343 protein-coding genes and 1 tRNA gene (1 of these 344 only partly in view) are annotated in these 427,477 nt (G+C 50.3%); 157 read left to right on the top strand and 187 right to left on the bottom strand.

Translation table 11 applies throughout. The features are described 5' to 3' along the window. Window positions 1-454: 454 nt before the first annotated feature. The 3 genes from tyrS to ACYU8Y_RS26160 all read right to left on the bottom strand — a co-directional run bounded on the left by tyrS (window position 455) and on the right by ACYU8Y_RS26160 (window position 3,578). Window positions 455-1,741 (bottom strand): tyrosine--tRNA ligase, encoded by a 1,287-nt coding sequence (tyrS, locus tag ACYU8Y_RS26170; protein ID WP_460941132.1) that lies wholly within the window; start codon window positions 1,739-1,741, stop codon window positions 455-457. Window positions 1,742-1,861: 120 nt separating this feature from the next. After that, window positions 1,862-3,076, bottom strand: a complete 1,215-nt coding sequence (locus tag ACYU8Y_RS26165) for an S-adenosylmethionine:tRNA ribosyltransferase-isomerase (protein WP_460941130.1) — start codon at window positions 3,074-3,076, stop codon at window positions 1,862-1,864. Next, the gene (locus tag ACYU8Y_RS26160; protein WP_460941128.1) at window positions 3,069-3,578 is read right to left on the bottom strand and encodes a hypothetical protein; all 510 of its coding nucleotides are present in this window, start codon (window positions 3,576-3,578) and stop codon (window positions 3,069-3,071) included. Before ACYU8Y_RS26160 ends, ACYU8Y_RS26165 begins: the two co-directional genes overlap by 8 nt. Window positions 3,579-3,778: 200 nt before the next feature. Between ACYU8Y_RS26160 and ACYU8Y_RS26155 the strand changes: the two genes are divergently transcribed. Together ACYU8Y_RS26155 and ACYU8Y_RS26150 are read left to right on the top strand one after the other, a co-directional pair. Next, window positions 3,779-4,345 (top strand): cob(I)yrinic acid a,c-diamide adenosyltransferase, encoded by a 567-nt coding sequence (locus ACYU8Y_RS26155; RefSeq protein WP_460941126.1) that lies wholly within the window; start codon window positions 3,779-3,781, stop codon window positions 4,343-4,345. Between the two features lie 137 nt (window positions 4,346-4,482). Then, window positions 4,483-5,553 (top strand): branched-chain amino acid aminotransferase, encoded by a 1,071-nt coding sequence (locus tag ACYU8Y_RS26150; protein ID WP_460941124.1) that lies wholly within the window; start codon window positions 4,483-4,485, stop codon window positions 5,551-5,553. 82 nt (window positions 5,554-5,635) lie between these two features. Here ACYU8Y_RS26150 and ACYU8Y_RS26145 read toward each other — a convergent pair whose 3' ends face one another. The 4 genes from ACYU8Y_RS26145 to ACYU8Y_RS26130 form a co-directional block, all read right to left on the bottom strand. After that, entirely contained in the window at window positions 5,636-6,217 is a 582-nt protein-coding gene (locus ACYU8Y_RS26145; RefSeq protein ID WP_460941123.1) for a hypothetical protein, read from the bottom strand. 59 nt (window positions 6,218-6,276) lie between these two features. Beyond that, window positions 6,277-8,040, bottom strand: a complete 1,764-nt coding sequence (locus tag ACYU8Y_RS26140; protein WP_460941122.1) for an ABC transporter ATP-binding protein — start codon at window positions 8,038-8,040, stop codon at window positions 6,277-6,279. Continuing rightward, the gene (locus ACYU8Y_RS26135) at window positions 8,024-9,778 is read right to left on the bottom strand and encodes an ABC transporter ATP-binding protein (protein WP_460941121.1); all 1,755 of its coding nucleotides are present in this window, start codon (window positions 9,776-9,778) and stop codon (window positions 8,024-8,026) included. Before ACYU8Y_RS26135 ends, ACYU8Y_RS26140 begins: the two co-directional genes overlap by 17 nt. A gap of 116 nt (window positions 9,779-9,894) precedes the next feature. Continuing rightward, window positions 9,895-11,331 carry a BamA/TamA family outer membrane protein gene (locus ACYU8Y_RS26130; protein ID WP_460941120.1) on the bottom strand — a complete coding sequence of 479 codons (1,437 nt, stop codon included), beginning with the start codon at window positions 11,329-11,331 and terminating at the stop codon, window positions 9,895-9,897. Window positions 11,332-11,450: 119 nt separating this feature from the next. Between ACYU8Y_RS26130 and ACYU8Y_RS26125 the strand changes: the two genes are divergently transcribed. After that, the gene (locus tag ACYU8Y_RS26125) at window positions 11,451-12,830 is read left to right on the top strand and encodes an MFS transporter (protein ID WP_460941118.1); all 1,380 of its coding nucleotides are present in this window, start codon (window positions 11,451-11,453) and stop codon (window positions 12,828-12,830) included. 96 nt (window positions 12,831-12,926) lie between these two features. Next, entirely contained in the window at window positions 12,927-13,874 is a 948-nt protein-coding gene (locus ACYU8Y_RS26120; protein ID WP_460941117.1) for a carbohydrate kinase family protein, read from the top strand. A 186-nt stretch (window positions 13,875-14,060) separates the two neighbouring features. Here the strand turns inward: ACYU8Y_RS26120 and ACYU8Y_RS26115 are convergent, their stop codons facing one another. The 4 genes from ACYU8Y_RS26115 to lgt all read right to left on the bottom strand — a co-directional run bounded on the left by ACYU8Y_RS26115 (window position 14,061) and on the right by lgt (window position 19,681). After that, a complete protein-coding gene (locus ACYU8Y_RS26115; protein WP_460941116.1) occupies window positions 14,061-14,684 on the bottom strand; it encodes a transposase in 624 nt (207 codons plus the stop codon). A 100-nt stretch (window positions 14,685-14,784) separates the two neighbouring features. Next, on the bottom strand, window positions 14,785-16,419 hold the full coding sequence (locus ACYU8Y_RS26110; protein WP_460941114.1) for a M1 family metallopeptidase: 1,635 nt from the start codon (window positions 16,417-16,419) through the stop codon (window positions 14,785-14,787). Window positions 16,420-16,434: 15 nt separating this feature from the next. Beyond that, entirely contained in the window at window positions 16,435-18,648 is a 2,214-nt protein-coding gene (locus ACYU8Y_RS26105; protein WP_460941113.1) for a S9 family peptidase, read from the bottom strand. A 187-nt stretch (window positions 18,649-18,835) separates the two neighbouring features. After that, on the bottom strand, window positions 18,836-19,681 hold the full coding sequence (gene lgt / locus ACYU8Y_RS26100; protein WP_460941112.1) for a prolipoprotein diacylglyceryl transferase: 846 nt from the start codon (window positions 19,679-19,681) through the stop codon (window positions 18,836-18,838). Between the two features lie 170 nt (window positions 19,682-19,851). Between lgt and yidD the strand changes: the two genes are divergently transcribed. From yidD to ACYU8Y_RS26085, 3 genes are all read left to right on the top strand, one after another. Then, window positions 19,852-20,061, top strand: coding sequence for a membrane protein insertion efficiency factor YidD (yidD, locus tag ACYU8Y_RS26095; RefSeq protein ID WP_460941219.1), 210 nt, complete (start codon window positions 19,852-19,854; stop codon window positions 20,059-20,061). A 101-nt stretch (window positions 20,062-20,162) separates the two neighbouring features. Further along, window positions 20,163-20,537 carry a co-chaperone GroES gene (locus ACYU8Y_RS26090; protein WP_460941111.1) on the top strand — a complete coding sequence of 125 codons (375 nt, stop codon included), beginning with the start codon at window positions 20,163-20,165 and terminating at the stop codon, window positions 20,535-20,537. Window positions 20,538-20,646: 109 nt separating this feature from the next. Next, the gene (locus ACYU8Y_RS26085; protein ID WP_460941110.1) at window positions 20,647-21,045 is read left to right on the top strand and encodes a DUF4174 domain-containing protein; all 399 of its coding nucleotides are present in this window, start codon (window positions 20,647-20,649) and stop codon (window positions 21,043-21,045) included. A 186-nt stretch (window positions 21,046-21,231) separates the two neighbouring features. Here ACYU8Y_RS26085 and ACYU8Y_RS26080 read toward each other — a convergent pair whose 3' ends face one another. The 3 genes from ACYU8Y_RS26080 to ACYU8Y_RS26070 form a co-directional block, all read right to left on the bottom strand. Beyond that, window positions 21,232-23,202, bottom strand: coding sequence for a sialate O-acetylesterase (locus ACYU8Y_RS26080; protein WP_460941109.1), 1,971 nt, complete (start codon window positions 23,200-23,202; stop codon window positions 21,232-21,234). 355 nt (window positions 23,203-23,557) lie between these two features. Next, window positions 23,558-24,466, bottom strand: a complete 909-nt coding sequence (locus tag ACYU8Y_RS26075; RefSeq protein ID WP_460941108.1) for a hypothetical protein — start codon at window positions 24,464-24,466, stop codon at window positions 23,558-23,560. Window positions 24,467-24,716: 250 nt separating this feature from the next. Further along, on the bottom strand, window positions 24,717-25,247 hold the full coding sequence (locus tag ACYU8Y_RS26070) for a DUF2911 domain-containing protein (RefSeq protein WP_460941107.1): 531 nt from the start codon (window positions 25,245-25,247) through the stop codon (window positions 24,717-24,719). Window positions 25,248-25,469: 222 nt separating this feature from the next. Between ACYU8Y_RS26070 and ACYU8Y_RS26065 the strand changes: the two genes are divergently transcribed. The 7 genes from ACYU8Y_RS26065 (at window position 25,470) to ACYU8Y_RS26035 (ending at window position 32,960) form a co-directional block, all read left to right on the top strand. Continuing rightward, entirely contained in the window at window positions 25,470-27,290 is a 1,821-nt protein-coding gene (locus tag ACYU8Y_RS26065; RefSeq protein ID WP_460941106.1) for an acyl-CoA dehydrogenase, read from the top strand. A gap of 88 nt (window positions 27,291-27,378) precedes the next feature. Next, window positions 27,379-28,356: a YheT family hydrolase gene (locus ACYU8Y_RS26060; protein WP_460941105.1), complete on the top strand. Its 978-nt coding sequence runs from the start codon at window positions 27,379-27,381 to the stop codon at window positions 28,354-28,356. Window positions 28,357-28,364: 8 nt separating this feature from the next. Next, window positions 28,365-28,652 carry a nucleotidyltransferase family protein gene (locus ACYU8Y_RS26055; RefSeq protein ID WP_460941104.1) on the top strand — a complete coding sequence of 96 codons (288 nt, stop codon included), beginning with the start codon at window positions 28,365-28,367 and terminating at the stop codon, window positions 28,650-28,652. Next, a complete protein-coding gene (locus ACYU8Y_RS26050) occupies window positions 28,645-29,016 on the top strand; it encodes a HepT-like ribonuclease domain-containing protein (protein ID WP_460941103.1) in 372 nt (123 codons plus the stop codon). The genes ACYU8Y_RS26055 and ACYU8Y_RS26050 overlap by 8 nt, the downstream gene beginning before the upstream one ends. 3 nt (window positions 29,017-29,019) lie before the next feature. Continuing rightward, the gene (gene serA / locus ACYU8Y_RS26045) at window positions 29,020-30,924 is read left to right on the top strand and encodes a phosphoglycerate dehydrogenase (protein ID WP_460941102.1); all 1,905 of its coding nucleotides are present in this window, start codon (window positions 29,020-29,022) and stop codon (window positions 30,922-30,924) included. 93 nt (window positions 30,925-31,017) lie between these two features. Then, entirely contained in the window at window positions 31,018-32,109 is a 1,092-nt protein-coding gene (locus ACYU8Y_RS26040; protein WP_460941101.1) for an aminotransferase class V-fold PLP-dependent enzyme, read from the top strand. A 155-nt stretch (window positions 32,110-32,264) separates the two neighbouring features. Further along, window positions 32,265-32,960 (top strand): hypothetical protein, encoded by a 696-nt coding sequence (locus ACYU8Y_RS26035; protein WP_460941100.1) that lies wholly within the window; start codon window positions 32,265-32,267, stop codon window positions 32,958-32,960. A 95-nt stretch (window positions 32,961-33,055) separates the two neighbouring features. Here ACYU8Y_RS26035 and ACYU8Y_RS26030 read toward each other — a convergent pair whose 3' ends face one another. After that, window positions 33,056-33,598 (bottom strand): DinB family protein, encoded by a 543-nt coding sequence (locus tag ACYU8Y_RS26030; RefSeq protein ID WP_460941099.1) that lies wholly within the window; start codon window positions 33,596-33,598, stop codon window positions 33,056-33,058. A gap of 580 nt (window positions 33,599-34,178) precedes the next feature. Between ACYU8Y_RS26030 and ACYU8Y_RS26025 the strand changes: the two genes are divergently transcribed. The 3 genes from ACYU8Y_RS26025 (at window position 34,179) to ACYU8Y_RS26015 (ending at window position 36,549) form a co-directional block, all read left to right on the top strand. Continuing rightward, a complete protein-coding gene (locus ACYU8Y_RS26025; RefSeq protein WP_460941098.1) occupies window positions 34,179-35,309 on the top strand; it encodes a spore photoproduct lyase family protein in 1,131 nt (376 codons plus the stop codon). 169 nt (window positions 35,310-35,478) lie between these two features. Continuing rightward, a complete protein-coding gene (locus ACYU8Y_RS26020; protein WP_460941097.1) occupies window positions 35,479-35,934 on the top strand; it encodes a DUF4920 domain-containing protein in 456 nt (151 codons plus the stop codon). A gap of 102 nt (window positions 35,935-36,036) precedes the next feature. Further along, a complete protein-coding gene (locus ACYU8Y_RS26015; RefSeq protein WP_460941096.1) occupies window positions 36,037-36,549 on the top strand; it encodes a hypothetical protein in 513 nt (170 codons plus the stop codon). Between the two features lie 38 nt (window positions 36,550-36,587). On the opposite strand, the gene ACYU8Y_RS26010 is transcribed toward ACYU8Y_RS26015, so the two are convergent. After that, window positions 36,588-38,384, bottom strand: coding sequence for an ABC transporter ATP-binding protein (locus tag ACYU8Y_RS26010; protein WP_460941095.1), 1,797 nt, complete (start codon window positions 38,382-38,384; stop codon window positions 36,588-36,590). Window positions 38,385-38,725: 341 nt separating this feature from the next. Here ACYU8Y_RS26010 and ACYU8Y_RS26005 point away from each other — a divergent pair, with 341 nt between their 5' ends. The 8 genes from ACYU8Y_RS26005 to ACYU8Y_RS25970 all read left to right on the top strand — a co-directional run bounded on the left by ACYU8Y_RS26005 (window position 38,726) and on the right by ACYU8Y_RS25970 (window position 51,449). After that, window positions 38,726-40,309 carry a hybrid sensor histidine kinase/response regulator gene (locus tag ACYU8Y_RS26005; protein ID WP_460941094.1) on the top strand — a complete coding sequence of 528 codons (1,584 nt, stop codon included), beginning with the start codon at window positions 38,726-38,728 and terminating at the stop codon, window positions 40,307-40,309. 21 nt (window positions 40,310-40,330) lie between these two features. Further along, on the top strand, window positions 40,331-43,975 hold the full coding sequence (locus tag ACYU8Y_RS26000; protein WP_460941093.1) for a response regulator: 3,645 nt from the start codon (window positions 40,331-40,333) through the stop codon (window positions 43,973-43,975). A gap of 95 nt (window positions 43,976-44,070) precedes the next feature. Further along, window positions 44,071-44,436: a response regulator gene (locus tag ACYU8Y_RS25995; RefSeq protein ID WP_460941092.1), complete on the top strand. Its 366-nt coding sequence runs from the start codon at window positions 44,071-44,073 to the stop codon at window positions 44,434-44,436. A gap of 9 nt (window positions 44,437-44,445) precedes the next feature. Continuing rightward, window positions 44,446-45,255, top strand: a complete 810-nt coding sequence (locus ACYU8Y_RS25990) for a CheR family methyltransferase (RefSeq protein WP_460941091.1) — start codon at window positions 44,446-44,448, stop codon at window positions 45,253-45,255. Further along, window positions 45,237-45,827: a chemotaxis protein CheB gene (locus ACYU8Y_RS25985; protein ID WP_460941090.1), complete on the top strand. Its 591-nt coding sequence runs from the start codon at window positions 45,237-45,239 to the stop codon at window positions 45,825-45,827. Before ACYU8Y_RS25990 ends, ACYU8Y_RS25985 begins: the two co-directional genes overlap by 19 nt. A gap of 145 nt (window positions 45,828-45,972) precedes the next feature. Next, on the top strand, window positions 45,973-49,380 hold the full coding sequence (locus ACYU8Y_RS25980; protein WP_460941089.1) for a response regulator: 3,408 nt from the start codon (window positions 45,973-45,975) through the stop codon (window positions 49,378-49,380). A 2-nt stretch (window positions 49,381-49,382) separates the two neighbouring features. Continuing rightward, a complete protein-coding gene (locus ACYU8Y_RS25975; protein ID WP_460941088.1) occupies window positions 49,383-50,210 on the top strand; it encodes a CheR family methyltransferase in 828 nt (275 codons plus the stop codon). Between the two features lie 108 nt (window positions 50,211-50,318). Next, window positions 50,319-51,449, top strand: coding sequence for a hybrid sensor histidine kinase/response regulator (locus tag ACYU8Y_RS25970; RefSeq protein WP_460941087.1), 1,131 nt, complete (start codon window positions 50,319-50,321; stop codon window positions 51,447-51,449). A 66-nt stretch (window positions 51,450-51,515) separates the two neighbouring features. Here ACYU8Y_RS25970 and ACYU8Y_RS25965 read toward each other — a convergent pair whose 3' ends face one another. After that, a complete protein-coding gene (locus ACYU8Y_RS25965; protein WP_460941086.1) occupies window positions 51,516-51,836 on the bottom strand; it encodes a hypothetical protein in 321 nt (106 codons plus the stop codon). A 373-nt stretch (window positions 51,837-52,209) separates the two neighbouring features. On the opposite strand from ACYU8Y_RS25965, the gene ACYU8Y_RS25960 reads away from it, so the two are divergent. The 3 genes from ACYU8Y_RS25960 to ACYU8Y_RS25950 all read left to right on the top strand — a co-directional run bounded on the left by ACYU8Y_RS25960 (window position 52,210) and on the right by ACYU8Y_RS25950 (window position 55,253). Then, complete coding sequence (locus ACYU8Y_RS25960; RefSeq protein WP_460941085.1) at window positions 52,210-52,644, top strand: response regulator transcription factor; 435 nt, start codon at window positions 52,210-52,212, stop codon at window positions 52,642-52,644. Between the two features lie 31 nt (window positions 52,645-52,675). Next, window positions 52,676-53,842, top strand: coding sequence for a sugar transferase (locus ACYU8Y_RS25955; RefSeq protein ID WP_460941084.1), 1,167 nt, complete (start codon window positions 52,676-52,678; stop codon window positions 53,840-53,842). A 184-nt stretch (window positions 53,843-54,026) separates the two neighbouring features. Beyond that, a complete protein-coding gene (locus ACYU8Y_RS25950) occupies window positions 54,027-55,253 on the top strand; it encodes a glycosyltransferase family 2 protein (protein ID WP_460941083.1) in 1,227 nt (408 codons plus the stop codon). A gap of 39 nt (window positions 55,254-55,292) precedes the next feature. Here ACYU8Y_RS25950 and ACYU8Y_RS25945 read toward each other — a convergent pair whose 3' ends face one another. From ACYU8Y_RS25945 to ACYU8Y_RS25935, 3 genes are all read right to left on the bottom strand, one after another. Then, a complete protein-coding gene (locus ACYU8Y_RS25945; protein ID WP_460941082.1) occupies window positions 55,293-55,736 on the bottom strand; it encodes a hypothetical protein in 444 nt (147 codons plus the stop codon). A 96-nt stretch (window positions 55,737-55,832) separates the two neighbouring features. After that, window positions 55,833-57,059 carry a sensor histidine kinase gene (locus ACYU8Y_RS25940; RefSeq protein ID WP_460941081.1) on the bottom strand — a complete coding sequence of 409 codons (1,227 nt, stop codon included), beginning with the start codon at window positions 57,057-57,059 and terminating at the stop codon, window positions 55,833-55,835. Window positions 57,060-57,164: 105 nt separating this feature from the next. Continuing rightward, on the bottom strand, window positions 57,165-58,373 hold the full coding sequence (locus ACYU8Y_RS25935; RefSeq protein ID WP_460941080.1) for an acyl-CoA dehydrogenase family protein: 1,209 nt from the start codon (window positions 58,371-58,373) through the stop codon (window positions 57,165-57,167). Between the two features lie 285 nt (window positions 58,374-58,658). On the opposite strand from ACYU8Y_RS25935, the gene ACYU8Y_RS25930 reads away from it, so the two are divergent. Together ACYU8Y_RS25930 and ACYU8Y_RS25925 are read left to right on the top strand one after the other, a co-directional pair. Next, window positions 58,659-58,994 (top strand): Bor/Iss family lipoprotein, encoded by a 336-nt coding sequence (locus ACYU8Y_RS25930; RefSeq protein WP_460941079.1) that lies wholly within the window; start codon window positions 58,659-58,661, stop codon window positions 58,992-58,994. A 27-nt stretch (window positions 58,995-59,021) separates the two neighbouring features. Beyond that, entirely contained in the window at window positions 59,022-60,545 is a 1,524-nt protein-coding gene (locus tag ACYU8Y_RS25925; protein WP_460941078.1) for an FAD-binding protein, read from the top strand. A gap of 98 nt (window positions 60,546-60,643) precedes the next feature. Here the strand turns inward: ACYU8Y_RS25925 and ACYU8Y_RS25920 are convergent, their stop codons facing one another. Next, the gene (locus tag ACYU8Y_RS25920) at window positions 60,644-62,575 is read right to left on the bottom strand and encodes a glycoside hydrolase family 88 protein (RefSeq protein WP_460941077.1); all 1,932 of its coding nucleotides are present in this window, start codon (window positions 62,573-62,575) and stop codon (window positions 60,644-60,646) included. A 309-nt stretch (window positions 62,576-62,884) separates the two neighbouring features. On the opposite strand from ACYU8Y_RS25920, the gene ACYU8Y_RS25915 reads away from it, so the two are divergent. From ACYU8Y_RS25915 to ACYU8Y_RS25895, 5 genes are all read left to right on the top strand, one after another. Then, entirely contained in the window at window positions 62,885-64,468 is a 1,584-nt protein-coding gene (locus tag ACYU8Y_RS25915) for an NAD(P)/FAD-dependent oxidoreductase (RefSeq protein ID WP_460941076.1), read from the top strand. A 72-nt stretch (window positions 64,469-64,540) separates the two neighbouring features. Further along, the gene (locus ACYU8Y_RS25910) at window positions 64,541-65,170 is read left to right on the top strand and encodes an NUDIX hydrolase (protein ID WP_460941075.1); all 630 of its coding nucleotides are present in this window, start codon (window positions 64,541-64,543) and stop codon (window positions 65,168-65,170) included. Between the two features lie 384 nt (window positions 65,171-65,554). Beyond that, window positions 65,555-66,724 carry an efflux RND transporter periplasmic adaptor subunit gene (locus tag ACYU8Y_RS25905; RefSeq protein WP_460941074.1) on the top strand — a complete coding sequence of 390 codons (1,170 nt, stop codon included), beginning with the start codon at window positions 65,555-65,557 and terminating at the stop codon, window positions 66,722-66,724. Between the two features lie 84 nt (window positions 66,725-66,808). After that, complete coding sequence (locus ACYU8Y_RS25900; RefSeq protein WP_460941073.1) at window positions 66,809-69,919, top strand: efflux RND transporter permease subunit; 3,111 nt, start codon at window positions 66,809-66,811, stop codon at window positions 69,917-69,919. Window positions 69,920-70,093: 174 nt separating this feature from the next. Then, window positions 70,094-71,275, top strand: coding sequence for a glycoside hydrolase family 88 protein (locus ACYU8Y_RS25895; RefSeq protein ID WP_460941072.1), 1,182 nt, complete (start codon window positions 70,094-70,096; stop codon window positions 71,273-71,275). Between the two features lie 72 nt (window positions 71,276-71,347). On the opposite strand, the gene ACYU8Y_RS25890 is transcribed toward ACYU8Y_RS25895, so the two are convergent. Next, complete coding sequence (locus ACYU8Y_RS25890; protein WP_460941071.1) at window positions 71,348-72,052, bottom strand: SGNH/GDSL hydrolase family protein; 705 nt, start codon at window positions 72,050-72,052, stop codon at window positions 71,348-71,350. A 177-nt stretch (window positions 72,053-72,229) separates the two neighbouring features. Here ACYU8Y_RS25890 and ACYU8Y_RS25885 point away from each other — a divergent pair, with 177 nt between their 5' ends. After that, entirely contained in the window at window positions 72,230-72,823 is a 594-nt protein-coding gene (locus ACYU8Y_RS25885; RefSeq protein ID WP_460941070.1) for an RNA polymerase sigma factor, read from the top strand. Next, window positions 72,813-74,495, top strand: a complete 1,683-nt coding sequence (locus ACYU8Y_RS25880; protein WP_460941069.1) for a hypothetical protein — start codon at window positions 72,813-72,815, stop codon at window positions 74,493-74,495. Before ACYU8Y_RS25885 ends, ACYU8Y_RS25880 begins: the two co-directional genes overlap by 11 nt. 91 nt (window positions 74,496-74,586) lie before the next feature. On the opposite strand, the gene ACYU8Y_RS25875 is transcribed toward ACYU8Y_RS25880, so the two are convergent. The 3 genes from ACYU8Y_RS25875 to ACYU8Y_RS25865 are packed head-to-tail and all read right to left on the bottom strand — an operon-like array spanning window position 74,587 to window position 76,758. Continuing rightward, window positions 74,587-75,906 carry a PQQ-dependent sugar dehydrogenase gene (locus ACYU8Y_RS25875; RefSeq protein ID WP_460941068.1) on the bottom strand — a complete coding sequence of 440 codons (1,320 nt, stop codon included), beginning with the start codon at window positions 75,904-75,906 and terminating at the stop codon, window positions 74,587-74,589. Window positions 75,907-75,953: 47 nt separating this feature from the next. After that, on the bottom strand, window positions 75,954-76,310 hold the full coding sequence (locus tag ACYU8Y_RS25870) for a DUF3471 domain-containing protein (RefSeq protein ID WP_460941067.1): 357 nt from the start codon (window positions 76,308-76,310) through the stop codon (window positions 75,954-75,956). Window positions 76,311-76,350: 40 nt separating this feature from the next. Continuing rightward, window positions 76,351-76,758: a GNAT family N-acetyltransferase gene (locus tag ACYU8Y_RS25865; protein WP_460941066.1), complete on the bottom strand. Its 408-nt coding sequence runs from the start codon at window positions 76,756-76,758 to the stop codon at window positions 76,351-76,353. Window positions 76,759-76,809: 51 nt separating this feature from the next. Between ACYU8Y_RS25865 and ACYU8Y_RS25860 the strand changes: the two genes are divergently transcribed. Beyond that, window positions 76,810-77,037, top strand: coding sequence for a UPF0175 family protein (locus ACYU8Y_RS25860; protein WP_460941065.1), 228 nt, complete (start codon window positions 76,810-76,812; stop codon window positions 77,035-77,037). Between the two features lie 145 nt (window positions 77,038-77,182). Further along, complete coding sequence (locus ACYU8Y_RS25855; RefSeq protein WP_460941064.1) at window positions 77,183-77,485, top strand: DUF3368 domain-containing protein; 303 nt, start codon at window positions 77,183-77,185, stop codon at window positions 77,483-77,485. An 8-nt stretch (window positions 77,486-77,493) separates the two neighbouring features. Here the strand turns inward: ACYU8Y_RS25855 and ACYU8Y_RS25850 are convergent, their stop codons facing one another. Further along, window positions 77,494-78,441, bottom strand: coding sequence for a threonine ammonia-lyase (locus tag ACYU8Y_RS25850; protein ID WP_460941063.1), 948 nt, complete (start codon window positions 78,439-78,441; stop codon window positions 77,494-77,496). A gap of 167 nt (window positions 78,442-78,608) precedes the next feature. Here ACYU8Y_RS25850 and ACYU8Y_RS25845 point away from each other — a divergent pair, with 167 nt between their 5' ends. Together ACYU8Y_RS25845 and ACYU8Y_RS25840 are read left to right on the top strand one after the other, a co-directional pair. Beyond that, entirely contained in the window at window positions 78,609-79,535 is a 927-nt protein-coding gene (locus tag ACYU8Y_RS25845; RefSeq protein ID WP_460941062.1) for a sugar phosphate isomerase/epimerase family protein, read from the top strand. A 154-nt stretch (window positions 79,536-79,689) separates the two neighbouring features. Further along, window positions 79,690-81,309 (top strand): aldehyde dehydrogenase (NADP(+)), encoded by a 1,620-nt coding sequence (locus ACYU8Y_RS25840; protein ID WP_460941061.1) that lies wholly within the window; start codon window positions 79,690-79,692, stop codon window positions 81,307-81,309. A gap of 156 nt (window positions 81,310-81,465) precedes the next feature. Here ACYU8Y_RS25840 and ACYU8Y_RS25835 read toward each other — a convergent pair whose 3' ends face one another. The 3 genes from ACYU8Y_RS25835 to ACYU8Y_RS25825 form a co-directional block, all read right to left on the bottom strand. Then, the gene (locus ACYU8Y_RS25835; protein ID WP_460941217.1) at window positions 81,466-82,167 is read right to left on the bottom strand and encodes an SDR family NAD(P)-dependent oxidoreductase; all 702 of its coding nucleotides are present in this window, start codon (window positions 82,165-82,167) and stop codon (window positions 81,466-81,468) included. A 96-nt stretch (window positions 82,168-82,263) separates the two neighbouring features. Then, the gene (gene folE, locus ACYU8Y_RS25830) at window positions 82,264-82,944 is read right to left on the bottom strand and encodes a GTP cyclohydrolase I FolE (RefSeq protein WP_460941216.1); all 681 of its coding nucleotides are present in this window, start codon (window positions 82,942-82,944) and stop codon (window positions 82,264-82,266) included. Window positions 82,945-83,011: 67 nt separating this feature from the next. After that, window positions 83,012-83,446 (bottom strand): 6-pyruvoyl trahydropterin synthase family protein, encoded by a 435-nt coding sequence (locus ACYU8Y_RS25825; RefSeq protein WP_460941060.1) that lies wholly within the window; start codon window positions 83,444-83,446, stop codon window positions 83,012-83,014. Between the two features lie 288 nt (window positions 83,447-83,734). Here ACYU8Y_RS25825 and ACYU8Y_RS25820 point away from each other — a divergent pair, with 288 nt between their 5' ends. From ACYU8Y_RS25820 to ACYU8Y_RS25805, 4 genes are all read left to right on the top strand, one after another. Next, window positions 83,735-84,820 (top strand): MBL fold metallo-hydrolase, encoded by a 1,086-nt coding sequence (locus ACYU8Y_RS25820; protein ID WP_460941059.1) that lies wholly within the window; start codon window positions 83,735-83,737, stop codon window positions 84,818-84,820. 132 nt (window positions 84,821-84,952) lie between these two features. Then, window positions 84,953-86,329 carry a Gfo/Idh/MocA family protein gene (locus tag ACYU8Y_RS25815; protein WP_460941058.1) on the top strand — a complete coding sequence of 459 codons (1,377 nt, stop codon included), beginning with the start codon at window positions 84,953-84,955 and terminating at the stop codon, window positions 86,327-86,329. Window positions 86,330-86,517: 188 nt separating this feature from the next. Beyond that, window positions 86,518-87,738 carry a sugar MFS transporter gene (locus tag ACYU8Y_RS25810; protein ID WP_460941057.1) on the top strand — a complete coding sequence of 407 codons (1,221 nt, stop codon included), beginning with the start codon at window positions 86,518-86,520 and terminating at the stop codon, window positions 87,736-87,738. Window positions 87,739-87,749: 11 nt separating this feature from the next. Continuing rightward, window positions 87,750-88,832, top strand: a complete 1,083-nt coding sequence (locus ACYU8Y_RS25805) for a mevalonate kinase family protein (protein ID WP_460941056.1) — start codon at window positions 87,750-87,752, stop codon at window positions 88,830-88,832. Window positions 88,833-88,872: 40 nt separating this feature from the next. On the opposite strand, the gene ACYU8Y_RS25800 is transcribed toward ACYU8Y_RS25805, so the two are convergent. Both ACYU8Y_RS25800 and rbfA read right to left on the bottom strand, forming a co-directional pair. Beyond that, window positions 88,873-90,081 (bottom strand): ABC transporter permease, encoded by a 1,209-nt coding sequence (locus ACYU8Y_RS25800; protein WP_460941055.1) that lies wholly within the window; start codon window positions 90,079-90,081, stop codon window positions 88,873-88,875. 78 nt (window positions 90,082-90,159) lie between these two features. Beyond that, on the bottom strand, window positions 90,160-90,543 hold the full coding sequence (gene rbfA / locus ACYU8Y_RS25795) for a 30S ribosome-binding factor RbfA (RefSeq protein ID WP_460941054.1): 384 nt from the start codon (window positions 90,541-90,543) through the stop codon (window positions 90,160-90,162). 215 nt (window positions 90,544-90,758) lie between these two features. On the opposite strand from rbfA, the gene ACYU8Y_RS25790 reads away from it, so the two are divergent. Then, window positions 90,759-92,168: a hypothetical protein gene (locus tag ACYU8Y_RS25790; RefSeq protein ID WP_460941053.1), complete on the top strand. Its 1,410-nt coding sequence runs from the start codon at window positions 90,759-90,761 to the stop codon at window positions 92,166-92,168. A gap of 82 nt (window positions 92,169-92,250) precedes the next feature. Further along, window positions 92,251-93,039 carry a queuosine precursor transporter gene (locus ACYU8Y_RS25785; RefSeq protein WP_460941052.1) on the top strand — a complete coding sequence of 263 codons (789 nt, stop codon included), beginning with the start codon at window positions 92,251-92,253 and terminating at the stop codon, window positions 93,037-93,039. A 75-nt stretch (window positions 93,040-93,114) separates the two neighbouring features. On the opposite strand, the gene ACYU8Y_RS25780 is transcribed toward ACYU8Y_RS25785, so the two are convergent. Beyond that, window positions 93,115-94,077 (bottom strand): alpha-E domain-containing protein, encoded by a 963-nt coding sequence (locus ACYU8Y_RS25780; RefSeq protein WP_460941051.1) that lies wholly within the window; start codon window positions 94,075-94,077, stop codon window positions 93,115-93,117. Between the two features lie 250 nt (window positions 94,078-94,327). Here ACYU8Y_RS25780 and ACYU8Y_RS25775 point away from each other — a divergent pair, with 250 nt between their 5' ends. Next, on the top strand, window positions 94,328-95,137 hold the full coding sequence (locus ACYU8Y_RS25775) for an NIPSNAP family protein (RefSeq protein ID WP_460941050.1): 810 nt from the start codon (window positions 94,328-94,330) through the stop codon (window positions 95,135-95,137). 54 nt (window positions 95,138-95,191) lie between these two features. Continuing rightward, window positions 95,192-96,574 carry a Gfo/Idh/MocA family protein gene (locus ACYU8Y_RS25770; RefSeq protein WP_460941049.1) on the top strand — a complete coding sequence of 461 codons (1,383 nt, stop codon included), beginning with the start codon at window positions 95,192-95,194 and terminating at the stop codon, window positions 96,572-96,574. Window positions 96,575-96,675: 101 nt separating this feature from the next. Here ACYU8Y_RS25770 and ACYU8Y_RS25765 read toward each other — a convergent pair whose 3' ends face one another. From ACYU8Y_RS25765 to ACYU8Y_RS25725, 9 genes are all read right to left on the bottom strand, one after another. Beyond that, window positions 96,676-97,884, bottom strand: a complete 1,209-nt coding sequence (locus ACYU8Y_RS25765; protein WP_460941047.1) for an OmpA family protein — start codon at window positions 97,882-97,884, stop codon at window positions 96,676-96,678. Between the two features lie 109 nt (window positions 97,885-97,993). After that, window positions 97,994-98,602: a hypothetical protein gene (locus tag ACYU8Y_RS25760; protein WP_460941046.1), complete on the bottom strand. Its 609-nt coding sequence runs from the start codon at window positions 98,600-98,602 to the stop codon at window positions 97,994-97,996. Between the two features lie 72 nt (window positions 98,603-98,674). Next, on the bottom strand, window positions 98,675-100,522 hold the full coding sequence (locus tag ACYU8Y_RS25755) for an ABC transporter ATP-binding protein (protein ID WP_460941045.1): 1,848 nt from the start codon (window positions 100,520-100,522) through the stop codon (window positions 98,675-98,677). Window positions 100,523-100,626: 104 nt separating this feature from the next. Further along, a complete protein-coding gene (gene argC / locus ACYU8Y_RS25750; RefSeq protein WP_460941044.1) occupies window positions 100,627-101,613 on the bottom strand; it encodes an N-acetyl-gamma-glutamyl-phosphate reductase in 987 nt (328 codons plus the stop codon). After that, a complete protein-coding gene (locus tag ACYU8Y_RS25745) occupies window positions 101,610-102,812 on the bottom strand; it encodes a glycosyltransferase family 9 protein (protein WP_460941043.1) in 1,203 nt (400 codons plus the stop codon). Before ACYU8Y_RS25745 ends, argC begins: the two co-directional genes overlap by 4 nt. 3 nt (window positions 102,813-102,815) lie before the next feature. After that, window positions 102,816-104,006: an argininosuccinate synthase gene (locus tag ACYU8Y_RS25740; RefSeq protein WP_460941042.1), complete on the bottom strand. Its 1,191-nt coding sequence runs from the start codon at window positions 104,004-104,006 to the stop codon at window positions 102,816-102,818. A 104-nt stretch (window positions 104,007-104,110) separates the two neighbouring features. Continuing rightward, on the bottom strand, window positions 104,111-104,989 hold the full coding sequence (locus tag ACYU8Y_RS25735; protein ID WP_460941041.1) for a diacylglycerol/lipid kinase family protein: 879 nt from the start codon (window positions 104,987-104,989) through the stop codon (window positions 104,111-104,113). A gap of 158 nt (window positions 104,990-105,147) precedes the next feature. Next, on the bottom strand, window positions 105,148-107,022 hold the full coding sequence (locus ACYU8Y_RS25730) for a cytochrome-c peroxidase (protein WP_460941040.1): 1,875 nt from the start codon (window positions 107,020-107,022) through the stop codon (window positions 105,148-105,150). 93 nt (window positions 107,023-107,115) lie between these two features. Beyond that, on the bottom strand, window positions 107,116-107,868 hold the full coding sequence (locus tag ACYU8Y_RS25725) for a TrmH family RNA methyltransferase (protein ID WP_460941039.1): 753 nt from the start codon (window positions 107,866-107,868) through the stop codon (window positions 107,116-107,118). On the opposite strand from ACYU8Y_RS25725, the gene tamL reads away from it, so the two are divergent. The 6 genes from tamL (at window position 107,867) to secG (ending at window position 115,787) form a co-directional block, all read left to right on the top strand. Beyond that, the gene (gene tamL, locus ACYU8Y_RS25720; protein ID WP_460941038.1) at window positions 107,867-110,569 is read left to right on the top strand and encodes a translocation and assembly module lipoprotein TamL; all 2,703 of its coding nucleotides are present in this window, start codon (window positions 107,867-107,869) and stop codon (window positions 110,567-110,569) included. The genes ACYU8Y_RS25725 and tamL overlap by 2 nt on opposite strands. Window positions 110,570-110,847: 278 nt before the next feature. Beyond that, window positions 110,848-112,344: a MiaB/RimO family radical SAM methylthiotransferase gene (locus tag ACYU8Y_RS25715; RefSeq protein WP_460941037.1), complete on the top strand. Its 1,497-nt coding sequence runs from the start codon at window positions 110,848-110,850 to the stop codon at window positions 112,342-112,344. Window positions 112,345-112,429: 85 nt separating this feature from the next. Then, window positions 112,430-113,812 (top strand): sigma-54 interaction domain-containing protein, encoded by a 1,383-nt coding sequence (locus ACYU8Y_RS25710; RefSeq protein ID WP_460941036.1) that lies wholly within the window; start codon window positions 112,430-112,432, stop codon window positions 113,810-113,812. Further along, window positions 113,802-114,359, top strand: coding sequence for an LPS assembly lipoprotein LptE (gene lptE / locus ACYU8Y_RS25705; RefSeq protein ID WP_460941035.1), 558 nt, complete (start codon window positions 113,802-113,804; stop codon window positions 114,357-114,359). Before ACYU8Y_RS25710 ends, lptE begins: the two co-directional genes overlap by 11 nt. Before the next feature lie 110 nt (window positions 114,360-114,469). Continuing rightward, the gene (locus tag ACYU8Y_RS25700) at window positions 114,470-115,309 is read left to right on the top strand and encodes a hypothetical protein (RefSeq protein WP_460941034.1); all 840 of its coding nucleotides are present in this window, start codon (window positions 114,470-114,472) and stop codon (window positions 115,307-115,309) included. A gap of 73 nt (window positions 115,310-115,382) precedes the next feature. After that, the gene (secG, locus tag ACYU8Y_RS25695) at window positions 115,383-115,787 is read left to right on the top strand and encodes a preprotein translocase subunit SecG (protein ID WP_460941033.1); all 405 of its coding nucleotides are present in this window, start codon (window positions 115,383-115,385) and stop codon (window positions 115,785-115,787) included. A 57-nt stretch (window positions 115,788-115,844) separates the two neighbouring features. Here the strand turns inward: secG and ACYU8Y_RS25690 are convergent, their stop codons facing one another. After that, window positions 115,845-116,552, bottom strand: a complete 708-nt coding sequence (locus tag ACYU8Y_RS25690; RefSeq protein ID WP_460941032.1) for a hypothetical protein — start codon at window positions 116,550-116,552, stop codon at window positions 115,845-115,847. Between the two features lie 250 nt (window positions 116,553-116,802). Here ACYU8Y_RS25690 and ACYU8Y_RS25685 point away from each other — a divergent pair, with 250 nt between their 5' ends. Then, entirely contained in the window at window positions 116,803-117,099 is a 297-nt protein-coding gene (locus ACYU8Y_RS25685; protein ID WP_460941031.1) for a co-chaperone GroES, read from the top strand. A gap of 99 nt (window positions 117,100-117,198) precedes the next feature. After that, window positions 117,199-118,839, top strand: a complete 1,641-nt coding sequence (groL, locus tag ACYU8Y_RS25680) for a chaperonin GroEL (RefSeq protein ID WP_460941030.1) — start codon at window positions 117,199-117,201, stop codon at window positions 118,837-118,839. A 360-nt stretch (window positions 118,840-119,199) separates the two neighbouring features. On the opposite strand, the gene ACYU8Y_RS25675 is transcribed toward groL, so the two are convergent. Continuing rightward, the gene (locus tag ACYU8Y_RS25675) at window positions 119,200-119,862 is read right to left on the bottom strand and encodes an ABC transporter ATP-binding protein (RefSeq protein ID WP_460941029.1); all 663 of its coding nucleotides are present in this window, start codon (window positions 119,860-119,862) and stop codon (window positions 119,200-119,202) included. A 148-nt stretch (window positions 119,863-120,010) separates the two neighbouring features. Here ACYU8Y_RS25675 and sucC point away from each other — a divergent pair, with 148 nt between their 5' ends. Beyond that, window positions 120,011-121,228 (top strand): ADP-forming succinate--CoA ligase subunit beta, encoded by a 1,218-nt coding sequence (gene sucC, locus ACYU8Y_RS25670; protein WP_460941028.1) that lies wholly within the window; start codon window positions 120,011-120,013, stop codon window positions 121,226-121,228. 86 nt (window positions 121,229-121,314) lie between these two features. Here the strand turns inward: sucC and ACYU8Y_RS25665 are convergent, their stop codons facing one another. Further along, entirely contained in the window at window positions 121,315-122,145 is an 831-nt protein-coding gene (locus ACYU8Y_RS25665; protein ID WP_460941027.1) for a M48 family metallopeptidase, read from the bottom strand. A gap of 189 nt (window positions 122,146-122,334) precedes the next feature. Here ACYU8Y_RS25665 and ACYU8Y_RS25660 point away from each other — a divergent pair, with 189 nt between their 5' ends. The 10 genes from ACYU8Y_RS25660 (at window position 122,335) to ACYU8Y_RS25615 (ending at window position 130,760) form a co-directional block, all read left to right on the top strand. Further along, window positions 122,335-122,946: a fumarylacetoacetate hydrolase family protein gene (locus ACYU8Y_RS25660; protein WP_460941026.1), complete on the top strand. Its 612-nt coding sequence runs from the start codon at window positions 122,335-122,337 to the stop codon at window positions 122,944-122,946. Between the two features lie 66 nt (window positions 122,947-123,012). After that, window positions 123,013-125,085, top strand: coding sequence for a M23 family metallopeptidase (locus ACYU8Y_RS25655; protein WP_460941025.1), 2,073 nt, complete (start codon window positions 123,013-123,015; stop codon window positions 125,083-125,085). 77 nt (window positions 125,086-125,162) lie between these two features. Next, window positions 125,163-125,612 carry a thioredoxin-dependent thiol peroxidase gene (gene bcp / locus ACYU8Y_RS25650; protein WP_460941024.1) on the top strand — a complete coding sequence of 150 codons (450 nt, stop codon included), beginning with the start codon at window positions 125,163-125,165 and terminating at the stop codon, window positions 125,610-125,612. A 91-nt stretch (window positions 125,613-125,703) separates the two neighbouring features. After that, entirely contained in the window at window positions 125,704-126,561 is an 858-nt protein-coding gene (locus ACYU8Y_RS25645) for a transketolase (RefSeq protein ID WP_460941023.1), read from the top strand. Window positions 126,562-126,600: 39 nt separating this feature from the next. Then, a complete protein-coding gene (locus ACYU8Y_RS25640; protein WP_460941022.1) occupies window positions 126,601-127,563 on the top strand; it encodes an AAA family ATPase in 963 nt (320 codons plus the stop codon). Further along, window positions 127,557-128,129 carry a hypothetical protein gene (locus tag ACYU8Y_RS25635; RefSeq protein ID WP_460941021.1) on the top strand — a complete coding sequence of 191 codons (573 nt, stop codon included), beginning with the start codon at window positions 127,557-127,559 and terminating at the stop codon, window positions 128,127-128,129. Before ACYU8Y_RS25640 ends, ACYU8Y_RS25635 begins: the two co-directional genes overlap by 7 nt. A gap of 28 nt (window positions 128,130-128,157) precedes the next feature. Beyond that, window positions 128,158-129,111, top strand: a complete 954-nt coding sequence (locus ACYU8Y_RS25630) for a transketolase family protein (RefSeq protein WP_460941020.1) — start codon at window positions 128,158-128,160, stop codon at window positions 129,109-129,111. A 78-nt stretch (window positions 129,112-129,189) separates the two neighbouring features. Next, window positions 129,190-129,762, top strand: coding sequence for an RNA polymerase sigma factor (locus ACYU8Y_RS25625; protein WP_460941019.1), 573 nt, complete (start codon window positions 129,190-129,192; stop codon window positions 129,760-129,762). Between the two features lie 70 nt (window positions 129,763-129,832). Then, on the top strand, window positions 129,833-130,297 hold the full coding sequence (locus ACYU8Y_RS25620) for a hypothetical protein (protein ID WP_460941018.1): 465 nt from the start codon (window positions 129,833-129,835) through the stop codon (window positions 130,295-130,297). A gap of 10 nt (window positions 130,298-130,307) precedes the next feature. After that, the gene (locus ACYU8Y_RS25615) at window positions 130,308-130,760 is read left to right on the top strand and encodes a hypothetical protein (protein WP_460941017.1); all 453 of its coding nucleotides are present in this window, start codon (window positions 130,308-130,310) and stop codon (window positions 130,758-130,760) included. An 84-nt stretch (window positions 130,761-130,844) separates the two neighbouring features. Here ACYU8Y_RS25615 and ACYU8Y_RS25610 read toward each other — a convergent pair whose 3' ends face one another. From ACYU8Y_RS25610 to ACYU8Y_RS25570, 9 genes are all read right to left on the bottom strand, one after another. Continuing rightward, window positions 130,845-133,652 (bottom strand): M14 family metallopeptidase, encoded by a 2,808-nt coding sequence (locus ACYU8Y_RS25610; RefSeq protein ID WP_460941015.1) that lies wholly within the window; start codon window positions 133,650-133,652, stop codon window positions 130,845-130,847. Window positions 133,653-133,893: 241 nt separating this feature from the next. Continuing rightward, window positions 133,894-135,051 (bottom strand): Gfo/Idh/MocA family protein, encoded by a 1,158-nt coding sequence (locus ACYU8Y_RS25605; protein WP_460941013.1) that lies wholly within the window; start codon window positions 135,049-135,051, stop codon window positions 133,894-133,896. A 38-nt stretch (window positions 135,052-135,089) separates the two neighbouring features. Further along, a complete protein-coding gene (locus tag ACYU8Y_RS25600) occupies window positions 135,090-136,121 on the bottom strand; it encodes a sugar phosphate isomerase/epimerase family protein (protein WP_460941012.1) in 1,032 nt (343 codons plus the stop codon). Window positions 136,122-136,166: 45 nt separating this feature from the next. Beyond that, a complete protein-coding gene (locus ACYU8Y_RS25595) occupies window positions 136,167-137,384 on the bottom strand; it encodes a class I mannose-6-phosphate isomerase (protein ID WP_460941011.1) in 1,218 nt (405 codons plus the stop codon). A gap of 23 nt (window positions 137,385-137,407) precedes the next feature. After that, complete coding sequence (locus ACYU8Y_RS25590) at window positions 137,408-138,469, bottom strand: aldose 1-epimerase family protein (protein ID WP_460941010.1); 1,062 nt, start codon at window positions 138,467-138,469, stop codon at window positions 137,408-137,410. A gap of 97 nt (window positions 138,470-138,566) precedes the next feature. Beyond that, the gene (locus ACYU8Y_RS25585) at window positions 138,567-139,322 is read right to left on the bottom strand and encodes a 3-keto-disaccharide hydrolase (protein ID WP_460941009.1); all 756 of its coding nucleotides are present in this window, start codon (window positions 139,320-139,322) and stop codon (window positions 138,567-138,569) included. A 78-nt stretch (window positions 139,323-139,400) separates the two neighbouring features. Further along, window positions 139,401-142,109, bottom strand: a complete 2,709-nt coding sequence (locus ACYU8Y_RS25580) for a c-type cytochrome (RefSeq protein ID WP_460941008.1) — start codon at window positions 142,107-142,109, stop codon at window positions 139,401-139,403. A gap of 309 nt (window positions 142,110-142,418) precedes the next feature. Then, entirely contained in the window at window positions 142,419-143,936 is a 1,518-nt protein-coding gene (locus tag ACYU8Y_RS25575) for a RagB/SusD family nutrient uptake outer membrane protein (protein WP_460941007.1), read from the bottom strand. 50 nt (window positions 143,937-143,986) lie between these two features. Beyond that, a complete protein-coding gene (locus ACYU8Y_RS25570; RefSeq protein WP_460941006.1) occupies window positions 143,987-147,217 on the bottom strand; it encodes a SusC/RagA family TonB-linked outer membrane protein in 3,231 nt (1,076 codons plus the stop codon). A 329-nt stretch (window positions 147,218-147,546) separates the two neighbouring features. Here ACYU8Y_RS25570 and ACYU8Y_RS25565 point away from each other — a divergent pair, with 329 nt between their 5' ends. Further along, on the top strand, window positions 147,547-148,563 hold the full coding sequence (locus ACYU8Y_RS25565) for a GntR family transcriptional regulator (protein ID WP_460941005.1): 1,017 nt from the start codon (window positions 147,547-147,549) through the stop codon (window positions 148,561-148,563). A 37-nt stretch (window positions 148,564-148,600) separates the two neighbouring features. On the opposite strand, the gene ACYU8Y_RS25560 is transcribed toward ACYU8Y_RS25565, so the two are convergent. The 3 genes from ACYU8Y_RS25560 to trpF all read right to left on the bottom strand — a co-directional run bounded on the left by ACYU8Y_RS25560 (window position 148,601) and on the right by trpF (window position 151,033). Then, the gene (locus tag ACYU8Y_RS25560; RefSeq protein WP_460941004.1) at window positions 148,601-149,650 is read right to left on the bottom strand and encodes a LiaI-LiaF-like domain-containing protein; all 1,050 of its coding nucleotides are present in this window, start codon (window positions 149,648-149,650) and stop codon (window positions 148,601-148,603) included. A gap of 93 nt (window positions 149,651-149,743) precedes the next feature. Continuing rightward, window positions 149,744-150,262 (bottom strand): PspC domain-containing protein, encoded by a 519-nt coding sequence (locus tag ACYU8Y_RS25555; RefSeq protein WP_460941003.1) that lies wholly within the window; start codon window positions 150,260-150,262, stop codon window positions 149,744-149,746. A gap of 132 nt (window positions 150,263-150,394) precedes the next feature. Beyond that, window positions 150,395-151,033: a phosphoribosylanthranilate isomerase gene (gene trpF, locus ACYU8Y_RS25550; RefSeq protein ID WP_460941002.1), complete on the bottom strand. Its 639-nt coding sequence runs from the start codon at window positions 151,031-151,033 to the stop codon at window positions 150,395-150,397. Between the two features lie 226 nt (window positions 151,034-151,259). Here trpF and ACYU8Y_RS25545 point away from each other — a divergent pair, with 226 nt between their 5' ends. Continuing rightward, the gene (locus tag ACYU8Y_RS25545) at window positions 151,260-151,598 is read left to right on the top strand and encodes a PadR family transcriptional regulator (RefSeq protein WP_460941001.1); all 339 of its coding nucleotides are present in this window, start codon (window positions 151,260-151,262) and stop codon (window positions 151,596-151,598) included. Continuing rightward, window positions 151,595-154,288, top strand: coding sequence for a permease prefix domain 2-containing transporter (locus ACYU8Y_RS25540; protein WP_460941000.1), 2,694 nt, complete (start codon window positions 151,595-151,597; stop codon window positions 154,286-154,288). The genes ACYU8Y_RS25545 and ACYU8Y_RS25540 overlap by 4 nt, the downstream gene beginning before the upstream one ends. A 97-nt stretch (window positions 154,289-154,385) precedes the next feature. Here ACYU8Y_RS25540 and ACYU8Y_RS25535 read toward each other — a convergent pair whose 3' ends face one another. Beyond that, window positions 154,386-155,234 (bottom strand): sugar phosphate isomerase/epimerase family protein, encoded by an 849-nt coding sequence (locus tag ACYU8Y_RS25535; RefSeq protein WP_460940999.1) that lies wholly within the window; start codon window positions 155,232-155,234, stop codon window positions 154,386-154,388. 259 nt (window positions 155,235-155,493) lie between these two features. Between ACYU8Y_RS25535 and ACYU8Y_RS25530 the strand changes: the two genes are divergently transcribed. Then, window positions 155,494-155,832 carry a PadR family transcriptional regulator gene (locus tag ACYU8Y_RS25530; RefSeq protein WP_460940998.1) on the top strand — a complete coding sequence of 113 codons (339 nt, stop codon included), beginning with the start codon at window positions 155,494-155,496 and terminating at the stop codon, window positions 155,830-155,832. Then, entirely contained in the window at window positions 155,829-158,468 is a 2,640-nt protein-coding gene (locus tag ACYU8Y_RS25525; RefSeq protein WP_460940997.1) for an ABC transporter permease, read from the top strand. The genes ACYU8Y_RS25530 and ACYU8Y_RS25525 overlap by 4 nt, the downstream gene beginning before the upstream one ends. 211 nt (window positions 158,469-158,679) lie before the next feature. Here ACYU8Y_RS25525 and ACYU8Y_RS25520 read toward each other — a convergent pair whose 3' ends face one another. The 5 genes from ACYU8Y_RS25520 to ACYU8Y_RS25500 all read right to left on the bottom strand — a co-directional run bounded on the left by ACYU8Y_RS25520 (window position 158,680) and on the right by ACYU8Y_RS25500 (window position 161,149). Then, a complete protein-coding gene (locus tag ACYU8Y_RS25520; protein WP_460940996.1) occupies window positions 158,680-158,946 on the bottom strand; it encodes a hypothetical protein in 267 nt (88 codons plus the stop codon). Window positions 158,947-158,957: 11 nt separating this feature from the next. Beyond that, window positions 158,958-159,314 (bottom strand): hypothetical protein, encoded by a 357-nt coding sequence (locus ACYU8Y_RS25515; RefSeq protein WP_460940995.1) that lies wholly within the window; start codon window positions 159,312-159,314, stop codon window positions 158,958-158,960. A 271-nt stretch (window positions 159,315-159,585) separates the two neighbouring features. After that, window positions 159,586-159,972: a S24 family peptidase gene (locus ACYU8Y_RS25510; RefSeq protein ID WP_460941215.1), complete on the bottom strand. Its 387-nt coding sequence runs from the start codon at window positions 159,970-159,972 to the stop codon at window positions 159,586-159,588. 14 nt (window positions 159,973-159,986) lie between these two features. Then, on the bottom strand, window positions 159,987-160,151 hold the full coding sequence (locus ACYU8Y_RS25505; RefSeq protein ID WP_460940994.1) for a hypothetical protein: 165 nt from the start codon (window positions 160,149-160,151) through the stop codon (window positions 159,987-159,989). A gap of 89 nt (window positions 160,152-160,240) precedes the next feature. Continuing rightward, complete coding sequence (locus ACYU8Y_RS25500; protein ID WP_460940993.1) at window positions 160,241-161,149, bottom strand: hypothetical protein; 909 nt, start codon at window positions 161,147-161,149, stop codon at window positions 160,241-160,243. Window positions 161,150-161,605: 456 nt separating this feature from the next. Here ACYU8Y_RS25500 and ACYU8Y_RS25495 point away from each other — a divergent pair, with 456 nt between their 5' ends. The 9 genes from ACYU8Y_RS25495 (at window position 161,606) to ACYU8Y_RS25455 (ending at window position 178,118) form a co-directional block, all read left to right on the top strand. Continuing rightward, the gene (locus ACYU8Y_RS25495; RefSeq protein WP_460940992.1) at window positions 161,606-161,932 is read left to right on the top strand and encodes a PadR family transcriptional regulator; all 327 of its coding nucleotides are present in this window, start codon (window positions 161,606-161,608) and stop codon (window positions 161,930-161,932) included. Beyond that, entirely contained in the window at window positions 161,929-164,547 is a 2,619-nt protein-coding gene (locus tag ACYU8Y_RS25490) for an ABC transporter permease (protein ID WP_460940991.1), read from the top strand. Before ACYU8Y_RS25495 ends, ACYU8Y_RS25490 begins: the two co-directional genes overlap by 4 nt. Window positions 164,548-164,549: 2 nt before the next feature. Then, complete coding sequence (locus ACYU8Y_RS25485) at window positions 164,550-167,174, top strand: ABC transporter permease (protein ID WP_460940990.1); 2,625 nt, start codon at window positions 164,550-164,552, stop codon at window positions 167,172-167,174. A 304-nt stretch (window positions 167,175-167,478) separates the two neighbouring features. After that, complete coding sequence (locus ACYU8Y_RS25480; protein ID WP_460940989.1) at window positions 167,479-167,817, top strand: PadR family transcriptional regulator; 339 nt, start codon at window positions 167,479-167,481, stop codon at window positions 167,815-167,817. Window positions 167,818-167,830: 13 nt separating this feature from the next. Continuing rightward, window positions 167,831-170,485 carry an ABC transporter permease gene (locus tag ACYU8Y_RS25475; protein ID WP_460940988.1) on the top strand — a complete coding sequence of 885 codons (2,655 nt, stop codon included), beginning with the start codon at window positions 167,831-167,833 and terminating at the stop codon, window positions 170,483-170,485. Between the two features lie 6 nt (window positions 170,486-170,491). Beyond that, window positions 170,492-173,188, top strand: a complete 2,697-nt coding sequence (locus ACYU8Y_RS25470) for an ABC transporter permease (protein ID WP_460940987.1) — start codon at window positions 170,492-170,494, stop codon at window positions 173,186-173,188. A 2-nt stretch (window positions 173,189-173,190) separates the two neighbouring features. Beyond that, entirely contained in the window at window positions 173,191-175,872 is a 2,682-nt protein-coding gene (locus ACYU8Y_RS25465; RefSeq protein ID WP_460940986.1) for an ABC transporter permease, read from the top strand. Between the two features lie 282 nt (window positions 175,873-176,154). Beyond that, complete coding sequence (gene mnmA / locus ACYU8Y_RS25460) at window positions 176,155-177,303, top strand: tRNA 2-thiouridine(34) synthase MnmA (protein ID WP_460940985.1); 1,149 nt, start codon at window positions 176,155-176,157, stop codon at window positions 177,301-177,303. A gap of 107 nt (window positions 177,304-177,410) precedes the next feature. Further along, complete coding sequence (locus ACYU8Y_RS25455; RefSeq protein WP_460940984.1) at window positions 177,411-178,118, top strand: 3-keto-disaccharide hydrolase; 708 nt, start codon at window positions 177,411-177,413, stop codon at window positions 178,116-178,118. A 67-nt stretch (window positions 178,119-178,185) separates the two neighbouring features. Here ACYU8Y_RS25455 and ACYU8Y_RS25450 read toward each other — a convergent pair whose 3' ends face one another. Next, the gene (locus ACYU8Y_RS25450; protein ID WP_460940983.1) at window positions 178,186-179,208 is read right to left on the bottom strand and encodes an LLM class flavin-dependent oxidoreductase; all 1,023 of its coding nucleotides are present in this window, start codon (window positions 179,206-179,208) and stop codon (window positions 178,186-178,188) included. 450 nt (window positions 179,209-179,658) lie between these two features. Between ACYU8Y_RS25450 and ACYU8Y_RS25445 the strand changes: the two genes are divergently transcribed. From ACYU8Y_RS25445 to ACYU8Y_RS25430, 4 genes are all read left to right on the top strand, one after another. Then, window positions 179,659-180,000, top strand: coding sequence for a hypothetical protein (locus tag ACYU8Y_RS25445; protein WP_460940982.1), 342 nt, complete (start codon window positions 179,659-179,661; stop codon window positions 179,998-180,000). A 188-nt stretch (window positions 180,001-180,188) separates the two neighbouring features. Beyond that, entirely contained in the window at window positions 180,189-181,811 is a 1,623-nt protein-coding gene (locus ACYU8Y_RS25440; RefSeq protein ID WP_460940981.1) for an NADP-dependent glyceraldehyde-3-phosphate dehydrogenase, read from the top strand. 47 nt (window positions 181,812-181,858) lie between these two features. Next, window positions 181,859-182,863, top strand: coding sequence for an ABC transporter ATP-binding protein (locus ACYU8Y_RS25435; protein ID WP_460940980.1), 1,005 nt, complete (start codon window positions 181,859-181,861; stop codon window positions 182,861-182,863). Window positions 182,864-182,923: 60 nt separating this feature from the next. Next, window positions 182,924-183,115, top strand: coding sequence for a hypothetical protein (locus ACYU8Y_RS25430; protein WP_460940979.1), 192 nt, complete (start codon window positions 182,924-182,926; stop codon window positions 183,113-183,115). Window positions 183,116-183,204: 89 nt separating this feature from the next. Here the strand turns inward: ACYU8Y_RS25430 and ACYU8Y_RS25425 are convergent, their stop codons facing one another. The 9 genes from ACYU8Y_RS25425 to ACYU8Y_RS25385 all read right to left on the bottom strand — a co-directional run bounded on the left by ACYU8Y_RS25425 (window position 183,205) and on the right by ACYU8Y_RS25385 (window position 192,547). Beyond that, a complete protein-coding gene (locus ACYU8Y_RS25425) occupies window positions 183,205-184,167 on the bottom strand; it encodes an AAA family ATPase (protein WP_460940978.1) in 963 nt (320 codons plus the stop codon). A gap of 115 nt (window positions 184,168-184,282) precedes the next feature. After that, window positions 184,283-185,662, bottom strand: a complete 1,380-nt coding sequence (locus ACYU8Y_RS25420; protein WP_460940977.1) for a peptidylprolyl isomerase — start codon at window positions 185,660-185,662, stop codon at window positions 184,283-184,285. Window positions 185,663-185,778: 116 nt separating this feature from the next. Further along, on the bottom strand, window positions 185,779-188,169 hold the full coding sequence (locus ACYU8Y_RS25415; protein WP_460940976.1) for a peptidylprolyl isomerase: 2,391 nt from the start codon (window positions 188,167-188,169) through the stop codon (window positions 185,779-185,781). A gap of 91 nt (window positions 188,170-188,260) precedes the next feature. Beyond that, window positions 188,261-188,974, bottom strand: coding sequence for a hypothetical protein (locus ACYU8Y_RS25410; protein WP_460940975.1), 714 nt, complete (start codon window positions 188,972-188,974; stop codon window positions 188,261-188,263). Between the two features lie 18 nt (window positions 188,975-188,992). After that, window positions 188,993-189,331, bottom strand: a complete 339-nt coding sequence (locus tag ACYU8Y_RS25405; RefSeq protein WP_460940974.1) for a n-acetylglutamate synthase — start codon at window positions 189,329-189,331, stop codon at window positions 188,993-188,995. A gap of 25 nt (window positions 189,332-189,356) precedes the next feature. Continuing rightward, window positions 189,357-190,478: an agmatine deiminase family protein gene (locus ACYU8Y_RS25400; protein ID WP_460940973.1), complete on the bottom strand. Its 1,122-nt coding sequence runs from the start codon at window positions 190,476-190,478 to the stop codon at window positions 189,357-189,359. A 102-nt stretch (window positions 190,479-190,580) separates the two neighbouring features. Next, window positions 190,581-191,267 (bottom strand): HAD family hydrolase, encoded by a 687-nt coding sequence (locus ACYU8Y_RS25395; RefSeq protein ID WP_460940972.1) that lies wholly within the window; start codon window positions 191,265-191,267, stop codon window positions 190,581-190,583. 24 nt (window positions 191,268-191,291) lie between these two features. Further along, window positions 191,292-191,543 carry a hypothetical protein gene (locus ACYU8Y_RS25390; RefSeq protein ID WP_460940971.1) on the bottom strand — a complete coding sequence of 84 codons (252 nt, stop codon included), beginning with the start codon at window positions 191,541-191,543 and terminating at the stop codon, window positions 191,292-191,294. 77 nt (window positions 191,544-191,620) lie between these two features. Beyond that, complete coding sequence (locus ACYU8Y_RS25385) at window positions 191,621-192,547, bottom strand: pirin family protein (RefSeq protein WP_460940970.1); 927 nt, start codon at window positions 192,545-192,547, stop codon at window positions 191,621-191,623. Window positions 192,548-192,814: 267 nt separating this feature from the next. On the opposite strand from ACYU8Y_RS25385, the gene ACYU8Y_RS25380 reads away from it, so the two are divergent. The 4 genes from ACYU8Y_RS25380 to ACYU8Y_RS25365 all read left to right on the top strand — a co-directional run bounded on the left by ACYU8Y_RS25380 (window position 192,815) and on the right by ACYU8Y_RS25365 (window position 197,697). Beyond that, complete coding sequence (locus ACYU8Y_RS25380) at window positions 192,815-193,786, top strand: NADP-dependent oxidoreductase (RefSeq protein WP_460940969.1); 972 nt, start codon at window positions 192,815-192,817, stop codon at window positions 193,784-193,786. 4 nt (window positions 193,787-193,790) lie between these two features. Continuing rightward, window positions 193,791-194,708, top strand: coding sequence for a helix-turn-helix domain-containing protein (locus ACYU8Y_RS25375; RefSeq protein WP_460940968.1), 918 nt, complete (start codon window positions 193,791-193,793; stop codon window positions 194,706-194,708). Between the two features lie 241 nt (window positions 194,709-194,949). Then, complete coding sequence (locus ACYU8Y_RS25370; protein WP_460940967.1) at window positions 194,950-195,735, top strand: hypothetical protein; 786 nt, start codon at window positions 194,950-194,952, stop codon at window positions 195,733-195,735. Between the two features lie 126 nt (window positions 195,736-195,861). Next, window positions 195,862-197,697 (top strand): histidine kinase dimerization/phosphoacceptor domain -containing protein, encoded by a 1,836-nt coding sequence (locus ACYU8Y_RS25365; RefSeq protein WP_460940966.1) that lies wholly within the window; start codon window positions 195,862-195,864, stop codon window positions 197,695-197,697. A gap of 338 nt (window positions 197,698-198,035) precedes the next feature. Here the strand turns inward: ACYU8Y_RS25365 and ACYU8Y_RS25360 are convergent, their stop codons facing one another. From ACYU8Y_RS25360 to purL, 3 genes are all read right to left on the bottom strand, one after another. Further along, the gene (locus ACYU8Y_RS25360) at window positions 198,036-198,554 is read right to left on the bottom strand and encodes a hypothetical protein (protein ID WP_460940965.1); all 519 of its coding nucleotides are present in this window, start codon (window positions 198,552-198,554) and stop codon (window positions 198,036-198,038) included. A 69-nt stretch (window positions 198,555-198,623) separates the two neighbouring features. Further along, window positions 198,624-199,421 carry a helix-turn-helix domain-containing protein gene (locus ACYU8Y_RS25355; protein WP_460940964.1) on the bottom strand — a complete coding sequence of 266 codons (798 nt, stop codon included), beginning with the start codon at window positions 199,419-199,421 and terminating at the stop codon, window positions 198,624-198,626. A 313-nt stretch (window positions 199,422-199,734) separates the two neighbouring features. Continuing rightward, a complete protein-coding gene (gene purL, locus ACYU8Y_RS25350; RefSeq protein ID WP_460940963.1) occupies window positions 199,735-203,406 on the bottom strand; it encodes a phosphoribosylformylglycinamidine synthase in 3,672 nt (1,223 codons plus the stop codon). A 220-nt stretch (window positions 203,407-203,626) separates the two neighbouring features. Between purL and ACYU8Y_RS25345 the strand changes: the two genes are divergently transcribed. The 3 genes from ACYU8Y_RS25345 to ACYU8Y_RS25335 all read left to right on the top strand — a co-directional run bounded on the left by ACYU8Y_RS25345 (window position 203,627) and on the right by ACYU8Y_RS25335 (window position 209,098). Further along, window positions 203,627-205,456 (top strand): patatin-like phospholipase family protein, encoded by a 1,830-nt coding sequence (locus ACYU8Y_RS25345; protein WP_460940962.1) that lies wholly within the window; start codon window positions 203,627-203,629, stop codon window positions 205,454-205,456. A 72-nt stretch (window positions 205,457-205,528) separates the two neighbouring features. After that, window positions 205,529-207,526, top strand: coding sequence for a hypothetical protein (locus tag ACYU8Y_RS25340; protein ID WP_460940961.1), 1,998 nt, complete (start codon window positions 205,529-205,531; stop codon window positions 207,524-207,526). 12 nt (window positions 207,527-207,538) lie between these two features. Next, complete coding sequence (locus tag ACYU8Y_RS25335) at window positions 207,539-209,098, top strand: ComEC/Rec2 family competence protein (protein ID WP_460940960.1); 1,560 nt, start codon at window positions 207,539-207,541, stop codon at window positions 209,096-209,098. Window positions 209,099-209,298: 200 nt separating this feature from the next. Here the strand turns inward: ACYU8Y_RS25335 and ACYU8Y_RS25330 are convergent, their stop codons facing one another. The 18 genes from ACYU8Y_RS25330 to ACYU8Y_RS25245 form a co-directional block, all read right to left on the bottom strand. Then, window positions 209,299-210,363: a serine hydrolase domain-containing protein gene (locus tag ACYU8Y_RS25330; protein WP_460940959.1), complete on the bottom strand. Its 1,065-nt coding sequence runs from the start codon at window positions 210,361-210,363 to the stop codon at window positions 209,299-209,301. A gap of 228 nt (window positions 210,364-210,591) precedes the next feature. Further along, complete coding sequence (locus ACYU8Y_RS25325; protein ID WP_460940958.1) at window positions 210,592-214,323, bottom strand: YCF48-related protein; 3,732 nt, start codon at window positions 214,321-214,323, stop codon at window positions 210,592-210,594. Between the two features lie 10 nt (window positions 214,324-214,333). Further along, a complete protein-coding gene (locus ACYU8Y_RS25320) occupies window positions 214,334-216,091 on the bottom strand; it encodes a ComEC/Rec2 family competence protein (protein WP_460940956.1) in 1,758 nt (585 codons plus the stop codon). Window positions 216,092-216,103: 12 nt separating this feature from the next. Then, a complete protein-coding gene (locus ACYU8Y_RS25315; protein WP_460940955.1) occupies window positions 216,104-218,620 on the bottom strand; it encodes a hypothetical protein in 2,517 nt (838 codons plus the stop codon). A gap of 251 nt (window positions 218,621-218,871) precedes the next feature. Beyond that, window positions 218,872-219,267 carry an energy transducer TonB gene (locus ACYU8Y_RS25310; protein WP_460940954.1) on the bottom strand — a complete coding sequence of 132 codons (396 nt, stop codon included), beginning with the start codon at window positions 219,265-219,267 and terminating at the stop codon, window positions 218,872-218,874. 491 nt (window positions 219,268-219,758) lie between these two features. Then, window positions 219,759-220,157, bottom strand: a complete 399-nt coding sequence (locus ACYU8Y_RS25305; RefSeq protein WP_460940953.1) for a DUF2147 domain-containing protein — start codon at window positions 220,155-220,157, stop codon at window positions 219,759-219,761. Between the two features lie 510 nt (window positions 220,158-220,667). Beyond that, window positions 220,668-222,350: a selenocysteine synthase gene (locus ACYU8Y_RS25300; RefSeq protein WP_460940952.1), complete on the bottom strand. Its 1,683-nt coding sequence runs from the start codon at window positions 222,348-222,350 to the stop codon at window positions 220,668-220,670. Between the two features lie 118 nt (window positions 222,351-222,468). Next, complete coding sequence (locus tag ACYU8Y_RS25295) at window positions 222,469-223,578, bottom strand: bile acid:sodium symporter family protein (protein ID WP_460940951.1); 1,110 nt, start codon at window positions 223,576-223,578, stop codon at window positions 222,469-222,471. A gap of 29 nt (window positions 223,579-223,607) precedes the next feature. Beyond that, complete coding sequence (locus ACYU8Y_RS25290; protein ID WP_460940950.1) at window positions 223,608-224,513, bottom strand: SMP-30/gluconolactonase/LRE family protein; 906 nt, start codon at window positions 224,511-224,513, stop codon at window positions 223,608-223,610. Between the two features lie 20 nt (window positions 224,514-224,533). Next, on the bottom strand, window positions 224,534-225,007 hold the full coding sequence (locus tag ACYU8Y_RS25285; protein ID WP_460940949.1) for a RidA family protein: 474 nt from the start codon (window positions 225,005-225,007) through the stop codon (window positions 224,534-224,536). Between the two features lie 61 nt (window positions 225,008-225,068). Continuing rightward, window positions 225,069-225,803 carry a carbohydrate-binding family 9-like protein gene (locus ACYU8Y_RS25280; RefSeq protein ID WP_460940948.1) on the bottom strand — a complete coding sequence of 245 codons (735 nt, stop codon included), beginning with the start codon at window positions 225,801-225,803 and terminating at the stop codon, window positions 225,069-225,071. Window positions 225,804-225,906: 103 nt separating this feature from the next. Further along, window positions 225,907-227,181: an amidohydrolase/deacetylase family metallohydrolase gene (locus ACYU8Y_RS25275; RefSeq protein WP_460940947.1), complete on the bottom strand. Its 1,275-nt coding sequence runs from the start codon at window positions 227,179-227,181 to the stop codon at window positions 225,907-225,909. A 227-nt stretch (window positions 227,182-227,408) separates the two neighbouring features. Continuing rightward, on the bottom strand, window positions 227,409-228,881 hold the full coding sequence (locus ACYU8Y_RS25270; RefSeq protein ID WP_460940946.1) for a PQQ-dependent sugar dehydrogenase: 1,473 nt from the start codon (window positions 228,879-228,881) through the stop codon (window positions 227,409-227,411). 11 nt (window positions 228,882-228,892) lie between these two features. Continuing rightward, on the bottom strand, window positions 228,893-229,345 hold the full coding sequence (locus ACYU8Y_RS25265) for a c-type cytochrome (protein WP_460940945.1): 453 nt from the start codon (window positions 229,343-229,345) through the stop codon (window positions 228,893-228,895). A gap of 70 nt (window positions 229,346-229,415) precedes the next feature. Next, entirely contained in the window at window positions 229,416-231,011 is a 1,596-nt protein-coding gene (locus ACYU8Y_RS25260) for a SusD/RagB family nutrient-binding outer membrane lipoprotein (protein WP_460940944.1), read from the bottom strand. A gap of 24 nt (window positions 231,012-231,035) precedes the next feature. Beyond that, entirely contained in the window at window positions 231,036-234,443 is a 3,408-nt protein-coding gene (locus ACYU8Y_RS25255; protein WP_460940942.1) for a SusC/RagA family TonB-linked outer membrane protein, read from the bottom strand. Between the two features lie 119 nt (window positions 234,444-234,562). Next, window positions 234,563-235,465 (bottom strand): FecR family protein, encoded by a 903-nt coding sequence (locus ACYU8Y_RS25250; RefSeq protein WP_460940941.1) that lies wholly within the window; start codon window positions 235,463-235,465, stop codon window positions 234,563-234,565. Window positions 235,466-235,920: 455 nt separating this feature from the next. Beyond that, window positions 235,921-236,472, bottom strand: coding sequence for an RNA polymerase sigma-70 factor (locus ACYU8Y_RS25245; protein WP_460940940.1), 552 nt, complete (start codon window positions 236,470-236,472; stop codon window positions 235,921-235,923). A 420-nt stretch (window positions 236,473-236,892) separates the two neighbouring features. Here ACYU8Y_RS25245 and ACYU8Y_RS25240 point away from each other — a divergent pair, with 420 nt between their 5' ends. The 6 genes from ACYU8Y_RS25240 to ACYU8Y_RS25215 all read left to right on the top strand — a co-directional run bounded on the left by ACYU8Y_RS25240 (window position 236,893) and on the right by ACYU8Y_RS25215 (window position 243,073). Further along, window positions 236,893-239,361 (top strand): glycoside hydrolase family 9 protein, encoded by a 2,469-nt coding sequence (locus ACYU8Y_RS25240; RefSeq protein ID WP_460940939.1) that lies wholly within the window; start codon window positions 236,893-236,895, stop codon window positions 239,359-239,361. A gap of 38 nt (window positions 239,362-239,399) precedes the next feature. Then, window positions 239,400-240,218 (top strand): ThuA domain-containing protein, encoded by an 819-nt coding sequence (locus ACYU8Y_RS25235; protein WP_460940938.1) that lies wholly within the window; start codon window positions 239,400-239,402, stop codon window positions 240,216-240,218. Window positions 240,219-240,567: 349 nt separating this feature from the next. Next, window positions 240,568-240,879 (top strand): ester cyclase, encoded by a 312-nt coding sequence (locus tag ACYU8Y_RS25230; protein WP_460940937.1) that lies wholly within the window; start codon window positions 240,568-240,570, stop codon window positions 240,877-240,879. A 23-nt stretch (window positions 240,880-240,902) separates the two neighbouring features. After that, a complete protein-coding gene (locus ACYU8Y_RS25225) occupies window positions 240,903-241,250 on the top strand; it encodes a nuclear transport factor 2 family protein (protein ID WP_460940936.1) in 348 nt (115 codons plus the stop codon). Window positions 241,251-241,396: 146 nt separating this feature from the next. After that, the gene (locus ACYU8Y_RS25220) at window positions 241,397-241,966 is read left to right on the top strand and encodes a Crp/Fnr family transcriptional regulator (RefSeq protein ID WP_460940935.1); all 570 of its coding nucleotides are present in this window, start codon (window positions 241,397-241,399) and stop codon (window positions 241,964-241,966) included. Between the two features lie 69 nt (window positions 241,967-242,035). Next, window positions 242,036-243,073, top strand: coding sequence for an alpha/beta hydrolase family protein (locus ACYU8Y_RS25215; protein WP_460940934.1), 1,038 nt, complete (start codon window positions 242,036-242,038; stop codon window positions 243,071-243,073). Window positions 243,074-243,157: 84 nt separating this feature from the next. On the opposite strand, the gene ACYU8Y_RS25210 is transcribed toward ACYU8Y_RS25215, so the two are convergent. From ACYU8Y_RS25210 to ACYU8Y_RS25195, 4 genes are all read right to left on the bottom strand, one after another. Beyond that, window positions 243,158-243,343: a hypothetical protein gene (locus tag ACYU8Y_RS25210; protein WP_460940933.1), complete on the bottom strand. Its 186-nt coding sequence runs from the start codon at window positions 243,341-243,343 to the stop codon at window positions 243,158-243,160. A gap of 295 nt (window positions 243,344-243,638) precedes the next feature. Next, window positions 243,639-244,325 (bottom strand): YetF domain-containing protein, encoded by a 687-nt coding sequence (locus tag ACYU8Y_RS25205; RefSeq protein ID WP_460940932.1) that lies wholly within the window; start codon window positions 244,323-244,325, stop codon window positions 243,639-243,641. A 440-nt stretch (window positions 244,326-244,765) separates the two neighbouring features. Further along, window positions 244,766-244,849 (bottom strand) — tRNA-Leu (locus ACYU8Y_RS25200). A gap of 133 nt (window positions 244,850-244,982) precedes the next feature. Further along, window positions 244,983-246,221, bottom strand: a complete 1,239-nt coding sequence (locus ACYU8Y_RS25195) for an ABC transporter permease (protein WP_460940931.1) — start codon at window positions 246,219-246,221, stop codon at window positions 244,983-244,985. Window positions 246,222-246,391: 170 nt separating this feature from the next. Between ACYU8Y_RS25195 and ACYU8Y_RS25190 the strand changes: the two genes are divergently transcribed. Beyond that, complete coding sequence (locus tag ACYU8Y_RS25190) at window positions 246,392-247,654, top strand: asparagine synthetase B (protein ID WP_460941214.1); 1,263 nt, start codon at window positions 246,392-246,394, stop codon at window positions 247,652-247,654. Window positions 247,655-247,727: 73 nt separating this feature from the next. Here ACYU8Y_RS25190 and ACYU8Y_RS25185 read toward each other — a convergent pair whose 3' ends face one another. Further along, entirely contained in the window at window positions 247,728-248,789 is a 1,062-nt protein-coding gene (locus tag ACYU8Y_RS25185) for a DNA/RNA non-specific endonuclease (RefSeq protein WP_460940930.1), read from the bottom strand. 143 nt (window positions 248,790-248,932) lie between these two features. Between ACYU8Y_RS25185 and ACYU8Y_RS25180 the strand changes: the two genes are divergently transcribed. Beyond that, window positions 248,933-250,159 carry a BaiN/RdsA family NAD(P)/FAD-dependent oxidoreductase gene (locus ACYU8Y_RS25180; RefSeq protein WP_460940929.1) on the top strand — a complete coding sequence of 409 codons (1,227 nt, stop codon included), beginning with the start codon at window positions 248,933-248,935 and terminating at the stop codon, window positions 250,157-250,159. A 1-nt stretch (window position 250,160) separates the two neighbouring features. On the opposite strand, the gene ACYU8Y_RS25175 is transcribed toward ACYU8Y_RS25180, so the two are convergent. From ACYU8Y_RS25175 to ACYU8Y_RS25130, 10 genes are all read right to left on the bottom strand, one after another. Beyond that, a complete protein-coding gene (locus tag ACYU8Y_RS25175; RefSeq protein WP_460940928.1) occupies window positions 250,161-251,090 on the bottom strand; it encodes a bifunctional riboflavin kinase/FAD synthetase in 930 nt (309 codons plus the stop codon). Further along, window positions 251,087-251,812 (bottom strand): tRNA pseudouridine(55) synthase TruB, encoded by a 726-nt coding sequence (truB, locus tag ACYU8Y_RS25170; protein WP_460940927.1) that lies wholly within the window; start codon window positions 251,810-251,812, stop codon window positions 251,087-251,089. Before truB ends, ACYU8Y_RS25175 begins: the two co-directional genes overlap by 4 nt. A gap of 55 nt (window positions 251,813-251,867) precedes the next feature. Next, complete coding sequence (locus ACYU8Y_RS25165) at window positions 251,868-252,713, bottom strand: undecaprenyl-diphosphate phosphatase (RefSeq protein WP_460940926.1); 846 nt, start codon at window positions 252,711-252,713, stop codon at window positions 251,868-251,870. A gap of 99 nt (window positions 252,714-252,812) precedes the next feature. Beyond that, window positions 252,813-253,151 carry a DUF3098 domain-containing protein gene (locus ACYU8Y_RS25160; RefSeq protein WP_460940924.1) on the bottom strand — a complete coding sequence of 113 codons (339 nt, stop codon included), beginning with the start codon at window positions 253,149-253,151 and terminating at the stop codon, window positions 252,813-252,815. A gap of 103 nt (window positions 253,152-253,254) precedes the next feature. Continuing rightward, window positions 253,255-254,136 (bottom strand): cell division protein FtsX, encoded by an 882-nt coding sequence (locus tag ACYU8Y_RS25155; RefSeq protein ID WP_460940923.1) that lies wholly within the window; start codon window positions 254,134-254,136, stop codon window positions 253,255-253,257. Between the two features lie 128 nt (window positions 254,137-254,264). Further along, window positions 254,265-255,023 carry a tRNA pseudouridine(38-40) synthase TruA gene (gene truA / locus ACYU8Y_RS25150; RefSeq protein WP_460940922.1) on the bottom strand — a complete coding sequence of 253 codons (759 nt, stop codon included), beginning with the start codon at window positions 255,021-255,023 and terminating at the stop codon, window positions 254,265-254,267. Window positions 255,024-255,147: 124 nt separating this feature from the next. After that, complete coding sequence (locus ACYU8Y_RS25145) at window positions 255,148-256,521, bottom strand: DUF6600 domain-containing protein (RefSeq protein WP_460940921.1); 1,374 nt, start codon at window positions 256,519-256,521, stop codon at window positions 255,148-255,150. 209 nt (window positions 256,522-256,730) lie between these two features. Next, window positions 256,731-257,555: a mechanosensitive ion channel family protein gene (locus ACYU8Y_RS25140; protein WP_460940920.1), complete on the bottom strand. Its 825-nt coding sequence runs from the start codon at window positions 257,553-257,555 to the stop codon at window positions 256,731-256,733. 97 nt (window positions 257,556-257,652) lie between these two features. Next, window positions 257,653-258,603, bottom strand: coding sequence for a magnesium/cobalt transporter CorA (gene corA, locus ACYU8Y_RS25135; protein ID WP_460940919.1), 951 nt, complete (start codon window positions 258,601-258,603; stop codon window positions 257,653-257,655). Window positions 258,604-258,695: 92 nt separating this feature from the next. Next, entirely contained in the window at window positions 258,696-259,391 is a 696-nt protein-coding gene (locus ACYU8Y_RS25130; protein WP_460940918.1) for a peptidoglycan recognition protein family protein, read from the bottom strand. Window positions 259,392-259,717: 326 nt separating this feature from the next. Here ACYU8Y_RS25130 and ACYU8Y_RS25125 point away from each other — a divergent pair, with 326 nt between their 5' ends. Beyond that, window positions 259,718-261,034, top strand: a complete 1,317-nt coding sequence (locus tag ACYU8Y_RS25125; protein WP_460940917.1) for an isochorismate synthase — start codon at window positions 259,718-259,720, stop codon at window positions 261,032-261,034. A 36-nt stretch (window positions 261,035-261,070) separates the two neighbouring features. Here the strand turns inward: ACYU8Y_RS25125 and ACYU8Y_RS25120 are convergent, their stop codons facing one another. Together ACYU8Y_RS25120 and ACYU8Y_RS25115 are read right to left on the bottom strand one after the other, a co-directional pair. Beyond that, window positions 261,071-261,250 carry a hypothetical protein gene (locus ACYU8Y_RS25120; protein ID WP_460940916.1) on the bottom strand — a complete coding sequence of 60 codons (180 nt, stop codon included), beginning with the start codon at window positions 261,248-261,250 and terminating at the stop codon, window positions 261,071-261,073. Window positions 261,251-261,332: 82 nt separating this feature from the next. Next, a complete protein-coding gene (locus ACYU8Y_RS25115; protein WP_460940915.1) occupies window positions 261,333-261,593 on the bottom strand; it encodes an adhesin in 261 nt (86 codons plus the stop codon). A 161-nt stretch (window positions 261,594-261,754) separates the two neighbouring features. Between ACYU8Y_RS25115 and ACYU8Y_RS25110 the strand changes: the two genes are divergently transcribed. Next, on the top strand, window positions 261,755-262,813 hold the full coding sequence (locus tag ACYU8Y_RS25110) for a glycoside hydrolase family 130 protein (protein WP_460940914.1): 1,059 nt from the start codon (window positions 261,755-261,757) through the stop codon (window positions 262,811-262,813). Between the two features lie 4 nt (window positions 262,814-262,817). Here ACYU8Y_RS25110 and ACYU8Y_RS25105 read toward each other — a convergent pair whose 3' ends face one another. Continuing rightward, window positions 262,818-263,495: a DUF6624 domain-containing protein gene (locus ACYU8Y_RS25105; protein ID WP_460940913.1), complete on the bottom strand. Its 678-nt coding sequence runs from the start codon at window positions 263,493-263,495 to the stop codon at window positions 262,818-262,820. Between the two features lie 82 nt (window positions 263,496-263,577). Between ACYU8Y_RS25105 and ACYU8Y_RS25100 the strand changes: the two genes are divergently transcribed. Then, window positions 263,578-266,571, top strand: coding sequence for a S9 family peptidase (locus tag ACYU8Y_RS25100; RefSeq protein WP_460941213.1), 2,994 nt, complete (start codon window positions 263,578-263,580; stop codon window positions 266,569-266,571). A 68-nt stretch (window positions 266,572-266,639) separates the two neighbouring features. On the opposite strand, the gene ACYU8Y_RS25095 is transcribed toward ACYU8Y_RS25100, so the two are convergent. Next, window positions 266,640-267,029: a DUF1573 domain-containing protein gene (locus ACYU8Y_RS25095; RefSeq protein WP_460940912.1), complete on the bottom strand. Its 390-nt coding sequence runs from the start codon at window positions 267,027-267,029 to the stop codon at window positions 266,640-266,642. Window positions 267,030-267,239: 210 nt separating this feature from the next. Between ACYU8Y_RS25095 and ACYU8Y_RS25090 the strand changes: the two genes are divergently transcribed. The 3 genes from ACYU8Y_RS25090 to ACYU8Y_RS25080 are packed head-to-tail and all read left to right on the top strand — an operon-like array spanning window position 267,240 to window position 270,436. Next, window positions 267,240-268,592, top strand: coding sequence for a sensor histidine kinase (locus ACYU8Y_RS25090; protein ID WP_460940911.1), 1,353 nt, complete (start codon window positions 267,240-267,242; stop codon window positions 268,590-268,592). Then, entirely contained in the window at window positions 268,589-269,254 is a 666-nt protein-coding gene (locus ACYU8Y_RS25085; protein WP_460940909.1) for a response regulator transcription factor, read from the top strand. The genes ACYU8Y_RS25090 and ACYU8Y_RS25085 overlap by 4 nt, the downstream gene beginning before the upstream one ends. Before the next feature lie 36 nt (window positions 269,255-269,290). Beyond that, the gene (locus ACYU8Y_RS25080; protein WP_460940908.1) at window positions 269,291-270,436 is read left to right on the top strand and encodes a hypothetical protein; all 1,146 of its coding nucleotides are present in this window, start codon (window positions 269,291-269,293) and stop codon (window positions 270,434-270,436) included. On the opposite strand, the gene ACYU8Y_RS25075 is transcribed toward ACYU8Y_RS25080, so the two are convergent. Continuing rightward, entirely contained in the window at window positions 270,396-271,538 is a 1,143-nt protein-coding gene (locus tag ACYU8Y_RS25075) for an alpha/beta hydrolase family protein (RefSeq protein WP_460940907.1), read from the bottom strand. The two genes, ACYU8Y_RS25080 and ACYU8Y_RS25075, sit on opposite strands and share 41 nt — an antisense overlap. Before the next feature lie 498 nt (window positions 271,539-272,036). Between ACYU8Y_RS25075 and ACYU8Y_RS25070 the strand changes: the two genes are divergently transcribed. From ACYU8Y_RS25070 to glgX, 5 genes are all read left to right on the top strand, one after another. Beyond that, the gene (locus ACYU8Y_RS25070) at window positions 272,037-272,750 is read left to right on the top strand and encodes an OmpA family protein (protein WP_460940906.1); all 714 of its coding nucleotides are present in this window, start codon (window positions 272,037-272,039) and stop codon (window positions 272,748-272,750) included. 74 nt (window positions 272,751-272,824) lie between these two features. Further along, window positions 272,825-273,043, top strand: coding sequence for a hypervirulence associated TUDOR domain-containing protein (locus tag ACYU8Y_RS25065; RefSeq protein WP_460940905.1), 219 nt, complete (start codon window positions 272,825-272,827; stop codon window positions 273,041-273,043). Window positions 273,044-273,045: 2 nt separating this feature from the next. Then, window positions 273,046-273,396, top strand: a complete 351-nt coding sequence (locus ACYU8Y_RS25060) for a DUF3140 domain-containing protein (RefSeq protein ID WP_460940904.1) — start codon at window positions 273,046-273,048, stop codon at window positions 273,394-273,396. Window positions 273,397-273,598: 202 nt separating this feature from the next. Then, window positions 273,599-274,054, top strand: a complete 456-nt coding sequence (locus ACYU8Y_RS25055) for a ferritin-like domain-containing protein (RefSeq protein WP_460940903.1) — start codon at window positions 273,599-273,601, stop codon at window positions 274,052-274,054. Between the two features lie 141 nt (window positions 274,055-274,195). Next, window positions 274,196-276,325: a glycogen debranching protein GlgX gene (gene glgX / locus ACYU8Y_RS25050; RefSeq protein ID WP_460940902.1), complete on the top strand. Its 2,130-nt coding sequence runs from the start codon at window positions 274,196-274,198 to the stop codon at window positions 276,323-276,325. A 136-nt stretch (window positions 276,326-276,461) separates the two neighbouring features. On the opposite strand, the gene ACYU8Y_RS25045 is transcribed toward glgX, so the two are convergent. The 5 genes from ACYU8Y_RS25045 to ACYU8Y_RS25025 form a co-directional block, all read right to left on the bottom strand. Next, the gene (locus ACYU8Y_RS25045) at window positions 276,462-277,190 is read right to left on the bottom strand and encodes a DUF3891 family protein (protein ID WP_460940901.1); all 729 of its coding nucleotides are present in this window, start codon (window positions 277,188-277,190) and stop codon (window positions 276,462-276,464) included. Window positions 277,191-277,358: 168 nt separating this feature from the next. Beyond that, complete coding sequence (locus ACYU8Y_RS25040; RefSeq protein WP_460940900.1) at window positions 277,359-277,862, bottom strand: pyridoxamine 5'-phosphate oxidase family protein; 504 nt, start codon at window positions 277,860-277,862, stop codon at window positions 277,359-277,361. 506 nt (window positions 277,863-278,368) lie between these two features. Then, complete coding sequence (locus ACYU8Y_RS25035) at window positions 278,369-278,602, bottom strand: DUF2188 domain-containing protein (RefSeq protein ID WP_460940899.1); 234 nt, start codon at window positions 278,600-278,602, stop codon at window positions 278,369-278,371. 270 nt (window positions 278,603-278,872) lie between these two features. Then, complete coding sequence (locus ACYU8Y_RS25030; protein WP_460940898.1) at window positions 278,873-280,351, bottom strand: two-component system sensor histidine kinase NtrB; 1,479 nt, start codon at window positions 280,349-280,351, stop codon at window positions 278,873-278,875. Window positions 280,352-280,504: 153 nt separating this feature from the next. Then, a complete protein-coding gene (locus tag ACYU8Y_RS25025) occupies window positions 280,505-280,945 on the bottom strand; it encodes a response regulator (protein WP_460940896.1) in 441 nt (146 codons plus the stop codon). A gap of 567 nt (window positions 280,946-281,512) precedes the next feature. Here ACYU8Y_RS25025 and ACYU8Y_RS25020 point away from each other — a divergent pair. Further along, on the top strand, window positions 281,513-282,157 hold the full coding sequence (locus ACYU8Y_RS25020) for a porin family protein (protein WP_460940895.1): 645 nt from the start codon (window positions 281,513-281,515) through the stop codon (window positions 282,155-282,157). 93 nt (window positions 282,158-282,250) lie between these two features. Here the strand turns inward: ACYU8Y_RS25020 and ACYU8Y_RS25015 are convergent, their stop codons facing one another. Beyond that, the gene (locus tag ACYU8Y_RS25015; RefSeq protein WP_460940894.1) at window positions 282,251-283,729 is read right to left on the bottom strand and encodes a sigma-54-dependent transcriptional regulator; all 1,479 of its coding nucleotides are present in this window, start codon (window positions 283,727-283,729) and stop codon (window positions 282,251-282,253) included. Window positions 283,730-283,822: 93 nt separating this feature from the next. Further along, window positions 283,823-284,197, bottom strand: a complete 375-nt coding sequence (locus ACYU8Y_RS25010) for a response regulator (protein ID WP_460940892.1) — start codon at window positions 284,195-284,197, stop codon at window positions 283,823-283,825. A 494-nt stretch (window positions 284,198-284,691) separates the two neighbouring features. Here ACYU8Y_RS25010 and ACYU8Y_RS25005 point away from each other — a divergent pair, with 494 nt between their 5' ends. From ACYU8Y_RS25005 to ACYU8Y_RS24990, 4 genes are all read left to right on the top strand, one after another. Beyond that, window positions 284,692-284,859 (top strand): lmo0937 family membrane protein, encoded by a 168-nt coding sequence (locus tag ACYU8Y_RS25005; RefSeq protein WP_460940891.1) that lies wholly within the window; start codon window positions 284,692-284,694, stop codon window positions 284,857-284,859. A 452-nt stretch (window positions 284,860-285,311) separates the two neighbouring features. After that, the gene (locus tag ACYU8Y_RS25000; protein ID WP_460940890.1) at window positions 285,312-285,563 is read left to right on the top strand and encodes a YtxH domain-containing protein; all 252 of its coding nucleotides are present in this window, start codon (window positions 285,312-285,314) and stop codon (window positions 285,561-285,563) included. Window positions 285,564-285,610: 47 nt separating this feature from the next. Then, entirely contained in the window at window positions 285,611-285,979 is a 369-nt protein-coding gene (locus tag ACYU8Y_RS24995; RefSeq protein WP_460940889.1) for a YtxH domain-containing protein, read from the top strand. Window positions 285,980-286,388: 409 nt separating this feature from the next. After that, complete coding sequence (locus tag ACYU8Y_RS24990) at window positions 286,389-287,432, top strand: efflux RND transporter periplasmic adaptor subunit (protein ID WP_460940888.1); 1,044 nt, start codon at window positions 286,389-286,391, stop codon at window positions 287,430-287,432. A 196-nt stretch (window positions 287,433-287,628) separates the two neighbouring features. On the opposite strand, the gene ACYU8Y_RS24985 is transcribed toward ACYU8Y_RS24990, so the two are convergent. After that, window positions 287,629-290,307, bottom strand: coding sequence for a sodium-translocating pyrophosphatase (locus tag ACYU8Y_RS24985; RefSeq protein WP_460940887.1), 2,679 nt, complete (start codon window positions 290,305-290,307; stop codon window positions 287,629-287,631). Window positions 290,308-290,560: 253 nt separating this feature from the next. Here ACYU8Y_RS24985 and ACYU8Y_RS24980 point away from each other — a divergent pair, with 253 nt between their 5' ends. The 4 genes from ACYU8Y_RS24980 (at window position 290,561) to ACYU8Y_RS24965 (ending at window position 301,374) form a co-directional block, all read left to right on the top strand. After that, window positions 290,561-293,572, top strand: coding sequence for an amidohydrolase family protein (locus ACYU8Y_RS24980; RefSeq protein WP_460940886.1), 3,012 nt, complete (start codon window positions 290,561-290,563; stop codon window positions 293,570-293,572). A gap of 372 nt (window positions 293,573-293,944) precedes the next feature. Next, window positions 293,945-297,232 carry a SusC/RagA family TonB-linked outer membrane protein gene (locus tag ACYU8Y_RS24975; RefSeq protein WP_460940885.1) on the top strand — a complete coding sequence of 1,096 codons (3,288 nt, stop codon included), beginning with the start codon at window positions 293,945-293,947 and terminating at the stop codon, window positions 297,230-297,232. 72 nt (window positions 297,233-297,304) lie between these two features. Further along, window positions 297,305-298,735: a SusD/RagB family nutrient-binding outer membrane lipoprotein gene (locus ACYU8Y_RS24970; RefSeq protein ID WP_460940884.1), complete on the top strand. Its 1,431-nt coding sequence runs from the start codon at window positions 297,305-297,307 to the stop codon at window positions 298,733-298,735. A 122-nt stretch (window positions 298,736-298,857) separates the two neighbouring features. Then, the gene (locus ACYU8Y_RS24965; RefSeq protein ID WP_460940883.1) at window positions 298,858-301,374 is read left to right on the top strand and encodes a PIG-L family deacetylase; all 2,517 of its coding nucleotides are present in this window, start codon (window positions 298,858-298,860) and stop codon (window positions 301,372-301,374) included. 187 nt (window positions 301,375-301,561) lie between these two features. Here the strand turns inward: ACYU8Y_RS24965 and ACYU8Y_RS24960 are convergent, their stop codons facing one another. Next, complete coding sequence (locus tag ACYU8Y_RS24960; protein ID WP_460940882.1) at window positions 301,562-302,143, bottom strand: NUDIX domain-containing protein; 582 nt, start codon at window positions 302,141-302,143, stop codon at window positions 301,562-301,564. A gap of 54 nt (window positions 302,144-302,197) precedes the next feature. Between ACYU8Y_RS24960 and ACYU8Y_RS24955 the strand changes: the two genes are divergently transcribed. From ACYU8Y_RS24955 to ACYU8Y_RS24935, 5 genes are all read left to right on the top strand, one after another. Further along, window positions 302,198-302,950, top strand: a complete 753-nt coding sequence (locus ACYU8Y_RS24955) for a DeoR/GlpR family DNA-binding transcription regulator (protein ID WP_460940881.1) — start codon at window positions 302,198-302,200, stop codon at window positions 302,948-302,950. Between the two features lie 3 nt (window positions 302,951-302,953). Further along, a complete protein-coding gene (locus tag ACYU8Y_RS24950) occupies window positions 302,954-306,829 on the top strand; it encodes a hydantoinase B/oxoprolinase family protein (protein WP_460940880.1) in 3,876 nt (1,291 codons plus the stop codon). 44 nt (window positions 306,830-306,873) lie between these two features. Next, window positions 306,874-307,050 carry a hypothetical protein gene (locus ACYU8Y_RS24945; RefSeq protein WP_460940879.1) on the top strand — a complete coding sequence of 59 codons (177 nt, stop codon included), beginning with the start codon at window positions 306,874-306,876 and terminating at the stop codon, window positions 307,048-307,050. A gap of 139 nt (window positions 307,051-307,189) precedes the next feature. Then, on the top strand, window positions 307,190-307,663 hold the full coding sequence (locus ACYU8Y_RS24940) for a Dps family protein (protein WP_460940878.1): 474 nt from the start codon (window positions 307,190-307,192) through the stop codon (window positions 307,661-307,663). Between the two features lie 86 nt (window positions 307,664-307,749). After that, window positions 307,750-308,970, top strand: a complete 1,221-nt coding sequence (locus ACYU8Y_RS24935; RefSeq protein WP_460940877.1) for an NRAMP family divalent metal transporter — start codon at window positions 307,750-307,752, stop codon at window positions 308,968-308,970. Window positions 308,971-308,994: 24 nt separating this feature from the next. Here ACYU8Y_RS24935 and ACYU8Y_RS24930 read toward each other — a convergent pair whose 3' ends face one another. The 7 genes from ACYU8Y_RS24930 to ACYU8Y_RS24900 form a co-directional block, all read right to left on the bottom strand. Further along, a complete protein-coding gene (locus ACYU8Y_RS24930; protein WP_460940876.1) occupies window positions 308,995-309,534 on the bottom strand; it encodes a phosphonate degradation HD-domain oxygenase in 540 nt (179 codons plus the stop codon). A gap of 2 nt (window positions 309,535-309,536) precedes the next feature. Continuing rightward, window positions 309,537-310,457 carry a metallophosphoesterase family protein gene (locus ACYU8Y_RS24925; protein ID WP_460940874.1) on the bottom strand — a complete coding sequence of 307 codons (921 nt, stop codon included), beginning with the start codon at window positions 310,455-310,457 and terminating at the stop codon, window positions 309,537-309,539. A gap of 31 nt (window positions 310,458-310,488) precedes the next feature. Then, window positions 310,489-311,559, bottom strand: a complete 1,071-nt coding sequence (locus tag ACYU8Y_RS24920) for an alkaline phosphatase family protein (RefSeq protein ID WP_460940873.1) — start codon at window positions 311,557-311,559, stop codon at window positions 310,489-310,491. A 67-nt stretch (window positions 311,560-311,626) separates the two neighbouring features. Continuing rightward, window positions 311,627-313,225, bottom strand: coding sequence for a SusD/RagB family nutrient-binding outer membrane lipoprotein (locus tag ACYU8Y_RS24915; RefSeq protein WP_460940872.1), 1,599 nt, complete (start codon window positions 313,223-313,225; stop codon window positions 311,627-311,629). A 55-nt stretch (window positions 313,226-313,280) separates the two neighbouring features. After that, complete coding sequence (locus ACYU8Y_RS24910) at window positions 313,281-316,529, bottom strand: SusC/RagA family TonB-linked outer membrane protein (protein WP_460941212.1); 3,249 nt, start codon at window positions 316,527-316,529, stop codon at window positions 313,281-313,283. A gap of 324 nt (window positions 316,530-316,853) precedes the next feature. Further along, window positions 316,854-318,005, bottom strand: a complete 1,152-nt coding sequence (locus ACYU8Y_RS24905; RefSeq protein WP_460940871.1) for a TIGR03364 family FAD-dependent oxidoreductase — start codon at window positions 318,003-318,005, stop codon at window positions 316,854-316,856. A gap of 61 nt (window positions 318,006-318,066) precedes the next feature. Continuing rightward, window positions 318,067-318,801, bottom strand: coding sequence for an HAD family hydrolase (locus ACYU8Y_RS24900; protein WP_460940870.1), 735 nt, complete (start codon window positions 318,799-318,801; stop codon window positions 318,067-318,069). Window positions 318,802-319,290: 489 nt separating this feature from the next. Here ACYU8Y_RS24900 and kduI point away from each other — a divergent pair, with 489 nt between their 5' ends. Then, window positions 319,291-320,175, top strand: coding sequence for a 5-dehydro-4-deoxy-D-glucuronate isomerase (gene kduI / locus ACYU8Y_RS24895; protein ID WP_460940869.1), 885 nt, complete (start codon window positions 319,291-319,293; stop codon window positions 320,173-320,175). 111 nt (window positions 320,176-320,286) lie between these two features. On the opposite strand, the gene ACYU8Y_RS24890 is transcribed toward kduI, so the two are convergent. Further along, window positions 320,287-321,942 (bottom strand): CehA/McbA family metallohydrolase, encoded by a 1,656-nt coding sequence (locus ACYU8Y_RS24890; RefSeq protein WP_460940868.1) that lies wholly within the window; start codon window positions 321,940-321,942, stop codon window positions 320,287-320,289. Between the two features lie 39 nt (window positions 321,943-321,981). Between ACYU8Y_RS24890 and ACYU8Y_RS24885 the strand changes: the two genes are divergently transcribed. After that, window positions 321,982-322,716, top strand: a complete 735-nt coding sequence (locus ACYU8Y_RS24885; protein ID WP_460940867.1) for a pseudouridine synthase — start codon at window positions 321,982-321,984, stop codon at window positions 322,714-322,716. Between the two features lie 197 nt (window positions 322,717-322,913). Here the strand turns inward: ACYU8Y_RS24885 and ACYU8Y_RS24880 are convergent, their stop codons facing one another. Beyond that, on the bottom strand, window positions 322,914-323,960 hold the full coding sequence (locus tag ACYU8Y_RS24880; protein WP_460940866.1) for a PDDEXK nuclease domain-containing protein: 1,047 nt from the start codon (window positions 323,958-323,960) through the stop codon (window positions 322,914-322,916). A 299-nt stretch (window positions 323,961-324,259) separates the two neighbouring features. On the opposite strand from ACYU8Y_RS24880, the gene ACYU8Y_RS24875 reads away from it, so the two are divergent. Further along, entirely contained in the window at window positions 324,260-325,768 is a 1,509-nt protein-coding gene (locus ACYU8Y_RS24875; protein ID WP_460940865.1) for a Gfo/Idh/MocA family protein, read from the top strand. 93 nt (window positions 325,769-325,861) lie between these two features. Here the strand turns inward: ACYU8Y_RS24875 and ACYU8Y_RS24870 are convergent, their stop codons facing one another. Continuing rightward, on the bottom strand, window positions 325,862-326,269 hold the full coding sequence (locus ACYU8Y_RS24870) for a hypothetical protein (RefSeq protein ID WP_460940864.1): 408 nt from the start codon (window positions 326,267-326,269) through the stop codon (window positions 325,862-325,864). Between the two features lie 75 nt (window positions 326,270-326,344). After that, on the bottom strand, window positions 326,345-327,484 hold the full coding sequence (locus ACYU8Y_RS24865) for an FG-GAP repeat domain-containing protein (protein WP_460940863.1): 1,140 nt from the start codon (window positions 327,482-327,484) through the stop codon (window positions 326,345-326,347). Window positions 327,485-327,908: 424 nt separating this feature from the next. Between ACYU8Y_RS24865 and ACYU8Y_RS24860 the strand changes: the two genes are divergently transcribed. Together ACYU8Y_RS24860 and ACYU8Y_RS24855 are read left to right on the top strand one after the other, a co-directional pair. Next, a complete protein-coding gene (locus tag ACYU8Y_RS24860; protein WP_460940862.1) occupies window positions 327,909-331,145 on the top strand; it encodes a SusC/RagA family TonB-linked outer membrane protein in 3,237 nt (1,078 codons plus the stop codon). A gap of 35 nt (window positions 331,146-331,180) precedes the next feature. Continuing rightward, the gene (locus ACYU8Y_RS24855) at window positions 331,181-332,746 is read left to right on the top strand and encodes a RagB/SusD family nutrient uptake outer membrane protein (protein WP_460940861.1); all 1,566 of its coding nucleotides are present in this window, start codon (window positions 331,181-331,183) and stop codon (window positions 332,744-332,746) included. 57 nt (window positions 332,747-332,803) lie between these two features. On the opposite strand, the gene ACYU8Y_RS24850 is transcribed toward ACYU8Y_RS24855, so the two are convergent. Beyond that, window positions 332,804-333,688 (bottom strand): helix-turn-helix domain-containing protein, encoded by an 885-nt coding sequence (locus ACYU8Y_RS24850; RefSeq protein ID WP_460940860.1) that lies wholly within the window; start codon window positions 333,686-333,688, stop codon window positions 332,804-332,806. Window positions 333,689-333,810: 122 nt separating this feature from the next. On the opposite strand from ACYU8Y_RS24850, the gene msrA reads away from it, so the two are divergent. From msrA to ACYU8Y_RS24835, 3 genes are all read left to right on the top strand, one after another. Then, window positions 333,811-334,473 carry a peptide-methionine (S)-S-oxide reductase MsrA gene (msrA, locus tag ACYU8Y_RS24845; RefSeq protein ID WP_460940859.1) on the top strand — a complete coding sequence of 221 codons (663 nt, stop codon included), beginning with the start codon at window positions 333,811-333,813 and terminating at the stop codon, window positions 334,471-334,473. A gap of 85 nt (window positions 334,474-334,558) precedes the next feature. Continuing rightward, window positions 334,559-335,767 (top strand): MFS transporter, encoded by a 1,209-nt coding sequence (locus ACYU8Y_RS24840; protein WP_460940857.1) that lies wholly within the window; start codon window positions 334,559-334,561, stop codon window positions 335,765-335,767. Between the two features lie 112 nt (window positions 335,768-335,879). Next, window positions 335,880-336,494 carry a Uma2 family endonuclease gene (locus ACYU8Y_RS24835; RefSeq protein ID WP_460940855.1) on the top strand — a complete coding sequence of 205 codons (615 nt, stop codon included), beginning with the start codon at window positions 335,880-335,882 and terminating at the stop codon, window positions 336,492-336,494. Between the two features lie 96 nt (window positions 336,495-336,590). Here ACYU8Y_RS24835 and ACYU8Y_RS24830 read toward each other — a convergent pair whose 3' ends face one another. From ACYU8Y_RS24830 to ACYU8Y_RS24775, 12 genes are all read right to left on the bottom strand, one after another. Beyond that, complete coding sequence (locus tag ACYU8Y_RS24830; protein WP_460940854.1) at window positions 336,591-336,833, bottom strand: hypothetical protein; 243 nt, start codon at window positions 336,831-336,833, stop codon at window positions 336,591-336,593. A gap of 162 nt (window positions 336,834-336,995) precedes the next feature. Beyond that, a complete protein-coding gene (locus ACYU8Y_RS24825; RefSeq protein WP_460940853.1) occupies window positions 336,996-337,787 on the bottom strand; it encodes a ThuA domain-containing protein in 792 nt (263 codons plus the stop codon). Window positions 337,788-338,253: 466 nt separating this feature from the next. Beyond that, window positions 338,254-339,027, bottom strand: coding sequence for a response regulator (locus ACYU8Y_RS24820; RefSeq protein ID WP_460940852.1), 774 nt, complete (start codon window positions 339,025-339,027; stop codon window positions 338,254-338,256). Window positions 339,028-339,348: 321 nt separating this feature from the next. Further along, entirely contained in the window at window positions 339,349-341,430 is a 2,082-nt protein-coding gene (locus ACYU8Y_RS24815; protein WP_460940851.1) for a sensor histidine kinase, read from the bottom strand. A 218-nt stretch (window positions 341,431-341,648) separates the two neighbouring features. After that, the gene (locus ACYU8Y_RS24810) at window positions 341,649-342,641 is read right to left on the bottom strand and encodes a phosphotransferase (RefSeq protein ID WP_460940850.1); all 993 of its coding nucleotides are present in this window, start codon (window positions 342,639-342,641) and stop codon (window positions 341,649-341,651) included. Window positions 342,642-342,696: 55 nt separating this feature from the next. Continuing rightward, entirely contained in the window at window positions 342,697-342,900 is a 204-nt protein-coding gene (locus tag ACYU8Y_RS24805) for a hypothetical protein (RefSeq protein ID WP_460940849.1), read from the bottom strand. Between the two features lie 39 nt (window positions 342,901-342,939). Next, window positions 342,940-343,482, bottom strand: coding sequence for a hypothetical protein (locus ACYU8Y_RS24800; RefSeq protein WP_460940848.1), 543 nt, complete (start codon window positions 343,480-343,482; stop codon window positions 342,940-342,942). Between the two features lie 84 nt (window positions 343,483-343,566). Next, on the bottom strand, window positions 343,567-344,619 hold the full coding sequence (locus tag ACYU8Y_RS24795; protein WP_460940847.1) for a sugar phosphate isomerase/epimerase family protein: 1,053 nt from the start codon (window positions 344,617-344,619) through the stop codon (window positions 343,567-343,569). Further along, window positions 344,616-344,984 carry a DUF5615 family PIN-like protein gene (locus tag ACYU8Y_RS24790; RefSeq protein WP_460940846.1) on the bottom strand — a complete coding sequence of 123 codons (369 nt, stop codon included), beginning with the start codon at window positions 344,982-344,984 and terminating at the stop codon, window positions 344,616-344,618. Before ACYU8Y_RS24790 ends, ACYU8Y_RS24795 begins: the two co-directional genes overlap by 4 nt. Next, a complete protein-coding gene (locus ACYU8Y_RS24785) occupies window positions 344,984-345,220 on the bottom strand; it encodes a DUF433 domain-containing protein (RefSeq protein ID WP_460940845.1) in 237 nt (78 codons plus the stop codon). The genes ACYU8Y_RS24790 and ACYU8Y_RS24785 overlap by 1 nt, the downstream gene beginning before the upstream one ends. Window positions 345,221-345,264: 44 nt before the next feature. Beyond that, the gene (locus ACYU8Y_RS24780) at window positions 345,265-346,410 is read right to left on the bottom strand and encodes a Gfo/Idh/MocA family protein (protein ID WP_460940844.1); all 1,146 of its coding nucleotides are present in this window, start codon (window positions 346,408-346,410) and stop codon (window positions 345,265-345,267) included. Window positions 346,411-346,635: 225 nt separating this feature from the next. Beyond that, the gene (locus tag ACYU8Y_RS24775) at window positions 346,636-347,772 is read right to left on the bottom strand and encodes a Gfo/Idh/MocA family protein (protein ID WP_460941211.1); all 1,137 of its coding nucleotides are present in this window, start codon (window positions 347,770-347,772) and stop codon (window positions 346,636-346,638) included. A gap of 273 nt (window positions 347,773-348,045) precedes the next feature. On the opposite strand from ACYU8Y_RS24775, the gene ACYU8Y_RS24770 reads away from it, so the two are divergent. The 3 genes from ACYU8Y_RS24770 to ACYU8Y_RS24760 all read left to right on the top strand — a co-directional run bounded on the left by ACYU8Y_RS24770 (window position 348,046) and on the right by ACYU8Y_RS24760 (window position 351,273). Beyond that, window positions 348,046-349,296, top strand: a complete 1,251-nt coding sequence (locus ACYU8Y_RS24770; RefSeq protein ID WP_460940843.1) for an MFS transporter — start codon at window positions 348,046-348,048, stop codon at window positions 349,294-349,296. A 256-nt stretch (window positions 349,297-349,552) separates the two neighbouring features. Beyond that, a complete protein-coding gene (locus ACYU8Y_RS24765) occupies window positions 349,553-350,419 on the top strand; it encodes a LytR/AlgR family response regulator transcription factor (protein ID WP_460940842.1) in 867 nt (288 codons plus the stop codon). A 122-nt stretch (window positions 350,420-350,541) separates the two neighbouring features. Further along, window positions 350,542-351,273, top strand: coding sequence for a hypothetical protein (locus tag ACYU8Y_RS24760; protein WP_460940841.1), 732 nt, complete (start codon window positions 350,542-350,544; stop codon window positions 351,271-351,273). 26 nt (window positions 351,274-351,299) lie between these two features. On the opposite strand, the gene ACYU8Y_RS24755 is transcribed toward ACYU8Y_RS24760, so the two are convergent. Next, on the bottom strand, window positions 351,300-352,586 hold the full coding sequence (locus ACYU8Y_RS24755) for an Hsp70 family protein (protein ID WP_460940840.1): 1,287 nt from the start codon (window positions 352,584-352,586) through the stop codon (window positions 351,300-351,302). Window positions 352,587-352,754: 168 nt separating this feature from the next. Next, complete coding sequence (locus ACYU8Y_RS24750; protein ID WP_460940839.1) at window positions 352,755-353,669, bottom strand: LEA/WHy family protein; 915 nt, start codon at window positions 353,667-353,669, stop codon at window positions 352,755-352,757. A 153-nt stretch (window positions 353,670-353,822) separates the two neighbouring features. Between ACYU8Y_RS24750 and ACYU8Y_RS24745 the strand changes: the two genes are divergently transcribed. Continuing rightward, window positions 353,823-354,599, top strand: a complete 777-nt coding sequence (locus ACYU8Y_RS24745) for an META domain-containing protein (protein WP_460940838.1) — start codon at window positions 353,823-353,825, stop codon at window positions 354,597-354,599. A 159-nt stretch (window positions 354,600-354,758) separates the two neighbouring features. Then, window positions 354,759-358,193, top strand: coding sequence for a ThuA domain-containing protein (locus ACYU8Y_RS24740; protein ID WP_460940837.1), 3,435 nt, complete (start codon window positions 354,759-354,761; stop codon window positions 358,191-358,193). A gap of 81 nt (window positions 358,194-358,274) precedes the next feature. On the opposite strand, the gene ACYU8Y_RS24735 is transcribed toward ACYU8Y_RS24740, so the two are convergent. From ACYU8Y_RS24735 to ACYU8Y_RS24720, 4 genes are all read right to left on the bottom strand, one after another. Beyond that, window positions 358,275-359,021, bottom strand: a complete 747-nt coding sequence (locus ACYU8Y_RS24735) for a GLPGLI family protein (RefSeq protein WP_460940836.1) — start codon at window positions 359,019-359,021, stop codon at window positions 358,275-358,277. A 19-nt stretch (window positions 359,022-359,040) separates the two neighbouring features. Next, entirely contained in the window at window positions 359,041-361,884 is a 2,844-nt protein-coding gene (locus tag ACYU8Y_RS24730) for an outer membrane beta-barrel protein (protein WP_460940835.1), read from the bottom strand. A 225-nt stretch (window positions 361,885-362,109) separates the two neighbouring features. Continuing rightward, window positions 362,110-363,456 (bottom strand): aminodeoxychorismate synthase component I, encoded by a 1,347-nt coding sequence (pabB, locus tag ACYU8Y_RS24725; protein ID WP_460940834.1) that lies wholly within the window; start codon window positions 363,454-363,456, stop codon window positions 362,110-362,112. 2 nt (window positions 363,457-363,458) lie between these two features. Beyond that, on the bottom strand, window positions 363,459-364,481 hold the full coding sequence (locus ACYU8Y_RS24720; protein WP_460940833.1) for an NYN domain-containing protein: 1,023 nt from the start codon (window positions 364,479-364,481) through the stop codon (window positions 363,459-363,461). 299 nt (window positions 364,482-364,780) lie between these two features. Here ACYU8Y_RS24720 and hisB point away from each other — a divergent pair, with 299 nt between their 5' ends. From hisB to ACYU8Y_RS24705, 3 genes are all read left to right on the top strand, one after another. Beyond that, entirely contained in the window at window positions 364,781-365,929 is a 1,149-nt protein-coding gene (hisB, locus tag ACYU8Y_RS24715; RefSeq protein ID WP_460940832.1) for a bifunctional histidinol-phosphatase/imidazoleglycerol-phosphate dehydratase HisB, read from the top strand. A gap of 295 nt (window positions 365,930-366,224) precedes the next feature. Further along, a complete protein-coding gene (locus ACYU8Y_RS24710) occupies window positions 366,225-366,791 on the top strand; it encodes a 1-acyl-sn-glycerol-3-phosphate acyltransferase (RefSeq protein WP_460940831.1) in 567 nt (188 codons plus the stop codon). Window positions 366,792-366,896: 105 nt separating this feature from the next. After that, window positions 366,897-367,868, top strand: a complete 972-nt coding sequence (locus ACYU8Y_RS24705) for a nitrilase family protein (RefSeq protein WP_460940830.1) — start codon at window positions 366,897-366,899, stop codon at window positions 367,866-367,868. A 20-nt stretch (window positions 367,869-367,888) separates the two neighbouring features. On the opposite strand, the gene lpxB is transcribed toward ACYU8Y_RS24705, so the two are convergent. Then, entirely contained in the window at window positions 367,889-369,004 is a 1,116-nt protein-coding gene (gene lpxB, locus ACYU8Y_RS24700) for a lipid-A-disaccharide synthase (protein ID WP_460940828.1), read from the bottom strand. Window positions 369,005-369,016: 12 nt separating this feature from the next. Beyond that, window positions 369,017-369,433, bottom strand: a complete 417-nt coding sequence (locus ACYU8Y_RS24695) for a 6-pyruvoyl trahydropterin synthase family protein (RefSeq protein WP_460940827.1) — start codon at window positions 369,431-369,433, stop codon at window positions 369,017-369,019. A 279-nt stretch (window positions 369,434-369,712) separates the two neighbouring features. Between ACYU8Y_RS24695 and rfaD the strand changes: the two genes are divergently transcribed. After that, window positions 369,713-370,678 (top strand): ADP-glyceromanno-heptose 6-epimerase, encoded by a 966-nt coding sequence (gene rfaD, locus ACYU8Y_RS24690; RefSeq protein ID WP_460940826.1) that lies wholly within the window; start codon window positions 369,713-369,715, stop codon window positions 370,676-370,678. A 136-nt stretch (window positions 370,679-370,814) separates the two neighbouring features. Here rfaD and ACYU8Y_RS24685 read toward each other — a convergent pair whose 3' ends face one another. The 4 genes from ACYU8Y_RS24685 to ACYU8Y_RS24670 form a co-directional block, all read right to left on the bottom strand. Continuing rightward, the gene (locus ACYU8Y_RS24685; RefSeq protein ID WP_460940825.1) at window positions 370,815-372,122 is read right to left on the bottom strand and encodes a sensor histidine kinase; all 1,308 of its coding nucleotides are present in this window, start codon (window positions 372,120-372,122) and stop codon (window positions 370,815-370,817) included. After that, window positions 372,119-372,790, bottom strand: coding sequence for a response regulator transcription factor (locus tag ACYU8Y_RS24680; RefSeq protein WP_460940824.1), 672 nt, complete (start codon window positions 372,788-372,790; stop codon window positions 372,119-372,121). The genes ACYU8Y_RS24685 and ACYU8Y_RS24680 overlap by 4 nt, the downstream gene beginning before the upstream one ends. 103 nt (window positions 372,791-372,893) lie before the next feature. Then, entirely contained in the window at window positions 372,894-373,688 is a 795-nt protein-coding gene (locus tag ACYU8Y_RS24675) for a hypothetical protein (protein ID WP_460940823.1), read from the bottom strand. 98 nt (window positions 373,689-373,786) lie between these two features. Next, window positions 373,787-375,370, bottom strand: a complete 1,584-nt coding sequence (locus ACYU8Y_RS24670) for a S8 family serine peptidase (RefSeq protein ID WP_460940822.1) — start codon at window positions 375,368-375,370, stop codon at window positions 373,787-373,789. 143 nt (window positions 375,371-375,513) lie between these two features. Between ACYU8Y_RS24670 and ACYU8Y_RS24665 the strand changes: the two genes are divergently transcribed. Next, window positions 375,514-376,806, top strand: coding sequence for an aminopeptidase P family protein (locus ACYU8Y_RS24665; RefSeq protein WP_460940821.1), 1,293 nt, complete (start codon window positions 375,514-375,516; stop codon window positions 376,804-376,806). 76 nt (window positions 376,807-376,882) lie between these two features. Here the strand turns inward: ACYU8Y_RS24665 and ACYU8Y_RS24660 are convergent, their stop codons facing one another. Then, on the bottom strand, window positions 376,883-377,524 hold the full coding sequence (locus ACYU8Y_RS24660; protein WP_460940820.1) for a TetR/AcrR family transcriptional regulator: 642 nt from the start codon (window positions 377,522-377,524) through the stop codon (window positions 376,883-376,885). Window positions 377,525-378,277: 753 nt separating this feature from the next. On the opposite strand from ACYU8Y_RS24660, the gene ACYU8Y_RS24655 reads away from it, so the two are divergent. Beyond that, the gene (locus ACYU8Y_RS24655; RefSeq protein WP_460940819.1) at window positions 378,278-379,147 is read left to right on the top strand and encodes a glycosyltransferase family protein; all 870 of its coding nucleotides are present in this window, start codon (window positions 378,278-378,280) and stop codon (window positions 379,145-379,147) included. Between the two features lie 30 nt (window positions 379,148-379,177). Here the strand turns inward: ACYU8Y_RS24655 and ACYU8Y_RS24650 are convergent, their stop codons facing one another. Both ACYU8Y_RS24650 and ACYU8Y_RS24645 read right to left on the bottom strand, forming a co-directional pair. Beyond that, window positions 379,178-380,056, bottom strand: coding sequence for a hydroxypyruvate isomerase family protein (locus ACYU8Y_RS24650; protein ID WP_460940817.1), 879 nt, complete (start codon window positions 380,054-380,056; stop codon window positions 379,178-379,180). Window positions 380,057-380,141: 85 nt separating this feature from the next. Further along, window positions 380,142-380,927 (bottom strand): 3-keto-disaccharide hydrolase, encoded by a 786-nt coding sequence (locus tag ACYU8Y_RS24645; RefSeq protein WP_460940816.1) that lies wholly within the window; start codon window positions 380,925-380,927, stop codon window positions 380,142-380,144. Window positions 380,928-381,092: 165 nt separating this feature from the next. On the opposite strand from ACYU8Y_RS24645, the gene moeB reads away from it, so the two are divergent. The 5 genes from moeB (at window position 381,093) to ACYU8Y_RS24620 (ending at window position 385,304) form a co-directional block, all read left to right on the top strand. Beyond that, complete coding sequence (gene moeB / locus ACYU8Y_RS24640) at window positions 381,093-382,232, top strand: molybdopterin-synthase adenylyltransferase MoeB (RefSeq protein ID WP_460940815.1); 1,140 nt, start codon at window positions 381,093-381,095, stop codon at window positions 382,230-382,232. Between the two features lie 174 nt (window positions 382,233-382,406). Beyond that, window positions 382,407-382,760: an aspartate 1-decarboxylase gene (panD, locus tag ACYU8Y_RS24635; protein ID WP_460940814.1), complete on the top strand. Its 354-nt coding sequence runs from the start codon at window positions 382,407-382,409 to the stop codon at window positions 382,758-382,760. A 126-nt stretch (window positions 382,761-382,886) separates the two neighbouring features. Continuing rightward, window positions 382,887-383,939: a lysylphosphatidylglycerol synthase transmembrane domain-containing protein gene (locus ACYU8Y_RS24630; RefSeq protein WP_460940813.1), complete on the top strand. Its 1,053-nt coding sequence runs from the start codon at window positions 382,887-382,889 to the stop codon at window positions 383,937-383,939. A gap of 15 nt (window positions 383,940-383,954) precedes the next feature. Further along, window positions 383,955-384,437, top strand: coding sequence for a D-glycero-beta-D-manno-heptose 1-phosphate adenylyltransferase (gene rfaE2, locus ACYU8Y_RS24625; RefSeq protein ID WP_460940812.1), 483 nt, complete (start codon window positions 383,955-383,957; stop codon window positions 384,435-384,437). Between the two features lie 201 nt (window positions 384,438-384,638). Next, the gene (locus ACYU8Y_RS24620) at window positions 384,639-385,304 is read left to right on the top strand and encodes a zinc metallopeptidase (RefSeq protein ID WP_460940811.1); all 666 of its coding nucleotides are present in this window, start codon (window positions 384,639-384,641) and stop codon (window positions 385,302-385,304) included. Between the two features lie 78 nt (window positions 385,305-385,382). Here the strand turns inward: ACYU8Y_RS24620 and ACYU8Y_RS24615 are convergent, their stop codons facing one another. Next, on the bottom strand, window positions 385,383-385,781 hold the full coding sequence (locus ACYU8Y_RS24615; RefSeq protein ID WP_460940810.1) for a phage holin family protein: 399 nt from the start codon (window positions 385,779-385,781) through the stop codon (window positions 385,383-385,385). A 78-nt stretch (window positions 385,782-385,859) separates the two neighbouring features. Between ACYU8Y_RS24615 and ACYU8Y_RS24610 the strand changes: the two genes are divergently transcribed. After that, a complete protein-coding gene (locus ACYU8Y_RS24610; RefSeq protein WP_460940809.1) occupies window positions 385,860-386,594 on the top strand; it encodes a class I SAM-dependent methyltransferase in 735 nt (244 codons plus the stop codon). Window positions 386,595-386,604: 10 nt separating this feature from the next. Here ACYU8Y_RS24610 and ACYU8Y_RS24605 read toward each other — a convergent pair whose 3' ends face one another. Further along, a complete protein-coding gene (locus ACYU8Y_RS24605; protein WP_460940808.1) occupies window positions 386,605-388,287 on the bottom strand; it encodes an amino acid permease in 1,683 nt (560 codons plus the stop codon). A gap of 144 nt (window positions 388,288-388,431) precedes the next feature. On the opposite strand from ACYU8Y_RS24605, the gene gldA reads away from it, so the two are divergent. Beyond that, window positions 388,432-389,349, top strand: a complete 918-nt coding sequence (gene gldA, locus ACYU8Y_RS24600) for a gliding motility-associated ABC transporter ATP-binding subunit GldA (protein WP_460940807.1) — start codon at window positions 388,432-388,434, stop codon at window positions 389,347-389,349. A gap of 114 nt (window positions 389,350-389,463) precedes the next feature. Here gldA and ACYU8Y_RS24595 read toward each other — a convergent pair whose 3' ends face one another. Together ACYU8Y_RS24595 and aroB are read right to left on the bottom strand one after the other, a co-directional pair. After that, window positions 389,464-389,997 (bottom strand): DUF4136 domain-containing protein, encoded by a 534-nt coding sequence (locus ACYU8Y_RS24595; RefSeq protein ID WP_460940806.1) that lies wholly within the window; start codon window positions 389,995-389,997, stop codon window positions 389,464-389,466. A gap of 125 nt (window positions 389,998-390,122) precedes the next feature. Next, a complete protein-coding gene (aroB, locus tag ACYU8Y_RS24590; RefSeq protein ID WP_460940805.1) occupies window positions 390,123-391,160 on the bottom strand; it encodes a 3-dehydroquinate synthase in 1,038 nt (345 codons plus the stop codon). Between the two features lie 205 nt (window positions 391,161-391,365). Between aroB and ACYU8Y_RS24585 the strand changes: the two genes are divergently transcribed. The 5 genes from ACYU8Y_RS24585 to ACYU8Y_RS24565 all read left to right on the top strand — a co-directional run bounded on the left by ACYU8Y_RS24585 (window position 391,366) and on the right by ACYU8Y_RS24565 (window position 395,415). After that, window positions 391,366-392,610 (top strand): MFS transporter, encoded by a 1,245-nt coding sequence (locus tag ACYU8Y_RS24585; RefSeq protein ID WP_460940804.1) that lies wholly within the window; start codon window positions 391,366-391,368, stop codon window positions 392,608-392,610. Between the two features lie 164 nt (window positions 392,611-392,774). Further along, on the top strand, window positions 392,775-393,248 hold the full coding sequence (locus ACYU8Y_RS24580; RefSeq protein ID WP_460940803.1) for a hypothetical protein: 474 nt from the start codon (window positions 392,775-392,777) through the stop codon (window positions 393,246-393,248). 102 nt (window positions 393,249-393,350) lie between these two features. Next, window positions 393,351-393,776 carry a hypothetical protein gene (locus ACYU8Y_RS24575; RefSeq protein WP_460940802.1) on the top strand — a complete coding sequence of 142 codons (426 nt, stop codon included), beginning with the start codon at window positions 393,351-393,353 and terminating at the stop codon, window positions 393,774-393,776. A gap of 192 nt (window positions 393,777-393,968) precedes the next feature. Next, entirely contained in the window at window positions 393,969-394,730 is a 762-nt protein-coding gene (gene map / locus ACYU8Y_RS24570) for a type I methionyl aminopeptidase (protein ID WP_460940801.1), read from the top strand. Window positions 394,731-394,830: 100 nt separating this feature from the next. Next, complete coding sequence (locus ACYU8Y_RS24565; protein ID WP_460940800.1) at window positions 394,831-395,415, top strand: hypothetical protein; 585 nt, start codon at window positions 394,831-394,833, stop codon at window positions 395,413-395,415. A 117-nt stretch (window positions 395,416-395,532) separates the two neighbouring features. On the opposite strand, the gene ACYU8Y_RS24560 is transcribed toward ACYU8Y_RS24565, so the two are convergent. The 22 genes from ACYU8Y_RS24560 to ACYU8Y_RS24455 all read right to left on the bottom strand — a co-directional run. After that, complete coding sequence (locus tag ACYU8Y_RS24560; RefSeq protein WP_460940799.1) at window positions 395,533-396,435, bottom strand: helix-turn-helix domain-containing protein; 903 nt, start codon at window positions 396,433-396,435, stop codon at window positions 395,533-395,535. Between the two features lie 65 nt (window positions 396,436-396,500). Then, window positions 396,501-397,364, bottom strand: coding sequence for an SDR family oxidoreductase (locus tag ACYU8Y_RS24555; protein WP_460940798.1), 864 nt, complete (start codon window positions 397,362-397,364; stop codon window positions 396,501-396,503). Between the two features lie 120 nt (window positions 397,365-397,484). Continuing rightward, window positions 397,485-398,537, bottom strand: a complete 1,053-nt coding sequence (locus ACYU8Y_RS24550) for a glycoside hydrolase family 43 protein (protein WP_460940797.1) — start codon at window positions 398,535-398,537, stop codon at window positions 397,485-397,487. A gap of 92 nt (window positions 398,538-398,629) precedes the next feature. Then, window positions 398,630-399,739: an endo-1,4-beta-xylanase gene (locus ACYU8Y_RS24545; RefSeq protein ID WP_460940796.1), complete on the bottom strand. Its 1,110-nt coding sequence runs from the start codon at window positions 399,737-399,739 to the stop codon at window positions 398,630-398,632. A gap of 179 nt (window positions 399,740-399,918) precedes the next feature. Beyond that, window positions 399,919-401,859 (bottom strand): alpha/beta hydrolase-fold protein, encoded by a 1,941-nt coding sequence (locus tag ACYU8Y_RS24540; RefSeq protein WP_460940795.1) that lies wholly within the window; start codon window positions 401,857-401,859, stop codon window positions 399,919-399,921. Window positions 401,860-401,872: 13 nt separating this feature from the next. After that, window positions 401,873-403,168 (bottom strand): glycosyl hydrolase family 8, encoded by a 1,296-nt coding sequence (locus ACYU8Y_RS24535; RefSeq protein WP_460940794.1) that lies wholly within the window; start codon window positions 403,166-403,168, stop codon window positions 401,873-401,875. A 139-nt stretch (window positions 403,169-403,307) separates the two neighbouring features. Continuing rightward, the gene (locus tag ACYU8Y_RS24530) at window positions 403,308-404,423 is read right to left on the bottom strand and encodes an alpha/beta hydrolase-fold protein (protein WP_460940793.1); all 1,116 of its coding nucleotides are present in this window, start codon (window positions 404,421-404,423) and stop codon (window positions 403,308-403,310) included. 30 nt (window positions 404,424-404,453) lie between these two features. Further along, window positions 404,454-405,533 (bottom strand): alpha/beta hydrolase-fold protein, encoded by a 1,080-nt coding sequence (locus tag ACYU8Y_RS24525; RefSeq protein ID WP_460940792.1) that lies wholly within the window; start codon window positions 405,531-405,533, stop codon window positions 404,454-404,456. Between the two features lie 12 nt (window positions 405,534-405,545). Beyond that, window positions 405,546-406,709 (bottom strand): alpha/beta hydrolase-fold protein, encoded by a 1,164-nt coding sequence (locus tag ACYU8Y_RS24520; protein ID WP_460940791.1) that lies wholly within the window; start codon window positions 406,707-406,709, stop codon window positions 405,546-405,548. A 58-nt stretch (window positions 406,710-406,767) separates the two neighbouring features. After that, complete coding sequence (locus ACYU8Y_RS24515) at window positions 406,768-407,598, bottom strand: alpha/beta hydrolase (protein WP_460941210.1); 831 nt, start codon at window positions 407,596-407,598, stop codon at window positions 406,768-406,770. 192 nt (window positions 407,599-407,790) lie between these two features. Further along, a complete protein-coding gene (locus ACYU8Y_RS24510) occupies window positions 407,791-408,645 on the bottom strand; it encodes a sialate O-acetylesterase (RefSeq protein WP_460940790.1) in 855 nt (284 codons plus the stop codon). Window positions 408,646-408,693: 48 nt separating this feature from the next. After that, window positions 408,694-410,274, bottom strand: coding sequence for a glycoside hydrolase family 43 protein (locus ACYU8Y_RS24505; protein ID WP_460940789.1), 1,581 nt, complete (start codon window positions 410,272-410,274; stop codon window positions 408,694-408,696). A gap of 66 nt (window positions 410,275-410,340) precedes the next feature. Then, on the bottom strand, window positions 410,341-410,817 hold the full coding sequence (locus tag ACYU8Y_RS24500; protein WP_460940788.1) for a VOC family protein: 477 nt from the start codon (window positions 410,815-410,817) through the stop codon (window positions 410,341-410,343). A 73-nt stretch (window positions 410,818-410,890) separates the two neighbouring features. Next, window positions 410,891-413,170, bottom strand: coding sequence for a glycoside hydrolase family 127 protein (locus tag ACYU8Y_RS24495; RefSeq protein ID WP_460940787.1), 2,280 nt, complete (start codon window positions 413,168-413,170; stop codon window positions 410,891-410,893). Window positions 413,171-413,260: 90 nt separating this feature from the next. Continuing rightward, the gene (locus tag ACYU8Y_RS24490; RefSeq protein WP_460940785.1) at window positions 413,261-414,943 is read right to left on the bottom strand and encodes a glycoside hydrolase family 43 protein; all 1,683 of its coding nucleotides are present in this window, start codon (window positions 414,941-414,943) and stop codon (window positions 413,261-413,263) included. A gap of 88 nt (window positions 414,944-415,031) precedes the next feature. Further along, a complete protein-coding gene (locus ACYU8Y_RS24485; protein WP_460940784.1) occupies window positions 415,032-417,506 on the bottom strand; it encodes a glycoside hydrolase family 95 protein in 2,475 nt (824 codons plus the stop codon). Between the two features lie 98 nt (window positions 417,507-417,604). Further along, entirely contained in the window at window positions 417,605-419,422 is a 1,818-nt protein-coding gene (locus tag ACYU8Y_RS24480; RefSeq protein WP_460940783.1) for a RagB/SusD family nutrient uptake outer membrane protein, read from the bottom strand. Between the two features lie 14 nt (window positions 419,423-419,436). Then, window positions 419,437-422,901: a TonB-dependent receptor gene (locus ACYU8Y_RS24475; RefSeq protein ID WP_460940782.1), complete on the bottom strand. Its 3,465-nt coding sequence runs from the start codon at window positions 422,899-422,901 to the stop codon at window positions 419,437-419,439. Window positions 422,902-423,137: 236 nt separating this feature from the next. After that, window positions 423,138-424,211 (bottom strand): FecR family protein, encoded by a 1,074-nt coding sequence (locus ACYU8Y_RS24470; RefSeq protein ID WP_460940781.1) that lies wholly within the window; start codon window positions 424,209-424,211, stop codon window positions 423,138-423,140. Window positions 424,212-424,269: 58 nt separating this feature from the next. Next, window positions 424,270-424,860, bottom strand: coding sequence for an RNA polymerase sigma factor (locus tag ACYU8Y_RS24465; RefSeq protein ID WP_460940780.1), 591 nt, complete (start codon window positions 424,858-424,860; stop codon window positions 424,270-424,272). A 355-nt stretch (window positions 424,861-425,215) separates the two neighbouring features. Further along, window positions 425,216-426,547 (bottom strand): xylose isomerase, encoded by a 1,332-nt coding sequence (xylA, locus tag ACYU8Y_RS24460; protein WP_460940779.1) that lies wholly within the window; start codon window positions 426,545-426,547, stop codon window positions 425,216-425,218. 252 nt (window positions 426,548-426,799) lie between these two features. Beyond that, window positions 426,800-427,477: the 3' portion of an NUDIX hydrolase gene (locus ACYU8Y_RS24455; RefSeq protein ID WP_460940778.1), read on the bottom strand. It continues 9 nt past the right edge of the window; the window shows 678 of its 687 coding nt (coding positions 10-687); its start codon lies beyond the right edge, outside the window; the stop codon is at window positions 426,800-426,802.

Here is a 427,477-nt window from a genome sequence, read left to right as displayed (position 1 = left end):
GAAGCGTGGTTGAGAAGAGATCTAAGCGAGTTAAATCGTGTCTCGTTGTTTGGGAGTGCAAAGGTACGCCTTATTTCCCGATTGTCAAGCAAAAAGTGAAAAATGTTTTTAATTCTTTTTTCTTCTTTTTCCTTGTAACTGCCTGACCAGAAGCGTGTTACCGCTAATTGATCAAGTTCCTGTATTGTTTGGGAGTGCAAAGGTACGAGACTGTTTTTGTTTTGTCAAGTAAAACTGAAAATAAATTTTGCGATTGATTTTCAGTGGGTTGCACGTAATGAGCTGGCTATCAGAGGCTTTCGCTTTTGTTTTCGACTCATTCCCGATGTTTGGGAGTGCAAAGGTAGGGGCTTTTGGGGCGCTTGTCAAGACCTGCTCAGAAAATAGTTAGGGGCTACGCCAAACATTATTTGGCAACGCCCCTAACCTCAGCGAGTTACAGCTCGAAAAATGTTTAAACTTTTTTCAGCAGGTGGTTTTTCTTGCCCTTCGATACTAGTAAATAACGTTCCTGAAGCCATTCCAAATCAACCGATGCAGCCGGATCGGTTACCTTACTCTTATTGATACTAACTGCATTTTGCGTTATTGCCCGACGGGCTTCTCCCTTCGATGCATATACTTCTCCTCGACTAGCCACGGATAACAAGTCAGTAATGTCTTTGCTATTGGCTAGCTCTTCAGCTGATATCTCCGTTTGTGGTACGCCGTCAAAAATGATGTCGAATTCATTGATCTGAATAGACCGTAACGTATCCAGTGTAGCTTTCCCAAATAGCACTTCCGACGCTTTTACGGCTAAATCATAACCTGCCTGAGAATGGATTCGGATCGTTACTTCCTTAGCAATGGCTTTCTGTAAAATGCGGAGATGGGGTGCTTCGGCATGCTCACGCTCCAGTTCATCAATTTCATCTTTGGACAGAAGTGTGAACACTCGAATCAGACGAGGACAGTCCGCATCAGTGGTGTTTAGCCAGAATTGGTAGAACTGATAAGGGGAGGTCAGCGCTGGGTCCAGCCAAACGTTACCGCTTTCAGACTTACCAAACTTCGTTCCATCAGCTTTAGTGACCAACGGAGTCGTTAATGCAAACGCCTGGTATTCTTCCCGGCCTTCTTTACGGCGGATCAGTTCCGTTCCGGTTGTTATATTGCCCCACTGGTCGGAGCCGCCCATCTGCAAGCGTACCTGCTTGTTCTTGTAAAGCCAGTAGAAATCATACCCCTGTAATAATTGATACGAGAACTCCGTAAACGAAATGCCCGTTTCGAGCCGCTTTTTTACCGAATCCTTAGCCATCATATAATTGACGCTAATGTGCTTACCGGCCTCCCGCAAAAAACCGAGGAACGAGATTTCCTTAAACCAGTCGTAGTTATTAACCATTTCGGCGGAGTTGGCTCCGCAATCGAAGTCGAGAAACCTGGTTAGTTGCTGACGAATGCCTTCCTGATTGCGTCGCAGAGTTTCCTCCGACAGAAATTCACGTTCGGAAGCTTTACCCGATGGATCGCCAATCATCCCGGTGGCTCCTCCAACCAGAGCGAAAGGCTTATGACCCGCCCGCTGAAGGTGAACCAGCAACATAACCGTCGCCAGATTGCCGATATGGAGCGATGCTGCCGTGGGATCAAAGCCTATGTAGCCTGCCGTCATTTCTTTCTGAAGTTGTTCTTCAGTGCCGGGCGTCATGTCGTTCAACATACCACGCCAGCGGAGTTCGTCAATGAAATTCATGTTTATAAAGAGTGAAAGAGCGAATGAGTGAAAGAGCGCTTTGATGAGATGGCATAAAACCACTCATTCATTCCACTTTGGCGGTCCGGTTTCGCTCTTTGAGTTCGCAAAAGTAAGCGTTTATGGCAAAAGCAGGGATGAATCTCCGTAGCTCAAAAAACGATACTCGTTTTCGAGTGCTTCGGTATAAACTCGCTTCCAGTCACCACCAATCAGGGTTGCAATCAGCAAAATCAAGGTTGAGCCGGGCTGATGGAAATTTGTGACAATGCCTCTACACAATTTAACTCGATAGCCCGGTGTGATGTAGATACCCGTCTGCGCGACAACAGATTCCGAATGCATATCCTTCAGATAAGCCAGAACGGCATGCAGCGAATCCGCTACGCTTGGCTGCTGAGCTACCGGAATCTGGTAAGCATATTGCTGGTCGAGCCGGAATGGATCCGTTTCCTTTCGAATCAGTTTGGTTCCCATCCAGTACAAACTTTCCAGCGCCCGCATGGATGTTGTTCCTACCGCAATGATCGTATCCAGGTGGTCGAGCAAGTGTCGAATCATTAGCTCGGTGTAAACGACCTGCTCCGTGTGCATATGGTGTTGCCGCACGTCGTCCGTTTTGATGGGCTGGAACGTACCCGCTCCCACGTGCAACGTCAGGTAATCGTAGCCAATTCCCCGCTTGCTGATGGCGTCGAATATGGCGGGCGTGAAATGGAGTCCGGCAGTAGGAGCGGCTACGGCGCCCTCCTGCTTTGAATAAATCGTTTGATACGTATCTCGGTCAGCGTCGGTTGCATCGCGTTTGAGGTAAGGTGGCAACGGGATTTCTCCGGCATACTGAACGATCTGCGCGAAGGTGAATTCTGCCGGTTGCCAGCTAAGCCGAATGGTCGATTGATCGTAGTCGTACCAGGCAGCGGTTAGCGTAACGTCGCCCAGGGGTGTCGATAGAATGGCTTCCAGCGTCTCGTTCGGCCGCCAGCGCTTGCGATTGCCAATCATGCCCTGCCAGATTGCCGAGCCAGTAGCTTCCATCGTCAGCGATATTGGCTGCTCGGCGGGAAAGGGACTCAGTAGAAATAATTCAATAATGGCTCCCGTTGGCTTGGTAAAGTGCAACCGCGCCGGAATAACTTTGGTATTGTTAAAAACCAGAAAACTATCATCTGGCAATAAATCCGGCAAGTCTGAAAACTGTTGATGGCTGATCCGACCGCCCTGATAAACGAGCAGTTTCGATGCATCACGCTGGGCCAGTGGAAACCGGGCAATACGATCGTCGGGAAGATCATATTGGAACTGACTCAGCCATAATTCATTCCGTTCAGTCATCGTCACCGGGTTTCATGGACAAACGAACGGGCAACGAAACCAGCACCACAATAATGATGGCTGTACTGAGCGGCAATAGCCAAGCATATTCAATAGACCGAATGGGGCGATCAGACCGGTTGAGGAACGACAGTACCAACAAACCCAGGCCCAGAATCGTATTGACAGCAGCCATCAGCGCATTGAACCAGTTTGTAAAGACTTTATTTAACTGAGGGCGATTAGCCGCCCAAACGGCATGGTTCGGTATGGGCAGTTGGGCCGTCGGAACTTTAAGGAACAGCCGGGCAATCAGATTAAGTATCGTATTAGTAAGTATAAAAATACCGATTGCCAGATAAAAAATAACCTCCCGGTCGAGTGTCTGAATAGGGTGATTCAGCTCATCGAAGCGAACAGCAACCGCATCAGGATACGAAATATAACTGCTGAACAGCGCGAATAGGAATCCGGCGATGGACACGATGCGCCAGACACGGACGAAAAAAGTACCTACTTTCATGTAAATAAACGAAATCGGACGGCACGGGCCGCCCGCACTACAGTGGAATGAATAATTGAGCCGTTGCTACAGCTCTTCACTCCGTACGATTTGGTTAGCTATAACCATTGGCGATTCAAATCAGGGCGCAAAGGTAAGGCTCGAACGCGGTAAATCCGTTAGCTTAGCCATTTGTTGAGCATTTTGGTTTACGGTATACTATGAAGATTTACACAAAAACGGGTGATAAGGGGCAAACAGCTTTAATTGGTGGCCGTCGGGTAAGCAAAGCCGATTTACGAATCGATGCCTATGGCACAGTAGATGAGCTTAATTCGTGGATTGGTCTGGTTCGCGATCAGCCAGTCAACATTGAGCGTAAAGAACTGTTGAAAGAGATCCAGGATCGCTTGTTTACCGTTGGAGCTGAACTGGCCACTGATCCCGAAAAAGCCCCTAAACGGGCTATGCCTGCCATTTCACCGGATGATGTACGGTTGCTGGAAGATGCGATGGATACGATGGATGCCGAACTGCCTGAATTACGAGCTTTTGTTTTGCCCGGCGGTCACCAGGCCGTGTCGTTCTGCCACCTGGCCCGAACGGTTTGCCGCCGGGCCGAACGCCTGATCATTGCCCTCAACAATACCACAGCGCAAGGCAGCACCGGCGTCGACGAGTTAGTTTTGCAGTATATAAATCGTCTGTCGGATTACCTCTTCGTTTTAAGCCGCAAAATGGCGCAGGAGTTGAACGCGGATGAAGTAACCTGGCAACCGAGAACTTAACGGTTCCTATGTCTTTTCAAGGAACGAAAAATAACGAAGAAAAAAAAGTTGTCTTGACAACTAACTTACTCAATCTAAATTTTTAGCTTTGCCACTGCTGGTTCACAATCGGGCTAACGTATTAACTATAAGCTGTTATGACGACGGACGTATTACAAATTGAATTGCGAAAAGCGGAGCGCTCTCGCATTCAGGAGGTAGATTTCAATCACCTGCCTTTCGGAAAACATTTCTCGGATCACATGTTTGTGGCCGATTTTATAGACGGTCAATGGCAGAATCAGATGATTGTGCCGTTTGACAATTTTACGCTAAGCCCTGCTCTGTCGTCGCTGCACTATGGTCAGTCTATTTTTGAAGGTATGAAAGCGTTCAAAAATGAGGCTAATGAAATATTCCTGTTCCGTCCTTACGCAAATTTCGAGCGGATGAACGAGTCGGCCCGCCGTATGTGTATGGCTACGCTACCCGAAGAGGTATTCATCGGCGGCCTTGAAGCGCTGCTGCGCGTAGATGCCGACTGGGTTCCGGGTACGCCCGACAGCTCCCTGTATGTACGTCCATATATGTTTGCGACGGATACGTTCCTGGGTGTAGCGCCTTCGAAAACGTACCGTTTCTGCATTTTCACCTGTCCGGTAGGGGCATATTATACAAACCCACCAAAACTTAAAGTCGAGACGGAATACATTCGCTCGGCACCCGGTGGCGTTGGCTATGCCAAATGTGCAGGGAACTATGGCGGTTCGTTGTATCCAACCATGCTGGCTCAGCAACAAGGCTACGACCAGTTGATCTGGACGGATGCCCGCGAGCATAAATACATTGAGGAATCGGGCACGATGAACATCATGTTTATGATCGATGGAAAGTTGGTGACCCCTGCCACGTCTGATTCGATTCTGAAGGGCGTTACCCGCGATTCGATTCTGAAAATTGCCCGTAGCTGGGGAATCGAGGTTGAAGAACGCCTTGTCTCCATCGACGAAGTCATTGGGGCCATTGAAACGGGCCGATTAACCGAAGCCTTCGGAGCTGGTACAGCGGTCGGCTCCTCCCCTTATTCGCTCATCGGGTATAATGGGAAAGATTACATGCTTCCCGAATTCGCACCCGAAGAATCCTTCGCCGTTCGCATCAAGGATTATTTATCCGACCTGCGCACCGGTAAAGTAGAGGACACCTTTGGCTGGATGCATCAGGTATAGCGTAACGTAACATTCATGCAAAAGCCCCAACCGTTTGGTTGGGGCTTTTGCATTTTATACAGGAAGACGAATCGACTAGCTGTTATTTAACGGAAGCAGTGGTTGCCCCTTTTGATGGAGCCATCTTGATCGTCAAACCGAAATCTTTCCCCTTCGATACGTCTTTTAACAAAACGGTTTCGCCTTTCGGCCCTGTCCATCCTGTGCCGCCCATGCTGGGTTTGGGCGAACCGTAGCGACTTGAAAAATAACTACTCAATTCCTTCTGGTACGTAGTGACTGACTGACGGCTGTTCAGAAACAAATCGACGTTAATGGCCGATACTTTCTTAGCGGATTGGTAGTATAGAACGTCGGCCGATTCCAGGTTTGTCAGTTCAAGTGTGTAGCCAATATGATCGGCATCACTCTCGAATGGCTCCCCTTTTTCGGTGGCTTTCACTTTCGAAAAATCGTCTCCCAGATTAATACCATGCCAGTGACTTGTAGACGTCAGGCCCAGTTCGGCCAAATGCCCGGTGATGGCGGGGGCCGATGCAGTCTCCGTATTGGATGCGACAGTGGATGAATCAGCCGATTGCGAACTGGTCTGCTGACGGCCACGACAAGCCTGCTGAGAATAAGCGAGTACTATTACTAGGGTTAGTAGAGCTATTTGTTTCATATATTTTCGAGCGTCAATCTATCCGCAAAGGTACGTTTGGCGGCTAACTTTTACTTCGTTTAGCTTACCCGCTTTCCATCCAGCAGCATACCAACCGCATCGTTGAGCGAACCCGCCTGCGTTACCTGGCCTGAGTTGATAAAAAATATTTCATCCGCACGTTCAATGGTGTTCAATCGGTGGGCAATAATAATACGCGTTGTTTTTGCCGGTAGTTTCTGCAGGATTTCGTCCAGCAATTGCTCCGTAACCGTGTCGATATTGGCCGTCGCTTCATCGAGGATCAACAAATCCGGATCACGAAGAACCGCCCGCATAAAGGCGATGAGTTGTTTTTGACCCAAACTAATGCTGTCGCCATTTGTCTGAACGTTTGTATCAAGCCCCTCATCAAACCGTTCCAGTAAACCATCCAGATTGGCCTCCCGGATGACGTTGGCCAGTTGCTCATTGGAGTAGTTTTGGTAGGCTTCATTTCCGTACAGAATATTATCCCGAACGCTGCCTGTGAATAGAAACGGCTCTTGAAGAATAAAGCCGATCTTACGTGTCCGTTCCTGGGGACTGTATGACCGAATATCTTTCCCAGCCAGCAGAACCGTACCGCTGGTTGGGTCATACAATCGAGCGATCAGTGACGCAGTTGTCGTTTTTCCGCCCCCGGTTGGGCCAACCAGTGCGTAAGTCTTGCCCATGGCCAGATCAAAATTTATATCGTGGAGTACCTCTGTTCCATCCGGGTAGCTGAACGATACATGCTGAAACGACAAGAGCGCCGTAGAAGCGGTCGTCAATGGGTTTTCAACCGTAGTCAGGTCGGTTTGCAAGGCCAGCATATGCGAAATGCGATCCCAGCCCGCCAGTGCTACCTGAAAGTTAGCCCACAAAGCGGCCAGTTGCCGAAGCGGATTGTAAAAGTTAGTGACGTACGACAGAAAGCTGATCAGCAAACCAATCGTAAAGTGACCAGTTGAAATTAAGTAGATGCCAAAAGCCAGCACAATCAACTGGCCGAAGTTAGCTGCCAGACCAATTACGGGCGTGAACACGTTGTTTGCCAGACCAGCGCCGATCGATGTCCGGTAACTTTGCTGGTTAACTTCGTCAAACCGTTTTCGGAAATAATCCCGTCGGTTAAAGGCAATGATGACCTTGAAATTGTTCAGACTCTCCTGAATTTCGGCGCTTAGGTTACCCACGCTTTTCAGATTAGCCGCGTTCATTCGCTTCACCCAGGCGGATGTTGCCTTTGTGAAGGCCCACATCAAAATAGCGGGTGACAGGGCCGCAGCGCCCAGTGGCAGATTAATGAATAGCAGAAACAACCCGGCACCGGTCATGATAAAAATACTGCCCAAGAATTGCATCAGCGACTGCGAAAAAAACTGATTCAGTTTATCCGTATCGTTGTTAATACGTGAAATCAAGTCGCCCGCTTTATTTTGGTTGAAGAACGCAACCGGTAATTCCTGTAACTTATTGAATACCGCATTCCGAAGTTTAAAAAGTGTTCGCTGCCCAACACCCCCCATCAGGCGGGTCTGTACGTAGTTGGTAACGAACGCGATGGCATAAATCCCCAGCAAAATACCGGCATTACGCAACACACCATCGTACTGCTTTGTCTGAACGTACTTGTCGATGGTATAGCCAATCAGCATGGGGCCGACCAGCGTCAACGACGAATTGACCAGAATAGCGACGAAGGCCAGTATCAATATTCGCTGTTCGTCGTTGATGAGTGCCAGTAATTTTCGAAGTGCTTTGTAGGTGGCATTTTTTTCTTCTTTCTGCCCCGCGGCCTGGTTAAGATCGTAATTCATACTGGCTCGTGCTGCGTTGGGATTGATAAATCTGAACGTATTCGGGACTCGTTTTCATCAGGTCCGGGTGGGTTCCTTTGGCAACCACTTCCCCTTCCATAAGCAAAATAATCTGGTCGTAATCTTCGACGGGTGCGATTTTCTGAGTTACCGAAAGCAGCGTCAGATTCGGGTAATTCTGCTGCACGTTGGCCAGTATTTTCTGCTCGGTGCTGGTATCCACGCGCGCCGTAAAATCGTCCAGAAGCAATACCTTCGGGTTGAGGGCCAGGGCACGGGCCAGCATAATGCGCTGCTTCTGACCACCCGACAGACTGCCTCCGCGTTCCGAAACAATGGTCTGAAGTTTATCCGGCAACGTATCCACAAAGCCCCGCAATTCGGCCGTATCAATGGCCTTATTCAACGATTCATCCGTTACCGTATCCGTAAAGGCGATATTTTCGCGAATGCTTAAGTTAAAGATAACGCTATCCTGAAAGACGAACCCAACCTGCTGATGGAAGGCTTCTTCGTCGTAACTGGCAATGGGTTCGCCATCGTAGTTTACGCTACCGGCGTCTGCCTTGATCAATCCCGTCAACAGAAACAGAAGCTGGCTCTTACCCGCAGCCGTAGGCCCTACAATAGCCGTTCGGCTACCCGCTTCAACGGTGAAGGAAACGTTTTTCAGGGCGGGCTTTTCGCCATAATAAACCGATACGTTCCGGACGTCGATGGCCCCGTTTAAGAAACCATCGATTGTTCCCGTTTGCCTTGTTTCTGGCGCCTGTAACACCTCATTCACCCGCTCGTAGGACGCCGATGCCTGAGCAATAACGTTACTCATAAATCCAATAACGATAATGGGAAAAATGAGCAGCGCCAGATAGCTGTTGAACGCAGCAAAATCTCCCAGCGACATACTGCCCGTAATAACAAAGTGGCCGCCCAGCACCAGAATGGTTAAGGCCGCCATGTTAGCCGTGAAACTGATAACGGGAATAAGCCCGGCGAACAACCGCAAAATGGCCAGTCCCAAGTCTTTGGCATCGGTGTTGGCCGCCAGAAACTTGTCGTATTCAAGCTGCTGCGAGTTAAGCACCCGAATAATAGCTGAACCCAAAATGCTCTCATTAATGACTTTGTTGAGCCGGTCGATCACTTCCCGGCTTCGCTTGAACAAAACCCGGACTTTCTTCAGGACAAGGTAAAAGGTGATGCCGATAATGGGGACAATGGTTAGCACAGCCAGCGCCAGTAATCCGTTGATGCTTATCAGTAAAACGCTGGCCCCCAAAATGATGCAAAGTGACGAAACAAGGGAGACGATTGCCTGCGAGACAAACATCTTGACCGAATCGATATCCGAAGTCAGGTTGGTCAATAACCGGGATGGATTTGTGTGCTGAATGTAGGTAAAGCTCTGGCGGGAGATTTTGGCCGCTAATTGGGTGCGTAAGTCGCGCGCCACGCGTTCGGAAGCGTAGGTCTGGATAATACTCTGCAGGTAGGTGAAGATAAAAATCAGGAACGCGGCCACCAGAAACTCAACGACCATCGTTCTCAGCACAAACTTTCCGGCCGAGTAGTCGTCGATGCCATGCGAAATCAGCATGGGTAGTACCAGATTGATGCCATTGCTGATTAGCGCAAACAAAATCAGCAATAGAATCAGCCGGGTATAGGGTTTAAGCAGGCTCAGCAAACTGGAGGAAGGCTTCTTCGAGGCTTCTTTTTTGGGAACGGTATTGGCCATGATCAGTCCTGGTGGTGAAGCTTTTAAAACGAACAACGGTATTCTAACCAAGCATGAAAGCGTATCAGGCGGCAATATAGTGACAGCTCATCCGTATCGCTCAACAAGCGGCTCACTTACAGTTCCTGCGCCAGGTTGAAAAAGAAGCCAGCCTTACCCTGAGCATTGATCGTACCACTAAACCGCATAACCAGGTTATAAAACGATACGACATCCAGACTCATCCCCGTACCGGCAAGCAGTTTATTGGCCAACCGGCTCTGGTACTGCTCAGCGTAGGAACTGCTAACATAGCCCGTATCGCCGAAGACCGTCAGATAAGCCGAAATAGGCACAGTATTGAATTGCCGTACATGAAGCCAGTTGAGCTGCTTACGAACATTGAAAAGCTGATAGCGCAGGCTGTTACGCCAGATGAAGGTCCGTTGCCCGTCAACGACATAAAGCTCATAGCCACGTACCATATCCGCCGAGCTTCCCAATCCCCGCAGGTTAAAATAAGGCTGCCGGGTGGGCCAGGTAGAACGGGCGCGTAGGTTACCGGCCAGGTAAAAGCGTCCGCCCAATGACCAGTAGCGCGTAGCCGATGCGGATAGATCCAGAAAATGAAAGTCGTCTTTTGGTAATAATCCCGATACGCCGATGCCTGCCGAAACCAGGGTACCCTGTAGTGGATAGACGACATTATCGCGCCGATCGTACCGGTAGTTATAGGAGGCCGACAGAAAATGCTGCTCCGTTCGGCCATCCAGAAAATAATCCGGGTTGAGCCGGGCAATGGTATCGGCAATGGTATTTCGGGTATACCGGGTATCGAAGGTATGGTAATGGTAGAGCCCCCGCCGGTGCGTAAGCGTCACGGCGGCATAAGCCCGCTCGCGAAGCACATTTTCCGACTTCACATAAACCCACTTATCGAATTGGGTGCGGTAGGGAATTTCCTTGTTGGTGATGTAGCCTACATCAACGCGCAGGCCGATTTTCTGGGCCAGATCGATGTAGGGTTTCGAGTAGGAAAGTATCGTTCGCTGTAAAAATCCCCGTTCAATGACAACCTGAAGCCGGTCGTTGTTACCCGTCACGTTGCGGTAACTCAGGTGCCCCCCATAAATAACCCGACGAAAATCGTGGCCCCGGTCATACCACCATTCATTGAAATTACGGTCAGCCAGGTCAAAGACAGGGTACGCAATGAAGTACCATCGTTCCTTCATCGTAATGGTTAGATCGACCTGGGCGAACTGCGTTGAATCAACCGGCGAGGTAATCCGGGTGGTCATATCCACCGTAATAAAAAGAGTCGTATTGTTAATGTTACGCTGATCCCAGGCTACCCGCCCCGGCAGATCGCCCAGCCGAACAGTGTCGCCCATATGAAGAGTCATCTCCCGAAGGATAATTCGATCACGGGTGCGGTAATTTCCTTTGAGGATAATGGATCGAACAGAGACTTTTTGAGTCGAGTCGGCCGATTCAGCAGCAGAGGCTGAAAAAGAAGGAAGACTAAAAAATACAAGTACCGTAATTAGGAGCGGCCACCTTTTCGGAATCATGCTCAAAAGTACGTCTTTTCGAAAAAATAAGATAAGTATATCTCCGTATCCTGCAAATCAGTACGTATTATTGTTGACTATTCTTGAGAACGCCCCGCCTGTTAAATATACGACAATCCATGCAAACTGGAAATAGCAAGAAACCCTCTGCCACTAGTAAGCCCAATCTAAGTTTCTGGCAAATCTGGAACATGAGCTTCGGCTTTTTGGGCATACAGTACGGGTTTGGTTTGCAACAGGCTAACATGAGTCCCATTTTCCGGTACTTGCAGGCCGATGAGGCTAATATCCCGATCCTATGGCTGGCCGGTCCAATAACCGGCCTGATCGTTCAGCCAATCATTGGCTCGATCAGTGACCGCACCTGGTCTAAACGATGGGGTCGCCGGAAACCGTTTTTTCTGATTGGCGCGCTCGTTACCAGTTTGGCGTTGTTTTTAATGCCCAACTCATCGGCGCTGTGGATGGCGGCCAGTTTGATGTGGATTCTGGACACGGGCCTGAACATCACCCAGGAGCCGTTCCGGGCGTTTATTGGCGACAAACTTAATGATCAGCAACGCGATTTAGGGTTTGCGGTACAAAGTTTTTTCGTCGGGTTCGGCCAAACCATGGCCAACCTGATGCCAACTATTTTCCGGCTTCTGGGCCTCACAACAACGGCTGTCGTAGCGGCCGGTGTTATTCCCAATAGCATTAAGTATCCTTTCTATATTGGTGGCCTGGCTGTATTACTTGCCGTTATATGGACAATCTACACGACGGATGAGTATCCTCCCGAAGACCTGGAAGCCTTCAAACGCGTCAAAACGGAGAGCCGGGGTGTTGGCGGGGCATTTGCGGAAATTTTTCAGGCCCTCAAAGAAATGCCGTCTACCATGAAGCAGCTGTGGTGGGTCAAATTCTTTACCTGGTTTGCCCTGCCGCTGATGTGGCAGTATCTGACGTTGGCCGTCGCCCGTCATGCCTTCAATGCGCCCACGCCCGAGTCACCGGGTTTTCAGGAAGGTACCGAATGGGGCAATATTTGCTTTGCCATGTTTAATGTGGGCTGCTTTACCATTTCGTTTTTCCTGCCCGCCATTGCCGGCCGGATCGGTCGCCGGGCTACGCACGCCGTTTTTTTGACCATTGGTGGACTAGGCTTTTTGTCTATGCTGCTGTCGAATGATAAGTACGCCTTTTTTATCGGCATGACAATGGTCGGCCTGGCGTGGGGCTCGATTTTGTCTATGCCCTATGTGCTGCTTTCCAGTTCCGTACCCGCCGAGCGAATGGGTGTTTATATGGGCATTTTCAATGGCTTTATCGTGGTGCCGCAGATTGTCAACAACCTGACGGTGCAACTCTTTTACCCAACCTTACTAAAGAGCGACCCTCGTAACGCACTTGCGCTGGCCGGTGTCTGTCTCTTGCTGGCGGCCGGTGCCTGTTTTCTGGTAAAAGAAACGAAGCAAAGTGAAGAAGCGGCTTTCCCGATTGAGCCGGGTGGGAATTAATAGTGAACTTTTTCCTTTCTTTGGCCTTCTGATCAACTCATATGCTGGATTTTTCTGTCCACGCAAACGCTTTATCCGTCAGAAGAAAGTTTAGACATGACAACACCACCGCGCCCCTACGCCCTCCTTTCTGTCGGCGAATTATTAGCTGATCTGATTGGCCACCACGTATCGAACAGTTTGCTCGACGCACAGGATTTTCGTCGATACCAGGGGGGTAGTCCGGCGAATATGGCCTCGAACATGGCTCGATTAGGGAACCCGACTGCATTGGTAGCCTGTGTTGGCAACGATAATATTGGCACTTACCTGACCAGACAAATTGCCGAATCAGGGGTGGATACCCAGTTCATTACTTCCGACCCTTGGGAGCCAAGCAGTATCGTCTTGGTTTCGCGTACAGCGGGTACACCCGACTTTGTCGCCTACCGCCATGCCGATTGCCAGATCAAGCCGGAGCAACTACCCGATTCATTACTAGCCCAGGTTCAGCTCTTCCACACAACCTGCTTTGCCCTGAGCCGACAACCAGCGCAGGATACGATTGTAGATGCAGCCAGGCGGGCGCAGGCTGCTGGTTGTCAGGTTACCATCGATACCAATTACGCACCAAGCATATGGCCCGACCGCCAACAGGCATGGCGCGTTTTGCGCGATTACTGCGCAGCGGGTGCCCTGGTAAAAATCAGCGAAGATGATGCCGAACGGCTTTATGGCGAAACCCAAACGCCGGAACGCATTCTGGGCGATTTTCACCAGATGGGGGCTACGCTTATCTGCTTAACCCTTGGCCCCAACGGTAGTCTGGTCTCGTATGATAACGGCGCTAAACAGGCGCGAATACCGGGCAAAAAGATTGATGTTGTCGATGTTACGGGAGCTGGTGACGCCTACTGGGCCGGCTTCCTGACGGCCTATCTGGACGGATATGCTCCAGGCAATTGTGCCCACGTTGGCGCGGCATTAGCCAAGATGAAACTAACCCGGCAAGGCCCCCTTCCGGATAAGATTGATCGAAAATCGCTTTATACGCAGTTCGAGTAAGCAGCAGAAACAATAGCTACACGCTGAATTAAAACCCTAATAATCAAACCTTTGAAATGCACCTTTTGTCATCCCGACGATAGGAGGGATCTTTGGGTGTAATTAAATTTCCAGTTTACCAAAGATCCCTCCTGTCGTCGGGATGACAAAAAACCCTTTTGCCTAAGGGTATCTATGAGACATCATTTACTTACTCAAACTGTTCAGCTTATCCAGATTTATATCGTTTAGCGCGGCTTTGATTTTGTCCATGCTCACACCCTGACCTTTGGCCGACACAACAAACCGTTTCTTGACCAACACAGCCACTTCGCCGTTTTTGTCGCCGTTGTCATACTTCTCGTAGGATTTATTTTCGCCGATTTTACTGGTCTTTTCGTACCCGTCGCCTGTTTCTTTATCCACTTCCAGCATCGACCAGGCCGCTAGCCCCATCATCATGGCGGAACCTCCTCCGTCAATGATCGAGAGTTCGATACGTTCGGTATCTTCTGCATTGGCGTATTTACCCGTTGCCGTTGATATAGTAAAGCCAGCCGTTCCTTCTTTTTCACCGGTTGCTTCTTTGCGGGGCAACCCATCGGCGTCGGCGGGCAGCAATTCCTTCAACGATCGAAAATCAACGGTTTCGACGGGGCCCTTTTTCTGCATTTCTTCGGCCTGGGCAGCCATCTCCTTTATGGCCGATACCGCCCCCAGGGTCGATACGGACTCGTCGTCTTTCTTCGCTTCGTCTTTGTTGCCTCCGCATCCGGCAAGCAGCATGGCTGACAGTAATCCAGCCCAAAGCAGGGTTAAGTTTGTTTGCATAGTCGTTATGAAACTGAGGATGGCTTAAATGAATAACCGCCGATAAGGTACATTTTTCCGCTGTCGTCCAGCCAATCTTTTGATTAAGCGTTAGAGGCCGTTAGTCCGCCCGTTTGCTGAGTACGTAATAATTAGCATCGACGCTGAGGACAGTTTCGTTTTTTGCCGCCAGTGTTTTCCACTGAGCCGTTGGTTGTACTAAATAATAAGGTCCTGATTCGCCAACGCACACACGGACCGGCATAGCAAAACCAGTTACACAGTTGGTCCAGCGATATTGAAACCCACCAGCCACCGGACGATATTCGAGTACCGGAATTTTGGTATTTCGCAGATACTGGTCGAATACGGGCTTTAGTGCCAGACCCGTTTGCTGACTCATGTACTGTTCAATCTGGCTGGTCGTAACTGTCTGGTGATAGAAGGTTTTATTCAGTCCGCGCAGGACCTGCCGCCAGGTTGAATCATTGCCCACCAATTGCCGGATCGTATGCAGCATATTTCCTCCTTTGTAATACATATCTCCTGACCCTTCGTGGTTCACGTTGTAGATGCCAATAATTGGGCTATCGTTCCGGATGTTGGCCCGGCACCCGATTACGTACTGAGCACCAGCCTCTTTACCGTAGTAGTACTCCGTGAAAAGGCATTCTGAGTAATTGGTAAAACTCTCATGAATCCACATATCGGCCACATCCTTGTAGGTAATGTTGTTGGCAAACCACTCGTGCCCCGACTCATGAACGATGATAAAATCCCAGAGTAACCCCCAGCCCGTATGGGAAAGATCGCGGCCCAGATAACCATTTCGGAAACGGTTACCGTAGGTTACTGAACTCTGGTGTTCCATACCTAAATAGGGCGCTTCGACTAACTTATACCCGTCTTCGTAGAACGGGTACGGCCCAAACCAGTATTCAAACGCCTTGAGCATCCTGGGAACCTGCTTAAACTGTGTTCTGGCAGAGTCGACATGGTCCGATAAAGCATAATAGTTCAGCGAAAGCGGACCTTTTTCACCTTTGTACACCTCCGACCAATGCTCGTAACGACCAATGTTTAGGTTGACGCCGTAGTTATTGATCGGGTTAACGACATACCAGTCGAAGGTGCGGGTGTGATCGGGATTCGTCGTCACCCGGCGCAACCGACCATTCGAGACATCCATCAGGTCTTCCGGAACAGTCACGCTGATGGCCATCGAGTCCGGTTCGTCGTACATATGGTCTTTACAGGGCCACCAGGCACTGGCACCTAAACCCTGACAGGCGGTGGCAATAAACCAGTTTCCGCTTTTATCCCGCGACCACACGAGTCCTCCATCCCAGGGTGGCCGTTTTGCCACGCGCGGTTTCCCGGCATACTGCACCGTTACAGCCTCAGTCTGTCCGGGCTTTTGTGGCTTCGTTAAGGTTACGAAATAGGCATTGCCATCCTGCCGGACGGCAAGCGGTTTACCGTCCTGTTCTACGCGCAGTACCCGTAACGGACGCTGCAGATCGACCTGTAACGTCTGGCCGGGTTTAAGTACTCGGTAGCGAATGAGGGTTGAGCCGCTCAATGTGCTATCGGTCGGCTGCACGCGAACGGTCAGGTGATAAAAGGTCAGATCCCACCACGCCCGTTCGGGCGTAATCGACCCGCGCAGGGTATCGTCGTGCGTAAATTCGTATTTCTGTGCCTGAGCCAGAACGGGCATCGCCAGCAGTAAAACTAAAGACAGGAGTCGATTCATGAATGCAGCTGGCGGTTAGCGTGGGCCCGGCGGGCAATGGTTCAGCAGGTAATTCGTATAGAGCGTTTGCAGGTGTAGCGATGTTCCCGGCCCCTCACTGATACCGTGCGAACGATTCGGATACGGCATCACCTGAAATTGCTTATTATACTTGACCAATTCGTTGATCAGCACTTCGGCATTGTCATAATGCACATTATCGTCGCCAGTGCCGTGAATATAGAGCAAATTACCTTTCAGGTTCTTGGCGTACGTGATTGGCGAGCCCGCTACGAAATCCTCCCGGTTTTCCTGCGGGAGCCCCATATAACGTTCCTGGTAGATGTTGTCGTAAAATAACTGGTTACCAACGGCGGCAATCGCAATGCCCGTTTTGTAAATATCCGGATACTGAAACAGCAGATGCAGCGTCGTCGACCCGCCCCCGCTCCAGCCCCAAACGGCCACCCGGCTGGTATCGATGTAGGCATGTTGGGAAAATAATTTCCGGGCACCCATTGCCTGATCGCGGATGTTGATCCGGCCAATCTGCCGATAAATCGACTTGCGCCAGGCTGCCCCCTTCAGGTTGGGCGTGCCGCGGTTATCGAGTGCTACATAAATATACCCCGCCTTATCCATACCACCCTGAAACAGACGGTTTTGCCCGATGGAAAAGTCATCATTTACGGTACTTCCAGCCGGTTCGCCGTACACATAAAAAACAATCGGGTATTTCTTCGTGCTGTCGAAATCTGTAGGTTTCGCCATCCAGCCGTCGAGCGCTATACCGTCTTCGGTCGTGAGCTTAAAGAAGCTGACGTTCGATTTGGCGACGGGCTTTGTTCGGGCAGCAATGCTCTCCGATTCATTGACGGCTTTATGATCGGGAAGGCTCACCCACTCACGCGATGGGAGCGTCTGGTAATTGGTAAAGGTATGCTGGGCAAACCGGCCATTCGGCGACAGGGTATAGCCGTGCGTACCATCCTGCCCGGCCGGCGTTATGCGCTCGGCTTTGCCTTTCCCGTCCAACCGCGTACGGTACAGATACCGCTGGTTGGTATTGTCGGGCGAGGCAATAAAATAGATTTGATTGGTAGGCTCATCAATATGACTGATTGTGGCAATATCGTACGACCCCGGCGTTAGATTGATCTCTTTTTTACCGTCCACACCAACCCGGTACAAATGCCGCCAACCGTCTTTTTCCGATACCCAAATAAAGGATTTCCCATTCTCCAGCCACTCCCAGCCGCTCGGATCGTCGCGGCTCCAGCGGGCTTTCCCATCGATCCAGGCTTTGTCGGTTTCGGTATAAATTGGATTGATGGATTGAGTTGCCGTATTGCAAATGAAGAGTTTGCTCTCGTTTTGCTTCCGATTCAGTTGTTGTACAATTACACTCCCGCCAGCAGGAAGCCACTCCAACCGGATCAGGTAATGCTGCTGTGAGTCGCCGGGGATACTGAGCCAGGTCGTTGGTGGTACGGCATCCCGGCTACCCGACACGGAAACCACCCCGATCCGGGTTGGCGATGGACTTTCTCCCACTTTCGGGTATTCTACCGGCACCACATGCGAATAGATCGAGTCGGTGGTGTTCAGCATCAGATAATCCCGAATCTTAGTGGCGTCTACCTGCCAGTAGGCAATCTGCTTACTATCGGGACTCCAGCGAAAGCCATCCCGGCAACCGAACTCCTCTTCGTAGGCCCAGTCGAAAGTGCCGTTAATGCGTTTGCGCGTTCCATCCGTTGTAAGCTGGGTAATTTTACCCGTGGCGACATCCTCAACGAACAGGTTATGCTCACTCACGTAGGCGACGCTACGCCCATCCGGCGATAGTTTGGCGTACATCAATGACTGGGAAGGGCGCTTGCTACTATCCGACTGGCCCAGTTGCCGGGCCTGCCCACTCGCCCGATTGATCAGGTAATAATCGCCTTTGGTGTTGTACCGCCAGACACGCGCGGTGTTCGTAAAAATCAGAACGTTGGCGCTGTCGGTGGTGAAGGCAAAATCAGCGACGGCCATAGGCTGATCCGTGCCGGGTCGGCGCAGTTGACTGTTGGGTAAAAGCGTTGTTTTTCGACCGGTTCGAATATCCGTTTTGACGATTTGCCCCTGTTCTACCGTGGCCAGCGCATTGCCATCAGCAGACCAGTGCAGTTGACGGCCGGGGACCTGCGCCTGCGCACTACAAGCGACCAAACCCGCCAACAGGGCGGACAAAAATTGACGTGACATAAAAAAAGACGGGCTCACCGAATGAAGTGTATGATTGAGGTAAGCTACCTTCAAAAATACAGCATTTTCCGGCTTCCCGTCTTTTTATGGGCCACATTACCATTTTCAATACCATTTACCGTTCCCTACAGGAATTTTTACGGAAGCCTATATCTTCCGCTAACCTGTGTAGGAAACGGGTAAGTGGCTAGGATTCGACTGCTCTTGATTGCTCCGATGCGGTCAATGTAACGGGTGTCCGGTAACTGCGTACCAGAAAATAGACGCCCATCAACACGGCTGGAATACTCAGGATTTGCCCGACGTTCAGGGGTAAACTGTCTTCAAACGGAACCTGATTTTCTTTCAGGTATTCATAAAAGAACCGCAGACCAAAAATCCAGATCAGGAAAATTCCCAGCATACTTCCACGTGGTGTTCTTTCTTTCGCACGATTCCAGAACCACAACAGAATAAAAAACAGAACCAGGCAGGAAAGCGACTCATACAGTTGGGCCGGGTGACGAGGAATTTTGGCATATTCACTGTTATTCATGAAGACAAACGCCCAGGGCACATCCGTGGGACGGCCGACAATTTCGGAGTTCATCAGGTTACCGAAGCGAATACAGGCACCTGCCAGGGCAACCACGATGACAATGCGATCCGTTACCCACAGAAATGTCTGATTGGTCAGCCGGCTTTCTTTCCGACGGGAATACAGCCACAAGCCGATCAAAATGCCAATGGTAGCGCCGTGGCTGGCCAACCCCGCAAAAGGCGGTGTGATAACCGTTAGCGGATGATGAAGCAGTACTTCCGGCTCATAAAACAAAAAATGACCGAGCCGGGCACCCACTATCGTCGACACAACCATGTAAATAAGCAGGCTATCGGTATCGGCAACGGGTTTATGTTCTTTTTTGAAAATATAGCTCATTATCTGCATGCCAATCAGGAAACCCAGCGCGAACAGCAGGCCATACCACCGCACCGAGAACGAGCCGATGTGAAAAATTTCGGGATTAACTTCCCAAATAACGTATTGAAGCATATAAGAAATAAGTTTCAGATTTACGGTTTTACGGTTGTGAGAATCGGATCGGTGCCAGCACGTCATGCTTTAGCCTGCCATAACCCCAAACACAAAACCGATTACCGATATTGAGCAAAGATAGGAATTGCGGGAAAGTTTTTGGCCGTTTTCGTGTTTAGCGGTTTATGATGAAGTTAATTTTAATTGGGCTCGTTCGGGGATACCAGGCCATTGTGTCACCCTACTTTCCCAATGCCTGCCGCTACACGCCCACCTGTTCTCAATATACGGTAGAGGCTATTCGTAAATACGGCGCTTTGCGGGGCGGTTGGCTGGGACTCAAACGAATTGGCCGCTGTCATCCGTGGGGCGGTCATGGCTATGATCCGGTGCCGTAACGAATGGCTCTTACGCGACCCGACTGCCATTTTGGCTTACACGCCAAACTTGCCCGATTTTTGACGAATCGCTGACGACAACAGATTAACGACTTACACCAATGCTTGGAATTACCGCCGATAATAAACTGAAACGCCTGATTGTTGTAGGCGACCGGGTCTTGATTAAACCGAAAGACCCCGCTGACCGGACCAACAGTGGCTTGTACTTACCGCCAACGGTGCAGGAAAAAGAACAGGTTCAGTCAGGATACGTTATTAAAGTAGGTCCCGGCTACCCGATCCCGGCAGCGGCCGATGAGGAGCCCTGGAAAGAAACCGAAGAGAAAGTTAAGTACATGCCCTTGCAGGCGCAGGAAGGGGATGTGGCTCTTTACCTGCAACGCAATGCCATTGAGCTGGACTACGAGGGTGAGCGGTACGTTATCGTTCCGCAAGGCTCGATTTTAATGCTGGAACGACTGGAGGATCTGTAAACAGGAAGCCCGAAAGTAGTCCATTAGTTTATATACAAACCGGCCTTGCGGCTGCATGACAGAAAACACTATGAGACGCTTTTGGTTGATATCTTTGACAATCCTCCTTATGGGATTTACCCTTACTATGGAAAGTGTAGCGAATCAGCAAAAATCGCTCAAAGCGATATTAACCGAAAAGAAAGATCATCGGCGTGTGTTATTGGTTTATGGACGCGATGATGCACAGCATTATACAATTGAACAGCAGGAAGCGCTGAATGAAGTAAGAGACGGTTTGGCCGAACGCGATTTAGACGTGATCGTGCTCGTAGCGTCGTTGGTGATGGAACCCGACCGCCAGTTTCTTATGCATGACTTCAAACTGAACCCATCCGATGGCTTTGCGGCCTGGCTGATTGGAAAAGACGGCGGCATCAAACAAACCTATGCAAAACCTGTTGCCGCTAAAGATCTCTTCCAGACAATAGACAGCATGCCCATGCGGAAACAGGAAAGTAAAAACTGATCCATAACCGCACGAACTCTCCGGTCAGTAGCGTGGTCCCGAATACACTAATCATTCATAAGATAGTGCGCTGACTGGAGACATATAACTGCCTAAATAGCACGAGTACGTTGCTAAAAAAAACGGACCAGGTATAGACTCACTCTCAGTCTATACCTGGTCCGTTTTTTCAGTTAAAGCCATACATCACTGTTCGCCAAACTTGGCGGCTTCGGTTATCCCTTTCCACGTATCTGTACGAAAGGGTATGGCCGGAAAGTTTTCCTGATTGTACAAATTCACGTCGCCATTATCGTCGGCCCACCCGTACCGAACGGCGACCGGTGTTGCTACCGAATCAGCGTGAACGATGACCGAATTTCCTTTGATCTCGGCTTTGGCGTAATAAAATTTCTGGTCGGCACCCGCAACTTCAAAGCCTCTGAGGTAACCATATTTATCCTTTGCCACCAATCCACTTCCCACGTTTGAGAATGTTAGAATGGCCCGACCGTTCTCAACGGTCATTTTATTGACCTGTGGTCCCCGCGACGCTTCATTACCATTCTCGGCACTTTTATGGTAGGCCACCCGCATGGCTTCGGCGGCCAGGCGATTTCCCACATCCAGTTTATTTTTTGGGTGAATATCTGTTCGCTCTCCAATGTCTGACGTAACCGCCATACCCGTGTTAGGTAGCTGAAGCGTTTGGGTCTGGGCTTCGCGGAGTTCGGCCCACGTACTACCCCGCCGACTATCGCCATTGGCGGCATTGTAGCTGGCCAGCTGCACAAACAGAAATGGGAAGTCATAGCCCCAATGCTGCCGCCAATCCTGAATCATCAGCGGAAATGTTTTGCGATATTGATAGGCCCGCCCTGCATTCGATTCTCCCTGATACCAGATGGCCCCCGCAACAGCATACGGTATGAGCGGATTTATCATAGCATTAAACAACTGCGTAGCGAAGGTATTGGGGCCCGGCTTGTACGACGAGGCAAATACGTTGGCCACCCGGTATTTCCATTTACCCGCCAGCGGAATAGTCAGACTACTGTTGGCGAGTTTTAGTTCTTCGGGGCGGCCCATCAGGCCCCCACTCCCGCCGGTATCCGTAACGCGAATCGCAATCTCATTCCGGCCGGGTTTCAGTAAGCCGTCGGGCACGGCATAAGCGCGGGCCTTCCCGCCTTTTGTGCTGCCTATTAACTGGCCGTTCACAAAGGTGGAGTCATTGTCGGCAACGGAGTCCATGTAAAGCACCATTTTCTGACTGTTGGCTCCTTCCGGGATAACAATGTCCTGCCTGAACCAGACGACTCCATCCAGGGTGGGTAGTCCGCCCCATTCCCAGTCGCCGGGCATGTTCATGGTTTTCCAATCACTATCGTTTAATGTAGCACTCGCCCAACTCTGCTCGTCGGCGGCTGACGGCAGACTACCCTGCTGCGCTTTTATCAACGCTTGCGTACGGGCGGCTCCGCGCTGAATCACCTCTTCGCTGGTAGTGGGCAGTTTACTGGCTACTAAGCGGAGCTCCTCATGCTGATTCATCGCTTCGCGACTCGTCCAGGTTTCAGAATGCGTACCGCCCCAGGACGTGTTAATCAGGCCAATCGGGACATTGAGTTCCTTCTGCAGTTGTTTGGCAAAAAAGTACCCGACGGCCGTAAACTGAGGTGCCGTTGTGGGCGTGCACACACTCCAGCTTCCTTCAATATTGTCTTTGGGCGTTAAGCTTATGTCTTTCTTCACCAGCAGTTGGCGAATGGTGGGGTAGTTCGCCACCGGAATTTCCGTTTTGGCATTAGCGGCTGACCCCAGCGGCCATTCCATATTCGATTGTCCGGAGCAGATCCACACTTCACCAGCCAGTACGTCGTCAAACGTGATGGTATTACTTTTCCCTTTCACCAACAGTTGATAAGGTCCACCTGCTTCCATCGCATCGAGAGTGACGCGCCATTTTCCGTCTTTGCCAGCTTTAGCCGTTTTCGTTTGCTTATCAAGGGTTACAGTTACCTTTTCGCCAGCCTCTGCCCAGCCCCAAACCGGCACGGGTTTTCGGCGTTGCAAAACCATATGCGAGCCGAAAACATTGGGCAAGTGCACCTCGGCCAAGGCGGTCTGAAGGGTCAGCAAACTCGTAAATACCATTCCCCAGGCAAAGCATTTCATACGTAGCAATCGTTAGTTAGGTGGTTATTAACTTCAACGTTGAAAATTAGCGTTTATCCTCGTGGATTCAGTTAATCTTCCTGCTAATGATGAAAATGAAATGACTAATGTTGACCGCAGCAAGTGGTCCTGTAGGGCTGGCACACTACCCACGCTTGTAGAAGACGGCATGTACAAAGGATTGGGGCTAGTTACCAGTATCCATCATCTTACCAGATCGATAATCATACGATCCAACCCAAGCTGGTGAGAGAACCGAGCCGCGCAGGCAATCGGAACGGCCAACCGAGCCGCTCTCGACCTACCCTTCTATAGCTTCCAGAGACTATTTGATGCGTTTGGCCACGGTGCAATGTCAACGAATACGCGGAGTTTTCCCGTGTACCTCCAGCGCATTGGACAATTGTCGCCGGGTAGCGAACGTATAGCGTAAGGTAACGCCATAACTCATGCCGCTACCGTCTCCCAGCAACTGTGCTTTTTGCACGGATGTATGGCTGCCTGCGTTGGGGCTTCCGCCTGGTATGATTGGGTAATTGACCGCATACGTCACGTCGGTGGTGAGGGCATTACTCAGGCCCCAGAACTTACGAACGGAGAAACCCAGATCGATGGCATTGTTGAGCCGAATATTGTATTCTGCCCCTAGTTCGGCCATAGCAGTCATTTTGGCATTGGCCTGGGTTTGACTGGCCAGACGAAGCGTATCCGGCGTTTCCCGATGCCCGTCATATCGGTAACCGATGAGCGAAAACCGGCCTTCCTGCTGTCCACTGTTCGGCACGATCCACATACCTCCGCTCAACCAGAAACCCGACCGCAACCAGGGCTTGCTGGTTGATACGATCAGGCGTTTTCCGCGCAGGACAAACGTATTCTGCTTGCTACTGTACCGAAATATCAGGGGATAACTGGCATTTATAACCGAGACCTGTGTGTGGATTGGCATCCGGGCATAGCCCGCTTCAACGGCCCACCGCTCCCGGTAGACCCAGCCGACAACCGCTCCCCAGCCTGGCTTACCCACTACGTCACTCTGAATAAGGCCGTCGAATGAGTTATCGAGCTTAGCCCGGTCTGTACGAATAAACCCATCAAGAGACGCATACCAACGACTCTTGATGTAAGGTCCACCATATCGGGTAAGTAGCCGGTCGTATTGCTGGCTGCGTTCCGGTAACCGATAGTAGTCCGTAATACCCTGTCCATAGGCAGGCAATACGGCGAATCCGAGTAATACATACAGGAAGTAGCGTTTCATCATCGGCTATCGGTTAGAGCGTTTTACAAATAACGCGATAAACGTTTGTTTGTTAACCACTTACAAACGATTTAATTCGTAAACGGTCATTGGTCAATGTATTTACGACCCTAATCTGGCTGATTACGTTCGAAAGGAGACGAAATAAGTAGTATTACCCTGTTCAGGCGTTATAAAACTAAAAAACCCAGTCTGTGCGGACCGGGTTTTTTAATCAAACAAATAACGTTTTTTTAATCTCGGGGCCGTTATCTCAGCCGTGTTTCATAACAGGCACCGAAACGGTCATGTTGTCCCAGGCAATAGCAATGCTGCTGTTAGCCGGGGTGATCGTCAGTTTTTCGATGGGTGATTTGGTCATCGAAACCGGTACCTTGACCGTAGCGACATCGGTACCTTTGATTTTTTCATAGTCATAAGCACCCCATTGGCCCAGTGTGCTATTCAGAATAACGCTCCATTCTTTCTCGCCAGGGATGGTATAAAGTGTATACGTACCTGCTTTGACCATTTTACCGCCAAACATTACGTCGCTTTTAAACGTCACTTCGGTTGCTTCATTGGCCCCTGTCCGCCATACTTTCCCGTACTTCTCAAGGCTGTTCGAGCCATCGGCGCCAAAAATAACCCGGCCTTTTTTGGAAGGCTGGCCATACACGACTTTAATGTTCTTATCCGGACTTTCTGCGGTTATTTTAGGACTTGCCGGTGCTTTGTTATCCTGCGCCTGTGCCCACGATACGGTAGCAAAGAGCAACGTAAAAACTGCAATTAGATTTTTCATGTGTTAATGATTGGATTTGTTTTGAACGTACTACTGTCTATACGCCACAAAGTAAACGATAGTTTTTTGAGATATGAGTAAAGAGTGCAGGCAAAGTTTGGTATTTTTATACGTAGTAAGCGGTACATTCGTCTCTGGGTAATGCGCTTCTCTTCCAGCGCCGTTGCCCTTGCAAACAGACCCTTTACCTGTAGTAGCCCTTTAAGCAGACGCATCGCCCGTATGGCAACAACTTATTTTAGCAAACGCAACCTTCAGTTTCTGTTGCACGACGTTTTCAAAGCCGACGAACTGACTAAATACGATTATTTTAGTGCCCACGACCGGGAAACCTTCAATCTCGTGATCGATTCAGCTATCTATATTGCTGATACACTTATGCATCCGTACCTGAAGGATGTCGACAGAAACCAGCCGGAACTTAAAAATGGGCAGGTGACGATTCACCCAAGTATTAAGGACTACCTGAAAGCAATGGGTGACGCGGGTCTGATTGGAGCCGGCTTCTCGTTCGAACACGGTGGACAGCAATTACCGAAGTTGATCAACTCCTGTGTGACCTTTATTTTGATGGCCGCTAACAACGGGATGATGTACACCGGCCTCACCTCCGGAGCCGCTCACCTCATCACCTCGTTTGGCTCTCCGGAATTAAGTGCCATTTACGTACCCAACCTGCTGGGCGGCACCTGGCAGGGGACCATGGCCCTCACCGAACCGCAGGCGGGATCGTCGCTCTCCGATGTGACGACCTCGGCGACGCCCCTACCCGACAGCCAGGCCGGTGTGGCAGCGTACCAGATTAGGGGACAGAAAGTATTTATCTCGGCGGGCGATCATGATGCGGCTGACAACATCATTCACCTGATGCTGGCCCGGATTGATGGGGCCCCCAAAGGCACAAAAGGCATTTCGTTGTTTGTTGTTCCCAAATACCGGCCCGACCAACAGGACGGTTTTGTTGATAATGACGTCGTGTCAACGGGCATTTACCACAAGATGGGGCAGAAAGGCGTACCGGCCCTGCACCTCACCATGGGATCGAATAACAATACCATTGGCTATCTCGTTGGCGAGCCCCACCAGGGTCTCTCGTATATGTTTCAGATGATGAACGAAGCCCGCATTGGGGTTGGCATGACGGCAACCGGTATTGCTACGGCGGCCTATTATGCCGCGCTAGCCTACGCCAAAGAACGACCACAAAGTAGACGACTGAATACCAAAACCCAGCTAGATGCTCCCCAGACGCCCATCATCAACCACCCCGACGTTCGGCGAATGTTGCTGTTTCAGAAAGCCGTTACGGAAGGATCACTCTCGCTACTTCTGGAGGCAGCCCGCCTTTACGACATCAGAGAAGTGGCCCAGGGCGAAGAAAAAGAAAACGCCTTCCTACTACTCGATTTGTTGATGCCCGTAGCCAAATCCTATCCTTCTGAAATGGGGGTGCAGTCGGTCAGTCAAAGTTTGCAAACATTCGGTGGATATGGCTACACGGAAGACTTCCCGGTCGAGCAATTATACCGCGATATTCGTATCACACCCATTTATGAAGGCACCACGGGTATTCAGGCGCAGGATTTACTGGGCCGGAAAATGACCATGAAAGGCGGAAAAGCGCCCCAGCTTTTGTTTGCCGAAATAAGCCAGTTAATTGCTGAAGCTAGTACATTTGACGAGTTGAAGCCCTACGCAGATCAGTTGGCGACCGAGCTCAAACGCGTACAGGACGTTATGACGGGCCTGCTACCTCACGCGCAGCAAGGAGATATTGAACGCTATTTGTCCGACGCGACGCTGTTTCTGGAGCTATTCGGAATTGTCGTGCTGGCCTGGCAGTGGTTGAAACAGGCGGTTGTCGCCAAACAAACGCTGATGACCCAAAACCCCCAGGGTGACGACCTGATTTTCTACGAAGGCAAGATTCACACGATGAAATTTTATTTTCATTACGAAGTCCCCAAAACACTGGGTCTGGCCGTTCGCCTGAACGATTCCGACGTGCTGACGATCGTATCCGAAAAAGAACTGGCCCTGTGAGCGAACGTAAAGCCATGTTTTTTAAGGTTTTTTGAGCTTCTAACGTCAGAACTTTTACCTTTGCGGCTTCAATCGCCCGCGTTCGGTAATGCCGCTGATTGCCCTATCGAGTTATAAGCCGCCAATCCGCTTGTGGAACGGCCACCTGCAAACCATCATTCCTTCGCTCTTTCGCAAGGTAGAGGTCCCTTACGTTCGCGAACGCATCGAGACACCGGATGATGACTTTCTGGATCTGGACTGGTGCTATGCGGATGGCGGATCAAAGTCTTTGGTTATTCTTTCGCATGGCCTTGAAGGGAGTTCAGCCAGCCAATACCTGGCCGGTATGGTACGGCATCTGACACGGCATGGATTCGACTGCCTGGCCTGGCATTATCGTTCATGCAGTGGCGAAATGAACCGCCAGCAACGATTCTATCATATTGGCGAAACCGGCGATTTACACTTCATCATACAACACGCCCTATCGACGGGCTATCAGACGGTTTACCTCATGGGGTTCAGTGCGGGCGGCAACGTTACCCTGAAATACCTGGGCGAACACGAGGAATCAAGCCTACATCCAGCCATTAAAAAAGCTGTCGTTTTCTCGGTGCCGGTCGATCTGATGGGTTCCGCCCGACGGCTCGAACAATGGGACAGTCTGGTATACAACCACCGGTTTAACCGAACCTTAAAACGGAAAGTACTGGACAAAGCAGCCGCCATGCCGGGTGTCTTTCCAACACAGAATGTAAGGAAGGCGCGGAGTATCCGGGAATTTGATAATTTGTTTACGGCCCCAATGAACGGTTTTCGGGACGTAACGGACTATTATACCCGGAGTAGTTCGCTGCAATTCATACCAGCCATCACCATTCCAACATTGATCGTGAGTGCGAAAAACGACCCATTTTTATCACCTGAATGTTTTCCGGAAGCGTTGGGCCGGGAACTCCCTACTGTGTGGATGGAGTTCCCTGAGCAGGGAGGTCACTGCGGGTTTCCCCCCCAAACAGGTGGCATTCAGGGTACGTACTGGTCGGAGGAGCGGGCGTTGGCATTCTTGATGAATCAATTTTAACAAGTGACATGGACGCAGAGCACATAAAAACGCTGCTGAAAGCGAACAAAGAGCGTTTATTTATCGCTTATCCTTTGGCATCCCTGGCGTTGTTTGGTTCTTATGCCGACGGCACGGCAACGGAAAACAGTGACGTGGATATTTTAGTGGAATTTAAACAGCCTGTTGGTTTTGAATTCATTGACTTATCTATTGAATTAGAGAGCCTGCTCCAGAAGCCAGTTGATTTGGTAACCCGGAAAGCTATAAAGCCTACCTTAATGCCTTACATTACGCAGCAGTTATATTATGTCTAAGCGATCAGCCTACATTTTGTTGACTGATATGATGGAAGCAATCGATGCCATCAGGGAATATACGGCTGGTTTGGACTATGAGTCTTTTCTAAATACCAGGATGGCTCGTGATGCAGTTGTCCGAAACGTGCAGGTTTTAGGTGAAGCCGCTAACCGGGTTCCCAAGCCGTTTCGGGATCAGCACACAACTATCGAGTGGATGCGTATCATTCGTACTCGTCATATTCTGGTACACGACTATTTTGGTCTTGATTATGAAATCATATGGCGCATAATAACCGTTCATCTACCACCTCTCCAGCAGGCAATTAAACACATTTTAGACAGTAACCCGCTGGAAGATGCGGATATTGACCAAATCTAGATCATGCTCACCAAACCACTCGAACAAACCTATTACATCATTGATTTTGACAGCACCTTTACCAAGGTCGAAGCGCTCGACGTGCTGGGTGAAATCTCGCTGACGGGCCGCCCTGATCGCAACGATGTGCTGGACGAAATTAAAGCCATTACCGACCGGGGCATGTCGGGCGAAATTTCATTTACGGATTCGCTGAACCTGCGGCTTAACTTGCTCAAAGCTCACAAAAGCCAGTTGCCTGCGCTTGTTGAAACCCTGATGGGCAAGATCTCCGATTCGTTTCAACGCAACCGGCAATTTCTGACCGAAAATGCCGAAACAATCTACATCGTTTCGAATGGGTTTAAAGAATTTATTGTACCAATTGTTACGTCGCTGGGTATTCGGGCGGAGCATGTTTTTGCCAATACGTTCGTGTTCGATGAGACCGGAGCCATTGTCGGGTTCGACACGGAAAATCCGCTGTCGGCCAACGGGGGCAAATCGCAGGTAATCCGGAATCTGCAACTCGATGGGGAAGTATACGTGATTGGTGACGGCTATACGGATTATGAAATCAAAGCGTCGGGGCTGGCTAACCGGTTTTATGCCTTCACGGAGAACGTTATGCGCCCTCGGGTAGTCGAAAAGGCTGACCACATTGCCCCTTCGCTCGATGAATTTTTGTATCACAACAACCTGAGCCGCAGTCAATCGTATCCGAAGAGCCGGATTAAAGTTCTGTTACTCGAAAATGTGCACCCGATAGCCGTTCAATTATTTGAACAGGAGGGCTTTAATGTCGAGATTCGGAAAGGGGCACTGGATGAAGATGAGCTGATCGAAGCCATCCGCGATGTATCCATCCTGGGCATTCGGTCAAAGACGAACGTGACCGCTCGCGTGCTGGAACATGCCAATAAGCTAATGACCGTTGGTGCGTTTTGCATCGGTACAAACCAGATTGACCTGGATGCCTGCACCGACAAAGGCATTGCCGTTTTCAATGCACCTTACAGCAATACCCGTTCGGTGGTTGAGCTGGCCATTGGTGAGATTATTATGTTGATCCGGAGCATCGTACCAAAGAGTAACATGATGCACCAGGGAGGCTGGGATAAATCGGCCAAAAACAGCTTTGAAGTACGCGGTAAGAAACTCGGGCTTGTTGGCTATGGTAATATCGGTACGCAGTTATCGGTCGTAGCAGAAGCCCTGGGCATGGAAGTTTATTTCTACGATGTTGTCGATAAGCTGGCCTTGGGTAATGCCCGGAAATGTAAAACACTGGACGAACTGCTGGCCGTTGCCGACATCATTAGCCTGCATACCGACGGGCGAAAGGAAAACAAAAACCTGATCAGCTACCGCGAATTCGGCCTGATGAAGAATGGCGTCATCTTCCTCAACCTCTCGCGAGGGCACATTGTCGAAATCCCGGCACTGGTCGATGCCATCGAGCGCGGCAAAATTGCGGGTGCGGGGGTTGACGTGTTTCCGCAGGAGCCCAAAACCAATAACGAGGAGTTTATGAGCGCCCTGCGTAACCTGCCAAACGTAATTCTGACCCCGCACATTGGCGGCAGCACGGAAGAAGCTCAGGCCAACATTGGTAATTTTGTACCGAGCAAGCTACTCGAATATATCAATAACGGCAGCACCTACGGCAGCGTAAACTTCCCCGAACTACAGCTTCCCTTGCTGAAGGGGGCGCACCGGTTGCTGCACATTCACGCCAACGTGCCGGGTATTCTGGCCAAAATGAACACGATTTTTGCCAAATACCATATCAATATCCACGGCCAGTACCTCAAAACGAATGAAAAAATCGGTTACGTCATCACGGACGTTGCGAAGGAGTATGCCGATGAGGTCGTCGAGGAATTAAAGGACATTGATAACACAATCAAGTTTAGGCTATTGTATTAATTAGTGAATGATAGAGTGATTGAATGATTGATTAGTTGCGTGAAATAGCAATTACTCAATCATTCAATCACTCTATCATTCAACCATTGACCTATGAAAAACACGTACTTCACGCCCGGCCCGGCCGAACTCTACCCAACGTTCTACCAGCACCTGCAGCAGGCAATGGATGAACAAATCGGCTCTATTTCGCACCGGAGTCAGCGGTTTCGGGACATTTATAAGTTTGCGGATGAGCAACTGCGTACGTTGCTGACCATTCCGGCTACACACGGCATTTTCTTTACCGGTTCGGCTTCGGAAGTGTGGGAACGTGTGCTGCTCAACTGTGTTGAACACGAAAGTTTTCACCTGGTCAACGGCTCGTTCTCGCAAAAATTCTACGACTACGCCAATGCCCTGAATAAGCACGCTCATATTCTGGAAAAACCATTTGGCGAAGGGTTCGATGCGGCCGAAATCGAGGTACCTGCCTACGCCGAACTGGTTTGCCTTACCCACAATGAAACTTCGTCGGGTGTACAGATGCGGCCTGCCGAGATGCATAAGCTCAAGCGCAAATACCCCAAGAAGTTATTTTGTGTCGATACCGTTTCGTCGGCTCCTTTCCCGGATCTGGACTTTAATTTGATTGACTCGGCGTTTTTCTCCGTTCAGAAAGCATTTGGCATGCCCGCCGGTCTGGGTGTCTGGATTGCCAACCAGGCTTGCCTGGCCAAAGCCGAACGATTACAGAAAAACGATGCGATGACCATTGGGGCCCACAACACATTGCCCATGCTTTGGAAGCATTACAAAACGTTTGAGACACCCGCTACGCCCAACGTTTTATACATTTATATACTCGGCAAAATTGCGGAAGACTTCAACCGAATCGGCATTGACACGATTCGCAGACAAACCGAAGAGAAAGCCCGGATGCTGTACAAGTTTCTGGACAGTTCAGCTCGGTACGAGACTTTTGTCAAACAGGAACGCCATCGTTCACAAACGGTTATCGTTGCCAATGTCGGATCGGAGGATAAGCCCCTATCCTCGACGGATGTTATTTCGGCCGCTAAATCAGCGAATATGATCGTTGGCAGTGGGTATGGTAAGTTCAAAGATTCACAGATTCGGATTGCCAATTTTCCCGCCGTATCCGTTGAGCAGGTCGGCTCGCTGATCGAGCAATTACAAAAATAAAGGGCTCATCATTTATCATTTTCTTCTAACGCCTTTCCCGTTCGGGGAAGGCGTTGATTTTTGGTTCATTTTCATGTAGTCTTCATCATTGAGAAACCTTATCCAGGCTGCGTGGTTAATACAACGACGTTTTTTATAGTATTAACTCAACGACAATGAAGAAATTACTTACAACTGTAACGCTACTGACTAGCCTAAGTATTTGTGCCATGGCCCAAAACAGGTCAGATTCGAGTAGGAATGGACGGCCGCTCCTTGATGAGCAAACGAAACGGGATGTGCGGCAGAAAGCCGACCAGGCCAGCGAGAAAATGGATGAGGAAATCAACAAATCCATCAGTTATCAGCAGGCAAACCAACTCAGTTGGTTTGAGCCCAATAACCTTTTTCTGGGTGGCGGTCTTGGGATGGGTGCCACCAACGGACAAGTGTATCTGGGAATCAACACGCGCCTGGGCTATTTCTTTCAGCCAGGCTTCGCGGCTGGTTTACGTTACGATGCTGACCGGCTTGTGGGGAATAAGTACCACTCCCGGCAGGTGGGTGCGTTTGCCCGTTATTACCCCTTCCGTACGCGTATCAGTAGTTTCATTGGTGCCAGCTTAAACAGTGGCCGTGAATTTTCGGAAAACACGCCCGCCGATACGAAATATAAATACACCAGTGTTGGTCTGGAGATTGGGGTGATGGCCTGGATTCTGCACCGATTGGGCGCAGAGGTGTCTTACGAAAGCAGCTTTTACAACAAAATTGACCCGACCGTTAGCCGGGGCAAAGGTGGTCGCCTGAAAATTGGCATCAACTATTATTTTGGCCGGGTTGCCGGTCGGGGTGTTAAGCTAGCCCGCTAATTCATACAGACCCGAAAAAATTAGTCTGCATTATAAAGAGTATCGGGCCCTTCCCTGCAACTACGGCGTTATTGACCCGTGAGCGCAGAGAAGGGCTATTTCAGTTGAACCCGATTGTATACCTGTTGAAGTAGTTCCCGATGGTGTTCCGTGTGAATGCTGGTGAAATAAATCATTTCCCGCACAGTTAGCTTACCCAGTACCGGATGAGGTATACAGTAGTTGTCCAGTTCGGTTGCAGACCAGTTTTTGAGGGCTTCAACCAGCGATTGATACATAGCCCGGAATCGTTCCATAAGTTCGCTCCGGCTTACCTGCCTATCGTCTGACCGGGGCGACATGGTTGCAGGAGCCTTAGCACCCGTCGCCAATACATTTTGGTAGGCAGACTTTATCTCCTCGTATGGCCGCGATGATGCCGTTGGCCTTCCCCATTGATCCAGAATTGCGCGAGGACCGGTTAGTAATCGAGCCACCGGGCGAGCGGATAAGTATAAATGCTGGATGACCTCGGCAACGGACCATTTTCCGTTTGTGTTCGCCCAGAACTGTTCGTCGGTCAACCCATCGACCCAGCTAATAAATGCTTGACTAGTTGTATTTAATTGATTTTGACTGTTTGTTTTTTCTGCTTCCATCTTTTGTGTGGTTTAGAGTCACGAGTATAACTAAGATTTAAAAAAAACCGGGTTTCAACCCGGCGTATATGATCTAATAAATGCCCTACGCCGGGTTTATTAATTTGACATAAATAAACGTAGAATTTAGTCTCTATCAGCCCGCTGCTTTAGCTGTGGGCTAGGGAAAAGAAACAGAATAAATCAACCGTTTCAACGGTTTTAGCGCAAACAAACCGTTGAAACGGTTAACATACTGGGCTATTTTTTACTGACCCATCGCTAAAGCAGCGGGCTGATAGAAGTTCGACGTTGTACCTAATTTAGTCAAACAAATCAACTCGATGCTGCGTATGCCCGTCTAATTAGTAAGCTTAGTAATTGCCATTTTCCGCCTGAATAAACTAATACTTTCCGATTCTTCTCTGGCCTAAAACCATCCAATAAAACGATTAAAATTATTTTCTAAGTTTTTGATTAATAGACACTTAGAAACAACATCATTTCCTACTTGCGGGATTCATCCGGTACAATTCTTTGTTATCTATACAGGTGGCAGACGTTCTTTTTCAACCTCATCGCTGTTTCCTTTTACTCCGTTATGACGATTGATTCAATTGAAAAACCAGCCGATAAACCCTTCCTTAAATCGGCCCGTCTCTGGATGCCGAAGCGCGTTGTTTTCACCGCTGATGCGCTGAAAGAACCGTTTGGGCAGGCGATGTACGAGCGCATTTCCGCACTCGATCTGCCAATTAAGATCGCGAAAAACAACCGCATTACGGGTTTACGCGGGGCCGATGAACGGGAGACTTACCGCATTGCCAAAAATACACTGGCGGTAGTGAACGCGCCACCCAGCGCGTTCCGGTTGCAACCCATTCCCCCTTCGGCCGACTGGCAAATGAATCTGGCCGAAGGCTGTCCTGCTCATTGTCAATATTGTTATCTGGCAGGTAGTCTCTCCGGGCCACCGGTTGTTCGGGCCTATGCCAACCTGCCGAAGATGTTAGCCAGTACGGCTGCTTACGAAGGCACCTATCCCCCTAACCGCACCTGGCAGAAATCTAACGATTCGGTGGCCCGACCAACTACTTTCGAGGTAAGCTGCTATACCGATGTGCTGGGTATCGAACACCTGACGGGCAGTATGGCGGAGTGCATTCAGTACTACGGTACCCGATCAATGGCCGAACTTCGCTTCGTCACGAAGTACGATCAGGTCGATAGCCTTCTTAACCTGCCCCACAATGGGCACACCCGCGCTCGTGTAAGCCTCAATACCGACGATATAGCCCGCCGGCTCGAAGGAGGTACGGCTTCTGTAGAAGCCCGGCTGCAGGCCATTCGTAAGCTGGCTTTGCCGAAAGCACTGGGCGGTGGCGGCTATCCTGTCGGACTGGTCATTGCCCCCATTATGGCCATTCCCAACTGGCGCGAAGCGTACACGGCCCTCCTTGACCGCATTTCTGACGTACTTGACTTTGGTCCATCAGACATGACCGTCGAATTCATCAGCCACCGCTTCACGCCCGGCTCCAAAGATGTGCTGCTGCAATGGTATCCGAATACCTCACTCGATCTGGACGAGACATCGCGCGCCGAGAAACGAAATAAGTATGGGGGCACAAAATATGTATATCGCCCGGAGGAAATGAAGGAAATGAAAGCGTTTTTCTACGCCGAATGGGCGAAGCGCTTTCCGAATGCTCCGATACTATACTGGACCTAGTTTCCTGAGTAAGCTAGCGCATTACTAAAAATTTCTGGCCATCGACGTTGATCAGGATTTTGGTAATGCGCTGAAAATGGTAAATTTGACGTTACATAGCCAATACCAGCTGCCCCCTGTGGCCGCATCCGGCAACTATACAGGAACCCTCATACGTATCGAATAAACCATGAAAAACTTACTGCTTACTACCTTTCTCGCTGCGGCATCCTTTGGCGCGTTTGCCCAAACCGATTTGAGTTACCACGGCAAAAAAATTACGCCGGCAGGAGCCATTCCGGCAACCGAGCTGACCACTAAAATGGCCGACAAAACAGAAATGCCCGCCAAGGTAGAAGGCACGGTTGAGTCGGTGTGCAAAGTAAAAGGCTGCTGGATGAAGGTAAAAACCGGCGATGGCCAAACGATGCGCGTGACGTTTAAAGATTATGGTTTCTTTGTTCCTAAAGACATTGTCGGTAAAACCGTCGTTGTAGAAGGTACCGCCGAAACCACCACCACACCCGTTGCCGACCTGCGCCATTTTGCCGAGGACGCCGGTAAATCGAAAGAAGAAATTGCGAAAATCACCCAACCCGAAAAAGCACTCACTTTTGTTGCCGATGGCGTGATCGTGAAACAATAAACGGGTTATTTCTCAGGATCGTCGGTACAAACAACGAAGCCGTAACCAGGGCAATGCGCCTGGTTACGGCTTCGTTTCTAATGCGGAGTTAAACTCGTACGTATGAATTTCTTTCTTAAGGCAGCCGTTTCTGCACTCGTTCTTTTTTTACCAGCAACAGGGCTTCTTTACGGACAACAGCCGGCCGATGTACGCGCCGTTCGTTGGGGTTTCACGCCCAAGCAGGTTAAGGAAGCCGAACCGACAAAACCCACCTCTACCAAAAAAGAGAAGTTAATTTATGCGCGGGTACCCTTGAACGACCGAATGGTAGGCCTGGAGTATGCGTTCAATGGAGATTCGCTGCTTTCCGCTTCCTATTATTACTACACAACGGCCTCGATTACGAAAGATGATGTTCTCGCGGCCTCCGTCGAGTTTGACAAGCAGATGACTGAAAAATACGGCCGGGGAAAACCCGTTCTCCTGGGCGATACCCGAAATACCATCTGGCTCACCCCGCGAACGCAAATCACCCTTTCGGTTGGCAATGTTGATCGCGGATGGTCCGTAGAACTCGTTTACCTTTGCCGCGTTTGTTCAGGGCAGCCGGTTGAGGCTAAGGGCAAACGCTAACGTAACACATCCCCTATTTTCGTAATCAGAAAGACGCCTTAATTCGCCGATAACGCTTCCTGACCAGACACTTGGCTTTCTTTGCGTTCGCCAATCTGCTGACGCCACATGGCATAATACAGACCCTTTTGCAGCAACAGTTCCGTGTGAGCGCCCTCCTCGGCCACATGTCCCCGTTCGAGCACAAAAATCCGGTCCGCGTGCAAAATCGTACTCAGGCGGTGAGCAATCAGAATGGTTATGTGCTGCCGGGAGCCCGACAGTTGGCGAACGGTCTTGCTGATTTCTTCTTCCGTAAGTGAATCCAGAGCGGATGTAGCCTCGTCAAACACCAGTAGCGCTGGCTTGCGGAGCAGCGCACGGGCAATGCTCAGCCGTTGTTTCTCCCCACCCGAAACCTTGACCCCACCTTCACCAATGACCGTATCGAGTCCCTGCGGGGCGCGGCTGAGCAATGAATCGGCAGCGGCCTGATGCAGGGCTGTGAGGCATTCCTCATCCGTGGCGTTAGGAGCAACAAATCGTAAGTTTTCGCGGATGGTACCCGCAAAGAGCTGCGTATCCTGCGTAACGAAGCCAATTTGTTCGCGCAGCTCATCGAGGTCTATTTCCGATCCGGGAATGTCATTATACAGTATTTTACCCGCCAACGGCGGATAAAGCCCCACCAGCAACTTTACCAGGGTTGTTTTCCCCGAGCCCGATGGCCCCACAAAGGCAATAGTTTCGCCAAGTTTTGCCGTAAACGAAATACCGTCCAGCGCCGGTGCGTTGGCCGTCAGGTGTTTGAACCGCACTCCATCGAAAGCCAGGGTTTGTATTTTATTGATTGGTTTCGGGTGGGCCGGTTTTGTGTCTCTCGGTGTATCGAGAATTTGCTGAAAATTGGCCAGCGATGCTTCCGTCTCCCGATAAATATTGATGATGTTACCCAACTCCTGCAACGGTCCGAAAATGGCGAATGAGTAGATAAAGAGAGAGAAAAATTCGCCAACGGTGATCCGTCCCTGCACCACCAAAAACAGCATGAGCAGCATAATGGCGTTGCGCAGCAAATTGACAAACGTTCCCTGGATGAACGACAGCGACCGGATGTACCGGACCTTCTTCAACTCCAGTTTCAGGATTTTACCGGTTGTTGCATTCAGCCGTTCGGTTTCCTGCTGGGCCAGACCCAGGCTTTTTACCAGCTCGATGTTGCGCAGGCTCTCCGTCGTTGAACCAGCCAGGGCCGTCGTTTCGGCCACAATATTTTTTTGAACAACCTTAATTTTCTTACTCAGCAACGAACTCACGAAGCCTAACAGCGGAATCGTCAGAAAATAGGCCGGCGCAATGGGCCAGTAAACCGTGCTGGCATACCACATCACGAAAATGATTCCGACGACGGATGTGAACAACACATTAACAAACGACTGAATCAGCTTCTCCACATCGGCACGCACTTTCTGGAGCTTACCCAGTGTCTCCCCCGACCGCTGATCTTCAAATACCTGATACGGCAGCTCCAGCGAATGCCGCAGCCCGTCGGTGTAGAGCCGGGCACCCAGCCGCTGTGTAATGACATTGACGTAATAATCCTGGAAATTTTTGGCGATACGACTCACCATCGCCACACCTAATGCCTGGAGGATCAGCAGCCCGGCACCATCACTCAGGAAGGCCCAGAAATTAATGTCGCGTATGCTTCCGCCGGGCTTAACGACATACTGGTCAATAATTTTACGAAAAATATACGGATCGAGTAACGAGAAAACCTGGTTGATGGCGGCCAGAAACAAGGCCAGAATCAGTAAGCCCCAGTACTGGCGCAGGTAGGAGTAAAGTAATTGCATAGACCGATTGTTGATGGTTGTTTCGTATAGTAAATGTAGTAATGATGAGTAGGTTGTTCACGTCTCCTGACGGGCCAGAATGGCGGCCAGCCAGGCAGGGTAATCAGCCCCCAAAGAGACGGGTGTTTACCCATATCCATCGTTATGTAGGCGCATTCGTTGAAAACAGACGTATTTTTGAGCCAGATAATTCCCTCACGTCGATACTGGCCAGATTTGGAAACACCCAAACCAAGGCTCTATCTTCACCGAAGAATTGCAAAAACGCGTTTCTGACCATATGGCTCAACGTTCGATAGCCTGCTGGCTACGTTCACTTTTAACGTTTTCAACGGTTAACCATGATCCTTCTTGTTGATGATAGGCCCGAGAATATTATTCCGCTAAAGAAAATTCTTGAACTACATCGTTTTTCGGTCGACACGGCCGAATCGGGTGAAGAGGCATTAAAAAAAGTGTTGAAAACGGACTACTCCGTCATCATCCTCGATGTACAAATGCCCGGCATGGACGGGTTTGAAGTAGCCAATGCCATTGCCGGGTTTAGCAAAACGAAAGATACGTCCATCATTTTCCTGTCGGCGGTTAACACCGAAAAAAAATTCATAACCCAGGGCTATACATCGGGCGGAGTTGACTACCTGACCAAACCCGTCGATCCGGACATTCTGGTCTTAAAAGTCAAAACACTCGAGAAGCTCTACCGCCAACAGCAGGAACTACGCGCGGTTCAGGACTCCCTTCGGAAAGAAGTTGAGGTGCGTAAACAGGCGCAGGAGGCCTTGACGGAGCAAATGGAATCCCTGCAGATCGTGTTGTCTTCCCTACCCCAGATGGCCTTTGCCCTGGACCCCGACGGTAAAATCGAGTACGTCAACGAACACTGGTTCCAGTACGCGAGCAGTTCATCAACGTTTCCGGAAGCCCACCCCGACGACGATGTGTGGCACGACTGGAACCAGGCTTTTATTGCTGGCACGGAACTGACACGCGAGGTGCGCCTGAAGGGCCTGCACACGGGCGACTTTCGCTATCATCTGTTACGCATCATCCCGATCAAACAACAGGGTGTGTTGAACCGCTGGATTGGCACCTTTACGGACATTCATCCGCAAAAGCTGGCGGCCGAGTTGCTGGAGCAACAAGTGGAGCTGCGCACGAATGAGCTCATGCTCAAAAATGCTGAACTGGAACAAACCAACCATGAATTGCAGCAATTTACCTGGGTTGTATCGCACGACTTGAAAGAGCCCCTCCGAAAAATACAGTTGCTGAACGATACGATCAAAGAAAAATACCTCAAAGAAAATACCGACGCCGTTTCGTATCTTGATCGATCCATCCGGTCATCGGCGCGCATGTCTACACTCATCAATGATCTGCTCGCCTACTCACAGCTCTCCGTACCGGAAGCCTTTCAGCCAACAAACCTCAATGCCCTGGTCGATGAACTTCTGCTGGACTTCGACGACGCCCTGCAACGAAAGCGGGCCGTTGTCGATGTTGATCAGCTTCCCGTTATTGACACCATCCCAACACGCATGCGACAGATCTTCCAAAATCTGATCAGTAATGCGCTCAAATTCGCAAAAGAATCGGTACCGCCCGTTATAACCATTCGGGCCGAACGAATTGACACCAAGGCAATTGATGGCGAGCCTAGTCCTACGGGGGCGTTTTGTCGAATCATCGTGCAGGACAACGGAATTGGATTCGACGAGAAGTTTCTGGGGCGTATTTTTGTTATTTTCCAGCGGCTGCATACCCAAACGCAGTACGAGGGTACCGGTATCGGCCTCGCCATTGCGAAAAAGAACATCGACAAACACCACGGTCTCATTTCAGCCCAGAGCCGGATCAATGAAGGAGCTCGTTTTATACTTGTTTTACCGGTCAGCCAAACCAGTCAGCTATCTGTTATGTAAGTCGCTAGTAACCTACTCCTCATGCCAAAAAAATTTACAAACTCGGTTATCCGACAATTACAGACCGTCTTTTCTTTTTCGACCCTGCTGTTGCTGATTAGTCTTTCGGCGTCTTACTACAGCATTCAGCAGCTCATTCGTAACTCAGAACTGGTCAATCATACCAATCAGGTACTGGTCGAGTCAGAAAATATTATCTCCTATACCAAAGATGCCGAGACGGGGCAGCGTGGGTATTTGGTTACGCTCGATCCGCTTTTTTTACAACCCTATACGGGTAGCCTCGAAAAGATAGAAGCCAGCCATAACCGACTGGTCGACCTCACCGCAGATAATCCGACCCAGCAAAAACACCTTGCTCAGATAAAGGCCCTGTACGAAGCTAAGTTTGCGCAGATGCAGCGAGTCATCGACCTGGTCAGGCGGAATAAATCGTTCATGGTCGACACGGTGGCCAGGCATCAGGAAATGGTACGGGGCAAGCAGATCATGGACGACCTTCGGCTAACCATTAACCAGACAAAAACGGAGGAAAATGCCCTGCTACAGGACCGTATCAAAAAGCAGCAGCTTTACATCACTTACACGCCAATTCTGCTGGTCGTTGCGGCTCTCATTTCTATCCTGATTACGGCACTTACCTATATACGAATTAAGAATGACCTGGACGACCGGCTGAAGCAACAACAACTGGCCGAAGAAAAATACATTGAAACCACCGGACGCATTGCCCTCATGGAGGATATCACCCAGGAGATTGCCGGGGGCGATTATTCGGTGCGCAGCCAGGATGCGAAAGACGATGATCTGGGACGTATCTCGAAGGCGCTGAACCAGATGGCAGGTTCCCTGCAACAAACGTTCGCGGATTTGACCGATAAAAACTGGCTTCAGGCTGGTACAGTCAACGTGAGCGATGCCATTCGGGGCGAGAAAAACGTCAGCCGTTTAGCCACTCGCCTGATCGATACGATTGCCGAGTACGTCAACGCCCCGATGGGTACTCTTTATCTGCTCGATCATGAGACAATCTTCAAACTGGTCGGTAGTCATGCCAGTCATCAGGCACCCGCCTTTATTCATGCTGGCGAAGGGCTCGTTGGACAAGCTATCGATCGTCAGAAAACAATTCTGGTACAGGACGTGCCTACCGAATACAGCCAGATAACATCGTCGCTGGGGCATGTCCGGCCGACGGCGCTGCTGATCGTTCCCCTCATTTACGGTGATGTGTGCCTGGGTGTTATTGAACTGGGCTTTCTCAAGAAGCCAACCTCACTGGAGATAAACTTCCTGGAGCAGAATCGGGAGATGATCGCCATTGGCCTTAACTCCGCCCTGGATTACCTGAAGCTGCAAAACTTTCTGGAGGAGACCCAGGCCCAGGCCGAAGAGTTACAGGCGCAGCATTCGGAGATGGAAAACCTGAACGCTGAACTCGAAATGCAGGCCCAGAAATTACAGGCATCGGAAGAGGAATTGCGTGTTCAGCAGGAGGAATTGCAGCAAACCAACATCGAACTCGAAGAGCGTGGCATGCTACTGGAAGAGAAAAACGATGAAATTCAGAAGAAAGCCGACGAACTGGAGTTAACGACGCGGTATAAATCGGAATTTCTGGCAAACATGTCCCACGAACTTCGAACGCCCCTCAACTCCATTCTGCTACTGAGCCGGTTGCTGGCCGAAAATCACGAAGCAACGCTCTCAACGGATCAGGTGGAATATGCCCGGGTCATTCAATCGTCGGGCAACGGGTTACTGGGGCTGATTGACGAAATTCTGGACCTGTCGAAGATCGAAGCCGGCCAAATGAAGCTGGACTACCAGGAGGTAGCGATCGCTGAAATTACCCATGAGCTGCAATCCCTGTTCGCGATCATGGCCAAGGAGAAAGGCCTGGCCTTCGCCATCGACGTGGAATCGAGCGTTCCTTCCGTTGTCAGCACGGACAAAATGCGGCTGGGGCAGATCCTTAAAAATCTACTGGCCAATGCACTCAAATTTACGGCCGCTGGTAGCGTTTCTCTAACCATCAAACGGCAGGATGACAAGCTCTGTTTTGTCGTCAGGGATACGGGAATTGGTATAGCTCCCGAAAAACAGCCACTTGTTTTCGAAGCCTTTCAGCAGGCCGACGGCTCCACCAAACGAAAATACGGGGGCACTGGTCTGGGCCTTTCGATAAGCCGCGAATTGGCAAAACTACTGGGGGGCGAAATTACGCTGAGCAGCCGGGTAAACGAAGGGGCAACGTTTACGGTATTCATTCCGATTGTAAGGGCTCAACTGTCCGAAACATCACGCCATCAACCAGCCGTTTCGGATGCCGTGTTCCCTCGCCACACGGCTCCGAACACTCCTCCCCAGCATCACGCCACAAGCCCGGCCTCGTCTGCCCCTGCGGCATCTGACGGCGAGAAGTACATCAGCACCACGATTCCGGATGCCATTCCCGATGATCGTCACTCGATAACGGAGACGGACAAGACCATTCTGATTGTAGAAGACGACACAAATTTTGCAAAATCGCTGCTGGACTATACCCGAAAGAAAGGATACAAAGGCATTGTGGCCGTTCAGGGTGACGAAGGCCTTAAACTGGCGGCTACCTACAAACCGATTGGTATTCTGCTGGACATTCAGTTGCCGGTCATGAGTGGCTGGCAGGTAATGGATGCGCTGAAAGCCAATCCACAAACCAGACCCATTCCGGTGCACATCATGTCGTCGCACAAGATGAAGAACGAGAGTTTGTTGAAAGGAGCCATTGACTTTGTGGATAAGCCGGTAGCTTTCGAACAGCTCCATGAAGTCTTCAAAAAAATAGAATACGTATTAAATCGCGATGCCAAGAAAGTCCTGATCATCGAAGACAACGCCAAGCACGCCAAGGCCCTCGCCTATTTCCTGGAAACGTTCAACATTACGTCGGAACTGAAGAGTAACATTTCGGAAGGTATCGACGCGTTGAAGAGCAAGGAAGTAGACTGCGTGATTCTGGATATGGGCATCCCGAACACAAACGCCTATGAAGCCCTGGAGGAAGCCAAGAAAAACCCAGGTATGGAATCGGTACCGATCATCATTTTCACGGGCAAAAGCCTGTCAATGTCGGAAGAGCTGAAAATCAAGAAATATGCGGATTCCATCATTGTCAAAACGGCTCACTCCTACCAACGCATGATCGACGAAGTATCGTTGTTTCTGCACCTTGTTGAGGAGAATAAACAATCGGCCGACAAAACCGGTATGTCGAAAAAACTGGGTGCGCTGGGCCAGGTGCTCAACCAGAAAACAGTGCTGGTCGCCGACGATGACGTACGCAACATCTTCTCGCTCTCGAAAGCCCTTGAACAGTATAACATGACGGTTGTGGCGGCCCTGGACGGAAAGGAAGCGCTGCAAAAGCTGGACGAAAACCCCGCCATCGACGTTGTGCTGCTCGATATGATGATGCCCCAAATGGACGGCTACGAGACGGCCCGGAAAATCAGGGAACATTACAAATGGAAAAACCTTCCGGTCATTGCCGTTACGGCCAAAGCCATGACCGGCGACCGCGAAAAATGCATTCAGGCCGGAGCCTCCGACTATATCACCAAACCCGTTGATATTGACCAACTTATATCACTGTTGCGCGTCTGGCTATATGACAGAAAATAAGCAAAGCTCACTGATTTCCGGGCTCAGCGGGGCAAAGCGGGTAGCGTAAGGTAGGTAAAATCTCTTTGTATCCAAACAGAAGAACACGTAACAAAATGGATAAAAAACGGGTATTAATCGTTGATGATGATCCCAGAAATATTTTTGCGCTGAAGGCGACGCTCCAGGCAAAATCATTCTACTGTATAGCTTGCAGTAGCGCTCAGGAAGCGATTGAGCTCTTACAAACCAACGAAGTTATCGACGCGATTCTTATGGATATGATGATGCCCGAAATGGATGGTTACGAAGCCATTCCACGTATCAAGAATCTAGATAACCGAGCCAGCACGCCTATTTTCGCCGTAACTGCCCAAGCCATGCTGGGTGATCGGGAAAAGTGCCTGCGGGCGGGCGCTACAGACTATATACCCAAACCAATTGATGTCGATCGGCTGGTGCTGCTGCTATCGGATATTTAAGCAACGACCATGATTGAAGAGCCAGAAGTTGATCTTTTACTGACCGATCTGCTCGATATTTACGGGTACGACTTCACCCACTATTCAAGGGCATCCCTGAAACGTCGGATCAATCGGATATGGACTCTGGACAAGTTTCCGAGCTTCGCCGAGTTGCGCTACCGAGTTCGGTCGGATGCGGATTATTTAAAGCGCTTCGTGGAAGAACTCACCGTCAACGTGACCGAAATGTTTCGGGACCCGCTGTTCTATAAAACACTCCGCACCGAAGTGCTGCCCACCTTGTCGGCTAAACCGTTTATCCGAATCTGGCATGCAGGCTGCTCCACGGGCGAAGAGGTTTTTTCGATGGCTATTCTACTCAGTGAAGCGAACTTACTTCACAAATCGTTACTCTACGCAACGGACCTGAATCCTGAAGTTCTGGAAACTGCCCGGAAAGGCATTTTTACCATGGCTCCCATGAAGCAGTATTCAGAAAGCTACATACAATCTGGCGGCATAAACGATTTTTCGTCGTACTACACAGCCCAGTACGGCTACGTCAAGTTTCGAAGTGACCTGGCCGAAAAAATGGTTTTTTCGACCCACAACCTGGTATCGGATCGGTCGTTCAACGAATTTGACCTGATCATGTGCCGAAATGTGCTGATCTACTTTGATAAAGCCCTTCAGCAGCGGGTTATGAGCCTTTTCGAGGAAAGTCTCGGTACGTTGGGGTATCTCGCTTTGGGCGCGAAAGAAACGCTGAAATTCTCAACGTTACAGCCGCGATTCAAGCAAATAGGTAGCGAAAAGATATGGCGGAAAATAAACTGACTCATCCTTGTGAAGCCGTTGTGATTGGGGGCTCAACGGGAAGCATTGAAGTCTTACTCAGTCTGCTGCCCCAGTTGCCCGTCCCTTTACCGTTTGCCCTTATCATTGTGGTGCATCGTAAAAACACGGCTGACTCTACCCTGGCTAATCTGCTTGCGCTTAGAACAACGAGTCCACTCGGCGAGGTAGATGATAAAGATGTGATTAAGCCAGGCACGATCTATCTGGCCCCTGCCGACTACCATCTATTGATTGAACAGAACAAAGTAGCAGCCCTCGATGACTCCGAAAAAGTAAACTACAGCCGTCCTTCCATCGACGTTACGTTCGAATCAGCCGCTGACGTCTACGGGCCTAGTTTGGTGGGCATTTTATTGTCGGGGGCCAATGCGGATGGCAGCAAGGGAATGGCAGCGATAAAGAAAACAGGCGGTACACTGGTGGTTCAGCAGCCCGAAACAGCCCTGGTTGGTTTTATGCCGCAACAGGCCATGTTGACTAATGAGGTAGACTATATTCTGGATGTGCCCGGCCTGATTGCCTTTTTAAATTCACTGACCAAGGTCTACTAAGTTTCTGCCTTTTAGGGTTTTTCGGAGCCATTAAGTATAACTACTTAATTTATTTCGATAACATATAAGCAATTTTAACTAAATCAATTTGTTTTTGTTTTTAAGATAAAGTATCTTTATTGTTTATAATAATGAACAATAGTAGATGATTAAATCACTAACGGGCCGAATATACCTTGGCGCTGCCCTTACGTTTATAACAGTACCCGTAATCATTCTACTTTATTTTAGTGCTTTTCGCCGACATGATGCGCTTCTGGCTCATTCGACACAAATTGAAAAAATCACTGCACATCTGACCAGCCTCGAAGTGGCGTTACTTGAGTTAAAGAGCAGTCCGCGAAACGCTATTACGCCCTCTTCTGCCGCTGAACGTTCGCCCGCCCACTTCACCGTATCGACCATAGAACGAAATTTAAGCGAGCTAAAGGATTTGCTAGCCTCTGAGCCATATCAGTTCAATCGGTTCAACCAGGTTGAACGAGGAACAATGGCTTATCTGTCAGGCGATACTGCCCAGCTAAAATCAATTCGGGAACAACTGAACCAGATTAAGCAGCAGGCGAAGCACGACTTGCTGGAAAGACAGGAAAAAGAAGCGGATACGGATTACACAGAGGAGTGCGCCATGTGGGTAGCTGTCCTGATAGCTGTCGTCAATATTGCCATTTTGATTCTGGTCATTTTTGAAGAATTCCGAAAACGTCGACGGGCCGAACGGGAGTTGAAGGAAAACCTTGCGAAGCTGCAAACCTATAATCAGGAGAGCGAAGAACGAAACTGGCAACTTACTGGTCTATCGGCCATTGGCCAAAGTTTACAGGAGCAGGAGAGCCCGCAGGATATAGCCAGAAATATCATTACTACCCTGGTCGATCACCTCGACTTACCGGCAGGCGCTGTTTACCTGTTCAATTCTGCCGAACGCCGGTTGGAGCGCGTTGCCGCTATTGGCTTACCGGCTGATGTGTCCTGCTCCTTTGGCCTGGATGAAGGGCTGGTAGGTCAGGCTAGCCAGGGTCAAAAAATCATGATAATTAACCAGATTCCATCTGGATACTGGGCACTACAATCAGGTAGTGGTGAGGCTCAGCCGGGTCAGTTAGTGCTGGTTCCATTGTGGTATCGGAAGAATCGGGAATTGATTGGCGTACTCGAACTAGCCGCCTTTCGAACGCTGGAACCAACGGCCATAGCCCTGCTCAAACGGTTGATGGAGCCATTAGCGGTTGCCATTAATTCGTCCCAAACGCATGTGCAGGTGCGGGCTCTGCTCGAACAGCTACAACAGCAGAACGAACTGGTAGCGAATCAGCAGGAAGAACTTCGCCAGTCAAATGAATCGCTCATGCGGCAGGCCGAAAGTTTACAGGAATCGGAAGAGGAAATGAAGGTTCAGCAGGAAGAACTCCGGCAGATCAATGCGGAACTGGTCGAGAAAAACGAAACGGTCGAAATTTCGCGGCAGTCCCTGTCCTTAAAAGCGCGCGAGCTGGAGGTGAGCAGTAAGTACAAATCTGCCTTCTTGGCCAATATGTCGCACGAGCTACGGACCCCCCTGAACAGTGTACTTATTCTGGCTAAACTACTGGCCGACAATAAACCCAACAACCTGACCTCAAAGCAAATCGAATATGCCAACGTCATTCATAAATCGGGCAACGATTTGCTGGATCTCATCAACGACATTCTGGACCTGGCCAAAATTGAGGCAGGTCACATCGACGTACAGTACGAACCAGTTTCGGTGAAAAGTGTCGTTCGGGATTTGAGCCAGCTATTTACGGTAGTGGCCGAAGAGAAAAAAGTGCAACTCCTGACAACCGTCCAGGAATCGGTCCCGAAGGAAATAGTCACCGACCGGCTTCGGCTGGGGCAGATCCTTAAAAACCTGTTGTCCAACGCCTTCAAGTTTACCCCTACCGACGGCCGGATTGCGTTAACCTTCTCCATTGCGGCTAATGCTTCGCTCACCCGACAGGAGCTCCGGCGCGAAGACGCCCTGCTGGCTATTTCGGTGTCGGATACGGGCATTGGCATTCCGCCCGATAAACAGCAGCTTATTTTCGAAGCCTTTCAGCAGGTCGATGGGTCAACCAGCCGTAAATACGGCGGAACGGGCCTGGGCTTATCCATTAGTCGGGAACTGATCAAACGCCTGGGTGGCGAAATTACCCTGGAAAGCGAAGAAGGTACCGGAAGCACCTTTACGATCTGGCTGCCGCTCGCTGGCCCTGATTCGGAGCCGACCGAATCGATACAGATCAAAGCTGATAAGGCCTACTGGAACACATCAGCCAATGCGGACAGCAAACCAACACCCGTGGCGCAGCAGAATACCGTGGCCGACGACCGGGACAACCTCAGCAAAGGCGATAAAGTAATGCTCATTATTGAAGACGATGTTCGTTTCGCCAGCATCGTCCGGGACTTCTCGCGGTCAAAAGGATACAAGGCGCTCATTGCCTTACAGGGCGACGAAGGTCTTGCCTACGCCCGCCGGTATGAGCCGTCCGCCATCATCCTCGACTTGCAGTTGCCTGTACTCGATGGCGTAAGCATATTGAGAATTCTGAAAGATGATGCACACCTGAAGCACATTCCGGTTCATGTCATATCGGCCAGCGACGAGCCAAAACAGGCTCTGCCGGGAGCGCTGGCCTACATTCAGAAACCGTTGAAAAAACAGGACCTGGACGATGCGTTTACGCGAATCAGTAACCGCTTTGCCGAGCAACTGAAAAATGTGCTGGTTCTATCCGGCGATTACCTGCCCGACAATTCACTAACCAAGCTCATCAACGAACGACACTTCGATATTACCTGCGATTATGCGGTACTGGATGACAAAGCGCTGCAACGCGTGCATGACAAGGCCTATGACTGTGTTATCGCCGACATTGGCAAAGACCTGGATCGGGGCATCCTGACTTTACGCCAACTGCAAGATGCCATGATGGAAAACCAGATTCCGGTTATTATCTACCTCGACAATGAACTCTCCAGTTTCGACGAATTGCAGCTGAAGAAACTGTCGGATACCGTTGTGCACGATTCCGTTCAGGCTAAGGACCGGCTCATGGATCAGTTGGAGCTTTTCCTCTATAAGGTTCAGGAGCGAAACGTTATGGAACCGTTGCCCACGCCGGGCAATCAGCCAGCACCAGCGCAGGCGGACTGGGCCGGAAAAACCGTATTGCTGGTCGACGATGACATGCGTAACGTATTCTCGATCAGCACCTTGCTCGAAGAAAAGAAACTTACTGTCATTACTGCCAGCGATGGACAGGAAGCACTCAATGCGCTGGACGAGCAACCTCAGGTAGACCTCGTTCTAATGGATATTATGATGCCAAATATGGATGGTTATGAAGCCACCCGACGAATTCGCCTGGACAACCGCTTTACCAAACTGCCAATTATTGCCCTCACGGCCAAAGCCATGGCTGGCGATCGCGAAAAATGCCTGGAAGCCGGAGCTTCCGACTACATCACCAAGCCAATCGATACCAACCAGTTACTGGAGCGAATGCACAACTGGATACCCGCCTAATTATGAAACCCGATGTTGAACTGAGTACGGCCGAGCTGGATGATATTCTGACGCTTGTGCGGGTCGTTTATGGGTACGATTTCTCCAACTATGCGCAGGCATCGCTTAAACGTCGAATCCTGCGCTGTATGAGTTTGGTCAATATTCAGACGATTTTCGCGCTTCGGTTTCAGCTCGCCAACGACGCGACATTCTTTGCCTGGTTTTTACAGACCATCATGGTGAACGTGACCGAGATGTTTCGCGACCCTCCTTTTTATACCAATCTCCGTGAAAAAGTATTTCCCCTGTTAGCCTCGTATCCAATCATCAAAATCTGGCACGCGGGCTGTTCTACGGGCGAGGAAGTTTACTCGATGGCGATTCTGTTGAAAGAAGCGAACCTACTGGAACGCTGTCGGATGTACGCCACCGACCTCAATGGGGCCAATCTGGAAAAGGCCCGGCTGGGTCTCATTCCGGCCCAGTACATCGACGAGTACGCCCTTAACTACAAACAGGCCGGCGGTAACACTGACTTGTCAACGTATTACACCCTGGAAGGCGACCAGGCCGTTATGAATAAAAATCTGAGAGACTCGATCCTGTTTGCCCAGCATAACCTGGTGACCGACCGTGTCTTCAACGAGTTCCAACTGGTTTGTTGCCGCAACGTGCTTATCTATTTCAACAAAGATTTGCAAAACCACGTTATCCGGCTTTTTCATGACAGTCTGGCTTCGTTGGGTTACCTGGCGATCGGCTCGAAAGAATCGCTCCTGTTTGCAGACGTGCAAGATCAGTTTGAACCCATCTGTGCCGATAACAAAATTTATCGACGCACCCGCTAGAACGCACTCGCATACCGACCCAACTAGTTATTCAAACAATTATACATCCTCTATACCCTCCCCACCTGAATGAACACCTGTTATTGGCAAACCCCTGATTAGTAGTGTATGACGTTTCCTTCTACGAAGCAACCAATTCCATTTACCATTCTTTTGGTCGACGATCGACCCGAAAATCTTCTCGTTCTGGAAGAACTCCTGGACAATGGCAACCGGCAGTTTATTAAAGCAACATCGGGCAATGAAGCCCTGAAATATGCCCTGAAAAACGATCAGATTGGCCTCATTATGCTGGACGTGCAAATGCCCGACATGGATGGATTTGAAGTGGCCAAATTCTTGAAAACCAATCCGAAAACCCGCGACATTTCCATCATTTTCGTAACGGCGATCAATAAAGATGAACAGTATGTACTGAAAGGCTTTGAAGAAGGGGCTGTCGATTATTTATCCAAACCGCTGGACAGCGACATTACCAAAGCCAAAGTAAACGTATTTGAACAGCTGTGGCTCTACCAGCAGGCCCTAAAGCGGTCGGCAACCGAATTGGCTACCATTAATAAACAGCTTGAAAAGTTCGTCTATATAGTTGCTCATGACCTCAAGTCGCCACTTACAGGGCTGATATCCCTGTTATATATGATCGAAGGGGTAAACGAGAATCAGCCAATCGGTCAGCAGGAGCTGGCTCGCTACCTGGCCGATTTGAAAGAGACCGGCTATCACCTGTCGTCCATGATCAGTACTATCCTGGACTATTCGCGACAGAGCGTTGATCAGCAGTCGTTCGAAGAGATAGACGTTTCTGAACTAGTCGCGCAAACCATTCACCTGCTCTTTCCGCCAAAACATATTCAGGTGAACGTCATTGAGCCAATGCCGGTCCTGCTGACCAAGAAAGTGAAGTTACAGCAAGTCTTTCAAAACCTGCTGAGCAATGCGATCAAATACAATGATAAAGCCCAGGGACGGATTGATGTTGGCTGGCATGATAAAGGGGATTTCGCCGAATTCTACGTCCGCGACAATGGTCCCGGCATGACCACCGAACAACAAACCAAACTCTTTCGGCTTTTCCAGCCAAGCGGCCAGTCGCAGCACGAAAGCAGTACGGGAGTTGGCCTCAATATCCTTAAAATGCTGGTGGAAGAGCAAGGCGGGGCGATCAAGGTAATTACCGGGCCGGGAGAAGGTTGCACAGTTTTGTTTAACTGGCGAAAACGACCGTTAAAGGTCTGACCTCAAAAAACATGCCTCTGACTGTAGTTCGCAAACTGCGGTCAGAGGCACGGCCGTATCTATGGGTTAAGCAATATCTAAAACTGAATGATGAAGCCTGGCACTCTGGATTGGCTTGATAACCTTTAACTGAGTTAGTAAAACCCGGTCAGACTCAGCGGTATGCTGCTGAAGGTAGTTTTCCAGCGTGCCGTAGGTATCCTTAACGAAATTAGGATGCAGGCTATAGTAGTGTTGTATAGAGGTAACGATCTGCCTAAGCCGATGAAGTTTGTTAATCTGTGTTTGCAACTTATCAGAGTTGGCCCGATCAAAACATGCGGTGACCACCCATTGAAACAGTATCTGCACGATCAATTTATAGACCCTCCAAACCATAGCTGCCATGAATCTGTCGACTTTAGTTACCACTAACATATTAAAATATCTATTTGTTTACAATTATATATTTTTGTAACTAAAAGTCATTGATGATTTTGTGAAAATCACGTGGTGACGCGCAGGAACTCCAGGCTCGCAGGCGCTATCGCTTGACCAAAAATCATGTAACTAATTATAAAAAATTAGCTAATTATGGTTTATTCATACGTGAAAGAATGCATTACCTATGTAACTGACATAGAGCGTAAAGCATCTTGTCTCGCAAAAAAGGCCTTCTAATCAATAAGGGCCGTTTTTATTTATTTATTTACTATTTAATAAACTATAAGTTAACTATATTTGACTGCTTTCCTCATATTCTCTATTAAACTACATCCTGATGGAAAATCGATATCATATCTTACATGTTGATGATGACGTCTATATAAGAAAGATCATCCAGCATACATTCAGCGCAGAATTCGAACTGAGCTCCTGCACAAACGGCATTGAAGCCATGGCCTGGCTTGAAAAAGGAAACATCCCGGACATCATCCTCACGGATCTACGGATGCCTCATCTGGATGGTCAGGAGTTGATCAATCTGATCAGAGCAGGTTCACTGTATCGGAATGTTCCCATTATTGTGCTGTCGAGTATGGAAGACAGTGCCTTAAAAATTAGCTGCATCGAGCAGGGAGCCGATGACTTTATTGTAAAACCATTTAACCCATTGGAGGTAAAAGCCAAAATCAAAGCTCTGCTGCGCCGGACTGCTGAACGCCAGAATTTTCGCTCCGATTTCGACTCGACGCGCTTGAGCCCACTTCGATAGGCCTTTTCCCTTTTCCTAAACTAGCATGTTTTTGGAATCCACAACTCAGGAAAGCGATTTCCACGTCATGTATGTAGAAAGCGATCCGGTAAGATCGTTTGACTTTGCCCAGACTTTTTCGAAAATGGTTCACCTGACAGCCGTATCCAGCCGAGCAGAAGCCATCAGGCGGCTACAGGCCGGGGAAGCCGTCGATCTAGTCATTATCAATGATAACCTCGGAGGGCTCAAGTTTTTGAATACCGTCGATTCGAACCGAATCCAGTATGAGTTCTCGACGATGCTGCTCAGTTCCGAAGCTGAAACAGACATAAACATTCAGGCAGAAGGTAGACCAACGATTGACGTTTTCCCGCTTGAATTCGATGAAACAGCCCTCCGAAACCGGTTGACGTACCTGATTCGCCGAAAAAAATACAACGAGATCGGACATGAGTTGGAGAATGCGAAGAAACAACGCATTCCGATTGGCAAACGCCTTTTCGACATCATCCTGTCATTTGGGCTTCTGGTAGCCGTATCACCCATCCTGATCGTCGTAGCGATTTTGATTCGCCTTGATTCCAAAGGGCCTATCTTCTATAAGTCCCGGCGCATTGGTATGGGCTACAAGCTATTCGATATGTACAAATTCCGGACGATGCGCACCGGAGCCGATAAGCTGATTTCGGGTATGGCCTCGCAGAACATGTACAAATCAGCCGAGCCCGAACAGGCCCCCGACGAATTGTGCGAGTCCTGTAAACTGGCCAACACAAGCTGTCAGCGTCCTTTGTTCCAGGACAATATGCAGGTCTGTGAGATCCAGGTTCAACGCATGCGCCATGCCAAGGCCATGTTCATGAAGTTCAAGGAAGATCCTCGGGTAACCCGGCTCGGCAAGTTTTTGCGCAATACCAGCATCGACGAGTTACCACAGTTTTTCAATATTCTGAAAGGCGACATGTCGTTTGTTGGCAACCGGCCACTCCCCCCCTACGAAGCAGAAAAATTGACCACGAAAGCCTATGCCCGCCGTTTTGCCGCTCCCGCCGGTCTAACGGGACTCTGGCAGGTGACCAAACGAGGCAAGGCGGGCGTATCTGATCAGGAACGGATTCAACTGGATGCGCTGTATGCAAAGACGTACTCTTTCAAAACAGATCTGATTATTCTGATCAGAACGGTAAAGGCGGTATTCCAGAAAGAGAACGTATAAATTCGTGCTGTTTGTTTTGTTTAGTCAGGACCTGATACGTATCCGATGAAAGTAACCTTTACACGATAGCGGAACGTTTCCGATTCCCTTCCTTTGGTGAAGGCGTTGATTTTCCCATTTCAGAAGCAGTGGCTTGCCGGAACGTAGCAAACGACGGCTCCCTATTCTTCAATTGCTACTAATCATGCAGTTTTTTCTTCTCCTCTGTTTGGGCATTGTGGCTTACACCTACCTGGGCTACGGCGTTCTGATTACGTTACTGGTCAAAATTCGCACTATAATCAAGGGGCCTCGCCCTCTGGCCGATGACGATGCCTATGAGCCGATGGTGACACTGGTTATGGCAGCCTATAATGAAATGGGATGCCTGCCGGCCAAGCTCCAGAACTCCCGGGAACTGGATTACCCGGCGGGTAAGCTTCAGTTTCTGTTTGTAACCGAAGGATCGACCGATGGCTCTACGGCCTATCTGGAATCACTACGCCTGGGTGGCGACCACCAGATTGCCGTGCTGGGCGGTGACGAACGGGCGGGTAAGGTAGCCGCCATGAATAGAGCCATAACGCACGTCAGGACGCCAATCGTGATCTTTAGCGATGCGAACACGCAGCTCAACAGCCGGGCAATTCGCAACCTGGTGCGTCATTTTCGAAACGAGTCGGTAGGCGCGGTGGCAGGCGAAAAACGCATCGAGGTACTCGATAGTGAATCGGCTGCGGGATCGGGCGAGGGAATCTACTGGAAATATGAGTCGTATCTGAAACGTAAGGATGCGCAGCTACATACCGTTGTGGGCGCAGCGGGCGAATTATTTGCGGTACGAACCAACTTATACGAAACGGTTGAACCGGATACATTGCTGGACGACTTTATCATCTCGCTCCGAATCGCCGGACGAGGATACCGGGTTGAATATGAGCCTGATGCTTATGCGCTGGAGCGTCCCTCCTTCTCGATCGAGGAAGAAAAAAAACGCAAGGTACGCATTGCTGCCGGTGGCTTTCAGTCGATTATGCGGCTGCTGTATTTACTGAACGTTGTTCGATACGGTTGGCTTACCTTTCAGTACGTATCGCACCGGGTATTGCGTTGGGCAGTAACGCCCTTCTGCCTGCCCCTCATCTGGCTGGCCAACCTGGCTCTGCTCCTGCCTGTTCCGCCAGCGATAACGCCTACGTATCTGTTCTGGCTGCTCTTTTTTGTTGGTCAATGCCTTTTTTACGCTGCCGCTTACCTGGGCTACCGGCTGGAGCACCGCCAAATCCGGGTCAAAGCCTTGTTTGTACCCTTCTACTTTACTTTTATGAACGTCTGCGCCATTTTAGGTTTCCTGCGTTACTGGCGCGGTAACACATCGGGCATTTGGGAAAAAGCCAGACGCGCTGACGAAGTGGAGTTGAAGGTAAATTGATGAACAGCGTGCCAGAAAAGCAGGCGCTGTATGGGCAAACTATAAAAAGAAAGAATCGACCAGACGAAACGCATCAGCCGGCTCATTGGCACAGGTAGCACAGTAGGTTCCCCGTCCGTCAACAGGCCCTTCGTAGCCCAGAGGAAATGTCTTTTTGTAGGTGCCGTCTTCACTGACCATCGATAACGTTTCCTTTTTTCGATCGCGCAGAATCAGATATATCTTACTGGTGTTCCGGATTTTGACCATCAGGGCTTTCTGATTGCCTACGTTTTTGGTGCCGAGTACGTCCAGCTTATGACCCTCCTCATTTTTCTGGTAGGAATACGTGATGCCCCTGCCCGATTTTGTGCCGTTAAATGTTAGCTTCTCCCAGTCGGGGGTGGCATACGTACCAGCCATAAAAAAAGCAGATGTTTTCTGCTGCCCATAGCAAACTCCTACGAGTAACATCAACAATAGGGTTCCGCGTATTTTCTTCATATCAATCATATTTTGCCTACTAGACTCCTAGCCGTTTAGCTCTTAACCACGCTGATCAGGACAACCGCGCTTATCCGGCTCGATCACATAAGCTATTTATATTGGCAGGTATACGCTGAAAGTAGTTCCCTGATCGGGCTGGCTGCGGGCCGAAATGGCTCCACCATGATTCACCACTACCTTTTCACAAATGGCCAGGCCAATGCCCGTACCAGCGTATTTGCTGGTACCGTGCAGTCGTTGGAAAACCTGAAATATGCGTTCTACATATTTTTCGTCAAAGCCAATCCCGTTATCGGCTACGTCGATGCAGTAATAGGCCGCAGCCGCTCGAACGGGCCGCACGGTTGGCGGCAGATCCTCAGCAGCTACACGTCGGCTGCGTACCTTGATCACCGGCTCTATTCCCGGACGACCAAATTTGATGGCATTGCTCACTAAATTTTGAAAGAGTTGCGCCAGTTGCGAGGCATCACCCGTTACGCTCGGCAACGAATCGACCGTAACTACGGCTCCCGTTTCCTGGATTACTAATTCCAGATCATGGAGAACATAGGAAAAGACATCGGTCAACGATACCATCTCAGTACTCTCCTGACGGGTAGAAAGGCGGGAAAACGTGAGCAGATCTTTGATGAGTGTCGACATACGACGAGCTGCGCTCTGCATCCGTTCGAGATACATGGTTCCCTCACCCAACTGCGTTTCATACTGATCTCTCAATATGTCCCCAAACGATTGAATCTTACGGAGCGGCTCCTGCAAATCGTGCGAGGCTATGTAAGCAAATTCAGCCAGACTCTCATTCGATTTCTTGAGCTGTATATTAGTCTCTTTGAGTTCCTGTGTTCGTTCAGCAACCCGTTGTTCCAGCACGTCGGCACTTTGCTGTAGCGCTTCCTGGGCCTGTTTCAGTTCGGTAACCTCGAACACAATGCCATTAAAGCGTAGGATACGTCCTTCGTCGTTCAGTTTGGTCTTGCCTTTGGCCTGAATCCACCGGGGCGCATGTCCCTCCCAGAGCGTACGAAAGATAACATTATGGTCGCCGTTACTATGCGGACTCAATACGCTGGCGTTGGCCTCCGCAACCCGCTCCCGATCATCTGGATGCACCTGTGCCAGCAACACGGCCGGTGTAACTGACGCATCCTCGGGCAATCCGAACAACCGCTTGCAGATCGTTGACCACTGCGCCTGACCGGTTTCCATATTATAATCCCATGTTCCTACCTGAGCGGCTTGCAGAGCAAGCCGAAGCTGCTCATTTTCAAGAGCCACATCAGCGTCGAAAAGGGTTATTGTGCCCGTCATCTCACCCATCAGATTCCTTTTTTAACTGGCTAAGATAAAGTAAAATCAATTAGCGCTGACGGCTATTAAGGTGTCAATTAGGCAAATCTGATGTTGTGGAAGCCAAGCCGTTTATTATTTAAACGCGGGGATTCCGGTTATTTCAGCGCCTAAGATCAGCAACTGGATATCGTGCGTACCCTCGTAGGTACTTACCGATTCGAGATTCATCAGATGGCGCATAATCGGGTATTCGCCCGAAATACCCATAGCGCCCAGAATCTGACGGGCTTCGCGGGCTACCCGCAAGGCCATCTCAACATTGTTGCGCTTGGCCATTGAAATCTGCGCCACCGTTGCTCTATCCTCATTTTTAAGCACTCCAAGTCGCCAGCACAGCAGTTGTCCCTGCGTAATGTCGGTAAGCATTTCGGCCAGTTTTTTCTGTACCAGTTGGAAACTGGCAATGGGTTTGCCAAACTGTATCCGTTCGAGGGCATACCGCCGGGCTACCTCGTAACACTCCATAGCGGCTCCCAGAGCGCCCCAGCAAATGCCGTAACGGGCTTGCTCCAGGCACTTGAGCGCACTTTTCAGACCAAACGCTTCGGGTAGCAGGTTTTCCTTAGGAACCTGCACATCCTGAAAAATCAATTCACCAGTCGTGCTGGCCCGCAGCGACCACTTGTTTTTTATTTCGGCCGTGGTGAATCCTTCCATGCCCCGTTCCACAATTAGCCCGCGCACTTTACCCTGATCATTTCTTGCCCAGACAATGGCAATATCGGCAATGTCAGCATTAGTGATCCAGAGTTTCGAGCCGTTTAACAGGTAATAATCGCTTCGCTCGATAAAATTGCTTTCCATACCACCCGGATCGGAACCGTGGTTCGCTTCGGTCAATCCAAAGCACCCGATCAATTCGCCTGTGGCCAGACGGGGCAGGTATTTTTGCCGCTGTGCCTCCGACCCAAACGCCCAGATAGGATACATCACGAGCGAGTTTTGTACCGATACGCAGGAGCGCATCCCTGAGTCGCCCCGCTCAATTTCCTGCGTCATCAACCCATAGGAAATCTGATCGAGCCCACCACCCCCATATTCGGTAGGAATGGTAGCCCCAAAGACCCCGATCTGGCCGAACTTCGGGACAATATGGCGGGGAAATTCGGCCCGTTGCGCATACTCTTCAGCGATGGGCGTAATCTCGCGCTTGACAAAGTTACGTACGGCCGACCGAACAAGCTTGTGTTCGGCGGTCAGCAGATCATCGAGACAGTAGAAGTCGGGCGACTCAAACGAGTCAACCTTACTTCGGGACGAATTCAGGGAGGTTGATTGCATACTGGGTTAACTCAAAAAGCCAGGGCTTGTTGCCAAAATATTGATTTTTATCAGGTAGTCAAACCCCTGCAGATTTCACGTTCGTGCCAATACGAGATAACGTATACACTTAATTATCAATCGCTAAGCTTGTGCGAGCAGCTTAACCGCTCGCTAAGTATGCCCAGCCTTTTCCTCAATTAAATGGCCGACAAGCCGGATAGACCGGTATCTATACGCCACATGGGAAGGCGGGCTGCCTGACGCGCCTGCTCCCCTTCAATCAACCCAAAACCTGTCCCTGTCATGAGCCCAACCAAGCACCTGTTTGTTCGTCCGGTTTACCTGATTATGCTGCTCTTCGTGCTACAGGGCTGCTACCATTATCGCATTGCCACGTCAAGATTTGATCCCTCAACCGGTTACCAGAAAAAAACGGCCCATTCGTTTTTCTGGGGGTTGGTTCAGAACAATGTGGTTGCCACGGATTGCGACGCGCTTCATTTGAAAAGTCTCGACGAAGTTCGGATCACCAGCAACTTTGGTTATTCGGTCATTACCGTTGCCACGTTGGGCATCTGGAGTCCGGTTCAACTGGAGTGGAAGTGCCCCAAACCCTGCCCTCGCGAAGGCGAATTATAAAACTAGTCGATCAACCTCTTACAGACCATGATTATTCACCCGACCGGTCAGCGACAGTGGTCTCCACGTCATGAGACCTACACGCAGCCTATTGAAAATTTATACAATCTGGCCAATGACGACACCGGAAACGTAGTCGACGATTACAACACAACGACTAAAGGTATCCAGAACCTGATTGACGAAGCCATTCGAAAAAAGCGGCATCTCCGGGCGATCGGGGGTGAATGGTCGTTTACCAGGATTTCGGCTACCGATGGTATTTTACTAAACACGAAGCTGCTGAACATGACGATCCGGGTTACGTCGGCCAGCGTTCATAAACAGTATCCGAAAACCGCCGATGATTTGTATTTCTGCCAGTGTGGGGTGTCGGTGCAGGAAATCAGCGAGCGGCTGCACAAACGGAACCGCTCGCTATTGACATCGGGAGCCAGCAATGGACAAACCATTGCCGGTGCGTTGTCTACGGGCACGCATGGGTCCGCTTTCGACGTTGGCTCCATGTCGAATTTTGTGGTGGGTATACACCTTATCGTCAGCCCCACCCGGCACGTCTGGCTGGAGAAGGCATCGTATCCGGTCGCGTCAGCGTCGTTTGTAAAAAAGCTGAATGCCGAATTGGTTCGGGATGACGAGCTATTCAATGCGGCTCTGGTCAGCTTTGGCAGTTTTGGGGTTATGCACGGGGTTATGCTGGAAACGGCTCCCCTTTTTCTGTACGAATGCCACCGGGAACGGATGCTCATTGACGATGCGCTGTTAACGCTTATGCAAACGCTCGACTTTACCGGATCGTCCTTACCGAAGGGCGATGAGCGCCCCTATCACTTTCAGACCTTATTCAATCTGTATGATCTGAACAAGGGTGCTTTTGTAACCACTATGTATAAGCGGCCTTATACGGATCAGTACACACCACCAGCCATTGCCCTGCCCACCATCGGTCCCGGCGATGACGCGCCAACCTTTATCGGAACCATCACACAGGGCATTCCAGCGCTGGTGCCGGCGCTGGTAACCGCCCTGACCAACTCGCAATACAAGCCCTACGATAACCTGATGGGTACACATGGCGAAATTTTTTCCAATACCGATGTTCATGGCAAAGTTCTCAGCACAGCCATCGGCGTCGATTTAGCGGATGTAGTGCGAGTAAAAGACATTATCCTCTCCCTCAATGACACCAACGGTCCTTTTACGGGCGTGGTGGCTTTTCGGTATGTAAAAGGAACGGAGGCCCTTCTTGGCTTTACCAGATTTCCGACTACCTGCGTCATTGAGCTGGATGGCGTCTTCTCGACAAATACCCTCGCGTTTTGTGAAGTCCTTTGGAACACCCTGGAAGCCGAATCGATTCCGTTTTCATTTCACTGGGGTAAAATCCTCAACCTCACGAAAGCTCGCCTGCGCCTGATGTATTCCGATAGCCGCGTCGATCGGTGGATAGCTGCCCGGAATAAACTGATGCGCGACGAGGCCTGTATGGAAGTTTTCAGAAACGACGTAATGACCCAGTGGGGACTGGATACAGTTTTGCCAGTGGATTGATTCCAGGGTTCGTGTCCTCATGAACCCTACTCGCGTCAGCCAAACCGATCGGTTTGGCTGACCGCTCGAACCCAGGAAGGAGCTTTACAGGCGCAACCTCATTTGTGTTTCAACAGCCAGCTTGCTAATTCCTTAGCGGCTCCGAAGTTTTCGAATTTGGCAGGAATTCGTCGACCGTCGACATACTCATTGTAAAGCCACGGATCACCTACGGCGAAAACTCGTCCTTTCCCAACGGAAGCTACCCCCATGATGATATCGCCCCCATCGGTCACGGCGGCCTTTGCGGGAGACTTAATGTGGAGTGGAGCTAGCTCTTTAATATATACTGTCCGGGTTTTAGGGAAAATCTCATTTCCAGCGGGTATGGTTATTTGCCCCTGATCCCATTGTGTTCCCTGAACCATGTTTCGGTTTTCCGGCAGAAACTGCATCCCGAACCGAGCGGCCAGTTTATTAAAATGCGTATGCTCGCAATTCGACGTGTCGTTGGCCATCAGCACCAGTGTACCACCGGCTTCTACCCAACGGCCAATGGCCTTGATGTCCGATTCATTCACATAATTTGGTTTGGCCGTCTCCTTAGGCGTATCCGGGTCAACGATGATATACACGTCCACACCTTTCAGCGAGGCCACGGTTGGTGCTCCCGCTATCGTTGCGGTTTTCGCTCCCAGATTCTGGAAGATGGTTCCCCACCAGAAAAAACCGGAATGCTGCCGATCTTCCCAGGTGTAGTGAAACGGTTCCTGTTCGCCATCGATCCCCTTCCGAAACTCGTGATTAAAGTAATTATCGACGGCTACGGTTTTCCCCTGACCAATTGTCTGCTCACTGGCGATCTCCATCTCAACGCTGGCCATAATGAACGGACCAACCCCTTTCAAATCATCCTGACGCAACGGTTCACTCAGGTAATAGGCATAACTACCGTCGCGGTAGGGATTACCGCCCAAACCACCCACCAGCACTGTTTTCTCCAGATGGACCTGACCGTTGGCATCGGTCGAGATAAAGTTTTTCAGCATACCATCATAGCCTTTCCTGGCCGATGACGACATCGTCACGGGCAAATAGCCCATCCGAATGCTTTTCGCCAGCGCATACACAAACATCCCCGTACCGGAGGCTTCCAGGTAGTTGCCTTTATCGCCGAGCCGATCCGTAACCTGGTACCAGCAACCTGATTTTGGATCCTGGTACTTGACAATGGCGGGCAACGTTCGTTGAAGAATTGCGACCAACTCGCTCCGGCGTGGATACGACTGCGGCACATAATCCAGGACATCGACCAATGCCATGACGTACCAACCCATGGCCCGGCTCCAGAAATTGGGCGATTTCCCCGTTTGCTTATTCGCCCATTTCTGATCCCGGCTTTCATCCCAGCCGTGATAAAGCAGGCCCGTCTTTTCGTCGCGGGCGTGTTTTTCCATCCACACAAATTGATTGACGATATCGTCATAATCACTGGCCTTGCCGTACAAGCGGGTGTATTCTGCGTAAAACGGTTCGGCCATGTACAGGCCATCGAGCCACATCTGATACGGATACCGTTTCTTATGCCAGAAGCCCCCTTCGTTGGTGCGCGGCTGCTGGGCGATCTGCTTCCGCAATAAGTCAGCCGCTTTACGGTATTTTTCCTTACCGGGCAATGTTTGCTGGGAAAGCATCAGCAAGGATCGACCGGGCGTGATATAATCAATGTTGTACTCATCCAGTTTATACGTCTGGATATCACCCGTAGCGGTCACATACCGATCCATGTTTTTCTGGATATACTGGAAATAGCGATCGTCGGCGGTGCGATACCAAACCTGCCCGACTGCCTGCAGAATGACACCCATTTCATACTCCCAGTGGGCATCTTTACCTTCTTTCACGTACGCAATGGAATCGGCATTGTTGGCCATGATTGTCGACACCATGCGTTGCGACCAGGGCATACGTCGTTCGGATGAGGGCGTCGTTGGCTGAGCCAGTAGACTCTGACTGAAAAGCAACAGACAACCGAAAAGGCTATACTTCATTGTTATTTTCGCTCGTTAACTAGTCTACAATAGGCACTCAGGCTTGATTTCTACCCTATTGGCCAGCAGATAACCGGCGAAACAGCAGTGAGTAGATACCCTTATCGTAACGAATCCGATTGAAATAGCCTGAAAAGAACCCAAACAGATGCTCACCTGTTACTAAATTGCAGAAACCAATGCGGGCTTAAAATCCTCCTGGTTTCCAGACTGTTGATACGCATTAACCGGTTTTGAAGATTCGGTTTTGCGACGACACAGTTTCTTGACTGATTAATTGCCGACCAGCCGTAACGGCCATTTTTGACGATGATTCACCAGATTTCACTTAACCTGCCTCCCGAACTGGCTTTTGACGAACCTGCTTTTCGGGAACAGGCTTTAGATCACCTCTCGTTGCCTGACACCGCCGATATCGTGGTGCGGAAACGTCGGCAGTCGATTGATGCGCGTAACCGGCAAGTACGGATAAAAGTGGATGCCGATGTCTTTGCGGGCGAAATGCCACCCCCGCTTATCCAGTACCAGAAACCGCAGACGGATGTCAGCCGGGCGCAACAGGCTATTGTCGTGGGGGCCGGTCCTGCCGGACTTTTTGCGGCTCTTCGGCTCATCGAGTTAGGTATAAAGCCCATTGTGCTGGAGCGGGGCAGTGATGTACGCGCCCGCCGACGCGATTTGGCAGCTATCAACAAAGACCATATTGTTAACCCGGAATCCAATTACTGTTTTGGCGAAGGGGGGGCCGGGACCTACTCGGATGGCAAGCTATACACTCGGTCGACCAAACGGGGCGATGTCCGGCGTATTCTGGAAATTTTTGTGGCGCACGGGGCCACCGAACAAATTCTGGTCGATGCGCACCCGCACATCGGCACCAATAAACTACCCAACGTAGTCACTGACCTCCGCGAAAGTATCCTGAACGCGGGGGGCGAAGTTCGGTTCGATACAAAAGTTACCGACTTGATTCTGGCCGAATCACCAGCAGGCCCTACGGCCCTGAAGGGCGTTGTGCTGGCCAATGGCGAATCGCTGGAAGGGATCGGCGTAATTCTGGCGACAGGGCATTCGGCACGCGATATTTTTTATCTGCTCCAGGCTCGTCGGGTCCGTATCGAGGCCAAGCCGTTTGCCATGGGCGTTCGCATTGAGCATCAGCAACGTTTGATCGATCAATTTCAGTACCACAGACCCGAACGGGGCGATTATTTACCGGCGGCCTCCTACAGTCTGGTCGCTCAAACTCGATTCAAAGGGGTAGAACGGGGCGTTTTTTCGTTTTGTATGTGTCCGGGCGGCTTCATTGTCCCTGCAGCCACAGCACCGGGAGAGCTGGTCGTTAATGGCATGTCGCCCTCACGTCGGGATTCGCAATTTGCCAATTCGGGTCTGGTGGTCGCCATTGCCGATGAAGATCTCTTACCGTATGCGGATGAAGGAGCACTGGCCGGACTGGCCCTGCAGCAGGATCTGGAACGATGGGCCTGTAAGATGGGCGATGGTCGGCAAACGGCTCCGGCCCAACGCATTGCCGATTTTGTAGACGGTCGGGTGTCTATCCAACTACTCCCGACTTCTTACCAGCCGGGTCTGGCATCGGTCGATATGAGCGACGTGCTGCCCGATCACATTGCGCAGCCACTTCGGCAGGGGCTACGTGATTTTGGCCGTAAAATGCGTGGTTATCTCAGTAACGATGGTCAGGTGATTGGCGTTGAAAGCCGGACCTCATCGCCGGTACGGATTCCGCGCCACCGCGAAACCTGTGAGCATGTCCAGGTAAGTCGGCTGTTTCCCTGTGGCGAAGGAGCCGGTTATGCGGGGGGCATCGTTTCGGCCGCTATGGATGGTGAACGATGTGCCGAAGAATTAGTTAAGTTGTATAAATAGGTTCATGGTTTTCGGTGGGCTGGCGGACAAATCGTGGCGGCACCGACGTAAACCATAAATCGAACACCAATAATGATCGACACTTCATTCCATACCTTCGCCGACCATCTCCGCCAACGGTTGCAAGAGCCATTGCCGGGCGAGGCCGCCCACAAAAAGATGGCGTCGACAGCGCGGTATCGGCTTGGCATCAAACCGAATGAGCGAACGCGCCGGAGTGCCGTGTTGATCTGTTTTTACCCCTACCAGAACTCCATTTACTTGCCGTTGATTCTGAGGCCCCAATACGACGGCGTTCATGCCGGCCAGATGGCGTTTCCGGGCGGTCGTATGGAGCGAATCGACGAGAACCTGACCCGCACGGCGTTGCGGGAAGCGCAGGAAGAGGTCGGCATTCGCGTATCGGATGTGAAAGTGCTTGGCCTGCTGACGGAGCTTTATATTCCGCCCAGCAATTTTTACGTCCAGCCCGTTGTCGGTGTACTCCCCTACCGGCCTGATTTCTACCCCGATCCACGCGAAGTAGAGGCCGTTGTGGAAGTGAGTTTAGATACCCTTTTGGACGAGACGATTGTTGGCGACAGTCAAATCGAGGTTCGGGGTGTCTTGGTCGACGCGCCCTTTTACCAGATTCAGGGGTACCGGGTCTGGGGGGCGACTGCCATGATGATCAGCGAATTGCTGATGGTCATGGACTCCTGATCAGCTACCGGCCATTTGGCAAGATTTAGGCCCATTGGCAAACTATATTTTTTTCACCTAATGCCCGTAAGTACTTCCTGAAACGTATATATAGCGCTCTTCTCCGTTTTTGGCTTACTTAATTTTAATACATGGCTCATAACCAGTAGAAAAAACGGCTATATACCAGAACAAACAAAGTTATTTACGCTAGGTTCATAAGCATTTCTACGGGTACAAAACGCTATCTACCCGGTCAATTCGTTTGAATAACCCATAGAAAAACCGTTCAGAATCAGTTATCTGGCGGTTGAAATAGTCCGTAACCTTGATAGCTTTGCAGTTAGAGAACAAATGCGATCATTCGGTCGTTAAAACCAAAGACCCCTTCTACAAAATATTCCTGTGAAAAGATGGATTGCTATCGGTCTCGTCGTTCTGGTACTCGGCGGGATAATCGTGTATAATAAGATTTTACATCCAGCTCCCGGCGCATCGGGGCCCGGAGGAGGTAGTGGTGGTAAAGGTGCAGCAGATGCCAAAGGTGGGGCCGGTGGCGGCAAAGGTGGACCTGGTGGAGGAGGGGCACCAGCCAGTGTAAATGGATTCGTGGTTATTTCACAACAACTTCGGGAAGACGTGGTATCCAGCGGTTCCCTGCTCGCATCAGAACAGGTCGACATCTATCCCGAAATTTCAGCACGCATTACGCAACTCAACATCCAGGAAGGTCAGCCGGTGAAGAAAGGAGATTTGCTGGTCAAACTTTTTGATACGGATCTACGGGCACAACTTCAGAAATTGCAGGCGCAGGCGGATAACGCCCGGCGTACCGAAGAACGGAACAAACAACTACTGGAACGGGGCGGTATCAGTCAACAGGAATACGACATTGTGACAACGAACCTCCGCTCTTCGCTGGCCGATATCGAACTGGTCAAAGCGAATTTGCAGCGAACTGAAATCCGTGCTCCCTTCTCGGGGGTAATCGGTCTTCGTAACGTCAGTTCCGGTGCCGTGGTTTCCCAAAGCACACTCATTGCCCGCCTTCAACAGATTTCGTCGCTTAAGCTCGATTTTTCCATTCCTGAAAAATATGGCCCATCTGTACATACGGGCAGCAAGATTTCGTTTGTCGTAGACGGGAGTAATCAGCAAAGCCAGGGCATCGTGTACGCGATTGAACCGGGCGTCGATGAGCAGACGCGTAACCTTCGCATTCGGGCTCGGGTAGACAATGCAACAGCCGGTAACGGGCAACCCCTCTTCCGGCCGGGCACATTTGCCCGGGTGACCTTAACGATTCAAAATGAGCAGAGTTTAGTGGTACCTACCCAGGCCGTTATTCCCCAAACCCGAACCAATCAGGTTATTTTGGTTAAAAACGGCAAAGCAGTTTTCAAAGACGTAAAAACCGGCCTCCGGACAGCGGGTACGATTCAGATTCTGTCAGGTCTGCAAAAAGGAGATACCGTTGCTACGACAGGGTTGCTATTCCTTAAACAGGATGCGCCGGTTAAGATTGGCAAGGTAATAACCATACCAAGTACGGGTCCTAAAGTAGCGAGTAACTGAGTTTTTCTCAAAGCTGGCCTGCGCGCACAGTCTGCGTCGGCCGCGCAGGAAAAACAGTACATGTAAACGACAAAAACAATCAAGATGAGTCTACCCGAGCTTAGTCTTAACCGTCCCGTATTTGCCATGGTGATGTCCATCATCATTGTGCTTTTCGGTGTCATTGGCTTTACCTTTCTGGGCGTTCGCGAATACCCGGCTATTGACCCGCCGGTCATTTCGGTGCGGACTAACTACACGGGTGCCAACCCCGATATTATCGAGTCGCAGATTACTGAACCCATCGAGAAGTCGCTGAACAGTATCGAAGGCATTCGAACGATTTCGTCCAGTAGTGCGCTGGGGGCCAGCACGATCACGATCGAGTTTAACCTGGATGCCAATCTGGAACAGGCCGCTAACGACGTGCGTGACAAAGTAGCCCAGGCCCAGCGGCAACTTCCGCAGGATATTGATGCTCCGCCGGTGGTAACGAAAGCCGATGCGAACTCGGAACCGATCATTTTTATGACCGTTCAGAGCACAAGCCGCAACCCGACACAGCTATCCGATTATGCAGAAAACGTACTTCAGGAGCGCGTACAAACCATCCCCGGTGTTAGTCAGGCGAATATCTACGGTCTGAAACGGCAAGCGATGCGCCTATGGATCGACCCAATTAAACTATCGGCTTATCGGCTCACCTCGCAGGATATTCAGGCAGCCCTGAATGCGCAGAACGTTGAGTTACCCAGTGGCAAAGTGTATGGCAACAACACCGAATTGACAGTTAAAGCCGTAGGCCGACTCACCACAGAGGATGATTTCAACAACCTGATTCTGCGCCAGACGAGTAACCAGATCGTGCGGTTCAAAGACGTGGGATATGCAACCCTGGGCGCGGAGAACGAAGAAACCATTTCGAAGCAAAACGGCGCCGTGGGCGTTATTCTGGTCTTGATTCCACAACCCGGTGCTAACTATGTAAGCATTGCCGATGAGTTTTACAAACGCTTCGATCAGCTCAAACGAGACCTGCCCGACGACATTATCGTTAGCATCGGTATCGACCGTAGTATCTTTATCCGGCGGGCCATTGAAGAAGTAGGCGAAACCCTGCTGATCTCGTTTGTTCTGGTCGTACTGGTCATTTATTTTTTCTTCCGCGACTGGCTCATCGCGTTCCGGCCCCTGATCGACATTCCGGTATCGCTCATCGGTGCCTTCTTCATTATGTACGTGGCCGATTTCAGTATCAACGTCTTGACCCTGCTGGGAATCGTTCTGGCAACGGGTCTTGTGGTGGATGATGGTATCGTGGTCACGGAAAACATTTTCAAGAAAATTGAGCAGGGCATGGATACCAAAGAGGCCGCGCGGGAAGGATCCAACGAGATCTTCTTTGCCGTACTCGCCACTTCCATTACGCTGGCTATCGTGTTCCTGCCGATTATTTTCCTCGAAGGATTCGTAGGTCGTTTGTTCCGTGAGTTTGGTATCGTGGTGGCTGGTGCCGTGTTAATTTCAGCCTTCGTATCCCTTACGCTAACGCCGGTATTGAGTGTTAAGCTGACCAGCAAGAATCACGGCCGCTCCTGGTTTTACCGAAAAACTGAACCTTTCTTCGAGTGGCTGGACAATTCGTACCGCTCCTCGCTCGATACCTTTATGCTGAAACGGGGCTGGGCATTCGTCATGATTGGGGCTTGTCTGCTTTTGATTTTCGGGCTGGGGGCCTTGCTCAAGTCCGAATTAGCTCCCCTCGAAGACCGCAGCCGTACCCGCGTTTCGATCACATCGCCCGAAGGTACCAGTTACGAAGCGCAGGCTGCCACCACCGACCGGGTCATGCAGTTGGTGATGGATTCCATTCCTGAAACAAAACTGGCCTTCAGTGTCGTAGCGCCTGGTTTTTCGGGAGCGGGTGCCGTCAACTCGTCGTTCGTTATGATTAACATGAGCGATCCCAGCGAGCGGACCCGATCCCAGCAGGATATTGTGGATTACCTGAATAAAAACCTGAAGAAGTTCACCGAAGCGCGGATGTTTGCTACCCAGGATCAAACGATTCAGGTTGGCCGGGGCGGTGGCCTACCGGTTCAGTTTGTGATCCAGAACCTCAACTTTGAGAAGTTGCGCGAAAAGCTGCCAACGTTTCTCGACGAAGTACAGAAAGACCCTACGTTCCAGAATTCGGATGTTGATTTGAAATTCAATAAGCCCGAATTAAACATCAGTATTGACCGCGAGAAAGCGACGAATCTGGGCATTTCGGTACAGGATGTGGCCCAAACCCTGCAATTAGCCCTGAGTAACCGGCGGTTGGCTTACTTCCTGATGAACGGAAAACAATACCAGGTTATCGGGCAGGTAGACCGGGCTGACCGTGATGCGCCTGTAGACTTAGCCTCGTTCTATGTACGCTCCAGTCAGGGACAACTGATCCAGTTAGATAACCTGGTCAAGTTCCAGGAAGTGAGCAGTCCACCCCAGGTGTACCACTATAACCGCTTTAAATCGGCTACCGTATCAGCAGGGCTAGCCCCCGGCAAAACAGTTGGCGATGGTGTGGAAGCCATGCGCGCGATTGCCGCCCGCACGCTCGACGAAAGTTTCCAAACCGCTCTTTCCGGCCCTTCCCGTGACTATGCCGAAAGCTCATCCAATACGCTCTTCGCGTTTGGTCTGGCGCTGATTCTGGTTTATCTGGTCCTGGCAGCGCAGTTCGATTCATTTATCGATCCGCTCATTATCATGATTACCGTACCACTGGCTCTTGCCGGAGCCGTATTCTCGCTCTGGATGTTCAACCAGACTCTGAATATTTTCAGTCAGATCGGGATTATTATGCTGGTAGGTCTGGTCACGAAAAACGGTATTCTGATCGTGGAGTTTGCCAATGAACAACGTTTGACCGGCAAGAACAAGTTTGAAGCCGCTACCGAATCGGCAGCTCTTCGCCTGCGTCCTATTCTGATGACAACACTCGTGGCCGCCTTTGGTGCCTTGCCGCTGGCCCTGGCTTTGGGTTCAGCCTCCAAAAGCCGGATTCCACTCGGTATTGTTATCGTGGGTGGCCTTATGTTCTCGCTTGTCCTTACCCTCTACGTCGTTCCGGTTATTTACACTTACATGACCCGCCGGAAAGACGTTCAGCCAGAAACGGTCAAAACGGACGACGATGTAAAACCAGAAGAGCTGGAAATGCACGTTTAGGACCAGACATACATTGAGTAATGGGGGTGATTTGTTCAGGCAAATCACCCCTTTTTGATGGTTTATTCGGCGAAAAAAGAGCGTAGTAGATTAAAAAAAGGGAGGTTTTTGCTTAGTATCTGAACGAGTCTGCCAAGAACGAACTATCGACTCGCCTTTCTATACTAACTACGCATGAAACGCTACCTACCCGTCTGTCTGCTGCTACTGGCCCAGTTCGCCTTTGCACAAACACCCATCAACGTCGATAAAGAATTCGATTTTGCCGCTCAGCAATACGCGCTCATGCTGAAGTCGCACCCCGACACGACCCGGTTTCCGCAGTCAACCAAGCCCGATGGATCACCTGATGACCGCAAGTCGGACTGGTGGTGCAGTGGTTTTTTTGGTGGTTCGCTCTGGCATATCTACGAACGAACCAAAGCGCCAGTCTGGAAAGAAGCCGCTAACAAGTGGACAATGGCCGTAGCTAAAGAACAATATAATACCGGTACGCACGATCTCGGCTTTATGCTCTATTGCCCATTCGGAAACGGCTATCGGCTTACCAAAAATGCGGCCTACCCGCCTATTATGCTGACGGGTGCCAAGTCGTTATCGACACGCTTCAACCCAAAAGTTGGCGTTATCAAGTCCTGGAATAAATTTCAGAGCTACGACTATCCCGTTATCATCGACAACATGATGAACCTGGAGTTTCTGTTTTGGGCGGCACGTACGTCAGGGAACAAGGCGTTTTATGACCTGTCGGTTACGCATGCCGATAACACCATGAAGAATCACTATCGGCCCGACTACAGCAGTTACCACGTCGTGTGCTACAACCCGGATGGTACCGTAGCAGCCAAAAAGACGGCACAGGGATACGCCGACAATTCGGCCTGGGCACGGGGACAGGCCTGGGGCTTGTACGGTTACACGGTCATGTATCGGGAAACGAAAGACAAAAAGTACCTGGAGCACGCCCGTCACATCGCCGACTTCTACCTGAACCACCCCAACCTGCCCGCCGACAAAATTCCCTACTGGGATTTCAATGCTCCCAATATCCCAAACGAAGAACGGGATGCATCGGCCGGTGCGATTACCGCTGCGGCTCTGCTGGAGCTCTGCACCTACGGTGGTCCGTCGGCTAAAACCTATTATCAATCGGCAGTGAAAATGCTGGAGAGTTTGTCCAGCCCGGCCTACAAAGCCAACCTTGGCGAGAATAACAACTTTATTCTGAAGCACAGTGTGGGACACAAGCCGCAGAAAAGCGAGGTTGATACCCCCATCATTTACGCCGATTACTACTACCTGGAAGCCTTGTTGCGCTATGATGCGCTGCGAAAGAAACCAGCTTTTCGGTCATAAAATCCTGACCGTATAGAAGAAAGCTCTTTGTAGGCAGGCGTTACGGCTTGCCAATGAAGGGCTTTCCTGTACTTACTCCCTACGGAAAGCCTGAATCGTAACGATGGTCGGTGCTGACTGGTAAAAGTCGAACAAGGATCGACCCAATAGCTCATGGCTCACGGCACTGAGGTGCTCTTTGTCATTTGGCAGGAAATATTCCTCACGCGGCCGAATGACGGAGTCGGTATCGAAAACACTTACCAATCGTTTATCAGCTTCCCGGAGCAGCACCGCCCGACCTCGCTTGCGCAGCCAGTGCTGAGTCGGTTCGAGGTGCGAAAAAGGGGTCAGCAATAACACATTATGACGGTAAGGCCTCAGTTGCTTAAGCAACACTGAAATTGACGAAGTAGCGCGACCGGGGAAGATGAACGACATTAACGCATCCCTTACCATTTTCAGTTGATCGCTAATTTTCCGGCTGGCTGTCTGCCGGGAACAGGCAACGGAAGCAGGAAAAGCTGGCATGGTAAGCCCCGACGATTGAGCGGCCTGTGATGTAGCCCCCTGAATGAGGGTATGGTCTAGCTGAAGAATAATCAGATCATACCGATTCAACGGCAGTTGAGACAGGGTAGCGATCGTTTGGGCCATCGTCAAATGCGCATAGGCTTCCACAGATACCGCTCGTCCGGCGCGACTGATATGCCGAATAAAATGACCGATATAACTAAGGTTCCCTTCCGACAGTCCATAGCCGTAGGTATGTTCGTCACCAATCACTAAAACGTTCATTAGCTAACCAAAATGAGATGAGTATGCCCATTTATAGCCTGTACGTGCAGTTGTCGATAAGTGTTGCTCGCAGCAAAAAAAATAGTTAATAACTTGACTATTAGGTGCAACATTATCTAACGAAAATGCGTACTAAGGCTGTAATCAGGAATGTATCCGTAAAAATCCGACCGAACTTTGTTTTTTCGAAAATCATCTCCGTTCGCCGAAAGTGACCTGATTAGCGTCATCAGGGCCTGCCGTACCAGCGACCCACGTGCGCAGCGAACACTCTTCAAGCAATTTTTTGGGTATGCGAAGAGCATTTGTCTGCGCTACACCTCGAGCGTTGAAGAGGCAGAAGATGTATTGAACGAAGGATTTCTGAAAGCTTTTCAGCATTTGGACAGTTATGATGAAACGTTACCGTTTAAAGCCTGGTTACGCACAATTTTAGTGAACACGGCCATCAGTCACTACCGAAAGAATCATCGTTTTGAGCAACACGCGTCACTGGAGTCGGGCGAGCAGGTAGCGTTCGATGATGACGTAGTTGATCAAATTGCGGCCGAGGAAATACTCGCGCTGGTGCAGCAATTGACCCCAACCTACCGTACTGTGTTTATGATGCACGTTGTAGACGGCTATAGCCTTCACGAAATTGCGGGTATCCTGAGCCATAACGAGGCAACCGTTCGCTCCAACTTTGCCCGCGCCCGGCAGAAGTTACAAGTACTTATCAAACAAGCTCACTACCGTAAAACAGCCACTATTCCGTATCATGAAAACTGACCGCTTTTCCGATATTATCCGGCGAAAACTGGAAAGTATTCGGCCGGAATTTTCCGAAAAAGACTGGGCCAGGATGCAGTCATCGCTGCAAACTGGAATTCCCCAGCCAGGCATCCCCCCGTCGGGCAACCCCTTTAGCGGTAGCATATGGACCGCCAAGCCCTGGCTGATGGCTGCGGCTGCCGTGGGTGCCGTTGTGCTGGTGAGCTATGGTTTCTGGCAGCACAACGAGATCAATCGTCTGCGTCAGACAATCGGCCAGTTAAGCAAGCGGCCAACGCAACAAACAGCTTCAACGCAATTAACGCCCTCAGTTCCGGCTACCGACACGATGGCTGCGACACAAGCGACTGAAAAGCAGCCCCAGGCAGGCAACCAAGCGTTACTTACGTCGGCCGATACCAAAACCGGTCGTCGTGGTGAGCGGGATACGGTTTATGTCACTCGCTATGTTTCTGTACCGTCCCGTTCCCACGTAGTTCCTCCGGAAGACGATCGTTCCGTTGACCGTTCGGAAAAACCAACGGGTCAGCGGTACGCGACGACGGATCAACCATCAGAATCAACGGTACAACCAAATCAATCGGATAATTTACCTAATAACCCGAAAACAAACGCGTATGGGAAACCCTCTACTTTTTCTTCTATAGTTAGTGAACGTGCCGATAATTCATCAGAAACAGCGACGACCTCGGCGGGTAAACGTCCCAGGGAGCGTGGCTTGTCGGATCAGTACGTTGGCCATCGAGCGACGACCGAGCAAGTCGCATCACCAGACCTACGGACGCGGCCAGCGAGCTCGTCTATTCGTTCCGAGAATACGCAGGCTAATCATAGTGTCAACAAAACGCCTGCTTCAACCGAATCGACCAAGGCTGGTTCAGCCGAGCCATCGATAACGGCCCGTTATGAGCTAATCGACATGCAATCTATAGCAACGCCGACGATCAACTGGACCGGTCAGCTTGCCCAGCGGGCAAAGCGGATACGCCCGGCACGGACAACGGTGGTCTCTGGCGCGGTGGAGCAGGCTCCGGAGAGTCAGCCCATCAACCAGCTAGCGGGTCGTTTTCGGGCCGGGCTGGGTGGCGAAGTGGCTTCTAAAGTGCTTAGTGCCGGCGTCTTCACGGAAGTATTGGCCGGACCCCAAAAGAACTGGTCAATAGGTGTCGGGCTCAGCCAGGCTACCTACAGCGGTAGATTCATAAACGATTTTGATTTTGACCGGCGCATGAAACGAGACTTCAGAAAAGAATTTGCCCGTAATGTCGATCCCCGTCGTGAGATCTTGAATATTGACACACGAACGACGCGTATACAAATTCCGATTAATCTTGGGTATCGAATCCCGCTTACGTCTACCCTAACCTTATCACCAACCGTTGGTACGTCGCTGAATGTATCAAGTACCGAAACGGCAACTTTTTACTGTTCCTTGCTGATTCCCCAGCGGAACTACGACGAGCTTAGTTTCAGTAGCTCGAGGTCAGTTGACGTGCTCACTACGGTTGCGTTCGGTACTAGTTTGGAGTGGCAAAGCCGCCACTGGGTTTTGCAGGGCAGCCCTGTTCTGACACTGCCTCTTCAGGCAGAGCAGTTCATGCAACCTGACCCCAACTGGCAGACGAAAGCAACACTTGGCCTACGGGCTCGGCTACTGTATCAGTTCTAGACAATACAAACGATAAAAAGATAAGTGGCTGACACACAGGTAGTAGTTTGCGTATCAGCCACTTATCTCTTTCATTCTTTAGGCGTTTTACCTACGACTTGCTAGCCGCTATCCGCCAGATTCGGCCACCAGCGTCATCGGCCACCAGCATCGATCCATCGGGAAGTACGGCTATTCCTACGGGCCGACCATACGCGTCTTTATCCTTTCCGGTCAGAAAACCCGTCAGAAAATCCTCTGGTTTTCCTGGCTTGCCGCCCTGAAAAGGTACAAAAACCACTTTATAGCCGGAGAATTGGGACCGGTTCCAGGAACCATGCTGCCCAACAAAAGCCCCATTGCGGTACTTTTCAGGGAAGGCCGTTTTATCGTAGAAGGCCAATCCCAACGACGCCGTATGGGCTCCCAGGGGAACATCAGGGACGACAGCTTTTTTCACCAGATCGGGCCGTTCACCTTTCCGGCGTGGGTCTTCATTCTGACCATAATACGAATAAGGCCAGCCATAAAAAGCGCCTTCCTTAACACTGGTCAGGTAATCGGGCACCAGGTCATCCCCAAGTTCGTCGCGCTCGTTCACTGCCGTATAGAGCTTTTTTGACGTTGGTTCCCAACCCATACCTACTGGATTGCGCAAGCCACTGGCATAGATCCGCTCGCCGGTTCCGTCGGGGTTGATCTCCAGAATGTTTGCCCGACGAATTTCATTTTCTGGACCATGTTCGCCTACGTTACTTCCCGACCCAACCGATATAAATATTTTCTTTCCATCGGGTCCAGCCAGCAGATTCCGTGTCCAGTGGTTGTTGTAGCCACCGGCGGGCAAGTTCAGAATTTTCTTCCCCGCCGTGTTGATCTTCGTCTGGCCAGGTTTGTAATCGTACTGCATCAACCCATCCGTATTGGCTGCGTAAAACTTGTCGCCCAGCACCAACATACCGAAAGGTTGATTCAAGCCTGTCAGGAAAGGCTCCCGAAGGTCAGGCTTCCCATCTTTATTGGTGTCGCGCAACAGGGTGATGCGATTGGCACTGGCTTCGGTCCGCTCCGATTTGCTTTTGCCCGTTACGGCATTTACGACGGCATTTTTGATCCCCTTTCGTTCCGTATTGGCCTCGGCAACAAAAACATCACCATCCGGAGCGACATAAATCCAGCGTGGACTCTGAAGATCCCGGGCGTATTCAGTCACCGTGAAGCCTGCTGGGGCCTGGGGTGTTTTACCGGCAGGCCATTCAACGATGTTGCTAAATTTTTGGGTCGACTTGGTAGCGTATGGCGCTGGCAGACTGATCGTTGTATCAGCCGTAGCCACGGTCTCGCCTGTTTGATCGGTAGCCTTTTTCTGGCTACAGGACCAGGCACTGGCCAGCAGTGTGGTAACTGCAAAGAAAAGCGTTGATGATTTCATGGTTGAGTTGATTTTATCTTTTGTCAACTCATTGCGCAGTCGTTTAGTTATGGATTCTCTTTCTTAGCAGTCAACTCGGTTCCCTGAATAGCCATAGTCAGGCTGGTTACCGCTTTTGTAGCCGCATCCCGAACAAAAGTGATGATTGACCCATACGAGCTGGTAGACTGATACGTATCGGATTTTGCCTGTTTGACCAGCTTATTTTTACCATAGGTATCGGCCTCCCCGAACAGCTCGCCTTTTTCGGTCGTAATGGTATATTTTTGAATAGGACTACCGCTGGCAAAGGTGTACGAACCGACATAGGCCTTTACAGAATCAGCCGAAGCCGTTTGGGCTTTTGCCCCAGTCGCCAGGGTAAGCAGACTACCGGCCAATAGAACAGTGAGAATTGATTTCATTCGTTTACAGAGGTTTAGGGGTTCACCTTACACAAGGCGCTCACAAGGTTAGCGAAAATTTCGCATACGGAATCGGGCCTTTATAGAATACTTCGCTAGCGGCTTCCATACCGAATCGCCGGTAGAAATCGGCGGCATCCAACCGAGCGTCGCACCAGAGTACAGTGGCCCTCAACCGTCGGGCTTCAGCAATAACATGATTCATTAATTTGGTTCCAATGCCCTTCCGCTGGTGATCAGGATGGGCCGCAAACTTCCGGAAACGGCTCTCCTGTCCGTTCACAAACAGAGAAATCACCGCAATCAACTCTCCCCTTTCAAACGCGCCAAAATGATACCCAGCAGCGTCATCGTCAACCTTTACATAGTCGAGAGGTTTATCGGGCCAGAGTACCGAATGGCGTAATGGGTGGGTTTGCTCTGGCGTAATAGATTGAATAGTAAGCATATCAGAATGGCAGTTTTCCTAAAGAGCCTAAGAATATAGTATATTTGGTTTATGAAAACGATAACGCTTACCGTACCTGACAGCCTGGACCTGGATTCCCAGGAACTGGCGATGCTTGTCGCGTCGCGACTGTATGAACAGGGAAAACTTTCACTTGGTCAGGCAGCAGACGTAGCGGGTTTAACTAAACGAACATTCGCTGAATTGATGGGCAGCTACAATGTGTCATTATTTAATTTTCCTGTATCGGATTTAGCCAGTGACGTTGCCAATGCCTAAGACAATTATTGCTGATACGAGTTGCTTCATTCTTTTAACAAACATTGGCGAACTTGAGCTTTTACATACGGTCTAACATCAAATTATAACTACGCTCGACATCGCTATCGAATATGGCGAACCACTTCCAGCGTGGGTGGAAGTTATGCCGGTAAACGATAAATCCAGACAGCAGCTTCTGGAGTTACAAATTGACAAAGGTGAATCAAGCGCTATTGCGCTGGCCCTGGAAATACCAAATAGCCTTATTATCCTTGACGACTACAAAGCCAGAAAAATAGCTCAACAGCTTAGCCTTACGTTTACGGGAACAATCGGCGTCATCATTAAAGCAAAGCTGAATGGAGCCATTCCTTCCATCAAACCAATCCTAAAAAAAATCAAGAGTACCAATTTTCGATTATCAGCAGAACTTGAGCGTCAGGCCCTGGAAGCAGCCAATGAATAGTAAACATATCAGAATGGCAGTTTTCCTAAATCGACGTTTCCACCGGTTAGTATAATACCGATCTTCTGGCCCGCAAATTGATCTTTGTGTTTTAACACGGCTGCCAGCGGCACCGCGCAGGATGGCTCAACGATAATTTTCATCCGCTCCCAAATCAACCGCATGGCCGCAATAATGTCGGGATCAGACACGGTCAGGATATCCGTGACGTGCGAGCGAATGATGGCTAACGTCCGTTCGCTGAGGCTTGTCATCAACCCATCGGCAATGGTATTGATGTAAGGCGCTTTCTCAACTCGCCCCGTCTGAAACGACAGAATGGCATCAGCCGCTCCCTCGGGCTCCCCGGCAATAACGCGGGTCATAGGCGACAGATAGTGCGTCGACAGGGCGGTACCGCTCAGCAGCCCTCCCCCACCAACCGGTGCCAGAATGACATCGAACGGACGGTCCTGGGTATTATCTTCAATAAGTTCTTTGACAGCCGTAGCCTGCCCAGCGATCACCCGATCGTCGTCGAAGGGATGTACCAATACGGCCCCTGTCCGGGCCATCACCGCACGAACACCAGCCTCACGGGCGTCGAGCGTTGGTTCGCATTCGATAACGTCGGCACCGTATCCCCGAACAGCGTCTTTTTTTACCTGAGGAGCCGTGCGCGGCATCACGATGTACGCAGGCATACCCACCTGCCGGGCAGCAAAGGCTACAGCCTGGGCGTGGTTACCGGACGAGTGCGTTGTAATGGCGGAGCCTTCTTTGTTCTGAGCGACTTGCAGCACCGCGTTCAGCCCACCTCTTGCTTTGAAAGCCCCGATCTTCTGAAAGTTTTCGCATTTAAAAAACAGCTCGGCGCCCGCCCGGTCATTGATCGTTTGATTTGTCAGCACGGCGGTGCGATGAATATAGGGTCTGATGCGGTCGTGGGCTTCCTGTATGGTATCGAATGTAATCATTGGTCAGGCGATAGAGATCCGGGCAAATTACGAAAGAAAACAATTCTGTCCCGCTAAACCATTGGTCAGTCGGCAAATCGAATGAGTAATTTACGGTTGCTTTGTTTCTTTGTCAGATAAGCAGCGTTTGCTTCCCAAAACTCATGTTCTGTAAAACCCGTTTCGTTATGACCACCGATCGTCGTTCTTTTTTGAAACAAGCTGCTGGCTCCTTAGCTGGCATGGCGCTTATGCCAACCGTTTTTGCCGAAGCGCCTACGAAAAAGATGTTCTTCGATATTTCGCTGGCTGAGTGGTCGCTGCACAAAGCGCTGTTCAGCAAGAAAATCACGAATTTAGAATTTCCCGGCATTGCCCGCAAAGAGTTCGATATCAGCATTGTCGAGTACGTTAACCAGTTCTTCAAGGATAAGGCACAGGATAAAACATACCTCAACGACCTGCTGGCCCGCTGCAAGGACAATGGCATTACCAACAACCTCATCATGATCGATGGGGAAGGAAACCTGGGCGCAACGGATACGGCCGAACGGACAAAAGCCGTTGAAAATCACCACAGATGGGTTGAATGCGCCAAGTATCTTGGTTGTAAAACCATCAGGGTCAATGCCGCCGGACAGGGTACAGCCGAAGAGGTGGCTAAAGCGGCCGTTGATGGCCTCAGCAAACTTGGCGAATTTGCCAAAACAATGAATATCAACGTCATCGTTGAAAACCACGGTAGTTATTCGTCTAACGGGCAATGGCTCTCGGGCGTCATGAAGCAAGTGGGCATGAAAAACGTAGGGACGCTCCCCGACTTCGGAAATTTCTGCATCAAGCGTGGTGATAACCATACCTGCGCCGAGGAGTACGACCGCTATAAGGGAACCGCCGAACTGATGCCTTTCGCGAAAGGAGCCTCGGCTAAATTCTACGACTTCGATGCGAATGGTAACTGCGTGGAAACCGACTACAACCGCACCATGAAAATTGTGAAGGATAGCGGCTTCAAAGGCATCATCGGTATCGAATACGAAGGTAGCCAGCTGGACGAGTACGACGGTATTCGCAAGTCCAAAGCGCTGCTGGAGCGGGTTGGTCCAACCGTTTAAATTTACTGTGGCGCGGCCGGGTGGTGGAAACCTCTATAGTAGTATCCTGTGTTGTCAAAAATGACGGGCGGCTACGTGGGTTTCCACCACCCGGCTGAACCGTGGCGACGGCCACCCGGCCGCGCTACTTCATTTAATTCATTGTTAGAAACGTATGTCAACCACGCAACAAACGATCACCGTCAGTTTTATTGGCAATGAACCGGTTTCGGGCGACGGTAATCTGTTCCGCGCCTTTGCCCCTGCCCGTCACGAAAATCTTGAGGATGATTTTGCCAATGTATCTGCCGAACAGGCCAATCTGGCCGTAGCCAAAGCGGCCGAAGCGTTCCCGATCTATGCGAAACTGACGCCCGCCCAACGGGCTGAGTTTTTAGATACGATTGCCAGCGAACTGGAAGCACTTGGTGACGAACTCATCGAACGGGCCGTTCTCGAAAGCGGTCTGCCAGTGGGCCGGATTTCGGGCGAGCGAGGCCGGACAACGGGGCAATTGCGTTTGTTTGCCAATCTATTACGCGAAGGTTCGTGGGTAGACGCTCGCATCAATCCAGCGCTGCCGGATCGCCAGCCTCTGCCGCGTACTGATCTTCGCCGGATGCTGGTACCACTCGGGCCAGTCGTGGTCTTTGGCGCCAGCAATTTCCCGCTGGCCTTTTCCGTAGCGGGTGGCGATACGGCTTCAGCTTTGGCAGCCGGTTGTCCGGTTGTTGTAAAAGCACACCCATCGCATCCCGGAACGTCATCTCTGGTTGGGCAGGCCATTGTGTTAGCCGCCGAAAAAACGGGGATGCCCGATGGCGTCTTTTCGCTCCTTCACGCCGATAATGAAGTGGCTCAGCAGTTAGTTGCCCATCCGGCGGTAAAAGCAGTTGGCTTTACAGGTTCCCGGGCGGGTGGTCTGGCCTTGTTGCGCGTAGCTCAAGAGCGGCCTGAGCCCATTCCGGTCTATGCGGAAATGAGTGCGGTCAATCCGGTCGTTGTTCTCCCTGGAGCCATTAGTCAGCCAGATGGGCCCAATTCCGCTACGACAGTAGCCGCTGGCCTGGCGGCCTCGGTAACACTTGGCGTGGGGCAGTTCTGTACAAATCCGGGCCTGACCTTCCTGCTCGACTCCCCGAATACTGATACGTTTCTGGAAACAGTTGCCGCGAAAATCCGGGCATCGGCTCCGGCAACGATGCTAAATGCCGGCATCTGTCAGGCGTACCAGAAAGGTGTGCAGCAGAACAGGGTCGTTCCTGGTGTTCATGTACTGGCCGAAGCCGACACGGATGCCGATAGCACCCAAACGCAGGGAAGACCCACCATCCTACGGACATCGGCTCCTATCTTCCTAAGCAGTGAATTTTTGAGCGAAGAAGTATTCGGCCCGTCATCGCTCATCGTGGTGTGCGAAACGGAAGACGAACTGGCCGAATGCTTGACCATATTGGAAGGGCAGCTTACCGCAACGATCTATGCCACAGCCGATGAGTTAAAGGCGTCCTCCGTCGACTGGATCGCTCTTTTACAGGCAAAAGCCGGGCGTGTATTATTCGGTGGTTTCCCAACCGGTGTCGAGGTTAGCGAAGCCATGACGCACGGTGGCCCTTTCCCGGCAACATCCGATAGCCGCTCAACGTCGGTGGGTACAGGGGCCATTCTGCGCTTTGTCAGGCCGGTAACGTATCAAAGCTTCCCGGATGAACTCTTACCTCCTGCTTTGCAGAATGCCAATCCGCTTGGCATCTGGCGGAACGTTGACGGTATACAGAAAAAGGACGCTATTTAGAGCCATTGGGTTACGAAGCGTACCATTGGTATTTATCAGTAAAAAGGCCACGTTCGAACGTGGCCTTTTTACTGGTAAGGGTAATCTATAACCGGGTCAAAATTCGGCGCAATGGACTTCCTGATTCATAAGCGCCGGCCTTTACGGTGCTGTATGCTACTTCAAACTCCCCATTCCGCCATCTACCCCGATAATCTGGCCTGTAATCCAACTAGCCTGATCCGTGAGTAAATAGGCCGCCATACTCGCTATATCCTGAGGAGAGCCGTACCGGTTAAGCGGATGCCGTTTGTTAGCCGCTTCTCGCTTCGTGTCATCCCCAAGGAGGAAGCCCGCCAGGGGCGTATCAGTCAATGAGGGCGCTATGGCATTCACCCGAACATTGAAGGGAGCCAGTTCGGCCGCCAGCGATTTAGTTAACCCTTCAACCGCCGACTTCGCCACAGACACCGACGAGTGCATACCCATTCCCAGCTTGGCCGCTACCGTACTGAACAGAACAACGCTACCCGATTTGGATTTCTTGATGGCGGCATAACTCGCCTGGATAGCCCCCACGGCCCCTAAGACATTGACCTCTAAATCGCGCCGGTAATCATCCAGCGTCAGCCGCTGAAAAGGCTTAAGGTTAATACTGCCGGGACAATAAACCAGGCCGTGCAGCGTGTCGGGCAGTTGGTTAAAGGCTTCTAGTGCGGGGGTTTGAGTAACATCCCAGGTCATGTGCGTAGACGGGATGCCCTCTGGTTGTGTACGACCGGCGGTAAATAGCGTTGCGCCCTCTGCCTGAAGCTGTTGAGCCAGCGCGTAGCCAATGCCTGAGCTGGCACCAATGATAAGAATCTGTTTACCCTGCATAAACGAGTTTGTGGTTTGTCGTTCGTAGTTGGCTTGTGCAAAAAAATGGGTATGCATCAGCCAACTACGAACGGCAAACCACAAACATACAGGAGATTAAATACTCACACTCGGCTGGGTAACGTACCGGAGGAGTTCCTGTTTCGTTGCTTCTTCGGAAAACTTGCCGCCATACGATGCCGTGACCGTAGAGCTGTTAATATCGTGGACACCCCGCGTAGAAACGCAAAGATGCTTGGCATCAATTATAACGGCTACATCTTCGGTTTCAAGTACGCGTTTCAGTTCTTCAGCGATTTGTATCGTCAGGCGCTCCTGAACCTGAGGCCGCTTGCCAAAGTACTCGACAACCCGATTCAACTTGGACAAGCCAATCACTTTACCACTTGAAATGTAGGCAACATGAGCCTTACCGATGATGGGCACAAAATGATGTTCACAGTACGTCTGAACGGTGATGTCTTTTTCAACAAGCATCTCGTTGTACCGAAACTTATTATCGAACAACGTAGGTTTAGGCTTATTGGCAGGATTCAGGCCACTGAAAATTTCATTCACGTACATTTTAGCGACCCGGCGGGGCGACCCTTTCAGACTATCGTCAGTCAGGTCGAGGCCCAGTATTCCCATAATCTCACGAAAATGCTCTTCGATAAGATCAATCTTTAAATCGTCGTCAATAGCAAAGGCATCGGGACGCATGGGGGTATCGATGGACGATGCACCGTGCGCATCCCCGATTTCATCGACTAATTCGTCGACCTCCCAGGCAGCCATGCCCACCGAATCAGTCTGATGACTTTCCAGCGCATGACCGTCTTGATTACTACCAGTCGTAGGTTGACTAATAGACGGGGTATTCGACGAAGTTCCGTTCAGTTTCATACAGTCTGATTTTAAGGTCTAAGCCCTCGCTTAGTTGATTGCGTAAAATGTTGTAAATGACTATGGCAATGTTTTCGGCCGATGGATTGAGGTCAGCAAACTCTTCGGTATCGAGGTTCAGATTCTTATGGTCGAAGCGGTCCGTAACGTGTTCCTGAATAAGCGTACCGAGCGCCTTCATGTCGATCACATAACCCGTTTCGGGGTCGATTGGGCCGGTTACCTGCACGATCAACTCATAGTTGTGCCCATGGTAGTTCGGATTATTGCACTTGCCGTATACCCGTGTGTTTTTCTCGTCCGACCAGTTGGGATTATTCAGACGGTGTGCAGCGTTGAAATGTTCCTTTCGAAACACCGCAACTCGTGGGGCACTTGCCCGGGAATTAGTCATAAAAGAAATCGAAATAGGGTTCGATCAACCTGTCGTTACAAAGTTTGTGTACAACACAGGCAGACAGCCGAGCGAGTAGCTAAATCGCTCATTCGTATGCAATGATTTAACAAGCATCCAGTTTATTTGTTCAACGTTTATTTCGAAAGATTAAACAAAACGGGATGCATTCCAGGTCAATAACATCCGCTTATCCGGTATTGTTCCCACTCATCTACTCCGCCGGGCTATGCGGAACCAGATGGTATGGGATGCGGTTGTGCCCCCATGAAACGCCTTCGTAAACCTATGCTACTCACTTTATTTATTCTTTCCGGACTGATTGCCACCACCTTCCTGTTCATGCAGCAAAGTACCTTCGGGAGTAATCCGACCGCCACCCGTCTGGAGCATATTCAACGCTCCCCCAATTACCGGGATGGGTCTTTTCAAAACCTGGAGAAAACGACGGTTATGCTTGAAAATGCCTCCTATTTGGGTATGATGAGGGATTTTATCAACAAAGACAAAGACAACATCCCAGCTAAACCGATTCCATCGGTGAAGACAGATTTAAAGGCATTGCCCGACGATAAACCAACCGTTGTCTGGTTCGGCCACTCATCTTACCTGATAAAATCGCAGGGTGTCACGATTCTGGCTGATCCGGTTTTTAGTGGCAATGCCTCACCTGTTTCGTACTTTGGTAAGGCCTATCCCGGCTCCAATGTGTATAGTGTCGAAGACATGCCCGACATTGATCTGTTAATCCTATCGCATGATCATTATGATCACCTCGATTACCCGACCATCACGAAGCTTATTCCTAAAGTCAAAAAGTTCTACACGGCGCTCGGTGTAGGTGCTCACCTCGAACGGTGGGGCGTTCCGGCCGACCGAATTGTGGAATTCGATTGGTGGGAAAGTCATCATGTTGACACGAATCTGGACTTGACGGCGGTTCCGGCCCGTCACTTTTCAGGTCGCAGCCTGACACGCGGAAAAACCCTGTGGACGGCCTACGTGATGAAGATCCACGGCTATTCGCTGTATCTGGGTGGCGATTCGGGTTATGGAAAACACTTCAAGGAAATTGGCGCTAAATACGGCCCGTTCGATCTGGCCATTCTCGAATGTGGTCAGTATGGCAAAGACTGGCCTGATATTCACATGTTTCCGGAAGAGGTGGCCACGGCTGCTCAGGACCTGGGCGCCAAAACCGTCTTGCCCGTACACTGGGCCAAGTTCTCGCTGGCCAATCATGGCTGGACAGAACCCATTGAGCGATTTACAAAACGGGCCGCCGAGCAAAATCTAAATTATACGACGCCACTGATTGGCGAACCGGTAGTCATAGGCGTATCCTATCCAAAGTCGAGGTGGTGGCATTACTAGGGATTGATGGCACGAGGCTGGGGCTTGTGCCGCCGACTTATTTTGCCTGTGTAAAATTAGATGGACGTATGTTTTTTGCGGTGAAACAGCGTTCTTTGGTCTGTAAACCCCACTCTACGTACCGAATCCGCTATGCAGACACCTACCCGGCGCCAGTTCATTCGCACAGCCGCGCTCACAGGCGCAGCTACATCTATAGCAACAACTTCCGTATTCCCCGCTATTCTGACGGGCGCCCGGCCAGCAGCCTCTAAGGTTCGATTAGCCTTTATTGGTGTGGGTTCGCGCGGGCGCAGTCACGTTGAGCAAGCCATTTACCGCGATGACGTCGACATTGTGGCCATTTGTGACCCCGCTCCCGAAGCGATCAGTCGAACAACCGCTATGATTGAAAAAGCGGGACGCAAAGCGCCGGTGGCCTACGGAAAGGGCGATGAAGCGTTCAAGGACATGCTCAAACGCGACGACATTGACGGCGTCGTGATTGCCACGCCCTGGGAATGGCACGTGCCCATGGCCGTAGCCACGATGAACGCGGGCAAATATGCCGGCATAGAGGTATCGGCAACGGTAACGCTGAAAGAATCGTGGGATCTGGTGAACGCGTCGGAGAAGTCGGGGTCGCCCTGCATGATTCTGGAGAATGTGTGTTATCGGCGCGATGTGCTGGCCGTATTGAACATGATTCGGAAAGGGATGTTTGGCGAAATGACCTACGCCCACTGCGGCTACCAGCACGACCTGCGAAACATTAAATTCAACGATGGCAAGTCGATTTCGGGTGTCGGGGCTGAATTTGGCGAAAAAGGCTACTCGGAAGCGCATTGGCGTACCCAGCACTCGGTCGACCGAAACGGTGATTTATACCCAACGCACGGCCTGGGCCCGGTGGCGCACTGGCTCGACATCAACCGGGGCAATCGGTTTACGCATCTCACCTCAACGGCGACCAAAAGCCGGGGGTTGCATAAATATGTAGTCGACAAAGGTGGCCCGAATCACCCCAACGCGAAAGTAAATTTTAAGCTTGGCGACGTTGTCACAACGGTCATTCAATGCGCCAATGGGGAAAACATCGTGATCATTCACGATACCAACTCGCCCCGGCCCTACTCACTTGGGTTCCGGGCTCAGGGAACGAATGGTATCTGGATGGACGACAACGACATGATCTACCTGGAAGGCGTCTCGTCCAAACCGCATAGCTGGGAGCCCTTCGCAGCTTATCAGGAAAAATACGATCATCCGCTCTGGAAGCGCCACGCCCAAACCGCCGAAAACGCGGGGCATGGTGGCATCGACTTCTTCGTCCTCCGCGCTTTTATCGAATCCATAAAGGCGAAAGGCCCCGTGCCCATCGATGTGTATGATGCCGCCGTTTGGAGCGCCATCAGCCCCCTGTCGGAACAGAGTATTGCTGGAGGGAGCAAGCCTATCGAGATTCCTGATTTCACGCGGGGTAAGTGGAAAACGAACAAGCCAATCTTTGGGCTGAACGACAACTATTAATGATGACGAATAGGCGTTTATTCGTTTGTGATTAACTGATGTAGGTTTGGAGCTTTCTCGGTGTTACATCTCTCAGTTGTAAGAATTCACAAATAGTAAACTGCCTTTTCGAGTAAATACCGATTTCTATTTTTAATTTGTAAAAATTTTTAAAATCCTTTGCCTGCCTTTAATCTTCAACTTAGCTAATGACACCTACTGCTCCGCCTAAAACCCAAAATTACACCGGCCCATTACTTATTATTGGCGCCCTTTTCTTTGTTTTTGGCTTCGTCACGTGGGTCAACAGTGTGTTGATTGTGTTTTTTAAACAAGCCTTCAACTTAAGCACCGTCGGTTCTAACCTGGTCGCCTTTGCCTTTTTCATCTCGTACACATTGATGGCCATTCCGTCGTCGGCGCTTCTGAAGCGAACGGGGTTCAAAAATGGCATGTCGATGGGTCTGCTGGTTATGGCAGTGGGTACGATTATTTTCGTACCAGCAGCCAAAGCTCTTTCGTACCCACTTTTTCTGGTGGGCTTATTTCTGATTGGCATTGGTCTGACCGTCTTACAAACGGCCTCAAATCCCTACGCCACGATTCTTGGTCCTCGTGAAAGTGCTGCTCAACGCATCAGCTTCCTTGGCGTAGCGAATAAATTGGCGGGCATTTGCAGTCAGTTTATTTTTGGTGGGCTGTTGCTAACGGGTGCTAATGCCGTTTCTGGTACGGCCACCCTGGAAAAAGTAGTGACACCGTACATGATTTTGACAGGTGTACTCATTATACTGGCTATTCTGATTCGGTTCTCAAACCTTCCGGAAGTATCGGAAGAGCAGGACGACGAACCCATCGGTACAACCTCGCGCACCAGCGTCTGGCAGTTTCCAAACCTGATTCTGGGCGTGCTGGCGTTGTTCTGCTACGTAGGAGCCGAAGTTATAGCGGGCGATACAATTATCAACTACGGGCGCGCCATCGGCTTTTCCAACGATGAAGCCAAGTATTTCACAACTTACACGCTTTACGGTTTGCTGGGCGGGTATATTCTTGGCATTGTAGCAATTCCGCGCTTTATCTCGCAACAAATGGCATTGCGCGTCGGATCAATTCTGGCGTTAATTTTGACAACGGGCGCTATTCTGACGGATGGATTTCCGTCCATTTTGTGCGTCGCTTTGCTCGGATTCGCTATCTCGCCCATGTGGCCCGCCGTATGGCCCCTAGCGCTAAATCATCTCGGAAAATTCACCAAAATAGGGTCGGCGCTGCTGATCATGGGCATTTCGGGTGGCGCTCTACTCCCGCTCCTGCACGGCTATTTGACGGATACCGTTAGCCCCAAAATGGCTTATGCCCTATTGCTGCCTTTATTCGGTTTTATCTTGTACTACGCCGTGGCGGGCCATAAGAAGACAAACTGGTAATTAGCCTTCTTATGATCGTCTCTACCCCCGGCCGTATTTGCCTTTTTGGTGAACATCAGGATTACTTAGGTTTACCCGTTATCGCAGCCGCTATTTCGCGCCGAATTCAGGTAGACGCCCATCCATCGGACCAACAGGGCTTTCGCCTTGATCTGCCCGACATTCGTAGCTCCGTAAACATTCCGTTCGATGGGGAGCCGCTTGCTTATCCGCAAACGCGCGATTATTTCCGCTCGGCGGTAAATGCGCTACTGCGTGAGGGCTTCACGTTTACCAAAGGAATCGAAGGTGATGTGCACGGAAACATACCCATCAACTCAGGTACATCCAGTTCGTCGGCCTTGCTCATCACGTGGCTTACGGTGTTGACTCAACTGGCCGATCAGCCCCGTACGCTTTCAGCAGAACAACTGGCCGAACTCGGATATAGGGCGGAGGTTCTGGAATTTGGTGAACCCGGCGGCATGATGGATCACTACTCAACCGCCGTTGGCCATGTTATTTACCTGGAATCGCAGCCGGCAATTCGACTGGAGGCTCTCAATCCACCACTTGGTACGTTTGTGCTTGGCGATTCGCAGGAACCCAAAGACACCATTGGTATTCTGCAACGTGTCAAGTTTGGTATGCTGGCGATTATCAAGAATCTAAAAACCATCAGTCCTCAGTTTGACCTCGACACGTTAAGCGTGACCGAGGTATCAGAGTTCAAGGATTTCCTGACCAAAGATGAGTACATTCTCCTGAAGGGTAACCTGTCGAACCGGGATATTCTGCGGGATGCACTAAGCCTGTTGCGGTCTTCAGCTGATTCGGCAAACGCTTTTGATCACGCCCGTTTTGGCCAACTCCTGAACGATCATCAGGCCAACCTGCGGGATGCCCAGCGTATTTCGACGCCCAAAATTGACCGCATGCTCGATGCAGCCATGTCGGCCGGGGCGTTGGGTGGGAAAATCAACGGATCAGGCGGGGGTGGCTGCATGTTCGCCTATGCGACCCAACAGCCCGAAGCCGTCGCCGAAGCTATTGAACGGGAAGGCGGCAAAGCCTACATTGTTCATGTGGCTGAAGGAACGACCATCTCAACTTAGTAGTCCGCCGGGCATTTCAACCGGCCCAAAGAACGTCCATTTACTGAACATTGGCGGCTCGTTGAGCGGGAAACCAGGATGTTAGAATTGTCACGACAATGCTTAATAGGCCCGTGAGTAAAATATCGCTGGTATCAAGACGTACCGGATACGCATCGACGATCGAGCTGGCCATACCCATGCGAATAAAGCCGTAGTTTTCCTGCGCCAGACAAATACCGACGCCCAGAAACAAGCCAGCCAGGGCTCCGGTAAGGGCGATGATTGCCCCTTCGGCAAGAAAAATACGACGTACCACCTGCCGCGTAGCCCCCAGCGCATACAGAATTCGTATGTCGGCTTTTTTCTCGATGACCAGCATGGACAGGGAAAAAAATATATTGATTGATGCGACCAGAATGATGAACGAAAGCGTCAGGGCTACGAACAGCTTTTCCACGCGGATCGCTCGGTAAAGGTCGACGTTTAAATCGTCCCGGCTTTGAACCACCAGGTCTTTCCCAACCACATCCTGCAAGGCCTGCCGGGCTTGCCCTTCATTGGTACCGGGGCGAAGCTGGATTTCCAGGCTCGTTACTTCGTTGGGTTTGTAGCCAAACAAGGCCCGTGCCGTACGAATGGGGGCCAGCACAAAATTGTCGTATTTCGATTCGATAAAGAATACGCCAGCTACGGTCAACGCTTCGCGGTTGAATGCACTGGGATTAAGCACATTGAACGTTTGTCCGCTTTCAGGATAAAGGATTTCCAGGGGCGTTAATATATCGACGGGGGAAATGGTCAGATCGTTGCGAACACCATCAGCAACGATCGCATAATTAACACCATCCCGGCGAAACATCAACTTACCTTCGAGCATAGCCGAGTCGAGCTGCTGCCGTTGAACGTAGTTATCGTCTACCCCTTTCAGGCGAATAACGGTCTGGGCATTGCCATAACGGGCCAGTGCATTATCCTGCGCAATCGACGTCAATAAACTAACGCCCGGCGTTTGGCGCAGCTGTGCGAGCAAGGCAGGCGAAGCCATAAACCGCTTACCCTGTTTGGGCGCAACGGTCATATCGGCTTCAAAGGTTTTAAAAATCTGCCGGTTCAACTCTTCCATTCCGTTGAATACCGACAGCACCACCACCAGCGCCATCGTGCCTACGCCCACGCCGAGCATCGACAAAATAGACAGCCAGCTAATGAAACTGCGTTTCTTCCGGGAGAAAAAATACCGACGGGCAATCCAGGTGGGGAGGTTCATTTTGTAAAAGTGAAAGAGCGAAAAAGTGAAAGAGCGAAAAGCGGCTCTTCCTGGGCGCTCTTTCGCTCTTTCACTCTTTCACTCATTATCTTCATCGTCCTCCGCCGGGGCGGGTGGGATGTTGATGCCGGAGAAAAGCTTGTCCATTTTATCGGCATACTCGGCCGTATCGTCCAGAAAAAAGCTAAGGTCAGGCACAATACGGAGCTGGTGCCGAACGCGGTCGCCTAGGTGCTGCCGGATCACTTTTCCCTTCTCCTGAATCGTTTCCAGCAAAAGCTGCTTATTCTTGGACGCCAAAAAGCTGAGATATACCCGTGCAACGCTCAAATCGGGCGATACCCGGACACTGGTTACGGTAATAAATGCGCCGTTGAACAAATGCGGCACTTCCCGCTGAAAGATCTCACTCAGATCTTTCTGTAACTGCCGGGATACTTTCTGCTGTCGTTTCGATTCCATACTATCGGTACTTGGATACTACCTGAACGGTCCATTCGGGCGAATGGTTTACATTCGTTCGGGCGTCAATTCTGCAAATATCCGCCCATTTTTCCGTTCTGCCGAAAATGACCGTAATTTTACCGGGAACAGTGGCCAATAAGTCGCTTCTATAGTCTCCTATTTGCCGTGAACTGCTCTGCGAAACGGATAACTGTTAACTGCTTCACAACCCTTTGCTACGCTTTTTTCACTCTTATTTCCCCTACCAGTACGTCAGTCTGATGGGTCTGCTGATTCTTATTCGCCTGCCCTTACTGCTCCATCCATTTCCGCTGCTGATTCCGGAACTGAACTGGATGATCGTTGGCGAGCAAATGAATCAGGGCTATTTGCTGTACCGGGATATCTGGGATAGTGTCAGCCCGTTGTCGGCGCTGGTTTACTGGGGAATACACAGTGTCTTTGGCCGGTCGCCCCTGATGCTTCACGCAGCAGCCACGCTGGTGTCAATATTTCAGATCGTTTACTTTAACTACCTGACAAATAACCGGGATGTATACCCCGACCGATCATTCTGGCCGGGGCTGATTTACATGCTCTTTATGCACCTCTCGTTCGACTGTCTGACGCTCTCGCCGGTGTTGATGTCAACGAGTTTTCTGCTGCTGGCCTTCGGAACCCTCATCAAACAGATGGACCGTCGTGGGGCTACCGACGAAGTATTTGAAGTAGGCTTTTACATTGGCATTGCAGCTCTTTTTTACCTGCCTTCTGCCTTGTTTATTCTGTGGGCCATTCTGTCGCTACTGTTCTACACGGGGGCTACCTTCCGACAATATTCATTATCGCTCTTTGGTTTTCTGTTTCCCTTCGCGGCTATCGTCCTGATCTACTACCTGATGGATAGCCTTGACGATTTCAACCGGAACCTGTTGTCGTCGGTATTTCGGGTTCGGCAATATTCGCTGTCCGACTTTCAGTCGCTCATAGCCTCGCTCTTTATTCCCTTGGGATTGGGTATACTCGGCTTCCTGAGCTTGTTCAACCGGGCGGGGCGGTACGTTAATTTTCAGCAGCGAATCCAGCAAATCATGTCGATCTGGTTTCTTATTGCCGTATTGACCATCGTCCTGATGCCCTTCCTGGCGCCTATGGTCTTTCTGAGTTTTGTCCCGCCCATGGCTTATTTCACTTACTTTTACTTCGAGAATATTCGTAAAGCCTGGTTAGCGGAGATCATCTTTGTCAGTGCCTTTTCTCTCATGCTGTTGCTGTTCTATCAGGGCGCGTTCGGGTTGATTCCGGGTGCCGACCTGGGGCGTTTGAGCAGTTTGCAGGTACGCCCCTCTCCTCTACCGGATAACATTACGAACCGACGTGTGCTCATCATTGGGGAAGACCTGAGCGCCTACCGCCAAAATCAATTGGCAACACCTTACCTGAACTGGGATCTGGCCAAATATGACCTGAAGAATCTGGACAACTATGAGTCGGTCATCAATGTGTTCGACCACTTCCGGCAGGACCCGCCCGATTACATCATTGATCGGGAAAACGTGGTGGACAAACTGTTTCAGCGTGCCCCGGCCCTGTCGCTCCGGTATGAAAAGACAGCCACGGCAGGGGTGTACAAGCGAAAATGAATAAAAGTTTGTAGTTTGTGATCTGTCAGTCACGATTCATAAACGACTGCCGATTAAGCCTACATTTCAAACCGTAAACTTCATGGCTTCCTCCTTTACCAATAAGCGTACAAATCTTTATATTTTTCTGAGCGCGGTCTTCCTGACCAATGCGCTCGTTGCCGAAATTATTGGCGTTAAAATTTTTTCGGTCGAAACCTTACTCGGCACCAAACCAGCCCAGATTCACCTGTTCAGCGATTTTGTCCTCGACTTCAACTTAACGGCGGGTGCCGTGATCTGGCCGTTTGTGTTTATCACGTCCGACATCATTAACGAGTATTTTGGCAAGGCGGGCGTCCGACGCATTTCGTTCCTGACAGCCGGATTCGTTGGCTTTAGCTTCCTGATCATTTACGCTGTTACCAACCTCCCGCCCGCGCAATTCTGGCTCGATGTAAACGCAAAAGACGCGGCAGGCAACCCCATCAATATCAACAATGCGTTTCAGATGATCTTCCGGCAGGGGCTGGGTATCATCATCGGCTCGCTTACGGCCTTTCTGATTGGGCAAATTTTGGATGTATACGTCTTCCACTCCCTCCGAAAAATTACGGGCAACCGGCAAATCTGGCTGCGCGCCACTGGGTCAACCCTCGTTTCTCAGCTCGTTGATTCCTTCGTTGTGCTGGGTATTGCCTTTTATGTTTTTGGCAACTGGTCGCTTTCCCAGGTCATGGCCGTCGGCATCATCAACTACATATACAAGGCCACTTCGGCCGTTGTGCTAACGCCCCTGCTGTATGTAGCACACTATTTCATTGACCGGTATCTGGGAAAAAAACATGCCGAAGAACTTGTCAATGAATCGGCGATGAGCTCGTTTATGTAGAAAAACGAACTCGCTCATCGCTGACCATTTTCCAGCGATGAGCGAGTTATTGAACAGACTCGTTTTAGCTTGGCATTACACCTCGACTGGTTTTAAATCGAAGTAGGTTTCGAAGATGGCGCTGCCAATTTCATTGGTACGGGTCTGAAAATTATCGAGGTACTGATGCAGACCGGATTGAAAAATATCCGCGGTTTCGGTAAACTCAATTTCTGTCCGAAGTTTAGAAAGCGCCCGCTCGGCAGAATTGCCAAAGCCGCTGGTGATGTTGTTGCCCGAGATCTCGTAGAGCGACAATTCGGCCTGCCGGATGCAATGCGCTACCGCCCGCGGAAACATTTTGTCCAGAATCAGAAACTCGACAATGCTCGATGGAGTCAACGACCGATACTGCTGCCGGTGCATGTTGTAGGCACTGACCGACTTAAGCACAGCGGACCAGATCATGAGATCGATTGTCGACCCTACAGCGTCGATTTGCGGCAACAGCGTGAAATATTTCACATCCAGAAAGCGGGAGGTTTTATCGGCCCGTTCCAGGAAGCGGCCCAACCGGCCAAAGTGCCAGGCTTCATTTCGCGTGATGGTTGCGTCGATAATGCCATAGAAAAGCTGGACGCTGTTGCGAATTTCCGTAAAAAAATTCTGCGTCTGAATTTCACCCCACTGCTGCTGTGGCGACGTGTCGCGGACCATCAGATAAAACTGATTCAGATGCTCCCACATTTCTTTCGAAATGACTTCACGGATGGTACGGGCATTTTCCCGGGCATAACTCAAACACGTCACAATGGAGTTTGGATTACGCTTGTCGAAGGTCATAAATTGAATGACATTCTCCCGCGTGGGTTCTTTATAATATTTCGTAAACTGGTCATGATCAGCCGTTGCGATCAGCAGCGGCTCCCACTGCTGATCTACGTTGGGTGGTAGATCGAGGGCGAGGTTGAAGTTCACACTCATGAAGCGCGCATAGTTCTCAGCCCGCTCAATGTATCGATGCATCCAGTAAACAGAATTGGCAACGCGACTCAGCATAACGTATAAAATTGGGATAAAACGATGAATGGCCAACAAAAATAAGGTATTCCAGCAATCTATTAATAAAATAGATAAATTCTTCGAAACCCAACCAAATAACAGAGGGCATATGAAAGAGTTCATTCTAAGCGGACATCGGCGCTTCTGACAGGAATAAAGTCCTTTTTTACCCGATGGGTGAGGTTAGAAAAACAACTTGAGCCGCTTCTGTGTATAGACCACGTTGTTATTTCCTCTCTACAATATTATGATAGACAAACTGTATTCACTAGTTCTAATTAGCCTGCTTTTCTGCACGGCCACGTTTGCCATGCCTAATCAAGAGTCATCAACACCGGGCAAATCCATGCCGGACAAATCCGCGCCCAGCTCTAAATTCTATGAAGTCCGGATCTACTACCCAACACCCGGCAAGTACGCCGAAATTGTCGACCGTTTCCGCCAGTATACGACCAAGATTTTCGAAAAACACGGCATGGAAAACATTGGCTACTGGACGCCGACCGATACATCCCGGAAAGAATTGATCTACATTCTGGCGTATCCAAGCCGGGAAGCCCGCGATGCCTCCTGGAAAGCCTTCGGCAGTGACCCGGAATGGAAGGCTGTTGTCGCCAAGACCGAAGCCAACGGCAAGCTGGTTGACCATGTCGATCAGATTTTCATGACTGAGGCCGATATATCACCTAAGCTAAAACTCAGTCAAAAATCACCTGAACGGACGTTTGAATTACGCACTTATACCGCAACACCGGGCAAACTACCCAATCTGTTGAGCCGATTCCGCGACCATACGATCAAACTATTTAGTAAGCACGGCATGACGAACGTGGCCTACTGGGTAACTCAGGAGAAAGATGCATCGGCCCAACCCAAACTGGTTTATATACTGGCGCACCCCAGCGAAGCCGAAGGAAAAGCGCACTTCGACGAGTTTCGGAAAGACCCCAAATGGATTGCGGCCAAAGATGCCTCGGAAAAGGAAGCGGGTGGCTCCCTAACAACCAAAGTTGAGTCGGTTTACATGAAACCAACGGATTACTCGCCGATTAAATAAATAGACTAAACAACCCCTTCTGACAATCGGTTTCTGACGTAAACAACTTACGTTATGAAACCGATTGATCATTTAGTGACTAACCTGATTGGAAATTCGGCGCTGTCTCGTCAGGACTTCCTTCAATTAACGGGGCGTAGTTTGGCGGTTGGCGCTTTGGGTACGGCGCTGGCAGCGTGTGAAAAAAAGCCTGAAGCGACGAACGCTACCCAGCAGACAGCCAGCACATCGAACGGACCCGTTCCTAAACTACCCGCCACATCGCCCCCGGCCGAAGTACCAGCCGACTCCACCAAACCCATTGAGCTGGAACAGATTAAGGCCAAAACAGAACAGCAGGAAGGCCCCACGCCGACGCCCATGCCCGACGATAAGCGAATAGGCTACGCGCTTGTGGGACTGGGGCACCTAACGCTCAACCAGATTTTACCGGCCTTCGGCTCCTGCACAAAGTCGAAAGTAGTGGCCTTAGTAAGTGGTAGCCCCGAAAAAATGCAGAAGGTCGCTACCCAGTATGGTATCAAAAAAGAGAGCTGCTACAGCTACGCCGACTACGACAAACTACGTGATAACAAAGAGGTAGATGCCATTTACATCGTGCTGCCTAACGGAATGCACGCCGAATACACCATTCGGGGAGCGCAGGCGGGTAAACATATTCTCTGCGAAAAACCGATGGCCAACACGGTTCAGGAATGTCAGGCCATGATCGACGCCTGTAAAAAAGCGGACCGTAAACTGATGATCGCCTACCGGATACAGTACGAGCCCCATAACAAAATGGTGCGCGACATGGTCCAGAAAGAACAGTTCGGTAAAGTAAAGAGCATTATGGCCAACAACGGCCAGAACTCGGACAACCCAAAACACTGGCGGTTCAACAAAGCATTGGCGGGCGGTGGTGCCTTACCCGATGTGGGTCTGTACTGTCTGAATACCATTCGGTTTGTACTCGGCGAAGAACCCACAGAAGTTGTGGCCAACGTTCACAGCACGCCCAATGACCCCCGGTTTAAGGAGGTGGAAGAGCAGGTGAACTGGCTCATGAAGTTTCCAAGTGGGGTGCAGGCCAGTTGCGCCACCAGTTACGGCCACCATGACGACAAGAATTACAAAGTGTTGGCCGACACCGGCTGGATTAAAATGGATCCCGCTTTTCCGTACACAGGTTTGCAGTTAGAAACCAGCCAGGCACAGGGAACCGAGAATCAGATTATCCAACATAAAATTGCCGACAAGGATCATTTCGCTACCGAGATGGATCACTTCTCCGACTGTTTACTGGAAAACAAAGTGCCGTTTACCCCAGGCGAGGAAGGCCTCCAGGATCAGAAAATCATTGAAGCCATTTATCAGTCGGCTCGGGAAGGCAAGCCCATTAAATTACCAGCGGTGAGCAAAAAGGATGCGTTCCGGGGACCTGAACCAAAGGCCTGAATAAACCATTAACTCGATTACGATCGTATTGATTTGCATAATTCCGGCGTTTAAAACCGAAGTAGGATGAGCCAAATCAGTACGATCGACCAAATCTGGATTCAGATAACCACAAACTCCACACGCCTGTTTTTCCGGCGGTTCTCTTCGTTGTTATTGGGGGCAATTGGGTCGATGGGTCCACGGCCAACCGCTTTCAATCGTGCTTTTTGAATGCCTTTGCCAAGCAGGTAGTCAATAATTGCCTGACATCGGTCCCGCGAAAGCTTTACATTCAGATCAAAGTCACCCTGATTGTCGGTATGCCCCCGAATCTCGATTTGTAGAGCTAGATTGGCTAACAGAACAGCAGCGAGCTGATCTAGCTCCGTAAATGATTGCGGCCGTAGCACAGGGCTACTCTGATCGAAGTAAATATTATTCAACTGAATAGGCTTCCCTTTTTCGATGGCCCCAAATGGTTGCCTGACGGCCGTTTGAACTTCTGAGCTTATTGGTTTGTCTACCGGAGTCGGTATAGTGGGCTTGTCGATAGGCGGACCTGGTGGACTCGCATTACCAACGACTGATATTTCCGGCAAGGCCTGGGGCTTAACCGTTTCTGGCTTTAGGCTGGCTGTCAGAATAAACCGCGCTTCATTCTGGGCGCTGTCCAACTTTATCGGCTTCACAAAATCAGCATACCCTTTGGCTATACTGCTCACCACGTAGGTCCCTTTGCTCGGTAATTCTATTTTAGACAAACCCGTGGTCGCATCGGGGGTGAGGGTGATGGATGTCATGCCACTAATCTTACTACTGATGGTAAAGCGGGCGTCGGGAATAATTTTGTTTGTTGTCCTGTCAACGGCCGATACCGTCAGGCCAATAGTCATCCGATCCAGTTGCGCATCGAACTCGTACCGATTACCCTGAGGAGAGAGCGTGATTGTCATGATGCGCTGGGCCGACTTATACCCTGCGGCACTCACGTCAATAGACAGGTTATCAGGCTTTTCGAATACCCGAACGAGTTGCCCATTCGCAATGGCAACTCGTTCGGTCCGGTTGGTGACTCGCGACGTCATAACAGCAAAGGCCGATGTCAACGGCCTGGTAATGTCGCCCGAAAAGACCTTGATCGTCAGTACGCTGGGTTTATTTTTTCGCGCAGAATCCGCTGGTGCTATTGGTGCCAGCGCTGGCCTATGGGCACCTCCTGATGCTTTGATGCGCGAGTAATCAATAACCTGGCTTCGAACCCCATTGGAGCCGACAAACAGAAAATACATAACGAATGTCAGTAGTGCCTTTTCACTATATCGGGTCATAAGCGGCCTATGCATCTGTGATCTTGATTGATCCGATTCCTTTCTTTTGCCCTGGTGGCTTATTGCGGCTTCGACCCTCAACGATGGGCAAGAGATTAGCCAATACCCATTAACGAGCAGCCGTCGTGGACACCGGCGGATTGATCATAATGTGTGCCCGGTGGGTGCCAGGGTCCATAATCCAGGGCATACCGGGCGCTTCGGGCTTCAGGGGCAGGCCTGTACTTTCGGCAGTCGCATAGGGAATGTAAACGACATAACGCAGATAGCCATCGGTAACCTCTCCGGTAGCCATGTCATAATTTTCATCTTTTGCCGTGTACGAAAACAGTGTTGACGGATGCGAAGGCATTTTCAGTTTCTTAGCCTTCACCTCCTGCTCACGCATGGCCAGGATTTCGGCTGGTTTTTTACCCGCCTGCTTCAATACCCGACCCCGTTCCATGAACGGATCTAAATCACGGTGGTAGCACGACACGCTCAACCCTTTCTGAGCCGGATCATCAGCCAGACACACCAGTTCATTCGTTCCCTTCCGCAAAATGACAAACTGATTTTTATCGGAATAGCCATACACCGTAGCCCCATCGCGCTTGTCGGCGGGGGCCGCCAACACAGCCGTTTTAATTTGTATTTCGGCCGATGGTATAATAGGTGTCTGTGCCATAGTCGCAGCGCCTATGGCCTGAAATGCGAGAAGAAGCGTGAGTTTTTTCATGATCAAGTAAAGGTTTATACGTTTGTAAAATGGCGCGATGCTTCAAATTCGTGCCCAATATTACACCCATTACTATTGATATCCCCTCGCCTGTAAGCCAAATAATTCGGCGTAGCGGCCGTCTTTTTCCAGAAGCTCATAATGGCTTCCGATTTCGAGCAGGGTCCCGTTTTCCAAAACCAGAATGCGGTCGGCCATCCGGACAGTGCTGAACCGGTGCGAAATAATAACCGATGACTTACCATCGGTCAGTGTACCGAAGCGCTGGAAAACTTCGTATTCAGCGCGGGCGTCGAGCGCGGCCGTCGGTTCATCCAGTATGATCAACTGGGCATCGCGCATGTAGGCCCGACCAAGCGCCACTTTTTGCCACTCGCCCCCCGACAGGTCGACGCCCTTACCGAACGAGCGACCCAGCTGCTGGTCGTAACCACCAGCGAGTTTGGCAATGACAATATCGGCCAGACTCCGTTGCGCTGATGCTTCGATGCGCGGCTGGTTCGTTCGTTCGTCGATATCACCAACAGCGATATTGACTCCCGCCGACATTTTAAAGCGCGTGTAATCCTGAAAAATGACGCCGATGTTACGCCGAAGCTCCATCAGGTCATACTCCCGCAAATCATATCCATCGAGTAATATACGGCCCTCAACCGGATCGTAGAGCCGGGCCAGTAGCTTGACCAAGGTCGTTTTACCGGCCCCGTTTTCGCCGACCAGTGCCAGTTTCTCGCCAGCCTGAAGCGTAAACGTGAGATTTCGCAATGCCCAGCGTTCGGAGTTGGTGTATTTAAATCCAACATTGTCGAACACAAATCCTTCCCGAATTGGGTTCGGAAAAGGGCGTGTTGTTTTAGGCGAATGAATGAGCGGCTTGATAGCGAAGTAATCGAATAGATCCTGCAGGTAAATGGCTTCCTGGGTCAGGCTGCTGAACTGGAGCAAAATTCCTTCCAGCGAAGCCCGTACCTGCCGAAACGAACCGGCCAGAAAGGTTAGATCACCCAGGGAAATCTGGCCGCTGACGGCCCGCATCACAATCCAGACATAAGCACCGTAATAGCCCGCCGTACCGAGCGCCGTCAAGAGCGTTCCCCACCCGGCCCGACTAATAGCGATTGCCCTGTTTTTCAGATAATACTCCCAGGACAACGACCGGAAACGATCGATTAAAAAACCGGATAGCCCAAAGATCTTAACCTCTTTAGCCGTCTCGTCACTGGCCCCGATGAAGCGGAGATAATCGAGTTCGCGCCGTTCGGGTGTCCAGGAACGGGACAACGAATAGCTGCGCTGATTAAAGTAATTATCGCCAATAAACGAAGGAGTTACAGCTAACAGAATCAGCAGCAATAACCAGGGGTTGTAAACCGCTAGACCAGCCGCCAGAAAACCAACCGAAATCAGTTCCTGAACCTGCCCAAATACGCCGGACAACAACACCGTCCGGCCGGTCGTCTGGCGTCGGGCACGCTCTAGTTTGTCGTAGAAGGTAGCGTCTTCAAATTGTTCCAGATCGAGTGTGGCCGCATGTTCCATCAGCCGAATAGAGGTCTGATTGGCGAACAGATCACCCAGCAGCCCATCCATTAAGGCAACGGCCCTGGCCAGGGCCGTCGACAAGATCGCCAGCCCAAATTCAGCCCCAACGAGCCACCAAATGTAATTAGAATCGTCGGACGTATGCCGGGAAAGACTAACGACCTGATCAATAATCAATTTGCCGACGTACAGCGTAGCCGCCGGAATAGCCGCCCGAATTAAACGCAGTGCAGCATTGCCAAGAAACAAACCGGGCGAAACCTGCCAGACTAACTTAAAAAATGCAGGCAGGTTACCCAACGCGGCAAAGCGTTCGCGCCAGCTCACCTGATCCTTCGCGTCCGTTGGGGCAGCGTGTGGAATTTCTTTTTTTGCCATATCTAAAAAGACAAGGTCGACCGGGGATTAGTTCATCGTTCCGATGGACAAGTCCTGGGTTGACCCTGGTAAAAGAAATGGCAAAAAACAGTTGTCTTCGTTGGCTAAAACGCCACTGATTTAAGGCGTAATCCCGTGTCTTCGGGTAAGCCAAAAACGAGGTTCAGGTTTTGAACAGCGTGACCTGCTGCGCCTTTCGTCAGGTTGTCGATAACACTGGTGATCAGCAACTGTCCATCGTGTACTTCCAGATGAAGCAGGCATTTGTTGGTGTTGACCACCTGTTTTATATCCACCGGGGCATCGCTCAGATGCGTAAACGGGTGCGCTTCGTAATAGGTACGGTACAAAGCTTTCGCATCGTCCAGGGTTCCGGCAAATGGCGTGTATACATTGGCCATGATACCGCGGGTGAAATCGCCCCGGTAAGGCACAAAATTGATCGCAGAGCTGAAATCAGGATCGAGCTGGTTCACGCTCTGCCTAATTTCGGCCAGGTGCTGGTGCGTGAAGGCTTTGTAAATCGATACATTGTTGTTCCGCCAGGTGAAGCCCGTTGTCGGTACCAGGGCCTGGCCCGCGCCGGTGCTGCCCGTAATGGCGCTCACCTGTACATCGGCGGTGAGCTTACCAGCTTTGGCGAGGGGCAACAGGGCCAGTTGAATACTGCTGGCGAAACAACCGGGATTGGCAATGCGCATCGCTTCCTGAATACGCTCCCGATTAAGTTCCGGAAGACCGTACACGAAGTCGTCGTGCTCATCACGAAAATCGGCGCTAAGGTCAATGACCGCCACATCGTCCGAGACATCATGATCGGCCATAAACGTAGCCGAAGCCCCATGGCCTGAACACAAAAAGATAGCGTCCAAGCCTTCCTGAGCCAGTAATTCCGTTATGTCCTGACCCGAAAACGTCAGGTCGGTATCGCCCAGTAAGTCGGTATGTGTTGACCAGACTGGTTTTCCTGCCTGGCTTTTGCTGTGCGTAAACGCGACGTCAACAAATGGATGGTTGATCAGAATACGCAGCAGTTCACCACCCGTATAACCCGCTCCGCCAATAATACCTACTGAGATTTTATCTGTCATGCTTTCTTGACAACCATCGTTTGCAGCCATTGCAGGGCCTGATTCGCTACGTCTTCGTTGAACTGGTCAACATAGACACTCGTAAAACCAGGCCGGTCAATGGTCAAACCACGGCTGAATTGGTGGTTATGAAATACAAGCTCTGGATAGTTCGCCAGAGGGAAAAACTGTAGCCCGGTGCCGTTTTTGAAAAAGGAAACGGTCGGGCAAAAAATAGAACACAAATGGGCAGGTAACGATTCCAGCGTGAACGCAATCGTTGCCTGTTCTGCCAACGCAGCGACCTCCGCTAAAGACAGTAGATTCACCGCTTTGTGAATTCGGTCGCGCTGATCGGGGTACGCTTCGGCCAACTGGTCCATCAACTGCGTCGTTTGCGGCAGTTGACCACAACCTACCAGGACAAAATCCGTTTCGTCAAGCAGTTGTTCTACCAATTGCTGCCAGAAACTAGTAGGCAAAAAACGGCTGGCCTCCCCACTTTCCGGAAACAAAACCAGCACCGGTCGGGCATTTAGAAAAGGCAATTTTTGCCGAACGGTTACGCGGGCGGATTCCGGAAAATTGAAGTACGGCTGGATATCCGATAAACTGGCCTGCACGCCGATCGAGCGCAGTACGTCCAGCATAACGTCCAGATGATGAAACTCACCATCGGGCAAAAAGAACTCCTCATCCAGCAAACCACCAAACCCCCGCGAGCCAAAACCGACGGCTTTCTGCACCCGGATCGAGGGCAGCAGGAAGTGCATCGGCGAATCCGAGAATCGGACATCCACCGACGCCGTGTATGTTTCTTTGGTTAAGAGCTCGATGGCGGCTTCTGTGGTGCGAATATGATCACGCCACTTGGCGAACTTACTGATTGACCGGCGATTGGTGTTGGCGTGGTTGAGGTGAATCAACCGGCGGATGTAGGGGTTATTGGCCAGAATAGGATCGCACCAATCCCCCGCCACTACGTCGATTACGCAGGCAGGATAGGCTTGTTGAATGAGCGGAAACAGGTAAGACAAGGTCAGGGCATCGCCTAGGTGCCCTGACATCATTAATAAAAACCGGGGAGCATTGGTATCGACCTCTACAGGCTTTCTCCGCTTATGGTAGCCACGGGCGTAGGCATCTACGGCAACATCGAGTAGCTGCAACGGATACGATACGCTTCGGGGCGCACAATATTTTCTTGTCTTCCCAATCACTAATTACTGGTTATTGATTTTCTCGTAGATCATCACCTGGTTGGAGGCCACTTTCGAGAAGCCCCGCACGTCGTCTCCGGTCCAGGCATTGTTCATTTCGCCATAAGAACCAAATTTCGACGACATTAGGTCATGATCCGACTCAATACCGAGCACCTGAAAACGGTAAGGAGCCAGCAACACATGGACCTTACCCGAAACGTGCGCCTGCGTATCGGCCAGGAATATCTCGATGTTTCGCATGACAGGATCCATAAACTGACCTTCGTGGAGCATGGTGCCATACCAGTTGGCCAGTTGCTCTTTCCAGTACAGCTGCCACTTGCCCAGCACGTGTTTTTCGAGCGCATGGTGCGCTTTTATAAGAATCAACGGCGCTGGTGCCTCGAAGCCCACCCGGCCTTTGATACCAATAATCGTGTCGCCAACGTGAATATCACGACCAATACCGAACGGTCCGGCCAGTTCGGTCACTTTCCGAATAGCATCGACCGAATTCGCGAATTTCTCACCGGCAACCTCCTTGATTTCTCCGTGCTGGAAAACAAGTGTGATGGTCTCCGGCTCCGTTTTGCTTACCTGCGTTGGCCAGGCCGATTCGGGCAGAAACTGATCCGATGTCAGGGTTTCTTTTCCACCAACCGATGTACCCCACAAACCTTTGTTGATCGAATAGGCGGCCTTATGCCACTCCTGATCAACTCCTTTCGCCTTGAGGTACTCGATTTCGGCTTCGCGCGACAGACGCAAATCGCGGATGGGCGTAATGATTTCGGCATCGGGCGCAATAATCCGGAATGCCATATCGAAGCGCACCTGGTCATTGCCAGCACCAGTACTACCGTGGGCAATGGCCGACGCGCCAATTTCGCGGGCGTATTCGGCGGCTGCAATGGCCTGGAAAATCCGTTCGGCACTCACCGAAAGCGGATACGTATTGTTTTTCAGCACGTTACCAAACACCAGAAACTTCAGGCATTGTTGGTAGTAGTCGTCTGTTTTGGAAATCGTCACGTGGGATTTCACCCCCAGCGAGTACGCCCGCTCCTCGATGGCTTTGAGTTCGTCATCCGAGAAGCCGCCCGTATCGACCAGCACCGAATACACATCCATGCCCCGGTCTTCGGACAAATATTTAACGCAGAAGGAGGTATCGAGACCTCCGCTAAAGGCAAGAACTACTTTTTGAGACATCTGAAGAAAGGACACCCGGCGATTTTACGCCTGTTGTCAGAATGGTTTTTGCGGGGCAAATATCGGGCTTTCAGCATTATGTTGCACGAATGAATTGAGGAGAGTTACAACAGCACCAGCAAACTTCCCGGCAAGATGCGTACATCGGCCCGACCAGATGCGAGTGTCAGGGGTTCACCATCGGCATGAATTAGTAGAGGGCCCTCAGTCTGCACCGTTGCGTTGGTAATGGATTGACCGTGCCAGTAAGCTGACTGGTTGAGTGATTTGTTGAACAAACGCCAGGTAAGCATACCGGCCGCCTGCACGGGAAAAGGGCGAATTTCGCATTGCTCCAGCCGACCGTCGGCAATGTTGGCGGTGGGTGCCATCCAGGCATTATTGCCAAACTGACCGGCATTGGCAAACGTTAGCGAAAATATTGTCCGCTCCTGCCCATCAACCCTGAATGAATGCGCTTTATATTGCCGGAAGGCCTGAAACGCCGTGCGAATATACGTGGGCAAACCTCGTACGGGCTGCCGGGCAAAGGCATGAGCCACGTAGGCTTCAAAACCCATCCCGGCCGTGCAGAAGAAGGGGTGCGCATTAATTTCACCACTATCAATAACCACAGGTCGGCCGTTGAGTGCCCGCTCAATGGCTTTGAGGGGAACCAGCGGAATACCCAGATGCCGCGCCAGCCCATTTCCGGAACCAATGGGAACAATGCCCAACGCCGTTGCCGAGCGCCGGAGCGCCTGGGCCGTTTCGTTGATGGTGCCATCGCCCCCAATGGCCAGCACCCGATTGACGCCCCGCTCAACAGCGGCCTGTGCCAATTCGGTAGCGTGGCCCGGATGCGTTGTAAAAATGGCTTCGGGGGCAAAGCCGAGAGCCTCCGCCCGACGCATGAAAGCGTCCTGAAGCAGGGCTTTCTGAGCAACGGTCGTGGTGCCAGACAGCGGATTTATAATGGCCAGAACGGCCGAGCGATTAGCCACTCAGGAAAAAAAGATAAACATGATCAGAATGAAAACGACGATAAACACATAGTACCACCCGTCGGAGAAGATATACGGTTTGTAGTCGTCGTAGAATTTGCGGACTCTTTTCATCGGTTGTTACGGAAAATTTGCCGTAAAGATAGTAAGTGTTCCTCCTAATACCGACCACCGGCTTTTCGCCGGTTCAGGTTTGTGCTGCCATCGATCGTTGGCAGTCGAGCGGGGCGGTGGCTCAGTCCTGTCGTATCCGTCAGAGCTTTCAAAAAATCGACCAGGGCTTTTTGCTCTCCTTTCGTCAGATTGAGAGCTGTTTCGGGCAAGGTTTGTCCATCGAGCCGAATACCAATTCCCCGGCCGCCACCCCGATTGTAGAAATCAACGACCTGTTCCAGCGTTTGATAGACGCCGTTGTGCATATAGGGCGCGGTAAGGGCTACGTTCCGAACACTAGGGGTTTTGAAAGCGAACCGATGCAGATTTTTCTGATACGTGTTATATTTCCCCGAGTCCGTATCGAGTTTGGCATGTTTTGTTTTTCGGCAAAGCGGTACGCCAATAATTTCGCTCTCCGTCTTTTCGTAATGGGGCGGCACAAACCCATTGTAGATTGGAAAAAAATGGCAGGTAGCACACCGGGCTTTCCCCAGAAATAAGTTGAAGCCCAGTTGTTCACTGGCCGTCAATGCTACCGTTTCGCCCCGCAGGTAACGATCCGGGCGGGCATTCAGCCCCGTCAGGCTACGAACATAACACGCCAGCGCATTACGTACGTTTGCCGCAGTTAATCCAGCCGGGAAAGCTTGGGCAAAGGCTTTTTTATAGGCCGTACTAGTCGCCAGTTTCTGCACAACTTCATCTGGCGATGTGCGCATCTCATGGGCACTGCTAAGCACATCATGCGCCTGATCTTCGAGGTAAAACGCTCGGGAATCGTAGAATTGAGCATTCTGCAAACCCGCATTGATGAGCGTCGGCGCATTCCGAAGTACTTGCTTCCGACCACTGAACGAGCGGCTTTTACGTCGCCCATCCGTAAACGCCCGCTCGGGCTGGTGGCACGAAGCGCACGTCCGCGCATTATTGCCCGATAGCAACGGCTCAAAGAAGAGGGTCTTGCCCAAAGCTACTTTCTGCGGAGTGCTGGTGAACGATCCAAAATTAATCAGATAGTCAGGCCGAAAAGCGCCCGAGTCGGAGAGCGTGGCCACGGTTGGCGACAGAAAACGACTGGTGGCAGCGGCCGGAATCCTGAGTTCCTGCCGGGCCGCTTGCAACGCCCGACAAAGTGGGTAAAGCTGTTGCCGGATAAAGGTAACCCGATCGAAAACAGCAAAATCAGCCGCCGTCTCCAGAACACGGATCGCGTCTGTCCAGCGCTGATCGAGCTGGGCAGACGTTGGTACAGACAAACGGTTGGCATACGGCTTAAACGCATCCTGAAGGGTGTGAAGGCTCAAAGCCGCTTCCGACAGCCCCGTTTTGGCCTCGGGTGCATCGTAGCCTGTGATTCCTGCGGTGAGCAGTCGGAATAGCTGCTGCCGCATGGCATCCAGGAGGTTGGTGTCCGTTAACTGATCGGCGGGAATGCCCTGCTCCAGACGAGACGCATAGGCCAGCAATACGGTTAATTCGCGGGTGAGATCTGCTTTTCGGGACGGTTCGTAAGCGGGGAACAAAAATGGCTCTATCACTTGCAGACCCGTCGGTAAAATGGGCGTTTGCCCCGGCTCCGTTCCTTCAACGTCGACAACCGGGGGGCCGTTGACGTGACTAGCCAAAAATGGCTGGTAATAATCCAGCAACCATTCGAGACGCTTGTAGGCCAGCCGACTTCGCTTGAAGGCGGCCTGGAGTGAATCGGCAGGTACATCGGTCGTCACATACCCGGTTAATTGCTGTAGTGATTGCTGAAACGCTTCTTTATCGGCCAGAAACTGTCCATAAACAACGGGCCCAACCGACTTTTCATCGGTCGGCAAGAAAGCAAGACTACCCGCTACCAATAAAAATAAACGAAGTATGTGATACATAAAGTCCTCTAAACCCGGAACTCCCGTCATATTTTACCAAAACAGAGGCTCCGCCGTTGCGGGATCTCTGTCTTGGTAAAATTTCAGTCAAACTCATTTAGCCGTAATGACCCGCTGCCAGTTATCCAGCAACACAGCCGTCGCAATGCCCACGTTGAGTGATTCAGCATCGCCGTAACGGGGAATAGTAACCCGCTGGGTAACATACTGTTCTGTCTCAGGCCGTATTCCATTCGATTCATTTCCCATGACCAGATAACCCGACTTGCCAAAATCCAGCGTATGAACGTCTTCGCCATTTAGAAAAGCGCCATACACGGCCTGCGTCGACTGCTGTAAAACCTGTTCAAGATCACCGTACCACCAGTTCACCCGCGTAAACGACCCCTTGCTGGCCGAAATGACTTTGGGGTTGTACACATCGGCGGTGGTTTCGGAGCACAGGACTTTACGCACGCCATACCAATCGGCAATGCGGAGGATGGTGCCCAGGTTACCCGGATCACGAATATCATCTAAAATCAGGACAATCTCATCGGGTTCGGCCAATAGAGGGCGGTTCTCTTTCGTTCTGACCACAGCCAGGGCTGCATTATTACTTTCGAGGGTTCCGGCCCGCTGAAGGTCGGCCACTGACGCGATTTCGACGGGCGTTCGTTGGTGATCTGTCAGGTGAGCGTTTTCTTTGTAAAATTCTTCAGTCGCCACGAGCAGTTCCGTTTGAAAGTCGGACTGCAACACCTCCTGAACGCTCTTGGCCCCTTCGACCAAAAACGCGCCATGCTGCTGCCGATATTTTTTCTGGTGCAGCGACTGAATATATTTAAGTCTATTTTTAGAAAGCATGATCAAGATGTATGGTATAGGATGTAAGGTATATGATTGGTTGGCGGGCTACGCATCCTTTACCCTACACGCTACATCGCGAATTAGTCTGTTGCTACTGGTCGTTTCGTTAGCTGGCTGTCTGAGTTCCAAACAGTTAAAGACAAACGGCTACATCCTCACGTCACAAACGGTACGGGGCAACCGGGCCATATCCAGCGAAAACCTGCTGAGCCTGATTCCGCAAAAGCCGAACCGGCGACTGCTTGGCCTGCCTATCACCACGCAGCTATGGCTGTACCAACTCGGCCAGCGCCGGTACGACCGGAATGAAGCGTTGCGCAACTTACAGGCCAAAACTAACGAATTTGAACAGCAAAGCCAGTTGGTCGCCAATCAACCGAAAGAACTCAAGAAGCTAAATCGGCGCTATGGCCGTCAACTGAAACGCCTTCGTCAGAAAGCCGAAGAGGGGAACTGGGTCATGCGAAACCTGGGCGAACCACCCTCCTATTTCTCCGAAAAAGACGCGCAGGCCAATGTGGCGAAGATGCGGAAGTACCTGTCCGATAAAGGTTTTTTCAACGCAAAAACAGCCTATACGCTCGATACCCTGCGCCGAAGCCAGATTCGGGTCAATTACCTGGTTACGGAAAACGCGGGCTTTTATTTGCGCAACATCGTCTACGAAATTGCCGATCCGCGGGTAGATTCCATCGTTCGGCAATCGTTCGATAAATCGAAACTTAAGGTAGGAGAACGGTTCGATTTTGAGAACATGTCGGGTGAGCGGCTCCGCATCGAAACGTTATTGCGCGATCAGGGCTATTACACCTTCTCCCGGCAGTATGTTCGGGCAACCGATGTCGATACAGTTCGCCGGGGCAACGATCGCCGTTTCCGCGACGGCCTTGAACCGGGCGATTCCCTACGGCGCAATGTCGATGTCACGCTTCAAATCATGAATCCGCCGGAGCAGTCGGCCCACCCGATTTATCACATTGGGGAAGTAGAGATGCAGATCAGTTCGGCCGAATCGCTGCCAGCCGTCGATAGATCCCTGGATTCAACGGGGGCCATAAATATACCCGTGGCGCCTGTCACCCAATTTGATACCGTTAATCGCAATGGCGTTCGGTATTTGCTCAGCGGGCGTAACTTATCCGTGCGCCTGCTGGATTCGAAGATTCTGCTCCGTCCCAACCAACTGTATAGCCAGACGAATTACCGCGATACCCAGCGGCAACTCTTCCTGCTGAACCAATTCAAATTTGTCAATCTTAACTTCATCGATACCACGAATCGCCGACTGAAAACGCTCATTACGGCCACGCCATTAGACAAATACGAAGCAACAGCCGAGGGAGGCTTCACGAGTTTGCTTTACCAGGGCATAGGCTATCCGGGGGGATTTGGCAGTTTGATATTCCGGGTCCGGAATATGTTTGGTGGCCTGGAAACGTTCGAAACGACACTCCGGTATGGACTGGAAGCACAAACGGGCTTTGTCTCTGATCCGAATAATCTTAATAATGTCGTTTATAGGTCCCAGGAATTAGGGATAAGTAGTTCCCTGACATTTCCGCAAATTTTATTTCCGGGGCCTGTTCGCTTTGCCTTCAGGCGATTTGCGCCCCGAACCCAAATCAGTCTGAGCTTTAATAACACGTTTCGGCCCGACTTCCGGCGGTCGCTTCTTCGGGCCACCATGGCCTATACCTGGCAAACAACCCCTACCAAACAGTTCAACTTTCTGATCGCCGATATTAACCTGATCAATGCCGGCAATGGCACATCAACCGTTATTACCGAAGCCTTCAATGCTCAGTTAGATTCATTAAGAAGGCAAGGCAGTACCGTTTATTTGAGTTTCCGACGTTCATTAAGTTCAAGTTTTAGCTTTGCCTACACATACAACACGAATGTTCCAGGCCAAAACCGACGAGCTAATTTTCTTCGGGCGGTAATTGAATCGGGTGGAACGACACTCAACTTTTTACCGAACAGAATCATTTCAGAATGGAGTGACCAAAGGACTGGCATCGGGCTACAGTTCTATAAGTTTCTGCGGGGCAACGTTGATTTCCGTCACTACGTTCCTATTCGAAATCGTACGACCGTGGCGTTTCGCATTAACACGGGGGTTGCCTATGGGTATGGCCCCGATGGCGGCCCGGTTCCGTACGAAAAATTCTTTTTTGCGGGGGGCAGCAACAGCGTCCGTGCCTGGTTGCCCCGTCGTCTGGGACCCGGTTCCGCCTTTCCTTACCAGACCGACCCTTCTGTACCCGCCATCAACAAGGATAATGATCAGTTTATTTATCTCTTCGAGCAGCCGGGCAACGTGCTTCTCGAAGGTTCTGCCGAACTGCGCGGACGCTTGTTTCATTTGGGGGCCGATATAGACGGTGCCCTTTTCATCGACGCCGGCAATGTCTGGACGTTGACAAATAACCCCTCCCGACCGGGCTCTGTCTTTCGGTTCGATACATTCTTCCCGCAGATTGCGGTTGGTACGGGCGTCGGATTGCGTTTTGACTTTTCCTTTTTCGTCGTTCGTTTTGATGGGGGCATCAAAGTTTGGGACCCCGCCCGGCGCTACTTAGATTCTGATAATAAATTGGTAGACCATCGATTTATCCTCCCCGAATTCTCTCTGGGCAAGTTGACAAGTGGTGCCAACCCATTGGTCATTAACTTCGGAATTGGCTATCCTTTCTAGCTAGGTTTGTCGTTTTCTGTTGTAATTAACCAAATTACTATCCTCGGTCCGATTCTTCATCGGCCAGGGAGGCCGATTGTGCACACTCCAGGATTAGACGATCCTGCCCGCACGCTGGTATCCGTTTATTCCTCTCTTAGTTAAGGTATTTTAACGTCAAAAACTGCCAAAATGACAGCATTATCGGGGCTTTCTTCGTAATTTTACGGTTTCGTAAGCAAACTGTGATTCACGACCCTTGATCGGCAACGGATCATGATCATCGATTTTAGACTATTATGACGCTCATACCCGAACTGACTATACTGCAACCTGCCGACAAAGAGCAAATTGACCTCCCCCGTACATCGGAAGATGAGTTGGCTGTAGGCAAAAAACGGCTGTATATCGAAAGCTACGGTTGCCAGATGAACTTTGCCGATAGCGAAGTTGTCGCGGCCGTCATGCGTAATGCAGGTTATGCAACCACTTCATCGGCTACCGAAGCGGATGTTATTTTTCTGAATACCTGCGCCATCCGCGACAACGCCGAGCAGAAAGTTCGTCACCGGCTGAAGCACCTTACCGGACTCAAACGCCAGAAACCCGAACTCATGGTCGGCATACTTGGCTGCATGGCCGAACGCCTGAAAACCAAACTCCTCGAAGAAGAAAAAGTAGTGGATATTGTGGCTGGCCCCGACGCCTACCGCGACATCCCTAAACTGGTTGAGGAAGCTGAATCGGGCCAGAAAGCCGTTAACGTTTTTCTCTCCCGCGAAGAAACCTACGCCGACATCGCGCCTATTCGCCTGAATTCCAACGGCGTAACGGCCTTTGTTTCGATCATGCGTGGTTGCGACAATATGTGCAGTTTCTGCGTCGTCCCTTTCACACGGGGCCGCGAACGAAGCCGCGATCCCCACAGCATTGTCCGCGAAGCCCAGGATCTTTTCGATCAGGGATATCGGGAAGTTACATTGCTGGGGCAGAATGTGGACTCGTATAAGTGGGTATTAGACGCGAGGAGGGAGGAGCGAGGAGTTGCTGAAGCGTCAGCAAAAACGGATGCATCAGTAACTCCTGACTCCTCCCTCCTCGCTCCTAATACGACAACATTCGCTCTTCTGCTCGAACGGGTCGCCCGAATCCATCCCGATCTTCGGGTTCGCTTCTCGACTTCGCATCCAAAGGATATTACCGACGACGTACTACACACCATGGCCCGGTACGATAATATTTGCAACTACATCCATTTGCCTGCCCAAAGCGGCAACAGCCGGGTGCTGAAGCTGATGAACCGAACCTACGACCGGCCCTGGTATATCGGTAAGATCGACCGTATTCGGGAGATTCTGGGTGACGACTGTGGCATATCGACTGATATAATTTCAGGTTTCTGCACCGAAACGGAAGAAGAACACCAGGAGTCACTGTCGCTTATGGATTACGTTCGCTACGACTACGCCTATATGTTTGCCTACTCGGAACGGCCGGGTACACTGGCGGCAAAAAAATACGCCGATGATATTCCGGAGGACGTAAAGAAACGCCGTTTGAACGAAATTATCGCTCGTCAGCTCGGGCACTCTGCCGAACGGAACCAACGACACATCGGGCAGGTACAACGCGTACTGATCGAAGGCCCCTCCAAACGTTCTGATGACTTTCTTTGCGGCCGCAATGACCAGAATAAAATGGTCGTTTTTCCCAAAGGAGATCACCAGAAAGGCCAGTATGTCAACGTATTAGTGACCGAATGTACGTCAGCAACGCTACGGGGAGAGGTAGTCTAGCGTTTACACGATTCGGTTTTCGACAAACCAGGTTATCCAGCAGGAAACCCATCGAAAACCGGGTACCGAATACCGTAAACTTTTTATGAATCTACAGGAAATTCAAAGCGTTAAACAGCGCTTCGGTATAATTGGTAACGCGCCCGGCCTCAACTACGCCATCAACGTAGCGATGCAGGTAGCCGCTACCGAACTGACGGTGCTTATTACGGGCGAAAGTGGTAGTGGTAAAGAGTCTTTTTCCAAGATCATCCACAGCCTGAGTGCCCGTAAGCACGGTCAGTTTATTGCCATCAACTGCGGGGCCATTCCAGAAGGCACCATCGACTCTGAACTGTTCGGCCACGAAAAAGGCTCATTTACCGGCGCTGTTGACTCCCGGAAAGGTTACTTCGAAACGACGAACGGAGGCACCATTTTCCTGGATGAGATTGGTGAAATGCCCCTGGGAACGCAGGCCCGGCTGCTTCGCGTGCTTGAAAACGGTGAATTTATTCGGGTAGGGTCGTCGAAAACGCAGAAAACGGACGTACGGGTCGTAGCCGCAACCAACGTCAATTTGATGGAAGCGGTGGAGAAGGGTAAGTTCCGGGAAGACCTCTATTACCGGCTTAACACAGTGCCCATTTTCGTGCCCCCCCTGCGCGAACGCGGAATGGACATCGAACTGCTGTTCCGCAAGTTCACGACCGATTTCGCCGAACGCTATCGCATAAAACCCCTGCAATTGACCGACGCTGCCAAACAGGTGTTGGTGCAGTATCCGTTTCCGGGAAACATCCGGCAGTTGAAGAACATTGCCGAGCAGGTATCCATTCTGGAATCGGAACAGAATAAGCCTATCGACCCGGAAACCTTGTCGAAATACCTTCCGCAACAACAGACGCCTAACCGGACAGTCGCCTTGTTTCCGCAGGCAAACGGTGGTGCAGGAGCCGACAACTTCTCCGAACGGGATCTGCTCTACAAAGTGCTGTTCGATATGCGCCGGGATGTCAATGACCTTAAAAAGCTCGTTCGCGATGTGCTGATGGGCGACGGCCAGGATAGCGGGCAGATTCTGCACACACATAAAGATTTATTCGATTCGATTTCGTCCGATGCCGACAATCGACCGCTGGCCGAAACCAACACAGCACGCCTGTTGCCACCCGTCAACGGGAGCGTCAGACCCGAAGCGGCTCCACCACGAGCTACGGCACCAGCTTCGGAAACGTATGGCAGCCATCCACCCGTGCAGATTTACGACGACGTGGATGGTGACGTGAACGACCTCACGGAAGTAGAAGACGTAACCCACGAAACGGAAGAAGATGATTCGCTCTCGCTTGAGCGGCAGGAGAAAGAAATGATTCTGAAAGCGCTTCGGCGCAACAACAACAAGCGCAAGTATGCCGCTCAGGCACTCGGTATTTCGGAGCGTACGTTATATCGGAAAATCAAACAATATGAAATTGATGAAGAGTAAATTAATGAAGAAGGAAGAATCCAGCGTGAAGAATAGCAAAAGGAAAGGGCTGCTCATCTTATTCTTCATTCTAAACTCTTCACTCTTTATTTCGTCCTGTGGAGTCTATTCGTTTACGGGAACGACGCTCTCACCAGCCATCAAAACGGTTACGGTCAATAACTTTACCCTGGCCACGGCGGGCGGACCCGCGAACTTACCGCTCACGTTCAACGAACGATTAAAGGAGTACTACCAACGCTATACAAACCTGAAGGTTGTGCCCAACAACGGGGATATGGTTCTGGAAGGGAACATTACCGGCTACGATCTGCTGGCCGTTGCGCCGACAGCCCAGGATCAGGCGGGTGTTAACCGACTGCAAATCACCGTTCTGGCCCGTTTTTATAATAACAAGGACGAAACAAAGAACTTTGAACAGTCTTTTTCCTTCTATCAGGATTTTCCACAGGGTCAAACATTAAGTCAGAACGAAAGCCGGCTGGTGCCTAAAATTCTGGACCAGATCGTTCTGGATATTTTCAACAAGACTGCGGCCGACTGGTAAAAGATTCACGGCCCACCATTGACAATTTACGCCTGAAAAGGGTACTTTCGCAGATTGCATCGCTCAGCGGAACAGGGATAAATTTTCCATCGTAAATCGTAACATACTTCGTGCTCGCCCTCGATAAAGAAACATTCTCATACTGGGTCACTCACCCCGACGACCTCGCTCCTACCGACTTTTTGCAGTTACAGGAAAGTCTGGAGACGTATCCCTATTGTCAAACACTGCACACCTTAACGGCTAAAGCGGCATCGGTCCATCAGCGGAGCCAGGCCGTCTCCTTTGTTCGTCAGGCTGCGGCCCACGCCTTAAGTCGAAATGCGTTACGGAAGCTGATTGAGAATGAATTTCAATGGTCGGAAAACCTGCTGACCAAACTAAACGAATTGTCGGCCAGGCATGTGCCGGTTCCCGACGATTATCAGCAGGAAAGCTATGCCCTTTTTAAGTCGAAAGCGGGCCTTAGCCATGGATTCCCCAAATTACCGCTGCTGCGACTCCCCGGCCAGCAGGAGCAGCCTGCCGAATTTATTCCTACCACACCTACCCCCGAAGACCCAACCTTAATCGAAACAAACCTGCAGAACGATCTCGTTCAAATTGCCGAAGCAACACCCGTTCAGCCAACACTCTCTCCCGCCGATATTGAACGCCAGCGCCAGCTGGACCTGATCGATAGCTTCATTAAGAAAGAGCCCCGCATTTCGCCCGTGCGGGCTAAACCAGGGGAACCTCATACGCAGGAAGACCTAACGAAACGCACTAAGCCCGTTGGTGGCAGTCTGGTAACCGAAAGTTTTGCCAGGATTTTGGAGAAGCAGGGGAAACTTGACAAAGCACGGGAAATCTATGAGAAACTAATAGTGAAAAACCCAGAAAAAAAAGCGTACTTTGCGGCAAAAATTAGCGAATTAACGAGTGCGGACGGAGGATCGACTGAATCGTGAAAACACTCCTATTCGCTGGTACCTATCTGTCTTAACTGTTTAACGCACCGGCGATCCGGTAGCTACTGATTTCATGATAACGGCAACTATTGTCATCATTTGTATTCTCACCGTTCTTCTGATTCTAATTGTACTTGTTCAGAACTCAAAAGGCGGAGGCCTGGCTGGCGAATTTGGCGGCTTAGGCTCTAACCAGCTAATGGGTGTAAAGAAAACAACGGATTTGCTAGAGCAAATCACGTGGGGCCTTGGTATCGCCGTCATGGTGCTGTCGCTGGCGTCTTACATCATGATCGACCGCACGCAGGTGGGCGGCATCAACAGCGCCAACGTCGATCGGGCACAAACCCAGACCTTACCAGGCGCGGCTGCTCCAACACCCGTTCCCAGCGCAGCCAACGGGGCGGCCCCTAGCCAGGCAGCTCCCGGTGCCCAGACGCCAGGCGCATCGACTTCGGCATTGACACCCCAGAAGTAAACCTGTACGCCATACAGAAAAAGCCGTGCCCTTTTGAGCACGGCTTTTTCTGTATGGTTAGGCCACTGCCTGAACCAGTAATTGCCGGGCAATGGGCAACAACGTTTCCTGAATAGGATAACTTTTCTGACTCTCCAGCATAAACGTGGCCGGATTGGGCAGGTGTCGATGCCGCCGAATGAGATCAAGTTTAATATTCTCAACGGTATTGACCAGGCTTTTTCGGACGGCCTCGACAAAACGCATTTGCACCAACCGCCCGCCCGGTTCCTGATCCGAATAAAGTGTCAGGCAAAAATAATATACATGCGTCTCAGTCTGATCAGTCGTATGCAGCAGTAAATAGCCCTCCTTGGGACGTAGCGGCAACAAACCGACAGGAGCCAGTATCAACGAATTGGCAATATCAAGCCAGCGCTGTTGTCCTTCGGTCAGCATAGCCTGAAAGCGCGGCAAGGCAAATCCCATGATCGCGTCCACCTCCTCCATAAATGATGGGTCCGTTACCTCAGATTTGTATTCGATTCGGGGTGGCGGGCCGGTAACTCGACTAACCCGCTTGGGGAAAGCCGCATTTAACGTACCTTTGCCCCTCGAAAAACGAATACCTGCGTCGTAATGACTTCGCAGTTCAGGCAGGTCCGGACAAAGTTTGTGTTCCACGAAGTTCTTCTGAACCGCCTGTAGGTATGCCATCACGACATACTTCTGATATTCGGCGTCAAGCCAATTTTGCGTAAACCAGTCAGGTTGTAATTTTTTCATAAACCAGATTACTTAATTTTTTAGGTATATGACTTTGTTAAACTAACTAATGATTGGGAAACGGCCAAATTCTGTTCGTTAAAAAGGGGCCATCTGCCGAATGAAGTTTAATGAATAGAGCTAATGGCAGTATGGCAGACTTAAACCGGAAAATTTGGCAGTTCAACGTATTGGCACAGTAATTGGCGATCAAGAACCGTCGTGTAAGTACAAAACACAAACAGTTAAAAACCTTAATCAACTCATTATCATGGTAGCAGAAACGGAAAGCGTTAAAGTGAACGTGAAACCGCTGGCCGACCGGGTGCTGGTAGAAGCCGCACCGGCCGAAGAAAAAACGTCGTTCGGAATTATCATTCCTGACACAGCTAAAGAAAAGCCACAGCGTGGAACAGTCGTTGCCGTTGGTACAGGTAAGAAAGATGAGCCCCTAACGGTTCAGGTGGGCGATACGGTGCTGTATGGCAAATATGCCGGTACAGAAATCACCGTCGATGGCAAAGAGTACCTCATTATGCGTGAATCCGACATTTTCGCAATCCTTTAATTGAGTGAAGGATGTAGCGTGACCCGTGAAGACTATTCGGCGGATTCGCTTTATTCTGTTATTCATAACTCTTCATTCATAATTCATTATTAACCAATCATGGCTAAGAAAATATTTTTTGATACCGAAGCTCGCGAGCGGATTAAGAAGGGTGTAGATACCCTTGCCGATGCGGTAAAAGTAACCCTTGGTCCTAAAGGCCGGAACGTAATTCTGGACAAGAAATTCGGTTCACCCGTTATCACCAAAGATGGTGTAACAGTAGCCAAAGAAATTGAACTGAAGGACGCCATGGAAAACATGGGTGCTCAGTTGGTAAAAGAAGTGGCGTCGAAAACAGCTGATTCAGCTGGTGATGGTACAACGACGGCTACCGTTTTAGCGCAGGCGATCTACTCGATCGGTGCGAAAAACGTAGCGGCTGGTGCTAACCCAATGGATCTGAAGCGTGGTATCGACAAAGCCGTTATTGCTGTTGTTAAAAACCTGGCTGAACAGGCGCAAACTATCGGTGATGATTTCGGTAAAATCGAGCAGGTAGCGACTATCTCGGCTAACCACGATGAAGAAATCGGTACGATGATTGCCGAAGCCATGAAAAAAGTTGGCAAAGAAGGCGTTATCACGGTTGAAGAAGCTCGCGGAACGGAAACGGAAGTTAAAACCGTAGAAGGTATGCAGTTTGACCGGGGTTACCTGTCTCCTTACTTCGTAACGAACACCGAGAAAATGGAAGTTGAACTGGAACGTCCGTTCATCCTGATCTCGGAGAAAAAAGTTTCGTCGATGAAAGAGTTGCTGCCCGTACTGGAGCAAGTTGCTCAAACAGGCCGCCCTCTGTTAATCATCGCTGAAGATGTGGATGGTGAAGCGTTGGCTACGCTGGTTGTTAACAAAATTCGTGGTGCGCTGAAAGTAGCGGCCGTGAAAGCACCTGGCTTCGGCGATCGCCGGAAAGCGATGCTGGAAGACATTGCTATCTTGACAGGTGGCCAGGTTATCAGCGAAGAGCGTGGTTTCAAACTGGAAAATGCGTCGATCGAATACCTGGGTCAGGCTGAAAAAATCCTGATCGACAAAGACAATACAACTATTGTCAATGGTGTTGGTGAGAAAGACAATATCACGGGTCGCGTAAACCAAATCAAAGCCCAAATCGAAAACACGACATCAGATTACGATCGCGAGAAATTGCAGGAACGTCTGGCCAAACTGTCGGGTGGTGTGGCTATCCTCTACATCGGTGCGGCTACCGAAGTAGAAATGAAAGAAAAGAAAGACCGCGTTGACGATGCCCTGCACGCAACTCGTGCAGCCGTTGAAGAAGGTATCGTAACGGGTGGTGGTATTGCGCTAATCCGCGCGATCTCAGCTCTGGATGCGATCAGTTCGATCAATGAAGACGAAAAAACGGGGATCAACATCATCCGCGTAGCTCTCGAATCTCCATTGCGTACGATCGTTGCTAACGCCGGTGGCGAAGGTTCCGTTATCGTAAACAAAGTGAAAGATGGTCAGGGTGGTTTTGGCTACAACGCGAAAAACGACACGTTCGAAGATCTGTTTGCAGCTGGTGTTATTGACCCGAAAAAAGTAACCCGTCTTGCTCTGGAAAACGCAGCGTCTATCGCTGGTCTGTTGCTGACGACGGAATGCGTTATCGCCGACGAGCCAGAAGAAGCTCCAGCCGGTGGTGGCCACGGTCACCCAGGCGGTGGCGGAATGGGCGGCATGATGTAATTCAGCAGCCTTTTATAAACTAAAAAGTCCCCGGTCAATCTGACTGGGGACTTTTTAGTTTACGCTTACCGATATTTATGTGCCTTTTCGGACTATCTTCGATTATAGGCAAACAAAAAAGCCAAGCGAGACACTCTCTTGGCTTTCTGATTTACTCAACGTTATGAAAAACTTTTCTTTTCGACACAATGATAAAACAAAATTACGAAAATTTGATTCTTTTTCTTAATAATTTTTTAAACTCAAGTGACAATATACTGACAAACAGGCGTTTAAATAAATTTGAATACTCAAAATACCACTAAATCTTGAGTGTATTTACTCAACAGAGCTGTAAGTATCACCGTATACGTTTCACAATTAAGTGAATAAAAGTCCATCCCGGATGGTTACCGTTCGATCGGCCAGGGCGGCTAACCCTTCGTTGTGGGTTACAATGATAAACGTCTGACCGAGTTCATCCCGGAGCCGGAAAAATAGCTGATGGAGTTCTTCAGCATTGCGCGAATCAAGGTTTCCACTAGGCTCATCGGCAAAAACAATAGCAGGCTCGTTGATCAATGCCCGCGCCACAGCGGCCCGTTGCTGCTCTCCGCCCGACAACTGCGAAGGAAGATTGGTAAGGCGATGTTGCAGACCAAGCGTCGTAAGCAGCGCTTCGGCCCGTTGCCGGACCGCCTGCTCATCTTTGCCAGCGATGAAACCCGGCAGACATACATTTTCGATGGCGGTAAACTCGGGCAGCAAATTGTTGAACTGAAACACAAACCCAATGCGCTCGTTCCGGAATTGCGCCAATTGACGGTCATTGAGCGTAAAAACGTTCTGACCAGCAATGTGCAACTCGCCGGCATCGGGCCGGTCGAGTGTGCCAAGAATTTGTAGCAGTGTAGTTTTACCGGCTCCGGACGCGCCGACGATTGACACAACCTCGCCCGGTTCGATGGCTAAATTGATACCTTTAAGAACGGGCAAATCGCCGTAGTTACGGCGAATATCTGTTGTGTGAAGGATTGACTGCATCAAAAATGAAGAATGAAAAGTGAGGGTTGACGAGTGAAGAATAATGAATTCGGAGTAATTATTCTTCACTCGTCAACCCTCATTCCTCATTTCCTGTTTAACTTGCCGCACAAAAATACGATTTCCAATCCTCCTTGTTGCAGTTGTCATGAATATACACGAGTATCAGGGCAAAGAAATTCTCAAAAAGTACGGTGTCCGCATTCAGGAGGGCATTGTCGCTGAGTCGCCCGAGAAAGCCGTTGAAGCCGCCAAACTCCTGATCGCTCAATCAGGTCAGAAGTTTGTTGTGGTTAAGTCGCAGATCCACGCGGGTGGGCGCGGAAAAGGCCAGATCGTCGGCTCTGAGCAGCGTGGCGTGGCGTTGGCCAAATCGGTAGATGCCGTACGCGACATCACCAAGAACCTCATCGGTAATGTGCTGGTTACGCACCAGACAGGGCCGGAGGGAAAACGGGTAAATAAAGTGCTCATCGCTGAAGATGTGTATTATCCAGGGCCATCGGACCCGAAAGAAATGTACATCGGTATTCTGCTCGACCGGACGAAAGCCTGCAACGTAATCATGGCCAGTACCGAAGGTGGTATGGACATTGAAGAAGTAGCCGAACATACACCTGAAAAGATCGTCAAGGAGTGGATAGACCCAGCGGTTGGCCTACAGCCTTTTCAGGCCCGCAAAGTGGCTTTCGGCCTTGGCCTCGAAGGGGATGCATTCAAAGAAATGGTGAAATTCGTTACGTCGCTTTACAAAGCGTACGTCGACACGGATGCCTCCATGTTTGAGATCAACCCGGTGCTGAAAACGTCGGACAACAAGATTCTGGCCGTTGATGCTAAAGTCAATCTGGACGACAACGCTCTTTATCGCCATCCTGAGTTGAAAGCGATGCGGGATTTGGCCGAAGAAGATCCGCTCGAAGTAGAAGCGTCTGCCAACGACCTGAACTACGTAAAACTCGACGGTAACGTCGGTTGTATGGTAAACGGCGCAGGTCTGGCCATGGCAACCATGGATATTATCAAACTGTCGGGTGGCGAACCCGCTAACTTCCTCGACGTAGGAGGTGGTGCCAATGCCAAAACGGTGGAAGCTGGTTTCCGGATCATCCTGAAAGACCCGAATGTAAAAGCGATCCTAATCAATATCTTCGGGGGTATCGTTCGTTGCGACCGCGTGGCAACGGGTGTTGTTGAAGCTTACAAAGCGATCGGCGATATTCCGGTTCCAATCATCGTTCGTCTGCAGGGTACAAATGCCGAAGAAGGTGCGAAAATCATCGACGAATCAGGCCTGAAAGTACAATCAGCCGTTCTGCTGAAAGAAGCGGCTGAAAAAGTGCGTCAGGTAGTTGCAGGACTGTAATTACTTCACAGCCTCTTGCTGTCGGATACAAACAGAAAAGCCGGAGTGCATACTCCGGCTTTTCTGTTTGTCATATACCCAATACCTTACCGGGCACTGGCATAAAATTTCTGGGCTTCGGGAAGTAACTTTTTTAAGTCAGCAATCCGGCGTTCATCTGACGGGTGATCCGACAGAAACTCAGCGGGTGCTTTACCGCCACCTGCCTTGGCCATTCGTGTCCAGAACGTAATCGCTTCCCGCGGATCATAGCCTGCCATCGACATAAAGATCAGCCCTAAATGGTCGGCTTCCGATTCCTGCTTACGGCTGTGAGGCAAGCCAACGCCGTACTGATAAGCCAGAGGACCAACAACACCAAATGCCTGCTGAAATAGTGCCTGCGTTTGTGCACTTTTACCAGATGTACCGATACCGGTTGCTACCTGACCCGCCTGAAGAAGGCCATTGGCAACCAGTCCTTCACTCATGCGCTCGTTACCGTGCTCGGCAATAGCGTGAGAAACCTCATGCCCTAACACCGTAGCTAAACCCGCTTCGTTCTGGGTGTATGGTAGAATACCGGAATAAACCACGATTTTACCTCCGGGCATACACCAGGCATTTACCTGGTTGCTTTGCACTAAGTGATACTCCCACTTGAAACCTTCCAGTCGTTTGCCGTACCCATTGCTATTCATATAACTTTCGACGGCCCGACGGATACGATCACCAACCCGGTTGACCATCTCCGCATCACCATTGCTGGTGCTGACAACCTTACTTGTATCCAGGAATGCTTTGTATTGCGTAAAGCTCATAGAAAGCATGTCATTATTAGGAACCAAAATCAGTTGCTTTCGACCCGTTAAGGGTACCTTCTCGCAAGCCGTAACAGCAAAAGCGAGTGACAACATGATAACTATTACTTTTCTCATTTTCGCGTGTTTTTAAATGGTAGTATATTCTGACGTTATATGACGTGGAAAGTACTAGAATTGTTCAAATTTTTATAAACCGATGCGGTCAGCCCCTCTTTAGTCCTTAGATTTGTGGCATTTGTATTGGTTTAATGTAACGCAGACAGCCTGTCTGCACAGATGCGGGCAATAGATCCGCGTTACTCTATGAAAATTATTTGCGTTGGCCGGAATTACGTCGAACATATTAAGGAACTCAACAACGAACAACCCGAGGACCCGGTCATTTTCATGAAGCCCGAAACGGCCATTCCTTTGAAACATGAGCCTTTTTTCTACCCGGACTTTTCTACAGATGTTCATCACGAAGTTGAAATTCTGGTGAAGATCAATCGAGTCGGGAAAAACATCGACGAGAAATTTGCCCATAAATATTATGATGAAATTGGCGTCGGTATTGACTTTACCGCCCGTGATGTGCAGAGTAAACTGAAAGCAAAAGGCTTACCGTGGGAACTGGCGAAAGGCTTCAATGGCTCTGCTCCTATTTCGAACTTCGTTCCTAAAACCAGTTTTCCTGATCTACAGAACCTGAATTTCCGACTGGACATCAATGGTGAAACCCGCCAGACAGGGAATACGAGCCTGATGCTTTTCAAGATCGATTACCTGATCTCCTTTGTATCGCGGTATTTTTTGCTGCAACAGGGCGACATCTTGTTTACGGGTACGCCCAAAGGCGTTGGGCCGGTTCAGGTTGGTGACCGACTGACGGCATTTATTGAAGACACTTCCATGCTCACGTTTGACGTAAAATAAGCGTTCCTGATCGGTTAGGCTCTTATGGGGCCTAACCAGCGCTGCCGTTTCCAATTGACTTTACTTTTGAAACAAACACTAATTTATACGCTGGTAGTCGCTGCTCTGTGTGGTTCGGGATTAGCCATTGGGCAAACAAGTTCTGCTTCGACGCCAGCAAAATCGGCCACCCAGCCTGGCTATATTCAACCCGGCACGATCGAAGACGGTTATTTTACGTTCCCAATCCAGCCGGGTGGCGCCAATTCTCTGTCGGGCGGTATGGGTGATTTGCGACCCAATCACTTTCATGCAGGACTGGATATTCGTACCGGTGGCCGCGAAGGGCTGGATGTCCACGCGGCTGCAGATGGTTACGTGTCGAGAATCGCGGTCTTTACGGGAGGCTATGGCAATGTCGTTTTTATTAAGCACCCCAACGGCCTGACCACCGTTTATGGCCATCTGAAGACGCTGAAAGATACACTCGGCACGTATTTACGCGAGCAGCAGTACCAGAAAAAAACCTTTGAAATTGACCTCCGCCCCCAGCCGGGCCAGTTTCCGGTCAGGCAGGGTGATGTGATAGCCGCATCGGGCAATACGGGTGGCTCGGGCGGGCCGCACCTTCATTTCGAAATACGGGATGCCAGAGACAATCTGATCAATCCCTTGCTGTATGGTTTTTCGGAAATTCAGGACAACGTACCCCCTTATTTCGAACGGATTGCCATGAAAACGATGACGCCTACGTCGCGCATCAATGGTGAGTACCAGCGCGTTAGTTACGCGCCGGTTCGCCAGCCAGATGGCTCGTATACCATAACGAAGCCCATCACCGCATCGGGCCTGATCGGACTGGAGGTATTGGCGTACGACAAAACGAGTGGCTCTCCCTATCGGAATGGCATCAGTTGCCTGGAAATTCGACTCGACGGGAAGGAAGTGTTTGCCTACAACATGAACAGCTTCCCGAATGAGCAAACCCGGTTTATGAATATCCACGAAAACTACGAAGTGGAGCAGATGACCGGCCAGCGTTATCACCGGGCTTACATTGCAGACGGCAATATCCTGAACCTATACAAGCTACAAAGTAATGCGGCTTACCGGGGCCGTTTGCCTCTATTGGACGGGCAATCGCACGAGATAACGCTGGTTCTTTACGATGCCTTTGACCATTCCGCTAAATTGACGTTTACGGTCATGCCGGAAGTCGCAGCGACGAACGCCCCCCGGACAGATTCAATAGCCGTTCAGCCAGCAAGTTATTCACCGGAATCTACCAGTGGAGAACCGGCCGCTACCGTTACCACCGACGAAAATGTTTTGAAGTTAACGGTCCGAAATATCGTGGCTGGCAATGCGCCGATCGCTAAACTTATCACGGGCCGCACCGTTGTGGAACAGCCGGTTAGTTATGTTCGTAACAACCAAGCCGTTTATCTTATAGATTTGCGGCAGACTTTGCCTGACTCGGTTCAGTTTGGCCGGGGGGTGATCCGAACGAATTTCAAAAAGCGAGTAATACCGGGCCGGGCCGAAGTGATTAGCGATGGAAACACCCGGTTGGAGTTTGGCGCTAAAACGTTATTCGATACCTTGCATCTGGCCATGCGTCCCTTGCCGGGAGGAGGAGTCGAAATTAACCAACCAACCATTCCACTCAACGATTACCTAACAGTTCAGTATGTACCGAACTACCCGATCGCGATCGATACCATGCGAACCAAAGCGTATTGGGTGAGTGGCGGCCGTGAGAGCTTTCTGGGTGGCAAATGGACTAAAGGCAAAATTGAGTTCAAAACCCGTTCGCTGGGGCGCTTCCAGTTAATGACCGATGCGAATCCGCCATCGGTCGAGATTTTGAGCGCAACGCCCAAAGGTATTACCGCCAAAATAAGGGATGACCTATCCGGCATTGCTGAATTTCGGGCGCTGGTAAATGGCGAGTGGGTACTTATGCAATATGATTACAAACGGGCCTTATTGTGGTCGGACAAGCTGAATCCAGACGAGCCGTTCGAAGACGGTGCCGAAGTGCTGGTTCAGGTTAAAGATCGCGCGGGAAACATTGGCTCCGACAGCACAACCATTGATGTACCCCGCCAGCCGGTAAAGCGGAAAGCAGCGCCGAAAAAGAGTCGAAAAAGACGATAAAACAGGAATACGTTTTTGGTTTGTAGTTGGCGCACTGACGACGACCCAAAAACGCTGAATCACAAACCAGTAATTTGATGAGCCTACACATCGGCGACCTTGCCCCTGACTTTACGAGCACTGACCAGCAGGGTCAGCCTATCAAACTGTCTGATTATCGGGGTAAAAAAGTAGTTTTGTACTTTTACCCGAAAGACAATACGCCGGGTTGTACGGCTCAGGCCTGTAGCCTTCGCGATAACTATTCGGATTTGCGGGCGGCAGGCTACGAGGTTCTGGGCGTGAGTGTCGATGATCAAAAGTCTCACCAAAAGTTTATCAGCAAATACGAATTGCCATTCACGCTCGTGGCCGATACGGATATGAAGGTGGCTGAAGCTTACGATGTCTGGAAAGAAAAGTCCATGTATGGCCGTACGTATATGGGCACTGTCCGAACGACGTTTCTAATTGATGAGAAGGGCATGATCACGAACATCATTAACAAAGTAGATACCAAAAACCACGCAGAACAGATTTTACCTTAACGCGACCATTTCGCCGTGGCACACCAAACGCTGTGCAGGCGGAAAATCGCCATCGTTGATTAAAAAAGCGGGCTTCTACCCGCACTACTACATGGAAATAGACCAACTCAAACACACTGCTACCGCCGTTCGGCGTGACATTCTTCGCATGGTTGCCGCCGTTAATTCCGGTCACCCCGGCGGTTCTCTGGGCTGCGCCGATTTTTTAGTCGCCTTGTATTTCGATGTGATGAACCGGAAAAAAGACGCCGATGGCAATCCCGTTTTCGATATGGATGGTCGGGATGAAGATATTTTCTTTCTGTCGAACGGCCACATTTCGCCCGTATTCTATTCGGTACTGGCGCGGGCGGGTTATTTCCCCATCTCGGAACTAGCTACGTTCCGGAAGCTCGATAGCCGGTTGCAGGGGCACCCAACCACAGCCGAACATCTGCCAGGCGTCCGTATTGCATCGGGTTCGCTGGGACAGGGTTTATCAGTAGCCAGTGGTGCGGCTTACTCCAAAAAACTGAATGGCGACAAAAGCCATGTCTATGTTCTGATGGGCGATGGCGAACAGCAGGAAGGCCAGGTGTGGGAAGCCGCTCAGTTTGCTCCCAACAAAAAACTCGGTAACCTGACTGCCATTATCGACCTTAACCACGCTCAGATTGACGGCACTACCGACAATGTAAACAGCAACCGCGATCTGGCAGCTAAATACCGGGCATTCGGCTGGTTTGTCGACGAGATGGAAGGCAATGACATTGAAGATGTGATCCGGACGCTCAAGAAGGCACAGGAAAATCCCGAAGTACCAACCATGATCCTGATGCATACCGAAATGGGCTTCGGCGTCGAGTACATGGTGGGTAACTACAAATGGCACGGTACGGCTCCCAACGCTGAACAATTGACGCAGGCACTGAACGGCCTGCCTTTGTCGATTGGCGTAACGGATTATTGATTGACGCAAACAGCAAGATGCTGTTTGGTATACAGACACATGAAAATCAAACGCCTGGTTATCGAAAATTTCAAGTCCATTGAACGGATCGAGCTCATTGAGCCGAATCCGTTCACGGTCTTTGTTGGCCCCAACGGGTCGGGCAAATCGAATATTTTCGAGGCTTTGGAGTTTTGGAATCTTTACAATAAAATAGGCGGTTTAAGCGAGAGCTTGTTCGGTGGTAAATCTGCATTTTTGAATAGGAATAATAGAGCCGACGAAGTCTTTTTTTTTGCTGATCTAGGTGGAGTAACGGTTTCTCTAGAGCATAATCAAGAAGAAAGGGAAGTCAATATTGTAGCTAAGACAAAAAAACCAGATTACAAGTATGGAGATTTTCAGTTTGTAGACCAGTTCTACGAAAGCTTCTCAAGAATTTTCCTTAGAAAGGTAGAGATAGAGAAATTACATTTAACTGATGATAAGCGATTATCGCTCTCCGCAAAAAATCTGGAAAAGGTGCTTAAACGTATTTTGCTAGATACTACCTTAAAAAGCGAAATTTTCGAATGGCTTGAGTTATTCATTCCAAGATTTAAAGCGGTTGAGATAGATGACCGTGACGAATTACATTGGTTTGAAGAGTTCTCTCCAGAATACTTCACCAAAGACCTCATTTCTGACGGCACTTACAACATTCTTGCCCTTTTAACTGCCATCTACCAGAGCGAGGAACCACAATTTCTTTGTATTGAAGAGCCGGAAAATGGATTGCATCCAGATGTAATTAAAGAATTGGTTAATCTTTGTCGATATGCTTGTGAGCAACAAGGCCATTTCATCTGGTTAAACACACACTCGCAAACCTTAGCTTCTCAATTAACAGCCGACGAAATCATTGTTGTCGATAAAGTAAAAGGAGCTACCCAGACTAAACAATTTAAAGGTCATGACTTTCATGGCTTAAGAATGGATGAAGTCTGGCTAATGAATGCTCTCGGAGGTGGGCTTCCGTGGTAAGAATTGGTTTCATTTGTGAAGGTAAAACTGAGAAAAACATTATTGAATCAACTAATTTCCAGCAATGGCTAAGCTTAAATGGTTTTGAATGCTTACTGCCAGTCATCGACGCAAAAGGCAATGGCAATTTGCTTCCTCATCGCATCGAAGCCTTACGTCAGGAATTACTTGATCGAAATGTTCAGAAAATAATTATTGTAACGGACTTGGCTGCGGATAGTTGTATCTCACTGACACGACAGCGCATCAGTGAGCGTGACGATCAAGTTATTATTGTTGCAGTTAAACAGATTGAATCTTGGTTTCTAGGTGATACACCAACTTTGCAAGCTTTACTTAACGATTCGACCTTCGAATTTGATCAACCAGAACAAGAAGTCAATCCATTTTCGACACTTCAGCAACTGCTTCTTTCAAAAACCAGTCGTGGTGTAGGCAGTAAAAGTATCTTGGTAAGCCGAATGTTGAAGTATGGTTTCACCATTGAAAAAGCCGCTCAACACCCAAATTGTTCAAGTGCCCATTATTTTTTGACCAAATTGCAAACCCTCGCTTCGGCGAATTAACAGACGTAATATTTTGCGTCTCTACACTATGAAAAAATACGAATACACGGAGAAAAAAGATACACGCTCGGGCTTCGGCGCGGGCATAGCCGAGTTAGGCCGTTCTAATCCAAACGTCATTGCGCTAACCGCCGATCTGGCCGGTTCGCTTAAGCTGGACGTCTTCATCAAAGAAAATCCGGAGCGCTTCGTTCAGTGTGGTATTGCCGAGGCCAACATGATTGGCGTATCGGCGGGGCTGACCATCGGTGGTCATATTCCCTTCGCAACAACATTCGCCAACTTTGCTACCGGTCGGGTGTATGACCAGATCCGCCAATCGGTTGCTTACTCGAACAAGAACGTTAAGATTTGCGCTTCGCACGCGGGCTTGACCCTTGGCGAAGATGGAGCCACTCACCAGATTCTGGAAGATTTGGGCATGATGAAAATGCTACCCAACATGACCGTCATCAATCCCTGCGATTATAACCAGACCAAAGCGGCTACCCTCGCCATTGCCGACCACGTAGGGCCGGTTTACCTGCGCTTCGGGCGTCCTGTGATTCCGGTATTTACCCCTGCTGATCAGAAATTTGAGATTGGTAAGGCATGGACCGTCAATGAAGGAAACGATGTCTCCATTTTCTGCACCGGCCACCTGGTTTGGGAAGCCATCAAAGCGGGGGAAATACTGGCCGCAGAAGGAATTGATGCCGACATTATCAACATTCACACCATTAAACCGTTAGATGAAGAGGCTATTCTGGCGTCGGTGAAGAAAACGGGTTGTGCCGTATCGGCCGAAGAGCACATGATCAATGGTGGATTGGGTGATAGCGTTGCGCAGGTATTGGCCCGTAACTACCCTGCCCCGCTCGAATACGTCGGCGTGCATGACACCTTCGGCGAGAGCGCAACACCTGACCAGCTTATGCAGAAATACGGACTCACAGCCGACAAGATCGTTGAGCAAGTGAAAAAAGCAATGGCCAGAAAATAAAGGGGTTAGTAGGTAGGAGCGAGGAGGTGCAACGCCATTCTTCCTCCCCGCTCCTACCTACTAACTACTAAACGAAGAATGACTGACGAAGAAATCCTCGCCAAATACCGCGACCCATCAAGCCGGAACTACGCCTTTAATCTGCTGGTGCGCAAGTATCAACAGAAAATTTATTGGCATATCCGCAAGATGGTCATCGACCACGATGATGCCGATGATTTGGTGCAGGAAACATTTATCAAAGTCTGGAATAGTCTGGAACAGTTTCGGGGTGATAGTCAGTTATATACATGGGTGTACCGCATTGCGACCAACGAGTGCCTGAACTTCCTCAACAAAAAACGCCGACGCTTTTTTCTGCCCATCGGCGATGTGGAAGGTGAGTTGATGGAAAAGCTGGAAAGTAATTCCAGCTATGTCACATCGGGAAGTGAACCTACCGGCGAAGAAGTGCAGATGAAACTACAAAAAGCGCTTCTCAAACTTCCCGATAAGCAACGACTCGTCTTCAACATGAAGTATTTCGATGATATGAAGTACGAAGAGATTGCTGACATTACCGGTACATCCGTTGGTGCGCTGAAAGCGTCTTACCATCTGGCCGTAAAAAAGATAGAGGATTTTATCAAAAAAACTGATACAGCCGATTAAACCCAGGCCAGTTGACGCTGTCAAACACCTATAACCGAATTGGAATCGTGTAATACACACACCACTTACCATGAACGAGGACAATAACTTCCGGCTTGACGAATTACCACCAGAACACCCGATGCGGCAACATCCGTTTGCGGCACCAGATGGCTATTTCGACACGCTGCCCTCTCGAGTGCAGGCGCGTGTTATGCACAAGCCCAAACCAGCGTTTAGTATTAGCTGGTCGTGGCAACGCACGGCAACATCACTGGTTGGTGCCAGTTTGATTGCTTTATTAGTTTGGCAAACATTGCCCCAACGCCAGGAATCGCTGCCTAGCGAAGCACTGGCTGGTGTCAGTGATGAAGTCATTACGGCTTACCTTGACGATCAGGGCGTCAATGCCGATGAGTTGGCCGATAGCCAGCAACTGCACTCTTCTCTGGGAAACGATACGACGGCCATTCAGTATTTGAACGTACAACCCGCCGACATTCAGCAGCATATTAAGGATGAGGTTCTTTCGGACAACCCGAATGTAGGCTCCTGATTTATTTAGCATGGTTAACTTTACCGCGATGAAACACGCATGGATTGGCTGGATGATTGCCCTGACGCTGACGACTCAACTCGCTACTGCCCAGAGCGATCTCAATGGACGCCAGAAAATTGAATCCGCAAAGATTGGCCTGATTACCAATCGACTCAACCTGACCACTGATCAGGCCCCGCAGTTTTGGGCAGTTTACAATGATTACAACGCTAAAAAGCAGGAATTGAACCGCCGGGTTCGGCAACTGACCAATGAACCCTCACGCACGAACCTGAACGAAAATCAACTGGTAAACGGCCTCCGTGAAGTCAATGCGACGAAGCAAAAACTGGCCGACCTTGATGAAGAATACATGAGCCGGTTTTTGAAAGTTATCAGCGCGCAACAGCTGGCCGAATTGTATAAAACAGAACAGATGTTCAATAAAATGCTTCTGAACAAACTGAACAACCAGAACTAGACCTTACTCACTATCAAACTAAAAGCCTGACCGAACTTCGGTCAGGCTTTTAGTTTGAGTATTAATTCATTAGTTGCGTTTGCGTTACGGCGTCTTCAAGGCATAAAGCTGGTTGAACAACAGTTTGAATGTACCCTGCGCCTGAGCACGGAACGTTATTTCGGGACCAAAGGCAATTAATTTGCCCGAACCAACCGGCGCCATAAACGCAGCGACACCATCCTGCAGATACCCCTGTCCCCAGGCCCAGCCGCTACGTAATGGTTTAGCCGTCGAGAACCACGCCAGTGGTTTCACTTCACCTTTGGCAATGGCATCCGGTGCCACTTTAAATACGGGACTGGCATCGAAATAAACATCCGTTTTTGTCGGCATACCCCAGGTAGCCTGTTGCGTTGAGTCAAGGCTCACCTGCAAAATACTCCCCGGAATATAGTACTTCTCCGCCGGTAAGGGGCGCTCCTGGCCGGTAGCGCTCATCTCAACCAGGGCATTTTTAACGGGTAAACCTAGGTGATAAGCGAGGTTCGTACTCGTACCGATGGTTACCACACTCCCGCCTGCTTCCATGAACTGCTTCAATTTGGGAATTGATTTATCCGCTGTAATTTTACCAAGCCACGGCCGGTATTCACTCGGTAACTCTTCGGCTTTGGGCTCCCGCGAGGCCGAGTATTCCCCTTCGCCCCGACCACCAGTCGCATTGCCGACAGCCGGAATGGCGCGGGTTACGAACAGAATTACATCGTATTTTTTCCGTAAATCGCCGGCATCAATGTCTTGTGCGTAAACGAGCTGAATCGGAAAATGATATTGCTCCATCAACCAGCGGGTCCAGCCAGACGGCATTGAACCGCCATACGTATCCCAAAGGGCAATGCGCTTCGGCGAAACTTTGATCATGGATGTCGTTGGTTTTTTGGCCAAGCCTACTACATCTAATCCCAGTTCGCTGGTTGCTTTATCGAGTACTGATTTTGCTTTTGCTGATGCAGGCACAAAGAACGAACCAGCTTCAACGCCCGACTTATCCCCTACCCCATTTGGCAGGCGATATACATCGACGCCAGCTTTAAGCAGATCATTGACCGCGATGAACGAATTATTTGCCCGCGCTCCCAATACGTAACCAGCCCCGGCCGAACCGTCTACGTGGCCCTTCGGGGATTGCAGTTCGCCATAAGGCAATTTCTTGAACGGACCATCGAAACCATCCAGAACCCGATCAGCTTGCACACCCATCTGATAGGCAAGTGTCCAGCCAGCCGCATCGTACGGACGAACGGGTGGGCCACCGGGATACTGAAAATCATTGGGGTGATCCTGCGGCTCAAACATGTCGATGATATGGGGTCGGAAAGCCTGATCGGTTTTTACAACATAAGAACCCGCCGGATACTTCTTGCCTGCCACCGAGAAATCGGTCGTCGCCTGCTGAATCTGGATACCCGTTTTTATCAGTGCATTGACGAATTTAACGGCCGTTGGAAAATCAGGCTGGTCTGCCGTAATAATGAATCCGCGTGGATCGCGCAGAACGGGCGCTTTCATTATTGTGTCGTAATATTTAATGGGCATTCCACCACCCCGGGGCAGTAAGCCGTTCTGGTCTGGGTTAGCTAAAGCACCGGCACCCGGCGTGGCCTTTTTCTGAGCAGCCTGATAGGCCTGGGTGATGGCGTCAATTCGCTTGGGCGATAAGGTCCAGTAATCACCGCTGCCCCGCTCAATGGAGTTCTTGCCCATCCGATAGATGTTGTACAGCAACTCATCGGCGTGTCGGGCTGCGTAGTTCAGGGTAGCGTAATTCAGCGAAAGCGAGTAATCGATCGACTGCTTAAAATGCCACTTTTGCGGTGTAACCGGAAATGGCGTATTGCCATTCGGAATTAGCCGTTGCGGCACCAGCGGTACATCTTCGGGGGTCGGATTACCGATAATTTCGGTAAGCAGCCCAATCATGTTGTGAAAGTGCGTGGTGGTACGCAGGCCGCCATTATACCAGGTCGAGAAAACAGAACCGCCAAGGCGTGTGTAACCCGGCTTGTTTTCGGCATTCAGGCGGTTAATCATGGCCGCGCCCAAGGCATCGATCCCGGTTATCATCAATGGATCAAATACATAGTTAAACGGGTCACGGTAAGGAGGTCCCGCCAGAACCGAACCGGCTGGCCCACGCTGGTGGTGGTTGTACATGATCTGCGGCATCCACTCGACGAATAGTTGACGACCGATGTTCTGAGACTCCTTCATGTTCATGATAAAGAAATCGCGGTTGTTGTCGTGCCCAACGTATTTCTGATACAAACGGGGCAAGTTATCCAGCGTACGTTTCTCGGGCGTCGGATTGCGCATATACCAATTCGACACAATCTCCTGCCCATCGGGGTTGGCATGCGTCAGCAGGATAACCACATTGTCAAGAATCTTCAGCGTTTCGGGATCTTTGCGGCTAACCAGTTGATAAGCCGTTTCGATGAGCTGGTGTGTGCCAACCGTCTCCGTTGCGTGCAGACCACCGTCAATCCAGACAATGGCCTTGCCTTCGTTCGACAGGGCGCGGGCCTGTTCCTCGCTGATGCCTTCGGCGCGGGCCAGCTTCTGGGATATTTCCTTATACCTATCCAGCTTTTTGATGTTTTCCGGCGACGAAACAATCAGCATAAACTGATGGCGTCCTTCTTCGGTCAGACCAATATCGACCATTTTAGTCCGGTCAGAAGTCCCCAGTTTCTTAAAATAAGCCTCGGTTTGAGTATAAGTCGCTAGGTGGTAATCGTCGCCAATGGCAAAACCAAAGTGCTCTTTGGGTGTAGGAATTGTTTGTGCCTGAACAACCAGCACGCCCAATGACAGCACCAGCATAAACGAATGAAGAATTTTTTGAATCATAGACGTATTGAATCGGGTAGTTGTGGTAACGCATACAAATTAGAGACTTCTTTGCATAGACAGCCGAATTTTTGTTATTTTTTTTACCTGAACACCCTTTTTTCTACTGCATTATCAGCTATCATCAAAATCAAGTTTAGGTATTTATACCATACAGCAAGGCAGGCAATGGGTTCTCTCTAACGCATAAAAAAGGGGTTACAGCCACGTAACCCCTTTTTTAGAACCTGGTGAAACCTTTCTATACGTCCGTAGCGCCGGTCTCTTTCCAGCTTCTGGACGTTGCCGAATCCAGCACTGCTTCACAAACTTTCTGGGTCTGCAACGCATCCAGGAACGTGGGTGCGCAGGGTTCACCAGTTTCAAGACTTTTGAAGAAATCAGCAGCCTGATGCACAAACGTATGTTCGTAACCAATGATGGTTCCGGGTATCCACCACCGTTTCATATACGGCTGATCGCTGTCCGTTACCAGAATCGATCGCCAGCCCCGAACAATGGAATCATCCGAGTGATCGAAATATTCCAGGCGGTTCATATCGTGTAAATCCCACCGTATGGATGCATGTTCGCCGTTGATTTCCAGCGTGTACAACGCTTTATGACCACGGGCGTAGCGGGTTGCTTCGAAAAGCCCCAGCGAGCCGTTGCCAAAATGGCAGTGAAAAATACAGGCATCGTCGATACCAACTGGCTGAACTTTCCCCGTTACCTGGTGCATCCGCTCTTTAACAAACGTTTCTGTCACGGCCGATACGTCCGTGATTGCCCCGTTCAGCCACATGGCGGTGTCAATACAGTGAGCCAGCAGATCGCCGGTTACGCCCGAGCCAGCCGCGTCGACATCCATACGCCAGGTGCCGGTTCCGCCCTGTGGCACATCGGCACTGATCGTCCAGTCCTGCAGGAAGTTAGCCCGGTAGTGGAAAATTTTGCCGAGTTTGCCTGAATCAATGATCTGCTTGGCCAGCGTAACGGCGGGTACCCGCCGGTAGTTGTACCAGACGGTGTTCTGAACGCCCGCTTTTTCTACAGCGTCAACCATTTGCTGGGCTTCGGCGAGGGTTCGGGCAAGCGGCTTCTCGCACAGAATCATCTTCCCGGCTGCGGCTGCGGCAATGGCAATTTCGGCATGGGTGTCGTTTGGCGTACAGATGTCGACGGCGTCGATATCATCGCGGGCAATTAGCGCTCTCCAGTCGGTTTCGATGGACTCATACCCCCACTGATCGGCAAATTTCTGCACGCTTTCGGCATTGCGCGAACAAACGGCTTTCAAAACCGGGCGATATTCCAGCTCTGGGAAAAAATCGCCAATTCGCTTATATCCATTTGAATGGGTCCGGCCCATCAAGCCAGCCCCTATTAAACCAATGCGTATTTCTTTCTTGGGTGTCATGTTGTTGGGTAGTCGGTTTAGGGTGTTCGGTTTACCGTTTATTCATGCCAGCCATGTTCATGCCGAACCTTGATCATCGTTCCCAGAATATCATTCCAGGTTTGCTGATTATTCATCACGGTATTGGGGAACATGCAACCATCCCAACAGATATGCTTAAAGGCTTTAGTGAGTACACCGTTTTCATCGCGCAGCCAGTAACCGGCATCATGAACAACGTCGAGCTTTCCATTTGGGTCCAGTGCCTGGCAGTGCCGGCCCGTTTTATCGTGCGATCCAGAGCCAAACACGGTACCATCGTTTTGGGCAACGTGAAAGTCGATGGTCCAGGGTCGGAGCGCTTTTGTCAGCGTTTTAAGGGCTTCTTCCAGCGTTTTCCGATCGCTCCAGTCGAAATCGGCGGGCAGAATACGATCCTGTTCGCGGTTATAGCCAAGGGTATACAATAAGGTATGCGCCATATCGGCCTGAAACCCCATATTCGGGCGATCAACTGCTTCCAATGTTTCGAGCATGGTTTTCCAGCTTTGCATACCGCCCCAGCAGATTTCACCTTCTGCGGCTAACTTCTCACCGAAATCGGCAGCGACGTCGCAGGCTTCCCGAAACGTTTGCGCAATGATTTTGGAGTTGCCTTGCGGGTCGGCATCCCAGGCCTGGGGCGAACTGGACGAGTCGATACGCACAACCCCGCTGGGCCGGATACCCAGTTCACGCAATCGCTGCCCGAAGTGGCAGGCTTTGCGTACCATCTCGATAAATGTGGCCCGTTCCTCTTGGCTGCCCATTGCCGAGCCTGCCCAGATAGGCGCTACCAGCGAACCAATTTCCAGATTGTAACCGGATACCTTATCAACCAGACGCTTGATATCGTCATCTGTGCTGTCAATATTGATATGGGGATCGAGCAGGCCGATATCAACACCGTCGAATTTGACGCCATCCACCTCGGCGGCAGCCGTCATTTCGAGCATTGTATCAAAGGGAATGGGTGGCTCAGAGTCCGAACCTTTGCCGACAATACCGGGCCAGGTCGCGTTGTGGAGTTTAGGATAGTTATTCTCGTTCATGAGGAGGTGGTTTTTAGGATTTACGAATCTCGGTGTCTCAACGATTTACAACACTAAATCAGGATTGCCGGGGCCGAAGTGTTTCAGCATGACGATCGGGTCTGTGGTTGAGGCATTCACGATGGTAATGCCCGCCATAGCCGCTTTTTCACTCACAAAAAACTCGTCGTTTGTCAACTGGCCGTACCGAATCAGAGCGGGGGTTTCAATGTCCCAGTCGTTTAACTTGCCGTGTCCCTGCATCATGATCAGCCCATAAGCCGCACTGTCTCTGATGGTTACAGTCTGGCCGGGAAAAACAGTAAGCTCTTTGGCACTGAACGCATCGGACTTATAACACACCCAGTTTTCGACATAGCCTTCCATTTCTTCGAGCGGCCGTACGGGCAGTGGTTTCATGAACCGATTGGCCATCATTTGCGGATCGACATTCAAATCCCAGTCGATGGCTTCCATCAATTGATCGAAATCGCCAATACGATCTTTCGGCGTGCCATTCCAAAGCAACTCTTCCGGAATGATCGCTTCGTTTACCAGCGACTGATACATGGCGAACACATCGGAGGCTTTCTGTGGCTCGTAGGTACACATACTACCCGGTGCATGCAGCAATCCCGGCGGCACATCCCAGCCCGTTCCCGGCTCCAGCCGATAGGCCGACGAGTAGTTCGTGATTTTGTTATCACCTTTGGTGAAGTTCTGGAGGCACTCCTTTATCTGTTCTTTTGTCGTGCCGGGAGCGATACCGAAAAACGTATACGGAAAATCGCCACCGTGGTTATTGACCTGGGGCGGAAAATAATACGCTTCGGGTTTGCCCAACTGGCCAATCAGGGCTGCCTGTTCATCATTATGGTGCAGGTGGTGCGGCAGAGGTCCCATGTTATCGAAAAACTTGGAGTACATAGGCCAGGCACCGTATTCATTCCATAAACGATCGCCGATCAGTTCGCCTTTCAGTTCGTTCACAGCATCTTTCAGCAAAAACTGGACTTCGGCTCCCCCATCGTTGAAAACGACATGGCTCAAGCCTTCATGTTCCCCCGTCAATGGGCCGTTTTTAGCGGGTGTCGTTGAGGAGAACCAGCGTTCATCAATGCCGCCCCGTTCGCCCCCCAGCACATAATAATCGTCGGGGTGAAGTTTAATTCGGCGTCCAGGTACGCAAAATGACCGGGGAACCCAGGTTGGCGTCAGCCGCAGAACGCCCTGCCCCTGCTCCAATGCTTTTTCTATCAAACTGAATGTTGTCGTTGTTTCCATACAGGGTTTAGTTAGTGATCTGCCTAGCGGTGTTTTGTTAGAAAGTCGTTGATAGCGGCTTTCTCATGTAAAATTTCAATTTCGAGATCGTATGACCGGGTTTCTCCGGGTGATAAAAACAGGAGTTCCTGCTGTTCGCGTGCTTTGGCCTGACCAATGAGCGGATTGGTTGCGGGTTCGAGGCCCGTTACATATTCTCCTTTTCCCCAATGCTGCCAGTTGATCAGCCAGGGCAACTGGTCTTTTCGGAACCGTAACGCCAGGGCAAGGCCCAGCTTTTCGTTGTGCAGGCCAGCCAGACACTGGCCAGACTGATCGGGGGTAGCATCAATCGATGCGACGGCTTCACCTGTACCGCTGTGCGTGTCTAAGGGAGCTGGACATTTGCGAAAATCATTGCCTTCGTTAAAGATGTCGGCATTGATCCCACCTTCACGAGCCGCCCAATCTCCCTGCCAGATAATATCCGTACCTTCATCGACCAGAGGCCAGCCAAAATTGAAGTGATAGAGCAACATGTGCGGCATTGGTGTATTGCCCCGGTTGATAACCTCGTCGTGAATCCGGATAAACGGTTGTCCCAACCTGCCCGCTATCGTTCGTCTTAATTCAAGACTGGGGCCAAATATCTTTGTTTCCCTGATGCGGCCGGTGATGCTCATATCGAGTTGGCCAGTCAACAGATCGGGCTGGATAATGGATTCAATTTCGGCGGGACTGTTGCTTATCTGCCCATGCAAGCCCCGTTCGCCATAGCCATCCTGCTCAGGACCACCCACGTGCGACAGTCCGCAGGTGATGAGCAGCCCTCCCCCAAACGTGCGGAGCCAGTCAGCACCCTTATCCGAGAAAGGCTGGGGCGGGGTGATTCCCGTATGACTGAGCCAGGCCAGACTATACTGGTTATAAAAAGCGTCGGCAATGTCCATCGCCCGGTCGATGACCACTTTATAACGGAGACCCGTTCCGGTATTCATCCAGGCAATGCGGGTGCCGCGGCCCGTTCCATTATCTAGTACGGATGTTTCGATGCCGCCTACCTGCGCTGGATTGGTGACTTTATTTGTCCAGGGTTGTTGAGCCAAAATTAGTCGATTTATTACCCCTGAACCCTCTGAATGGGATTTTCTCTAAGTAGTGACAAAGCCCCATTCAAAGGATTCAGAGACATTTCCTTGTGAATTATAATTGCTTCAGCATCAGGTTGCGATACTGTACTTTCATGGGAGGCCCAACGTGTACCTGTACTCCCAGAAGGCCCTTGGCTTTGCCGTTAACGGTATCCTCGTCGGTGACATCGCTCATGAGCACATCATTGATGTAATGCTGCAGATGGTTCCCTTTTATGACTAACCTGAACGTATTCCAATCCTCGCTTTTGATTTTCGTCTTTAGCGAATCTGAATTTCCCAGCGAACCCGTTACTGTCAACGCTCCCCAGGCATTGTTCTTGACATTGGCCCGCACAGCTTCGGGAGTTGCAGCACCCGTGTAAGCCGGAATCGTCGTTTTCTGACCACGATACGCCAGCGTTGTCCGTTTGCGCTCTTCATAATTCTGGCCGGTGTAGCGGTTTTTCCCATCAATGTCGGCCTGATAGCCGCGCAGGGCAAACGGTACGTCGGTCAATTGGTCGCTTCGGTAGTTGATGCCGGAGTTCCCCTCGGCCGTGATATTGAACTCGCCGATAAACTCAAAATCGCCGGGTTCGCCCCCTCGCCAAATGATAAAGTTGTTGGTTTTCAGCAGCGTTGTGGGTGTAATTTCGCCTACCAGATTCCCGTTCTCCACCCGCCAATAGGTTGGATCACCGTCCCAGCCCTTCAGCGTTTTCCCATCAAATATTTGAGTAAACCCGTCTTTATTCTTCTTTTGTGCCACGCAGGACGTCGCCAGGCTTACCGTCAGGCTCACAGCCAGCATAAGTCCAAGACGCATAACGTTGATGCTGATTTTTCTCATTCTATCGATTTGTTTTAGTAAGGTGATGGTGCGGCAGGCCGGCTTCTTACATCACTATTTGCCTTTCGATCCGCCATTAGCCGTTTTATAGACTTCATTTTCTTGATTACCACCCGATTTCAGGTAAGCAACTAGGTCTTTGAGCTCATCGGGATTCAGGCTGTTGATCAGACCCGGCAGCATAATGGAGACGGTTGAGTTTTTCTTCGACACAACGTCTTTCTTAGCCACTTTCCGTAGTTGATCAGGGGCAAATGGATTTTGGGAAATGGAATAACTCGCCTTATCCTCATTGACCAGACGCCCCAATACTGACTCCCCGTTTTTCAGGGTGAAAATGGTAGACACGTATTGGTCGGAGATAGCTTTGTCGGGATGAATGATGGCTTCCAGAATGTCCTTATTGGAGAAGCGGGTACCCAATTGAGTCAGGTCAGGGCCAATATCGCCCCCCTGGCCACCCATCGAATGGCAACGGCTGCATAAGATGGCCGAGTAAATCTTTTTGCCGGTGTCAAAGTTCCGACTGGTCGATCCACTGTCGAGCACCGCTACAGCGTTGTCCAGCTTCCACGGACGGCCTGGACCTTTGGGGGCGTAGTCGCTCACAAAATCGTTGCCCGATGCCGATAGCAAATCGGCTCCTGATAATTTATTGTATTTCTCGAACTGGTCTTTGGGTACGTGGTTCAACGCCAGTTTACGCGCCCGGTCAATGAAGCCGACGTAACTGCGTCCGCCCTGGTATTTGAAGGCATTCGCAAACCAGGAGAAGTATTTTGCCCGAAGTTCCGGCGTCCAGCCCGTATCTTCCCGGCTCAGCATAACGGCGTAGAACGTCTGTTGCAGGGGCGGTACTTTGGCCAGCATGCTGGCGATGTCCAGCCCGTATTGCGGGTTGCGCAAGATAAGGTCGGAAGACGCCGTGCTGTTTTCGAGGCCAAGGTCTTTGCTACCCGGCTCATCTTTTATATCCATCAGGGCCAGCGTTTTAGTAACCACGCCCGGGGCTTCCAGCGCAATCAGAACCTTACTGAGCCCCCGGTTCATCAAGGCTGTTTTGGCGGGATAATGTGGGTTCAGGTAGGCGATTACCTTTTCTTTGTCGGCTCCTTCGGGCATACCCATCCGCAGTAAAACCAGTTCGAAGGCGCGACAGAGATCGAACTGCTGCGATTCCGGCAACTGATCGTACTTGATCGTCACCAGAGCATTGAGCAGTTTGCTTTTCTGCGTGGCATCGCCCTGGCGGGCCAGCGCCACCGCCGATTGGATCAGGCGTTGCGGATCCGTCTCGGTGAATACCCGGTTCTGCCATTGCGCTACGGGCTGATGTTCGACCGCAATCCGGGCGGCATACCGCACAAAACGGTCAGGATGGCTCAGGTTGGGCCAGGCAGCAGCGACAGCGGCTGGGTTGGCCCCGTGGTGATACTGTTCCAGTTGGGTTCTGAGCTGATGCTCTTTTGTCAATACGGGAGCCTTCGCAACAGGCGTTACCGATTCGGTACCGGTATAGGTTATCCGGTACAGATCCGATTCCAGACGACGCCCGCCCGTCAGGAAATACAGCGCGCCATCGGGGCCGAACATCCCATCAGTCAACGGCAGCGGTGATCCCGAGATAAACTCTTCCCGTTCAGCCTCGTAGGAGGCACCTTTGGGTTTCAGATTGATCGAATAAATGATCCCGAAACTCCAGTCGAAGGCGAACAGTGATTGACGGTAACGTTGTGGGAAGCGGGCATTTTCGCCAAAAACAAGGTTCGTTGGGGAGCCCTGACCAATGTTCAAGACGGGTGGCAAATTATCCGGGCTGGCGGGGAGCCATTTGCCATTTCCTGTTCGCCAACCAAATTCAGCCCCACTGGTAACGTGGCAAATACGGGTTGGCCGATACCAGGGTAGACCAAAATCCCATTCCATGTCTGAATCGTAGGCAAACATATCACCGGCTTCATTGAAAGCGATATCGAATGCATTCCGAAAACCGGCTCCTATCAGCTCCCACCGCTTCCCTTCAGGGTCGATATTCGCAATCCAGCCACCAGGAGCCATTCGGTTGTTTGCATGACCGCGCGGGTCTTTTATTTGCGGAAACAGGTTATCTTCTTTCCAGTTCGGCGGCAACCGATACGCGTCCATTTCCGGCACATCGGTATGGTTACCGGCAATGATGTAGATTGATTTCTTATCGGGAGAGAGTTTTATGCTATGCGGACCGTGTTCACCCGGTTCACCTTTCAGAGCTTTTAGCAAGGTTATCTTATCGTACTGGTCGTCGCCGTCGGTGTCCTGTAGCCGGTAGAGCCCGCTCCCTTTATCGAATTTCTTGTTTTGCCAGTTGTTCACCATCACGTAGAGGCTGTTAAAGGCATACAATAACCCCTGCGCGTAGCCCATACCCACCGTTGTATCGCCGGGCTGCACAACCCCCACTTTCAGTTTCTCTATTTTAGGCTGTGAGGAGCCCGAGCCGATTGGCGGCAGTTCGAGTCGATACAGGAATCCGTATTGATCAGAGGTGATCATGCGGCCTTTATCGTCAAAGGCCATAGCCACCCAGGAGCCCTCTTTATTGTCGGAGGGGCTGTATAAGTGCTCTGCTTTAAAGCCAGGCAGTAGCTTTAATTTATCCGTTTTGGGGTTGTCAGCAACCGGATTTGTCGAATTGGCGCCCTGCATACTAATCCAGGACGTTCCGATCAGAGCGAACCCGGCAACGGCTAGTAATAGTTTGGCTGGTTTGTACGTGAACAACATAGTTCTATTGAGTATATAAGTTTGTAGCAATGCCTCGTTGGCGGCATTTCGAACGATATTCAGGCGTGTACTTCTCGGTATAAAGCACATTGACCAGGCAATATACCGACCCGTCATTGGCGGATAAATGAAAGAAAAGAAGCAGAGCCGAATCGATTCTGCTTCTATTTATTCAGTATTACCAACCTACATTGAACATAAAAAAAGAGCGAATTTGCGTTTGTTTCCGGCTCATGACGTCCGTTTGGGTATGCATAAAATTGCTTTCGTGTGATGTCAGTTTCTTAAAACTGACATCACGTCAAATTATCAGAAATAAGGTGTTAAGGCCGATTCAACGGCCGGAAGGCCATAATAATCGTCCAGAACCGTAAAGGCATTTGGTGGCGGAACGGCCCCCGCCGGGAAATAGTAATCGGCGGGATTGGCTTTTACCTTAGCGCCGTAGGCCCCAATGATCTCCTTCACGCGACCCGTTCGGGTGAGATCAAACCAGCGTTTGTTTTCAAAGGCCAGCTCAACGCGTCTTTCCTTAAAGATGGCTTCCCGCATATCGGCCTGCGCCGTTGCTTTGGTTGGTGCCAGACCCGCACGAGCGCGCACCTTGTTTAGGTGACCAGCCGCTTCTCCCGTTTTGCCCTGCTCATTTAAGGCTTCGGCCAAAAAGAGCAGCACTTCGGCATAGCGATACACTGGCCAGTTCTGACCCGTATTGTTGTTCAGCGAGTGTGGTCGGGCATATTTTTTAATATACGGATACACCTTGTTTGCCCGGAGACTGGTGCTCAACGTAACGGTATCAATCGAGATAGCCTTCCGTTTGTCACCGGCTTCATAAGCGGCAATCAGGTCTGGCGTCGGAATATTATTGCTTTCCTGCGAAGTAGGCTGCGGATTCGACGTACCTACGATGGGAGCGATCTCGGCTGCGGTGATAGGCGACGGCAGAAACCGGTAGATCTGGTTGCCATTGTACCCGGCCGAGCCTTCCATGTACTGAATCTCGAACACCGACTCCGCATTGTTTTTATTGGTACTCGTGTACGAAAACGCGTCGTTATAATCAGGCATCAGTGAATACTCGTTCTTAGAGACTACATCGCGCAGCACGGTTTCAGCCTGTCCCCACTTCTTCTGCGTGATGTATAGATTCGCCAGCAGCGTTTTGGCCGCTCCCGATGTGGCTCGACCGGCTTCCTGAGCAGCTTTACCCAGTAAAGCGGTACTGGCCGCTGCGGCATCTTTCTCAATCTGGGCATAGATTTCGTCCGTTGTCGACAAGGGCAAGGCGGCATCTTCGCGACCCGTAACCGGCGTCAAATGCAGGGGTACTTTCCCAAACAAACGAACCAGATCGAAGTAGGCAAACGCCCGGAGAAACTGAGCCTGGCCCTTGAGGTTATTTTTGACAGCATCACTGGTGAACGTGATTCCCGTGCCATCGATCATCGACAGAACCTGATTGGCCCGAGAAATAATTACGTAATCCAGCCGGAACTGTTGCAGTACGTTGTCATTCGCCGTAACCCCGTTGGCCGTCGGAACGGCGAAATCAGCTACGTTCTCCGTTGGGTCAACAGCCCCATACAGTGTATTACGGGCATAGTACGTATTGTCGGAGTGCATTTCTTCCAGCACCCACGCCCGTTCGTTATAGATCTGTCGAAACGGCACATAGGCCCCATTGACTGCCTGCTGAAAATCGGCTTCGGTTTTGAAGAAGGTAGCCGAACTCAGGGCCGTTTCCGGTATGACCGTCAAAAAATCGTTTTGGCATCCGGTCAGCGCAAGGCCTAACAACCAGGTAGCGATAAGTCTTGTTTTCATTTTATAGAGGAAATTAGACTAGTAAAAATGAGTTTGATAAGCCTGGTGACTTAGAAGTTCAGGTTGATACCCGCCGTATACGTGCGGGGGACCGGGTAGTTAGAGTAGTCAACACCCTGGCTCAAATTATCGCCTGGTCCGTCGCCAGCTCCGTTGCCACTGGTTTCCGGGTTTGGTCCGCCCCAGTATTTTGTAAATACGTAGACCTGCTGCACGGACGCATAGAGCCGGGCCGACCGGAAAAACTTGTTCAGCGGACCGAAGCTGTAGCCCAGGGTTATGTTTTTGATGGTAAAAAACGACGCATCGGCCAGGAACTGCGAACTATGCCAGTCGCGCTCGATACCCGTGAAGTTCCCGCCATTATTTGTTGCGCCGAACTGACCGGAACCCTGTGTAATCACGTTGGTGGCAACACCCGTCTTGACACCATTGATGTCTACCATCGTGTTCTGCACACGGAAGCGGTCTTTTACGCCCTCAACCATGTTGAAAACCCCGTCCAGGTTAGCGGTGCTGTACAAGTGGCGTACCCAAAGCTGGTTACCATAGGAGCCGGAACCGGTGATCGATAAGTCGAAATTGCCGTATTTGAGGTCGTTGGTAATGCCGTAGGTGAACTTTGGAAAGGGACTCCCCAAAATAGTCCGGTCATCCAGGTCCCCCCCGTTCGTAATAACGCCATCACCGTTTACATCCTTGAACTTGATGGTACCAATGGCCGAGCGCCCCGGAATGACCGGAGACGTCCGCAGCTCTTCGGCCGTTTTGTAATACCCTTCCTTCACCAGACCATAGAACTGCCCAAAGGGCTTGCCGACCTGTGTAATGTGGAAACCCGTACCACCGTATACCCGGTCGATACCGGGAGCCAGGGCAACAACCACATTCCGGTTGAAGGAAATGTTGGCATTGGTCGTCCATTTTAACCGACCCGTGGTATTTTTCGTCGTTAGCGAGAACTCATGGCCCCAGAACTTAATCTCGCCAATGTTGTCGTTGTAGTTGGTAAAGCCGGATTCCTGCGGAATCTGCACCGCATACAGCAGGTTCGTCGTCCGTTTGGTGTAAAAATCATAAACGAACTGGACACGGTCGTTAAACAAACCCAGGTCAAGACCGGCATCAAACTGGCGCGTGGTTTCCCAGCCTAAATTTGGGTTTGCCAGCGACGTGACAACAGCACCCGTAGCCACATTGCCGCCAAAAACGGCATTCGTCGTGTTATTGACCAGCGCATACTGGGTGTAGTTACCAATGTTGTTGTTACCGATTACCCCGTAGCTGGCCCGAATTTTGGCAAACGAGACCTGCTGGATCGGTTTCAGGAAATCTTCATCTGAGACGACCCAGCCCACCGACGCTGAGGGGAACGTACCAAACTGGTTGTTGGCCCCAAAGCGGGATGAGCCATCAGCCCGGATGGCCGCCGTGAACAGGTATTTGCCTTTGTAATTATAGGTCAACCGGGACAGATAGGACGTCAGCGTCCATTGCTGAATATCATTTCTCGTGTTGGACGGATCGCCCGCCCGATCAATATTGAGTGCTCCCTGAATGGTTGGCAATCGGTCATCCGCATAGGTATTGGCCGAGATCCGGGTAAACTCCTGGCGGAATTTCTGGTTCGTAAAGCCAGCCAGCAGTTCGAAATTGTGGTCGTTGAAACTCCGCGAATACGTCGCCAGGTTTTCATTCAGCCAGGACACGTTCTCCAGACTCTGCCGGGTCGATGAAGCCGTTGTTGGTATCGGCACATTGATGGAACTGGTAGCCGTCGACGGGTTGAAATAGAAGAACTTAGAGTTCAGGTATTCAATGTTAATGGTCGATTTCAGCGTCAACCCACTGATCGGCCGATATTGAATGTAGGCATTGGCCAATAGATTCGTATTTCTTGTTTCATTGGTCAACTCATTGGCAGCCCGTACCCAGTTTGGGTAATTAAAAATGTTGCCCGTGCTGCTGGGCAATGTATTGTATTTGGTCAGTTGGCCATTCGCATCATAGATAGGCATGATCGGCCAGGTATGAAGCGCGTTGAACAGTATGCCCGTTCCCCGGTCGCCATCGGTTCGGGGTGTATTATCGAACACATAGGACGGCGCTGCGTTGAAGCCAACAGCCACGCTCTTCGATAAATTGTAATTCGAATTCATCCGGAGCGAATACCGTTTGTACTTGTTATTCAGGACAACCCCATCCTGATTAAATACCCCTGCGACCAAAGACGTATTCGACCGTTCTGTGTTGTTTGATACACTCAGGTTGTAGCTCTGAATAGGCGCTACCCGAAGCAATGCATTGTACCAGTCGTTGTTTTTGCCTTCATATTGAGCCGGATTCTGAAAGATATCCGGCACAGGCTGCAACTGATCTTCGTAAAACTCTTTCTTGAACTGGGCGAACTGAACCGCATTCAGCATTTTAACCCGGCCTCTCATCGGCACCTGCTGCACACCCGCGTATGTGTTGAAACTCACGTTGGTTTGGCCGGGCTTTCCTTTTTTCGTTGTGATCAGGACAACGCCATTGGCCGCCCGCGATCCATACAACGACGTCGAAGCGGCATCTTTCAGAACGGTCAAATCTTCAATTTCATCGGGATTCAGTTGGGCAATGTTCCCCGTTATTGGAAACCCATCAACGACGTATAAAGGGTCGCTGCCCGCCGTAACCGACACCTGCCCCCGGATACGAATGGATATTCCCTGACCGGGCTTGCCGGTGGTCTGGTTGATTTGAACACCGGCCAACCGGCCCTGTAATTTTTGTCCGATCTGCGAAACCGGCAAATCTTTGATCTCGGCAGCACTTACGGTTTGTACGGCTCCGGTTATTTCTTTTTTCAGCTGGCTGCCGTAGCCAACGACAACAACCTCATTCAATGTCTGATCATCCGGCGCTAACGCCACCGTCAGCGCGGTCTGGCTGCCCACCACGACTTCTTTTCTTCCGTACCCCACAAAACTGAACACCAGCGTTGCATTGGCATCGGGTACATTGATTCGGAAACTACCGGTTCCATCGGTCGTGGCTCCCTGCGTCGATCCCTTCACAACCACACTAACGCCCGGCAACCCCTCCCCTTTTTCGTCCGTTACCTTCCCCGTTATGGGTATATCCGTGGCAGCCTTGTCTGCAGGCTTAAGGATATTCAGAGCGATCAACTCACGGGGCAGCGTACGCTCTCGGGGCTGACTTTGGCCGGGCTCCTGAGCAAAGCAGGTAAATGAGCCCGCTACCATGCTTAGTGCTACGAACTGATAAAGTATTTTCATGAGTGTAAGAGGGTTGTGTACTAGAGGTTAGGAATAGACTGGCTTAGGAAAAAGCTAATTTGATAGTCAAATATTACAAGCTGATTCCCGCTAACTTTCCCATACATACCCATTACTATCATTATTTGGATAATATTCTTGGTATTTTTGATATACCTCTCAAAGTATGCTCTTTGTATTCAGGCAGTTACAGATCATTCGCTTCGGATAAGCCTTTGTGACGCGTGTCAGCGACAAAATGAAGTATAGACAAGCGACGCTGACCCAGATAGAGTACATTCATCCGCCGACTGACTTCTTAGTCAACCCAATGTCAACATTACCTTGCCATGCTTTATCACATTAAGATTAACGACTACTCAAACACGCCAAAGTACCAGCAGATTTATAATTCAATTGTGGAAGGCATTGAAAACCGGGATATTCTACCGGGTGCCAAGCTCCCGTCCATCCACGAACTTTGTGCGGAATTTGATGTGTCGAAAGGCACCATTGAGCGTGCCTACGAACTCCTGAAAGAGAAGGAAATAATTGGAGCCGTTAAGGGGAAAGGCTTTTACATTAACTACACGCCAACCGGAAATAACTTAAAAATATTCCTGTTATTCAACAAGTTAAGTGCCCACAAGAAAATCATTTACGACTCGTTCGTGGAACTGTTGGGACCGGGCGTAGCGATTGATTTTTTTATTTACAACAATGACTTTCGTCTGTTTCGGGACCTGATCCAGCGGCAGGCCCGCAACCATACCCATTACGTGATTATCGGGCACTTTTTCGAAGGGGGCGAAAAAGCCGACGACCTGATCAATAGCCTGCCCAAGCACAAGCTGATTATTCTGGATAAGTTGCTGGAAGGGATAACGGGCAGTTATGGGGCCGTCTTTCAAAATTTCGAGCGCGACCTGTATCAGGCTTTAACGGACGCCCTGCCGCTCCTAAAAAAATACACCACGCTCTGCATGCTCTTCCCCTCCTACAGCTACCACCCGAAGGCTATTCTGAACGGATTCTATAAGTTCTGCTACGAACATGGATTGAAAACACGGGTGATCAACGACATTCAGCACGAAGTCATTCAACCCCAGCATGCCTACATTAACCTGATGGAAGAAGATCTGGTTGAGCTGATCAAGCGGATTAAAATAACCCCCTACATTGTTGGTCAGGAGGTAGGAATTCTGTCGTATAACGACACACCCCTGAAAGAATTTTTACTGGATGGCATCACGGTCATTTCCACCGATTTTGCCCAAATGGGACGCACAGCCGCCCAACTGGTCTTAAACGCCAGTGTGGAACACGTTGAGAACCCGTTCCACCTGGTCGTTCGAAAATCATTGTAGGTGAGCACCGTACGGGCCGCCCGTACGGTGCTCACGTTCAGTACCGTATTACTTTAAACCGGGAGATGCCCCCATTAAAGCGGATGGTCATCTTCTTTTTGGCTGTGTCGTAACCAGGGCTGACAAACTCGCCCCCACCGACATCGGTAAAATCGTCTAATTGTTCCAGGTTAAGGGCTCCGTCTTTCTTGATCTGGCAGCCCACTTCTTTAGGAACACGAACCGTAACCGAAGCGGCACCCACATCCAATTTTATATCGGCCTGATCGGCTTTGGCGCCCAGTTTCAAATCGAGATCAGCCGCACCAACGCCTAGTTTCAAACTTCTTACGGCATAGGCACTTAAGTCCAGATCACCCTGACCAGCACCCAGGGCTACGTCCATCGTCCAGATCGGCGTTGCGTTCAGATGAACATCGACCCGGTTTTCGAACTTCCCGTCTTTTAAGTCGATATCCTGTTTTTCTTCCCTCGGCTTTAGTTCAATGGTCGGAATGTGCGTCGTGGCGTCGCGATCCACGGACATCGAGTACGTGCCAACCGTTTGCCTGGTATCAGCTTTTATAAGTTCGGAGGTTGGTTCACTGATAAAAAACCGCCCGGCTCCGCCCGACAACTTCAGTACAGCTTCGCGGGTGTCGCCTTCCATCGATTCGGAAAACGTATTGGTATGCGCTTCGGTGGTTTCTGAATCCCGGCGATCCCGTTCAGACCGATAATCATCTTCATTATCACGGTCAGCAGTACCGTTGTCATCGTCGTCATCATCTGAATCGCTTTCGTTGTTGTTATCGTCGTCATCATCGTGATTCCAGCGCATATGAAACTCATCGCGGTCCCGATTGTGCGACAGAAAGCCGAACAGGGTTGTGGGTACGGCGACGGCCAGCATAACCGTGGTGATAAAAGCCGCCGGATTGCCGCGTCGTTCGAGAATCACATTAACACCGGCCAGAATCAGCAGCACCGGCCACAGGTTCACGAGCGAGTGCCAGTCGACGTCCAAAACCCCTGCCCGCCGGGCCAGGAAAAGCACCCCCAGCGTAAGCAGAAAAATCCCCCAGAATAATCCGTTTCTTCGTTGCATAAGACTTGTCAGATGTAGGATATAAGATGTAGGCTACAGGTGCACTGAATCCGGTAGGACATCATACAGCCTATACCCTACACCATACGTCACTTATAGTGTTCCGCTGGTTGGATTCGTTGGGTCGTTGTGCGTAGGATCGTTTTTATACGGATCACTTTTGTACGGATCGTGCTGATTCGGGTCAAAGGGCGTCCGGATACGATCCCGAAAAATCAACCATAAACCGATCGCAATCAGAATAAATGGCCACAGATCGCCAAAGTCAATGTCGAAGTAGCGGTCAATCAAAAACATGACGCCAAGGAGAATCAAAATTCCCCCACCAAGGAGACTGCGGTCGGGCGATGCGGGTTTATTGGGATTGTAAGGATTCATGAAAATAGGGTTTGCGTAAACGGTTGATTGAAGCACAGCGCCTGTCGAACGACGCTCCGGCAATGCGATCCACAAGATAACATAAATGATGATCGCCGGGAAATGGGGCAGAAAAATCCCGATGACAAATAACACGCGCACCAGGGTGCGATCAATACCAAAGTAGTCGGCTAAACCAGCGCATACGCCCCCAATCTGGGCCTGGTCAGCAATCCGTTCTAAGCGTTTGTTCATGGCTTCTAGTGTCTAAAACCGATGTAAACCTAGCCGATGAATGCCTGCCAAGAAAGGAGAATAGGAAGAATGGACGCGCTTATGGATGGATGTATGTTTTCAATGATAGTAGGTAATACATAGTAGTGGATTTTACTCCTCCTCTATGGCTTCGAGAATGTCCATCAGCTCACCAAACTCTTTGTTACCGGGCTGTTCTTCAATACCTCCGCTTAAGGCGATCCCGCGTATCGCCGATAATTCGGCCAGCAACTCATGGACGTTTTCGGCAGAGATGCCCGTTCCCAGCAAAATGGAATAGCGGGTCGACGGCCGTTGCAGCAGTGTTTTCAGGTCATCCTCCATATTGACGGGACCGTTGCTCTCGAGCAACACATAATCGGCATTGGCAGCCCCCGTCTGCAGTAAGGTATCAAGCTGGTCGAGGGTTAGCTGAGCCACATCGACCCGAAGAATAAACCGGAGCTCTTTATCCGATATACCCAGCGTGCTCAGGTAAGGCAGCAAAGCCGCTTCGTCGACCTGTAGCAAGTCGGGCTGGTATGTTTCCAGCAGTTGCTCAATGGCTTCAGGATCTGTCGATCTGGTTTCGCCAACAATCTGTACACCAGCGAGCCAGCCCCTTATTTCAGCAAACTTGGCTGGCTCTACATAGTCCGGTGAATCCGTATCCATCGAAAAGCCAAGCATGTCGACACCCATACCGGCACAGTATCGGGCATCGCTTAGGTTCGTAACATTCGAGATTTTAACCAGCGTTTTGAGAGCCATAGTAATAGGTAGCCGTAAGCCGTGACAAGGATTGTATGTGGCCGCAAAGTTACGGACACACGCCCATAGTCTTACGCTCTTCCCGTCCGGATTGTTCACCTTCGGACAGCCGTGTACGATTTCGGACACGTGTTAAACGACCAAACAGGCCAATCCAGATCAGAAAAACGGTTTTAATGCTTTGGCAAAGCATTTGTTCTACAAAAGTTAATCTTATTCTTTTGGCATGAAACGGACGTACCTGGGTGAGTTTGAAGAAGTGGTTCTGTTGACCGTTGCGGTCCTGCACGAAGGGGCTTATGGCGTAGCGATTACCGATGAGCTGGACCGGCAAACGGGCCGGTCGGTAAGCATCAGCGCGGTTCATGCGGCCCTGCATCGGCTGGAAGAGAAGGGCATGCTTGCCTCGCGCATGGGCGAAGCAACCGCCGAACGGGGTGGTCGGCGGAAGCGCCTGTTTACGGTTACGGCGCTGGGTAGCCGCACCCTGCATGACATCCGTGCCACGCGTGATCAATTGTGGAATTCGATTTCTCCGAATGCCTTACCCGCTATCAGTATATGAAGACCAATCATTCTCCATTACCTGGCAACGGCCAACCACCCCGCTGGGCCGACCGCCTGCTCGAATGGTTCTGCGCTCCCCACTTACTGGAGGAAGTGCAGGGCGATTTGCACGAGCGGTTCATCCGGGATGTGAGCGCGGTCGGTATCCGGACCGCCAATCGGCGCTACTGGATCAATGTGTTCCAATTCATGCGACCCTTCGCGCTGAAACGTACAGGCGTCGTTCACCATCCTTCACCAGGGTTACTCAGTTTATTTATGATACGCAACTACGTCAAGATCTCGCTCCGCAACCTGGCCAAGCACCGGGCCAGCGCGCTTATCAACTTGTTTGGCCTTACGCTGGGCGTAACAGCCTGTCTGGTCATTTACCTGATCACAAATTACGAACTGCGTTACGATGCATTTCACCCGAACGGTGAGCGAATTTACCGGTTGGTGGGCGAAGCCCAATACGGCAAAACGGGCGAGAAACATCCGGTGGGGTTCGTCCCGAATGCCGTTCCGGCAGCCATCCGAAAAGAGATCATGGGTCTGGAAACGGTAACCGCGTTTCACAATATCTCGTCTGAGGTGCTGGTCCCGAACGGGAAGGAAAAGCCGAAGCGATTTGAGGGCAGCAAGCACGATGAGATTGTGGTGGTCGAGCCGCAGTACTTCGACATATTCACGTACCAGTGGCTGGCCGGCAACCCTAAAACCGCGTTGAGGGAGCCGTTTGACCTGGTTCTGTCCAAACGGAAAGCCCATTTGTATTTTGGCGAACTACCCGTTGAGCAAATGATTGGCCGGGAGGTCATCTATCAGGATTCTGTGCGCATGCGTGTGACAGGTATCGTAAACGACTGGGCACAACCAAGCGATTTTGTCTTTACTGATTTCATTTCCTTTGCCACGATTCAGGCGAGCCAGCTCAAACAGAGCATAGACCTGAACCAATGGAGCGACCTTTGGTCGGCTTCGCAGGCGTTTGTCAAACTGCCAGCAGGAACAACACCCGCCCAACTCACTGCGCAGTTCCAGCGTTTTGGCAAAGCCCATTTCACGAAAGGGATGGAGCTTTCCTTTACGCCTGCTTTACAACCCCTGTCCGACCTTCATTTCAACGATGCGTACGATGATAATTATTCCCGGAAGGCCCACTTGCCAACGCTTTACGGCCTGATGGCCATTGCCGCCTTTATTCTGCTGATTGCCGCCATCAATTTCATCAACTTAGCGACAGCGCAGTCGGCGCAACGGGCAAAGGAAACCGGCATTCGAAAAGTGATGGGGAGTAGCCGATCCAATCTGATTTTTCAGTTCCTGAGCGAAACAACGTTGCTAACCATTGTGGCCGTCATCCTTTCGCTGGCGCTCGTTAAGCCGATTCTTATTGCTTTTCAATCCCTGACGCCCCAGGGCCTGACGTTCGATTTATTCAGCTGGCAGACGCTGGCCTTCCTACTGGCAGTTACGGTGATTACGTCACTTCTGGCGGGTTTTTACCCCTCCTGGGTACTTTCGTCCTACGTTCCGGCGATCACGCTGAAAGGACAGACAGCGCACAAAAACGGGCAGAAGGGCTATTTCCGAAAGGGGCTGATTGTGTTTCAGTTTACCGTTTCGCTGGTGTTTATTATTGGCACGATGATGGTCAGTCGACAGCTCAATTTTATGCGCAATAAGGACCGGGGCTTTTCAACGAATGCCATTATTTCCATCCATCCCGGTCGCGATGAAAAGGGATTGGTACTGGCGCAGAAACTAAAGCAACTCGCGGGCGTCGAGCGCGTTACGATGGAATGGTTTCCCCCCATGGGTTCGTCCTTCATGGTGACCAAACTGAAATACCAGGGTAAAAAAGAGGTGGAGATGGACGTGTCGGCCAAAATAGGCGACGAAAATTTCATTCCCCTGTATCAGTTGCGCCTGGTAGCCGGTCGAAATTATGCAAAGAGCGACTCGCTCCGGGAATTTGTCATCAATGAGACCTACGCCAAAGCCCTTGGCTTCAGGAAACCAGCCGACGCCCTGAATCAACTAATTGGCTTTCAGGACAAAAAGTACCCAATTGTCGGGGTAGTAGCTGATTTTCACGAACAATCGTTTCACGAAAAGATCGGACCCGTGTTTATCGGTTATATGCCACAGCGATCGCGGAATATTGGGGTCAAGCTGGCCACCAAAGGTCACCAGATCAGCGATGTAAAGGCGACACTGGCCCGTATGGAACAACAGTGGAAGACCGTCTACCCCGACAATAAATTTGACTATACATTTCTGGACGATTCCATTGCCAAACTCTACGAGAAAGAGCAGAAAACGGCCCAGCTCGTTAATACCGCCACGGCCATTGCCATTCTCATCTCGTGCATGGGTCTGTTTGGCCTGGCAACCTTTATGGCCCAGCAACGGACCAAAGAAATTGGTGTTCGAAAAGTGCTGGGTGCATCGGTGGGCAGTATTGTTGCTCTGCTGTCCAAAGACTTTCTGAAGTTGGTGATCGTGGCCTTGGCGCTGGCTTCGCCCATAGCATGGTGGGCGATGAACCAATGGCTAAAGGACTTTGCCTACAAAGTTGACTTCAGCTGGTGGGTCTTTGCCCTCGCCGGCGTTCTGGCTGTCGGTATCGCGCTGTTAACCATAGGGTTCCAAAGCGTGAAGGCCGCCTTGATAAACCCGGCTAACAGCTTGCGATCCGAATAATGTAGAGACGCATACTGGCGTCTCCTATGCGTCAGCAACAAGCATAGAAATCCATACATCCGTATTGCTGACGCATGTGAGACGCCAGTATGCGTCTCTACTTCACCCGGTTATAAATTTCCCGGAAATTGGTAACGCTTTCGGCAATTTCGGGACCGTTGTTTTCCCAGTGGTACTCATACTCGGCGGAGATCGGGCCTTTGAAATGCTGACGCTTCAGTTCGGCAATGACCTGCTCAACGTTGCAATCGCCCGTGCCCCAGATAACGTCGTGGTATTTCCCCTCCGGCGTATCCCTTTTCACGTCCTTAAAGTGCATACCCAGCACGTGGCCGTTCAGTTTTTTCAAACACTCGACCGGATTCAGGCCCGAACGCACCCAGTGACCAATGTCGGAGCAGGAACCAACGTATTTGCTCCCGCCAATGGCGGCCAGCACCGTATCGGGATGCCAGTACCGTGACGGTTTGGGGTGATTGTGGAGCGCCACGTTAATTTTGTACTGGTCGGCCAGTTTCCGCACCAGTGGCATTTGCTCCGGCGTTGGCTCCGAGTTAATGTTCAGGATACCCATGTCCTTCGCAAATTCGAATACATTCTTCCAATCTTCATCAGTTTTTGGGCTGACAACGCCATACGCCACCACCGTAAGCCCACGGTCTTTGATCAGCTTTTTAACCGCCTGCCGGGTAGAGGCACTCATGTTGAAGTCCATTTTACCCTCCAAACCAGCCCCGATAACCTGGCCGGGGTATGCCTCAACGTATTTAAGCCCACAACTATCGATTTTCCGTAGGGCTTCCGCGAAAGGGAACAAACGAAACGAATAGGCCTGAGAACCGAGTTTCCAGCCCGCTTTATCTTCCGGCCCTTTCTGAGCCAGCAACGGGAGTACATTCAGCATCAGGAGCGCCCCGCAGATCAGCGATTTTATTGAGGATGTCATGGAAAAGGAATGATATGTTCCTGCACTAAAGGACAGGTAGTACCAACTTTACCCACCGCGATGTGTCGTTTACAGCCAACGGTGTTTTTAAAAAGGATGTCAACCCAGTCGCCAGCGTCCGGTTCAGGACGGGCCGATGTCCAGAATCGGACATTCACGACACCTGCACTTCAGCCAAAACCCGATTTCTACTCTCAGAAAGTACTCTATTAGTTCTGGCAAGGCATTTGATCAGCAAATATAGAACTAATTAAACCCCATGAAACGGACCTACCTGGGCGAGTTTGAAGAGATCGTTCTCCTCACCGTTGCCGTGCTGGAAGGGCAGGCGTATGGCGTGGCGCTCACCCACGAAATCATTGAACAGACCGGTCGCTCGGTGCGGTTGAATCAAATTCACGCGGCCTTACAGCGGCTGGAAGACAAAGGCATGCTGAAATCAGACATGGGAGAACCCACGGCTGAGCGTGGTGGTCGCCGGAAGCGATTGTTTACGGTAACCGCCTACGGACGTCGGACGTTGCAGGAAATTCAGGAGGTGCGGGTCACGCTGTGGAACCGGTTGCCAAACCCACTCAACCCGGCTATCAGTTTATGAGCAACGCCCCTACCCCGCCCCGTTTCGCCGATCGTTTACTCAGGCTCTTTTGTGCTCCCCACCGACTAGAAGAAGTGCAGGGCGATCTGCACGAGGAGTTTGTCTGGCAGGTCAGGCGAATTGGGGAAGCACGGGCCCGTTGGCGCTACTGGTGGGACGTGCTGGGATTTATTAGGCCACGGCCTGGACGGTCCCGGGCCGGATGGCCATTCGCCATCCAGCACCCGGAAAAACAGAACTCAACTACCTTCTTATTATCCTTTGTTATGCTACGTAATTACATAAAAATCGCCTGGCGCAGCCTCTTGAACAACCGATTCTATTCGCTGATCAACATGGCAGGCCTGACCGCGGGCTTAGCCGTGGGTATTCTGATCCTGCTTTGGGTCCAGGATGAACTAAGCTTCGACCGGTTTCACCATCAGGCGACAACTATATACCGGCTCGAAAACTGGGCTGGCACAGGCAACAGCCGTCAAATCTGGACATCGACCGTTGCTCCCATTGCCGAGCTTGGCAAAAAAGAACTGCCAGATATAAAAGACGGCGTTCGGTTATCGTACAACGGCACCTACACGCTGTTTAAATACAAAAATAAAACCATCAATGAGGAACACACCCTGTTCGCCGATCCGAGCTTGTTCTCCGTGTTCGACTTCGCGCTCAAACAGGGAAACCCAGCAAAGCCTTTCCCGGATAATCACTCGATTGTGCTGACAGAAAGCACCGCCAGGCGCTATTTCGGCGACGAAAACCCACTCGGGAAAGTCCTCGTTGTTGGGAAGGGGAATGCCTTTAAGGTGAGCGGCATTACGGCGGACTTTCCCAAAAATTCGAGTATTCAGGCCGACATGATCCTGCCGCTTTCGTTACTGTTCGAAACAATGTATCAGAATAGTACAGATGGTCGAAACCAAAATAACGACTTTGGCAATTTCAACTACACCACCTATTTGCTGCTCCAGCCGGGTGCTTCCACTAGCCGTCTGACCAGTCAATTACGCACGATTCACCTCCGCAACAAGCCCGACGATACCGACCTAACGTACCTGCTTCAGCCCCTGCCCGACATGCACCTTTACAAAGCGGATGGCTCGGAGGGGGGTATTGAAACGGTCAGGATGTTTTCCATCATTGCCCTGCTTATCCTGGCGATCGCCTGTATCAACTATGTTAATCTGTCTACGGCCCGTTCGTTGCTACGCTCCAAAGAAATCAGCATGCGAAAGATCGTGGGGGCGGCCCGCGGACAGCTTTTCGTCCAGTTTCTGATCGAAACCGCGCTGCTCTTTTCTTTCGCTGCCGCTCTGGCTATCGGCCTTATTTACGGGCTGCTCCCTTCCTACAACCAGCTTTCAGGCAAACAGCTTATCCTCGATTTTTCGGACTACCACATCTGGCAGTTAATTGGCCTGACTATCATCGGAACGTTGGCCGCATCGAGTATCTATCCGGCCCTGCTGCTCTCTTCGTTTGAACCCCTCAAAGCTCTGAAAGGAAAAGTATCGTCCGGGCTGAATGAGGCTAGTTTTCGAAAAATACTGGTTGTCGTCCAGTTTACCGTGTCGGTCATACTCATTGCGGGAACCTTCGTTATCAGCAATCAACTGCAGTACATCCGCTCCAAAGAACTGGGGTACGACAAAACGCATGTATTTGGCTTTTTTATGCGCGACATGGGCCAACACTACGACGCGGTAAAAGCACAACTACTGAATCAGCCCGGCGTGAACGCCGTCACCCGGGCCAGTTCGAACATTGTCAGCCTGGGCGGACAAACCGGTGATAATGAATGGGATGGAAAAGAGCAGGGCGAAACCATGTTTGTGCGGCCGGTAGCCATCGACAAAGATTTTATCCCGTTCTTCAAGATAAAGCTGGTACAGGGCACTAATTTTACGGGTGCCGTTGCCGATTCGCTGCATTTTATTCTGAATGAAACCGCCGTAAAAACGGCCCGCATCAAGGACCCGATTGGCAAACGATTCAGGCTATGGAAGCGTACCGGAACGATTATCGGCGTTGTCAACGATTTTCATTTTGAATCGATGCGTCAGAAAATAGAGCCGGTTATTTTCGACTACAGCCCCGAGCAGATGCAGGCCATTTACATCAAAACAACGGGCAATGATGCCAGCCAGGCAGTTGCAGCCGCCCAACGTTCGTGGAAACAATATAATTCAGAATATCCGTTTGACTATACGTTCCTGAACGACTCCTTCAATAACCTGTACAAGTCGGAGGAGCAATCGGGGCTGCTGTTCAATATTTTCTCGACCATCGCCATCCTCATTTCCTGCCTGGGTTTATTCGGTCTGGCCACCTATACCGCTCAGGTACGCACTCGCGAGATTGGCGTCCGGAAAGTGCTGGGTGCCAGCATAATCGGCATCATCCAGCTACTGGCCAGGGATTTCGTCAAACTGGTTCTGATCGCCATTGTCATCGCCGTTCCCATAGCCTGGTATACCATGAATCGGTGGTTGCAGGACTTCGCCTACCGGATTGACATTCAGTGGTGGGTCTTTGCGGTATCAGGTCTACTGGCCCTAGCCATTGCCCTGCTCACGGTCAGCTACCAGAGTATCCGGGCCGCGTTGATGAACCCGGTCAAGAGTTTACGAAGTGCTGAGTAACCTAGTATTTCCAGAAGCTAAAGTATAGGGGGTAATTCGTAATGTAAAAGAGTGTTCTTTTATTTTTTGCCCGAAAGCTGAAAATCAGGTAGTTACGAAATAGGGCAAAAATCGCCAAATGTAAAGATTTGAATTTGGCTTGCATTGAGGTTGGATTTTGAAAAGCAAAAGCGAGTAAAAGCCCGTCAAAACTTGACGGGCCTTAAAGGATTTAGGCTTTAAAACGGCCAATCACGTTTTTAATCATATGTTCTGACCATTCCATATAATAGCTACCAACCATGTCAGGATTGTTAAAAACGAACTCGTATAGCAAAGGGGTAAACTCCCTCTCTTCTTCAAGAGACTTAAATTTTGATAGATGGTTAAGCCTACAAATAACCCATTCGGCAGTACGATGGCATCTATTATGTACTTCCTTCTCTTTCTTATTCATAAAATTTAAGCCCTGCAAGGCTTTTTTGTGCTTAAATGCCATTTAAATGCGATTTATTGGGGTGTCAAATTGACTTTAGTCTTACCATCGTCAATTACGTATCCATTGTCAGACTTATGTAAAGAATAGAACCTTTTTTGGTCCTTCTGCTCTATCATCAAAGAGTCATTGGATATTTCATTCGTCATAGAGCCAAATTCAGCGTGATAAACGCCCTCATTGTTGTTCTTGAATCTATACTCCATCTTAGCCATTGATAAGAATCCAACAGCTACAGGGTTCTTTTGCATAGAAGAATCCATTTGAATCTTTGCTTGGAAGGCTTTGCCCTCTAAATCGCTCTCGGAAACGGTCTTAGAGATACAGGCTGCAAAAAGCAATACACAAGGGAGAAGTAGGGTTGATTTCATGTTAGGAGTGCTTTATTGGTGAAATGTATCGCGAATTTTTACATTTCGGTTTAGGGATACAATTAGAGATACAAGTGAAATGAGTTAAATGCAATTAACTATAGAATGTAAGTCTAATTTTTACATTTGAGACTAGACTTGCATTTAGACTTACAATTAGGCTTACATAGGTTATTAGTAAAATTCAACTAGCAATTCTTTCTTCTATTCTGTCAATCCTTCGTTCTATCCGTTCAAGTTGTCCTTTCATTGACGGTTCAAAAAGGTGTAATTATGTAGTTAGACAACCTTGAACGTGATACAGCTTTAGTATGCCAGAAATAGGGATTGAACTCGAAGGATAATTGCTATTATCAGGCTGTATTGAAAGAGAGTCATCTCCAGTAAAGTAGTAGCAACGCTTTACCGTAAAATGAACTCTGTGGTCTTGCTGGTAAACTATAATGTAAACCTCACTATTACGAAGATCGCCCAACTGTTCTGTCTGTCGGCCTATGACAAAATCGCCTTGCTTAATAGTTGGATGCATTGAGTCTCCACGAACTTGCAAACTGACCAACGAACCCCTAAAAAGGTAGCTCGGAAAAGTAAATGTGTCTAACTCTTTATAATAGTCTGGTTCATCTAAAATAGTTGGCGTACCAGCCGCAACTTTAATGTCTATAGTAATAATTAGATAGATTGCTTTTTAAACTGTACTGTTTCTTTTGATAGTGCTTCTTGCAATGCTTTCGTTACTTTCTCCTTTAGCGGCTTATAGATTTTGTCGGGCAATGCGTGTGCTGTTGGTACAGCACACGCCAGCATTCGCAGTTCATCAAGGGTGAATTGCTGCATAGCGTTACAATTATGGCTATGTTAATATACTGATTGTTAACCTTAGTACCCTGTATTTTCAGATAAGTGAAATTCAATAGCTTTCATTTTTAATCCTTTGTAATATCAGGTTTTTTTTTAAAATGGATAGCTCTACCATCTTTTATACTATCATACTCACCAATCAATATTCTTTTTTGGGAATTTTCTAATGTTCCTTCGTATATTTTTGATATAATATGGTGATTTTCTACTAAAGGTTTAGTCTTGTCGTGTGAATTTGTTACCTCGTAATCTTGAATCCAGGTTCCTGTCCTTGAAGAAATTTCAATTAATAAAGCGTACTTTTCTACATGTGGGACTTTAAACCAACCCAGTGTAATTTCTCTGTTTTGAGCTATCTCATTTTCACGAAAATTATATTCAATTGGGAATCCACTCGTCATTTTTTTAACTCCATTCGCATCTATTGATTCTACTTCTAGCACCTGAGGAAGGTAAGTGATTCTAACTCGAATGTCATATATAGGATATTTTTCTCCCCCTTCAAGATATGCCACAATTTCCTTTTCATAAGATTTCTCCCAAATTTTTATAAATGGGTAATTTTTACGTGGCTCATCTCCACCAGTAGTGTAATTATAAGCTCTAAGAACTTGTTGGGATAGCTTTGAAGCTAATTCATTATTCTCCTGTCTAAATTTATCTATAACTTTTTCTTGCTTATTGATTTTTGACTGTAAATCATCATTTTGAATTTTCAATTCTTCATTCTGATGTTTCAATCCCAGTACTTCATTATGCGTTTTCTCCCCAGTCTCTTTAATTGACTTGGTATTTTCTGATGAGCCAATTTCCTTAAATAAGGTTGCTACCCCTCCTACAACTACAACAATTGCAATCCAGTGTACAGGTTTTATGCTAGAAACCCCTTTTTGTGAGTACCCCAACATCAATATGCCTGTAATTAACACCACAAGGCCAATTCCAATTGTCCAGACTGCCATTTTCTTGATCATCGATATGTATAGCCTACTACTTAGGTCATGCAAAAAGACGGAAGCGAATATATGCGTTTTAAGCTCTTATAGAGTATTTCTCTTAGTTAAGCAGATCAAAAAAAGATCGTCTAACTCAGTTGACGACCTCGCACCTACAGGCAAAAAGTGAGATTTTGACCACTTTTTAGACCGAAAGTTATCCACATTTCAAAATGGCTTATATCTCATTTAAGTACAATTTGAACAAAGCGTAAATTTTTACATTTGGAAATGTGAGTTTTTACATTTGGTTTTGTGATCTATAAAAGCTGCCGTTCAGCAAAAAATCCATTGTCCAGAAGCGTACAAAAAATGTCCGATTCTGGACAATAGCGTTCCGGTTAATTTACAAAAAAGAGCCATTCCTGAGCGGATTGACTCTTTTTTTGATTTGGCGAGGCATTTGTTATACATATACACAACTAATGAATTCTGATGAAAGGAACGTACTTAGGCGAGTTTGAAGAAGTCGTTTTACTGGCCGTCGCTATCCAGTCGGGCGATGCGTATGGGGCAGCGGTCGTTTCAGAGATTGAGCAGCAGATGAATCGGCCGGTCAATCTGGGGGCTGTGCATTCGGCACTCAACCGGCTTCAGGAGAAAGGCCTGGTCAAATCAGAGATGGGTGGCGTAACACCCGAGCGGGGCGGGCGTCGGAAACGGCTTTATTCGGTGACCGCCTACGGCCGCCGGGCCCTGGAGGAGATTCGTCAGGTGCGCAATCAAATGTGGGACGCCATTCCTGGAACAGCCTGGTCATGAGCAAGTCCACCAGACCACAGCCACCCCGCTGGTCCACGCGCCTGTTGCGCTGGTTGTGCGCCCCGCACCGGGTAGAAGAACTGGAAGGTGACCTGGATGAACTGTTCCAGGAGCGAGCCAAATCAGTAGGGCTACAAAAAGCCCGCTGGCGATACGTACGCGACGTGCTGAGCTTACTGCGGCCTTCGCTGATGAAACGAAAAGCCAACAATTATCCATCACTTTTCTTCCTGAGTCCACTCATGTTACGAAACTACTTGACCATCGCTTTTAGAAACCTGATTAGGAGCCGGGTGTATTCATTCATCAACATCGTTGGGCTAGCGTCGGGTATGGCGGTGGCCATGCTCATTGGCCTCTGGATTTATGATGAACTGTCCTTCGACAGAAGCAACAAAAACTACGACCGAATTGCCAAGCTCTGGCAGTTTGTCAAGTTCGATGTCGAGAAAGCGTCCTATGATGTGCTGCCCATTCCGTTAGCGCAGGAATTACGAAGTAAATACCCTGATTTCGAATCGGTTGGTTTGTCGGTAACGCGTACTGTTATTCTGGCAACCGGAGAACAAAAGCTACTGAAAACGGGCAATTATGTCGAGCCAGATCTTATCAGGATGCTGTCGCCGACTATCCTATCAGGTACGTCGTTTGGGGCCAATGATGTCAATTCGATTCTCCTGTCTGAATCACTCGCCAAGGCCATATTCGGAGCCGAAAACCCGGTCAATAAGCTAGTCAAACTGGACAATAAACAAACGGTGAAGGTGACGGGTGTTTATAAAGATTTTCCGGCCAACAATACGTTCAGCGACGTACTGTTTCTGATTCCCTGGAAATTCTTTGCCGCCAACGATGATGCGGCCAAGCGCGACCAGGATCAATGGGATTCTAACTCGTACCAGATTTTCGCCCAGCTCAAACCGGGTGCCGACGTCAATCAGGTATCGGCTAAAATCAAGGATATTCGGATGAAGCGGGATAATCCACCGGGATACAAACCTGAGTTTTTTCTACATCCAATGAGCAAATGGCATCTGTATTCGGATTTTAAAGATGGTGTCAATACAGGCGGTTTCATCACGTTTGTCTGGTTGTTCGGTAGCATCGGCCTCATTGTGCTGCTACTGGCCTGCATTAATTTCATGAACCTGAGTACCGCCCGAAGTGAGAAACGTGCTAAGGAAGTCGGTATTCGGAAAGCGATTGGGTCGTTGCGGAGTCAACTGATTACGCAGTTTTTCAGCGAATCACTGCTGATGGCTATGTTAGCTTTTGTGCTGGCTATTCTGTTCGTACAACTTACCTTACCGTTTTTCAATCAGGTAGCCGAGAAAAAAATAGTCATGTTGTGGACTAATCCGCTGTTCTGGCTGGCCGGACTAGGTTTCAGTCTACTAACGGCTTTGATCGCGGGTAGTTATCCAGCCTTGTATTTATCCTCGTTTCAGCCCATCAAAGTGCTCAAAGGTATCATGCGTACCAGTCGTTCGGCCACTATTCCACGCCGAGTGCTGGTCGGTTTTCAGTTTACGGTTTCCGTTACACTCATCATCGGCACCATCATCATATTCCGCCAGATCGAACACGCTAAAAATCGCCCCGTAGGGTATAACCGCAGTCATTTGATCGAGGTCCCGATGAGCACCCCCGAACTGCTCGGGCATTACATGGCCCTGCGCAATGATCTGCTTACTACAGGGGCCGTGACCAATATGTCGGAATCGGCGAATTCGGTGACGGTGCAGTACGATGGCACAACTGCCATTTCGTGGAGAGGCAAAAAAAGGGGTAGCAAGCCGCTGGTGATGTCGAATTATGTAACGCACGACTTCGGCAGCACGGTTGGCTGGCAGGTAAAGGAAGGGCGGGATTTCTCCCGGAATTTTCCGACAGACAGCACCTCGATGATCTTGAACGAAGCAGCCGTAAAACTGATGGGCTTCAAACGGCCGATTGGCGAAATCGTTCTGAAAGATGACAGGGAATATACCGTGATTGGTGTCATCAAGGACATGGTGAAAGAAGATCCGTTCAAGCCCGCCACTCCGTCTTTTTTTGCGATTAATTACCAGAACGTCAATACGATTAACTTACGCCTTGCCCCGCAGCTATCAACCCATGAAGCCTTGGCAAAAGTAGAACAGGTAGTCAAAACATATAGCCCCGATGCTCCTTTCGACTACAAATTCGTAGATGACCAGTATGACCGGAAATTCGGAACCGAAGAGCGGATTGGTCGATTGGCAGGAGGCTTTACCATTCTAGCCATTCTGATTAGTTGTCTGGGTTTATTTGGACTAGCATCGTTCATGGCCGAGCAACGGACCAAAGAAATTGGCATTCGGAAAGTGCTGGGAGCCTCGGTGTTCAACGTCTGGCAGCTGCTCTCGAAAGAGTTTGTCTTACTGGTGCTTGCTGCCTTCTGCCTGGCGACCCCTATTGCCTACTATGTTTTATCAGACTGGCTCCAGAACTATCAGTACCGAACCGAACTGTCGTGGTGGATTTTTGCGAGCGCGGGTGCCGGTGCCTTACTGGTGACTCTATTAACCATAAGCTACCAAAGTATTAAAGCCGCCCTGATGAACCCGGTCAAAAGCCTGCGGGCCGAATAAGTATGAAACCTGTTGCCAATCCACCCCGCTGGGCCACGAGGCTGCTGCGCTGGTTGTGCGCCCCGCACCGGGTAGAAGAACTGGAAGGCGACCTGGACGAGCTGTTCCAGGAGCGGGTCCGGTCGGTGGGGCTGCGTCGAGCGCGGGGGCGCTACGTCCGCGATGTGCTCAGCCTGATGCGGCCATCCATGATCCGACGAATACCAAACGAATACCCAGCGTCGGATCAGCCAGCCCTTTTTCATTTACATCCCGATATGATTCGTACCTACTTTACCATCGCATGGCGAAATCTGATCGCCAACAGAACGGCTTCGTTTATCAATATAGTGGGCCTGTCCATTGCGGTTGCCTGTAGCATTGCCGTGTTTCTGATTTTGAAAAACTTCTGGACTCTCGACAATTTTCATACCAACGGCGACCGAATTTTCATGGTCGAATATACCCAGAAAGATGAATCTGAATTGCGGACGTTCGGCGATGCACCCGCGCCTATTGCAGCCGCTTTAGCTACCGATTTTCCGCAGATTAAGCAAACCGTCCGGGTAGAGCACGAGGGAGTGACGGTGTTTTACAAAGAGAGCATCATCGAAGAGACGATCACCTACGCCGATTCCAATTTCTTCCGGGTTTTTACCTTTCCGCTGGAATACGGCGACTCGACCGCCCTCAGCAACCCCACCGCCCTAATTCTGAGCCACGATCTAGCCGAAAAGTATTTTCCCGGACAGATCCCTATTGGCCAGCCATTTACAGTCACCACGGGCAACCACGAACAAAAACAGTTTGTCGTGCGTGGCGTAGCCAGGGCGTTCCCGAACAACGCCGGCATTCGTTTCGACCTGCTGACGGGCTACCACCCGGTTCACTCAGCCCTCAAAAATCAGGACTGGCGTACGCATATCCGGGCCGTTTTTGTGGAGGTGAATCAAAAGACCGACATGACAAAGTTAGCCGGACAACTGACCCCCTACGTGGCCCGATACAATGCCCGGAACCCCGAAAAGCCTATCGAGTCGTTTGTCTTCGATAACCTCCGCAACCCCGCACCAAATGCCCACACCGTATACCGGCGGCCTGCCGAAGCCAACGACCCCCTGGCAACGATTCTGTTCTCGACAATGGCACTGGTTATGATGGCCGTTTCATGTATCAATTACGTGAATATTTCCCTGGGGGGCGTTACCAAACGCCTGAAAGAAATTGGTATGCGGAAGGTACTGGGCGGTACCCGTCAGCAACTGATCGTGCAGTTCATGGTCGAAAATATACTACTTTGTGCTATCGCGCTTACGCTGGGGCTAGTCGTAACGAGCGTGTTTCTGGTTCCGCTCTTCAACGACGTCATGGTTATGACCATCTCGTTATCCTTCAGCCAGAATGTATCGTTATGGGTATTTCTGGTAGGTATTCTGCTCTTCACGGCCGTTGCGTCGGGCGCCTATCCGGCTCTGTACGTGTCGGCATTCCGACCTATCGTCGTGTTTGCGGGCAAGCAGCAATTTGGGACGAAGCGAACTGTTGGGCGGGTGCTGCTGGTAGGCCAGTTTGCACTGGCGTTCGTAGCCGTTATCATTGGTGTGGTGGTACCTGGCGCGGGCTTGCAATGGAAGCAAATGTACTGGGGCTACAACCCCGACCACACGCTGGCCGTTCGCCTGACGGACAGTACTCAGTACGCAATCCTGAAAAACGAACTCCGGTCCAACGCATCAGTGCGGGCAGTGGCTGGTGCCGAAACACATGTCGGCGAGTCGATGGATTTTCGCGAGATTTGGATAGACGGTAAAGAAAAACGAACGATCGTTTACGCGGTAGGTCCTGATTACCTGCAAACTCTGGGACTGGAGCTAGTAAAAGGGCAGCTCTTCAATGCAGCGCAAACCGATCATAATGCGGAGTCGGTTCTGATAAACGAAACCTTCAGGCGGCAACACGGCCTGAAAGAGCCCGTGATTGGGAAGGCCATGCGGCTCGACAGTCAGTTAGTAACAGTCGCGGGCATTGTCAATGATTTTAAGTTGTATGGATCGGGAGCAGCACGGCCCGCTTTATTCCGAACCGCAGCCGTGCCTCAGTTTCAGTATCTACTTGTAAAAGTCGAGCCGGGGAGCGGACCTAAGGTAGCCGCCGATATAGAGCGAATATGGAAAGCGAATTTTCCCCACTCAACGGCATCGTACTTTTACCAGAAAGATGTGTTCGATTCGTTCTACACTTCCATCGAGAAGTTAGCTATTAGTTTTGGCTACATTGCCGGACTGGCTTTACTAATTGCCTGCATGGGTCTGTACGGGTTGGCTACGCAGCATTTCGTGCGTCGGGTAAAAGAAGTGAGTGTCCGAAAAGTGCTGGGTGCTACCGTGTCGCAGATCATCGTGCTGGTGAATCGCGAGTTCATTCTGTTGCTCTGCATAGCCAGCCTGCTTGCCAACGTCGTCTGTTATGTGGGTGTCAAGGTAGTCTTACAAAACGCGGAGCAATTTACGGGGCCGTTCCGACCGGGCCTGCTACCGTTTGTCATCGCCAACGCGCTGGTATTTGCCACGGCCGTCGTGGCTGTTGGTGTGCAAAGCTGGAAAATCGCTCATGTGCACCTATCAGAAGCCCTGAAAAATGCGGAGTAAACAACACATCGAGTAAGGATAGGCCATCCTGAATTGACCAGTTCTGTTTGGCTCTATGAGCGGGTCAACTGGCCACCGCGATCTCGACAGGGTCTAAAAACGCAAAAATATCAACTTATGCCTCTGTCATCAACAAGGCCATCCGCGCGGATGGCCTTGTCCGTTTCAGTACGTCCAGTGTCCAATAGCGGACACCGGACCAATTACCTATTCTGGCAAAAATGCTTCCAGAGCGCGGTATGATGACTTCTCTCAGGTTGGCACCGCATTTGATCGACATAATCGTATAAAATAATTCCCTGCTATGAAACGGGCTTTTTTAGGCGAGTTTGAAGAGATCGTTCTGCTCACCGTTGCGGTGCTGGATGAAAGTGCTTATGGCGTTACTATCACTCAGGAGATCGAGCAGAAAACGGGGCGTTCTGTTGGGTTCAGCACTGTTCATACCACTCTGCAGCGCCTGGCCGAAAAGGGCTTTCTAACGTCAATGATGGGCGGAGCTACGGCGGAGCGCGGTGGGCGCCGAAAGCGTTTTTTTACGGTTACGGCCTCCGGACGGAGAGCCTTGCAGGAAGTCAAGCAAATCCGGGAGGAGTTGTGGAGTGCCTTGCCTCCTCAGACATTACAACTGATGGGCAACTGACCCTAAGGCAGCCATGGAAAAGCCAAACCACCTCCAACATGTCGGAGACCCGTCATCCCGGCCGCCCCGACCCGGCGGACCGCGCTGGGCCACCCAACTCCTGATCTGGTGGGGTGACCCCAATACGGCCGAAGAAGTGCAGGGAGACCTGCTCGAACTGTACGCGTATTGGGTCGAGACCCAGGGCAAACGGCGGGCCGACTGGCGCTACTGCCTGAGTGCATTAAAACTACTGCGGCCGCTGGCCAGCTCCCAATCGGCAAGCGATTATGCTATACCCTTTTCCCTAAACCCTGATATGATCCGAAATTATTTCAAAATCGCCTGGCGGAACCTGGCCAAGAACAAACTCTACACAGGTATCAACATTTTCGGGCTGGCCCTGGGTATGGCCTGTGCCCTACTCATCGGTTTATGGGTACACGAAGAACTAAATTATGATCGCTTCTTACCGGATGTAGAACGCGTTTTCTTCGTGCGTGTACAGGCGGAATACAAAGGGGAAGTCGGTACCAACTATGCAACGCCTGGGCCCTTACAGGAAGCCATCGCCAGCGAGATACCCCAGGTGGCTGCCGCCACGAAAACCAACTGGGGTGGCGAAACGCTCATTAAAGTTGGTGAGAAAGCGACCAAGGAATTCGGCCGTTACGCAACAGCCGACTTCTTCCGTGTCTTCGAACTGCCCGCCATAGACGGTGATCCAAAGACAGCCCTGGCGCAACCTGACCAAATTGTTATTACCCAAAAATTGGCGGAAAAATTCTTTCCGCAGGGCCAGGCACGGGGCAAAGTGCTCCAACTCGATAATGATAAATTTTATAAAGTGGGGGCCGTTATTGAAAATATCCCAGCCAACTCAACGATCCAGTTCGAATGGATGGTCAACTGGAAAGTGCAGGAGAAAGAGTGGATGGAAAACTGGGGAAATAATTCGTTTCTGACCTACCTCCGTCTGAAACCAAACACAACCGCTACCCAGGCAGAAGCGGCTATGAAGAACATGTATCCGCGTCATGCCAAACGACCGGGTGATGCTGACGTCGTACAATACCCCATTCTGCACCCGATGACGGATGTGCATCTGTACTCGGAGTATAAGAACGGCAAGGTAGTGGGCGGTGGCATTGAGTATGTCCGTATCTTCTCCATAGTTGCGCTATTCATCCTACTGATCGCCTGTATCAACTTTATGAATTTAGCAACAGCCCGGTCATCTACCCGCGCCAGGGAGGTAGGTGTACGGAAGGTTGTGGGGGCCATGCGCCCGGCATTGATCGGCCAGTTTTTGAGCGAATCGCTGCTGACAAGTCTGCTGGCGGCTGTGCTGGCCGTGGGGTTGGTTTGGCTGGTATTGCCCACATTTAACCAGGTATTTGACAAACAGATAGCGCTCAGTTTGTCGACGCCTGTACTTTGGCTGGGCCTAACTGGCCTGGTCATGTTTACGGGCTTTCTGTCGGGCAGTTACCCGGCGCTATTTCTATCGGGATTAAAGGCCGTTCGAATCCTTAAAGGGAATTTACAGTTTGGTTCAGGTCCGGCAACATTCCGTCGAGTTTTGGTGGTCGTTCAGTTTGCGCTGTCCGTTTTTCTGATTGTCGGCATGTTGGCGGTGGGCAGGCAAATGAATTACTTACAGCGCAAGCATCTTGGTCTCGACCGGGAAAATGTGGTCTATGTGCCCATGGAAGGCGAAATCGCTAACGCCAAGAATGCAGAGGTATTCCGGCAAGAAGTAACGCGTTTGCCGTCGGTGGCTGCGGCTACGGCGGCCTCCGACCTGCCCATCAATGTCACCTGGACAACAGCCGGCAATTTGACATGGGCGGGCAAGGATCCTACGCTGGAAACGAATGTATCGGCCATGCTCGTCGGTGGCGAATTTACCCGGACCATGAACATCAAGCTGCTCGGTGGGCGCGACTTTCGGCCAGGTAGTCCAGCCGACTCATCCAATTATCTCGTCAATGAGGCCACCGCAAAGCTGATGGGAATCGAAAACCCGGTAGGCAAAGAAATCGAATTTTCGATGGGCAAAGGCCGGATAATAGGCCTGATGAAAGATTTCCATCTGAACTCCCTGCATCAGGCAATCAGCCCTTTAGTGGTATGCTTTGGGTCAAAATATGCCCATTACATCTTAGTAAGAACTCGTGCTGGTCAAACGGCTCAGGCCATAGCTGACCTCGAACAGTTAACTAAACGATTTAATTCAAACTATCCGTTTACCTACCACTTCCTGGACGAAGCCTACGGGAAGCTATATCGGAGTGAACAACAGGTTAGTTCGCTCGTCAATTACTTCGGCGTGCTGGCCATTCTAATTTCCTGCCTGGGCCTGTTTGGGCTGGTCGCCTTTACCGCCGAACAGCGAACCAAAGAAATCGGCATCCGTAAAGTACTGGGAGCCAGCATCAAAAACATTATCGGCTTGTTATCGGCTGATTTTCTTCGGCTTGTCCTGATTGCCCTGGCGTTAGCTACTCCTGTAGCCTGGTGGGCCGTTGATAAGTGGCTTAAGACATTCGAGTATCGGCAGGAACTGACCTGGTGGATTGTCGCCCTGGCTGGTCTGCTGGCGGTGGGCATCGCCCTACTGACGGTGAGTTTCCAGAGCATCAAAGCGGCCCTGATGAACCCGGTAAAGAGTTTACGTAACGAATAAACGGCCATGTCCCAACGCCAATTCCGAAACGAGGATGACCCGTCATCCCGGCCGCCCCGACCCGGCGGACCGCGCTGGGCCACCCAACTCCTGATCTGGTGGGGTGACCCCAATACGGCCGAAGAAGTGCAGGGAGACCTGCTCGAACTGTATGCGTGTTGGGTCAAGACCCAGGGCAAACGGCGGGCCGACTGGCGTTATTGCCTGAGTGTGTTAAAACTACTGCGGCCACTGGCGAAACCACAACACGTACCCGACTATACGACCACCTTTTTTCTAAGTCCCGACATGATCCAGAATTATATAAAAGTCGCCTGGCGGAATCTCATTCTCCATAAAGCATTTGCGGCCATTAATGTTATTGGATTAGCGATTGGCCTGGCTACCTGCCTGTTAATTGTGTTGTTTGTTCAGCATGAGTTAAGCTACGACCGCTACCACGCCAAAGCCGACCGCATTTTCCGTATCACGATGGACGGACAGGTTGGCGGTAAAGCCATCAATATCGTTCCGGTTGGCGTTCCGGTTGGCCCGGCTATAGTCCATGATTACCCAGGGGTGGAGGCCGCCACGCGGCTACACAACGGAGGGACGTTCATCGTCAAAAACGCGACGGAAGGGTTCAAGGAAGAGCATGTCATTTTCCCCGATTCCAACTTTTTCGAAGTCTTCTCCATACCCTTACTGAAAGGCCAGGCGAAGACGGTGCTGCGCGAACCCAACACGGTCGTACTTACCGAAACGATAGCCCGTAAATATTTTGGGGAGCAGGATCCAATCGGTAAAACCCTGACGCTGGGCACACAGGGACTTTTTCGGGTAACCGGGGTGTGTCAGGATGTCCCCTTGAATACGCACTTTCACTACGACATTTTTGCGTCCATCCGTTCGGTTCAATTGCGCGAAACCTGGCTGTCCAGCGGAGTCTATACATACGTGGTCCTGCGTCCCGGCTATTCGATTGATAACCTGAAGGCGAACATGCCCGAACTGATCAGCAAATATATGGGTCCGGAAATCCAGAGCCTGCTGGGGATAAGCCTGGCCGACTTCCATAGAAAAGGCGACCGATTTGGCTACCAGTTTCAGCCCATTACGGACATTCACCTTCGGTCGCACCTGGAGAATGAAATAGAGCCGAACGGCGATATCCATTACATCTACATTTTTTCCGCCATCGCCCTGTTTATCCTGCTGGTGGCCTGTATTAACTTCATGAACCTAAGTACGGCGGGGTCGGCCGGACGAGCCAAGGAAGTCGGCATCCGGAAGGTCTTGGGTTCCGTCAAACAGCAACTGGTCGGACAATTTTTGAGCGAATCGGTCCTGGTCACCTTTATCGCCCTGTTCGTTGCGCTGGCTATCGTAGTGGTAGCCCTACCAAGTTTCAACCAACTTGCCGGCAAGCAATTCTCCGTCAGTTCGCTCACAACTGGCTGGATGATGCCGGGCATTCTGTTCGCCAGTTTATTGATTGGTTTATTAGCCGGTAGCTACCCCGCGTTTTTCCTCTCGGCGTTCAAACCAATTCGTGTTCTGAAAGGAGCAACTCGGTCGGGCTTCAAAAGCGGCTGGCTACGCAATACCCTCGTTACGACCCAGTTTGTTGTCTCGATCAGCATGATCATCGGCACTTTAGTGGTGTACCAGCAGCTCCATTTCATTCAGAACAAGAAAGTCGGGTTCGACAAAGACCAGGTACTGATTATTCACGATACGTATTCTCTTGGGGATAAAGCCGATGCCCTCAAAGCTGAGTTGGCTAAGCTGTCGTCTGTCCGTAACGTTACGCTGGCCGGTTACTTACCCGCCGGAGCCTCTAATCAGGCAACCGATGGTTTTCAATTGAAAAACGGGGCTGGCGAGTCAGTCACGTATCGGGAGCAGTCCTACTACATCGACGCAAACTACGTACCCACCCTGGGTATCGGTATTGCTCAGGGGCGCAACTTTTCGAAAGCCTTTTCCGATAGTACCGCGGTGCTCATTAATCAGGCAGCCGTCCGGCAGTTCGGCTGGAAAAACCCGGTTGGTCAGCAACTTACGACCGTTGGCAACGGCAGCCTCGAGAGTAGACGGACCTATACGGTTGTGGGCGTGGTCAACGATTTTCATTTCGCGTCGATGCACCAGCGCATTGCTCCGCTGGTCATGTTCTACGGGTCCGACAATTACCAGATGGCCCTCCGCGTCCAGACGGCCGACATTCCTGGCCTGTTGAAAACGGTGGAGCAGACCTGGAAAGCCCAAACCGATACGCCCTTTGCGTATTCCTTTCTGAACGAACGGTTTAATAACGTGTATAAAGCGGAGCAGCGTGTTGGACAACTGTTCAGCATTTTTGCCAGTCTGACCGTCATCATTTCCTGCCTGGGCCTGTTTGGTCTGGCCATGTTCACAACCCAGCAGCGAACCAAAGAAATCGGCGTTCGCAAGGTGTTAGGCGCGTCCGTTGCCAGCGTGGTCGCCTTACTCTCGCGCGACTTCCTGAAGCTGGTGCTGGTTGCCATGGTCATTGCCTCGCCCCTCGCCTGGTACGCCATGAACCAGTGGTTACAGGATTTCGCCTATAAGATCGACATCGCCTGGTGGGTCTTTGCGCTGGCTGGTCTGCTGGCGGTGGGCATCGCCCTACTGACCGTGAGCTTCCAAAGCATCAAAGCGGCCCTGATGAACCCGGTCAAATCGTTACGGTCTGAATAAGTATGTCCAATAAACCACCGAGATGGGCCAACTGGCTTCTAATCACCTTTGGCCACCCCGATACGCAGGAAGAAGTACAGGGCGATTTGCTCGAGCTTTACCGCTACTGGGTGCAAACGGTGGGTGAACGACGCGCCCGCTGGCGGTATACGCTGGCAGCCCTGAAGTTGCTGCGGCCGCTGGCTCAATCAGGAAAATCACAGGACTACCCAACTCAATATTATCTCAGCCCTACGATGATACGGACCTATGTAAAAATTGCCTGGCGGAATTTGATGCAGCGTAAAGGCTATTCGGCGCTTACAATCTTCGGGCTGGCCCTGGGTTTGGCCGTGAGTCTGCTCAGTATTCTTTACGTGACGGACGAACTGCATTACGACTGTTACAACGAAAAAGCCGACCGGATCTACCGGATCAACAGCGACATCAGCTTTTCGCTCAATGCCTTACACACGGCAACGTCACCTACGCCCATGGGCCAAACCCTGAAACGGGACTTTCCGGAAGTGGAGCAAGCCACCCGACTGGGCAAACACGGCAGCCGGGTGATAACAAGCCATGTGGTAAAAAGTAATCACGCCATCATTCGGGAGAAAGGTGTGCTCTATGCCGACTCGACTGTTTTTGACGTGTTTACATTGCCTATGCTGGCGGGCAATCCGACGAAAGCACTGGCAGAACCGCAGTCGGTGGTCATTACGGAGAGCATGGCCAAAAAGTACTTCAACACGACGGATGCCCTGAATCGGGTGCTAACGTTTGACGACAACGATGTCAGGCGGGTAACGGGGGTCATTCAGGACATTCCTGCCCAGTCGCATTTTCAGGCTGACTTTTTACTGCCCTTGCATGAGTTAAATGATGCCAAAGTCAATAAATGGGGAAACCACATGTTCACGACGTATGTGCTGCTCCGACCCGGTACGAATCCGAAAACGGTAGAAGCCAAGTTCGAACGTATCCTTCAAACGTACGTCGATCCGGCCCTGCGGAGATTTTTCAATACCTCACTGGCGGAGAGTCGAAAAGCGGGCAATGACTTCCGCTACTCACTGATGCCCCTGACCGATATTCACCTGCATTCTGACCGCGATGGCGAGCTTTCGCCGAACAACAGCATCGCGTACGTTTATCTGTTCCTACTGATCGCCCTCTTCATTCTACTGATTGCCGTCTTTAATTTTATCAATCTGACAACAGCCCGGTCAGCCAAACGGGCGCGGGAAGTAGGCGTTCGCAAAGTAGCGGGATCGACCCGTACGGAACTGGTTTTACAATTTCTGTCGGAATCTATATTAACCACTTTTTTTGCCTTGCTGGCCGGCCTGGGCCTGGTTTATTTCCTATTGCCCACGGTTAATTCACTGGCAGCTAAAAACATACCGTTCAGCCAATTAATTAGCCCATCCTCCATTCTTTACCTGGCAGTTGGCTCGGGCGCTGTCGGTATCCTGGCTGGTTTGTATCCTGCCCTGTACCTGTCTTCGTTCAAACCAATCACCGCGTTAACGGGCAAAGTATGGGTGATGCCCGGCCGCCAAAGTCTACGCAACTACTTAGTGCTTTTTCAATTTTCGCTGTCGGTTCTGCTCATTATTGGCACTTTACTGATTAACCAGCAAATGCAGTACATCCAGACAAAGAAGCTGGGATTCAATAAAGAGCAGGTCGTTGTGATCAACACGGCTCAATCGACGGAACAGGAAGTGACTACTTTTAAGCAGGAAATGCTACGAAGTCCGGCCATAAAAACGGGGACGGTCAGTGGTTTTCTGCCAGTTACTTCCAACCGCTGGAGTGACATGTGGTATCCGGGAAACGAAACGGACCCAAAGCAGTCGGTCGGCATGCAGGAATGGCAGGTCGATCCGGATTATATAGCCACGCTGGGCATGCACCTCCTGATGGGTAGGAATTTTGCGGCCGGACGCATGGCGGATAAGCAAGCTGTCCTCATCAATGAAAGTGCAGCCAAACGATTTGGCTATTCGAACCCAATTGGCAAGAGCATTCATAAAACAGGGGGCGAGAAACTGACGATAATCGGCGTGGTGAAGGACTTCCATTATGAATCCCTCCGGAATACCATCGAACCGGTAGGACTGGTACTGGACGCAACCCCTTTGGGCGGCCATATCGAACCGTATCTGGCCAACGTTTCCTTCCGTCTTAACACGGCGGATGTAGCTTCGGCGCTCGCTGCAATGGAGAAAACCTGGAAGCAGATTGCGCCCGACCGCCCTTTTACGTATTCCTTCCTGAGTGACGATTTTGACGCCATGTACCGCGCCGAACAACGCACGGAGCACCTGTTCATGGCCTTTGCTGCCCTGGCGATTCTGATTGCCTGTCTGGGCCTTTTCGGCCTGAGTGCGTTTGCCGCCGAACAACGACAAAAGGAGATCGGCGTTCGCAAAGTACTGGGTGCGTCCATTCCCGGTATTGTTACGCTGCTGTCGAAAGATTTCCTGAAACCCGTTCTGCTTGCCATTGTCATTGCCTCGCCCATTGCGTGGTGGGCCACCCATACATGGCTTCAGGATTTCGCCTACAAAATCGACATTTCGTGGTGGGTGTTCGTTCTGGCAGGGTTCATTGCCATTGCTATTGCCCTGCTGACAGTGAGTTTCCAGAGCATCAAAGCCGCCCTGATGAACCCGGTCAAATCCCTGCGAAGTGAGTAAAAATCTGTTCGCTCAGTCAAACTCACAAGCCCGGCAACACGTTTTAATATACTAAAAATCAGACATTTGCTATTGACACCAAACGTTTTCTTGCCTACTCCAATAAGAAGCGCTGTTCCATTGCCAAAGATGGAGCGATACGATCACGGCTCGAGATGATAAATGAATTGAAAAGCCGAAACTAAGCCCCCTTCAATTCGTGTTCGTATCTTTGTATGTCGTTTCAAAAAGAGACGGGCCAACTAAAATACTAAAATCGCGGGGCTTTGAACCCCGGCAGATATGAGCAAACACGGACGAATTCTGGTCGCCATGAGTGGCGGCATCGACTCTTCACTAGCAGCCGTACTGCTACACGAAGAAGGTTATGAGGTCATTGGCATGACCATGAAAACCTGGGATTATGCCTCCTCCGGCGGAACCAAAAAAGAAACGGGCTGCTGCAGCCTGGACAGCATCAACGATGCCCGGAACATTGCCGTTAACCTCGGCTTTCCCCATTACATTCTGGACATCCGGGAAGAGTTCGGGGATGCCGTCATCGACCATTTCACGGGCGAGTACCTCGAAGGCCGGACACCTAACCCCTGCGTTATGTGCAATACGCACATCAAGTGGGATGCCCTGCTGCGACGGGCCGACCGGCTCGATTGTGAGTCGATCGCAACGGGTCACTACGCCCACATTCGAGAAGAAAACAGCCGATTTATTCTTTCCAAAGGCATCGATTCGCTTAAAGATCAATCCTACGTGCTTTGGGGTGTCTCGCAGGCGAGTCTGAGTCGGACCAAGCTACCGCTGGGTCACTTGCGGAAATCCGAAATTCGCGAGATGGCTAAAGAGCGGGGCTTTATGGAGCTGGTCACCAAATCGGAATCGTACGAAATTTGTTTCGTTCCTGATAACGATTATCGGGGCTTTTTGAAACGGCGGATGCCGGGCCTGGAAGCCGACGTAGCAGAGGGCAATTTCATTCTGGAAGGTTCTGGCAAAGTACTGGGCAAACACCAGGGTTACCCATTTTACACCATCGGGCAACGCAAAGGGCTGGGTATGGCATTTGGGCAACCGATGTTCGTCACCGAGATTCGAAAAGACACGAACGAAGTGGTCCTGGGAGTCGATAAAGACTTGTTCCGGGACGGCATGATCGTGAGCAAGTTGAATCTGCAGAAATACGACCGCATCGACGGACCTCTCGAAACGGTTACTAAAGTGCGTTATAAGGACGCCGGCACGCCAGCGACGATTACGCAGGATGGGGATAAGATCGAAGTCCTCTTCAAAGAAGGAGTATCAGCCATCGCGCCCGGTCAGGCGGCCGTTTTCTACGACGGTGACGATGTGATTGGGGGCGGCTGGATCATGAAAAGCTTTCGCCAGGGTGATCAGCAGACCCATCAGCCATTTGCCTTAAGCACTGTAGCGTAGTGGTTAGCCCATTATTTTAGTCAGGAAGTCGTCAGAAAAACAGAGACTTATCGTTCTTTGTCTTCTGACGACTTCCTGTTTAGTACCCTATTGCCTAAATTTCCTGCATGAGAAAGTTATTCCTGCTTACGGGCTTTCTGATGGCGTTTGCCATTCAGGTACTTGCCCAGACATCCACTTCCAGTGTGGCACCCAAAGGTCATCCAAATACGGCGTCGAGTGGCTGGAGGCCCTTGTTTGCCAGTGATCTTTCGGATGCCGTATTTCCCAAAGGCGTGTGGAGTATGGACGATGGAGGCATTTTGACCGCTACTGCGGATAAGGCTATCTGGACTGCCATACCTTACGACGATTTCATCCTCGATTTACTCTTCAAGACGGCCGATGGCACCAACAGTGGCGTCGTTGTTCATGCCAGCGACACCACGAACTGGATTCCAAACTCGGTCGAGATTCAGATTGCCGACGACTACGCCAAGCAATGGGCCGAGTCGCCGAAAACCTGGCAGTGTGGTGCTTTTTTCGGGCATCAGGCAGCCACTAAACAGCAGATTGTCAAAAAGCCCGATGAGTGGAATCGATACACGGTTACCTGTCAGGGCAAAATGATCTATATCGTGCTCAACAATCAACTGATCAACACCATCGACCTATCCGCCTTCACTTCGGCCAAAACGAATCCGGATGGCTCAGAAGTGCCCTCCTGGCTTAGCAAAGCCCCGGCCGACCTACCTCTTCATGGCTATATCGGCCTGCAGGGTAAGCATGCCGGGGCTCCGATCTATTTCAGAAATTTAAAAATAAAGGTGCTGTAACGCAGGCATCCCCTCCAGACAGCAAGCCTTGACGTGGTTACAGCTAGATAGCCACTTACGCCAACACTTACCGTAGCAAAGGCGCTACCCGGTTACCAAGTAAATCAATTGTCTGCATGAGCTTCTCGTGGGGCAAAGCGGCTACATCCAGTTGGAAGGTCACCCTCGAAATACCACCCAGCGCCTTACTGTGCCGTTGTATCTTAGCGGCTACCTCTTCGGGACTACCAATCAGCAAGGCTCCCAGTGGGCCGAGTTGTGCGTCAAACTGTGGCCGGTTGACGGGCGGTCCACCACGCTCCTGAGAACGTTTGTTAAATGTACGGGCATACCCGGGGTAAGCCTCATCGGCGGCTTGCTGCGATGTTTCAGCCACGTGGCCGAGCGAGTGCAGCCCTACCTGCAGTTGCTCAGGTGCATAACCCGCCCGGCGGCCCGCTTCGCGATAGAGGTCCACGAGTGGTCGAAACCGGTGCGTATCGCCCCCAATAATAGCTACCATGAGCGGTAAGCCCAGCGCCCCGGCCCGGACAAAAGAGGCCGGTGTACCCCCTACGCCCAGCCATATAGGAAGGGGATTTTGCATGGGCCTTGGGTAAATACCCTGCCCGGTAAGGGCGGGCCGGAATTTGCCGGACCAATGCACATGCTCGTTGTCCCGAACGGTAAGCAGCAGATCGAGTTTTTCGGCAAACAGCGCATCGTAGTCGTTGAGATCGAACCCAAATAGCGGAAATGCTTCAATGGAAGAACCCCGGCCTACAACCATTTCGGCCCGTCCCTGCGAAATAAGATCGAGCGTTGCAAATTCCTGAAACACCCGCACGGGGTCGGCTGCGCTAAGCACGGTTACCGCGCTGGTCAATCGAATACGCTTGGTGCGGGCTGCTGCAGCAGCCAGAATAACGGCCGGAGCCGAATCCAGATATTCCGGACGATGATGCTCTCCAATACCGAATACGTCAAGCCCAAGCCGATCGGCCAGATCAATCCGGTCGAGTAATTGACTCATGGCCTCCCGGCCACTAATGGTTGTACTGGTGCCGTTTTCCAGCAGATTTGAAGCGAAACTATCTATTCCAATTTCCATACTCTTTTGTCAAGTCTTGTCTGATCGTGGTGTTGTGCAGCGGGATGGCATCCGGCCTCGTTCACCAGATTTCACATCCCAGATCAGAACCCTAAAAAAGTAATTCGGGTTGCGTACAAGCTGGTAAGCGCACGATATCTTAACGAATGCAACTGTAGCACTTCGGAGGATCAATCTGAGTCGATACGCAATCTATGTTTTTGAAAATTTTGTATTGGTAACAATTTAAGTTAATTTGTTACTGTCAATCCGCCTTATTGGCATATATTTTGCAACTATTAGCTTACTACCCATTACTTTTCGGGCAATTGTTTAAATTTTTCCCCATAAATCAAATTATAGATTTATAATGATTTATCTTCTGTAGACCTTTTGTTACCAAATAGTAAATAAAATTTGCATAGACGCGGATATCTGTAATTTTTGTGAGCATTAAACTAACCGACTTGTATGTTTTTAACCTTTACCGCAATTGACAAATTTGGCCAGATTCAGGATTTCTCCTGGTGGTTCGCTAGCCTGGAATTTGCTCTGGATGTCATGAGCTCGCTTCCAGCCAAGGGTAAACAACTGGTCAAAGCAGAGATTCTTGATGATGACCATGTAATTCAACTCTCTGTGGATGGCTTTGATGGCAACCTTTTTTCGACGCCCCTTAGGCAACTGGAAAAGGAATGGCAACAACTCCTAAAAACGCCCGTCGAACCCAGTGATGTATCGGCAGTTCATGTCGATATACCGTCTTTTGATGAACGGGCCTGGGAAATGACGACGGTTAAATTTGAGGACTGACTAGGAGGTAAAATTCAGGGAGCCGTCTTAGAAGATGAGTATTAGATTATTTTATGTAAGCGAATAGGAAGACCGAATTGGCCGATTCTCTCCGAGGATCGGCCAATTTTGTTTTCAGCCGGGTTGGAATTCGCCGGGCGAATGGCGACGTTTGCCCGTGTTTCTTTTTCCAATTTGTTTCTTCTACAATGAGCACCCAGGGACTTAGTCAACTTTTTCCGGCGGAAGATCAGATTCCGGCCGACTACCGGATCGAACCCATCCATCAGCGCGAATACCTGCTCAACGGCGAAATGCGTGCGTGGGATGGACCCGTTTCCGATGTTTATTCTCCCATTTGTATTCCAGGAGCCGACGGGAAACTGGAACGTAAACTGGTGGGTAGCTTTCCCGTTACGGGGCCGGAAGAGGCCCTAGAAGCCCTGAAAGCAGCCGTAGACGCCTACGATAATGGCCGGGGCGAATGGCCACAAATGTCGGTCGCCGACCGTATCGGATGCATGGAGACGTTCATCGGTAAAATGATTGAGCAAAAGAAGCTGGTCGTTAACCTGATTATGTGGGAGATTGGCAAGAACCTGGCCGACTCGACCAAAGAGTTCGACAGAACCGTTAAGTACATTTACGATACCGTCGATACACTCAAGACGATGGATCGCAATTCCTCCCGTTTTCGTATTGAAGAAGGAATAATTGGTCAGATCAGGCGGTCGCCATTGGGGGTTGTACTGGCCATGGGGCCTTTCAATTACCCATTGAATGAGACCTACACAACGCTTATTCCAGCCATTTTGATGGGGAACACCATTTTGTTCAAAACCCCAAAACATGGTTCGTTGCTGCATTATCCACTGCTCGAAGCCTTTCGCACCAGTTTCCCGAAAGGCGTTGTCAATTCGCTTTACGGCCGTGGTGCCAATGTTATTCCTCCCGTAATGCAGTCGGGAAAGGTAAATGTGTTAACCCTGATCGGCTCCAGCCGGGTAGCTGATGAACTGCAGCGGCAACACCCGAAACTGAATCGGCTCCGGTCGATCATGAGCCTGGATGCCAAGAATGCAGCAATCATTTTGCCCGATGCCGACCTGGATGTTGCCGTTAAAGAATGTTTGCTGGGAGCCCTGTCGTTCAATGGTCAGCGCTGTACGGCAATAAAAATTGTTTGGGTACACCGGTCCGTAGCGGACGAGTTTTTAAAACGCTTTAGTTCGGAAGTCAGTAAGCTTAAACCCGGTATGCCCTGGACCGATGGGGTGCAGATTACGCCACTGCCAGAACCCGGTAAACCCGACTACCTAGCCGATTGTATCCAGGACGCAGAAGCGCATGGCGCATCGATTATGAACGAAGGCGGGGGCGATGTAGCGGCATCGTTGTTCAGACCAGCGGTTGTTTATCCCGTTAAAGAAGGCATGAAGCTTTATCGGGAAGAGCAATTTGGCCCCATCATTCCGGTTGTCCCGTTCGATGATGTCGAAGAGTTTATCGACTACCTCATTACGGATGATCATGGCATGCAAGCCAGTATTTTCGGTACGGATACGGAAAAGATTGCCCGGCTCATTGACCCGTTGGTCAACCTGGTAAGCCGGGTCAACATCAATGCCCAATGCCAGCGTGGCCCGGATACGTTCCCGTTCACAGGCCGGAAAGACTCGGCCGAGGGTACCCTGTCCGTTGAAGATGCACTCCGTTCATTTTCCATCCGATCGGCCGTAGCTACGAAAGACACGCCAGCGAATAAAGAAATTCTAAATGATATTGTGGGAAATCACAAGTCAGAATTTCTGAGCACGAATTTCATTTTCTAAAGGTCCGCTAAAACCTCCGAGGCTCTTAAAGCCCTGGAGGTTTACTTATGCTCATTGCTACTAAACTTACCAAAGCCTACAGCGCTGTGCCCGCCATCCGGCATGTTTCCCTGCGCCTTGACCCAGGCCGGATTATGGCCCTTGTTGGGGCCAGTGGGTCGGGAAAGAGCACCCTGCTTAGTGTGCTGGCGGGGTTGACCGATGCGGATACCGGCGACGTCAGCCTGAACGGCGAACGGGTAATGGGCCCCTCGGAGGTATTGGTACCCGGACATAAGGCTATTCGGCTGGTGCACCAGGAGTACCAGCTTATGCCGAATGTATCGGTGCGAGAAAATATCAGTTATGCGCTTCGTTTTTTCGAGAAAAGCTACCGTGATTTTCGAGTCGACGAATTGCTGAAACTTTGTCGGCTCACGGAGATACAGAGTCGGCTGCCGCGCCAGGTGTCGGGTGGCGAAAAGCAGCGTACGGCCATTGCCCGCGCCATTGCCGACAGGCCCGCCGTTTTATTACTGGATGAGCCGTTCAGTCATCTTGATTTACCCAACCGACTCATTGTCCGCGACTTACTGTTCGACATGGTCCGTCAGGACAGTAGTGACTTGCCCCCAACATCCTGTCTGCTGGTTACCCATGATGCGACGGATGCCTTGTCAATTGCCGATTCGCTGGGTATTATGCGCGATGGTAGGCTGATACAGCTGGGCACTCCGGTAGATGTGTATCAACAGCCCGCTACGGCTTATGCCGCCCGCATGACCGGTCCAGTCAATATTCTGAAAGCAAAGCACTTGCCCATGCTGAACTTACCTGAGACGGTTAATCCCAATGAGCTGGTTTGTCTGCGGCCGGAACATGTTCGTCTCTCGGACGGAGGGGCAATTGGAACGATTCGGGCACTCTTTTTCAAGGGTAGCCATTATGAACTGGAGATCGAGGTGTCACGCTATGTATCCCTGCGTTTGCTGACTACCCGTGCTGATTTACAAATCGGCCAGTCGGTCGGTATTCGGGTAGACGCTGAATCGGTTTGGCCACTGAAACCCTGACATCAATCAAACCTGATGACTCATTTCGGGTTGTACAGTAAACGAAACCGACAACGCGTTATGGAGAATCAACAACCCAACAGGAAAAACGAAGAAACCTGGGACACCGGACAAGAAGATCTTAAGGATGGCTACCTGGTGAGTGAAAATGCCGACGATGTGGACGCTTCCGGCGTGGATGATCAGTCGACGGGCATGGGCGAAGATGATTTCTTAGGGAAGACCAATCTGAAAGAGGAAGACGACTATTGATCTGGGGTTTACCTATTGAATCAATACGATATGTAAACGGGCCACCTTTGCGTAAAGGTGGCCCGTTCGTTTATAATGTTTTGGTGATTTTACAGTAGACGCTTGATCAATTGCTCAACCGAGATGCCTTCCGCTTCTGCTTTGAAGTTACGCACCACCCGGTGACGCAGAATGGGCAACGCTACCGCCCGAACATCCTCAATATCGGGAGAATATTTGCCAGACAGCAGCGCATTGCATTTGGCGGCCAGAATCAGTGATTGTGAAGCCCGTGGACCTGCCCCCCACTCCAGATACGAGTTGGCATCGCCCGCTGCCTTTTCCGTATTTGGCCGGGTTTTGTGAACGAGCGAAACGGCGTATTCAATCACATTATCCACCACGGGCACCCGACGCACCAGCTGTTGAAACTCCCGGATTTCTTCGCCGGTAATGACCCGCTGCACATCATACCGCTTGTCCGACGTCGTGTTTTTGACAATGTCCACCTCCGACTGATACGAAGGATAGTCCAGGTATATATTGAACATAAACCGGTCCAGCTGCGCTTCGGGCAGGGGGTACGTACCTTCCTGCTCAATTGGGTTCTGCGTAGCCAGTACAAAGAACGGCCGACCTAAGCCGTATTTCTGACCGGCAATCGTTACGGAATATTCCTGCATCGCTTCGAGCAGAGCCGACTGCGTTTTAGGAGGAGTCCGGTTGATTTCATCGGCCAGAATGATGTTGGCAAAAATGGGACCTCGGATAAATTTAAAATTACGCTCCTGGTCCAGTGTTTCGGAACCAAGAATATCGGATGGCATCAAATCCGGCGTAAACTGAATTCGGTTGAAGTCGAGATCGAGCGCACCCGCAATGGTTTGAATCAGCAGTGTTTTGGCCAGCCCCGGTACACCGACCAATAGACAATGCCCCTGACAAAAGATAGCGGTCAACAGCAACCGAACTGTATCATCCTGACCAATAACGACCTTTGAAATTTCAGTTTTTAATTTCTGATAGGAAACTGTAAGGGCTTCGGCAGCCGCAACATCCGATGAGTAGGGCACAGGATTCTAATTAGGAATGATAAATCAAGAACGATAACGCAGTTGCGTCGGCAACCAGGGATGATGAATTGGAAATGATTAGAATACGGGGCATCATTTCCAATTCATCATTAACTTAGTTTCCACCACCACTCAGCGTAGCTGCGCTGCCCTGCGTAGTGCCAAATATCCGACACCCGTGGTACTCAGGATCAACGGTAATATACACATCGGCGATAGACTTTCTGAACCAGTCATCAATGGCACGGTTCTTTTTGTTGCTCAACACGATGGCCTGCAATTTCTCAAAATCCTTTGTGAAATCGGCCGTGTGCGGGGGGATTTTACTTTTAAAATACAATAATCGTACCGCACTTTTTCCATCTTCGGTACGGTAAGGCAATGGCGCCGAAATGTTGCCGACTTTCATCGTATCGAGCATCTGGAACATGGCATATTCCATGGTTCCATCCATCGTCAACCGGCTGTTGCCGGACTGAGCGTCGCGAATCAATCCACCAGCATCGGCCGTGTTTTTATCTTCCGAATACTCTTTAGCGGCCTTATCGAATTTCAGGGAGTCAATTTGAATCAGATTCCGGAGGCTGTCCAGATAACGGGTCGGACCCGAAATATCCAGCCGGTTGTAGTCTGGTCGAAGCAGAATGTGCCGGGCGTGGTACTCGGCTCCGCGCGTTTCAATCAACTGGATAAGGTGAAGGCCAAAGTCCGATTCAACCACGTCTGATAATTGATTGGGCTTTAGTTTGAGGGCTGCCCCTTCAAACGGTGCCACCATCATACCCCGTTTAGCAAAGCCAAGGTCGCCCCCATTCTGGGCCGAGCCAACGTCTTCGGAGTTTTCCTTAGCCAGTTTCGCAAAATCTTCGCCTTTCTCGACCCGTTGCTTAAAGTCGAGCAGTTTTTGGCGCAGTACCTCTTTTTGTTCTTTCGTTGGTTTGGCAAACCGCACAATCTGGCCTACTTCGACTTCGGCTGGTATGTATGGCAGGCTGTCTTTAGGAATCCCATCGTAAAACTTACGAACATCGCGGGGTGTCACCTTCACATCGCTCGTAATTTTCTGCTGCATCTTCTGGACAATCTTCTGGTCTTTCACCTGCGTCCGTAGCTCGCTTTTCAGCATTTCCAGACTTTTGCCGTAAGCCTCCACGATGTTTTTGTCGGAACCAAACTGCTGAATCATGTATTGCATCCGGGAATCGAGTTCGCTATCCACGATCTTTTCCTCGACCACCACCGAGTCAATTTCAGCTTTAGCCAGCATCATTTTATTGATAACCAGGCTTTCCAGTAACTGGCATTTTTGTGGGGGTGTCTGGTTCTGGCCAACGTACGATTGATAGGCTTCTTCCAGATCGGACTGAAGCACATAATAGTTGTCGACTTTGGCGATGATTCTGTTCAGGCTAACGCCCTGGCCTTGCCCAAAAGTGGGTGCGGTCAGAAACCAGCCGACCAACATAACAAGCGCACTGCTGATTACTTTTTTCATGTTTTAAAGATAAGCAGAGAATGGTTGTTACTCTGCGTTTTAAGCAATTTTAAGAGTTAATTTATTGCCGGTCATGCAGCCGAATCCGCAGGAGCACAGCAGGCGCATAACAAAACTTACTTCGCCAGCTTCCGGATTTCGTCGTCATTGACTTTTACCGGATAGGACTGCCGAAGCTGAGCCAGCCATTGTTTTTCGAGCGTTGCCTGGTATTCGTTGATGACGGTCCCCCGTGCTTCAGCAAACGTTTTGACCCGAGCCGGTTCAATGCGCTCAATGGCTACGGAAATGGCCTTGTTATCACGACGAAAAGACGTTGCCCCCACTTTCCAGTCGGTGACACTATCGAGGTATGGATTTTCGCCCCGAGCGAACAGGCCCGTCGTGATGATTACAGCCGGACTGTCGGTAAAGCGAGGTGTCGTTGTCGTTGGTGCCCCTGATCGACTGTTAATTACTTTCGCGATGTCGTCTTTCGAATTACTGAAATACTGGAAAGCTATGTTACGCTGGGCATCTTTGGTAGCCCCCGGTCGTGCCCCCTGAAAATCCTTTTCCATAATACGGTTCAGGGAAACGCCATTTTTCTGTAGGTAACCGACCACTTGCCTGATCCGCCCCGCCGATACCGAATCGCGTTCAGTAGGGTCATGCGAACCGCTTACCTCAACGATGTAATCAGGGTTGGCGCTCATCACCACCAGTACATCAAACAGGGTTTCGCGAAGAGCTGGTGTCAACGCCGTTTGCCCTTTTGCAAACGTAATCGGAGCCGCCGACCGTCGAAGCTGATACGGTGGGCGTCCGCTGAGCATCGTGGTAGCCTGCTTTAGTAAGCTGTCATTTTGCGCAACCACTATCGTAGCCAAGGCCCGTTCGGGGAACCGGTATTTGTCTTTGTTCTGCTCGTAATACTGCCGCTGACCCGTTGAGTCGGCCATAGAGCGTTCCCAAACGTTTTGCTCCATCACCTGAGACAGCAACACACCGTCTCTGATTTCGTTGAGCAACGCCCGGAATTCAGGCGATTTTTTATCCAGATTCGCTTCTTCTACCGCAATCAGTTGATCGCCTACAAACCGATCGAATAGCCGACGCATGGCAATTGTTGGGGAGCCGCCTACCGGCCGATCGACTGTCGACGGTACGGCATTACTACCGGGTGTGGTCGCTACTGCCGGATTACGCGGAGGCTGCTGCTTTTGCCGAACGTAATCAAAAAACTGATTAACGCTGTAGGGCTGCTTGTTGATCAGGACAAGAGTCTTGTTTTGCAAGGCCGGGTCGAGTGGTTCAGTAAAGCGCCATTGACCATGCAGTAAGGTGCTGTCGGCTTTTGCCAGTACGGTCTGTAGCATTGCCAGATCGGGTTGCACGGCATATTCTTTTTGCAGGCGCTGTACGGTTGCCTGCCGAAGAATGTCGGCACGGCTATCCGTCGTTACGCGTTGCCGCAGCGAAGGCCCCAGCGTTGTGTAAGCGTCCAGCGGCTTTCGCTCGATAAGTTTGATGATGTGCCAGCCGTAGTTGGTTCGAACGGGTTTTGAATAATCGCCCGGTTTTGCCAGCGAAAAAGCCGCATCTTCAAAGGCGGGTACCCACCGACCGGGTTCAAACATGGGCAACGTTCCGCCATTGGCTTTAGAGGTGGCATCGTCGGACACCTGCCGACACACCTGCTCGAACGATTCGCCTTTCTGAAGTTGTGCGTAGGCCCCATCAATTCGTTCTTTGGCCGCTTTTTGCCCGGCCTCATCGGCCGAGGGACTCATGCGAACCAGAATATGGGCCACCCGTACCCGCCCCCGGCTTGGCCGACGACTGTTTACTTTAATAATGTGGTAACCAAATCGCGTGCGGACGGGGGCCGCAACACGACCAACGGGAGTAGTAAAGGCAGCCGTTTCTAACGGATACACAACGCCGAAAGCGGAGATGTAGCCCAGGTTGCCACCGTTCTCAGCCGTATTTACATCTTTGGAGTTTTCTCGCGCCAGTTTGGCAAAGTCCGCCCCATCCTGCGCCTGTTTTTGTAAAGCCAAACTGGCCTGATAAGCGGTCAGGGTGTCCGCAGGGGTTGCATATTCGGAAACGGGAATCAGAATATGCGATGCGTTGACTTCCGTCTGCAGCCGCTGGTAAGCTTCGGCCGCCAGCGATTCCACCAGCACTTTATCCATCAGATACGACTGCGCCAACTGCTTTCGGTAGGTGTTCATTTCCTCCCGAAAGGCTTCGGTCGTATCGCGGCCACCGGCTTCGGCAGCCAGCACTTTCAACTTCAGATTGGTGTAAAGATCGAAGTAGTTTTTAACGTCCGTCCGTTGGGCGGAGTCGGACGAAAGCTGATTTTTGGTAAATGACTGAAAAAAATCGCTGGTCGTAAAGGTTTTATTGCCCAGCGTCAGAATAACGGGTTCTGGTGGCGTTTGCTGAACAACGGGTGCGGCTGTCTTACAGGCTGTTACGAGTAAAGCCAGCAGGAAGCCGCCTGGGAAATGGCGCATAGCGTCTGGAAAAGTGATGTTAACAATGTTAGTAAAACAGAGACGGGGGGAAAAACATTCGGTATGAATTAGCAACGTTCCGAAAGCCCCCTTATTGGCGCGCGGGCCGGATTTTCACCGACTTGAGGGTAATGTCGTACTCAAGCCGATACTCGAATGAGTCCTTGAATTTCTGTCCGGTAAAAATAGCGGGTACCTGAATAAATCGCTGGTTTTTCTGGCGGATATCCGCTTCTTTCAGTTCCACGCTGCTTTGGCCGAGCAGGTCATCGTCATCCAGTTTGTCCAGCAGTTGCAGGCCAACACCCGACGCGACCAGCCCTGCCGACACGTATTTTAACGGCGTCAGCACTTCGGTGGCCGTCAACAATAAACCCGCCGGAACGGCAATCAGGTTATGAACCTTCTGAACTTTTGCCATTGTCTGCCTCGCCTGGTTGTAGTCGTCTACTTCAATGAGCACCAGCGAAGCGACGATGCGCCCGTTTCGGGGAATGCTCAGGCTAATCGGCTTGGCGGGGGTATGGTTCTCCTGCGCGGGCGCCTGTAGGTCGAGCTGCTGACCCTTCTGTACGGATTCGACGCCCCACCCACCATTCACGACAGCCACGGCCTTGTTCTGAGCATCGTAGCTGGTGAGTGAGTACGCCATCATCAGTTCATCCCGCCGACTCAATGTTTCCTCCAGATTTACGGCTCTCAGGGATCGGGGTGTCAGCTCGGCGGTTAGCGAAGGTTGCCGGGTGCAACTCCACTGCATCGAAACACCGACCAGTAGACTTAACAGGATTAGACGAATTCGCATGCTTTTCTAAACGTAGCGTTACGGGATAACTTCTTCAACTATGGACGAGCCCGACGAACCGTCACCACTCGTCCACTGCCATTGCTCGTGCAACCGAATCCGTCCGTCGGGTAAGTATTCGGGTGCGGACGAGCACCGTCCGGTCATCAGTTCGCCCTGCGTATTTACGTGTTCGTAGCGCATATCCAAAAACCCACCCTCCAGAACGACGGCAATTAGAAAACCTTTCAGGATACTACCACCCGTGTACTCGGCCCAAACGACCTTGCCTTCCTGGTGGTAGTGAAAAAGCGTCTCGCTACTCACTTCACCATTGCTGGTATTCGTGACCGAACGGAAAGTTTTGTTGTTATACATTGTCTGAAACGGGATTTTTCTGATTTTAAACAGTAGGTTCCTGCTGGCTTAAACAGTGAAAACTGCCGAGCCCCCACACAATATCGGTTGAGTCGATGCCAATGATTTTGCGGTTGGGAAAGCACGAACCGATGATGTCTAAAGCGGGCTGGTCTTTATCGCATCGGAAAGTTGGTACAATAACGGCACCATTCGTAATCAGGAAGTTGGCGTAAGAGGCTGGCAGACGCAGTCCGTCGCTGTAGACGGGGTCGGGCATGGGCAGCTCGACGATCGTAAGTGGCTTGCCGTTCAACAGGCGCATCTCCCGAAGTTCTCGGTGTATCTCCTGCAAAAAAGGATAGTTGTCATCCTGTGGGTTTGCTTCGTAGGCTGCCAGCACGGTATCCTCATTAACAAACCGAACCGTATCATCGATGTGGCCGTCGGTATCATCGCCCACGATACCCTCTTCAACCCACAACACCTGCTGAACACCGTAGTAATCGCGTAAGTACTGTTCAATATCGGCTTGCGTCAGGTGCGCATTTCGGTTCTGGTTAAGCAGACAGGCGCGACTGGTCAGTACGGTTCCGGCCCCATTGAATTCCACCGACCCGCCTTCCATAATGATCTCCACAGTGGAGGCTGCCCCAGCGGAGGCTGCCCCAGTGGAGGCTGTGGGCGTCACGTAATTCAGCTGGCGATACCGGGCGATTTCGACGGGTATCCTATTGTCGCGGTCGTAAGGCGGGTACTTGTTGCCCCAGGCGTTGTAGCCCCAGTTAACGATCATCCGCTCGTTTGTCTGCGGATTGATCAGAAACGCCGGGCCATGATCGCGGCACCACGAATCGTTGGTTGGGTGAGGCAACAGGGTAATTCGGCTCATATCGGCACCGGCAGCCAGCAAACGTACTCTAGCTGCCTGCATCACTTCCTCATTGTGCGCGTTGATGCAGACCTGTTCACTTTCGGCAATGGCTTTAATAAATGCTATGTAGGCCGGAAACATAAGCTCCTGCCGCTCCCTGGTCCAGGAGGCTTCGGTATGGGGCCAGCTAAGCCAGGTCGCTACGTGCGGATGCCATTCGGCAGGAAAGAAAAAACCCTCGCGGGCGGGAATAAATGGTTGGTTTGGCGTTTCAGCCAACGGCGGTGTATTCATGCGAACGTTAGAAACTCAGCGACAAAAGTACACAAAATATGCCGCTGAACGGGTAGAGCCACGGGTTGTTTGGTCAAGGCAGGCAACCTCAACTTAAATCAATCAACTAAAAATCAACCCCCTAACAACGTCAACATGGAGTTCAGTGAAGTCATCAACGATGAGCGAGGCACCCGTGTCGGCGAGTTCGTCGCGGGTATGGGTCGTGGCCAGCGCGATAACTTTCATACCTGCCCGAAGGCCAGCTTCGATCCCGGCCAGGGCATCTTCGAAGACGACACACCGGTCGGGCTCCACACCGACCCGCTGAGCAGCCGTCAGGTAGATTTCCGGATCGGGTTTTCCCCGCCGAACCATGCTGGCATCCACAACGGTATCGAAGTAAGGCCTTAACGGAAGTTCATCCAGGGTGAAGAGGACATTGCTTTGGGGAGCCGATGTGCCAACCGCCAGCTTGACGGATTGGGCCCGCAAGGCAGCCAGAAAATCCAGCAAACCCGGCGTAGGCTGGCGGTGAGGGCGGTATAACTCGCGGTAGATAGCTTCTTTTTCTTCTGTCAGAACAATCAACTCACCGGGCGAAACGGGCCGCTGAAAAACATAGGCCATCGCATCGGCGGCCACACGCCCGTTGATGTGTTCGACATATTGATCCCGGGTAAGTGGCCGGTTGTGTTGCTGGGCAAATTGCAGCCAGGCATTAATGTGAAAATCCGTATTGGCGATCAGGACACCGTCCATATCAAACAGGGCGGCCCACGGTTGGGCGGCAAATGGTGTGTTGGGCATTAGCGATAAACGGGATTGGGCTGATTATACGTCGTAGTCTGGCGTGGTTATCGGCAAAACATCACCCGCTAAAATGGCGGCTTCGTGGAGCAGTTCTGTCGACACCAACTCGTCGGTTATGTCTTCGATTCGTTCATCGAATGCGTCGATCCGCTCGTCGGTTGTCAGCGCTGACGATTTCATGCCCAGCAACAACCGCCCTACATAAAGCAGATTGAGGGAGAAACGCAGTTCGGGCAGCGCAGGACTATGACGGGTTTGTGGTTCGGTTTGCATAGGTATTGAACACGCAATGGCGGTTGTTGGGTTCGTCGCAGCGCGAACATCCTGTCCGTGTAGTCATGTGGGCAGTATCAGGAAAGCGGCTGCGGAGGTGGCGTTCCGGTTGCCGATCCGGCAGGCTTCGATCGATCCTCCGGCAACGCAACAAACTCGGCGTTGTCGTTGGGCGGCAACGGAATACGGCCCGCCTGCCAATCGGCTTTAGCCTGCTCAATTCGTTCACGACGCGACGAGACGAAATTCCACCAGATGAAGCGTTCGCCCAGCGGTTCGCCCCCCAGCAGCATCAACGTGCAGGTTTCTTTCGCTTTCAGGATTGGATCGATACCTTTTGTAAAGACCAGTAATTGCCCTACCCCATACGTGTGCCCATTCACCTCTACACTGCCTTTGGCAACGTAAGCCCCGCGCTCGCTATAGCCCTGTGGCAGCCCAAAATGAACACCGGGTTGCAGCACAACGTGGGCATAGTACAGGGGCGAATGCGTTTTAACGTCATTCTGTAACCCAAACGCCCCGCCCGCAATCAGCCGCAGCCATACACCCGTATCCGTAAAAATGGGCAGTTCGTGTGGTGAATAATTGTTGAACGCAGGCGCGTTTTCCTCGTCTGACTCGGGCAGCGCGACCCAGGTCTGAATCATTTCCAGGGTACCATTGGCCAGCATCGCTGGATCTTCGAACCGCTCGGAATGGGCGATGCCCCGCCCCGCCGTCATCCAGTTTACTTCTCCTGGCCGGATAATCTGCTCGACACCCAGGCTATCCCGATGGGTGACCTGTCCATCGAAGAGATAACTCACCGTCGACAGACCGATGTGCGGATGCGGTAGTACATCCATAGTTGTCAGTTGCCCCGGTCCCAGACTGACCGGCCCGGCATGATCCATAAAAATAAACGGTCCCAACATACGGCGTAGTCGGTAAGGCAGAATTCGCCTGACATTGAATCCATTACCAATCGAAGCAGGGCGGGCATCAATGATCGAGTCTAGCATAAGCGTGATCAGGAATAAGTGTAAGTCGGTTCGAATACTCCTTTGGTCAGAAACGTTGGCCCCGCAGCCTGAATAAGTCCTCATTGCCTCAGCTACGCCCTATTCATTTAGCAGACGGTGCAAATATGGCTATCTTTCTTAAAACCACCTGTTCAAGCCTGAACAATCTACTGCTCCTCCCTTCCATGACTTTTGACTAAACCAAAGGGCATTTCGGCTAAATCTGTTTGGGCGGTCGTGCAGACCTTTGCCTAAAAAAAACGAACGATGAAAGCGATTAGAGTTTATGAGTTTGGCGGACCGGAGGTCATGAAATTGGCCGACGTAGAACGTCCCGTTCCTGCCGCCGATGAGATTTTAGTGAAGGTATACGCCAGCAGCGTCAATCCCGCCGATTACATTTTCCGCGAAGGCGGAAATGAGCTGATGCGGCCTTTCCTGACGTTGCCAATGGGCCTGGGTCTGGATGCCGCGGGCATTGTGGAGGAAACCGGCAACGAGGCAACTGATTTTAAAAAGGGTGACAAAGTGTATGGGGTTCCGAATTTCCCCGGCGATGGAAGTTATGCGGAATACATTGCCGCAAAGGCAAGTCAGTTTTCGTTAATGCCGCATTCTATCACCTTCAATGAGGCCGGTGCCCTCCCCTCCTGCGCGCTTATTGCCTGGAATGGTATCGTGGATCTGGGTAACGTACAGCCAGGACAGCGGGTGCTGATTCACGGTGCAGCCGGTGGCGTTGGTAATCTGGCCGTGCAATTTGCCAAAGCAATGGGTGGCTACGTGATCGGGACAGCATCGGCCCATAACGTTGATTTTTTGAAAGAGTTGGGGGCCGATGAAGTAATCGACTATACTACCGAGCGTTTCGACGAGCTGCTGCGCGATATAGATGTCGTATTCAACGCGTCGCCTGTCCGCGACGAGAGCATCAGATTGAGGTCGGTTACCGTTATAAAGGAGGGCGGTATCTTTGTATGCTCGCATCTCGATCAACCCCTTACGGACGATTTCCTGAGCGCTCTGGCCAAGAAGAACGCCACCGGCACCCTGGTTGGCGGAGGGAGCATAACCTATACGTCATCATTGAGCGGTACTACCCAGCTAATCGAGAAGGGTAAAGTAAAAGCGGTGGTAAGCAAGGTATATCCGTTGCAACAGGTAGCCGATGCCCATCGCGAAAGCGAAACCAAACACGTGCGGGGCAAAATCGTTCTTGAAATAAGAAAGGAAAACTAAGCCAATGAAGCGGTTCAAAACCATCAGCGAATTTCTGCAGTTCAGGCAGTTGCCCAAACCAGAGCACCCACTCATCAGTGTGCTTGAACTGGCATCCGTTGACAGGTCAAACCTAAGCGAACCGACGGCCTGGGTTTGTGATTTCTATTGCATTGCCCTTAAGCGAGTGGCCAACACCGATGAAATAAAATTAAAATACGGGCAGCAAACCTATGATTACGATGATGGAATTATGTCATTTATATCGCCGAATCAGGTGATAAGCCTTTCCATCGATAAGCGTGCCGTACAACTCAAACAATCAGGATGGATGCTGCTCATCCATCCTGATTTACTGTGGAATACACCCGTAGCCACGACAATCAGGCAGTATGATTTTTGGGATTACTCGGTCAATGAAGCCTTGTTTTTATCCGAAAAAGAAGAGGCCATATTGGTTGACATCATCAAAACTATTCACCAGGAATACCAGTCAACAATCGATAAATTCAGCAAGAGTATTATCATCTCGCACCTTGAAACCCTGCTTAACTATGCCGATAGGTTTTACCACCGGCAATTTATTACGCGCGAAAAAGCCAATCATCAAATTCTGGAACGGCTGGATAAGTTGTTGATTGATTATTTTGACAGAGGTGATTTACTCTCAACAGGACTACCAACGGTTGGGTATATCGCCGACTGCTTAAATCTGTCGCCTAAATATTTAAGCAGCTTATTAAAAGTCTTGACCGGACAAAATACCCAGCAGCACATTCACGAAAAGCTGATCGAAAAAGCAAAAGAAAAGCTATCAACCAGTGAGTTAACTGTCAGTGAAATTGCCTACGAACTGGGATTTGAGCACCTGCAATCGTTCAGTAAACTGTTCAAGACAAAAACGAATCAGTCACCTCTGGAGTTTAGAGCTTCCTTTCAGTAGGGTAATCGACTTCCGATAACTTCCTGTCGACAACGACGGCGAGTCCTACACCCGGTATAGTGCATCAGAGTCCCTCCATCAGGAGTCGCTCAATGAATCCTTCAAAAAAATGACTTACTTTGATTCGAATTAAAGAAATTTTTCTGGCGTAAGTTCTGTGCGTAAAAACGGGTTTGGCTATTTAGTTTACTTAATCCTGACAACCGGATTGGCCTGCACCTCGGCCAACAATCAACGTCAAGTGACAGCACCAACCAATGCGTCGCCTGTGGCAGCCAGCCTTTCAACTCCCCGGCTCTGCCAACAAATTATCTGGCAAGATGCCAACGCCAATCAGTACGCCTACCACTTCGATGCGCACCAGCGCCTTTATCGGTGCACTGCCCGGGAAGAAAACAAAGGAGTCGGCCCCTTTGTCCTCGACCAACGGCTGAGCTATAACAAACAGGGATACCTGGCTTGGGTGCATGGGCAGGAGGATTCCAGTCAGTACAACTACCAGAAGGGAAGGTTAGCCTCGATCGACTTTTTTCAGGAAGGGCGGCACGTCTATCGCTATCTGCTCAATACGAATGCCAGGGGGCAATTAGTAGGGCTGCGGGGCCAATCAGTGAATAACAGTGGCTTACAGAGCTACTCGACACGCTACCAGCTCGACGAACAGGGACGGTACGTACAGCTCGAAGTATTTGATGACAGGGGCCAGTTGTACTATCGACTTATCCAGCGTGACTTCGTGCCCATGTCCAATCACCTGGCCAACGGAATGCGAGGCATTCCGTACGATCTCAACCGATACCCCTGGCCCAGTTGGGGAAAACAGTTTCCCGTGAGTGAGCACCTGGCCAGCCGAATCGAAACGTATCGCTATGCAGCTCCCCAGACACCCACCCAACTTATCAAACGGGCCGATGTGTCGGTAGCGTTCCTCCGTGATCAGCAAGGTTACATTACCCGTCAGGTCAGTACCGATTCGTTTACTTCGATTCGTGACACGATCCGCATCACCCACTTAAATTGTCCCTAATTACTGGCTAAGGCCGGCAGCATTGTCATCGTTGCCGTTGAAATCGTAACTTTGAGTCACTTCTAAATCCTGACTTCTTACGCTACTTTGCCTTTGCCGATGGCTATGCGCGCCAGACTATTTCTTTTGCTATTACTTCTGGGTGCTGCCAGCCAGGCTCAAACGCCGAAAATGGGCGACGACGTGAGCCAGTTCCGCCAACGCATGGCAAAACTGCCTCCGGTGGAGCGCCTGAAACCGCTGTCTGACTACAGTCGCGATTTGACGAACCAGTCCCGTTTTAAAGAAGCCCGAACCCTGATGCAGGAAGGTCTGGCGATAGCCCGTCAGGCCCGGATAGCCGACTGGACTGCTCGCTTCAATGCCCGGTTAGGTTACCTGGAATCCAACCTGGGTAATCATATCGGCGCCATCGACCACTACCTCCAGGCGCTGGCCATCGCTCAGTCAGTTTATGCTTACGACCAGCAGCAACAGATTAGCTTTAACCTTTACGCAGAATACGAGGCCCTGGGCGACACGACCAAGAGTCGCCAGTACCAGCAGTTGGCCAACTCGTCGGTGCATGAGCCCAATCAACCCGTTCTTGCTTTAGGAAATTATATGTATAAGTCCAGTCAGGCTCAATTAAGAGGTCAAATCGATTCAGTGGCGTTTTTTGAGCGCCAGGCGCTGACTATGTTGTGGGCTAATCGGGAATGGAATAACTTCTATTCGATGCTGGACGGGTACGGCGTTACCTTAGCAAAGTCGGGCCATTACCGGGAGGCCGAACAAACCTTTCGCCGGTGTCTGACCTATGCCCAGCGGCAGGGCGACCACCGGCGGATAAAATACGAATATTTGCACCTGCCGGAACCCCTGCTTCATTTAGGCCGACTGGACGAAGCCCAGCGATACGCCAGCCTGGCTTTGCGCTCTATTGAAGGCGATCCCGAACGGCAGGATGAACTTCTGGTGCAGATATATGAGGTATTGACGCAGATTGCTGAGGCTCGGGGCCAGTATCGGCAGGCACTGGCCTACGAACGGCTTCATAACCGCTATGCGGGTCAGGTGCTGAACACCGAAAAAAGCCGGCAGTTGGCCGACGTAGAATTACGCTTCCAGGTTGCTCAGAAACAAGCCCGCATCGACTGGCTGAATCAGGACAATCAGCGGCAATTGGCTTTAATTAGCTGGCAGGCCGGGGGGTTAGTCGCGCTGATAGCCCTGTTGGCTATTGCCGTGTGGCAATATCGCCTGATCCGACGGGTCAATGCCCGATTGCAAACCACGAACCAAACTGTCTCGAAAAATAATCAGCAGATTAGCGAGCAGGCTGAACGACTGACGGTGCTGATGCATGAATTGCACCACCGGGTGAAAAACAACTTAGCGATCATATCCAGCCTGCTGCGGATGCAGTCCAGACAGTTGGATGATTCCCGGGCGATTCAGGCGGTGCAGGATAGTCAACGGCGAGTGGAGGCCATCTCGTTAATTCATCAGCAACTTTACCAGACCGATAACCTGGCCGATATATCCATCAAAGCGTATGTAACCGAGTTGACCGAAGGGCTGCTGGTCGGGTATGGCTTTGATCCGGAAACCTTTGATTACCGGATCGAGGTGGCCGATTTGCAGCTAAATGTAGAAGTGGCGGTGCCGCTGGGACTGATCCTGAATGAAGTGCTTACCAACGCCTTCAAGTATGCCTACATGACGCCAGCACTAAGTGACGGACAGCCAGCAGTTGTTACAACCCGCCCATCACTGCTCGTTCGATTCCAACTGGAATCAACCGGCGAACTGTTGCTGGAAGTACAGGATAATGGCCCCGGCTTACTGGATCAGGCGGCTTCCGACCAACGGGCTTCTTTCGGCCACCGGCTCATTCGGGAGCTCACGGCGCAGCTCGAGGGAGAGATGAGCCTGACGAATCGCCAGGGTACCTATTTCCGGCTGTGGATTCCCATCTGAGCGTATTGATGCCATCAATCGGTCGACTACGCAGGGGCTTTGCTTAGTCGATGAAAGCCTGATCACACGAGAAGAAACTACGTTTCTATGGAAAGAATGACCTGACAGAGGTTTCAGGAGTCTGGCGTGTTTTAAGTAACTTTGAGTCATGAAAGCAATGTTGATAGTGCTCACATTTTTCCTTCTGGCCTGCGAGAGCAAGCCAAAGAAGACGCCCGTAGGTGTACGAGTAAGGCGGGAGGCAAGTGGCAGAATTGTCTCGGTGCCAGACAGTTCCCGACTGGATAGTCTTTAAGGCTATACAATCTCTGTCTCTAAAGCGCTAGCGCACAGGGTTACTACACGGCATCACTTTGCGACGATGGTTTTGCCGATCCAGACCGCATCCAGTAGAAATAACATCCCAGGAAGACCAGGATAGAAATGGCGACATTGACGTAAAAATTCCGGTTGTGCGCCCCCAGCCATTGACTTCGGACCACTTCCCAATTAGCCGGTAGATGAGCCGGATCCCAGGCATTCATCCCGGCATTCATGGCTACGTTTGTTTTGATGGCGATGATCGTTATGACAAGCTGAAGCAGCAAAGCCAGGGCGACCAGCCTGAAGGACAGTGACCGCCAATTTCGCCAGGTAAGCCCCAAAAAGAGCAGATTAAACAGCATAAACGATTGAACAAACACGGGCATGCGTTTGCTCATGTAGAAATCCGTCGCCCGATGCATCTCGGCGAAGGTAGGGCCTGAAACATCGGCCGCCCAGGGAGATATCTTCGGAGTCAGATCGAACAGCTGGGCCGCGTAGGCCACCAGGATAAACGTGACGATTCGGGTAAGGGTAACCTGTTGAGGTTTCATAGCGGGTTGCATTGAGCGACAAACCTACAACATGGACAATGACCAGCCTTAGTAAAAAAACGACATTATTCAGTAAATAATGGCCTGACCGAATGAAAAATCGGAAGGTACCTCGCCCATAAACTCTTTGAAGTCACGCAGGAGGTGGTTATGGTCAAAATAGCCGCACTGATAGGCAATAGCCAGCCAACTTTGGGTAGCCTGGCTTTTTTTAAGTTTCATGGCCTGATTGAAACGCACAAGGCGGTTATAGAACTTAGGCGATACGCCCGTTCGTTCCAGAAACTTGCGTTCAAACTGACGCGTGCTCAAACAAGCCTGGTGGGCCAATTGGTCCAGAGAAAATCGGGTATCCGTAGTGTACATGTCCGAGATGACCTGATCAATGGGATGTCTTTTGACTTTACAGGTATCTATTTTCTGTAGTAAAAAGGCGTCCATAATGGCTACCATCTGCGGGAAGGTCTGGGCCTGTTCGATTCTCTCCCGTACCGGCTTGATGTCGTTGCCGAGTACGGATTGCATTTCTTCCTGACCACCCGTAAACAGGGTCATGGGCATCCCGAATATGCGAAAAAAGCCAGCGGGTTGCAGCCATACCTTGAACATCAAGTAGTCGGAAGGAATGAGTAGATTGACGCGAGCAGTCGCCTGTCCCAGTAACACATTGTCAGGCGCGGTATAGCGCTGCCCATTGGCTAACTGAATTTGCAAGGGGCTCCTGGGATAAAAATAGAGGCATGTTTCAGGAACCGGCGCCAGGGGGAGCATAAGCAGGGGCGAATGGTGCCGAACATGCAGGAAGGCATAGGCCTTCACAAAGGGAGTCAACGCAGGATGGGGAGCACATTGTTGAGCGGATACCATATAGCTAAAGCTTACCGACTGAAACGATCTATTCTACAGGAGTTTCCGGATTGTAAATACGACAGGCCACTTAACGCTTTCGTGTAAATATACAAGTAAAGGCTGGTCCAGTACGGTCAGCAGGCCAGTCATTTCGTACTCAATAATGGTTTTCGATGGCCTGGCTGTTTCAATGATTACATCCAAGATCTAAATTGTGAAAACGAATAAGCCAACTAAATTCGAAAGCCCGGCAACGTTGCCGGGCTTTCGTGTAATTGCATAAAAACGAATTGGCTTGTGTGCATCAAAAGGCAAAGGCAGCCCTTGCCCCTTACTTTGTATGCTCTTCGCACCATGTTCTCGCGTTGACAAACGCTTCCAGCCAGGGACTTACCTCGTCCTGACGACCATTCGGATAGTTCGCCCAGTTCCACTGGAAGATGGAACGCTCGATGTGCGGCATGGTTACGAGGTGACGACCGCTTGCATCGCAAAGCATCGCCGTGTTGAAGGCCGATCCGTTCGGGTTGTGCGGATAGCCTTCGTACGCGTATTTCGCCACGATGTTGTATTGGTCTTCCGTATTCGGCAGGTTGAACTTTCCTTCACCGTGCGAAATCCAGACCCCCAGCGTTGAACCCGCCAGCGTTTTCAGCATGATCGAATTGTTCTCCTGCACCTTGACCGACGAAAAGCTCGACTCGTGCTTACCCGAGGTATTGTGGTGCAGTTTGCCGTGTTCGGCGTGGTCCGGGTTGATTAGCTCCAGCTCCATAAACAACTGACAACCGTTGCAAATCCCTACCGACAGCGTGTCCGGGCGGGCAAAGAAATTGTCCAGCGCTTTTTTCGCTTTCTCGTTGTAGAGGAAGGCTCCCGCCCAACCTTTGGCCGAGCCTAACACATCCGAGTTGGAGAAACCACCTACAGCACCGATAAACTGAATATCTTCCAGCGTTTCGCGACCGGAAATCAGGTCGGTCATGTGCACGTCCTTCACATCAAATCCGGCCAGGAACATGGCGTTGGCCATTTCCCGCTCCGAGTTCGACCCTTTCTCGCGGATGATGGCTGCTTTAGGACGGGGTTTGGACCCGTCGATGGCTGGTTTTTTTCCGTCGAAATGCGCCGGAAAATTGTACTGTAAAGGCTGCACCTTATAATTGGTGAAACGCGCCTGCGCCATGCCATTTCTGGACTGCTTCTGATCCAGCAGGAAAGAGGTCTTATACCACGTATCGCGCGTTTCGGCTACGTCAAAGGTGAACGTATCCGCGTTGTTAGTGAACGTCACTTCGTTGCCTTCCAGAGCCGCGCCAATCTTCACCGCGTCAATACCGGCCTTGTTGAGGGCTTGCTCGAAAGCGGCATCGTCTTTCGCCTGCAATACAACCGCGATGTTCTCGTTGAAGAGTGCCTTAACGGTATCGGCTTCGTTCAACCCACTCAAATCGTAATTAGCGGCCAGGTTAATATCCGCAAAGCACATTTCGAGCAGCGTCGTAATCAAACCACCCGAACCTACATCGTGACCAGCCGCCAGTTGATCGGCGTGGATAAGATCCTGAATGGCGTTGAAGGCTTTGGCGAAGTAATCCGCATCCTGAATCGTCGGTACCGAAGTGCCAATCTTATTGTTAATCTGCGCAAACGAAGAACCGCCTAGTTTAAACGCGTCTTTCGACAAGTTGATGTAGTAAACGGAACCCGCGTTTTTCTGCAATACCGGCTCAACGACTTTGCGAATATTGGTACAGTTACCAGCCGCCGAGATAATCACCGTACCCGGAGCAATGACATCGCCCGTCGGGTATTTCTGCTTCATTGACAGCGAGTCTTTACCAGTCGGAATGTTGATGCCCAGCGCAATGGCAAAATCCGAACAGGCTTTCACGGCTTCGTACAGGCGAGCATCTTCCCCTTCGTTGTTGCAGGCCCACATCCAGTTGGCCGACAGCGAAACGCCTTTCAACCCGTCTTTAATCGGCGCAAAAACAAGGTTAGATAAGGCTTCGGCAATGGCGTTGCGGGAACCGGCTGCCGGGTCCACCAAGGCGGTCAACGGCGAATGGCCAACGGTCGTTGCAATCCCTTCGGTCGATTTATAGTCCAACGCCATAACCCCAACGTTGTTGAGGGGCAGTTGCAGCGGACCGGCGCACTGTTGTTTCGCTACACGGCCACCCACGCAGCGATCTACTTTATTGGTCAGCCAGTCCTTGCAGGCAACGGCTTCCAGTTGCAGCACCTGATCCAGATAGGCGGGGATGTTTTGCACCTCATAAGAAAGGTCCGCATACGTACGGTTCACTTTCTTATCGCTCATGATGGTTTTGGGCGACGAACCAAAGAAGTCTTCCAGCGCATAATCCATTGGTTTTTCGCCCGTCGATTTCGATTGGAAGGTAAACCGATGGTCACCCGTCACGTCACCCACCGTATACATAGGAGCGCGTTCCCGATCCGCTACTTTCTGTAAGGTTTCGATGTCTTTTTCACCAATCACGAGGCCCATTCTCTCCTGGGATTCGTTTCCGATGATTTCTTTGGCCGAAAGCGTCGGATCGCCCACGGGTAATTTATCCAGGTCGATCAAACCGCCGGTTTCCTCCACCAACTCCGACAAACAGTTCAGGTGCCCGCCCGCGCCGTGGTCGTGAATGGAAACGATGGGATTGTTGTCCGACTCCACAAATCCGCGAATCGCGTTAGCTGCCCGTTTCTGCATCTCGGGGTTCGACCGCTGGATGGCGTTTAGTTCGATGCCCGAACCGAACGCGCCGGTATCCGCCGAAGAAACGGCCGCCCCGCCCATTCCGATCCGGTAGTTCTCGCCACCAAGCACTACAATTTTGTCGCCTTCTTTGGGCGTATGTTTTTTCGCCTGATTCAGCTTACCGTAGCCAACGCCACCGGCTTGCATAATCACCTTGTCATAACCCAGCTTACGACCGTTTTCTTCGTGTTCGAACGTCAGAACAGAACCCGTAATCAGGGGTTGACCAAATTTATTGCCGAAATCAGTCGCCCCGTTGGATGCTTTGATCAGGATATCCATAGGGGTCTGGTAGAGCCACTTACGTTCGTCCATCGCTTTTTCCCAGGGGCGGTCTTCCATCAGCCGGGAGTAAGCCGTCATGTAGATGGCCGTTCCTGCCAGCGGCAACGAGCCCTGGCCACCCGCCAGACGATCCCGAATTTCGCCCCCCGAACCGGTTGCAGCCCCGGCGAACGGTTCCACGGTGGTAGGGAAGTTGTGCGTTTCAGCCTTCAGCGAAAGCACCGATTCGAATTCTTTTTCCTCGTAGAAATCGGGCTTGTCGGCCGACTTGGGCGCGAACTGCGTCACCGTCGGCCCTTTAACAAACGCCACGTTATCTTTGTAGGCAGAAACGATATCGTTCGGGTTCGTTTCCGAGGTTTTTTTGATCAGCTTGAACAGAGAAGTCGGCATTTCCTCACCGTCGATCACAAACGTTCCGTTGAAAATTTTGTGTCGGCAGTGCTCCGAGTTGGCCTGAGAAAAAGCGAAAACTTCGGAATCCGTCAGCTTCCGGCCAATTTTTGCCGATAGCCTGTTCAGATACTCCACTTCATCCGGACTGAGTGCCAATCCTTCCTGTTTGTTATAGACATTAACATCGTCAATCGCCAGAACGGGTTCGGGCGTGATATTGATGGTATACATATCCTGGGTCAAAGCCAGGTATTTCTGCGAGATCATCGGATCGAAATCGTTGAAATCAGCAGGTACCGGCTTAAACTCTTCAATGCGAGTAACGCCGGAAATGCCCATATTCTGGGTAATCTCAACGGCATTGGTGCTCCAGGGCGTAACCATAGCGGCACGAGGACCTACGAAGGGCCGGTTCACCATCCCTTCATCCAATTTTTTAGCATTACCGAAGAGCCAGTTCAGCTTTTGAATATCTTCATGAGAAGGAGAAGTTTCGGTTTTAACACCATAGACATAGTCACTGGGGTTTACAAAGAAATGGATCATTAAATTGGGAATAAGGTCGATTCAACTAAAGTACAAATTTCGTAGTTCTGCCGTTCCATACAAAATTTGCGCTGTAGCGAAGGGGAATAAGTTCATGCGGGCGATTTACTTGCTCGTATGTATAGTCCATACATAGTACCTACCGTTCCCTAAAGAGAGGTACTATTTGTTGAGATGGCTGGTTTGAATACCTACCTTCCACTATCCAACCTTCGCTCTAATGTCACCCTCAACGCCACCGGCTCCTCAGCAGCCACCCCCCTCTTCGGGTACACCCGATTCTGCTTTTTCGCGCATCGCTCTTAGTTTATCAGGGGGCGGTTTTCGAGCGTCGACCTACAGTCTTGGAACGCTGAATGCTCTTTACTTGCTTGGCTTGCTGGACAACGTTCACATGCTGTCTACGGCATCTGGTGGTACGATTACCGGCGCCTTTTATGCCTTATGGCGGAAACAGGGCAAACAATTTGAATCCATTTACAAGGAATTTTACGAATTCCTTCAGCGGGATACGCTTTTAAACGAATCGCTTCGTCGGTGGAAGGCTAACGTTGATGCAGACAAAGGCCATTACAAGTTAATTAATGCTTTTTCGGATATTTATGACCGTGACCTGTACGACAATACCCGTTTTGGCGTCTTCTGGCAGCCAGACTCAGATGCCAATAAGCCCTTTCATTTGCAAAGCATCATCTTTGGGGCGACTGAACTGTATTCAGGGCTGACATTCAGGTTTCAGTATGCGTCATGCATGCCTGAGACAATTACGGATAAACGAGGAGACGTCAGACCCAGCTTTTTAGTTGGAAATGGCAATGTACACATACGATCAGAACGAGCGCGCGAACTACGAATCGCCGACACGGTTGCGGCTTCTTCCTGCTTTCCGGGCGGATTTGAACCGTTGGTACTACCCTACGATTTTTTCTCCTCAGATGACATTCAGCCCGCTTTGCTCGATGCCAATGGCAAAGACATTGAAAAAGATCGGATAGCTTTGGTCGATGGTGGGGTTTACGATAATCAGGGTATTGAAAGCTTACTGAATGCCAATCTTCGAAACCGTGACTATCGAAAAAATTCCTCCGACTATTCAAAAAACTCACTAGCTGAACAAAACTTACTGCAACCATCCACGCTGCTGCTCATTGCCGATGTGGACAGTGCAGGAAAAGATTTATACAATACTCCGTTGCCTGGTCCTACCCGCGCCAGAGGAACGACGTTTGGCCAATTAGGCACCGTTCGTTCAACAGCCCAGTGGCTACTGCTTATCCTGTTCGTGTTTTCACTTTTTTTTAGTTACCAATATGGGATCGGCAATTTCTGGGCAGGTTTAGTAGCCGGTTTGTCGGCCATTGGTTTGCTCGTTGCACTGGGAATACGGTGGCTCTGGAAGAAGCTAACTGGTTATTTCAAACTACTTGGTCTGGAGATCCATGCCCTAGCCTTACCTCCCGTTAAAGGCCTGTCTGTACAGCAACTTTGGTACTTGCTAACGATTCGGTTGTCCAGTGTATTGACCTTACTATCCAGTGTTTTTTTGCGTAGAGTGCGTGGATTAGATTATGGCCTCGTTTTTAGCCGACATAATGGCCTTTCTCCCGATGTGGTTGTTTTGCCAAGCATCATTGGCGGGATTGTTAAAGACTTTAATAAGTCTCATAAAGCAGACCCCTTGCACCCTTCCGTGCGGGATGAATTAGCGCCTATTTACGAAACCGTTCGGACGGCCAGCGAAATGAGTACAACACTGTGGTGGCTAGACGACAAGCATCGGTTGAAGGCCATTATGGCCAGCGCCGAATTAACCTTGTGCTATCGATTACTCCGGCAGTTTGAGAAAAATCCTCCAATTGGCCCTCGCGGAATCGAGTTACGAAGGAGAGCTACGCTAATCTGGGCGGCTTTTCAAGTTGGCGGTAAATGCTTTCACCTGCATCCTGGTTTGCTACAAAGTATTGAAGACCCTACTACCGATGTTTCTCAGTTTATAGACCAGGCGACTAAGCTCAATTCCCCTGACCTATCCTGTAGCTTAGCTCGTTAGAGCCAGTAAGTGACTAGTTGTCTAGTCAGAAGTAAGGAAACCAGTTGTGTAAACAAGCTATTCGGCCATACCATGACACACGCGACAAAACCTCCGTTTCGAAAATTAAGAGGCTATGCCTTTGATCCAGCCCTGGCTTTGCAAATGGAGACTGCCCCTATCAGCACCATAGTCTATAAAATACCGTGGGAGAGTTCGGCAATGCTTCAACCAGGGCCAATCGGTGAATACGTGGAAGTAATTGATTACGATCCTACTGTGCAAAAAACGTATACGCCGGTAAACTTAAGCAACGAATACATACTGGCTCAGGATGGGCTCGACCCAAGTGAAGGCAACCCACAGTTTCATCAACAAATGGTGTATGCCGTCATAATGACCACTATTACCAACTTCGAGCGGGCTTTGGGCCGAAAAGTTTTGTGGGCAGACCGCTGGCTGAACAATGTCAAAGTGAATGTGCCAAGGTTGCGGGTTTACCCCCATGCGTTACGTGAAGCAAATGCGTATTACAGTCCCAAGAAGAAAGCATTACTGTTTGGCTACTTCTCATCGGCACCGGCCAATGAGAGTATACAAATGCCAGCCTCCCTGGTTTTCACCTGCTTAAGCCACGATATTATCGCGCATGAAACCACCCACGCCATTCTGGATGGTATGCACCGAAATTACAATGAACCAACGAATCCGGATGTACTGGCATTCCACGAAGCGTTCTCCGATATAGTAGCCTTATTCCAGCACTTCACCTTTCCAGAAGTACTGAAAAATCAGATTCAGAAAACGCGGGGAAATCTGGCCGATCAAACCATATTGGGGCAGTTAGCGCAACAGTTCGGTTCAGCCATTGGCAATTACGGAAGCTTGCGCGATGCTATTGGCGAAATTGATAAAACGACCCAGCAGTGGAAGCCCAAAACGCCCAAGCCGGAAGACTACCGACTTGTTATGGAACCCCACGCCAGGGGCAGTATTCTGGTAGCCGCCGTTTTTGAAGCGTTTATTAACATCTACAAAAGCCGCGTCGCTGATCTGCTGCGCATTGCATCCAACGGTACGGGTATACTTACCGCCGGGGAGTTACCTATCGACCTGGTGAACCGGCTAGCCGACGAAGCGGCCAAAGCCGCTGACCATGTGTTACAGATGTGCATCCGGGCCCTGGATTACTGTCCTCCGATCGATATCACTTTTGGGGAATACTTGCGGGCTATTATTACCGCTGATATCGATCTGGTAGCCGATGATAATCGAAATTATCGCCTTGCCTTCATCGACGCCTTTCGCCGACGCGGAATATATCCCAAGGGAATCAAAACGTTGAGTGTAGAAAGTCTTCAATTCACGCCGAATCCCCCCGGTAGTCAACATTCGATGTTCGGCGTTCTGGCGGAACATTTACGAAACTACCGTAGGGATGTGATGTATGAAAAAGCACGTGATTCTATTTATAGCATTACGAATCTGTACATGGGTGGCGACGAAGTTGACGATGTTCAGGGACTTCACGAGAAAATTTTCATGAAGTTTGATAACGAGTGGGAGTTTGAAAAATTAACAGGCATGATCTTTAATAAAGACTGGCGCGAATACGGTGTAAATCCTTCCCGGTCTGATTCGGATAATCCTGCCTTTGAAGTGCAAAACCTGCGATTAGTATCGAGGGTAGGACCGCAGGGTAAGCAGATTAATCAGATTGTGTTCTCGCTGCTGCAACGGTCCGGCGTCATCTTAAATCAAGGTGAGTTTGTCCAGGACAAACCACGCCGGGAAAAACATTATAATCCCAGAACTTCCCCGCCTTCCAAAAATGCGTTCGAATTTCGAGGGGGGTGTACCTTAATTTTCGATCTCGATACGCTTGAATTAAGGTATGCCATTGCCAAACCATTACTCGATACGACGTCGTTGACGAGTGACCCCAAGAGCCGAATCATGGACAAACTCAGAATAGAACAACAGTTCCATTATCAACGGGATGAAACGGGTATGAGCTTAACAGATTACGGCTTTTATTTTAAAGAAGGGCTTACGAAAGGGGAACCATTTGCTTTCTTACACACCCATTAATCGGATCACGATATGGCTAAGCGAAAAGAAATAGCTACGAAAAAGATTACGCATGCTGATGTACGTATGTACCGAATGGGCACAGGCGATTGCTTTATCATTAAGTTCTTCGCAGGAGCGCTCAACACCTTCACCATGATGGTTGACTGCGGTACCTGGCAAGGGACGAAAGAGCATCTTTCTATGTTCATTGCCAATTTGAAAGCATACATCACCGAAGATCGGGTTGATCAAGTACCCACCATTGACTTATTGGTCGTTACACACGAGCATAAAGATCATGTGTATGGGTTTGAGGCATGTAGTGATCTATTTGTCAATACGATTACTAACCCAAGCAATTTCATTATCAAAAAGATATGGATGGGTTGGACCGAAAATGACACGCCTGCATTACCTGGCGATGTATTGGGCGAAAAAGTGAAACAGTGGAAACAGGAACACGGACAGCGCAAAAAAGCGCTGAAGGCAACGGCTATCAAGTTGAATTCTTTATTTGGAAGTGAAGCGCAGAAAAAAGAAGCCTCAGAGAAACCGAATGGACTCACTGCCCTGGCCTATGGTTTCTCAAATGCCGTAGATGAATTTGCCGACTTACATTTCTCAGCCCGGGCAGGCGAGTACGCAGGTGACCTCGAAGGAATGCGTATCGTTAAAAAAGAGTTGGCAACGAATAACATAAGTTACCTTCAGCCCGGCCAGATTATCGAGAACATGGCTGAAGGACTTCGCTTTTATGTACTCGGACCACCCACATCCATTGAAGCCATTAAGAATGAATCGGGCCCGGTTGGTGAGACGTTTAATCACAGCCATAATAACAACTTTACGGATAATAGTGCGTTCGCTACGGCCATGTTGAACTGGGTTGATCCTCAGTCCTTAACAAGCGTGCTCCCTTTCGATGAATCATTCGTAACCGACATTAAACCAACCGAATACACCCATAAAGACCATGCCTGGAGAGCCATCGAAAACGACTGGTTGAACAGTGCCGGAACATTAGCGCTTCGTATGAATAGTACGACGAACAACCTGAGTCTGGCTTTAGCCATTGAATTTACAGACAGCGGGAAAGTAATGCTGTTTCCAGGCGATGCCGAATATGGCAGTTGGGCCAGCTGGCACGATATTCCATGGACACGGAAAGGCGTTGATGAGCAAAAACACCTGACAGAAGACCTTCTGAACAGAACCGTTTTTTACAAAGTGGCCCACCATTTAAGTCACAATGGAACAGCCAAACGCCGTGGTATCGACATGATGAAACATCCTGATCTAGCAGCGATGGCCACCCTCGACTACAACATAATCAGCAATGGATGGAAAACCACGATGCCAAACCGAGACTTAATTACGGACCTATTGACACGTACGAAAGGGAGACTCTTGATTATGAATGAAGATGGCCTAACTATCGATTTAACCTCAGGGAAGGAACCCTTAAACAAAAAAATCTTAGAGATTCGTGAACAGTTGATGAATAGTCAAGAACGAGAAGACTTTAAAAAAGCAGTAACTGAAGATAAGAGTAATGAAAAGCTGTACATTCAGTTCCGCGTAAAAGGATGATAACAAATCAACCTAGTAATCATCCATACTTTTGATTGAAATTACCCACACCACGTTGGCAATGCGTCTTATTGACCCCTGCCCAGCGTCTCAGTTACGCGGCAAGAACACGTCTTTGATGCGCTACTTTATACAGGTTGTAGGGGTAACTCTAGATTCGGGGAAACCATTTGCCAAAAATCATTTTGTCGGTAGCCGTGCTACTTTTGATCAAAGTAAGGCAATATATATTTTATCAGTATATCAAAAGGCAATTTTGATTTTGACGAATTGTAGCTGTTGCCCGTAAAGGTTACAACTAAATCTAAATCTCTGATCACCATAATATACTGCCCACCATTCCCAGAAGCAAAAAGAATAGTGTGCTTAAATTTAGTAGTCTTTATTTCTTCTGTATACCAGGCATAGCCATAGTAAGTTGGTTGTGGAATGGCCGTTCTATTTCTAGAGATCTTTACGTTTGAAAAGTTTCCAATTTTTGTAATCCCTTTAGTCATCACCTCGACCCATTCCTTGGAAACGACGCTTTTACTACTAAAAAAACCTTTATTTAATATCAATTGTCCAACTCTATTCATGTCTCTGGCAGATATGTAAAAAGAACCCGCTGTTGTCTCGTGACCAAGAGGGTCTTTCGTCCACCTGTACTTGGCAATATCCAAGGGTTTAAATAAATATTTGTCTGCAAAATCCGAAACGCTCATGTGTGTGGCATGCGCAATTATGCCTCCTAACAACATGGCGTTAATTGATGTGTAGTCCCAGTGAGTGCCTGGTTTGTTCTTTAAGGGCAGGTCGAGGCAAAACTTTATCCAGTCTTGCTTAGTCTCCATATCGTCTTCACAATCTTTGCTCCCATCCCATTCTTCACAATCGAAACCAGATTTCATCTCCAACAAATGTTCAATTGTCATACTATCTTTTAGACTAGTCCAATTGCCGTATGGCTTATACTCGGGGAAAAAAGTATAAACGTTTTCATGTACATTTTTAATAAATCCTTTGTCAATAGCAATACCGATCAATATTGCCGTAACTGATTTAAAAGCAGAACGAGAATCATGCAGGCTATCCTTCGTTAATCCATGAAAATAGCTTTCAAATACAAGTCTGTTGCGTTGGGTTATAGCAATTCCGTCAAGATTAGGATAAGTACCGTTATTTCCTGCAATCGTAATACTGTCCAAAAGGGTAGTATAAATTTTTTGGGTATATCCAGAAGAGCGAAAAAGTAGTAGTAAAAGTAGAGTTGAGATTAGTTTCATAAACTGTCAATCATTTGTGCCTAGCCGAAGAATGGTTGTCATAGACTAAGGTTTGGGAATGTGAAGAGTTCAAGTCACCTTTGCCCAATTTTAGCACAAAAATTTGTAAAATCACTGGTAAATTCATAGCATCAGGCTTTAAATTACTGATTTACGAACTGACAGCTCTCGGTGAGAGCGCTACTGAATTTAACCAGAAACGGTTCAAAAGAACTATTATATAATATTTTATAGTATACAAACGTCCATTTGGGAGGACAATAAAGTTAATGCATTATAAAGAGACTGATTCGATTTTTCGATTATAACAACAAGCCTTTTCAGCAGATCAGCGTCAATTTTCTGGTCCCTGATTTTTATAATTAACTCTTTAGCCGTTAAGTATTCGGCAATTGGATCATGCGTAAATTTCAGCTGTTTATCGCCAACATTGCCCGATGTAGTCATTAAACCACTTTCCCGGCAGGATACTAAAAAACCCTTATCGAGGTATGCGCTATACACAGTGTCTGGCGTCCATTGTGGCCGACAATTCCATTTACTTATGAACGACCACGACTTCTTAGAAATTGGCGAGAGAAGTTGACCCATTCCTAAGGATATAAGAGCTGCTTTACGTAGTTGTCTAACGGCTGCATCAGGATCAGCGTGACTGCGAAACAGATCAGCGACATAATTATCTAACAAATGGCTAATACTATTTGGCAAATTCGCTAAATCCTCTTGCTGGTCAATCATAGCCGACGCTTTTTCAACTATAATACGCAGAATAGACAAAGGAACTGGTTTTTCATTATCCATTCCATTAAGTTCTAAAATCATTCGCTTGACTTTTGATCTTAGCACTTCCCGTTGTTCTCCAAATTTATAGGCTCCCGCATATGAATTGGTAAAACCATCCAATAGATTATCCAGAAACTCAATTCTTAATCCCGACGGTACGATTACTGTTGATTCTGGCAGCGCAATTGGTTTACGAGATGTGTAAATGACGCAATAAGCGTTTTTGGCTCCTGTATCGGGATGAATAAACTCTTGTTTTAAATCCGCGTATTCCGATAGGCCGTCTACGATAACTACCACCCGTTTTTTTCGCAGAAGCGCCCCACTTAATGTTTCCGATAATTTTGGATTATTCGTTAAGTAAGCTAAACGGTTTGTACAAATAGTGTCGAGAGGAGCATCTATCGTATTGGCAAAAATGGGTAAAGCCATATGAGGAAATAATCGTCGTCTAGGGTCTGTTTCTGTAGCCCAGCGAGCAAGCTGAAACGCTAGGGAGGATTTGCCGACGCCCCCCTGCCCTTCAATAGAAACAAGTATCCGGTCTGGCCGTAAATAACGTCTTATTTCAGGAAGCCCTGGTGTATAATAATTACCTAATTGATCAGGTTGAAAACCCAGTATTTTCTGATTGTCTATTTCGAAGGGCGCGGGTACCCAGTAGGGCCTGGAGTTAACATCTTTACTAGCCGTGAAGAGCTCCAAACTTCGCCTTCTATAATAGGCAACAAACGTATCTAAACATCGATCATGCTCGATTAAGAATAATACAAGGTATTTAGAAAGTTTTTCGGGCGATGGTATTCGTGAATTAGATACGGCCTCGTGCCAGCGAATATAGTGGATGGGTGATACAGCAAACAATCCTAATATAACAGCAGCGTATAAGAAACCCAGGCCGCTTATGTTAGTGGTTACCGCTTTTATAATGGTAGGCCCATCTTTCGGTAATTCATGCCAGTACATGAATTTTTTGAATTCACTCCACCAAGGCTCACTAATACGGATGGTGGTATCTTTATAAGCTATGTTCCATCCATCCGAAACCGCAAAACGCAATGTATACGCTTTATTTAGCTTAAAGATTGCAGCTGGCAAAGCCTGAATAGGCGCATTATATCGTGCATTATAAAATTGATACTTTTTATCCACCCATTCCGGCAAATCACCTTTTTGGATGCTCATTGTAATGCCTAACTTAGTAGGCGGTGTATCTGGGTCATTGGCCTGCAAGCTTGGTACTATATGCTCGGAAGAATCTCTTAGGAAAACACTACTGATTATAGGTGATGATCCTCTTTTTCCTCCAATCAGTATTGTACCTCCGCTACCCGTAATTATTACATTATTATGTTTATCAAATTGTGTATAGGTGAGTCGTTGCCAAGTAAGTCTGGGCTCATTCAGGAGCCAGGTTCTTCCTCGGTCAATCGTTCTGTATATATTACCGTTAATAGCTGTTACAATTGTTTCCCCATTGACGGAATTAATTGCAACATGTTGTAAACCTGAATTCTCCGGAAAGTTTTCCACTAAACCCCAATGATGGCCGCCATCTACGGTTGTGTATAGATGCTTTTCTGTTTTATTTGATGTCGTAGCAATATATCCGATTTTACTATTTTTTTCAAAATCGATAGAAATCAAAAACTGCGTAGAATCGCTGAAAGGTAATCGTTCCCATGTATTACCAATATCCGCCGTGTAATATAAACTTCCCTGATCTCCAACAATCCACCCTTCTCCCGACGTTTTTTTCAAATACACATCCGAGAAAGCAATTTTTTCGTCTACAATTGGTTTGACTTTCCACGTCTTTCCTTCATCATGGCTAATTAATACTTTACCTAATGATCCAATGGCAACACCAAAATTCAAATTCTGATTAATTTCAATAGAATTCAGATGTCCCTCATCTTTATTCTGGTACATGACTGCCCAGTCACTTCCATCTGTATTACAACTTACAATTGTATTCTGCTCACCAACCGCCCACACACGGCCGGTATTGTTTGTAAGGTCCATGCCATTTAATGAAATGGTGAATTTTGCGGGTGATATACGAACAAAGTTTAAATTTCTACTTTTCATAAAAATTCCTTTGTCGGTGGCGGCAATTAGCCGGCCATATTTGTCGAGCTGAAATTCGGTAATGTTAAAGGTAGGGGTAACTCGATAATGCCACGTTTTCCCGGAATCATTGGTATTCATAATGAAACCATTTTTACCGGTTATATAACCTGTCTTTTGATCTTGGCTAAACCATACCGATCGGAGGGAAGTACTGTCTCTAGTCTGATGCGTTTGCAGCCAGTTCTTACCACTATCTTTGGTCTGAAAAATCTGTCCTTCGCTCGAAACTGTCCAGCCTAATTTCATATCCGGACTGAAGCACACCGATCGTAGATACTCAACTTTATCAATTTTTTGTCGTTGCCATTTCTGGCCACTGTCATATGTCTTTAATATGTATCCCCACTCACATACGGCATAACCAATTTGCTGATTCGCATCAAAAACCATTGAATAAATGTTAGGATCTTTTAACGTACTACTTATGGAAGAAGGAAATTTATCTACCCATGTCTTACCGCCATCTCTTGAGACGAGCATTGTCATTGTATTACCATACGCCCATAACCGCTGGCCATCTTCTGAAATTTCTCCGCCCCATAACTCTTCGTTTGAATCTACGGTTTTGTTCTCAACCCATGTTTTTCCTCCATCTCTCGATAGAAGTACCGTCCCCTTATCACCAACCGCTATCCCATAGCGTAAATTTTTAGTGAAATAGATATTATTAATATTATTTTTTGACGGAATGTAATCAGGTTTAGTCCATGTCTTTCCTCCATCTTTAGTCAGCAGTATCGTACCCAAACCACCCGTTATCCAACCAGTACGTTCATCGCTGTGAAAATGAATACCTTGTAGGTAATTATTTTGAACAGGAATGTCAACCTGTTGCCACGTACGGCCGCCATTGACGGTGTGTAGTAACGTGGCCAAGTCGCCTACTAGCCAGCCTTGTTGTTTGTCGTTGAAAAAGTGGACGCTTTGGTAAGTAAGCCCATTATAAAGAGCGTACGGTTTCGATGAATAGTTGGTGGATTGGCCAAGCGCGCCGATTGTCAGCAGGCAGAGAAAAATACGAATACAATAGCCAGCGTGTTTCATTAGTGTAGGATCAACGTGGTTCCAGCGTACAGACGAAGCACTGGCTTTTGCTTTTTTCGATTTGATACGTCATTTTCCATTGGGTTCCCGCTTCTAATTTCGGTTGTTCGAAATCGTTTAACTGGTCGGAGCGGTAACAAACAGCATTGCGTTTTTTCAGGGCTTCCAATAAATTCAGATACGGAATTTCATCCCAGTCGAACGACTCGGCTTTTCTCTGGTCTACCGGAATCAGGGCCAGCAAATCGTTGCTGATCAATTTTTCAAGACCCGTTCGTTGGGGGGTAGCGTTATGACTGCCGTGGTGCCCCACTTTATACACAACCGTGCGGTTCAGCAAATCTTCAACAGTAACCGTTTTCTTCTGCTTAGGATCGTCGTGTTCAGAAACTGTCCATTGAAACTTACGGGCGTAGTTTTCTTCGTATTTGGTTTTTGTCGTTTTCGACTTCTGGCTGGTGGCTGTTTTCTGCGTTTTCTCCCAATCGTCCTGCCAGGCTAACCAGACACCATACTGCGCATCGCCGGGAAACAGTAACACCTCGCCCGTCTCGACAATTTCAAACGCCAAGACCAAACTGGTGTTATTGGTCGATGAGTTTAAGCGCATGGCCAGATTATCAGCCGCCATTAAATAATCATTGTCAATGCGTCGCCAGTCGTCTTCCGGTTCGAAATAGCCCTTGTAGACACACGATTTTTCCAGCCTTTCATACTGCGCAACGTATTGCTCACTAACGGGCGTCTGGTAATTTTTAGGAACAATATCGGCGGGTTTCGTTCCTTTAGGCGGCATGGGTAAAACAAATTCCTCGTCGAAAGGCGCCTTGCGAACATAATGCCAAAAATCATTGACGACAGCCGGATCTGTTGCCGTTAAGTCGCACAAATCCACTGTCTTCTCATCGTACTGAACATCCAGGCTTCGACTCAGGGAATAATCTTCACTAGTATAACTGGCTTGCATATACAACTCGCCGGGTCGGCTACTCTGGTCCTTACGGACATAATTCATATCTTCGGGTGGCCCCAATACATAAATGCGTACCCCCGGGAACATATTTTCGATGACCTGGCCGGGATGTTTGTACTCTATGCTACCCTTACTTTTTAGGGTTTTATTGTTTAAAAAGCCGTAAACCTCCTGGCCCAACGTCGTCGTGCTTTTATCCGGCTTTGCCTTCTCATCTTCCTCGGCATTCTCCTGCTTTACGTTCTTTTCCTGGTCGGTCAACGCTACTGCTTGATCCACCAAATCTTCGACCTGGTCGGTGCCCAGATCGAATCCAAACAAATTTTTCAATCGTTTTACTTGCAGGTGCCTGGCCCCTAACCTCTGATGCATGGCCCGATAAGCAGCCCCCAGCGTTAATCGGGAACGGTTCTGGTACGAACGCCATTCCTGAGCCAGCGGATAATCAGGCTGTTCGGTCCAGGCGAACCATAGTTGGCCGATGGATAACTCATCCAGGATATCCTTCGCCTGGGCTTGCGAGAAGCCGGATATATGGTCTTCGTGTTCGTGCGTGATGACCAACACATCAACATGCGCTTTTCCATCGTTCGTTTTCGGGAGCCTGGCGCATAAGTCACGGGCAACGTCCTGCATCGTTTCCTTACTCCCTGCCCGCGATCCGAAATCAATCCAGACATTCTTCTGCACCAGCGGCTCATCGCTGCCCTGGTAGTAGAAGGTCAGCAGAAAGCAGTCACCGAAGCCGGTGTAGTACATGCGGATGTCTATCTTTCTTAACGACAGCGTTTCCATAGCGATGCTGAATTAGGATGATTCGCCCTGATGAAGACGAGCAAACGGTTCGAAGCCTTTGCCGCTGGGCCAGCGTGACGGCGCAAACGGCGAGGCCGAATTGGCAATATCGGGCCGGAAACGCCGGCGAAGTTCACTGACCAGCCTTTGAGTATCCAGGTTAATTCCCTGCCCCTGGGCGTCCAGGATGCCCTTGCGAATAATGCGAATGGTTTTCTTATCAATATCAATCACCAACGTGCAGCCGCCCGAAAATTGGTAATCGGGCAACTGACGGTTGGCCCGCTCATCCCGGACGCTAACCTGGAATCGTTGCATCAGGGTCAACACGACATGATTGATCACGTTGGTATCCGGTCCCACCCGCTGAGCGCGGTGTAAGGTGTGCACTTCAAAGCTGACATGACCCTTTTCGAAGTTTTCTTTTAAGTTAGGCTGATAAACGTCCAGTATGGTCAAGGCATACTGTTCCTGGAGCAGTTGCCGGGCGACCTGCTGACCCGTGCATAACGTCGGATAATCTTTTTTTCGGAATAAAATACCCGTTAAGTCCTGAAGTCGGTCTCTCGTTTCAGGATGAGCATTCGTAAAGAGATAGTGCAATCGTCGCCTGTAATCCTGCGAAATTAGAAACAGTCGTTTACGGTTGTCGGCCTGAACGTCGGTCTTGGTTAAGAAACCTGCCGTTTCATTGTAAAAATGTTGCGCCAGATACCAGAACTGGGTCAGAAACAAGTCAATCTCTTTTTGTTTGGTATTCCTGACATTCAGCGTTGATTCCAACTTTTTTGTGCTGTAGTCTGCCCCATGCACTTTTATATCCCCCTGGTACGTAGAAACTAAGTCTGCGTCCTTTGAGGAACCTTTACCTTTCTTTTGCTGATCCTGCAAATAGCTGGTCATTGCGTTTTTCAATGAATCCAGTTGCGTGGTTATGTTGAACATGTAATCCTGAGCAATCTTCATCAGCTCGTCTTTCTGCCTATTGGCTTTATTCTTCTGCTCATTCGCAGATTTCTTGCTTTCCAGTGCTTGATCGGAGAGCTTTTTAGCAAACGGCGCAACAACTCGGGCGTCGTAGGGTAGGTATTCGGCTTCGAGAATGAGATCGTCGATTTTCTGAAACAAGCTCGTTAAAGACGACGTAGCTTTACTTTCGGTTTCGGCATCGCTCTCTTTCGTCTCGTCGCGGCTACTACCGATAATGTCCTGCCGGGTGTAGGCATAATAGGTCAGGTTCTCAACCGATAGCGTCCGTATCGATGCTGGGTAAATACCCCGCCGTTTGAAGGCTTCAATTAACGCAATCCTGTAGCCTAGCTGATCGTCGGGAACCAGATCAACGTCGGCAGTAATCAGCGCTCGTAAGAACTCGCCAAAGCTGGTGCCAATGGGTGGGCAGTAGTCCAGCGCCCGAATGCAAAGTGACAGAAATTGTTTGGCGGTGCGGGAGGCTTCGGTAGCCAGTCGTTTTACTAAATCGGACCGGATGTCACCGGCCGGCAAAACCCCCGTTCCATCCGTCGCGATCCGGTATAGATCGAAGGTACGTTTCTGGTAAATATTCAGAAACGCTTCAAAGATAGACGCCACCAGAATACTGCCTCTGGCGTGGGGTTCTAACTGACTCCGTAACAGGCTTGGGTCGGGCTTTATCGATTCCCACTCCCCCTTATCGTTAACCTGGCCAATTGCGTCCCGCAGCGCGCCGTAATTGCCGACAGCCAGCCCAAACTGCTGCGCTAATTCGGACAACAACTGTTGCCCCCGCAGTTCGCCACGGGTTTTGGCAATCTGATTCTCCAATACGTCCGGAAACGTAAAATGCTGAAAGAGAGCAACCAGGTCGGAAAATGCCTCGTGTAAGGCTAATGTATCTTCATGAACCGGGAATACGTACCCTTTATAGATGCCATCGATCAGAGCATGAGTGACCTCGTGGCTGATGATATCGTGGGAGAGGCAGGTAAAGACCAGACTACCTGGCATTAGGATACTTTCGTCGGTGGGCCGGGCCGAGAAATAGCCGAACAGCACTGCTTTTTTGTCGGAACTGTAATAGGCATTGGCTTCCCGGAGGGCATGTGGATACAGCCGCAACCGTTGCACGAACCCTTCACTTTTACCATGCTGAGTGTCGTAATCGCTTGATGACCACTGAATGGGCCGTCCCAGTGCCTTTTCGAAATTCTGAATGGTCGTCATCGCAACGGCATAGACCATCTGCTGGTGAAACTGGGGATTACTCTCTGAAGGAGGCAATCCATCCTGAACCATCAGTTGTGGGTCATTGAGATCGACAGGTGGGTAAAATACGCCACTGGCCGGGTCAATATCCACCACTTCGACGTACTCTCCTATCGGACCCGGTTTCAGCTCTTCCCAGTAAATCGGGTACACAATGGTATTAATTCCAAATAAGTCGAGCCGATTAGCGAAGCTGGGATCAAAGGCATAGCCACGGAGCCGACGATACACCGGCTTTAGCGACGCGTCCTTAATGTTTAGTTCAAACTTAGTATCGGCCAAGACATTCGTGTTTTTCTACAAAAAGAATAGACTAGTAGTCGAAAAACAACGGGAAATTTCCCGTTTGTAGAGGTCTTGCAATGCGACAGCTTATGGAGCCTTACCAAAAATCACATTCGTATAGCCTATGAAAATGCATGCCTGGCTGGTAATGTTACCAGCCAGGCATGAAAAGCAGGCTCATCGTTAGTCCGTTAGTGTACGGCTATTTCGTTAACCATAGTTAAAACAGGCGGACCAAACGCGCCCAACTATTTTCGGTTGGCATAATCGAAAGGGATAACCAGATTATACTTTACATTGACAGGATGGCCGTTCTGCTTACCGGGTGTCCAGGCAGGCATGGTCTGCACTACACGAATGGCTTCTTCATCAAGACCATAGCCATAGCCTTTTAATACATTCACATCCTGAATACGGCCTTCGTAGGTCACAATGAAGGAGACGAACACCTTGCCCACAACTTTTGCGTTGAGGGCGGCTTCCGGATAGCGTAAGTTCTGCCGAAGGTAAGGGCCGATCTGACCGTTTCCACCCGGAAAACTGGGGGGCACCTGCACAACCGTAAAAACTTCTTCCACCATAGGCGATTGATCAGGGGACCGGGTTGCGGGTGTAGTTGTAGTCTGGCTCGATTGCGGAGGCATACTATGCTGACTACAGGCCATTGTAAAACCAGTCAGAAGTATACCAATCAGTACTAGTAGCCTGTAGCTCGTGGCGAAACGGTTTCTTCGTGAGTGAACCATAAATGTGTGGTTGGTTGCTGTGAACAATGAATGCTGTTTGATTACCTTGATGAGTTAGTGCCCGTAAGGTGATGGTCGTCCCTGACGTTCTATTACTCATCAAAACCCAGGGACAATGTAGCTTTTCGCTACATGGAGCGGTAAAGAATTTTAGCATTCGGTCAATGTACCCGATTACATCGGGTAATCACCTGGGAAGGAGCGGGTGTTGCCGAAGAAACAAGCGAAGCAGAAATTAGCGCAACTCTGGGCGATCTTACGCAAGGAGATAGCCCATTGACTTGGCCAAAGCGGATAAGCCGCAGGTCGAATCAACCGGCTGGTTGGTGCAGTGCAAAAACACGTTTTACGTAGCCTGTAGCCTGTCCCCAGGGCGTTCAACCGGAACGCTATGGCTGGTCTTGGCGGGTCATTACAAATTTGCGATGAAGCAGTTTGACGCCTTTGTATATCGTCACGTTGATGGCATCGGGCTTGAGCATCTCGACCTCGGCGCTTAAGGAAATACCCGTCTTGGGATGAATCAAGCGGCCCCCACCCCACACGTCGCCATCGTAGCGAAGATTGCGGATCAGAACGCTATCTTTCACTAAGCCAAAGTTTTGCTCACCGGCCTGATCAACGTTGGCTACCCGGGCGAAGTAAAGACCGCCTTGTCGATAAATATCAACGCTGGACCCTTTTGAAGGAAATTGCCACCGACCAATCAAGCGGTCTGCTGGTTGATCGGCCCGAGCGCCCAACACCAGGAAAAGCGCGAAGATAAACCAAAGTCGACGTTGAGACATAACGATGCATGGGGGTTGCAAGACGAATCGAAAAGTGACAAGGCTTGAGAAGTACGATAGCTAATGAAGCTACCGAGTAACAAAAATAACAGCCTGACTTGATTGAGCAAGCGGAGCCACCCCTAGCCCGGTAAATCGATAGAAAGGAAATACACCCCAACACATCTGAATTCTTAACAAACTGTGTAGGCTTCTGGGGGTTCGGATGGGCTTCTATACGGTTTAGGGCCAATTTTACAACCTCATCCAGCCCACTCCAGTAAACATGTATACCCCCTTTTTACGGCGTTTGGTAAAAACAAATGGGAATTAGTAAGAAGAATTATAAACGTACACGAAAGAGCAGGCCGGTGGTAGCGACGACTTCAGCTACCACCGGCCTGCTCAACCTGATGCGATGCCAAAGTACATCATCGCATGAAATACGCACGAGCGGTCTACTTGTTTGACGAACAAGGCCGTTTTGAAAAAGCAAGGGCGACTATCCCTATTGGCTTTTTCGACCCTACTTTAAGTCGAAAACGGCCTGCCGGATGGTACGTTAATGCGCTGACGAGCCGTTGGGTACGCTAGTTTCTTGGCGGTGAATTTCGCAGTAACATACTCGACCATATCGATCTCACCGGTGATGGTATCGCCCGCTAGTTTCCCATGAAAGGTCATCACCAGGTTATCTCCCGGTATACTGTAGCGGCTTTGGAAGCGAACAATATCGCCGTCAATATTGCCCAGTAATTCCCGGTCGGCAAACTCACCTTTGTGCGTTCCGGTCAAATAGTTACCGTCTTGTTTTTCAAGAATAAACGTGTGTTGACTGGTACTGGTATAAAACTCGATGGTGACTTCCCAACGGCCACTGATATCGGCAGCGGGGGCTTTCATTTCAGCCACTACAGCCGGGCGACTACGCTTCCGGCTCAGAATCTCGTGAACGCGCTGGGCGACAATAACCTCATTGCCAGCGCCCATCATATAAGCGGCAATCGAAATCGAGGTAGTCGCCGTGGCAGAGGCCGATGGAGTCTGCCCCCGGCGAGAACCCACCCCCACAGCAACCCGGGGTTTGGTCGTTGCCAGTTCGTCGGCCACTTCCTGACCGGTGATATTGAGCTTTTTCTCATCCCAACTGATGGTCAGCATTGGGGTAGCGTTATCGAGGGCGCCTTCCGCCGGTCTACGCAGGTCAAGCTGCACACTATCAATACCGGATACTTTTTTGGAAATCGTTTCCAGCCAGGATACCCAGGTATTCATTTCGGCCTGATGATCCCGTACGGCCCAGGCTTCCACGGCCGCCAGCATTCCAATCTGCTCCTCCCGTCCGATCTTGTTGTTGCGGCAGGGACCATGATGCGGAGCACTGGCCTGCCAGGCCGACATCAGGATGTCTTTATTACCCAGCATCAAACCGGCGCTCTGTGGTCCGCGGATTACTTTTCCTCCACTATAGGCTACCACACTAGCCCCCGCCTGAAGATGTATATTGGGAATGGTCAGCCGCTCGGCGGCCGCATCGACCAGAATGGGCACTTTCCGGGGTTTGGCTAATTTTGCCACATTCTGCACTGTCCAGGGTGCTTGTCCCGGCATCATATAAATCAGGGCGGTGCGGGGACTGATAGCCTCTTCCAACTCCTCAAGGCTGTTCACGGTGATGATGGTCACCCCACAATTACGGATGGCATGATCATACACATTGCGGGACGACCGGGGAATGATCACTTCGGTTTTCTCGAACCCGTCCAGGTTGGGGATTCGGATGAGCTTTTCGGGGTTCCCACCCGCCAGAATGCCCGCGGTTACCTCATTCATGCCCGCAGCACAGCCCGATGAAACCATGCCCCATTCGGCACCGGTGATTTCAGCCAGCCGCTTTCCAATACCGAACGCCAGCTCGTCAATCTGCACGTTGTACCGACTGGCGTATTCCATAGCTTCCTTTACTTCGGGCAGTTCCATGGATGCCCCAATAATAGTAAACGTACCCCGGCAGTTAATGATCGGTTCTACCCCAATGGATTGGTAGATCTGCGGTCCCGCCTTCAATGGACCCGCTACGGCGGTTACATTAGCGGATGCTTTTGTAAACCAGTTCATCGGGGTGTTTCCCTCCGCCAGGGCATCCGTACCGCTAAGCAGGCCACCCGCCAGGGGCAGTAGGCTTAATTCTTTTAAAATTTCTCTTCGTTTCATAGGTCAACGATTTTTGTCTCGACTAGTGAGGAACTAATTAATCAGTGAGTACACCCGTCCTGACTCCAGCGTCAGCGAACCGCAATAACGGCTTATTTTTCGTATGCAGTACCCCACGTTATACATTATCGACCAGGACTCGCTCGGATTCTGGCATTTCCTCTTTGGGCGGATGCCGGTGCCACCAGGATGCCAGAATCGAGCCCGTGATATTCATCAATGGGCCGAAGACGGCTGGTGCCAGACCAACTGTCGCAACTTTACCCATCTGGTTGGCCAGTCCCGAGGCAAGTCCCCCATTCTGCATGCCCACCTCAATGGCAATGGTGCGGCAGTCGCGTTCGTTCATGCGGAACAACCGGCCCGACCAGTAGCCCAGAAAATAGCCGAATAGGTTGTGCAGCAGTACCAGCCCAATCAGCGAAGGGCCAATAGTCAGTAACTTGTTCTGCCCGGCGGCTGTAATGATAGTAATGATAAAGCCAATCCCAACCATCGACACCAGGGGCATGGCCTCATCGAGCCATTTGGCTTTTCCGCTCAGGAACGTGTTGAATAGTAATCCGGCCCCAATCGGAAAAATCACCATTTTAAAAATATCCCACATCATATCCAGTACGTTGATGTCCACGAGTGCCCCGGCGAAAACCTTCATCAGCAGGGGTGTCAGAAAAGGGGCCAGCATGGTCGAAATGGCCGTTATGGTAATGGACAGGGCCAGGTTCGCTTTGGCTAAATACGAAATCACATTGGAGGCCATCCCGTTGGGAGAGCAACCAATGAGTATAATACCGGCCGCAATCTCGGGCGGAAAACCACTCAGGCTGGCAATGGTAAAGCCAATGGTAGGCATAATGATAAAGTGGCTGCCTACGCCAATGAGCACCCCTTTCGGCATTTTGATCACCCCAACAAAATCCTCCGCGCTCATCGACGTACCCATCCCGAACATGATTAGCTGAATCAGTGGGGTAATGAGCCTGCTGAACGTAAATCCGTTCAGGTCAACAAAATAGGCGGGGTAATACAAGGCCGTCGTGACGGCCGCAAAAATCATGACCGTGTAGGCAAACCCTTTCAGGGCGTCGCTGGTCCGGAAAGCCAGCGCAATACTCAGAAAGAACAGGATGAGCAGCGGCCCCGCCTGATCCAGATGACCGGTGGCTGCCATACCCAGCGTCATAAGCAGGCTGAGAGCCCCAACGCCCCAAAAAAGTTTAGCTGTCATTATCAACGGGTTTATGAACCATAGGCCTGTTACCGACGGCCGGGCGTATCGATGAGAAAGGTTTCGAGATTGCCCCGGTCCTGAAGGGTTACGTAGGCCGTACGGTTGTCTTTGCCACCAAATGTAATGTTGGACGGTTTTTTACCCGTCAGCACGATTTCCTGCAAAATTTTGCCCGCAGGCGAAACCTTCACGACCGTGCCTTTACCATGACGGGCAATGTACAGATTGCCCGCCATGTCGCAGCGCATGCCGTCCATACCGAAATCCCCGAATTCGATCAGCAGTCGCTTATTCCGTATGGTTCCAGCCGGGGACAACTCATACGCCCAGACTTTGCGCTGCACCGACTCGTTTACGTAGAGGGTTTTGCTGTCGGGACTAACCTCGACCCCGTTGCTGGTCCCCATATTTTCTTCCAGCAATGTTACCTTCCCATCCGGATCGATTCGCCAGAGATTACCGGTATTCGCTTTCCAGTTCGGGTCGCTGGCATATAAACGGTCTTTGTTATCAATAGCAATATCATTCGGCTGGTTCATACGGGGCTCGCTGGCGAAAACAGCTACCTGCTTTGACCCGCTGGCTACCCGCAAAATGTTGTGTTTGGGGTAATCGGCAATAAACATGTCCCCCCGTTGATTGAACCGAATTCCGTTACCAATACTGCCCTCCGGCAGAGTGACGAATAAACTAGCCTGCCCGTCGGGTGTAACTTGGCCGATGGTACCCTGGCGCTCGAAATTAACCGCATAGAGCGTCCCTGCCTTGTCGACGGCGGGGCCCTCTACGCCCGAAGTAAAACTGTTTACGGGTGTAAATAGGCGGGCTTTGAAGAGTTCATCTTCAACGGATCGATTCGCAGTAGCGACGGTCAAGAAGGCGGCTGCAATTGTCCACAGTCGGATAGGCGATGTCTTTCGTCTTCGGTTCATCAGTCAATCGTGAAGGGGGATTAGATGTAGGCAATGCAGTCCATTTCAACCAGCGAATCGCCGGGAACGCCCCCATACACGGCTACCGTAGTCCGTACGGGCGGCTTGCTGCCGAATCGTCCTTTATACACCTCGTTCATGGCTTTGTAGTCGTTCAGGTCGTGCAGAAATACTGTTACTTTCAGCACTTTTTCCATGGATGAGCCCGCCTTAACGAGTTCTTTTTCCAGTTCTTTAAGTACCTCGTCCGTGTGGATTTTGATATCGCCTTCCTTATGGTACCCTTTTCCGGCCACAAACACTAGGTTACCAAGTTTAGTAGACCCCGAGAAAAGAGGTACGTCCTGGTGATTCACCACGTTATAGGCTTCTTTTTCGGTCACGGGGGCTGGCTCCTGCTGACTGGCAGCTTTTGTCGTGGTAAGACCCAGACCGGCTACGCCGGCAGCGGAAGCAAATAATCGTTTGAGTAATGAACGGCGCTGTGTTTGCATAAGTAGTATAAAAATTAAAGGATTATTGATAAGAACGTAAACGGATAGCTGGCAGACCCGATTATTCGAAAATCAAGGTGCCAAACTTTTTGAATTCGTGAAAATTACCGGGTGCCTTGGGCGTTGTTTTTTGCCAGGTCCAGGTTGTGTAGCCCTGGTCATAATCAATTCGGTACAAGTTGGCCCGCCATTGGCTACCCGGTTTGGGTGTCGTCTGAACAAGCGGTTGCAGCAGGCGATAGGGAATGAAGAACTCGGCCATCCAGCTTTTGATGGGCGACAGGCTTTTTTTCTCGCCACCCTGCACACTGGTTTGGTGCCTTGTCTGCAGGGCGCCCTGATAATGCCAGGGTCGCCAGCCCTGAAACTTTCCGTTCAGGTTGGGGACCAGGATCGCCAGTTCATAGTTCAGGGGCGAAATTTCATACTCCAGGTAAATAGGGACGGATTGATCGGGCCAGAGAAACACTTCCACAACGTCCTCTTTAAATAAAGATGCGAAATCTTCGGTGAGGGTAGCGCTAAGTTTCTGATCTTCACAGAAAAATAAAAAATAGACCCCTGTATCCGAGTACAAAAGTTTAGCCCGCGTGGCGAGCGCGTTACCCGACGACTCCTGTACGGTGATAGGTACCCACTCCGTTTTGGCCCAATTGCTGGCTGACCCGTTGCCCGTGAGGGTAAAATCAGTGGTCTTCCTGACAACAAGCTGGCCAGTGTCCTGGGCGTGAGCGCCAATGACTACGACGAAGCAAAGGATAACGAGCCGAAACGAAACTAGCGGGCGAAAGACCATATCGTGTATGCACTCCGGGAGCGCTTAAAGTAGAGACTGTGGTTTTGTTGTATTTTTTGCACTAACTGGGTAAAAGGCGTAGACTGTCAAGCGCAGATGCCGCCTACGAGCGCGGGCGCTGGGTGACGACCACTGGATTGGCAATACCGTTGAGATCGTAGACGATTTTTCCATTCCGGATGGTCATCTCGCAGCTAAGCTTTTGTTTGCCCTCCACTTTATAGCCAGTATAATCAAAAAAGCCGAAAGGCGTGACGTCACGAGCCGAAAAACGACCATTTTCCAGATTCAGGATGGCGACATCGGCCACCGACCCTTCGGTTAAATGGCCTAGTTGGGGCCGTTTGATGGCTTGCGCCGAAGACCAGGTACTGGCTTTGATCACGCTTGGCAAATCCATGCCCATGGCCATAAATTTCGACATCACGTTCAACATGTCTTTCATGGCGTTGTTCATGCTGCCCGTGTGAATATCGGTGCTGATTGTGTTGGGATAAAAGTTACTTTTTAGGGCCGGAATGGCCTGCGAGAAGGCAAAGCTGATGCCGCCGTAGCCTACGTCAAAAAGAACGCCTTTCTTCTGGGCTTCCCAGACAAACGGCTTAACCTGTTTGGTCGCCACATCCACAATCGGCTCCCGGCTTCCCAATTGGCCGAAGCAGTGCGTGTAAATATCGCCCGGACGCAGATGTTTCAGAAACAGTTCTTCGATAGACAAGGTCGGTCTGCTACCCCCAAAATCAATCATAACGGGCACATCGGCCAGCTTAGCCGCTTCTACGGCCCGGTCGGTCGGAGTCCAGTCGTGACCGTTGAAGTGGGCCAGCTTGACCCCTACTACCTGGTCGGGGTAGCGTTTGGCCATCTCAGCCGTTTTCTGGGAATCCATGTCCTCGATGTTCTGCTCGAACTGGCTGCCCCGCATCCCACTACCCACAATATTCAACAGGGCGAGTACCCGCGTCTGGGAAATGTCGATGGTTTGTTTTTTAAACGTTTCGAAATCGCGCCAGCCCGAGCAGCCCGCATCCACAACGGTCGTTACTCCGTTGCGAAAGGTGAACACATCGGGGGGCAGCGCATTGGGGCCGTTGCTGTAAGTCTGATCCAGGTTGGTGCCGAAAAACACGTGGGTGTGCAGATCGATCAGTCCGGGCGTTACGTAGAGCCCTTTGGCATTGACCACCTGCCGGGCCCCCTTTGCATCGATCGTTTTAGCAACTTTCGCAATCTTACCATCGGCAATGGCCACATCCATGATAGCATCGATGCCGTTTTTGGGATCAATTACATGGCCGCCTTTGATAACGACAGCGTAGTCCTGAGCCAGTGCCAGTTCACTGAGTAAGGTAAACACAAAGAAAATAAATCGCTTCATCGATAAGAGTTCGTTTGGTGCCCGGCTCCATCTGAGTTGCGGGAGGGGCTTTTCTGATTCCGTTAGAGACCGTCTAAAATTTTATTGGATGAGCATTTTTGTCATGCTGACGAAGGAAGCATCTTAGGGTATCATCATCCCCGTGTTAGGCTACCTTAAGATGCTTCCTTCGTCAGCATGACAAAATCACTGCTTTTACCTTATCGTAGAAAAATTTAAATAGCTGCTTAAACCTTCTGCTTTTTGTCTTTCCGCTTGGCTAGTTTATCGTTGGCGGGCAGCGTGATTTTCCAGATATCTCCGCCAGCTTTGCCGCCATATTCGATCACATAGACCGTATTGCCAATTTGCAGCGCATCGCTGGGGCTGGTAAAGCCGTTGACAATCCGGGTTGTCTTGACTTTATAGTTATCAGCAGCTTTGTCGTAGAGCAGGTGCAAATGCAACAGGTCCTTGCCTTGTTTGCGCAGCGGATTTGGATTGTTGGCGCCGTTTTTACCTCCCCCTGCATACCGAATCACAAAACCATCGCCCTGGAGGTCGCTTCCCAGTTCGTCGTGGATGTCAAAAAACAAGCCCAGCGGAGAGCTGTGCGCATTGAAGGTACCAATCGTTACACCCGTTGAGTCGCCATCCATCACCTTACCGGTTGCCCGGTCGCGGTATTCATTTGCATCGGGACCCAGGTTTTGTACAGAGGGTGTAAATGTTACCCCCTGTGGTTTCCTGGGAAATTCGGGGTCATTCCGGAAGTAGCGCATCAGCCAGGCATGGGCAAATTTGCTCATAAACGGATCATTATCGGGGTTTGGCTGCCAGTTGGGGTCCTGCTGTGGGTTGTCAATGCCGCCCATAATCCAGGGAAAGCCGTAATGACGTCCCTGCCGCACCCAGAACATATCTTCAGGATGGTCATAATCGCCGGAGTTCGACACCGCGAACAGCTTACCGTCGGCGTCAAATGCCATGTCGTAGGCGTTCCGGATACCCTCGGCGTAGATGTAGCCATCGGCTTTGAGCTTGGCTTCATCATTCGTCAACAGCAGGTTTTTGGCCTTCACCGGGAACCGGAAAATCCGGGCCGTCAGCGCATTGTCGCGTGCGTTTGGGTACACGCCCCCATTATCCTGGACTTCCCCGTGGTCGGTGCGGGCACCCGTGTTCACATACACGTATTTCTGATCCGGACTGATTTCCAGCGCATTCCAGCCGTGATCAAAGGTTGTTTTATTGGTACCATATTCCACGGTGTTAAACACTTCCGTCATCTCGGGTTTTCCTGCCTTCTGCATGTCGTAGCGAACCATCCGGCCTTTGGTGCCTTTGTTGTTGTTCACGCTGATGTTGCCGGCTAAAAACAAGGTATTCTTTAGAAAAGCAGCCCCCTGCAAGCGGGTGATGCCGTGGTCTTCTGCGGAGAAAACTTTTTGAGAAGTGGGGGCCTGCCCCGGCGACTCAACGATCTGGTATACCTCGCCGGTAAATGTCGTGTAATAGACAGCACCAGTGACAGGATTCCGGATAAGTCGTACGGCTTCGGGCACGACTTTCATGTAATGTTCGACGTTAACATCCGGGCGCAGGGCAACCGGTGGCAGGGTCGGTTGCACGGTAGCGGTCTGAGCCATAATCAGTCCCGAACTGGCGAGCGCCAGGTTGAGCAGACTGGCTCTTAGCAGAAACAGCGTTGAGAGTTTCATGTTGAAAAAGACTAATTGGAATTGGATAATTTTCGGAGATAGGCAACCAGCTGCCAGCGTTGTTCGTCGCCGAAGGCTTCTTTAAAAGCGGGCATATTACCCCGACCCGTCGAGAGTTTCCAGAACAAGATACCGTCGCTCTGGCTTTTTACCGGATTGCTGTGAAAATTGGCCGGTGTCGCCCCCAGGGCTCTGCCCGCTGCCCCGTCGCCATAACCCGTTTCGCCATGACAGGAAGCACAGTATAAATTGTACAGCTCTTCGCCCTGCTGAATGGTCAGGGGTTCATACGGAAAGGGGCTTTTTAAGGTGTCGGCCCAAGCTGGCGCTTTCCATCGACTCACCGTATCGGTCGCCGTTGTGACGGCTTCTGGCTTTGGGGACTTACCCGCCGTGAACGAACTTAGCGCAAACGCGCCCAGGCTGCCCAGCACTAAAAAAGGAATGATTACTCGACTACGCATATACTACTAATCAGTTATTTGAATGGAAAGGGTGGCAGCCTAGCGGGAGATCTGGGTCTGCCCATACCAACTAATCGACATCCCACCAGATCGGCGTAAAGGGACTATCTTTATTATCCAGGTACTTTTTGACCGCTTCATCGACGGCGGCTTTACTAGCGTTGGTAATGATGGTGGGGTACACCAGCCGTTTGATGAATTCGCCATCCGGAACCGCACCCCCGCTGTTGTTGACTTTGACCGGGTAGAGCTTTGGATACCCGGTTCGGCGAAACTCAGACCAGCCTTCCACGCCTTCGGGCCAGATGGCAATCCATTTTTGGGTAATGATCCGTTCGAGCTGCCGTTCCAGGCTGACACCGTCTTCCCATTTCACCGTGATGGTGGTCAATGCGGGCGAGTTATTGTCTGCATTTTTCGGGTCTACGTAGGGCGTTTGTGTGCTCACACTATTCAGGTACGTATCCACGCCAGCCGCGCCCAGGGTTTTAAACGAAAGCCGAATCCCATTTTCGTAGAAATCTTTAGCCGAACCACCGCCCATGTTCCAGCCGCGCAGAACGCCTTCGGCCCGCAGGAAGTAACTTTCGGCAACGTCCATAATTTTGATAGGCGTCGTTTTGGTAAACAGCAGTTCGGAGTAGCCCTGGTAGCGGCCTTTCTCCGGAATCACGACGCCCGCCCGAATGCCTTTGATCTGGCCTGCCACGGCGGCATCTTTAGCGCCGACGGCGTAATACGGCAGGCGAGGATCGTTAAAGCCGGTCAGGTATGTTTCAACCGGTGCGGCCAGCCGGATATCCGACCAGGAGTACGTAATCTGTTCCAGGGGGTGGGTGTTGGTCGGAATGACCTGAAATGATTTATCACCGTCGGCCAATACGCCCCACTTATGACTAACGGCGGCTTCGGCCTCCGTTTTGGCTTTGGCCGGGCTTACTTTCGCAATCCGGATCGCCAGTCGCAGACGAAGCGTGTTAGCCATTTTCACCCATTGTTTGTAATCACCCGCGTACGTGGTTTTATCGAATTTGGCAAAGCGAATCAAATCCGCAGATGGATTGGCATCTTCGGCGGCCGTCAGGGTTTTAATGGCCTGATCGAGTTCGGCAAAAAAGGCGTTGTACGCTTCTTCTTCAGAATCGAAGGCGACTTCGCTGCCGCTGCCGTATTTAGTGTACGGCAGTGGGCCCAGCACATCCACCATGCGGTGCGCAGCCGCGACTTTAAGCATAAGGGCAATGGCGTACAGATCCGGGTATTTGGTATCAAATCCCTTCTTCTTCATCTGCAACCATTGATCCAGCACCCCGACGGCGGGGCCACTCCAGACCGTACCATTCCAGCCATCGACCAGGGAATAGGTCGTATTGTTTTTATTGTCCAGGAAAGGGGTGGGCGTCATCAGCATACCCGAATACACGTCTGCATTCAGATTTTGCTGTAACTGGTAGGTTCCCGTAACCGTAGCCACAATCCGGTTCTGCATCAGCGGCAGCAGAATTCCGCCTTCATTGGCATCCGCTTCCAGTTGCTTATCCGTAATCAGTTTATTATCCTGATTCAGGGTTTCCATGTAGTCTGTACAGGAGGAGGCCACCCAGACCAGCAAGCCTACCCCCAGGACCAGTGTATGCCGTATAGAATTCGTTGCGATCGATTTCATGATTCCGAGATAGCGTAGTCGTATTTAGAAAGAGGCCCGAAGCGTAACACCGTATGAGCGCGTGGCCGGTAGATTGAAGCCTTCTATGCCCTGCAACCCGTTGGCGGAGGTGATGCTGACCTCCGGATCAAAGGGTGCATTTTTGTAGAAGAAGAACAGGTTACGGGCCACCAGGGAAAGATTTATGTCTTTAATGGCTTTGCTGAACTTCGGCAGTGTATAGCCCAGGGCCAGCTCGCGCAACCGCACGTTCGTTGCGTCGAACATGTACTTTTCGGCGGCCGCCGACCGGTCGCCTTTTCCCGATATGTACGAGTAATACAACTTGGCGTCGATCAGCTTGTCGTTTACCATAACCCCGCCGTTGTCACGGGCATCCCCTGTCCGCTTCGATAAGCCTTTAAAATCCAGCCATTGCTCGGTAATCGAAGCGACTTTGCCCCCAAATCGGCTGTCGATCAGGAAAGACAGCGAAAGGTTTTTGTAGGCAAACCGGTTGTTGAAACCCAGTAGAAATTTAGGGTTCGCATTGCCCACATACTGATCCGGCTGAGCCGACAATACGGGTAGCCCCTGGCTGTCAACTTTCAGCGATCCGTCTTCATTGTACTGGAACGTGCGGCCAAATAAATCGCCGTAGGAGCCGTAATGACCATCTTTGGGCCGGGTCAGGAAAAGCGACACCAGCCGCGTATTACCCGCATCGGTTAGCACGAACCGTTCGGCGTTCAGAAGCGTACTCAGTTCACGAATCTGGTTGATGTTCCGGGAGAAGTTAACCGTTGGCGACCAGCGTAGCCCACCCATTTCGGCATTGTAGCCCACAATGGCTTCCACGCCCATATTCCGAATGGTTCCGCCGTTGATCCAGAAGTTAGCCGCCCCCGAGCCCGCCGGGGCCGCAATTTGAAATACCTGGTCGTAGGTCGTTGCGTTGTAATAGGTCAGGTTAACACTCAGCCGATTTTTGAACAGCTTCAATTCCGTCCCGAATTCGTAAGAGCGGGTCCGTTCGGGTTTTAACCGGGTCGTATCCGTGCCGCTGAAGTAAGGCAGCGTTCCTCTTGCATTGACGTTTTCGTCGTTTCCCAGCGAATACGGTGGTGTCAGGTTAGCTACCCCGAACGGCAGTGCGTTTCCGACCTCGGCGTACGAAGCCCGTAGTTTGGCAAATGACACAACATTGGTCGATTTAACCGTTTCCGTTAAGTCGTACGATAAGCCCACCGATGGGTAAAAGAAAGCTTGTTTGATGGTTGAAGACCATTCGTTTCGGGCGGTCAGATCCAGAAACAGCGTTTCTTTATACCCCAGGGTTGCCGTGCCGAACAGGGCCTGACTCAGCCGGTTCTGCTCGCTTTCGGCGGAATTAAACAAACCCTGCAGGCCGTAGACGGAGAAGAAATTGGGATAAGACAGGCCGGTCTGGGACGTACTGCTTAGACTGACGCTGGTTAAGCCGTTCTGCGTATTGCTGAACCCTACCGTTGCCGACAGAAAGAAGTTCCTGTTCAGGTCCTTGGTGCCGGTTAGCAGCACATCGGAATAGAGCTGATCATTGTTGGTGATACTTTTGGCGTAGCCACCGTTGGCATGTGCCAGAACCGGGTCGGAGGAAGCGTAAATCCGTTGTTCGTAGGTATCCGTCACCTTGTCGTAGGTAGCCCGGCCCTGCAGCGTGAGCCAGTCTCTGACGGCATATTTTGCGGTAAAGGAAAAGATCGTCCGATTCCGGAACAGGTCACTTTGGTTTCGGTTCTGAATCCAGTACGGATTCTGGTTGGAACTGGCTTCATTCCGAATGTAGGGCCAGTTTTGAACGTACATCATCCGGTCCTTATCCCAGACTTCAAAGTTGTTCCCACTGTACTTAGCCATGTCGTCCCCACTGGGAAACAAGTACAGACTAAAGATCGGGCTGTAGTAAAAGCCAGACTGCGGCCGGTTATATACTTTCTGCTCGATGTAATTGACGGAGCCATCCAGTGTCAGCTTGTTGTTAAGCAGATGCGTCGTTCCCCGCAGATTGATATTGTGGCGGGTCAGGTCATTTTTCGGAACAATGCCGCCCGACTTCGTATTGGCGTAGGAGATGTAAAACTGGCTGACATCATTGCCATTCGAAACCGAAAGGCTGTTCAGGTAATTGGTGCCTGTCCGAAAGAAATCGCGGATGTGGCGATTACTGCCATTGGTGATTTTAGCTCCCCAGCTATCGTTAACACCGGGTGAGGTTTGGCCGTAGCCGGTTTGTGTCTGCGGCAGACCGATCGGGTTTTCAAACGTGGCCGTGGACGAGAAATCAATTTTAGCCGTTCCTTTTTTGCCTTTCCTGGTGCTGATCAGAATAACCCCGTTGGCCGCCTGACTACCATATAGGGCCGCTGCGGAAGCGCCTTTCAGGATCTGCATGCTCTCGATGTCTTCCGGGTTCAGGTTCGAGATGGCATCTCCACCATCCGTAGCCCCAAACAAGGTCGTTCCCTGCGTACCCATCGCATTGTTCATCGGAATTCCATCGATCACATACAGGGGCTGGTTGTTGCCCGTAATGGATTTATTGCCCCGCAGAAGCACCCGGGCCGATGAGCCGGGGCCTCCGCTGCCTTTGGTGATTACGACCCCGGCCGTTTTTCCCGCCAGCGTGTTGATCAGGTTTGGATCCTTGACGCTGTTAAGCTCCTGGGCCGTAATATTCTGGGTTGCGTAGGTAACGCTACGGGTATCTTTTTCCAGTCCCAGGGCCGTCACGATGACTTCCCCAATCTGGGTGACCTCTTCACTCATGGTCACATCAATGACCGAGCGATCCCGAACAACCACTTCCAGGCTCCGGTAACCGATGTAGGAGAAAACGAGCGTGGTGTTTTCGTCGTCTACGGTAATGAAATAGCGCCCGTCGGCGTTCGTGGCTGTGCCCCGGCTGTTTCCTTTAATGAGCACATTAACGCCGGGCAGTGGGGTACCCTTATCGTCTTTAACCGTGCCATCGACTTCTTTGACCGCCCGTTCCGGCTGGACGACTGACAGATTGATCGCTTTCGGGGGAACCGTCCCGGCGCTTTTTGCCGTGATGATAATATTTGTTTTAACCTGCGTAAAAACTAATTCCGTGCCTTTTAAAATAGCGTTCAGGGCTTCCTTCACAGAGGTTTTTTCCAGCGTTAAGGAAATTTTTTTCTGGCTGTTCAGTCGATCGACGCTAGCGATAAACTTGAAAGGACTTTTCTTTTCAATGGCAATGAAAGCCTCCTGCAAGCTGGCCTCCTTCAGGGTCAATGAAATTTTGTATTCATCGATGGTTTGATAGAGCACATGACCCGAAGCTCCTGCTGGGTTAATCAACCCCCAAATTACCCACACGAGTAGCGGCACTCGCCGTCGATAGCGCTGTAACAAATCGGTTAGCATGAGTGGTTGTGCTGATAGCATAGCATGAAAATAAGAGGTTAAGAAACGGGTGTAACGTTACGTATAGGCAAAAGCAATCCTAAAAAACTGATTTTCAGTTTTTTACATCAAAAGCAAACGCATTTTTCACTACTTATCTACTAGCAGCCTCCGCCATAAATCTTCACCACGCTGCCCTCTATTTTATACTGGAATGAAGCGGATAGACTGAGCAACGATAATACCTCTTTCAGGCTGGCTTGAGGCTCGAAACTGGCCATAATCGTACATCGTTTCAAGGCTTCATTTTCCAGTTCAATCGTAATGTTATAACGACTCTCGAGAGTCTGGATAATGTTAGCCATCGAACTGTTCCGAAAATTCAGGCTATTCATACGCCAGGCTGCAATGGACGAAATACTAACGGTATCTATATACGTCTTTTCATTTTTCCGGTCGAAAACGACTCGTTGCTTCGGAATTAGCTGGGCTATCTTTTCCCAGCGGGTTCCCGCTGCCTTACTCACTTCTACTTTGCCCGTGGCGACCGAAATGGTGGCAACGGATTTGTCGGCATATGTTTTGACGTTAAACGATGTCCCCAGAACGCGCGTTGCCAGCCCTGCACTCTGCACCACAAAGGGTTTCTTTTTATTGGGTACTATCTCAAAAAACCCTTCTCCGGTGAGCATAACCGTACGCTGGCCAGTAGCAAACGTTTCCGGATACCGAAGGCTGCTGTTTTCATTCAACCAGACCAATGATCCATCCGGCAGCCGGACCTGCTTCCGTTGACCAGCCTGGCTAATTTGCTCTATAGTCCGAATTGATTTTCTATTTAATGAAAGGCCTGATTGGTTTTTCCAAAAGACGGATACCAGTAATAACACGGAAACACTGGCGGCCATGACCCATTTATAAATCGGCTTGACGGGAAATCGGTTAGGTTGTGGCTGGTCTACGCGGGACTTCTCCAGTTTAGCCCGAAGCAGATTTTGTCCTTCTTCAATAGGAAACCGTTTATCTTCCCTGAGCGGAGTAACTTTTCTCCACGCAGCTTCCATCGTTTGAAAAAGCGTAAAGTTTTCAGGAGTTTCCAGCCATTGCTCAACTTGTAGCCGCTCATCCTGACTACATTCACCAGATAAATATTTTGCAAGTAAAGCCCATGGCGTAGTGTCAGACATGTAATTTTTCACTTTCTGGTAGTAAGACAAAAAAAAAGCAGGCGTACCCCTACTCAACCTAAATTATTTTTTCAAACTTTTTGACCGTGCCTCATTTAGCGCGTAATAAATACGATAGAGCTTCTGTCAATAACGTATTCATTGTCGTAAATGCAGGGGCTCGTTTGGCAAGTTGCGTTAACGATCCAGAACGTCTGAATGCATCGATTCGACGAATACCGTACGGGCGAGTAACTTCACACGGCTGGCCAAGGATTTATCCGATAGCGGGAAGAGAGTGGTAGGAAAAATCGTCCGGCGACATCGGGAGGGGCAGTTGTCCGGACGACGTTTTAATTGATAGGTTGTTCAACGCGATTAAAGAGTACTCGTAGCTGCTTAAGGGCCTGCCCCATCTGATTCTCAACGGTTTTCACCGAAATATTCAGGATATCCGCAATTTCATTGTAGGTAAACCCCTCAAATCGGTTTAACTGAAAAATGATTCGTCTTTTTTCGGGCAGTTGGTCAATCCGACTCGCTAAATACACCTCCAGTTCCTGAAACAACATCGTATCCAGGGGCGTATACGTCTCGTCCTGCGTGGTATCATCTAACTCATCGAACTCCTTCAGTTCATGGTGCAGGTAATTAATGGCGGTATACCGGGTTGCTTTGTACAGGTAGCTTCTTACGTGGTATTGAAGATTCAGGGTTTTACGCTTTTCCCAAAGCCTGACAAACACATCGGCGACAATTTCCTGAGCGATATCATCCCGTTTGGAAAGCTGGGCCGCAAACCGGCAGAGTGGGGCATAATACTTTCGGAAAAGACAGTCCAAAGCTTTACTATCATCCTCCTTCATCAAGTAAATAAGGTGTAGGTCACTTTGTTTATTGTCCATACAAATAGGATACCTCTAGCAACATAACAACAATAATAGCTGTTTTTTCTGGTTAATGACAGCCTATTATTAGTTCGTAATTAAATTTAACAGAATTTTATCCTCCTGGCATCAAGTTTGACTATTAACGAAGGCTTGCCTGCGCGCCGAGGCTCAGCAGGCATACCAATTACCAGCTTTCTAGGTAACAGCGCTCCATGTTTCTACGAACCCTGGCTTTATTGCTCAATCTGTAGGATGGTGATAAGACTGCCAGCCAGCGGGCCGAGGATGACCTTTGCCGTACTCGAACGGTGGCTAGCGGAATTGCCTTCAGGGAACGCCTTTATTGATAAAAATCAAACGGTTTTCCCATCAGGATGTAGGCCTTACACGGGTACTGTTTTACTTTTGACTTACCTTTTCCTTTAACCTGCCCAAATGGCTTTACGCGTACTCTTCACGATTCTGGTTGCCTGTACGGCTTCTGCCCTTAATGCCCAGACCCCAACAAATGGAATTAAGCCAAGGTTGTTCGATGAGATCATTCGAAGCGGAGTCCTTCATCGGCCTTTACCACTCGATTCGTCCGGATCCTACGAAGCCATTTCCCTGGGAAAGCCAGTTGTAAGCGCGCAGCCCCTGGCCGCAGCCGCTGTGTTCAGTAACTGGAAACAGACCGGCTATGGAAAGCTGGCAATGACTACGGAACGCACAAAATCCGGGCAGCCTACGTTGCGGCTGAGTTTGCCAACAGCGACCGGAAAACGGGCAGTAGGTTCCAGCAGTGACCCGGACTATGCGACTTATGGTAACTGCCGTATGCAGTTGAACGTGAACGGGGCAAATTGGGAAGCCTACAACCGACTTGAATTTTTTATTTACCCCGAGGCCGCAGGAGCCCAGGTTGTAAACATCAATATCGACTTCCGAAATAAAAACCAATCGGCCAAAAACGGAACGCTGATGGCATCGGCCGATCATCTGCTCAATTTGGCCAACCACCAGTGGAACCGCTGTTATCTGGATCTGTCGGACCTGCGTCGGGACGAGGTGGCCGAACTTGGCTTCTATGTCTCATTGAAAGGAAAAAATACGACCACCGGTGACTCGGTTATCTATTACATCGATCAGCCCGTTTTAAAACAGGTAAAGACGCAGGAAATAAGCCACGGATGGCTGCCAGCCCCCAACAGCATTGTGTATGCCACATCGGGCTACATGGCCGAAGGCCAAAAAACGGCGATTGCCAATCGGGCAATTGGTACACCCAACACCCGTTTTCAGCTGATCGATGAAGCCACTCAGCGGGTAGCTTATGAGGCAAATGCAAAGCAAGTACAAACGTCTACAGGTGACTACGAGGTGCTGGACTTCAGTAGTTTCCAAAAAGCCGGTAATTACCATCTCGTTTTCGGACCGATAAAAACCGCGTCCTTCGCGATTGGCTCCCGCATATGGACGGCATCCCAGTGGCGGGTATTAAATTATATTTTCTGTCAGCGGTGCGGGTACGCGGTGCCGCAAATTCACGGGCAGTGTCACCTTGATCTGTTTTCGGAACATAAGGGGAAAAAGATTTCCTACAGCGGTGGCTGGCATGACGCAGGTGACCTGTCTCAGCAAACCCTGCAAACGGCCGATGTTACATTTGCCTTGCTGGAATCGTTCAAGAACCAGCGAACGAAAGATCCGTTATTAGCGGCCCGCTTGCGGGAAGAGGCCGAATGGGGACTTAATTTTGTGTTGAAGAACCGGTACGATGATGGTTACCGGGCCAGCAGCATGGGGCTACTTATCTGGCAGGATGGGGTTATTGGCACGCTGGATGATATTCAGTCGGTGCGGGTACAGAATAACTCGTTCGATACGTTCCTCTATGCTGCTTACGAGGCTTATGCCGCCATGACGCTGGATGGGGATCCCGCGTTTAGCGAATACCTGCGTAAACTAGCCCGGGAGGATTTTTCACTGGCAATGAAGACGTATCAGGAAAGCGGGTATGGGGGCTTCTCCCAGCCGTATGAACACAGTTATAATACGTCGCGAAGCCAGTACATGGCCACCGTTTCCTGGGCAGCCAGTATGCTGTACCAACTGACGGGCGAAACACAATATGCCCAAATGGCCACCGATTTTATCCGCTACACACTTCAGTGTCAACGGACCGCTCCGCTGGGCGATGCGAAGGGCATTAACGGTTTTTTTTACCGGGATACGACCCGAAAATCCATTGTACATTTCGTACATCAGTCCCGGGATCAGGTGTATATGCAGGCACTTATTCTCTTATGCCAAACGCAGCGCAATCATTCCGATTATCCAAAGTGGCATCAGGCGGTAAAATTATACGGCAACTACCTCAAAGACATGCTGGTTTACACCGCTCCTTACGGCATGATTCCCAGCGGGATATACCATAAAGATGAAGCGTCTGATTCGACGGCCTTCTATTCGTTGCATTTATTTCCACCAGCCAACGCCAAGGAGTTATACACCGAACAACTGACCAAAGGAGTAAAGTTGGATAACGAGCATTACCTGAAGCGATTCCCCATTTGGTTCAGCATTTTCAACGGCAATACGGCTGTCCATTTATCCACCGGCAAGGCGGCTGCCCTATGTGGGCATTTCTTAAACGATGAACAGTTGCTTCAAATCGGGCGTGAGCAATTGTACTGGACCGTGGGAAAAAACCCGTTTGGCCAATCGCTCATTTACGGGGAAGGAAACCGGTATCCGCAGATGGATAGTTTTTCGTCCGGGGAAATAACCGGCGAAATACCGGTTGGCATACGAACCGTCCATAACGAAGATGTTCCCTGGTGGCCGGCCATCAATAATGCCACCTACAAAGAGGTGTGGGTAACCTCGGCTGGCAAGTGGTTATCGTTACTTGCCGAATACTAGCTAGCTAAGCAGAATCCGTTCGATTTAGATACACATCCATGATTTATTCCCGAAAGTGGCTAAGTACAGTAGCCTTGCTGGTTTTGTTCCTGATGCAGGTGTACGCGCAGGTGCCGACGAATTACCCGGCCAACTACGCCAAAGCTCCCCGTTTCAAGGCCTTGATTTATTTTAGTGAGCGGACGGAACGAGACCATGTGCTCTTTGCCCACCAAACCATCGACTTTCTGCGAAAGCTCTCGGTTGGGAATGGGTTTACCCTGGATACCACACAGAATTTTGGCAACTACCCGTACGAAAAACTAAAGGAATACCAAGTCGTCATTATGCCCAACGGCTATCCAGGCAAAAAAGCGGAACGAGCTGTATTTGAGCAGTATATGGAAGCGGGTGGCGGCTGGATGGGCTTTCACGAATCGGGCTACAACGACAAAGACACCCAGTGGCCCTGGTTTGTAAACTTCATGGGCGGGGGTGTATTTTACTGCAATAACTGGCCACCTCAACCCGCTAAAATAGTCGCCGATCAGCCTACCCACCCGATTACCAAAAACCTGCCGCCAAGCTGGACCGCTCCGGCCAGTGAATGGTATCAATGGAAGCCGAGTCCCCGTTTAAATAAAAATATTGACGTACTGCTTTCGCTGTCGGCCGACAATTATCCCTTGGGGATCAAAGACGTGATAAATTTTGGTGATTTTCCGGTGGTCTGGACAAACCGGCGCTACCGAATGATTTATCTGAATATGGGTCATGGCGATGAGATATACTCCGATGCGACCCAGAAACTGTTGATTATCAATTCGCTCAAATGGGTGCTTAGCACCGATAAGCAGGGAGATCCCTTCAAGAAATAAACGCCACCGTGGCAATTGATGGCAGATAGCATTTAGCAAACCGCAACAGACACCTATCTGACCTATTCGTGAATACTGTCTGGCTTGTAGCCCATTGCGTACTGCATCGGGTCAGGGCGCTAAAGCAATTTGAACCCCGGACTGATAAACAGGTTAAGAATATAATGAACGATCTGTTTCGAAAGGTTAAATCAGATGTGTCGAATATAATTAAAGCTGAGTTGGACACTACCAAATAGTCATTTGCTACGAGATCTGCGCACCGCTGATCCCAATTAGCTAACTGGGGATGGCGGCAGCAATGAAACTAGTTCGGATAATAATATGGACGATTATAGCTCGACTAACGATGAGTACAGGATGCCCTGAACCCCTGCGGGGCCCGGTTGGCTATCTCGCCCTGGTAGGGATAATGCAAAGTGGATTTACGGATATTCAATGGTCAATGGAAGATATGGTTACGGAAGGCGATACCATAGCAGCCCGCTTTTTGATGCGGGGTACACATCAGGGTACGTTCATGGGTATACCGCCAACCAGTAAGCCCATTCAGGTACAAGCCATGAATTTCTATCGAACGGACGGACAGTTTATCGAAGAACATAGCCAGTCCAATATGTTGGGATTACTTCAACTAATTAGCGCGGCACCCGCGGCTTAATGAACCTACAGTTCTATACAAAAATGATTGAGACCAATAAAGCCATTTTAGAAAAAGCAAACGCGGCTATCTCAGTAGGTGACAATGAAGGCTTTTTAGCTTATTGCACGGATGATACCGAATGGGAATTTGTCGGAGAAAGAACACTACAAGGAAAAGAAGCGGTTCGGCAGTGGATGGTAACGGCCTATGCAGAGGCTCCCCAATTTAAAGTCGACCATTTTATAGCGGAGGGCGATTTTGTTACAGCCATGGGTAGCATCGATTTGAAAGACGCCACTGGTGAGACAGCCAGCTATTCTTATTGCGATGTCTGGCGCTTTCGCGAAGGCAAAATGGCTGCATTAAAAGCATTTGTCATCAAAGCATAGTCTCCATTGAACGCTCCCGCGTGAGACGAAGGGGCGTTCAATGGAGACTATGCTCAAGTCGGGCATTTAACGAAACACTGAACGGTTAAAACTACAGGCGTTGACGTGTTAGCTTAAAAGGCTAGCTGGCCATTGACCATCTTTTTATGCATCCTGCCCTACAAACTTATCTGGCCGGTAAGATTACCCTCTCCGATGAGCAAACGTCAATCGTTAGTCGCTGCTTCAAAGCCAAAAGTACCAAGCGTAACGAAATCCTCGTCGCCAAAGGCAGTGTGGCCCGCTATGTTTATTTCGTCGTCAAGGGGTGTCTGCGCGTCTTTTTAACCGATGACCAGGGAAACGAATCAACCCGTTTTTTGATCTTTGAAGGCCGTTTTGGCACCGCTTTCCCCAGCTTTATTCGCCGTCAGCCTTCGATCGCTTCCCTACAAAGTCCAGAACCATCGGAATTGCTTATGATCAGTTATGAGGATCGGCAGACGCTTTATGAGCGTATACCGGCCTGGGAAACCATGGATCGAATTGGCCTCGAACTCGATTACATTGAGGCCATTCAGCGCATTGAAAGCTTTATTTCCTTGGATGCCAGAGCTCGCTATGATACTCTCCAACAGACCAATCCGGAAATTATTCATCGATTACCCGCTAAAATCATCGCTGATTATCTGGGTATTTCTCCGGAAACACTGAGCCGCTTAAAGTCAAAAAAATAGTTTGTTGACTTTTGTCAATCTTTTTTCCCTATGCTGCTGCTTGCTTTGTACCCTCAAGCCAAGACAACTATGCATAAATTACGGCTCATTGTTCTTTATTGCCTGCTGGTGCCTCAAATTACCTTTTCCCAGCGCCCACCGACTACCCAGATCGGTCAACAAACCTTTTCGTTCATGGACTCAAGCCGTCATCGTCCGGTCGTGACGGAGGTATGGTATCCAACCGATGATTCCTTAAAAGCGAGTGATCAGGCCTTTTCGCCCTTTATTCGTCAGTATACGGTGCGAAATGGGCAGTTGCCCACTTATAAAATGCCACTGATTATGCTTTCACATGGTACTGGAGGAGGCCGGTTGACGATGGAGTGGCTAGCGCAGGGATTGGTTCAACACGGATTTGTGGTGGCCGCTGTTGACCATTGGGGCAATACCTATGATAACAAAGTGGCTCTCGAATTTCTTAAACCTTGGGAACGCCCGCTGGATATTCGTTTTGCGTTAACCGCTTTGTTGACCAACACTCCTTTTAGTACGGTGATTGATTCGCAACGTATAGGTGCGGCTGGTTTTTCTTATGGGGGTTATACGGTTATTGCCCTGGCTGGGGCAGTGCTGGATTATAAAGCCCTGCTTACCTACTATAAAACGAAGGGCCGACAGGAGATTGACATCCCCGAACTTCCAGGCGTAGCCCAATACCTGGATGACCCCTCCATACAGGTTGCCATTGAGAAAATACCTTCCCTGCAGGATAACCGAATAAGTGCCTTTCTGGCGATCTCCCCTGCGCTGGGACAGGGTTTTGTCAGTAAAGACCAGATGAAAGCTATTCAGAAACCGGTGTATGTGATTGGCGCTCACAGTGATAAAATGGCGCCCGTTAAAACCAATGCCTATCACTACCATGGGCTCATTCCAGGCTCTAATTACTACGAGTTCAAGGGCAAAACGGGCCACTACGTCATGCTGAATGAAGCAACCGAGGAAGTCAAAAAATCCGATCCAACTTACTTTACTGATGACCCTACCGTCGATCGTCATAAAGTGCACTCGGCAGTAATTCGTTTAGCCGCGCAGTTTTTCAGACACAAGCTATCTGCTTACTGATCCTGGAAGTGTGTTCGTCAAAACAGCACATGAGCTATTCCCAGAGCCAATTGATGTATGTTGTAGCGATCAATTTTTTACTCTCTAAATAGGCTCCTCAGTGAGACGAGGAAGCTTCACTTGTTCGGAATTGGGTCGTTTCCTGAAGCAAAGGAGATAATAGCCAGCAGTTACCAGCGCTTTGGCAATCTGAAAGCCTACGCCTTGGTTAGCACCGGTGACTAAAGCGACCGGCGGGTTGTTTTTGGATGCTTCGATTTGATTCTCCATACGAATGATGTTTGATAAATGAGCACTGCAAAACGCAGCATTCATCGTCTCAAGACACTAACCGAATCAAGGAGGCTTGTAACCAACATGAGATGGATCGATTTACTAGTTTGTCCCTTCGTCGATGTGATGCCCCAACAGTTGGCTGACTCAATAAACTGAGCAACTCGTACTTATAATCTAAGAATATCTAGTCCCTGAAAACACTCCTACCTGAGATGATTATTTTTATTCGTTAAGGTCGGTGATAGAATAAGAGCCGAACGAAAAATGGCTCTCACTACCTGATTCAAAATTAAGTGCGACGGCGGCTCTTAATGGCGCCTACCCACTCCGACTCCCCACAACGGGGACATTGGTGCCGACCTGGGGACAGACTCTCCACCTGGCCACAGCGGGTGCAAGCGTACTGACCCGGCTGATCGAGTCGGTCTCGCTTTTGATGATAGACCTTGGGTAGCACCGGCAGACCCGGTTTAACCTCTTCGTCGGGGTAGTAAAAAAAGCTCACTGTGCCATTGGTCTCCAGAATGGCGGTTTGCACTTGACCCAGGTGTTCAATGTTCTGCTGGCGCATCTCGGCGAAAAATTCATCTTTGGCAAAGGTGTGATCACTCCCTTCGACCAACATAAAGCGGCCCTCCTCAATAACATAAAGCGGATCGCCTTCCAGCACACTTTCAAAACCTTCACTGCGGGCAGCAATCCAGGTAATCAGCCGGTAGAAGGCCAGAATGGTGCCGAAGACCACCAAGGCGGGTAGAATAGCGTTATCAGGGTTGGCCATCGGGTCACCGGCGGCCGAGCCCAGGCCGATAATAATGGCCACTTCGAAAATCGACAGTTGCCGAACGCCTTTTTTGCCCGACAAGCGTAAGAAGGTCAGGATGATCGTGAACATGATCAGGGTTCTGATCACAATTTCGAGCGTGAGGCTCCAGTCTAATTTGTTGATGAACAAACTATGCAGATCAAAATCCATACTGGTGTTGGGTTAAAGGGCCAGTTAGATGCCCTTTCTACAACGCTGGTTGAGCCCTGTGCGATGTAAACAAATGTTGCCCCAGCAAACTATAGTTGATTCAAGCGGCCAATTGGTAAGGCACTATATGTGGCTATTTCAGTGCTCTTGATCAGCCAATTTCGTAGCAGATTGACCACCTGACTTCTCAGAATAATATAAATCTAACGATTAGATTATCAACTACTTAAACTGGTCACCATGGCGCGGTCATTTTAGGCGAAACAGCCTGTCCGTCTTCTTCGAAATCAGTTGATCAACCCCTCCGGAATTTCCACTTTATGCTTATTGGCGGTGAACGAATAAAGTTGATTTCGTTTGTTTGGAAAACTATTTTGTAAACGGTCTAAAAGCAAAAGCGCCTAACTAACTCATGAATAGTCAATTAGGCGCTAAGCTTGTACCGGGAGCCGGACTCGAACCGGCATGTCCTTGCAGACAATGGTGTTTGAGACCATCGCGTCTACCGATTCCGCCATCCCGGCGACAGAATCGTCACGCCAGAGCGTGATGCGTTTGTCAAACGTGGGTGCAAAAGTAGGTTTTCAGCGGGGTTTATGCAAATAAATAGAAAGATAAATTGAGCCGTTTCGGCAAGCCGTAAGTTCTTCCGCTCGTTTATTCATACCGCAGGGCATCGATGGGATCAAGTTTGGAGGCTCGAACGGCGGGATAAATACCCGCAAACAAACCAACCGAAACACAAACAACGATCCCCAGCCCCATCCAGCCCCAGGGTACGATAAAGCTACCTTTCCCCTGACTAACAACTCCCGCAATTAAATTACCGACGCCCAGACCCAGCAGGATTCCCCCTACTCCGCCGAGAATACAGATGACAATGGCTTCGATCAGAAACTGCTCGCGAATCCGTTTGGGCGTTGCGCCAAGTGACTTACGAATGCCTATTTCTCGGGTTCGCTCGGTTACGGAAACGAGCATGATGTTCAGCAAAGCAATGGACGCCCCCAGCAGGGTGATGAAACCAATGCCAAAGCCCCCGATGCGCAGGTAACCCGTAATGTTTGCCGTTTCTTTGGCCAGATCGTCGGCCCGTTCGATTTCAAACGAATCCAGTTGCCCGAGCTGATCATGCCGAACCAACCGCATAACTCCCCGCGCTTCGTCGACGGCTTCGTCCTGGTCCGACACTGCCGGTACAGAGGTGGTAATATCGAACGAAAGTTTTTGAGTTCCAGCCAGTGCCCGGGCGTTATCGAGCGGAATCAAAATGATCCGGTCATCGCCACCACCCGAAAAACCACCTTTTTTGTCCAGAACGCCTATAATTGTGTATTGATTGCCCGACACCCGAATGACCTGATTGAGCGGATTTACTTTTTTCTCAAATAAGGTATTGGCTACTTCGATACCTACGATCGCTACGTTTAGCGCATGGGTTAGATCATTCTGCGTAAAATTGCGGCCGTTCTGAATCGTAAATCCTTTTACGTTCAGATAGGCATCGTCGCCCCCGATAAGCTGCACGTTGGGATTTGTTTTTTTAGAGCCGAACTTTGCCTGGGCAGCGCCTGAAACCGACGTCGATACGGCAATTGTCGCCCCATACGGAAACCGACGCTTGAAGTTGATCGCATCAAAATAATCAATCGGCGCGTCCTGTTTCTGAACGCGACCACCCCGCCGGAAAGCATCCTGCCGGGCCACAATGCTGAACGTATTGGCCCCCAGCCCCGCAAAACTACTATCGACCGAGCTCTGTATGCCCTCGATAGCCGTCAGGATACCCACCAGCGAGGTGATGCCGATAGCAATAATGAGGGACGTCAGAATCGTACGCAACCGATTGCTGGCAATCGAGCGCAGACCTTCGCGAATATTTTCAAGTAAATTCATGTAGTAAAGGTGAAAGAGCGAATGAGTGAAAGAGCGTAATGCGTAAACGTATGCACGTCGTTTTCATCGCTCTTTCACTCATTCGCTCTTTCACTTATGTTTTCTCGCACAATATTTGCCTATCTTTCGTTATGACAAAACTACCACAAGCATTTTTATCGGGGAAACCAATGAAACGCCTGCTGTTGCCGCTTATCCTATTTCTCACGCTGACGGGTCAGGTGTGGGCGTCTAAGATTCTGATTCCGATGGACGATAGCCAGAAGAATCACCTAAAAGCCTATGGTATTGCGTATTGGGTGCTAAAAACGCATGATACGGAAATCGACTGGCTGCTGAATTACCGGGGTGGCTCGTTTATGATGCCCCAAAGTCAGGCGTTTATCAACGAAATGGTGATTCGTGGTGTCAGCTATGAGGTCATATCGGATGCTCAGTCGGCCCAGATCTTGTCGGAAGTATCGGCGGCCGACGCTAATATGGATGCCGTAAAGCTGCAAAAACCGCCGAAGGTAGCCGTCTACTCACCTAAAACGAAACAACCCTGGGATGATGCCGTAACGATGGTCATGACGTACGCGGAAATTCCCTACGATGTCGTTTTCGATGAAGAGGTCATGAATGGTAAACTGCCCGAATACGATTGGCTACACCTTCACCACGAAGATTTTACGGGTCAGTACGGTAAGTTTTTCCATTTCAAGGATCAGCCGTGGTACATTGCTCAGAAACAGGAAGCTGAAAATATCACCCGTAAATTCGGCTTTACCAAAGTTCCCCAGTTGAAGCTGGCCGTGTCTCAAAAGATTCGTGATTTCGTACTGGGTGGTGGGTATCTGTTCGCCATGTGCAATGCTACCGATACCTACGATATTGCCCTGGCAGCTCACAACACAGATATTGTCGATGCCTTCTACGATGGCGATCCTGCCGATCCCAATGCCAATAACAAACTGGATTTCAGTCAGACATTGGCCTTCAGAAATTTTCAGGTATACACCAACCCATACCTGATCGAGTTCTCGAATATCGATAACCAACCCGAAGAGCGCGGTCTGAGCGAACACAACGATTACTTCACCCTGTTTCAGTTTTCGGCCAAGTATGATCCCATTCCTACCATGCTGACGCAGAACCACGCCAACGTCATTAAGGGCTTCATGGGGCAGACAACAGCTTTCAAGAAAAATTACATCAAGCCTGAGGTAGTTATTATGGCCGAAAACCGGGCCGTAGGCGAGGCACGTTATATCCACGCGCCTTACGGACGGGGTTTCTTCACGTTCTACGGCGGGCACGATCCCGAAGATTACCGCCACGAAATTGGCGAGGAGCCCACCGACCTGAACCTCCACCCGAACTCGGCCGGTTACCGACTGATTCTCAACAACATACTTTTCCCGGCAGCTAAGAAGAAGAAGCAAAAGACGTAGGCGTAACGGAATGATGCCCAAGCCTTTTTTACCTCTTTGTGCTGGTTTCTAACAACCGGCACAGAGAGGTTTTTTAATTATCAAACCACTCCGACACCATTTCTTCCTGCGATTTGCTCTCCAGTCTCCGTTCCAGATCGTCGGGTATCTTAGGAAAGAAATCAATCCCTGTCAGTTGTTCGATGCGGTCAACGGGCACCACAAACTCGCTTAGCGGTCTGTTCGATGCTTCGTTGTTTAGCAAGAAGCCAATCATCCGGATGTTAGGCTTGTCGCAGTACAGAATCACTTTATAAAATTTTTCCGGAACACTCACTTCAACGACTTTGCCAATCGTAGGTAAACCAGGCTTCAACACCGCGCCCGTTACTACGTAAATTCCTTTGTCCCGAATCGCCCAGGATCGAACCTGCTCTTCCAGTTCTTTCCAGATGCCCCGATTAAAGTCGGGTATCTGGGGCGTAATATTGCTCATTAAGAAGGTTTCGCGCATGATGCGCTGCGAAAACTTAAAATCGCCAGCGGGGGCCAGGTGCCCACGGTCGTAGCCCGAACGCGTGTAATCGGATGGAAGCGCGGTACCGTTCTCCACGCTCGGATCAGGTTTGAACTGCTCGTATTTCCGATCCGCGTCCCCCGTCGTTTCATAGTTTAGCAATGGATACGCGACCCAATCGGCATCCTTATACTGATCCCGATACCGAAGGGTATACCCTTCGTGCCGGACAATATCGTCCCCGGCTTTAACCAGCGGCAGAATGAAATCAACTTCTTTTTCAAAGTCAAACCGTTGATTTCCCGATGAGCCACCGGTTGGTGAGTCGGACCTTGTGTCACTAGCTTCACTTTCATCGGATTTTGGCCTACCCTTTCGCCGTTTGTGCGTCGTGGCATCAGGATCGTTTGGTTCAGGCGCTTTATAAGGATTATCTTCTTCAGGGTGTGCTTTCGAGCGGCCTAGCCCGATCATCTGCCGAAAATCGTTCCAGAAAGCGACTACAGGTTGAGTACGGCCACCGTAATGCAGAAACAGGCCGATCAAAAAGAAGATAAACAGTAACACAAGTGTGTTGCCGCGTAACCGGAAACCCCGGCGGGTATATTTTTTGGTTGAAAAGCGAGGCTTAAAGAACATAAAAGTAAAGTTACACTGTTTTTGTCTTGCAGATGAAACCCACCCGCTATACACCCCTTCTTACAGGTACCTACCGAGTAGACTAACTCCCGTAGTAGGCCTGAACCGATGAACCGTTCCCCTCGAACTGCTGTTAAAAACCCATGTCATCGTTGAATATTGTGGTCATCGGGGGCGGAGCATCTGGCTTTTTCGGAGCCATTACAGCCGCCGAAACATTTCCGGACGCTACCGTCACCATTCTGGAGAAAACCCGTACTGTACTGAACAAAGTCCGAATTTCGGGCGGAGGACGCTGTAATGTTACCCACGCCTGTTTCGAAAACCGGACGTTTGTCAAGCATTATCCGCGTGGCGAGAAACCGTTGCGGTCGCTGATGAACCAGTTTGATGCAGCCTCCACCGTTGCCTGGTTTGAGAAGCGGGGGGTTACGCTGAAGACCGAAGCCGACGGGCGTATGTTTCCAAGCACGAATACGTCTGAAACGATCGTGACCTGCTTACTCCAGACGGCTCGCCGTTTAGGCATTCGCATTCGCACCAGTTGCGGAGTTCATTCCATGATGCGCGACGAACAGGGTCGCTGGCAATTACACACACTCACCGACGAAATTCTTGTAGCTGATCGCGTTTTAATCGCGACGGGCGGCTTTCCCAAAATAGACGGGTACAACTGGCTGCCTGAGCAAAGCGAACCACTATTGCCGCCGGTTCCTTCCCTATTTACATTCAACGTTCCCGACAGTCCGTTTCTGTCGTTGGCCGGCGTGGCGGTACCGGATGCAAAAATATCCATACCAGGCACCAAACAGGAACAGCGTGGCCCTTTGTTATTTACGCACTGGGGGTTTAGTGGCCCTGCCACCTTGCGCCTGTCGGCCTGGGCTGCCCGCGATCTTGCCGATGCTAGCTATCAGTTTACACTCCGCGTAAACTGGGTTCCTACATTGAATGAGAATGAGTTACGGGCCAAGCTCCAGGATTTCAGACAGCAGAATGGCCGCAAACAGGTCATTTCCCAAAACCCGTTTGGCCTTCCCTCCCGGCTTTGGCAGGCGTTGTCACAGGAGTCGGGCATTTCCGAAGCGCAGCGCTGGGCCGATCTCCCCGCCAAACCCCTCAACCGACTTTCTGAACGACTCACCAACAGCCAGTTCCGGGTTACGGGTAAAAGTACGTTTAAGGACGAATTTGTGACCTGCGGGGGCATTTCCTTTGAGGGCTTACACCCCCAAACGCTCGAAAGCAAAGCTCAGCCTGGCTTGTTCTTTGCCGGTGAGGTGCTGGACGTAGATGGGATCACGGGAGGTTTTAACTTCCAGAGCGCCTGGACAACGGGCTATGTGGCGGGGCTGGCCATTGGACGCTAAGCTATCGATTCAGGATTGCTCGGGCCGATTCTTCGTCGCGTTTCAACTGCGTAACCAAAGCAGGCAACCCATCGAACCTCTGCTCCGGACGCAAAAACTCCCGGAATTTCAGGGTAATGTGTTCGCCGTATATGTCCTTATCGAAGTCAAAAATATACGTCTCAATCGTCTGGTTTGTTCCTGCCACGGTAGGCCGAAAGCCAATATTCAGCATACCCCCCAGGGTTTGCCCGGCATAATCGACGTCAACCGCGTATACCCCATTGGCAGGAATCAGCTTGGCCGGGTCGTCGACCTGTAGATTAGCCGTTGGAAAACCAATGGTACGACCGAGCTGACGCCCTTTCACGACCGTTCCGGTAAGGCTGTAAAGTCGCCCCAGAAACCGGTTTGCCGTGTGAACATTGCCTTCATTCAGTGCCGCCCGAATTTTCGACGAACTAACACCGACGGCTTCTATATCCTGCCGGGGTATTTCCTCGACTCCAAATCCATATTCGCTTTGGTGCGCCTGGATGTAGTCGAAGCCACCTTCACGATCTCGGCCAAAACGGTGGTCATATCCGATCACCAGTTTTTTGGTTCCTATTTTATCGATCAGAATTTGGCGAATGTACTCTTCAGAGGTCAATTCCGAAAAGGAGCGGGTAAAAGGAATAACAATCAGATGATCAACCCCCGCCTGATCGAGAAGTTCGATTTTCTCGTCCAGCGTTGTTAACAGCTTCAGATTTTGGCTATCATTGGAAACCACTGTACGCGGATGCGGCCAGTACGTGATCAGAACAGACTCGCCCCCACTGGCCCTGGCCACTTCGGTCAGCCGAGCCAAAATAGTTTGATGCCCACGGTGAACCCCGTCAAATGTGCCGCTCGTCACGACGGCATTTGGCAAGGGTTGAATATCATCGAGTCCTGTATAAATAATCATTCGTTTGTCGGAAGTGGGTCGGCCAGCGAAGCACGATGGGTGGCAATGAATTGCTCAAGGGTGGCGGCATCCTCCACCCGAAAGTCGCCAATGCGGGTTCTGCGCAGCCCACTCATGTAAGCACCATTGTTGAGCAACAGGCCCAAATCGCGGACCAGACTGCGAATATAAGTCCCTTTTGAACACACGATACGAAAATCAACCTCGGGAAAGCGATCTGTGTTCACCTCAAAAACCGATACCGATACCGTGCGGGCCTTAATCCCACCTTCAACCCGGTCGGCGGTTTCGCCACGACGTGCCTTTTCGTATAACCGCTCCCCATTTACGCGAATGGCCGAATAAATCGGTGGCACCTGAAGAATATCACCCGTCAACTGTTGGGCAGCCGCCTGTATCAGCTCGGATGTAATGTCGCTGGTGTCGTACTCGGCATCAATTTCTGTTTCCAGATCAACGGAGGGCGTTGTTTTGCCCAGAACAAGCGTACCGGTATATTCTTTTTCCTGCGCCTGATACTGATCAATTTGCTTGGTCATCTTGCCCGTGCACAGAATGAGCAAGCCGGTTGCCAGCGGGTCGAGCGTACCGGCATGACCAATTTTCTTGAACTTGCAGGCATATTTAAGCTTGTTCGCCACATCGAACGATGTCCAGGTAAGCGGCTTATCAATTAAGATGACCTGACCGGGATCAGGAATCGGCACAGTTTGTTGCGACACAGTGATTCACATAGAAGAACGAAGGTAGACGCGAGTCAGCTCCAGCCCTGTAAACTTATAAAACATCCAGCTTGACCCCGGCCGCCATCAGGCCCAGCAGTAATAAGCCAAGAGCAATTCGGTAATAGCCGAATACTTTGAAGCCATAACGGTTTAGGAACCCGACAAAGGCGCGAATAGCCAGTAAACCAACAAGAAAGGCAATCACATTACCAATCAACAGCGTCTGGTAGTCAGCAGGCTGGAGAAGCTTGTACGTTTTGAGCAGCTTGTATCCCGAAGCAGCCGCCATTGTCGGTACGGCCAGAAAAAACGAAAACTCCGCGGCTTGCGTGCGACTCAACCCCTGAAACATACCGCCGATGATGGTAGCAGCCGAACGGGATACGCCCGGAATCATAGCGATACATTGGAAGAACCCGATACGAATCGCATCGGGCACCGTCACATCCCCATCCTTGGGTTGCCGATTAACAATGCGATCAATAAACACAAGCACAATACCACCCAATAAAAGCGAAATAGCTACGGTAGTGATACTTTCCAGCAATGAATCGATAAAATCGTTTAGCAAAAAGCCAATGACGGCGGCAGGCAGAAAGGCAATCAGGATTTTACTGTAGAAATCCGCCATGGGCTGCAGGCGGGGCGGCAGCGATTTAAGATAACTGGGAACAACAAACGTACCGGTGCGGGTATCCGTCATAAAGCGACGGTGGTATAAGACCAGAACGGATAGAATACAGCCGAACTGGACGTCGACGGTATATAACTTGGTAAATTCGTTCCCGGCAATGCCCGCCAGCGAAGAGTAAATAATCATGTGGCCCGTTGAGGATACCGGCAAAAACTCGGTTAATCCTTCAATAATGGCCAGCGCAATGGCATGAATCAGCTCCATTAATCCTGGTTTGACGTTTGTGGTTTGTCGTTATAGTTTATCAACGACAGACAAACTTATAGCAAGTGGCACGAAACGACAAACCACAAACCACAAACTTTACGCCTTGGGGCGGGCAAGGATCGCGAAAAATTCGAGCATGAACCCGCTCATAACGACTAATGGGCCAAGAGTTAACCCTAGAAAGCCAAAGCCAAACTCTTCTTTGTCGAGGCTCATAATGAAGAATCCGGCCAAAATAATACCGATACCCGCCAGCATCAGCGTATAGTTCTGCCGGCCGAAGGGCAATGCCGCACCCGCGTCCCGCCGAACGGGCTCGACAACCGACGACCGGATTGGAGCAGTTTTGGAGGGCGCCGTTGGTGTAGCTACCGGGTTGGGAGCTGGTTGATCGCGCGTCAATGTTGGCGCGCCAGCTTGTTTATCTTTTGCCATGTTCGTTCGTCCATTTACGTTTTTGTGTAACCTTAAAATTGCGCTATAGGTTTGTTAGTGCATTGACTGGCGCTATCACGAACCTGCTTTTATAGCGAATTAGTTAGTAAAGTTCATCCAGAGTGAGGCCCAGATACCGATTGACGGCCTGAAATGTACTCAGGAAGCCGATCAACATGCCCAGGCCCACAATACCGGTCATCAGGAAAATCATTTTTTCGGTATCCTGAAATGTTCCCAATTCAGGCAGATTATGAAGGGCAATCTGTAAACCAGCAATCAACAGTACTACGGCCATGATGCCCGCCAGAAATCCCTGCCATATACCCCGTCCCAGAAACGGCCGTGTAATGAATCCATTTGTGGCACCCACCAATTGCATGCTTCGAATCAGCAATCGTTGGGAGTGAAGCGCCAACCGGATTGTATTGTTCATCAACACAACAATAATGATCAGCAGAATTAAGGCGAAGGCCGACATCACAGCATAGATTTTCGTGATGTTCCGATTGATATTATCCACCAGATTTTCCTGATAGACTACCTCAAACACACCGTCTATTTCTTCCAGATCCTGCTTTACTTCCTGCAGTTTAGCTTCCTCAAAATACCCCTCATTGAGTTTGATCCTGTAGCTGTCATGCAGTGGATTTTCCCCTAAAAACTTCGAAAAGTCTTCTTTGGTCTCGGCGATAAATTCCTTGGCCGCTTCATCTTTGGTAACCAGGTTGATTTGTGGCACCCCGTTTACTTTCAAAATATAAGGTTGCTCAGCTAGCGTTTGAAAAAGGGCTGTACTTTTCTTTGCACTAAGGTCTTTATCCAAAAAAGCCCGCACTTCGTAATTCTCACGAATGTATGTTACCAGTTTCTTTGACTGGATAGCCAGCAATCCACAGAAACCAATTAAAAATAAAGCCAGTGTCAGACTGAATAAAATCATGCCACTGGGATACGTACCTACTTTTTTCTTGTTACGAGCCATTTAGTGGGTTCGTGTTATTGAGACAAAAATAACGGATTCGACCGGGGAAAGGCCGAATTTAACAAAATTTAGCATAACAGACCGAAAATCAGCACCGAGCGATTAACAACCTTAGGCAAGCGTACTACCTAGGCTCTATTCTCAAAGACGGCTGCCGGGTAACCAACTTCCACCAGGTATAGCCCATTGGCGGGTGCCGCCCGGCCTGCTATAGTACGGTCTCGTGCCAAAATAATCTGCTCAAACTGGTCGAGACTCATCCGATCCTGCCCTATTTCGAGCATGGTCCCAACAATGGTTCGTACCATCCCCCACAAAAACCGGTCGGCTTTAATATGAAACGTCAGGCAATCCTCATTTGTATGTTTCCAGTAAGCAAAATCGAGTTTGCAGTGAAAGTGCGTCACATTGGCACGGGCTTTACTGAAACTTTGAAAGTTGGTGTGTTGTAAAAGAATTTCACACGCCTTATTCATGCGGTCAATAGCCAGGGCTGGTCGAAAATGATACGTCAGATTACTTTGAAACGCATTTTTCTGGCGCGTAATGTGGTATTGGTAATACCGGGAATGGGCCGAAAACCGGGCATGATCTTTTGCCCGAACCGGAAAAATGGTTTGAATGGCAATGTCTTCGGGCAGCATGCAATTGATCGAGTAAATAAGTGCTTCGGTCAAATCAAGCGGTTCATCCACGTCGAAGTGGGCAAATTGCTGCTTCGCATGAACGCCCGCATCCGTACGCCCACTGCCCATAATGTAAATTGGTTTGCCGAGTCGCTGGGTCAAGGTTGCTTCGAGCGTAGTTTGTATACTCACACCGTTGGCCTGTGTTTGCCAGCCATGGTAGGCGGTTCCCCGATACGACAGTTCAATGAAATAACGCATATCGGGCAAAAGTACCGCTTAATACGTTTCTATTAGGTATAGAATCCATACTGGTAAAGCCCAACGGCCCGAAAGAAGCTTGTACTTCTTTCGGGCCGTTGGGCTTTTATCTTAATCGGTTTGCTTAACGGGGCCCCCGCTGACGCTCTCCCCCACCGTTGGTTCGTTGCGGCTGTTCCTGACCACGAGGCTGCGATTGGGGTTGTCCACCCCGATTTTCGGGCATCCGCTGGAAATTTCCTCCATCGCTACGACCAGCAGGACTACTCTGAATGTTAGGCGAACCGGAGTTGCCCATCGAACCCGGCCGGTCAGCCCGCTCGAACGTCCGGTTGGGCTGTTGCTGAAAACCACCGGGCTGCGTTTCACCTCTCGAATTACCACCGGGCTGAAAGCTGCCACGGCTAGGCTCAAAACGATTCGGAGCCGGAGCGACGTTTCCAGGATTTGGCGTTGGCGCATTCACCGCCCCATTCCGATCTGCGGGTGCATTGTTATTGAAACTCCCATTGTAGCTTCCCCGATTGGGGCTACCGTTATAATCCCGGCCGGGTGCGTTAGTATTGGTATTACCGAAATCGGGACGGCTGGGTGCATTGTTCCCATTATAATCCCGGCCAGGTGCGTTATTGTTGTACGAGTTGTTTCCCCCATAAGTACCCCGGCCAGACCCGTTGTTAGGATTATAATCAGAACGGGGCGAATTATCATATCGATCATTACGATCATACCGATCGTTGCGGTTATAATTTTGGCCATATCCCGACGACTGGCCACCAGGCCGATAGAAACCCACCGATCCGTTACCAACGACTGAACGTCCGGGACGATCCAACGGGTCAATACGATACACCGGAACAGAGCGTCGGGTTATCCGCTCGATCTCTCCCCGATTAGGGCCGTACACATACGCCCGGTTGTTGGAGCGGTATATGTTGTTGATGATGGTTGTATTCTGGTAGATATTCACCACGTTTGGCCGGGCCACCCGATAGTTATACAAGTAGGGGCTGGTGATGTATACTTGCGGAACGAAGGTCCAGTAAGGAGCAGGAATATTTATATTGACGTTAATATCCAGACCAGGGCCTAAGGGTGCCCAGCCATAATAGCCGCCACCCGACCGCCACGATACCCAGGCGGGTCCCCAGTCGCTGCCCGGAATCCATGCCCAGCCAAATTGATTGTCAAAGTACCAGCGTCCATAGTGAAATGGCGCCCATCCCCAGGGATAGTCGGACACCCAGGTATTGCCGAATTCGGTCACAACCCAGTGCCCGTCTGTTGCATAAGGCTGAAAATCCTGGCCTACGTTGGGTATCCAGACAGAGCCATACATTGGACTTGGCACCCATTGCCCATAGGGAGCCAGTTCATTATAAAACGTTTGGACAGGCACACTGATCCCCGGTTGAGCCGAAGCGTGCCGGGGCAAAACTGGTTCTAGAGCGAGTACCGCTATCAAGCCAAGCAGGTTAATTGTTTTCAGGATACTCATGACGTTAGGTCGTTTTCTGCCGCGTACTGAAACACGTTGACGATTAGATGCCTTTGACCCCGAAACGTTTAACGCACGAGTAAACAAAGTTTATTCTTGTAGAAAAACAATACCCATCTGGTTTGTTCAGACGGGTACGATCAACTGTGTTACTGGTGAAGGCGGGCCGTTAGCGGGAAGCACCGTTCGGGTACGCCGGCAGTGGAACCTTAGTCTTCGTTGGTAATAAACATTTTCGGTTTAGGCGCTTCGATACCATCTTTTCCAAACTGCCGGGCGATATTTTCGAGCATGTAATAATGAGTACGCCAATAATTTTCACTTTTGGTCCAAACACGTACATCATACTCCCGCGAGTTTGGATTCAGCTTGGCAATCAGCACATCGTGCTCGCGATCTTTCAGAGCAAACGGGCAGGCCTCAACTACTTTCATGATGGAGGCTCTGGTTGCGTCAATATCATTCTGACTGCCTACACCATAGACCTGATCGACCCGGATGACCCCTCTGGTACTGATGTTGGTAATTGCGGATGTAGACAGGGGGCCATTAGGCAGAATAATCGTTTTGTTGTCCAGCGTCACCAGCGTGGTATCGAAAATCCGAACCGCTTCGACATTGCCGGTAAATCCCTGGGCTATAATCAAATCACCAACGCGGAACGGTTTAAACGTCAGGATCAGTACGCCCCCGGCGAAGTTTGCCAGACTTCCCTGAAGAGCCAGACCAACCGCCAGGCCAGCCGCACCAACAATAGCCACAAAGGAGGTGGTCTGAACGCCAAGGGTGCTGGCGATACTTAATAGCAGCAGCACTCGCAGCAGCCCATTGACCAACGACAGCAGAAACGGCTGCACATCCTGATCAACGTGCCGCTTCGTCAGCATTGACGATAGCAATTTAACAATCCAGCCAATGAGCCAGAGGCCAATAATAAGGGTTAAAATGGCTAGTAGTATACGACCACCATAAATTGTTGCAAAAGACAGCACCTGATCATACGTGCGCTCCATTCTAGTCTGTGCCTGTTCCATACTATAGGATTGAATAGTTAAGTCGGCAATCAGACGTAAATAAAGTCAAAAGTAACTCGACCAAAAATCAGTTATCTGCCCGTTTCAAGGCACTCATCTATAGCCAGTTTTTACGCCGGAAGATCCAGACCGTCAGCGCCGATGACAATACCATCATGGCCAATGCGAACACGTAGCCGTACTTCCAGTGGACTTCGGGCATCTCATCGAAATTCATACCCCAGATACTGGCCAATAAAGTTGGCGGCAGAAAGACCAGCGATACAACCGTAAAGATTTTAACGACCCGGTTTTGCTCCAGATCGATCAAACCGAGGTAGGTATTTTGCAAAAACTCCAGCCGCTCAAAAATAAAGTTGGTATGATCAATAAGCGAGTTAATGTCTTTGATCAGGGTTCGGAGCCGTTGCTGCTCGGTCTCGTTAAACCAGCCATCCGACCGAATCATGGACGATATAACACGCTGTTTATCAACCACATTTTCGCGAATCGACATGGTCAACTCCTGGTAATCGTTAATATTAAGCAGCATTTCCCGATCGAGGTTTGCGTCGAGATCGAGCATGCGATTGATGGCTTTTATTTCGCCCGATACCATTTCGATCAGGTCGGCATCCGAATCGATACGGGACTCAAAAATGGAAATCAGGATTTGGGCACCGTCATTGAACAACGCCCGGCGCGACTTGATGCGCTTTACGGTATCGGCAAATGCTTTCAGATCAGCATTCCGGTAGGTGAACAACGTATCGTCTTTGAGCAAAAAACTAACCGGTACAGTCACATAGCGATGTTCGGTGTCGGGCACCAGAAAGTTGGAATTGGCGATCAGAAAATCATCCTCTTCGATATACCGGGAACTACTTTCAATTTCGAGCTGCTCTTGCTGGCTTAGAAAATCGACATCGAATTTTTCCTCTATGCGTTTGATTTCAACGGGTGTCGGATTTTGGAGATCCACCCAAAGAGTCCGTTCCGTGTTGGAGAAAGAGTCAATGTCGCGGATTTTTCGGACGGACGTTGCGTCTTGCTGGAAGATGCGGATCATAAAATCGAGAGCAAAGTATTCAGCCGCGAAGTTCGCAGAAACAATTGGACTGTGGAAAAGCTTTTCGCGTATTTCCATCAATCTACTTCCACTCACTCCGCCTGCAGCGGGCTTCCTTTCAGGTTCAGATCTTTGACGCGTTTCCGTACACTTTGCATGAATGTTTTGCCGGGATCCGCTTTCTCCGTCAGGTAATTCGGGTCGGTTTCCTTCCAGAGTGGCGTGCCGATAAAATCTTTGTATTCGTAATGGCCAATCAGGTATTCAATATTGTACTTCTGCTTCAGGTAACGGACCAACTGTACGTTGGCTTCCAACTGCGCTTGGGTCAGGTCATTATTGCCGATGTTTTCAATACCGATCGCGCAGTAGTTCAACCCAATACAATGGCGGGCAAAGGTGGTATCGGGCAGAAGCCGATAGATCGTGCCATCCCGATCAACCAGAAACGGAACCGCCGTATTTAGTTTGCTAGCTGCCTGAAGATCAGCACGACCGGGTAATACACTCGGGTTGAACACGTTAAATGTCGAATCAAGCGTCGAGATGGCTGTCCAGTGCAGCACAATCATTTTGGGCTTTATGTAAGGTTCGACCTGATTAAGGCCATGCCGACGAGCCAGGTAGTCGAGCGAGAGTTGCTTACGGGCTTCATCAAAAATTATAGGCTTGTCAAGTATTCGAATGGAGACTTCCTGAGCAGCGCAGAACGTGACTGGCCCAGCAACAATAAATAGCAGGCACACTGCTTGACAGATCAAACGGGATAAACCGGCAGGAAAATTCATAATGAACTCGGTTGAACAAGGGCAAAGAAAGAAAAACCCGGCAGATACCGGCACTTTTCTTTTTTTACCGTCACTGAAATTTCGTGAACGGATAAATTCTTTACCCATACACTCAAGTGAATCAGCTCCAATCCGTGAATATAAAATCGGGTATTGAACGCTGAAACGCCTTAACAAAGGCTTTACGGATTATAATTATTTGAAGTTGCAAGTGCCTAAACGGACTTTTGAGAGGCCAGTCATTGACTCTTTTACAATGTTGCGCACAAAATCGCGGCATTAGCTGTTATACCGCTAGCTGGGCCTAACCCGCCTGGCTGTTGGCTATGCAACCTGATTATTCTATTAATACGCTCTCGACTACCGACCGTCGGCCCAAGGCTACCAATCTTTGGGAAACGGCTCATTCTCTTGGCTTTCCGGCTGCGCTGTGGCGGTTGCCGAATCAACAGGATAAACACCTGATTGTATCGTTCGACGAAGTCCTGCCGCGGGTATCGGCCGATTTGGATGAACTACCCGCCGGATTTTTAGTGAGCCCTTTCGGCAACCTTGCCGGTACGGCACCAACCAATACGTCGGATGGCAGTAGCACGGGCAATAGCGATCAAACGCTTTTCCTGAGAGCCGATATTCAGGCTACTTTTTCTGCGGCCAACCAAACCCGCTCGGGCAAGATCCGCACCAATGCCCTGGCCGATGCCGTTACGGCTGACACCTTTTGGCAGCGCTTATCGGCTCAACTGGCTAATCCGTCGGCAAGCCAGTCCCTTCAAACGGGAATAACGCCCCTATCCGATCCGGATGCCCAGGCGGAGTATGTGCGTAATGTAGCATTGGCTGTTGACGCCATGCGCCGGGGGGAGTTTAGAAAAGTGGTTTTGTCACGAACAAAACGGGTAGCTTTTACAGATGCGCCCAACGCGGTGGTTCTGTTCGACAAGTTATGTGAGGCCTATCCGACAGCTTTCGTCTCGGCCGTTTCGATTCCGGAGAAGGGGCAGATCTGGATAAGTGCCACTCCCGAACGCTTGGTGAGTGTAGATGCCAATGGCATTTTCCGAACGGCGTCGCTGGCAGGAACTCAATCAGCCTTTGAGCCAGACGGGACGCCCAAACGGCCCGCTGAAGCGATGTGGTCTCAAAAAGAAATCGAAGAACAGGCGTTGGTAAGCCGCTACATAATCGAGTGTTTCAAAAAAATCAGGCTTCGTGAATACCTGGAAGAAGGACCGAAAACGCTCATTGCCGGAAACCTGATGCACCTTAGCACCTGCTTTACGGTTGACACCCAGGCGGTGCGTTATCCGCAACTTGGCACGGTCATGCTACGATTGCTACACCCAACATCGGCCGTGTGTGGCATGCCCCGTGATGTAGCTTTTCGGTTTATTAGTCAGCACGAAACGCACGAACGGGAGTTGTATAGTGGTTTCGTGGGCCCTGTAAATATAAACGCAAACAACGAAGGCCCCGAGAGCGATCTCTTCGTTCATATACGCTGTATGAAGCTGGAAGGCAAACTAGCGACCCTATATGCCGGCGCGGGCTTAACAGAAGATTCAGTTCCCGAGCGCGAGTGGCAGGAAACTGACATGAAGTGTCAAACACTTCTTAACATTATGATGACTGCTAATTCGTGAAGTGAATTTCACGAATTAGCAGTCATCAGCACTTAATTACACTCCTTCAGCAGGATCATTTGGTGCCCGGGAACCGTCTTCAGCGGTTCGATCACCGGCTTCACTGGCCGCCGACGATTGGGTATCTGCGTCAGGCGCGGTTCCATCGGTAACAGCACCTGCTGTTGTCACAAGGGCTTCTTCCTGCGGGTCTGGAGTTGATTCTTGGTCTGCCATAAGCTTGGTTGAGTAAAGAAATGTAGTGAAAAGCTCTCCGACTGCCGGTTAAGCGGGCCGTTGATCGCGGTGTAGGGATAGCTTACTCCATGCTATCATCGTCCAGATCGTCTTCGATCGAATCATCATCCAGATCTTCGTCCAGATCATCCTCATTGAAGTCATCTTCGATGTCGTCTAAATCGTCTCCTCCATAGCCACTGGCGGCACCGGAGCCTAATTCGTCGAAGTCAGCTCCCGCATCGTCGAAGTCATCTTCATCATCGTCGAAGGCGGCTGTTTCTGGATCTGGGTTAAGCATCAGCACGTCTTCGTCCTGATCAAATGCTAGCTGGTAAATCATGGTTTAAAGAGTATAAAAGTTAGTTCACCCCTGTTAACGCGTCTCTTTCCCGGAAGGTTTAGCGATTCTAGAAACTTCTTGATATTTACGCGATAACAGTCTATTCCGTTTATGAGTTACTGGATTATATGCGTGGTTCGGCCATTCACAAACCAATATAAATGAGACAATACCAGCTCCAGCGGCTCGTTGACCTGCCAATTATACAAACAAGCGACGTAAATCCAACAATCGAGGGTTTTGAGGTTTTGGGGGCTTTTAACCCAGCCGCCTGTATTTTTGAGGATGAAGTTCTGCTCCTGCTGCGGGTGGCGGAGGCTCCGAAAGCGGAGAAAGGCACTATCCTCATTCCGTTGGTCGAAGAACAGGACGGCGTCCCTACGCTAATTATCAGACGCTTTCCCGAACCCACCGAACCTTACGACCCACGCATCGTATCCATCGGGGGCAAGGTTTATCTCACGTCACTGAGTCATTTACGATTGGCCCGTAGCCGGGATGGTGTTCATTTTAAAATTGATGACAAACCGTTTCTTTTTCCGGCCCGGATGGACGAATCGTTCGGCATTGAAGATGCCCGGATTACCTTTCTGGAAGGAAAATACTGGATTACCTATACGGCCGTATCCGAGCACGGACCGGGCGTAGGCCTGGCTGTTACGACCGATTTTAAAACCGTTGAACGGCTTGGCATGATTTTACCGCCACCCAATAAAGATGTGGCGCTGTTTCCGCAAAAAGTCAACGGAAAATACCAGATGCTGCACCGGCCGATGGTTTCAGAGATCGGGAGACCATCGGTTTGGTTAACGGAGTCGGTCGATGGCGTACATTGGGGCAACCACCGCTTTCTGTTTGGGGGGCGGGGCGCAGAAAATCCCGATTTTTCCTGGGAAGGCGGCAAAATTGGCGCCGGTCCCGAACCAATCTTAACCGACGAAGGCTGGCTAGTTTGCTACCATGGTGCCGACCAGACCCATGCTTACGCTCTGGCACTAGCCTTGCTCGACAAGGATGACCCATCCATCGTACTGGACCGATCGGTGGCCCCACTCCTCACACCCGAGCTGGTCTGGGAACGCGAAGGGTTCTTTCCCAATGTAGTTTTTTCAAATGGTTGGATACAGTGGCCTGACGGCAGCGACCACGCCGGAAAGATCTGGGTGTATTACGGCGCAGCCGACTCGGGTGTCGGGCTGGCCGAATTAATAAAGCAGTAACGAGCTAAAAAACGTACGCCTTTTTCACCTCATCTACCGTTATGGCCGGTTCGTAGGCAGCGTTTAACCGGGTTGCATTTTCTTCTACACTGAGTTCGAAACCTGCTTCTTTCCGCCGTTGGTTCACGGTTTTTACATTGGCAATCGGCCAGACAAAACAGCGCGATTGCTTGGTTGTTTTCATTGGCCGACAGGTTACTTGCGTACCATAAATCTGTGGTTTACTGCGGTTCATCAACGAGCGGTCGAGCATCATGGCGTACTGAGAAAAGGGCAGTTCCCCCTGGTCGGCTGCCTTTTTTATAATCGGCAAATACGTCTCTATTTTGCTTGAATGTTGAATGATATAGAAAATTGCTTGATTGGCAGGCGTACCAACCAGGCTTTTACCAGGATACCCATACTGCTTCAAAATCGCTTCAGCCCGATTCAGATTCGTCGTATCAATTTTCGTCTGCTCAGCCCAAAGAACACTGGCCAGTTTTGACCGGTCCGTTTTATAGACAGCGCTCAAACTATCCGTAAATGGCTGGTTGTTGCCTAGTTTGGCCAGCCATTCGCGGTTACGCTGATCCAGCACATACATGCTATCCAGTTCCTGTTTCAGGCGAGCGTTTTGCTGTCCGTATGATGAAATGGGTACACAAGCATATAAAAGCGTGAAAAATTGCAAGTATCTCATAAGTAATTGACTGATTGACAGATCGGTTTTTATCGGCGCTGGCTTTTATGTAGTTTACATTAGTTTTAACTTCCTTCCTATGATGAAACACTTTAATCAACTTTTACTCTGTCTTTTACTCTCAACGTCGCTATTCGCACAGAGTCAGAAAAGGGCGCTTAACGCTTCTGACTATGACCGCTGGCAAACAGTACGGTCTGAAAAAATCTCGAACGACGGCCGCTGGATTGCCTACCAGATTGACCTTCAGGAAGGCGATGGCCGATTAGAGGTAACAACATCTGGTCTCAACACGAACCGGAAGCAGTATGTTTTCCCGCGCGGTTACATGGCGCAGTTTACACCCGACAGCAAGTTTTTGGTCATGCGCATGAAAGCGCCCTACGCCGACACCCGTAAAGCCAAACTCAAAAAGAAAAAAGCCGATGAACTGCCTAAAGACAGTTTGCTGGTGTTGAACCTGACGACCGGCAAACCCACTAAGCTACCCAACGCAAAATCATTCGTATTTGGCAAGGATTCGGGTTCGTGGCTGGCGGTGGTGCAGGAACGTAAAGATGATAAAGAACGGCCAGCACCACGGGCAGCCTCGCTGAAAGATACGCTCACGCCCCTGGCCCCCGTCTCGACTACCACAGTGACAACCCGGAAAGGAACGGCCAAAAAGCCCAAAGGCGACGATCTGACGCTCCTGAACATGGCAGACGGCACCCGCAAAACCATTCGGTACGTTTCCAACGTGGCCATGTCCGACAATGGCCAGGCGATTTTCTACAGTAAAGAATCGGTAAATGATTCACTAAAAACAGGCGAAACCAGTATTCCCGGCGTCTTTATATTCAATACCGCCAATGGGCAAACGATGCTGGTGGACACCAGTTCTAAACGAAAAATCTATAAAGGCCTGGCGGTCGATAAAGTTGGTCAGCAACTGACCTGGATGGCCTCCGCCGACAGCGCCGGGAGCGACGTAAAAGTATTTACACTGTACTATAAAAGCTTGTCGCCAACGGTAGCGGCAAAGGGGAAGTCAAGCAAGAAAACTGCCCCCGAAGCGCCGTTTAAGGTTATAGCGGACACCCTCACGAAAGCGTTACCCAAGGGCTGGTCGGTCAATGAGTACCGGGAGCCGAAGTTTTCGGATGATGGTACCCGGCTCTATTTCTCAACGTCTCCCATTGCGCCCAAGCCAACGAAGGACAGCCTGACGCCCGATGATGAGAAAGTAAAAATGGACATCTGGACCTGGACCGACAGCCGCCTGCAACCCATGCAGCAACGCCGGTTGAAAGAAGAAAAAGAACGCGGTTTTCTGACCGTTTACGATCCGCAGTCCGGCAAAATTATTCCTCTGGCCAGCCGTGAAGTACCCACTGTTTCGTTCGACCCCAAGAAAAACGCCCGTTACTTACTGGGCCTGAGCGATCTTCCGTACCAGGTTCAATCGTCCTGGGACCCTGGCCATACCGACCTGTATCTGGTTGATGCCCAAACCGGCGAAAAAAAGCGTATTGCCAACGACATTATGGCCTCGCAGCCCAGGCTCTCGCCCGAAGGAAAATACGCTTACTGGTTCGATGAGCGCGATTCGCTCTGGCGGGCCTGGTCCATTCCCGATGGCAAACGCCTTGACCTGACCCGGGGACTGCCGAGCAAATTCTTCGACGAAGAGCATGACACACCTAACCTACCCGGCTCGTACGGCGCGGCTGGCTGGACGACCGGAGATCGCTATCTCTGGCTCTACGACCGATATGACATCTGGCAAATTGACCCTACCGGTCGCGAAAAACCGACCAGCATAACCACGGGCTGGGGTCGTAAAAACAAGATTCGGTTGCGTCGTGCGGAGCTGGACAACGACGATGACGATGCGCCTGGCAGGCGGTCGGGTTCTATCGAGAAAGCGATTGATCCAAAAAGCGAACTGTTCCTGACCGGTATTTGGGAAAGCGATAAAGCAACGGGCATCTTAAAAAGCAAAAATGGACTGGCCGCAGCCGAGCCAACCGTACTAACCCGTAGCAATCACCGGTATTTTGGCTTGAACAAAGCGAAAAATGCGCCGGTCGTTACCTTCTATAAAGGCAATTATCAGGAGCCAACCAACCTTTTCCAGACGGATACAACGCTGGCTAATCCCGTACAATTAACCCGTACCAACCCACAGCAGGACAGCATTCGCTGGGGTAGTGTCGAGATCGTGAAGTGGACGGGAACCAATGGGGTTAAGCTGGAAGGTTTGCTCTTTAAACCGGAAGGTTTCGACCCGAAAAAGAAGTACCCCATGCTTACCTACTTCTATGAGCGGAATGCCGAAACCCTGAACGACTACCGGGCTCCGTCGCCAAGCCGCTCAACGATCAATATTCCTTACTGCGTATCGAATGGCTATCTGGTCTTCGTACCCGACATCGTGTACACAACGGGGCAACCCGGCCCAAACGCCTACGACTGTATTGTGCCGGGCGTATTGAGCCTGCTCGACAAAGGCTTCGTTGATCGGGATCGACTCGGTATTCAGGGCCAGAGCTGGGGCGGTTACCAAACCGCGTACATTATCACGCGCACCAATCTGTTCCGGGCTGCCGAAGCCGGAGCCCCCGTTGCGAACATGACGTCGGCCTACGGAGGTATTCGCTGGGAAACGGGTATGAGCCGGGCGTTCCAGTACGAAAAAACCCAGAGTCGGATTGGCGGTACGCTGTGGGACAAACCAATGAACTACATCGAAAACTCCCCCCTCTTCTTCGCCAACCGCATTGAAACGCCCCTCATGATGACGCACAACGACGCCGATGGAGCCGTTCCCTGGTACCAAGGTATCGAGTTGTTTTCGGCCCTGCGTCGGTTGAACAAGCCCGTCTGGATGTTGGTCTACAACGGTGAAGGGCACAACCTGACTCAGCGGCACAATGCCAAGGATCTGAGTATTCGTCTGTATCAGTATTTCGATTATTACCTGAAAGACGCGCCCATGCCAATCTGGATGAAGGAAGGCCGCAGCGCTGTCGAGAAAGATCGGGGTGAAATGAAGTACGGTACCAACCTGAGTGCCGACTCACCACAACGATAACGGATAAATATTCACCAAACGAAGCGCCCGAATGCTCTTGCATTCGGGCGCTTTTGTCTACCTACTCCTTACTCTGACACCGCTTCCTTCACGACTTCGCCTTTGAAAGACAGCATTTGCGAACCACCCTCCGCATTGGATTCGACCACAATTGTCTTGTTAAAAGCGCCCAGAGCTGCCGCATTGAACGTCGCTTTGACCCTCCCCGTCTGACCGGGTAACACGGCGTCTTTAGAGTAATCAACGCCGGTACAACCGCAGGAGCCTTTTGCCTTATGAATAACAAGCGGCAATTCGCCGGTATTGGTAAACGTAAACTCGGCAGTAACGGGCTTGCCCTGAGAAATACGGCCAAAATCGTGAGTGGCATTGCGCCAGTTGAACAGCGCCGTGGGAACAGTCATGGCAACGGAAGCCATTAATAAAACCAGCGAAGTGAAAAACAGGATACGCTTCATAGATAATCGGTTTAACAAGGTTTAAAGCACCGCTCACCCGAGCGACCCTGCAAACCTACCCTACTCCCGGTACTCCCTTTGTTAAGCAGTTGCCAACGTTTGTTAATGAGTTGTTAATTATTTGAGTACGATACACCAGGCGCTATCTTTGGCAAAAGAGCACACTATTTTCCTGTGATGATCTGCTCTTTCACTCATTCGCTCTTTGCCATGTCTCGATTACGTCTACTGCTTGTCCTTTCTGTTTTGTCCATCATCGGTATCCTGGCGGTGCAGGCAATATGGGTGCACAACGCCTATGCGTTACGGGAGCGGCAATTCCAGCAGTCGGCGTTCATTGCCCTGCAGGATGTAGCCAATGACGTGGCCCACTTGAATCACTTCATCGTCAATCGGTATGCGGTCACGCAGCTTTCACCCGACTACTTTATTGTCAATACCGACGCGCCGATCGATCCGGTTACGCTTGAAGCCTTCATTCAGCGGTCGCTACAGCAGCATCACCTGATTACAGATTATGAATACGGCATTTACAATTGCGAAACCGACCGCATGGTCTACGGTGCCTATGTAAGCACGAGTAGACCGTTGAAGGCCGGAGTCCAGAACAAAAACCTTCCAACGTTTCCGCGCTATACGTATTATTTCGGTATTCGGTTTCCGAACCAGACGAGTTTTGTGGCGGGGCAATTGAGTGGCTGGCTATGGTCAACGGTGGCGGTTCTGGTGGTGGTTGTTTTCTTTGGCTACACCCTGAGCGTCGTGCTGAAACAACGGCGGCTGACGGAAGTCCAACGTGACTTTATTAACAACATCACCCATGAACTTCAAACGCCCGTTTCCACCATTCGCGTAGCCGCCGACGTGCTTCAGTCCGACACAATTCTTCAGCAACCCGACCGCCTGAAACAATACGCCAGGGTTATGGGCGAAGAGAGCCGACGGTTGCAGAAGCAGATCAACAGTGTCTTACAACTGGCTCGTTCGGAACGCAGCGGTTTTGTGCTCGATCAGGAAGACGTTGATCTGCACGAGCTTATGGCGACCGTGGCGCATGGATTTGCCCCTTACGTAACACTTGACCTGACAGCCCCGGATGCCAGGCTCCGGGCAGATCGGTATCACCTCGAAACGGCGCTCAACAACCTGATCGATAACGCCATAAAATATGGTAACGCAAATCCCTATGTCCTGCTGCACACGCGTTTTGATCGGGGTCAATTACGCTGGTCAGTTAAAGACAATGGGATCGGTATTGCGCCAGAACATCAAAAAGCGGTTTTTCGGCAATTTTTCCGCGTAGCATCCGGTCACACCCACAATGTCAAAGGGTTCGGTTTAGGGCTCTATTACGTTCAGCAGGTCATCCGGGCGCACGGCTGGCGACTTACCCTGACAAGCAAGCCCAATGAGGGAAGTACGTTTGAAATCGCCTGTCCTTATGTACATATAAAGAGCGAACGAGTGAATGAGCGACAGAGCGACAGCGGGTCAATAAAGCGATTGTCCGCATTCACTCTTTCGCTCTTTCACACGTTCACTCTTTATCTCTCCCGCCCTTGACACCCGCTCGTATTCTGTTCGTTGAGGATGATATCAATCTCGGCTTTGTGGTCCGCGACACCCTCGAAAACGTGCCGTTCGATGTAACGCATTGCACCACCGGACCCGAAGCCTGGACGGCTTTTCAGGCCCACGCCTTCGATTTATGCCTGCTGGATGTCATGCTCCCCCAAACGGATGGTTTTACGCTGGCACGTCAGATCCGGGCCGTGAATACACAAATCCCCATCCTGTTTTTGAGTGCGCTGGCAGATAAAAATGACCGCCTGCAGGGCTTACGACTCGGTGCCGATGACTACTTAACCAAGCCCTTTAGCGTGGAGGAGCTGCTGCTGAAAATAAACATTTTTCTACGCCGGACGATCCGGGATGCCAGCTCGCCCGCGAATACGGTTCTCAACAGACAAAATTTAACGCTTTCGGTTAATGGGCAGACACAGACACTCACCCAGCGCGAAGCGGATGTGATGGCTTACCTCCTCGATCGGCCTAACACACTCGTTCGGCGTGACGAGTTGCTACGGGCCGTTTGGGGCGATGACGACTATTTTATGGGGCGCAGTCTCGACGTTTTTATTTCCCGGCTTCGCAAACGACTGGCCCAAAGCGAAATTCTCCGGATCGAAAATGTGCACAGCGTAGGGTTTATTTTACGACAGTAGTTCACGTAATTCGTGCGCTGTCTTTAGTTTTACCGCATGAATCGCCAACTATCCATTCTCGCCTTACTCACTCTTTTACTCGTTTACGGCTGTAAAACGGCTAATCTCAGGTCGAATACCGCGCCCGCTTCTGCCGGTATTAGCGAAGAAGGGCTGCTCAACTGTTTTACCGCGGGCACATCGCTCAATGGGCAACCGGTCTGGTGCGAAGCATCGGCGGTGCTGTACGACGGCAAAAGTCTATTCTTCGCCAACGATAAAGATATGCCCCCAGGGATGAGTCCGGTGTTTGAAAAAAGTCCCGCATCGCTGAGCGATTCGACAAAAGGGCCCACTTACCTGATGCAACCAGCTTTTTCGACGGCCCGTAAATATGAAGACTTCGCCCAGACACCCAACCAGGCCAACGGCTATGTTTTTCTGACCACCGCTTTTGATCGGGTAAAGCCCGGAAGCCACGATTGGGATAGCTATAACACCATTCTGTACTGGCGCAAAGGAGACGAGCAACACCCGCACGTGCTGGCTCCCGATGACACTAGCCGCACATCGATTGCCTACCGACAGCGCATGGCGCAACTATTGGCAACCGACGAATTTCCGGGCGCGCTCCCCTACTTTAAGGTTGAAGGATTAGCGGCCACCGATAAGCAGTTACTATTTGGCATTCGTGAAGAGGGGAAATCCTATGAGAGCTTTACGTACAGGGCAAAAATCATCAGTGTATCGTATCGAGTAGAAAAGACCCGTAACGGTGATCGAATTCGCCTGTCCGACGACTGGAAGATCATCAACAATTTCGACATCGCCAAAGCGGAGACCAGCCTACCTAAATCACTGGCACTGTCCAGTTTAGAGTATGATCCGTATCGAAACCGGTTCTGGATGCTAACTTCGCTTGAACTGAATGGTCAGTTGGATGCCTATCTCTGGACAATCACGCCGGACGATTTGTATGCGAACAAACCCTTCACACTCCTGCGTGATGCCCAGGGGCAACCGCTGCACACGGCCGGCCACAAAGCCGAAGATCTGACCTTTCTGGATGCGAATCGGGTCTTGCTCATTCACGACGATGACCGGGGCCGGACAACCGTTGGTGGCCGTACCAGACAACCCAATCAGGCGGCTTATACGATTCTTACTGTATCGTCCCGAAGAAATCGTATGTCCCCAAAATAAACGCCAGAACGCCCGTTCCGTGATTAGCCCCTTTTATGGGAATCAGCTCGACATTGGTAGCACCCCGTTTTTTCATGGCATCGTAGGCGTTTTGCGAGTTCAGAAAATTGACGATCTCATCGGCGTCGCCATGATAAAGCCGGGTGGGCGTGCGAGGTTTCCAATCATGGACATCATTATCCTGAACAGCAGCCAGAAAGGCTTTGTCGCTGCCGTCATTGATACCCTTTTTGAAGCTGTCGGAAAAGACCTGGTTCAGGCTAACATTGATGGTCGCATTGTTACCCTGGGCAGCAACCTGGGTAGCATAAGGCTCTTTAAAGTAAGCCGTCGCCGACCGGTCCAGGCCGTAAATCCGATCGTAGGTCAGTAATACCCAGAGGTAAAGCCGGTTGATGTAACCGACACCCGCCGACTCCTCATTAATAATCTGCTTCATAAACGCTGGTTTGTCGTAAGCGCCAGCGCCACAACTCGATGCAACCAGATTGAACTCAGAGCCCGTTTCTTCTTCGATTTTCTTTTGCAAAGACATCGTTGCATAGCCGCCCTCCGAATAGCCCGCAATCATCAATCGTTTATCCCAGTTGATGCGTTGATCGCTCAGGAAATCACGCGTAGCGCGTATCATATCGAGCGATGCCGTGGCCAGGCCATTGCGCTGTTCATACGTGTGCGGTAATGCTTTCGATGCCCCGTAGCCAATGTAATCCGGAGCAGCAATGATGTATCCCTGTGAGGCAAATACCGACCCAAAACTATAGGCTTCGCTACTTGAGCCAAAATTCGATGGGGCATCATTTTCACTCGTAATGGTGCCATGCTGCATACTAATCAGAGGAAGGGGCGTCGATACCGAAGGAATGATAAGCGCACCAGAGGCCTTGATGCTTTTGCCATCCGTATTCGTTGTCGTGTATTCCAGTCGATAAGCCTTGATACCATGCAGAACGAAAATTTGGAGGGGTGCATTAACCCCCGTGAAACGACTCCGTAGTTGAGCGGTTGTGTATTCACCAATCAGTGAACTGCTGACCAGAGTACGAGAGGGGACCGGTGTAACCGATTCGGTTGAGGTAGATTGCTTGCAACTGGTTGGCATAACCAGTAATATAGCCCCTATTGTAAATAGCGCGATTGTTGATTTTAGCAAGATCATGTAGACGAGAAAAGAAGCGTACAGCTTCCTGTATTATTTCAACGTTCTGCACCCTGTTTTCGTTTGATCCCAGCCGACATTAATTGGCAGCGAACCAACGCTATCTCGCTGCTTATCAGTCAGGTAATTAAATATCAATAGAATCCTAAGGAATAAAAAAACGGTCAGCGTTTACCAACCTACCATTGGCTGAATTCAACACCTAGTCTTCATACTGATTATGTGGAACAGGCTCTACAACTATAGGCATCTTACTTCCCGCTTACTCTATGAGATAACTACACTTTGCAGAAAATATTGATTGAGCCTTCTTCTCACTTCCTCTAATTACTATCTGTCTATCAGCACATTAAGCCTTTTAATCAACTATTTCGACCATAGTAGCCCTAAACTGGTACAGCGTTTGGATAGTAACTGGCAGTACCAAATATTCACAACACTATGAATAGTCAGTTGAAATCAGCCGGAACTAGGTCCCTTGCGATGCTTATGGCCGCCGGTATCTTATCGGGCAACGTTTTAACAAGTTGTAAGTCATCTGCCCAATCATTGAACAAGACACAGAAGGGCGGAATTGTTGGAGCCAGTGGTGGCGCTGTTATTGGCGGCATGATTGGTAAGTCGAAAGGTAATACCGCATTAGGTGCCATCTTGGGTGCTACCGTTGGCGGGGCAGCCGGGGCCGTAATTGGTCGCCGGATGGACAAACAGGCGGAAGAAATGAAACGCGATATGCCCAATGCGCAGGTTGAACGGGTTGGCGAGGGTATTAAAGTATCCCTTGGGTCCGATATTCTGTTCGACGTGGACTCTTATGCATTGAAGTCGGATACGAAACAACAGCTTATCGACTTTGCAAAATCGCTCAACAAGTACGAAGATACCGACATAGTGATTGAAGGTCACGCCGATGCTACAGGTTCAGATGCTCACAACCTGGCGCTCTCCAAACAGCGGGCCGATGCGGTTGCAAAATTTCTGGAAGCCCAGGGCGTGAAAACATCTCGGGTAGACGAAAAAGGATACGGCGAATCGCAACCCATAGCGGATAACAGTACAGAAGCTGGTCGTCGGAAAAACCGCCGGGTAGATGTAGCGGTATTCGCAAACAAGAAATTGCAACGTGATGCCAAAGATGGCAAAATCGGTGAATAATAGATAGAAGGCGAGGGTAGTCATAATCATTATAACTACCCTCGCCTGTTTTGGCTGACTAAACGAATCAAGCAATGGCAACGGTAAAAAAGGGCGATGAGGTAACCTGGAACTACGGCAAGGGAAAAGCAGAAGGTACTGTTGCCGAGGTCCATAACGACGACGTTGAGCGAACCGTTCAGGGCGCTAAAGTTAAGCGAAAAGGGTCTGCTGAAGAGCCTGCTCTGGTGCTTAAACAAGGCGACAAAAAGATTGTAAAATCAGCTAGCGAAGTTTCGAAAACAAAGAAGTAAACATGGCCGTTAAAGACCTCAACGAGACTGAAAAGAAATCGGTGCGTAGCGATTTCGATGAAGCAGTTAACATGTCGGCTTCGCAGCTTGACAAGTGGCTTAAGACAGATGAATCAAAGTCGGTAGGACAAACGAAGGACGGTGATGGTGAATCAATTGGTCATAAATCAGGTCATCGTATTATCGACATTCTGAACAAGAAGGCCACTGACTTATCTGTCGATGATTACCACCATATGGAAAAGGTCGTGAGCTATGTTAAACGGCACCTGGCGCAACGTCCGGGTCATGTAGCCGACTCAAACTGGAGCTATTCGTTAAAGAATTGGGGACACGATCCCGAAAAAAAGTGAGCGCCCCGTTTTCTCACTAATTCAAGTACAAAATGGGCGTAAGGACTGTTAAGCGTCAGTCATAAAATCAGGTTAACTACCTATCAACCAACGGGTTTATAGGTTCTTACTGACTTTAAAACACAAGCGAATGCACTTTCTGATTTACTCAACCATAAATTAAGTACCTGTTTAAATTCACCCTACACAATTACAAAACGTTATGAATGTAAAACAAACACGGGGAGAAATCCTTGACCAGCTCAATCGACTTCTGACCTTAAGCCACGACGCAGAAAAAGGATACCAGGAAGCGGCAGAAAACGCGAAAGACAATGAATTGAAGAGCCTGTTTCTGGCTCAATCGCGCCAACGTTCGGAGTTCGCGCTTTCGCTCGACCGGGAAATCCGGGCGCTGGGTGGCGAACCAGATAACGGCACCAGCATAGCGGCTGACTTACACCGCGCCTGGATCAACATAAAATCGACATTTGCTTCCGACGACGATAAAGCGACGGTTGAAGAGTGCCACCGGGGCGATCAGGAAGCCCTTGAAAATTATAATGCTGTGTTGCAGGAAACCGATCTGGTTGCCAGCACACGTGAACTTTTGCTTCAACAAAAACAGAGCATCGATACGGCAAATGCAACGATGGCTCGTTTGGCCTTGGTAGTGTAGTGAATGGTGGGATTGGAAAGCCTGCCTCCGCTGGAGGCAGGCTTTTTTGTGTTGTTACCTGGCAAAACAATCCTAATTAACGGGTGGTTACACTACAAACATGCTGCAAAAGCATTTAGATGATTCAGACAAAACTACGTTATGAGTAAACAGTCCAAATCGAAATCTTTTTTCGAATCCATTAAATCAAGACCCGGCAAGCCTTATCCCCTAGGTGCTACTTACGATACAGAAGGTGTAAATTTTGCTTTGTTTAGCGAGAACGCCACCGCCGTTTACCTCTGTTTATACAACCCATCCGATCCTGGTGAGGAAGTGGCCCGTATTTCTCTGGAAGAACGGACAGACTTAGTTTGGCACATATATATTGAGGGCCTGCAACCGGGCCAACTCTACGGGTTTCGAGTCGATGGGCCTTATTCACCTGAAACAGGGCATTTTTTCAACCCGAACAAACTTCTGCTCGATCCTTATGCCCGCGCGATTAACGCGCCCATCAATCACAACAACGCCTGGCTGGGATACGACTACAAAAAGAATACGTCGGAGGATCAAAAGCATGATGCCATCCTGTCGATGAGTGAAGAAGATAGCGGTCCAAGCATGCCGAAGAGCGTTATTGTTGATACCGCCTTTGACTGGGAAGACGACACGGCCCCCGACACACCGCTGCATCGCTCGATCATTTATGAGATGCACGTAAAAGGCTTCTCTCACCTGCACCCTACTATCGATGAGAACGTTCGGGGTACTTATGCTGGTTTGGGTGCACCGGAGAGCATCGACTACCTGAAGCGGTTGGGCATCACGGCCGTTGAGTTACTTCCCGTGCATCAGTTTACGGACGAAAGCTACTGGGGTTACAACAGTATTGGGTTCTTTGCTCCCCAAAATACATACGCAGCTTCCGGGATGGCGGGCCAGCAAGTCGTTGAGTTCAAGCAGATGGTAAAAAATCTGCACCGGGCAGGAATCGAAGTTATTCTGGATGTTGTCTACAATCATACGGCTGAAGGCAACCAACTTGGCCCAACACTCTCTTTCAAAGGCATCGATAACCGGGTATATTACCACCAAGTTGGCGATAACCCGGCTTATTACATGGATTATACCGGCACAGGTAATACGTTCAACCTGAGCCATCCGCGCGTTTTGCAACTGGTTATGGATAGCCTCCGCTACTGGGTGACCGACATGCACGTCGACGGATTTCGTTTCGACCTGGCTTCGGCCCTGATCCGGACCGATGAAGAGTTCGGCACCGTTTCATCGTTCCTGGATACCGTTGCGCAGGACCCAATTCTGGCCCAGGTGAAGCTCATTGCCGAGCCTTGGGACATTCAGTCTTACAACGTCGGTGGTTTCCCGGTGCGCTGGTCGGAATGGAATGGTAAGTTCCGGGATACGCTTCGTGCTTTCTGGAAAGGCGACGAGGGTAAGGCAGCCGAGACCGCAACGCGCTTGTTAGGTAGTCCTGATTTATATGCTAACGATGGTCGTTCCCCGGCCAATAGCGTTAACCTGATTACGGCTCACGATGGTTTTACGCTGAATGATTTGGTCAGTTATAACGAAAAGCACAACGAGGCCAATGGCGAAGACAACAATGACGGCTCCAACGATAATTTGAGCTGGAATTGTGGAGCCGAGGGGCCTACGGATGATGAAGCCATCAACGCTCTGCGCGAACGCCAGAAACGCAATTTCCTGACCACCATGCTGCTTAGCCAGGGAACACCTATGGTGGTGATGGGCGATGAGTGCGGCCGAACACAACACGGCAACAACAACGGGTATAATCAGGATAGTGAAATTAGCTGGATGGACTGGCACTGGAACGACAAGCAGCAAGCCCTGTTTGAATTCACCAGCCAACTGACCGATCTGCGCCGGACCATTCCGCTCCTGAGTCGACGTCGTTTCTTTGACCGGGAGCAGGTCGCTTATTTGCTGCCTGATGGGGGCGAAATGACGGGGGCCGATCTGGAAAACCCGCACACGCACTGTCTGGCTCTTTTCATCGATGGCTTACGGGTTTCGGAACAAACCGAAGACGGGCAGGATATTGGCGATGAACAGTTGATCTGGATACTGAATGCGTATTGGGAACCCATCGATTTTATGCTGCCTAAGATTGGGCGTAAAAGTTCGCAGTGGGAAATCGTTGTCAATACCGATACAGGTGAAGTTCATCCAAATGGTTCACCCATAAAGGGCGGTCATGAAATCAGTGTCCCCGGCCGATCGTCTTTGTTGTTACGACTCAAATAGAGTTATTGTATTCATTAAAAAGAGACCAGAGCTTAATGTTCTGGTCTCTTTTTTTACGTGTTCAACAGGCTGTTTAAAAACTGCCCATATAGATTTAAGTAGTCAATCTCTTGTGATAGGTGCCACGAATGGTTAATTACTTCTCGCGAAATGTCCATTCTTTGCTATCTACCGGCGCACTTTGGAGGGCTGTATAAAGTTCTTTGTCGTTCTTAAAAACAGGCTTTTTCAGAGAAAACGTCTCAACATGTGCAGCAAACGTTGGCCTATCGAAAGGCCAGGGTTCCATTGAAAGCGATCCATCAGGGCGTTGGTGAATATAATACGGAATGCCATCTGGCCCTAGACTTACCTCCAGCCGACGGCCTTCCGGTGGCACCTGATCCATGCATAATACTAACGATAGCGCATCACACCATTGCAAGAACGCATAGGCATAATCAGCTTCTTTTTTGGTTGCCTTTATCTCTTTACGCCATTTGGCCTGATTGGTAACCTGCTGATCCAGAAACTCATCCAGCTCGTTATCGGTACCTCGTTTAGGTTCGTACAGGAACGACGTGTGCATCGACATAAGCAGTGCATTCCAGCGACTTTTCTGCAGACCAATCTGAATGAGCTTGTGGCACTGCGCTATAGAATATTGCAGCAACTGAAAGTGAAGAGGAGCCCCAGCCGTCGTCAGATGGTTTCGGCCTTCCCAGGCATCCTGGCCGTCGTCGTGTTCAGTTAGTGCAATCAGGGTTTCTATCCAGTTGACGGGTCGGCTATCTGTGCGCCAGTGCAGGGCCAGTTGCACAGCGAGTAGACCATGAGCTTGCTGATTAATAACCTGCCAGCCCGTATCTGTTTGCGTAACAATCATAAAAGAGTAAGGTGTAATTATTCTACGGTGTTGGTATTGGCTCCGACTAGGCTTGCCATTTGTCTCTACAAGGCCCCACCGATTGAGGCCAATGCACTATTCACAAAAGAGCGGCCTGAAAGTCTTGGTATCCTTTCAGGCCGCTCTTTTATACGCTCACTCCGTTCATTAGTTGTATATTTTCTCATTCTCGCCCATTTTAGGCGGGTTTCCGGTGATGACGGCTGTCGCTTGTTGGAATAACCGAACCATGGTACTGTCACTCGAATTCCAGTATTCAGCCATATCGATGTGTACTTTCAGCAACGTCAATTCCGGATCGTCTTTTCCATTCGGAAACCAGGCTTTGGCCTGCGGATTCCAGAGTTCATCTATTTTCGCTTTGTCATCCAATTCCTGCGCGGTCCCTGACACCGATACATAACTTGCGTCACTTACATCAGCAAAGGAGATGTTGACCTTGTTTTGGTTATTCTCGATTTGATCAACCTTAGGCGAGGTCCGCTTGGTGAAGAACCAAATGGTACCGTCTTCATCTACCTGGAGGGCAGCCATTGGGCGGCTTACCAAATTTCCCTGTTCGTCTACAGTTGTCATCATAGCGATACGAATATCTTCGATTATATCGCTCACTTTCTCTAACTGCTTATTTATCTGTGGCTTCGTTTCCATAACGTTGAGATTAATCAGTAAGTAAATGGTGACTTGCTCAAAATGACACCCTAACAATTTATCACTTAATTAAATAGCGTCTCCCGTCTCTCTACTCCATACAACAATGATGAAGATTGTACAGTTGAACCTTCCGTTTCCGTTTGGCTGCCCATGTCAATGATGTTTACGCAACTGCAGATCGTCTGCTGACACATAGCATACACTTGCTTACTGCGTTCAGAATCAAACTGCGATACCTCCTGGGCGCACTTCTCACATATTTCAATGCAGGACGTTGCCAGTAAGCGTGCATTTTCGGAGTCGCGCACATACAGCATGGCCAAATTACGGCACATATCAGCGCAATCAAGGTTCAGAAAAATGCTACGGTAATGGCTCTCGATATCATCTGAATTCGAGCACTCCGTAGCAAATTCGTTACAAAGGGTAGAGCAACTGGTTAATGTATCGTAAATGTTTTTCTTCCAAATCATGGCAATTAATATCTTCGGATGTCAACTCAATCAGGCAAACGTTCCTACGCCAGCGGCAATCCAAGGAGATTCTCTTCTACCAAGGCGAGCCAGACGACGGGCTTCGTCAATGCTGATCGCTACAACCCGATGGTTATCAAGCTCGCCCTGTTCGAGCAGGTGATTGGCAATTTCGATTGCCTTTGCCCGTGTTGTGGGATTTAGCGACCGCATAGCCGCCGGAAAGTGTGAAGTAGACCACATAGCGTTGACGTGTAGATTCATTTTGTTAATAGCTTATATTATGCCACTATCACCGTAAAGCGCAGCCACGTGCAGCAAATCTCATCATTCTACTGATTGACAGCTAGTTACAAAATCCACATAGAACCAGTTAATTTATAGGCCGTGCTCGCAACGGTTAGTAACGTGGGGAAAAAAGAGAGAGAGGTGGGTATAAAAATACCCAATCGGTCCACAAAAAAAGCCAGCTCCGTAGAGGAACTGGCTTTCTATATTAGTTTACACGCACCTGGCTTTCTAATTAAACGCTCTTCATTTAGGGAAATAGAGCCGGAAGGTAGTACCCACCTCTAACTGGCTCTCTACTTCAATAGAACCTTTGTGGCTGTTGATAATATTTTGCGTTGCCGTTAGCCCCAGCCCCATACCGCCTGACTTACCCGTAAAAAATGGGTCGAATAATCGTTGCCGGTCTGTTTCATTGATACCTCCCCCATTGTCGGTAACTTCAACAAAAACCCGCCTGTCATCTGTACAGTGAGTTTTGACAATTAATACGCCTTTTCCTTCCTTCATGGCCTCGACAGCGTTGACCAGTATGTTCAACAACGCCGTTTTTACCTGATCCCGGTCGATTAATGCATTGCAGTCATCCGTAGCGAACGTTGTTTCCAGGCGCATCCGCTTCAGTTTGATCCGATCGCTCACCAGTTGCAGCGTTTCTTTAACAACGAGGTTAAAATCCTGCTTTTTGCGGTCCAGATCGCGGGGCTTTGATGAATTGAGCATCTCCGTAATTAGCTGCCCAATGCGGTCTACATTACGACCAATGATGTCGGTAAACATCGTGATGTATTCGTTGTCCGTATCCAGTTCATCTTTCAACTGCTCCAGAGCGAGGCTAAGATTAGTGAGCGGATTACGCACTTCGTGGGCAATACTGCGGGCGATCTTTCCGGTCATGGTCAGCTTTTCGGCCAGAATCAGGTCTTGCTGTGCCTTTTTCTGTTCGGTAATGTCCCGCACAATTCCCTGATACCATTCCGGACGGCCATTCGGGTCATCGACGGCCCAAACGGAGATCAGGCAAACCCGCTTGCGCCCATTCCGGTGGATGAGGTTCGTTTCAAAATCTTTGATTTGGCCATGTTCCCGAACATTGAAACGAAGTTTTCGCAGTTGATCAAGTTCAGCAAATAAACGGGCGGGATTTAGCGTACGCAGTTCATCCCGACTATAACCCAACAAACGCTCTACCGATGAGTTGGCATCCTGGAAACGCATTTCGTTGCTAGCCACAAAAATGGCGTCGATCGAACGCTCAAACAGAGACCGGTATTTGTTTTCTTTCTGAGCTACCTCAGCGAGTACACTAGCTTGCCGGAGCGCGTACCGGATACTACGCCCCAGCAACTGCGCATCGATCCGGCCTTTCACCAGATAATCGGCAGCGCCAAGTTCGAGTGCTGACTGATCGACCGTTAAGTCGTCCTGACCCGTAAGCAGAATCATCGGTGCCCGGCAACCCCTCCGAAAAGCCTCCTGTATGAGATCAATACCCGTACGATGCCCCAGACGGTAATCGACCAGATACACATCATGCGTATGTGTATCGATGGTTTTTAAAGCGAGATCGTAGCTATCAACCCAATCGAGTTTGATCGTCGCATTCTCCTTTGCTGACACGAGTGCTTTTGTCAGTAAGTAATCGTCTTCGTCGTCTTCAATGAGCAAGACACGAATTGTTTCTTTTTCGTCAGGAACGTCGAGTAGTACCGCAACAGGCGTCATAAATAAAGTGCAGTTAATAGGTATTCGAAAACAGCCATCTTACTCCAAGCGCTCAATGGTCTGACTGGCAGGCTGATTATTTTGCTTCAATCGTTTAGTTATGGTCATTCAATAACTTGATAATCCCGCACAAACGTATGAAGAGAGTTCTGTTTAAGGTAATTTAACCGTATCCATCCAGTACGTTTTTAAGGCACCGACGATCTCGACCAACCGGTTGAAGTTGAATGGTTTCGTAATAAATGAATTAACGCCAAGCGTATAGGTTTTCAATATATCTTCGTCCGCAAAAGAGGTTGTCATAACTACTACCGGCAGTCGGCGTAGCCTGGAATCGTCTTTAATTTCTCTAAGGGCCTGAAATCCGTTTTTACGAGGCATGTTCAGGTCTAAAATCAGCAGGTCGGGCCAGGGTACATTCTGATTAGCGTAACGACCGTTTTGATTCAGATACTCCATTAATTCTTCGCCATCTTCAACAAACTGTATTGTCTGGGTGTACCCACTCTGTCGAAGCGCACGTTCCATAAACAATCGATCATCGGAGTCGTCGTCGGCTATAAGAATGGTCATTAGGGCTGGGTTACGGTGCATGTTCTTAATGTTGGAAAAGTAGTTACGGCGATAGCAGTGAAACTAATTCGTACCTCCCATTATGTGTAGTAAGAAACTATGGCTGTGGGAAGGCCCAAAAGACGTTTACGTGGTTACGAATAAAAGATAAACTTACCATTCAAAGATACTAAAAAACATTAATCTAACTTTTTCCGATAGTTAAATGAGCCACTTATACACTTGCTTTTACAAGCCTTAACCTATCCAATACCACATCAATAGATATTGACGCCAGATGAACTGGTCCCTGGTTAGAAGGCCTCCGTTTTTACGCTTCCTTTGCCGGATCGTTTCTATAATCGTTACGAAACGCCCGCCTTATTACTCCTGAAAAAATTTGAATGATGTCTTCCACAGTTTGGGGAAGTTCTTCCGCACCCGCTCACCCATATTTAGCAAAAAACCGGTTTCGTACATTTTCGCAAATGAGTATAATACAACAGCATAGCACCAGGACAAGCTAATTTAACGGACTTGGCACGATTTTAACATATTGGTGTGGCAAGGCAGACGTATAAAGTATCTGTCGTAAATTCACTTACCAATATGAAAAAGTCATTCAGTACTTTATTTGCAACAGCTACTTTGGTAGCGGGCATCATGTTCTTCAACGCATCTGACGCACTAGCACAGGGACGTACACGAGTGGGAATTAAAGGTGGCTTAAACGCTAGTTCACTGTTCTACGACAGTCAGGGAGCTACCAACAAAAATGAACGGATTGGTTATCACGTAGGCGTATTTGCGCAGGCACCCGTGGGTGAATTCTTCGCTATTCAACCTGAATTACTTTACATGACGAAAGGTGCATCGGCCGATTACAACATACTTGGTTTCAACGGCAAAAACACGTTTAGACTTAACTACGCTGAGTTGCCCGTACTGGCTACATTTAAGCTAGGACAGGCCGTTGAATTACAGGCAGGTCCTTATGTAGCGTATCTGCTCAATTCCAATGTTAATTCCAACGGTGATTTTGGTGTAGGAGCTGCTGCTATCAACCGGGATAACTTCAACAAAGTAGACTACGGTATTGCCGGCGGTCTTAACATTTACTTCGGTAAAGCCTTTATCGGTGCCCGTTACGAACAAGGGTTGCAACAGATTGCGAACACGGGCGCAGCGAAAACACTCCTGGGAAGTGCCAAAAATGGTGTTGGCCTACTATCGGTTGGTTTCAGCTTAAACTAAATGTAAAGAAAAGAGCGAAAGAGCCAATGAGTGAAAGAGCGAAAAATCTGGCGCATCCAGTCTTCTCTCTTTCGCTCATTGGCTCTTTCGCTTTTAAAGATGGATATCGTACGCTTTCAGTTTGTTGTAAAGCGTCTTGCGGTCGATGTTTAGCACTTCGGCCGCTTTTGTTTTGTTATAACCCGTTTTTTCAAGCACTTTCAGAATAGCAGCCCGCTCAGCGTTTTCCGAAACCGATTTCAGATTAGCGGCCGACTGACTAAATACGGGTACGCCGGGCCTTGCCGGATCATAGCTGATTTGAATACCGGGATTGCCTGTATCTTCGGCGGTTAGGTATTGGGGTGAAACGATCTCCTGTGGCAACACATCTGCTTCGATATAATCGCCCTGCGTAAGCAACACCGACCGTTTTACCACGTTTTGTAGCTCACGGAGGTTACCATGCCAGTAATATTCCTTCAGTTTTTCTTTGGCTTCATCCTCAAAACCCAGAATTTCCTTTTCCAATTGGATGTTGGCCGACTCCAGAAAATGCTCGGCGAAGATCATGATGTCGGCCTTGCGCTCGCGAAGGGGCGAAAGATGCATTTCGAATTCGGCGATACGGTGGTAGATATCTTCCCGAAATTTACCTTGCCGAACCGCGTCCCGCAGATCTTCATTCGTAGCGACAATAATTCGCACGTCGACGGGTATATCCTGATTACTTCCTATTCGGCGTATTTTCCGCTCCTGTAACACCCGGAGCAGTTTGATCTGGTTGTCGTATGACAAGTTCCCGATTTCATCCAGGAAAATAGTTCCTCCGTTGGCAAATTCAAAACTACCCGCTTTATCAGACATGGCCCCGGTGAAGGATCCTTTCACGTGCCCAAACAATTCGCTGCCAGCCAGTTCTTTCCCCAAAGCGCCACAGTCGATTGCCACAAAAGGTTTATCCGCACGTTTGCTCTTAAGGTGAATGGCATTGGCCACAAATTCTTTTCCTGTCCCTGTTTCGCCGGTAATGATCACGGACATATCCGTCGGGGCAATCAAGTCGATATGTTTCTGGAGTTGTTCCGCAGCCCGGCTTTTTCCAAAAATAAATCGCTTGCCATCAGGAGCCAGGGGCGTTTTTGCAGATGTCGACTTGGTAGAACTTTGCTTTGGGGTTTGCGGAATTACAGCCGCTGGTGAAGCACCTTTAGGCTGACTCAGCGATTGGCTACGCCGTTCGAGTGCGCCCTTGATGGTATATAAAATTTCGTCGGGATAAAGTGGCTTCGTTACATAATCGTAAGCGCCGTGCTTAACCGTTTGCACAGCCACCCGAACGTCTGAATAACCGGTAATGATGATAACGGCTGTCGTTGGATGCATAACCTTAATACGGCGTAGCATTTCCAACCCGTCAATATCGGGAAGTTTAAAGTCACAAATAACCAACTCGAACGACTCTTTCCGTAACAAGGTTATGCCATCATCGCCCCGCTGCACCGATGCCGTTTTATATCCCTGTTTTGTCAGATAACGCTCCAGTAACAGGCATATGTCGTTGTTATCGTCAATGATCAGTATTTTTTCCATGAAGAGGAAGTAAGCTTGTTTCGTCGAACAACACCCCGTTCGAAACCACGTGCATTGTTCACAAGCCTTCGTTGGCTATACAAACAAAGTTACTCAAACCTGAATGGTTTGCAAAGCCGTCTCCACAGATCGACGCGTGAATGGTTTTCCAATAAAATAGTCAGCTCCCTGCTCCGTAGCCCGCCGACGTTCCGCTTGGCCATCAAAGGCGCTAATCATGATTATTTTGGCTTCGTTCTGCCCTTCTTTTATAAAAGGCAGTAAATCAAAGCCCAAGCCATCCGGCAGATTCAGATCGAGAAAAATAGCGTCAAACTGCTGAGAATCCAGACATTGGCGGCCCTCTTCAATAAAATGGGCGCATGTCGGTTGGTATCCCAGCCGACGTAACAGACCTGATAATAACAAGCATATATCTGCTTCATCATCAACAATCAACACTCGCTTAGCAAGAGATGTTGTATTCATTACGGCTGGTCTGAATTGATGGCCCGCATTAGCTCCTACTATCGGTCTTACCACGGTGATAATTTATTTTCTTGTATTTTCTATTTACAACCATTTATATAAAATATGATGCCGAAATTAATGCTCTCATTTTGAAAACAAGCTATACGTAGCAATAAAGGCCAACAGCTTAATTAGTTGCGTTTTTTTATATCCTAATTTAATAGCTACTTACCTAAGCGTACTGAGGTTAAGTCATAATATGAATGGGCTATTTTTCTACGGTTATTCTACACATGTAGAATTTATTCCACAATCCACTACCCTGCTTCTAAACGTACAAGAATTAATCATATGACATAGATACGATTATTAAGGGCTCATTCACAAGTGAATAAGCTTTTTTTGAGCGCCAAGTACTTTTAACAAAGTTGCATCCTACCTCTTTGGCACAGATTTTTCTAATCTATATAACAACAGCGAGATAGCATTTTCTGATTTACTCACGAAACACAATGGGAAACCTTCTTTATACAATAGCCGTGATCCTCATCATTATCTGGCTTCTTGGCTTCCTGGGCGTTCTGGGAACGGGTCTGGCGAGTAGTGGGTTGATTCACATTCTATTGGTGATTGCGGTCATTGCAATCATTCTGCGGCTGATACAAGGCCGCGGTGTATGAGAAAGGTGAGCCCTTTTACGATATTGTTTTAGCAAATAATGTCTATTACAAAAGCATTCCTAGTCAACTAGGTAATCTTATTTTAGGTTAAGTACAAGTTACGGTGGGTACGGAATCCCTGCGCCAAATTGAGCGCGGGGATTTTTATTTATACACAACTTTTCAATAGATGCCATACATTGTCCTAACATCTTTGTGTAGAGTGGCTACTGAACGTATCAGGAAGCCTACTTATAAGGATGCGAATAAATTAAGATCGGGGTATCAATGCGTAAAACGTGGACGCCCTTGTAGAGAAAAATCCTCAATTATAGAAAGTAGACACCCCACACCCAAACAAGCTAAATTTCTCAATGCCAATAACTTACCTTTGAGTAACCATTACTGGTATAAAATTTTCTAGATAGTTGGCATCAAAGTTGGAATCAATCATTCACAAAAGCTCTAGAACGATGAAAGCATTGCCAGGAATAATAGTAGGTTTAGCGGTTGGCGCTGTTGTTGGAATTCTGCTTGCTCCTGAGAGCGGTCAGAAAACACGGAAACGGATTACGTCGGAATCAGATTCGTTTTTCAAGGATCTTCAGGACCAGCTACAGGCAGGCTTAGAGAGCATCAAAAGCCAATACAATGATTACGTTGATTCGGCCTCTGAGAAAACGCAGGACTTAGTTAGCCAGGCAAAACGCAAAGCGAAGCAATAGTATAGAAAGTTGCCTTCAAGCGAAAACTTACCTAAAACAATAGAACAATGAGAAGCACAAGAGATTTTCTGACGGGTATCATCACAGGCGTTGTTATTGGAATTTTGACGGCTCCCCGGAGCGGAAAGGAAACCCGCGATAAATTAACGGAAGAAGCAAACAAACACACCGGTGATTTGAAAGACCAGTGGGAAAAGGGTGTATCGCAGGTAAAAGAAGGTCTGGAGCAAGCCAAAACACAAGTGAATCAGTACACTGATAAAGCGAAAGAGCAGTTCAACCAATACAAAGAGCAGGCTCAGTCGGCGATCAACAAAGACAAGATTAAGGATCAATACAACGATAAGGTCGATGAGTTAGCTGACGATGCCAAGGCTGGTGTCGACAACGCTCAGTCGTCCGTCAAAGTAAACTAAAGGATTACGAGTTTGATGTCTTCAATTTGGTAAAATTGTCTACCATCAACTTCAAGCGTGCATTAAGTACAAATACTCGAATTACTCAACGTTATTGAAAAGTAACCCCCGCCGGTACCCGGCGGGGGTTACGCATGTATAGGGGGTTTAATAACCTTTTAATACTGGTTTAAGAGGCCTTTAATTGCCAGGGTAGACCTTTGTGACGGAAAACATTGTCATGAAAAAATACTCGTTTTTTTCGTACCTTAACTTACTCGACCGTTTAAGGTTTACTGTCAGCCGATTGCTGAGTCAACCATTGAAGCAGTCGCCGATAGTTGTGTCGCCTTTAGCCCCTCCAACATCAGTCAGAAAGGCCTGGAGTCCTTATCTGCACGTGTTGGCGGCTTTACTTATAACATCTCTTTTGAGCAATTGTGGGGGGAGTTCGGCCAAAACCGAGGAATCTCCAGCCGGTAATACACGGCGTAAAGATAACCTGCTCGCTACAGCGACCTTCGACACAGCAAAACTCGAAAATGTCCGGAATGAGCTTAACCTGACCGGTAAAATCACGTTCAATCAGGATCAGGTTGTTAAGGTGTTTCCGCTCGTTGGCGGCCATATTGAGACCCTGAAAGCCGATCTGGGCGACTATGTCCGGAAAGGTCAGATTATGGCGGTGATTCGCTCCGGCGATCTGGCCGATCTTGAGCAGCAGGCCGTATCCGCACGGGGTCAGTTGGCCGTTGCGCAAAAAAATCAGCAGGTAACGGAAGACATGACCAAAGCGGGTCTGAGTTCGCAACGCGAGCTCGTGGCCAGTCAGGAACAGTTGCAGGCCGCCAAGGGTGAATTGGCCCGGGTAGGTGAGCGACGCCGAATTGTAGGGGGTACTGGCTCGGTTTACCTGGTCAAAGCACCCATGAGCGGATTTGTTGTGGAAAAGACAGCCTCTCCCGGTATGGAACTTCGCTCCGACGATCCGGAGAATCTGTTCACCGTCTCGAATCTCGAGCGCGTTTGGGTAATGGCGAATGTGTATGAGTCGGACCTCGCCAATGTTCATGAAGGTGACGCAGCAACGATTACAACGATCTCCTACCCCGACAAAATCTTTCGGGGAAAGATCGATAAAATCTTCAATGTACTCGATCCTGACAGCAAAACGCTACGGGTACGTGTTACTTTAAATAATCCAGATTACCGGCTCAAACCCGAAATGTTTGCTAACGTAAGTGTGACGTATGCCGGTCATGACCAGCGTATTGCTATTCCGGCGGGAGCCGTCGTTTTCGATAAGAATCGCAACTTTGTCGTGATGGTTAATAAGGCAAACCAGCCCATCGTACGCGAAGTAAATATTTACAAAACGATTGGTCAGAAAACGTACCTTACGAGTGGTGTTGCCCCCGGCGATAAGGTCGTGACGACAAACCAATTACTGATTTATAATGCATTAGGCAGTTAACTTAGCCAACAGCGTTAGGTCAGTTACTAGAAATCAACGTCTCGATATGAAACAGGCCAGCTTTTAAAAAGCTGGCCTGTTTCATATCGAGACGTAAGCAGGAATCGTTGACGAAGCTGATCACTAGAATCACCTGATTACCAAGGTGTCAACTTTGCCGAAATTCCGGCTGAATTAAGAAACTGTTTGAAATAACTTACTTTTTCGTGACCCGGATCGAAATACGGCGATTTTGCGCCCGGCCCTCTTTGGTGTCATTCGACGCAACGGGGTGTTCTTGCCCATACCCTTCCGCTTCTAGACGATCCTTGTCAATGTCCATCTTCTCCAGTTCAGCGCGTACTGAATTTGCCCGGTCCTGCGAAAGCTTCAGGTTACTGTCCGCCTTACCTGTATTATCGGTATAACCGCCCAGTTTCACATTGACCGCCGGATAAGCTTTTAAGATTTCGGCAATATTCTTCAGTTGCTCCTGCGACTCGGGCTTTAAGGTGGCTTTACCCGTTTCAAAAGTCAACCGGTCAAAGTCGAACCAGGTAGTTTTATCAGCGGCCTTATCACTTTTGATGAACGTCAGCAGTTTATTCTCAATACCCAGTTCCGGAATATTCAGTTCGACACCACTGGTCAGCTTTTGACGACTGAAAGCCCCAAGTCGCTCATTCGGCGTACTGACGATATCATTATCGGCGGCCGTCGATTCTTCCAAAGGCACTTCGCTACCAACTGCTTCCTTCCCTTCCCGATTATACCCCGGTGTCTCAGACGAGGGAACGGCGATATAAGGGGCAATGACAAGTGATACGATAGACATCAGTTTGATCAGAATGTTCATCGATGGACCAGACGTATCCTTGAAAGGGTCGCCAACGGTATCGCCCGTAACTGACGCTTTGTGAGGCTCGGATTTTTTGTAGAACATTTCGCCGTTAATCAGGACGCCTTTTTCAAACGACTTCTTCGCGTTATCCCAGGCACCACCGGCGTTGTTCATAAAAATACCCATCAACACGCCCGATACGGTAACGCCCGCCAGTAAGCCCCCAAGTACTTCAGGTCCGAAGATAAAGCCAACAATAACGGGTACGGTCAGCGCAATGGCTCCCGGCAAAACCATCTCGCGGATAGATGCCTGGGTGGAAATAGCCACGCATTTTTCATATTCTGGTTTTCCTGTACCCTCCATAATCCCCGGAATTTCCCGAAACTGACGGCGAACTTCTTCCACCATGGCCATAGCCGCCCGACCTACGGCCGCGATGGCCAATGATGAGAAAATGTACGGGATCATCCCACCCACAAACAAGCCAGCCAGTACATCAGCTTTATAAATATCAATCGCCGAAATACCCGACAGGCCCACGAAAGCGGCAAACAAGGCCAGCGCCGTCAGCGCAGCCGAGGCAATGGCAAATCCCTTACCGCTTGCCGCGGTCGTATTGCCTACGGCATCGAGAATATCGGTACGACCACGCACTTCTTCGGGCAGGTAACTCATTTCCGCAATTCCACCGGCGTTATCGGCAATTGGCCCGAACGCATCGATGGCTAGTTGCATAGCCGTTGTCGCCATCATACCGGCAGCCGAAATGGCGACTCCGTATAAACCAGCAAAGTGATACGAGGTATAAATACCGGCAGCCAGTACCAGAATTGGCAACACTGTCGACTCCATGCCTACCGACAGACCACCAATGATATTGGTCGCAGCCCCCGTTGCCGACTGGCGGATGATAGACAGCACCGGACGGCGGCCCATAGCGGTGTAGTACTCTGTGATAATACTCATCAGCGCCCCCACAACCAGGCCGGTTACAATGGCAAAAAACACATCCATCCGGGTAAACTCAACGCCCCGGATTTCCATTGTGCCAGCCGGTAGCATGGCGTTGACCAGAAAGTAGGATGCAACCAGCGTAATGCCTATCGATGCCCAGTTACCCAAGTTCAACGCACCCTGCACGTTGCCGTTGTCGTCTTTCACCCGAACGAGGTAGGTGGCAATGATCGAAAAAATCAGGCCCAGACCGGCAATAACCATTGGCAGCACAATAGGGGCATGACCAATGATCGGATCATTTGGGATGACAATTTCGCGACCTAACACCATAGTAGCCAGAATAGTAGCTACATAAGATCCAAATAGATCGGCACCCATGCCCGCGACGTCACCCACGTTATCCCCTACGTTATCGGCAATGGTGGCTGGGTTACGCGGGTCATCTTCCGGAATACCTGCTTCTACTTTCCCCACAAGGTCAGCGCCAACGTCGGCCGCTTTTGTATAAATACCGCCCCCCACGCGGGCAAACAACGCAATCGACTCGGCACCGAGCGAGAAGCCCGCCAGTACTTCGAGCGCTTTCTCCATCGGCAGGCCATTGACGTCGCCCGAGGGTTCGACATACAATTTATAAAGAACAATGAACAGACTACCCAGGCCCAGCACGGCAATGCCCGCCACACCAATACCCATGACCGAACCACCCGTGAAAGACACCTCAAGGGCTTTCGTCAGGCTGGTGCGGGCGGCATGAGCAGTGCGGACGTTTGCTTTAGTCGCGATGTTCATGCCGATGTATCCGGCCAGTGCCGACAAAAATGCACCGAGAATAAATGAGCCGCCTATGATGGGACTGGAGTTGGGCACCAGGCTACCCATATAGGCTAATAAAATGGCTACGATAATGCCGAAATAGGTCAGCACTCGCCATTCCGCTTTGAGAAAAGCAATAGCCCCGTCGGCAATGTAGCCTGCAATTTCCTGCATCCGAGCATCGCCAGGGTCCTGTTTTGAAACCCACATGAATTTGGTAAACATCACCAGCAGGCCAACGATGCCTAAAATGGGGACCAGATAAACACTATAATTCATACAAATAGGTAAAGGTTAGAGGTTTGACTGCTCGCAAAGATAGAATTTGGCACTCCATAACCCAACCTAAAAAACCCGTTTGTTGACTTTTTTTGAGGATTTTTTCAGTTATTCAAGGATAATAAAGAATAGATGACAGCAAACAGCCGCTGCATTTGGATTTAGATAGTTAGCCTTGTAAGTTCAGAAGAAAATTTGGCTTTAATTGTATTGAAAGCTATTATATAATAATTATTACCTCTTTTACCTAATTATGATTCGCCTTCTTCGGTCTCTATCAATATTAACTATCAGTTTTTTTTCATTTCTTTCATTTGCACGAGCGCAGGTTGGGAAAGCCGACTCAATTCGGGTAACGATTACGGAAGGCACCAACATGGCGGCCGATCTTTCGCCCGATAAAAGCCAGATCGTTATTGACTTGCAGGGCACACTATGGCTCGTTCCCGCTCTGGGTGGCGTAGCCAGACCAATTACCGACGCACTCGGCGACTGTCGCCAGCCAAGCTGGTCGCCCGATGGAAAACAGATCGCTTTTCATTCATTCTGGGATGGGCGGTATCATCTATGGAGTGTGGTGGCAACGGGCGGCAAACCCCGGCAACTAACGACTGGCGTCTATGACGACCGCGAACCGCACTGGTCGCCGGATGGAAAGCAATTGGTATTCTCATCCGATCGAAGCGGCAACTACGATATTTGGTTACTTAACCTGGCCGATGGCAAAATAACCCAGTTGACGCACGATTCAGGTAATGATTTCAACCCGGCGTTTTCGCCCGATGGCAAACAGGTTGCCTTTATCTCCGATCGTAGCGATGCGCCCGGAGTATACGTGATAACACCCGGCACGACGGAAAAACTGGTTACCCCCGCGCTGGGTAAACTTGCCGGCGTTAGCTGGCAGCCCGATGGTTCGCGCCTGTTTTACAACATCCTCAACAACACGCAGAGCGGTCTGGCAACGGTGGCCCTGACAGATAGTAAAGCACAGATACTGACCGACATTAGCGACGATGTATTTCCGTTTCGGGTTAGCTGGTTTTCGGCAGATGAGTACCTGTACACAGCCAACGGGCTTTTGAAACGGCGAAAAATCGGTAGCAAGACCGACCAGACTATTTCCTTTCAGGCGAAGATCGCACTGCCCCGAACCAGCTACAAACGTAAAGTATATGATTTCGATAGCCAGAAACCACAACCCGTTCGGGGCATCAAAGGAACGGCCATATCACCCGACGGAAAGCAGATTGCGTTTGCCGCATTGGGCGATCTGTGGCTACTGACCAGGGGAACAAAAATACCGGAACGCCTGACGCAGGGAGCGACAATGGAACTGGAACCGACCTGGTCGCCAGACGGGACCAAACTGGCTTATGTATCGGATCGAAACGGGAATATGGATGTCTGGATTAGGGATTTGAAAACTGGTCAGGATCGAAACCTGGTCGATATGGCCGCCGATCTTCACTACCCGACCTGGTCGCCGGATGGCAGCAAAATTGCATTCTACCAAAGCGATCCCCGCAACGCCTGGGGGCACAGTACGCTCTACGTAGCCGATGTCACGTACACGGCGGACATTACAGCCCCAAAAACGCGCAAAATCCACGAGTCGATTTTTGTACCGAGTCAGCCAAGCTGGTCGCCCGATGGCAAGACCATTGCCGTCTCGGCGCTTCACCCCTATTCGTCGCGTTACCGGGAAGGGGTCAGCGAAGTATTGCTTATTTCGTTCGACGGCAAAAACGATCGCTACGTAACGCCTGCCCCTGCGCATAGCCTGGCCACCAGGGGTCAGAACGGCCCCGTCTGGTCGCCCGATGGGTCAAAAATGGCGTATGTACTGGATGGCTTGCTCTGGGTAACGGATGTGAAACCCGATGGCAGCATCAGCGGAACGCCCCGGCAGCTCACGACCGAACAGGCTGAAACCCCTACCTGGACCGGTGATTCAAAAAGCCTGCTTTTTCTGGCTACCGACGTGTTCAAGCAGATTTATCTGGCCGATGGACACGTTGAAACCCACCCGATGGACCTGTCCTGGAAAAGTAGCCAGCCAACCGGAGCCGTGGTAGTGCATGCCGGACGGCTATTCGATGGCAGAGCGAACACCTACCGCACTAACGTTGACATTTTGATTGATGGTCACCGGATCAAGGCCATTCTGCCTCATCAGGCTGGTCGCCCCGGTACGCTCATCGATGCTTCGACCAAAACGGTTATTCCTGGTTTGTTCGAGATGCATACACACCAGCACTCGATGGTTGGCGAGAAGATCGGGCGGTTGTGGTTGTCTTTCGGCATTACGTCCATTCGCGAGCCTGGTGCTGATCCGTACGATGCCCTTGAACGCAAAGAAGCCTGGGCGAGTGGCACCCGACCCGGCCCACGCCAGTTTTTTACGGGCGGACTGACGGATGGGACCCGTATTTACTACGGAGCAGCTACCAGCATCAACTCCGATGAACAATTAGACCGCGAACTTAACCGCTCGGTCCGGCTGGGTTACGACCTGATCAAGACCTACGTTCGGATGCCGGATGCCATGCAACAACGGATCACGGCTTTTGCTCACGCCCACGGATTGCCCGTTTCGTCCCACGAAATTTTCCCGGCCATGCGCTACGATGTCGATGCCGTTGAGCACATTGGCGGCACGAGTCGGCGGGGCTACTCGCCCAAAATAACGGCCATGAACCGCAGTTACCAGGATGTGATTCAGCTGCTGGCCAAGTCAGGGATGAATATTACGCCAACGGCCTCCTTACAGGGCGGCTTTTCGGTGCTGACCACCAAAGACCCGAACCTGCTGGAAAACCGGCAGTACAAGGCCTTTTACTCCGAAGAGTATACCAATGCCCTGTTGGCAGGATCGGCTCAGTACGCCAAATTGAGTCCCGGTTACCTGAGCAATTTCGGAAACCTTGAGAAAGGAGTCAAAGCCCTAGTCGACGCCGGTGCCCACGTCACAATCGGCACCGACAGTCCCTTTATCCCCTACGGCATGAGTCTGCATACCGAGTTGCAGGTCTTCGTCGACGCAGGTCTCAGCCCGTATCAGGCGTTACGGTCGGCTACGCTCTGGGCAGCCGAAACGGTTGGTGTCAGCAACGATTTAGGGTCCATAGAGCCGGGCAAACTGGCCGATCTGGTGATTGTCGGCGGTGATCCGTTAACCAATATCCGCGATGTACTGAACGTTGAGCAGGTCATTCGTAATGGCGAGGTATTGCCGATAGACCGCTTACTAACGCGTCCCTGACAAAACAGTTCTTACTGCCCTTACTTAAGCGGGTGGTCTGCCCTAGACTGACTTACGTGTAAGTCAGTCTAGGGCAGACCACCCGTTTTTACTACCACCAGTTTGACAAATCTTAGCCCGATGCGTTAGCCCTCCCTGGTTGATTAACAGCCTTTTGTCACTTAATTATACTAAAAGAGTTTCACTCGTTTAACGTAGAAATACTCAACATAATAGAGGCACATCTACTTAAATATAAATAATTCTTCTATCTATTGTATTTATAAAATAATATTCTACATACTATATTATTATCAAAATTATATTCTACAATTTGACATCCTGTATTCCTATACAGAACATTTTAATCCATTTCTTAACATACTTAAACTTATGATGAGATCATTACTCATGAGCCTGCTTTTGGTTAGCTTGGGTTGCTCTGGCGCGTGGGCACAGGGCCGAAAGGTAAGCGGCACCGTTACCGCCGATGAAGGCATAGGAGGCTTTGCCGGTGCTACTGTGGTGGTAAAAGGCACAACCATTGGTACAGTAACGGACGTAAAAGGAGAATACTCATTAATCGTACCGGCTTCGGGCACGACCCTGGTCATCTCAGCGGTCGGTATGCAGACAGTCGAAGAGGTTATTGGCGAGCGAACAGTCATCAACGTTCTGCTCAAAACGGACACCAAGCAATTAAACGAGGTTGTCATCACGGCACTTGGACTCAAAGAGGAACGCGATAAATTTGCCTCGTCGGTCTCGACCGTAAGCGGCAAAAACATTGCCCGTTCGGGCGAAACAAGCTTACTGACCGGGTTGAGTGGCAAAGCATCCGGTGTAGTTATCACCCGCAATGGGGGCGATCCGGGAGCAGGTGCCTATATTCAGATTCGTGGCCAGAACACGATCAATGGCAATGCGCAACCCCTGTTTATCGTCGACGGGATTCCCATCAGCAACTCCAGCGACAACAATGGGTCGGCAGCGGGCAACAGTATCGTTCAGCAATCACGCGTCAACGATATCAACCCCGATGATATCGAAAGTATGGAAGTGCTGAAAGGTGCTTCGGCAGCCGCCCTGTGGGGCACACGGGCTGCCAATGGCGTTATTGTCATTACAACCAAAAAAGGGAAAGACACGAAAGGCAAGGTGAACATCACCTTTAAATCGACCGTTTCGTTCGACAGAGTCAACAAGAATCATAAGCTGCAGACCAACTACGGACAGGGGACAGGAGGTCTCTTTCAGCAAGGCAGCCGGAATACGTTTGGCGATCTCATCTCAGCTCGTTCCGGCGGGCCGGATACGTACATTACGGACCCCAGCGCAGCAGGCTACCAGGGCTTTGTGACGTTTCCGGACGGCACCAAACGGTACGCCATAGCCGCGGGTACGGCGGCCAATCCCCACGGAGGAAAAAACTCCCGTGACACGTACGACCATACCAAAGACGTATTTCAGACGGGTCACTTTACGGATAACAGTATCAACTTTAGTGGCGGCAATGCCCGGAGCAACTTCCTGCTTAGTTACTCCAACCTGAATCAGGAAGGTGTTGTGAAGCAGTTCAGCACTTACCAGCGCAATACCGTTCGCTTCAACGCAGCCAGCCAGTTTACGGAGTGGTTCCGTGCATCGGCCAACGTTGGCTACACGAAGAGCTACTCGTCAAGGGTTCAGCAAGGCGATAACCTGGACGGTATTATTCTGGGCGGTTTCCGGACACCGGGTGATTTCAACAATGAGTATTACACCGGCATTTACACCAACAAGGCCGGACAGACCTTCAACGATGCCCACGTATCGTTCCGGAACCCGTTGGGCGTCGATCAGAACACAATTTACGCGAACCCAATCTGGAACATCAACAACAACAGAAATACGACCGATGTTGACCGCATCACCGGCACCGCCGAGCTGGGCATCACGCCGACATCGTGGTTGAGCATCACTGGACGCACAGGTATCGATAACTTTACGGACTATCGCCTTGAGCGGTTTGCCCGCAACTCCGGCTCCTACGGAACAGGGCTGTTGTCTAAAAACTGGATCACGGAAAAACAATTCAACACGGATGTGTTTGCCAATGCCAGCAAAACATTCAGCAATGATTTCAGCGGCTCCGTTCTGGTAGGCGTCAACTACAACAGCCGCCGAAAAGAGTACATCAGCGATCAGATTACGAATCTGATCGTTCCGAATGCACCGGATATCCTGAGTAACGCGCTGAACTCGAACAGTTCGATGAGCAATTACAACTCGCTGATCCGTACGTATGCATATTACGGCCAGGCTGAGGTACAGGCGTATAACATGCTGTTTCTGACCTTGACCGGACGAACGGAGAGCGCGTCGACGTTTGGCTCCAAAACCAACAGTAGTTTCTTCTTCCCGTCTGCCGCGCTAGCCTGGCAATTCACGAAATTAAAAGGACTGGAAAGCAGTCCGGTGCTTAGTTTTGGTAAACTGCGGTTGACCTGGGGTCAGGTGGGGATTCAGCCCCAGCCGTACCAAAACTTTACCACGTTCTCCCCCGCTGCTTATACCGATGCCTTCGCTGGTGGCCTGAAGTCAGCTAGTGCCCTGTATGGCGGAGGCTACGTTCGCAGTACCACGGCGGGCAACGATTTTCTGCGGCCTGAACGGAAAACAGAGGCTGAAGTTGGGGTCGACCTTCGCTTCCTGAATAACCGTATCAACTTCTCCGCAACCGCCTACAGCAACTCGACCGAAGACGTCATTCTATCGCTGAACGTACCGAATGAAACTGGCTATAGCATCCGCAATGTCAATGCGGCCAAGCTCTCGAACAAAGGGCTTGAGTTTGAAGCCGGTGCCGATGTCCTGACCCTGGGTGACTTCAAATGGAATCTGTCGGCCAATTTCTCCCTGAACCGCAATAAAGTTGTTTCCCTGGCGGGCGCAGCCGCTCAAACGCTGCCCGACAGTTATCAGCAAAATGCGTCCTTGATTGAAGGCCAGCCCTTTGGCGTATTCTATTCAACCGACTTTCTGAAGGATGAGTCAGGCAGGTATAAGCTCGATGCCAATGGATTTCCGCAGGGCGGCACGGGCAACGAAATCATCGGTAACCCAAACCCGCAATGGCGGGGCGGCCTGGGTAGCACCTTCTCGTTCAAAGGCCTATCACTCTCGGTGCTGTTCGACCGGGTAGCTGGCAACGATTTCTACAACGGAACACGGGGCGCTTTATACAGCTTCGGGGTTCATGCCGATCAGGGGGGCACTGCCGTTGCTCCGGCCGGTGGCATCAAAGATGTCAACGGCAACACCATTGCCGCAGGGACATCGTTTCAGGGGCAGATAAAAGACTTCGGTGCGGGTCCGGTAGCCCTGAATCAGGCCTGGTATCAGGGTCGGGGCACGTCCTTCAATTCAGCTTCGTACAAGCAGTTTATTGAAGACGGCAGTTCGACCCGCCTGCGGGAAGTGACGCTGACCTACAGCCTGCGCAGCGAGGGCTTCCGTCGTGTAACGCATCTCTCAAATGTCGACTTTAGCCTGACAGGCCGTAATCTCCTCTTGTGGACGAATTATACGGGCACTGATCCTGAGGTGAACATTACAGGTGCCGGTCTCTCGCGCGGACAGGACTGGTTCACCAACCCAAACACCAAATCACTGCTGTTTTCGCTGAGAATCACGTACTAAAACCGGTTTCGGCTTTTGGCAGACAGTGGTCCGTCGTACCCCAAAAACCGTGAGCGTAAACTCATTATATCCATGAAAAAATCATTCGCACATAAACTTACGTTATCGCTGCTGGCGCTTACACTATTCAGCAGTTGCAGTGACCTGTTCGATGACAAGAACATCCAGAGCAATCCCAATGCCGTTACGGATGTTGACATTCCGACGCTGCTATCCGGCACCCTGGTGGGTGTAACGATATTGCACGAAGATACCGACGTCAGGATCAGTGCCATCTGGGCCGGGCAGCTCAATGGCCTCAGCCGCCAGCACCAGGGGTATGCCGAATACATCGTTTCGGCCCAGAATTTTTCCTGGAGCCCGCTTTACCCCGTTGCCAGCCAGGCGCGGCTGATTCAGACCAAAGCCGATGGCGTGGGCGATAAGTGGACGAAGGGCGTTGGGCAGGTGCTGGAGGCACTGGTCATTGCCAAAGCAACGGCGCTCTACGGCGACGTACCCTATAGCCAGGCTTTTGATGATGTCAAGTACCCCACCCCGGTGTTCGATAAGCAGGCCGATGTCTATACCGCACTCCAGACAACGCTCGACAACGCGATTCAGAACCTGTCGGCCCCGAGTGGCCTGGCCTTTGCCGGGCAGGACTTTATTTACGGCGGAAATGTAGTCAAATGGAAAGCTGCGGCCTACACCCTGAAAGCCCGGCTCTATTTGCACACGGGCAACTATGCCAAAGCCATTGAAAGTGCTGCGTTGGGTATCAGCAGCAGCGCCGGCGATGCGCTGGCTCCGCACGGAACGAGCCAGGGAATCGACTATAATCAGAATTATGATTTCTTCCGGGTCAATCGGCCGGGCGATACAGGTTTCGATGGGGCTTACCTGCCAACGCTCATGCAGTCACGTATTAAATCGGCCAACACAAAAACAAACGAGACCGCCCTGTATAACCACTACTTTAAGGTAGGCGTCGTTTCGGCGGGCACGCTGGACCCGAATGTCGTCGATGGGGCCTTTACGGCCAATGCACCCCACCCGATTATCACGTATTACGAAAACCAGCTCATCATAGCCGAATCCCAGGCGCGACTGGGCGATACGGCCAAAGCCCTGGCAGCCCTGAATCTCTTTCGAAGTGGGCTGGCGAGCGGCACGTTCAATGGCAAAACGCTGTCGGCTACCGGTCGTCAGTACGACGCCTATGAGCTGGGCGACTTCAGCCCTACCGGCCTGGCCAACCCAACCAAAGCGGCCACCACGCAACTCGCTCTGTTGTATGAGATCATCACGCAACGGTATATTTATTTACTCATGCAGTACGAAGCCTACAATGATGTTCGTCGGCTGGAAAAGGCGACGCCTGTCGTTCAGTTGCCCATTCCACTGTATAGCGGCAGTAAGAAACCAGAGCGGTTCATTTACCCACAGGGTGAAGTCAATACCAATCCCAATGTACCCAAGCCGCTACCGGATCAGTTCCAGAAAATACCCATCTTCCAGTAATTCGTTTAGTTGTTAGGTAACGTGGGTTAAAAGGCTACCTCTTTTTAGGTAGCCTTTTCCTCTTTTTACCTTAAACTTTAATCGTAAATTTGCCCAATACCCCTATAATCTGTCTCCTGCCTGTGTCGCTCAAGAAATCACTGCTTATACTGCTGCTTGGCAGCCTGCTCACGCACTCCCCTTTCGCTCAAGTCCCCTATGGTCCCCTAAAACCAGCCCCACCGGGCGAGATTCTGTCAAATCTCAAGAAATTGAATGTGCTGGGCTCTGTGCTGTACATAGCCGCTCACCCCGACGACGAAAACACCTTGCTATTGTCTTATCTGGCCAAAGAGCGACTGGTGCGAACCGGCTATTTATCCCTGACCCGGGGCGATGGCGGCCAGAATCTTATTGGGCCCGAACAAGGCGAAAATATTGGTGTGATCCGAACACAGGAACTGCTGGCAGCGCGACGCGTCGATGGGCCGGATCAGTTTTTCAGCCGGGCGTATGACTTCGGTTTCTCGAAACAAACGACCGAAGCCGTCCGTACCTGGGGGCAGGATAAGGTACTGGCCGACGTGGTCTGGATGATCCGTAAATACCAGCCCGACGTGATTATGACGCGCTTTCCGCCCGATGCCCGCGCGGGTCACGGACACCATAGCGCGTCGGGATTTCTGGCCGAAGAAGCCTTTAAGATTTCGAGCGATCCCACTAAATTTCCGGAGCAACTGGCCTATGTGAAACCGTGGCAGGCCAAACGCATCATGTGGAATATGTTTATTCCCGGTGCGTTTTTAAGTAATAAAAAACCCGAAGAAGCTGGCAACCTGATCGGTATCGAAACCGGCTTGTTCAATCCGCTTTTGGGCCGGTCCTACGGCGAAATTGCCTCCGAAAGCCGTAGCCAGCACAAAAGTCAGGGCTTTGGTGTAGCGCCTAACCGGGGTGCCAAAATTGACTATCTGTTGCTGAAAGGCGGTGACCCCGTTCAGAAAGATCCTATGGAGGGCATCGACATGACCTGGAAACGGGTGCCGAACAGCGATGCCGTTCAGGCCCAGGTGAATCAGGCCATCAGCCAGTTCAAGCCCGATCAGCCAGCCGCCCTGGTACCCGCCTTGGTGCAACTGTACGGAGCCATTGGCAAACTGGACACGACCAATATTTATGTAAAAGCCAAGCGGCAGGAAGTCGAAATGCTGATCCGGCAGTGCCTCGGTCTATGGTTTGAAACCAACCCGACCGATTATGCCGCCACGCCCGGCGAAACCATCAGGCTAACGACCAATATCGTCAACCGTACCGATTCGCCCGTTTCGTTGGTCCGCATCCAGTACTCGACCGGGAAAGACAGTACGCTCAACCTGGCCCTCAAGCCGAACGACGTTGTGCTGCTGCCAACGAGCGTAACGATTCCGAAAACCGCAAAAATCTCCCAACCCTACTGGCTCGAAAAACCAATCGATAAAGGCTTGTTTCAGGTAGATAATCAGCAACTTATTGGCCTACCCGAAAACCCGGCGGCCCTAACGACAAGTTACACCTTTGACATCAGCGGCCAGCGCTTTACGTTCAGTCGCCCGGTTGTGTACAAATCGACCGATCCGGTGGATGGCGAGATTTACCGGCCGTTTATCATTCAACCCGCCGTTACGGCCAACCTGGCCGAGCGCGTTTACACCTTTGCCGACAATACCCCAAAAACAACGGAGGTGGTCCTGAAAGCAGGGCGCGCCAATGTGGCCGGTACCTTACGGATCGATGTGCCAACGGGCTGGCGGATTGAACCGGCATCGCAGCCCTTCGACTTAAAAAACAAAGGGGATGAACAGCGGCTGACGTTCCGGCTGATTCCGAGCGACAAAGCTCAAAATGGAAAGCTGCAGGCTGTAATGACAACCACCGATGGCACGTTTACGACGGGCTTACGGGTAATTGCCTACAAACATATTCCGACCCAGACACTGTTTCCGCAGGCCGAGGCTAAACTTGTCAAGCTAGATGTGAAAGTGACCGCCAAAAACATAGGCTACATCGTTGGCGCGGGCGATGAAGTGCCGGCGGCATTACAACAAATGGGGTGCCGGGTCAACATCCTTGGTCCAACCGAACTAAACGGAAACCTGTCGGCCTACGATGCCATTGTGGTGGGCGTTCGGGCATACAACACCAACAGTGCTATGGCCCGTTACCAGCCGAAACTGATGGAGTATGTTAAAAATGGCGGCACGATGGTTGTTCAGTATGTGACACCTACTAACTCGTTTTTGCGCAATGAGGCCCAGCTCCCTCCGTTAGGCCCCTACCCGTTTACGGTCGTCAACGAACGCGTGACGGAAGAAGACGCCCCCATGACGTTCATCAACCCGAAGCATCCTTTACTTAACTACCCCAACAAGATCACCGAAGCTGATTTCGCAGGCTGGATTCAGGAGCGGGGTATCTATTTTGCCCGTGACTGGGACAAAGCGTATGAACCCATCTTCTCCGCGCACGACCAGAATGAAGCCTCCAAAGAAGGCAGCCTGATTTACGCCAAGTATGGTAAAGGGCATTTCATGTATACGGGTCTGGTATTCTTCCGCGAGCTACCCGCTGGCGTACCCGGTGCCTATCGCTTGTTTGCCAACCTGATTTCCGCGGGGAAATAGTTGTAAGGGTGTTTGCGAATGTGGTGTCGGGTTCTTAAACCCGACAAGGGAAGGTTTCTCGAAACCTACCGGTCAAGCGAATCAAGGCGGTTTTAAGAAACCGCACATGTCAGTTTTAAGAAACTGACACCACGGCCATATCAAACAAATTAATATCGCGTCTCACTAAATATACATCACCCACCGCTCAATTCTGGTTCAACTGCTTCAAGCGCAGGTGTTGCAACAGCATGATCGTTTTGCCGTCCATGATTTCGCCACGCGTGACCATGTCGTAGGCCTGGTTAACGGGTAACTCCAGAATATCGATTTCTTCTTCGTCGATGCCGCCCCCGGCATTACGTTCGGTGTCGGCCGAGTACTCCGCCAGGTAGAAGAACAGCTTTTCCGTTACCGAGCCGGGGCTCATGTAAGCTTCCATCACTTTCTGCACCGACTCAATCCGGTAGCCGGTTTCCTCTTCCGTTTCCCGACGGATGGCGTCGTCGGGGCCTTCATCATCGAGCAGTCCGGCACAGGCTTCAATAAGCATACCCGTGGGATTACCATTTACAAAGGTTGGCAGCCGAAATTGGCGGGTCAGGATAACCGTGTCTGTATCCGGGTTATGGAGCAGAATAGTAGCGCCGTTCCCACGGTCATAGGCTTCCCGTTGCTGGGTTGTCCACCGGCCATTTTTACCAAGGTAATTGAACGTGAATCGCTTTAGAACATACCAGTTGTCAGACAGTAACTTCTCTTCCGTTATTTGCACTCGTTCAGCCGCCATTTGTTTGTTTATGTTTGATTTTGTTTATTTTTGAACAAAAGAACCTTATTGTCTATGAATTTCCAAAATCGGAAGCAACTAATTGTGCAAACGGTCAATGAGCGTGGGTCCGTTAATATGCGGGAGTTGGCCGAACTGTTACAAACCTCCGAGATGACCGTTCGGCGCGATTTGGTTCAACTGGCTGCTTCGGGCCTGCTTTACCGAACACGGGGCGGGGCCATGAAGGTGAGCATCGCTACCGATCAATTTCGCTTTGCCAACAAAACCGCCGTAAACGCCGAGCGTAAAGATTATATCTGTCAGCGGGCCGCTCAGGAAATTCAGGAGGGCGATGTCATTTTTATGGACTGCGGCAGCACTGTATTCCGGCTGTGTCAATTTATCAGGAATAAGCGCATTACCGTCGTAACCAACTCATTGCCGGTGGTAGCCGAATTGATGTCTTCGGACGTAACCGTCAATCTGGTAGGTGGTGAAGTAGACAAAGAGCGGCAGGCCGTTCATGGGCTCATGGCCGAAGAGCATATAGCCCGCTACCGGGCTAATCGGGCTTTTATTGGCGTAGACGGCATTTCTCTTCAGCATGGGCTAAGTGCCAATAGCGAGAAAGAAGCCAGCACCGCTACCGCCATAGCCCGGCAAACGGAAAAAGTTTACCTGCTGTGCGACTCTTCGAAATTAGAAACCGACAAATACCTCTATTTTGCGCCCCTAAGCTTATTCGATGTGCTGATTACCGATGCGGAAGCAAAGCCGGCGATTGTGGCGGCTTACCGGCAGGCAGGCATCATGCTGATTAACTAACCCATGTACCAAATCTGGATTGACACTGGCGGCACCTTCACCGATGGCATCGCCCAAGCCCCCAACGGCACCCTACTCCGCGCCAAAGTCCTAAGCAGCAGTCGGCTACGGGGACAACTCCTGAATGGCAAACTGATAGCCCCCTGGCTCACCGCTCCAATCTTCGATGGCTATCAGCTTCGTGTTGTCGAGACAGGTGAACGGCACACGATAAAATCGTTGGGTGTGGATGGAACGATGGTGTGTCATACAGACAGGATATGGGAAGGCCGCACCACCGCGCTACAGACGATCGAGTTGTTTACGGGTGAAGAGGCCCCGGTGTTAGCCGCTCGTTTGCTCACGCAGACCCCACTGAATCAGCCCTTCCCGCCCTTGACCATGCGCCTGGGTACGACCAAAGGCACCAACGCCCTGCTCGAACGAAAAGGGGGACGTGTAGCCCTGCTCGTGACGAAAGGGTTTGCCGATATTCTCAAGATCGGGACGCAGCAACGGCCTGATCTCTTCCAACTGGCCATTCCACCCGCTGAAGTCCTGTATGACTCTGTATGGGAAGTAACCGAGCGCGTAGCGGCCGACGGTCAGGTTATAACGCCGTTGGCTGATCAGACCATCACCCGTCTGATCGAACACCTGCACCAAACCAAACCCGACGCAATAGCCATCTCTCTGCTGAACGCTTACCGGAATCCGGTCCATGAACGACAGCTTCAGCAGGCGCTAACCGCAGCCGGATTTCCCTACATTACCCTGTCGACCGGTGTGTCAACGACTCCGCAGTACGTGTCCCGGACGCAAACTACGGTTGTGGATGCTTACCTGATGCCCGTCATGCGTGCTTATTTGGACAATGTACAAAGCCAGCTTGGCGGAGATACAGCAGCCGGCCAGCAGGTCCGGATCATGACCAGTTCGGGGGGACTAGTGCGCGCCGATTTATTTCAGCCTAAAGACAGTTTACTCAGCGGACCAGCGGGGGGTGTTATCGGGGCGGCTGCCATATCCGATCGTCTCTGGCTGTCGGCAGGTACCACCACCGGCAGCCAGAGACGATCGGGTACATTGACCCTCGACATGGGGGGAACCAGTACCGATGTGGCCCGAATTCAGGACGGCCTAGATTATCGGTTCTCAACGAAAATTGGCCCCTTCGATTTACAACTGCCCTCCCTGGCCATCGAAACCGTTGCTGCCGGGGGTGGCTCGATCTGCTGGTTCGATGGAACGCAATTACGGGTTGGCCCACAAAGCGCAGGCGCCAATCCTGGCCCGGCCTGCTATGGTGCGGGCGTTCCGGGCGAGATACCGCTACTGACCATCACAGACGTAAATCTGTTGCTGGGCAAACTGGACCCTAAACAATTTGGTATTCCTGTTTTTCCGGCAAAAGCTCAGGAAGCTCTGGCAGCCATTGTTCAGCAAATTGCCGCGACAGGCACGCCTGCTTCCCCGCTTGACTTGCTGCGCGGCTTTGAACATATTGCCAATGAGACCATGACCGGTGCTATCCGGAAGATTTCGGTAGCCCGTGGGTTCGATCCCAAAGACTATAGCCTGCTGGTGTTTGGCGGTGCCGGTGGTTTGCATGGCTGCGCCATTGCCCGGTTATTAGGCATGGAGCGGCTCATTCTCCCTTTCGATGGTGGCTTGTTAAGTGCCTATGGAATCGGGCAGGCGCAGATTGAGCGGATGGCAGCTCAGACGGTCCTGCAACCGCTATCGGCTCTTGAGACTGACCTTGACAGCATCCACCAGCACCTCATCGACTCAGCCACCCAGGCACTCCGGCAGGATGTTGGTCCAGAAACGACTATCCAGGTCAAATCAGTATCGGTGTTCCTGCGGCTGGCGGGTCAGGAAGCTACGGTCGAAGTTCCGTTCAGTGAGCATCTGGCGGCTGATTTCGAACAGCAATACGAGCATCTATATGGCCACTTTCCCGGTAGTAACAGCGGGTCACCACGCCCGATTGAAGTCGAGAGCGTCCGGGCGCTGGTCAGTACCGTAACCGATACAGGACCGACCAACGGCACACCCGTAAGCCATCGGCACGCGGTTCCGAATGGCGCGTCGGTGCAGTTTACTGGGGAAACCTATCCAACCTACGACTGGACCCAGTTGCAGGAAGGCGATACCTTTCGGGGCCCGGCTCTGCTGCTCAATACCACCTCATCTGCCTTCATCGAACGGTGCTGGCGGCTGGTTGTGCAAGCCAATAGAAACGCCCTTGTCGACTACATTGCCGATGTCGAAGAACCCGGAGAAATAGCCGCGAATGAAGTCATTCAACTGGAATTATTTACCCAGCGCTTCCGGGCCATTGCCGAAGAAATGGGTGCTCAACTTCAGCGAACCGCCTTTTCGGTGAATGTTAAAGAGCGGCTCGACTTCTCCTGCGCGTTACTCGATGCCAACGCCGAACTGGTTGCCAATGCGCCCCATATTCCGGTGCACCTGGGAAGCCTGGGCGTTTGCGCCCGGCTGGTACGGGAAAAGATAGCCCTCGAACCAGGCGACGTAGTCATCACGAATCACCCTAAATACGGTGGTTCTCACCTGCCCGATGTAACCCTGCTCAGTGGTGTATTTACGGACCCGAAACCGGGCCAATCACCCCAGTTGATCGGTTACGTGATCAATCGCGCGCACCATGCCGAAATCGGCGGCAAAGTACCGGGTTCGATGCCGCCCGATGCCGTTTCACTGGTTGAGGAAGGTGTGGTACTGGAGCCGATGTACGTGGTCAAAGCCGGTGAGTTTTTATGGAAAAGCACCGAAATGACTACCGGTTTATCTACTCATTTTACGGATGCTCCTTACCCTACCCGCGCCCTGGCCGAAAACCAGGCCGATATTGAGGCCGCACTAGCCTCGCTCAACGCGGGCGAAACAGCCCTTCGGGCATTGGTCCGGCAACACGGTCTCTCAACCGTACACCAGTACATGGCACGGCTGAAACAATCAGCCAGCGACGCGATACAGTCCGTGCTGCAACCCCTGGACGGGCAGCGCTTTACGGCGCAGGAATCCCTAGACGACGGCCATACCATTTGTGTACAAATTCGTGTAGCCAACGGTCGGGTTACGGTTGATTTTTCAGGAACCTCGGGCGTTCATCCCCATAACCTCAACGCTAACATCTCGATCCTATACAGTGCTGTGCTCTACGTACTTCGGCTCTGGTGCGACAAGGATATTCCGTTGAATGAAGGACTAATGGCCCCCGTCGACCTGGTTCTTCCGGAATCCTCTTTCCTGAATCCAATTTTTCCTGACTCGCCGTCGGACTGCCCCGCCGTGGTGGGCGGTAATACGGAGGTTAGTCAACGGCTGGTCGATACGCTGCTGAAGGCGTTGGGATTAGCCGCCTGTAGCCAGGGCACCATGAATAATTTTCTCTTTGGCAAGTCAACGGCGCCCAATCCCTTCGGCTACTACGAAACCATTGGTGGTGGCGCAGGCGCAACAATTGGGGCCGATGGTCGCTCGGCGGTGCACCAGCACATGACCAACACCAAACTCACCGATCCCGAAGAGTTTGAGCGTCGCTATCCGGTAAGGCTCCATGAATTCAGCATCCGTGCCGGTTCCGGGGGGAATGGCCAGTGGCGCGGGGGCGATGGCCTTGTTCGCGACATTGAGTTTCTGGAACCCGTACAGGCTACCCTCCTAAGTCAGCATCGGGTTATGGAGCCCTACGGCCTGAACGGGGGCGAAGCGGGACAAACGGGTCGACAGACGCTACTTTATCCCGACGGCCGGACCGAAAATCTGCCGGGTATTTTCACGCGCGCCATGCAGGCGGGCGAGCGTATCCGAATTGAAACGCCGGGGGGCGGGGGTGCGAATCAAGCTACTCAGGAAAGCTATGGCTAACAAAACACACATCATTTAGGCAACAGCTCATTGAAACCGATTTTATGAGTTTCACCAAGTTAGAGGATGGTACGTTGTCTTTTACCAGAGACGGGTTCCTCGATAATGGCTACGGCTTTGCGAATTCGACAGCCGGAAAACAGCCCGTGTACAACGACTGCGGACAGGTCATAAGCTGGTATCAAGCGGCCCCCAACTGGTATGTCTGGGCAACGACGTAAGCTGTTCAGCTCGTCGCGAACCGGAGTGGAGCGTGTCTCTGCCGGGTTGACAGACCAGCGAAACAAACCGTCTGTTTACGGGTTAACCTTTATGAACGGCGCAGTGCCATTCACAACCTCATAAACTCACGTTAGTATCATGCAACCCAATATTGGCCTCGAAAAAGACGTCCTCAAACAGGACAATGTACTCTTAAACGATTTCCTGTCCGACCTGCACGTATTGTACATCAAGACCCGCAAATACCACTGGAATGTTGCCGGTCCGAATTTCATGGAGTACCATAAATTCTTCGAATCCCAGTACAAAGCCATTGAAGCCGAAATTGATGAAGTAGCCGAACGCATCCGCCAATTAGGAGGCACACCACTGGCTACGATGGCCGAATTCATCCACAACACGAGCCTTAAAGAGGATGCCGGCAAGCCCAAAGACACCGCGGATATGTTCAGAAATCTCCTCTCCGACCATGAGCAAATTGTGCGCGAACTGCGCGAAGACGTAGAAAAATGTGATGAAGAGCTGAAAGACGCAGGTACCGCCGATTTCCTGACGGGCCTGATGGAAGCCCACGAAGCAATGGCCTGGATGCTGCGCAAATACCTGTCATAGGGATGAATTGTGGATGATGAATGATGAATTGTAAGGAGTTTTCTCTACATTCATCATTCATCGTTCACAATCCCTTATTACAACAAGTGCCCAAATCGCTATCTCTCCGCTCTGGTCTTGGCAGTATTTTATTCTGGTCGGTTATTTCGGCTGCATTTATTGGTCCAGGGTCGGTTACGGCCTGTGCCATTGCCGGTTCAACCTATGGACTTCAACTTCTTTGGGTTCTCACATTCGCTACCCTCGGCACCGTCTGGCTACAGGAAGCCGCTGCCCGAATTACAATCGCTACCGGTACTGATTTAGGTCAGGTTATTGTAAAAACCTATGCTGGTCCTCGCGGACGGCGGATTGCCTGGGCTTTGTTTCTAGCTATTTTTCTGGGCTGTGCAGCCTACCAGGCTGGTAATATTCTCGGGGCTGTATCGGGCCTGGCCCTCTTAACGGGCTTATCCGTTCCTCTATTAACTATTGCGGTCGGGCTGATGTGTATCGTGCTCTTATGGGTCGGCTCTACACAGGGCTTGGCAAACATGCTCGGTCTGGTCGTTTTCGCGATGGGCGGAGCTTTCCTGTACGTTGCCTTCGGTACGCCCGTCACACCGGCAAGTCTGGCCAGTGCACTGATTACTCCCACTGTCCCTTCGGGCTCTCTCCTGCTGATCAACGGCCTTATTGGCACAACGATCGTTCCTTACAATCTTTTCTTCGGCTCAAGCATTGTGCCCACTGACGGCTCGGCGAACGGAGCATCCGAAGGGCAGTCGCTGGGCGAAATGAAACTGGGCATTTGGGTAGCCGTTATTCTGGGAGGTATCATTTCGGTTGTGTTGCTGCTGGCTGGCCTTCTCATTCCCAACGACTTCTCCTACGCGCACATGGCGCAGGTTATGACCAACCGAATTGGTCCCTGGGCCGGATCACTGTTCGCTTTCGGCCTCTTTGCGGCTGGTTTTGCCTCATCGCTCACGGCACCCCTGGCGGCCTCCGTTACGGCGCATAGTTTGCTTGGCGTTCCAAAAAACTCACCTGCCTACCGTGCCATCTGGCTCATTGTCATGACTACGGGCCTGGTATTTGGGTTATTGAACGTAACGCCAATTCCGGTCATCGTTGCTGTGCAGGCGATCAATGGCATACTTCTCCCGTTCGTTACGGTGTTTTTATTTCTTGCCGTCAATAACAAGTCCCTGCTCGGCGACAAATACTGCAATACGCTCTGGCAAAACATAGCCATGGGCACCGTTGTGATCGTAACGGCTGCATTTGGCCTCTGGAATATCTGGCTGGCCATTCAGGCAAGCTAACTTCCCTATCCTGACTTACTGACTCTAGTTATGATTTCTACTGGCCATCGCCAAATAGTAATCCATATCGGGCGTTGGCAAACCCGGAATTTTAGCTTGCTCATCCCAGGTACGCATTTGCAGAATCCCCTTAAAGTACGGATTAGCTTCAAAATCGGCGGCTTCTTCGGGGGTCATGGGTCCCCCCTGAAATTCCAGCGTTTTTAAACTTGCTTCCGACAGCCGGGCAAAGTATTTGGGATTTTTGAAAACCAGATAACGCTTGGCATTTACGTGGTGCTCAATCAGTTGCGCCACTTTTTCTGAAAAGCCAAGGTTCCGAAGGTAATCGGCCCCCAGCCGCTCGTGGTCAACCGTGCCGTAGCCATCCATGTACCCATCCGCCATAGCCGGGGGGAGTAAATGTCCGATATCGTGCAAAAAAGCGGCTATTACCGTTTCATCATCAGCACCGGCTTCTTCGGCCAGCAGGGCACATTGCAGGGCATGTTCGAGCTGGGTTACGGGCTCACCAAAATAAGCATCCTGGCCACCCTGGGCAAAGAGATTCGCAATTGTTTCCATAGCTATGTGTATTGCAGGTAGGTCCGTTCTACCCTACCATCGTCGTATAAATCGATGAGGGCGTACCCTGCCTTTGTTTGTTGATACGTGTCACTCTTCCACCAGTTTCCACTAACGGCCCCGTTACATAGATAGGTAACGCCATTATACTCAACCCGGTCGAGAAGATGCATGTGGCCGCTGAGCGCAGTTTTTACGTTTGGGTACTGATAGAACAGAGTCAATAATTCGGGGGTGTTCGATAGCACTAAACCGGCGGAAATAGACCAGTTGCCGTCCTTTATATTCTGCTGACTAAAGAAAGCCGTCGGGCTAAAAATCGGAATATGCGACAGAACAAGGATCGGTGTTTTCGTACCGGTTTTGGCCAGATCCTGTTTCAGCCACTCCAGTTGCTCTCCATCGATGTAACCCGTGTACCACTTGTCGTCAGGCTTGATCTGTACACTGTCCAGAATAATAAAATGCCAGCCGTTTTTGTCAAAACTACGATACCGACCGCTGATTTTCATCTGATCGACGGCCCATTTTTTACCGTACATCGTGTCTGTCTTAGCCCCTTCATACCCCCAGATATCGTGGTTACCAATGCAGTACTCGATGGGGAGTGAATTATCTGCTTTCACAACCGTATGCCAGGCGTCCCATTGCTTCCGTACATCGTCCCGGTCTTTGGCCAGCGCATCCATAATGACATCGCCCCCGTGCAGGATAAAGGCGGGTTTGTCGGCGTGGCTTTGTGCGTGATGAAAACACCTGGCTACCGCTTCCATTGGCTTACTGTCGGGCGTGATGTGTGTGTCGCCGAGATAGGCGAACCGAACCGAGCGTTTGCGGGCAGCGGGTGCCGAAGCGAGTTGAGCGTTGGCATCGGGAACGAAAGGCAGCAGGGCCGCCGATTTGAGGATGGTTCTACGGTTCATTGTCAGGTATCAAGAGGTAGTTGCCAATAAGCTATTCGTTTGTATTGATAGGGGCGCCAACCGGATGATCGCAGGTAAACGTGAATCCCATTAACCGGGCCATTGTAGCCGCCAGTTGGTTCTGAAACAGTACGGGTCCACCAGTCCGTTCGCCCGTTGCCCGGATACCCGGCCCCATAGCCGCCAGCCATATCTGGTACGAATCGGCGGTTTTGGTACCGTGATCCTTCCAGCGGGCTTTGGGCGTATGCCCCCGGCCATGATCGGTCGTAACCAATATAGCGGTTTTCCCGGCGTACTGCGGCATTTGCTGAATCATTTTCCATAAGTCCGCCAGGTAGTTGTCAATAGACTGCACCATGCGAAGATGATCGTGATACCGTCCGGCATGAGCCAGATCGTCGGTTTCATCAAACGACAGAAACAGGACACGGGGCTGCTTCTGCTTCATATACTGCCGTGCCGAAAAGTACGTCAGAAAATCGGCCCGTACGCCATCCCCAAACTCCCGTGGGTAGAGGGTTGTCATGTCGCTCAGCACTGTATCGGCAGCCGTAACCGGGTGGGTCGGTTCGTTGGCTGAACTGGCGGGAATGCCGGTCTTCTTTTCGTTAACGGCGGCTTCAATGACATCCCAGGAGGAAAATACGGCCACCTTTCCGGCTATTCCCGGTTGCTTGTTCAGGAACTCCAGTACCGTTACATTTGGATTGTCGATCTTATCGTTCGATTTGATCCGGTCATCGGCGTAACCGCTCAGAATTTCGTTGTAACCGGGGTAGCTGAACCAGTGCGGATTCGACACGTTCAGCCGGCTTCCTTTCTGCCGATTGCCATGCAGTTGCCCCTGCTGACCGATGGTGTTCCAGAGAAATGGCGTCAGTTTTTTACGGCGTTCAGTTGGGGTTGTTGCCCAAAACTGCTTTCGGGCGCTGGCGGTGTCGCGGCTGTACATTGGATCGAACAGCAGCGTTGAGTCGGCACCATTGAATACCTCCTGCCAGCGAACCCCGTCGAGCGTTACCAGTATCAGGTTCTGAGCAGGCTGTGCCAACGCCGAACCACTTAGGAACAGGGCAAACAGTACGTGAAGTCGTTGCATAGTATATCAAAAAAGGCCGATGTGCCGGATTGCTAAAACCCTGCGCATCGGCCTTGAACGTAATCAATTATTTCAGCAACCACATGGCCGCGTTGATATCATCTGTTCCGCCGTATTGACTGGTTACAGCGGCCGTATTATTGGCCGTGTTGTACGACCGTTCCGTTGACGGATACTGCCACCGTACCGGAATCCGCTGGCTGTTGCCCGTTCCGGGACCCACCAAAAACGTTGGTACACCCGTCCGGCGCTGGTCATAAAACGCTTCCATACCCGACTGCTGGAAGAAGGCGAGGTACTTTTGCGTTAAAATCTGAGTCAGGCCAGCGGTTGTGTTGCCGACATATTTCACGGCGGTCTGCGCGTAATAATCAGCGAAACTGACATTCACCGTGTACGTATTGAATACCTTGTACCCTCCATCGGCCGAGAAATAAACCGTATTCGCGCCATCCGTCAGGCCATAGAAGGCCCACGATGCCTGAATACCTTTTTTGTAATAATCCTCAGCCGTACCGCTGGCCCAACCCCGGTTGATGCCTTCAGCTATAAGAAACTGTAGTTCCGCATAGCCGATGATGATATACGGCTCGGCGGTGTAGGTGCTGTAGTAGTGCTTACGATTCTGGAACGAGTACAATCCCTGGTTGGCATTCGACGACATAGTAGCCAGATCTTCGCCCGATGATGCACCTACGAAAGCCGCAAAATCGGTTGGTTTTAGACCAGCAGCCACCTTTGCCGTAGCCGGTTCGGCCACCACAAACGTCCGGGGATCCTTCAGACTGGTCAGGGTTCCCAGGTACGTAGCCGCCATGTTTTCGCGGGTGGCGTTTCCGCCGAAGTTATCCGGATTGCGAGGATACTTGTTGAACGAGGTATTGTAGATGTATTGCAGATTGTCGTCCATCGACGCCATCACCGGGTATTTGGTTGGGTTGGCCACTACTTCGGCAAATCGGGCTTTTACGTTCAAATCGGTATCAGCCTCTTTTTTGCTCAAACTGATCAGCACCCGCAGTTTAAAGGTGTTGACTGTTTTTTGCCACTTCGCCAGGTTATTGCCAAGGTAAATATCACCCGACAGGTTGTTGTCTCCTTTGGCAATCAGCGTGGTTAGATCCGAGTTGGCATCGTCGAGCCATTTTAGCACCTGTACATACACTTCTTTCTGTGTATTGTATTTCGGCGTCGGGTTATCGAGCCCCTTCAGCGCATCGGTCAACGGAATGTCGCCCACCCGCTTGGTCATGTTCTCGAAAAAATACGCCCGAAAAAACTTGCCCAGCGCCGAATAGGCGTTCACGTCTGGCAGGCCCGCTTTTTTGGCTTCCTGCTCCATTTTCACAACATCCTTCAGCGTTGTGTAATAAAGATCGGTGGCCGTCCAGGCGTATTCGTTGGTTGCGTAATAATTGTAGTTACTGGCATAAAACTGATTCCAGCGTTGCTGATCGTTCCAGCCGCCAGTCGTTACACCATGATAGCCTGTTGGGCTATTATTACTGCTGTACATGTCGTTCAGAACGCCATTGAATACCAGCGAGGCCGGAGCGCTTGTTGGCCGGTTTGGGTCCTGCTCCAGTTCATCGAACGGCTTTTCGCAGCCGGGGAGCGTCAGGCCGAGGGCCGTCAGCGAGACGATAAAGAGTTTATTGATTTTCATAAAAAATATTTTGGGTTCGATGGCGCGGACGTCTCGCTCGCGCCATCGAACCGGATTAAAATGTCAGATTTAAATTGATACCGTACCGGCGTGTGGTCGGGGTTTGCAGCGACGAGCGACCACCCGTCACGAATTGATCGAGATCGATGTCTTTGTATTGAGCGAAGTACAGCAGGTTACGACCAACCACCGATATGCTGGCCTGTTTTACACCGATGCGGCTTAGCATAGCTGGCGGCAGTGTATAGCCAATGATCACTTCGCGCAGTTTGGCAAAGCTCCGGCTCATCAGGTATGATTCGGTTGCGCCAAAAACACGGGCGATGTAATCCTGCTCGTATGTTTTCGTCACGTTGGGCGTATACTTTAACTCGCCGTAGTTCAGCACATTACCGTTCACATCGTAATTGATTGTTCCGCTAGCCAGTGCTACACCATCGCCCAGATACGACTTGATACCCTGCACATCGTTAGGACGGGCGGCCCCGAAGGCACCCTGTACCGTTTCGATATGGCGGCCCCCCTGGAAGGTTTTCTGCCGGACGTAATCACCGATAACGCCCCCTACCCGACCGTCGAACTGGAAGCTGAAGGTGAGGTTTTTGTAGCTGAACCGGTTGTTAATTCCCCAGACAAACTTAGGATTCACGTAGCCCAGAAACTGGGCTACTGGGTTAACGATTGGCCGTCCACCGGCATCGTTGATTAACTGTCCGTCCTGGGTGCGCACAAAGGCGCTGGAATAGAACCCATCCGTTCGGTCACCGATATTAATGTACCGGGCATCGCTGCTGTTGCCCACGAAGTAGCTTGATGCCAGTGTATTGATTCCCCCATCCGGATATACTTCTTTCAGCCGTTCGGTATAGGTTGAATAGTTGGCAACCACGTCCCAGCTCAGCCCTTTCGCCGACCGGATCGCTTTACCCGTCACCGAAATTTCGCCCCCTTTCTTCTGGGTTTGAATACCGTTGACCAACCGGCCCGTATAACCCGTTGCCTCCGACGAAGGCAGGGTGAAAATACGCGGGCCATCGTTGCTGACATAGTAAGTTGCATCGACTGCAATCCGGTTATCGAAGAAGCGAACATCCAGACCTACTTCACTTTGCGAGGTCGAGTTCGGTTTCAGATTCGGGTTATTCAGCGTGTTGGCGTAATAGGCTGCCGGCTTGTTATTATACGACAATGGCAGGGTATAGACGGCTGAGTTCTGATAGGTCGGTCCACCGTAGGATGATGCGTAATCATCACCGTAACCCACCGGGAACGAAGCACCAGGCGTCGAGCCGATGGTCGATTGGGTAAGTCCGTCTTTCACGTTGGCATACGAAGCGCGCAGTTTCAGGAATGAGATACCCAGATTTGCCGGTAGTTTAACGTAATCTGAAATGACGGTACTCAGGGCCACCGACGGATAGAAATACGCATTGTTTCCCTTCGGCAAGGTCGAGAGTTTGTCTAACCGCCCCGTTGTAGTAAGCGTAGCATAATCGCGGAAGGTGAAATCGGCCGAGTAGTACGCCGACAGCACGCGCATATCCGACTGGAAATTCGAGGCAATTACCGGGTTAGACGAGTTGGAGAAGTTGTATACACCTGGCACGTTCAGGTAGTTGGTGCTGGCGTAGTCGGAGTTGTAATTGAAAATCCGGGCTTCGCCACCAGCCAGGGCACCGATCGTTAAATCTTTCGTCACTTTGCGATTATACTGGAGCAGCACCTGGTTGATGTTGTCGAACATATTCCGGCGGTCTTCGCGGTAATCGCCACGACCTTCTTCACGGCCATAAGTTGTTGCCGAATACGGTAATTTCTCCGTACGAAGCAGATTATAGGTCGTTAGCTGGGTTTTGGCCGTCAGCTGCAACCCATCGGCAAGCTGGTAGCGCAGGGATGTGTAGCCATACACGTTATTGTTGTAGTGGCCCCGCAACCAGTATTTTGCCAGGAACCACGGGTTGTTGTACCGCTGGTATTCGGCGTAAATCTGCTGCGTACCTTCTTTGCCGGGTTGCCAGATCTGTTTCATATCGTCGATATTCCAGTCGGCACCACCCCAGGCAATAATGTTGTAGATGAGTGAGTTAGGCCCGTAGTTTACGTCCGGAAAGTTCGGCGTGTACTGGCGGTTATAGTTCAAACTGGCCTCAAAACGAAGTTTAGGCGAAAAGTTGTACCCGCCGGTCATGTTGAAGTTGGTCACGTTCAGCTTCGTGTTGGGCACCAGGCCCCGCTGAAAGTTGTGCGACAGCGAGAAACGCATATCGTATTTATCACCCGATGCAGCCACCGCTACGTTGTTGTTCGAGAGAATACCCGTTTGGATAAACCGGCTCAGGTTGTCTTTACCGCGCGGCAGGAAAGGCGTCGGCTGGCGGTTGCTGGTGAAAGTAGCGCCGTTCGGAAATTTCGTGGTGAAACTCTGCCCTGACACAACCGGACTGTCGTACTGCGGAATAAGCTGACCGTTTAGCGCTGGTCCCCAGATGTCGTAGTCACCATCGTTGAGGCCATTGCCTTTTCCGTCACCAAAGGCATAAACACCATGGTCGCCGGGGCCGTATTCGTCCTGTACTTTAGGGATGGCCAGAAAACCCTGATCGACCATTTGACTGGTATTCACCTCAACGGAGAACCCGCGTTTGTCTTTCGTTCCGCGTTTGGTAGTGATCAGGATCGCCCCGTTTTTACCCCGGAATCCGTATAATGCGGAAGCCGAAGCGCCTTTCAACACGGTATACGTATCGATATCGTCGGCACTGATGTTCCAGGTGTCTGATGTAATGGGAATACCGTCGACCACGAACAGCACATCCTGGTTACCGCGCAGTACAACCGACGGACGGCCCAATAACTCGGCCGATGCGCCAATGGTCAGACCGGCTACTTTGCCCGCCAGGGAGTTGATCGGGTTTGGTTCGCGCGCTTTCAGCAGTTGTGACCCATCGACGGTCTGAATGGCGACACCCGTTTGCCGAACGTCTTTCTTGATACCCAGCGCGGTTACCACAACTTCGTTCAGCGCTTTTTCGCTACTCCGCATTGACACGTCAATCGTACTCCGGTTTCCCACCGTAATATCCTGTGTTTCGTAGCCGATAAAGGAGAAGGTCAATGTGCCCGCCGAAGGCGCATTGATCGAGTATGTACCATCGGCACGACTGGTTGTACCCGTATTGGTTCCTTTCACAATGATGGACACACCGGGCAGCGGCTGGTTGTCATCAGCGGAAAGGACGCGTCCGGAAATGCCCTGGGCAAAAGCCGACAGGCTCACTAGCAGGCAAAATAAAAACGTCATGGACAATCGGTACAGATCGCGCGTAGCGGTCGTCCGATGCCATGACGTTGAAGACGGTAAACAAAGCTTCATACGTTTGACAGGTTAGTGTTGCTTAAGTAATTTTTCGCAAAAGTATAATGGTGCTATTGGCTCAATATTAAGTATATATTACCTGTTTATAAACAAAAAGGCAATATATTTATCTTGCCTTAATACAGAACTGCCAAATATTTATAATAACATAATTTCCCTTGTCATACTGCTATTGCCCTGATGTATGGCCGCGTAACGGCGGGGCAGACAGCGCTATTTACCCCATCACGTCTCCATACAATCAGCGCCTTAACCTAGCCATTGCCGGATGCTCTCTTCGGCATATCCAGCGCCGGAGCTCATGCCTTTCCCGCCAATTCCGGTCACAATCCGAATGTTCTCGGTCACGTTATGCTCGAAAATCTCGGCTTTTGTCTGACTGTAAAAGCCCGCCCAGGTTTTTCGGATTGTCAACGGAAAGGTAACAATGCGCCGGGCTTCCTGGAGCATCAGGTCATTGATGTAATCCTGCGTGTGGTACCCGAGGTCTTCCGCCTGCGTGGCCGCTGCGTATTCATGCGAATCGCCCACAATGATTGACCCGTCGATAGCCTGCTTGAACAGAATATGAATTCCCCACTTTTTCAGCTCGGCGAGATGCTCAGGTGTGTTCGCGGTGAGGCTGGCGTAGGACGGGCATTCCTGAAAGGCTTCGTAACGCCGTATCGTCAGACCCGTCAGTATGTTACCAGGCAATTGCAGACCCGCTACCGGTTCGGCCAGTAGCATTTGAAGTTTGCTAACCACCAGACCCGCCTGAGCCAGCACATCCGGAAATAACAACCGCACTTCATGGCCTCCACAGATAAGCACCCGTTCGGCCTGAAACTGTTGCCGATTGCTTAGGGTAACCGTTGCGCCACTGGCGTTCGGCTGGGCGTCGATCACGACCGAACCGGGCCGGTAATCGACGCCGTATTTCTGCTGAACAAACGCAAGCAGCCGATGAATCATCTGCTCCGGCTCGACGCTCATTTCCTGGGGAAAGAAAATACCCCCGACTACATAATCAGGTTTCAGAGTTGGATAGCTTGCCAGACACTGGGCCTTTGTGAATAGCTCACTCATGTAGCCAAGCTGTTGGTACCGGTCGTGAAGTTCGTTGGCCAGTTTCCATTCGTCCGGATCGGAGGCAATGTAAATGGTCCCATTGGGGCGCACTGTCAGGTCGGTTTCCTGTTGGATCTCCCGGTAAATTTCCATGCTTCGCCGACCGTACTCGAACCATCGTCCTGCCAGGCCGGAGGGTACTACCTGCCCAAAATTCCGGACGGTAGCCCCAATCGGGTAGTTATCTTTTTCGAGCAACAGAACCCGTTTTCCTGATTTGGCGGCATGATAAGCATGAAACGTGCCGAGCGCTCCGGCACCAATAATAATCAGATCGTACGATGATGTCATTGTTAAGGAAGTAGGGCCGTAAGGATACAGCCCTCAGCTTGATTGCCCGGTACAGCGATGATTAGGTAAGAGACATTTCGTGCTTTTCGAGCAGCGCGGGAAGTTCCCGAAGCGAACCCAGCAACAGATCGTGCGGCTGAGCCTCCAGCTGTTCGCGCGAGTGCGTGCCGTTGGTCAGGCCCAGATTAAGCGCCACGCCCGCTGCTCGACCCGACAGCAGGTCGGAGGGCGTATCACCAATATTGACTACGGCTTTGGGATTCGTTACCCCAACCAATTGCATGGCCCGCTCGATCATTTCAGGATAAGGCCGACCACGCGGAACTTCATCACTGGCAATTGAAACCTGCAGCAGGCTGGCGGGGGTTCCTACCCGTTGTGCGTTGAGCCCATCAAGCCAACCAAGTTTTTCCAGAATAATGTCGGTAACGACACGGTAGAATCCCGTTGTGAGGGCGATGGCAATGCCGCGTTCGTGCAGGTAGGCAAAAGTTTCCAGACACCCCTCGGTAGGTGTTGCTCCCTGCGTCTGATAGTGATTTTCCAGAATGCGCCGGAAGGCATCGTAGGAACTAGTAACGTTCGACTGAACCTCGGGGCTGTCTTCCCCCAGTTGCTCCTTCCAGAGCGTTTCGAATACGTACCGTTTGGAAAGACCCTGCATCGCCAGAATCCGCTCATCGGTGACCGACAAACCAGTTTCCAGGGCAGCTTCGGCAAAACACCGCTCTACTTCGTGGTGATCGGTAACGGTAGTTCCCGCCATATCGAAAACAACTAACTCAATTGGCTGCATAATTCAGTGAATCAAAGAGAAATGTAAGCAAATCAATAAAATATTTTGGTAGTACCTACCTCTTGGGTATTAAGAAAAGATAAAATTAATGTAACTGAATTCTCTCCCGTTCTTACGGCGGTCAAATATAAATTTAAAAAGACCATCCTTCAACCGTTCGCCAGTGCTCCCAATTGACCGCAACTACCTACCCCAAAGTAGGCACCATAAAATTAAACGTTTTTAAGACGGGCATTCTCTCCTGCAACCGTTTGCGGTAACGGTTGCAGAAAAAAGTAGTGTAATTTGGAAACTGAAGCAATAGATTATTGTACTTGGCTCCTATTTTAGTGTAAAATAGCTAGCGATTCGTCCGATGACAGGTAAGTTTATCTAACTAGCACGATACCTTCTTTGACAAGAGGATTTGTACTTTATATAGTTTGTGGCTTAGACATCAATCATGACGAAGCGCGGCTATTCTTCAGCGAGACAGAAATTTTCATTCGTATGCAAACACAATCGACCCTTCAGGCAGATAACCAGATTGACCAGAGAACAGTCTTCGAAAGCCGGTATGCTTCTTCGCCCAGCGAAGTAAAAGGCATGGATACGGCACAACTTCGGCAGAGTTTTCTCATTGAGACCTTGTTCGTTCCCAACCAGTTCCGGTGGGTACTTTCGTTTTTTGACCGCTACCTGACGGGGGGCATTATGCCAATTGATGGTCCGCTTACCCTCGATACGCCCGATCAGCTCAAAGCCAATTATTTTCTGGAACGACGCGAACTGGGCATCATCAATGTAGGCGGAGCTGGCCGCGTTGTAGCCGATGATGTTCCGTATGATCTGGATTATAAAGAAGCGCTGTACATTGGTCAGGGCACACGGGACATTCAATTCATTTCTTATGATGATGCCGCACCAGCTAAGTTTTACCTCAACTCCACCCCAGCCCACCGAAACTATCCGACCCGCAAAATAGCGCGGGCCGATGCCGAAGTCGTGGAACTGGGCAGCATGGAAACCGCCAATCACCGGACTATCAACAAACTACTGGTCAATAGTGTGCTTCCAACCTGCCAGTTGCAAATGGGTATGACGGAGCTGAAAGCGGGCAGCGTCTGGAATACCATGCCCGCTCATACGCACGACCGCCGGATGGAAGTTTATTTCTACTTCGAGGTGCCGGAAGGCCAGAGTGTCTGCCATTTTATGGGACAACCGCAGGAAACCCGTCATATCTTCATGCAGAACGAACAGGCGGTCATCTCGCCCAACTGGTCGATTCATTCCGGGGCGGGCACCTCAAACTATACCTTTATCTGGGGAATGGCCGGGGAAAACCTCGACTATGGCGACATGGATTTCTGCGCCATAACTGACCTTAAATAAGGTCTGCGATTTTGATACATACATGGCCCGGTTCTGACCGCCGGTAGCGGGACCAGAATTGGGCCGATCGTTGGCTGCTTCAGTCTGTGTTGCAAAAAAAACATGCATTCCTTACCGACCAACTAGTTTCTTCTTCAGCTCAATAATTACCTGACGCGTTTCATCAATGCGGGTTTTGAGCCCTTTCTTGTAATACCAGGCCTGAAATTCGGGATTGTCGTGGTGTGTTTCGAGTTCCTGCTCCAGTTCGCTGAGGTACTTCCCGCTCAGGGTTAAATACTGTTCAACGGTTGCAGGATTATGAAAACCGCCCCCGTCTACGCTTACATAAATGGGCGTTGTGTGAGCCGCCTGCCGGAATTTGCCATAGCACCGGGCCGCAATCCACAGCCCATGCACCACGGACGGAAGCTCAATATTTAGAGTTAACTGCCCCGCCGATTGCCCCGAATCCTGTAGTGTAACACGCCCCAGTACCCGACCGTGGGCCACAATTTCCAACGTATCGAGTGGAGTCTGACCAGGATACCCTAGCGCTTTAGCCCGAATACGAAGTTTGTCCCCCTTCCGGAGTGCAAGCCGATCGCCGGGCAGGGCATCGTTGACGCTAACGGTAAGAATAGGACCGCTGGTCACGAATGTATGTCCGGCGGCTACGGCTTCTTTCCAGGCGGCATAGGTGAACGGCGTTCTGAGGTAGGTGTAGAAACGGGCGTTCCCAATCCGGGCCGATTGTTCGGGTGGGCCCTGATCGTGATCATGCCCGCACCAGGGAAAGTCCGAACCCGCCGTAGCCGTCAGCGGGAAGCCCAAATCCAGCATGTGGTAATAATTTTCAGTATGCAACGGAACTTCCGATACGCAGTATTGCAGTAGTTCGAGCATGTCGACATTACCTCGCAGGCCATCGAGCGTAAGTCCCCGATAGCCGTGAAAGGATTCGGCCTGGTGCGCGTAGCCCGTCAAACCGCTCCGTTTGTGGAGTTCGTCAAAAACCTTGTCGTAATAGTAATAATCCTGTTTGTAGCGCACAGCCCCCGTAGCGCCAAACCCCAGGGCATGACCCAGTTCCGGCGTTCGGGGGTCTTCCTGGCCAGCCGTTAACAGGTGATTCCCGGATTGATAGTTTCCCTTCTCGCCGAAAGCGTATTGCGGGTAATACGTTTCCCAGAAATCGCCCATTTTCAACAAAACGCCCACGTTCAGGTCTTCAGCCTGAATCCAGTTCATCAGGGGTTGATTTTCGCCCGGCGATCGTCGGATATGGATGTGATCATCGGCGGAATACCAACCCCGTGCTGCCATGTTTACCCAGCGCGTCAGGGAATAGGTCTTTCGCAGAACCTGACTCGACTTTACGACAAGCGTATGCTGCTGATTTACGTATTCATTTCCTTTCATCAGGGCAAGCTGATAGGTACCCGGCGGCAGCTGAAGACTAAAATGGCCCGGTATATAAAACGAACTATCGGGTTGATAAGCGTAGCCATCGGCATGATCCCATAAGCCGTAGGAAACCGCGGAGACTTCCCTGGGCAACGTTTTTACGGGTCTTCCGCCCTGCGTCAACCGGACCCGAGCAGGGGTAAGTTTACCCGTTTTGCCATCCCGGACATCAATTTGGAGGAAACCGAATCGTTGCGTTTGGGCATCCGCATTGAATAAGCCAAACAGACTTGCCACCCCTATCAGGATGCCTACGTACTTCTCTAGTCGACAAATCCGCGCCAGCACGGAACATAAATGAGATGACCTTATACGAGACATTGTGGAGACGGTATCTGTTTTTTGTGCTACTTGCGGGCAATGAATCCCGTTATAAATACAACTCAACCCCTCTCTATACTGTATCAGGATCTGGATTTGGTGGCGATCAATAAACCACACGGCTTGCTGGTTCACCGGTCCATGATTGCCAGCGATGCCAGTGAATTTTCCGTACAGCTTCTTCGCGATCAGCTAGGCCAGCGGGTGTATCCCGTTCACCGGCTCGACCGAAAAACGGCGGGCGTTCTCCTCTTCGCTCTCTCGGAATCCATGAACGCCATCATGCAGCAACAGTTTATGGAAGGCGCCGTTCACAAAACTTACCTCGCCATTGTGCGCGGCTACACCCCTGATGAACTGACAATTGATTACCCTCTCCGCAAAGACGATGGCAATGGTAACCTGGGCGTACTTCAGGATGCCGTTACGCATCTGAAAACGCTCCAGCGAACGGAAATTCCACTACCCTTTGGGAAACATGCTACCTCCCGATATTCCCTCGTTGAATTAACACCCACGACCGGGCGGATGCACCAGCTACGCAAGCACATGGCTCACATCCACCACCCCATCATCGGCGACCGGCCGCATGGCTGCAACAAACAAAACAAGCTCTTCAAGGATCATTTCGAGATGAATACGATGCTACTCCACGCGCAGCAAATCGAGTTTACGCATCCTGCTACGGCAGAACGGATTGTGATTTCGGCACCCTGGCAGGCGGAGTTTGGGCGGATGATGAAGGCGTTGTTTGGGGAGGGAAGCAGAAAATAGATTAATTCAATTTACCTTTTACTGTTTCACTTTATTCCATCTCCTTCGTTGATAGTTAATTACGCCAGCGATTATACCACAGCATCCCCAAAGAGCTTCTTTACCAGCGTTCTAACCGTTCCGTTTTCTATACTGTCAGAGAAAGGCTGGCGTAGAACTAATTTAAGTTCAGATTTATTCATAATCTGTGTGTAATATTAATCAAGCAACTTTTTAAGGGCTTCGGGGTCAGGCAATACATTACGTAGGTGATCGGGTAAGTCGGAACTAAGCTGGTACGTTGCTACGCCCATTGGCGTGTTGTATCCCTGAAACGCATACTCAACAACGGCGTTGGATTTCTCTTTGCACAACAAAATACCAATACTTGGACTCTCGTGTGGCAAACGTACCAGATCGTTCAGTACGTTGACATAGAAACTAAGCTGTCCCAAATACGCCGGTTTAAATTCACTACGTTTCAACTCAACAGCCACCAGGCATTGGAGTTGACGGTTGAAAAAGAGTAAATCCACAAAAAACTCCTGCTCATCAACAACTAAACGGTATTGATTGCCAACAAACGAGAACCCAGTACCCATTTTCAGTATAAACTCCCGGATGTTCTGCACAATGCCTTTTTCAACCACTCGCTCATCGTCTTTTTCAACATTGATGAAATCAAGCAGGTACTCATCTTTGAAAGCCTGAAGAGCAGTTTCTTTTAGTGAATTAGGTAAGGTTTGCTCGAAATTGTTAGGTAGTTGGCCTTGCTTCTGGTACAATCGGGCTTTGATCTGCCAGTCCAGCATATCAACCGTCCATTGGTTTCCGGCAGCCTTTTGGATATAGAACCATCGTTCAGTCCAATCTTTGCTACGGTTAATGAGTAAGATGTGGTGGGTAAATCCTACGCTCAGAAAAACATCAATGCTAAAGTTCGTTAATTGGGCAGTTGACGACTGCCCAATTAACGTCTCATATTCTTCCGCAAACTGACGCATATTTTTCAGGTTCCGATGCGAAAACCCGCGCAAACCTGGTAGCTGTTTCTGTAAATCAGTCGATAACTGCTCTAGTACTTTTGCACCCCAATGTTGGGCCGCAACCTTTTCGGATAATCGACGCCCAACGGAATAATATAGCAACAACAGTTCACGGTTGACCAGTCGGGCCGCCCGATAGCGACTTTGCAAAATTTGCTGGCTAATGTCGTTGAACAGCAGGCTATACTGCTCAGATATTGTGGATTCTTTTTCGTTCATAGTTGGTGGGATTGATTCACAGAAAAGGCTAACGTGTTAACTTTTAGCCAATTGACTAAGTTGTATGTCACAAGTTTGTTTCGAGGGCATACGCCAGTAGAAACAAACTTGTGACATACAACTTAGATTAATTAGTCGGCAATTTATTGCTGTTGTCCATAAAGTATGGTAAGATAACTGTAACATCCATAAAATAAGCCTGGTCACCGTTACACTCGAGTTCAACAATCCTCAGATCGATAGGGTAAAAAAGTACACGGCCTTCCTTTTCTTCGTTAAATCAGTTTGACATTTGTTTTATGAATCCATCAGACAACTCAACGCCCGGCGTGGACTCGACCGATCAAACCGGGGCTACCGGTTCGACAACGTCACGGCGTCAATTTATGCAAACCGGTGCGCTGGCTGCGGCAAGCTTCTTTATTGTACCTCGCCATGTGTTGGGCGGTAAAGGGTTTATGGCCCCCAGCGACAAACTTAATATTGCCGGTGTAGGCTTTGGCGGCAAAGGGTTCAGTGATACCAACAACTCGTATAACAACGGAGCCAACAACATGGTGGCCCTGTGCGACGTAGACTGGGGCCTGGCCCGTGTGAAAGAAAATTTCACCAAGCACCCTAACGCGAAACGCTACAAGGATTTCCGGGAGATGCTGGATAAGGAAGGCAAGAACATTGATGCAGTAACCGTATCGACAGCCGACCATACCCACGCCGTCATCGCCATGGCGGCCATGCAGCGGGGCAAGCACGTATATGTGCAGAAACCATTGACCCACAACATCTACGAAGCCCGGATGCTGACCGAAGCAGCCCGTAAATACAAAGTTGTTACGCAGATGGGCAACCAGGGGTCGTCCAATCCGCAGCAGAAGCAAATGGTGGAGTGGTTCGACAAGGGGCTGATTGGTAACGTTCATACGATCAACCTATGGACCAACCGGCCCGTATGGCCGCAAGGCATTCCGGTGCCCCAACCGGCCTCGGAAACGCCTGTCGACCTCGACTGGGATCTGTGGCTCGGACCCGCACAGAAAGTAGGCTATACTCCCGCCTATCACCCATTTAAATGGCGCGGCTGGTGGAACTTCGGTGCTGGTGCGCTGGGCGACATTGGCTGCCACATCATGGACGTACCTTTCCGCGTATTGGGACTTGGCTACCCAACTCAGGTCGAAACCAGCATCGGTCAGGTGTTTCTGAAAGACTGGACGCCTGAGTACATCCCCGAAGGATGTCCACCCTCCTCGCACGTTGAACTGAAATTTCCAGCCTCGTCCAAAAACAAATCAGCGGTGACGTTGATCTGGGAAGATGGCGGCTTGCGTCCGTTCCGGCCGGATATGTTGCCGGAAGGTGAGCTCATGCCCGAAAATGGTGAAAATGGCGTGCTGCTACATGGCGACAAAGGCCTGATCGTTTGCGGCATGTATGGCGACAACCCAAGACTGTACACCAAGAGCGGAGAGAAATTGGTTGCAGCGCCTAAACCAACGGGCGGACTACCCGAAAATGGGCACCAGGTATTGTGGACCGAAGCCTGTAAAGCCGGATTTAACAGTAAGGAACACAAGGCCTTAACCTCGTCGTTCGACTTTGCTGGTCCGCTGACCGAATCGGTACTTATGGGTAACCTGGCTATCCGTAGCTATACCCTCCGGACGCCTAAAGCCGATGGCAAAGGTTTTGATTACCCCGGCCGTAAGCGACTGCTGTGGGATGGGAAAAACATGAAGATCACCAACCTGGACGAAGCCAACCAGTTCGTTAAACGCGAATACCGCCAGGGCTGGTCCTTAACGGCATAAGTCGCAAAATGGGTTAACCACAGAGGCCACGGAGAAAAGAAAAACTCCGTGGCCTCTGTGGTTAACCCATTTTTGCAGATACTAATCTCAAGATTAATATCTGGCTCTTACAAACAACGACTGGGCCATTGTGCGTAAACGCGCGTGGGCGACATAGGCCCAGATGAGTAGCATGTACATCGAAAAATCCTGGTAGGATACCGGGAAGGCCATGTTGTTGATGTAGTAGCGCGTAGCCGTAAAATCGAGCGTGGGCGTGAAACCGATGAGGTTTTCATAGCCTAGTACCAGCGTCAGGCCGAGCGCATAGAACAAATACTGTGGCTTACGAAAGGCCCACAAAACGCCCGCCAGAGCTGTAGCGCCGAAGCCTGCGTAGTGCTTCCAGGAGAGAGAGAAATCAGTGGTGGCGGCAAGATAAACGGAATAAACCTGAACGGTTGTCAGTACGGCCAGTATGAGGCCGTAGCCGTAGAACTCCTTTAATTGGGCACGTTGCATAGAGTCAGTTTGTTACGGTAAGAAAAATGAAAGATAAAAATACGTAAAAACTGCCAAGCACATAGACTAACAACGTTATTTTTTCGGGGCACCTTCGTTAAAAAATACAAATAACCCATCCTTCCCGGCCACAATGATGTCTTTCCGACCGGATTTGTGCAAATCAGCGACGGCGAAATAAATGCCTGTTCCCTTCCCTACGCCCGCCGGGCCATACGCAATGTCGTGTTTGACAAACTGTTTTTTCGGGGCATCCCAGGTAAAGTAGTACAAACCAACGGGGTCTTCTTCGCCGGGATCTCGGCCATTATGCGCCCGAAAACGCTTGCCCGTCAGAAGCTCCGGACGGCCATCTCCCGTTATATCGATCCATTCGAGGCAATGATACTGCGAGTTTTTCTCGTCGATCAAATGCTTCATCCAGCCACGTTGCCCATTGGCATCGCGGGTTTGTTCGTACCAGTGCAGGCCATAACTATGACCCTGCCCCACGATCAGGTCGTTTCGCCGATCACCATTCACATCGGCAACCAGAATGGGAACACTAGCCGTACCAAACGAAAACTCCTTGTGCAGGGTCCAGGGCGTCTGCTCCCGATTGGCGGGAGCTTCGAGCCAGCCATCACTCACAATCAAATCGCCCCGACCGTCGCCATTGACATCCCCGAACCCAAGCCCATGTCCCTGGGTCGGCGCTACGGTTATGGTCTTGAATACACCGGGGCTGAGTAACTTGATGTACTTCAGCGGATGGTTCGGGTTATTGGGGACGATATCAATGGCTCCGTCGCCATCTACATCCCAGGCCCGGGTCGTTTCCACATTACCGACTTTACCGATTTCATGTAATGGCCAGGCGGCATCTTTCTTGCCGGGGTTTTCGACCCAGCGCAGCGTTTGATCGAACCAGCCACCGGTTATGAAATCCACTCGCCCGTCGGCGTTCACATCCATCGGAATGGTTGAAAAATCGTCGTAATACTGATCTTTCCGAGGCTCGTTTCCAATAAGGTGTCGATTCCGAAAGCGGGGGCCTTCATACCAGAAATCGCCCGATACTAGGTCGAGCGTATCATTGTTATCCACGTCGAAGACGCCCACCGACTCGTAGCTTTCGGCCGCCACGAAGTAGCGACTGAAACGCAAAGTAGGTTCGGAAGCAATGGCGCTGACTAAAAAGAGCAGGGCAAAAAGACAACTAACCGGACGGCGCATACGGGCATATGTTTTCTAGCTAAAGTCAGTAGGCGGGAATCTTTACTACGAAGCAGTATACAGATTGACCTATTGAACGCTTTAACCCGAATCGAAATACGGCCAAAGCCGATGCCCGGAAGACTAATGATCTGGATAGGATCATTCTTCAGACAGGCGGGTGTATTTCTACTTATTGAATCTAGTCAATAGACTAGTTTTCAGACCCGACGCTTAAAACCAGGTCCAAAAACATCTAGAAATAAGCAAAACAATCCCAATCTTCTACTCCAACTAATTTTAATAACCTCTTAACTCTTTCTTAATTATTTTCTAATCTCTACGAGTAGTTCTAGCCATACTTGTTGTTTTTACAAAAAATCTAGCCAATGTCTTATTTTCTTTTCCAGTTAAACCTAAACGATACGTATAAAAGAACTTCCTTATGAAGAGACCCTTACTTCCCCGACGAATGCTGGGCAGACTGTTAAAAACATCAAGTACTCAACTACTTCTGGCATTCACCTGTGTTAGTTTTACCTACGCGAATAATCCGACCGAACGGAATTCATTCACCATTCGCCCCACAACTCGTGCTGACAGAACGTTGACCGGCCGGGTTACAGACGAAAAAAATGAAGGCTTACCCGGTGTCAGTGTTATTCTGAAAGGTACCCAGCGCGGAACCGTTACGGACGCCGATGGCCGTTACAAATTGGATGTACCCGATACGGAAGCTACCCTCGTCTTTTCGTTTGTCGGCTACCTCCCGCAAGAGGTGCGTCTTGGCAATCAGACATCGGTTGATGTTAGCCTGAAAACGGACAGCAAAGTACTCGACGAGATTGTCGTTATCGGGTACGGCACCACGAAAAAATCGGACCTTACCGGAGCCGTATCCGGCGTTAAAGAGGCTCAGTTACTGGAGCGGCCCGCTCCTTCGCTGAACCAGGCGCTTTCCGGCCGGATGCCGGGTGTGCAGGTAAACACCAACTCGGGTCGTCCCGGTGGTCGTACAACCATCCGGATTCGTGGGTTTAGCTCCATCAACTCGTCGAACAACCCGCTTTACGTGGTCGACGGCGTTATGCTGCCACAAGGCACGGGTGATCAGTTCAGCAACCCGATTGACTACATCAACCCCAACGATATTGTCAACGTTGAGGTCTTGAAAGATGCTTCGTCGACGGCTATTTACGGAGCACGGGGTGCCAACGGGGTTATTCTGGTATCGACCCGGAAAGGGAAAGCCGGAGAAAGCCGCGTTACGTACGATACGCAGTTCAGCGTAAACACGATTGGACCGAACAAACCGAAAGTTCTGAATGCCCGGGAATACCTGGCTACGGAAGATCTGGCCTATCAAAATATGGCAAAGTACGATCCTGTCGGTTGGGCAGCGGGTAAATGGACTTACCTGGATCCTAAAGTTCGTCGGGCGGCTTTCAGCGCGGCCCATCCGGGCGTTTTCGATGCCAACCTGAATCCGCTGTATGATACCGACTGGTTCAAGGAGTCGTCGCAGAACAAACTGTCGCAGAACCACCAGTTGGGTTTCAGCGGGGGTAACGAGCGGACGCAATATTCGCTTTCGCTTAACTACCGCGATGATCAGGGGTTGATCAAAACCTCGTACATGAAACGGTATTCGGGTCGCTTCTCGATCGACGATCAGGTGAAAAGCTGGTTGAAAATTGGGGGTACGATGAGCTACAACTACCAGACAGAAAACCTGGTTGACATCAATGATGCCGTAGCCCGGCAAATTGTGGAAGACTTCCCCTTCCTGCCGGTTCGGTACCCCGATAGCGGTGTGTTCGCCGAAAACCGCGATTACCCATACGCTGAAGGTACCATGAGCTCGGTTCACCGCCTGATGGACCGCAAATACATCCAGAATACACAAACGATTCTGGGTAGCCTGTTTACCAACATCACGTTCGGCAAAGGGCTGGAAATGCGTACGGTATTGGGTACAAACATCCAGACGCAGGAAATTAACCAGTCCCAAACCCGCACCCTGAACATCGGTAACAACGGTAACGCGTCGACCAACAGTAACCGGCAGAATTTCTGGTCGCTGGAAAACTACCTGACCTACAACAAGCAGATTGGACAGGATCATTCGTTTACGGGCTTGCTGGGTATTTCGTGGCAGGAAACGAACACATTTGGATTTGGAGCCAGCGTTAGCGGCTTTGCCACGGACTATTTTACGTTCAATAACCTAGGGGCTGGTGCTATCAACCCAACGGTTACCTCGGGGGCAACACGGTTTGCGTTCAACTCGTACTTCGGCCGGATCAACTACGGGTATAAAAACAAATACCTGTTCACCGCAACGGGCCGGGCCGATGGTTCGTCGAAGTTCGGGGAAAACCACAAGTTTGCGTTCTTCCCCTCGGCGGCTTTAGCCTGGCGTGTATCGGAAGAAGACTTTCTGAAAGGCAACTCGCTTATTTCAAACCTGAAAGTACGGACCAGCTATGGTTTAACGGGTAACTCCGAAATCCCGCCGTATTCGTCCCTATCGCTGCTTAGCTCCAACTATGCAACGATCTACAACGATACCAAAGTAAGCGGAACGGGCATCAACCGTCTGGCCAACCCTGATCTTCGCTGGGAGAAAACAGCACAAACCGATGTAGGTCTGGAAATTGGTTTGTTCAAAGGCCGCATATCCTTAGAAGCGGATTACTACTATCGCTTGACGACCGACATGCTGCTCGATGCGCCGGTTCCACGTACCAGCGGCTACGCTACGATTCGCCGGAACGTCGGTTCGATGGAAAACAAAGGATTTGAATTTGGTCTGAACACGGTGAACATCAGCCGGGGTCAGTTTAGCTGGAATACGTCGTTCAACATTTCGCTTAACCGGAACAAAGTTTTAGCGCTGGCTACTCCTTCCGACATCTTCAACGTAGGTGGTCCTAACTTCACGAACCCAACCAATATCATCCGGGTTGGCGAGGCCGTCGGTTCATTCTGGGGTCTGACCCGTGTAGGTGTATGGAGTACGGCGGAGCGCGAAGAAGCGGCTAAGTTTACCAGCTACCGCAATGGCCTGACCATTCTGCCGGGCGACATCAAGTATCTGGACGTAAATGGTGATAAAGCCATCACGGATGCTGACCGTAGCATTATCGGTAACGGTAGTCCGAAAGGCTGGGGTGCCATGACAAACAACATCCGGTTCGGCAACTTCGATGCTACCCTGGAACTCCAGTACATGTTTGGCAACAAAGTAATGCTGATGAACCTGCACGCCAGCGAAGACCGGCAGGCACTGGCCAACAGCTACTCGTCGGTACTGAACGCCTGGACAGAGAACAACCAGGGCAGCCAGATTGCCGAAGTTCGGGATACTCGGGCAGGTTACGTAACCAACGTTGATAGCCACTGGATTAAGAATGGCTCGTTCCTGCGCGGCAGAAACCTGCTGCTTGGCTACACCCTCCCAGCTACGGTAACCAATAAGCTCAAAATAAACCGGTTGCGCGTGTACGCTTCGACCCAGAACTTCTTCCTGTTGCTGGAAGATCCGATCGTTGGCGATCCGGAAGTTACCCCAACCAACCAGGACAACAATGGAACTAACAGTGCTTTCTCGCAGGGCATGATCTGGCACAACTACCCAAAACCAACCACCTACCTGCTGGGTCTTCAGATTGGATTGTAGTCCGCAAACGCATTTAATTAATTGACATTCAAAGCATGAGACACACATTAGTAAAAAATATAAGTCGGGCTCTTCTGTGCGGTATAGCCCTGACGGGTCCCGCCGGATGCACTGACTTTCTGACTGAGCAAGCCCCGTCGAACTTAACATCCGGTAATTTCTACACGATTCCAGACCATGCGGAAGCCGCACTGGCATCGGTATACGCCAGTACTCGGTTCATGGGCGAAGATGCCGGCATTTTTTCCAGTAACTGGCAGCTACTGGAAGCCCTGACGGGTACATCCACAACGGAGACCGCCCAAAACTCCGATTTGAACAACCTGTATTCGCTGGTGCACGATGGCAATACAGGGCACGTGGTTAACTATTGGAACGGCCTGTACCGGGTTATCGCCAATGCCAACCAGTTGCTCGATCGGGTACCGGCCATCACCCCAATGGATGCGGCTCAAAAGACCAAGATTCTGGGCGAAGCGCGGTTCCTGCGCGCATCGGCCTACTTTACGGCCGTTCAGCTATGGGGCGATATTCCGCTGGTTACGAAGCCACAATCAGCGGCCTCGACGGACTTCCTGCCCGCTCGTGCGTCTAAAGAAGATGTGTATAAACTGATCGTCGAAGACTTGACGGCGGCCGAAGCATCGGGCCTGGCCTGGATGGACGCAAGTGGTCGGGCTAACCTGGCTGCGGTGAAAACGCAGCTCGCTAAAGTGTACCTGACCATGGCAGGCTTCCCACTTAGCAAAGGTGCATCGCACTATAAACTGGCCGCTGATAAAGCGCTGGAAGTAATTACCTACGCCAACGCAAACCCATCGACGATCAATCTGTTCACGACCTACGAAGACGTGCACCGGGAAAGCACAAAAAACCGCGTAGAGCACCTGTACATGATTCAGTACAATACGCTGGTGGCGGGCAATCCCATGAATAACTTCTACCCTAACTTCAAGCCGGTTACTTACAACGGTCCGGGAGGAACAGGAAGTTCGGTACCGACCTCGTCCTTCTACAATTCCTACGAAGCGGGCGATCTACGGGCTAAAGACCAGGCAGGGTATTTCTACACAACGTACTATACCAACGGTAACGGTGCTCAGTTTTCTCTCGGAGCGCCCTATGTGTTCAAGCACTTCAACCGGACGGCCAACGGTACAGCGGGTGTGGCGGGTTCCCGTCAGAACAACCTGAACGTACCCCAGATTCGTTACGCCGAAACGCTGCTGATCTATGCTGAAGCGCAGAACGAAGTGGGTGGCCCTACACAAGCGGCTTACGACGCCTTCAAGCGGATTCGGGACCGGGCTACGCTGACGACACCAGCGCTGGGTACGTATACGCAGGCAACCTTCCGCGAAGCCGTTTGGCGGGAGCGGTGGCACGAACTATGTTATGAGCAAATCACCTGGTTCGACATGGTGCGTCTTCGGAAAGTGTATAACGACAAAACCAACGGGTTCGACAACTTCGTTGGGCACGTGAATCCAAGTTCGAACCAGGCTCTGCAGGAGAAGCACCTGCTACTCCCCCTGCCTAAACAGGAACTGTTGAATAACCCGAATCTGAAAAATCAGAATCCAGGGTATCCAGGCGTTTAAATAAGCGTTCACAGGTTGAGAGAAACCGATAAGGCTGCTATGGCCTTATCGGTTTTTTTATGTACGCATCCGTAGCGGATTGGTCTGAAGCGTATTGCCGATAAGAATTTTCCGATAAGCACTGGGTGTTTGACCCGTTATGGTCAGAAAGGTCTTGTTAAAATGCGACAGGTTATTGAAACCAACCGCAGAACCTACATCCGCTACGGTGCGGGCAGAGTGCAGTAGTCGGCGGGCCTGATTGACGCGATACTCATTCACAAAATCCGTGAACGTCACTTGAGTCATTCGTTTGAAATACCGGCAGAAAGCAGGTATGGTCAGGCTGGCCAGGTCGGCCACGGCGCGTATATCAATTGGTTCGGCATAGTGTTGTTCTACATACCGGCCTATCCGGTTAATGCGCTCCTGCTCTTTAGGATTGAGCTCGAACCGGACACCATCGGCGTGCAGTGCCTCTGCATCCGCGGCATTTGCCAAGTATTGCAGAATTTGCAGCAGGGTCAACAGGCGCTCAAAGTGCGCCTGCTTCGGTAGCTTTGCCAGCAAAGGCCCCACACTTCGCTTGGTCTCGATACCGAATGCAAGTCCCGTATGTGCCCGCTCGAATAACCGCCGAACGGTGGTCAGTTCCGGCTTTTGCAGGAACGTATCACCCATAAAATCATCGCGCATCTGCACAACAATTTCTTCGAAGTGCCCTTCTATGCCATAGCTGAAGTTAAGGTGCGGCAAATTTGGCCCGATAAATACCAATTCGCCCAGTTCGTACCGAGACACATTGGTTCCCACCCGTCGCTGGCCATTGCCCCCCGGAATATACACAATTTCATACTCGGGGTGATAGTGCCAGTACACCCGACAGGTTTCGGGCTCCGTATTGTGCATCACCTTGAATGAACTTCCCGCTTCGGGTTCTATTTTTTCGAATTGAAGTTTCATTGCCACCAGGCTGGCTCGTGTTTTTAGAAAATAATAGGCCGGTTTCGGGCCGCCCCCCGTCACCAGGGAAACCGTAACTCAGTTCCAATCGTTTATATGGTAACAATACTTCACGAAACAACATGAAACGAATTCACTTGTTGGCGCTCAGTCTGCTTTTGCTCGCAGGTTGTGCACAAGGCCAATCGAAAGACACATCGCCTGCCAAGCTGCCTGCTCTGAAAGCCGGAGAGGCTGTAGCTACCTTCGCCGGTGGCTGTTTCTGGGCTCTGGAAGAGGGCATGAACCAGCTTAAAGGAGTACGCGAAGTTATTTCCGGTTACGCGGGCGGAAACGTTAAGAACCCAACGTACGAACAAGTTGGCACGGACGTAACGGGCCATGCCGAATCGGTTCAGGTCTACTACGACCCAAAAGTTATTACCTATTCCCAATTGCTTGATGCCTTTTTTGCTGGTCATGACCCCACGACGTTGAATCGCCAGGGCCCCGACGTTGGCCGTGATTATCGCTCGATTGCTTTCTACCGGACACCCGCCGAAAAAGCCGAAATTCTGGCGGCTATCAAACGCACCAGTGATTCGAAGCACTATGCCAATCCGGTTGTCACGGAAGTAACGCCGATCACCGTTTTTTACCCGGCGGAGAATTACCACCAGAACTATTTTGCCCTGCACCCAGACCAGCCGTACATTCAGCGGGTATCCTTACCCAAGGTTGAAAAACTACGAAAAGCCATGGTGGGGCACCTCAAAAATAATACAGCATTAACAATGAATGACTAGTTGTTGCCCCCAAGGTATCAATTCAGCATCAGTAACGGATAATAGATGATAAAAATAGCCGGCCCCGACCGGCTATTTTTGCCTTATGAACACGACTGCTCCCGTAAATAACCCACATCGAAATCTGTTTGTCCAAAACCTGCTGACCTTCTTTCTGAACAGGCAGGCCTTAGCTATCGGCCTGGTGTTTGCCTCCGATAGTATTCTGTTTGGCAGTTGGGTAGCTCACATTCCGTACGTAAAAGCAAAACTGCATCTTTCCGATGCAGACTTGGGGCTAACGCTATTCGCGATGCCCATTGGCCTGCTGGTGATGAACCCGCTAACGGGTTGGGTCATTGCCCGTCTGGGTGAAGCGCGAGCCTGTTTCTGGTCGGCGGTTGGTCTAACGCTGGCAATTTGTATTCCACTCAATGCGCCTAACCCCTATGTGCTGGCCATTGGTTTGTTTCTGATGGGGCTCAACGCGGCTCTTATAAACGTGGCTATGAACACCACAGCGACCAATCTGGAACGCGCACGGGGCATTGTCATCATGTCATCGTGCCACGGTATGTGGAGTTTGGGCGGCCTATTGGGTTCGGGGATTGCCGGTGTGGTTATTTCATTGCACATGTCGCCCCCAACACACCTTGCGATAATGGCAGGACTGATTTTAGTGCTGACCTTTGTTCTACAGCCAATTCTGGCCCAGATTCCGTCGAGCAGCCGCACCGAAACGGGCGAAAAAGCCGGTTCGTCATTTGTTCGGCCCAATCTGGATTTATTATTGATGATCCTGATTGGTCTCGCTCTGGCTATGGGTGAAGGGGCCGCTTTTGACTGGAGTGCCGTTTATCTTCGCGAAACCCTCGGTGCCAGTAGCCAGATTGCAGCACTGGGCTTTGCCAGCTTTTCCCTGACAATGACTGGCTTTCGCTTTCTGGGTGACGCAATCATCCCAAAAATTGGCGCCAAACGCTGGTTACAAATTGGCGGTATTCTGGCGGCACTAGGGCTTTTCTTTGCCATTGCATTGCCCTATCCGACAACAGCACTTATTGGTTTTGGCTTACTGGGTGCCGGTTGTTCCCTTGGTGCACCCGTCCTGTACGCGGCCTCTATGCGGGTTCCGGGCATTCCGCCCGCAGCAGGCCTGGCTACGTTTGCGACATTCAGCTTTATCGGTTTTCTGGCCGGACCACCCGTTATCGGGTTCGTTGCCGAAGCCTTCGGCCTGTATTATGGACTGGGCTTCGTGGCGATTATGCTCCTCATTTCGGCAGGGTTCGCCCGCATGGTCAACTTATTTTAAAGCTGGTACGAGCGCCAAAACAGGTCGTTATGCCATAATCCTTTTTAGGGAGATTTTACTTACTACCGGCTAAAATGCGTAGTATTGTTGTAAAACATAATCAACGAAAGCCATGACAGTAGCCGTTGCAACAGCCCCTACGAAGCGGAGGAAGTCAGGTGTCCCCACCTACCTGATTTATGAAACGCTCAACGGACGCGCGCTGTATTACCGTGGTTACCGCGATGTGACCACCGGAAAAAAAACACCCGCCGAAATTATGGGAAGCAGTTCGTTGCAGGCCATGCTTGTATCGTTGATACATGGCTTTTTATTCACACACATTAATCGAAAGCATTACTTATTGACAACAAACGAATCCGGTATTCACCTTGACAAGGGCAATAATCTGTCCAATGACATTGCCATTTTTGATAAGTCGTCTGGCCTGACACTGACCGATAAATATTTTACGATTCCTCCCAAAATTGCTATTGAGGTAGACGTCCGGATCGAGCCCGAAGAGTTCTCGGGCAAAGAATCCGGTTATGTTTATGCGAAAACAGAGCGCCTGCTGGCCTTCGGTGTCGAGACAGTCATCTGGGTGACTACCGAACCTAAGAAAATATTCGTGGCAACCCGTACGGCTCCCTGGATCACCCAAAACTGGGATGCCAGTGTACCTGTTCTGGACGATGTCGTTCTGAACCTGGCCGAGTTGTTACGCGAAGAAGGCATCGAGTTTTAACTACGTTTACTCTTCATTGACCGAGATAGCCAGTAAATACCAGGCAGCATGTGGTAACCATTGCTCGGCCCACCGCCAGTCGCTGTCTTTACCGGTTTATTTATACGTCAGGTTAAAATCAATATCACCCTCGTTATCAAATCCAGACATGACCCCGTTTACGATACCACCGGGCGCATTCGTGTATTCGAATGTTCCGAAAAAGCCGTAAGTCGGGTTGTTGTGGCCCACTCCCTGCAACATGCAGGCATCGTAGGGGTTCAATCCTACTATCCAGTTAAGCTGATCGAGGGCGAAGCCAGCCAATTGATCGTGTAGCCGTTTGTCATCGACAAACAAAGGAGCAGCCAGCCCCCTACCTGATTGGTTAAAATACGAATGGACTGCGCAGGCAGCAGACCAGACAGATGAAGAAAAGCAGGTTTCTAGCGAATCGGCAAGGCATTGAAAATTGAGGTTGATCGATGTCGTTGGTTCTTATGCGTTATCAGAGCCTTTGTCCTATTCGGCTTTTCCGGCTCCCCATAGAATGGCGTTTCTGAACATTGTGGTAAAGGCTTTATTGGTCAGTAGGTCGGGGTGATGGCCCATGAAGATGTAAACATTTCGCGCTTTTACTCGCTCATTCGACCAGACTACCGGATGATCGCCCATTTTAATCGCCGAGTCCGGCGAATAGGTTGATTCATCTACCGAGGCCAGTACATTGACATTCGGGCGCGGGCTTTTATCATACGTGTACCACTCTTCTTTTTGAACCTCAAACGAAGCGGGAACCCCCTTCATGCAGGGATGCATTTTGGCCTCTACCCGTACCGTTGCTTTGGCAAAATCGGGTATGTAATTTTTGTACCGAATACCGCCCATAAACTCGGAAAACCAGGGCCACATAGCGTACCCGTCGAATTCACCCAGCAGCGTAGCATGATGAAACCCAATCCAGCCGCCTTTGCCTTCGGTAATGTATTTCTGGAAGGCTGCTTTTGCCGTATCACTCCACATATAGGGTGGATAATTCAATTGGATAAACAATTGATACTGCGCCAAAAATTTATCATTTATCGGCTCAGCATTTTCAATGTAATGGACGGTGAAATTGGTTGAAGTGGCCTGACTGGCGAGCCACGCTTTGGCGGCCGCTACGAAAGGCGCGTGAATGCCTCCTGCTTCGGTCATAACGAGCACATTAAACCGGGGCTTCCTGGCTTGCCCGAACAGTAAACCACTCCAGCTGGCCCCAGCCAGAATCAGTGACGAGCGAAGGAAATGCCGTTTTGTAAAGTACGTTGCCATCTATACTTGGACTTCTATGTAATACGCTTTTTATCCGGTTATCGAATCAGCGAAAGGGATCCGTTTTTCAGCTAGTGATACCTAGCTCCGCTGACTTAGTCGAATCCGAAAAGTACTTATTTTTTCACGAATATGAGCGCTATCCACCCGATGGTTGCCCATTTCTACTTCAGAAAAGCCACTAAAAAAGCCGCTCACGGACAGAGCGGCTTTTTTTGATAGGTGTGGATGGACGTCAGTGCCTCGGAAGGGTACTCTTTAGATGATGCTGAACCGAGCTGGCTCATTAGTCAGACCCGGTTCAGACAGAGGAAGGTTTTGTTTGCTAATACCCTTATAAAGATACGATCCCGCCTAACTTGCTGGAGCAGAAAAGGTGTCAGTAACCGGAATTTGTAAGTGAGTCGTCAAATCAACGATGTGAACAGCATTGACGAACATGCACAGGTCCAGTCTGACAGACCACCTAATAGTGATTAAATCGCTGCAAGAAATCTTCTTTATAACCCCGGCTCAACGGAAGTAACTGCGTGCCGATACTTAGTTCGGCGTCATTGAAAGAGTCTACTTTGTGAATATTAACTGCGTAAGACCGATGGATACGGACTAAGGATGGCAAATGCATGCGCTCCAGAATGCCACTCAGCGTTTGCCGAACAACGTACTTTCGATTCGTAGTCACTAGGGTCGTATACACGTTATCGGCCTCCAGATAAAGCAACTCCGTCACATTTATTTTGACGAACTGGTAATTCTGCTTGACAAATAAATGGTCCTCGATTTGCAAAATTGTGTCTTTATCCCGTGGCGTATTCCGCTCGGATGTCGCTGTGGCAGCCGGAACCGGCTTCGTGCGCAGGCTAAAGTTATGGATAGCCAGTTCAATGGCCGTTCTCAAGCTATTGAGTTGGTAGGGCTTATTGACATAGGCCGCCGGATACGTCTGCTTGGCTCGTTCCAGCGTTTCCCGATCCGTCAGGGCCGTCAGGTAGATCACAGGAATGGGCCGCTCGGCCGTAATGTGCCTAACTGTTTCAATACCATCCCAATCGCCTTTGATAGTAATATCGCAAAGGAGTAAATCAACTCGCTGGCGCTGACATAAATCGAGTGCTTTTCGTCCATTATTGGCAATACCAACCACAAAGTAACCATCCGCTTCAAGGCTATCGCTCAACTCCATGGCCAAAATACCTTCATCCTCTACGATCAAAATATGGACGCGTTCGTCACTAGTCATTAAAGGGTACTTATTTATAATGTTTAGAAGAGGTTTAGGTACATCTTGCGTACTAGCTGACAAATCGTCTACGATCAATTTCTGTCGTATAGATACCCACCGATTACTATACCAGCTTGATTAGCAAGCACGAAGGCAAGTAAGTACCTCTATTCGAAAAGATGGAAAGTAAATGTATATGTCAATAGCACGCACAGTGTATTAACCTATATAATTAGCGATTGTTAGTCTGCGTTTAATAAGATATACGTGTACCTAAACTTAACGAATGGCTATATATTGGATACGGAGCGGCCTTTTCACTACTTATTTGACAGATTATCAGGCTACTAACCGGCTCTGAGGTATGTGTAGCCGGCACAAGGTGCCATTCTGGGTAGTCAGCTCAAATTTGCCTTCCAGTTGTTCGGTGAGGGACGTGACCAGCCGTCGGCCAAATGAGGTTTTGTTATTATTTTTCTGCCAGTCGGCAGCTTTTATACCCGGTCCATTATCCTGTACTTCCAGCGTAATACCGGGACGAGATGCGCCATCGGCATAATCCAGTTTAATACGCAGCAACGGGTGTTCCTGGTGAGTAAAGGCATATTTAAATGAGTTGGTTATCAACTCATTCACGATCAGGCCCAACGGCATGGCAACATCTACATCCAGCTCTTCCAGCGCGACATCGACCTGTAAGTCGAACGTAGCCGGTTCGTAACCATACGCCTGCATGAGACTCTCCGCCAAATCGGTCAGGTACTCCCGAATATTCACGATGGTTACCCGGTCCGTTTGGTACAATCGCTGGTGAATGAGCGACATAGCCTGTACCCGCTGCTGCCCTTTCCGAAGTGCCTGTACGGCTTTCTCGTCCGTCAGGCCATTTGCCTGCAACGTGAGCAGGCTCGACACGATAGCTAAATTATTTTTGACGCGGTGATGTAATTCCTTCATCAACGTCCGCAGTTGATTGGACTGGCTGACCAGTTGCTGACTGTTGCTGGTAATAATTTCATTCTGAGCCGATAGCCGCTTATTGGCCCGTCGCAACGCCCAGTACTGGCCCACCAGAAGGCTCAGCAGCAGACCAAGCAGCCCCAGGCCACCGGCCATGTAATTGACCTGTCGGGTTTGTTGCTGATTTTCCTGGTCAAGAGCCGCAATCTGGTTCATGCGCTTCTGCGTCTCGTACTTAGTCTGTACATCGGCGATAGCGCGCGTTTTTTCAATATCAGCGACCGCTCGTATTCGGGCAATCCGCCGGTTCTCTTCGGCCTGAATAGCCGCAATCTCCTTTTCCTTGGTCGATTCAATATGGGCGATTTCTTTGGCTTTGGCCAAAGCCAGTCCAGCCTGAATCGTGGCCAGTTCATTCGCCTTTTTTAGCGTATACTGTTCTTCCAGGCGGGCAACCGTGCGCGTTTTATCCAGGTTCATCAATGAATCTTCAATCCGCTTCTGTTGCACAGCGTAGTTATAGGCTTTCTCATAGTTTCCTACACTCGCGTACATCTGCGACATCATCTTATAAACCGACCGCGTCAGCGGAGCATCTTTACTTTTCTCGACCAGCGCAATAGCTTTTTCGCCGTATAAGATAGCTCGCTCAGGTTGTTTCAGGAATTGATAAGCCGTCGATAGATTGCGGTAATTATGAACAAGGCTGGTTGTTCGGTTGAGTTCCAGGTTGATAGCCAGGGCCTTGTCGAGGTACATGATTGCCTGCTCATGCTTGCCTTGTACACTGGCATTTTTACCCAGGTCATTGTAAATAACCCGATAAGCCTCTGGCTTGGCATGGATGGCATCATTGATGGCCAGGGCTTTCAAAAAACATTCCCGGCCTCGTTCATACTCGTGCAGATCCTCATAAATAATGCCCAGGTTAATATAATTCTCAGCCAGCAAACGGTTATTCTTAAGCTCCTGATTGATTTGAATGGCCTGTTGCATGTAATACATCCCCTTTTCGAGGTTGGCCCGTACCCGCAGATCGCCACCCATCGTTTTGTAGAGCAGCCCTAAATTATGATATACTTTGGCAATCGAAGCCGGTTTATGGCTCTTCGTGAAGTAGTTTATAGCGGCTTGAGCACACAGGATCGACTCGTCAAATAAGCCCTGATGAAGCCGCACGACACTGGCCAGCAGATTATAGTCACCGAGCCCTGCCAGGTTATGCGTTTTCTGACAAAGTGCCAACATCGGTTTTAGGTAGTAGAGTGCCGAATCGAGCTTACTTTCTTTGTAGAAACTGTTGGCAATGTCGTAATAGGTATGGGCTCTGGTGGTATCGGGAAGTTTATAAGTCAGCGTCGTTTTTAAGCTATCGACCAGCCGACGCTGCGCCTGGGCGGGATTGCCCACCGCCAGCACGACTACCAGTAGACAAGACCAAGCCCATAAAGTACTTTTCATGATAACGTCTCGTAAATATTGGCCAAAAGGGGAATATCTGGTAAAAGATAGTTTGATCAGGGAAATATACGACTAAAATCAGGTTTAGCATGGGCAGTCTACCGTATAAAAATCTAAATCCGGTATGGTTACTCCCTGATCTGCCGACACTTGAAGGCCGGGGTAGCCAATGCAGCGATGGGCGAATTTTGCCAGGTCCTGATCGTCAAAAACCGGTATTATTGTCCCGCTAACTGGTTGACATGAGCCCAGCGTTTTAGGCGCAAATTGATAAGCCGTGTCAGATACAACTCATTCAGAAACACGTTCGACCAGTTATCGAAGCGCTGGCACTGAACGCCCAGATAGAAGAAATAGACGCTCAGCCCCAGCATAGGTAGCAGAGCCTTCTCTTCCTCACTAATCTTTGTGATCGACTCATAGCCAGCCAGAAAACTTTCCTTCTTTTTTCTGAACGCAGCCTCATCGACTTCGGTACTGTGAATCTGTAAGATATAGTACGCCATATCCGTACACAACAGTCCGCTCCCACAGAAATCGAAATCGAACAGGGTTACCTGATCGTCTTTATTTATATTCAGATTGTCGAACCAGATATCCAGATGCACGATTCCTTCCCTCGTTTTCGTGCGGTCTATTTTGGAAAATTCTTCCAGTAAATAGCGTTGGCTATCGTACAGGAAATTCATTTCCGTCGACTCCTCCGGGAGGAATGGTTTTATCAACTCAACCGAATCAACCAGCATGAGTTGTGGTGTGTAGCTTACCCGATCCAGTTGCAGGTTATGCGTAAGTTGATGAAACCGGGCCATGATCTGCCCTATCTTGTAATGCAATTCTTCCGAAAAGGTGAGTAACTTTTCCCCTTCGGCAAACGAAAACAGGACACCAAATCGCTTTCCCTCAGGCGCGTCCAGTTCCTGGATAAACGTGCCTTCGGCGTCAGCCAGCGGATACGACACCGGAAGCCCGTTCTCCTGCAGAAGCATCAGTAACCGTAGCTCTTCCCCAACTTCCAATTCGGTACGCCAGTTAAGACTATAAAGCCGGAAGATGGCCTTCTTTTCGCCATCTGTCAGCAGATACGAATGATTGACGCCTGCTTTTACCAGTTGACAGGATGCGTTTTCACGGAAGCTGTATTTTTCCTGTAGGAATTGGCCCAGATGAGCCGCCGACAGAATAGAAGAAGTAACGGGAAAGGTGGGCATAGATTATACTTAAATTCAATTAGGAAATACAATGCTAATGGATAAGAAATCCTGCTTAGTTGGCAGGATTGTATCGTGCAGCATCAATGATAGACCACAAGTGAATTACCCATCCCATTAGGAAAAACCATAGGGCACCTGCCAGAATAAATTGTAAAACGGCCATCAGCAAACGCCCCTGCAAAAGCTGGCCTAGACCTGGAATAAAAAAGCTGCAAAGCGCAGCTAATACGTTGCCACCTGACCCCTGACCTGCCATTGTGTTAGTTGTTTTAAATTTTCCGAATTATATTAATAACTATATTTTATTATTTCCTCCCGACTTACCAAATAATGGCTTCAAATCCCGATGAAGTTGATCCTCAATATATTGAACGACTAAATCATTTTCTATTTTGATATAGGAAAAAGTGAATGATAGATCAGCATCTCCAATCCACTTACTAAGCTGCAAAGAATAAGTCTGATCATTTCCCCAGCCGCAGTGTTGCTTAAACCGATTACTCAATTTCGTTTTTGTACAGCTACCAACATATACATATGTACTGGCACTACCGCGATTGACTCGGGCAAATTTGTATTTCGATTCGCTTGAATTCTTTTTTGTCCAATCCAACTGATTCTTTAATACATCGGGCAAATTAACTTCTAGCCAATAAATATAATTACCAACCTTTGGTAATTCATTAGCCAACTGCTGAACATCTTGCTTGTCTTTTATTTGACTAGCCGTTAACTGGTAACTTTTTGGGCAATCTAAAATTTCTTCCTTTCGTATAGATTCTGCGGCTACTTCAAGATTCTCTATCAGTCTAGACTGTACTTTCTTGAAATCAATCATCTGTTGCGTTATATGTGTTTTAAGTTCAAAAGAAAAGTGTCGGATTCTCAAACCCGACACTCTAAAAAAGTTTGCAACAATTCTTTACAATCCCAGTACCTTCTTGTTAAAAGCATCATCGGCACCGGTTCCGGCGAAGTCATCGAAGGCCCGCTCCGTAACCCGGATAATGTGACTGTCGATGAAGGGTGCCCCTTCAGCAGCGCCCACTTCAGGGTGCTTCAACGCACACTCCCACTCCAATACGGCCCAACGGTCGTAGTCGTATTGCGCCAGTTTGGAGAAGATACCTGAAAAGTCAACCTGACCATCGCCCAACGAACGGAACCGGCCCGCTCGTTCGACCCAACCCTGATAACCACCATACACGCCCTGCTTACCTGTCGGATTGAACTCCGCGTCTTTCACGTGATAGGCGTAGATACGCTCGTGGTAGAAATCAATGAATTGCAGGTAATCCAGTTGCTGCAACACGAAGTGGCTCGGATCGTAGTTGATGCCGGCGCGTGGATGATTACCCACTTTTTCGAGGAACATCTCGAACGTGATTCCATCGTGCAGGTCTTCGCCGGGGTGCAGTTCATAGGCAACATCGACACCGGCTTCGTCGTAGGCATTCAGGATCGGCAACCAGCGATCAGCCAGTTCTTTGAAACCCGTCTCGACCAGACCCGCCGGACGCTGCGGCCAGGGATACACGAATGGCCACAGCAGCGCACCAGAAAACGTTGGGCTAGCTTTGAGACCAAGATTTTTGCTGGCTTTCGCCGTCATCATCAGTTGGTCAACTGCCCAAGCTTGTTGGTCTTTGGGCTTTCCCGCCAACTCAGCCGGTCCGAAACCATCGAACATGGGTCCGTAAGCCGGATGAACGGCGACAAGCTGCCCCTGCAAGTGGGTCGCAAGTTCCGTAATTTCAACACCAATATCCTTCAGTTTTCCTTTTAGTTCGTCGCAGTAGGTTTGGCTCTCAGAAGCTTGCTTGAGATCAATCAGCCTGGGGTCCCAGGTTGGAATCTGGATACCTTTGTAGCCCAGATCGGCCATGTATTTGGCAATCGTATCCAGCGAATTAAATGGGGCTTCGTCACCCAGAAACTGGGCAAGGAAAATGCCCGGACCTTTCATTGTTTTCATTCTTCTGTGATTTGGTTATCAGGAATTAAAGACGGATAGACCATCAGGCATCCTTTTTTCTCATTGGCAATAAATGCAGCAAATTGATCGGCACGATCATTAAATAGAGCTATGATCGACGGATTACTCAAATTTCCTGTTCGCAACCAGATAATTCTAGGTGGGAACCCCCTAACAGAACCTATATCAGGAATGTCCTTATCGAACGAAACAACAGTGTAGTTGTTTTGCCGGGCATACTCCCATATTTGATAGTCATCGGCATTAAATAAACCACATTCCCGAACGCCAATCACATCTGGGAATGTGGTCTTCAATTGCTTTACAACTCGAAAGGAAATATTTTGGTCAAACAATAATCGCATCAGGCAGCCATCAACAATGTACCATTATCACGGTCGGCAGCGAAAAGTAAAGCAGCCTGAATATCCTCTCGGGTCAACTCAGGAAAGTCATCAATTATTTCCTCCACCGTCTTCCCTACACCCAACCAGCCTAAAATATCACCCACCGTAATTCGCATTCCCCGTATGCAGGGTTTACCACCCCGCTTTCCGGATTCAATTGTGATGATGTTCGTGTACTTACCCTGATACTGCATGGCATTAGTGCTTGTTTCCAGATCACTAAATTACTCTTTCATCTTTAAATCTCCACCCACGCCTGTTTGCGGTTGCTTTCCAGGATTTTTTCGCAGATGAGCAGTTCGCGGTAGCCGTCGGCAAAGGTTGGGTACGTTGGTCTTTCAGGCTGCTTACCAGCGGCTATCGCATCGTAGACTTCCTTGAACAACTGCTTCGACGTATCGGGAAACCCTTCGTTGTGACCTCCGGGGAAACTGATTACCGACCGGGCTTCGGGGTGAGCCAGCGACGGGTCGCGCAGGAATGATTCATTGGCCCCGTCGCGGTTACCAATCCACATTTCGTTGGGCGCTTCGGAATTCCAGGCGAACGTTTTCTTCGAGCCAGCAATTTCCAGCTTCATCTGGTTTTTCCGGCCTGCGGCCACCTGCGATACCGTAATGACCCCCCGATTCCCATTGTCGAACCGCAGCAACACGTTGGCATGGTCTTCGGTATTGATGGGGACATCGGCATAATCTTCTGGCTGGAGCATCTTGCCCGAATACGTTTCAACGGGTTTGAGCGGCTTTTTCCGCACTTTATGAACCGTGTTAAAATCGGCCATAACGGCAACCGTTTTGAGGCCCGTGATGTATTCCAGGCTGTCCATCAGGTGAGAGCCGATATCGGCAATGGCCCGCGAATCGCCCGATTTGTCGGGTTCGAGACGCCAGTTGTAATCGGTATCGTAAAACAACCAGTCCTGCAAGTAAGAACCAATAACGGAATATACATCGCCCAGGGCATTCTGCTCGCGCATCACCTTCATCTGACGAACGAGTGGATAATACCGTAGGTTGAAGTGAACGGCATTGACCAAACCCGTTTGAGCAGCCAGTTCAACGAGTTCTTTGGCTTCGTGCAAATCTTTGGCCAATGGTTTCTCGCAAACAACATGCTTTCCGGCCAGCAGCGCTGCTTTAGACTGCGAGAAGTGCAGGAAGTTTGGCGTACAGATGTGTACCACTTTAATATCGTCCATCGCCAGCAGTTCCTCGAATGTGCAGGACCGTTCGATACCAAGCTGATCGGCTTTCTGACGGGCAAGTTCGGGGGTTACTTCGCAAAGGGCGAGGACGTTTGTGTTGGGAAGGCGACGCAGGGCTTCGATGTGCGCGGGTCCGATGAATCCAGTGCCAACGACACCGATGTTAATTTTTTGCATGTAGATTTAACGAGCGAAAGAGTGTTAAAAAGAGTGAAAGAGTGAAAGAGTGAGAGAGCGAAATCGTTTCGCAGCAAACCCTCGTTCATTCGTTCACTCTTCCACTCTTTGTTTCAGTCGCTCACTGTTTTTCGGGATTTAGATATTTTTTTCTACAAGTTAATAGCCTTCACCGGATAAGTCAGTAGTCTCCTCACTAACCCGACAGGCCACTCATTCGCTCTTTCACTCCTTAAACTTTGTCCACTTTGTCGAATCGTCCTGGCTCGATGCGATGACGGTATCGATGAAGGCCAGGCCACGAACCCCGTCGGCAGCTTTAGGGAAATCATAGATTGGATCCGCTTCCCGCCCTTCCATATGCGCTTTTACGGCATAGGCGAAGTTACGGTAGAGGTTGGCAAAAGCCTCAAAGAAGCCTTCGGGATGGCCCGCCGGGAGCCGCCAGTGAGCCGAGGCCGACGCCGACAAACTTCCTACATTGGGGCGGATGATACGCTGCCCTTCCTGCGTTTTGTATTTGAGCGTATTGGGTTCCATCTGGTGCCATTCAATACCGCCCAATTCACCCCAAACGTAAATTTTAAGCGAGTTTTCTTCGCCATTGGCAATCTGGCTGGCATGCAGAACACCTTTGGCCCCACTGTCGAACCGGAGCAGCACATTTCCATCGTCATCGAGTTGACGACCCGGCACAAACGACGTTAAGTCAGCACAGAGTTCGGCAATTTGCAGGCCCGTGACGTATTCTGCTAAATTTTCCGCGTGCGTACCAATATCACCCATACAACCGGCAGCTCCCGATCGGGCCGGATCGGTACGCCAGATAGCCTGCTTGTAGTCATTATGCTCTTCATCTTTGGAGAGCCAGCCCTGCGGATATTCGACGACGACTTTCCGGATTTTACCGAGCTTCCCGCTACGTACCATATCACGGGCTTCTTTTACCATTGGGTAGCCGGTATAGTTGTGCGTGAGGCCAAACACCAGCCCCGACTTCTCCACAATGGCAGCCAATTCTTTCGCTTCGGCCAGATTCAGCGTCATGGGCTTATCGCACATCACATGAAACCCGTTTTCGAGCGCCATTTTAGCGGGCGGGAAGTGCATGTGATTCGGCGTCACAATGGTCAAAAAATCCATCCGCTCACCTTCGGGTAGGGCCTTTTCCCGCTCGATCATCTCCTGGAACGAAGCGTAAATACGGTCTTCGGGTAAATACAGGGCGTGACCGGTTGCCTTCGATTTATCGGGCGATGCACTGAAGCAGCCACAAATCAATTCGATTTCGCCATCGAAAGCAGCAGCCCGGCGGTGAACGGCACCAATGAAGGCATCGAGCCCTCCGCCAACCATACCCATTCGCAATTTTCTATGCATTGGTATTGATGTTGAGAGTAAACAGGTTAGAAAAGGGAATTGTAGTGTTTGGTTTACTGTACCGGGTTATTCGAATACCGCAAATTGTTTACTACGGTCCACAACTCTTTTTTTACAGCCGAAAATTAGCTGTTTTCTCTTATTTTTCGGAAATTTTGCACAAAAACGGTCCCTTAGTAGGGAGTTTATGGAATTCGTTGTCTTTTAATTTTTAATTAATTCTGTCGCTAAACCACTTTAATCCCTCTTGCAGAAATGAGCCTAACCATTAATCGTTCGCGGCTGTTCAACGCCAGTTGCTTTTCGCTTATCACCACCGCAATGGCCTTTGCCATTCGGGCTGGTGTCCTCACCCAGTTGGGTAAGGAATTCAATCTGACAGCCGAACAGCTAGGCTATGTCAACGCTATGGCGTTTCTGGGTTTTCCCATCGCCATGATTTTTGGCGGTCCACTCTACAACGTAATTGGTCCCAAGCGGATCGTATGGGTGGCCTTCGCAACGCATATACTGGGTTTAGTAATGACCATTTTCGCGGGTGGCTACTGGACTTTGCTACTGTCAACTTTCTTCGTTGGGTTTGGGAACGGCACCGTCGAGGCAGCCTGTAACCCCATGATTGCCGACATGTACGACGGCAATGTGAAAATTAAAATGCTTAGCCGTTTCCATATGTGGTTTCCGGGGGGTATCGTGATTGGAACGTTGGTATCGAAATTTATGACCGATGCTGGCTTAGGCTGGCAATTACAAATTGGAGCCATTCTGATTCCAGCCGTGATATACGCCTTTATGTTTCTGGGACAACAGTTTCCGGCCAGCAAAGTAGAAGGGGCTGCCTCTACCGGCGAAAACCTGAAAGCGATGGCTTCGCCTTTGTATCTGTTCATGCTCGCCTGTATGGCGCTGACCGCTATTTCGGAGTTTGGTCCTGAGCAGTGGGTTGGCCCTATTCTGGGCAAAGCGGGTGCTAGCCCAATGCTTATTCTGGCCCTGGTAACGGGACTGATGGCCGTAGGCCGGTATTTTGCCGGTCCTGTCGTACATAACCTGAATCCAACCGGCGTATTACTCGGTTCAGCCATTTTTGCGGCCTTGGGCGTTTATCTGATGAGCACTGCTACCGGCCCGATGGTTTATGTGTCGGCGGTTGTTTTCGCCATTGGTGTCTGTTATTTCTGGCCAACCATGATTGGTTTTGTGGCCGAATACATCCCCCGAGCGGGTGCCTTCGGTATGTCGATCATGGGTGGTATGGGTATGTTTGCCAGCTCTATCTTCCAGCCAATCATTGGTAACTGGCTTGATGCAGAGACAGCAGAAGCCAAAGGCCGTGGCCTTTCGGGCGATGCCGTTGAACTGGCCGCCGGGCAGGCCACGCTGGCGCACATGGTTATTTTTCCCTTGATTCTTATTGTGGCGTTTGGCGGTTTATACTTCTTCATGCGCAACCGCAAGCCGGGCCATGTCGATGAAACGGTTATCCTGGAACAGCCTCAGCTATAATTTCCCAATACATTCTTAGTTGCTTACCAGAAAGGCCTGAAATTGATTTCAGGCCTTTCTGGTAAGCAACTAACTGGCAAGAAGTCAGAAAACCTATAGTCAAGGCAGTCTGTTAGTTTGCTTTTCGTGTAGGTAAGCTACCCGTTGGCAATTATATTCTGCAGGTGGAAACAGGTCAGGGCTTATTAATGAAGCGGCTACCGGTGGCCCGGTACTAATTTTTCGTTACCTTGTTTGCGTTAATTTGATTGAGCCGATGGCCCCTCTTACGCGCAGGCAACTCCTTTATGCCCGGCTCATTGTCGTGCCGGTGGCTGCCTTTATTGCAGCGCATCTGGTATTCTACCGCCGTTTTCCGTCGGAAATAGACTACCAGTTTCCATGGCCTTATTTCCTGACCGTTACAACGGTCATGTTGAGCTGTTGGGAGGCAAATCTGGTTATTTTCCGACGGCTGGATCAGCAACTGCCGTTTCATGAAAATCCATCAAAACGGATTCGCTGGCAAATTCTTCTGGGTGGTCTGGCTACTATGGCTACCTTTTCGGTTGTTTTTCCACTGTCCATCAGGCTGTATAGTGGAGCCTGGCCTTTATTTCCAGTTGTCATTTCGGGCATATTTGTTTGTTCGACCATCGCCACCGTTGTTAATGGAGCTTATGTAGGTCTATACCTGATCCAAACGATTTACCTTGAAAAGCAGCAGTCTACCCGAGACCTTAATACCCAACTACAGCAACGCCCGACTACTCGTTCGGGAGAATTGATCCTCGTTGAAGCTGGCAACGGCCAATGGCGTCTGCACCCCGAGGAGATTGCTTATTTTTACTCCACAGGAGGCTTGGTACTACTCATCAAAGCCGATGGGCAGCAGCTAACAACGGCTTACCCATCTTTCACGAAATTGGGTGATCTGTTACCGGACGCCTTTTTCTTTCAACTCAACCGGCAGTTTATTGTCAATCTGAATGCAATTCGGTTTGTGCGGGACGACATCAACCAGAAGCTTCTGGTGGACCTGAGCCCGGCGTTGCACAAGACGGACCTCCACGAGCAGGTTGTTGTGAGTCGGTATCGCAGTGCAGCATTCAAGAAGTGGTTTCGGCAAATCGAAGTAGCCTGACCATTCATGCCCACATTCGCTACCATTCGTTGATTGGGCTATTCGTGCTGTCGTGAAGGCCTTTCCAGCCGTGTTTCCTTTGCATAACGGGCGGTTAGCCCCGTATAAATGTATCGGAAATCATGTCCCCAAATTTAGAATATCTGCTCATCAAGCCACCTTTCTGGCTGGCTGTTCTCTTCGCTCTAACAACGGCCCTGACCTTATTTGCTTTCCTGGCAGCCGTCAGGAAATTTATGCCCAAACGAGTCTTTCCCATATTGATGGGCTTACTCAGTTGGTTATTTCTGGTAGGTTTTTTAGCTGGTCAGGATTTTTTCCTCTACCTGAATGCAAGACCGCCCCGGCTACTACTGGCGGTGGGGCTGCCGATTTTGCTGATAATCGTCTTATTTAGTTCACCGGGCGGACGCCGGTTTCTGGATGCCTTATCACTCCCTGCAATCACTTACCTGAATGGCGTTCGGGTGCTGGTTGAGATCGTGCTTTACGGCTTGTTTATCCACCATCAAGTTCCGCAGTTGCTAACATTCGAAGGGCGAAATGTTGACATCATAGCTGGCCTGACGGCACCGGCAATTGCTTACTTTTCGTTCAATCGACCGGTCTTATCAACTCGATGGCTTTTGGTATGGAACGTACTGGCTCTACTGCTTTTGGCTAACGTCGTTACGCACGCGATTTTGTCGGTACCACTGCCCTTTCAGCAATTGGCTTTTGAGCAACCTAACGTGGCTATTCTAAAATTCCCCTTTATCTGGTTGCCCAGTTTTGTGGTGCCCACTGTGCTGCTTGGGCACCTAGTAGCTATTCGGCGGCTGGTTATGGCTCAACCGAAGCGAACGAACGATTAATCTGTATCTGTCAGTTTTTCAGTAAATTAACCCGAAACACGGGCGAATTCACTGGTCTTCCCGAATCGATTTTGACTGTCGTAGGCCAGCCCAAGGCCAACGCTGGAAAGCTTGTTCTCGTCGGCGATGGCGGCATTAGGAAAGAGTTCTTTGAAGGCCACCTGTATGGAATGTACTTCGGTGGAGCCACCCGTGAGAATGACCAGATCGATGGCTTCCCGCCGAACACCCGCATCCAGGAGACATTGTCTGGCCGAATCGGCTATTTTTTCAACCTCTTCCTCAATCGCTTTTTCAAATAGCTCGCGCTTTATCAGTATGGAGAAATCTTCCTCGATAAAATCGAAAGTTGCTCTGTGCTCCTGGTCATCGGTCAGGGCAATTTTGGTTTCTTCGGATGCGGCCAAAAGCGCGTGTCCCGTTTCGTGCTCAAGCACATGCAGCAATCGACCATAGCGCTTTTTGTCGTGCGATTGGTGAAGCAACTGCCGGGTTTGCATGATCAGTTTAGGCGTATAAAGAAAGTTTACCTTACTCCATTCAGCCAGGTCGTGATACTGCTTCAGCGGAACTTCCAGATTTTTGTCGCCGTATGTGCTCCGATAGCCCAGCTCAGGCATGATAGCGGCTAAGCTCAATTCTTTATCGAAATCATTGCCGCCAATCCGAACTCCCGTACTGGCTAAGATATCTGAGGATCGGTCCGTTTTCTGGATGGAATCTTTCGACAACCTGATCACGGTAAAATCCGAGGTACCTCCGCCCAGATCGACGACTATCGCCAGTTTTTCACCAGTCAGGTTGACTTCGTGGGCAAAGGCCGCAGCAATCGGCTCAAACTGAAATTCGATGTGTTTGAAGCCAATACGCTGGGCAATGGCCCGCAACTCATCCTGCGCCCGACCGTCGGCGGCTGGATCATTATCAACAAAGTGAACCGGCCGACCCATCACCACATGTTCGATTTCCTGACCGGCGGTTGCCTCGGCTTTATCTTTTAATTGCTTTATAAACGAGGCTATAATAGTCGGAAAATTCATGGACGCGCCATTCACAACGGTTCCCTGTTTCATAAGCGATGTACCCAGCACCCGCTTTAAACTTCGCATAAAACGCCCCGATTGCCGATCCAGAAACATATTGACGGCGGCTCTGCCATAGAATGCCTTGTTGTCGGCACTCCGGAAGAATATAGCGCTGGGTATGGTCAGATGGGCCTGCTCGACCGGAACCAGACTAATGTGGCCGTTCTTGTCGATGGCTATGCTTGAATTTGATGTACCAAAATCTATACCGCAGGAGATTGTCGTCATTTCCGTCTGTTTCAGCTATGTCGTGCAAACACCCGCTGTGACAGGCATATTTTTGAAACCAGACTAGCGATGCACGACCCTTATTAATGAAAAGGGCGCAAATCTACCTTAAAAATATGATTTTGGTATCAACTCCATAAACCTGATACTCCTTGAAGCCTGAATCAGCTACTTCTTTATCTTCTTAAAATCGTCCAGTGTGCCAGTCACTGTCGACGCGAATGTGCTGTTGGCGAACGACGAATTTCCCTTTTTATCGATAAGCTTACAGCGGAACTTGACCGAATAGGGCGTGTCTTTTTTATCGAACAACATCTTAGGCAACACGCTCAGCGTTTTACCAGGATGCGCCGTTACCGGAAAAACGACGGGCGTCGTCGCCTGGGCTTTTATCAGAATTGGCTCGGGCTGGTTTCCAGCGGCAATTTCTTTACCATCGATCGATACCGTATAGTGCGCATCGGTGATGTTGAAAGGCATCTTATTTTTATTGGTAATACTTACGTTGGCGGCCACATCGGTTCGCTTGAGACCCAATTTCCCAAAGTCGATATCATTAATTTTGACCTTCGGTAAGTAAAGCGTTGGCATTCGCTTATCCACCGTCGTTACGAATGTTTTCTGACCCAGCAGAGGTACGTCGAGGGCGAATTTTGCCTGCATTTTATAATTAGTACTATCGATATCTTTTCGGTCGAGCGTTTCAAGCACGTTGATCATTTTTTTGTACACTAGCTTAGCCGGCAGCACAACCAGTGTACTATCCCCCGATTTTACCTGAATCGGTTTTTTGTAGGCATCGACCATCACGGGCGTATTGGCAATAAAGAACGTGTAATCCATTTTGGGTGATTTAAAACCAACTGGCAACGGATTATCGATCAGCATATACAGGTTCATCCGAATGGTATCTTCATCGATATCTGTAATCGCAAATCGGCTCATTTCCAGACGCGGCTTCATCGTATTGTCGTACGGCTTACCGGTACTTGTTTCCTTATTTCTGATATTCCGGTACCAGATATAGGCTCCCAGGCCGCCAATAAGTAACAGCACGAGCACAACCAACCCTCCCTTTTTCATAACCTGTTCCTTGTTAGTAAGAAGGCGCAACTGCTCTCCGAACACGGCGGTTCTGATTCCAGGCAGGTTGTTAGGTAACGTGCCCCTTTCTGACGGGTTAAACTTTTTGGCAGAATGCAGGTCTTATACCCACAACTCAATCGTTAAACTACCATGCGAACTGCTTTGCTTGGCGTGCTGCTTCTGACTGCTGCCTGTCGCCGTCCGTCTACCCAATTCGCGTCTATGCTTACGCCGGCCAATCAGGTTACCATTACGGACTATAGCCAACAACTAAAATCAGGTGATGATATCATCGCACTCGGCAATAGCCCGGCCTGGTCGTTAACCATTAATTCGTCAAAGAATTTTCTGCGATTCAAAGGGCTCAATGGCGATAGCCTCACCACATCGGCTCCCGAGCGTCAACCTGACTCAGACGGTATCTTTCGGTACAGCACCGGTACGGAATCGAACAGAATCAGCATCCTGTTTCGGCCGGATAGCTGCGTGGATAAGTTATCCGGCCAACGCTATGACTACCGGGTCGAAGTCGATTTTCGGGGTAAAAACTACCTGGGCTGTGGGGCTTCCCTCCAGCAGCTTACGTTGCTGAGCGACATTTGGGTACTCACCGACCTGCAAGGCAGTCCGATAGTTGCCGGTGGCCCCCGAAAGGAAGCCCCCCGTCTGGAAATTTCGCTGTCTGAAGGCCGGGTTACGGGGACAACAGGCTGCAACCGACTGAGCGGCACAATCAAGGCCGACACGCGTCAGATCCTGTTCAGTCCGCTGACCACTACACGAATGGCTTGCGAGAATAATGTTGCTCAAATCGAACGTAACTTCCTGAGCGAGTTAGCCAATCCCCTGACCTATCGAATTGGTGAAGGCCAGTTAACCTTCCTGTCGAAAGGGAAGCCGGTCATGACGTTCAAGAAAGTAGATTAACCTGCATTTGCCCTTTATTTAAGCGAACGACTACACGATAGCGTTCGCTTTTTGTTTACTTTTGTTTCTAGATAAAAGTCAATCGAATCCTCAAATAAGTTAACCTTTCGATTGCCTTACCCAGTCTACCCAAGCAATCTGCATAAATTGAAAAACTCTATGAAAACCCTACGGCTTCCCGCCCGCGCCTTGCTGCTGGCGGGCGTGCTGGCAACGGCTGCGCCCGGCATAATGACTCCTGCCGAGGCCCAAACGGCGGCCAAACGTACAGCCAGCAAATCGACGGTGGCATCGGCACAAAATTCCGTTGCGCTGAACCGTGTGCTCGTCTTCTCCAGAACCAAAGGCTACCGCCACGGCTCTATTCCGGCCGGGAAGGTGGCAATCATGAAGCTCGGCAAGGAAAACAACTTCGCCGTTGATACCACCGAAGATGCAACGAAGTTTACGGAAACAAACCTCAAGCAATACAGCGCGGTAATCTGGCTCAGCACCACGGGTGATGTGCTCGACGATGCGCAACAGGCCGCTTTTGAGCGGTACATTCAGGCGGGGGGCGGTTATGTAGGGATCCACGCTGCGGCCGATACCGAGTATGACTGGCCGTGGTATAATAAGCTGGCCGGGGCCTGGTTCCTGAACCACCCCAAGCAACAGAACGCTGAAATCGAGATCGTCGACAAAAATCACCCGTCGACCAAGATGCTGCCCGACCGCTGGAAACGCTGGGATGAATGGTACAGCTACAAAAACATTCAGCCTGACCTGAAAGTACTCGGCAAACTGGATGAAAAAACGTACGAAGGTGGCAAAAACGGGGATAACCATCCATTCATCTGGCATCACGATTTTGAGGGCGGCAAGGCGTTTTACACGGGTGGTGGCCACACCGACGAGTCGTACAGCGATCCGCTGTTCTTGCAGCATATTCTGGGCGGCATCAAATCCGTTATGGCAACCAGCCTGAAATTCGGGCAGGCTAAAACGCAGCCGTTTCCGGAAGAGAATCGTTTTGAGCGGCAAGTGCTGACGGCTAATCTGGACGAACCAACGGAGCTGGTCGTACTCGACAATGGTAAAGTACTTTTCGCCGAGCGCAAAGGGGCATTGAAATTGTACGACCCTAAGACGAAGGCGGTAAAAGTCGTGGCCAACTTTCCGGTATTCACCAAATTTGAATACGGTCTGATGGGCCTGAACGTTGACCCAAACTTCAAGCAAAACAAATGGGTGTATGCGTACTACTCGCCCCTATCGGGCAAGACGGTAGCGGATACGGCTCAGCACCTGTCGCGTTTTGTGTACGATGACGTTAAAGATACGCTGCTCATGAGCACCGAAAAGGTTCTCTTGACGATTCCTGTCAAACGCGATGGCTGCTGCCACACGGGTGGTTCGATTGCCTGGGACCGGAAAGGGAACCTATATCTGTCGGCTGGTGATGACACCAACCCGTTCAACTCCCAGGGATTTGCACCGATCGATGAACGGCCGGGCCGTGGTGGCTGGGATGCCCGTCTGACATCGAGCAACACGAATGATTTGCGCGGCAAGATCATGCGTATTCACCCCGAAGCGGACGGTACGTATACCATTCCGGAAGGCAACCTGTTTCCCAAAGGCACGGCTAAAACCCGGCCCGAAATTTACGTCATGGGAAATCGCAACCCCTACCGTATTTCGGTCGATCAGCGCACGGGCTTCCTGTATTGGGGCGAAGTGGGTCCCGACGCGGGTGAAAACAGTGAGAAATACGGTCCACGCGGGCATGATGAGATGAACCAGGCGCGTAAGGCGGGGTATTTCGGCTGGCCGCTATTCGTGGCGGATAACCGTCCGTATCATGCCCGTACCTTCGCGGACAGCACCACCGGGGCACTGTTCGACCCGATGAAGCCGATCAACAACTCGCCACACAACACGGGCCTCACCGAGTTGCCCCCGGCGCAAAAAGCCTTTATCTACTACCCTTACGCTGACTCGCCCGAATTTGGCCCGATTGTGGGGAAAGGCGGGCGTAACGCCATGGGCGGCCCGGTTTATTACTACGACGATTATGCTGAATCGGCCGTAAAATTTCCCCGCGCTTATGACGGCAAATTCTTTGCCTACGACTGGATGCGCGACTGGATTCACCCGGTAACGATGGAGAAAAATGGCGACTTCGTGAAGATGGAGACGTTCATGCCCAGCACGAAGTTCTCGCACGTAATCGACATGCAGTTTGCTAATGATGGCTCGCTTTACACCCTTGAGTACGGCCAGCAGTGGTTTGCAGCCAATGCCGACGCCCGCCTGTCGCGCATTACGTACAATGCGGGCAACCGGAAACCCGTTGCCCTGGCCAGCGCCAGCAAAACAGTTGGTTCTGCCCCATTGACGGTGAAATTCGACTCGAAAGGGTCGATGGATTATGACGGCGATGCCCTGAAATATGCCTGGTCGTTCGGAAACGGAATCCCGAAGCAATCGACGGCTAACCCTACGGTTACCTTCAGCAAACCCGGTACGTATCCGGCCACACTCACGGTGACTGATGCGGCCGGGAATGTAGCGACGAAAACCATGGAGATAAAAGTTGGCAACGACGAGCCTAAGGTAGAAGTGGCCGTAGCCGGAAACAAGACCTTTTATTTCCCAGACAAGCCGGTTAAGTATTCGGTAAAAGTTGTTGATAAAGAAGACGGCAGCTTACAGAAAGGCATCAGTCCTGACGATGTAACCATGACGATTGATTACCTCGAAGGCTTCGACAAAACGATGCTGGCGCAGGGACACCAGGCCAATTTAGGGTTCTCGTCGGGAAAACGCCTGATCGAGTTGAGTGACTGCAAAGCCTGCCATGCCATCGATAAGAAATCGATTGGACCGGCTTATCTGGATGTTGCCAAGAAATACAAAGGTGCTTTCCAGATCGAAGGGAAACTGGCCCGCAAGGTCATTACCGGTGGTGGTGGTGTCTGGGGCGAACAAGCCATGAGTGCCCACCCGCAACTGAAAGAAAGCGAAGCGACCGACATGGTACGCTACATCCTTTCTTTAGCCGACGAAAAGAAAGCAAACCGCCAGCCACTGGCCGGTGATTATGTACCAGCCCAGCAAAAGAAGGACGGCTCATACATTCTGACCGCCAGCTATACCGACCGGGGCAACGGCGCGATTGGCCCATTGACGGGTTCAACGTCTTTAGCCCTGCGGTCGCCATCCGTAAAAGCGGTTTCGGCGGACGGCAAGCAGGATATTTTCCAGTATGACATTCCTAAACTGGGGCCAGCCGCCATCGGTACGAAATCGGGCAGCTATCTGGTGTTCAATGACATCGACCTGACGGGTATTCAGGGCCTGACTCCCTCCGTATTTGCCTCGACCGACCAGGTGGCGGGTGGCAAACTCGAAGCGCGGCTCGATTCACCAACGGGTACGTTACTGGGCGAAGCCGATGTTAAATCGGGTACGATGGGAGCCGTAAATCTGCCCTTCCGCCAACCGGTTTCGGGCGTTCATAAGCTCTACCTGATTTTCGTTAATCCCGAAGCCAAACAAAAACCCCTATTTGCGGTCGATAAAGTGCAGTTCTCGACACAGGGTATGTAAATCAGCCCGTAGATTTTTAAACGCGCAACGCCCCAGTCAGTCATGATTGGGGCGTTGCGCGTTTTTACAGACGTGAGTTTATCAATACCGAATTTCCCAGTACGGATTTTGGTGAGCGGTCATTTGCTCAGCAATGTATTTGCGGATCATCGTATCGTAGGCAACATCATCGATTTTCTTACCCTTCACTTTAGGTAGCTTAAGTTCATCGGCGGTAAGTGGTCTGAACGTTACATTAATGGCCTCAATGGTCAGATCGCCGTCGTTAACATCCAGTTCCAGAATTAATCCCGGCAGGCCATTAACCCGCTCGGGACCGGCGGGCACCGGGATATCCTGCGCAAACCAGGCCACTATTTTCTGCCCTTTTACGGGATCTTCCGTTTCGGCTTTCATGCAGATGTAGCCAGCCACTTCTTTGATCTGATTACCAATTTTCCAGACCGGCGCGTGCAATGAATCATCGATAACATAGGTTTTCCCGAGCATTTCAATGATGTCGGTTTTCTTGTCTTTCTCGGCATTTCGGTACAGAACAAACTCCGTTTTACGCCACGAGTATCCCCCCTCTTCGGGTTCATCGCTGTTGTAGGTATACAGACTTTCGTTGGCGTTGAACAACAGCTTCATTTTGAGTCCCTTGTTGTCTTCTTCCCAGTTTTTCCAGGTCTGCGCCATCCGGTCCCGCTGTTCCCGACTCAAAAATGTCATTCGGTTGGTAATCTTCAGCCAGTGCTCTTTGCGAACATAGGTAACAACGCCCTCGGTTTTCTGGGCCATTGCGGCCGAACCGGTTAACAGGCACAGAAGTACAAGTAGTTTTTTCATGGTAGATAGTTGATTAAAATCAAAAGAAGCCATCCCGGCGCATTTTGGCCTGAACACCCCGCATGTTATACGTAAAGCCGATGGTGAAATACCGGGCCAGCGTTTGGATCGTTTCTGACTGCGTGTAGTTGACGCCCCGATTCAATGTCACGGCCACATTCCGATTCAGCATATCGATTGCCGTCAGCCGAATTTCAGCCCGTTTCGCTTTGCCCAGTATGTGGTACACGGACGCATTCCAGATCGGAATTCGCTGATCAAAATCTAATTGCTCATTCTTGGTAACTCGGTAGTTCATGCTCGTATTGATGTAAAAATCATGCGGCAGCTTCAGGTTCAGATCACCACTAAAGTTATTGTTCGTAAAGGTTTGATTCCGGTTAGCGCTAATGGAAAACTGCGTGTTGTTCAGATTAACGTTCGCGTTTCCGTAGAAGGTCAGCCATTCGGTTGGCGTCAGACTCAGGCGAGTACCCACGTAATAACTCTGGGTGCGGGTGTCGTTGATGACATCGTTGATGCGGGTCGGGTTATTGGTAAAGTTCAAACTGGTGTTGAGATCGAGCGTTGCTTTTGTTTTCTTCAACGGAAAGCCGAAGCCAACGTAGGAGCCAAGATTCTGCCCACCCGACAGGTTCTCGGGTGTAATGACCGTAATCAGCGTTTGGGGGTCCGTCCGCTGGCTATACACAATCTGGTTGACGTACTTGGTACCATTTACGCCAATATACATATTAATGAAACTCCCTGGGTTGAAGTAATTGAAGCCTATGTTCACGTTATGGCCCAACTGCGGCAGGAGGTTTGGACTACCCTGGTTGATGTATAAAGGGTTACTATTGTTACGAACAGGCTGCAAATCCCGCGATGTCGGTATCTGAACGCTCACGCTGTAGCCTCCGTACAGGTATCTGTTGTTTTTCAGATCATAGTTCAGACCAACGTTAGGGATCGCGGTCGTGAATACCCGGCTGATAGGCGTAAACGTGGCCGATGTCTGATCGGGAGCGAACTGCCCATTGAGCGTAAACCGCTGACCAGCCAAACCCACCGATAGGTTCAATCCTTTGTACGAGTACCGAACACTACTGCCCAGCCGGTTGTACACGTAATTGTTTTTGTAATATAGACTTAATGTATCGTTGCGGACATACCGGGAATCGCCCCGATTAAACACGTCACGATCAACCTCATCATACCGGAGACTGAAATTGAAGAACGTTTCCCAGGTGAACCGCTTGGCAAATGGCTCAACGTATTGCAAACTGGCTTTGTATTCGCTGCGGACAATGTCGTTGCGCTGATCCTGGTGAATATCGGCGGACTTGTCGGCTGCGGTGATCGGCCCGGAATACGTATTCTCGGAATCCAGAATCAGGTTTGCGTCGTTGGTATTCACCTCATACGTAGCACTAGCGGCAATACTCCGCCCTTTCTTGTGCATCTTGTGCCTGAAAATAAGGGAGTTGGATGTGGCAAACTGGCGCTGATCGCTGGCGTTAGTACTTTCGTTGCGCGTGGCAGCTCCATTGCTGCGTACCAAATCCTGAATTCGAAAAAGACGGGCGTTTCCCGTTCCGTAACGGCTGTTATTGATAAAAATCAACGTATTGAGTGTGTCGAGCTGTTTTTCGTAGCGTAAACTCACCCGATGATTTCCGTTGAAATTAACCTGATTACTCGTTTCGTTTGTAGAGTAAGTGCTCTGGGGCAGCGTTACATCCCGAAGCCGCTGGGCGTCCAGTTCCAGCCGGGTTTGGTTGTAGTAGTAACTCCCACTCCACTTTTTCTCTTTTGTATCGAAGTTGTAATTGGCACCACCAGCCGCGTTGTTGGAGAAACCAACGCCTTGTCGTCCACTCACTGGAATACCCAGTCCTTCATCACCACTGTCGGAAAAATAAAAGAAGTTACCTCCGCTGAAACCGAAATCGGCGTTCTGGTTGGAGTTGTAGGCATTACTCCCCCGAAAATCCTGATAATCATCGCGTGAGAGTCCCTGCTGGTTCGTGTTATTGCCCAGACCAACCAGCGAAAACTGATGCTTGGCGTTAAACTTATTGTAAATACCCTTCGCTTCGGCCCGCGCCGACACATTGTTGGACGCTGGCCCTCCGGCTGCGGTTACTTTGCCAAAACCACCTTTTTTAAATTCTTCTTTCAGTTCCAGGTTGATGGTTTTCTCCTTCTTGCCATCATCGACACCCGTCAGCTTGGCTTGTTCCGTTTTATCGTTGAACACCTGCACTTTGGTAATGGCTTCGGCCTGCAGGTTTTTAGTAGCCTGCTTGGGGTCATTGCCAAAAAAGTTCTTGCCATCCACCGTCAGCTTTTTTACTTCCTGACCCTGTGCCCGAATATTGCCATCCTGGTCGATCTGCACACCGGGCAACTTGCGTAGCAAATCTTCGACGGTTGAGCCGGGCGGTACTTTAAACGAGCTCGCGTTATACTCGATGGTGTCGCCTTTGATGGTTAGTGGTGCCTTGGCCGTTCTCACGACCACTTCCATCAGCTCCCTGGTTATAGGCTTAAGTTTCAGAGGCCCAAGATCGACAACGGCTTCGGTAGCGGGCTTGATGACTGCATTGTAAGGAATAAGGCCGACGTACGAAACCTTCAGGACATACGTACCTACCTTGATGTTCTTGAATGAAAATGAGCCATTGTCGCCTGTGCGGGTGAAGTTCACGAGCGATGAATCTTTGGCGCTCAGCAGCATAACCGTCGAGGATGGCAGCGGGACGGAGGAGGTGTCGACGGCTCTACCCTGTAACGTAAAACGGGTTAGACCGGGTGGATTTTGCGCATAGAGGGCGGTAGAAAGCAGGCATAGCAATGCCAGCAGGAAGAAGTTTTTCATCCGGGAAAAGGGAAAAGGTTGTGGGATAAGCAAAGCTAAGCGCAATAGTGCCAAATGCGCACACTGTTAACGTTTTTTAACTAAATTTATAGTAGTGAATTTAGTTAAAGGCTAACAGCATTGATAATGAGTCATTTTTAAACTAAAACGTTGCTTGTAGTAGCTTATAGGATGCCCATTTGCGGAGAATTCCATACGAAAAGAGAAACTTTTTGGAAAATCGTACTACTGAGCCGGAAAAGACGACGCCAGCACGTCCCGAATGGCTCGGGCTTTCAGTAAACACTCCTCCCACTCCTGCTCTGGTTCGGCATCGTAGGTAATGGCACTACCGACCGAGAAAGACGCATACCCGGTCTGAGCATTGTAGAGCAGCGTTCGAATAACAACGCTGAAATCAAAATCAGCATCGGGGGTTATGAAACCGATAGCCCCCGAATACACGCCCCGGCGACTAACTTCCAGTTCGTCGATCAACTGCATGGAGCGAATTTTGGGGGCTCCGGTCATACTCCCCATCGGAAAGGCATTGCGAATGGCTTCGGCCCAGGAAACGCGCTCGTGCAGCGTGGCCGAAACCGTCGAAATCATTTGAAACACCTGCTGAAATCCGTAAATACCGAATAGTTCATCGACCCCTATCGAGCCAGTTTTCGCACTACGGGCAAGGTCGTTCCGAACCAGATCAACAATCATCAGGTTTTCGGCCCGCTCCTTCTCCGAGTTGAGCAGGTAAGCGCGCAGGGCCGCATCTTCGTCGGGCGTTTGTCCGCGCCGAACGGTTCCTTTAATGGGCTGCGACAGAATCCGGCTGCCTGTTTTCTTCAAAAACCGTTCGGGCGAAGCTCCCATCACATAGCGGTCGCCCAACTTCATAAAACTCGAAAACGGCATGGGTGATCGCTCATTCAAAGCACGGTATGTCTGCAACGGATCGAGGTGGCCTGCCTGCTGGATGAAAAACTCGATGCAGTAGTTCAGTTCATACACATCGCCCGCCCGAATGTGATCTTGGATCCGGCGAACAGCCCCCAAATAATCTTCCGGTAACACTCGGCATTGAATACCTTCGGGGGAAGCAGGAGAAGCTACCGAAGGAGCAATCGGCGTGAAGGATCGTAATTGCTTCAATAGGGCGCTGGTGTCGCCCTCCCCCTGGATAATTAGCGCATCGCCCAAAACGTCGGATTGTTCGAAATCGATAATCCACGCTGGCTCAACAAAATAAGCATCCGGAAACTGAAGTCGATCCGGGTTACGGCTGGTCAGGTCTTCCAGTTGATTCTTGAGATCGTAGCTTAAGTAACCGACTAGATAGGTTGGTTTTTCGCAGTGAGCCTGCTGGAGTAGGTCAAACGCATCGCGCCCAGCGGCCTCTTCCCCCGAAAACGAAATGACCCGTTTCGCCCCGACGAAAAGCCGGTTGGGAAAGGGGTCATTTGGGTAATCGATTCCGTTGTTATTCAGAAAGGCAACAAATCCGTTTTCGTGAGCTTCTTCGGCGATTGCCCAGGCCAGCGCCTGCCAACGCCAGTTCAACAGGTCTTCAACCGACACACGAACGCTATTCATTGTTAAACGGGTAACAGCCGGACATCAACCGCGATATCTTTGCCTTCAGCATTACGGCCAACGGTGAACTCAACCTCATCGTCTACCTGTAATTCATTGAAGTCGGTATCGATCAGGCTGGTGTAGTGAAAAAACAGGTTGTTGGGCGGATAGTTCACAAAACCATACCCTGTCTTCAGGCTACGGATCGTACTGATTTTCCGTCCTTCAGGATCATCATCTATTGCGTCGGCAAGGTTATAATTTGGTTCGTCGGACGCTGGATACGCTTCTTCATAGGCATCGCCCGCACTGAGTTCGCCAAAGCTATTTCCATTGCTGAAGGTACTCCCATTGCCAGCTATCGCCGTGAAGGTGGGCCGGGCCTGCTGCTTCACAAACAAATTCTGAATAACCAAATCATTCCGACGACTCCGGTCGTCAATCAGGCCGTGCATCGCCACCGGATACGAAACTTCTTCCAGTAGATCCTGCGATGTCCGGGTCACCTGCTTTTCTCCCTGTTCGTTCAGGAATTCAAAATCCCAGCTCAGGACCATAATTCGTGAGCCAAGGGTATTGAGCTTCCGGATGAGCGGCACATAATCGCCATCTGACGTAATGAGCACGACAACATCGAATTTCTTATACTGGGCAAGTTCAAAAGCTTCCAGTGCCAGCCACACATCGATCCCTTTTTCCTGCCGGTACCCTTGATACGTTTTTACGGGTAAGTAGTGCGTAACCACCCCTTCCGACATCAAAATATCATCGAACAGGCGATCGTAAAATAGTTGATTACCCCGCTGATTGGCTTCATGGGCATTGAGCCGCCCCCGAAAATAATGTGCGTCTACGATTTGGCAAAGGCGTTCATTTACGCCCTCCTCTTCGGCTACCTGCCGACGAATGAAGGCATGCAGACCCGAAATACTGATGCGACTGCGACGTTCGTGAGAATAGTTATAGTAGTTGCTTACGTGTAGAAAATAATTACCGTCATAAAAAACCCCGATACGGGTCAGTCTTGATGCTTCTGCTGGCATGTTATTTAGTAAGAGTTATTAGGTGTATGTTTATTATGTACTCGATTAATGATAGTTGTTATCTTTTACGGTTATCTGTCTGAGTCGGTAGAACTAACTTATACGAACAGCTTTCTTTTACAGGCACTTGAAGAAACAGTACATTAATAAATGCAGCCGAAACGAATACGGTAAATGATGATATGGATATTGATAGAAACGGTAAAAACAGCTATACAAGAACTCTGCTGCAAAAGTAGCATATTTTCGTTTGCAATACGCTGTGACCGTATCTTTGTCGGAATTCTCTTATTCACTGTATGCAAAAGATAGTATTTGTTGACCGTGACGGTACGCTCATTGCCGAGCCACAGCCCGATCAACAGGTTGACTCCCTGGCCAAACTCGACTATATTCCGAAAGCGATTTCGGCTATGCGAAAAATCGCCGAAGACACGGATTACGAATTGGTCATGGTGACCAATCAGGATGGGCTCGGTACCGATTCGTTCCCCGAAGACACATTCTGGCCCGCCCACAATAAGATGATGGATACTTTTGCGGGCGAAAATGTCCATTTCGCAGCCGTCCATATTGACCGCCATTTCCCGCGCGACAATTCGACAACCCGCAAGCCGGGCATCGGCATGCTGACGCAGTACTTCGAGGCTGGCTATGACCTGGCTAATAGTTACGTGATCGGCGATCGGCTCACGGATGTTCAACTGGCCGTTAACCTGGGAGCTAAAGCTATTCTATTCCTGCCGCCCAACGGTTTGTCTACGGTACAAGCCGCCGATGTGGATGGCCTGACCGATGCGATGCAGGACGCCATCGCGCTTAAAACAGGCGATTGGGATGAAATATATGAATTTCTTCGCCTGCCCGCCCGCACCGCCACCGTTGAACGAAATACGAAAGAAACACAGATTCGGGTTGAGTTGAACCTCGACGGGCGCGGTCGTGCCGACATCCACACGGGTCTCGGCTTTTTCGATCACATGCTCGATCAGGTAGCGAAACACTCCGGTGCCGATCTTACCATCCGGGTTGATGGCGATCTGCATATCGATGAACACCACACCATTGAAGACACCGCGCTGGCATTGGGCGAAGCTTACCGTCGCGCTCTTGGCGACAAACGGGGCATTAGCCGTTATGGTTTTTTATTGCCCATGGATGAAGCCCTGGCCCAGGTAGGCATTGATTTTTCGGGGCGCCCGTGGCTGGTCTGGAGTGCCGAGTTCAAGCGGGAGAAAATCGGCGATATGCCCACCGAAATGTTTTACCATTTTTTCAAATCGTTCTCAGACACAGCCCTTTGCAACCTGAACATCAAGGTCGAAGGCGATAATGAGCACCATAAGATCGAAGCCATTTTCAAGGCATTCGCCAAATCAATAAAGATGGCCGTTCGGCGTGATATCAACGAATTGGATAACCTACCCAGCACGAAAGGAGTTTTATAAACAAAAAATCGGCAAGGTCTTGGTAACCCGATAGGTTTAAAATCAAAAGGCTATCGTATTTTTGCAACAGCATTCAACTGAAAACTGACATGGATTTATCAACACCTTTGACACTTCTGTTTTACGCAGTATTACTCACTGCTTCGTTCATAACGGGCCGCTGGTTAGAGCGCAATGACCGGAAGTACTAAGCTGGTTTATGGGTTACGGGTTAGCCTTCACGTTTTTTGATGCTGCCTCCGCTAGCTGGAAGGCCAACTCGTAAACCCTAAACGACAGTCCATTCGCCAAGTACATGCTCAGTACCCTTACCCGTTGGTTGTTTAAACGATGTGGATGGCGGGTCGTTGGCCCTGTCCCAACTGTTCCGAAAGCGATTTGGGTAGTGGCTCCGCACACGACCAACTGGGATTTCCTGCTCGGCCTTGGCATAAGACCAACCATCCATATCTGGATTCAGTACCTGGCCAAAAGTTCGCTTTTCAAGTGGTATTCAGGCTGGTTATTCCGGGCATTAGGTGGCAAACCTGTCTATCGGGACAAGTCCCACAATTTAGTCGATGCAACGGCGGAGGTCTTCAACCAGAGTGAACGTCTCCACATTTGCATTGCCCCCGAAGGCACGCGCAGCAATGTCGACAAGCTCAAAACGGGTTTTTATTACATCGCCCTCAAGGCCAACGTCCCGCTTATTCTGGTTGGTTTCGACTGGCCCCGCAAACTCATTCTCCTGAGTGAGCCCCTCTACGTAACCGGCCATTACGCAACCGACATGCTTCCTTTCTACGCCTTCTTTTCACAGGTACATGGCATCAAAAAAGACTGGCTGAAACAGTGGGAAGATACGGGTATGATTGCCTGAATGCTCCCTTTTAGCCGTTCATAGCCGTACGATTCAGGCGTTTTAGTCAACTGAAGCGTTTTGGCAAGCACCCTTTTTTAGTATCCTTCCTACATAGACCGTGTCATGCAAAACCTTAAGATTGCGACCGCGCAATTTGAAAATGCGAGTGGCGACAAGGCGTACAATCTCCACGTTATTGAAACCCTTTCGGCCAGAGCAGCTCAACAGGGCGCTCAGGTTATTGCTTTCCATGAGTGCTCCATTACTGGGTATACGTTTGCCCGGCATCTGTCCAGGGAACAACTGCTGGCAATAGCCGAATATATTCCGGAAGGAGATAGCCTTGGGGCACTAACGCAGATTGCCCGCGCCAACGATATCGTTATTTTGGCTGGCTTATTTGAGAAAGATCAGGAGGACCGGCTTTTCAAGGCCTACGTGTGTGTCGATAAGAACGGATTAGTGGCCAAGTACCGCAAACTGCATCCGTTCATCAACCCGCATTTATTGCCTGGCAACGAGTATGTTGTCTTTGATTTACTGGGCTGGAAATGCGGTATTCTTATCTGCTACGACAACAATGTTGTCGAGAACGTCCGGGCGACAGCTCTGCTGGGTGCCGATATTATTTTTATGCCCCACGTAACGATGCTGACGCCCTCTACGCGCCCCGGAGCCGGTTTTGCCGACCCGGCACTCTGGTATAACCGACAAAATGACCCAACTTCCCTACGACTGGAATTCGACGGTATGAAAGGGCGCGCCTGGCTCATGAAATGGCTGCCTGCCCGTGCTTACGATAATGGGATTTACGTTGTATTCGCCAACCCCATCGGCATGGATGATGATCAGTTAAAAAATGGTTGCTCAATGATCATTGATCCTTTTGGCGATGTAATAGCCGAATGCCGGGAATTGGACAATGCGATCGCCATAGCTACCTGTACGCCGGATAAACTGCAAAATGCAGGTGGCTATCGATATCGGAAAGCGCGACGGCCTGATCTGTACCGGGACATCATTAGCCAGGACCATTCACCCGAGCAAAAAGTCGTGTGGCTGAATGCTACAAATGAACCAAATCAATCCGAATAACTATCTATAAATCAGAAGCCTTACCCATTTTGTAAGGCTTCGACCATCAATCGGCCTGCGCGTTCCGAAGCGCCGGGAAGACCCATTTTCTTCTGCACGTCGGCATAACCACCCAACAAAATGGAACGGCCATCCTGGCCCGGTAAAATGCGTTGAAGTTCGGCCGTGATGTGATCGGGGGTGAGGTCGTTTTGAATTAGCTCCTTCACCACTTCATGGTCCGCAATCAGGTTGACGAGCGAAATATAAGGCACTGCGATCAGGTTTTTGGCAATCGCATAACTGATACCGGTTGTTTTGTAACACACGACCTGCGGAATGTTGAGCAGGGCCGTTTCGAGGGTAGCCGTGCCGGAGGTAACGAGGGCCGCCGTGGCTATGTGCAGTAAATCATAGGCGGCATCATCCACACGCAGTACGGTAGGATAATCGGCCAGAAGGGTATCATACAGCGAAGCAGGCAGATTACTCACGGTACCAACGACAAACTGATAAGTCGGGAAGTAAGCAACGGCCCGCAGCATTAGTGGCAGAATGGAGGTAATTTCCTGGTGGCGGCTACCAGGCAGAAGCGCAATGACCGGACGCGCATCGACACCTATTTCCCGACGGAAAGATGGATTGGGCTTGAAGTCGGCAAGGGCATCGAGTAAAGGGTTACCGACGTATTCCACCTGGTAGTCGTACTTAGCGAAGAACGCCGTCTCAAAAGGTAAAATAGTAAACAGCTTGTCGACCGTTGCCTTTATCTTGAGCGCCCGACGCTGATTCCAGGCCCATACCTTTGGCGAGATATAATAGAACACCCGAATCCCATGCTTTTTGGCAAAACGCGCCATCCGCAGATTGAACCCGGCATAATCGATCAGAATAAGCACGTCAGGCCGATTCGCCAACAAATCAGCCTGACACTCACGCAGAATCCGGCGAATGGTACCCAGATTTTTTACGACCTCCAGAAACCCCATAAACGCCATTTCGCGATAATGGCGTACCAGTACCGTTCCGGCAGCTTCCATCTGCTCACCACCGTACGCCCTGAACGTAGCCTGACTGTCGTATGAGCGAATGGCCCGAACAAGATTGGCCCCGTGCAGATCGCCCGAGCGTTCCCCGGCAATGAGGTAGTATTTCACAAATACACCGATTTATTCACCAAAATAATCCACAAAGTTTTTGGGAGTTTCATAGAGCCGCAGCTGGTGCAGGTGGGCTTCCGTTACGGGTTCGAGCGCCCGTTCGAGAATCTTCCAGATTTCCATGATGAAGATTTCACAACTGGCCATTTTACCCTGCATAAAATCCACATCGAGGTTCAGGTTTTTATGATCCACTTTCTCGATCACTTCCCGTTTAACAATGTCGCCCAGCAATTTCAGGTCGATCACGAAGCCCGTACCGGGATCCGGTTCGCCCTTTACGGTTACGATCAATTCGAAGTTATGCCCATGCCAGTTTATGTTCGCACAGGGGCCAAATACTTCTTTGTTCCGCTCTTCTGACCAGGCTGGATTGTAGAGCCGGTGAGCCGCGTTGAAATGTTCAATTCTGTTAATATAGACCATTTTTCTGGTTTAGATGGGGCGGTTGCCAGAAACGCCGATTTGAAAAATAAACCGCAAAGGTACAAAAAAGGTGCGAACAGTACAGAGGCCTACTGTATCGAAAATCCAGGCAGTAGCCAGCCTGTAAGCGCCTTGTCCATATAAAATAAATCCAATTTAATCAGGAAATACGCTATTCCTTTGTCCGTCTAAAAACCCGTATCTTTACAGCCACTTTTGCATAACCTCTTCAACTACTTATCTAATTATCACCACGAATACCTTTACGACTACCCTTTTATGATCATCGTTACTGGAGCCGCCGGTTTTATTGGAAGCTGTTTAATCAGCAAGCTGAATCAGGAAAACTTCAATTTCATCATCGCTGTTGATGATTTTTCAAATCCTGAAAAAGAGGCCAACCTAGCCGGGAAACGCATTCAGGAGCGTGTGGATCGAGAAGTGTTTTTCGACTGGCTCGATCAGAATTACCACGAGGTCGAGTTCATCTTTCACATTGGTGCCCGTACAGATACAACCGAGTTTGATCGGCAGATTTTCGAACACCTGAACGTTGAATATTCCAAGCAGATCTGGAACCGCTGTATTCAATACCAGATTCCGCTCGTATATGCCTCCTCAGCAGCTACCTACGGTCTGGGCGAGCTAGGCTACGATGACAACGAATCGCTGATTCCACAACTGAAACCACTCAACCCTTATGGCGATTCCAAAAACGAATTCGACATCTGGGCACTGGAGCAGGAACGCAAACCGTTTTTCTGGGCCGGGCTGAAATTCTTCAACGTTTACGGTCCGAACGAGTACCACAAAGGCCGGATGGCGTCGGTCATTTTCCATACCTTCCGACAAATTAAGGAATCCGGGAAAATGAAATTGTTTCGGTCGCACAACCCTGACTTCGCCGATGGGGAACAAATGCGCGATTTCGTTTATGTGAAAGATGTGGTCGACGTGTGTTCGTTTCTGATGCACCACCGGCGAAATTCAGGCATTTATAACCTGGGCAGCGGTAAGGCCCGTACCTTCCTCGACCTGGCCCGCAACACGTTTAAGGCGCTTGACCTTGAGCCCGATATCAGTTTCGTGGACACGCCCATTGACATTCGCGACAAATACCAGTATTTCACGCAGGCTAACATGGCTAAACTTCGCTCGATTGGCTACGACCGGCCATTTTCGTCGCTGGAAGATGGCATTTCCGATTACGTAAAAAACTACCTGAGCCAAGGCAAGTATCTATAATTCGCTACCGCTTACAGAACGAAGCCGGTCTATAGCTCTCAACTATAGACCGGCTTCGTTCTGTATACACGATGACGTTTATCAAGTCGATTGGCCGTAACACCCGTTCATCGATCGTTCAGCCTGGATGTGTAAACTAGCAGATTGACGCTGGCAGCAATAACTCGCTGGTGAAGGCAAAATCCTGCCAGTCGAGCCGTAAGTTTCCGCCAAGCAGTACGGTCAGCCGGTGACTGATCCAAAGGCCTAACCCATGCCCTTCCTTAAGCGGATCGGCCCTGAAATACGGTTGCATCAGATCAAGCGTAGGCCCACTGGCACGAGCCGTCTGGTTCCGTATCCGAATGCGCCAACCCGTCGAATATGTTGCCTGAATCTGCACCGAACTCCCCGTAACGGCATATTTGATGGCATTTTCGATCAGGTTCAGCAGAACGTGTTCCAGCTTGACAGCATCCGTCAATGTTGGCACCGATTCATCTGTCTCCAGATACGTAGTGACCTCATACTCAACCGACAGGCTCGTTAGTTGGGACAAGCATTGACTGATCAATTGGGGAACATCGACTTCACTCAGTCGGAGGGGTTGTGCCGACTCTTCGGGACGGCTGAGAGTGAGAAACTCACCGAGCAGTCGGGTCAATCGGCTGACTTCATCCAACTGGCTGGCCAAAAATGGCTTCACCGCGCCGGAAACCCGTTCGTCACCGAGGGTTACTTCAAGGCCCGTTTTCATGATCGTCAACGGGGTTCGCAATTCGTGAGCAGCCGCGCCAAAGAAATTCCGTTGCAGGTCAACATTTTCCCGAATCCGGCCCAGCATCCGATTCAATGTATCCGTCAGTTGGTACACCTCATCGCGTGATTTTGGCAGCGTAATCTGGCTATCGTCCGTAGCATTACTTATCCTGTTTGCCTGATCGACAATAGACTGAATAGGGCGTAACAACCACCCCGCCACCGCGTAACCAGCCCCGAAAGCGCATGCCAGACTCAACAACCAGCCCAGACCGAAGACCCAGCGCAACTGATTTATGTCCTGACGCAAACTCATGTCGGCTACCGATAAGGTTAGCCGGATCTGTCCATCGGGAGCCTGCTCTGTAGTTGCCTGCGTCGTTACGGCGCGGTATGAAAAGCGCTGCGAGTCCTGACGCTGATCTGGACCGGATTTATCCGGAAAGCCCGGACTTCTGAACAACTCACGAGTACGGCCATAGGCATGATACATGACCAGCATCCGCTCCCGGTCGGTGGGTAAGGGCAAAATAACCGGATCAACGCTAACCATCGACAATAGCCATTGGGCGCGGGTCTGGAGTGCCCGATCAAATGCCGTTCGTAAACTCGTTTCGGCACGGTTGAGCATTAACCAGCCAGCCAGCAGACTAATGCCGGCAAACACCGCCGTAACGGCCAGCACGATACGGCTACGAAGGCTCATGCCGTTTTGAGCCGATAACCCCGGCCAATTAGCGTCTCGATTAAGCCCGTGTTCCCGATAGTATCAAGCTTTTTTCGTAACTGGTAAATATGCACTTCGATGACATTGCTGCCCATGTCGAAGTCGACCGCCCAGACTTTCTCAGCAATTTCATTTTTGGTGACCAGTTGGCCGGCCTTTCGCATCAGCAGTTCAAGCAACGCAAACTCTCGATTAGTCAGATCAAGGGTTGTCTTACTTTTCACAACTTCGTGGGTAATGAGGTGCATCTCCAGATCGGACACCCGCAAAACCACATCATTACTTGTCGCGCTTTTACGTTGCAGTACCCTGATCCTGGCTAATAACTCGTTGAAATCAAAGGGCTTGCGCAAATAATCGACCGCGCCTAAATCCAGACCTTGCACAACCTTATCCGGATCACTTAACGCCGACAGAATCATCACGGGAACAGTCAGCCCAAACGCCCGCAGATTTTGTAATACCTCGAACCCCGTTTGTCCCGGCAGCATCAGATCGAGCAGTACCAGATCGTACAAGCCCCCTGCAATATGGTCGAGGCCTTCCGATCCGGAATGGGTCAAATCGGCCACGTGACCATGCTGCTCCAGCCCCTGTTTAATAAACCGGGCCAGTTTTCGTTCATCTTCAATGACTAATATCTTCACGATGGTAAGTGCGTACAGACTATGTACGATATAACCCGGTGCAACGTCAACTAGTTAATGTTGCACCGGATTATATCGTATAAGCCCTACTGTCCGTCAACCACTAGCGTACTAAATACTGATGACCATTGATGGTTAGCACCGAAGCCCGCAGTACTTTCACTCTTTCCAGCTGAACCTGACCATCGCGAAGCGTTTTAGGGTACCCCTGTACGGTGATCGTACTTCCTTTTTTAACCAGATCCGTTAGCTGGTAGGCCACGTGCGACGGCATACTGACCACGGTTTTATCATCCAGCACTAATCCGTTGACGCGCCCTTCCCTATCGAGTCGGTAATCGGCAATTTTCCCCGTGGCTGTTGTCAAAGCAGGCACATCGGGCGTTATGGCCGGGGGAACCGGGGGCGAATCGAGCACGGTTGTTTTACCCGCCGTCAGGCTATTCATTCTAAATCGCGTTTCACCGGTGGGTGTTGTTTCGGTATACCCCGTTACGCTCACCGTACTACCCACCTTGATAGCTTTCTGAACCTGTGTACCCAAATGGGGCGGAAACTTTACGGTGATGGCCGAGCCAGAACCCGCATTGAGTGTGAAGCCGTCCAGGATAAAATCATCATTGCCGGTAAGCTGCCCTACGGTGCCCGAAACGGTCGTTAGCGAGGTAAGCCCATTCATCTGACGGTCTCTGCCGGGACCAAGTTCATCACGATTTGCTCCCGGGCCGGGCCGGCCGGGCCGACGACCGGGGCCACCCGGAGGAGGCCCAGCCGGACCATCGACACCCGGTAGGTTTTGGACTACGGGCGGTCCGTCCAGACTTTGAGCGTGCACGAAAGGAGAAGCTAAAGCCAGGGCAAGGGCAACGGTAGCGATTAATTTAGGGTTGGTTTCCATAAGTCAATTATTGTTTACTGGTTGATTACGGAAGCAAAGCTAGAATCGCGGTTTAAAGCCTGTCTGAACTAAAAATTAATTTTCCTTCATACTGCGTTTTACTCCCAAATGATTTCGATGACTTCTTTTTTCAAATCCACCGTCGTTTGTTTTTCATCCGTTGACCGGCGCAGAATCAGTTTACCATTGTTCACCTTGGCCGCTTCCTGTTGTAACACGTGGGTAGCGTCTTTCTTATGAAATACCGATACCGTCAACTCACTGGTATCAATGGGCAGCGTCACTGTTTTACCGCTGGCCTGCACAACCCGTGGTGCAGCCGGTAATGGCTGATTACGCAGCAAAGCCAGCGCCCGCGATGCCTGCGGTACACCATACCCGACGTAGTTATTTCCGTATGGATACAGGTGTGCCGATTTTTCGATAATGGCCATTACCTCCTTATTCGTTAGTTTCGGATTCGCCTGCATGATACAGGCCGCAAATCCGGTGATGACGGGCGCCGACAGTGAGGTACCATAGAGCGAAAAGCAGGCTACGTTTGGCTTCAAATACGGTAAACTTTCCGGCCCGATACTACTGTAGCCAATGCGATTCCAAAGGCGGGCATTGGTGGCTCCAATAGCCAGCACACCCTGCGCATCGGCGGGCGTGCTGATGATTCGCCAGGAGCGATCTTCTCCCTCATTTCCGGCCGATACAATGATTAAGATGCCTTTCTTGTCGGCAGCGATCTGGGCAGCCTGACTAATGAGGCTTGTATGGCCGTCCATCTGGCCCGGCTCGTAATTGTCTTTAGGGTTACTCATGCCCTTTGCATACCCCAGCGATGTGTTGATGAGCCGAACACCCAGGCTGTCCATCCATTCCATGGCCGCGACCCAGTTATCCTCCTCACCCCGATACTCCCGATTGCCCTGATCGCTGCGGGCGAGGTAAAACGTTGCATCCGTAGCCAGCCCAAACTGAATATTTTCGGTTGGGTCACTGCCGGCTATCGCGGCCAGCACCTCTGTCCCATGAAAATCGGCATTGGATTCCAGGGTGCGGAACAGATCACTGTGGGTCTTCTTTTCATTCACGTAATCGCGCACACGCTTTACACCGTCACGGGCGAAAACGTGCTTGAGCGCATTCGCCGAATCAGCACCAAAAAATCCGGCGTCAATAACGCCAACGTTTACAAACCGGCCCGTCAAACCAGCTCTCGTAAAATCAGGGGCCTGAATCTGCGACATGACAGGAGCCATGTTCAGGGTTGCCGGTAAGGAAGTCGAGGTGATCACAATAGCCGGATCGATAGGGTGAATGGCTTTCACAAACGGCATTTTTATAACCTTTGCATATTGGTCAGGCGTCAACCGAACCGATACCGCATTGAGCCACCTCGACTGACAGATGGGTTGAATCCCCGCCTGCTTAAGCTCATTCAGGTAGACCGTCGAAACGGGCTGATCGGTATCGTCTACCGGCAAATTCTGTAATTTTCGCCCGGCAATAGCCGTTGGCGACAAGGCCACAGCCGACGCCTGGTCTTTATTTTGAAGTAAAATCCAGTATTTGGGCAGGTGTCTATCCGTTGGGGTCAGGCCGGGATTAGCCTGTGCAGGCAAGGCTATAAGGGCCGCACTCTGTAGAAAAAACACCAATAAAAAGAACAGTCCAACTAATCGAGTCGTCATGGTTAGTTTAGGAAGAGAATAAACAGGCTGTTTGCTTTAACGATAAACGGGCTATAGCCTAAACAAGAAAATGCACGGAAACTCTTGCTGGTTTTGAGTTTCTTTGCAAACTTAATCACAAACGCGCCCTCAATAGTCACTATATGCGTTATCTACCGATTGATAATCAACTTTTTGTTCACAATCGCCAGCGGCTCACGGCTTTGCTGAAACCCAAATCGCTGGTAGTGGTCAATGCCAACGACATTTTGCCGACCAATGCGGATGGTACGATGGCCTTTCGCCAGAATAACGACCTCTTTTATCTAACGGGTGTCGATCAGGAAGAAACACGGCTGGTCCTGTTTCCCGAACATCCTGATCCAAAATTCCGGGAAGTTCTTTTTCTGCGCGAAACCAGCGAACTGATCGAAATATGGGAAGGCCATAAACTGACCAAAGCCGAAGCAGAACAGGTGACGGGTTTGCCCCAAAAGCAGGTTTACTGGATGCATCAGTTCGAGCAGATTTTTGGACAGATGGTCTTTGAGGCCAACCATATTTACTTGAATACCAACGAACACACGCGCGCCACGGTGGACGTTCAAAGCCGGGATGCCCGATACATTACCGAATTTCGGGAAAAATACCCGCTGCATCAGTTAGAACGGCTGGCTCCCTTGATGCACCACCTTCGGGCCATCAAACAACCGCAGGAACTTCCCCTGATTCAGACGGCCATTGATATCACGGACAACATGTTTCGGCGGCTTCTGGGTTTTATCAAACCTGGTGTCTGGGAGTACGAGATCGAGGCTGAAATGATGCATGAATTTCTGCGTAACCGATCGCGGGGAGCTGCCTATTCGCCCATTATTGCGTCGGGTGCCAACGCCTGCGTGTTGCATTATATCGACAACAGCCAGCAGTGTCAGGACGGTGACGTCATTCTGCTCGATATTGGTGCGGAATACGCCAATTACAACGCGGATATGACTCGCTCGGTGCCTGTAAACGGACGATTTACGACTCGCCAACGGGCCGTTTATGAGGCTGTGCTACGTGTAATGAAGGAGGCCACGCAGATGCTCAGACCCGGCAATTTGTGGGACGAGTACCACCGTGAAGTAGGCAAGGTAATGGAATCTGAGTTGATTGGACTGGGCTTGCTTGACCGAACCGACGTTCAGAATCAGAACCCCGACGCTCCCTTGTACAAGAAATACTTCATGCACGGCACCTCGCACTTCCTGGGTCTCGATGTACACGATGTAGGTAATAAATACCGAAAAATGGAGCCGGGTATGGTCTTTACGGTTGAACCGGGCATTTACATCCGGGAAGAGAAACTGGGTGTACGCCTTGAGAACAACGTACTTATCACCGAATCAGGTAATATTGACCTGATGAAGAACATCCCGCTCGAAGCGGAGGAAATAGAACAACTGATGAACTAACTTTTGATGGCCGATTGACAACGTACGGTTCAGCACTAACGTACAAATGTATACGTTGCCAATCGGCCATCATACCTTATTTTGCCTTCGACTGCTCACGTTCGAGCGCGATGTTCAGGCTGGAATAGATCCGGCGTATGGCAGTTTCCAGGCGTTCCCAACCGGTATCGGAGCGGAGGTCGATATCGCCAATATGGTCCCTCTGGGTGCTGTTAAGCACAATATTGGTCACTGCAGCGACCATCAAGCTAGTAATTGCCAGTGGATCAAAGTCTGAATAAGGCGCTAGCTTAGCAACCATACTTTTGTAGGACTGATCCCGAAAATCGGCAAGCCGGCGAGCCAGCTCGGTTTCGCCGTTTGACATTTCCCAACGAATAAGCTCTTGTGAAGACTTACGTGTTCGAAATTCCCGCATGAACTGAATGGTGTATTCCGACCAGGCTTTACTGCGGGCCTCCGGTGCTAAATTATCCGGCACCGAATCCATGAACTTTTCATTGAACATGGAAAGGAAGAAACCACGATGCACGTAGGCTTCCAACAAACCGTTCCAGCCACCGAAGTACCTATAAATCAGCACTTTGTTAACTCCAGCTCGGTCTGCGACGGCATTAATGCCCGCTTTTTCAGTGCCTCGTTCGGCCATTACTTCACCCATGGCGCGCAAAATTCGCTCCATGGTCATCTGGCGGTTTCTACGCTTGACGACTTTCATATATTGGTCGTTGTTTTTGTTAAAGAGGAAGAATCAATTATTGTCTTCTCGGAGAGAAGTGAAACATTACATTAAAGTCCACTAATTTACTCTTGTTACAAATATGAGTATTAGCACCGACGTTTTCAAACTACAAAATAAGAAAACCCGAAAACCAATACGCCAGTTTATTTAATGGGCAGTATAATATCTAGTTAATAAAAGTACTATTCTTTAAATTAAAACTAAAATTTAATATACCAATTTCTTAAAAAGTACATAAAATTAATTATTTTGTGCTACATAACGAATGAGCATGACATCAAAATCATACGTGTGCTACTATTTTGTAAACAACTTAAAACAAATGATAAAAAGATACTATGCCCCGCTGAAAGTTGCTACTTAATGATTTAGTCCAAGCCTATACCATTAATTTCATAAATTAACTTACGTGCTACCCTACCCGTTTCTTCCTTAATTATTCTTCTCACTATCAGAGTATTGTCTTTCTTTGATGGTTTGCTCCGCTACCCCTACCGATTATCCGTATAAATAAAAGGTTCCCTACGTGCCAGATAGGTTCGCCACGCTCGTTGTATGTCAACTCGTTGATAACGGTGTGGCTAAACGTAACAGCCACCATCGGGTTATTCATTTGGATACAATCAGCAAATCTATCGTCTAAACGTTTCTCTACTAGTCAGCAAAGCCATGTGAATCCTAAAAGGGTCTTATCTTTGGCCTGTCTGTTGCCAACCAGTCCCGTTTCCCATGAAAGTAGCTGGATTCAGTTTTATCCGAAATGCCATTCAATTCGATTATCCAATCATTGAGGCTATCACATCCGTTCTGCCCGTATGCGATGAATTTATTATTGCCGTGGGCGATTCGGACGATGATACGTTGGCCCTGATCCAATCCATCTCGTCGGATAAGATCCGCATTATCCGGACTACCTGGGATGATAGTGCCCGTGCCGGAGGACGTGTCTTAGCGCAGGAAACGGATAAAGCCTTAGCCGCTGTATCGCCCGATGTTGACTGGGCTTTTTATATTCAGGGTGATGAGGTCCTGCATGAACAGTACATTCCTGTTGTTCGGGAAGCCATGCAGAACTACCTGGACGACAGACGCGTGGAAGGTTTGTTGTTTAACTACTTGCACTTCTATGGATCGTACAGTTACGTGGGCGATTCCCGGCGTTGGTATCGTCGGGAAGTACGGGTGATCCGGAATACAGGCAATGTCGTAGCGTACAGAGATGCTCAGGGCTTCAGAACCCGCGACAATCAGAAGTTAAAGGTCAAACTGATCGATGCGTACATTTACCACTACGGTTGGGTGAAGCCCCCGGAAACACAAAAAAAACGACTCCGAAATGCGAATCACTTTTGGCATACAAGCGAAACCATAGCCAAAGCCGATGCCGGCATCGACGTATTTGACTATAGTCAGATTGATTCACTAGCCCATTTTACGGAAACCCATCCGGCCGTCATGCAAGCCCGCGTTGACCGACTGAACTGGCCGTTTACGTTCGATACCAGCCAAAAACGTTATTCGCCCAGAGTGCGTTTTCTCACGTTTATCGAGAAGCTGACGGGCTGGCGAATTGGAGAATACAAGAATTATAAATTGTAGAGCCGCCAAGGACCGCGGCTCTACTTTATCTTATACGTCACAAATTAACACGGCTTCTTTCAGGCTGGTAAGCGGGTCGCGTTTAGGAATAAACTCCTGCGCTACATAGCCTTTAAAACCCGTGTCGACAATGGCTTTCATAATAGCCGGATAATAAAGCTCCTGAGTTTCGTCGATCTCATTCCGACCAGGATTGCCCCCCGTGTGGTAGTGACCAATGTACTTGTTGTATTCACGAATCGTGCGGATGATGTCGCCCTCCATGATCTGCATGTGGTAGATATCATACAACAACTTGAAGTTTTCGGAACCAACCCGTTTACAGAGTTCGGCTCCCCAGGCCGTATGGTCGCACATGTAATCCTTATGATCCACCTTGCTGTTGAGCAACTCCATGATCATCGTAATGCCGTGTTTTTCGGCGCTTGGCATCAGCCGTTTCAGGCCAACAGCACAGTTTTCCAGGCCTTCTTCATTGCTCATGCCCCGCCGATTTCCCGAAAAGCAAATAACGGTTGTCAGACCAGCTTCTTTCAACTTTGGAAAAATAGCTTCGTAGCTAGCCACCAGTTCATCGTGAAATTTAGGGTTGTTAAACCCATCCCCAATGCCTTTACCCGCGCCCTGGGGCAGCGCCGATGTCAGGCCATATTTTTTCAGGGTAGGCCATTCGTCGGGACCAGTCAAGTCGATCGATTTGATTCCCATCCCTTTAGCAGCTTTGCAAAGATCATCGAGTGGTATTTTGCTGTAACACCAGCGGCAAACTGAGTGATTAATGCGACCTTTTAGCGGAGCCGCTTTTTCAGATTGAGTCATAGAGCTTGCAAAAGAATCAGACAGCAACGGTAGCGTTAGGGCAGTACCGGTCAGAGTTTTCAGAGCCGTTCGGCGGGAGTAAGGTTTCATATAATTTAGAATGACTGAATGATAGAATGACTGAATAGTGAATAGGCAAAGCCATTCTATCATTCAGTCATTCTATCATTCAAAATTACAGTTCGCGTATCCGAATGTTGCGGTACCAAACCTTATTGCCATGATCCTGAAGGGCAATATGGCCGGTAGCATATTTACCAAAGCCTTCCCACCCTTTAAATTTACTCTCTGCCACCATTTTATCCCACTCCGGGCCACTGGTCGGGTATTCGGCGGTTTTCTTACCATTCAGATACTGCTCTGCTTTCCCGTTGTTGATAACCAGTCGGGCCTTATTCCATTCACCGGCGGGTTTGGCAGCACCGGGCGTAACGGGCTTTTGCAAATCATATAAGGAACCAGCCGTACGGTTGCCATCACGTCCCTTCTTAGCATCCGGATGGCGCTCATTATCAAGAACCTGCATTTCGGGACCCGTCTGATACGTGGCTTTATATTTTGGATCTTCGTGGACATGAAAAATGATGCCGCTATTGCCACCTTCCGCAATTTTCCACTCAACTTCCAATTCGAAATTGCCATATTCTTTATCGGTCACCAGGTCACCAGCCCCGCCATCACTCAGGTGAATGGCCCCGTCATTGACCGTCCATTTATCCGATACCGGCTGCCCTTCCTTGAGGTATGTGTGCCAGCCCGTCAACGTTTTCCCATCGAAAAGACTCTCCCACTTACCTTTTTTGAGCAGGTAATCAGCCGAGTAACCAGCGGGCTTTGGACCAGGCGCATTCGTAGCGGCAATGGCAGAACCCATGTTAAGAGTAAGGGTAAGCGCCAGCAAGCCAACAGTTGCCTGTGGGCGAAATGAGGAAGTAATTGCTGGAAAGCGCAGATTGTTCATAGTTGAGAATCGTTAGGATTTTGTCGGGGCAATAGTACTAAAAAAAAACACATCGATAACGTTTGGTAAATATTTCTATTTGAGCTTCATTCGGTGCAATTTTAGCCCCCCAAATTCTGTTGGATTAATGCAACACTGCTCAGGGTTGCCTATTATTGTGTCATTATGGAAGCGACAACCCTAATTCCTGCCGAAAAGCAACGCTATCAGAAACACTTGAACTTACCCGAAATTGGTGCAAAAGGCCAGCTTCGGCTCAAAAATGCCCGTGTCCTGGTCGTCGGCGCGGGCGGCCTCGGTTGCCCCGTCCTGCTGTACCTGACGGCGGCCGGCGTAGGTACGATTGGCGTTATTGACCCCGACGTCGTTGACTTAAGCAATTTGCAGCGGCAAGTGCTGTACACAACAGACGAGGTAGGCAAATCAAAAGCCAAGGCAGCTATCAATCACCTCAACCGGTTAAATCCTGACCTGACGTTCGATACCTACACAATGGCGCTCGACATCAGCAACGCCCGCGCCATCATTGACGGCTATGACATTGTGGTGGATTGTACCGATAATTTCAAAGTACGCTATCTGGTTAATGACATCTGCGTTACGCTGGGCAAACCATTTGTTTATGGAGCGATTCACCGCTTCGAGGGTCAGGTAGCCGTACTGAACGCTGACCTGGGCGACGGCAAGCGGGGACCTACCTACCGATGCCTGTTTCCCGAATATCCGAACGAAATAGAAATCCCGAACTGCAACGACACGGGCGTATTGGGCGTGTTGCCCGGCGTTATCGGTACATTTCAGGCCAGCGAAGTTATCAAACTCATTACCGGCATTGGTCAGTCATTAAGCGAACAGTTATTAATGGTCGACCTGCTGACGATGAGCCAGCAGAAGATAAAAACCAAACGGCGGGCCGATGCCGAAAAAATAGCGCGTGAAGGGCTCGCATCGGCTGGTACCCGCACGAACCCCGGTGCCTCGGGTCCCCAGAAAATATCCGTTCAGGAACTGGCTGAACGACTGGCCTTGGGCGACGATATTTTCTTGCTGGATGTCCGTGAACGGCCCGAATATGAACTTTGTCACCTGGAGGGAGCCGTTCTGATTCCGGTGGGTATGATACCCAATAACCGGAAGCGAATTCCAACCGACCGGCCCGTTGTTGTGTATTGTCATCACGGCATTCGTTCAGCCAACGTTGCTCAGTATTTGTATGCCCAGGATGGCCTGACAAACCTTTACAATCTGGATGGCGGTATCAATGCCTGGGCTCGGGATATCGAACCAGAAATGGCCGTTTATTAATCATTTCAGGCACCTTTGGTACACGAGCCAATGCTATGATCTGATGGTCAGTGCATTGGCTCGCCTGCTGTCCGGCAATTCTGAAAACCGGAACCAACCCCCTGACGTGGCTGTTTTGGTGACAATCGGCGAGGAGTCCAACAAGTCACTCCCGTATGGCATTATCCCATTCTCATGTTTATTACCCTATTAAAATCAAAACTGCACCGCGTCAAAGTCACCCAGGCAGAGCTGAATTATGTTGGTAGCATCACCATCGACGAAGATCTTATGGATGCCGCCAATTTACGCGAAAACGAGCAGGTACATATTGTCAACAACAATAACGGCGAACGACTGATCACATACGTCATAAAAGGGGAGCGCGGCTCCGGCATCATTTGCCTGAATGGGGCGGCTGCCCGCAAAGCACAAGTAGGTGACATTGTCATTATTATCGCCTACACGATGATGACGGATGAGGAAGCAAAGACCTTCAGACCAACCGTAGTTTTCCCGGATGAAAATAACCGACTGGTGAACGGATAATCCTTTTGCTAACCATTCTCACCGGTTTCCGTGAAACTCCGTTACTTTGTGGCGGAGTTTTCTTTTACGTGGCCAAAAAGCCGCGTTTATCATCTTATCACGGCTTATAGCGTACATTGTGGCAATATGACTATCAAAAATATACTTAAATACCTCATCTCGCTGGCTTTCGCCGGAGGATTGCTCTGGTTTACATTCAAGCAAAGTCACCTCGACGCAGCTGACTTATGGCAAAAAATAAGCGGAGCCGATTATCGGTGGGTCCTGGTTTCGGCCCTGATGACCATTGTGGCTCACTGGAGCCGGGCCGAACGCTGGCGAATTCTGCTGGAACCGGTGGTGTCGCAACGCACCAATTCGCTCGATACAACGGCGAGTGTTCTAACCGGTTACCTGGCCAACCTGGCTCTCCCCCGCGCCGGTGAAGTAGCCCGTTGCGGAACCCTGTACCGCCTATCGGGTGTACCGGTCAACGTTAGTTTCGGCACGGTCGTGGCCGAACGCTTATTCGATCTGCTCATGCTTATTCTGCTGCTGGGGGCAACGTTTATACTTGAGTTTGACCGGCTGAGCCAGTTTTTCATGGAGTTTCTGGGCGGTAAACTGCCCAAAGGCTCCAGCGGCTCAGGGATATTGTTACTGGCGGGGGCCGTCCTGATCGGGCTGGCATTATTGGGCTGGTTCCTGTTTAGCCGCTACCGCGAAGCACTGGGCCGCCATCCGCTTTACCAAAAAGTGAGTGCCTTTGCCAAGGGCCTTCTCGAAGGTTTACTGAGCGTTCGGAAACTACGTCGGCCGGGAGCTTTTGTCTTTCATACACTGCTCATCTGGACAATGTATTACCTGATGTCCTTTTGCCTGTTCTTTGCCATGCCCGCTACCGCTAATCTTGGTCCGCTGGCGGGCCTGACCATCCTGGTGGTGGGTTCGCTGGGCATGGCCGCCCCGACACCGGGCGGCATTGGTTCCTTTCACCTGCTGGTCGGACAGGTGGCTTTGCTGTATGGCCTGACCAGTCAGGACGGACAGGTGCTGGCGACGTTCATTCATGGCGTCTCCACCATCATGATTATCCTTCTGGGCATCATTGCGCTGTTAGTTGTCCTGTTTCGGGGTAACAAAACAACCAACGCAGCCGACGTGCTAGACGATCCCAAAGCCTTAAAACTGGAGCGGTAACGCAACCATTTCACTATGACCGAATCCAAGATACTAACCCGCGAGCAGGCCATTCAACAGGCTCAGCAATGGCGGGCCGAAGGCCAGCAAATCGTTTTTACCAATGGCTGTTTCGACATCGTTCATTTAGGGCATATCGACTACCTCGAAAAAGCCCGTAGCCTTGGTGATAAGCTGATTTTAGGGCTCAATACCGATGCATCCGTCAGTTGTATCAAAGGCCCATTACGCCCTGTTGTAAATGAATATGCTCGTGCCCGGCTCATGGCTGCATTGGCCTTTGTGGATGCCGTTACGCTATTTGGTGAACCCACCCCACTCGAGCTTATCGAGGCCATTCAGCCCGATGTCCTGGTGAAAGGAGACGATTATACGGTGGCAACCATTGTTGGTTCTGACTTCGTGCTGGCACACGGCGGACGTGTTGAAACGGTTGCGCTCGTACCAGGATATTCAACGACAAAGCTCATCGAACGCATCAAAGCTGGCTACAGTTAAGACGTTCGTATTAAAGCAGTCAACTCCTTTTCCATTGAGCCCTGTTGCTTTGTTGAATGGTGACTCAACAGGATAAATGGTCGGACCAGCGGGATACTTTTTACGGCTAACTGTTGTTTTACTATAAACAAGCCAACACAATGGCTGTTTTATTGAAACCACAAACCTGACTAATTGACGATGATCTCACCTTGGTTAATCATGATTCTTATCTTCGGCCTCAGCGCATTCGTGAGCTGGCGGTTACGAAGTAAATTTAACGAATACGCTCAGATTGGCCTAAGCAATGGCCTAAGCGGTGCCGAAATAGCCCAAAAGATGCTAAATGAAAACGGCATTTACGATGTACGCGTTGTATCGGTAGAGGGTATGCTCACGGACCACTATAATCCGGAAGATAAAACCGTTAACCTCAGCGCCGACGTTTATTACGGACGAAGCGTAGCCTCTGCCGCCGTGGCAGCCCACGAATGTGGTCACGCCGTTCAGCATAAAGTGGCCTACGCTCCACTGAAGCTTCGCTCGGCCATGGTGCCTATTCTGTCGGTATCCTCACGCTATTTACAGTGGGTATTACTGGCGGGCGTTATCTTGCTGCAGACAACTCCGCTACCGCTCGCCATTGGTGTTGGCCTGTTTGCGCTAACCACAATCTTCAGCTTCGTGACGCTCCCCGTTGAGTTCGACGCCAGCCGCCGGGCACTTGCCTGGATTCAGGACCGGGGTGTCGTTAATCAACGGGAGTATGGCTTTGCGAAAGATGCCCTCTGGTGGGCGGCTATGACCTATGTCGTTGCGGCTTTGGGTTCACTGGCTACGCTCCTGTATTATGCCAGCCTCCTGATGGGCGGTCGCCGGAGCGATTAATCAAACGCCTTTTCAATCTAAGCAAAAAGCCGGATCATCACTGATCCGGCTTTTTGCTTAAGTAGCTATGAACACGCATCAGGCCAGCCGTAAACTGGATAGCAGCGATACGACATAACCGGATTCTACCATCTCGGGCGTTGGGGACGAGCGGTCGATGAGCATGCCAGCCACGGCTACGGCGAAAGCAATGAGCACTGCAGGCCAGAAACCCACAATGGTGAAGCTATCCATGAACTTATCGATTACTTTAAGCAGCAACGCCGTTACCAGAATTCGAACAATACCTGTCAATAAAAAGAAGGTGATCAGATTAAGTGGAAAACGAATGATCCAGCCCACAAAGAAATTGAGGAGACCAAGCAGGAGTGCAATCAGCACGGCCGTTCCAAAGTTTTTTACATCGATTTGGGGCATCAGATAAGCCAGCCCGAAAATGACGGCGGCATCGAGCAGTACATGTAGGATAAGATTCATACTCAGGATGTAATTGGTTCTTCTGAACAACTGTTTTGCGCTACGATGGTTTACTACCTATACTTGAACCCATTCGTTATGCACCGTATTCCGGTTTTGTTGCTCGTGTTACTTTTCGTTTGTTGCCGGGGGGCCTCTCAACAAAAGCCGACCACCACCTCGCTCCCTGCCGACTCAACGACCGTCTATCGGATCGGGAGTGCCAGCCGTGACGGAACGGGTAAATTTTATCAGGGCCGCGAGATTGCGCAGGTTATGGGTCATCTGGGCGCATCGTGGCTCGAACGCCCGGAACGTGAACAGGAAGAGCGTACCGACCTTTTACTAAAAGCCTTATCCCTGAAGCCAACCGATGTTGTGGCCGACATTGGGGCCGGAACTGGTTTTTTTACATTTCTGATGGCACCCAGGCTACCCCAGGGCAAGGTACTGGCCGTTGATATTCAACCTGAAATGATTGACTATCTGAATGAGGGAAAGGCGAAGCGAAAAATTACCAATGTACAACCGGTACTCGGCACCGAGTCGGACCCCAAACTGTCGGCCAATAGCATCGACATGGCCATTTTAATTGACGCTTACCATGAATTTTCGTACCCGCGCGAGATGATGGAACACATTTCAGCCGCCCTGAAGCCGGGTGGCCGCCTTGTTCTGGTCGAATACCGGTCCGAAGATCCCAATGTACCCATCAAGGAACTTCATAAACTAAGCGTTAAACAGGCAACCAAAGAGATGAAAGCCATCGGACTAAAACTCTTAAAAAACGACGACCGGTTGCCTCAGCAGCACATTATGTTTTTCGGAAAGTGATAGGGCATTCCTACGCGCTCAATGTATTCTCCTGCTTGGCCAGTTTGCTTTCCCTGAACCCATACGAAAAGTAGATGACCAGACCGATAACCAGCCAGATACCAAAAATCTGCCAGTTGCTCGATCCTAACTCGGTCATTAAGTAGAGGTTCGTCAGCACGCCAATAACCGGAAGCAGCGAGAAGTTATACCGAAAGCCCTGGACGGCCAGTACGATCCATACGCCCCAGAACACAACCAATAAGGGCTTACTTTCCAGCGTTTGCAAAGGCGAATTTTGGACCAGGGCATAAGCCAGGACGGCCAGCAGTACCGCACCGATAATGTACTTCCCATTTATATAGGGAACTTTAAATTTTGACTGAGCCGTAAGCCCTTTAGCATCCAGAAACAGAATGCCGGCACAGACGAGAATAAACGCAAAGAACGTCCCGACGCTAGTTAAATCGACAAAGAACTTAAGGTCCATAAATAACGACGGAACGGCAACCAGAAAGCCCGTTACAATAGTAGCAAAAGAAGGTGTTTTGTATTTGGGGTGGATCCGGGAGAAACGTTTCCAGAGCAGGCCATCGCGGCTCATGGTCATCCAGATGCGGGGCTGCCCGAGTTGATAGACCAACAGCGCACTTGTAATAGCAACGACAGCGCTTACGGAGATCACACCCGCGACAAAATCAAGGTTCACTTTCTGGAACACATAGGCCAGTGGATCGCTGACGCCCAACTCTTTGTAGTTGACCATGCCCGTCAATACCAGCGTGATCAGCACATAAAGAACCGTGCAGATGCCCAGGCAGTAAAGCATGGCACGAGGCAGATCGCGCTGCGGGTTTTTGCACTCTTCGGCCGTGGTCGAAATGGAGTCGAAGCCTATAAAGGCAAAAAATACGGAGGCTACTCCGCTCAATACACCCGATACCCCATTCGGGGCAAATGGCGACCAGTTCGCCGGTTTCACATAAAACGCGCCTACGCTAATGACCAGGCCAATAACCGCAAGCTTGAGCACCACCAGAATATTACTCGCCGTCCGCGACTCCTTGATGCCGATGTACACAAGAGCCGTAATCAATACCGTTATCGCTCCGGCAGGCAAGTTGGCAATCAGGTGAAGGCTGCCCACAACAGGCGCGTTGGCAAAGGCCTCAGCCAGTAAGCGCGTATTTTCGGGAATGGTTGTCAGGCTCGTACCGGCCTGTTTTGCCTGTTGCACCAGATCGAACGCACGAGATGCCGAACCATAGTCGGTAGCAAAATACTTTGGAAAGGTGATACCGAACCCACTCAGCATGGATGTAAAATATTCTGACCACGAAATAGCCACGACCATGTTGCTAACGGCATATTCGAGGATGAGTGCCCAGCCAATGATCCACGCAAAAATTTCGCCGAAGGCTACGTATGCATAAGTGTAGGCGCTCCCACTGACGGGAACGGTACTCGCAAACTGTGCGTAACTAAGTGCCGTAAACACACAGGCAATAGCCGTAAATACAAACAGGAGCGATACGGCAGGCCCGCCGTTGTAACTTGCCAGCCCGATGGTGCTGAAAATACCGGCCCCAATAATAGCCGCGATGCCAAATGACGTTAAATCGCGGACGCCCAACGTCTTTACCAGTTTACTCGATTCACCTTCGGTAGCATCACTCAGGATTTGGGTTACGGTCTTTTTACGTAAAAGGGACATAGGCTAGTGAAAGAAAACAATGTCTATTGATGTTAAACCGATAAAAATAGAAATTCTTTCCGGTTTTTTGTAGGTTAGCTTTAGATAGCGCACATGCCAACACTGCCCTATTCATCGTTTACTAGCTATCAGTTAACCGTCAATATGTCTATCCGAGTCCAGAATCTCACGAAAGAGTACAACCACCAGCGGGCTGTCGATCAAATTTCGCTAACGGTACAACCTGGCGAAATCGTCGGTTTTCTGGGACCTAACGGAGCCGGAAAGTCTACGACCATGAAGGTAGCCACGGGCTACCTCGCCCCTACCGACGGAACAGTCGAAGTAAACGGGTTCGACGTTCGGACGCAACCGATGGACGTACGCCGGAGTGTTGGCTATTTACCCGAGCACAATCCGCTGTACCTGGACCTGTACGTGAAGGAATACCTGCGATTTGCCGGGTCACTGCATGGTATGCTGGGCTCAGACTTACGTCGGCGTATCACCGACACAATCGAACTGGTGGGGCTGACAAGAGAACAACACAAACGCATTGGACAATTGTCAAAAGGGTACCGGCAGCGGGTTGGTCTGGCGCAGGCATTGCTGCATAATCCCCCCGTGTTGATTCTGGATGAGCCAACAACCGGGCTTGACCCGAATCAGTTAGCCGAAATCCGGCAGGTTATCCGCAACGTAGGTCGCGACAAAACCGTGCTGTTTTCGACCCACATCATGCAGGAAGTTGAAGCCATTTGCGACCGGGTCATCATTATTAATCGGGGAAAAATTGTGATCGATCAACCGCTGAGTCAACTCCGAAGTGCATCGGCCGGCGAAAGTATTATCGTTGTCGCCGAGTTTGAGGACACTTTAGCCAATCCAGCCATACTGGCTTCGTTACCGGGCGTTGAGCGGGTAGAGCCCATGGAGCAAGGCCAGTATCGAATTACGGCCTCCCCAAAAACCGACCTTCGGGGCGCTATTTTCCGGCTTGCTGCCGATCAGAACCTAACGCTGGTTGGCCTTCGTCAGCAGGAAAATTCGCTGGAAGGAATTTTCAAAGAACTGACAAAGTAAAGCGGTGATGCGGCATTCCGGCATTCTGTTCGCCGTGCAGAAGAATGTATTTTCCTCTACATAGCGGGCATAATGTCGAAATGCTGCACCACCGCTCTACACAAGCTGAGTTACTTACTTCACCGTGGCCATCAACGGGTATTGGTCGAATATGGATCGAACGATGCCTTTGAAGTAGTTATTCTTGAAGTTCTGATTGCGCATCATTTTCGATGCATAGCCTTTCCAGATAACCTGATAGGATTCAGCATCGATGAGCGAGATCATCAACGTGCCTTCGTCCAGGTTATAATCAATACGTTTATAGGTAGCATCGTCGTCTTCGCGGACAACCCAGTCTTTAATGACAGGCTGCTGGTAACCCCGGAACCGCAGATCGGACCGGAAAATGTTGTAGGAGATCAGTAGGTTTGGGCTGCGGTTGCTGACCCGATACCCACGAGCCTCCATCTGATGCCGGATAGCATCCTGAATATCGGAGCAGAGAAGCGTGGAATCAACAAATTCGCATTCCAGAAAATTGAACGATTCGTAGTTTTTAAAGTGGCCCTCGTAGCTATAGTCATGCTCTACAAATAACCTACTCGGCGAACAGCCCGCCATAACGACAACAGCCAACGCAAACAGAATTCCAATGCACTTTTTCATACTACCGTTTGTAAAGAGTTTTCAATAGATAATTAGTATTTAAATAGATCGTAGTGATAATATTCCCGTCAAACTCAAATATAAACGTAATTGTTTCTTAAACAATGCAGTACGCCAAATTTCTACTACTTGTTCAGGCCTCGGTAGAACTCCAGACCTTTGCGCATTTCAGAGGCCGTAACCGGTATATCGAAAGCACAACTTCCGGGTCCGTCAAGGAGAGCCATTCGAACGTCGCGCCCCCGGTTTTTCTTGTCCTGCAGGGTCAATGCTAGAATGGGTTCTATGTCCTCATCCCCCAACCGCACATTTCCATATACGGAAAATATGTATTCTTCGATTTGCGTGAGCAGTGTTTGGTCGATCATCTTTTTATGACAGGCAATAAATGCCTCCGAAACCATCCCAACGGCAATCGCTTCTCCGTGCAGAAGTCGCTTCCGGGGCTGCATCAGGTAGTGCGTTTCAACGGCATGGCCCAGCGTGTGGCCGAAATTAAGAATCTTGCGAAGCCCTTTCTCGGTAGGATCCTGCGCTACGACCCGCTGCTTAACTGCGACTGAATGGGCGACCAGGGCCGCCCAGTCCTGCTCGTCGAGATCACGACGCCGTATTTCGTCCCACATGGCGGCATCGGCAATCAGGCAGTGTTTGATGATCTCGGCAAAACCCGACCGAAGTTCGCGCTCCGGTAGCGTTGCCAGGAAAGTCGTGTCAATCAGGACAGTATTGGGCTGCTGAAACACTCCGATGTGGTTTTTAAAGCCGCGGAAGTCGATACCGAGTTTACCACCAACGCTGGCATCGACCTGAGAAAGTAAGGTAGTAGGCAGTTGAGCAAAGGCAATTCCGCGCTTGAAGGTAGCCGCGCAGAACCCACCCATATCACCAATGACGCCCCCACCGAGATTAAGTACCAGCGCATGGCGATCAAAGTTGGCCCGCGTCAGCGCATCCCAGATCATTTCACAGGTAGCGATGTGCTTTTGCTCTTCGCCCGACTTGATCCGGATAAGCGTATGTTTGGGCAACAGCGCTTTCAGGTCGGGGTAGCAGAACCGGAATGTATGGTTGTCAGCAATGACGGCAATGGCCGAAAAATCGTAGGAATCGAGGAAAGCAGGAAGGCTTTCGGCAAGTGAGGCAATCGTTACGGTTGACATGCCGTAAAAGTACATCCGTCAACGATTGGTCGGAAGGCCGGTCTGTTTATTTTTTTGGGACAACCGGCAGGCCTGTTAAAAAAGACTAAATTTCTGGTTATCTGCACGTGTCCAATGGCTAGCAATCAATGACATCTGTTGTTTTTCCATCAGGCAAACCTATCTTTACCTGACACCTTATTCCTATCTTCTTATCCTTTACTTCATGAAAGTTCGCTACCGCGTTCTTGCGGGCTTATTTCTACTTTCGACCATTACTTATCTCGACCGCGTTTGCATGAACGTGGTCAGCAAATATGTAAAAGCCGATCTTCACCTTGACAACGAGCAGTTTGGCTGGATACTCGGCGCTTTTTCACTCGCGTACGCTCTTTTCGAAATACCAACGGGCTCCCTCGGCGACAAAATTGGTCCCCGGCGCGTACTGACCCGGGTCGTGTTGTGGTGGTCCGGGTTTACGATGCTGACGGGTACGGCTTTCAATTTTATTTACCTGCTGGTGGTTCGGTTCCTGTTTGGTGCCGGCGAAGCGGGTGCTTACCCTAACTCCTCCATCGTTATTGCGCGGTGGTTTCCGGCGGTTGAAGTGGGGCGGGCGCAATCCGTGATCTGGGCTGCCGGCCGGCTAGGCGGGGCATTGACCCCATTGCTGGTTATTCCGCTGGTGCATTGGGCTGGCTGGCGCTGGGCCTTCGCTGTTCTGGGTTTGCTGGGCGTCGTGTGGGCCATTGGTTGGTTTGTCTGGTTTCGTGACGAACCCGCAGCCCAGGAGAGCATAAGCCTTGAAGAGGTTCGGGAGATTGAACGGGGCCGTAAAATCAAATCGTCCGATCACCTTATTCCCTGGAAAACCATTGTCCGTAATCCCGATTTGTGGGCGCTCATGCTGATGTGTCATCTGTTCTTTTACGGCTCTTATTTTTTCACAAACTGGTCGTCGGTCTATTTTCAGGAAGGCCGTGGCATGACCGAAGACCAAACAAAAAATTTCATTTCCCTTTCCTATTTTCTGGGCGCGGTTGGCTGTCTGGCTGGTGGTGTTCTGAGCGATGTACTAACCAAACGATATGGGCTAAAAATAGGCCGTCGAGCGGTGGGCGTCGGTGGACTTGGCTTGTCGAGCTTATTTTTCCTACTGGCTGGCATTACTACCGACAATCAGACGGCGGGTTATTTTTTGGCGATCTGTGTACTTGCCAAAGACCTGGCCCTGCCCGTTGCGTTTGCCGTTTGTGTGGACATTGGTCAGCGCAACGCCGGTTCCGTAACGGGCGCTATGAATTTCGCCGGGCAGCTGGGTGGCTTTTTCATCACCATCCTGTTCGGGATCATTGTCAAGCACACCAATAATTTCAGTTACCCGCTCTTTATGATCGCGGGTTGCTTACTGGTCAGCGCGTTGCTCTGGCTACGCATCGATCCAACCAGACCTGTAACGATCAAGGCGTAACAACTGACAGAGAGCAAATTGTATTAATTTTAGCTGGTTTGCAACCGCTACGCCACGTAGGCAACAGGCGACATTATTTAACAGATACGTTAATTGGTGCATCAGTTGGTAATACGTAGTTTCACAAAAAATGAACAGTTTTTACCCTAAACCAACTCCTTACCATGCTTAAGCGATTCACATTTACACTACTATCGTTTGTTCTCGCCCTAGGCTTGGCGTTTGCACAACGCACAAGCTTACCCCAGGCTACACCGGGTGATACGCTGACGTATTACTTGGATGGGAAAGTAGTTAACTCCACCTATTTCCAGACACTAGATGCCAACACGCTGGCCTTTATTGACGTCAACAAACAGACAAAAACGGTTCGGGGGTTTACTAAGGAGGCCGCTCCTACTGATGTTGCTTCCTACCAGTCGAGAGGCACGAAGATTGACTGGTCAGTAGCTAGAGAACTGCGAGACGTTTCCTTTTTGGTCAATAACCAAGTGACTGATGCTCATGAAGCACGAGCCATCGCTAGCGAGCAAATTGAGCATGTTTACCAACTTCCCCCTTCAGCTACTGGAGACGTTGGCGAAGCAGGTACTTTTGGCAAAAATGGCGTGATTGTGATCACAACCAAGAAAAAATAGCGGATCTGAACGCGTTCCTTTTCAAGGCTGTAGCTCTAGAAGGTTGCGGCCTTTTTCTTTTAATATGAGTGAGTTTATACTTTGTTACATGTATCCTTTCCTATGCGTCTTTCTTCTCTACAGGTAATCGCTTTACTTACTGTTTCTGGTCTATTAGGCTGCGATGTAAATGCTATCGGCCCTTACTACAATCTGGGTAAATTCACCAGTCGCACAATTGCTGAACAAAAAACGTTGGCTTATCTCGCCAGCAGGTATGATCAACTTTCTGCTACTAACTACGAGAAAGTGAAGTATACGTTCGACCCATCAAAACCAAATACGGGTACTCAGCACGCAATATGGTACAGTAAAACAAATCGGGAGCTACGAATGGAAGTTGATTTGGGTAGCGGCCCCTGTGCTATGTGGTCTGAAATTGATCAGGCCGTGTTAAATCAAATTGTCCAAGCGAACCAAGGAATGTCTATTGCCGATTCATTGGGAAAACCAAAAGGAGTAAGCTATATCGATTGTGTGGGCCGGTAAATCAACTTATTAGTCATAAAACAGCTATGCGTAAAGTACACTACCTGCTTCATTGAGTAGCCAGGAACTGCCCTTTGTTCCCTTATGTATAGGGCACATGCGGTGGACAGGTTGTCAGGCGTCAATTTTGTCTTGCAACGTGTATTCTATTACTTTACAGGATAGTGATTCAACCAGTAAAACGACAACGTTATGTCATTGAAATCTGAGGAGGATTTAATTGGTATGCAGCAGATCAGCCAAATTGTTGGCCTTACCCTTAAGCGCATGCAGGAGTATGCCCGGCCAGGGATGTCGACGTTTGAGCTGGATCAGTATGGGCGACAACTGCTGGAACTAGAGGGTGCCCGTTCGGCCCCTAAGCTTACCTATGGCTTTCCAGGCTGGACCTGCATCAGTTTAAATGAGGAGGTATGTCACGGTATTCCGTCTGCCAAACGGATTCTTCAGGAAGGGGATTTAGTCAACATCGATGTATCAGCCGAACGCAATGGCTATTGGTCAGACAATGGGGGTTCTTTCGTTCTGGGACAGGATATCCACCAGCATAGTGACCTGGTAGAAACCTCAAAGCGAATCCTGGCCAAAGCCATTAGTCACATTCGGGGAGGAGTACAGTTGGCTGAAATTGGGCGCTTAATTGAAACGGAAGCCAAGCGGAGTGGCTATCGGGTGATCAAAAATCTGTCTGGGCACGGAATTGGCCGGCGTCTGCATGAAGAGCCGCTTGAGATTCTATGCTACTACGACCGGTCCAACAAAACGCGTTTCCGGACGAATTCGGTGGTGGCCATCGAGACGTTTTTGTCCACCAAAGCCACCTATGCTCAAGAGACGGGAGATGGCTGGACACTGGTCGCCAGAGATAGTTTCGCGGTGCAGCACGAGCACACAATTGTCGTTACCGACAAGCAGCCAATCATCCTGACCGCTGCGAATCAATTGTGGAATTAAAGACCTGATTTTCTGACCACATTGCCCAAAGAGTCTCTGGTCATGCGACGCATAAAAGGCGGATGGCCTGGTATATTGTTGCCCAAAAACAGACCCTGTTATGAAAGCTTACTTCCTTTTCATCGGCATTAGTAGCCTTCTTTTGGGGCAGTGTACGCAACCCGAATCGGCACCCCCTAAAATTGATTTCGATAAGGAATCGGTCAAACTCATGAGTGAGGTAGCCCCAAAACTTATCGGTCAATGGACAATGCAGGAGGTTGCCATCCGCTATAGGAAAAATGATTATTATCAGAGTCAGGCGCAGATCACGAAAGACACCGTTTTGAAAAATATAGCTACGCTGACGATCAACGCTGTTTCTGCATCTCGATTTGACCCTCCCCAAGCCAAGCATCCCGAATTTGAAGGACATATTCAGTATGGCACCAGGACGTACCCCATTTACTTCTACCTACTGGCTAGCGCCGGGCGAATTGTCAACAAAACGGGTCCGCAGGCTTCCTTCCTGTTTGAATACAACTTTCCCAACGGCTCTCATTTAGTCGAGCCAGAAGAAGCGTATTTAAAAAACGTGGGCATCGTCAACGACAATTTTTCCGTAGAAGTTATCGACGGTCAGCCAGTTATGATTTGGAGAGGAGGCAATCAAGGAGTCGATCAAATAAGATTAGTAAAAAAATAGCTTTCCCCCGCCTACGCTTTCGTGTACAATGCCCGTAAACTGGCCTCTTTACACGAAATTTTAGGCTTAGCCACTAATTATCAGGCTATTATATAGTACATCATCCTAAATTCGGCATCAATGAAATGAACAGCGAAATGCCAGCGGGGAAGAGTTGGTTTTGCTCTTGAACAACTTACTAAACGACTGAGGGTGTCCGAACCCCAGTCCATAAGCGATCTCACTGACCGACAACGTAGTGGTAGACAGCAGTTCTTTTGCCTTCTCGATAAGCTTCTGGTGAATGTGCTGTTGCGCGTTTTGTCCGGTCAGCGTTTTCAATAAGCTGCCCAGGTAGGTGGGCGATAGATGGAGTTGTTCGGCCATGTACCCGACCGTTGGCAAACCGGTTTTCAACAGTGCATCGCTGGCAAAATAAGCTTCCAGGACGGCTTCGAAGCGGTCCAGCAGCTGGTGGTTGGTAACCCGGCGGGTGATGAACTGACGCTGGTAAAACCGATCAGCGTAGTTGAGCAACACGTCCAGCTGAGCCAGGATGATGTTTTGACTGAACTTGTCGATCGGCGCTTGATACTCCCGCTGAATCTGCTGGATGATACTGACGATCGTTGACTCTTCTTGTTCAGACAAAAACAGGGCTTCCCGCAGAGAATAGTCAAAGTAGTCGTACTGCCGAATCACTTTGGCCAGGGGGGTATGCCACAAAAAATCAGGGTGAACCATCAGTAGCCAGCCCGTGTGCTCGTGTACTTCACCAACCGTAGTACTCAGCACCTGACCAGGGGCCAGAAAGACCATCACCCCTTCGTCGAAATCGTACACCTGCTGGCCGTATTTCATTCGGCCGTTGGCATTCCGTTTCAGAGCAATCGAATAGAAGTTATTCACGAGACTGGTCGGCTGCCGGGTCTCTGCGGGTTTGATATCGTCAAACCGAACCACACTAATGAGCGGGTGGGCTGGCTTGGGAAGGCCCGCAAGCTGATGATAGGCCGCTATTGTATCAATTCGGTGAAGCATCTCGGTTGGTATCAGTGAATAGCACCTCGCCTGATTCTACGCAGCATAAAACCAGGTGAGGTAGGTTATAGCGTGTACAATAAAGGTAACCCTTCCTGAAGGCTCGTCGGTTTTCGGCCCAGCAGCGTTTCCAGATCAGGGCTTACACTATCTTCCTGCCCATTAGCAATATCGGTTATAAACCCGGTGATTCGACGGGCCAGCACGTCAGGCACACCACGCCCGACCAGTTGCAATTCAAACGTGGCCGCTTCAGCGGGCGTGTAGGTTACTGCTTTACCGGACAGATCGGCCAGAGCAGCCGCTACGTCATAAAACGAGTAAGACGCACTGCCCGTTAAATGGTACGTTACGTTGCTTTCCTCGTGCTCAACCAACGCATTGGCTATTGCTTCGCCCATCTCACTTCGTAGCGCCAGGGCAACTCTGCCCGTTCCGGCGGGCACGTGAATACCCCGTTCGAAAACGGCGTCGCCCCCCACAAACTGCGGAATAGCATCCATGTACAGAATGTTGCGAAACAGCGTATAAGCTAGTCCACTGGCTTTGATATAATCCTCCGTTTGAAAATGCCCTTTCATCAATTGATTGACCAGCGTTTCGGGGTCTTTCAGCGCCCGGCTCGTGTAAGCGATCCGTCGAACCCCCGCTTTCTTGGCCGCATCCACCACATTTCGGTGCTGGCTCAATCGGTTTTGCTCATCCGTACCCGCAATCAGGAGAACCGTCTGGACACCCTGCATGGCGCTGTCGAGGGCATCGACATCGTCGTAGGTACCCACTCGTATGGCAATGCCCTGTTTCAGCAGGTTGTCGGCTTTGGTTTGGCTCCGCACGAAGGCGGCAACCTGGTTGGCCGGCAATTTTTGCAGCAGTTGATGAATGACTGCGGTACCTAACTGGCCTGTGGCTCCGGTTACTAAAATCATAGTATTGCTCTGCTTTGGTTACGACAAAGGTCCGCAGTAGCCGCCACACAGACGTAGCCAGATTTGGGGTTGTTGTAGCCGAATTCACTATTGGCCCGCAGCCAGTAACGAATGCATTGACTACTTGTAAGCGTCGATTGGTTTGATCGTACCGTCTGCGTTGTACGTCAGTTCGGTTACTTTCACATTTCGTAAATGAGTCTTGCCGGAGAGTTGCACATCGTGGTAGAATAGATACCATTTTGGGCCTACCTGTACGATGGAATGGTGATTCGTCCAGCCCAGAACAGGTTTCAATACCACACCTTTGTAGGTAAAAGGACCATACGGATTATCGCCAATGGCGTAGCAGAGGTTATGCGTATCGCCGGTGGAGTACGAGAAATAATACTTGCCGTTGTATTTGTGGAGCCAGGCCGCTTCGAAAAACCGCTTGTCGTTGTCTTTTTCCAGAAACGGTTTTCCATTCTCGTCCAGAATCTGCACCTCCCGCACCGGCTCGGCGAAATTTTTCATGTCGGCACTCAGCCGGGCCACACGGGGCAGATACGCCACTTCGTCTTTCTGTTTCAGCGCGCCTTTCGGGTCGTACTGATTACCGCTCCAGCGCTGTAACTGCCCGCCCCAAATACCCCCGAAATAGAGATAGGCGTTTCCATCGGTGTCCTGAAACACCGTGGGGTCGATGCTGTAGCTGCCTTTTATTGGCTGCGGCTCGGCCTTAAACGGTCCCGTCGGGCTTTTGCTGGTCGCTACGCCGATGCGGAAAATATCCTCTTTGTCTTTAACCGGAAAATAAAGGTAGTACGTCCCCTTCTTATAAGTGGCATCGGGTGCCCACAACTGACGACCCGCCCAGGAAATATCCTTGAGGTCGAGCGCCACGCCATTGTCTCTGACGGGTCCCCCAATTTTATCCATCGACAGAACGTGGTAATCGCGCATGGCAAAATGCCCTCCTTCGTCATCTTCTTTGACATCTTTGGCATCAATATCGTGTGACGGGTAAATGTAAATTTTGCCGTTGAAGACATGCGCTGACGGATCGGCCGTGTATATGTGCGACACCAGCGGTTGCGAAATCGGCGTTTTGCCACTGTTGGTTTGCGCGCGGGCGGTCAATGAGCAACCGATCAACGCTGTGAGTGCGAGGGTTGTGTGGAATCGTTTCATAAAAGGAAAATATAACATCATGATTCTGGCTTGGTCTTAGTTGAATGGGAATAAAGGGAAAGCCTCATTTATCAGTCGGCGTCTTTGACGTGCTATTTCTTCAGGGCAATCACCTTCTCGAAAGCCGGTTTCGGCTGGTTTTTACGGTCGAACAATAATGGGTAACTGGTGCGCCCCCGAATGGGCCAGTTGTTGAGCCAGCTATCGCCATCGTTGACACCCCAGAACGTGACACGGGTGACTTTGTCTTTGTGCTTCAGGAATAACCTGAACAGGGCTTCGTAGTCAGCAGCCAGTTGTTGCTGAACGCTGTCGGGTAAGGCATCGGGATAAGGATTTGATTGGGCATTAGCCGTCATTCGCTGCCCTACATCGGCTCCCTGGAAGTTGCGGGGCAGTACTTCGATGTCCAGTTCCGTAAACATGACCTTTACTCCCAAAGCCGAATACTGCAGGATGCTTTCTTCGATGTCTTTCAGCGGCACTTTGCCCACATGCCAGTGGCCCTGAATCCCTACTCCGTCGATACGCACTCCGGCAGCCTTGATCTTTTTGACGAGTTCAATACAGCCCGCCCGCTTTTTGGGTTGTTCGTTGTTGTAGTCGTTGTAATATAACTCTGTTTTGGGGGCCGCCTGCTGGGCCAGCCGGAATGCTTCCGTGACGAAGTCCTGACCCAGGTTGTCCAGGAAAACTGATTTGCGCATCGTCCCATCTTCATTCAGGGCTTCGTTAACAACATCCCACGAAAGCACCTTTCCGTCGTAGCGTCCGGCTACCGTTTTAATGTGGTCGGTGAAGAACATCCGAATAGAATCGGCGCTGTGAATGCCCCGAATGAAGGGAGGTAACTGACTGTGCCAGACCAGTGTATGCCCGTTGATTTTGATATTGTGCTTTTTCCCAAAAGCAACCAGCTTATCCGCCATGTCGAAATTGTAGGTGTCCCACTTGGGATGGATCAGCGCCGACTTCATGATATTTTCCGGCGTCGCCATGTTGAACTGGCGCACGATAAAGGCCGTCGTCTGTGGGTCCCGTTCTTCGATTTGGGGACTGTTCAGCGCCGTTCCGATACCGAAATCTTTTTTGAAGGTGTCCTTCAGCGAGGGAATCTGCTGGCCTAAAACATCAGTATTCAGGACAGGTGCGTTTGAAAGCGCTACTATACTAAGGGCAAAAGCACATTTTTTTAGAAGCATACGTAGTGCGTTTTTTGAGTTGAGTGTATTCTAAATCTGTCTTTTCACTTAAATAGATTCTGTGTGTGTTTGTCATTCCGACGAAGGAGGAATCTTAGCGTAAGTCAACCTTTAAGATTCCTCCTTTGTCGGAATGACAAACACACAGGCAGTAAACTATCCAACCTATTCACGGCCTTTTACTTGAACAGCTCTTGCGAAAACAAGAACAAATCGTGCCGCCAGACTGGCCATGAGTGGCCACCGGCGTATTCGCTATACTGGTATTTTATGCCCATCTCATCAAATTTCTTCATCATAATCTGGCAGTTCTGGTAAGCGATATCCTCCTTCCCGCCCATCGAAATCCACAGCGGTTTCAGGTTGGCATTGATGGTAGCCGCGTTGGTTTTCATAAACGCGTACTGTGGATCGGCCAGCGTGGGGTTGTTGGCAAACCAGCCCGAACTGAACACACCCAGCGACGAGAACATGTCGTTGTTTTTAATTCCGGCATACAGCGTCTGCAAACCGCCCATCGACAGGCCCGCCAGTGCCCGGTGCTTGGCGTCGGTTTCTACCCGAAACGTGCTTTCGACAAAGGGAATAGCGGCCAGCTTCAGTTCGTTTTCGAAGGCCTTCAACACGTTTTCGTTGAAACCTGCCAGTCCACCCGCGCTCACGTTGCCGTCAAGCATGGCAATGACCATGGGTTTGGCTTTGTTATCGGCGATCAGGTTGTCCAGAATTATATCCGTTTTCCCCTGCATGGCCCAACCGCGCTGATCTTCGCCCCCGCCATGCAACAGATACAGCACCGGGTACTTCTCTGTCGATTTGTCGTAGCCCGGCGGGGTGTAGACGTACATCTCGCGCCAGGTGTTGGAGGCTTTCGAAAGGTAGCGTTTGATGCGAATGTCGCCGTGAGGTACATCCTTCATGGCGTAAAAAGCCCCGTCCCGGTCCGGTATTTCGATGCCGCTGGCCATGCGCCCCATGCCGTAAAAAGCTTCACTGGCCGGGTCAGCAATGGCTACTCCATCGATCAGCAACGAGTAATAATGAAAACCCCGGCTGATGGAATCGGTGGTAGCCGTCCAGAAGCCGCTTGTGTCTTTCACCATATCGTATTTTTTGCCCAGATCGACCTGTACCTTCTTGGCATCGGGGGCTTTTACGCGAAACACAACGCGATTGTCTGGTAAAATTTGCGGGTATTTTGCGTTTCTTGCGTTGGTTGACGCGGGCGTACCCAGTACCGTGTATTTGGTCAGGGAAGCATTATCAACGGGTTTGAACAGAAACTGCGAAAACATATACAGACCGTTTTTCCAGACTTTGAAATCGTGTCCGCCCGGCTCTACGTAGTAAATATGCGGCACCCCGTTCTGGTAGAGGTAGTCATGGGTACGTTTGCTGAACGAGATTAGCCCATCCGCATCTCCGCACGAAATCCACAGCAGTTTCAGCTTCTTTTTGGCTTCGGCTGGATTTGGCACCAGTTCCTCGGGCCGCCTGGTGTTCGGAGCCGACGAAAAGCCGCCCACCCAAGCGAATTTGTCCAGATTGCCCAGCCCGAAATTCAACGACTGCCCGCCCCCCATCGACAGGCCGGCGATGGCGCGGTGCTCCCGGTCGGTCAGCGTCGGGTATTTTTTCTCGATGAACGGGATAAGGTCGTTCAGCAGGTCTTTCTCGAAGGTAGCAAAGGCTTCCACTTTATCCTTCTCGAACACGTTGCCGATGGCCCGGTCGTCTTTCATGGCCCGGCCATTGGGCATCACGACGATCATGGGTTCCAGTTTGTTCTCCGCGTACAGATTGTCCAGAATCACCTGCGGACTGCCACCTTTAAGCCATTCTTTTTCATCGCCCCCAATGCCGTGTAATAGATACAGCACGGGGTATTTTTTCTTTTTCGAATAACCCGGCGGGGTATAAATCAACGCTTTCCGGGTGGTACCTACGGTTTTCGACGGATACGCTATGGTGTCAAGTTTCCCGGTGGCGATTCCCGTCCGCAACTGGTCAAAGCCTTTGGGCGCTTCGTTGAGAATGGTCTGTGCCAGGGTCGTGGTCCCAAGCAGTAGCCCAATGGCAAAGGCTACGTAGGCCGCCAGTTTATGTATACTATTCGTCATGGTTTCTGGTGAGTTATTTTGCCTGGGGTGTTATCATCTGGTACTTGCCACTTAAGTGCATAAGGCTGAATATATACAACAGCCCGTCGTAATACGGATCGAAATAGCCATCCTCGAAGGGTTCCAGCTTGGCGTTCCACACGGCATGCACAAAATCAAGACTGGCCTTCTCCTTATTGATCAATGACAGCGTAGCCGCCGTAGAAACCAGCCCAATCGAGTGTCGGAGTTTCTTAACCGGCCCGGCCTGAAGAATGAACTCGGGTCGCGAGCCATCCAGGTTAAACTGATCCTCGTAGGTGTCCATTCCTTTCGATCGAAGAAATCCCTGAAACCGTTTGGCGTAATCCTCCTGCCAATCTTTGTCTTTGCCCGACCAGGTGTAATCCATAGCAATATTCATCGGCACCCGCCACGAATCGTAGCGAAACGCCGAAGGCGACCAGCGGGTGTCGTGCGGTTTGCCGCTGAACTCGGTATAATCGGCGTTGAGACCGGTTACCGGATGACAGGCCCGGTGCAGAAACACCCGCGACGTATCGGCACATTCCTTATAAAACGCTTCGTGACCGTCTTTGGCATACAGCACCCAGGCCTCGTAAAAGGCGGGCAGGTGATATGACGGGTCGGTCCAGTTGTAATTGCTGCCTTCCGGAACAAATGAAATTTGTTTAGCGTCGGTATTGATGAGGTTGTAAATGTTGCCGGTGCCATCTTTCTTCCACATGGCATCCAGAATCCGGCGGGCTTCCCCGTAATAATTGATGCCCGTATTGTTGCCCCACTTATTGGCCGCAAACAGCAGACTGGTGATGTAGTACAACTCGCCATCGGAGGCCGACCCTTCCGAATTTTTCTTCATCGTTTGCGGATTAATGCTCCAGGCGAAATACGCTTCCCGTGGGCCGCTCTGATGCTGCAAATACTTTTTAGACCACCGCCAGATCCGGTCGAACACCTCTTTTTTGTTCAGCTGCACCGCGATCATCATGCCATACGAAAGGCCCTCCGTTCGGGCATCGTGGTTTTTCACATCCGATACATACGCCATGGTATCCCCAACGTTAACGTAGACTTTGTTTGGCCCTTCAAAGACATCATGATACGCCTTCGCTACCTTTGCGTCGATGTCGGTCTGTTTATAGCCCGCTTCCCGAAACAAGTTCCGGTAGTTGGCGGACGGTTTTTGGCTTGCCGTTGGCTTCTTTTGGGCCGAACCCAGGCGGGGTGTCATCAGGCAGATCAGGCTAAGCACTGACCATAACCAGTGCTTGCGAACCAACACGTTATCGATACATCTCTTTCTCATTGGCTTTGGGTATACCCAGCACGCACGCAGCAGTAGGCTAAACGCTGACAAAGCTGATGGCACTATGAATCAGACCATTACAGCTCTGTCAACGCATTCTGCTTACTTACGCATGCAGGGAGTTTATATCGGAATGTTGCTATTTGAACAGCAAGGGAGCCATCTCGTGCAGACTGCGACGCCAGGTCAGGAATTCGTGGGCGGTCTTGTCAGACACATACGAGACGGCATTGTAACCGGCGGCTTTCAGGTCAGTGGCCGATTTGGTTACGCCATCAGGCCGTTCCTTGCTACCGCAGCTAATGAAAACAAGCTTCGGCTTTGCCTTGCCGTTCAGATCCTCCGGCGCGTAAACGCCACCGCTGAGCAGACCGTAGTACCCAAAAACGTCCGGCTTATTGAGCGTGATCATTTTTGTTTCCATGCCACCCATCGAGAGGCCCGCCATCGCACGATTGTCGCGGTTGGCCAACGTGCGGAAATTGGCATCTACGTACGGAATCAGCTCATCGGTCAGCACCGTCTGGAAAGGGTCGATTTTAAACTCTCTGATTTTGCCGAATTTCACTTCGTTGGTCATCCCGTAAGTCATCACGATAATGAAGGGCTTGGTTTTGTTTTCGGCAATCAGGTTGTCCATAATCAGATTCGCGTGCCCCTGATTGCTCCAGGCCGTTTCGTCTTCGCCCCAGCCGTGTTGCAGGTACAGCACCGGATACTTTTTCGATTTATCTTTCTCGTAGCCCGGTGGCGTATACACAAACGCCCGACGCGCCGTACCGGTGCTTTTGGACGGAAACAGCACCTGCTGCACATGACCGTGCGGAACATCTTTCAGTGCGTAGAAATCCTGGTCGTGAGCCGGAATCTCAATGCCACTCTCCCACCGAACGGATCCGTAATAATTCAGCGCACCGGGGTCGTTGAACTTTCCCCCATCGATGGTTACGTTGTAATAATGAAACCCTTCGTCCATTGGCCCTGCTGTCGTACCCGTCCAGAATCCGTCTTCCCCTTTGGTAAGAATTGTACCGCCCCGTCCCCCTAGGCCCAGACTTACGCGAACACTATCGGCTTTGGGTGCCTTTATTCGGAATCGGGCATACCCCTGTGAGTTTACCTGCGGGTATTCCTGCCCCGGCTGATTCAAGGAGGAAGGTTTAAAATCCTCTGCAACAGCCGACGCGGTTTGCGAATAGCTGCTCATGCTGATCAACGTGGCCGCCACGGATACAGCTACTATCTTAATAGTCATCTGGTTATTGGTTTATGGTAGGAAATAGAATCAGTTAAAAAGCTGCGGCAACGTATTGGCGAGATACAACTTGCAGTTCATCCAGGTATGGCCGCCGGGCACGATGAGTGGCTTAACGTTGATTTTCTTTTCGTTGAACATGGCGATGTTCTGTTTCACCGGCTCATACAGAAAGTCGTCAGTACCGACGCTGACGGTGAATAATTTCAACTGTTTATTCATCTGTTCGGCGTTCGGCGACCAGTTAGAAAAGTTCGTCTTGAACTCCTCGGTGGCCGTGTAAGGCGCATACGAACAAACATAGGCGAACTTATCCGGGTTGGTCAGCCCGATGTTGAGCGTCTGTCCACCACCGACCGAAAAGCCTGCTACCGCCCGGCCCTTGCTCTCGTTGATGACCGGGTAGTTGGCCTCCACGAACGGGACGATGTCATTGATCATGTCTTTGGTAAAGTCGGGCATGGGGGCCGGCCGAACGTTGCCGTAGGGCATCACGATAAGCATGGGTTTGGCTTTTCCCTGCGCAATCAGATTGTCGGCGATCAGGTTGGCGCGGCCGACTTTCGTCCAGGTTTCTTCGGTGTCGGAGCCACCGTGAATCAGGTACAGCACCGGGTATTTGGTTTTGCCATTGGCCTTGAAACCCGGCGGGGTATAAACCAGCAATTGACGGGTCGTGCCCAACGTACCTGATTTGTAATAGCGGTAGCTGACTTTGCCGTGGGGTACGTTCTGGAGGGCATGCACCAGCGGCTGATCGCCGGGAACGTCGACGATACTGCGTTTAAAGCGTTCGTTGGCGAAGATATAGGTGTTATTCGGGTCGGCCAGTGACACACTGTCGACGGTGAAGCTATAGGGATAAATGTCGGGTTTCACGGGCGGCACCGTCACGCTCCAGATGCCCGACGTATCTTTGGTCAACGGCACGGACGCTTTGAGGAACTCGCCCGACAGCGTCACTTTTTTCGCGTTTCGGGAGAAATACCGAAATGTGATACTGTGGTCTGGATGAACATCGGGCGAACTGATGGCGGGTGGGCGTTGCTGAGCCAGCCCCGTAACTCCGGAAGCAAGAACAGTCAGACAGATAAATAGAATGCGCTTCATGGACAGACGGATTTAGGGTTGGAAGAGTAACGGAGTGGTGGCGGCAACGTACGTTTTTACATTCATCCACGTATGGCCGCCGTCGGTAATCAGGCTTTTGTAATTCACCTTCTTCGCCTTGAGGTAATCCATAAATTCCACCGTGCCTTTATACAGGAAATCATCGCTTCCGACACTCACCCACAATAGGTTGAGCTGCTTGTTGGTCTGGTCGGGTTTGGCTACGATCTGGCTGAAATTGTGATCCATCTCCTGGGGCGACAGGTACGAACTGTAAGCACATACCCAGGCAAATTTGTCCATGTTGCCAAACGCCGTCCTGAGCGTTTGCCCGCCCCCGCGCGAGAAGCCGCCGATGGCCCGGTTCTCCCGGTTAGCAACAGCGCGGTAATTTTTCTCGACGTACGGAATGACGTTGCCAACCAGATCGGTTGCGAAATCGTTGGCCCGTTTCACCGCGTCGGCCCCGTCGCGAACGGTTGGGTCGCCGGGTTTAGGCCCCCCTTTCTGCTCGGCCACACGAGCCGCAATGTTGCCATAGGGCATAACAACAATCATCGGCTTGACCTTGCCTTCGGCCAGCAGGTTGTCCAGTATCAGGTTGGTTTTGCCAACCTTAAAAAACGTTTCTTCCGTGTCGGTCGTGCCGCTGATGAGGTAATAAACGGGGTACTTTTTAGCTGGATTTTGGTCGTAGCCCGGTGGCGTATACACGACCAGCGAGCCCGTTGTCCCTTCCTGCGACGGGTAATACTCATACGTGATGGAACCGTGGGGCACATCCTTCATGGCATGAATCAGGGGCGTATCGCCGGGTACATCAACCAGACTTGCTTTGAACCGCTCATTCGGAAAAAAGGCCACATTGGCCGGGTCCATCACCGTTACGCCATCCACCCGAAAGCTGTACGGGTAAATATCCGGCTTGACAGGACCGACCGTTGCGCTCCAGATACCCTGTGCATCTTTGGTCATGGCGACGGGCGTTTTTTCAAACTGCGCACTCAGTTCCACCGTTTTAGCCTGCGGAGCCTGATACCGGAATGTCACCGTTTTATCGGTGTTCACCTGGGGCGATACGACCAGTGGGCCGCGTGGCGGCTGGGCCATCGCAACGTTGTACAGGCAAATCATGGCCCACACAAGCCATGAGCGGCTGATAAGTTGTTTGTTCATAGACAGATAAGTGTTAGGGGTTGGGAAGTAGGTAAGTATCGCTCCAGAACAGACGAACTCACTTCGTAGTGAGCCAGTTGTTCAGTGTCATCCAGGCAAACAACGGTTCCATCCAGCCGGGGTGGCGGAAGATAAAGCCGTGGTCGCCTTTGGGATAGATGTGCATTTCAACGGGCACGTTCTGCCGTCGCAGGGTTTCGAAATAGGTAATGCTGTTGTCTACATCGACTAGTTTATCATCGGCCGCGTGCGTCAGGTACGTAGGTGGCGTGTTAGCCCGTACCTGTAGCTCGTTGGAAAAGAGGTCGATGTCCTGCCGCGACGGCGTTTTGCCCAGCAAGTTATCACGAGAGCCACCATGCGTCAGGCTGTCCTGCATACTGATGACCGGATAAATCAGAATTTGAAAATCGGGGCGCAGATTGGTGTTGCTGGCATTGTCGATATACGCTTTCTCGAAGTGAGTCGCTGCTGTGGCTGCCAGATGCCCACCCGCCGAGAAGCCCATAATACCAACCTTACTGGCATCGATGCCCCATTTGGCGGCATTTTCACGAACTAGTTTTATCGCCTGCTGGGCATCCTGCAACGGCCCGATTTTTTTGTCGGGCATAATGGCATCGCTGGGCAAGCGGTACTTCAGCACAAAGGCCGTAACCCCTTTTTCGGTCAGCGCTTTGGCGATATTGATGCCCTCGCCCTGGTACACGACCACGCCATATCCCCCACCGGGAATGATGATAACAGCCGCCCCTGACGCTTTGTCAGCGGGTGGTTTAAAATATGCCAGCGTGGGTTTGGTAATGCCCTTCAGGACACCCGATTCTGCCCCCGACTCCCGTATATCCGACGCTTTCGAGTTGGGAACCGAAGCCGGATACAAGGACATAATTTCCTGGGCATTAACGGCTAACGAAGAAGTCAGCAGCCAGCCAGCCAACGTGATCACGGCCACGGCTCGTCTACTTTTTACCTGTGGGCTAATGGCCAATTTGATCGACTGATAAAGATTCATCTTGACAGGATTTAACCGGGACTGCGTTTTTTTGGCACCAACTATGTTTTACTAAAGGCACTTTTCCTACTCCGCTGCGGTCGGTTTATAGCCCAATAAAGACAGCATTTGTGCCGCGTAACGTTTGCCCAACTCCCGATAACCGGCCGCATTGAAGTGTAGGTTATCGGCTGCGTCAGTACAGCCAGCCGACGAAATCACGTGCGCATTTTTGATCGTTTGCGGGAGCGTAGCAATAATCTTGTTCATACTCGCACAAATGCCGCCCTGATCGGCATTGACCGTTTCACCCGCCAGCAACGGCACTTTCTTTGGTTTCAGGTCCAGGTCGTGCATCAGGTTATCGTACACCACTTTTACCTTTTTTGTCCATAGCGTGTCGTTGGTATTCGACTCACCCTGATGCAGCAGAATACCCTTGATCACACCATCTTTCTGGGCCCGTTTTGCCATTTCGACCAGCCGGCCATAGGGATTTCCGTCGTACTGGCTAATGAAATTCTTCATCCAGCCCGGCACACCGGCGGTATACGACTCGTAATGATCTTTGTCGAACAGCTCGATTTTGCAGCCGCCCACCGCCACATTGATCACACCCACTCGAACCTTTTCGGGCAGATTGGCCACTAACTCACGACCAAAATAATCAGCAGGGGTAAGCCCGGTTTTACAACGGCACAAGGGCGGAATGGCCGTGTACCAATTTCCTTTTGTCCGGTTAAGGTCTGGACAATCTACGGCCTCCATCACCTGAAACCGGCGGTCCACATTGACCGTATCCTGGGGTTCAATTTTGGCATTCCCCTCCATGTTGGATTGCCCGAAGCAAAGGAAGATGTAAAAGTTTTTATCCTGAGCAAAAGCGCTCATATTCAGCAGAAATAGCCCGATCAACAGGAAGCTGCTTATTTTCTTTTTCATGGATTTATTCGATTTTGGATCGTTTAGGAAAGCACCAATGCGGCTGATTTAGTACTGATTTTTCGCTAATTTATCGTCAATCCGGAAGTAATCGAAGTCCGCAAAACCGCCCGGCTGTTGGGTGGCGTAGGCAAACAACCCAAAACGATACCCCATAAAATGCGGAATGGTATACGGCATTTTTAGCGGTTCGCCAATGGCTGTCCACGTTTTGCTGTCAAGGCTGTAAAAGAAATGAGCAATGTCGGTGCGGTCTCTGAAATTGCATTCCGCTTTCAGGTAGACGGTTTTTTGGTTGAAGGGAACCTGTTGTAACTCAATGGGTTTGCCACTGGCCGCACTGACCATCACGATTGATTTGGTGCCCTTGGCTACTTTCACCCCAACCAATCCATAATTCTTTTGCAACAGGCTCAGGCCTGCAAAGTCACCTTCCTTCAGGTTCGATACGTCAAGCGCCGTCGAGCCTACGCATTCGGGACCGATGGTGCGCTGGGTCAGGGTATTTCGAGCCATCACGAACGAGGTGTCGGTACGGCCGGTTTTCAGACGCAGAAAGCCTTTTCGTTCCGAAACCGACCAGTGTTTGTGGTCGGGATTATGGTTCCACTGCCACACCAGCGGCAGAGCGGGTTCGCCTTTTTTTCGGGTAAATTCGTCGGTGTTCACCAGGCCCGGAATCAGACTTCTGTTGGCTGGAAGGTCAAGCAATTCAGGCACTTTTCCGTTTTCGCCCAGCACCGGCCAGCCATCCTGCCACTTCACCGGCACCAGGTACGGAATGCGACCTACCCCGCCAAAGTCGCGGAACAGATACGCGAACCACCGGCCGTCGGGCGTGTCGATGAGCCCCCCCTGGGCCACGCCCAAATCCTGTAGGGCCACTTTCCCTTCCCAGGGGCCAGTTAACTTGTCGGCGCGATGAATAACGACTGTTCGCATACCACCACGCGGCCAGGTAATGTTGAACAGGTAATACTTACCCTTCACGGTAAACAATTGCGAACCTTCGGCGGGTAAGCCGCCACCCGTTCCCGATGGTGCGCTGGCATTCTCGATTAAGACCCGCTCGGTTGTCCCCGGTTTTACGCCAGAACCATCGGCCGTTAGTTCGACCAGTTTGAGTTTGCCTGCGCCGTAGACCAGATATACACGACCGTCATCATCGAAAAACAGGCTATGGTCGTGATAAGCAGGGCTGAACGAAGCTACTTTCCACGGTCCTTTCTCAATGTCTTTTGTGGTATAGATATAGGTTTTTCCCGTCGTCTGAGCAAACGTCGTTACGTAATACAGTCCATTGTGATAACGCAGGCTACTGGCCCACGAACCCCGACCGTAGGTACTTTTGCCGTTGGTCAGATTGAGCGCGTCGACAGTGGCCAACGTATCATATGCGTACCCGACCAATTGCCAGTTGACCAGATCGTTCGACTTCATGATGGGCAAGCCAGGACTCAGGTGCATGGTCGTGCTGCTCATGTAATACGTATTGCCCACCCGGATCATGGCCATATCCGGCACATCGGCAAAAATGACGGGGTTGTGCGCGGTTTGCGCAACAGAAGCGACGCACCCGACTAGCAACATACTCGCCAGCAGACCATATTGAAACAAGGTGGTTTTCATTTAAACCTAAAAAGCGACAGTGTGAATGAGTGAGAGAGCGTAGCCCATCATGTCGATAGTTCCGAATTACTGGAGTGGGCCGATCAGTTCAATAAACGTACCATCGGGATCCTGCACAAAAACAAAATGAGCACTTGCGTTCAAGGGCGTAGGCGTGCTGCCCAGAAAGGGCACTTTCATCTGGCGTAATCGGTCGATAACGGGTTGCAAGGCTTTAACATTAATGGTGATGTACTGCATACCCGTATCATCCTGAATGTTTTTTGGCTTTGGATGCGAAGGTTTACTACCAAAGCTCATCAGCTTCCAGTCGGTGGCTTCGGGGCTGTTTTCGAGTTTTAAAATAGTAACTGCAACCGCCACGCCATTTGTCAATCCAGAGCGTTTACCAAAATCTTCGTTAATGGTAAAGCTGCCTGTTTTGACCATACCAATGCCGTTCACATAAAAATCCAGGGAGCGTTCAAGGTCGGCGACTACAACCCCGACGCCAATTACTTTGCTAGTGAAATTGGCCTGCGCATTGGCGCTTAACGCACTCATGAATACAAATAGTGTTATTTTGACACATTTATAAGCAGTTATTATCGTCTTGTTCATGTTAAAAAATCATTTGCTACTGCTTGATTAATCTGATTTGGTTAAAACGTGGGGTACTCTTCCCACTTTGGGCGACGACTCTTAACGTGATCACCTCACTGCTGTCTGCTTTCAGCCGGAGCATTTTGCCACTGGCAGAAAAAATCTCGGCTGGTTTATCGTTGATTAGAAAGCTCACCTGTTCCGGCTTAATATCATCTAAAGCACGAATATCGATGTAGTTACCCGTCCGCTCTTTGTTCTGCAATTGGTACGAGATATACGACCGCGTACGTCGCCAGAAGTGCTCATCATCGTAACCCGATTCGCTTTTTTCACCAGCGTAGGCGTGATCGACTTCGGGCTGCTGTTCACCACAATTCACCCGGTCTACGGTGTTGGCTTCCAGAGCGAGAGCCGCTACTTCCTGCTGTTTCAGGCGGACCTGTTGCGCAGCGAAAGCGGCTTTGGTATAGGTCGGAAAATACAGCTGGTAACGGGCTTCATGCACTTCATAAAACGGCTGCAGCGTCAGCGAATCCAGGTTGAAACGCAGGTTCCCAACCGGTCTGAGTTGGTTCAGGTACGTTGTGGTATCGCCAACCAGCGCATAAGCCTCGTCGATTGGGAACATCCTTCCTTTGGTTTCGTGGCCCATGCGACTGTCGTCGGCAAAAAGTCCTTTCAGATCGGCTGTCGACGTTTGAGCAGCCAGCACAATGGGGCCGTTGACAAAGGCCGCCCAGTTCGACCCGTCGGGTAGATACTCCAGCCGGGTCGAGGTCTTGAAGCGGATGGTCACGTTATCGCCCGATTTCCATTTCCGCGAAATAGCTACATAGCCTGAAGGTTTGCCGTTAACGGGTTGGGATTTTCCATTGACCAATATCTCCAGGTGCTCAGCCCATTTTGGGTAGCGGATGTTTACCGAAAATACCTGTGGTTTTGCGGTCTTGACAACTAGCTCCGACTGGTTCTCGTACGGAAAATCAGTGCGCTGAGTCAGTTGGATGGCTTTAGTGGTCCAGTTCAGCGTTGAGGGGACAAACAGGTTTACAAAGAGATCGTTATCGGAATGGCTGTAAATCAGTTCGCCGTATTTGGTATGATTTTCCAGGCCCGACCCCACACAGCACCACATGCTGGTTTCAGGTTGGGAATACACTCGATAGTGGTTGGGCCGAATGGGCGTAAAATAAACAAATCCGCCTTTTTCGGGATGCTGACTCGACAGAATGTGGTTGTATAATGTTCGCTCATAATAGTCGAGGTAGCTCACCTCGTTTTTATCCAGAAACAGGGCTTTACTCAACCGGAGCATGTTAAACGAATTACACGTTTCGGGTCCCTGATTCGATTTTAACAGTTGACTGAAATCGGTTGTCGGGTTGAAATGCTCTCGTACGCTATTACCTCCGAAAGCAACGCTGCGGGTCTGGGTCACGGTCTGCCAGAAGAACATAGCGGCCTCCGACCAGTCGGCCCTGCCCGTTAAGGTGGCAATTTTCTCGAACCCGATCACCTTCGGAATCTGCGTGTTGGCATGAAGCCCCGTGAGCTTGTCCTGTTTATCGATCAACGGATTCAGCAGGGCACGGTGGGAAATTCGCTGTGCTGTTTCAAGGTACTTTTTGTCTTTCGTCAGAATGTATAGATCAGCAAAGGTTTCATTAATGCCACCATGTTCGGTGTTCAGTACCTGCTGAATCTGCGTGTCAGACAGGGGCTTAATCAACTCAACGAACCAATCGCCCAAGCCCACGAATACCTGCTTCGCCTGCTGGTTACCAGCGTATTCATACGCGTCGCGCAAACCGGCGAACAGCTTGTGAATGTTATAAAGCGGTACCCATGTATTGTTCAGGCCGAAGCTGCTGCCATCGATATCGCCTTTGTGAATACGCTCCCAGAACACCTTCCCCTGCGGAATACCGCCAACGTACCCGTTTCCATTTTTTGCCTGACACTGGGCCAGTTCGGTCACCATATAGTCCAGCCGCTTCTTGAGTTCGGCATTGCCGGTCGACGCATACATCATCGCCAGCGCCGATAGGTAATGCCCACCAATATGACCATCCAGCCCTGAGCTTTCCCAGTTGCCGTAGCGTGGTGCTTTCAGAGGTAGCCCGGCATCAATCAGGTAGGGAGCAAGCAGTTTATCCGGATTCAGCGCCAGGATGTACTTCAGATCAACATCCTGCGCATTCTTGAATGGCCCACCTGTTAATCGCACGTCCTGCAAGGCAAACGGCTGCATCTGAGCCAGTGACGAGACGCTGAGCAAGAGAAGGAGGCATATAGTATGTAATGCATTCATTTTCAACAGGAAGATTCTTTTAATCAGCTATTACTAGCCCTATTATTCACGAGTATTTTTTGTCATCCCAACGATAGGACCAATCGTTATCTACTTTCTCAACATCGGGTCATCCCCCGCGTATTTCAGGAACTGGAACGAAGCGGTGTTGGTCGTTGGCTCACCCGACGACGTAGCGTACAGGCCATATACGCAACCAATAAAGCCACCGGACACCTTGGTACTCAGAAATTTACCATCTACTTTATCTTTCAGCAGCGTCCAGTTTTTGGCATCGGTCGAGGTGTAAAAACTATACGTATCGCCCTGCGACGTAATGCGAAAGCCAACTTTTCCTGACTTCCACTCCAGTGGCGTTTCCGTCATCAATTCCATCTCCTTTGACCGGGGAACTCCTTTGTAAAGTTGCAGTATGTCCTTGCCCTGAGCCTGTGATTTGCACAGAAAATAAAAATGGCTCTCATCCTGTAAAATTACCAAACCAGCTTTTTCCTTATCTGATTTTGGCGTAAACGTGAGTTCGGTTTCGGCCGTGCTGTACAGGTGTTGCTGGCGCTTCCCGATGAACGACGGATTTCCCATTTCCATTACTGTTTCAGGCTTTAACTTCAGCGTCAGGCCGTTTTTTTTGGATAATGAATATGAGTTTTTGTCCTGGGTCCGCATGAATAAAAGCGACGGATCAAGTTCCTTGTCAAAGGAGATCGTGTAAGCAAAATTGCCCGATTGCGGGACCGCTCCCTTTTGCTTAACTTCTTTGTAATTAACCGGATAACTATAGGCGATGGCCTTTTCCCCATGCTCGATCATCGGCCAGTCATTTTTCCAGGTCAAGGGCGCGATAAACGTTTCGCGGCCGGTGTTGTAATAATCGCCTTCGTAAGGGCGTACCGCCAGAAAAATCGAATACCAGTTTCCGTCCGGACCTTCCACAAACTGCGCATGCCCCGCCGACGTGATAGCGTCTTTCCGATCGGCAGGCAACTCCCGCTGGGTCAGGATCGGATTTCCCTCGAATGGCACGTAAGGGCCCCATACATCTTTACTGCGTAGCACTACTTCGGAGTGATTGACCGATGTCCCCCCTTCGGCCGCGTAGAGATAATACCAGCCGTTCCGTTTCAGGATGTGCGGTCCTTCAATCCAGACCGGCTTTTTGGACAGGTCTACGCCCCCGTTAACAAGTTGCTTTTCTTCGCCGATAACCGTCAGTTTCACCGGATCGAACTCGTACATCCGAATGGTTCGGTGACCTGAATACAACGGTTTCCGATCGGGGGCGTCACTATTATAGATAATGTAAGCTTTGTCGGTACTTTCATCGAAATAGATAGACGGATCGATTCCTTTCACCGCTGGAATTTTCACCGGATTGCTCCAAGGGCCCGCCGGATTTTTGGCTGTAACAACAAAATTGCCGTCGTGATCGATGTCGGTGCAGGTAACGTAGAACGTTCCTTTGTGATAGCTGATGCCGGGAGCAAAAAGGCCACGCGTCAGGCGCTCGCCTATGAAATCCATCTGCTCGGGACGATCGATGACGTTTCCGATTTGCTTCCAGTTTTTCAGGTCTTTGCTGTGCATAATCGGCAGACCGGGGAAGTACGAAAACGTCGAGTTAACCAGGTAATAATCCGGGCCAACCTTCACGATGCTGGGGTCGGGGTAGAACCCGGTCAGGATAGGGTTGACCAGTGTAGTTTGGGCAGAAGCTGTAAGGCTTATTACCAGACTCAGCGTAGCGAAAAGAGCCGAAAAAAGGCGGTTTTTCATTCGATTTCAGATTAATTACGTTTGCTTTTAAAGCTTTCTTTTTTACTTTTCTTGTCATCGGGAAGACAAGAACGCGTGACAAGAAAAACTACTCCATCACCAGCGTATACACCTTCCCGCGTTGCGTCGGCAAATCGTAGACCAGCGTTTCTTTTAGCGTTGGCGTCGTTACGCTGGCTTTTGGCGAGACAATGGCCGCCGGTGTTTCGTCAATCATATAGAACGGGTTCCCATTCGAGCCTGATGCCTTTGCCAAGGTTCCACCGCTGGTTTTCATCGCGTTCGGAACCCGCAAACGAAGGTTGCCTCCGAGGTTTGATTTGACGACTACTTTGGTCAGCTTGCTGCCGTTCCATTCCATGCTCACGACATCGAAACCACCCCGTGCCCGCAACCCACTGATGCTACCGGCTGGCCAGACATCGGGCAGCGCAGGCAGCAGATGGAGACTACCATCGCTGCTTTGCAGGAGCATTTCGGTAATACCCGACGTACAGCCGAAATTTCCGTCGATCTGAAATGGCGGGTGTGCGTCGAACAGATTGTTATATGTACCGCCCCCATCTTTGTTGACGCCCAGCGGAGTCAGCTGGTTCTGAATCAGCGTGTAGGCGTGGTTACCATCCTGGAGCTTAGCCCACCAGTTGACTTTCCAGCCCATGCTCCAGCCCGTCGATACGTCGCCCCGATGCGTTAGTGTTGTTTTTGCGGCACTGAATAAGTCGGGAGTGCGATAGGCCGAAATTTGGTTGGACGGAAACAGACCATACAAATGCGAAACATGCCGATGCTTGTCGGCAGGATCATCGACGTCGTCCAGCCATTCCTGCAACTGACCGTATTGGCCGATGTGCATAGGCGGGAGTTTGCTGCGTTTCTGTTTCAGCATAGCCACGAAATCGGCATCTTTTTTCAGTAGATCGGCGGCCCGTATGGCCGTGCTGAATACGTCGAACACGATTTGGTTGTCCATTGTTGTCCCGGCGTCCAGTGAAGAACCACCGTGTGCTTTCGGCGCGTTTTCCGGCGATGTGCCGGGGTTTACCACCAGCCAGTGGTAGGTTGGATGTTCGACCAGAAAATCGGCGTAAAACTGGGCCGCCCCTTTCAAAATCGGATAGACCGACGCCAAATACGCTTTATCGCCATTGTAGAGGTAATGTTCCCAGAGGTGTTGGCTGGTCCATCCGCCCCCTGCCGTCCACATGCCCCAGAAGGCCCCATCTACGGGCCCGTTGATCCGCCAGATATCGGTGTTATGATGAGCCATCCAGCCACCGGCTCCGTACATGACCTTAGCCGTTTCCTGCCCCGTTTCTGACAACTCCTTGACCATTCTCAAAAACGGTTCGTGCAGCTCAGCCAGATTGGTTTTCTCGGCAGGCCAGTAATTCATCTGGGTGTTGATATTGATCGTATACTTGCTGTCCCAGGGTGGGCGCATCTTGTTATTCCAAATTCCCTGCAGGTTGGCTGGCTGGCCCGGTGTCTCTCCGTTGCGGCCGGGTTGGGAGGACGAAATCAACAGATAACGCCCATACTGATAATACAGCGTAACCAGTTGCGGGTCATTGACCGATCGAAAATTGCTCAGCCGTTCGTCAGTCGGCAGCTTGGCCGCATCAGTCGAACCTAAATCGAATCTGACGCGGTTGAAGTAGTTCTGATACGCAGCAACGTGCGGATTCAGCACAGCCCCAAAGGATTTGGGGTACGCTTTATTCAGATACGCAGCAGCGCGTGCGTTCTGGTCTCCGCTGACGTTTTTGTAACTAATAAAATTAGTAGCAATCGCAATGTAGATGGTGGCGGTAGTTGCCCCTTTAACGCTGAGTGATGTGTCGTTGGCTGACAGCGTGCCACCCTGGGTTTTAATACGGGCAATTCCTTTGAATTTCACCAGGCCTTTTACCCCCTCGTGGTCTTGCGTCGTACCGGCAATGGTGAGTTCGTTGGCAGGTGTTGTCTTACTTTCGACTGATTTATGTTGGCTGGAAAAGGAAGCGGAAAACGACAGCTTGCCAGGTTTACTGGCGGTTAATTGCATGATAATGACATTGTCTGGCAAGGAGGCCAGTACTTCACGTGTATAGATTACGTCGCCGACGGTATACGAAGTTTTCGCGACAGCCCGCTCAATGTCCAAATCCCGGTAATAGTTGGTGTACGTATCGTGCCCATCAAAGGTAAGCATCAGGTTACCAACGGGTTGAAACATCTGCCCGTGCGATTTTTTCGTAAGAATGGATTTATTGGCGAGTTGTTCTGCTTCTTTCTGTTTGCCATCAAAAATCAACTGACGCACTTCAGGCAGAGCGGCTAACGCATTCGGGTTATCATTCCGGTTTGGCCCCCCGCTCCAGACGGTATGTTCGTTGAGCTGGATGGTTTCTCTGGCTACGTTTCCGTAAATCATCGCGCCCAGCCGACCATTTCCAATGGGCAGCGCATTTTCCCAGACGGCATCGGCAGGCTTATTGTACCAAAGTTTCAGGGCCGGCGGGTTTTGCGAAAAACCAGTCAGGGATTGGGCTAGAAAAAAAAGGCAGACGAGTAATCTCATGGTTGAACGGGCGTGTTGTACGAGCGCCACTTCTTAGAAGAAGGAAGAGGATCATTTTCTAACCCTCTTCCTTCTTCTGTTGCGTTAAATTCTGCGCTTTAATAACCAGGGTTTTGCGGAAACTTCGGTCCATCTACCACCCGGTCTATCTGCGACGTTTGCGGAATCGGACGCAACATGTGAAAATCCTGGACGTAGGGTGCAGCCTCCGGATTCCAGGCTTTCACGCGACGCACCAGCGAACGGGTACGAACCAGATCGTGCCACCGTTGCCATTCGCCAAAAAGTTCGCGGGTTCGTTCGTCCAGAATAAAGTCTACCGTTACGTCAGCTTCGGTGATGGTCATGGCCGTAACAGCCGCTGCGTTCTGAGCCGCGGTGTTCGTTTTGCGGTAAGCAGCCCGTTGCCGTACTACGTTCAGCAGCGTAGCCGCTTTGGTAGCATCGCCCGCTTTCAGATACGCTTCGGCACCCGTCAGATACACATCGGCAAAGCGGTATAGCACAGCGGGGCGAGTCGAAGGGTCGTTGAAGTTGGCGCCCCGGCTGGGGTCCATGAACTTCTTCAAAGCCGGGAAAACGTTATTGTCCCATAAACTGGGCGGAACAACAATTCCTTTGAAAGGACGAGTCCCGACAAATTGTGGCGCTCCCGCTACTTCAAAATCGGGTATCCAAACGGCCGTATCCGCACCAGCTACGGTAGAATAACCAATGCCCCGGCTGTTATTGGCCGCATTGGCGGTATTGGTAACGGAAATGTTGGCAATGTAGACCGTATAGAACGAGTTCATAAATCGGGAATCGACCGTCCGGTTTGTAAAGGCCTGATCCAGAAAATAATTCTTACCCGCATTAGGCCCTGTGGTCCATTTGTAGCTGTTGGGGCGCATACGGCTGTAGGGCCGTCCATATTGAGAATCCCGGGTCATCAGCGACGTACCGTTATTGACAATCGTTCCCGCAGCACTTTTGTAGGAGTTAATGCCGCTGAAGTTCGGGTAATTCCAGTTTGTGAACCAGGGCGACAAATTATTGGCAAAACCGCCCCCTTCGGCAGCGCCTACCTTATAGTAGCCATATTTTGGATCGAGTACGTGATCGCTCACGAACATGGTTTCTTTCCCATAGTCATTGGCGGGAACGAAGGCATCGCCGAAATCCTGCCATAAATCGAGCCCATAGGTTGACTTATTGGCAATAATGTCGGCACAAATGGTAGCCGCCTGTGTAAAATCGGCGGCTGTATTGTTCAACCAGCCCCGGGTTAAATACGCCTTTGCCAGTAGCAACTGCGCTACGGGCTTGGTGGCCGCTTTGCCCAAGAAGGGAGCCGTTGGCGTGTTGGGCAGATCAGCAGCCGCTTCAGTCAGATCCTTGATAATCAACTCATAAACCTGAGCAGCTGGTTGGCGAGAGGCCGCCTGCGAGGGAACCGTAATAAATTCAGTGTTCAGCGGTACGTCGCCCCAGGTCTGCACCAGATAAAAGTACCAGAACCCACGCAGAAATTTGGCCTGTGCCAGGTATTGCTTGCGGGTGGCTTCCGGCAGATCGATCGTCTGGCCGTATTTGAGTACGCCGTTGATGGTGTTGATATCCTGAAAGGCGGTTCCCCAGGCTGCCCCGAAATTACTCCCGTTTAACCCATTATAGGTATAGGGCGGAACCCCTCCGCTGCTGGAAGCCTGGATAAACTCGTCGGTGCCGGCCTGCATTTCAACCGTGAACCCTTCGGTGCCCCACTGGCCCCGGATGTCGTTATACACACCCGCAATACCACCCAGTACGCCAGACGGACTATTGAAGTAAGAAGGAACAATCTGCGATTGGGGATTCTCCTGTAGTATTTTTTCGCAGCCCGTGTTAAGCAACGCTGCCAGGCCAACAATAGACCAGATTTTTAGTGTCTTCATTGTTCGATCAATGATTAGAATTTAAGATTGACCCCCAGGGTGAATTGGCGCACAGGTGGGTTGTTCAGGTTTACGGAAATCTGACGCTCGGGTGTGCCGCGCTCGCTGGCATTCTGCGGATTCAGCGTCGATTGACCACTGGCATAGCTGTTTCCTTCCGGATCGATGGCCAGCTTCTGACTTACCAACGGTGAGTAAAGGATCAGCGGATTGGTGGCGTTGAAATAAATCCGGGCCGAATTCATACCAATTTTCCGGATCAACTCGCTGGTAAAGGTGTAGCCCAGGTTAATGCTTCTGACTTTAATGAATGACCCGTCGTAATACCCTAAAGTAGAGCCAAACCAGGCGACCGCCTGACCGGCATCGGGAGCGGGGTAAGCATTGGTCGGATTCGTTTCGGTCCAGTAATCGGTTTTCACCTGATTGACTCGAGCCTGATTGAAGAACGCAAAACCGCCCGAACCCGTCGAGTTACCCGTCAGATACGGCACGATCACTTTCATGCCCATGCGGGCAAAGGTGACAATCGACAGATCGAAGTTTTTAAAGCTGAACCGGTTGGTCAGACCTCCCTCCCAGTTGGGCTGGAAGTTGCCAAGAATCTGCCGGTCAGCCGGATCAATTTTCCCATCGCCGTTGACATCTTCTACCCGGATCTGGCCCGGAAACTGAACGGGTGAGGTTTGCTTGGCCAATGTACCGTTTTCTTTATCCGATGTCTGCCAGATACCAATCTTTTTGTAGTCGTAGATGACTGAAAGAGGTTGGCCCACAAACCAGCCTGCCCCCAGATTAGACTGTTCGGCTGGCGTCGTGAGCTGCGTAATTTTCTCCCGGTTAAAGAAATAGGTAAGATCGGCACTCCAGTTGAAGCCTTTCGGATTTCGGAAAATCTCAAACGTCAACGCCGTCTCCAGGCCTTTTCCTTCCGTGCGGCCCAGGTTTTTAAGGGTCGAACCGGCCCCATTGCTGGCTGGCAACGGTACCGACAAGAGAATGTCTTTGGTGATCTGGTGATACCAGTCGACCGAACCCGTAATTCGGTTGTTCAGGAAACCAAAGTCAATGCCCAGGTCCACCTGCGACGTCGACTGCCAACCCAAGCCGGTAGCGGGTAAACTCGTAACGGTATAGGCCAGTTGCTGCCCGGCGGTTCCGGTACCAAAATTGTAATAGCCCGCCGATAACGCACCCAGGGTCGAATAGGCGCCCACGTTTCTATTGCCGGATAAACCCCAGCTACCCCGTAGCTTCAGATTCGATATGGTAGGCACTCCTTTCATGAAGCCTTCATCGATAATATTCCAGCCAGCGCCAATCGCCGGATAGTTGAAATACTGATTACCAGGCGACAACGTAGAAGAGCCATCCCGTCGTAGCGTCAGGGTTAACAGGTAGCGATCATTGTAACTATAGTTCACCCGGCCCATGTAAGAAAGCAGACCAAGTTCCGAGAATGAGTTGCCAAAGTCCGAAGGCGCAACGGGTGTCCCGGCGGCCAGCGAGAAATTAGACGTTTTGATGTAATCAGCCGGAACCCCGGTTATCGTGAAGCGGCTGCCCAACGAGTGGTTCTTGGTGATTTCGTACAATCCAGTAAATCCGAATTTATGCTTGCCAATCGTCTTGTCGTAGTACAGCAGGTGCTGGAGGTTGATGTCCCAGTATTCGGTATTGCTGATCTCGGCGGTAGACGACGACTGCACCGTGGCGTTGTTAAAGTAAGTCAGTGGGCCACCATAATTATTGGTACTTGACTGGCTGTAATTCAACCCGGCATTCACTCGGTACCGCAGCCCGGGCAGGATATTCACCTCAGCGTATAGACTGTTGAAGGTACGTATCGAACGGGTACGGCCCAGGTACGAATCTTTTTTGGTAAGGATCGTCAATGGGCTGATTGTAGCGGCATCGATGGAACCCTCTGCCGGAAACAGATTAACCGAACCGTCGGCATTATAGGGCGAAGCCAACGGCGTTAACCGCACCAGCCCTCCCGGAACCCCGCCACCGCCAGGTGTATTCGTATAAGTAAGGGTATTCAAGGTGTTCAGTCCAAACTTGATCCGTTTGCCAAGACGCTGGTCAATCGTTGCCCGGATGGTATACCGTTCGAACTTTTGACTGGGAATAATTCCCGTCTCGTTGAAATAACCCAGTCCCATCGAGTACTGCGTTGTTTCCGTGCCACCAGCCATACCCAACTGATGGTTGGTGTTGAAGCCTTGTTTGTACAGTAAATCCTGCCAGTCGGTTGAAATACCAGCGGCTAAGGCATCCTTTTCCTTCTGGGTAAGCGGATAGGCCGTCGTGCCGGGACTGGTGCGGTTATATTTGGTCGCATCGTCCTTAAACTGGGCATATTCCTGACCATTCATTACGTTGAATTTACCCATAACATTGGTCACACCGTGGTAACCGTCGTAGCTAAAAACAGGCTTGCCAATTTTGCCCCGTTTGGTCGTGATCAGAATCACACCGCCCGACCCTCGTGATCCATAAATAGCGGTAGCCGATGCGTCTTTCAGGATTTCCAGGCTGGCAATATCATCCGGGTTGATGTCATTCAGGCCACCATATGGTATACCGTCAACCACCACCAGCGGACCATCCAGTCCATCACTGTTCGAGCCCTGGCCGCTCGTCAGGGTACGGTTACCCCGAATCCGGATCTGTCCCTGCGAACCAGGCGTCGATCCGTTGCTGACAATCGTTACCCCCGCTGCCCGACCTTTCAACTGGTTAACGAGGTTAGGGGCCGGTACTTCCCGTAGTGTTGTTTCAGTAACCGAAACCACTGAGCCCGTTACGTCCCGTTTGCGTTGCACGCCATAACCAACCACAACCACTTCGTTGAGGGTTTTGTCATCCGGCAACATCGTGATGTTGAGCGTCGTCCTCGACCCAACCGCAAGCTCCTGAGGAGCAAATCCGACGAGTGAGAAAACCAGAATGGCGCCTGCATCCTGAACCAGTATTCTGTAATTACCCCGCTCATCGGTGGTTGTCCCGCGTGAAGTAGATTTAATCTGGATGTTTACCCCAGGCAAGCCCTCCCCTTTTTCGTCCGTAACTCTACCCGAAATCTGAACATCCTGCGCTTGATCAACCCTGAGATTATCAGAAGTCTTGTCCTGAAAACCAGACGCCGGGGACAGCTCTCTTTTGAGAACTATTTGCTGACCGACAACCTCATAACTTAAGTTAAGTGGAGTCAGAATATGATCCAGCACCTTCGAAAGCGGTTCATTCTTAGCCTGATAATTGACCTTCCGCTGCGATTGGATGATTTCCCGGCTGAATAAAAATTGAACCTTCGCTTGTTTCTCTATTCGACTGATTGTCACCTCAACATCCTCATTCTGGGCTGAGATACTGACTCGTCGACTCAGCATTTCCTGCGCCTTACCATCGAGGGCAAAGCCGATATTGGTCAACGTAAGGGCAAGTAAGATTTGCAGGCTTGAAATTCTCATAATCCTGATCCAAACATTGCGATTGGTGAAACGGTATTGCATACATTTATGCGTTTTTGTTGGTTTTAGGAAAAAGTGACAAAAATGATGTCTCGTCTCTTCTTGAAGAGGCAATGTGTATGACTGACACATTTGCGGACATTCGAGCGATAGTGTTGGTAGCACTATCGCTCTTTTGTTAAAAAGAGATAGTTTTTATACCATAGATACCCAATTTGTTAAAGGTTAGGAGACAATTAATTACAACCGTAGCTCTGAATAATTACCTGGTTGTCAACAACTTCGAAGGTAGATTCTGTGGTTAGGCAGATGAGCCTGATTTTCTCCAGAAACGGAACATCGTTGAGTTGTCCCGTAAAAGTGCATTTGCTAAGCCGTTGCCTATCATAGCGAATAGGCATATGGTAGCTGGATTCCAATTGCGTAAATATGTCTGGTACGGGCGTGAATTCGAATGTGAATGGCTGATTGACAATAAGCGATGGATTTTCCTGGGCAGGAATGATGGTCCGTTTACGAACCTTGTCCGTTTTGGTTTCCAGACTGAGCTGTTCGTTTTTTGTCAGCAAGACCGTTTTATCGGGTGAATCAACGGTACTGACCGAAACGTTACCCGTCTTCACTTTCACGTAAGCCGCCGTTTCTTTGTCGAAAGAACGTACCTGAAAGCTGGTACCCAGCACTTTAGTAGTCAGATTGGTTGTGTAAACGAGAAAGGGCCTGGCCGGATTTTTACTCACCTCAAAGAAACCTTCTCCCTGAAGATACACTTCCCGAAGCGGATGGGTGTTCTGTTTATGAAAACGCAACTGGCTGCCTGATGACAGCAGCACGGAAGAGTTATCCGGTAGCAATACGACTAATGGCTGACCGGTTATATTTTTTACAATCTTCCAGTCGGCATGCTGAACTGGCTGCTCCACCTTTTTAGTGAATACCCCTATCTGCCCGGAAGTGGAACGATCCATTTGCCACCAGATCAATAAACCAATCACTGATGCTGCAGCAACCCAGCGCCCCCAGTGCCTGCCCAGTAAAGGCTTCACAAGGGTACCCGATGGGCTAAGCTGATCCAGGATTTTTTTTGTATTCTCTTTACTATGCTGTTCTGAGAACTCGGCCTGTTTGCCCTGAAGGACCAACAAAGTAGCTACGGCCTGTTCGTAGAGGTGCCTTTTTTCGGGATATTGGGCCAACCATTGTTGCCAGTATACCTGATCTTCCAGCCGCCTTTCACGAACCCATGTCCGAAACGCGTCGTTCTCCAGGAAATCATCAACAGTAGAGAAATTCTCGGAAGGCAAACCCATTGGTACTTTTTTGCGATTTTCATTGATAGTATGAAGAATCGCCCCCGCAATACCCTCCTTAAAGCAAATTTTTTTGAAAAAAAATGCAAATCGTTAAAAACGAATGGACAAGCCACTGATTACGAAGCTTACTGAGTGCTTTCTGTAGGAAATTGGAAACCGATTGCCGGTTCACGTTCATGACCTCAGCAATTTCCGGAATGGACAGACTTTCATAAAAGCGGAGGTAAAGAGCCTCCCGTTCACGGGCCGGTAAAGACGCTAATTGGGCCTGTATGGTATTGGTGAGCAATGTGAGCGATTCCTGTTGAATCAACAGTGTTTCTGAGTCGTTTTCTTCGACTATTGAACTATCCCAGTTCATTTCTTCCTCATTCAGTCGCTTCTGATTCCGCAGGTATTGAAGGATATGATGCCTGAGCGCTTTTAACAGATAATATTTAACCGACTCTGTATCATTTATTTGCAAGCGATTCTGCCAGAGCTGTAAAAACAATTCCTGAATACAGTCTTCGACAACCACTTCATCGACCATAAATTTCAGTCCATAGTGTCTCAGCGTACGATAATAGCGTTCGGCCAATTGACCAAATGCCTCCTTATCGCCCTCACGGTATAAGTGCCATAACACGTGGTCCTCAGAAATCATGAAGTTTAGGGATCTATAGGTAAGCTAAAACAAGAAAAAATATAAATATACATCAAATTGTACAATAAATAGAGTATAAATTTTAAGATAATAAGCTTGTCTGCGTTCACATGGCCAATTACAGGCCACTCCTATCGGTTTGCTATTTTAAGTATAGCTCCACTGGAATCCAGTGGAGCTATACTAACTACTAACCTATGCTAAAATCTACGTTTCTTATAACCACCCGTTCAGGGCTTTAGACGCGTTCAATCAACCGCCTGCCGCGATCAACCACAATCACTTTTTATCAGATAGTTGCTGGTGTTTAATCTACTACCAGCCTATGCGATTCCGTGACAGGCTTTATTTTAGGTTAGATATACTGATTTATAATACTTTCGAGCCACTCCTGCTTACCGCTGCGCTGTTTCGGCTCGCCATTTTCGAGCGTGTAGCGCCGTAGGTCTTCCAGCGTCAGGGAGCCATCTTCAAACGCTTTTCCCTGACCATTATCAAACGAAGCATACCGTTCCTGGCGGAATTTAAGGTAGTCGGAATCCTGCAAAATAGCATCGGCCACGATGAACGAACGGGCAAAAGCATCCATGCCGCTGATGTGAGCGACGAACAAATCCTCCAGATCGGTCGAGTTCCGGCGTACTTTCGCATCGAAGTTGATGCCACCAGGTTTGATGCCGCCAGCCTGATGAATCACCAGCGCAGCTTCGACCAGCTCATACAGGTTGATTGGAAACTGATCCGTATCCCAGCCGTTCTGGTTATCGCCCCGGTTAGCATCGATGCTACCCAGCATACCCGCATCAGCGGCAACCTGCAATTCATGGTCGAAAGTATGACCTGCCAGCGTCGCGTGGTTGACTTCGATATTCAACTGAAAATCTTTATCCAGACCGTACTGACGAAGGAAGCCAATGACGGTAGCCGCATCGTAATCGTACTGATGCTTCGTCGGTTCCATTGGTTTGGGTTCGATGAAAAACGTGCCTTTGAAACCCTGCTTACGGGCATGATCCCGGGCAATAGTCAGGAACTTAGCCAGGTGTTCGACTTCCCGCTTCATGTTGGTATTCAGCAGCGACATATAGCCTTCCCGACCGCCCCAGAACACGTAGTTTTCGCCCCCTAACGCAATGGTCGCGTCGATGGCGTTTTTCACCTGCGTACCGGCATAAGCCAGCACGGAAAAATCCGGATTGGTCGATGCCCCGTTCATGTAGCGTGGATTCGAAAATACATTGGCCGTACCCCACAACAGCTTCACGCCACTTGCCTGCTGCTTCTGCTTGCCGTAGTCGACGATCTTCTGCAAGCGACTTTCGTACTCACTTGCCGACGAGCCTTCATCGACCAGATCGATGTCATGGAAACAGTAGTAAGGTGCACCAATTTTGGTGAAGAACTCAAAAGCCGCATCCATTTTCATCCGGGCCCGCACATTGGCGTCATTATCCTGATCCCAGGCGAAAACGCGGGTGCCGGGGCCGAAAGGGTCGCCACCCGTTCCGCAGAAGGTGTGCCAGTAACTGATGGCAAAGCGCAGTTGCTCACGCAGCGTTTTTTCGCCGACAACTAAGTCGGGATTATACCATTTGAAGGCTAACGGATTTCTGGACTTAGGGCCTTCATAGCCAATGGCACCAATGCCTTTGAAATACTCCTGGTCACCTAGCGTGATCGTCGACATGATTTGGTCAGTGGTTTTATGTAAGTATGCGTTGGATTGAGGAAATCAAAACCAGTAATCAGCAGACTGGTTTCCGGAGAAATCCGAGACCCGAAAGCAACTGATACCGACCCTTGATTTATTAGTGTAAATTTGACACTAATATTTTAAATGTCAAATCGACACCCAAAATTTTCCTATAAACCAAACACCAACCAGGTTCCGCATGGAACCTGGAATCACGCCTACAGAAAGCTCAGACTACAAATTTGGTCAGGAAGGGATGAAATTTAAAAAGGAGTCGGTAGTCTGTTGATATTTAGCCGTATCCACTTGATAGTAATAAGCGCCCCGCTTCGAAAATCCTTTCTGCTTCTCATCCAGCTTGATCAGCAGATTTGTCGAGAGAATTTTCCGGCTGAAGTTACGCTTATCGAAGTCGGTGTTGTAGATAGCGTCGTACAGTTTCTTCAATTGGGGAATCGTAAATTTATCGGGTAACAGTTCAAAGCCGATAGGATGTTGCGCTGCTTTATAGCGTAACCGCCTTATAGCCAGTTCGACCATATCACCGTGATCGAAAAGCAAGGGGGGCAAATTGTAAATTGAAAACCACTGAGCCTGGAACGTCTCCGAAATCTTCGACTCATAATCCGCAACTTTGATTAGGGAGAAATAAGCGACCGATATCGTGCGCACAATCGGATCACGGTGCGGATCGCCGAAGGCAAATAATTGTTCAAGGTATACATTGGCTAGCCCAGTAAGTTCGAACAGGATGCGGGCCGCGGCTTGTTCGAGCCCTTCATCGGGCTGTAGCCACCCTCCCATGAGCGACCAGGTTTTTTCTTCCACCCCACGCTTAACTAATAGAACCTTTAGGCTTTCCCCATCGAAACCGAAAATAATGGAATCGAGGGCCAGTAAATAGGGATGCTGCTGTTTGTACTG

The organism is Spirosoma humi (assembly GCF_054776575.1).
This window is presented reverse-complemented; position numbering and strand designations above follow the sequence as displayed.

Excerpts from the sequence above, each read along its gene's own strand:
- ACYU8Y_RS26040 (WP_460941101.1), top strand. The coding sequence starts at position 31,018 with ATGAAAAACACGTACTTCACGCCCGGCCCGGCCGAACTCTACCCAACG.
- ACYU8Y_RS24960 (WP_460940882.1), bottom strand. The coding sequence starts at position 302,143 with ATGGCGGCTGAACGAGTGCAAATAACGGAAGAGAAGTTACTGTCTGAC.
- ACYU8Y_RS25270 (WP_460940946.1), bottom strand. The coding sequence starts at position 228,881 with ATGAAACTCTCAACGCTGTTTCTGCTAAGAGCCAGTCTGCTCAACCTG.
- ACYU8Y_RS25845 (WP_460941062.1), top strand. The coding sequence starts at position 78,609 with ATGACCACCGATCGTCGTTCTTTTTTGAAACAAGCTGCTGGCTCCTTA.
- ACYU8Y_RS25450 (WP_460940983.1), bottom strand. The coding sequence starts at position 179,208 with ATGGAAATTGGAATAGATAGTTTCGCTTCAAATCTGCTGGAAAACGGC.
- ACYU8Y_RS25915 (WP_460941076.1), top strand. The coding sequence starts at position 62,885 with ATGATTCACCAGATTTCACTTAACCTGCCTCCCGAACTGGCTTTTGAC.
- ACYU8Y_RS24730 (WP_460940835.1), bottom strand. The coding sequence starts at position 361,884 with ATGAAAAACTTCTTCCTGCTGGCATTGCTATGCCTGCTTTCTACCGCC.
- ACYU8Y_RS25540 (WP_460941000.1), top strand. The coding sequence starts at position 151,595 with ATGAAGACCAATCATTCTCCATTACCTGGCAACGGCCAACCACCCCGC.
- truA (WP_460940922.1), bottom strand. The coding sequence starts at position 255,023 with ATGCGTTATTTCATTGAACTGTCGTATCGGGGAACCGCCTACCATGGC.
- ACYU8Y_RS26125 (WP_460941118.1), top strand. The coding sequence starts at position 11,451 with ATGCAAACTGGAAATAGCAAGAAACCCTCTGCCACTAGTAAGCCCAAT.
- ACYU8Y_RS25640 (WP_460941022.1), top strand. The coding sequence starts at position 126,601 with ATGAAAATCAAACGCCTGGTTATCGAAAATTTCAAGTCCATTGAACGG.
- ACYU8Y_RS25580 (WP_460941008.1), bottom strand. The coding sequence starts at position 142,109 with ATGTTGTTCACGTACAAACCAGCCAAACTATTACTAGCCGTTGCCGGG.
- ACYU8Y_RS24575 (WP_460940802.1), top strand. The coding sequence starts at position 393,351 with ATGCGTCTTTCTTCTCTACAGGTAATCGCTTTACTTACTGTTTCTGGT.
- ACYU8Y_RS25045 (WP_460940901.1), bottom strand. The coding sequence starts at position 277,190 with ATGATTGTTACGCAAACAGATACGGGCTGGCAGGTTATTAATCAGCAA.
- ACYU8Y_RS25455 (WP_460940984.1), top strand. The coding sequence starts at position 177,411 with ATGAGAAAGTTATTCCTGCTTACGGGCTTTCTGATGGCGTTTGCCATT.
- ACYU8Y_RS25090 (WP_460940911.1), top strand. The coding sequence starts at position 267,240 with ATGTCTCGATTACGTCTACTGCTTGTCCTTTCTGTTTTGTCCATCATC.
- ACYU8Y_RS24740 (WP_460940837.1), top strand. The coding sequence starts at position 354,759 with ATGAAAACCCTACGGCTTCCCGCCCGCGCCTTGCTGCTGGCGGGCGTG.
- ACYU8Y_RS24890 (WP_460940868.1), bottom strand. The coding sequence starts at position 321,942 with ATGTCTCGTATAAGGTCATCTCATTTATGTTCCGTGCTGGCGCGGATT.
- ACYU8Y_RS24525 (WP_460940792.1), bottom strand. The coding sequence starts at position 405,533 with ATGAAGCGCATTCTATTTATCTGTCTGACTGTTCTTGCTTCCGGAGTT.
- ACYU8Y_RS26065 (WP_460941106.1), top strand. The coding sequence starts at position 25,470 with ATGGCAACAACTTATTTTAGCAAACGCAACCTTCAGTTTCTGTTGCAC.
- ACYU8Y_RS24870 (WP_460940864.1), bottom strand. The coding sequence starts at position 326,269 with ATGCAACGTGCCCAATTAAAGGAGTTCTACGGCTACGGCCTCATACTG.
- ACYU8Y_RS24735 (WP_460940836.1), bottom strand. The coding sequence starts at position 359,021 with ATGAAAAAACTACTTGTACTTCTGTGCCTGTTAACCGGTTCGGCCGCA.
- ACYU8Y_RS25505 (WP_460940994.1), bottom strand. The coding sequence starts at position 160,151 with ATGCAGCAATTCACCCTTGATGAACTGCGAATGCTGGCGTGTGCTGTA.
- ACYU8Y_RS24760 (WP_460940841.1), top strand. The coding sequence starts at position 350,542 with ATGTCCCCAAATTTAGAATATCTGCTCATCAAGCCACCTTTCTGGCTG.
- ACYU8Y_RS25835 (WP_460941217.1), bottom strand. The coding sequence starts at position 82,167 with ATGCAGGGTAAACAGATTCTTATCATTGGTGCCAGCTCAGGCATTGGC.
- ACYU8Y_RS25855 (WP_460941064.1), top strand. The coding sequence starts at position 77,183 with ATGCCGGTAAACGATAAATCCAGACAGCAGCTTCTGGAGTTACAAATT.
- ACYU8Y_RS25530 (WP_460940998.1), top strand. The coding sequence starts at position 155,494 with ATGAAACGGACCTACCTGGGCGAGTTTGAAGAGATCGTTCTCCTCACC.
- ACYU8Y_RS24480 (WP_460940783.1), bottom strand. The coding sequence starts at position 419,422 with ATGAAGACACTAAAAATCTGGTCTATTGTTGGCCTGGCAGCGTTGCTT.
- ACYU8Y_RS24880 (WP_460940866.1), bottom strand. The coding sequence starts at position 323,960 with ATGAACGAAAAAGAATCCACAATATCTGAGCAGTATAGCCTGCTGTTC.
- ACYU8Y_RS24720 (WP_460940833.1), bottom strand. The coding sequence starts at position 364,481 with ATGCCAGCAGAAGCATCAAGACTGACCCGTATCGGGGTTTTTTATGAC.
- ACYU8Y_RS25255 (WP_460940942.1), bottom strand. The coding sequence starts at position 234,443 with ATGCTATCAGCACAACCACTCATGCTAACCGATTTGTTACAGCGCTAT.
- ACYU8Y_RS25895 (WP_460941072.1), top strand. The coding sequence starts at position 70,094 with ATGAAACGCTACCTACCCGTCTGTCTGCTGCTACTGGCCCAGTTCGCC.
- ACYU8Y_RS25940 (WP_460941081.1), bottom strand. The coding sequence starts at position 57,059 with ATGGGTGAGATGACGGGCACAATAACCCTTTTCGACGCTGATGTGGCT.
- ACYU8Y_RS25960 (WP_460941085.1), top strand. The coding sequence starts at position 52,210 with ATGGAAAATCGATATCATATCTTACATGTTGATGATGACGTCTATATA.
- ACYU8Y_RS25535 (WP_460940999.1), bottom strand. The coding sequence starts at position 155,234 with ATGACATCCTCAATAAAATCGCTGATCTGCGGGGCGCTCCTGATGCTG.
- ACYU8Y_RS25910 (WP_460941075.1), top strand. The coding sequence starts at position 64,541 with ATGATCGACACTTCATTCCATACCTTCGCCGACCATCTCCGCCAACGG.
- ACYU8Y_RS26000 (WP_460941093.1), top strand. The coding sequence starts at position 40,331 with ATGCCAAAAAAATTTACAAACTCGGTTATCCGACAATTACAGACCGTC.
- ACYU8Y_RS25620 (WP_460941018.1), top strand. The coding sequence starts at position 129,833 with ATGAACGAGGACAATAACTTCCGGCTTGACGAATTACCACCAGAACAC.
- ACYU8Y_RS26030 (WP_460941099.1), bottom strand. The coding sequence starts at position 33,598 with ATGGAAGCAGAAAAAACAAACAGTCAAAATCAATTAAATACAACTAGT.
- ACYU8Y_RS24670 (WP_460940822.1), bottom strand. The coding sequence starts at position 375,370 with ATGACGACTCGATTAGTTGGACTGTTCTTTTTATTGGTGTTTTTTCTA.
- ACYU8Y_RS24675 (WP_460940823.1), bottom strand. The coding sequence starts at position 373,688 with ATGGAAACCAACCCTAAATTAATCGCTACCGTTGCCCTTGCCCTGGCT.
- ACYU8Y_RS25165 (WP_460940926.1), bottom strand. The coding sequence starts at position 252,713 with ATGGAGCTGATTCATGCCATTGCGCTGGCCATTATTGAAGGATTAACC.
- ACYU8Y_RS24485 (WP_460940784.1), bottom strand. The coding sequence starts at position 417,506 with ATGAGATTACTCGTCTGCCTTTTTTTTCTAGCCCAATCCCTGACTGGT.
- msrA (WP_460940859.1), top strand. The coding sequence starts at position 333,811 with ATGAAACGAATTCACTTGTTGGCGCTCAGTCTGCTTTTGCTCGCAGGT.
- ACYU8Y_RS24495 (WP_460940787.1), bottom strand. The coding sequence starts at position 413,170 with ATGAATGCATTACATACTATATGCCTCCTTCTCTTGCTCAGCGTCTCG.
- ACYU8Y_RS26015 (WP_460941096.1), top strand. The coding sequence starts at position 36,037 with ATGAATTTCTTTCTTAAGGCAGCCGTTTCTGCACTCGTTCTTTTTTTA.
- ACYU8Y_RS25380 (WP_460940969.1), top strand. The coding sequence starts at position 192,815 with ATGAAAGCGATTAGAGTTTATGAGTTTGGCGGACCGGAGGTCATGAAA.
- ACYU8Y_RS24620 (WP_460940811.1), top strand. The coding sequence starts at position 384,639 with ATGATTCTTATCTTCGGCCTCAGCGCATTCGTGAGCTGGCGGTTACGA.
- ACYU8Y_RS24840 (WP_460940857.1), top strand. The coding sequence starts at position 334,559 with ATGAACACGACTGCTCCCGTAAATAACCCACATCGAAATCTGTTTGTC.
- ACYU8Y_RS24980 (WP_460940886.1), top strand. The coding sequence starts at position 290,561 with ATGATTCGCCTTCTTCGGTCTCTATCAATATTAACTATCAGTTTTTTT.
- ACYU8Y_RS25870 (WP_460941067.1), bottom strand. The coding sequence starts at position 76,310 with ATGAAATCAATTCTCACTGTTCTATTGGCCGGTAGTCTGCTTACCCTG.
- ACYU8Y_RS24970 (WP_460940884.1), top strand. The coding sequence starts at position 297,305 with ATGAAAAAATCATTCGCACATAAACTTACGTTATCGCTGCTGGCGCTT.
- ACYU8Y_RS25110 (WP_460940914.1), top strand. The coding sequence starts at position 261,755 with ATGAGACAATACCAGCTCCAGCGGCTCGTTGACCTGCCAATTATACAA.
- ACYU8Y_RS25810 (WP_460941057.1), top strand. The coding sequence starts at position 86,518 with ATGACACCTACTGCTCCGCCTAAAACCCAAAATTACACCGGCCCATTA.
- secG (WP_460941033.1), top strand. The coding sequence starts at position 115,383 with ATGATAACGGCAACTATTGTCATCATTTGTATTCTCACCGTTCTTCTG.
- ACYU8Y_RS25185 (WP_460940930.1), bottom strand. The coding sequence starts at position 248,789 with ATGTTCTTTAAGCCTCGCTTTTCAACCAAAAAATATACCCGCCGGGGT.
- ACYU8Y_RS25645 (WP_460941023.1), top strand. The coding sequence starts at position 125,704 with ATGGAAATAGACCAACTCAAACACACTGCTACCGCCGTTCGGCGTGAC.
- gldA (WP_460940807.1), top strand. The coding sequence starts at position 388,432 with ATGTCTATCCGAGTCCAGAATCTCACGAAAGAGTACAACCACCAGCGG.
- ACYU8Y_RS25890 (WP_460941071.1), bottom strand. The coding sequence starts at position 72,052 with ATGAACGTTTTAGTGATTGGTGACGAACATACCTACGGCTATGGACTG.
- ACYU8Y_RS25555 (WP_460941003.1), bottom strand. The coding sequence starts at position 150,262 with ATGAACAAACGCTTAGAACGGATTGCTGACCAGGCCCAGATTGGGGGC.
- ACYU8Y_RS25310 (WP_460940954.1), bottom strand. The coding sequence starts at position 219,267 with ATGCCTCCGCAATCGAGCCAGACTACAACTACACCCGCAACCCGGTCC.
- ACYU8Y_RS25290 (WP_460940950.1), bottom strand. The coding sequence starts at position 224,513 with ATGAACCGAAGACGAAAGACATCGCCTATCCGACTGTGGACAATTGCA.
- ACYU8Y_RS25605 (WP_460941013.1), bottom strand. The coding sequence starts at position 135,051 with ATGACACCCAAGAAAGAAATACGCATTGGTTTAATAGGGGCTGGCTTG.
- ACYU8Y_RS24915 (WP_460940872.1), bottom strand. The coding sequence starts at position 313,225 with ATGAAAATCAATAAACTCTTTATCGTCTCGCTGACGGCCCTCGGCCTG.
- ACYU8Y_RS24940 (WP_460940878.1), top strand. The coding sequence starts at position 307,190 with ATGCAACCCAATATTGGCCTCGAAAAAGACGTCCTCAAACAGGACAAT.
- ACYU8Y_RS25780 (WP_460941051.1), bottom strand. The coding sequence starts at position 94,077 with ATGCTGAGTCGCGTTGCCAATTCTGTTTACTGGATGCATCGATACATT.
- ACYU8Y_RS25220 (WP_460940935.1), top strand. The coding sequence starts at position 241,397 with ATGCATCCTGCCCTACAAACTTATCTGGCCGGTAAGATTACCCTCTCC.
- ACYU8Y_RS24655 (WP_460940819.1), top strand. The coding sequence starts at position 378,278 with ATGAAAGTAGCTGGATTCAGTTTTATCCGAAATGCCATTCAATTCGAT.
- ACYU8Y_RS25625 (WP_460941019.1), top strand. The coding sequence starts at position 129,190 with ATGACTGACGAAGAAATCCTCGCCAAATACCGCGACCCATCAAGCCGG.
- ACYU8Y_RS25405 (WP_460940974.1), bottom strand. The coding sequence starts at position 189,331 with ATGTATAACAACAAAACTTTCCGTTCGGTCACGAATACCAGCAATGGT.
- ACYU8Y_RS25770 (WP_460941049.1), top strand. The coding sequence starts at position 95,192 with ATGAAACCGATTGATCATTTAGTGACTAACCTGATTGGAAATTCGGCG.
- ACYU8Y_RS25615 (WP_460941017.1), top strand. The coding sequence starts at position 130,308 with ATGGTTAACTTTACCGCGATGAAACACGCATGGATTGGCTGGATGATT.
- ACYU8Y_RS24795 (WP_460940847.1), bottom strand. The coding sequence starts at position 344,619 with ATGAAAACAATGAAAGGTCCGGGCATTTTCCTTGCCCAGTTTCTGGGT.
- ACYU8Y_RS26085 (WP_460941110.1), top strand. The coding sequence starts at position 20,647 with ATGGGATTTACCCTTACTATGGAAAGTGTAGCGAATCAGCAAAAATCG.
- ACYU8Y_RS25005 (WP_460940891.1), top strand. The coding sequence starts at position 284,692 with ATGGGAAACCTTCTTTATACAATAGCCGTGATCCTCATCATTATCTGG.
- map (WP_460940801.1), top strand. The coding sequence starts at position 393,969 with ATGTCATTGAAATCTGAGGAGGATTTAATTGGTATGCAGCAGATCAGC.
- ACYU8Y_RS25525 (WP_460940997.1), top strand. The coding sequence starts at position 155,829 with ATGAGCAACGCCCCTACCCCGCCCCGTTTCGCCGATCGTTTACTCAGG.
- ACYU8Y_RS24605 (WP_460940808.1), bottom strand. The coding sequence starts at position 388,287 with ATGTCCCTTTTACGTAAAAAGACCGTAACCCAAATCCTGAGTGATGCT.
- ACYU8Y_RS25600 (WP_460941012.1), bottom strand. The coding sequence starts at position 136,121 with ATGAACGAGAATAACTATCCTAAACTCCACAACGCGACCTGGCCCGGT.
- aroB (WP_460940805.1), bottom strand. The coding sequence starts at position 391,160 with ATGTCAACCGTAACGATTGCCTCACTTGCCGAAAGCCTTCCTGCTTTC.
- ACYU8Y_RS24920 (WP_460940873.1), bottom strand. The coding sequence starts at position 311,559 with ATGCAACGACTTCACGTACTGTTTGCCCTGTTCCTAAGTGGTTCGGCG.
- ACYU8Y_RS24470 (WP_460940781.1), bottom strand. The coding sequence starts at position 424,211 with ATGGGTTTGCCTTCCGAGAATTTCTCTACTGTTGATGATTTCCTGGAG.
- ACYU8Y_RS25265 (WP_460940945.1), bottom strand. The coding sequence starts at position 229,345 with ATGCGTAGTCGAGTAATCATTCCTTTTTTAGTGCTGGGCAGCCTGGGC.
- ACYU8Y_RS24810 (WP_460940850.1), bottom strand. The coding sequence starts at position 342,641 with ATGCCCACCTTTCCCGTTACTTCTTCTATTCTGTCGGCGGCTCATCTG.
- tyrS (WP_460941132.1), bottom strand. The coding sequence starts at position 1,741 with ATGAATTTCATTGACGAACTCCGCTGGCGTGGTATGTTGAACGACATG.
- ACYU8Y_RS24860 (WP_460940862.1), top strand. The coding sequence starts at position 327,909 with ATGAAGAGACCCTTACTTCCCCGACGAATGCTGGGCAGACTGTTAAAA.
- ACYU8Y_RS24695 (WP_460940827.1), bottom strand. The coding sequence starts at position 369,433 with ATGGTCTATATTAACAGAATTGAACATTTCAACGCGGCTCACCGGCTC.
- ACYU8Y_RS25850 (WP_460941063.1), bottom strand. The coding sequence starts at position 78,441 with ATGATTACATTCGATACCATACAGGAAGCCCACGACCGCATCAGACCC.
- ACYU8Y_RS24820 (WP_460940852.1), bottom strand. The coding sequence starts at position 339,027 with ATGACTAGTGACGAACGCGTCCATATTTTGATCGTAGAGGATGAAGGT.
- ACYU8Y_RS25965 (WP_460941086.1), bottom strand. The coding sequence starts at position 51,836 with ATGGCAGCTATGGTTTGGAGGGTCTATAAATTGATCGTGCAGATACTG.
- ACYU8Y_RS25440 (WP_460940981.1), top strand. The coding sequence starts at position 180,189 with ATGAGCACCCAGGGACTTAGTCAACTTTTTCCGGCGGAAGATCAGATT.
- ACYU8Y_RS25500 (WP_460940993.1), bottom strand. The coding sequence starts at position 161,149 with ATGATCAAGAAAATGGCAGTCTGGACAATTGGAATTGGCCTTGTGGTG.
- ACYU8Y_RS25240 (WP_460940939.1), top strand. The coding sequence starts at position 236,893 with ATGGCTTTACGCGTACTCTTCACGATTCTGGTTGCCTGTACGGCTTCT.
- ACYU8Y_RS25950 (WP_460941083.1), top strand. The coding sequence starts at position 54,027 with ATGCAGTTTTTTCTTCTCCTCTGTTTGGGCATTGTGGCTTACACCTAC.
- ACYU8Y_RS25930 (WP_460941079.1), top strand. The coding sequence starts at position 58,659 with ATGAGCCCAACCAAGCACCTGTTTGTTCGTCCGGTTTACCTGATTATG.
- ACYU8Y_RS24565 (WP_460940800.1), top strand. The coding sequence starts at position 394,831 with ATGAAAGCTTACTTCCTTTTCATCGGCATTAGTAGCCTTCTTTTGGGG.
- ACYU8Y_RS25180 (WP_460940929.1), top strand. The coding sequence starts at position 248,933 with ATGTCATCGTTGAATATTGTGGTCATCGGGGGCGGAGCATCTGGCTTT.
- ACYU8Y_RS25040 (WP_460940900.1), bottom strand. The coding sequence starts at position 277,862 with ATGGAAACGAAGCCACAGATAAATAAGCAGTTAGAGAAAGTGAGCGAT.
- ACYU8Y_RS25675 (WP_460941029.1), bottom strand. The coding sequence starts at position 119,862 with ATGCAGTCAATCCTTCACACAACAGATATTCGCCGTAACTACGGCGAT.
- kduI (WP_460940869.1), top strand. The coding sequence starts at position 319,291 with ATGCAAACACAATCGACCCTTCAGGCAGATAACCAGATTGACCAGAGA.
- ACYU8Y_RS25470 (WP_460940987.1), top strand. The coding sequence starts at position 170,492 with ATGTCCCAACGCCAATTCCGAAACGAGGATGACCCGTCATCCCGGCCG.
- ACYU8Y_RS24530 (WP_460940793.1), bottom strand. The coding sequence starts at position 404,423 with ATGACTATTAAGATAGTAGCTGTATCCGTGGCGGCCACGTTGATCAGC.
- ACYU8Y_RS25125 (WP_460940917.1), top strand. The coding sequence starts at position 259,718 with ATGCAACCTGATTATTCTATTAATACGCTCTCGACTACCGACCGTCGG.
- ACYU8Y_RS25985 (WP_460941090.1), top strand. The coding sequence starts at position 45,237 with ATGGCGGAAAATAAACTGACTCATCCTTGTGAAGCCGTTGTGATTGGG.
- ACYU8Y_RS25760 (WP_460941046.1), bottom strand. The coding sequence starts at position 98,602 with ATGAAAAAACTCACGCTTCTTCTCGCATTTCAGGCCATAGGCGCTGCG.
- ACYU8Y_RS25665 (WP_460941027.1), bottom strand. The coding sequence starts at position 122,145 with ATGAGAAAAGTAATAGTTATCATGTTGTCACTCGCTTTTGCTGTTACG.
- ACYU8Y_RS26075 (WP_460941108.1), bottom strand. The coding sequence starts at position 24,466 with ATGATGAAACGCTACTTCCTGTATGTATTACTCGGATTCGCCGTATTG.
- ACYU8Y_RS24490 (WP_460940785.1), bottom strand. The coding sequence starts at position 414,943 with ATGAAAAACCGCCTTTTTTCGGCTCTTTTCGCTACGCTGAGTCTGGTA.
- glgX (WP_460940902.1), top strand. The coding sequence starts at position 274,196 with ATGAGTAAACAGTCCAAATCGAAATCTTTTTTCGAATCCATTAAATCA.
- ACYU8Y_RS25570 (WP_460941006.1), bottom strand. The coding sequence starts at position 147,217 with ATGAAAATACTTTATCAGTTCGTAGCACTAAGCATGGTAGCGGGCTCA.
- ACYU8Y_RS26120 (WP_460941117.1), top strand. The coding sequence starts at position 12,927 with ATGACAACACCACCGCGCCCCTACGCCCTCCTTTCTGTCGGCGAATTA.
- yidD (WP_460941219.1), top strand. The coding sequence starts at position 19,852 with ATGAAGTTAATTTTAATTGGGCTCGTTCGGGGATACCAGGCCATTGTG.
- ACYU8Y_RS26160 (WP_460941128.1), bottom strand. The coding sequence starts at position 3,578 with ATGAAAGTAGGTACTTTTTTCGTCCGTGTCTGGCGCATCGTGTCCATC.
- ACYU8Y_RS24535 (WP_460940794.1), bottom strand. The coding sequence starts at position 403,168 with ATGAGAAAGAGATGTATCGATAACGTGTTGGTTCGCAAGCACTGGTTA.
- ACYU8Y_RS25395 (WP_460940972.1), bottom strand. The coding sequence starts at position 191,267 with ATGCCCAACACACCATTTGCCGCCCAACCGTGGGCCGCCCTGTTTGAT.
- ACYU8Y_RS25140 (WP_460940920.1), bottom strand. The coding sequence starts at position 257,555 with ATGGAACAGGCACAGACTAGAATGGAGCGCACGTATGATCAGGTGCTG.
- ACYU8Y_RS25060 (WP_460940904.1), top strand. The coding sequence starts at position 273,046 with ATGGCCGTTAAAGACCTCAACGAGACTGAAAAGAAATCGGTGCGTAGC.
- ACYU8Y_RS25900 (WP_460941073.1), top strand. The coding sequence starts at position 66,809 with ATGAGTCTACCCGAGCTTAGTCTTAACCGTCCCGTATTTGCCATGGTG.
- ACYU8Y_RS25360 (WP_460940965.1), bottom strand. The coding sequence starts at position 198,554 with ATGAAACCTCAACAGGTTACCCTTACCCGAATCGTCACGTTTATCCTG.
- ACYU8Y_RS25120 (WP_460940916.1), bottom strand. The coding sequence starts at position 261,250 with ATGGCAGACCAAGAATCAACTCCAGACCCGCAGGAAGAAGCCCTTGTG.
- ACYU8Y_RS25685 (WP_460941031.1), top strand. The coding sequence starts at position 116,803 with ATGGTAGCAGAAACGGAAAGCGTTAAAGTGAACGTGAAACCGCTGGCC.
- ACYU8Y_RS25785 (WP_460941052.1), top strand. The coding sequence starts at position 92,251 with ATGGCTTCCTCCTTTACCAATAAGCGTACAAATCTTTATATTTTTCTG.
- ACYU8Y_RS24835 (WP_460940855.1), top strand. The coding sequence starts at position 335,880 with ATGACAGTAGCCGTTGCAACAGCCCCTACGAAGCGGAGGAAGTCAGGT.
- ACYU8Y_RS25020 (WP_460940895.1), top strand. The coding sequence starts at position 281,513 with ATGAAAAAGTCATTCAGTACTTTATTTGCAACAGCTACTTTGGTAGCG.
- ACYU8Y_RS26025 (WP_460941098.1), top strand. The coding sequence starts at position 34,179 with ATGACGATTGATTCAATTGAAAAACCAGCCGATAAACCCTTCCTTAAA.
- ACYU8Y_RS26020 (WP_460941097.1), top strand. The coding sequence starts at position 35,479 with ATGAAAAACTTACTGCTTACTACCTTTCTCGCTGCGGCATCCTTTGGC.
- ACYU8Y_RS24995 (WP_460940889.1), top strand. The coding sequence starts at position 285,611 with ATGAGAAGCACAAGAGATTTTCTGACGGGTATCATCACAGGCGTTGTT.
- rbfA (WP_460941054.1), bottom strand. The coding sequence starts at position 90,543 with ATGGAATCGAAACGACAGCAGAAAGTATCCCGGCAGTTACAGAAAGAT.
- ACYU8Y_RS24510 (WP_460940790.1), bottom strand. The coding sequence starts at position 408,645 with ATGAAAAAGAAAATAAGCAGCTTCCTGTTGATCGGGCTATTTCTGCTG.
- ACYU8Y_RS26145 (WP_460941123.1), bottom strand. The coding sequence starts at position 6,217 with ATGAAACAAATAGCTCTACTAACCCTAGTAATAGTACTCGCTTATTCT.
- ACYU8Y_RS25860 (WP_460941065.1), top strand. The coding sequence starts at position 76,810 with ATGAAAACGATAACGCTTACCGTACCTGACAGCCTGGACCTGGATTCC.
- ACYU8Y_RS24955 (WP_460940881.1), top strand. The coding sequence starts at position 302,198 with ATGAATTTCCAAAATCGGAAGCAACTAATTGTGCAAACGGTCAATGAG.
- ACYU8Y_RS26050 (WP_460941103.1), top strand. The coding sequence starts at position 28,645 with ATGTCTAAGCGATCAGCCTACATTTTGTTGACTGATATGATGGAAGCA.
- ACYU8Y_RS24910 (WP_460941212.1), bottom strand. The coding sequence starts at position 316,529 with ATGACGTTTTTATTTTGCCTGCTAGTGAGCCTGTCGGCTTTTGCCCAG.
- lgt (WP_460941112.1), bottom strand. The coding sequence starts at position 19,681 with ATGCTTCAATACGTTATTTGGGAAGTTAATCCCGAAATTTTTCACATC.
- groL (WP_460941030.1), top strand. The coding sequence starts at position 117,199 with ATGGCTAAGAAAATATTTTTTGATACCGAAGCTCGCGAGCGGATTAAG.
- ACYU8Y_RS25285 (WP_460940949.1), bottom strand. The coding sequence starts at position 225,007 with ATGCAAACACAGCGCCGTTCATTACTCAAACGATTATTTGCTTCCGCT.
- ACYU8Y_RS25765 (WP_460941047.1), bottom strand. The coding sequence starts at position 97,884 with ATGACCCGATATAGTGAAAAGGCACTACTGACATTCGTTATGTATTTT.
- ACYU8Y_RS25880 (WP_460941069.1), top strand. The coding sequence starts at position 72,813 with ATGAAAACTGACCGCTTTTCCGATATTATCCGGCGAAAACTGGAAAGT.
- ACYU8Y_RS24775 (WP_460941211.1), bottom strand. The coding sequence starts at position 347,772 with ATGGGTATGGTTGGCGGAGGGCTCGATGCCTTCATTGGTGCCGTTCAC.
- ACYU8Y_RS24515 (WP_460941210.1), bottom strand. The coding sequence starts at position 407,598 with ATGTCCTTGTATCCGGCTTCGGTTCCCAACTCGAAAGCGTCGGATATA.
- ACYU8Y_RS25495 (WP_460940992.1), top strand. The coding sequence starts at position 161,606 with ATGAAAGGAACGTACTTAGGCGAGTTTGAAGAAGTCGTTTTACTGGCC.
- ACYU8Y_RS25435 (WP_460940980.1), top strand. The coding sequence starts at position 181,859 with ATGCTCATTGCTACTAAACTTACCAAAGCCTACAGCGCTGTGCCCGCC.
- ACYU8Y_RS24855 (WP_460940861.1), top strand. The coding sequence starts at position 331,181 with ATGAGACACACATTAGTAAAAAATATAAGTCGGGCTCTTCTGTGCGGT.
- ACYU8Y_RS26150 (WP_460941124.1), top strand. The coding sequence starts at position 4,483 with ATGACGACGGACGTATTACAAATTGAATTGCGAAAAGCGGAGCGCTCT.
- ACYU8Y_RS25840 (WP_460941061.1), top strand. The coding sequence starts at position 79,690 with ATGTCAACCACGCAACAAACGATCACCGTCAGTTTTATTGGCAATGAA.
- ACYU8Y_RS25875 (WP_460941068.1), bottom strand. The coding sequence starts at position 75,906 with ATGAAATCATCAACGCTTTTCTTTGCAGTTACCACACTGCTGGCCAGT.
- ACYU8Y_RS25385 (WP_460940970.1), bottom strand. The coding sequence starts at position 192,547 with ATGCTAGACTCGATCATTGATGCCCGCCCTGCTTCGATTGGTAATGGA.
- tamL (WP_460941038.1), top strand. The coding sequence starts at position 107,867 with ATGATCAAGATGTATGGTATAGGATGTAAGGTATATGATTGGTTGGCG.
- ACYU8Y_RS25245 (WP_460940940.1), bottom strand. The coding sequence starts at position 236,472 with ATGGACAATAAACAAAGTGACCTACACCTTATTTACTTGATGAAGGAG.
- ACYU8Y_RS24710 (WP_460940831.1), top strand. The coding sequence starts at position 366,225 with ATGCTCAGTACCCTTACCCGTTGGTTGTTTAAACGATGTGGATGGCGG.
- ACYU8Y_RS24790 (WP_460940846.1), bottom strand. The coding sequence starts at position 344,984 with ATGCGATTATTGTTTGACCAAAATATTTCCTTTCGAGTTGTAAAGCAA.
- corA (WP_460940919.1), bottom strand. The coding sequence starts at position 258,603 with ATGATCCGCATCTTCCAGCAAGACGCAACGTCCGTCCGAAAAATCCGC.
- folE (WP_460941216.1), bottom strand. The coding sequence starts at position 82,944 with ATGGCTGCCTGGGAGGTCGACGAATTAGTCGATGAAATCGGGGATGCG.
- ACYU8Y_RS25755 (WP_460941045.1), bottom strand. The coding sequence starts at position 100,522 with ATGGCAAAAAAAGAAATTCCACACGCTGCCCCAACGGACGCGAAGGAT.
- ACYU8Y_RS25355 (WP_460940964.1), bottom strand. The coding sequence starts at position 199,421 with ATGGTATCCGCTCAACAATGTGCTCCCCATCCTGCGTTGACTCCCTTT.
- ACYU8Y_RS25145 (WP_460940921.1), bottom strand. The coding sequence starts at position 256,521 with ATGAGTATCCTGAAAACAATTAACCTGCTTGGCTTGATAGCGGTACTC.
- ACYU8Y_RS24770 (WP_460940843.1), top strand. The coding sequence starts at position 348,046 with ATGAGCCTAACCATTAATCGTTCGCGGCTGTTCAACGCCAGTTGCTTT.
- ACYU8Y_RS25545 (WP_460941001.1), top strand. The coding sequence starts at position 151,260 with ATGAAACGGACGTACCTGGGTGAGTTTGAAGAAGTGGTTCTGTTGACC.
- ACYU8Y_RS25080 (WP_460940908.1), top strand. The coding sequence starts at position 269,291 with ATGAATCGCCAACTATCCATTCTCGCCTTACTCACTCTTTTACTCGTT.
- ACYU8Y_RS24555 (WP_460940798.1), bottom strand. The coding sequence starts at position 397,364 with ATGATTTTAGTAACCGGAGCCACAGGCCAGTTAGGTACCGCAGTCATT.
- ACYU8Y_RS25195 (WP_460940931.1), bottom strand. The coding sequence starts at position 246,221 with ATGAATTTACTTGAAAATATTCGCGAAGGTCTGCGCTCGATTGCCAGC.
- hisB (WP_460940832.1), top strand. The coding sequence starts at position 364,781 with ATGCAAAAGATAGTATTTGTTGACCGTGACGGTACGCTCATTGCCGAG.
- ACYU8Y_RS24930 (WP_460940876.1), bottom strand. The coding sequence starts at position 309,534 with ATGGAAACAATTGCGAATCTCTTTGCCCAGGGTGGCCAGGATGCTTAT.
- ACYU8Y_RS24945 (WP_460940879.1), top strand. The coding sequence starts at position 306,874 with ATGAGTTTCACCAAGTTAGAGGATGGTACGTTGTCTTTTACCAGAGAC.
- ACYU8Y_RS26140 (WP_460941122.1), bottom strand. The coding sequence starts at position 8,040 with ATGAATTACGATCTTAACCAGGCCGCGGGGCAGAAAGAAGAAAAAAAT.
- ACYU8Y_RS25815 (WP_460941058.1), top strand. The coding sequence starts at position 84,953 with ATGCAGACACCTACCCGGCGCCAGTTCATTCGCACAGCCGCGCTCACA.
- ACYU8Y_RS24950 (WP_460940880.1), top strand. The coding sequence starts at position 302,954 with ATGTACCAAATCTGGATTGACACTGGCGGCACCTTCACCGATGGCATC.
- ACYU8Y_RS25465 (WP_460940986.1), top strand. The coding sequence starts at position 173,191 with ATGTCCAATAAACCACCGAGATGGGCCAACTGGCTTCTAATCACCTTT.
- serA (WP_460941102.1), top strand. The coding sequence starts at position 29,020 with ATGCTCACCAAACCACTCGAACAAACCTATTACATCATTGATTTTGAC.
- ACYU8Y_RS24785 (WP_460940845.1), bottom strand. The coding sequence starts at position 345,220 with ATGCAGTATCAGGGTAAGTACACGAACATCATCACAATTGAATCCGGA.
- ACYU8Y_RS26055 (WP_460941104.1), top strand. The coding sequence starts at position 28,365 with ATGGACGCAGAGCACATAAAAACGCTGCTGAAAGCGAACAAAGAGCGT.
- ACYU8Y_RS25225 (WP_460940936.1), top strand. The coding sequence starts at position 240,903 with ATGATTGAGACCAATAAAGCCATTTTAGAAAAAGCAAACGCGGCTATC.
- ACYU8Y_RS25130 (WP_460940918.1), bottom strand. The coding sequence starts at position 259,391 with ATGAATTTTCCTGCCGGTTTATCCCGTTTGATCTGTCAAGCAGTGTGC.
- ACYU8Y_RS24825 (WP_460940853.1), bottom strand. The coding sequence starts at position 337,787 with ATGGCAACGTACTTTACAAAACGGCATTTCCTTCGCTCGTCACTGATT.
- ACYU8Y_RS25805 (WP_460941056.1), top strand. The coding sequence starts at position 87,750 with ATGATCGTCTCTACCCCCGGCCGTATTTGCCTTTTTGGTGAACATCAG.
- panD (WP_460940814.1), top strand. The coding sequence starts at position 382,407 with ATGTTTATTACCCTATTAAAATCAAAACTGCACCGCGTCAAAGTCACC.
- ACYU8Y_RS25430 (WP_460940979.1), top strand. The coding sequence starts at position 182,924 with ATGGAGAATCAACAACCCAACAGGAAAAACGAAGAAACCTGGGACACC.
- ACYU8Y_RS24475 (WP_460940782.1), bottom strand. The coding sequence starts at position 422,901 with ATGAGAATTTCAAGCCTGCAAATCTTACTTGCCCTTACGTTGACCAAT.
- bcp (WP_460941024.1), top strand. The coding sequence starts at position 125,163 with ATGAGCCTACACATCGGCGACCTTGCCCCTGACTTTACGAGCACTGAC.
- ACYU8Y_RS24685 (WP_460940825.1), bottom strand. The coding sequence starts at position 372,122 with ATGAGCCTTCGTAGCCGTATCGTGCTGGCCGTTACGGCGGTGTTTGCC.
- ACYU8Y_RS25190 (WP_460941214.1), top strand. The coding sequence starts at position 246,392 with ATGAAACGCCTGCTGTTGCCGCTTATCCTATTTCTCACGCTGACGGGT.
- ACYU8Y_RS25920 (WP_460941077.1), bottom strand. The coding sequence starts at position 62,575 with ATGAAGTATAGCCTTTTCGGTTGTCTGTTGCTTTTCAGTCAGAGTCTA.
- ACYU8Y_RS24595 (WP_460940806.1), bottom strand. The coding sequence starts at position 389,997 with ATGAAAAAGTGCATTGGAATTCTGTTTGCGTTGGCTGTTGTCGTTATG.
- ACYU8Y_RS25630 (WP_460941020.1), top strand. The coding sequence starts at position 128,158 with ATGAAAAAATACGAATACACGGAGAAAAAAGATACACGCTCGGGCTTC.
- ACYU8Y_RS24505 (WP_460940789.1), bottom strand. The coding sequence starts at position 410,274 with ATGAAAACCACCTTGTTTCAATATGGTCTGCTGGCGAGTATGTTGCTA.
- ACYU8Y_RS25305 (WP_460940953.1), bottom strand. The coding sequence starts at position 220,157 with ATGTCTCAACGTCGACTTTGGTTTATCTTCGCGCTTTTCCTGGTGTTG.
- ACYU8Y_RS25995 (WP_460941092.1), top strand. The coding sequence starts at position 44,071 with ATGGATAAAAAACGGGTATTAATCGTTGATGATGATCCCAGAAATATT.
- ACYU8Y_RS25175 (WP_460940928.1), bottom strand. The coding sequence starts at position 251,090 with ATGATTATTTATACAGGACTCGATGATATTCAACCCTTGCCAAATGCC.
- ACYU8Y_RS26090 (WP_460941111.1), top strand. The coding sequence starts at position 20,163 with ATGCTTGGAATTACCGCCGATAATAAACTGAAACGCCTGATTGTTGTA.
- sucC (WP_460941028.1), top strand. The coding sequence starts at position 120,011 with ATGAATATACACGAGTATCAGGGCAAAGAAATTCTCAAAAAGTACGGT.
- ACYU8Y_RS24925 (WP_460940874.1), bottom strand. The coding sequence starts at position 310,457 with ATGAACCGTAGAACCATCCTCAAATCGGCGGCCCTGCTGCCTTTCGTT.
- ACYU8Y_RS24905 (WP_460940871.1), bottom strand. The coding sequence starts at position 318,005 with ATGACATCATCGTACGATCTGATTATTATTGGTGCCGGAGCGCTCGGC.
- rfaD (WP_460940826.1), top strand. The coding sequence starts at position 369,713 with ATGATCATCGTTACTGGAGCCGCCGGTTTTATTGGAAGCTGTTTAATC.
- ACYU8Y_RS24580 (WP_460940803.1), top strand. The coding sequence starts at position 392,775 with ATGCTTAAGCGATTCACATTTACACTACTATCGTTTGTTCTCGCCCTA.
- ACYU8Y_RS24660 (WP_460940820.1), bottom strand. The coding sequence starts at position 377,524 with ATGAAAGTCGTCAAGCGTAGAAACCGCCAGATGACCATGGAGCGAATT.
- ACYU8Y_RS25335 (WP_460940960.1), top strand. The coding sequence starts at position 207,539 with ATGGCTAAGCGAAAAGAAATAGCTACGAAAAAGATTACGCATGCTGAT.
- ACYU8Y_RS24550 (WP_460940797.1), bottom strand. The coding sequence starts at position 398,537 with ATGAAACGATTCCACACAACCCTCGCACTCACAGCGTTGATCGGTTGC.
- purL (WP_460940963.1), bottom strand. The coding sequence starts at position 203,406 with ATGATCCATTTCTTTGTAAACCCCAGTGACTATGTCTATGGTGTTAAA.
- ACYU8Y_RS24615 (WP_460940810.1), bottom strand. The coding sequence starts at position 385,781 with ATGAATCTTATCCTACATGTACTGCTCGATGCCGCCGTCATTTTCGGG.
- ACYU8Y_RS25400 (WP_460940973.1), bottom strand. The coding sequence starts at position 190,478 with ATGAATACACCGCCGTTGGCTGAAACGCCAAACCAACCATTTATTCCC.
- ACYU8Y_RS25485 (WP_460940990.1), top strand. The coding sequence starts at position 164,550 with ATGAAACCTGTTGCCAATCCACCCCGCTGGGCCACGAGGCTGCTGCGC.
- ACYU8Y_RS25480 (WP_460940989.1), top strand. The coding sequence starts at position 167,479 with ATGAAACGGGCTTTTTTAGGCGAGTTTGAAGAGATCGTTCTGCTCACC.
- ACYU8Y_RS25095 (WP_460940912.1), bottom strand. The coding sequence starts at position 267,029 with ATGAAGCGTATCCTGTTTTTCACTTCGCTGGTTTTATTAATGGCTTCC.
- ACYU8Y_RS25800 (WP_460941055.1), bottom strand. The coding sequence starts at position 90,081 with ATGAACCTCCCCACCTGGATTGCCCGTCGGTATTTTTTCTCCCGGAAG.
- ACYU8Y_RS25230 (WP_460940937.1), top strand. The coding sequence starts at position 240,568 with ATGAGTACAGGATGCCCTGAACCCCTGCGGGGCCCGGTTGGCTATCTC.
- ACYU8Y_RS25825 (WP_460941060.1), bottom strand. The coding sequence starts at position 83,446 with ATGACTAATTCCCGGGCAAGTGCCCCACGAGTTGCGGTGTTTCGAAAG.
- ACYU8Y_RS25490 (WP_460940991.1), top strand. The coding sequence starts at position 161,929 with ATGAGCAAGTCCACCAGACCACAGCCACCCCGCTGGTCCACGCGCCTG.
- ACYU8Y_RS25945 (WP_460941082.1), bottom strand. The coding sequence starts at position 55,736 with ATGAAGAAAATACGCGGAACCCTATTGTTGATGTTACTCGTAGGAGTT.
- ACYU8Y_RS25075 (WP_460940907.1), bottom strand. The coding sequence starts at position 271,538 with ATGCCAACCAGTTGCAAGCAATCTACCTCAACCGAATCGGTTACACCG.
- ACYU8Y_RS24645 (WP_460940816.1), bottom strand. The coding sequence starts at position 380,927 with ATGAACAATCTGCGCTTTCCAGCAATTACTTCCTCATTTCGCCCACAG.
- ACYU8Y_RS24665 (WP_460940821.1), top strand. The coding sequence starts at position 375,514 with ATGCGTTATCTACCGATTGATAATCAACTTTTTGTTCACAATCGCCAG.
- ACYU8Y_RS25715 (WP_460941037.1), top strand. The coding sequence starts at position 110,848 with ATGACGCTCATACCCGAACTGACTATACTGCAACCTGCCGACAAAGAG.
- ACYU8Y_RS24805 (WP_460940849.1), bottom strand. The coding sequence starts at position 342,900 with ATGGCAGGTCAGGGGTCAGGTGGCAACGTATTAGCTGCGCTTTGCAGC.
- ACYU8Y_RS25975 (WP_460941088.1), top strand. The coding sequence starts at position 49,383 with ATGAAACCCGATGTTGAACTGAGTACGGCCGAGCTGGATGATATTCTG.
- ACYU8Y_RS25105 (WP_460940913.1), bottom strand. The coding sequence starts at position 263,495 with ATGAGATACTTGCAATTTTTCACGCTTTTATATGCTTGTGTACCCATT.
- ACYU8Y_RS24850 (WP_460940860.1), bottom strand. The coding sequence starts at position 333,688 with ATGAAACTTCAATTCGAAAAAATAGAACCCGAAGCGGGAAGTTCATTC.
- ACYU8Y_RS24610 (WP_460940809.1), top strand. The coding sequence starts at position 385,860 with ATGCACCGTATTCCGGTTTTGTTGCTCGTGTTACTTTTCGTTTGTTGC.
- ACYU8Y_RS25155 (WP_460940923.1), bottom strand. The coding sequence starts at position 254,136 with ATGGCTCGTAACAAGAAAAAAGTAGGTACGTATCCCAGTGGCATGATT.
- ACYU8Y_RS25575 (WP_460941007.1), bottom strand. The coding sequence starts at position 143,936 with ATGAAAACAAGACTTATCGCTACCTGGTTGTTAGGCCTTGCGCTGACC.
- ACYU8Y_RS25115 (WP_460940915.1), bottom strand. The coding sequence starts at position 261,593 with ATGATTTACCAGCTAGCATTTGATCAGGACGAAGACGTGCTGATGCTT.
- ACYU8Y_RS24885 (WP_460940867.1), top strand. The coding sequence starts at position 321,982 with ATGAATCCCGTTATAAATACAACTCAACCCCTCTCTATACTGTATCAG.
- ACYU8Y_RS25690 (WP_460941032.1), bottom strand. The coding sequence starts at position 116,552 with ATGAAAAAATTACAACCTGACTGGTTTACGCAAAATTGGCTTGACGCC.
- ACYU8Y_RS24755 (WP_460940840.1), bottom strand. The coding sequence starts at position 352,586 with ATGACGACAATCTCCTGCGGTATAGATTTTGGTACATCAAATTCAAGC.
- pabB (WP_460940834.1), bottom strand. The coding sequence starts at position 363,456 with ATGAATAGCGTTCGTGTGTCGGTTGAAGACCTGTTGAACTGGCGTTGG.
- ACYU8Y_RS25935 (WP_460941080.1), bottom strand. The coding sequence starts at position 58,373 with ATGCAATCAACCTCCCTGAATTCGTCCCGAAGTAAGGTTGACTCGTTT.
- ACYU8Y_RS24745 (WP_460940838.1), top strand. The coding sequence starts at position 353,823 with ATGCGAACTGCTTTGCTTGGCGTGCTGCTTCTGACTGCTGCCTGTCGC.
- ACYU8Y_RS25160 (WP_460940924.1), bottom strand. The coding sequence starts at position 253,151 with ATGGCAAAAGATAAACAAGCTGGCGCGCCAACATTGACGCGCGATCAA.
- ACYU8Y_RS25560 (WP_460941004.1), bottom strand. The coding sequence starts at position 149,650 with ATGCAACGAAGAAACGGATTATTCTGGGGGATTTTTCTGCTTACGCTG.
- ACYU8Y_RS25415 (WP_460940976.1), bottom strand. The coding sequence starts at position 188,169 with ATGCGCCATTTCCCAGGCGGCTTCCTGCTGGCTTTACTCGTAACAGCC.
- ACYU8Y_RS25300 (WP_460940952.1), bottom strand. The coding sequence starts at position 222,350 with ATGAAACGAAGAGAAATTTTAAAAGAATTAAGCCTACTGCCCCTGGCG.
- ACYU8Y_RS25390 (WP_460940971.1), bottom strand. The coding sequence starts at position 191,543 with ATGCAAACCGAACCACAAACCCGTCATAGTCCTGCGCTGCCCGAACTG.
- ACYU8Y_RS25025 (WP_460940896.1), bottom strand. The coding sequence starts at position 280,945 with ATGCACCGTAACCCAGCCCTAATGACCATTCTTATAGCCGACGACGAC.
- ACYU8Y_RS25205 (WP_460940932.1), bottom strand. The coding sequence starts at position 244,325 with ATGGATTTTGATCTGCATAGTTTGTTCATCAACAAATTAGACTGGAGC.
- ACYU8Y_RS24750 (WP_460940839.1), bottom strand. The coding sequence starts at position 353,669 with ATGAAAAAGGGAGGGTTGGTTGTGCTCGTGCTGTTACTTATTGGCGGC.
- ACYU8Y_RS25710 (WP_460941036.1), top strand. The coding sequence starts at position 112,430 with ATGAATCTACAGGAAATTCAAAGCGTTAAACAGCGCTTCGGTATAATT.
- ACYU8Y_RS25475 (WP_460940988.1), top strand. The coding sequence starts at position 167,831 with ATGGAAAAGCCAAACCACCTCCAACATGTCGGAGACCCGTCATCCCGG.
- ACYU8Y_RS25565 (WP_460941005.1), top strand. The coding sequence starts at position 147,547 with ATGCTTTATCACATTAAGATTAACGACTACTCAAACACGCCAAAGTAC.
- ACYU8Y_RS24985 (WP_460940887.1), bottom strand. The coding sequence starts at position 290,307 with ATGAATTATAGTGTTTATCTGGTCCCCATTTTAGGCATCGTTGGCCTG.
- ACYU8Y_RS24765 (WP_460940842.1), top strand. The coding sequence starts at position 349,553 with ATGGCCCCTCTTACGCGCAGGCAACTCCTTTATGCCCGGCTCATTGTC.
- ACYU8Y_RS26010 (WP_460941095.1), bottom strand. The coding sequence starts at position 38,384 with ATGCAATTACTTTACTCCTACCTGCGCCAGTACTGGGGCTTACTGATT.
- ACYU8Y_RS26135 (WP_460941121.1), bottom strand. The coding sequence starts at position 9,778 with ATGGCCAATACCGTTCCCAAAAAAGAAGCCTCGAAGAAGCCTTCCTCC.
- ACYU8Y_RS25275 (WP_460940947.1), bottom strand. The coding sequence starts at position 227,181 with ATGAAGCGATTTATTTTCTTTGTGTTTACCTTACTCAGTGAACTGGCA.
- ACYU8Y_RS26155 (WP_460941126.1), top strand. The coding sequence starts at position 3,779 with ATGAAGATTTACACAAAAACGGGTGATAAGGGGCAAACAGCTTTAATT.
- ACYU8Y_RS25340 (WP_460940961.1), top strand. The coding sequence starts at position 205,529 with ATGACACACGCGACAAAACCTCCGTTTCGAAAATTAAGAGGCTATGCC.
- ACYU8Y_RS26070 (WP_460941107.1), bottom strand. The coding sequence starts at position 25,247 with ATGAAAAATCTAATTGCAGTTTTTACGTTGCTCTTTGCTACCGTATCG.
- ACYU8Y_RS25925 (WP_460941078.1), top strand. The coding sequence starts at position 59,022 with ATGATTATTCACCCGACCGGTCAGCGACAGTGGTCTCCACGTCATGAG.
- ACYU8Y_RS25065 (WP_460940905.1), top strand. The coding sequence starts at position 272,825 with ATGGCAACGGTAAAAAAGGGCGATGAGGTAACCTGGAACTACGGCAAG.
- ACYU8Y_RS26115 (WP_460941116.1), bottom strand. The coding sequence starts at position 14,684 with ATGCAAACAAACTTAACCCTGCTTTGGGCTGGATTACTGTCAGCCATG.
- ACYU8Y_RS25820 (WP_460941059.1), top strand. The coding sequence starts at position 83,735 with ATGCTACTCACTTTATTTATTCTTTCCGGACTGATTGCCACCACCTTC.
- ACYU8Y_RS24780 (WP_460940844.1), bottom strand. The coding sequence starts at position 346,410 with ATGCAAAAAATTAACATCGGTGTCGTTGGCACTGGATTCATCGGACCC.
- mnmA (WP_460940985.1), top strand. The coding sequence starts at position 176,155 with ATGAGCAAACACGGACGAATTCTGGTCGCCATGAGTGGCGGCATCGAC.
- ACYU8Y_RS25320 (WP_460940956.1), bottom strand. The coding sequence starts at position 216,091 with ATGGAAACGCTGTCGTTAAGAAAGATAGACATCCGCATGTACTACACC.
- ACYU8Y_RS24585 (WP_460940804.1), top strand. The coding sequence starts at position 391,366 with ATGAAAGTTCGCTACCGCGTTCTTGCGGGCTTATTTCTACTTTCGACC.
- ACYU8Y_RS25420 (WP_460940977.1), bottom strand. The coding sequence starts at position 185,662 with ATGAAAAAAGTAATCAGCAGTGCGCTTGTTATGTTGGTCGGCTGGTTT.
- ACYU8Y_RS26105 (WP_460941113.1), bottom strand. The coding sequence starts at position 18,648 with ATGTCACGTCAATTTTTGTCCGCCCTGTTGGCGGGTTTGGTCGCTTGT.
- ACYU8Y_RS25000 (WP_460940890.1), top strand. The coding sequence starts at position 285,312 with ATGAAAGCATTGCCAGGAATAATAGTAGGTTTAGCGGTTGGCGCTGTT.
- ACYU8Y_RS24465 (WP_460940780.1), bottom strand. The coding sequence starts at position 424,860 with ATGATTTCTGAGGACCACGTGTTATGGCACTTATACCGTGAGGGCGAT.
- ACYU8Y_RS24705 (WP_460940830.1), top strand. The coding sequence starts at position 366,897 with ATGCAAAACCTTAAGATTGCGACCGCGCAATTTGAAAATGCGAGTGGC.
- ACYU8Y_RS25520 (WP_460940996.1), bottom strand. The coding sequence starts at position 158,946 with ATGGCATTTAAGCACAAAAAAGCCTTGCAGGGCTTAAATTTTATGAAT.
- ACYU8Y_RS24650 (WP_460940817.1), bottom strand. The coding sequence starts at position 380,056 with ATGAAACCTTACTCCCGCCGAACGGCTCTGAAAACTCTGACCGGTACT.
- ACYU8Y_RS26060 (WP_460941105.1), top strand. The coding sequence starts at position 27,379 with ATGCCGCTGATTGCCCTATCGAGTTATAAGCCGCCAATCCGCTTGTGG.
- ACYU8Y_RS25035 (WP_460940899.1), bottom strand. The coding sequence starts at position 278,602 with ATGAATCTACACGTCAACGCTATGTGGTCTACTTCACACTTTCCGGCG.
- ACYU8Y_RS25865 (WP_460941066.1), bottom strand. The coding sequence starts at position 76,758 with ATGCTTACTATTCAATCTATTACGCCAGAGCAAACCCACCCATTACGC.
- ACYU8Y_RS24875 (WP_460940865.1), top strand. The coding sequence starts at position 324,260 with ATGAATCCATCAGACAACTCAACGCCCGGCGTGGACTCGACCGATCAA.
- ACYU8Y_RS25610 (WP_460941015.1), bottom strand. The coding sequence starts at position 133,652 with ATGATTCAAAAAATTCTTCATTCGTTTATGCTGGTGCTGTCATTGGGC.
- ACYU8Y_RS24545 (WP_460940796.1), bottom strand. The coding sequence starts at position 399,739 with ATGCTTCTAAAAAAATGTGCTTTTGCCCTTAGTATAGTAGCGCTTTCA.
- ACYU8Y_RS25055 (WP_460940903.1), top strand. The coding sequence starts at position 273,599 with ATGAATGTAAAACAAACACGGGGAGAAATCCTTGACCAGCTCAATCGA.
- ACYU8Y_RS24560 (WP_460940799.1), bottom strand. The coding sequence starts at position 396,435 with ATGCTTCACCGAATTGATACAATAGCGGCCTATCATCAGCTTGCGGGC.
- ACYU8Y_RS26165 (WP_460941130.1), bottom strand. The coding sequence starts at position 3,076 with ATGACTGAACGGAATGAATTATGGCTGAGTCAGTTCCAATATGATCTT.
- ACYU8Y_RS25260 (WP_460940944.1), bottom strand. The coding sequence starts at position 231,011 with ATGAAATCGATCGCAACGAATTCTATACGGCATACACTGGTCCTGGGG.
- lptE (WP_460941035.1), top strand. The coding sequence starts at position 113,802 with ATGAAGAGTAAATTAATGAAGAAGGAAGAATCCAGCGTGAAGAATAGC.
- ACYU8Y_RS25515 (WP_460940995.1), bottom strand. The coding sequence starts at position 159,314 with ATGAAATCAACCCTACTTCTCCCTTGTGTATTGCTTTTTGCAGCCTGT.
- ACYU8Y_RS26110 (WP_460941114.1), bottom strand. The coding sequence starts at position 16,419 with ATGAATCGACTCCTGTCTTTAGTTTTACTGCTGGCGATGCCCGTTCTG.
- ACYU8Y_RS25595 (WP_460941011.1), bottom strand. The coding sequence starts at position 137,384 with ATGGAAACAACGACAACATTCAGTTTGATAGAAAAAGCATTGGAGCAG.
- argC (WP_460941044.1), bottom strand. The coding sequence starts at position 101,613 with ATGACAGATAAAATCTCAGTAGGTATTATTGGCGGAGCGGGTTATACG.
- ACYU8Y_RS25725 (WP_460941039.1), bottom strand. The coding sequence starts at position 107,868 with ATGCTTTCTAAAAATAGACTTAAATATATTCAGTCGCTGCACCAGAAA.
- rfaE2 (WP_460940812.1), top strand. The coding sequence starts at position 383,955 with ATGACCGAATCCAAGATACTAACCCGCGAGCAGGCCATTCAACAGGCT.
- ACYU8Y_RS25235 (WP_460940938.1), top strand. The coding sequence starts at position 239,400 with ATGATTTATTCCCGAAAGTGGCTAAGTACAGTAGCCTTGCTGGTTTTG.
- ACYU8Y_RS24800 (WP_460940848.1), bottom strand. The coding sequence starts at position 343,482 with ATGATTGATTTCAAGAAAGTACAGTCTAGACTGATAGAGAATCTTGAA.
- ACYU8Y_RS24500 (WP_460940788.1), bottom strand. The coding sequence starts at position 410,817 with ATGAGTGCGTTAAGCGCCAATGCGCAGGCCAATTTCACTAGCAAAGTA.
- ACYU8Y_RS24865 (WP_460940863.1), bottom strand. The coding sequence starts at position 327,484 with ATGCGCCGTCCGGTTAGTTGTCTTTTTGCCCTGCTCTTTTTAGTCAGC.
- ACYU8Y_RS24540 (WP_460940795.1), bottom strand. The coding sequence starts at position 401,859 with ATGACGAATAGTATACATAAACTGGCGGCCTACGTAGCCTTTGCCATT.
- ACYU8Y_RS25250 (WP_460940941.1), bottom strand. The coding sequence starts at position 235,465 with ATGGAAGCTGCGTGGAGAAAAGTTACTCCGCTCAGGGAAGATAAACGG.
- ACYU8Y_RS25330 (WP_460940959.1), bottom strand. The coding sequence starts at position 210,363 with ATGAAACTAATCTCAACTCTACTTTTACTACTACTTTTTCGCTCTTCT.
- ACYU8Y_RS26035 (WP_460941100.1), top strand. The coding sequence starts at position 32,265 with ATGAAGAAATTACTTACAACTGTAACGCTACTGACTAGCCTAAGTATT.
- ACYU8Y_RS25990 (WP_460941091.1), top strand. The coding sequence starts at position 44,446 with ATGATTGAAGAGCCAGAAGTTGATCTTTTACTGACCGATCTGCTCGAT.
- ACYU8Y_RS24815 (WP_460940851.1), bottom strand. The coding sequence starts at position 341,430 with ATGAAAAGTACTTTATGGGCTTGGTCTTGTCTACTGGTAGTCGTGCTG.
- ACYU8Y_RS25295 (WP_460940951.1), bottom strand. The coding sequence starts at position 223,578 with ATGACAGCTAAACTTTTTTGGGGCGTTGGGGCTCTCAGCCTGCTTATG.
- ACYU8Y_RS26005 (WP_460941094.1), top strand. The coding sequence starts at position 38,726 with ATGATCCTTCTTGTTGATGATAGGCCCGAGAATATTATTCCGCTAAAG.
- ACYU8Y_RS24900 (WP_460940870.1), bottom strand. The coding sequence starts at position 318,801 with ATGCAGCCAATTGAGTTAGTTGTTTTCGATATGGCGGGAACTACCGTT.
- ACYU8Y_RS25730 (WP_460941040.1), bottom strand. The coding sequence starts at position 107,022 with ATGTATCACATACTTCGTTTATTTTTATTGGTAGCGGGTAGTCTTGCT.
- trpF (WP_460941002.1), bottom strand. The coding sequence starts at position 151,033 with ATGGCTCTCAAAACGCTGGTTAAAATCTCGAATGTTACGAACCTAAGC.
- ACYU8Y_RS25375 (WP_460940968.1), top strand. The coding sequence starts at position 193,791 with ATGAAGCGGTTCAAAACCATCAGCGAATTTCTGCAGTTCAGGCAGTTG.
- ACYU8Y_RS25740 (WP_460941042.1), bottom strand. The coding sequence starts at position 104,006 with ATGTCTCAAAAAGTAGTTCTTGCCTTTAGCGGAGGTCTCGATACCTCC.
- ACYU8Y_RS25980 (WP_460941089.1), top strand. The coding sequence starts at position 45,973 with ATGATTAAATCACTAACGGGCCGAATATACCTTGGCGCTGCCCTTACG.
- ACYU8Y_RS24630 (WP_460940813.1), top strand. The coding sequence starts at position 382,887 with ATGACTATCAAAAATATACTTAAATACCTCATCTCGCTGGCTTTCGCC.
- ACYU8Y_RS25970 (WP_460941087.1), top strand. The coding sequence starts at position 50,319 with ATGACGTTTCCTTCTACGAAGCAACCAATTCCATTTACCATTCTTTTG.
- ACYU8Y_RS25010 (WP_460940892.1), bottom strand. The coding sequence starts at position 284,197 with ATGAATACAACATCTCTTGCTAAGCGAGTGTTGATTGTTGATGATGAA.
- ACYU8Y_RS25280 (WP_460940948.1), bottom strand. The coding sequence starts at position 225,803 with ATGGTCTTTCGCCCGCTAGTTTCGTTTCGGCTCGTTATCCTTTGCTTC.
- moeB (WP_460940815.1), top strand. The coding sequence starts at position 381,093 with ATGGAAGCGACAACCCTAATTCCTGCCGAAAAGCAACGCTATCAGAAA.
- ACYU8Y_RS25100 (WP_460941213.1), top strand. The coding sequence starts at position 263,578 with ATGAAACACTTTAATCAACTTTTACTCTGTCTTTTACTCTCAACGTCG.
- ACYU8Y_RS26130 (WP_460941120.1), bottom strand. The coding sequence starts at position 11,331 with ATGATTCCGAAAAGGTGGCCGCTCCTAATTACGGTACTTGTATTTTTT.
- ACYU8Y_RS25015 (WP_460940894.1), bottom strand. The coding sequence starts at position 283,729 with ATGGAAAAAATACTGATCATTGACGATAACAACGACATATGCCTGTTA.
- ACYU8Y_RS25345 (WP_460940962.1), top strand. The coding sequence starts at position 203,627 with ATGTCACCCTCAACGCCACCGGCTCCTCAGCAGCCACCCCCCTCTTCG.
- ACYU8Y_RS25775 (WP_460941050.1), top strand. The coding sequence starts at position 94,328 with ATGATAGACAAACTGTATTCACTAGTTCTAATTAGCCTGCTTTTCTGC.
- ACYU8Y_RS25585 (WP_460941009.1), bottom strand. The coding sequence starts at position 139,322 with ATGCGTCTTGGACTTATGCTGGCTGTGAGCCTGACGGTAAGCCTGGCG.
- ACYU8Y_RS25410 (WP_460940975.1), bottom strand. The coding sequence starts at position 188,974 with ATGCGAATTCGTCTAATCCTGTTAAGTCTACTGGTCGGTGTTTCGATG.
- ACYU8Y_RS24520 (WP_460940791.1), bottom strand. The coding sequence starts at position 406,709 with ATGAACAAACAACTTATCAGCCGCTCATGGCTTGTGTGGGCCATGATT.
- ACYU8Y_RS25070 (WP_460940906.1), top strand. The coding sequence starts at position 272,037 with ATGAATAGTCAGTTGAAATCAGCCGGAACTAGGTCCCTTGCGATGCTT.
- ACYU8Y_RS25660 (WP_460941026.1), top strand. The coding sequence starts at position 122,335 with ATGAAAATTATTTGCGTTGGCCGGAATTACGTCGAACATATTAAGGAA.
- ACYU8Y_RS25210 (WP_460940933.1), bottom strand. The coding sequence starts at position 243,343 with ATGGAGAATCAAATCGAAGCATCCAAAAACAACCCGCCGGTCGCTTTA.
- ACYU8Y_RS25325 (WP_460940958.1), bottom strand. The coding sequence starts at position 214,323 with ATGAAACACGCTGGCTATTGTATTCGTATTTTTCTCTGCCTGCTGACA.
- ACYU8Y_RS26080 (WP_460941109.1), bottom strand. The coding sequence starts at position 23,202 with ATGAAATGCTTTGCCTGGGGAATGGTATTTACGAGTTTGCTGACCCTT.
- ACYU8Y_RS25445 (WP_460940982.1), top strand. The coding sequence starts at position 179,659 with ATGTTTTTAACCTTTACCGCAATTGACAAATTTGGCCAGATTCAGGAT.
- ACYU8Y_RS24975 (WP_460940885.1), top strand. The coding sequence starts at position 293,945 with ATGATGAGATCATTACTCATGAGCCTGCTTTTGGTTAGCTTGGGTTGC.
- xylA (WP_460940779.1), bottom strand. The coding sequence starts at position 426,547 with ATGTCGACGATCACGCTAGGTGACCAGGAGTATTTCAAAGGCATTGGT.
- ACYU8Y_RS25215 (WP_460940934.1), top strand. The coding sequence starts at position 242,036 with ATGCATAAATTACGGCTCATTGTTCTTTATTGCCTGCTGGTGCCTCAA.
- ACYU8Y_RS25030 (WP_460940898.1), bottom strand. The coding sequence starts at position 280,351 with ATGACGCCTGTTGCGGTACTACTCGACGTTCCTGACGAAAAAGAAACA.